This is a genomic window from Wolbachia endosymbiont (group A) of Brachyopa scutellaris, assembly GCF_964026995.1.
GTDB classification, from domain to species: Bacteria; Pseudomonadota; Alphaproteobacteria; order Rickettsiales; family Anaplasmataceae; genus Wolbachia; species Wolbachia pipientis.
Genome location: NZ_OZ034720.1, coordinates 57,672 through 519,044 on the forward strand (window position 1 = coordinate 57,672; position 461,373 = coordinate 519,044).

Sequence of the window (461,373 nt, forward strand, 5' to 3'; positions counted from 1 at the left end):
TCTAGTAAAAAGATTGCTGAACAAAAAGCTGCTGAGTTGATGCTAGAAAAAATTGGAAAAGACGCTTCAGTTTAGGCAAAATAGGCATTAATGTAAATTTTAAGGAAGCTAATAGCGTTTAGGGTAAATGGTCAATTTAAGGAGAAGCATAGTATTATTCATAAAAAAGTTGATCTACCAAAAATCAAGCCTTATGTAGTGGAATATCAATGGCTGTTGTCGGAGATGCGGAAAAAAAGAAGTAGCAAGTTACCAAAAGGTGTTATGCCAGATACATTTGGTCCAAGAGTTGTTTTGTGAAGTTGACAGAGTCAAGGAGAATGAAAGTTTTAAAAAATAGCATATTTTTTAATTATAAAAATTTGATATTAACTGTTGTTGGTTGATTGAGTAAAAACCAGTGAATGGTCACGTTAAAACATGTTTTTAAATTTTTGCCAAAATCCTGATTTATTATCATTAACCTTTGTAAATGTTATATTTAAACTGTATTTCGGATCATTTGGCACGTCGTATTTTATGCTAAATGTTGAAACTTTATCGTTATTGTAAATATGCACATCATCATATGATAGCTTTGTTGTGTAACACTTTACATGCTTTTGCTTATCATACACTAAATTGCCTGACTCCCTTTCTAGTTCCACAAATTTCGTTTTTTTCTGACACTCCTTTATTTTTATTAAATCCTTATCTAGTGATATTGAAACTGGCAACGTACTTCCAGCATATTCTTTAGCTAAAAGTTCACTTTGAGGATACATTTTTATTTCCCTTCCAAAATGTGAGTCTATAAAATTATTACTCCAAAATTTATCGCCAGAATGCACGTACTCATCAGTAGCATACGGTACCCCACCATAACTGCATTGAACTTTGTAATCTCCAACACCGTTGTTTTGAAAAAAATCATGAATGGCAGTGTAGCTACCGGCAGCATCGTTTATATAATCCATTATCTTATTCCTTAAACTTCTAGTTTATTATATCATAATCATTACGCCAATCAATAAAAAAAGCTCTCCCTTGCTGTTTTTAGAGCTGATTTTAAGCAAGTGCTTTTGATTAGTTAGGAGCATATTTATAAGATTGTGACATTCGTGCCTCCCAGTTTTTCACATACTGCTGAATCAATTCAGGATAATCTGTAATAATTAATAAATTTTCAGCATTTCCTTTTTTAGCTGTCTTACTCAGGTTAAACGACCCTGTGATAACTTTTTGATTATCAACAATCATTATCTTATTATGAGCAATTTTTGGCTTATCATCGATCCAAACTGGTACTCCACCTGAAAATAATTCATTTATAACACTATATTTTGAGTAGAGTTGCGATTTATCTAAAATGACTTTAACATCAACGCCACGTTCTTTAGCATTGATCAAAGATTTTGCAATTGTTCCAAGAGTAAATGTATATTCTTGAACTAGGATAGATTTTTTAGACTGATCTATTACGCTGATTATCGGCATAGCACAATCTTCTCCAGGTGAAAAGCAAACCGTAGCTTTTGGGCAGGGCGAAAATATAAAACCCGCATAGTAATACAGAGAAAAACACATTAACAAGAATAAAAAGTGAAAAAGCCTCACAACAACCCACCCCCGGATATACGGCGATAGGCTACATTATAATTTAATCACCTGTCAATAGACTTCTTGCATAGTTTTTGGCAACAACCGTTAGAAACGAAAAAACTTACTTGACAAACTCCGCCAGCCTCCTTATCATGAAAATGAAGCTATTTATTTATCTTCTCTGTACAGATTAAATGACAAAAAACTCACGTATCTGGCGTCTCATGTTTAATTTTTTGCACTATGTGTACTCTATGTCTTTATCAAATTCTGGGTTTTTACCTACACAAGCTGAAATACGCTTATAAAGCATTTAAAACATTAAAAAACGCCAACTTAAAAAATGGATAGTGAATAACTAGCTACCCTAGGGTTTCTTTTGCCTTTTTTTCTGTTTAGTAAATTTCTTAAACATTTAAACTAAGGTGAGTTGCATTTAAAAGCAGCTAAATTGCAGTGTTTAAGACTTAAAAAACGCCAATGTTCTAAAATAGATATTAGCTGGGGCTTCTTTTGCCTTTTTTTTCGCTTGGTAAATTTCTTAATGTTTATAGCTAACATGAAGCTAAGTACGAACTTTGTTAAATACAACAAATGGTGTCATCCCAGTGCTCCTTTTTTTGTCATCCGAGTAGCTGACACTGGGATCTATTTTGCATGTAACTCCAATTGTGTTTTGGCATAAAACGCGACGCGTATTAGACTTATTTGCAAGCAAAGCTTGCTAGATCCAAGTAGTCAGGGCACTGGGATGACATCATAGGGACACTGGGATGACACCCTGACAATCGTCATCCCGCTACTTGTTAGCGGATGAGATACCGCGGCGGTATGACGGTTCGTGGCGGTATAATGAAGCTTGAAAGCGGATCACCTTTCACGACCCGTGTTTACTTCATTCACTTTAGGAGTATTAACAGGCGTTATTGCCGGGTTCTCAAGCTTTGTTGCCTGCTTCAAACCCTCGCTTACACTTTTGTCCTTTAAAATTTCATCAAGCTGCTTACTCTTTTGTTGCTCTTCGTTATTTGACGTATCTCTTTGAGCATCTTCTTTCATGCCACGAGCATTCTCTACATCCTTTTCACCTTCACCTAAAAATTTTTCTAATATTTTCTTAACAAAGCGCTTCAGAAGACTCAAAAACCCTTCTTCTTTTTGATTTTCTTGTGGTTGAGGCGTGTTATCTTTTTTGTCCGGCTCAGTGTTGAGCTTCTCTTTTACAGAACTCTTGCTCACTGAGGGATTAACGGTTTGTGAATCGTGCTCTGATGCTGTTTGCACAGAAGCTTCAGTAGTCTTTTTTTGTGTATTATGTTCAAGGTCTTTAACTGCTGTTGTAGTTTTTCTCGGAGTGTCTTGGAGTTTTTTGTCACTTTTTGGCTCTGCAACTTTTTCACTTGTGAAGATGCCCTTCCCTTTATATTGTTGGTCAAGCTCAGCAATTCTTTCAAAATCTTGACGTACTTTTTCATCTGCACGTCCTTTTTGACTTTCAAATTTCTGACTCAATTCTGCAACGTTTTTCATTTTGTTCTCAAGCTCCTTACTTTTCACAGCTTTTAGAGCCTCTGTTCCTTTTGCGATATAATTAACCTTCTCTTCTAATGAGGTACCTTCTGGAAAAGCACCTGGAGAACGTTCAAAAACATCTTTAAACTTTTTTTCAACACTTTCTTTAGATGTCTGGGCCATACCTGTTACCTATTAAAACATATCATATAACCAGTATATTAGCTAATTATATAAAAAACAGTTAACATAACTTGTGGTAAAAAGTGTTTATCAAGGGCGTCCTATTTATATCTTTTTCATTAAAATGCTATTTACTTATTAAGTTAAAATGTATAATTATATAAGAAATGAAAGATAGCCCATTAGCAGTAGTATTCGATTGGGATAATACCTTAGTTGACACTCAAGATAACATTTTTAATGCTATTAAGCATACCATAAACTCAATGGGGTATAGTAATAAAGCTGCTGATAGAAATTCCCATGAGTCGAGAAAGAGCTATATGGTCAATTTATTTGGCGATCAGTGGAAAAAAGCGAATCAGATATATCAACAATATTTAGATGATGCACTATTGCAAAACATTGCTCTGAATCAAGGAGTAGAGAAAATGTTGCAGATGTTGAAAAGCCACAATGTTTATCTAGCAATAGTAAGTAATAAGAAAAATACTAATTTACGTAAAGAAGTTGCCTATTTTAAACTAGATTCTTACTTTGAAAGAGTAGTTGGGTCATGCGATACCGCGGAAGATAAACCATCTGCAACCCCACTGCTATTTGCATTAGAAGAGAGTACGTTGCCTATAAATAGAGAAAATGTGTTTTTCGTTGGTGATAGCATCACAGATGTTCTGTGTGCACAAAATGCCAATTGTTTACCTATTATATACGGTCAATCAATAAGCGGTTATGAAGATTTGTTATGTTTTCAACATTTTGATAAACTTACAGATTTTGTAATAAAGTATTTAGAAGATAGGTAATGAACGCTGTTACAGAGATTGCCAGTATAACAAGACGCTTTTGCGCGTATTTAATAGATGTAGCAATTTTATTAATTCCAACTTTATTAATTATACTGCTATTAGAGGATTCTCCGTTGATCTTACATCTATCATACATGTGTGTAAATTGTAGTTACTTCACATATTTTATATCTTCAAAGGCCCAAGCAACTCCCGGTCAACAGTTAATGAATATGTATACTATCAATTTAGATAATTCTAAAATAGACTTGAATTTAGCGTTTGACAGAAGCTCTTCCCAGTTTTTTCTTCCTTTGTTAAACAGTGTAGTAGTTGTCCTTACTGAATTTTTGCGAGATCAGGAAGTATTAGTGAATGTCTTGAGTGCATTGAAAGTAATTATAGTGCTACTCACTCTCTGCTGGTATCTAGTTGCTTGCTTCTCTAAGAAAAAACAGACATACCACGACATGCTATTTAATACGGTTGTTATCAAAGGAACTATTAAATGAGTTGCTATAACTATCGTTATCATATAAATTATGCTGATGAATTGAACTAAGGGAAGATTATGAATGAAGAGATAGTAAAACATTTGAACAAATTATTGACCAATGAGCTGACTTCTGTACGCCAGTATCTTTTGCATTTTGCGATTCTCAAAAACAATGGAATTAATAGACTTGCAGAAAAGGTAAAAAATGAGCTTAACGAAGAACTTGAACATGCAAACAAGTTGGCAGAAAGAATTTTGTTATTTAAAGGAGTCCCAAATTTTCAGGATACAAACGAAATATCAAAGTATGATGGAAAGTTTACAAAAGACACAATACGGAAAATCTTAGAAGCTAATTTGAAATTAGAGGGAAAAGGTATTAAGGATATCAAAGAAACGATTTCTATCGCTGAGAAAGAAAAGGATTTTGTTAGTGTAATGTTATTAGAAGAGATGTTAAAAAATGAAGAAGAGCACTTTCATTGGATTGAGAAACAGATCGATCTTATTGAACTAATGGGTGTTGAAAACTATTTAAGAACACAAATATAGAGTGTTAAAAAAGATAGTATTTATTTTAATTATACCTTGCTCACTTCTTTTTTTATTAGGGTTATGGCAAATATTCAGATTGAACTGGAAGAATAATATTATTAAAAGTATGAGTCTTCCAGTGGTTCATCTATTGCCCAATAACGACCTTGAAAAATTTAACTATAGGCATGTCAAGATTGATGGGATTCTAAGTGACATAGAACTATATGTTTTTGCAGGGCAACACGGCTATCACGTGCTGTCTCCTATGTTGCTCACCACTGGACGTTACATGTTGGTGAATAAAGGAATAGTCAGAGAAAAAAAGGAGAAAAAAGTAAAAATTGAAAAAGTAGTTGCAGATGGAATTTTATATTGCGATAGCAATAAAAGTAAAAATTGGTTTATCAAGAACGATACTGCTTCGAATACATGGTTTACCCTGAGTACAGAAGAAATTTCCAATGAGTTAGGTATTAAGCTAGAGAAGTGTGTATTGTGGCCGAACAATTTTGGCAGCAAAGTAGCTATACAGCCAATGAAGCATTTGGAATATGCAATCACTTGGTTTGCACTTTCCTTAACTTGGTTGATTATGTGCGTAATTTACTATAGGCAAAACCTCAATAAAGCTTGAAGCTTTCTGTACATAAAATTAGAGAAGTAGTTATTCATCTTTATCACTACCAAGGTCTTTTAACATACTGTAATTGCCTTTTCTGAATCTACTTTTTAAAGACGTAACTCCACTTTCGCTAATACCACTAAGGCTCAGTGCAGCTCCACCTAGCTGCAATCCTATCTCAGATGTTTCAGGAATAATTTTACTAGCTCCTAGATCTCTATAAACCTCCACATTACTCAGATCTGGTAAGCGTATTACAATATTTACATGCGGAAAATTTGCTGCAACTAAAGAAACAACTTTTTTTATAGTAACTTCATTCTTTATTGAAATAACGAGAGCTTGAGCTCTTTCTATTCCTACCGATTTTAAAATTTCACATCTTGTAACATCTCCAAGATATATAGGAAAACTATCACTTTTTCCTTCTTTGACTATTTTCGATTGAATATCTACAACAACGTAACTTAAATGCTCTGCCGTAAGCATTTTTGTTACCATATATCCCACTCTACCAAATCCAGCAACTATCACATGGTTATAAAGATCTTGTGTATCTGTTTCAACAGCTTCATCATCTAATATTGTTTTCTCAGTGCTAAATGAGTTTGCTATCCAATCTCCAAGCCCCGATAAAAGAGGAGTGAAAGCCATGGTTACTGTAGTTACCATCATAAGTACTTGAGCGATTTCACTTGGTAGCACATTTAGCTCATCTGCTAAGCGAAATAAAATAAACGCAAATTCACCGCCTTGTGAAAGCAGTAACCCAGCTTGTATAGCAGGTGCACTCTTAAATCCAAAAAATCTACACAATATATATATGATAGATGTTTTTAAAACGATAAGGATAATCGATAATAAAGTAATTAGTGGTAACTTATTGAGTAAAAGTTCGGTATTGATGGACATACCAACAGTCATGAAAAATAAGCCAAGAAACAAATCTTTAAATGGTAATACCGCGTGTTCCACTGAGTGTCTGTATTCTGTTTCTGCAACTAACAATCCAGCGACAAATGCACCTAATGCCAACGATAAATGGAATTGCTCAGTAATAAATGCTGCTCCTAATACTATTAAAAGCGTTGTTGATATAAAGACCTCATTACTTTCCATTTTAGCAATAACCGAAAATAAAGGTCTAAGCAATAATCTACCAGTTATAAATATCAGCACTAATGCAATAGCTGCTTGCACCAATGAACCTGCCAATGAGCTTATCAGGCTGTGCTCAGAATTGCCAGCAAGTAAAGGTACCAATACTATTAATGGTACTACTGCAAAATCTTGCATTAATAGTACTGCTATTGACAACCTACCAACCTGACTTGCTTGAGAACCTTTTTCTTGCAGAACCTGCAACACTATTGCTGTTGAGGATAGCGCAAGCCCACCACCAATAACTGTTGCTATATTCGTATTCACTCCGAAAGCAAGAGTGATGCACCATATTGCTACCATGGTAACTATAACTTGAAGAGAACCGAACCCAAATACATGAATACGCATGGCGATCAGGCGTTCAAATGTCAATTCAAGGCCTATAATGAATAATAGGAAAACTACACCAAATTCTGCAAGATTATCCATTGCTTCAGCTGAGTGTATCAGATTAAATCCATGAGAACCAATAACTGCACCTGCAACGAAGTAACCGAGCACTGGACTAATATTCATTTTCCAAAACGCTATGACTATAAACACAGCAGCAGAAAGCAAAATTATAATATCAAACAAATGCTGAGAGCCACTGTGCATGATATTTAACCTGTAGAATTAGACCATTTAATTGAGCAGCCAATACTTGATTTTTGGTCAATTGGAGAATTACCAGTTTCTGCAATAAATTTCATAGCTTGAAATAAGTCACTACTTCCTACTTCATAGCTTTGAACCTTTTCTTTTTTTGTGTTATTGAAACGTCCACGATAGCAAAGGTTTAAATTGGAATTAAAGCCAAAAAAGTCAGGAGTGCAAACAGCCCCGTATTCTTTAGCTATTTTCTGTGTACTATCAATTAAATATGGAAATGTAAACTTATTTTCCTTGGCAAAATTAATCATATTTTCAAAGGAATCTTCCGGATATTCATTTACATCATTTGGCATTATTGCAACGGTGTTTACCTGATAATCTTTTTTCAATTGATCAACATCGCTTACCAGATTGCTAATAATTGACTGAACGTAAGGACAGTGATTGCATATAAACATTATAATAAGACCATTTTTTCCACAACAGTCACTTAATGCATAATATTTATTGTCTACTCCCAAAAGATTAAAATCTTTTGCAGTAAAACTAAAATCGACTTTAGGAGTATTCAGAGCAACCATAGACTATTATTATACCACATGTAATTTACGGTCTTATTATTTAAATGTCAAACGGTTTCTATGTATACTGTTTGCATATTCTTTTTTAGTATTATAATTATAAAACTTATGTTCATAACTTTCGAAGGAATAGACGGCTCTGGTAAAACAACACAATCTAAGCTACTTGCAAATCATTTTAAGCAAATTCGCGGCGAAAATAATGTGGTATTGACTCGAGAACCAGGTGGCACTAACTTTGCAGAGAAGGTAAGAGGAGTATTGTTAACGAATAATATTGATTCTATTTCTGAACTCTTGCTACTTATCTCGATGAGGCGCGAACATATGAAAAAATTAATATTACCAGCTCTTGCAGAAGGAAAAATAGTGATTTGTGATCGGTTTATTGATTCAACTATTGCATATCAAGGATATGGGTTTGGAGTTGACTTAGGGCTAATAAGGGACTTACATAAGCTAGTGGAAATTAAATATCCAGATATTACATTCATTCTAGATATTGATGTTAAAGTTGGGTTAAATAGAGCAAAAGACAAGAATAAATATGAAGAAATGGATGTTAATTTTTACAATAAGGTCAGAAAAGGATTTCAGGAAATAGCCATAAAAGAGCCCGTTAGGTGCAGTGTTATCACTGGAATTGAAACAAAAAATGATAATCACGTACACAATGAAATTATTGATAAAATCACCTAGCTTGTGATAGAAAATTATCAATTTCAGGTAACATTATTTCATATGAATAACTTTTTGTTTGAGTAGCTAAAAAATCCTGTATTTTGTCTGGATCTTCTTCACTTATCATCTTATATGCCCTTGCGAGGTTCATTAATTCACTTCTATTTTTTTTATTGCTTACTTCAGTAATAGTAAAAAATTGATCAAAATGGTCTAAGAGGTCTTTATTTTTTATTGAAGACACAATATCGTCAATTTCTTTCACATATAATGCAAGTTTGTGTGCTTTACTACGATCTTCAAAACAAAGATTAACAAGCACGTTGCGAAACCTATCTTTCGTAGTACTTCTCACTTCTGCTAATAAGGACTTAATATTTTCTTGGCAATGCACTCTCTTTACCGATTCAGCCGGTTCAACCATACCAAGAACATTCTTTACCAAAGATTTTTCTTCACAACTAAATATGAACATGTAATAACCCATCGATAAAGTGAAGAGCAAGAACATAGCCGGAAGTAAAAACGGAGCTAATACATTTTGTGACGCAGGGAAAATAAACCAGGTAACAGTTGCTATTGACACAGTTACAAATAATCCTGATAAACATAATTGTGCTTTTCTTCTATAATTCTGATCAATAACTGTACTTACACCAATAGAAGCTATATCAATCATTACTCACACCTCATTAAACATTAATATAGCATTTCTCATAATAGTCCGAACAGGTCATAGGAAGGCAGAATCAACAGCACGACGAAAGGATTCGAATAGAGGAATGTTTTTCCTGGCTCTGTTTTTTATAGCAAACCAATGATGCTCAATTTTGTTGAAATCTGGAGAATAAGGCGGCAGATACAAAATTTCTGCACCAACCCCTTTAGCAAGCTCGATAATCTTATCAGACTTATGAAAAGTAGCATTGTCAAGAATGACAGTCTGTCCAGGTTCCAAGATCGGTGTCAAAAATTGCTCAAACCATCCATTAAAAACATCCATATTACAGCGGCCTTCAAAGGTTAACGGAACAACTATCTTTCTTCCACTTAAGGCTGCAACCATACTGATTCGTTGAGTTTTCTTTCCAGATTTTAAGGCATAAAACCGCTGTCCTTTCTGGCAATATCCGTAGGGGTAGTCTTCGGTGTTATCAATGCCAGACTCATCTATATACACTAAGTTTTTAGGTTCTTTTGTCGCTATAATTTTCAAAAATTCAGCACGTTTTTCTTCGTTTCTTTCCTTGTATCCATATGTCTTTTTTTGCGCGTAAATCCAATTTTTTTAAGGGCTCGATAGATCGTTTGGATACTAACGTTGTTCCAAAGTTTAGCCATTTCCGATAGAGTCTTTCCTCCGTGTTCTCTGGCAAATTTGGCAAAGGTATCCCAGTCGGTAATTTTGTGATTGTAACCCCCATTTCCAAGTTTTTTTGATTGAAAGTCTCCTGTTTCTTTTCTTCTTTGCTGCCACTCCCATAAAGTAGTTTGTCCAATCTTAAATCTTGCTGCCACTGTTTCTCTGCTTTCTCCTTCGTCTAGCGCTTCCATTGCTTTTTTTCTTAAATCATAACTATATGCTGCTGGCATTCAACCTCCTTATCATCATCTATCCTTATCCTATCACATCCGGACTTTTATGGAAAGAGCTATACTAACTGAATGATAGCATTATTGTGATGAAAATGCAATATTATGAATATTTTAATACAATTTATATTGACAGTTACAATTCTGAATGTTTTATTGCAGCGTTAGCTGATTAGCATTTTTAAGATGAGGTCAACTCTCATAGAGAGAGGATTTTTTTATTTTCTCATTCTTCTCATTTTCCTCTCTAACAATTTTTTTTCCATTTAATATGTCCTTTATTTCATCTCCTGTTAAAGTTTCAAACTCCAGTAGATTTTCGGCAATGAGATCTAAGCCTTTCTTATGCTTGGTCAAAATCTCTTTTGCTTTTTCATAGCAAGAAGACACAACTTTCTTCACTTCTTCATCTATAAGTTTTAACGTATCTTCAGAAATTATGTCAGAACCATGCATGGTTTGTTCGCGATTGTGATAGATCGGACCTATTTTGTCGCTCATTCCCCATTTTGTTACCATAGAACGTGATAAATCTGATGCTTGTTTTATATCCGAAGATGCACCGCTTGTGACTTTATCATAGCCAAAAATTAGCTCTTCTGCCACACGTCCACCCATTGCAACAGTTATATCTGCTAGCATCTTTTCTCTTGTGAGGGATACTCTATCTGTTTCTGGTAGTCTCATCACTAAACCTAGGGATCTACCCCTTGGAATAATAGTTGCTTTGTGTATCGGGTCAGAGGCAGGCATGTTGATAGCAACTACTGCATGACCAGCTTCATGGTATGCAGTCAGTCTCTTTTCCTCTTCTGTCATAATGAGAGATCGCCTTTCTACGCCCATCATCACTTTATCACGTGCATATTCAAAATTATCCATGGTAACAATTTTCTTGTTTCTTCTTGCAGCAATAAGTGCAGATTCGTTCACTAAATTTGCTAAATCAGCTCCAGAAAAGCCTGGTGTTCCTCTTGCAACTGTTTTCACGTTTACATCTGGTGCTATTGATATTTTCTTTATATGAGTATTTAATATCTTTTCACGCCCATTTATATCGGGTAAAGAAATAGTAATCTGTCGGTCAAAACGACCAGGTCTAAGCAGTGCTGGATCTAAGACATCCGGACGGTTAGTCGCAGCAATTATTATTACACCTTCATTAGACTCAAAGCCATCCATCTCAACTAATAACTGATTTAATGTTTGTTCTCTTTCATCATTGCCGCCACCAAGACCAATGCCACGATGCCTACCCACCGCATCTATTTCATCTATAAAGATTATACAAGGAGCATTTTTCTTGCCTTGATCAAACATATCACGAACACGACTTGCACCAACACCCACAAACATTTCAACAAAATCAGATCCAGAAATACTAAAGAATGGCACATTAGCTTCTCCTGCAATTGCACGAGCAAGTAAAGTTTTACCAGTTCCAGGAGAGCCAATTAAAAGGCACCCTTTTGGTATTTTTCCACCTAATATTTGAAATTTTTGCCTTTGTTTAAGGAAATCAACGATCTCTACTAGCTCTTCTTTTGCTTCATCAATTCCGGCAACATCATCAAATGTTACTTTTTTTCCACTAGTCATGAGTCTAGCTCTTGACTTGCCAAAGCTTATAGTTCTGTTGCCCCCCGCTTGTGTTTGTTTAAGAAAGAATAGCAAAAAGCCAATAAAGATAAATGTTGGGACCCATGAGATAAGTAATCCACCAATTACGCTCATGGCAGAATCTCCAGTTGAAAAGGAGAACCTCACTTTTCTATCATGTAAATTTTTTATTAGGTCGCTATATATGACACCGTTTGAATTGAAACTTGAACCATCCCTGAACTTGCCTTCAATGCTCTGGTTTTTTATAATAATATTTTCTACATCATTGTCTTCTAGTCTAGTTAAAAATTCCGAAAAAGGTATAATTGTTTTACTTTTACCTACATTTCCGCTGAACTGAATATAAGCAACTGAAATAAGAACAATAATTACTAACCAGATCAATAAGCCTTCTAAAAATTTTTTCATTTCTATTTCTAACTAAATACTAATCAAGCTTACCAAATTTTGTTTTATCGTGCTATTAATAATGCATTGAGCCTTATCGTCATTGGTATTTTTTTCGTTATAATTTACATCAGGATAAGCAAGCACCTTTCCATCTTTTAGCACTACAGGCAAAGAATAGAAAACTTCAGGGCAGCAGTTGTAATCCTTCAGAAATTCAGGAACTTTTTGTGTTTTTTTTAATGGAGCGATGATAACTGAACACTCTTGATTTCCGAGTATTGTGCAGCTAAATCTGTTATCCCATTGAGTAGGTTCATTTAAAGGTAGGTTTACGGTAATTTCTTGTATCTTTGACGATTCTCTAATTATCAAGATATTTTCTCCATACTTTCTTATTTTGCACCCAGAAAGTGTACAGTTAACATTACTATCCTTTTGCAATATTTTATTAAATATTACGATAAGGCTATTATACCTTGGTTTATAGTGTTTACTGGCAATTGCCATTATAGAGTAAAGAAGAAGCCTCAAGGCTATTTCCTCTGGCAATTGATAAAATTCACTTAGTTTAATTTCAATATAACCAAGATCATGCACATTAACGCAGTCATTAAACGCAAGGCGTGTGTAGTGCATCAACGCTTTTGCAGCTCTTTTCATATGAAGGGCTGTGAGGCATATTCGCTCTGTTAAAATCTCTTGATTATCACTTGCTTTAAGTAAGTTACGGTATAAAGTTCGCCTGTATTTTAAGTCATAGTTGCTTCTATCTTCGATCCATTTTAACTGGTGAAGCTTAGCGTACTTTTCTATTTCACTACGACTAAAATTTAACAATGGTCTAAATATATAAATACCATTTAGGAAAGACTTGTAGTCCATTGATGATAATCCATCTACGCCGCTACCTCGCTCTAATCTTAATAAGAACGTTTCTGCTTGATCATCTTTGTGATGAGCGACAAGCAAACATTTAACATTATTGTTTTTACACCACTCTGCCAGTAACTTATACCGTGCTTTTCGTGCCTGTAACTGAATATTACCTTTAATGTTTTGCTTTTCCCAATTTAATATGAACGATTCCTTTGCTCCAAGTTCTTTTGCATAACTTATAACAAAATCAGCTTCTTTTTGAGACTCTGAACGTAATCCATGATTTACTGTTAATGCTATAGGAAGTGAAAGCTTGTTTTTTTTTGCCCAGTTAGTCATTAAGTGCAGTAAGACTATACTATCTACACCACCTGATACTGCAACTGCAACTTGATTATTATAGAAAGCAAAACTATTAACCACATTTTGAAATAATAACTCTAATTCCATTATATCTCTTGATGGCCAGATAGTCTCTACGTCATACAGCGACTTATTTGTGGTATATATAGATCCCGCTAACAAGCAACTAAATATGACAAGTTTGTCCTTTTTTGTCCACCCCAGTGCCCTTTCTTTATGTCATCCCAGTGCTTGACACTGGGATCCAGGTTTTAATCTATTTCTTTATTCCAGAAAATGAAAATTCCACTCTACGATTTTTAGCATGCTCTTTTTCATATTTAGAATTTCTAGAATCATCTTTTACATTAACCAAAGGCTCAGTTTCACCTTTAGAAGCAGTTTTTATTCTGTTTTCTATGTAGGGTGTACAACTAACCATAAATTTTTTAGCTGCATCTGCCCTTCTAGCGCCTAGCGCAAGATTATATTCATGAGAACCACGGTTGTCAGTGTGACCAGTTAAAGTAACCTTCGCGTCAGGGTTATCTTGTAACACTTCCATTACGTCAAGTAATACATCTGCACTTACTTCAGCAATACTAGATTCATCATAACCAAAGAAAACTCTTTTATCACCTATCTGCTTAACAACAGAATTCATTTTATTTGTTGTATTTGCTCCTTTTTTTGGGCAAGAACTTACACCAGTAAGTAATAAACAAAAACAGCACATTATAACCAGTCTACTCCACATTACTAAACCTCCATAAATTTTAAATAGTGCGTAACTTTAATTTCAGTAGCTAATATCTCTCCATATTGTAATATAGTCAAGAGAAATAAAATACTAAATACTTTTTCTACAACCTTACAATTAATTTTCCTATAATATGCTGGACTCTGAGTAGAAAAATCCAATAAAAGAATAAAAAGTACAATTTTTTATTGTACTTTAAGCAAATATACTTTTAACTTTATTATTAATCTATCACGATGTTAAACAGATGTTTTCTAAAATAATGAACAAATATGAAATCTTATAAGTTTTTAGAGGAAGTATTATATAGGGTAAAGAATATCGAAAATACGCTAAAAGTACTAAACCAAAGCCAATTGAATATAGAGGACAAAGTTGAACAAATGAGTCTTCTAGAAGAAATCAGACATGAAATTATCTCTCATGACGTAATAAAGGAATCATTAGCAGATGCTCTTGGTAACAAAAAAAGTGCAAATACTCAGCAGCTAAAGTTAATAGAGAGAATACATAAAAGCAACAGTGCTGTTCCTATTGATTTAGTAAAGTCTTTATCCAAAGCTAAGGTTGAATGCCAAAATTTATGGAAGCTATCTCATTCTGAAACCAGTAACTTAGAAAAACTAAAAGAACGTTTTACTGATTTAATCACACTCATTCGCGAAGTAGCTTCTATAAAATCGCAGCAATTAAAATGCTCAAAATACGACTCACTGCTTGCTGACTATGACTCTGATATCACAGAAAAGAATATAAGGGAAGTATTCCCCAAGGTAGGCAAATTTTTTAGCGAAAATGTAGATAAAATAATTGAAAAGCAGAAAAAGGATAAGGTTACTAATATACAAAAAGTTGCTACTCAGAAACAGATTGAACTTGGCTCATTATGTTTACAGCAAATGGGTATTGCACTAAATGAGATTCGTACTTCTTATTACTACCCTATAGATTATGATGAATCTGATTTTTGTTATGGTTTATTTTCACTTTTACGGCATAGTGGTTATGCAATTTATCAAAAATGTTTAGCGCAAAATTCTATAAGTAGCCCAATTATGAGACATGTTATGTATGAAACTCAAGGGTTATTCATGGAAAGGATGATTGGAACATCCAGAGAATTTATTGAGTTCATTCAACCACACATAAAAGAGAAGTTTGCTATAAAAGGCAAAACTAATAGCAGTGTTGAAAATTTGCACTTGGTTTTCAATGAAATAAACCTTTCTTCTTTTTTAAAAAATGCAGATGAATTTAGTCTGTTAGCTCATATTATGTTGAGAACTAAGTTAGAACAAGATATAATAAATGGCACATTGGAAGTCAAAGACCTGCATGATGCGTGGTTGGAAGGTATGAAGCACTATAAAATTCCAGTAAAAGCTAAAAATGAGCTAAACACTTATTTTCAAGATGAATATTGGGCAAGCGGTGTTATGGGCTACTTTCCTATAAAAATTATTGCTTTAATTTCTGCTGTGCAGATTTTCTCTTTCGTTAAAAAGAATCATTACGAATCATTAAGTGCTATAATAAAAGGAGATTTTAGTTTACTTATCAGTTGGTTATCTCAAAATGTATACAGTGCAAAGTGTGGCCTGGAACTGCTAAAAAAAGTAACAGGTAAGGGTTTAGACGTTGAGTGTGTTACTTACTACTTATCTGAAAAGTATAATTTGTCTTAATAAATGGTTTTCTTGAGTTATGTATGAATTTTGTTCGAAAATTAACCGGAAAGTTTTATAGCCTTTTTACTTTCAAAGGTTTATTTGCTAGCGATATTGCTATAGACCTTGGTACTGCAAACACTTTAGTTTATCAGAAAAATCAGGGAATAGTGCTTGATGAGCCTTCAGTTGTAGCAAGAATAAAAGAAAAAGGAAGTTACGTTCCTTATGCTTTTGGTAAAAAAGCTAAAATGATGCTTGGAAAAACGCCTGGAGAAATAGAGGCGATAAGGCCCTTAAAAGATGGAGTCATTGCTGATTTTAAAAGTGCGGAAGAAATGCTAAAATATTTCATACGCAGTGCAAACACAAAATTCACTGTTAATAAACCTAATATTATCATATGCGTTCCATCTGGATCCACGCCAGTTGAAAGGCGTGCTATACAAGATGCAGCAGAAAGTGCTGGTGCAAATGAAGTATTTTTAATTGAAGAACCAATGGCTGCAGCAATCGGAGCTGGGCTCCCGGTTACTGAACCTGAGGGTTCTATGATTGTTGATATAGGAGGCGGTACAACTGAAGTTGCAATTATTTCTTTAGGCGGAATTGTTTATTCACGTTCTGCCAGAGTAGGTGGCGATATTATGGATGAAGCAATAAAATCATATATTCGTGAAAATCATAAGTTATTAATCGGTGAAACAACCGCTGAGAAAATTAAGAAAAGCATAGGTTCAGCCAGTCTGCCAGGTGAAAATAACAAAGAGGGAATGATAATTAAAGGCAGGGATTTAGTGAGTGGCATGCCAAAAGAAATGCTTTTATCAGAATACCAAGTTGCAGAGAGTTTAATAGAGCCTGTACATCAGATAATTTCTGCTATTAAGACTGCGCTGGAGAGCACTCCACCTGAACTTTCTTCTGATATAGTCGATAGAGGAATAGTTTTATCCGGTGGTGGTGGATTATTACGTAATCTAGGTAAAGTTATCAGTGAAACAACAAAATTACCGGTTCGTGTTGCAGATGACCCACTTTGTTGTGTTGCCTTAGGTAGTGGAAAAGTGCTTGAAAACATGGATTATTTTGGCCATGTTTTATTCAAGCAAGATTAAATTGTTTTTGAAGGTAGTTTATCGAATTGTTTTGATGGAATTATGTAATATAAATGAGATCCCAGTGTCATGCACCAAGTAATTTGAAGGCAACTTCTAGCAGAAAAGGGTGTCATCCGAGTAGCTAACACTGGGATCCAGGAAACTTGATTACAAATAAATATGCTGTTTTAATGAATTTGTGTAATAGAAGCTAGATTCCAGTGTCAGCTACTTTCATGACATTATCTACTATGTAAATTGCCCCCAAATCAAAACGTTTGCACAGTTGTATGTTGGAATGACACAAGATTTGCGTTTATAAATTAAGGCGATTATGCTAAAAGAATTTGAAATTGAACCTCTGCTAAAAGATAAAACTCCGCACCAGACTAAGGCTGTTGTTGCAATGTCCGGGGGAGTTGATAGCTCGGTTGCTGCAGCACTGCTACATAACCTTGGGTACCAGGTGATAGGTGTGACTCTTCAACTCTATGGCACTGACGGTAATGCTAACGCAAGAAAGGGTGCATGCTGCGCTGGACAGGATATTTATGACGCTAAGCGCGTGGCTGAAAGTGTTGGCTTTCCTCACTATATTTTAAACTATGAGGAAATATTCAAAAAGGAAGTAATAGAGGATTTTGCGAGTACCTATATGCGTGGGGAAACTCCCATACCATGCGTGAGATGTAACCAAACGGTAAAATTTCGTGATCTATTGCAAGTTACAAAAAATCTTGGTGCGGATGTGCTCGTAACAGGACATTACGTGAGAAGGTTAGAAAAAAATGGTGAGGTAAAGTTGTGCAGAAGCATTGATAAAAGTAAAGATCAAAGTTATTTTTTGTTTGCTACAACTCAAGAGCAGTTAAAGCTTTTGCGATTTCCGCTAGGTGGGTTCTATAAAAGTGATATAAGAAAATTAGCAAAATATTTCAGTTTACAAATTTCTGAAAAGCCAGACAGTCAAGATATATGCTTTGTTTCCGAAAGCTATAGTAAAACAATAGCTAAATTAGCTCCACAATCTGTACAGAAAGGTAAAATTGTGGATGTGAATGGAAAAGTGCTAGGTGAGCACAGTGGCATAGTAAATTTTACAGTAGGGCAAAGAAAAGGCTTAGGTGTTGGGTACAGTGAACCTCTTTACGTGATAAAAATTAATACAGAGAATAATGAGGTTATAGTAGGTCCGATCAACGCATTAATGCAAAAAAAAATATTGATCAAAGAGTTAAATTGGTTAGAACAACCAAAGGAAGGTATGGAAGTAACTGTGAAGCTGAGATCATCACATGCGGGAAGTTTAGCAACAATACATTCAACTGACGAAAAAAATAAAGCCTGTGTCATTTTAAACGACGATTACTTTGGCATCAGTCCAGGTCAAGCCTGTGTAGCGTATAAAGATGAGCAAGTTATCGGCGGTGGATGGATATGTTCTTAACTAAAGGGCTTAATTCTTTGATACAGAGTGTAAACGTACAATAATATTTATTGCTATTTTGCCATGTATCCCTTATACTATAAAGTAGAACATTATAGGTTTTAGCAATGGTTAAGAAAGTTAAAGAACTAATAAAAATTGTTGGTGAGGGCAATTTATTAGAGACGTTATTTATTTTTTTAGGTGGTTTTCAACATGCTGACTTAGATCGTAGTATGGATCACAGAAATCATTTTGGTTTGTCTGAATTCATTAGAAAAAAAGAGGAACCATTAGATAAATATTTTAACTTAAAATTTAGTCTACAAGGGCTGTTTTTAATTTATGCTCAAGCTTATCAAATTCTAAGTGAAAACAATAATCTGAATACTAAAGATGTCATAGATAAAATATATGACGTTATTAAAGGGTCTGAGTTAAATAGAGATATAAATGAAGTAGTAGATGGAAGAAAATTAGATTTACTTAACATCTTAGCAAATCCAAAGAGAGAACCAATATTTAAAACAGAAGAAGATTTTGAAAATAATGTACTTGCTGACATCAAAAAACTGTTAAATGAAAAATCTGATAAAGAGTTTTATTTTAATAAATTTGTTATCGATTGTTACTATTCTACTCATCAAGAGATAAAAGTAGATAGAGATGTGGCTTTATCATTTTCTCTATTATATTCTCTTGGAGGTAGTTATAAAAAACCTTTGTCACCTGATAAAATAGTAAAAAGAAAAGTACTAGAGTTACATGAGAATCTGTTAATAACGCAATATACAATATTCTTAGCTAGCAAACTACACATGATCGGATTATCAAGTAGAGATGGAACCATCAAATATACAATCGACCATGAGGATGTAGATCGACAAGAGAAAGGATTAAAAATGGATGGATCAATATGTCCTATAAATACAAAAAACACCCTGGAACAACTATTAAAAAGCCAGAATAGTGATGAATTTGAACAATTAGTAACAAGCCCTGAGAATAATTCAGTGTTGCCAGAAGAGAACGAATCTAGGCCAAATCTTATCATCAGTAAGAAAAAAGAAAAAGACCATAAAAACACAGTCTGTAAACTTATTTTAGGTATGTTTGTATTATCTGTTGGGTTATATGTTGCTGATTATTTCTTTATGGAGCAAAAATTATTTAATCCAATAAAAGGTCTCCTACCACAGGATAATTTTGTTAATCTAGTAATTGCTGCAGTGCTTACTATCGTAATAGTATATGCTTTATTTCAATTATCACAGGAACCACCACTTTCAACAGTCAATAAGATGACGAATGAAAATTTAGGACAGCCCGTGCAAAATAAGTTTAGAATTACATAAATGTAGCAACTTAAAAGCATATATTGTATAATGCTTATTCTTAAGTTAAGAGGTAATTTATGGATTTAAGTAAAATAACAGCGGGACCAAATGCGGTGAATGTGGTAATTGAAATAAGTGCGAATGCTGAGCCTGTAAAGTATGAATTTAATAAAGAGTTTGGGTTGTTACAAGTTGACAGATTTTTATCTACCTCAATGACTTATCCTTGCAATTATGGGTTTGTACCAAATACCTGCGCAGGTGATGGTGATCCTGTGGATGTTTTGGTGCTAACTCAGTTTCCCTTAGCATCTAGTGTTTTAATATCGGTGCGTCCAATAGGCGCATTACTCACTAAAGATGAAAAAGGAGAAGATGAGAAAATATTAGCAGTGCCTGTTTCCAGTGTTGATAGCTATTATGACAATATAAAGAACTATTCTGATTTATCTAAAAATCTACTAGATAAAATTGCTCATTTCTTTTCTCATTATAAAGATCTAGAAAAGGGAAAAACGGTAGCAGTTGGAGAATGGGTTGGTATAGAAGAAGCAAAGAAAATCATTGAAAAAAGCAGAAATTAGTTTGCGTTGATTTATAGCTAAAGTGGCTTAGGTTTGCCCACAATTTGAAAAATAACAAATTCGTCATTCCGCTACTTGTTAGCGGAATCTATGCTGAGATACCGCGCACAACTGTACGAACATTCATTCTTGAAGGTAAACTGCACAGCAAATGGTGTCATTCCAGTCTGGAATCCAGCCTTGCCGTAATCTCATCAAGAACGTTGTGTTTTAACATAAGATCAGCCACTTTTATGCTTACCAACTTAGTGCCCAATCAAAATTCCTGGATCCCAGTGTCAAGCACTGGGATGACATCATAGGGGCGCTGGGATGACACCCTCCTGCTAGACAACGTTCGTACAGCTATGGAATGAATCGCGGTATGACGTAGGGAAACCTTTCTTGGGTTAGCTATAGATTTTTGTATCACGGGTCTAAAAATTACAGTTGTTCGGAAAAATGTCGCTATTTAATTGGTAAATATTGCAATTAAAAGCATTAGACAGGCGGTAGAGGTCTTGGTATTATATAATCTTTAGGTTCTAAATTTGGAAGGGTGGCCGAGCGGCTGAAGGCGGCGGTTTGCTAAACCGTTATACGACCCAAAAGTCGTATCGAGGGTTCGAATCCCTCTCCTTCCGTATACTGTTTTTAGCACGGTCTAAATTCGCTATACTAGCATGTTTTTAGCCTATTTACCAGCGTACCTGATTTTGTTGCAATGGTTTTTATTTCCATTGTCACTGAGATCACTATTAAAAAGTTGGCTAGCATTGACTCAGTATTTATTATAGAATTGGTTATTAACTAAACAACTTTACTTGTATGTATAAAATACTAATCTTACTGTTGATAGTGTTGCCACTTAGGTTGCTTGCAACCGAGATTGAAATTGTTGCAGATGTAAATGGTGAACCAATTTCAAATTTAGATATCGAAAAACGCATCAACTTTATAAATTCATTGTTTGGCACTCAAAGTGTTAATCAAAAAGAAGCAAAGCCTCAAGTGCTTAGGGAGCTAATAGACGAAATTATCATTATCAATGAAGCACAGAGGCTGAATATAAAATTGAGCAACGAGGAGTTAGATAATGCTATTATGTTATTTTTAACCCAAAGTTTTAAACTTAAGGCTAATGAAGTTGATCAATACATAGAGAAGCATAATATAGATCTTGGTATTTTAAGAAAACAAATAAAATGTCAGTTACTGTGGAGCAAAATTATTGAAGTAAGAATTGTGCCATTTATTAATATAAGCGATAAAGAAGTAGATGATGTAAAAAGGCAAACAGAAAAGCCGGATTATCTTATCACGTTCCAAGAGTTTATAATTCCTGATCAAAAAGACAAGGACGTTTATGGTATAGCTGAAGATTTAGTAAAAAAATCACGCAACAGTAATAACCCAGAATCTCCAATAAAGATGCGTAAAGCAACAGTTAATTTAAGTCAGCTAAAAGGCAAACTCAAGGGCGTTTTAGAAAGATTAGAAATCAGCGATATAGCAGGTCCATTCAGTTTTAGTGAAGGTTACTCTGTTATAAAAGTAATAGATAAAGTACAACTTAATCATGCACTGCTGGAAAGCACTTTAAAATTAAAACAGATTGTGGTTGAAGGTTCAGAAAGTTTATTAGATAATCTCAAGGAGCAAAAAGTTAATTGTTTAAATTTTGATAAATTAGCAGATAATTTTAAGCTGCCAAACGCAAAAGAATTTGAAATAAAAATGCGAGATTTAAATCCTGATTTACAGATTTTATTTAGTAAAACAAGTGTGAATGAAATAGTAGAATTGAGAGAAAATGGCACTGCAAAGTTGATGATGTTGTGTGATATCAAGAGTAATGTAGCGGATATAGAAGCAATTAAACAGCAGATGTACCAACAAAAGATTATGATACAAAGCAACCTGTTATTAGATGATATGCGTAAAAATTCAGCTGTCAGTTATCGGTATAGTTGAAGTCAGAGAGTGTCCTTGTCTCTGTCTTTGTGTATAGAACTATATAAATTACTTTGTTCTATAAAATTTCAAAAAATTTGAACAAATGCAGTTAAAATAGCACATGAAGAATATAATGCTAATTGGTGGTGGAGTTGGAAATGCAGTGTTATTTTCGATAGGGAAGGCATGTCTTGAAAATAATAACAAGGTTTTGTACTTTGCTGGCTATAAGAAGTTAAGTGATGTATTTAAACGAGCACTGATAGAGCGTGCATCAAACGCAGTAGTTTGGGCATGTGAAGAAGGATTGATAGAAACAAGCAGAGATCAAGATAAATCCTTTCATGGTAATATAGTTGATGCAATAGTCTCTTATCAACAAGGAAGATTAGGTATTAATTTGAACGTTATAGATAAAATCATCACTATTGGTTCTGATAAAATGATGAAAGCTATAAATGAAGCTAGAAAAACAATTTTAAAGCCATATCTGAAATCAAGCCACATAGCAATATCATCAGTTAATTCTCCTATGCAGTGTATGATGAAAGAAATCTGCGCTCAGTGTGTGCAGCAACATATAAATGCGAAAACAGGAGAAAGGAGTTTTGTTTATAGTTGCAGTAATCAAGACCAGGATATGGAGTTTATTGACTTTGACTTTTTAAGTGAGCGTTTGAAGCAAAATAGTTTACAAGAAAAACTTACTGCGAAATGGATAGATCATGTTCAAAGATATTAAACAGCACAAAAAGGAAATAAGAGAGCAATATAGAGCTATAAGAAAAGATATTGATGAAAGTTATTCCAGTTATGCAGCAAATTCCCTTATTAATCTCTTTAATCAGAACTTAAGCTATGTTAAAGGCAAAACAATTGCGGCTTACATTCCAATGGATGGAGAAATAGATGTTGTGCCTTTGATGCATAGTTTACTCGATTTAGATTATAAAGTAGCAATTCCTAATAAAAATAAGTTACTAAAATTTGAGAAATGGAACAAAACAAATGAAGATGTAATTCCCGACACAATCATTACTCCTGTTATTGCTTTTGATGATCATTTTAATAGATTAGGTTTTGGCGGTGGTTGGTATGATACAATGATAAAAAAATTACGGCCGCTTGGAAAAATATTTATAGGTGTAGCTTATGAGAAACAATATTGTAAAAATCTACCTGTAGAACAACATGATCAAAAATTGGATATTATAATCACTGAGATGTGTGTTAGATGTGGAGGTGGATTGCTCAAAAAAGTAGATAGAAAGGAATAGCGTAATCCCACTTTCTAATAGTAATTTTTGCGTCAAAACGCTCCTCAAATGCATCAACCCGGTCCTGTGATTCCTCCTTCACTCACTCGTGCAGCACTTGAAATACCTAAGTGAGAATTTGGCTTCATTTCTTTAACTTTATCATCAACTATTTTTTCCACTTTCTCTATTTTATTATTACCACTGGCCATAATTGCAGGTTGAAAATCTTTCATCAAATCTAGCAATTTCTGCATATCATCCTCTTCATGAGTACTGAGGCCCTTTTCCAGAAGTCTGCTCATATTATCTTCTGAAAAATTTTTAATAACTCCATCACTTATTAACCCCTTTATAGCTGCTAGTTGCTCTTTACTTCGGAGCATTTTTGTTACCCTAATCTTATCCTTAGCGTCTTTTATTTTATTTTCTTCTAACTCAGAAGAGTCTACAATGAGTTGAGTCAATTCCTTATATAATCTATCAAAATTATTCTCTCTTTGTGTAAGCCTAGGCAGCTTATCTATTAAATCTTTACGTGAACTTTCTACTGTTTTTCCTGCTTCAATCACTCCTTCTTTTATTTTTTCACCTGCCTTTACTATACCTATTCCTGCATAACGTGCTCCAATACCTACAAGTGCTATTAATGTAGCAAGCACAATAAGTGGAGAAAATGCTGCTCCTAATACCATTACGGCAGAAGCTATTCCTATTTTTTCATTTGCAGATGCTGATTTAAAATAATTGACTAGATTATCCAGCGGGCCTTTATTATTATTTATAACATTACCTATTGCTTGCTGATTAACAGATTTTAACGCCTCTTCTATTATTTTTGAGTCAACATTTTCAGAAGTTAAACCTTTAAGTGCTTCTTCAATGAGTTTTATAAATAATTCTTTATTTACCTCCTTTTGCAAGCCTTGGTCATTAATCGCTAAATCTAAATCTTTGAGGTTCATCCCTTTAACTTGTTCTGATAGGGTTGTAAATAACTCTTTTTTCCCCTCTTGTGAGGATTGTGCAATACTTTCTATTATATCTGAAATAGCTTTTCTTAGTTCTGGATAGTCAGTGTCAAAAAACATACTATTGCTAGATCCCATATTCAGCTTCGTTGATTATAAATATGCCTAATTATACATACTAATCATTAATTATATTATAATTGATATAACATACCCCTTTCCAAATATAGAATTTGTATTAAAATATCTAGATTATATGAAATCAAGGTACTTTATGGGTGAAAAAAAATTAAAAGCTGCTGTGGTCTTATCAGGGTGTGGTCACCTTGACGGTGCAGAGGTAAGAGAAGCGGTTTTAAGTTTGCTTGTGCTTGATCAGCAGGAAGTGGATGTTAAATGCTTTGCACCTGATATCAATATCACACAAGTTATGAATCATAGAACAAAAGAGGCAACAAAAGAAAAAAGGAATGTACTTGTGGAAGCAGCAAGAATCGCAAGAGGCGAAATATATGACTTAAAAGAAGCCAAAGCTGAAAATTTTGACATGCTAGTTGTACCTGGTGGATACGGGGTTGCGAAAAATTTATCTGACTTAGCTGAAAGTAAAGACATGGTGACAGTAATGCCTGAATTTGAAAGATTAGTTTCAGAATTTTTTGTTACAAAAAAGCCAATAGGAGCGATATGCATATCTCCAGCCATCATTGTTTCAATTTTAAGTAGCAAGATAGGTAAAGAAGAAAGTAAGGTTAAGGTAACTATAGGAGATGACAGAGAACAGTTGATAGAAAGGCTTGGCGGCGAGCACATAAAATGCGATACAGAGTTATCAATAGAAGACGAAGAACATAATGTATTTTCCTGTTCTGCTTATATGCGTAGCGACGAAAGTACATACTCTGTATATCAAGGGATAAAGCATATGATTGACAGCATGGTAAAAAAGATTAACAAAAAAACTAAACAGCCATTCCTATAAGGTGTACTAAATAAGACTTCTCTATTAATCACACAATTAACTGTTGAATTTTACATTTCTAGCTGTATTATGGCTACGTAGCTAAAGTAACTTAGGTTTATCGACGCTTTACTACTTGTTAGCGGTGTGGTGTAGTGGCCATATATGTTTAGTTCTTTTTTTTAAGGTATTTTGTATGTCAGATCTTTTCTATATTGAAACTACGTGTTGTGTGGACGGTCAGTGTGATGTCTATACAGGGGAAGTGAGTTTTAATGATGTCATGTTAGGCAAGTTCAGTCTAAATTCGTGCAGCGGGAAAGAAGCTATGATAAATCTAGACATTATTACATTCGATATTAATATCGCTATTGATGGTCAAAATGGAAAGACAATAAAAAAAGACCTTAAAGGTCTTGAATTTGTAACTAAAGATGATGGTTCTTGGTATATTAATAAGGATTTTGGTAATGATAAATTTGAAATTATAGTAAAGCAATCATAATTTTACATCTCAGGTGTAACATTTAGTATAGGTGCTACTCTATTTATAATGTTTCTTACTATAGGCGCAGCAATTACTCCCCCGGTATGGTGCATCCCTTGAGGCTCATCAATAGCAATTAGCACTATGTACCTTGGGTCAAGCATAGTTAGCACTCCTATAAATGATGCTATGTTTGCATCTTTGCTATATTTACCATCTACAACTTTTTCCGCCGATCCAGTTTTTCCTCCTATTGAATATGCCTTTATTTTTGCTTTTCTGCCAGTGCCATCTGTTACTGCTGCACGTAATAATTTTCTCATTTCTCTGGAAGTTCTTCTTGAGATAATTTGCTCTCCTATACTTCTTTTATTCAACATCAAGGTTGCGTTATGAAATATCCCATTGTTGATTAATGCTGCTGCAGTTTGTGCAAGATGTATAGGAGTTACAGCTATGCCATAACCATAAGATGCTGTTATTAAAGTGTTTTCACTCCATTTATCCGGGATTATCGGTGTGGATTTTTCTGGTATTTCTATTTTCAAAGGAGAAAATAGCTTCATAGCTTTAAAGTATTCTACCTGTTTTTCAATACCTAGTTTGACTGCAATTTTTGCTGCACCAATGTTGGATGATTTTACAAATATATCTTGCACAGTAATTTTTGGAATTTTAGATTTATGAAAATCCTGAATTTTATACTTTCCAATGGTGATTGGTGTTGATACGTCATATAAATCGCTAGTTTTTGTAGCGTTCGCATCAAGCGCTGCGGCTATTGTAAAGTATTTTAATACCGACCCCATCTCATATACCCCAAGACTGGCGCGATTAAACTTTTGTACGTCTTCTGCCTTATTCTGTAAGTTGGGATTAAAATCAGGTAGGCTGACCATCGAGATAACTTCACTATTTCTCACATTTAAAACAATTCCTACTCCGCCAAGTGCCTGATATCTGCTTACAGCTTTAGTTAGCTCTTCATGCACTATGCTTTGCACTCGTGTATCTAAGGATAGTTGAACATATTGATCAGCAGAGCGTGACCATCCCTGTTGGATGACAGAAGATTGTGCAGAAGCTTGGTCTGGTGTCATTCCAGTGCACTGACACTGGAATCCAGTTTTATGCACAATTTCATCACAAACATTGTTTTTGACATATGTTTCTGGAATCCGTTGTTCATCACGTAATTTGTCAGTATTTTTATATCTGGATCCCAGTGTCACGCACTGGGATGACACCATCTGTTGTGTGGGGAATTGCTGTGCAGGAATTGCTTTCAAGTTGCAACATTCATACAACTGTATATCAGGTACTTGGATAACAGAATGTTGTTTGTTTTTACTTATATATGCCTCAACTCCTGCAATACCGTTGCCATCTATGTCAGTGTAACCAAGCACGTGTGAAAATAAATTACTGTGAGGATATATACGTTTTACATCGTTATAGAAGTTTATTCCTGGCACGCCGGCGTTTTTTATTGCTAACAGTTCTTTTGGAGTTAAGTGCCGCTTTATCCAAGCAAATTTCTTTTCTGAAGTAAGTACTCTATATAAGTTCTTGTATTCGAGGTCATGCAAAGTAGAACACAGTTGTGCTGCTATACTTTCCGGATTCTTTACTTTGGTTGCATCTATATATAGTGATGTTGTGGGCACATTTGTTGCTACTACCACTCCATTTCTATCTAAAATATCGGGTTGTTTATGTACTATATTATCTTTTCTAAAATTTTCTGAAGTAGTAAGTTGATCAAATGTGAAAGAGAATATGCGAAAAATAATTATTATATAAAATATAAATAGTGGTACTATAAAATACAGTGAGCGGAGCTTATTTTTAAGTAATGCTTGCATATTTACTTGATTTGACAAAAATGGAAATCATCTTAGCTGAACCACGAGGTTTTTGTGCCGGGGTAAAAAGAGCTGTGGACATATTAGCTATTACTTTAGAAAAATATAAAAACGAGCGCCAAGTTTATGTGCTACACGAAATTGTTCACAATAAATATATAGTAGAGGACTTTAAGAGACAAGGAGTGGTTTTTGTGAACAGTATCGAGGAAATTGAAGATAATGGAGGAATACTGATCTTCAGCGCGCACGGAGTATCAAAAAATATAGAAGATGAGGCAAAAAGAAAGGGTATTCAAGTGATTGATGCAACATGTCCTTTAGTCAGCAAAGTGCATAAAGAGGCAAAAAGGTATGAAAACGGTGGTAAAGAACTAATTCTCATTGGGCATGAAAACCATCCAGAAGTTAAGGGAATTAGAGGAAGAGTAAATAATCCTATCATTTTAGTGCAAACTGTGCAGGACGTACGCAATTTAAAAGTTAAAGATCCAGATAATTTATCTTATGTTACACAAACCACGTTAAGCATCGACGACACCCGTGAAATTATTGTTGCTCTGAAGCTCAGGTTTCCAGGCATAACAGGTCCAGATTTAAAGGACATATGCTATGCAACGCAAAACAGACAAAATGCTGTTAAAAAGCTAGCTGAAATTGTAGACATGGTATTAGTTGTAGGAAGTAAAAATAGCTCAAATTCAAACCGCTTATTAGATCTGTGCACTGCCAGAGGAAAAAGAGCCTACTTGATTGATAATTACAGCTGTGTGAATAAAAGCTGGTTTCAGGGCGTAGAAAAGATAGGAATCACTGTAGGTGCTTCCGCTCCTGACATATTGGTTGATGAATTAATGGACTACCTAAAAGTAAGCATGAATGTAGAAGTTTCAGTTATGCCAGGTGGTATTATTGAAAATGTTCAGTTTAAAATACCGAATCTGGTTTAAAACACAACTTATCTACTAAGCTTCTCTTGAAATCACATAAACCAGCATCTATAGCTAAGACGTCATGCCGCGATTCATTAGACTTCTTGCATAACCATATAACAAACTTTTATTGGAAATAGAAACGAAAAAACTTACTTGACAAACTCCGCCAGCCCTCTTATCATGAAACTGAAGGTATTCAGTTATGTTCATCTGTGCAGATTAAACAGCAAGAAAACAACGTAGTTGGCGTCTTATTTTTAATTTTTTGCACTATGTGCACCTTATGTCTTCACAACATTTCTGGGTTTTTACCTATATAAGCTGAAAGGCGCTTATAAGTCGTTTAAGACAGTATAGTACGCCAATTTGCAGGATTAGAGAGTGAACACTAATTACCACGGGGTTTCTTTTGCCTTTTTTTCTGCTTAGTAAATTTCTTAAACATTTAAGCTAAGGTTAGTTGCACTTAAAAGCAGCTAAATTGCAGCGTTTAAGACTTAAAAAAACGCCAATACAGAAAATAGACAATGACCAGGGCTTCTTTTGCCTTTTTTTTCGTTTGGTAAATTTCTTAAATATTTACGGCTAATATGAAGCTAAGTACGAACTTTGTTAAACACAACAAATGGTGTCATTCCAGTCTGGAATCCAGGAAAAAGAATGGTGTCATCCCAGTGCCCAAACACTGGGATCCAGTTTTCTTTACAAATTCACCAAAAGTGTTTCATTCTATAACATAAAACCCATACTCACCAAATCCAATGCATTACTTGCAATTAAGTTTCCTGGATCCCAGTGTCTGGGCACTGGGATAACAAAGGAGGAGGTTATTCCAGTGCCAAGCACAGACCATTTCTGGTCTCTTAAATTGCAACTAATCTAAGTATTAAAAAATTTACCAAACGAAAAAAAAGGCAAAAAAAGCCCGATGGTTGGCTAGTTACTTACATTATACTTTCAAGTATGGCGTTTTTTTATTCTAAACGCTTAATAACCGTGACTCAGCCGCTTTTAAGCCGCAACTAATCTAAATTATAAACGTTAAGAAATTTACTAAACAGAAAAAAAGGCAAAGAAACCCTAGGGTAGCTAATTATTCACTATCCATTTTTTAAGTTGGCGTTTTTTGATGTTTTAAATAGCGTATTTCAGCTTGTGTAGCTAGAAATTTGATAAAGACATGAGGTGCACATAGTGCAAAAAATTAAGCATGATTTACGCCAAATACATTAAGTTTTTTTGTCATTAATCCACTGCAGAGATTGCGAAGATAAATAAATAGCTTCAGTTTCATGATAAGGGGGCTGGCGAAGGGTGTCAAGGAAGTTTTTCGTTTCATCCAATGCGCTGCCAAAAGTTTGTTATGCAAGAGATCCCATAAATTGGGTGTCATAATAACTACACCCACATTAATTTTGGTGTACGTGACCTTGAAAGATCGTGATTCAATACTTAAATTATTAGGGTAGTAGGCAAATAATGGAGCTCAAAATGCATAATGTACAAGAAACTGAAAATTTAAAATTTGACGCTGAGGTAGGGAAAGTACTGAATATAGTGATTCATTCACTTTACACCAATAAAGACATTTTTCTGCGTGAATTAATATCAAATGCATCAGATGCATGTGATAAGTTGCGCTATGAATCTCAACTAAACCCTAATTTGCTAGATTTGAGTGACGAATTAAAAATCACTATCAGCTCCAATAAAGATAAGAACGAGCTATATATCACTGATAATGGCATTGGAATGAATAGACAGGATTTAATAGACAATCTTGGTACAATTGCAAGCTCTGGTACGCAAAAGTTCTTGGATGCGATTAAGAATAGCAAGGATTCAAGCCAAACTGTGGAGCTGATTGGGAAGTTTGGTGTTGGTTTTTACTCAAGCTTTATGGTTGCATCAGAAGTAATAGTAGAATCGAGAAAAGCTGGAGAAGAGGAGTCTTGGATCTGGCAATCCAAAGGAGATGGGGAATATTCAATCAGCAAGTCAGATAATCAAGTCCCTCGCGGAACCAAAATTACGCTCATTATGCATCCTGAAGAAAACGAGTTTTTAGATAAATTTCGTGTTGAAAATATTGTCACTACTTACTCTGATCACATAAATTTTCCTGTTGAATTTATAGACGAAGAAGGAAAAAGTGAAAAGTTAAACAGTAAGGCTGCAATTTGGACTAAGCCAAAAAATGACGTTACTCAAGAGGAGCACAACGATTTTTTCCGCAGTGTTGCCCACGTTGGCGGGGAGCCCTGGATGATATTGCATAATAAAAATGAAGGTGCAATAGAATATACAAATTTGCTTTATGTTCCTTCTATAAAACCTTTTGATTTATTCCATCCAGATAGACGTTGCTCTGTTAAGTTATATGTAAATAAAGTATTTATCACTGAAGATAATGTACAGATCATACCGCAGTATTTACGTTTCTTGAAAGGTATTGTTGATTCACCGGACTTACCTCTTAATATCAGCAGAGAAACGCTGCAGAATAATCGTGTTGTTGAGCAGATCAGAAAATCTCTCACTAAGCGTGTGATATCAGAGCTCGGTAAAAAAGCAAAAGAGAATTTAGAGGAATATACAAAATTCTGGACCAATTTTGGTGCAGTTTTAAAGGAAGGTCTTTGTGAAGCTATGCCAACTGATGAGAGAGAAGCGCTGCTCTCAATTTGCAGATTTAATAGCACCGGTGATGAGAAGTTGATCAGCATTGATGATTATATAAGCAGAATGAAGCCTGAGCAGGAACATATCTATTATCTCACCGGAAATAGCCTCGATTCAGTGAAAAACAGTCCGCAACTTGAGGGGTTCGTCAGTAAAGGGCTGGAGGTTCTTCTGTTCGTTGATCCAGTGGATGATTTCTGGACTAGTGTAATTCATGAATATAAAGATCAAAAGTTTAAGTCTGTGACTCGCGCTGATGTTGATTTGGAAAAATTCTCTTCAGAAGAAGATAAGAAAAATGAAGAAAACAAATCGAATGAAGAAAAAACTGAGGAAACTATATTGCAATATTTTACTACAGTGCTCGGAGATTCAGTAAAAAGCGTAAAGATCTCTAAAAAGTTGACGGACAGTCCTGTGTGTTTAGCGGTTGATGAAGGTACTATGGATCTTCGCATGGAGCGTTTTTTGCGTGAACAAAAGCAGTTAAATTACCGCACGCCAAAGGTGCTGGAAATCAACACTAAACATCCTGTAATAAAAAATATAATGAAATCTCACGCTGAAAATGGTGAAAACCCAACATTGGAAGACATGATTCATTTATTATTTTACCAAGCTTGTATAGTGGAAGGTGAAGAGATGGACAATGCAAGCCTGTTTGCTAAGAGACTGAATAATTTGCTTGGCAAGATTTCTGTTTAATGCTATACTTAGTTTAGTTATTAATTAGGGGTAAAACATGTTTGGTCCAGGTTTTAGAGACTTTGTATCACAGGATACAACTTCACATGGCCAATCAAATCCTGAAAGATTAATCAAAAGTTGGTATGGTTTTGAAAAACCAGATTCTGAAGATTCAGGTAATTGTTCAGAGTCTGAAGGAGAGTTTGAAGTTTTAGATGGCAAAAGTCAAGAGATACCAGCTAATCCATGTGATACACCCCCTGAAAATCTAAGTTTAGAGAATGCAATACTTGCAAACTTTCCTGATGGTTGTGATAGGTCGTTTACTGTAGAGTTAAAAGATGAAGATTCATATGGTATCATTCCTAAAAACTTAACTTTTGCTGAGATAATAAATATCTTAAATCAAGCTGTAAGGGAAGATGATTGTGAAGAACTAGACAAGGTTGTACAAAATATTGAAGATTATGAAGGCAGGTCTATTACGCTGGATAATGTAAATTTAAAGAGTTTTTGTGAGCAACAACTTAACTTAGATTTACGAGATAGAAGCGGTCATCAACATATATACTCAAATGTACTATCACAGTATAAATTTGATCAGGAGAATTCTGAGTGTGATTATTCAGTAAAAGAGTTGGTACTATTAGCAATCGCAGCTAATAACAAACTGACAGAAAAATACCAGGACATACTTTTTGCTGAAGGAAATTTAAGTCTTTTACCTGTACTTGTTGGTGGTCAAAAATATATTGAAGCTTTTATAGAAAAATTCCATGGTACCGATGGAGTTTATGGAAGATTAAAAGGTCAAGCTATACAACTTGTCGAACCTAATAAGATTGGCTTTTTCTCAGTTATAGCACTAAGAAAAGAGCAAGAATTACTAGAGACAGTTTTTGTCGAATACGTTTTAAGAGATTTTGGACAGGTGTTAAAAACAAGTAAACCTAATCCTTTGTATGGTGTGCTTGAAACAGCATCTCTGATCAAAAATGAAGAATTCATCACGATAGTGCTAGGTGCATTTGAAAGATATATTAATGAGCCAACTAAAAAAGCCTCAACAGAAGAGTTATTAAAAAAGAGCTTTGCTACCTTGTTAGAAACTGTGGTAAGTCAAGAACGCATATCTGTCATTGAATACTTGTGCAAACGATACACTAATAGTGCAGATCATGCCATTTACGATGTATATGAACAAGCATTTGCGGATGATAAAGTTATTACAATACTAAGGCAACAAATCCTGAAAAACATAGGAGCTCGTGGCAGAAAAGAAATTTATGATTTAATTCTGAAAACTGCTTTGGGTGCTGGCAATATTGCATTTATTGAGCGCCTATGCAAAGAATGTGCTGAATGCAGCAATGATGTTATTAATTATCTTGATCATAAACTTAAAAATAACGAATTTGATGAAACATATAAATCAACTCTAGTTGCATTGTCTAATGTTAAAAACACAAACACAAACACAAACGTTATAGTCAATGTGCTTTTTTACACTGAAAAAATCTATCAAAACGTATCACATGAGCAAGTAGTCAGGCAAGCCATACGAAATATACTGAGAAATGCAACACGCTACTCAACAGGCCAAGAAGATTACTCCTTAGTCAAGGAAGTATGTTACTTATACACAGAAGAGGGTGCAATTAACGTAATTTTTCAAGAGGAGTGTAGGATTTTTAAATCTAGCATAGAAAAGCGCATAGAAGATCTGGAAAAGGAAAACAAATTATTACAATCTGAAGCTTTACGTGAATATAATTACAGCTACTTGCCAGGTATTGTAAATGGATTAGCTCAGACTGCTTACGTAGCATATGATGAATACACTAAAGATCCAAAAGACAATAAACGTCAAGAGAATACTGATCTTATATTCAGTTTAATGCAAATTAGAAATATTCTGCAATTTTCTATTGATGTGCAAAAATATTCCTGTCATGAACGTCAAGATTTGTGGGATGAAATGTGCCAAACTCCTGGAACTTTTATAATACGAAAAAGAAGTAATAACGTTGCAGATGAATTAGAAATTCCAGTTATAACAAGTGACATTCTATCAGAAAATCCAGGACTTGAAAGTGCTGGCAGTCAACAACCACAAGAAAATGTGGACAGACGAGAAAATATTATGAATAATGAAGAGGCTTCAATAGAGCAAGCTGTAGGTAATGATTGTAGAGGAGGTAAAATAGGTAAAAGAAGCAAACAAAAAGGTGTTAGGCTACTTGCTAGTTTTGTTAGAAAAAAGATTAGTGAAATTATAAGCAAAGGTAATGATAACTTAAACTTAGAAGAGGAATTTAAAGATATCCTGAAAAATGAACACCATAATTCTGTACTAAAATACGCGAAAAGTCAAGAAGTTCACTTTAAGGATAAAGTAGTAGCTTTTTTAACCCCCCAAAAAAGTAAGAAAAATGGTGCTCAAATCAATGGCAAGCAGTCTACTAATCCAAGTAATACTGTACCACCTGTTCAACCAACTACACCTGAAACACCTAATGCTTCTTCAAGTGAGAATAAAATCTCTGAACAAAAAGATGGTACTCAAACTAGCACCAGGCAGCAAGAAGTGTTTCCTTTTTATCCTTATATGCAGAACGGTCATGTGCTTCCAAGTGGAAGTCTTAACCCTATTACCGAAATGGGAAATACACAGAATTTGCAATCTGCAGTTTTAAGTAGTCAACAGCTTGCTTTCCGCAATGTCATTGAAATTTTCAACAAGCATGGTAGAGAGGGTTTTACTTCGCTTAAGCTTGTGGTACAGGAGTTTCTTCGCAATGGAATATCAGAAATCCAACTTCCTACCTCTAATGGTTACATTACCCTTAATTTGAATACGATCAACAAAGCAGGTTCAGAAGGATTGCAAAATATAGTAAAAGTACTTACAGATTCGTATAAGAATGGTGCACTTAATGATAGAACTCGCAATGCTATTGAGACACATGATGATATTGACGATTATAGGCTATTTTCAGAGAAAGATCCAACTCTAACACCTACGCCAGTGCCAACGCCGAATCCGATACTAACATCAATACCGGGCCAAGTGCCAACATCAGTGCCTCCAGTAACTAGTGAAAGCTCTGCTACGCTCAATAGTCCACAGCCTTCAGTAGCTAACAACAAATCTGAGCAGGTGAATGATGCTCAAACCACCACCAGGCAGCAAGAACCGAATCCAATTCCAACACCTACACCGGTGCCAACGCCGAACCTAACACCAACACCGAATCCAATTCCAACACCTACGCCGGCGCCAACGCCAGGACTGACACCGGATCTAACACAAGATCCAATTCTAACACCTACGCTGGTGCCAACACCGAATCTAACACCAACACCGAATCCAGTGCCAACACCAGAACCAGTGCCTTCAGTAGCTAACAACAAATCTGAGCAGGTGAATGATACTCAAACCAATGGCGGGTTGCCTAATAATTCAGGCAAAAATAATGCTATTCCACAAAATACAAAAAGTAGTAAGCTGCCTGTTATAGCTGCTTCTGCACTTGCAATAGCTGGTATTATTTCAGGGGTGGCTGTTGCAGTTTACTTGGAAATGTTAGCGGTAGGAATAGCAGTTGGAGCTGGTTGTCTTATTGTAGCTATAGTTACCTACTGCTATAGGCCTAAAACCTTAATTGAAAACGATAAGGTCGAAAAGGTTGATGATATGCAAAAAAGTACACCTTGCTGTAGCTGACGATGAATAAATATAGTAGTCTATCGTTTAATAATTTATTATAATTATGTTAATTATTAGTGAATAAAAACTTGGTAAACTACGAAGAAATATTCTTAAATAAAATCAAAGATATAAAAGAGGAGGGGCGCTACCGTGAATTTACGCACTTTGCGTCATTGCCAGGTAGGCTCCCCCACATTATGGACTATGAAAGAAATAGGGAAGTAATTGTTTGGTGCAGTAATAACTATTTGGGAATGTCACAGAATGAGAGTGTTATTGCTGCTATTCAAAATTCATCTGTTGGTGCTGGAGGAACAAGAAATATATCTGGTACAACAAAAGAGGTTGTCGAACTTGAAAAATCCTTAGCTTGTTTGCATAAAAAAGAGGCTGCTTTAACTTTTGCTTGTGGCTACCTTGCTAACCAGACTACACTTAGCACTTTATCGTCTGTTATTCCGGGCGTGGTAATTTTTTCAGATGAGAAAAATCATTCTTCAATGATAGAAGGCATAAAATCAGGAAAAAGGCCAAAACATATATTTAAACACAATAATGTTAATCATCTAGAGCAGTTACTCAAGTCTATAGACAAAAAGACACCAAAAATAATAGCACTTGAATCCGTATATTCAATGGATGGCGATATAGCGCCGCTTAAAGCAATATGCGATCTTGCAGATCAACATAATGCAATTACCTATTTGGATGAGGTGCACGCAGTTGGCATGTATGGTTCACATGGTGGCGGAATTGCAGAAAGAGAAGGCCTGATGGATAGAATAACCGTTATTCAAGGTACACTATCGAAGGCTTTTGGAGTGATGGGTGGGTATATAGCGTCTTCAAAGAGCTTGGTAGATGTAATAAGAAGTTCCGCTCCAGGATTTATTTTTACCACTGCTATGTCGCCTGTTTTAGCAGCGGCAGCAAAGGCAAGCGTTGAGCACCTAAAATCGAGCAACATTGAAAGGGAAAAGCAAAAGCAAGTCGTTGAAAAAGTAAAAAACTCACTGAGAAATGCAGGAATTAACTTCATTCCAACAGAAACTCATATAATTCCAATAATAATTGGCAACTCAGAGTTATCCAAAAAAGCATCAAAATTATTATTTGATGAGTATGGAATATATGTTCAACATATAAATTACCCGACAGTTCCAAGAGGAACTGAGCGTTTCCGTATTACCCCTACACCTTATCATACCGATGAAATGATAGAGCATTTAACAGAATCTCTTGTAAAAGTTTTCGAAAAGTTGTCTATCTCTGTAGCCTGTTTATGCTATAGCTAGTACAGCCCTACGTCATACCGCGATTTATTCGCGGTATCTCAGCATGGATTCCGCTAACAAGTAGCGGAATGACGAGTTTTACGCTTATCAAATTGTAGGTAAACATAAATTACTTTAGCTATAGTTTTATATCTCCAGCAATGATTAGCCCGTTGTCTTCCGTTAGCCTTCCACCGCTTTCTTGCAGAAAAAGTCTACCGAGCAAGGCTTTATATTTGTTAACTCCAGAGTAAATTATTCCACTGTGCCTTCCTGCCGCAAGGTATGCAAAGCCTAAAATTGTTGAACCTATGGAGCGTACATTACTATTGCCAGGCAGCAATTTATTTAACAAATTACCACTTACATCTATTAGACCCCCTTCACGGCTTTTCACTCGCATTTTTACATGACGAGATCTAAAATCCTCAAGAAAAGCACCTTTCTTTTCTTCTGCCCAAAAAGTTTCTCTAAGAGCCGGAGCATCAATTACAGCTGCCACAACTTTATTTTTATGAATGAGACAGACTGATACTGCAAAATAAACCATGCAACTAGAAAAGTTCTCCCTGCCCTCTATAGGCATAATAAACCAGGTATAAGTGTCATCTTTTACTTCTTGATCAGTATCATCTTCAAAAATAAAACCATAGTCTTGTTTGTAATCGTGCAAGCAATCGTATATGGTTTGCTTGGATTTTGAATAAGTTTTATTAATAAAGTCTGCTGATTTAACATTAGAAATTTGCAATTCATTAAAATCGCGCATAAGCTGCCTGGAAGCATTACGCACAGAATCAAGCATCACATTAATTCGTGGTGATGAGATGGACATTCTTCTTTTTACTCTTTCACTCTTTCATAATAGCTGTCACCTGGAGTATATACTACAATTTTATCCTCTTCTTTTATAAACTGAGGCACGTTAACGCGCATTCCGTTTTCTAAAATTGCAGGCTTATAAGAAGCAGTAGCAGTTTGTCCTTTAATAACAGACTCTGTTTCTTTCACAGCAAGTGTAACATAATCAGGCACATGCGCAGAAATTATTTTGTCTTGATAAGCTACAACTTTAATTTTCATGTTATCCTGTAAATAAATCTTTTTTTCTCCCAATAAGTCCAAATTTATAGTGATTTGCTCGTAATTACTTGGATGCATAAGATTTACAATGTTTCCTTCAGTGAAAAGGTAAACATATTCCTCTTCATCTAAAATTGCCCTTCTGATTGTTGCATCAGAACGAAATCTTTCATAGTGTTTTGCTCCGGTCTTGATATTTTTCATTTCAGCTTGTATGTATGCACCACCTTTACCAGGTTGAGTATGCATAATACCTACAACCAAAAATAATCCGCCGTTATGTTCCAACACCTGACCTGGTCTAATATCGTTAGCTCTTTCTGCCATAATTACATTTTCAGTTTGATCTTACAATTATAAATAGCTTTATATAAATATCAAAGTCTTTATTAGTCAATAAATTCTGGTATATTTAATACTATATACCTCCCCTTTATATTTATATGTGGAAATATCTCTTTAGTGAAAGACAGCATAATACGTTTTTTTGTGCTGATAACTAAAATTTCTAATATATCCCCTGAGCCGAAATTATACACAGATTTTACATAGCCATATAATTCATTACTTTTCAGCCTTACTTCCATATCTACAAGGTCACTTTGGTAAAATTCATCCTCATCATTTAGCTCTGGTAACTTGCTTCTTTCTATATATAGCTTCTTATTCCTTAAAAGCTCTGCTTCATTACGGGAATTTACTCCGCTTATTGTAGCTATTACTAAATTATCACCTATGACGGATACTGAGTCTATTTTATAATTCTCATCACCACTTATTAGCTTACCATATAAGGAGATATTTTCAGGCTTTTCAGTAAAGGTTTTTACTTTAACAGCTCCTTTAATTCCGTGAGGAGAGGTAATAATTCCTAAGCATACCAGATTGTCGTTCATATTAATGCAAGTATCTAATCAGAAGATTTCTCAGATAAATATTGAGTCAAAATCTCGATGCCTTCATCAATCTCTTTTTCAGTGATAATGAGTGGAGGTAAAATTCTCACAACGTTATCTGATGTTACCCCAACAGTAAGCAAGCCGCGATGACTTAACTCTTCTGCAAACTTTTGATTGTCTGCTTTCACTTTTATTCCAAGCATTAACCCTTTCCCTCTTACTTCCTCTATTATTGGAAATTTACTTGCTAAGTCTTCTAGTTTATTTTTTAAGTATTTACCTCTAATTTCAACATTTTTCAAAAAGCCGGGGCTGAGCAATTCTTCGAGCACAGCATTACCTACTGAGGTTGCAAGCGGATTGCCACCAAAAGTGGAACCGTGCATACCAACTGCCATATATTTAGCAGCCTTTTCAGTTGCAAGACAAGCCCCCAGCGGAAACCCCCCGCCTATTCCCTTTGCAAGAGCACATATATCAGGTTCCACTCCTATATGTTCGTATGCGAATAATTTTCCTGTCCTACCAGCACCGCATTGTACGCAATCAAAAAATAACAATATGTCATTTTCATCACACAGCCTTCTTAGTTCTTTCATAAAGACTTCATTCATTACTTTGATACCACCTTGCCCTTGTATTGGTTCTATTAATATAACGCCTATACCACTTGAAATTGCTTTCTTTACGCTCTCAATATTGGGCTCGATGTTATCACACCAATCAGTACAGGGACTCAGTAATTCAGAAAATTTCTGTTTATCGTTTGCAGCACAAGTTAAAAAGGTTCTTCCATGAAATGCACCATGGAATGTTAAAATTCTGTGACGATTTTTATTGCCTTTTCCATTTTGATAGATCCTAGCAATCTTAAGCCCACATTCTACTGCCTCTGATCCAGAATTTGAGAAAAATACAGTGTCAGCGAAACTATTGTTTATTAATTTTTCTGCAAAATTATTGGCAGCAGGTATATTATAGGTATTTGATATATGCCATAATTTTTCTCCTTGCAATTTTAGAGCACTAATTAATCGCGAATTAGTGTGACCTAAGCTACTAACGGCTATTCCGGAGTGAAAATCTACGTAGCGCTCACCATCAACATCATATAGGTAGATACCTTTGCCATGAGAAAAATTTATATTAACAGGAGAATAAACTGGCAAAATAGGAGAAATTGTCATAAAATATTATATGCTAAATTTTATTATTAATAACATAAAAACCGTTGTTTCACAATAAGAAGGATATGTATAAGCTAGGTAAGTTGATGTTTTCTGCGTTGAAGAAAAACAAATACACAAAAGTTATTGTATTACTCTCATCGATCTTTATGATTTTATTCAGTGTGATATATTGTAATCATTTACTAAGGAGTAATTTCCTTTCTTCTTACCGTGATTCAAGTGTAAACTTAAAAACCGTACTGGAAAATGGCATAATAAAAAAATACCATTATTTACTAATAGAAAAGCATCACATTAAATACAAAAATTTTGACTACATAAACCAACTAGTAAAACTACGTGCTGAATTATTACAATCAGTGAGCAAAGTAAAGGATTTCAGCTTAATACTGTATGATCAAAACGGCAGAATAATATTCAGTAATTTTAACACTCAAGATTATGATTATGAACAGTTACTTACAAACGATGAAATTGATAAACTATTAAGTAACCAAGAAATATTTTATACTACAGGAAATACATTAACTTCTATTTTCCCTATATTCCATGAAAATAGCGCTAAACCGTCGTTTTTTTTGAAGATTCTTCGAAGCTACAATAATTATTATGTTATAGCATATGGCCTATTTTTAGGCTTATTATTAATAATTTTAATATTAATAATGTTCTATTTGCACTTTTCTAATACCAAAATGCTGGCCAAGCAACATAAAACTAACATTGAATTACAGCAGATAAAAGAGGCATTAGAGCAAGAAAATGCAAACAAGCTAAAGTTTTTTGCAAGCGTTACACATGAGTTACGCACACCTCTTAATGCTATTATTGGATTTGCAGAGTTGATCAAAAATGAAACTTTAGGTTCAATGGATAACTCTCAATACAAGGAGTATGCAGACGATATATATAATGCAGGGACGCATTTACTTGCTTTAATTAACGATGTGCTCGATTTTTCTAAAGCTGAATCAAGTAGTTTAACAGTAGAAAAAGTGAAGTTTAACCTGAACAAAATAATGGATTCATGCATAAATATGCTATTACCTAAATTAAGAGAAACTGAGATTAATTTAAAAAAAGAGATACCTAATAAGCAATTATTAGTTATTGCAGATCCTAAGAGAATGAAACAAGTTATAATAAATTTATTATCAAACTCAATCAAATTTACCCCAAAGGGTGGTTTAATAAGAATGGTGGTAAAAGAAAATATAGAAAAAAACTTATTAACTATTGAGTTTCATGACAATGGAATAGGGATAATGCAGCAGGACATATATAAAGTTATGTCTGTTTTTGGCCAAGCAGATTCGGGGTATAGAAACGAAGGTACGGGCATCGGATTGCCGCTAAGCAAGAAATTAGTAGAGTTAATGGGTGGAACTTTTGACATTAAAAGTGAAGCAAAACTTGGTACTACGATAACATTGAACTTCTTTTATGAAGAACAAACATGTGAAGATTCGATTGATTTTTAATAGGATCTATTGATATGGTCTTGAAAACCACACTTTATCAAAAGCGGCAAGCCGAGAAGGCAGTTATCAATAAGCCCACTGTCAAGAATCTTATCTGTGTTAGCTATATATAAAATTTGATACTCTGACTACAATATACTACTATAGATAGAAGTGTTATTAATGGAGCAAGGTATGGAATTAGCAGTAGGAAATAATGCACCCGATTTTAGCTTGCCAGCAGATTCTGGTGAAAATTTATCACTGAGTGAATTTTTTGATAAAAAAAATGTAGTTCTTTATTTTTATCCTAAAGACGATACTCCGGGTTGTACAATGGAGGCAAAAGGCTTTAGAGATAAAATAGATGATTTTTCTTTCCTTGACACAGTGATAATTGGTGTATCAAAAGATAGTGTTAGATGTCACACTAACTTCAAAGCAAAATATTCTCTGCCGTTTTCTTTAGTTTCTGATGAGAATGCTGAAATGTTGGGAAAATATGGTGTTTGGGTAGAGAAAAGTATGTTTGGCAAAAAGTATATGGGAATAGAACGCACTACTTTTTTAATAGATAAAAAAGGTAAAATAGTGAAGATCTGGAAAAATGTAAAAGTTAGTGGACATGTTGATGAGGTTCTGGAAGAAGTAAAGAGAATATAAACTAAAGAATAGGTTAATGGCTACCCATTGCTACATAAAAAAGCTGAAATTACATAATTTTCGTAGCCACTCAAACTTTGAACTGGATTCAGATGATAGCTCAGTTGTAATAACTGGCAAAAACGGTATTGGTAAAACTAATATACTTGAAGCAATCTCGTTGCTTGCTAAAAGCAATGGAATGAAAAAAGCAAAAGCCAGTGAGATACAAAATAGATTCAGTAATGAAGATTGGGTAGTGCACTATGATTTTTTTAATGGAATGGATTTTAATTCAATTGGTATCGCAAAGAGTTTTGATAAGAAACTAATACAAATTGATGGAAAAACGCAATCGAGTTATTCATCTTTGTATAAGATATCCAATGTAATATGGCTGATTCCACAAATGGACTATGTTCTTCTTAATTCTCCAAGTGACAGATTAAAATTTTTAGACCGTATAGTCTCACTGTTTGAGGAAAATTACACTTGCTGCTACATGAAACACAGAAAAGCTAAACGTGAGCGAAGTAAACTGTTGAGAGAGAACACCTTGGACGAAAATTGGCTCTCTAGTCTTGAAAACATAATGGCCGTTAATGCAGTTAGTATTTTACGTATGCGATCGTCTGTTTTAAAGACACTACAAGACACAATTGATAACCATTCCAGTGAGTTTTTTCCGAAGGCAAGTTTGAAATTCAGCAGCCAGCTAACTTTGGACGATACTGCAGAATATTTTCAGAATCGTCTAAAGGAAAACAGAGAAAAAGATTCATTGACTGGTAGAGTAACCTTTGGTGTGCATAACGATAATTTTCGGGTTTTTTGTCAAAAAAGAAACGTACCAATAAATCTGTGCTCCACTGGAGAACAAAAGTTATTACTGCTTTCTATTATTTTATCCAGTGTAAAAGCAAGGTGTATTCATTACAATAAGGCACCACTTCTTCTACTTGATGATATAATGTCTCATCTGGATAAACATTACAGAAAGGCGTTAATGGAGGAAGTGTTAAGTATTCAATGTCAAACTTGGATAACTGATGTAAATCAAGATAATTTCAATAGCTATCTTTATTCTTTCAAGTTTTTTGAATTATCAAATGAATAGTACCTCTTTCAAAGCTCATACAGGCAACTCCCAATTGTAAATTCCGGCAATTAAACCTCAAACCAAAACATTTCTGTTTTTTTTACTTTAAATTAAATGCAAAAGTTACTTTACAAACTTCGCCAGTCCCCTTATCATGAAACTGAAGCTATTTATTTATCTTCGCAATCTCTGCAGTGGATTAATGACAAAAAACTTAATGTATTTGGCGTAAATCATGCTTAATTTTTGCACTATGTGCACCTCATGTCTTTATAAAGCTTCTAGGTTTCTACCTATATAAGCTGAAACGCGCTTACAAAGCGTTTAAGACAGCAAAAAACGTCAAATTGACAAGGGAGAATTTGAATACTAGCCACCCTAGGGTTTCTTTGCCTTTTTTTTCGCTCAGTAAATTTCTTAATGTTTATAATTTAGATTAGTTGCGGCTTAAAAGCAGCTGAATCGCGGTTATTAAGCGTTTAGAATAAAAAAACGCCATACTTGAAAGTATAATGTAAGTAATTAGCCAACCACGGGGCTTCTTTTGCCTTTTTTTTCATTTGGTAAATTTCTTAATATTCATAGCTAAACGACAACTGTTATTCCGCTGCTTGTTAGCTGATGAGATACCGCGAATGAATCGCGGTATGACGGTATGCGGCGGCATGACGATAAGCCTTGTCATTCCAGCGCGTGACGCTGGAATCCAGACTTTAACTGATATGATTACAGAAAGAGAATTTATTAGGTATTCATAGACACTGAAAGTGGTCAGCTTGACCACTTTCAAGTAAAGAAAACTACGTTTGTGCCTCCAATAATTTCTATTACTTATCCGCTACTGCACCGTCTTTACAAATCACACCTCCTGGTGTTATTTTTGAAACGACTACAGGAGCGCCAAAAAACACAGCAGTGAACGCACCGAGTGCAAAAAGCGCTGGCCATGGCATTCTGCCGAATATCGCAAGCAAAGCTGCACCAATTATCACTATTGTGATCATCGGTCCACCTATGCCGTGAGTATAGCCTATTATCTTGCATATCACCGATGATGTTGTATCATTTTTATCAACAAAAGTATTTGCAGCATTTGCATCAAATGCAAAGGAGAGAATTAAAGCCACAAGTAGAAGAAAATTTTTCATTACGCCTCCGATAATTTCTATTTAATGCTGGATTATCCTTCACTTTGATTAAATTTAAGTAAATGGTGAGGATTTTTTGCTTAAAAGTATCCTTTATTTCATTTAGAATACTTTTCTTGGTTCGTCTATATTACAGTGCTACAGAAATTTTACAGCATCGTTTATTGCCTTTATCGTGCTTTGATTGACACAATTCATAATGATGGAGTGGAGCATGCAGGGTATTTATCATTTTTAATTCTGTTATCAATATTTCCTTTTCTCATCGTTTTAATGGCTGTGGCGTCAACATTCGCAAATTTTTTAGACCAGTACAACATTGGCTGGGTATTTATCATTGATAACATGCCACAGGATATTTTATCATCTTTGATGCCGCGTATTAGGGAGATAATATCAGGCCCGCCGCAAAGCTTACTAACTTTAGCAATTGTAGGTGCTGTTTGGACCGCTTCATCGACAATTGAAGGGCTTAGAACAATACTCAATAAGGCCTATAAAGTTCCGGTTTCGCCGCCTTATATATTAAGAAGAGTACTAAGTATATTACAATTTTTAGTAATCACGCTTATTATAACTCTAACTATAGTGTTTTCTACACTAGTACCAATGCTAATTGATTTTTCCTATCAGGGGCTAAGTTATACTAGGTATTTACTTATTGAATTTGTACTTTTCACAGTAGTCTCTTGGCTATATTTTATGTTACCAAACATAAAACAAAATTTATCAGACGTATTTCCTGGATCTTGTGTAGCTGTTATTCTTTGGACGATTTCTGCTTCAGCTTTTAAGCAATACTTAAAAGCTTCCTTTGACCAACTGGATTTGATATATGGAAGTTTAGGTGGTGTGGTAGTGTCATTACTATTTTTTTATATGCTAAGTTTGATTTTTATATATGGAGCAAAATTCAATTTTCAGCTAAAATATTTCAATGGATCTCGCTAAGGAGAAAGAAATGGGTAAGTTAGAAGGTAAAGTAGCTTTAATCACCGGAGCTTCAGGTGGAATAGGCTCTGCTGTTGCAAAAAGGTTTATAAGAGAAGGTGCATGTGTGATTCTGATTTCAAGATCTCTTGATAATCTCAAGCCACTATATAATGAAATTGAAGAGCTTGAAGAATTTAAAGAAGGCTCTGTGAAACTAATTCAGCTTGATCTTTTAGACTTTGAGAATGTAAAGATACTGACAAACATGATAGAAAGCCTGAAATTATCAGAATCTGGAGCACTTGATATATTAGTTGCGTGTGCTGGAATTTTAGGCAAACTGAACCCCATTCATGACTGTGAGATTGAAGAGCTACAGAACGTAATGAATACAAATTTTACTGCCAATTGGTACTTACTAAAAAACTTAGATCCAATGCTAAAAAAGTCTAATGCTGGAAGAGCGATATTCATGACCTCAGAAGTGACACTTTCTCCTTCCTCTTATCCATATTGGATGCCGTATGCTGCAAGTAAAGTTGCACTAGAAATAATGGTGCAGATATATGCATCTGAGACAAAACATACAAAATTATGTGTAAATGCTGTATACACGGAAGGACCTGTGGGTAGTGAGCAGGCATTTCCTGGATCTGAATTGGTGTCACCTGATAAACTAACAGATAAATTTGTGGAATTAGCTTCTGAAGACTGCAGCATATCAGGAAAAATCTTACCGCTCAGCAAATCTCCCGAATAAATTACCATAGTATCTGCAAAGATACCGTTAAGCCCACAACTGTATGAACATTGTGATTTGAGAGTAATCTCCACTAGGAAGGATGTCATCCCAGTGCCTCTATGGTGTCATTCCAGTGCTTGACACTGGAATCTAGTCTTTATTATGCAGCCACTTATTTAAAGTTAAGTTTTCTGGATCCCAGACTGGGATGACACCTCTGGGCACTGCCGTCATAAAGGAACCAGTGTCAGCTACTTGAATGACATCATTTGCTGTGCAATTTACCTTCAAAAATGAATGTTTGTACAGCTGTGTGTCAAGCACTGGAATCTGCCACGCAAATTGCAATGTTCGTACAGTTATGCGTCAAGCCTAAAAGTAATTAGCTAATAGGTTTAATAAAAATTCACATATACAGGAAAGATTGGTAACATTACTTGAATAGAGACCGTTATTGTAATTATGCCGAAACGCACAGATATAGAATCTATATTAGTAATAGGAGCAGGCCCAATAGTTATAGGTCAGGCATGCGAGTTTGATTATTCTGGAACGCAAAGCTGTAAAGTATTAAAAAGTGAAGGTTATAAAGTCATTTTGGTTAACTCCAACCCCGCAACTATAATGACAGATCCTGAATTCTCTGATGCAACTTATATTGAGCCGGTACTGCCTGAAATCATAGAGAAAATTATAATTAAGGAGAGGCCAGACGCAATATTGCCAACAATGGGCGGGCAAACAGCACTCAATTGCGCAATAAAACTTGCAGATGATGGAGTGTTAGACAAATACAATGTAGAATTAATAGGGGTAAATAGAGAAGCAATAAAAAAAGCAGAGGATAGAGAGTTATTCCGTCAGTCCATGGATAGAATAGGACTGAAATACCCCAAAAGTATCATTATAAAGAATCAAGAACAAATAAAAAAGGCTTTGGACTACGTTGGATTACCAGCAATCATCCGTTCATCATTCACTCTTGGTGGCGCAGGTAGTGGCATAGCATATAATAAAGAGGAGTTTTTCAATATCGCAGAAAGTGCTCTCAAAATTTCGCCAATAAATGAAGTTCAGATAGATGAATCAATTATCGGCTGGAAAGAATATGAAATGGAAGTTATCCGCGATTGTAAAGATAACTGCATAATAGTCTGTTCGATAGAAAATGTTGATCCGATGGGAGTGCACACTGGGGATAGCATAACTGTTGCTCCTGCTTTGACTCTGCGTGACGTAGAATACCAACAGATGAGAAATGCATCTATAGCAGTGCTGAGAGAAATTGATGTTAGTGCCGGTGGTGCAAATGTTCAATTTGCAGTGAATCCTAAAGAAGATGGAAGCCTCGTTGTGATTGAGATGAATCCAAGGGTTTCTCGCTCTTCTGCACTTGCTTCGAAAGCAACAGGCTATCCTATTGCAAAAGTTGTAACTAAACTTGCTATTGGCTATTCGCTCGACGAAATACGTAACGACTGTGCTCCAATAATACCAGCAGCATTCGAACCAGTGATTGATTATATCGTCACTAAAATTCCTCGATTTGAGTTTGAGAAATTTAAAGGAACGAATTGTGAACTATCAACCTCCATGAAATCAGTGGGAGAAGTAATGTCTATAGGCCGCACTTTTAATGAGTCACTGCAGAAAGCTTTTCGTTCACTTGAAACTGATCTTACAGGACTTGATGAAGTATTTCCTGAGAACATTGATATTGATCACGTAAAATCTCAATTAGCAAAATTGCTACCAAACAGATTACTGATTGCTGCTGACGCAATGCGCCACGGAATTAGCATAGAAGAAATAAATTCGATTACAGGATATGACTTATGGTTTCTGCAAAATATACAGCAAATTATATTAACTGAACAAAAAATCAAGGAAAATGGATTTCCTGGAACTGCGTACGAAATGTTAGAGCTGAAAAAAATGGGATTTTCAGATGCAAGATTAGCAAAGTTAAGTAATAGACCTACCTCTGTCATTCCAGTACCCTCTAATGTCATCCCAGTGCGTGACACTGGGATCCAGCCAGCGTTACACGCTGGAGATCGAGTAAAACAAATCGAAGAAATAAGAAAAAAATTTGGCATTAAACAAGTTTATAAACGCGTAGACACCTGTGCAGCTGAATTTGAATCGAGCACTGCTTATATGTATGGCTGCTATGAGGGTGATGTTGAAAATAAAACCGAATGTGAGGCGAATATTTCTGACCGAGAAAAGGTTGTCATTTTAGGAAGTGGTCCAAATCGCATTGGTCAAGGTATTGAGTTTGATTATGCATGCGTACATGCAGCTTCTGCCGCCAAAGAAATGGGGTATGAAACAATAATGATCAACTGTAATCCCGAAACTGTCTCAACTGACTACGATACCGCTGATCGTTTATATTTTGCACCACTCATTGCAGAGGATGTGCTTGAAATACTAAGTAAAGAGCAAGAAAATGGCACACTGGTTGGTGTAATAGTTCAAATAGGCGGTCAAACACCTTTAAAGTTAGCCAAAGTGCTTAACGAGAGAGGTTTCAAAATTCTGGGAACTTCGTTTGATTCTATTGACCTTGCAGAAGATCGCATGAGGTTTAAAAACCTTGCTTTGCAACTTAATTTAAAACAACCTGAAAATTCTATCTGCCATTCAGTAGAAGAAGCGTTAACCAACGCAGAAAAGGTGGGGTTTCCACTAGTAGTCAGGCCATCATATGTTCTCGGCGGTCAGTCTATGTCGATTAGACACGATACTCAGAGCTTTAAAGAGTACGTCTTAGATCAAACTAAAATCTTTGAGCATGGTTCGCTGCTTCTTGATAAATTTTTAGTCAATGCAGTTGAGGTTGACGTTGATGCTGTATGTGATGGGGAAAAAGTTTTCATTGCAGCGGTCATGGAGCATATTGAAGAAGCTGGTATCCACTCTGGTGATTCAACATGCTCAATACCGACAAATACATTGAGTGACGAAGTAATAAAAGAGATTAAGCTACAAACTGAAAGAATAGCTCTTGCACTAGAAGTGAAAGGTCTGATAAACATTCAGTTTGCTGTTCAAGAGAATAGACCTCTTGCAGAACCTGTTTGTGATGAGAAATTTTTAGAAAAAATGCAGATGAGCACCACAGAATACTCGAATGTATTTGAGGAGCGCAGACAAGCTTTGACGACAAAATTGCCTTCAGAAATCGAGTTATGCAAGAGGTCTAGTGATGTATACATACTTGAAGTGAATCTAAGGGCTAGTCGCACAGTTCCTTTTATTTCCAAAGTAATTAACATCCCTATTGCAAAACTTGCCACTCAAGTTATTTTGGGTAAAAAATTGAATCAGGAAAACGAGCCTTTCAATCATTTTGCAGTTAAAGCTGCTGTTTTTCCATTCACGCGCTTTTCGGGAATTGATATTCTACTTGGTCCTGAAATGAAATCAACAGGAGAAGTGATGGGAATTGACTCATCTTTCGAAGCTGCACTTGCAAAAGTGCATATGGCTGCGGGATACAAGTTACCAACAGAAGGAGCAGCTCTGGTTTCAGTAAAAGATGATGATAAAGAGTATATATTGCCTGTTGTACGAATGTTGAAAGAACTGAGTTTTGAAATATATGCAACCAAAGGTACAGCTTCTTATCTGAATAATAATGGCATTGCTGCACAAACTGTAAATAAAGTGAGAGAAGGCAGACCCCACATAGTTGATATGCTCAAAGATGGAAAAATAAATCTAGTGATCAATACTTCAAAAGGTGTGAAATCAGTCTCAGATAGCAAAGATATCAGGAGAACTGCTATTTTGCAAAATATAGCTTACAGTACCACAGCTTCTGGGAGTAAAGCGTTAGTGCTTGCAATTCAATATGTAAAGAATAGCAAATTGGAAGTGAAATCATTACAGCAAATACAAAACGTTTAAATATCAAAACTAGAATAATTCACTCTCAAAATGCTAAAGAGAACATAATAAAAAGATGGAAATTTTGAAGGAAATAGTATACCTAAAGAATCAACTAGCGTAATTGAACAGCCAAATGCTACAACGAATACTCCACAATCTTACCTAGAGGACACTTCCCTTATATGTTAAGAACAGGTCTTTATAAATATCAAAGTAGTGATATTAAAGACACACAGAGAAGAGGAACCGTCACGCCCCTTGATTATAAGAATCGTTGTTCAGCAAGGTTCTCTTCTCTGGTTTATTATACTGAAAGTTCCGAACAACTGATTGAGCTTTTAGGCTCGTATATAAGGCTGGAAAATGCAGTATATGTTATTATTACGGAGGAATTATGAATTCATCAAACATTATTGCTGGCATTGATGTTAGCAAAAGTAAATTAGATCTCCACATTCACCCACTTGAGCATTATAAAATATTTGAAAACAATGTACAATCCATTGATGAAATGCTGGACTTTTTACGTTTGCATAATGTAACCAAAATTGGTCTTGAGCCAACTGGTGGATACGAAAAATTATGTGCCTATACTTTACTAAGCAATGGTTTTGAGGTGTACGTCATTCAACCAAGGTGGGAGAGACTATGCTAAAAGCCTTGGTATTACTACAAAAACTGATAAAATAGACTGCAGTATCATCTCACGTTATATTAATAATACAGATATGCGTGTTACTCCTTTAACAGTTAGTAATGGTAATATTGATTGCTTGAAACAAAAATTATCTCGTAGAAACCAACTTGTAGAAATAGCAAAAATACAAAAAACCCAAATCCAACAGGTATAGCATTTCTCATAATAGTCCGAACAGGTCATAGGAAGGCAGAATCAACAGCACGACGAAAGGATTCGAATAGAGGAATGTTTTTCCTGGCTCTGTTTTTTATAGCAAACCAATGATGCTCAATTTTGTTGAAATCTGGAGAATAAGGCGGCAGATACAAAATTTCTGCACCAACCCCTTTAGCAAGCTCGATAATCTTATCAGACTTATGAAAAGTAGCATTGTCAAGAATGACAGTCTGTCCAGGTTCCAAGATCGGTGTCAAAAATTGCTCAAACCATCCATTAAAAACATCCATATTACAGCGGCCTTCAAAGGTTAACGGAACAACTATCTTTCTTCCACTTAAGGCTGCAACCATACTGATTCGTTGAGTTTTCTTTCCAGATTTTAAGGCATAAAACCGCTGTCCTTTCTGGCAATATCCGTAGGGGTAGTCTTCGGTGTTATCAATGCCAGACTCATCTATATACACTAAGTTTTTAGGTTCTTTTGTCGCTATAATTTTCAAAAATTCAGCACGTTTTTCTTCGTTTCTTTCCTTGTATCCATATGTCTTTTTTTGCGCGTAAATCCAATTTTTTTAAGGGCTCGATAGATCGTTTGGATACTAACGTTGTTCCAAAGTTTAGCCATTTCCGATAGAGTCTTTCCTCCGTGTTCTCTGGCAAATTTGGCAAAGGTATCCCAGTCGGTAATTTTGTGATTGTAACCCCCATTTCCAAGTTTTTTTGATTGAAAGTCTCCTGTTTCTTTTCTTCTTTGCTGCCACTCCCATAAAGTAGTTTGTCCAATCTTAAATCTTGCTGCCACTGTTTCTCTGCTTTCTCCTTCGTCTAGCACTTCCATTGCTTTTTTTCTTAAATCATAACTATATGCTGCTGGCATTCAACCTCCTTATCATCATCTATCCTTATCCTATCACATCCGGACTTTTATGGAAAGAGCTATAAATGATACATCTATAATCAAACAAATAGAGGAACTTCTTGCAATTTTACGTAATCAAATTAAAACTTTAGAAGATGAAATGATTACATTTATCGATCAAAACCAAGAGCTTAAAAGAAAATATATATCAATAACTATATAGTAGCGGGATGACGGTTTTTCAAATTGTCGGTAAATCTAAGTCAGTTTAGCTATAGGCAGCAATTTTCTGTATTTATTTTAAATTGAAGAAAGCTCAAATGAAAGATCGTGTTTTGCTAAAAATCACAGAATGCAGTCTGGTTACTATTTAAAAGGATATGTTCAAAAAAACTGTGTCAAATCAACTCATACACTTCATTACCAACTTCATGATGAAGTTCCGCAGTTGGATGGAAATAATCAGAAAAGAAATAATCCTTTAGTGTTTCTTTGCTACACCCAGGGTTATAGTGAACGTCAAGTTCCCCTTTAAATATCAACTTTAAGAGTATTTTTATATTTTCTTTAAATCTCCCAACTTGGTCTGCAATGTTCGATGTGCATGCATCTTGACAATTTAAACCTTTGCTCTTGTATTCGCTAAGCATACTTTTCATTTTAGAGTTAAGATCAAATGCTTTTATTTCAAGATTTGTACTTTTCTTCATATAATCTAAGCCTTTAGCCAATTTTGCATTGAAACTCTCCGTGAGCTTTGTAGCTAGTTCCCTTGCTTCTTCATCTCTATTAAAAGCTGGTATTAAGCCAACTTCAGGTGCGTTTGCAACAACTACATGCTTAACACCATGTTCATTTAGAACCTTGAGTGCATTACATATTTCACTCACTGCTTGTTCCAACACTTCTTCCGCTTTAGTATCGTCATAAGCAGTGGCAACCATAACATCATTTACGCCGATTATGATGCAAAATAAATCTTCTTTACCTATATCTGGATGATGTTTAATTACCGCATCTAGCTGGTTAGCTAAACGAAATTTATTGAAGAAATAAGAAAAAATAGGGTCAAAAATTTCAGACGCTGTTGCACATGAAACTGCATAGTTTTGACCTTGCTGTTCGTGGCATCTACCAAAAAATGAATAACTCCACCCAGGTTTAAATTCGTCTAAATCTAAATATTTTGCTATATATTCAACAGCAGTAGGACCATTGCTAAAAGATCCTCCTTGATAAAAAGGGTCATCAAACTTTACGCTTTTTGCAAAGGATAAGTTATTTAAAATTCCAATGATTGCGCCATTATCGGATAAACTATCACCCAGAACATAAAAATTTCTATACTTTGAATTAGAATTGTCATTTTTGTTTGTCATAATATTTACCGTAGATTAGCATGTTGTTTCACTAGATTCATAAAAAAAGAAAAATAGCGGTGAAATTATACAACTTTGGCCTAACTTGCTCTCCACTTTTTCCGGGCAAAATCAGCTTCTTCTTAACTTGACACGTATACTTAAAAGAACCCTCTAAGTTTTCTAGCGCGGCTTGGATGTTTCAACTTGCGCAGTGCTTTTGCCTCTATTTGCCTAATTCTCTCACGTGTTACATTAAAAATTTTTCCTACTTCTTCTAAGGTATGTTCCTTCCCATCTTTACCAAGGCCAAAACGCATTCTTAGAATTCTTTCTTCCTTTGGTGTTAAAGTTGCAAGAACATTGGTTGTAATGCCACGCAAATCAGCAAGTATTGCAGCATCCTCTGGTCTGGAGACTCGCTTATCTTCTATACAATCACCGAAGGTACTACTATCATCTTTTCCTGTTGGAGCTTCAAGACTTACTGGATCCCTTGCTATTTTCATAACTTTGCGTATTCTTTCCAGTGGCATTGTCAGTTCTACACTCAATTCCTCTAACGTCGGCTCTCTTCCCATCTCATGAGTCATCTTTCTTAATGCTCTGTTGATTTTACTGATAATTTCCACCATATGAACTGGTATTCTAACTACTTTAGACTGCTCAGGTATTGCCCTAGTGATTGATTGTCTTACCCACCAAGTGCCATAAGTTGAAAATTTATATCCACGTTTGTAATCAAACTTATCCACGGCCTTCATAAGACCAATATTGCCTTCTTGTATCAAATCAAGCAGATCAAGGCCTCTTTTTGAATACTTCTTAGCAATGGAAACTACTAGCCTTAAGTTAGCCTTAATCATCTCTTGCTTTGCTTCAGAGACTTCTCGTTCGTGTTTTTGTATTCTCCTGATTAGCTCCTTAAATTCTTGTACGTTATCTTCCTGTATATGCTGCTTAATACCGTTCAAGGTACTAGCTATATGTTCAGAGTTATCGTCTATAAACCTTAAAAATTTGTTTTTTAATTCACCTGTAAAAGAGGACTGATTTTCATTGATCTTTAAAAGACTTATCTTTTTCAATTCGTGCTTTAAAAGCACGTCATCATAAACTTTATAGAAACTTTCTCTATCGATATCGTATTTTCTAGCCTCAGCAATAAGATTAGCCTCTTCAAGCGTAATGGATCTATTTATCTTATAAAGTTCTTGTGTAATTCTGGCAACAGCAGCATCACTTAACTTAATTTGTAATGCTATAGACCATATTTGATTATACAAATTTTCTAGCTCATTAGAGAAATTTTTAGAATTTTTTCTTAATATCAACGCTTCATTTGTTAAAGTAATTATCTCATCCAATGCAACTATGACCTTTGGCAATAAGTCACTTTCCATTTCAAGAATAGAAACATTTAAATTGACTGAACTTATATCTTCATTATTACCGTCTTTCTCATCATCACTTTTTTTACTATCTTTCTCATCATCACTACAGTACTCAGCATCTTCAGAAACATCCTCAGAATCCTCAACATCTTCAGCACTTTCTTCACTCTCTTCACTTTCTTCTTTGGGTACCACATTAAAATCAGAGTTATAAATTGCATCCAGATCTATAATTTCTCTCAGTAAGAGAGCTCCATTACTTAAATCATCACACCATACTTTTATCACCTTTAATGTTACTGATGTTTCAATTATTGCACGTAACATGTTATGCTTTTCAGATTCAATTTTTTTTGCTATCTCGATTTCATCTGCCCTTGATAAAAGCTTTACGGAGCTCATGTCTTGTAAATAAATCCTCACTGGATCATCATTTTGTACTAAAGTTGCAGTAACATTTGGCGATGTGTCATCATCATCAAGTTTACTATCATCACTGTTGGAAGGAATATCTTCTTCATCTTCGCTACTTTCAAGCACATTAATTCCGGAATCCTGCAATAAAGATATAGCATCATCTATAAAGTCAGACGAAAAATTTTCATCTGATAATTTATCATTTATATCATCAAAGGTGATAAAACCACCCTTTTTTATACTCTTAGTTACCAGATCTTTGATAATTTTTTTCTTATCTTCTGCATCATTAATAGTTGACATCATTACCTTTATAGTTTATAATTTTATTTCTTATTAACAAACAAACTTACAACGAGCAAGTCTATAATTTTACTTTTAACTTGTGGCTATTTGTTACTTCATATAGTTTAAGATACTGTTAATTTATGTACACTTGTCTTAATCAATTGTTCCATACTTTTCTTCCATTTTTACTGCTATGGATAATCCAACTGAAAATGTTGCAATTCCAACCACTATAGCAGTAAGCATTAAAACATGGGGTATAGGATTGCTATATGAATAAAAATTTGAAACCAATATAGGAGGCAAGGAACTTTTTATATATCCTAGAGATATGTAAAATAACAAAACAGATGCTTGGAAGACGCTTACCCCTATCATTTTCTTGATTAAATTTTTATCGTTTATAATAATATATAAACCTAGCACCATTAATACAATAATAATCGTATAATTATATAAAGTCATTGTTTTTTCCTACGAGCAAAATTTATATATATAATTAACATAGAGGAGCAGACAGTAAATGCTACACCTAATTCCACCAAAAAAATACCTAATTTTTGACCGGTTCTATTATTGGTTAACAAGATATCATAAGATAAAAAATTTTGGCCAAGTAAAGTTGTTGCAACGCCCGTTCCTCCATAAATTAAAATACCTAACACGTTAGTCAATCTAATTACAGAATAAGGTATTGCTTTTAGAGTTGTAGATACACCAAATAGCATTGAATATAATATTATCCCGGAGGCAATAATTATTCCTGCTTGAAAACCTCCACCCGGAGTGTAATCACCGTGAAATTGTATGTATAAACCAAATAAAATGATAAAAGGTATCATCAAAAATGTTACTGCATTTAATATCGGATCTTTAATCATTTTCTTTTTCTTCTTTTAATATCAACGTTATACAAAGCGCAGCAGTAAAAACTACTATAGTTTCTCCAAACGTGTCATAACCACGAAAGCTTGCCAAAATAGCTGTCACTATATTAGGAATACCGGTAGCTTTTTCGGTATTTTCCACATAATAAGGAGCAACATGCAAGTGGATCGGAGCATTGTGGCTGCGAAAATCTGGCAATTGAATCATAAAATATGACAAACATACAGCCAGAAATAACATAAAAAAAAGCGTTATAGGGTTATGAGATAGATTTACTTTATGATTCTTTATCAAGGAGAGTGCTGCAAACGTAAAAACTGTACTGAGCCCCGCACCAACAGAAGCTTCAGTAATTGCAACATCAGGTGCATTCATAATTAAGTATATAAGCGCAATCAGTGAACTAAATACACACATTAGAACAGCACTTACGACTAAATGTCGCGAGAAAACTATAAAAACCGTAACTGTTAGTAACAACAAAAGTAACACTACATTTAATATTTCTAACACCTTAGCCTTCTTTAACAGTTTTTTTCTTAACTTTATAATGAGTGCGCGCTAAAATATAGCTATTAGTTGAGTGAGCTACCCATATTATAAAAATTAATAATACTATTTTAACAGTATTGATTGAAAATCCATTCTGCAAAGCAAAACCAATTAACAATAACGTTGCACCGCTAGAATCTGTAATACCTGCTGCATGTAACCTAGTATAGAAATCAGGAAATCTGATCACCCCTATATTTGAAATAATTATCAAACAAATACCTAAAAATATGAAAATGGATCCTATCATAAATTATCAAAACAACATTAATCTCATTAGTGCTATAGTTGATATAAAGCTAACGCTAGCATACAACAATGCTATATCAATTAAAAAAAAATTATTCAGAATGATTGATATTGCTGTTATAAGTACAACTACTTGCGTTGAGAAATTATTGAACGCTAAAACCTTATTGTACACATCATTTGACTTAGACACTATGCAACACAACATTACACTCATACAGAACAACAGTGTATAGATAGCAATGCAAATCATTTAAAGACTATGTAACTTCAGTAGATTTCTAAACGGATACTTCTTCATCGCCATCTTGATCATTTATTTCATCATCTATTTCACCATCCACTTCATAATCTTGGCTTTCTTGACTTGCATCAAGATCTGTGTTATCAGAAAAATTTAATAAATTCGCTAGCTTACTTGTATTACTGCTGTAAACATTATTCATATTTCCTTTCATGTATTCCTTGCATCTACCTACCAAAAGGCTAAACAGCTCATGAGTATCCACCTGTTTTCCTGCTATTTCATGTAAGGAAACTATGGTATTTTTATGACCTTTAAACTTAGCTGCTTGAATTGGATTACTTGCCCCTGTATTTAAATCATGTGTTCTTTGACTTGCCAACAGAACCAATTTGAAACGGTTACTTACCCGTTCTATACACTTTTCTACAATAGACTCAGCCATAAGATACTACCTTAATAAGTTTTATACTATATCACAAAAAACAAGTTGTCAACTTTGTATCTATTGCGATTCAACTTCATGTTTTACTTTTTCTGCCTCAGATTTTATTTCTTGGCTTTCTGTCATCGTGATTGTTATCTCATGATCAAGTTTTTTTAGAAATCCTAACAATCGCTCTAAAGAAAAACCATCTATTTTACCATTTTTAATTTGCGATACCTTTGGCTGATCAATACCAAGTTTCTCAGCTGCAAAAGCCTGAGCCCAAGCATTTTTTTCTATAATTTTATTTATTATATAAAGCAACTTTGTTTTTATTCCTGCACTGTCTAAGTTATTTAACGATATTATTTCCATAATTCTTACACTCACATATCAATTAACTTTATTAAACATTATAACATAATATTTAATATACCAAGATATTAATATCATGTAACTTGTCAATGATTATATGATATCAATATTTAAAACTTTAAGTTAATTATATATTAATATTTTTATCAAATTTCTAGTAATTTTAAATTACCATTTTACCATCAGTCTATCTGAAAAAACCATTTATAGAAAGAACAAGCTAAGATTACAAAGCTTGAAATACAAAAATAATTATTTTATAAATTTATCTTACATAAGAAGTTTATATCTCTATATCTTAATATAAATATTTATTTAAATTTTTAAAATTTCTATTTTAACGAGAATTCTATATATTATATTTATAATATAATTTAAATATTTGTTGCTTTTTAGCTGGAAAATTATTTAGTTAGTAAGTAAAATTGTGTTGAATATGACAAAAATAAAAAAAGATGTTGCTGTTATTATGGGAAGTGAGTCAGATTACACCACTATGGTCCATACTGTTGATATGTTAAAAGCATTAGAAGTTTCACATGATATATTCATAATATCTGCACATAGAACACCAGAAAGGCTCTTCAATTTTGCTAAATCTGCACAAGAAGAAGGTTTTAAGGTTATTATAGCTGGTGCAGGAGGTGCAGCTCATTTACCTGGTATGGTTGCGTCACTAACTTGTTTACCAGTTATCGGCGTTCCTGTGCATAGTAAACAATTAAATGGGCTGGACAGTCTACTCTCTATAGTTCAAATGCCAAAGGGTGTTCCAGTTGCAACCATGTCTATAGGAGAAAATGGAGCATATAATGCTGCCATTACTGCCGTATCTATATTGTCAATTTCCAACAGTGAAATTGCAGGTAGGTTAAAAAAGTGGAGAGAGAAACAGACCAAAGAAGTAAAAGAAAAACCAGTTTCATAATAAATCTATGGCAATAATTCTTTTAGACACAAAAACCATAAACCGTATAGCAGCGGGGGAGGTGATAGAAAGGCCAGCAAGTGTAGTAAAGGAATTAGTGGAAAATGCAATAGATGCTGGAAGTTTAGAAATAGAGATTAAAATAGAAAGTGGTGGGCGTAACCTTATTATTGTGACAGATGATGGTAACGGAGTAGAAAAAAACGATTTAGAACTTGCGTTTATGCGCCATGCTACTTCAAAATTGAGCGACAATGAGTTGATAGAAATCAAGCATCTTGGCTTTAGAGGAGAAGCTCTGCCTTCAATAGCAGCAGTAAGTAGGATAAAATTATCGTCTAAGGCAAGAGAAGCAAATGAAGCATGGTCTATAAGTTATGAGGGTGGAGAGAAAATAGGGGAGCAAACTCCTTACTCTTTATCACAAGGCACACATATTGAAGTACGAGATTTATTTTTTGCCACTCCAAATAGACTAAAATTTCTAAAAACTGAAAGAGCAGAAACTCAAAGCATTGTTGATATTGTAAACAACCTAGCAATGATTAACTATCATATAGGGTTTACTCTCACTTCAGGTAATAAAAAGCTCTTAAAATACGCTAAGCAGACTTCGTTATTTCATAGATTGTGTGAAGTAGAAGAAGAATTTCAGGGCAGTTCTCTGGAGATTAATGAAGAAGAAGACGGCATTAAACTTACGGGACACATCTGTAAACCGACCGTCAATCGTGGTAAGTCAACTCAGATCTATACGTTTGTTAATGGAAGGCCAATCAAAGATAATCTACTTATTGGCGCAGTTAGGTATGCATATCATGATTTTATTCCAAGCGATAGGTATCCTTTCGCAGCGTTACATTTAGAGATACCTTATGATCAAGTAGATGTAAATGTGCATCCAAATAAGTCAGAAGTAAGGTTTCAGAATAAGAAGCTCATATATGAGATAGTGACAAGAGGATTAATTAAAGCATTGTCAAGAAGGATAGGCACCTTTCTAGCGCATGACCAGAAAATGGATTCAACATTGCCAGATCCTTTTGATAAACCTAATGTTCAAAATGAAAGAAGGCCAAGTCCTTTTGAAAATCAACTAATAAAAGAATTTGCTTCTCCAAATGAAAGAGTAAAAAGCTTATCAGAACAGTCAAAATCGTTTGATTATACCGGCATACAGAAATTACCATCACAAGCGGAGACTATGGTTCTAGAAAAAAAGGTGTTAGAGCAAGTTGATTTGATAGAGAACCACCCGCTCGGGTTTGCACGCTGTCAGGTCTATAATACTTACATTATTGCCGAGGTAAGAGACAAATTGATTATAGTCGACCAGCATGCAGCCCACGAAAGGCTAGTATATGAATGCTTAAAACAAAAATCAAGTGTAAAAAGACAAAAACTACTTCTTCCTGAAACGGTTGAAATCAAAAATCAAGCCGGAATAGAGATGATTGAAGTTTATAAAGATAAGTTATTTGAAATGGGTTTTGATATTGAGATCAAATCAGAAAATAAAGTGATAGTAAAAGAAATCCCTGCAATTTTGGGAGTAATAGATGTGAAAGAGATGCTAATTAATATAGTCGATAGATTAACGGAAATAGAAGATACATTGCCAGTAGAAGATAAAGTGAACAAAATATTGGCCACTATCGCTTGTCATGGATCAATTAGAGCGGGTAGAAAAATGAGGTTAGATGAAATGAATGAGCTGCTGAGACAAATGGAAAAAACCCCATATTCCGGGCAATGCAACCACGGAAGACCAACTTATATAGAAATGAAACTCAGTGATATTGAAAAACTTTTTGAGCGGAGGTAAGAGGTTGCCATAAATATGTAAGTGCTCTTTCCTCGTCATCCAAGTGGCTCATAGAAACGGATTAAATGCAAAACTTACTTGACACATTTTGCCAGCCCCCTTATTATGGCATTAAGGGTATTTATGACTCAAAACTTGTTTTTGACCTGCAGGCTCAATGACAAAATTCAGTAAAAAACTTAGGGCATTTTTTGGCGGATTACATAAAATTATAGCGGCTGCATGTCTTTTAAATTTTTTCTACATTCAGCCAAACCGCGCTTAAACTAAGCGTCAGCACATTATTACAGCACCAATTTACAGTATTAGAGAGTCAAAACCAGCACCACGGGATTTTTTTACCTTTTTTTTCGTTTGGTAAATTTCTTAAATATTTATGGCTAAAGTAACTTAGGTTCACCGACAATCGTCATCCCGCTATGTGTTAGCTGATGAGATACCGCGAATGAATCACGGTATGACGTAGAAGCTATACTTTTATACTCACCAACTCAGTATGCAATCTGGATCCAAGTGTCGGCTACTCGGATGACACCATAATAAAGTGAAACTAGATTCCACCTTCACGCACTGGGATGACACTATTTGCTATGTAATTTGTGCCATATTACAATAGTTGTAAGTGCAACTTAATAATTAGAAACGAAAGGAGTTCTTTTTTAAAAAACTTAAGTTATACTTATAAGTGTTTGATATCTTATATAGTAATTATGTCGAGTTTAAGCTGCCTTTATGGTGATAATGCAGAATTTGTGGAAGAAATGTATAGCCGTTATTTGCAGGGTGATAAATCAATCGGGGAGGATTGGTATAGAATTTTTTCAAGCAATTTAGAAGTTAATAAAGCGGAGACCTGCGGTGCACAACATGTAACTAAGGTGGATGATTCAGTTTCTAGTTTAGCAAATTTTTTCAGATCTTACGGTCATTTTTTTGCGGATCTTAATCCGTTATCACCCAATGTGAATAAGGAAGTAGATTATCAGAAATATTCGAATCTATATCCGGCAAGTGACGCTGGAATCTATAGAGATATTTACTGCAAGAACATCGGTTTTGAATTTATGCATATCTCCTCTTATGAGGAGAGGATGTGGCTGCAGGAAAAGATCGAAAATCAAACCTATACGCTGAGTTCACAAGATAAAAAGGAAATACTGAGGCACTTAATTGAATCTGAGATGTTCGAGCAATTTCTCCATATGAAATTTCCTGGATATAAACGTTTTTCTATCGAAGGTGGAGAGTCAGCTATCGTTGCAATTGAAAAAATTATTAGTGATTCTACGGTTTTTGGCATTGAGGAAATAGTTCTTGGTATGGCTCACCGCGGACGGCTCAATGTTCTGACCAAAATTATGGGGAAAGAATATGCGGCAATGCTATCTGAATTTCAAGGCAATCTTGCATACCCAAGTGGTCTTGAGGTGTCCGGTGATGTTAAATATCACCTTGGTTATTCTTCTGATCGAGCACTTGCCGGTGGCAAAAAAATACATTTAAGTTTATGCCCTAATCCATCTCACCTTGAAGCGGTAAATCCGGTTTTGGCTGGAAGAATAAGAGCAAAACAGAATATAAGATCTGTGCTTGGAATATCAATTCATGGTGATGCGGCTTTCATCGGTCAAGGAGTGGTTGCTGAAACTCTAACCTTAAGCAATATTGAAGGCTATAAGGTGGATGGCATTGTGCACATTGTCATTAATAACCAAGTTGGTTTTACTGCTAATCCGTGTTGTGCGCGATCCTCTTTTTACTGTACTGATGTAGCAAAATCAATAGAAGCTCCAGTGTTTCACGTTAATGGAGATAACCCAGAAGCTGTGAGTTTTGCTACAAGTCTGGCGATGGAATATAGGCAGAAATTTAAAAAGGACGTAGTGATTGACATAATATGTTACCGCAAATATGGCCATAATGAAGGTGATGAACCGAATTTCACTCAGCCACTCATGTATAAGGTAATATCAAAGCATAAAACTCCAGGAACACTGTATGAAGAGAAGTTGATCGCAGAGAAAGTATTAAGTGGTGATGAGGTAAATAAATTGCGCAGTGAGTTCAGGGCAAGATTGGATAAAAGTCTTGCTGAATCAGCGGCTTATACTCCAAAAAAAGCTGACTGGTTTTGTGGAGTATGGTCAAAATTAAGAAAGGCAAGGTTGAATGATTTGAGCGAATACTATACAGATTCTGGTGTTCCGCCAGATGAGTTGAAAAAATTAGGTGTACATATAAATAGCAACATCCCAAGTAGCTTTAACATTAACAATAAGGTTAGAAAAATACTTGATGGCAGAATAGACAGCATAAATTCCGGTAGTAATATAGACTGGGCAACTGCCGAAAGTCTTGCGTTTGCATCACTGCTCACAGAAGGAATAGGAGTGCGTTTATCAGGACAAGACTCTGGTCGTGGAACTTTCTCGCACCGTCATTCAAGGCTTGTTGATCAGGTAACAGAAGAAGCGTTTATTCCGCTAAACAATATAAATGAAAAGCAAGCTCACTTTGAGGTCATAGATAGCGCTTTATCAGAGTATGCTGTAATGGGCTTTGAATATGGATATAGCCTTGATTCCCCATATTCACTGGTGCTCTGGGAAGGACAATTTGGTGATTTTGCAAATGGTGCACAAATTATGATCGACCAGTTTATCGCATCTGCAGAAACAAAGTGGTTGCGATCAAGCGGTCTAGTTTTGTTGCTGCCTCATGGTTATGAAGGACAGGGACCTGAGCATAGCTCCGCACGTATAGAGAGATTTTTGCAACTCTGCGCAGAAGATAACATGCAAGTTGTTAATTGCTCTACTCCAGCAAATTATTTTCATGCTTTACGCAGGCAAATCCATCGAGATTTTCGCAAGCCTTTAGTAGTGTTTACACCTAAATCACTATTGCGTCATAAAAGAGCAGTTTCTAACCTATCTGACTTTGAAGGAAAATTCCTCACGGTGATCCCAGAATATAGAACAGATTTAGTTTCGAATGATAAAATACGTAAAGTTGTAATATGCAGTGGTAAAGTTTATTACGATATAATTGAAATGCTTGAAACACAAAAAATAAACGATATAGCAGTGATACGTTTAGAACAATTCTATCCGTTTCCGGCCGATAAATTAAGCAGCGAACTTGAAAAGTACAAGAACGCTGAAATTATATGGTGTCAAGAAGAACCAAAAAATATGGGGGGATGGTTTTTTGTCAACCCATTGATAGAAGAAGTGTTGTCCAATCTCGATATTCAAGCAAAGAGACCTAAATGCATCGCGAGACCTGCTGCTGCATCTCCTGCATGTGGTTATGTTAGTGTTCACACTCAGCAGCAGGAGGAAATTTTAAAGCAGGTTATGCAGGGGATCTAGCACAATTGTGCAAATATTGAAGCGAAAGCTGGCAAGCGAACATTGTTCATCAGATCTTGACGCTGGGCACTGCAGCCAGGCGCGATAGAAAACGTATCACACCAATCAAACCTCTTTGATGCTCAGACAAATATAAAAAGACTTTCATTCGTATCTGTTCAGGATAGCGGCAAGACCATAGAGTAAATGTGAGGTAAGTCCTTACAATAAATGGTGTCATCCCAGTGCTTGACACTGGGATCCAGCTTTTGATCGAAAATGTTGTATAGTGCGTTTGTTTACAATTTTTCTGGATCCCAGTGTCTGGGCACTGGGATGACACCTTTGTGTTTGAGGCAAAATCGGCTATAACACTTAACATACTGCCTTTGCAAACAAATGTTCGTACAGTTGTGTATCACGCACTTTGCTTCAATATTTGTACATTAGCCATGCATCTGAACAGATATAGCTCTTTCCATAAAAGTCCGGATGTGATAGGATAAGGATAGATGATGATAAGGAGGTTGAATGCCAGCAGCATATAGTTATGATTTAAGAAAAAAAGGAATGGAAGCGCTAGACGAAGGAGAAAGCAGAGAAACAGTGGCAGCAAGATTTAAGATTGGACGAACTACTTTATGGGAGTGGCAGCAAAGAAGAAAAGAAACAGGAGACTTTCAATCAAAAAAACTTGGAAATGGGGGTTACAATCACAAAATTACCGACTGGGATACCTTTGCCAAATTTGCCAGAGAACACGGAGGAAAGACTCTATCGGAAATGGCTAAACTTTGGAACAACGTTAGTATCCAAACGATCTATCGAGCCCTTAAAAAAATTGGATTTACGCGCAAAAAAAGACATATGGATACAAGGAAAGAAACGAAGAAAAACGTGCTGAATTTTTGAAAATTATAGCGACAAAAGAACCTAAAAACTTATTGTATATAGATGAGTCTGGCATTGATAACACCGAAGACTACCCCTACGGATATTGCCAGAAAGGACAGCGGTTTTATGCCTTAAAATCTGGAAAGAAAACTCAACGAATCAGTATGGTTGCAGCCTTAAGTGGAAGAAAGATAATTGTTCCGTTAACCTTTGAAGGCCACTGTAATATGGATGTTTTTAATGGATGGTTTGAGCAATTTTTGACACCGATCTTGGAACCTGGACAGACTGTCATTCTTGACAATGCTACTTTTCATAAGTCTGATAAGATTATCGAGCTTGCTAAAGGGGTTGGTGCAGAAATTTTGTATCTGCCGCCTTATTCTCCAGATTTCAACAAAATTGAGCATCATTGGTTTGCTATAAAAAACAGAGCCAGGAAAAACATTCCTCTATTCGAATCCTTTCGTCGTGCTGTTGATTCTGCCTTCCTATGACCTGTTCGGACTATTATGAGAAATGCTATACTTTCATTCTATTAAAAAGCTACAATATTTATTAAAATTTTCATTTATTTTTATTTAAAAAGTAAATATCATTAATATTTACTTTAATTAATATAAGATATATATGAATACAGAAATATTTGAGAGGTTAATAGGGCAAACTAGTCTACGCAGCAATAGCAAAGCTGAGATCATAAAGTTAAATAGAAACGAAAAGGCTTTCATAGATGAGGATAAAAAGTCTATCGAATTAGCTGAGGCCATTTTTGAAAAGAATAATATGTTTCGTTTCCGCAAATCAGGTCCTGCTATGGATTACATTTTGCACAAATTAATAAATGATAGGAAGCTTTTCGAGGAAATGAAAGATAGAGGTACAAGTATAATACGTCTTTTTTCTTTGTTATCAATGTATCATGGTCGTCTCAATTGCTGTGTTATAAGAAAAGGAGGGTGTATTACTGAGTGTGGCATACTTGATTACGCTGGCACCTATCCAGAACTAGTGCCTTTAGAGGACTTTATACTTATTGAGCCTTCCTCGTACCTCGAGTACATTGTGTTTGACAATGAGAATATCAGAAATAGGTTAGCTGAAGACTTAACTGAAGATAAAACAAAATTAGATATCTTTTTGAATGGAATTTTAGCAACAAAGAATTCGGATTTAGTATTATCTTGTATTAACAAGATAGAGGTTCTTAATGAGGGAGATAGATATTTTGTTAATCTCTTACAGAAAAACGGCATGCTAGACTACATCTTAAACAAAGATGATACAACACTTGCAAAATCAACTCTAAAGGAGTTGTTGAAGCTTTCTATTTTGCAGGAAGAAAAAAGCACTGAGTTAGAATCTCCCCAAGCTTCAAGTGTAAATGTTAGCAAAGCTCAGCAACATTGTAGTATATAGCTGGTGATAAAGTTTAAAATAATTGCATATACTAAGGCTCATTTAAATATAGAGCCTCAGTAGTGCTTAATTTTTTCAATTGATGGTGACTAGTAGCCCTACTATGATGTGGATCTATGCTCGCTTATAACTAAAATTTCACTTCCACCAAGGGGATATTATTCCAGCTATTGCTTCCATAGTCATCAATCGAAGCGTTTAAGTAATCTGTATCAAAGCGTACGGGCACATCAAATTCGAAGCTCGCAGTGATTATCGCATCTTTTACTGGTGGCTTCATAAATGTTATTTCTCCCGTTGAATAATTTACTGAATATTCACTCTCTTCTTTACCATTTAAATAAATCTTTACTGTCCCATGTACTGGCTTTTTGATCATACGTATATGCTTATCTTCCCCACTTACATAAGTTTTGATTAGCTGAAAAGTCGTTTTTTTGTTATCTCCTATACCAATCTCTTGATTAATGGCTATAAAATCCGACCAATCCTTAAAACGAAACCCTATTGCTTTACCTTTTCGTGCATGAAAAAATGTTATTAATTCTAATAGCTGCTTGTTTGATCTGACCCCGTAAGCTATGTTGTATCTAGTGCGTGCATGAGACCAATTGATGTTGCGCTGTTCACAACCGTTATGAGTTGTTACAACGTCAGTGGAAAATTCCGGTCCTCCAGTGGAACCATAAGATATATTTTCTGGAAATCTAATTTCTGTGAATGACATATACCCTCCTGTAGAAATAAAGTTGAGTTGATGTAGATAAAGTAGGAAAAATCTTAAACTTTTGAAATTGCTTTATTAATAAGATCGTGCATTTTTAATCCTGTTTCTTCTAGAAAAGTAAGGGTACTATTTTCTTCTAACTCACTCTTCAGATCGTTAATGTTCTTATGACTCTGCGTTAATTGATATACACAAACACATGCAACGACTAAAGCAATTCCAGCAAGGAATGCTAAAGGAATTGATTGAGTAAAAGCAGCAGCTATAGCAGATGGTGTGAATACTATAGCAGCTATCACAGCAACTGTGCCATAAATAGCCTCTTTCCTGTAACTATTGATTAATTTTTTTTGTACTCCTTTTTGTTGTGTTTTTTGTTCTTGCCGATGAGAGGCAGGGATTCCTTTATTCGTATAAACCGGTGCACTAGTGCTGGTATTAATTATTTCTTGTTGTACTTCTTTCTCTGATTGATCAGAAGTAGGAATTCCTCTATCCGTATGATCTTGTAAAACCGGTGGATTAATCCCACTAGTACTGGTATTAATTCTTTCTTGTCGTGTTTTTTGCTCTGGTTGATGAGAAGAAAGACTTGCTTCATCCGCATAAACCGGCGCACTAGTGCTGATATTAATTATTTCTTGTTGTACTTCTTTCTCTGATTGATCAGAAGTAGGAACTCTTTTATCTGTGCCAAGAATTTCTTCATTAGAAACTGGTTGACTTTTTGTTATATCCTCAGAGATTCTACTAAGAAGTGGCACAAAATGCCTCATGTAATTTACTACTCCTACAGTTTTTTTGCTATTATCTATCTTTAACTGATCGAGATTCTCGTCTTCTATAAAAACTTTAGGATCATCATTATTCGCTGTAATTTTAGTAACTGTAACTTTTTGACCGTACTCCTCTATTGAATAAATACAAAGCTCCACTTCGTACTTATCACATATCATTCTACCTTCAATCTCTGGGCGACCCCATATAGGTGCTTCAGTTTCTGTATGTGTATTAGTAATATACTCTAAATATTTGTTAAAAGTCTTCTCTTCATCTATCATATTTATTTTAGTTTTTGGATCTTGTATAGGACCATATGGGCCTTCTAGCTCAACAGAGTAACCACCAATACCAGCATCTTTTATTACTGCTTTATAAACCCAAAAATCTGATCTTTTATTTGCTTTAGCATAATCTGCACAATCTTCCCTTAATGATTTTGCGGTAAAACGATTACCAGGTTTTAACTCATTCAATCCTTGAGCCACGGAGTCAAAAAAGCAATCTCCTGTCTTTATAGCAATTCCTATGTTTAGATTTTTGGGACAAGCATTTTTTAAATTATCCAATAAATCACTTGATTTTTTCTTTTCTTTGATTTGTCGAAAAAGAGCAATTGATTCTCTTTCATAATTATACTCTTTCATATTGTAACTCCAGAATGGTAATTATATATTAAGTTTAACACTTTTTAATGGATTAGTCAATCTTTGCAGGCTAAGGTTACGCTTGACTATAGGCACCACCTGCTTTTCTTGAGTTACTGCGTAGCTCCTACATGCCGCTACTTATCACATTTATAATTACTATACTCAGGTTCATTTGAGTTGTCAAGCAAAAAAATAAAATTTTATGGCAAATTGAAACTAATCTTGTTTGTGACTTAATTCATCTATTTTTTTGCGTAATACACCCAAATCGGTTGCTCCTACAAACAGACTATCTCCAATTATTAAAAAAGGTGTACCACCTACTCCCAAATCTCTTACTAGAAGCCTACTGTTGTTTATCATTTGCTCAATTTTGTCCGCGTTATCTTTTATGGAATCATTAAAATCGTCCTCATCAATCCCTATGTTTTTCACTATATCCAATATGCTTTCGTCTGAAAATTCTCCTTTGTGACTTAAAGCAGCATGGTGAAAATCGAAATATTTTTCTTTATCGAGAAAATAGACAGCTAAAGCACTTTTTGCTGCCTTTAAAGAAGCGTTACCAAGTATTGGAGCATCCCTAAAGATATACTTAATTTTGCCGTCGTTAATTAACTGCTTTATATCATTCTTTATAGCTTTGCAATGTCCACAAGAATAGTCAAGGAAGCCTACAGCTATAACACTACTATTTTCATTTCCGGAGTAAGGATAAGTAAGGTCAAATATTTGATCCTTGTATTGTGAAATTTTACTTTTGGTTACATTATCTCGAGCAGCGTAACTACTTTTAATCGACTCCTCTTTGAGAGTTTTTATGATCTTATCAAAATTTCTACTTATATAATTATCTAATTTCTCACCTATATAATCATCGTTTAGCATTTGGCTGCGATTTGAGAGCCAATTATTTATTATCGGCAAGCTTGCTATTGCTATTATTAAAATTAATAAAAACGATACCCTAGACATACAATTTATTTAAAAACCTACAACATAAAACTTTTAGTACACATTTATCTGTATATTAAAAGAAGCATCTAATGTTAATACATAAAAACATTTGTATCAAGTGTATTTTATAGCCAATTTTGCTGCAAGTACAAACTTTACGTACAATGAAACTCAAGCACATTACCACAAAGTTCATCAGAAGACTTGGTAGCAGAGGCGCGCGGAGCATAGATTTAAGTTGTTTGTTTTATTCCGCTATGTATAATTTTGATAAACTCCGCGGAATAAACATATGAACGAGCCAATAATTGGTAGAGAAAAAGAAATAGCTATTCTACAAGACAAACTTCTTTCTCAATCAGCCGAATTTATTGCTGTTTATGGTCGGCGTCGTGTAAATGTTGTATTATCTGCATTTTATCAGCATAATATAGAAATAATGTAATGCAGATATTATGCCGATGCCAAATTATACGATTACTTCTAAAATTGCTAATTGCCTTATGAGGATTGAAGCAGCAAAAGAAAAAGTATTACATTTGCCACTCACTGTATCGATGCTCTCGTCCCTTCGTGAAACTGCACGGCTCTATACCACACACTATTCTACTATGATTGAAGGAAATCGACTTGAGCCTAAACAGATTGAAGAGGTTTTAAGTGGTAAAAGCCACTTTCCAAAATATAGGAGAGATGAAAATGAGGTTAAAGGATATTATGCAGCTTTAACCCAAGTTGAACAATGGGCAGCAAGAAGAATACCTATTACTGAGAAGGCTATTCAAACACTGCATGCTCTAGTAATGGCAAGTGGAAAACCTAAAGTAAAACCAACCCCTTATCGTGATGGTCAAAACGTTATTCGTGATAGCCGTACACGTGCAATAATTTATATGCCACCTGAAGCAAAGGATGTACCAAAGCTCATGAGCAGTATGATTGATTGGATTCGTGGCAGTGAGCAAGTGCCTTGCCCAGTTATTGCAGGTATTGCTCATTATCAATTTGTAACAATTCACCCTTACTATGACGGTAATGGTCGTACTGCAAGATTGCTGACTACATTAATTTTACACCTTGGTGGATATGACCTAAAAGGACTGTACTCATTGGAAGAATATTATGCTAAAAATCTAGGGGCTTATTATGAAGCAATAACATCGCACAATTATTACATGGGGCGAGCTGAAGCAGATATCACTAAGTGGGTGGAGTATTTCGTAGAAGGTATGGCAAATTCATTTGAGAACGTTTTACAACGTATAAATGAAGAAGAATACCACACTGATCAGACTGATCTTATACGTAAGCTTGATCCTAAACAACGCAAAGCTCTTGAGCTCTTCCAGGAGTTTTCCGCTATTACAGCTAGTCAGGTTGGCGAACTATTTAATTTTAAGCCTCGTACCAGTGCGCAACTTTGTAAAAAGTGGGTGGAAATGGGGTTTATCAAGATTGTAGATTTTTCCAATAGAGGAAGGAAATACAAACTTAGTAAGCAATATGAGGATTTGATCTCAAATTAACTGAAAGCTCGCTAGGCAGGAAAGTAGTGCATAGGTCAAATTTCAATAAAGTGCTTGAAAACTAAATGTAAACTTAAAATTTTAAAAACTGGAATATGTACAACAACTTACGTGACTTCATTAAAGCCTTAGAGGAAAAAAAAGATCTGATTAGGATTAAGGAGGAGGTTTCAACTGTTCTTGAAATGACAGAAATTCACCGCAGAGTTTTGTCAAACAAAGGACCAGCTATCATCTTTGAAAATGTTGTCACAGAAAACGGCAAAAATTCGATTCCAGTTTTAGTGAATTTATTCGGTACTATTGAAAGAATTGCCTTGGGACTGAACATAAATCCTGGTGAGCTAAGAGATCTTGGTAAACTTTTAGCATTTTTGCAATCACCTGAGCCGCCAAAAAACTTTAAAGATGCTATGAAGATGTTTCCTCTGCTAAAAGTCGTGTTATCGATGCGAAGTAAAGTCGTGAACAAAGCTCCATGTCAAGAGGTAGTGCTAACCGGAGATGAAGTGGACCTAAGTCTACTGCCCATTCAAACATGCTGGCCAAATGAACCTGCACCACTTATCACCTGGCCGATTGTGGTAACAAAAGGCCCCACGAGAGACAAACAAGATAATTTCAATCTTGGAATATATCGTATGCAGGTCATAGATAAAAAAACGACTCTAATGCGTTGGCTTGCACATCGTGGTGGTGCAGGTCACCACAAACGATGGAAAGAGAAGGAACAAAATATGAAATTTCCTGCTGCTGCTGTGATCGGTAGTGATCCTGCAACGATTATTGCTGCAGTAACTCCAGTGCCAGAAACATTGTCAGAATACCAATTTGCTGGACTACTGCGAAAGAAGCCGCTTGAGCTTGTAAATTGTAAGACTATTCCACTTCAAGTGCCAGCTCACGCGGAAATCGTTCTGGAAGGCTATGTGAGTTTGGATAGATATCAAGACGAAGGGCCATACGGAGACCACACTGGCTACTATAATTCTGTTGAGCAATTTCCAGAATTTAATATTACTGCAATTACTATGCGCAAAAATCTAATTTATCTCAGCACTTTCACTGGCAAGCCACCTGATGAACCATCGATTCTTGGTGAAGCACTCAATGAAATCTTTGTGCCCATTCTTATTAATCAATTTCCAGAGATAGTGGACTTTTATCTGCCGCCGGAAGGTTGCTCATATAGAATAGCGGTAGTGTCGATAAAAAAATCCTATCCAGGGCAGGCAAAAAGAATTGTTATGGGCATACTTTCTTTCCTAAAGCAGTTTTTATACACGAAGTTTATTATCGTTGTTGATGATGATATAAATATACGTGATTGGAAGGAAGTGATGTGGGCAATGTCAACAAGGATGGACCCTGTGCGTGACACAATCATGATAGAAAATGCACCTATTGATTATTTAGACTTTGCTTCCCCTGAAAGTGGCCTGGGAGGTAAGATGGGATTTGATGCGACAAACAAAATTCCGCCTGAAACCAAACGAGAGTGGGGAAAGAAAATTGGGATGAGTGAGGAAATAGTAAGAAAAGTCACGGAGAAGTGGGAAGAATATATGGACTAGACTTCTTGCATAAAAGCAGAAAAAAGTTTGGCGTTTTTTATAATGCCGCTTAACTGATAATTGTGATTTAAGTCCGTCACAGTGCCCTTTTTTTTGTCATCCGAGTAGATCAACTATGTTTTTTTAAAAATTTTTTATTTGTAGTTTTGCAACTTCATATGGGCAATAAAAACCCATTTGTTATAGAAACAGAATTTTGTATCAAACAGCCACCACAGCAATTTCTGCTTAAGTTAATGAATATGCGCTTTTAATGTGTGTGGACGCGCATATTCATTAACCAATTTCAGTTATTGCTATGTAAATTTTTATAGCTCTTTTCATAAAAGTCCGGATGTGATAGGATAAGGATAGATGATGATAAGGAGGTTGAATGCCAGCAGCATATAGTTATGATTTAAGAAAAAAAGCAATGGAAGTGCTAGACGAAGGAGAAAGCAGAGAAACAGTGGCAGCAAGATTTAAGATTGGACGAACTACTTTATGGGAGTGGCAGCAAAGAAGAAAAGAAACAGGAGACTTTCAATCAAAAAAACTTGGAAATGGGGGTTACAATCACAAAATTACCGACTGGGATACCTTTGCCAAATTTGCCAGAGAACACGGAGGAAAGACTCTATCGGAAATGGCTAAACTTTGGAACAACGTTAGTATCCAAACGATCTATCGAGCCCTTAAAAAAATTGGATTTACGCGCAAAAAAAGACATATGGATACAAGGAAAGAAACGAAGAAAAACGTGCTGAATTTTTGAAAATTATAGCGACAAAAGAACCTAAAAACTTAGTGTATATAGATGAGTCTGGCATTGATAACACCGAAGACTACCCCTACGGATATTGCCAGAAAGGACAGCGGTTTTATGCCTTAAAATCTGGAAAGAAAACTCAACGAATCAGTATGGTTGCAGCCTTAAGTGGAAGAAAGATAGTTGTTCCGTTAACCTTTGAAGGCCACTGTAATATGGATGTTTTTAATGGATGGTTTGAGCAATTTTTGACACCGATCTTGGAACCTGGACAGACTGTCATTCTTGACAATGCTACTTTTCATAAGTCTGATAAGATTATCGAGCTTGCTAAAGGGGTTGGTGCAGAAATTTTGTATCTGCCGCCTTATTCTCCAGATTTCAACAAAATTGAGCATCATTGGTTTGCTATAAAAAACAGAGCCAGGAAAAACATTCCTCTATTCGAATCCTTTCGTCGTGCTGTTGATTCTGCCTTCCTATGACCTGTTCGGACTATTATGAGAAATGCTATAGTTCGTCCAATCTTAAATCTTGCTGCCACTGTTTCTCTGCTTTCTCCTTCGTCTAGCGCTTCCATTCCTTTTTTTCTTAAATCATAACTATATGCTGCTGGCATTCAACCTCCTTATCATCATCTATCCTTATCCTATCACATCCGGACTTTTATGGAAAGAGCTATAACTGCTTCTTTAAGCCTTGCATTAGCAATCACTATTATTTTACGCATTAGAGCTGTTATAGCCACCATCTTTTTCTTACCACTTTCAATAAGCTTAGAATAAAAGGCACCAAGTGCAGATTTGGACCTTGCAGCAGCCATGGCAGCTGTAAAAAGCTTTGAACGAACGTTACTTCTTCCACCTATAATCCTTCGGTAGCCAATAGCTTTACCACTTTCCTTAGGATGAGGCGCAACACCTGCAAGGCTTGCAATTTGCCTTTTATTTAAAGAACCAAGTTCCGGTATGAGACACAATAAACATTGAGAGGTTTTTCTACCTATTCCAGGGACTGTTTCAAGAATTTTTTGGCATCGTTGCAATTCAGGATTTTCATTGACTATTTTTTGTATAGCTTGATCAAGCTTTTCTACCTGGTTGTTGAGGAATTCAATAGCTTGTTGACAACTTTCCTTAATGTAATCATTTCCAGGAGTTTTTAGCCTATTCTTCTCTTGAACAAGCATTTTCGTAATATCGTCACGACGCTGACAAAGTGCAAACAAGGTGGTTTGTTCTTTTGAGATAGGTGTAAATAGCTGCAGATGTCCACAACGCTCAGAACCATATTGGGCAAGCGCTTTTGCATCAAGACTGTCGGTCTTTGCCAAAGTTCCATGAGATAGAATGAAGTTTTTAACTTGACGAGTATTAGCACGATGCACAGCAATGTTTCTATCAATAAGAAAATACAATAAGCCAAGCTCATAACCTCCTGTAGCTTCTAAAATTACCATGGAGTTGGGCAAGATATTTGAAAATTTTTGGTAGAATTGTTTCCAACCAACACAACTATTGTCAAATTTGATGACACCTTTTTGTTCATTAACTGCAGTAACAAATTCAAGTTTTCCGATATCAATGCCAATAAAATTTTGATAAGATGTAACCATAAAGAACCTCGAGAGTTTAAGTTAAAATTTAAGATTGTAAACGGGTGCATATATATGTCCCAAACAACTATTCAAACGTCTCGAAGGATAGGCTTGAGTACCTTGATATCTACGTATGTTATAATATTACCGTCTTACGGTCGCTCAAGCCTGGCGATAACCACATTTTTATAGAGTTATCTTCCTTCTTGCTTCTTTTTATATCACATTTCCAACTTACAACCGTCTTGTACGTCAACAAAAAAGTTACAAGAACGTTGAATAATGAACTTAGATTTTGTTGATTCTTCTGATCGAAGTGTTTTTCTTTCAAAAAATAGACTATTGTCATATGTCAAAATGTTACAACAAAGGAAAAAGTTTCTCTTGTAGCTGCAGTTCTGATAAGCGGCACAGTGTGCTCTAAAACCAATAAAATCCCAGGATTTTCAATATCTTTAGGTTCAAAATATCTTCGCCCTGGTGGTAAGGCTTCTTTTACTTTGGTGCCAACCATAATTCCTAGCTCTCTGATCACTTGATTTGCTGCATCCGTGAAATCGAAGGTAAATTTAAGATATAAATTATTGGTTGGCATATTTGAAGATTTAAACCTTCCCGAAGGAGTTATAAGTTCTCCATTTTCATCACCTGTGCAAAAAAGGACTTCATCAACAATGCGTCTTCCAAGTTCATTAAGCAGCTTTGTAGAAGTAATGGGCTCTGCTGGTGTACTTCGAATATACTCTACAGTAACTGTACTGTCCGCTGTAATAGAGCTATTTTCAAGGCACTTAACAGTACCAGTATTGCTGTCAATCGTATAATCTATGCTTGGCTTATAGGTTGTTGAGCCTTGAAAGATTTTTACCTCTTTAACTGGGAAATGATCGAGCATTACTCTATTCTTAACAAAAGTTTTTTCTGCTCTGTGGCTACTCTCCCAATTTGAATTACCACTACCCCAAGCAAGATGTATAGGCTGTTCTTTTATACTTGCTGCTATTGCTGCTCTACCGGACTGTGTGAGTATTGACATACAAATTTTACATTTAATCTTTATCAAATAAACAAGCTTTCCATAGATAACTTTGTTTTGCGGTTTTTTATATGATCAGGATCAAAAGCCTTTTTTGAACTTAGGACACCAAAAATAATATGGAGTAACTTACGCATTGCAGCTCCCACAATAGCCATATTATGCTTACCTTTCTCTTTCAACCTTTCGCAAAAAGTCATAATAATAGGGTTATGATTCTTGGCTACTATAGCAGGAAAGTACATTGCCTTACGTAATGTTCGTGAACCAGTTTTACTTAATCTGGGCTTGGCATGTACAGATGAACCTGATGTTACATTTTTTGGTATAGTTCCTGCATATGCTGCCAATTGCCTGGCATTTATAAAGGCTTTTATATCAGGAATTTCAGCTAAAATAGCTACTGCTGATTCCTCTCCTATGCCTGGAATAGTCAGTAAGAGTTGAAAATCTTCCAACAACTCTTTGTGTTGCTTTAATAGTTCACGTATGGAGTTTTTTATTATTTCTATTTTTTGAGCTATATTCATTGCAACAAGCATTTGCAACTTCTTTAGGCAGTCTCTCTTTTTTTTCTAGGTGGTTATTTACTAATGTCAATTCATCTTTTAACGCAGCCGAACAACGATAAAGATGTCTTAATTTTTTCAGTTCAGGAGAAGCAACGAGCAGGTTCCTGTCTTTGGCAATAATCAGCAATAATTTCTGCATCGGTCTGATCATTCTTTTGTCTTACAAGCTTACTCCTCGCATAAGATTTAATACAATAAGGATTTACAACACTAACAAAATATCCAGAATTGTGTAGAAATTCAGCCAAAGCTTCGCTATAACAACCGGTAGCTTCCATGCAGGCTTTTACTTCTTCTACGTTATGCTTTTGTAGAAAACTCAGCAGACCTTGAAATCCATGATCATCATTTTTAAAACTCCTTTTTCTAGTTTCACGTTTTCCTTTTTTACTTATAAATGAGAGAAAAACATCAAAGCGATCTTTTGATACATCTATGCCCAGAAAGTTGTTGATCATATATAACCCCATACGTTACCATTAAAAATGAAAAGTAAGGCTAACCTTGTGAATACAGAATTAGAACCATTTAGGTTTTTCTACGATACCGTCCAGCCTATACCTTTGAGAAGGGAGCTCTTATCTACTTGACAGATTTTATATCTAAGCCCCATTACAGAGTGCTTCCCTTCTCCATCTAATGCTTAAGCTTAAAACATTAGATGCTTTTTACAAGATACAAGCCCCTATGATGTCATTCCAGTGCTCCTTTCTCGTCATCCGAGTAGCTGACACTGGGATCCAGAAAAAAGAATGGCGTCATGAAAGTAGCCTCCTTCTCCTGTCATTCCAGTGCTTGACACTGGAATCTAGTCTTTATTATGCAGCCACTTATTTAAAGTTAAGTTTTCTGGATCCCAGACTGGGATGACATCATCCTTTTTTGGGATTCCAGCGTCACGCGCTGGAATGACATCACAGGGGCACTGGAATGACACCTCTCTTGGGCTCTTTTAGCTATAAACATTAAGAAATTTACCAAGCGGAGAAAAAGGCAAAAGAAGCCCCGTGGTTGGCTAATTACTTACATTATACTTTCAAGTATGGCGTTTTTTTATTCTAAACGCTTAGTAACCGCGATTCATCTGCTTTTAAGCCGCAATTAACCTAAATTATAAACGTTAAGAAATTTACTGAGTGGAAAAAAAGGCAAAGAAACCCTAGGGTAGCTAGTATTCAAATTCTCCCTTGTCTATTTGACGTCTTTTACTGTCTTAAACGCTTTATAAGCGTGTTTCGGCTTGTATAGGTAGAAACCTAAAAGTTTTATAAAGACATGAGGTGCACATAGTGCAAAAAATTAAGCATGATTTACGCCAAATACATTAAGTTTTTTGTCATTAATCCACTGCAGAGATTGCGAAGATAAATAAATAGCTTCAGTTTCATGATAAGAGGGCTGGCGAAGGGTGTCAAGCAAGTTTTTCGTTTCTGCGAGTACCTGAGTTTATTGACTTCATTAGAGCCAAAACTCTTGAGACCTAGGTGATAATTCTATCTAAAAGGATGCCAAAAAAGATAAGCAACCCTACGTAGGAATTATTTTTAAATATGGACATGCATTGACTGGGATCTTCAGGATTGAAATTTTTGTATTGGCGGTGAAATATGAACCCTACAGCAAGTAGAGCAATATAAAAAATGTTATTTAATGATGATAAGATACCAGCATATAGCCACGTTATAAGAGATATTAAATAAAATCTTTTCAACCAAGATTTTGTTGTATCACCAAAATATAATGCGGTAGATTTCATTCCGAGTTTTTCATCATCTTTTTTATCTTGATGAGCGTATATGGTGTCATAGCTAAGTGTCCAGAAGACGCATCCTATATAAAACAGCAAGGATTCTATACTGATCTGGTTTGTTATTGCTGCTGAGCCCATGAGCGATCCCATATTGAAGGTAAACCCTAAGAACAATTGTGGCCACCAAACATACCGCTTTAATAAAGGGTAAGTAGCTATCATACACATTGAGATTATTCCAAGTATAAGTGTAGTTTTATTAGTTAATAATAAGATTACCAGGGCAATAGACAGTAACAGTGAAAGTAAAGCCAAAGCCTGCTTTATGTTTAATGCACCACTTGCAAGTGGCCTATATTTTGTTCGTTCAACGTGCGCATCTATTTTTCTATCGAAGATATCATTGATTATGCACCCTGCGGGTCTCATTAAAAATGCACCTATAGTAAACAAAACAAGGAGAAAAAGAGCCTGATATGATAGAGAAGTTGAGGCTAAAAGAATACCGCTCAAACTGGGAAATAGCACAAGCCACAAACCTGTTAAACTGTGCAACCTCATTAATGAAAAGTAATGGTTGAAATACATTAATTAAGTGTGATTATGTAATATTTTGCTTACATTAACAAAATTATCGAACGCTAAATCAGGCTTGAAAACTAACTCAGGTATAAATCGCAAATCAACATAACACAATATAGATTTACGTATTGACCATGCAGACTGGTTCATTTCATTAACAACAGTGTTAATATCACAATTATTCTCAGAAGGATCTCCAGTGCGTCTTTTTTCTGGATCTAAGTAGTCAGCTACTTGAATATTCAATGAAGATAACACAATATATACATCTGCTTTTTTCAAATCTTTACTTAATTTTACGTCAGATACCGCTACATTTTTATTGAACACCTTACCTTCCATTAGGACTCTTGATATCGCTCTATGCAATACCGATGCTATTTTTAGGTTTCTAATTTCCTTTTTCATATCCAGCTACTATAACACCCTTTCTTCTTGCACTAATTGATAAGCTTCTAAAATATCTCCAACTTTAATATCGATATTACCCTCTAGTGATACTCCGCATTCAAAGTTTACACCTACTTCTTTAACATCATCTTTAAATCTACGTAGTGCTTTTAACTTTCCTTCATGCACCAATTTGCCACCACGCATTACCTTAATTAAAGAATCTTTTCTTATGACTCCATCACTTACGTAACATCCAATGATATTACCAGCTTTAGATACGTTAAATATTTGCCTCACAGATGCAAAGCCAACACGAACCTCTCGTGTAACAGGCTTTAACATTTTAGTTAAATACATTCTCATGTCCTCAATGAGCTCGTATATTATGTTATAAGTATGTATTTCTACACCTTTTTGTTTTGCCAAGTCCCTTATTTTTGAGTCCACTTTTACATTAAAAGCTAAAATTACTGCACTTGATGCTTCTGCAAGCAGCACATCTGAATCTGTTATCCCTCCTACTGCTTTGTGTAGGATATTTAATTTCACTTGGTCTTTACCGAGTTTATCAATTGAACTTGATATTGCTTCAATAGAACCAGTTACATCGCACTTTAAAACTACAGATAGTTCTTCTGTTTCGCTGTTATTACGACTGAATATATCTAAATTATTGTCGCCCAAATCTTCTTTCTTTTTCTTGATCAACTCTAGCCTGTATTCAACAATTTCACGCGCCTGCTTTTCAGAATTTACAACAACAAATTTATCTCCAGCATTTGGTACACCATTTAGACCAGTAATTTCAATTGGAGCGGAGGGTAGTGCTGCTTTTTCTCTTTGACCAAGGTGATTAACCATACTACGTACTTTACTGTATGTTGTACCAACTACCAATATATCACCAACCTTTAACGTTCCTTCCTCAACTATCAACGTAGCTGATATTCCTTTCGCTTTATCTATTTTGGATTCTATTACCCATCCAAGTGCTCGACAATCTTCTATTGCTTCTAGCTTCATTAATTCAGCGATTAACAAAATCGTCTCTTCTAGTTTATCTAAATTAGTTTTCTTTTTTGCTGATACTGGCACAATCATAACATCACCACCAAGCCCTTCAGGGATGAGATCATATTGAGGCAAACTATTAATTATTTTTTCTACATCACCAGGCTCAGATTTATCAATTTTATTAATAGCAACTATAATGGAAACATTTGCTGCTTTTGCATGATTTATTGCTTCAACTGTTTGTTTCATGATTCCATCGTCAGCTGCAACTACTATTACAACTATATTAGTAATATTGGCACCACGTGCACGCATCGCAGTGAACGCTTCATGTCCTGGTGTATCAATAAAGGTAATTTTTTGCTTATCTTTTGTCGTTATTTGATAAGCACCTATGTGTTGAGTTATGCCACCTGACTCTCTTTCTGCAACATTAGATTCACGAAATGCATCGAGCAATGAGGTTTTACCATGATCGACGTGTCCCATAAAAGTGACGATTGGTGGTTTAGGTTTTTTAGGCAGGCTTTCTCTGCCTTCTATAAAAAATAAATCTTTTTCTCTGTTGGTATCGCTCACTCGTTTAGCCGTATGATTAAATTTTTCCACTATTTCACATGCTATATCTGGATCCACCAGATCATCTACTCTATAACTCTCACCGACTTCTTCTTTGAACATTTTTAGCACACTCTTGCTATCTTCTGCCATGCGAATAGATAACTCCCTGATAGTTATTTTGTCTGGTATAATAACTTCTCTTGATATATTTTTACCCTTAGTAAACTTTGACTTTCTACCTCTTATACCAAACCTTTGCTTAAATACAGGGGGTTGTTCAGTTTTTTCATCTATTGCCTGTGCAATTACCAGTTTAGAATGCTTAGAATATATATCTTTGTTGACTTTAAAAGACTTTTTATCGTTGTCCTCATGGTCAATACTATCTTCTTTTGGTTCAACTAAGTGGGTATTACTTAAAACTTGCTTATTTATTTCCTTAGATAAAGCGTCCGCTTCATTTTTCTCGTCAATCTCTTTATTGCTGTCTTCTTTTGCTGTTTTCTCTTTTTCTTCTCTCTGATTTCTTTCTTTCAGCAAAGCAGCATTCTGCACAGCATTAATGCGAAAAATTTGTTCTTTCTCTGTTAAAGAACATAATTTACTCTCGTCAAATAAATTATGTTCTTCTGCATCATGAGATTTTTTTCTTCTTTTTTTTACTACTGTAGCTCCAGTACTTGGGCTAGCTGAAGAGTTTAAATTGAGGTCTAATTTAAGCTTGCTTAAACCTTGGAGCGTTAATTTTTTATCACTGATATCTTCATTATTCATATTATTTTATTATATTAATCCAAGCTTTTTACGTGCTTCTATGATTATTGAATCTACTGTATCTTTTAGATCTTCTTTGCTATCGGATGAGGAAGAGAGTATGCTGCAAAACTCATAACTTGATAAATCTGCTATGTCCTCTAAAGTCTTAATATCATGCTTACTAAGAGCAATTTTATTGTCTATTGATAAAGTTAAATTGATTACATCATCCTCCATACCTAAACTTTTTAGCTCTTCTATTTTTCTATCATTTTCTGCTTTCAGGTACTTATTTGCTCTATTGTGAAGTTCGTTTGCAATATCTTCATTAAAGCCCTCTATTGAAGCAAGCTCTTTAATTGAAGCGCTAGATATGTCTTCTACACTTGAAAAACCTTCTGTTACCAATAGCTGACCCATAATCTCTTCTAAGTTTAAAGCTTCAGCAAATAAAGCTGAACATTGACTAAGTTCTTTACTTCGCCTTTCTGATTCTTGCTGAGTGCTTAATATCTCAATTTTCCATCCAACAAGCTCTGAAGCTAATCTTACATTCTGGCCCTTTTTTCCTATCGCTAAACTCAATTGATCTTCAGCAACTATTAACTCTATGCAATTTTCATTTTCATCAATAATAACCTTCGATACTTCTGCAGGAGTAATGGCTTTAATAACAAATTGACCCAAATCTGAGGAGTAATTTATAACGTCAATTTTTTCACCATTTAATTCGTGTATAATAGTTTTTATTCTATCTCCCTTAACTCCAACACAAGCACCTACTGGATCAATGTTCTTGTCGGGAGAGAAAACGGCAACCTTAGACCTTGAACCAGCATCTCTAGCTATACCTTTAATTGTCACTAATCCGTCAGCAATTTCTGGTATTTCTTGATTTAATAATGCCTCCAAAAAGCCTTCATGAGTCCTAGAAAGAATAATTTGACGTCCATCATCAGAGCGCTTAACAGTCTGTATGTAAGCTTTAACCTTATCACCTTCACGAAATGATTCACCACCAGTTAAATTTCGCAATGGAAGATATGCCCTCGTGCCATTTATGTCTATAATAAGATCTGAATATTCTACTTGTTTAACAATACCATACCTTATTTCTCCCACCTTATCTTTAAATTCCTCATATTGCTTTTTTGACTCTTCATCTTTAATTATTTGAGCAATTTTTTGCTGGGCAATTCTTGCTGAAGCAAGATCAGTGTTAAGAGAGAGTAATTCACTAACAGTATCTCCAATTTTTGCATCTTCTTTTATTAATTTAGCTTGTGTCAGCGTAATTGATTCATACTCAGTATTCTCTTCTCTATTTGATTCGTCATCAATAACTTTTAGTTTTCTGTATGAAGTAACTTTGCCTGTGTTTCTATCTATATTAACTACAATTTTACTTTTGCTACCATATTTTTGATAAGCCACTGCTTCTATAGCACTTTCTAGTGCCTTTATTACAACATCAAAATCTAAACCTTTTTGAAGTGAAAGCTCTCCTGCTGTTTTTATTACATCAAGGCTTCCAACTATGTTATTCTTGTTACTTTTCTGCTTAACACTGCTTTTACGATTAGCAATCATAATAAATAAATCCAATGTAATTAGTTATAATTATAGCTCCAACGGGCAAAGAACACTATCTTAAATGTTAAATGATTGCTAATTTAAGTCAAGTTTTTTCATGTCTTTGTATAACAAGCAACGCAGGAGTAAAGAATAAAGTTAAAACCGTTGCAACCAATATTCCACTTGCTATGGTTGTTGAAATGTCAACCCACCACTGGCTTGATGGAGCATCATATGTGATTTGTAGCGTAAAAAAATTGATATTTAACCTGGTAATCATCGGTATTAAACCAAGAACTGTGGTTGCAACGGTAAGCAATATTGGCCTAACGCGAGAAATTGCAGCGTTTATTACACATCGCTTGATGTCATTTTTGTGTACCTTAATTTGGTGATGAAAGGCATCAAGTAATAGTATGTTATTATTCACTATAATTCCCGCCAAAGCAATTATCCCCACTCCACACATAACAACTACGAAAACTTGTTGGATAAGAAAGAAAACAAAAAACACACATGTTGTGGATAAAAACACTGCTGTCATTACGATAAATGTATGGTATACATTATTAAACTGTGTCACTAATACCAATATCATTAGTGTAATCGCTAATATAAAAGCCTTTAACAAAAATGCTCCTGATTTTTGTTGATCTTCTTTGTCGCCTTTAAAATCAATTTTTACTCCCTTGTCCCAATCCTGGGCAATAGAATTCTGAATGAACTTTACTCTTTCATCAACAAGATAGCCAGTATCAACGTCAGCAGAGATTGTCACTGTGCGTAATCCATCAATCCTGTTTAGTTTGTTTACCTTTTTTTCGGGAGCATATTTTACTATATTGCTCATAGGATACGGGCCATTAACTGTATTGATAAAAAGATTGTCTATAATCTTCATGTTGCGATCCTTTCCAGGGAAACGGAGTACAATATCGATTTCTTCATCCGTGTTATTTGGTCTATATTTTCCAATCAACACTCCATTTGTAACCATCTTTATAAAATCGCCAATGGTTGCAACACTTACTTCAGAGCTTGTAGCCTTACTCTTATCAACACTCATATTCCACTCTATTTCAGGTGCTGATCTGCTATCTTGAATATTTATAAACCCGGATGAAGGTTGGTTCATAATTTCTAGAATTTTCTCTGCTGCTAAATTCAAACTGGATACACTCCCGCTGAGGTTAATTTGTATTGGCTTGTCAGCCGACGGTCCTGGCTTTTCCTCTTGAACATTAATTATTATTCCTTTCATGTCTTGCACACTGCTCCTTATATCATTTAGTATGTGCTTAGCTTTGCGCCTGAAGCGCCAATCCATAAGTTCTAGTTGTATTCTGGCGATAACGTTGTCTGAAAATGCTCCTGATCTAGCATAAGAAACATGAATTTCTTTTTCAATGCTCAAAATGCGTTCTTCCACTTCTTTGAGTATCAGATCTCGTTCTTTGGCTGATAAGCTTTCTTTTGCTTTAACACTGATTAAAATATTATCTGAATCCACTTTCGGAAAAAACTTTACTCCAGGACCAAAAGTAAAGTACAGCACACTAAATGAAAACAAAACGAATACAGTAGCACATACGAATTTTTTAGGATGATCCAAAACCTTCTCTAGCATGCGTACGTAAGCTCTTATTATAGGCCCAGCATTTTTTATTTCACCACTTTCTATAGCACTCATTTTTTTTATTTCTTTTTTTGAAGTTATCGAAGGCTTACCAAATATTGCACCAAGTGTTGGTATAAAAACCAAAGCCATAATGAGCGATCCAGTCAAAGTTAGAATTATTGTAATTGGTATGTACTGCATGAATTTACCAACAGTATCAGGCCAGAATAATAGAGGAAAAAACACTGCTAATTTAGTTAACGTTGATGATAGAACCGGATAAAACATATCACGAACTGAAGTGTAAAAAGCTTCTACTTTGTCCATTCCGCAGATCATCTTTCTATCGGCATATTCGCTGATCACAATTGCATCATCAACCAGCATGCCAACAGCCATAATTAAACTGAAGAGCACAACGATATTTAAGGTTATACCCATAAAGTAAAGAGCTATTATCCCAATGAGAAAGGAACCGGGTATCGAGAGTGCCACAAGAATAGCAATCCTTGTTCCCATAGAAAGCATCATTATGATCAATATTAACAACACAGCAAATATTATGCCGTTTTCCAAGTCATCAAGCACATCGCGGACGTTTTTTGACTGGTCGTTTAAGTACACCACTTTTAAATTTTCAGGTAATTGATCTTTTGCCTTATCCATTAAGTATTTTACTTGATTTACTGTGTCTATTATGTTTTTTCCGTTACGTTTTGAAATTTCTAGCACGACACTAGGTAATCCATTAATGCGAGCAAATCCTTGGTGATCCTAAAACCTAGGGTATACTTTTGCTATATCTTTGATTCTCAAAACTGCATCGCCTTGAGATCTAATAGGAATATTCATAATATCTTCTATATCTTTTAATAACCCTGATATTTTAATCGAATATTTACCGGTATCATTTTCCAGTGACCCAGCTCCCACTAGTCTGTTATTGCTTGATATAGCTTGGAATATTTCGTTTGATTGAATGTTATATTTTGTTAGAACTGTGGGCTCAACTATCACTTCCACTGTTTCTTTACGCATACCTGCCACTTCAACTTTGAGAACATTTGGCAGAGATTCTATTTCTTTCTTTAGCTTGCGTGCTATTTCAGTTAAGGCTCTTTCTGGCAAATTACCAATTAAGCCGACATTGAGTATCGGAAATAAGCTCAAGTTTATTTCATTGATTATCGGAGATTCCGCTTCAACAGGTAACTTCGATTTTATGTTTGAAAGCTTTGAACGAACATTATCGAGCACTTCTTTATTATCATACTCTGTTCCAAATTCGAGTATCATGTGAGCACCATCATTAGTTGCAAAAGCTCTCAATTCTCTTACACCTTCGATGGATCTTAGTTCATTTTCTATAGGAAGCACTAATAGCTTTTCACTATCTTGAGCAGAAATCCCAGGAAGTCCAACAAACACGCTGATTATAGGAATCTGTATATCAGGATTGCTTTCCCTTGGCATTTTTACATAAACGTATGAACCGAAGATAAAAATTACTATAAGTAATAATACCACCGCCCTGTTTCGCTCTATGAGTAAGCTCTGCATGTTGAATGTTAGCTGAATATGTGTGTTTGTACAATATTATAGTCGCGATACATTGCATATTAATTAATCCTTGTGTAGCTTTAAAACTTTATGCAAATAATTAAAATTTTCGCAAAATTGCAAGTATAAGAAAATTCCTGTATAATAATTCTAGAACAGTATTTGAGAGGTTATTATGGTGGCAATTCTAAATGTAACAAAGGGCAAAAATAAAGTTATTGTGTCTGGATTAGCTGGAGCTTTATCAGCTTTAATATTTTTAACAGCAATCCACATTGCCGCAAAGATAGCCATTATCGTTTCTGCCGCTGCAGTTACTTACTTATTACTTTCGCTGATTCATAAAATAAGAACTAAAGCTGAAATTACTCGTGTTTCAGGAGATAAAGTTTCAGAAGATGAAGGGTATAGCAGTGTTGATGAAGGTGAAGAAAAAGATACCGTAAAAGAACCAAAAAGAACTGAAACTGAGCTAGAAGAAGAATTAAAAAATAAAAGAGCAGAAGAAGAAATGAAAAATGGACTACCTAAACATATGGATTTCAAAGGTAATTCACTTTCTAAAAGCGCTGATACTAAAGATAGTCATTCCGTTTCTAGTGCTACAAATATTGTTATGGAACCTTTACCTAAACACATGGATGCGCTTGGTAATCCACTTTCTGAAAGACCAAGTGCAAATATTAGTATAGAATCTAAACCTGAGAGAAAACTATCTCCTGCAGAGTGGCTATTACAGTGCGGGAATGTAAATAATGATGTGAGGGAAGTGCTAAAACAGCCAATTATCCAACAGCCATTTAACGGGTTAGGGTTTTAGATGTAGTTGCTATATCAAACTCTCCATCTTATATTGAGGATCAGATGCAATGCCATACACTCTATTTGGCGGAGCAATTTTGTTCTCTATACCAAAAACTATACCTTCAATTATTGCTGTGAGTACTTTTTCAAGGTTACAATCTGCTCCAGGAACACGGTGCTCTAGGCGGCATCTTTTGGAATCGTTGCCAAAATAGGGAATTCTTATCGCAGCAGTTCTGTTATTTACCCCCCAACTAATCGTAGTTGGAGTGTGAATATCCGGGTACTGAAATCTTAAATATGAATCATCATTTGGAGCGAAAAACAACATATGTTTTTTCATCATTGCATATAATCCACCAATACTGTGAATCAGATAGTCACTGTACTTTTGCTCATTGATATAAAATAAGTTATCGTTATTTGAATTCACGAGATTAACATGCACATTTAATGCACTGCCTGCTCTATCCAAATAGGGCTTTGCTTTAAAAGAAATATTCCCACCTAGTTTTTGTGCTGTTTCAGTAAGTGATTGTTTTGCTAACTCAAAATGCTTAATTAAATTGTCGGAGTTCGTATAACAACCACTTTTTATCTCATACTGATGTGTAGAATTCTCCTTCTCGCAAGAAAATTCAAGAGATGCTATTTTATTTTTGATGCTATTCAGAAATAAGTATTCTTTTTCTATTCCTTCAATGTAAAACTCTAGTTCAATACCGAATACAGCATAACAACTCAAATTACTTAATATAATCATAAATTTGCTTCAGTAAATCTATATTTATATGAATACTTTACTTATTTGCCAGTAAATTTAACATCTTATTTATACATAATGTATTACTGTTTTTAATAGCATGCTTCTAATCCTCGATACAAGCGACATTTACAAATTTTTCATTTTTTTGAAATAAAAATGATCAATTTTAATGTTTTTATACCCTTTACAACCCATCAAAAAATCACCATAATTTTTAGTGTGTATTAAGTAGTATTAGCTTTTCATTTTGCAGTAAGCTATTGATTATCTTATGTTTTTCTAATTATTGCTTTTTTCTTGGTGTGGTATATGAACTTAACTAGCCCTAAGGTTTCTACTATGTTTTTTGATCAGATTATTACAGTAGCGGATCACAATGTTACTTGGGAAAAAATCCAAAATTGTCTTTATAATCTTTATGGAGAAGCAACATATAATAGCTGGCTGAGTTCACTAAAATTTGTCAGTAGCAGAAATGGGGAAGTTCTTTTATCCGTGTCAACAAGGTTTATAAAAGAGTGGATTACAGTTCATTACATGAAAAAAATATTATCATTATGGCAAAGCGAAGATAAAAGTATACGTTCTATTGATATTCAAGTAATTGAGGAGAGGAATTCAAATTTTAATGTTATACTAAAAAACAGAGAGGAAAGTAATCATAATCTTGGTTCGCCGCTGGATCCAAGGTTCACCTTTGATAATTTTGTAGTGGGAAAGCCAAATGAATTAGCATTTACGGCGGCAAAGCGTGTGGCAGAATCTATAGATCCAATATTAGGCAGCAATCCTTTGTTTCTATATGGTGGAGTGGGACTTGGTAAAACACATCTAATGCATGCTATAGCTTGGCACATAGTCAATTCCCCATCAGCAAAAAGAAAAGTGGTGTATTTATCAGCAGAGAAATTCATGTACCAATATATTACAGCGCTGCGAAGCAAAGATATTATGTTATTTAAAGAGCAATTTAGATCAGTAGATGTATTGATGGTAGATGATGTGCAATTTATCAGTGGTAAAGATAGTACACAAGAAGAATTTTTTCACACTTTCAATGCATTGATAGACCAAAATAAACAATTGGTTATATCAGCTGATAGGTCTCCTAGTGATCTTGATGGAGTGGAAGAAAGAATAAAATCACGACTCGGTTGGGGGTTGGTGGCAGATATTAATGAAACAACTTTTGAATTAAGGCTTGGTATATTGCAGGCAAAAGTGGAGCAGATGAATATGTATGTTCCGAAAGATGTCCTAGAGTTTTTAGCAAGGAACATAAAATCTAATATAAGAGAATTAGAAGGAGCATTAAATAAGGTTACCCATACCTCATTAATTGGAAGAAGTATGACGGTAGAATCAGCTAGTGAAACCCTAATCGATCTTCTTAGGTCAAATCATAGGTCAGTCACAATAGAAGAAATACAAAAGAAAGTAGCTGAATTTTTCAATATAAAGGTTGCAGATATGCAATCCAATAGAAGGCTTCGCAGTCTTGCAAGGCCAAGACAAATAGCTATGTATTTTGCCAAAAAATTTACGCAAAAAAGCCTACCAGATATTGGGAGAAACTTTGGTGGCAGAGACCATGCTACTGTTATACATGCAGTAAAACAAGTAGAAAATTTTATAAAGACCGACTCAAAATTTGCTGATGAAATCAATCGATTAAAAAAAATGTTTAAGTAGCGTTTTTAAAATAGCTAATAACAAATCCTAAAATGAATCGACTATAGTTTTAATCCGTTTAAGTTTAAAATCTTCTGTTAGCTTCGCAGAATACATTTCCTTATTGTGTTGATTATAGAAGGTAAATTCGGGATCATCTAAATTTAGTATTGCAAAGCCAAAGCCAAAAAAGTTTCTAACCTCGTGTGCTAAGTAGTTTTTACCATTTGAATAGTCAAATTCTACATTTTGATAAACAGATTCTTGATCTTGAGCGTGTAATGATGCACCACCGTTTCCAACTATAATTTGGTCTGGAACATTATCCATTAATAAAATCTGGGCTATATGAATGTGGCCAGAAACTATGGTAGTAACATTGCTTGGAAATTTATCTCCAAAAGCTTCGATTTGTGTAAGATTACCATGGCTTTTTAATGTCAAAAATTCTTTTTTTGGAGATCTCCAAAGCGGTTTATGAGTTAAAAACCACATGGGCTTGTCAGAACTATTTTGTATCAATTTATCAAATTGCCTCTCAAAAGCATCAATTGTGCTTTGGGTTGTAAAAATATCCTCACCGGATGAAGAGTCGAAGATAAAAAATTTCATCGGTCCAGCATCTAAGGACCAACTAGAAACGAAGTTTCCACATTTTTCAGACGAAAAGGGGTATGAATCTAGATACCTGAACCATCCTTCATAAGCTCTATCACAACTCTCATGGTTTCCACGAACAAAAAGGAAAGGGGATTGTGATAAAATATCCTTTGCAGGCTCAAACCAATCAGCGTACCAAACTTCTTTATTATATCCATAAATATCGCCACACTTTTTTGTATTTCTACATTTTGTTTGTCTATAATGATAATCACCAACATGGATAATTAAATCTGGTTTATGAAGGGCGATTGAATCTAAATTTTTTTTTAAAGGCCAGCTATCTACCGAATTACATTCCTGCTGAAATAACATATTTATTCTACAGCCCGTGTCACCAATGAAAGCAATTTTATTAACCTTTTTTGGTAATATAGGAACCCGTAGATCTTCAATACTAATGTTTTTGGCACTTGTTTGTACTGTCAGTTCACAAACTGTTTCGTTATGATCACCATTGTTAATTGAGCTGCGATTCAGCATTTCTGTTTCCTCGCCATCAACATAAACAATGGGACACATGTCATTGTCCGTAATTGCGCGTATGCTTAGTTTATTTTCTGGGATAACTTGAGACCATGTGTATAATATTTGTGCATGGACGAAATGAAAGCTAGTTATAAGAGAGAGAGCTAAAAAAATAAAGATATTAGCTATATTCATTTGTATAAAAACCTAAGTTAAAAATTAGTAGTAAGGTTATCTTAAATGATTAAAATTTATAATCACAAAATTCATAATCAAATTATACAAACAATTTCTAAATTATTCTAGTATCAGATTGACACTCTAGATGAAAAATTCTAAAATGATTAAGTAATTTAAAATAATTATATAAAAACTAGAATATAGTGCGGCCGTGGTGGAATTGGTAGACACGCAGCGTTGAGGTCGCTGTGGCTCATAAGGCCTTGGAAGTTCAAGTCTTCTCGGCCGCACCAGTTTTTATCGCTGTTTAATATGGGTAAAAATGTTTATAGGAAATCAGAGTAGCAATAAGGTAGAAAGAGCTATCAGCGAAATCAGGCGCGGTCGGCCAATTGTAATATATGATGAAAGTAATTACCTATTGTTTGCTGCTGCTGAGGCTTTAGAAAGAGATTTATTTAATCAATACAAGCTTATATCAAGCAATGTATATGTTACTTTAACTTCAAGTAAGGTAAAATACATATCTCAGAATAAAGAACATAACAGCAAACGTCTGTTGGTGAATAATTTTGATGAACTGCTCCATTTAATAAACTGTTCAAAGGAAGATTGCATAAAAGAGTTGCAATGCTCAAAGACAATAGATGAATGTGCTATTGCCTTGCTTAAGTTCTCAGAATTATTGCCATACGCGTTAGTGGCTGATATGACTTTTGAGAATAATCATGAAATGCGAAATTGGTGCGAGAAAAATGACGTTATTGCACTGGACACGTCATTCATAAATAATTTTCAAGAAAATCAGGATGTATATGAAGTGTGCAAAACATCATTATTTTTAAAACAGACTCAAGAAGTAAATATCATATCTTATAGAACCGAAAGTGGTGGAAGAGAACATCATGCAATTATCATTGGCAATCCAGATAAAGATGGCGAACCATTAGTAAGAATTCATTCTTCGTGTTATACGGGTGACTTGTTAGATAGCTTGTCATGCGATTGCAGAAGTCAGTTACATCAAGCAATTCAAATGATAGCTGACTGTGGAAGTGGTATTATATTGTATTTGATGCAAGATGGAAGGGGCATTGGTTTAACTAATAAGTTAAGAGCGTACAGTATGCAAAGAGGACATAATCTTGATACTGTTGATGCAAATAGAACATTGGGTTTTGAAGATGATGAAAGGAGTTTTGCTGTTGCAGCTAAAATGCTTAAGAAATTGAACATTAACAAAATCCAATTACTTACAAACAATGATAGAAAATTGTCAGAATTGGAAAGTAGTGGTATAGGAGTTACAAAGTGTCTACCACTTATTGTGGAACGTAATAAATATAACGATTCATATATGGAGACAAAATTTGGTAAATTAGGCCATAGATTAAGAGTTTTTTAGCTTTTTTGCTGTAACTACTTTGTTAATTTGCTATGTTTATTAACATAAGTTAAGATTTTTAGGAATAGTAAAATGCTAAGATTTTTTAAACGAGAAAAAAATACTGAATCCTTAGATAAGGATATAAATTGGAATTCAAACCGCTACAGCACAGTTATTGCTCAAAGAAATATTCTACTTTTATTTGCATTAATATTATTAGCAACGATCTCTATCAGCATATTAGTCATATTTAAAATTAGCACAAGTAGCACTATTGAGCCATTTGTTATAGAAATTGACAAGAAATCAGGAATAGTGCAATTGGTTGATCCTGTCACAGTAAAAGAGTATTCTGCAGATGAAGCGCTAAACGATTATTTTATTTCAGAGTATATAAAAGCAAGGGAGGTTTTTGATCCATATCATTATAATTATAACTATTATACAAAGGTGAGGTTGTTTTCCTCACCTAATGTGTATAATGAATTTAGAAATTATATAGGATCGCAGAATATGGATGATCTTTTTAATTTATATTCAGATACCAAAAGTGAATTTAAAATTCGCTCAATTCAAAAATTGGGTAACGATGCTCTTCAGGTGAGATTTTTTGTGGAATTTACACGGAAAGATGGAAGTTCCACAAGAAAAAACAAGATAGTTATTATGTCATATAGGTATGCATCGCTTGAAATGGATGATCAGCAAAGATATATTAACCCATTAGGATTTCAAGTTATTTCATATAGAGTAGATGATGAATATGTATAGGATATTATTAGTTTTAGCTTTACTTGTCAGTGGCAATTTAAACGCATCCATTAATTATAATGAGCCTATTTCTGTAGATAGTAGAATAAAGACTTTTGTGTATAGCCCTAATGAAGTATTTACGGTGGTTTTTAGTCAGGGTTACTATTCTTATATTGAATTTGCGGAAGGAGAAAAAGTTAAAAATATCGCTGTTGGTGATGCATCAAGTTGGAAAATTAATCCTTATGACAATAAATTGCTTATTATGCCATTTGAAGTTAGTAGTCGCACTAACATGATTATTACGACAACTAAAAAAAGAAATTACATTTTTGATTTAATCTCAAGGCCAAACTACGATAAATACCCGGATACTGATGCTAAGAAAGTGGATCACGATTATTCTGCTGAAAAGGATATATCTTACGTAGTACGTTTTTATTATCCTCAAGAAGAAGGTGAATTTGATGTTGATTTAGATGAGGTTTCTTTACCTACTCAAATGCAATATACTACAGACAAGCTAGAAAAAATAATACAAGAAAATGATACGAAGTACAATTATACATATATTGATGAAGGTGGTAATGCGGATATAGTTCCGATCGAGTTATTTGATGATGGTTATTTAACCTATTTAAAATTTAGAAATAATAATAAAATACCTCAGGTTTTTATAGAAGGGGAGGATAAACCTTGTAAAAGGCTGTTATTTGATGATTATGTTATAATAAAAGGAGTACATAAAAAGCTATTTATGCGTTATGAAGATGGTGAAGTTGAAATTATAAATAGGTCACTTTAGCTGTGGTACATGCAATATGAATAAAGAAAGGCGTAACAATTCAGAAGATGAATCAGAAATAGAGAATAAGGTAGTAACAGTTGGCTCTAATCAAGGTCATAGGGCATTGATGGTCATTATTTTAGTGCTTCTGGCTGGTGGAGTGTATTATCTCTATTTTAGTCCTTCTCCTAAAGAGGGTTCAGAAGTTATTAAAAAAGAGGAAACAAAGCAAAACGTTCAAGAATTGAAAGGAAAGTTGGAACAAGTTCCAGATAATGTAATGGTTCCTGAAAGAATAATAACTGATCCCTTACCACCCTTACCTCCTCTTCCTACACCACTAATCATACCAGAAATAAAACAAATTAGAAAAGAAGAAGTGATGAAAAAAGAAGAAGAGAAACCAAAAGAAACTCCTGTGTCAAATATACCTATTTTGCCAAAGCAAAATTTTCCTTCTAGTAATGTTATGGGCAATTTACCTACCTCGTTTCCTACAATAGGGGGTGGCGGTTATCCTAGAGACAGACGTAGTGCACAGATGTTGACAATTTCAGGTGGTAGTGGAGAGAACAAGGCTGCTGATGCTATTTTATCCGACACTTCAGCACAATCGAGCAAAGCTACCAGAGTAGGAAAGCTTGGTTTAATGATTACTCAAGGTAAAATTATTGATGCTGTTCTTGAAACTGCAATAAACTCTGATCTGCAAGGAATGCTGCGTGCTATGGTGAGTAGAGATGTTTATGCAGAAACTGGTGATACAGTTTTAATACCTAAAGGCTCAAGATTGATAGGCAGTTATTCATTTGACTCGAATGTTGCTAAATCTCGTGTAAATATAAACTGGAATAGAGTGATTCTGCCACATGGAATAGATATTGCAATCTCATCACTTAGTACTGACGAGCTTGGTAGAGCAGGAATAGCAGGAATAGTTGATAACAAAATAGTAAGTGCGTTATTCTCTTCAGTGACACTTGCTGGTGTTTCGATTGGTTCTGCTGTTATAGGGCAAAAGGCTTCTAATCTTGTTGATACGCTAACTGTCAGAGATGCAGTAAAGTCTATCACTGCAACCGAAATAGATTTTTCTTCTCTCCAACTCATTATTGACCCAGAAAAGAAGATATCTAGTGACAAATGGAAATTAGGCCTTGGGGCTATCGGAAGAATTCGGAGTGCCAAAAGCAGACAAGATTTACTAAAAATAATGAAAGAGGAAATAGCAAAAGCACTAGGAATTGAAGAAGACGAGGTAAATATAAGCCTGGAAATTGTAAATCAACTGTTAGAACAAATTCAAAGAAAAAGCAAGTCTGTTTATGATGAAGCAATCGGGAAATCAATCGAGGATTTTTCTAAAGATATGCGGGATGTAGTGGGCAGATATACAGATAAAAAACCAACTATTTATGTTGATCAAGGCACTGCATTGAAAGTATTTGTTAACCAAGATATAGTATTTCCTCCACAGGCAATATTAAATCAATGAAATGAACTATGCTGCACTTGATACATATTTGGAGCCATTACAAGGCATATTTCAAGAAGAAGGCGTAAATGAAATATCAATAAATAAGCCAAAGGAAGTATGGATTGAAAATCGCGGTGAAATAAGGTGTGAAAAATTAGAAGTATTCGATCTTAACCATTTGAAATCTCTTGGCAGACTGATTGCTCAAGCTACAGAACAAAAACTTAGCGAAGAAGCGCCGTTACTTTCGGCAACATTACCAAATGGTTATCGTATACAGATAGTATTTCCGCCAGCATGTGAACCTGATAAAGTAGTAATGTCGATTCGTAAGCCTTCTAGCATGCAGTTAGCACTCGATGATTACGAAAAAATGGGGGCTTTTTCTGAAACTGTTACAGAAGCAACTGATAATCCAGTTGACCGTCATTTGGATTTATTATTAAGGCAAAAAAAAATAAAAGAGTTTTTAGAATACGCTGTAATAAGTAAGAAAAATATTATAATTAGTGGTGGAACTTCCACTGGTAAGACTACTTTTACTAATGCTACTTTGCGTGCTATTCCAGCTGAGGAAAGAATTATTACTGTTGAGGATGCAAGGGAAATCGTTTTGAACGATCATCCCAATAAAGTCCATCTAATTGCCTCTAAAGGAGGGCAGGGCAGAGCAAAAGTAACCACTCAAGATTTGATAGAAGCGTGCTTACGTTTAAGGCCAGACAGAATAATAGTTGGTGAGCTCCGTGGAGCGGAAGCTTTTAGTTTTCTTAGGGCGATAAATACTGGTCACCCTGGATCAATATCAACCCTTCATGCGGATAGTCCAACAATGGCCCTTGAGCAAATAAAATTGATGGTTATGCAGGCAAATCTTGGCATTCCTCCAGACCAAATTATACCATACATTAGAAATGTGATTGATATTGTTATTCAGCTAAAAAGAACCGGTGGGGGCAAAAGAAGCATTTCTGAGATATTATTTACTAGATCTGCGAGCGAAAATGCTTAAATTTATACATAAGTTAAGGAAGAGTAGTTTATGAGTAATGGAAATCACCTACGTAATATTCTCATAGGAGGTGTAGTAGCTTTTAGCGTACTTGAGTTTTGCTTCTATCTATCTGGTATATTGTTTGTTCTGTTTGCTGATGGTCCGGATGCTGTGGATTTTAAGGCAATTAATCCTAGTTTGACGCCTTTCCCTCAAGCTCTTTGGCCAACGATTTTTGATCATATACAATATTGTTGGCATCATCCAGAGTTATATAGCCTTGAGCTCAAAATCAAATTAATTATATCTTTTGCACTGCCTATCATTGTTTTAATGATTATCTTATGGAATTTAAGAGAAAGGATAATTGAGTGGCGACCATTTAAAAAGAAAGAATCACTTCATGGAGATTCGCAGTGGGCATCAGAGAAAGACATACGAAAAGCAGGATTAAGAAGCAAAAAGGGATTATTGCTTGGTAAAGATAAAAGAGGATACTTCATTTCTGATGGGTTTCAGCATGCATTGTTATTTGCACCTACAGGTTCTGGTAAGGGTGTTGGCTTTGTAATTCCTAATTTATTATTTTGGACTGACTCGGTAATTGTACACGACATAAAATTAGAAAACTATGAAATAACAAGTGGTTGGCGAGAACGACAAGGACAAAAAGTATACGTATGGAATCCAGCGCAGCCAGATGGAATAAGTCACTGTTACAATCCATTACAATGGATTAGTGAAAAACCTGGGCAGATGGTTGACGATGTGCAGAAAATAGCTAACCTAATCATGCCTGAACAAGACTTTTGGCAGAATGAAGCAAGAAGCTTATTTGTTGGAGTGGTATTATACTTACTTGCTGCACCAGAGAAAGTTAAATCTTTTGGTGAAGTTGTGCGTACGATGCGTAGTGATGACGTGGTTTATAATCTTGCTGTTGCTCTTGATACAATGGGTAAAATACTACACCCTGTAGCATATATGAATATTGCAGCTTTTTTACAAAAAGCTGATAAAGAAAGGTCAGGTGTTGTATCAACCATGAACTCATCACTTGAATTGTGGGCAAACCCATTGATTGATACTGCAACTGCGTCAAGTGATTTTAATATTCTAGATTTTAAAAAGAAGAAAATTACAGTTTATGTTGGTTTAACTCCTGACAACTTGACTAGGCTCAGGCCTTTAATGCAGGTTTTTTACCAACAGGCAACTGAGTTTTTATGTAGAAAATTGCCATCGGATGACGAGCCTTATGGCGTATTGTTTTTAATGGATGAGTTTCCTACACTTGGAAAAATGGAGCAATTTCAAACAGGTATTGCATATTTTCGTGGTTATCGAGTTAGGTTATTCTTAATTGTTCAAGATACTGAGCAGCTCAAAGGAATATACGAAGAAGCAGGGATGAACTCCTTTTTGTCAAACTCGACTTACAGAATAACTTTTGCAGCCAATAATATTGAAACAGCTAATTTAATATCGCAACTTATAGGAAACAAAACTGTACAACAAGAATCGTTGAATAAGCCTAAATTTTTAGATTTAAATCCTGCTTCAAGGTCATTACATATCTCTGAAATACAAAGAGCATTGCTATTGCCTCAAGAAGTTATTATGTTGCCACGTGACGATCAGATAATTTTAATAGAATCGACTTACCCAATTAAATCAAAGAAAATTTTGTACTACAGTGATACCACCTTCACAAGAAGGCTGCTCAAACAAACTCGTGTGCCTACACAAGAACCATATGACCCAAACAAAGTTCTTTCTGCCGCTGCGAGCAAAGATAAGGTTAATAACGAGGGGAATAATGTTCTTGAGGGACCTAATTCAGTTGATTATCCTGATGAAATTAAAACCGAAGATGCAGTATATGATGAATCAGATGAATTTGCAGACGAAGATATTGATGATGAAGATATCGACGATAAGTTTGAAGATGATGATGACGAGGAAGAGGAGGATAGGAGTGATGATGGGTTTGATGACGAAGAAGAGGAGGATGAATTTGAAGATGAGGATATTGAAGATAAATTAAAAAATGACGAGAAGTAAGGTTAACTTTGCCTATTTTTAGCTCAGAAAAGTGCAAGTTATGCAAATAATTAGGTTTTTCATATTAAGCCATTTTTAATTAATTAGTATTAGATTAGCTATTTTAACTAGGGGAGTAGTAATGATTAGTAAAAAAACATTAGCGGTTACAGCACTTGCTTTGCTGTTGTCACAACAATCTTTTGCGAGTGAAACAGAAGGGTTTTACTTTGGTAGTGGGTATTATGGTCAATTTTTTAATGGCATGGGTGAACTAAAAACAAGCACTACAGATATCAAAAATTTGTCTATAAATGACAGGGATGCTCAGAACACAAAAGGTCAGTCACTAAGTGAGTATAAAGGAGATTATAATCCACCTTTTGCTGCAAATGTGGCACTTGGTTATACAGGGGAATTGGGTAACAACAGCTATAGGGCTGAATTGGAAGGGATGTATTCTTCTGTAAAAGTGGATAATATTGGTTTAACAAGTAGCCAAATAACTGTTTCATATCTAAAGGACATTGGTCAGAATGCTAATAAAGAAACTTATCTCTATAGTGCTGCAGTTAGTCATGACCAAATTGAGAACATATCTGTAATGGCAAATGTTTATCATCATTGGAAAAGTGACCGTTTCTCTTTTTCTCCTTACGTTGGTATTGGAGTCGGTGCAACAAGAATGACGATGTTTGAAAAACCGTCAATAAGACCCGCAGGTCAAGTAAAAGCTGGCTTTGACTATCGCATAAACGAAGATGTAAATATGCATATCGGATATAGAGGTTTTGGTGCTATTGGTGGCGATATTAAGCTTACAGCAGAAAAGTTAGGACAAGTGGTAGACGACCCTAATAATGATAAAAAAAAGAAGCTTGATCCTAGCTCAGATAGCAAAGTAACTGAGGAAATAAATATAGGTAATCAACTATTTCACACACACGGTATAGAGGCTGGTCTTACTTTCCATTTTGCCAGCAAAGCTTAAACATGTTGCCCTTTAAAAAATGCATAAAACCGTTCCTGTCATCCTATGGCTTGACCATAGGATCTAGTTATAGCTCTTTCCATAAAAGTCCGGATGTGATAGGATAAGGATAGATGATGATAAGGAGGTTGAATGCCAGCAGCATATAGTTATGATTTAAGAAAAAAAGCAATGGAAGCGCTAGACGAAGGAGAAAGCAGAGAAACAGTGGCAGCAAGATTTAAGATTGGACGAACTACTTTATGGGAGTGGCAGCAAAGAAGAAAAGAAACAGGAGACTTTCAATCAAAAAAACTTGGAAATGGGGGTTACAATCACAAAATTACCGACTGGGATACCTTTGCCAAATTTGCCAGAGAACACGGAGGAAAGACTCTATCGGAAATGGCTAAACTTTGGAACAACGTTAGTATCCAAACGATCTATCGAGCCCTTAAAAAAATTGGATTTACGCGCAAAAAAAGACATATGGATACAAGGAAAGAAACGAAGAAAAACGTGCTGAATTTTTGAAAATTATAGCGACAAAAGAACCTAAAAACTTATTGTATATAGATGAGTCTGGCATTGATAACACCGAAGACTACCCCTACGGATATTGCCAGAAAGGACAGCGGTTTTATGCCTTAAAATCTGGAAAGAAAACTCAACGAATCAGTATGGTTGCAGCCTTAAGTGGAAGAAAGATAATTGTTCCGTTAACCTTTGAAGGCCACTGTAATATGGATGTTTTTAATGGATGGTTTGAGCAATTTTTGACACCGATCTTGGAACCTGGACAGACTGTCATTCTTGACAATGCTACTTTTCATAAGTCTGATAAGATTATCGAGCTTGCTAAAGGGGTTGGTGCAGAAATTTTGTATCTGCCGCCTTATTCTCCAGATTTCAACAAAATTGAGCATCATTGGTTTGCTATAAAAAAAAGAGCCAGGAAAAACATTCCTCTATTCGAATCCTTTCGTCGTGCTGTTGATTCTGCCTTCCTATGACCTGTTCGGACTATTATGAGAAATGCTATAAATATAGATCCCAGTGTCACGCACTGGGATGACGAGGTAGAGGGTACTGGGATGACATAGGATAATATGGGATGAAGGAGATAATACAAGAAAACATTAGCTATGTTTTTTGCATAACAATGCATCTCTTCATTCCCGCTAAGTCATATACATATTCCTGAAAAGCTAATTCGTATGAGGGGATTATTTTGTCAATATTGCTTTGATCTTCACCTATCTCCAATATCGCAAACCCATTTTTTTTAAGGCACCTCCTTAATATTGGAAAAATGCTCAAGTAACAGCTCAAACCATCAATACCACCATCAAGGGCAATTCTTGGTTCCTTTTGCACTTCAGCTTGCAAGTCTTTCAATTTGCTTCTTTTAATATATGGAGGATTACTGATTATAAGATCGAATGAACCTCTGCACTCTGTCCACGAACTTAGAAATATTTTGGCTCTGCTGAGAAGATCATGTTTTTTTGTGTTCTGATAGGCAACTTTATATGCTTCCAAGCTTTTTTCAAAACCGACGCCAACAGCATATTCATACTCACTAAGTACGGATATCAATAAACAACCTGTGCCTGTACCAAAATCTGCAATTTTTAGTTTCTGTTTTTTGTTTGGGTAATATTTTAACACTGCTAGGATTATTGTTTCACTATCTGGCCTTGGATCTAAAACATGCTGGTTAACTATAAAATTTTTACTCCAGAATTCACGATTACCTATTATTTGCGATATTGGATATCTTTCCGCTCTTTTTTTTGTTAATTTCCAAAATAAAAGTTCTTTCTCCATCGGCACTTGATCAGCATGGTTCACAATTATAAATGATCTTTCCACTCCAAGTACGTGCTGCATGATGATTTCACAATCTAAATGTGGTGATTCAACTTTATGTGACGATAATAACTCCGATCCTTCTTGAATTAAAGTGCTGATTGTTTTCATTATTCTAAAAATATGTTCCTTTCAGCCAAAAATAGCAAGATGAGCTTCCAGTTTAGGGTAGCTGCACTAAATCCCAGTGTCAAGCACGCAGCTGTACGAACATTGCAATTTGCAGATCCAAGTAGCTTGACTACTTGGATCCAGCTAAGTTGGTGAGCATAAAAGTATAGCTAATGCGAGCTTTACGTCATACCGTCACGGTATCTCTAGATTCCGCTAACACGTAGCGGGACGACGAGGTCAGGGTGTCATCCTAGTACCTTCTCCTGTCATCCCAGTGCCCTGACTACTTGGATCCAGGAAAAAGAATGGTGTCATCCAAGTAGCCTCCCTCCCCTGTCATCCCAGTGCCCAGACACTGGGATCCAGAAAAGTTTGCTTGTAAGCAAGCAAACTAGCACAGAAAGTGGTTACAACATTTTCGATGAGATTATATGGAAAACTGGATTCCAGTGTCAAGCACTGGAATGACACCTTCCTGCCCAGTTCATGTTGCCATAAATATTAAGAAATTTACCAAGCAAAAAAAAGGCAAAAGAAGCCCTAGTCATTGTCTATTTTCAGTATTGGCGTTTTTTAAGTCTTAAACACTGCAATTTAGCTGCTTTTAAATGCAACTCACCTTAGTTTAAATGTTTAAGAAATTTACTAAGCAGAAAAAAAGGCAAAAGATATCCCGTATTAGCTAGTTGTCACTCTCTAATCCTGCAAATTGGCGTACTATACTGTCTTAAACGCTTTATAAGCGCGTTTCAGCTTATATAGGTAAAAACCCAGAAATGTTGTGAAGACGTAAAGTGTGCATAGTGCAAAAAATTAAAAATAAGACGCCAATTACGTAATACTGTTGTCATTTAATCTGCTCAGATTGAAGATAAATGAATACCTTCAGTACCATGATAATGGGGCTGGCGAAGGGTGTCAAGTAAGTTTTTTCGTTTCTACTGAATGACAGTTGTGGCTTGGGAGGTAGTGCAAGAAGTCTACTGATGGCTTTCAAGGCAGTTGAGCTTAATTATTAGAGTAGTAATGTTTATTTTTATATTGACTATTGAGGTTTATTATTTTATAACTAAAAACTTAGTTATTTTAATGAGCTTGAGTTTATAACATATGCCTACGATAAATCAATTAATACGTAAGGGTAGATTAGGATTGACCCATAAGAAAAAGGTACCAGCTTTGGGAGAAAGCAACCCTCAAAGGAGAGGTGTTTGCACTAAGGTGTATACTACAACTCCTAGAAAGCCTAACTCAGCACTCCGTAAAGTAGCCAGAGTAAAAATTAGTGGGTATGGTGAAGTGACGGCTTATATACCTGGTGAAGGTCATAATTTACAAGAACACTCTGTTGTTTTGATACGTGGTGGGCGGGTTAAAGATTTGCCAGGTGTGCGTTATCACATAATAAGAGGTGCCCTTGATCTGCGTGGTGTGCAAAATCGAAAGAAAGCTCGTTCAAAATATGGTGTAAAGAAATCTGGTTAAAGTTTATGGCTCGTCGGAATAAATCAAAAAAAAGAGAAATAAGTCCTGATTCGCGTTACGGGAGTGTTTTGCTGATGCGTTTCATTAATACAATCATGAAATGTGGTAAAAAATCTACTGCAGAAAAGATTATCTATGACGCTTTGTCTTTAGCTGAAAAGAAAATAGGCGAAGGTGGGTTATCAATTTTTGAGACAGCAGTAGGAAATGTTACTCCTTCTATAGAAGTGCGTTCTCGACGCATTGGTGGTGCAACTTATCAAGTACCTGTTGAAGTTCGACAAGATAGAGCGGTTTCTTTAGCGTTAAGGTGGATTGCTAAAGCAACTTCTGCTGCTCGAAAAAAGAGTGGAAAAACCACTGTTGATTGTTTGCAATCTGAAATACTGGATGCTTATAATAAACGCGGTGGTGCGTTTAAGATGTGCGAAGAAAAATATAAAATGGCTGAAGCTAATAAGGCATTTTCTCATCTTCGTTTTTAATGTTAGCTAATTAATTGTGATATGGAAATTGGAATATCTAAATACAGAAATATAGGGATAATGGCTCACATAGATGCTGGTAAGACTACCACAACAGAGCGTATTTTATTTTATACTGGTAAGCAAAATAGAATTGGTGAAGTGCACGATGGTGCAGCTTCTATGGATTGGATGGAGCAGGAAAAAGAGCGTGGTATTACAATCACATCTGCTGCAACAACATGTTTTTGGAATGATCATAGGGTCAATATAATAGACACTCCTGGTCACGTTGATTTCACTATTGAAGTTGAGAGATCTTTAAGGGTTTTGGATGGTGCAGTTGCTGTATTTGATGGAGTTGCTGGAGTTGAACCTCAATCTGAGACAGTGTGGCGTCAAGCTGATAAATATAGCGTTCCTCGTATCTGCTTTGTTAATAAGATGGATAGAATAGGGGCAAATTTTTATCGATGTGTTGATATGATAAAGACGAAGCTTGGTGCAGCACCTTTAGTTATTCATTTACCAATAGGGAGTGAGAAAGATTTCAAAGGTATAATTGACCTTATTTCTATGAAAGCCATTATATGGCAAGAAGAAACGTTGGGCGCTAAATTTTCTTATGAAGATATTCCTTCTGATTTGCTTGATAAGGCTCAAGAATATCGAAATCTTTTATTAGATGCTGCAGCTGAGATGGATGATGAAGCGATGAATACTTACTTTGAGTCTAATGATCTGCCAGTGGATTTACTGAAAAAATGCGTGAGAAATGGGACCATTAAAGGAAAATTTGTTCCTGTGTTATGTGGATCAGCTTTTAAAAATAAAGGCGTACAACCACTTTTAGATGGTGTGGTTGACTTTTTACCTTCTCCTATTGATGTTGATCTAATTGTTGGAATTGATCCTAAAGATTCAGAAAAGAAAATTGAGGTCAAACCTTCAGAAAAAGAGAAATTTGTTGCTCTTGCATTTAAAGTGATGACGGATAAATTTGTAGGCAGCTTGACGTTTATCCGTATTTATTCTGGTAAATTAAAGTCTAAATCTACCGTTTCAAATGCGTTAAAAAACGAAACTGAAGGGATTGGCAGAATGTTACTTATGCATGCAAATAACCGAGAAGATATAACTGAGGCTAGGGCTGGAGATATAGTTGCTTTAGTTGGGCTAAAGAAAACAACCACCGGAGATACTTTATGTTCTGTTGATTTTCCTATATTATTGGAGCGTATGGAATTTCCTGAGCCTGTTATTGAAATTGCTGTGGAACCTAAAACCACTTCAGATCAGGAAAAATTAGGTATTGCTCTAAATAGGTTGGTTGCAGAAGATCCTTCTTTGAGAATGTCAGTAAATGCGGAAAGTGGCCAGACTATATTGAAAGGCATGGGTGAGCTCCATCTTGAGATTATTGTTGATAGAATGAAGCGCGAATTTAACGTTGAGGCTAACGTCGGTGCTCCTCAGGTTGCATATCGTGAAACTATCACTAAATCTGTTGAAATTGATTACACTCATAAAAAACAATCTGGTGGAGCTGGTCAGTTTGCTAAGGTTAAAATAAAATTTGAACCTCTTGAGCCTGGTTCTGGGTTTCAATTTGAAAGTAAAATTGTAGGTGGTGCTATTCCAAAAGAGTATATTCCTGGGGTAGAAAATGGCTTGGAGTTGATAAAAGAAGGTGGTATAATTTCGGGATTTCCGTTGATTGATTTTAAGGCTACCCTTCTTGATGGTGCTTTTCATGAGGTTGATTCTAGTCCTTTAGCTTTTGAACTTGCTGCTAAAGGTGCTTTTAAAGAGATGGCAAATAAAGCTGGTCCAAAAATGCTGGAGCCTATAATGAAAGTTGAAATCATTACTCCTGAAGAATATATGGGTGATGTTATGGGTGATATAAATAGTAGAAGAGGAAATGTTGCTGATATGCTCGATTTAGGTAATAATAGTAAAATAATTACTGCTTCGGTACCTCTTGCAAATATGTTTGGTTATATCAACGTTTTGCGTTCTATGTCTCAGGGAAGGGCGCAGTATAGTATGCATTTTTCTTGTTATGAGCAAGTGCCACAATATGTGGTTGATGAGTTAAAGTTAGAGTATAATTAAGGGTAATAATTATGACAGCAGTAGTGGAAGCATTTGGAAAGCCGCATGTAAATGTGGGAACAATAGGACATGTGGATCATGGGAAGACGACGTTAACAGCGGCGATAACGAAGCATTATGGAAATTTTGTAGCGTACGATCAGATAGATAAAGCGCCAGAAGAAAGGAAGAGGGGGATAACGATAGCAACAGCGCATGTTGAGTATCAGACGGAAAAAAGGCATTATGCACACGTTGATTGTCCTGGACACGCTGACTATGTAAAGAACATGATAGTAGGTGCAGCACAGATGGATGCGGCGATATTGGTAGTGTCGGGGGTTGATGGGCCAATGCCACAAACGAGAGAGCATATATTGCTGGCGAAGCAGGTAGGTGTTGGATATATCGTGGTGTATATAAATAAAGCTGATGTTGCTGATGCTGATATGATAGATTTAGTAGAAATGGAAGTGAGGGAATTACTGAGTAAATACGGGTTTCCAGGGGATGAAGTGCCTGTGGTGGTTGGTTCAGCACTCAAGGCGCTGGAGGATGACAGCAGCGAATATGGAAAGAAATCAATAGACAAATTGATGGAAAAGTTAGATGAATATGTAGCGGTTCCACCAAGGCCTGTGGATTTACCATTTTTATTGCCAATCGAAGATGTATTTTCGATATCGGGGCGAGGAACAGTGGTAACAGGAAGAATAGAGAAGGGAGAGATAAAGACGGGAGAAGAGATAGAGATAATAGGTCTGAAAGCGACGCAAAAGACGATATGCACAGGTGTTGAGATGTTTAAGAAGTTGCTGGATAAGGGAAGTGCAGGACTCAATGTAGGAATATTGTTAAGAGGAACAAAAAGAGAAGAAGTGGAGAGAGGGCAAGTATTAGCGAAACCGGGGACGATAACACCGCATAGAAAGTTTAAGGCGGAGGTTTATATATTAAAGAAAGAGGAAGGAGGAAGGCATACACCATTTTTTGCGAATTACCAGCCACAGTTTTATTTAAGGACAACGGATGTAACTGGGAGCATAAAATTGCTAGATGGGAAGGAGATGGTAATGCCAGGAGATAATGTGAGTGTAGAAGTAGAATTGCAAGTACCGATAGCAATGGATAAGGGATTGCGTTTTGCGATAAGAGAAGGCGGTAGAACTGTTGGTTCTGGTGTTGTTTCTGAAATTTTGGAGTGAGAGTTTGAGTTATAGGAGTGTAGCTCAATTGGTAGAGCGCTGGTCTCCAAAACCAGAGGTTGTAGGTTCAATTCCTATCGCTCCTGCATTAATGTTGTGGTGGAAATGTTAAAAAGTTTGTGTGGTTTTTTCTGTGATATAAAGCAAGAAATACGAAGAATTGCTTGGGTAAAGAAACAGGAGGTGTTGTCATCTCTATTTGTTGTAATGATTGTTATATTATGCTTTTCGATTTTCTTCTGTTTTGTGGATTTTATGTCTCTTTACGTAATTAAGGCTTTATTTGGAATTATTTATGGAATGTGAATATAAATGGTATATCATTAAAGTTGATTATGGATATGAGCAAGGTATACGCGAATTGGTAAGTAATGCTGTTTATTTTAAGGAAGTGTTTATTCCTTATCAAACGGTATGTAATTCAAAGTCTGATATAAAAGAATTATGTGAAGTGTATGTATATATGCATCTGTGTGATGAAAGCAAAAATATTTTGAATCAAACGCCTGGATTCTGCAGTGGCGAATCTGGTAATTTTGAGATGATTTTAGATGATGAGATAAGTTTAAAGTGTAAAGAATTTAATAGGTATAAATGGTATATCTTGAGAGTTGCTTCTAATTGTGAAGAGAAAGTGCGCCAACATATATTGGAAAATTCTATGAGATTGGGTGTTAATGATTACTTTAAGGAAGTTTTTATTCCATATGAAGAGCTAAGTGAAGTAGAGTTGAAATCTAAGAAAATTGCTACACGAAGGAAATGCTTTCCTGGTTATGTCTTTTTATACGTGAATTTATGCGATGAAGTATTGAATTTTATCAATAATATACCAAAATCTCTTAAGGTTTATGGATTTTTGAAAAACGGTAATATTCCAAAGGTGATTTTGGATGATGAGATTCACTCAATGTGTAATGCACTTTATAATGCTCAAGAGACAAAGAAGTTAGGTTATGGTTATGAAAAAGGTGAAAAAGTGAAAATTAATGATGGTCTTTTTCAAAATTTTACTGGTAAGGTAAATATGGTAAACGATGAGAAAAAAATTATTAATGTGGAAGTATCGATTTTAGGTAAGCCGACAATAATAGAGCTTGATCTGGCTCAAGTAGAGAAAATAGAGGATTAATTATGAGTGTTATAGTTGCTAAGATTAACTTACTTATGGAAGCTGGGAAAGCAGTTCCAGGACCGAAAATTGCTTCAGTACTTGGTCCACGTGGTATACCTGTTCCTAAGTTTTGTGAGGCTTTTAATAAAGTTACTAGTGCTGCTAACGCTAATTATAAAGTAGGCGATTTAGTAACAGTGCGAATTTCCATAAAGGATGATCGCTCTCATGATTTTACTGTCAGCGGTCCGCCTGTGGCTTATTTACTTAAGCAGGAGGCTAAATTAAGTAAAAGTTCTGGTAATCCTGGTAAAGAATTAGTGGCTAAATTACCTATGTCTGCTATAATTAAAGTAGCAAAGTGCAAGATGGTTGATATGAAAGTGGATAATGAAGATTCAGCAGTGAAAATGGTTGTAGGCACTGCAAAATCTATGGGTATAGAAGTTGTGGAAGGTTAGGTAAATGAATACATATAATGATAATCCTAAGCAGTGTTTGAAGAAGATTGTTGAGTCTGCTTCAGCAAAATTTAATGAATCAGTTGATATTGCGGTCAATTTAGGCGTAGATTCACGTAAATCTGAAGAGCAGGTGCGTGGTACAGTAGTTTTGCCTAAAGGTATCGGGAAGAATATTAAAGTAGCTGTTTTCGCTCAAGATAAACATTTATTAGAAGCTGAAAAAGCTGGTGCTGATATTGCAGGAGGAGAGGATTTAGTTGAAGAAATAAAAAAAGGTAGAAAGTTAGATGTTGATTGGTGCATTACTACTCCTGATTTTATGGCAAAAATCACTCCTATTGCAAAAGTATTGGGTGCTAAAGGGCTGATGCCTAACCCTAAATTTGGTACTGTGACTTCTAACATTGCAGAAGCTATTAAAACCATTAAGTCTGGTCAGGTAAAATTTAGAACAGATAAAAATGGTGTTATTCATGGTAAATTAGGAAATATTAAATTTGATATTGATGACTTGCTAGAAAATTTAAAAGCCTTTCTTAAAGTAATTAAAGATAATAAACCTATTTCTGCGAAAGGAATTTACTTTAAGGGTGTTTTTTTAAATTCAACTATGGGTAAAGCTTATAAGATAGGCAAAGTGGAAGATATAATTTAAGGGAGTGATACCGTGAAGCGTAAAGATAAGGATGAATTTATACAGAGCACAATAAACGTATTTGTAAATAATGATTTCTTGATATTAGTAAATTTTAAATCTATAAATGCTAATGATTCATTAACTCTGAGGAATAGTCTGAAGTCTATAGCAGGTGGGGTATTAGTAGTTAAAAACACTCTAGCGCGCTTGGCTTTGGAAAGGACTGGTAAATTCTCTTATTTATCAGGCAAATTTTCCGGTCCTGTTGCTATTATATACTCTAGTGGCATAGTAGAAGCTGCAAAATTAATAGTTGATTTTACTAATGCTAACAAAGAAAAAATGTCTGTGATTTGCGCAGCTCATTTAAATGAACTGTTAACAGTGGAAGATGTTAATAAACTGGCTAAGTTGCCTTCTCTGGATGAATTGCGTGTTAAAATTATGCGTTTAATATCTTATGATATTCCTGCTCGGTTAGCGTTGTCTATTAATTCATCTTCTATGAGGCTTATGAGAGTTTTGGATTATTATAGTTCTAAAAAATAAATTTGTTGTTAAGTAAGGTGGTAATTATGAGTAATGTAACAAGTGATTTGGTTGATAAAATATTATCTTTAAACCTATTAGAGGCTTCTGAACTTGTAAAAGTTTTAGAAGAGAAAATAGGGTTGCCTGCTGGTTCTTTTCTTGGTGGAGCTGTTGGTGCTGGGGCGCCTATTGGTGATAATGCTGCTGCTCCTATTGGTGATAATGCTGCTGCTCCTGCTGCTCAAGAAAAAGCTGAGTATAAAGTTGTGATTAAAGAAATTGATGCGAGTAAAAAAATAGGAGTTATTAAAGCTGTGAGAGAGGTTAATTCTACATTGGGTTTAAAAGAAGCAAAAGAGTTGGTTGAATCTTTACCTAAAGATTTGACTGCTAATGTTCCTAAAGACGAAGCAGAAAAAATCAAGCAAAAACTTATTGAAGCAGGAGCAACTAAAGTGGAGCTTGAATAATATTTAATGTATTAATTTTATATTGATATAGCTCTTTTAATTAGTTTGGGGTATTTTAATGGTTGATTCTTCTTATATGTACGCTTCTGGTGCTTTTGTTCCTAGAGTTTCTTATTCTAGGTCGATTGATTTAAAAGATTCTTTATTGGATTTGGTTAAGGTTCAAAAAGAATCATATGATTCTTTTACTCCTAAGAATAAGGATAATGAAAGACTTGAAGTTATCTTTCATACAATCTTTCCAATAAATGATCCTTTGCGTAGGGCTACTATTGAGTTTATAAGTTGTAGGGTAGATGATCCTAAGTATGATGAATCTGAGTGTATAAAGCGTGGTGTAACTTTTTCTGCTCAGGTTATTGCTTCTATACGTCTTGTTGTTATGCAGGATGGTATTTCTCTTGATGAATATAAATCGATTAAAGAGAGTGGAGATCATTCTAAACTTGCAACCGTTGTAAAATCTATAGAAGAGCAGAAAGTCCACTTTTGTGGGTTGCCTATGATGACTGATAAGGGCACTTTCATCATTAATGGTGTGGAAAAAGTTATCGTCTCACAAATGCATAGGTCTCCTGGTGTATTTTTTGATAGCGATAAGGGAAAAACTTACAATTCTGGTAAATTGATCTATTCTGCTAGAATTATTCCTTATAGGGGTTCTTGGCTTGATATTGAATTTGATGTTAAAGACCATTTGTATTTTCGTGTTGATAGAAAAAGAAAATTGCCAATTTCAGTTTTATTAAAGGCGTTGGGTCTATCAAATAATGATATACTCGATAGATTTTATGAGAAAATAAAGTATGTAAAACATAAAGATGGTTGGAAAGTGCCTTTTGTTCCTGATAAATTTAAAGGAGTGAGGCTGCCTTTCGACTTAATGGATATTGAAGGTAATGTGCTGCTTAAAGCTAACGTTCGTATTACCTCAAGACTAGCTAAAAAGCTATATGATAATGAATTGAAAGAGTATCTGGTTCCTTTTAATTCTATATGTGGTTTATTCCTCGCAGAAGATTTAATGGATAGTGCTAGCTCTACGAAAATTTTATCTGCTGGTGAATCTATAAAGCTGGAAGACATAAAGAAGCTTGAGTTATTATCTGTAGATGAAATATCAGTGTTGAACATAGATAATTTGTTTGTTGGACCTTATATATTAAATACGCTTTTCTTAGATGAAAACATGTCTTATCAGGATGCACTATATGAAATATATAGAGTTTTGCGTCCTGGTGAAGTTCCTGTTTTAGAGATAGTAGAAGAGTTTTTCCGTAATCTTTTCTTCAGTCCGGAATATTATGATTTGTCTAACATTGGTAGGTTGAAGCTTAACTCTTACCTTGGATTAAATTATGATGAGGATTTAACTGTTTTAACGCATGAAGATATTATTGAAATTGTGAAAAAAATGGTATTGTTACGTGACGGTCAAGGATCTGTAGATGATATTGATCATTTAGGAAACAGAAGAGTAAGATCAGTTGGAGAGTTTATAGAAAATCAATTTAGAACTGGGTTGTTGAAATTGGAACGCGCAATAGTTGATTCTATGTCCACTTCTAGTTTAGATAAAGTTTCTCCATCTGATTTTATTAATCCAAAAGTGTTAACTAATGTCTTAAGAGATTTCTTCAATTCTTCTCAATTATCTCAATTTATGGATCAGACTAATCCGTTATCTGAAATAACACATAAAAGAAGGTTATCCGCGTTAGGTCCTGGCGGTTTAACAAGAGAACGGGCAGGATTTGAGGTGCGTGATGTTCATCCAACTCATTATGGAAGAATTTGCCCTATTGAGACTCCTGAAGGGCAAAATATAGGGTTAATCAACAGCTTAGCTATATACGCGCGTATTAATAAATATGGTTTCATTGAAAGCCCTTATAGAAAAGTAGTCAATAGGGTTGTTACTGATCAAATTGAGTATCTTTCTGCTATAGACGAAGGCTCACATCATATAGCTGACACTAGCGTAAAGCTTGATGAAAATAATTGCTTTGTTGATGACATGCTATACTGTAGATATGCTGGTAGCTTCGTCATGGTAAGTAGCGACCAAGTTAGTTACATTGACGTATCTCCTAAGCAGGTAATATCAGTTGCAGCTTCCTTGATTCCATTTTTAGAAAATGATGATGCTAATAGAGCATTAATGGGCTCAAATATGCAACGTCAGGCCGTACCTTTATTGAAGCCTACCGCTCCTCTGGTTGCTACTGGTATGGAGTCTTTTGTAGCTTCTGGCTCTGGTGCTGTAGTTTTAGCAAAACGCGATGGCATAGTTGATAGTTCTGATAGTAACTCTATAGTTATACGTGCTTTTGATAAAGAAAGGGTTAACTACTTGGACGTAGATATTTATCATCTAAGGAAATTTCAGCGTTCTAACCATAATACTTGTATTAATCAAAGACCGCTAGTGTGCGTAGGTGATTATGTTAAAAAGGGTGATGTAATAGCTGATGGTCCTGCAATTAACAGTGGTGAGTTGGCGCTTGGTAAAAATTTGCTAGTCGCTTTTATGTCTTGGCAAGGTTATAATTTTGAAGACTCTATTATTATTTCTAGTGAAGTTGTTAAAAAAGATCTCTTTACTTCTATTCATATAGAAGAATTTGACTGTGTTGTACATGATACCCCTTTAGGATCAGAAAAAATAACTCGTGCTATACCTGGTGTTAATGAAGAAAATCTATATCACTTGGATGATAGTGGTATAGTGAAAATTGGTACAAGAGTTGGTCCAGGCTATATTCTGGTAGGTAAAGTTACACCTAAACCTTCTCTTTCATTGCCTCCTGAAACGAAGTTATTAATGACAATTTTTGGTGAAAAGTCATTCGATTGTGCGGATTCCTCTTTATATACATCTCCAGATGTTGAAGGGACAGTAATTGATGTACAAGTCTTTACACGCAGGGGGGTTGAAGAAAATGAAAGGGCATTACTCATCAAACAAAAAGAGATAAATGACTTTGAGGAAGAGCGAGATTATATAATCAATGTTACTAGTGAATATTTCTATGATGAACTGAAGAAACTTCTTATTAATTCTGGTTCTCAAGATCGAGAAAAATTTGACTCTATTGAACGTGAGCAATGGTGGGGTATAGGATTAAAAAACCAATCCATTTCTGAGCAAGTTAAGAGCTTAAAAAAAGATTTTGATGAAAAAGTATCACATGCAATAGCACAGTTTAAGCGAAAAGTAGAAAAATTACATGAAGGTTATGACCTGCCTCAAGGTGTGTCGATGTCAGTAAAAGTTTTCATTGCTGTGAAACATAGTCTGCAACCAGGGGATAAAATGGCTGGTAGACATGGAAATAAAGGTGTGATTTCTCGAGTTGTGCCAGTGGAAGATATGCCTTATTTGGAAGATGGTACTCCTGTTGATATTATTCTTAACCCTCTTGGTGTTCCTTCACGAATGAATGTAGGGCAAATACTGGAAACGCATGTAGGTTGGGCTTGTAGAAAATTAGGGGAAAAGGTAAGTAATATTCTCGATGAGATCAATAAGATCAAAAGTGCTTTTTGCAAGGGAATTAGGTCCCTTAACGATGATAATTTTACACAATTTGCAGTAGCATACCTTGATAATAAAAAAATTGAAAATATTGATGATGATGAAATAACGGCTTCTGTTTTAAATACACCTAATAAGAATGCACTAAATGACGAGTTGAATGAGTTAGTAGAGAACTATTTGAACTCTTGTAAAAGTTCATACAGCAATTTACGTAACTTCCTGATTGAGGTTTATAGCTATGGCAGTAACGTATCTATCTGTAATGATATTCGTAATATTAGTGATAATAATCTCATTGAATTTGCACGCAAATTACGTGATGGCGTTCCTGTTGCTGCACCTGTATTTGAGGGTCCAAAAGATGAACAAATAGCAAAATTATTTGAACTTGCTGGTTTAGATAACTCTGGACAAGCTGTATTATATGACGGTTGCAGTGGTGAAAAATTCGACCGCAAGGTTACAGTTGGTTACATGTACATGCTTAAGTTGCACCACTTGGTTGATGGTAAAATTCATGCGCGTTCAGTAGGGCCTTATAGTTTGGTTACTCAACAACCTCTTGGAGGAAAATCTCATTTTGGTGGTCAGCGTTTTGGTGAAATGGAATGTTGGGCATTACAAGCCTATGGTGCTGCTTATACTTTGCAGGAAATGTTAACTGTGAAGTCTGATGATATTAATGGTAGAGTTAAGATTTATGAATCGATAATAAAAGGTGACAGTAATTTTGAATGTGGAATTCCTGAATCCTTTAATGTGATGATAAAAGAACTACGTTCTTTATGTTTAAATGTAGATTTAAAGCAAAATGATGTAGTGATTGAAGATATATCTCACACTAACATTGCACAACCTTTTAATGAGGTTAGCATATCGATTGCTAGCCCTGAAAGTATTAAGCGTATATCTTGTGGTGAGATAGAAGATGTTTCAACTGCAAATTATCGTACGTTCAAAGTTGAGAAAGGTGGATTATTTTGCCCTAAGGTTTTTGGCCCTGTCAATGACGATGAATGTTTATGTGGAAAATACAAAAAAAGAAGACACAGAGGTCGCATATGCGAAAAATGCGGAGTAGAAGTTACATCTTCTAAAGTAAGAAGAGAAAGGATGGGTCATATAGAGCTTGCATCTCCTGTTGCTCATATATGGTTTTTGAAATCGCTTCCTTCAAGAATTGGAGCATTATTGGATATGTCTCTCAGAGATATTGAGAATATTTTATATAGCGATAATTATATCGTAATAGATCCTCTTGTTTCGCCTTTTGAAAAAGGTGAGATTATTAGTGAAAAAGCTTATAATGAAGCTAAAGATAGCTATGGGATCGATAGTTTTGTAGCTATGCAAGGTGTTGAAGCTATAAGAGAGTTGCTAACGCGCCTTGATTTACATGAAATTAGGAAGGATTTAAGACTAGAATTAGAATCTGTTGCTTCTGAGATAAGAAGAAAGAAAATTATAAAGAGATTGCGTATTGTTGAAAACTTCATTAAATCTGGAAATAGGCCTGAGTGGATGATACTTACAACTATACCTATTTTACCACCTGATTTGCGTCCTTTGGTATCGCTTGAGAGTGGTCGTCCTGCAGTTTCTGATCTGAATCATCATTATAGGACTATTATTAATAGAAATAACAGGTTGAGGAAATTGTTGAGCTTAAATCCTCCTGAGATTATGATTCGTAATGAAAAAAGGATGTTACAAGAAGCAGTTGATTCTCTTTTTGATAATAGTCGTCGTAATACTTTGGTAAATAAAGCTGGTGCTGTTGGATATAAAAAGTCCATTAGTGATATGTTAAAAGGAAAACAGGGTCGTTTTCGCCAGAACCTCTTAGGAAAAAGGGTAGACTACTCTGGACGTTCTGTAATAGTTGTTGGTCCAACTTTGAAACTAAATCAGTGTGGATTACCAAAAAGAATGGCTCTTGAACTATTCAAACCTTTTGTTTACTCAAAGCTTAAGATGTATGGTATGGCTCCAACTATTAAGTTTGCTAGTAAGTTGATAAGAGCAGAAAAACCAGAAGTTTGGGATATGCTTGAAGAGGTAATAAAAGAGCATCCTGTTTTGTTGAATAGAGCGCCTACGCTACATAGACTTGGTATTCAGGCTTTTGAGCCAATCCTTATTGAAGGCAAAGCAATACAGCTTCATCCGCTTGTCTGTACGGCGTTTAATGCTGATTTTGATGGTGATCAAATGGCAGTGCATGTGCCAATTTCATTGGAAGCTCAGCTTGAAGCTAGGGTGTTGATGATGTCCACTAATAACGTTTTAAGTCCTTCTAATGGCAGACCGATTATAGTTCCTAGTAAAGATATAGTACTTGGTATATATTATCTGACTTTACAAGAACCTAAGGAAGATAATTTACCATCTTTTGGTGCTTTTTGTGAAGTTGAGCATTCCTTGAGTGATGGTACTTTACATATTCATTCTAGTATAAAGTATAGGATGGAGTATATTAATAGCAGCGGTGAAACTCACTATAAAACTGTTTGTACAACTCCTGGCCGTTTAATATTATGGCAAATTTTTCCTAAGCATGAGAATCTAGGCTTCGATCTAATAAATCAGATATTAACAGTCAAGGAAATAACTGGTATAGTTGATTTGGTATATCGTAACTGTGGTCAAAGTGCTACAGTGGCATTTTCTGATAAATTAATGGTACTTGGCTTTGAGTATGCCACATTTTCTGGTGTCTCTTTTGGTCGTTGTGATATGGTTATACCTGAAACTAAAGCTACACATGTTGATCACGCGAGGGGTGAAATTAAGAAATTCTCTATGCAATATCAAGATGGGCTAATAACTAGAAGTGAGAGGTATAACAAGGTTATAGATGAATGGTCTAAGTGTACGGATATGATAGCTAATGATATGTTAAAAGCAATATCTATATATGATGGAAATAGTAAGTACAACTCAGTGTATATGATGGTTAACTCTGGTGCAAGGGGTTCTACTTCACAGATGAAACAGCTAGCAGGAATGCGAGGGCTCATGACCAAACCTTCTGGTGAGATTATAGAAACACCTATAATTTCTAATTTCCGTGAAGGATTGAACGTATTTGAATACTTTAATTCTACTCACGGTGCGCGTAAAGGTTTAGCTGACACTGCACTTAAAACTGCAAACTCTGGATACTTAACTCGTCGTTTAGTTGATGTATCTCAAAATTGCATAGTTACAAAGCATGACTGTAAAACAAAAAATGGTCTTGTTGTGAGAGCTACAGTTGAAGGAAGTACTATAGTTGCATCTCTAGAGAGTGTTGTGCTGGGTAGAACAGCTGCAAATGATATATATAACCCAGTGACAAAAGAATTATTAGTAAAAGCAGGGGAATTAATTGATGAGGATAAAGTAAAGCAAATCAGCATTGCAGGTCTTGATGTTATAAAAATTAGATCGCCTTTAACTTGTGAAATAAGTCCTGGTGTATGTTCTTTATGTTATGGAAGAGACCTTACAACTGGTAAAATTGTTTCAATAGGTGAAGCAGTTGGTGTTATAGCTGCTCAATCTGTTGGAGAGCCAGGTACTCAGTTAACGATGCGTACTTTTCATATAGGTGGAGTAATGACTAGAGGCGTTGAATCCTCGAATATTATAGCTTCTATTAATGCTAAAATAAAGTTAAACAATAGTAATATAATTATAGATAGAAACGGAAATAAAATTGTGATAAGCCGTTCCTGTGAAGTCGTGTTGATTGATAGCCTTGGTAGTGAGAAGTTGAAGCACAGTGTACCTTACGGCGCTAAGCTTTATGTAGATGAGAGTGGGTCAGTAAAAATTGGCGATAAAGTTGCGGAATGGGATCCTTATACATTGCCTATTATCACGGAGAAGACTGGTACAGTGTCTTATCAGGACTTAAAAGATGGAATTTCGATCACTGAAGTGATGGATGAATCTACAGGAATATCAAGCAAAGTAGTAAAAGACTGGAAATTGCATTCTGGTGGAGCTAATTTACGTCCTCGTATTGTGCTGCTTGACGATAATGGTAAAGTAATGACACTCGCAAGTGGCGTTGAAGCATGTTATTTTATACCAATCGGTGCAGTGCTCAATGTACAAGATGGCCAGAAGGTTCATGCAGGTGATGTTATTACAAGAACACCAAGAGAGTCAGTTAAAACTCGTGATATTACTGGTGGTTTACCGAGGGTTATAGAGTTATTTGAAGCACGTCGTCCTAAAGAGCATGCTATTGTTAGTGAGATAGATGGCTATGTAGCGTTTTCTGAAAAAGACCGTAGAGGAAAACGCAGTATATTAATTAAACCTGTAGATGAACAAATTTCTCCAGTTGAATATTTGGTATCAAGAAGTAAGCATGTAATAGTCAATGAAGGTGATTTTGTACGTAAAGGTGATCTATTGATGGATGGTGACCCTGATCTCCATGATATTTTACGTGTGCTTGGGTTAGAAGCTTTAGCGCACTATATGATTTCTGAAATACAGCAAGTTTATAGATTGCAGGGTGTTCGTATAGACAATAAGCATTTAGAGGTGATCTTAAAACAAATGCTACAAAAAGTGGAAATTACTGATCCTGGTGATACTATGTACTTGGTTGGCGAAAGCATTGACAAGCTGGAAGTTGATAGGGAAAATGATGCTATGAGTAACTCTGGCAAACGGCCTACTCATTATCTTCCTATTCTGCAGGGGATTACTAGGGCAAGTCTTGAAACTAGCTCCTTTATTTCTGCTGCCTCTTTCCAAGAGACAACAAAAGTACTTACAGAAGCAGCATTCTGCGGGAAGAGTGATCCTTTAAGTGGATTAAAAGAAAATGTTATAGTAGGAAGATTAATTCCTGCTGGTACAGGTTTGATTATGAATAAGATCAGAGCACTTTCACTTTGTGATAATGTGGATAAATATGAAAAATATTTTGATATTGAAACTTATGACGAGGAATGGTTGATGGATAATGGTTGTCATTTACACTCTGGTGAGGAAGAGAGCGTAGTGGCATACGATCAGTCGAATTGAGTACAGCTAGTGTGTCTCTTGACCAAAAAAGCCAATAATATTTTCTTTCACTTCTGTGCTATCTGTCATGTTATTTACTCTCACACGAAATTCAGATGAGCCTTGAAGCCCGCTACTGTACCAACCTATGTGTTTGCGGGCCATCTTTATTCCTGTGTCATTTCCATAGTACTCAAGAATATTGTCGTAATGCTCGAGTATGATGCTTAATCTCTCTGAAGCTGTTGGCTCAGAAGTTTCACTTCCACTGAGAAAGTTCATTGCTTGATTAATCAGCCAAGGTTTACCGTAGGCACCACGACCTATCATCACTCCGTCTGCTCCAGATTCTTTGAGAGCATTCTGAATATCATTTAAATTTTTAATATCGCCATTTACTATAACTGGAATTTTCACTTGCTCTTTAACATTTCTAACGAATTTCCAATCTGCTTGACCATTATGAAGCTGCGCTCTTGTTCTTCCATGCACAGTGATCATTTTTGCTCCTAAGTCTTCGGCAATTTTCGCAAGTCTCGGGGCATTGCGATTTTCATCGTTCCATCCAGTGCGCATTTTCACCGTAACTGGCATATTCACTGCTTTGACCACAGCTTCAATTATCTCAGCGGCTTTTTTCTCATCACGCATTAGCGCTGATCCTGCATAACCGTTTACAACTTTTTTAACAGGGCAACCAAAGTTTATGTCTATAATTTTTGCTCCCATGTCCTCGTTTAATTTTGCAGCCTCCGCCATAACATCTGGCTCACACCCAGCAAGCTGCACAGCAGTTAATGCATCGACTTTTGCTTTTTGCAAACTCTGGCGAGTTTGCATAATCATAGCTCTGCTTGCAATCATCTCTGAAACTAACAAACTTGCACCAAGTTTCTTCACAATACTTCTAAACGGATAATCAGTCACTCCAGACATTGGAGCTAAAATAACTGGAGAATCAATTGTCAAATTTCCTACTTGTAGGGACATATATTCTATGTGTTCAAACCTAGCGCATTTACACATACTGTTACAACACTTTGTATAGCCGAACTTACTTTTTCCATAAGAGAAGGCTCTACCTCTACTATCTCAGCTCTCTCATAATGACCAGGTGCCAAGTATACCGTTTCTTGTTCTTTATTTCCCCATAGCTCGTTGTTCTGCTGATAACCTTCATTTATCATTCCCGCATTTGGCAGAAACAATGTATTTACATCATTACCATTATTTTTATAGTAGACGTCAATTTCAATATTAGCCAGCGAAGCTAAGATAGAAATTTCTTCTATGAAAACATGGTAACTTTGGCTGCTGATTGCCTCTAGATAAGATCTATAAATGGATTTGCCATTGAGAAAAGAATTTGCTGCAGTATCACTATTATAATTTCTATCATATTTTCTTTCACTAATATTGAGATTACTAGCACTAATGCTTCTTAAATCACCTATAACTTCATTTTCTTTTAATGTCGTAAGACAACATAACTTTTTTATTAATTTATTAGTCTTTTTTTTGATCTTCTCTACCCGTCTGTTTGTATGCTGAACCAAATCTTTTATTGAGTCCGACATACCAATCAAATGATTTGGATTTTCTAAGAATGCACCAAAAACTTTCTGCATCTGTCCCTTCAATAACTCAGGCATCCTTGGATCATTCAAAGAGTTAAATTGACTTAAAAATTTGTGCCATTCCATTCTCATATCTTGTGCTTTTTCAGCTTTATATTGACCAGAGCTATTATCACCAAATACCGCATGGAAAAAGCAGTTGCCATCACCTGTAGTATTATATTGAACAATTTTTGTTTGCTTACTTTCTACTGAATCTAAACTTACTCCGCTATCTTTACGACTTATATTTCCTGGACCACCTAATACAGGGCTTGGCGTGCCAGCCCTGCTTTGTTCATCCTTTTTCAACGCTTTTGCAAATTCTTTTCTCTTCTCTATTAATTGCTCTGAACTAAGTTCATATTTTAGCTGATCATCAATTTCATCAAACGATTTGCCTGCTTTCAGCATATCTGTAATTTTCTTAGCATTCTCTAAGGCAAATATTCCACAATTATACTTATCATCTTGTTGTTTAGCTTTTGAGTTTCTAATACTACTATTGTCTATTCCTAGAGTTTTCTGTAGCGCACTTGATACCTCTTCTGGTAATGGTTCACCAAATGAATCGCAATAATATGCTCTAAACTTTTTACTCTTTTCATAATGAGAAATAACCAATGTTACCCAATGATTGTTATTTAAGTTAAGAATTGAAGATAATACTAAATTGTTATCCCCTTTTACTTTATCTTTATATTCTTGCAATCGGTTCCCCAGAAAAGATGTAAGATTATCGAGGCAAGAAAAGAACACTCCTTTGGAAAATTCCCTGTGACCTTTTTTACGATATGGCATCCATCCATAGTAACTTTTTGCAATCTCTGCAATATCAAAATTACTTAACCAAAATTTATAATCTTCTTTTTTATTTGTCTTATATACAAAAGAATCCTTATTTTCTTTGCAGTCAAAAATACCACTATCCCTATCAGGAGTTTTTGGCCTTTCTTGATTTTCTGGAGTCTTGCCTTGCAAATCTTGTAGTTCTGTATCTTTTTCTTCACTCTTTTCCCCCTTTGAAGCTCCTTTTCCATTAATATAGTTCTTTGCTAATTTGTATGCTGTTGTAAGAACTACTCCCATTATAATCCAAATCACAGGATGAGAAATTAGCATAGCAAGTGGAAAGGTCAATAGAGGGGATCCTATTACCGCCCCTAAACAGCCAGCAGCGAATGTGGCTGCTAGGCATACACAAGTAGCGTAGATAACGAATTTCCCACCAGCAAAGTAAGTGCTCTTTTTTAATTGATTACATTTTTCTGTGATGCCCAACATACTACATCCTATGAACGCTAAGTTAATTAATTTTAACAAATTCTAACAAAAAAATCAACCATAATAATTTTAGTAGTATGAGAATATATTGAATATTAAGAGCTTTTGGAGTACAGTAACAATGTTAGTAATAGCACAATATATGCACGATATAGAATATATACGCAAAAACCCTGAAGGATTTGAAAAGGCAATGAAAAGCAGGGGAATTAGAGAATCTACTGCGGAAGAGATATTAGAAATCGATCACGAGAAAAGGTCATTAACCACTAAATTGCAAGATTTAAATAGGCAGCGCAATGAAATCACAGAGGAAATAAAAAAGCTAAAAATGAGCAAGAGCCCCTGTGAAGAGCAAATAAAATCATCAAAAAACATCACGAATGAGATAGAGGCAATTAGCTTAAAAGAACAAGCGGAAAAGGATAAGTTAGTGAATGTTTTATCTAACTTGCCGAATATTCCTGCGCAAGATGTGCCAATAGGCGCAGATGAGAACTCTAATTTAGAGGTGAGAAGATATGGAGGAAAAAGACAGTTTGATTTTGTACCAGAATCTCATTATGAACTCGGAGAAAAATTAGGTTTAATGGACTTCGAACAAGCGGCGAGAATTTCCGGATCAAGATTTACGATATTAAAAGGACAGTTAGCTAAGCTTGGACGAGCGCTAATAAATTTTATGCTTGAAATGCATGTTAATGAATTTGGCTATACTGAGGTGTACCACCCGACTTTGGTGAAAAACGAGGCTATGTATAATGTTGGTCAGCTACCGAAATTTTCTGACGATTCGTATTTAACTACCGACGAATTGAGGTTGATTCCCACAAGTGAAGTGTTTTTAACAAATTTAGTTGCTGACAAAATAATGGAAGAAAAAGAACTGCCTATTCGCTTTACTGCATATTCGGAGTGCTTTCGTAAAGAAGCAGGCAGCGCAGGGCGAGACACGAGAGGCATGATAAGGCAACACCAATTTGGTAAAGTGGAATTGGTGAGTATCACAACTGAAGACCAATCAAATGATGAACTTGAGCGCATGACGAGTATTGTTGAAGAGATATTAAAAAAACTAGAATTACCGTATAGAGTAATGCTACTCTGTAGTGGTGATATGGGTTTTGCTGCACAAAGGACTTATGACATAGAGGTATGGTTACCTGAGCAAGATAAATATAGAGAAATATCAAGCTGCTCAAATTGTGGTGCATTTCAAGCAAGAAGGATGAACGCTAAATACTCTTCAGAAACTGATAAAAAGATGAAAAAATATATTCACACTTTAAACGGCTCAGCTTTAGCTATAGGAAGAACGATTATTGCCATAATGGAGAATTATCAAAATTCTGACGGGTCGATTGCAATACCAAACGTGTTGCAAAAATACATGAGTAATGATACTGTTATAAGCAAATAATAATTTTGACATATAGAAAAGCGAGGAAATAAAGATGAAGGTTCTGGTTATAGGTTCTGGTGGGCGTGAGCACGCTCTACTTTGGGCTCTAAAAAAATCTCCTATCTTGACTGAGTTATATGTAACTCCTGGTCGCCAAGCTATGAAAGATCTTGGGGCTCTTGTGGATGTAAATATTCAAAATTCAGTGGATGTTACACAATTTTGCAAGAGAGAAAATATAGAGTTGGTTGTTATTGGTCCAGAACAACCAATAATTGATGGGCTTGCTGATGATTTAGTTGCAGAGGGAATAAATGTTTTTGCTCCAAGTCAAGCAACTGCAAAACTTGAGGGATCGAAGTCTTTCACCAAGGGACTATGTAAACGATATGGTATACCAACTGCCAAGTACGAGTGTTTTGTTGATGAAGGGTTAGCTAAAGATTTTGTACGTAGCAATAAAATAAAGTTTCCACTTGTAGTGAAAGCAAATGGAATTGCAGCAGGAAAAGGGGTGGTTATATGTAATACAGAAAGGGAAGCTTTTTCAGCAATAAATTCAATGCTAGTGGAGAAAAAATTTGGTGAATCAGGTGAAGAAATAATCATAGAAGAGTTTTTAGTTGGAGAAGAAGTAAGTTTTTTTGCTCTTATTGATGGGTTGAAAGTAGTAACTCTTGGGTTTGCAAAAGATTATAAGAGAGTTGATGAAAGTAATGAAAGCCAAAATACTGGAGGTATGGGGTCGTACTCATCACCTTCAATTATAAGTAAGGACATGGAGCAAAAAATTATCCAAAAAATAATATACCCTACAGCTCAAGCATTGGTTAACATGGGTACGCCTTATAAAGGAGTACTCTTTGCTGGTTTAATGATTTGCAAAGATAGCCCAAAACTTCTCGAGTATAACGTTAGATTCGGTGATCCAGAAACGCAATCTATATTACCTAGATTTGATTCAAATTGCGATTTGTTAAAATTGATGTTGTCAGTTGCAGAAGGAAAGTTAAATGTCAAAATGGTGGAACTTAACAACAAATCTACAGTTTGTGTAGTTGTTGCAAGTAAAGGCTATCCGGGTGATTATCAAAAGGGAGAAGTAATTAAAGGATTAGATAAGATTGAAAGCATTCCTGGTGTGTTGGTGTTTCATGCTGGTACTAAATTGGATGAAAGTGGTAACTTAGTTTCCGATGGCGGAAGAGTGCTAAATATAGTAGCAGAAGGGAGCACTATAGAGGAAGCCAAAAGTAAGGTGTACTCAGCATTAAATTTTTTAGAATGGCCAGGGTGCTTCTTCAGATACGATATCGGTAGTTAATGTTAGCTGTCGGTTAGCAGGTGGTTCACAGAAACGAAAAACTTGCTTGACACCCTCCGCCAGCCCCCTTATCATGAAACTGAAGCTATTTATTTATCTTCGCAATCTGTGCAGGTTAATGACAAAAAACTTAGGGTATTTGGCGTCTCATGTTTAATTTTTCGCACTATGTGCACCGTATGTCTTCACAACATTTCTGGGTTTTTACCTATATAAGCTGAAACGCGCTTACAAAGCGTTTAAGACAGCAAAAAACGTCAAATTGACAAGGGAGAATTTGAATGCTAGCTACTACGGGGTTTCTTTGCCTTTTTTCCTGCTTAGTAAATTTCTTAAACACTTGCGGTGTAGGTTAGTTGCAAGTTAAAAGCAGCTAAATCGCTCTTAATCAAGCGTTTTAGAATAAAAAAAACGCTGATATTTTAGTACATAGTAAATAGCCAACCACTACAGGGCTTCTTTTGCCTTTTTTTCGCTTGGTAAATTTTTTAATATTTATAGCTAAACGACAACCGTCATCCCGCTACGTGTTAGCGGGATCTAGAGATACCGCGGCGGTATAACGTAGGGAAACCTTTCTTGGGTTAGCCCTATAAAACTAATCAGCATCTTGTTTAGCACATATAAATTAAGTTTCATAAATATAGTGCTAAACCTTGAAAATATGTTATAGCTACTTCTTCCAATTTAGTGGTGGGTTTTAACAGTACACATGTCGCTTTACTATCTACCAACTCAATCACCATAGAAGCTACAGTCATTACTTTGCATCCACTTATATTCCGTACTTTAACATTTGTTCTACTTTCTATAGGAAGCTTTACCCCCCCTACATCATTACGTACAGCAGTATGATTTATTTCATTTTTAGTTCCACTACTATGCTGCAACAAGATATCCCCATTAACTTTTATTTCAACATTTTTGTCACTACTACCATTGTTAAAATTTAATCCCTCATCTCTTCTACTTTGTCTTTTTTCTTTTAATTTTAATTCAGTTTCTCTTTCATCAAGTACGGAAACGGTAGGAAATGGGATGTGAGTTTTTTCCTGACCATCTTGATTTATAGCTCTTGTTGTATTAAAAGCTTCGTTGCTTTTACATGATATTGTATAAGTAAGTGGTGTGTAGATTTTTTCTTCACTATCTGGATATTTTATAGTTATTGTTGCATTAAGAATGTCTTTCAGAATATCGTTTTCTCTAGCTATGTCTAAAATTTCTTGAATAACTTTGCGATCATGTAATGCGGCAAGTAACTTATCAGTTACTTTTTGATTATTTTTATGGTTATTGTTGTGTTAAGAATGTCTTTCAGAATACCGTTTTCTTTAGCTACTCTTAACATTTTCTCAACAGCTATACTATCTTTACGTAGTATAGCATAAGCAAGTGGTGTGCAAGTTTCTTCCTGACCATCTGGATATTTTATAGTTGTTGTTGCGTCAAGAATGTCTTTCAGAATACCGTTTTCTTTAGCTACTCTTAACATTTTCTCAACAGCCATACTATCTTTACGTAGTATAGCATAAGCAAGTAGTGTAACAGTTACTCTCCGACCATCTGGACATTTTATAGTTATTGTTGCGTTAAGAATATCTTTCAGAATACTGTTCTCCTTAGAGATTTTTAAAATTTCTTCAATAGCTATACTATTTTCACGCAGTATAGCATAAGCAAGTAGTGTGTAAGTTACTTCCCAGCTATCTGAATGTTTTATAGTTGTTGTTGCGTCAAGAATGTCTTTCAGAATATCGTTTTCTTTAGCTACTCTTAACATTTTCTCAACAGCTATACTATCTTTACGTAGTATAGCATAAGTAAGCGGTGCGCAAGTTTCTTCATGACCATCTGGACATTTTATAGTTGTTGTTGCATCAAGAATATCTTTCAGAATACCGTTTTCTTTAGAGATTTTTAAAATTTCTTCAATAGTTTTGCTATTTTTACATGATATGGCGTAAGTAAGCGGTGTGTAAATTTCTTCCTGACCATCTAGATATTTTATAGTTGTTGTTGCGTCAAGAATGTCTTTCAGAATATCGTTTTCTTTAGAGACTTTTAAAATTTCTTCAATAGTTTTGCTATTTTTACATGATATGGCGTAAGTAAGCGGTGTGTAAATTTCTTCTTGACCATCTAGATATTTTATAGTTGTTGTTGCGTCAAGAATATCTTTCAGAATACTGTTCTCTTCATCTGCTACTAGAATTTCTTTAATAATTTTGCTATCCTTCCGGAATATAGCAAAAGCAAGTGGTGTGTAAGTCACTTCCCGGCTATCTAAATGTTTTATAGTTATTGTTGTGTCAAGAATATCTCTCAGAATACCGTTTTCTTTAGCTACTCTTAACACTTTCTCAACAGCTATACTATCTCTACGTAGTATAACATAAGCAAGTGGTGTGTAAGTCACTTCCCGGTCTAGATATTTCATAGTTGTTGTTGTGTTAAGAATATCTTTCAGAATACTGTTCTCTTCAGCTGCTACTAGAATTTCTTTAATAGCTTTGCTATCCTTCCAGAACATAGCATGAGCAAGTGGTGTGTAAGTCACTTCCCGGCTACCTGGATATTTTATAGTTGCTGTTGTGTTAAGAATATCTTTCAGAATACCGTTCTCCTTAGAGACTTTTAAAATTTCTTTAATAGCTATACTATCTCCACATAGTATAGCATAATCAAGTGGTGTAACAGTTGCTCTCCGACCATCTGGATATTTTATAGTTGTTGTTGCGTTAAGAATATCTTTCAGAATACCGTTTTCTTTAGAGACTTTTAAAGTTTCTTCAATAGTTTTGCTATTTTTACATAATATGGCATAAGTAAGTGGTGTGCAAGTTTCTTCCTGACCACCTGGATATTTTATAGTTGTTGTTGCGTCAAGAATGTCTTTCAGAATACCGTTTTCTTTAGCTACTCTTAACATTTTCTCAACAGCTATACTATCTTTACGTAGTATAGCATAAGCAAGTGATATAATAGTTGGTTCTTTACCCCGATGTTTGCTTACTTCCGTAGTAAGAATCCTTTGTTTTTCCTTTTCAGATATTTTTTCTAGTTCTTCAGCAATGCTACTTTTTTTGCCTTTTATTTTTGATGCTAATTTTAAAATACTTTTTTCATCTTTCTCTTTCAATTTCGAATCGTTTACCTGATAAGTCATTTTTTTTCTCAAGGTCTTTCTTATTAAACTAAGCATAACATTTCCTCTCTTCGTGGTTATAATATTTGCTTTTATGAATCAGTTGTGTTGATAATGTATTAATTGCATAGTTCAGACATTGTTTTATAAAGCAAAATTTTAGTAGACCACCTTACAAGAACGTTTCTTGCTAATTCTGAATCCGAAAAAAGGACGCAGTAAAGTTATTTGTAAGGGAAGAATGAAACTTGTAGCTATAGCTAAACTGACTTACGATAATTTGAAAAACCGTCATCCCGCTGCTTGTTAGCGGGATCTAGAGATACCGCGGCGGTATGACGGTTCGCAGTGGTATGACGGTTCGCGGCGGGATGACGATAAGCTCGTCATCCCGCTACATTAATATTGTATTAATAAAAACTTAATAATAATCCTTAATAATATATGAACTAACATGTTCGCAATTTCGTATGACAGAGGAAACAAAAGATGGATATGCTTCCTTATACGTTGCAATTCAGGAAGGTAATATTGAAGCTGCAGAACTACTAATAAAATGTGGCACAAACGTCAATGATCATTATGAACGCAATCGTACGCCACTGCATATTGCCATCGGACGCAAACAATTAGAAATAGCAAAATTGCTGATAAAAAATGGAGCAAACGTTAATGCAAAAACTCAAAATCATGGTAAAGATGATCTAACACCAATGCACTTTGCAGTTTTTGCAAATACGCCAGAATTTATAGAATTACTAGCTAGCCATGGTGCATTGATTAATGAAAGAGAAAGTACCGAAGGGTATACTCCTCTTCACTTTGCTGCTTTGTATGGGAACAAAAATATAATACAAGCCTTAATTGATAAGGGGCAAAATATCGAAGATGTGGACAATAATGGGCGAACAGCTCTGTTTTTAGCTGCTAGGCAGTGCACTGAAGCAGAAGATGATAGCAGAATAGAAATTATCAAGTATTTGATAGACAAGCTCAAAGCAGATGTAACAAAGAAAGACAATAATAACAATGCAGTACTCTTTCCTGCCGCTAATAATTGCCCTGGAAAAGTGGTAGAATTCATCATTGAGCAATGTATAAAAATCTTTGAGTTAGAGAATTTTATCAACCACAAAAATAATGATGGAATGGATGCTTTGGATATTGCGCTGAATAGTGGAAACGAGAAAGCTATTGAAGTATTAAGATCATATGGAGCAGATATCAAGAATAAGGCAGATGGTAGCACTCAAAAAATTACTGCAGAAAAACCAAGTAGTACCCTAGACAGAGCAGAAAGTGCAGAGGTAGCACCTCCAATTAAGCAAAGAGTATAAAGCTTTTTACAAAGCGATTATAAATTTCAGTAAGTTGCAGAGGCTCTACAATGGGAAGTGTAGTATGTTAGCAGATACAAATGACTAGATAAATTATATTTCATTAAAGTCATTTATCTTGAAACATAAGCAGGATTTTGTATAGTTGTTTCAATTTGGGTCTGTATATTGAAACAATGCGTGAAAATGACAGGTCATTGTACAAGAGATACCTAATTCGCCGACAAGAATACTAGATAAAGAAACTTACATTTCAATTATTTCACAATTTCTGTATAATCTTAAAAACTCAATTAGTGCGTTATGAAGATAATAATAGGTAATGCTAGTAAGGAATTAGGGGAATCAGTAGTTAACCGGCTAGATGTTCAACCATCCTCTGCTTGGATATCAAAGTTTACCGATGGTGAGGTAAATGTAGAAGTAGCAAATGATCTGTATAATCAAGAAGTATATATAATACAATCTCTTTCTCCCCCTGTGAATGATAATCTTATGGAGCTTCTGCTTATAATTGATGCAGTAAATAGATTAGGAGCCAAAAGGATAGTAGTAATTATCCCTTATTATGGATATAGCAGGCAAGATAGAATTATCAAGAACAATAATGTGCAGTCTGCTTTAAGTGCCAAATTAGTTGCAAATCTTATTCAAACTGCAGGTGCAAGTAGCGTTGCAGTTATTGATTTGCACTCAAGTCAAATTGAAGGATTCTTTGATGTACCGATAACTAATTTGAACTGCTTTGAAGCATTTGTTGACTCTATACACACGGAAAATTTGGCAATTGTTGCACCTGATGTTGGAGCAATTGGTAGAGCACGTGCTTTTGCAAAGACTTTAGAGGAAAAGTACAAGATAGGGTTAAGTGATAAGATTATTGTAGTAGATAAATATAGGGAGAAAGCAGGCACATCTCAAGTAATGAACATAATAGGAGAAGTTGCAAATAAAAATTGTGTCATTGTTGATGATATAGTTGACTCTGGTGGAACATTGTGTAATGCAGCTCTTGCTTTAAAAGGCCACGGAGCAAAGTTCGTAATTTCATGCATCACACATGGCGTGCTTTCAGGAAGTGCAGTTGAGAAAATTTCTTCCTCTTCTTTAGATAAATTAGTGATTACGGATACCATACTTCACAAATTTGAAAAAACTGGTAAAATAGAAGTTGTTTCGGTCGTAGATATTTTAACTCACTTTATCCAAGGAGGTAAAGATGCCAGCTAAGTCAACAGAAGACGTTATTACTTCACTAATAGAATTTGCAAATAAGAGAAAAATAACAATTACCAAAGAAGAAATGCTTAAAATTGCACAGCTTGTAAGGATTAAGTTATCAAATGACGAGATTGATCACTACTCCAAAGAACTGACAATGCTGGATTGGATACATGATACTTTATTGCAAGTTAATACTGAAGGTGTTTCTCCTATGCGTTATGGCAGCATAGACAAGGACATTCATGTACGCGATGATGTTATAAATTCTCAAAACATTAAAAAAGAGATATTGTCCAATACAAAACCTGAGCATGGGTATTTCGTAGTGCCAAAGGTTATAAGCGATTAAAGTAAAATAAGGCTCATATCAAATCTATAATAGATCGTATCTGTTCAGCAGAGTGGCAAAATAAGGTAGACGAGAAAAGACAACTATAGGAACAAATGGGTGTCATTCCAGTGCTTGACACTGGAATCCAGTCCTTTTGCACAGTTCCATCAAAAACGTTGTAGAGGATTAACCGCTTTCGTGTTTACCAACTTAGTGCCCAATCTGGATCCCAGTGTCAAGCACTGGGATGACAAGAAAGGGAGCACTGGAATTTTTGTTTCAGTATTTGTACATTAGCCATGCATCTGAACAGATACAATAAATCTACTTTCAAAAATAAGACCAATCCGGTAAAGAAGCATTTGTGGGAGTGGAAACCATTTTTTGATTTTTCTTTACTAAGTCTACTAAATATAGTTTAGAGTTGCTTGGTGATTCTGTTCTTGTAAAAATGATTTCTCTACCATTTGGTAGCCATGCCGGGGATTCAATTTTATGCCCCTCTGAAAGCAGACGTTCTTCTTTGCTATCTGGCTTCATAACTCCTATGTAAAATTTTCCTGACTGAATCTTTGTAAAAGCTATCAGATCTCCTTTTGGCGACCAAACAGGCGTAGCATATCTTCCACTTCCAAAACTAATTCTTTTAGGTTTTTTACTTTTGTTAGTAAAATCAATAACGTACAGTTGCTGACTCCCACTTATATCAGAACTAAAAGCCATATACTTTTGATCTGGAGAAAAAGAGGGAGAAGTGCTTATAGCTGAACCTTTAGTAATTTTTTTTGTTCGTTTACTACTTAAATCCAAAGATAATATATTCGTTTCACCACCCAATGAGTGGGAAATTAAAAGAGATTTACCATCGGGAGAAAATCTTGGTGCAGAAACAACTCCTTCAAATGCGCTGATTATTGATTCAGTGTTATCTTTTAAATTTTTTAATATTATATAACTTTTACCATTTGCGTACGAGATATAAACAATACCCTTTCCATTTGGTGAGAATCTCGGTGTTGACACAAATCTATCGCCATTTGTTAAGTATTTTATATTACTTCCATCTTGATTCATCACAGCAATTTTACGCACAGATTTGTAGTTGCTATCTTTTTCTTCAGCGATATACGTGATTTTTGTGTTGAAGTGCCCTTTCTCACCAATTAATCTATCATGTATCACATCCGAAACGAGGTGACCAATTTTTCTCCAGTCTTTTGCTGGAAAAACAACTGACTGAGTAAGTAATTCTCTTTTTGTAAAAGTGTCAAATAAACGAAATGATAGCTCTAATGCACTACCAGATATTTCGCTTAAACTTACTGTGACTACAGTATCGCTTTTCCAAGATTTAGATTCAGCTTCCGCGCCACGTTTTACATTAAATAAGCCACAATTAGATAAATTTGTTCCTATTACCTTTGCAATATTTTCGCTTAATTCGCTTTCCAACGCTGTTTTACATGTACATTTAGATACAACAAGACCAATGTTACCAACACTGCTTTTTTTTATATCAACATATAAAGCAGCTTTTGTAAAATAAGGAATAAATAACGAAATAAATAACACCAGATGAACGAATAGCTTCATTCATTTCATACCTGTTCTATCTGAACCTCAATTATAGGTCTTTTTAGTAAATATTCCTTTAAGATACTCAATATTGAACTTTCAATCTTATTTTTAATTTTTTTTGTTGGCTGCAAACTAAACAACGACTCAACTTTCTTGACAATTTTCTGTATGGTAGCTGCATCTTCTAGCACTTCAAAAACACCAGGTACAAATACTTTTGGTTTAGCAAGCAATTTATTTTTCTTGTTTACAACTGCTGTTACCACAATAACTCCGGCATCTCTCATTCTTTTACGCATTTTTATAACACTGCTCTCCGGATGACGTAGCAACATACCATCAATACCAAAGTAGTCAACATCAATTGAATCAACCTTTTCTCCGTTCTCCAAATTAACAATATCACCTGGTGCAATCATTATTGCTTTTGCCACACCGCACTCTTTAGCAAATTTTACATGTGCATGCGTGTGAATATATTCGCCGTGAACTGGAATAGACATCTTCGGTTTTATTAAAGAATACATTTCCTTTAGCTCTTCTCTTGTTGGATGCCCAGAAGCATGAACATGCTCTGTTTTTTCAGTAATAACTTCTACCCCCATCTCAATAAAGGCATTGAGCATGTTGTGCGCACGAGTTTCATTTCCAGGAATGATTTTTGACGAAAAGATCATGGTATCACCTTGCTGCATTTTAAATGCTTGATGACTCTTAGCAGCAAGTCTTGCGGTAGCTGCCAGTGGCTCACCTTGACAACCTGTGCAAAGTAGCACCAGTTCTTTCCTTGGAAAATTTACTGCTTCCTTTGCTTCAAGAAACTGAGGAGAATCAGTTAAATAACCACTATCTTGCGCAACTTTCACTATTCTCCATAAAGATCTACCAAGTAAAACTACTTTTCTATTTAGTGCTTTTGCAGCTTGGCTTATCGTTTCAATTCGTGCCACATTTGAAGCGAATAGCGAAACAGCAACTAATTTTTTAGACCGCTTTATTATGTTATAAATATTATTATAAATTTCACCTTCTGACTCAGGGTGATGCTTGCTTAATATATTGGTTGAATCGCAAATTGCTGCAAGCAGGTCACCTTTATCGCCAATTTCTTTTAGACGCTCCATATTAGAAGTTAATCCAACAACAGGTTTTGGATCAAATTTCCAGTCTCCGGTATGGAGTGCACTACCCATTTCAGTGCTAATTAATATTGAATTTGCCTCAGGAATTGAATGAGTTACATTTATAAACTCGACGGTAAAAGGACCCAAATTTATGCTGCCATTTATGTCTACCTCTTTCACAGGCACTATACCTTCCAATCGAAATTCTTTTAGTTTCTCTTTAAGAAAATTAACCGTAAACTTTGTTGTATATATGGAGCACTGCAACTCTTCCCACAAGTGGGGCACTGCACCGCAGTGGTCCTCATGTGCATGTGTAATTATTATTCCAAGTAAATCTTTTTTTCTTTGAGCAATAAAATCTATATCAGCAATGAGCAGCTCAACACCTGGCATAGTTTCATCTGCAAAACCAACACCAAGGTCGATCATAATCCACTTACCTTGGTAATGATATAGGCTAACATTCATCCCGATTCTTCCTACTCCCCCAAGCGGAAGAAATAAAAACTCATTTTTGTTTATATTCATTAAATTTAAATTATTAAAACCTGAGAATAGCAAAACTTCGACCTTAAATAAAGAAATTTATTGCTTTTACATAGTTTTAAGGAACTAAGAAGTTTCTGTTGGCTAATAATAACACTATTGTTAAGTTTTCCATTAATAAGGTCAAAGAATTGCAGGATTAAATGAAAACCCGTAAACAGTTACCCCTTTATGTCATTTAGCAGATTTCTTATTTTTTTTTTACTTTACTAAAAAACCCTTCAGATTGCTGTTGTACACTTGCATTTTCCTCTTCTTCAAGCGCTTTTAATAGTTCAATTTGCTTTTTAGTTAAATTTTTTGGATTTAAAGTCTCAACTATTACCTGTACGTATAAATCACCACGAGCATGTGAGTTCATATATGGCATACCCTTTTCCCTACAACGTAGTTTGGTACCAGTTTGAGTGCCTTCAGGGACCTTTACTTTTATTTTAGCTCCATCAATTGATTGAATATCGATTTCACCACCAAGCACTGCTAGTGTCATTCTTATAGGCACTTTACAGTGTAAATCTGCTTTATTTCTAGCAAAGATTTTATGGAAAGTTATTTTCACGTATACGTATAAATCTCCACTTTTTCCACCTTTTGTTCCAGCTTCTCCTTTACCACTTATCCTTACCTTAGCTCCTTCTTCTATGCCTTTTGGAATTGAAACGGATATATTTACTTCATCTCTTCTACGTCCACTTCCACCACATTTCTTACATTTGTTTTGTATTATTTCTCCTTCCCCATAGCATGTAGTACATGTTCTTTCGATGGTAAAAAAGCCTTGTTGAGTTCTAATCCTACCGCTTCCCTGGCATGTGTGGCACTGAACTGGTTTAATTGCTCCTTCGCCACCTGTGCCTTGGCATGTATCACATTTTACATTTGTCACATAATGTATAGGCGCTTGTATTCCTTTAAATGCATCTTCTAAGGTAATTTCAAGATCATAACGTAGGTCTGCTCCAGATACTCCTGTTGTACTTCTTTTTGCTCTCGATCTACTTGCACCACCACCGAATCCTCCACCAAAGAAGTCATTGAATATGTCGCTAAAATCTCCTGCAGAGCTAAAGCCTTGAAATCCACCAGAAGCACCTTCGTGGCCATAACGGTCATAGCCTGCCCTTTTCTCAGAGTCAGACAGAACTTCATATGCAGCTGTTACTTCTTTAAATTTTTCCTCTGCTTCTTGATTGCCAGGATTTCTATCAGGATGATATTTTAACGCTAATTTTTTATACGCTTTTTTTATCTCATCAATACTGGCATTTCTGCCTACTTCCAGTAGCTCATAGTAGTCTTTTTTGCTCATATATAATAGTTTAGTGCTTAACCTTTAAAGATAGGTATTGCATATATTAATTTCAAGTGTGACTTCTGCTTCCTATAAAATGTGGTGCACCCTGAGCGACTTGAACGCCCGACCTTTTGATCCGTAGTCAAATGCTCTAATCCAACTGAGCTAAGGGTGCTTTCATAAAGTTAACTTTAGCAGATTTTGTGGCTTGATTCAATTAATTTGGCTAAAAATAAAACTGTTAATTTTTATCACGCATGAACCCCCTCATAACTCCCAAACTGCTGTTCCACATTAGAACTATTAAATTCACTATAAGAAGGAGGAGCGCTTTGAGGAAAGTAAAGAGGAGCGCTTGGAGTAGTATTAGGATATTGAGGAGAGTAAGGAGGTGGTGCATCATAACGAGAAGAATCTCCATAACCATGCCCTTGTCTAAGATAGCTATCTACCGCTCCTTTAGCTTTCTCGATATTTTCTGATTCTTCCTCATGCTTCATATGAAAAGCCAAACCACCAGCAAAACATACGAGAGAATTAACGCCAAGGATAGCTAAACCCCACACTGGTGAGACTGGGTAAACAGCACAAGCTACCAAAGCTGCCAAAGAAACAACGCCAACCGCAAATTCTATATTTCTGAACGTTTTAAATTTACTATCCAGGTAATCTATTTTTTCTTCTTTTCTAGCCACTTTTCTGCTGCTGTTATACCAAAAACACATACCAGCATGGAAAGCAACACACACAACTGCAGCTACTATACCCAAAGCTAATAGCTTTCTACTGTCTTCTGATTCTTTTTTATTCTCTTTTCTCCCTTGATGAGTGGTATTACCATTGTTAATATTCGTTATATTATTAACCGTAGTGTGACCACGTCCACCGAATAAAGAATCCATCCAGCATTGTAATAGCAAATAATCCCAAAAGTCTAAACCTCTATTGTGTACATGTATATGTGTAATCTGAGAGCCTGTAGGTTGTGCGTTATTCCCTGCGTTATATTGATCATTTCTGCTTCCTGTATCGTGCCTATTGCTTGAATTTGGATGTGTAAATTTTTCATACGCATTTTTAAAATTCTCCTCACTCCAATTTGTGGTATTTTGCGTATTACAAAATTGTAAAAACTCTTTAACATCACTGTTACTACCAGATTTCTTTATATAGGCTAACGCATACCTTTTTAAAACACTATAACTTGCTACCATAAATACCCTCTTAAGTTAAGATTAAATTAATAAATACTTACTTACTTATTATAACAAGATAACATCTACTTGTCAACTTGAGCCTGATTCAAGTATCCGTTCAGAGTGTGGCAGAAGAACTTATTCAAATAAAGTAGGTGGTAAAATATAAACATTTTATAAAGTGAAAAATGGACTTTTCAGACCACTGCCGAGCTAAAAAAGCCCTGAAAACCGTGATACTTAGGCCACTTCTTGCTTAAGCTGTACAATTTCAGCTTGAGAAAGGCCAGTGGATTCAGCTATTAAATTAACAGATACACCAGCTTTAAGTAAATTTTTTGCAACTTCAATTTTTCCTTTCTCTATACCTTCCTCAAGTCTGTATTCAAGAATGGCTTCTTCCTTACGTAGATCCATTATTCTTTCTTCATATGCTACTAAATCTTTTTCATTCCAGCTAAACCTGTCTAATTCATCGTAGGCTAACTTTATTATTGGTGCTTTTTCTGCTATTTTCCTTAAGTCTTCTTCCGTAGTTTCATCTGCATATTGTTGTCTAAGTGAAGAAGGTCGCCCCTCCTCACTCGACTTCAAAACCGTACGTGAGACTTTGCGCCTCATACGGCTTCTCTCCAATTTGGTGCTTTTCATGCACACCTCCTGTGTAATTCATCGTGACAATGTCCATGTAACAAAGATAAGTTTTTGATCATATTGTTTCGTCTATTCCGGTCTTTGTGATGTATTTCTATTGTATCATCACTTTTAAACCATAGTCTACAATTATCACATTTACTTTGTTGTAACTTCAATAGTTTTATTACTCTTAATGGCTTATCTGGTATTTTTCTCAGACGTTTGCCCCAATATACCCAATCACCATCATATGGAGATCTGGTTTTTTGCACTTTGATATGTCGTTTAATATCATGATCGCTGTGTATAATAAGATGTATCTTGTTACTTGTCATAAAACGCCAGTTATCGTTATTATACTTTTTAAAGTATTTTCTTTTTATCCAGCATTTCCCTTTGTTTGGGTGCCTAAAGACTGCCCACTTCCAGAGCTTTCTATGTATAGTATTATCCAATGAGCTAAAGATTTTACATGAAACTACCGAAGAGTAATATTGACTCCATCCTCTGTTTATTGGATTGAGATTCCTTATTATTACTTCCTGTGGTGCCCCACGCATTTCTCTAAGTTTATGTTTAATAGCAAATGTATGCTGCTTTATAGAATTACGACTTGGTTTTATTAATAATGTGTAACCTTTTTTACTTTCTTTTGTTGGATATTGTCTTATTGAAAATCCAAGAAAATCAAATCCTGGTTTTGTTTCGTCAATGGTTCTTAATGTATGAGAAACTCTTGTTTTAGAGGGCTTTAATTTTAGTCCAATGGTTTCTAACCATTCTTCAACTAAAATTTTTGCTTTAAGAATAATCTCTTCATTTTCATGTATGATGACAAAATCATCACAGTAGAAAATTACACTAATAGACTTTTGCGCGTTTTTATGCGATATCCTACCATATTTTCTTTTCATGCATTGAAAGAGTTCGTTTGTTAATGCTTTTTTGATATGTTGCTCTAATCCGTGTAATGCAACACAAGCTAGCAACGGTGAGATCGTCCCTCCTTGAATTGTACCACGTTTTGTGGATTGAAACTTTCCATCTTCCATAACGCCTGCCCTTAACCATCTTCTTATGATTTTCTTTAACGTTGGTGTGGTTTTCAAGCAGTTTATTATGGTTAATATTGTCAAAACATCCAGAAATATCAGCATCTAATACATATGCTGTTTTCTGTTTTAGCACATCAAATATGGCTTCAATTGCATCATGACATGATCTACCAGGTCTAAAACCATAAGTGTTTGGCTCAAGTTTTGCCTCCCATTCTGGTTCTAAAGCCATTTTTACAAGTGTTTGTTTTGCTCGACACGATATAGTAGGTATACCAAGCGGGCGATGCTCCGATGGCTTACCAGGTTTTGGGATCCAGACGCGTCTTGATGGCTTTGCTTTTTCTTTTATATCTAAAGAATATGATAGTTGTAATCTTTCTTTTTGATTAAGATTAGCCTTTCCATCAATACCTGCAGTCTTCTTCCCCCTATTGTCCTGTGTTACTTTCCTAACAGCGAGTGTTTTTGCACTTGTTGATTTGAGCAATAATTTTTGAAGATTATGCATCTTTTTGATATCATTACATTTAGAAGCTTGGTAAATTCGTTTTTGTAGCTTAAATGAAGATTTCTTCAGCTTTCGCCAAGGAATTCCATTCCATTCATACCTAGCTTTTTGCTGGTCCATAACATATTCACTACTATTCACCACTTTACCTTCCAAATTAAAGTGTTTACGTCTGCATATCCCAGATATTACTTTGGGCATTAGCTTCTTAAACAATCCTTCCACATAGCAGCTTGTGGTTGGCTACCTACTTATATTTTAATGAATATAAGAGCTTTTATGTGGTTACTCCGTTCCATGGCTTCGTTTCACGTTAAACTTAGATTCCTACTATTTGCCGGAAGCTGGGAACATCAATAACTAAAGTCTTCAATCTTTAGTTCCACTTTTGCTTCATACCGTTTTGGTCTATGCGTAATTCAACCTCCTTTCGCATACTATGCTTTGACGACAATTCAAACATAGGTTCCTCTCGTAATCATATCTAACTCTGTTTGCAAGGATTCACCATGAGGTTTAGTGTTACCTGCTTTTATCTCATGCTTGCACCCCAAAGGTTGCCACCCTTTAAAATGTGAGATATACATTATCCCCGATGTCTAGGGAAAGTGGAATTTAACCACCACAAAACCACGACTTTCAGGGTCGCACTAAAAAAATAAATCCATTTTTCAACAATATTTGAAAGCTGATCTTCTTTTGTCTTATTAAACTTTGGTAGCTCGATGAAAGTGCAACTAAAATCTTTGAGATCATGTTCATAGGTAATTTTATCAAAAGTAACGTGATCAGATTTGTAAGCCAGCTTGTTAGGAAATAAGATAAAATCGGCGATAGCAATAAAAATAACTCCTTTAAGATCTTGATCACCTTTGTGAGCTTGACTTGAATAAGCTTTAGCAGCATAGTATTGAGCGCGTTTCTCAAAACCTTTATCACGAGCAAACTGGTCAGGTAAGGAAGCAGTATTACTACTACTCCCTCCCTTAGAAACCTTACTATTACCCACAAATATGAGGTTCATGAGCAAGTCTCCATCCTTCTGCTAGATCAAAGAGACGTCTCCACCCTTTCCAAAGAGTAATTGGTCCTGGTTTTGGGTCGCTTTTTCTTGCTAAATGACCTCCAAGTTCACGAAACGGCTTCTTTTATAGTAGGGGCTATATTTGGACATGGTTTCCTGTGTATTTTAACATATAAAACTTTCCATTCTTCCTCAGCTAATAAGGCAGTACATGGTAATGTTGGGTTAGTTCTTGCAATTGATGTAATAAAGAAAATTCTCCAAGCAATAATGCTCATGACTGTTAAATACCTCATTAATCTTTCTGCTGTTCCAAGTCTACATTCCTCAACTTTGAGATCAGATTTTAAAATCTTATGCAATATCTCTATTTTCCATCTCAAACAATACCAACTAACTTTTTCAACAGCTTCTTCAAAAGTACTGACCGGAAAAAAGCATCCACTCTAGAGGACTTGCTTCGGGAGGAGAGTTTTTTTCAACAACATGAATTGCGTGAAGTTGTAGACTGAATAATGCTGTCGGTTTATATTTTATGTGACCTTCTTTACATTTTATATGGCCTTCATGTGATAAATTTTCCGAATCTAATTTCTAAAAACGCTGTCCTTTTTTGCTTGTTATCTCTAGCAGGGATTTCAACTTCTACTTTTCCAGCGCAAGGGAGACCTTGGATAAATGACCATAATTTTTGCTTGTTCCTGGTATGCATGAATTTTTTATTTACATTTCTGTTGTGGCAAGCTCTTACTAAAATTTCTGAGTTAAGATTATGTGCAAGTTCAAAAAAATCATGCATATCTGCTTCTCTGTCACATACAGTTATAGCTTCGGTTTGGGCCAGATCTATAATATTATTTGTTTTCTTTAAACTTTCTAGCCATTTCATACTTTCTTTATCCTCAATATGAACGTTGTTACGATGGCTCTTTAGTCTGTTTTCTTCTTCAGAAATGAGTTGCCTCGAGTAAATCTTTTGATCCAGTATTCCCAGCTTCCGTACTAAAAGCAAGGGCTGTATGCATTACTGCTCCTTTTCCAGCAATAGTTCCCAATCCGCTTATGGCTTGAGTATGAAATATAAGTTGTATCTTGAATCACAAGAATTCTTTTATGAGCTTTTGTTCTTTCAACTGTTTTATCAATGTGTGAAGCTAGAATATCGACTTCTTTTACGTTCTCATTTTGAAAAAAACGATATGCTGCTTTTGCTTCTGACCAACTTCCGCATGCCTCATTAATTGAGCTTTCAGGTAAACTTATCAAACTGTCAGCAATATTTACTAATCGGTCAGTTAATCTTTTATCTCCAAGTACAGCATCTCCAAATTCATTTTTAGCCCATTCATTACTCTCGTTTGCCATTTTTATACCCTCAATATTTGCAAACTCTAATATTGTAATACTTTATTTATAAGTACATTTATATTTGTGGGTAATAGTAAGATTTGATATGCTGCCAACACTTATGTTCAAATTAAAAATGTCATTTATGATACTAGCCACTTCACGCTTTGAGTTTTTGTAAAATCCGCTGAGTGCTGCAATTATAGACTTAACCCTTGGACCAAATGTATCTGGCGTAACACTTTCTGGTAACTTGCTACTTTTTCTTTTTCTGCATCTCCGACAACGACCATGTTCCAATTACTACATAAGGCCTAATTTCCGGAAGATCAACTTTTTGGTGAACATAAGGTTTTTCGCATATTACAAGCTCTCCTCCGCATTCGCAAATATTAGGCAACTCTATTTTTACTACTTTATCCGCTTCCATTGTGGCATGAAAATTTCCTTTATGCCCAACCTGATCGCCAACATTCCTTTCGCTTTTTGGCTTGTCCTTTTTTATTTTGTATAGCTCTTTTGAGCTGGGCAGGGATGAGTTTTTTGAATTTAAACCGAGCCTTTCCTTTAATTCAGCGTTCTCTATCTTTAAAGCTTTATTTTCTGCTTTTAAGTTTTCTATCTCTGCTTTCAGTTTTTCTATTTTTTGCTGTAAATTTTTGCAAAGTTCTAAAAGGTTTACCACATTACCTCACTTTTGCTCTATGATTATCTTTTTAGATCACTTTGTCTACCTTATTCTACCACTCCGCTGAACGGATACAATTTACTAAACAGAAAAAAAGGCAAAAGAAACCCTAGGGTAGCTAGTTATTCACTATCCATTTTTTAAGTTGGCGTTTTTTAATGTTTTAAATAGCGCGTTTCAGCTTGTGTAGGTAAAGACCTAGAAATATTGTGAAGACATAAGGTGCACATAGTGCAAAAAATTAAAAATAAGACGCCAACTACGTTGTTTTCTTGCTGTTTAATCTGCACAGATGAAGATAACTGAATACCTTCAGTTTCATGATAAGGGGGCTGGCGAAGGGTGTCAAGCAAGTTTTTTCGTTTCTATTTCCAATAAAAGTTTGTTATATGGTTATGCAAGAAGTCTATTATAAATGAAATGAATGTGAAAAATATCTTGTTAGCACTTTTAGTACAAATGATATTCAGTTTGCCGCTATTTGCAGCTGATCCTGTTTTGCTCAACTGCATTAAAACTCCGGAAATATATGACCTTGATGCAAGGCCAAAAAATTTTAGCTCTTCAAACAATTTAAGAAGGAAACCTGGTTCTCCAAATAGTGCAATAGGGGAATTAATACACATAGTGGGTAGAATTACTGATATAAACTGCTTACCAATACAAAATGCTGTAGTTTCTATATGGCACGCGAATTCACGCGGCGTGAACCATTACGATAAGAATATAGAGGATGATCTGAATTTTGCTGGATCAGGAAGGTTTGTAGTGAATAATCTTGGCTATTATAATTTTATTACGATAGCACCTGGTAAAATTGGTGATAGAGCTCCACATATCAACTTTCTAGTTCAACATCCGGATTTTCCAGAATTCACAACGCAAATGTTTTTTGCTGACCATAATTGCGCTGATCCTGTTCTTGAAGATTTTGTTAGTAATGGGCTTGCAAGCCTTCTCATAACACCATTTACTTACAGTGATCAGGTCATAAAAACCTATACGTTTAACATTACCTTGGGCGGATATAATAAGTTCTCTAATAAAAGATAAAAAACCTTGCATGTAAGGGAGTCCATAGTAAACTTAAGTGTTATTGTACTTAGGATGTATATGAAAAATATCTTACTGATGTTTTTGCTATGTTTTATGTACAGTTTACAATTATTTGCAACGGAGATACCAGCAATGAAAATAACAATTTCTAAAATTTCGCCCGATTTTAAAACAATAGTAATGGGTTTGTTTGAAGACAACGAAACCGTAAATGATGGCGGAGTTTTGCAAGGAAAACAGGTCATAGATAATATAAAGCAATTTAGCGATTTCAATGGAAGTTTTGGTGAATTTTTCTCTACTGCTTTGCCAGAAGAAAAAAATGTTATAGTTGTTGGACTGGGTAAGAAGGATGAATGGAATGAAAATAAAGAATTAAATATTGGTGGTAAAATATATTGTGAGCTAAGCAGATTAAAAATTAAAAAAGCAGCGGTTTTAATCGAAGGTAGTGCAGCAAATGTTGCATATGGTGCGTTTCTGCGTAGTTTTAAGTTTGATAAGTATAAAACTAAAAAGGATGAGAAAATTACAGAGGTAGAGGAGATTACCGTATTAGTAAAAGATAAGCAATTAAGTAATGCTGAAAGATCATTTGAGCACTTAAGGCAAGAAGGTGAGAGTATATTCCTTGCGCGCTTTTTTATAACAGAGCCTCCTAACATTCTATATCCAGAATCCTATGCTGATCATATAAAAAAAGAACTTACTAAGCTTGGCCTTGAAATCGAGGTGCTTGATAAAAAGCAGATGGAAGAGAAAAAAATGGGAGCCTTGCTTGGAGTTGCACAAGGAAGTAGTAAAGAACCAAAATTAGTAGTGATAAAATGGAATGGGGCTTCTAAAGAACAAAAGCCTATAGCTTTTGTTGGTAAAGGTATAACGTTTGACACTGGTGGAGTATCACTCAAACCTTCACGTGGTATGGAGTCGATGAAATATGACATGGCAGGCTCTGCTACTGTGGTTGGGGTGATGCATGCTTTAGCAGGACGAAAAGCAAAAGTAAATGCAATTGGCGTGGTCGCACTTGCAGAAAATGCAGTGGGTGGTAATGCTCAAAGACCAAGTGATGTAGTAACTTCAATGTCTGGACAAACAATAGAAGTGTTGAACACCGATGCAGAAGGAAGGCTCATACTTGCAGATGCTTTATGGTATACGCAAGATAGATTCTCACCAAAATTTATGATTGATCTTGCAACTTTAACTGGTGCTATAGTGGTTGCACTTGGAAATAACGAATATGCTGGTCTTTTTTCAAATAATGATGAATTAGCAAACCGTCTGATTGATGCAGGAAATGAAGTAAATGAGAAGTTATGGCGTTTTCCTATGAATGAAACTTATGACAAAATTATTGATTCACCGATTGCTGATGTTCAAAACATCGCTCCTGCAGGCTCTGGTGGAGATAGCATAATGGCTGCACAGTTTTTACAGCGTTTTGTGAATGAAACTTGCTGGGCACATTTAGATATCGCAGGCACTGCTTGGCACGAGAAAGGTACTGACATTTGTCCAAGAGGAGCAGTAGGTTTTGGTGTAAGGTTACTTAATAAGTTGGTTGAGAAGTACTACGAAGCCAATGATTAAAGGTCTTTATACTGGATTTATGGCTTAGCTACATGAACGTTTATTTTCGAGGCGCAGCAAATGAAAGTAGCTGATACATATTTCTTTTTTTCTGGATTCCAGTGTCAGCTACTTTCATGACACCCTGACAACCGTCATCCCGCTACTTGTTAGCGGCTGAGATACCGCGAATGAATCGCGGTATGACGGTTCGTGGCGGCGTGACGATAAGCTCGTCATCCCGCTGCTTGTTAGCGGGATCTAGAGATACCGCGGCGGTATGACGTAGGACTGCTGTCATCACAGTGCTCCTTTTTTTGTCATCCAAGTAGCCTCCTATGGTGTCATCCCAGTGCCCAGACACTGGGATCCAGTTGAGCTATTTCAACAAAAATACTGCATTTTGAGATGAACGTTTATTTTCACCAGATTATTTACAAGTATAACAATTAAAGTCTGGATTCCAGTGTCAAGCACTGGAATGACACCGTCTTGTATGGAAACCAGTGTTGGCTACTCGGATGACATCATAGGGGCGCTGGGATGACACCCTGACAATCGTCATCCCGCTGCTTGTTAGCGGCTAAGAGATACCGCGGCGGCATGACGTAGGGAAACCGTTTTTTGGGTTAGCTATAACAGTAGTCAGGAAACAATAGCTTAAAAAGAGACTTAGTGTTAAATTTCTAATAGATTACTTATAAAAATAAATCTTATGGAAAGCAGAGCTAAGGCTTGGTTCATTTGGCTGATTAGTAACTTGGTTGTTATATTCAGCAACATGCAGATAATTTATACCTTTATAAGTGTAAATCTCGAAAAGGAACTTGGACTTACAATCGCGCAAGTTGCACTGGCTAATTCAGCATATACTTGGACTTTCGCCATCTTACAATTTTTTAGTGGAGCAACGTTTAATGTTTTTTCCAGTAAAAAAATTTATTTTTTCTCGTTATCAACTATGATCTTGGGGTTTTTTGTCCTTATTAATAGTGACAATTTCTCCCATTTGATTTTGTCTCAAGTGTTGATTGCAACTGGAGCATCATTTGGTTTTATTGGTGCTGCTCACACAAGTAGCATATGTTTTTCCGCTGCCCAATTTGGACTAATGTTTTCACTAGTGCAGACAATTTCAAGCCTTTCTGCTTTGGTAATTCAAATACTGTTCTCTAACTTGCTTGCCGAAAATGCATATTGGAAAAATCTGATTGTATGCATAATACTATTTGGTGTGTTGATATTTGTACTTACGCTTTTTTGTCCAAACACACTTCCAGAAAGCAGCTCAGAAAAGCGCACAATAAAAAGCTCTATGAAGATAGTAATGTGCTCTATATTAACAGTGCTAAAATTAAGAGATATCTGGATAACTTCAGTGGTGGGTGCTATTACTTTTGGAACATTTTTAGCACTTAATACCTTGTGGGCTCCAAGGTTACTGGGCAACTCAGAACTCAATGCAATGGAGTCAGGTATAGCAACTGCAATACTATGGCTTGGTCTTGCAGTTGGTGCTCCAATTGCAGATCGAATCTCAAACTTATTTAAAAATAGGAAACATGTAATTTCTGCTTTTGCTTTATTGCAAGGCGTCTCAATTATTATTTTACTATACAGCCATTTAACAGTCCACGTTGTGTACTTTTGTATGTTAATGTTCGGGTTTTTTGCGGGAGGACATATGCTTAATTTTACTGTCGGCAGCGAGATTGTGAAACGAAAATACATCAGCACATCATCATCCATTATCAATGGATTTATGTTTATTGGCAGTGGAGTTATAGTGTCAATGTTAGCACTTTTTACAGATCATAAAATGGCACTTTTTGCAATATTTGCGATATTGATAGTTGCCGGTATTTTAAATTATGCAACAAAAGAGACATACTCTAAAAAATAAAGTAGCTGAATCTCGAGTCGATTGCTATATTATATTTACGTATTGTAATATTTATCAATAATGGATCACGTTACAACAAAAGACACAACAGTAACTAAGGCAACGATAGCTGGAAATATAAACCAAGAAATAGGATTATCAAAGGAAGACTCTGTTTCGATAATAGATGATATATTGGACGAAATAAAGACAAGCTTGGCAAAGGATGGAATAGTAAAAATATCGTCATTTGGAACATTCTTGGTTAAGAAAAAGAAGGAAAGACCAGGAAATATACCAAATACATCGGAGAAAGTGATGATTCAGGCAAGAAATTCAGTTTCTTTTAGGCCTTCAAAAATTATAAAAAAATCAATCAATAATTAATGAACAAGGAAAAATTATTTTATACGATTGGGGAAGTAGCTGAAGAGCTACATTTGGAACAGCATGTTTTGAGATTTTGGGAAGGTCAATTTCATCAAATTAAGCCTACAAAGCGTAAAGGAAGAAGGCTATATGATCGCAAGTGTATAGAGGCCATAAAGAAAGTAAAATACATGCTATATGATAAAGGATATACAATAAAAGGAGTGCAAAAAGAATTTGGTAATGATATAAAAGTCACAAAGAATTTGTTGCAAGAACTCACCGATTTGAGGGACTATTTAACTAGTAAAATAAATAACGAGGAAAGTAACAAGCAGGCGTGAAACACTACGTCTCGCTAAAATTTTGGAGTTTTGTGAGAGTTTAAAATGTGGCATATAGCCTCATTTCTTATGTTATTAGCAATATTAATAGGCTGTGGCCTGCAAAAACCTGCACCTGTGCTGCTTAAAGGCGAAGAATTTTACGGAAAAAGAGATCTGGAATATACAAGAGAGTACCATTTAATTAGGGAGCCTTCAGTGCAAAAAGAAAGTAGAAAAGCCATCATAAATAGGATATACAAAGATAACAATAATGCACAAAACGTGGAGGTAAATTGTAAATTTGTAATGCCAGTTAAAGGTTCAGCTACCTCTTCTGATGAAATGTGTAAGGATGGCATAAAAATTGCTGCTCAAAATGGAACGAACGTAGTTTCCTCTGCACCAGGCAAAGTGATATATGTAGGCAAAGGGCTGAGATGGTATGGGAATTTAATTATAGTGGAACACAAAGATAATTACATGACTGTGTACTCCTATTTAAAAAACATACATGTTGAAATTGGCGATAAAGTAAAGCAAGGTCAAGTAATTGGATCTGCAGGTAAATCAAGCACACAAGATAAAGATCCACAGATGTGTTTCACAATACGACATAATGGCCAAGCGGTTGATCCTTTGATGCATATGAACTGTAATTGAATTTGGATTTATATGAAATATGATTTTAAAAGTGTTGAAAAATTTTATCAAGATAAATGGGATTTTTCTGTAAGCAAGAGTGGTAAACAAGAAAAGTGTTACGTGTTGGAAATGTTTCCATATCCATCTGGTAAAATTCATATGGGACACTTACGTAACTATGCAATAGGGGATGTGATAGCGCGTTACAAGAGAGCTAATGGATTTGAGGTTTTGCATCCAATTGGCTGGGATGCGTTTGGATTACCAGCTGAGAATGCAGCAAGGGACAACAATATTAGCCCCGAAATATGGACAAAAGAGAATATAGATAATATGCGTACACAGTTGAAATCTATAGGTCTTTCTTATAATTGGGAGCGTGAACTCTCCACATGTGAGCCTGATTATTACAAACACGAACAAAAATTTTTCCTGGATTTTTTAAAGCATGGGCTTGCCTATCGAAAAGAATCATGGGTTAACTGGGATCCAGTGGACCAAACAGTGCTTGCAAATGAACAGGTGGTTGATGGAAAAGGATGGCGATCAGGTGCAGTTGTTGAAAAACGTAAGTTGTCCCAATGGTTTTTAAAGATTACTGATTTCGCTGAAGATTTACTCAAGTGCCTGCAAAGTTTGAAAAATTGGCCAGAAAAAGTCAAAACAATGCAGGAGCGTTGGATAGGAAAATCTGAAGGAGCAACTATAGAGTTTGAAGTAGTTGGCCTGAATAAGAAATTAAAAGTTTTTACAACTTATCCTCATACTTTGTTTGGGGCTTCTTTTTGTGCAGTGGCAGCAGAGCATCCTATTGTGCAGGATTTAAAGAATGGTTCTTCTGTTGTCATCCCAGTGCTTGACACTGGGATCCAAGAAATAAAATCGAAAAGAGAGAACGATGAAAAAATAGGAGTTTACACCGGATTAAACGTCAAACATCCATTTCTTGATAAGGAATTGCCGCTTTACATAGCGAATTTTGTGTTGATGGAATATGGGGAAGGCGCGATTTTTGGTTGCCCTGCACATGATCAGCGTGACTTTGAATTTGCACAGAAATATAATTTGCCGATAATTCCCGTTATTTCTTCAGCCCACTTAGGTGTCATTCCAGCGCGTGACCAGAATTCTTACAATGGATCCCAGTGTCAAGCTACTCAGATGACAAAGGAGGCGTATACTGGAGACGGGACAATGTTTAACTCCGAATTCTTAAACGGATTAATGGTTAGTGAAGCAAAGGAAGCCATAGTTAAAAAATTTGAAGAAAAAAAAATAGGCAAAAAAACAATAAACTATCGTTTGCACGATTGGGGAGTTTCAAGGCAGCGTTATTGGGGATGCCCTATACCTATCATATCTTGCAAAGATTGCGGAACTGTTCCAGTGCCAGAAAAAGACCTTCCTGTAGTTCTACCAATAGATGTAGAATTTACAAGTGGTGGCAATCCGCTGGATAAGCACCCAACTTGGAAGTTTGTTGATTGTCCAAAGTGCGGAAAGCAAGCAGAGCGTGAAACTGATACATTCGACACCTTTTTTGAATCTTCCTGGTATTTTGCTGCATTCTGTAGTGAAGATAAATCAATAGACAAAGATGCATGTAATCGTTTTATGCCTGTTGATTATTATATAGGTGGGATAGAACATGCAATTCTGCATTTGCTTTATTCAAGATTTTTCTGCCGTGCTTTAACCAAATGTGGCTATTTTGATATTAAAGAGCCTTTCTCTACTTTAATCACTCAAGGAATGGTCTGCCATGCAACTTATAAAGACGAAAATGGTAAGTGGCTATTTCCCGCAGAAGCAAAAGAATTAATAGCGCGAGGTGCAAAAGTTCAAGTGGGCAAAGTTGAAAAAATGAGCAAATCGAAAAAGAATACAGTTGACCCAAACTTTATCATAGAAAAGTATGGTGCTGATACTGCCCGCTTGTTTGTGTTGTCTGACACTCCTCCAGAAAAAGATATGGAATGGTCCGATGATGGTGTGGAAGGTTGTTCTCGTTATGTAAATAAATTGTGGCGTATGGTCATGCAGCTAAGACCTGTAAATATACACTATGATAATGAAAGTGTTACGGGTGGACTTCTAGAGTACAGAAAAAAAATTCATAAACTCTTACACGGACTTACAGATGACTTGGAAAACTGCAGATTAAACTGTGTAGTGGCAAAATTTCGTGAGATGACGAATTTAATAGCTGAAATAGACGTAAAAACTGGAAAATCTCTTATTGATGAAGGTATATGTATATTAATCAGAGTAATCGAACCATTCATACCACATCTAGCTGAAAGCCTATGGCAAGGAATAGGAGGTCAACCTTGGCCAAAAGCTGATGAATCATTATTAGTTGACGATACGGTAACTATAGCAGTGCAAATCAATGGAAAATTACGTACAACAATCAAGGTGGCAATTAACTTACCTCAAGAAGAATTGAAGAAAATAGCGATAGACTCTGTATCCAGTAAGATCGATCAAAGCAAAGTTCGCACTGTATATGCTGTACCAAATAAGATAGTAAATATAGTTATATAAAAGACCTGAGTAGTACGTTTTATATAATCTGATTTTATCGCTATACTTTTTTTGACATGTAGTTATATCTTTTTTAATATAAAGGATATATACTTATGCATTATATATTTTTTTGTATGAGGAGTTATATGAAAATAAAGAGATTGTGCGTTTTGGCTGTGTTGCTTACTTCATCTCTAGCAGGTGCAGCTAGTAATAGTGCAAGTAAGTCAGAAGATAAGTACTATGCAGGTTTAAACTTTGGTGCTGGTTGGGGTGGTGGCTTTAAAATGAAACCTGGTGTTGTTCTTGGTTACCATTATGACCAAAACTCTAAATTTGAACTTGAGGTTCTCAGTAATATTAAGTCATTAAAGAGCATAGGAGCTAGCTTATTGGCAAACTACCGATTCTATCCTGACCTTGATATTGATCCCGTTAAACTATATGTCAGCGGAGGTTTAGGAGGATATCTCCAAATAACACCTTTTGGCTTTGGTGTTAGTGATACAGTTGATGGTGATGGCAATAGTTCACAAGAAGAAAAAGAAAAGGAAGAAGAAACACAAGGTGCTCCAGAATCAGGTGGTGAAGCTGCTGGTTCATCTGTAGTAGATAAAATACTGAGTTCTATTTCCTATAAACTAAAGTTAGGTGTTGATTATGAAATTACTCCGCAGATAATTGGTGCAGTTGGTATGACCATGGGTGGGCAACTAAGTGGTATAAAAGCAAAACAAATACCAGATGCAACTCTAGAGATAGGGGTACGTTATAATTTTTAATGCTGCTACTTAGTTCATAAAGGTAGAGACGATGTTGAGGATGAAATAAACAGCATTAAAAAAAATCCGAAAACGTATTTTCGAATATGGTTTTGAACGCTAGCTATAGATTAGAAAAATAACAAGAAAAAGGGTAAACATACTGTAATTGCTGTTGAATGATGGAGTCCATTATTTTAGCACGAAGTAACGAATTCAGTAGAATAAGTTCTTCAAAAATAATTTAAACTTTTATTAGTAGGAGCAGTCTCATGGAATATTATAGCGATCTCACTAAAAGAAACTTTTATAAGTATCGTTGATGAGAAAGGAAAAATTGTTAAGGAAGAAGTTGTTGCAAGAGAAAGTAAGGCAATAGCTGAATTTTTTCTTGGTCAAGGCAAAAAATATGAATCCATGGGAATAGAAAGTGGACAGTTGTCAATTGACCTTACCCAGAAAAAGTGGAGAGAAAGTTTGGAATGTTTTTTACAAAAAGAATGATGCATCAAATTGTTCTGGAATGCAATAGTTATAGCTCTTTTCATAAAAGTCCGGATGTGATAGGATAAGGATAGATGATGATAAGGAGGTTGAATGCCAGCAGCATATAGTTATGATTTAAGAAAAAAAGCAATGGAAGTGCTAGACGAAGGAGAAAGCAGAGAAACAGTGGCAGCAAGATTTAAGATTGGACGAACTACTTTATGGGAGTGGCAGCAAAGAAGAAAAGAAACAGGAGACTTTCAATCAAAAAAACTTGGAAATGGGGGTTACAATCACAAAATTACCGACTGGGATACCTTTGCCAAATTTGCCAGAGAACACGGAGGAAAGACTCTATCGGAAATGGCTAAACTTTGGAACAACGTTAGTATCCAAACGATCTATCGAGCCCTTAAAAAAATTGGATTTACGCGCAAAAAAAGACATATGGATACAAGGAAAGAAACGAAGAAAAACGTGCTGAATTTTTGAAAATTATAGCGACAAAAGAACCTAAAAACTTAGTGTATATAGATGAGTCTGGCATTGATAACACCGAAGACTACCCCTACGGATATTGCCAGAAAGGACAGCGGTTTTATGCCTTAAAATCTGGAAAGAAAACTCAACGAATCAGTATGGTTGCAGCCTTAAGTGGAAGAAAGATAGTTGTTCCGTTAACCTTTGAAGGCCACTGTAATATGGATGTTTTTAATGGATGGTTTGAGCAATTTTTGACACCGATCTTGGAACCTGGACAGACTGTCATTCTTGACAATGCTACTTTTCATAAGTCTGATAAGATTATCGAGCTTGCTAAAGGGGTTGGTGCAGAAATTTTGTATCTGCCGCCTTATTCTCCAGATTTCAACAAAATTGAGCATCATTGGTTTGCTATAAAAAACAGAGCCAGGAAAAACATTCCTCTATTCGAATCCTTTCGTCGTGCTGTTGATTCTGCCTTCCTATGACCTGTTCGGACTATTATGAGAAATGCTATAATAGTGACGTTGTTTGTTATAAAAAATTTCTATGTATTCAAATATTGCAGTTCTAGTTTGTTGAGCAGAGTGTTGTGAAGTATCAATAAGTATTTCTCTTTTCAATGAGCTAAAGAAGCTTTCTGCAACAGAATTGTCGTAACAACAGCCTTTATTACTCATCTATATTCTTTACAGCTAAGAGATATTGATACCCTTGCGCAGTATATTGTGAACCTTGGTCACTGTGCAGCAGTAGATTTTTAACAGGTTTACGCCTATTAATGGCCATTAATAAAGAGTTCATAACCAATTGTTTATTTATTGCACTACTCATTAACTACCATACGTGAGAATTATTGCTGCCAAATATAGCCATCCCTCCTTGGTTTTGATGTAAGTAATCCCATACTTTATTTGGTTGATCAACAATAAAGTTTTGATCTAGTATATTGGGAGCTACAGCTCTATTATCTGTTTGTTGTTTTTTAATTTTAAACTTTCTTCTCAGTATAGCCCTGATGTCATTTTTCTGCATAATACTTTGCACCGTTTTCAAATTGCAACTTTTACCCAAAGCCTTCAATTCAGCATGAATTTTAGGAGCTCCATATCTACATTTAGAAACTTGATATATTTTTTGAATAGCTGCGAGTAGCTCTTTATTTGCTGATTCTCTACTGCTTATTTTTCTTGTGGTCCACTTATAGTAGCCACTAGCAGAAAATCCTACATAATTCCTGTACTTTATAGCAGTTACTATGCTCTTTTATAAAAAAATATTTTACTCTTTTTGACTGGCCAGGGCTTTTTTTTTAATGTCTCTTTCCCTTGTTACTCTTGCTAACTCTCTTTGTAAATCAAACCTCTCTTTGTCGTAAGGAGCCATGTTACCTCTACCTGGAAATGCATCTGCTGCCGACTTTTTTTCGTTGTGTTTCTTTATCCATTTTCCTAATAAACCACCCTTTATTCCTAAATCCTTTGCTATTTTTGTAATTGTTTGACCTGCCTTTCTTTGTTCATTTGCCAGTTTAACAGCTTCCAATTTGAATTCTGCTGTATATTCTCTTACCATTTCTAATCCTCCAAAATTTTATTTTACCCAAAAAAACTCTTTTCTTTCTCTCCACTTTTTCTGGGTAAGGTCAAACAATGACTATGCAAAAAACCTAATAACATGTATAATCTATAAATAATTTCTGAGGTAGATTGTGAAACTAGGTGTTAATATCGATCACGTTGCAACCCTCCGCAACGCACGCGGAACTTCTTATCCAGATCCATTGAAAGCAGCAGAAATAGCCATTGACGCTGGAGCAGACTTTATTACTGTACACTTACGAGAAGATAGAAGGCATATTAGAGATGAAGACGTATTTAACCTAAAAAAAAGCATTAGCACTGAGCTAAATCTTGAAATTGCAGCCACGGAAGAAATGCTTGAAATAGCAAAAAAGGTAAAACCCTATTCGATTAGTATAGTGCCAGAAAAAAGAGAAGAATTAACAACCGAAGATGGCCTGGATATCGTGAATATGTACAGTAAACTTTCTAGTATAATAGAGGAAATGCATAGCTCTAGCATAAAAGTCTCACTGTTTATCGATCCAAATATTGATCAACTAAAATATCTTGAAAAGCTAGGGACAAAACCTGACATAATAGAAATTCACACAGGGGATTACTGTGATAATCCATCAGAAAAAAAGTTACAGTTAATTACTAATGCTGCAGAGTACGTCAATAAATTAGGAATAGAATGCCACGCAGGACATGGCATAACTTATAAACACGCTAAGAAGATGACAAGAATAACTCACATCTCAGCTCTTAACATAGGCCACTATTTAATTAGCGAAGCTGTATTTTACGGCTTACACAGCGTAGTAAAAACAATGAAAATGACAATGTCTAACTAACTGCTGCTTTTTCCTTCTCATTTAAAATACTTAAAAGAGTTTGGCTTGCTTTAAATTTTACCCTTGTCTTTTTAGGAACAGTCATGATCTCACCACTTTGGGGGTTACGACATTGTTTTTCCTGACTGATAGCAGTAGAAAATGTTCCTATTCCATGCAAACGTATTTCACCTTTCCCATGCAGCTCATTCTTTATTATTTTAATAAATGCATCATGAATCTTGCTCAAATCAGATTTTGTTATATCTATATTCTGACTAGAACAATCTTCCTTTAATTGTTTTATTATATCTTCTTTACTCATAAATTACCTTAATATTGAAAAAATCACATAAATAGCATATTATGTTGACACCGATAGTCAACTAAATTCATCACAAAAATAGAGGATATCATACATTTTTGCAAATATTTGTATAATACTTATAAAAAAACACCCCTATAAAATAACTATCTCTTAGAAAATTGACACTTTTTCCGAGCTTTATGTTGACCATATTTCTTACGTTCAACAACACGTGAATCTCTAGTTAAGAACTCACCATTACGTAGTATAGAATGCAAATCTTGGCTTACACTACTTAAAGCTCTGCTTATTCCATGAGCTAGAGCACCTGCTTGACCAGATAGCCCTCCACCTTTTACAGTTGCAAATACATCGTATTTATCCAATGTGGAAGTTGCAACAAATGGCATTTTTACTATTTGGCACACTGACTCTCTTTTAAAATAAGAAATTAGATCGCCTTTTTTGTTAACACTAAATTTTCCACTCCCCGGCTTTATCCATACTCTTGCTACAGATTCTTTTCTTCGGCCTGTAGCATATAAACGACCAAGCGAATCAACTGCTGATTTAATTGTCTTTTCTGACCAATCATTGTTATTTATTGTAGAACTCTTCATTTTTACTCCATTACTTTTTATTTTTACGATTCAAAGAGGCAAAATCTATCTTTTCAGGTTGCTGTCCTTGATGCTTATGCTCTGAACCAGAATAAACATACAAATTTTCAAAGCGTCTACGTGCCATAGGCCCATCATCAAGCATCCTTTTCACTGCCATTTCTATTACACGCTCAGGAAATTTGCCATTTAAAATATTATCTGGAGTAGTTTTCTTCAAACCACCAGAATAACCTGTATGCTTATAGTAAATTTTATCTTTAAGCTTCTTTCCGGTGAAATGCACCTTTTCTGCGTTGATAATAATTACATTATCGCCACAATCCATATGAGGTGTATACTCAGGTTTATGCTTTCCACGTAATAGTGTCGCTACAAATGCTGCAAGCCTCCCTACCACTAATCCTTCTGCATCTATGACAAACCACTTTTTATTGATTTGTTTCTCCTTTAAGAAAAAAGTCTTCATTATTTGATCCAACAATAGTAAGCTATGATATACTTAATTTCTCAATAGTGTCAACAATATTAGTTATTGATTATTAAAGTAATTTATGTTAGTAATTGAGCTGCGCAACCAATATGCATAGGAATTAGAATGTTTCGATTGATTATCACACTTGCGATCATTTTTAATACTATAAGTTGCTATGCAACCGATGTGGGAGAAGTGATAAGCAAAGCCATCAAAAATAGCTCAAAAATAAAGTCTCAATTTTACCAATATAAAAGCGCAGAAAAACACTATAAATCTTCTGGGTTAGCTGGATTTTTACCTGACATTAATTTGCAATACAATTTCGATAGTAACTTTAATCTTGATACATCTGAAAAAAAACTTACATTGCGCCAGAAATTAATCGATGGCGGTGGTACCTTTGCCACATTCAGTCGATCAAGCCATCTTCTCAAAGCAGAAAAGATGCGATTTCAGCAATTAAAACAAGAGCTTGCACTTAATGCTGTGAAAGCATATGTTAATGTTTTACAAAAGACAGAAATATTAAAGCTCAGAGAACATAAAGAACGCGTTTCTTTGGAACATTTGTCAGCTATGAAAAAACGCTTTTCCCTTGGAGAGGTAACCAATGCTGAAGTTTTGTTGGCAAAAGCAAAATTTTCGTCTTCTATATCCGAAAGAGTTGATGCTGAAGGTAAATTAAAGTTGGTAAATATTGCTTATTATCATTTGATTGGCGAAGATGCTGATGACCTTTCTGAAGCTAATGATAAACTACCTTCTGTTCCAGAGCTAAATGAATGTTTACAGTTAGCAAAAACCAATAATTTATCTCTAAAAGCAGCAGTTTATCAAAAAAGAGCAGCCGGAATGGAAGTGATTGCTGAAAGCTCCAAGTGGCTTCCTTCTTTAAATCTAAGTGCAAGCAAAAATTTTGGGGAGGATGGTATGAAGGTAGACAAACTATTAGAAAATGTTCATGTAGTTTTTACTCTTGATGTTCCGATCTTTAAGAGAGGAGTTAATGCTTTTGGTGTCAGTAAAGCTAAAATGGATGCAAAAAAATCTACCTACGATTATTATGAAACGGTAAAAAAAATAGAACAAGCAGTTGTAAATGCTTGGAATAATGTGTTGACAGCAAAGGCCATTATCAAAGCAAGTCAAGAAGCGGAAAAAGCAGCAGCTCTAGCATTGGAAGGAGTTGAGCAAGAAGTAAACTTAAATTTAAAGAGTACATCTGACCTTTTGGACACTGAAGATGCATTATTTAAAGCACGTTCAGACTTAGTTGAAGCAAAAAGCAATTATGTGATTAGTGTTTACAACTTGCTTTTTATGATAAATAGTATAAACCTCTAAATTTAATGGTATTAGCACTATGCATGATGAACAAGGTAATCAATCTGTAAAAGATATCCTAGAAGATATAAAAAAAGCTATATCGGGTAAAAACGCGAGTAACGATAAAGCAGAAATAAAGGATGAAAATGATGATGTGCTATACCTTGAGGAAGAGTATCCAGAAGAAATAGAAGAAGATGGCAAAAAAGAAAATAATGAAAAAGAGGACATTGATAATGATGACCAAAGTGAGGAAATGGCTTGCAACAATAACCAATTTAATGGCCATAGCTACAATTCAGAAGAAAAAAAAGATATTTATTTGTACGATAATATCCAAATGAGTAATAACAAAGCGAGTAATAGCGGCTTACAAGCGCAAAATAACGATCATCTAATTTTAAAAGAGAATATGGAAGAGATCAAAGCGTTGCTTGGAAAAATGCAAAACGAATTGCAGCATAAACAACAAAAAAAAGCGAACCTTACTGTTGAAGAATTAGTTACATCTCTTTTAAAACCTCAGCTCTCAGAATGGCTGAATAAATATCTACATGCACTGGTAAAAGAAGTAGTTGAAAAAGAGCTTAAAGATATAATCAATAATAAGTAGGGTATTAGCAATAAAAACTAGAGTAAAGACGGCTAGAGGCAGAAAACTATCTTCAACAAGGTGGCTACATCGTCATTTGAATGATCAGTATGTGCAAAAAACTAGCAAGGATGGTTATAGGTCACGCTCAGCATATAAGCTGGTAGAAATGGATAACAAATTTAAATTATTCCAAGAAGGGCAAAAAATTATTGATCTTGGTGCTTCTCCTGGTGGATGGTCACAAGTTGCATCTCAGAAAGGTGCAAATGTGGTTGCTCTTGACATAAAACCAATGAACGCAATTAATGGAGTAGAGTTTATACAATGTGATATTATCAATGAGTTTGAAATTTTAAGAGAAAAATTCAAGGATCAAAAATTTGATGTAATTTTATCTGACATGGCGCCCGAATCTTGTGGTTTAAAATCGTTGGATCATATCAGAATTATGCTTTTATGTGAGGCAGCGCTCAATTTTGCAAAGCATTTCTTGAGTCATGGTGGCACGTTTGTAGTAAAAATTTTCCAAGGAGAATCTGATAAAGATTTTTGTAACGAGCTAAAAAAAATGTTTAAAACAGTAAAATACTTTAAACCAAAGTCAAGTAGATCTGAATCTACAGAAATGTATTTGGTAAGTTTAGGCTTTATTGGCAGCAGACTTTCTATATAATATTAATCCAGGTAGCCCACAGAAACGAAAAAACTTCCTTGACAAACTCCGCCAGCCCCCTTATCATGAAACTGAAGCTATTGTATTTGCTTTCGCCAATCTGCAGATTAAAAGGTAAGGATTACTTAATGTATCGGCGTCTTATGTTCAATTTTTTGCAGTATATAGATACTGTATGTCTTTACAAAACTTCATCTACATCTAGATTTTTATCTAAATAAGCTGAACGCGCTTATAAAGCGTTACAAGACATCAAAAAATGCCAATACTCGACAGAGATAGTAAAAGACTAGCTAACTCGGGGATTCTTTGTCTTTTTTTCTGCTTAGTAAATTTCTTAAACATTTGCAGCGTAGGTTAGTTGCAATTAAAAGCAGCTAAATCTTGCTTGTCAAGCGTTTAAAGCATAAAAAACGCCAATATTTTAAAGCAGATAATAACCCCAGGGCTTCTTTTGCCTTTTTTTTTATTTGGTAAATTTCTTAAATATTTATAGCTAAACGACAATCGTCATCCCAGCGGGATCTGGAGATACCGCGGCGGTATGACGGTTCGTGGCGGCATGAAGATAAGCTCGTCATCCCGCTGCTTGTTAGCGGGATCTCTTGTTAGCGCCGCGGCGGTATGACGTAGGACTGCTGTCATTCTGCTACTTGTTAGCGGCTGAGATACCGCGAATGAATCGCGGTATGACGGTTCGCGGTGGCATGATGTAGGACTGCTGTGACACCATTATAGAATGAACCAGTGTCAGCTACTTGCATAGAAAATGTTTATGACTAATTTTTAGATCAAACATGGAATTTCGACAAACTTAACTTTTTTGTGAGACTGTTCAGCAATAATAAATAAATTGAGAGGAAAGGTTATGGCAATAAAAAAGGAAAAGTTTTTTGAAATAATAAATGAGGTAAGCAAGAGAGAAGGTTTAAATGAGAATAATTTACTTGAAAGAATAGGGAGTAAGCTAAAAGATGCAGACTCAAAAGTATATAGCACTTGTAACAATTTGAAGATAGATAAGATGTTCAGTATGTTAGATTCAGACAAAATTGTAAGTTATATGTTGGTACATCTTGCTGTGGAATGTAACAGTGTACCAATAGTAAAACTCCTACTAGCAAAGGAAGCAAAAGTTAATGAACCAATATATGAACTTGATGGAGCTAAGTCTCAATTAACTGCTTTGCACATTGCTGCTTTGCATGGTCATCAAGAGATAGTTCAGCTTTTATTGAATAATGACGCAAATCCTTTACTAAAAGATAGTCAAGGCCGAACTCCAAGGGATATTGTCGGCGATGTAGAAGGTAAAAAGGCTATAATAAAAACGTTAGAGGAAGGAGAACAACGTTGTGCTGGTACGAGAAGACAAACTTATAGACAAGGCACTTTACTGCAGCCTAATAATAAAACTCCAGGAAATTTAGCTGTGAACGGAAATAACGTAACTGCTGCAGTGCAAGCATGGAATGCAAGAGATCAGAAAAAGAACAACGGAACTACACTAAACAGCAGAGAAATCTATGTGCAAGATGAGGATGAACAGACTTCTTCAAACTCAATCACTAATGAAAACAATATAAACAAAGTAGGTCATACATTAGAAAGAGAACAAGCTATAAGAGAAAGAGATGCTATGTTGCAAAAGTTGCGAGAGGCAGAGCAACGACTTGCCAATAATCAGAAGCGCATAGAACAAGATTATAGCTCTTTCCATAAAAGTCCGGATGTGATAGGATAAGGATAGATGATGATAAGGAGGTTGAATGCCAGCAGCATATAGTTATGATTTAAGAAAAAAAGCAATGGAAGCGCTAGACGAAGGAGAAAGCAGAGAAACAGTGGTAGCAAGATTTAAGATTGGACGAACTACTTTATGGGAGTGGCAGCAAAGAAGAAAAGAAACAGGAGACTTTCAATCAAAAAAACTTGGAAATGGGGGTTACAATCACAAAATTACCGACTGGGATACCTTTGCCAAATTTGCCAGAGAACACGGAGGAAAGACTCTATCGGAAATGGCTAAACTTTGGAACAACGTTAGTATCCAAACGATCTATCGAGCCCTTAAAAAAATTGGATTTACGCGCAAAAAAAGACATATGGATACAAGGAAAGAAACGAAGAAAAACGTGCTGAATTTTTGAAAATTATAGCGACAAAAGAACCTAAAAACTTAGTGTATATAGATGAGTCTGGCATTGATAACACCGAAGACTACCCCTACGGATATTGCCAGAAAGGACAGCGGTTTTATGCCTTAAAATCTGGAAAGAAAACTCAACGAATCAGTATGGTTGCAGCCTTAAGTGGAAGAAAGATAGTTGTTCCGTTAACCTTTGAAGGCCACTGTAATATGGATGTTTTTAATGGATGGTTTGAGCAATTTTTGACACCGATCTTGGAACCTGGACAGACTGTCATTCTTGACAATGCTACTTTTCATAAGTCTGATAAGATTATCGAGCTTGCTAAAGGGGTTGGTGCAGAAATTTTGTATCTGCCGCCTTATTCTCCAGATTTCAACAAAATTGAGCATCATTGGTTTGCTATAAAAAACAGAGCCAGGAAAAACATTCCTCTATTCGAATCCTTTCGTCGTGCTGTTGATTCTGCCTTCCTATGACCTGTTCGGACTATTATGAGAAATGCTATACTTGCACGATCAACATCTAGAGCAGTATACTATACATAATGGTGAACAGACCTTTTTAAATAAAAGTAGTAGTGACGACAGTGGAATATGTTTTGATGGAGATGGATCTGAAGCTTTAGGCCAATCTATATTAGAAAATGGAGAAGACATTGATGCACAAGATGAAAATGGATTGACTTTTTTACATCGTGCTGCTGCAAACAACAATGAAGAATCAGTGAAACGTTTGGTAAAATGTGGAGCAAAAATTGATGTACAGGATAAAGATGGATGGACCCCTTTACATTATGCTGCTGCATATGGTTGTGTAGAGATTGCAGAATATCTAGTAGTAAATGCAGCAAATGTTAATGCACAAGATAAAGCTGAGTATACTCCATTATGTTACGCTCTTGCAAATGACAAAAAAGAATCAGCCAACCTTTTGATGAAATATGGAGCAGATCGCTCATTGATAAAGGATGAAGGCCTAATAGATAGACTAAATGGTATGTATGGTCAGCTATCTGAGGCCGTACCTAGTACTTCTTCCCATTCCGAAACATACAATGCAACGGAAACTCCAGAAGAAGCAGAAAGGGTTAAAAAACGTAAAGTTAAGTCAAAAGAATTACGTGCTCAATTAAAGAATGAACAGAAAGAAAATGAATCACTAAAACGACAAATACAAGATCTAGAAAGTGAAAAAGCAACGCTTAATAGTGAATTAGAAAAAACAAAAACTAAAACAGACGAAGTACCATTAGAAAAAGCGCAAAAGGAACTAACAGAATTGAAAAGTTATATCACTGGACATGGAGCTAGGCTGGACACACTGGAGAAACTCAATGAAGAGAATGAATCACTAAGACAAGAAATAAAAAATCTAAAAAATGAAAACACAACACTTAAGGGTGAATTAGAAAAAACAAAAACTAAAAAAAACGAAGTACCATTAGAAAAAGCGCAAAAGGAACTAACAGAATTGAGAAATTGTGTCACTGAACATGAGACTAAATTGGAAGTACTGGAGAAACTCAATAAAGAGAATGAATCACTAACACAAAAAATAAAAAGTCTGGAGAATGAAAACACACCACTTGAGGGTGAACTGGGCAAAACTAAAACAAATGAAGTGTCACTAGAAAAAGTAGGAAAAAGACAATTTTCCCCAAAAGTTGCCTATGCGAGCCTTGCAGCTATGTTAGCAGTAGGTGCTGCTCTTAGTATTGCTTCCGGATTGTCTGCTCTATTAATAGTTGCAGCTTCTGTGGTATCTGCACTGATAGCTGGTGGCATTACATACACAATATCAAAACCCATCGCTGAACCAAAACCTACCACTGAATTGAAAGAAGTGGATATAGGTTCAGCACAACGTGGTGTTTGTAAAACTTAGCACCTACATCTGTACGAACATTGCAGTTTGCAGGTGGCAGATGCAAGTAGCTGCACTGGAATCCCAAAAAAAGGATGATGTCATTCAAGTGCTTGACACTGGAATCCAGCCTTGCCGTAATCTCATCAAGAACGTTGTGTTTTAACATAAAACGGCTACTTTTATGCTTACCAACTTAATAAAATTCCTGGATCCCAGTGTCAAGCACTGGGATGACAAGAAGAGAGGGTACTTGGATAAGAGTCATTGCCCTCCTGGTAGGCCCAAATTGCAATGTTCGTACAGTTATGAGTTACACAGTAGTGCGAATTTTTTACTTTGGTAGTTTTTTTATTACAGTTATAATCATAAAAGTAGTTGAGTTTAATTAATATGAAAACTTTTACGAAAAGCTCTAAGAGTAAGGGAAAAAAGCTGGAGGAGTTTGATAAGGAAATTGAAGATATAACAACTATAGCTCAAGATAAATTTGCACATGAACTTGAGAACATCGCATATGACAGTGTGCAAAAATTTCGCAGTCTGCTTGCTAAAGAGTTAAACTCCATCTTCAATAATATTCATTCTCAAAATGTCAATCTACTAAAATCTAGCCTAGTTGAATATGCTATAAGTTCAAATTTTATCAACAAAAAAGGAGAAACAGCTTTAATACGTTCTCTTCTTAATATATTCATACGATAAGGCACTCAGAGTTGTTGCTGCGCCAATTTAACTTAATGTTGCATGCAAGCTGCATAGCTAAAGTAAGTAAGATTTGCCCCACGCTGTCACGAGGTAACCCTTACTTATTCTAGCTATATCAAAAAGGAGGGTTATTATGTCAATAAGATCTACTTCACCAAGAATATCTGTGCAACGTAAATTTAAGCCTGAATCTTTTCCAGTTACTTTAGAAGAGGTTAAATCTTTTTTACGCATTGAGAACGACCAGGATGATAAGTTGATTTCAGATCTAATTTTTATGGCAACTGATTACGCTGAATGGCATATGGAAAAGTCACTGGTGAAACAAACATGGCAAGTTTCATATGAAGATTATGTACCTCGTAGGATCTATTTAAGCTATGGCCCTGTGAGTAAGATAGTATTGGCTACTGCAATGATGTCTAAAAATCAAGAGAAGAGAACACTTAAGTATTATTTTAGTGATGTAGGGGGCTACGTTGAGTTTTTCAATTGTTTGAATGCAATAAGAGTTGATGTTGTATACGAAGCTGGTTATGACAATGTTCCTGAGCAGATAAAACTAGGTATTATGCGGCATGTTTCTGCTCTTTACAAAAATCGTGAATCGGAGGTAAGTAGCCATTTATCTGAAGTGAAGAAGGTATATTCTCCGTTTCGCGAACCAAAGGTTGTTTTGTAGGTAGGTATTATAGTAATTGCTGGCCACAACTGTACCAACATTTTGATTTGAGTCCACCAAGGAGGGTGTCATGAAAGTAGCTGACACTGGTTCCTTTATGATGGTGTCATCCAAGTAGCTGACACTGGGATCCAGGTCGCTAACAAGCAAACTAGCATAGAAAATGGTTACAACGTTTTTGATGAGATTGCGGGAAGGCTGGATTCCAGTGTCTGGGCACTGCCGTCTTGGATGAAAAAGCTGGATTCCAGACTGGGATGACATCATAGGGGCTGGGATGATAGGAAGAGGAGGGTACTTGGATGACAAAGGAGGGCAGTGTCAGCTACTTGCATCTGCAAATTGCAATAGCCGTGTCTGTGAGGGTTAATTATGGAAAAAATTCAAGCTATAAATGAGTTGTACAGTAGCATTTATGAAGCACTAAAAGCAAACTCTGATTTAAGAAAATATGTTACTAACATTTATGACTACTTACCTAAACAGGTCACCATTCCTTACCTGAGATTGCGCGTAGTGAATTATAATAACCTGCATATGCTGTCCAATTTTGCTACAAAGGCAAGATTTTCATGCGACATATATACCTATCATATAAGCAGTATGTTTGCCATTATAAGGCATATTAACTTGATACTTAAGAGCATTGAAGGTTTTAGTAGTGAGGTCATTTTAGAAAGTAATTGTGCTATGGATCAGCACGATGAAATTTTACATTCAACAATTAATTTTGATGTTTTAATAAAAGGAGGTGATAATGAGCAAATTACAGCTAAAAATTAAAGATCATGACAATAATTTTATTGTGTTAAATAATATACGAAACCTAAGGTTTACTTTGCGTAATAACAGAGAAGAGGTGAAAGATATTTCTTCTTTTGGCTGGAGAAAAGTATTGGATTCTGCTGGAAGCAGACACATTACGATAAAAATTAATGGAATTTTAGACTCTGTATTAGCTGATGAATTATTACGTAATTCTGCTATGCTAAACTCTAATAATGATTATGAAATTAGTTTTAATGCTAAGGAAAAGATAAGGCTTAGGTGTTCAGTTGAATTGTATGAGAGGTATTATGATCCTGTTACTTTTGACAGCTTTACTGTCGTTTTAGCGAGTGCTGAAGTTGTAAACGCTTTTCATTAATGTTAATTTAATTTTTTTATATACAATAGTAACTGGTGAGAATTTTAACTAAATTAAAAAAAATCATGAACGACAAAGACCTTTTCGAGGAAGACGGTGATAATATTGAAGAAAATAACGATGATAAAAGAGAGAAAAGTTTAGAAAATGAAAATCAACAAAATCAAGAAGAACAACACAAAGAGGAAGATAAGCAATACATAATACAGTATATTCAAGAATATTTAAAAGCTTTTGAGGATATTCTAAATCAGATCGACGAAGGAATTGATAATTCGGATAGTTACGAAAGGACTATGCAAATAAAGCGAAGCATAGACAGGCTCATAGAGACTTTATATAGTCAGGCTGATTCTGAAGATATTGATGCAGAATTTGAAACCACAAAGCATACTCGTGATAAATCAGAATCTATGAAAAGAGTTAGAGAGAAGAGAAGAAAGCAAGTGATAGAAGAAGTATTAAGTAGCATGTTTGCCCAGCAACAGAAGGAGCTAATGAACGCTAAGCATGAACATGAAACAACACATGATGATGAAGCAAAGAAACGAGTGAAGTCTTCAATCAGGGGAGTGTTGTTTTCGGTGATTGCTCATAGGATGGATCCAAGAAGGAGAGCAGGGGAAACTGCTGACGATAACGAAAAGCAAGCTCATATACATGGCAGGGAAGCAGTTGGTGGAGCTTTAGGTGCATTGTTAAAAACGTTTTTAACAGCAGTTATTGCCGTTGTGCGTGAAATTGCTAAGCCACTTCAGAAACCGGAAACATCTTTTGCAAAACAAGTTGAAGAAAGCAGAAACGCAGATTCACAAAAGGGTCGATCTGTGTAGATTTCTCCTTGTAATAATCTTTCGATTCTACTGTCTGTTAATTCAAATTAGGGTTATAAAATTTTAGAAGCCAGCTCTTATATAACCAATTTATAGCAAGAAATTACGATACAAAAATCAGCGTCCGTTAGAAAATAAACATAACACAGGGTGATAGAGTTGCCCCTATCCATAAGCGTCAGTTAAGCTCAAAATTGTAAGCTTAAAATATGATTGAATAATTATTAATAATAGTATATAATTATTAACGTTTTTCAGGCATTTTTGTTATGGGTGCGCCAAGTAAGCGTTTAGAATACAATTGGTGAAAATCCAACTGACCTTACCGAGAAAAAGTGGAGAGAAAGTTTGGAATGTTTTTTACAAAAAGAATGATGCATCAAATTGTTCTGGAATGCAATAGTTAATAGTGACGTTGTTTGTTATAAAAAATTTCTATGTATTCAAATATTGCAGTTCTAGTTTGTTGAGCAGAGTGTTGTGAAGTATCAATAAGTATTTCTCTTTTCAATGAGCTAAAGAAGCTTTCTGCAACAGAATTGTCGTAACAACAGCCTTTATTACTCATCTATATTCTTTACAGCTAAGAGATATTGATACCCTTGCGCAGTATATTGTGAACCTTGGTCACTGTGCAGCAGTAGATTTTTAACAGGTTTACGCCTATTAATGGCCATTAATAAAGAGTTCATAACCAATTGTTTATTTATTGCACTACTCATTAACTACCATACGTGAGAATTATTGCTGCCAAATATAGCCATCCCTCCTTGGTTTTGATGTAAGTAATCCCATACTTTATTTGGTTGATCAACAATAAAGTTTTGATCTAGTATATTGGGAGCTACAGCTCTATTATCTGTTTGTTGTTTTTTAATTTTAAACTTTCTTCTCAGTATAGCCCTGATGTCATTTTTCTGCATAATACTTTGCACCGTTTTCAAATTGCAACTTTTACCCAAAGCCTTCAATTCAGCATGAATTTTAGGAGCTCCATATCTACATTTAGAAACTTGATATATTTTTTGAATAGCTGCGAGTAGCTCTTTATTTGCTGATTCTCTACTGCTTATTTTTCTTGTGGTCCACTTATAGTAGCCACTAGCAGAAAATCCTACATAATTCCTGTACTTTATAGCAGTTATAGCATTTCTCATAATAGTCCGAACAGGTCATAGGAAGGCAGAATCAACAGCACGACGAAAGGATTCGAATAGAGGAATGTTTTTCCTGGCTCTGTTTTTTATAGCAAACCAATGATGCTCAATTTTGTTGAAATCTGGAGAATAAGGCGGCAGATACAAAATTTCTGCACCAACCCCTTTAGCAAGCTCGATAATCTTATCAGACTTATGAAAAGTAGCATTGTCAAGAATGACAGTCTGTCCAGGTTCCAAGATCGGTGTCAAAAATTGCTCAAACCATCCATTAAAAACATCCATATTACAGTGGCCTTCAAAGGTTAACGGAACAACTATCTTTCTTCCACTTAAGGCTGCAACCATACTGATTCGTTGAGTTTTCTTTCCAGATTTTAAGGCATAAAACCGCTGTCCTTTCTGGCAATATCCGTAGGGGTAGTCTTCGGTGTTATCAATGCCAGACTCATCTATATACACTAAGTTTTTAGGTTCTTTTGTCGCTATAATTTTCAAAAATTCAGCACGTTTTTCTTCGTTTCTTTCCTTGTATCCATATGTCTTTTTTTGCGCGTAAATCCAATTTTTTTAAGGGCTCGATAGATCGTTTGGATACTAACGTTGTTCCAAAGTTTAGCCATTTCCGATAGAGTCTTTCCTCCGTGTTCTCTGGCAAATTTGGCAAAGGTATCCCAGTCGGTAATTTTGTGATTGTAACCCCCATTTCCAAGTTTTTTTGATTGAAAGTCTCCTGTTTCTTTTCTTCTTTGCTGCCACTCCCATAAAGTAGTTCGTCCAATCTTAAATCTTGCTGCCACTGTTTCTCTGCTTTCTCCTTCGTCTAGCGCTTCCATTGCTTTTTTTCTTAAATCATAACTATATGCTGCTGGCATTCAACCTCCTTATCATCATCTATCCTTATCCTATCACATCCGGACTTTTATGGAAAGAGCTATACTATGCTCTTTTATAAAAAAATATTTTACTCTTTTTGACTGGCCAGGGCTTTTTTTTTAATGTCTCTTTCCCTTGTTACTCTTGCTAACTCTCTTTGTAAATCAAACCTCTCTTTGTCGTAAGGAGCCATGTTACCTCTACCTGGAAATGCATCTGCTGCCGACTTTTTTTCGTTGTGTTTCTTTATCCATTTTCCTAATAAACCACCCTTTATTCCTAAATCCTTTGCTATTTTTGTAATTGTTTGACCTGCCTTTCTTTGTTCATTTGCCAGTTTAACAGCTTCCAATTTGAATTCTGCTGTATATTCTCTTACCATTTCTAATCCTCCAAAATTTTATTTTACCCAAAAAAACTCTTTTCTTTCTCTCCACTTTTTCTGGGTAAGGTCAGTCTTTAGGCACCCAAACAAAGGGAAATGCTGGATAAAAAGAAAATACTTTAAAAAGTATAATAACGATAACTGGCGTTTTATGACAAGTAACAAGATACATCTTATTATACACAGCGATCATGATATTAAACGACATATCAAAGTGCAAAAAACCAGATCTCCATATGATGGTGATTGGGTATATTGGGGCAAACGTCTGAGAAAAATACCAGATAAGCCATTAAGAGTAATAAAACTATTGAAGTTACAACAAAGTAAATGTGATAATTGTAGACTATGGTTTAAAAGTGATGATACAATAGAAATACATCACAAAGACCGGAATAGACGAAACAATATGATCAAAAACTTATCTTTGTTACATGGACATTGTCACGATGAATTACACAGGAGGTGTGCATGAAAAGCACCAAATTGGAGAGAAGCCGTATGAGGCGCAAAGTCTCACGTACGGTTTTGAAGTCGAGTGAGGAGGGGCGACCTTCTTCACTTAGACAACAGTATGCAGATGAAACTACGGAAGAAGACTTAAGGAAAATAGCAGAAAAAGCACCAATAATAAAGTTAGTCTACGATGAATTAGACAGGTTTAGCTGGAATGAAAAAGATTTAGTAGCTTACGAAGAAAGAATAATGGATCTGCGGAAAGAAGAAGGCATCCTCGTTCAAAAACTTGATGAGGGAAAGATTGAAGGAAAGATTGAAGTAGCAAAAAACCTACTTAAGGCTGACATCTCTATTGATATTATCTCTCAGACAACCGGCCTTCCTCAAGCTGAGATTAAACGACTTCAGGAAGAAATCACCTAAAAGGCTAATGATCAACGAAGAAATTGTAAGAGAGAGCTTAAAAAAAGTCGTAGAACAAGAAAGTGGTAAAACTCTTGGTATAATATCCTCAATCATTATTAAAGGTGGGGACGTTGGTTTTGCGCTTGAAGTTGCCGGTAACACGCAAGCAAATGAAGAATTAAGAAGAAATTGTGAGCAAGCTGTTAAAGCTATACCGGGGGTGACAAAAGTGACCGTGGTTGCTACTTGTCAAAAACAAACTGGGCAACAAAAAGCTAAATTACATATCGAAGGAGTGAAAAATATAATCGTTGTGGCCTCTGGTAAAGGGGGTGTGGGCAAGTCCACAGTTGCGCTAAATCTTGCTCTCTCATTAGCAAAGTTAAAACACAAAGTTGCGCTGGTTGATGCAGATATATATGGTCCTTCAATTCCTAAAATGCTTGGCGCTGAAAAATTAAAGCCAAAAATACAGGATAGTAAAGCAATGCCTATAGAAAAGTATGGACTGCATACTATTTCAATTGGCTATTTTATCGATAAAGATCGTGCAGCAATATGGCGCGGACCTATGATTACAAAAGCACTTTATAATCTGCTAATGGGAACAAAATGGTCCGATATAGAGTATTTGATAGTTGATACACCACCTGGAACTGGCGATGTGCATTTAAGTCTTATGGAAAATTTTAACTTAACTGGGGCGATAATAGTTTCAACTCCACAGGAGCTCTCTTTAATCGATGCTCGCAAAATTTATGATATGTTTACAAAGCTCAGCGTACCGGTTATTGGCATTGTAGAAAATATGAGTTATTTCATTCAAAGCGGCTCAAAAATATACATATTTGGAAAAGACGGTGCAAAAAAAATGTCTGAGGAGCTGGGCATCAAACTTCTAGGCAGAGTTCCTCTAGATCCACAAATATGCCATGCTTCTGATTGCGGAAATCCTTTAATGTTAAGTGAGGATTTGGCAAAAATTTATAAAGATATTGCTTTGGAAACAGTAAAACATTGCATAGCTGTAAAATTCTAAAAAAAACACAGCTTTACGCAAAGAGACTTTAAGAATTCGTCTGTCCTCTTTACTATAAAATAGATATTCGTCTATCAAATATTATCTTCAACTTGAATATATTTAAAGATGTTTTGTGTATCATCTAAAAAGTTATTCTTTATATTAGTTAATTCCGATTGTTTTTGGGATAGATTATCCTTTATTGTTCTATCAAAACAATCAAGATCTCTGCACTTTAATTGAGAATCCATGTCTCCATTTTCATACAAACCTCGTATAATGTCATAATATGCTCGAGTTTCATCAGTTTCTGGTTGTTGCTTTTCTCTGAATATTGCCTTTAATTTCGAATCTATGTCTAATTCTCTTTTTATAGCTTCAACAGCATTTTCATGATACTTTTCATAATCTTCAAAACTCTTTAATATTTTGTCTTTTGCTTTATCTTGTAGCATTTTTAGCAAATCTTTAGCATGAGATTTTTCAATTTTTTGCTTCCAGTCATCATACGTATATTCTGAGTTACCATGTTTTGTATCTTGACACTCGCCTCCTACATTAAATATTTCTTCGTTGCAGATTTTATCACCCTGGTAAAAGTGATCGCTTATATTGATTTTATCATTAGTTAAAGTTTGTTTGATTGCTGCTTTGTTTTCTCCAAGTTCTTCTCTGTACTTACTAATGCAATTTAACATTTTTGCTTTGCAATCTGTAGTCATAAACTAATACCTTTAATAAAATAAGATCTATCTTAGCATGAAGTAATTAACATTTTATTACAGAAGTTTACTTTTAGGTGTTCTCAAGATGATATAGCTAAAGTGGCTTAGGTTTACCGACAATTTGAAAAACCGTCATTCCGCTACTAGTTAGCGGAATCTATACCGCGCACAACTGTACGAACGTTGTAGTTTGGGCCACCAGTGGGCAGTGCCCAGACACTGGGATCCAGGAATTTTATTAAGTTGGTAAGCATAAAAGTAGCTGTTTTATGTTAAAATACAACATTTTGATGATTATGAAAAAGCTGGATCCCAGTGTCAAGCACTGGGATGACATCATAGAGGCACTGGAATAACATCATCCTTTTTTCTGAATTCCAGTGTCAGCTACTTTCATGACATCGTTTACTATGTGCCACATTGCAATGTTCGTACAGCTATGGAATGAATCGCGGTATGACGTAGGGAAATCTTTCTTGGGTTAGCTATAGGTCTTTGTCTATAAAGTTTGTTTAAACTATTTTCAAAACAGATAAAATATAATTTTACAATTAGCGTAAATAAAATGAATTATGATGTAATCATTTCAGGTGGTGGGTTACTTGGTCTTATTACTGCCATTGGCCTCAGTTGTGACTCTGTGTCTGTAGCTGTGATTGAAAAAAATAGTCTACCACGTGTAGTAGATGATAATCGAGCATTTGCTATTTCTCAAGGCTCGAAAAAAATATTGGAAAAGTTAGGGATTTGGCAGTTTGTGGAAAGTGAAGCTGAGCCAATACTTGATATATGCATATTAGATGCGGTTACTGTGCATTACAATCATAAAATGGTTAGCGAAGAGCCAATGGGTTATGTTATCAACAATGCTACTATATGGAATGCAATCAACAATAATTTTCTAAATAAACTGAATATATACTCTCCACATTCCTATAAAACAATTGCTTGTGATTCAGGATATGTGGAAGTGATTCTTGATAATAACCAGGAATTAATATCATCGCTACTTATCTGTGCTGAAGGCAAAAACTCTAAATTACCAGAGTTATTTTCTATACCGACAGTGAAATTTGACTATAAACAAAGTAGCATAGTATTTAATGTAAAGCATGAACTGCATCACCAAAACTTAGCTGTGGAGCGTTTTTTCCCTGGCGGTCCATTTGCAATTCTACCGATGAAGGGTGGCTATACTTCTTCGATAGTTTGGACAGAAAAATCTGAAATTTCAAAAATGCTAATGGATCTGTCTGAAGAAGAATTTATTATAGAGCTTAAAAAAAGATTTGGTTCTTATTTAGGAGAGATAAAATTAGAGGGTGAAAGAAAACTTTATCCTTTAAGTTTTGCTTTCGCAAAAAAGTTATATAAGGGTAGAGTTTTGCTTATCGGCGATGCAGCACATTCAATTCATCCAGTTGCAGGTCAAGGGCTTAATCTTGGAATTAGAGATGTAGAAAGTGTTATAAAGCACGTAGTTGCTGCAAAAGCGGCTGGTACTGATGTTGGCAGTAGTTATTTATTAAAGAAAATTTCACGTAACAGATACTTTGATAATTTTACAATGGCGCTTGCAACTGATGGATTAAATAGGATGTTTTCCAACAGAATATTCTGCGCTAAAGCACTAAGAAATCTTGGCTTGATTGCAGTTGAAAATTCAAATTTCCTCAAAAAACGCTTCATTTGGCATGCTATGGGATTTATATAAATCACTATTTTATAGCTAATGCAAGTCAGGTTTCCCACGTCATACCGCCGCGGTATCTTGGCCGCTAACACGTAGCGGGATGACGAATGTATCTGTTCAGCAGTTGTGTTAAAAGTCAATAGAAAAATTGATGTAGCTGTGGATAAGTACTTTTATCTGTATAAACGTGCTTATCCACAGCTATGCTGGCTCTTAGATAGAAACAGACAGAGAGTTATATTCCTCAGTAAAAACCCTGTCATCTCTGACTAAAGAGTTAGCAAGAATAAGCAATTTCCTCATGGCAGCAGTGGAAGCAATTTTATATGGCTTTTTATATTGACTATATAATCTAGTAAAGAAAGGTTTGATATAGGAATTAGGGGGGAGGGGGGGATGTATGGTCCCAGAGTGTGATGGTATGATAAAATATGAGAAAACAATACCATCAAAGGAGGAATTATGGGACAAATATTACATGGGTGCGCCAAAACAACAGAGACAATTCGTAGAGCAATACAAAATAGTAAAGAGAGCATAGCAAAACTCTCCAGGTACTATAACCTTAATCCAAAAACTATCATTAAATGGAGAAAACGGTCTTTTGCCAAAGACGCTGATATGGGTCCGAAGCATGCAAGATCAACTGTTTTAACTTTAGAAGAGGAGGCTGTAATTGTTGCATTTCGTAAGCATACTCTATTGCCATTAGATGATTGTCTCTACGCTTTGCAAACCTCAATCCCACACTTGACTCGCTCTAGTCTACATCGTTGCTTACAGAGGCACAGCATTAGCAGACTACCAGATGTTGATGGCGAAGTTAAACCAAAAAAGAAATTCAAACAATATCCTATAGGCTATTTCCATATTGATATTGCAGAAGTCAGAACAGAAGAAGGAAAGTTATATTTGTTTGTTGCAATAGATAGAACATCCAAATTTACGTATGTTGAGTTGCATAAAAGTGCTACAAAACCTATAGCTGCTGAGTTTCTACGTAATTTGATTAAAATTTTACCATATAAAATCCACACTATTTTGACAGATAACAGTATACAATTTACCAACCAAAAACGCCATAAATACGCTTTTCAACATATATTTGATAGAGCTTGTGAAGAAAATGACATTGAACACCGTCTAACAAAAGTTAGCCATCCTTGGACAAATGGGCAAGTTGAGCGTATGAACAAAACTTTAAAGAATGCCACTGTTAAGAAGTATTACTATCAGTCTCACCAGCAACTCAAAGAGCATCTTTATGACTTTGTTATGGCCTACAATTATGCTAAAAGACTCAAAACTCTTAAGGATCTTACACCTTTTGAGTTTATATCTTTACAGTGGACAAAATCTCCTGAATTGTTCATACTAAATCCACACCATCACACTCTGGGACCATACACTCCCTGTGTTTCGTAATATTATACAATCAAATTGATAAAAGCTGTATTATCTCCTTGCAGCATTAAGTGTATATTTTTTGCTATTTTTTCCACTAAGGGAGTAACATTATCAAAATTTGAAAATTTTGATAACACATAATCTGCTAAGCTTCTTTGATCTTCAGGTCTACCCACTCCAAATCTCAAGCGCCAATAATCGTTGCCAATAAAACTATCTATGGATTTAAGTCCATTATGTCCAGCAGAACTACCACCTTTCTTTACTTTTATTCTTCCAAGTTCCAAATCAGCGTCATCATGTATGACAACGATATTATCTAGCGATAATTTGTAAAAGTTTCGTATTTTTGCAACAGGGATGCCTGAATTATTCATAAATGAATAAGGCTTTATTAACATAATTTTATTATTATTAATTATGCCAGAGGTTATTAGATAATCGGCTTTTTTAGAGAACGACTGGAAATTCCAATATTTGCAAATTGCATCAACGGTGATGAAGCCGATATTATGATGAGTTAGCTCATATTGACTGCCAGGATTACCAAGCCCAACTATCAGGTGCACTATTCCTCTGTTTCTGCTTGAGGTTCTTCAACGTCACTATCGGCAGCAGAAATTGTAACAATGGTAAAATTTTCTTCTTCATGAGCTACAAACTTAACACCTTCTGGTAATTTTACATCATTAATATGTATAGACTGGCCAATCATTTTACCGGATAAATCAACTTCAATAACCTGAGGTATTTTATCAGGAGAGCATTTAACAGCAATAGAACGACACAAAACATTAAGCACTCCACCTAATTTGATTCCTGGAGCTTTACTTTCATTCACAAATGATAGAGGTATGTCTATTTTAATTTCACTGCCTTTATCAACAAACTGAAAATCAACATGTTGCACAGTATCCTTTACTACATGCAATTGGATATCGCGAACAAGAGCATATTCCTTTTTGCCCGAAATATTCAGCTCTATCAAATGTGCAGAAAGAGAGCCTGACTTATATTGCTTTGTGAATTCCTTTGCAGACAATGTCAAATTTACATTATCATGGCCCTTTCCATATATGATTCCAGGGATGTTTCCTTTCTTCCTTAGAGAATTCATCGCTTTTGTTTTTGTTATATCACGTAACTCTGCATTAATTGTTACTATTTCCTGTTGCGTCATCGGTTACTCCTATTCAGCTAATCCTTTTAATATAATTTAATAATAATATAACATAAAAATATTTATTTCAAACTTCATTCTTTCATACTAATTGTTTGTGAAAGGATTTATTTAGATATATATTTAAGCTTATTTAACAAGAACTATGGGCATTGACGATAAAGTAGTTTTTAGGATTTATAGACCAACAAGAACTGCAACACAATCTGGTTTAGGTAATACAAATTTCTGGCACCTGAAAATTGAATCTGGCTCTTACTACATTGAACCTTTAATGGGGTGGGTTGGCTCAAAAGATCCAAAAAAACAGATTGTATTAAAGTTTGATTCTCTTGAAAAAGCAGTATTCTACGCAAAAAAACGCAACGTTAAATACATAATTGAAATGCCAAAAAATGTTAAGAGGCTGCCAAAATTTTACGCAAGCAATTTCATACTAAAGTAAGTTGCACAACAAATGGTGTTATGCAAGTAGCTGACACTGCTCTCCTTTGTCATCCCAGTGCCCAGACACTGGGATCCAGGAATTTTATTAAGTTGGTAAGCATAAAAATAGCTGTTTTACGTTAAAATACAATGTTTTTGATGATTATGGAAAGGCTGAATCCCAGTGTCAAGCACTGGGATGACACCATTTGTTGTAAACTCACTTTTACTCTATGGTTATACTACCTTGCCGCTATCCTGAACGGATACAAAGTAAGTTTTATTGTGATGTGCTCATCTGTAAAAAATAAGACTTAATCTCACTGTTGATCATGGATTTTAAGTTGTGCTAGCACACTGCAGCCATTTAAAGAGTCAAGATTTTTAACCTGGCTAGCCAGTATTAAAGAGTTATTTTTCAGGTATTTCTTTACAAGGCTTGCAAGTCTTTTTGGATTATTCAAATAGCTCCACTCTGCTTGTAAAACTTTTATATCACTTTGTACTAAATTAATTTCACTTTTTATTTTTATTAGCTCTCTATTTAACGACTGAACATGTAATTTTACCTTAAATAGTCCTACAATGCTAAGAAAAAACATAACTATTGAGATGATGCAGAAAGTTTTCACGACAACCTCTGTATAGCTCTTAGTTTTGCTGAGCGTGAACGCGGATTTGCACTTACTTCTTCTATACTTGCTTCGATCACTTTTTTATTTAGCAGAGAGAATGTCTTGCAATCAGTAGCACATAAATCTTTAAAAAAAGTTTTGACTATACGATCTTCTAAGGAATGAAAGGTGACGACAATTAATTTGCCATTCTCACTTAAAATCTCAGATGCAGCTTTAATACCCTTTTCAAGTTCTCCCAGCTCATCGTTTACCCATATTCTGATTGCCTGAAATGTTCTGGTTGCAGGATCAATTTTGCTTTTTCCACGAAATACCACGGAACGTACAATATCCGCAAGCTCAAATGTAGTTTTGATAGTTTTCTTCTTCCGTGCATTTATTATTGCTCTTGCAATTTTGCGAGAATGACGTTCGCCTCCGTAGTTATATATAGTATTTGCGATTTCTTCTTCGCGTAAAGCGTTAACAAACGTTGAAGCGTTTATATAAGAAGAGTTATCCATGCTCATATCGAGTGGACCATCATGTAAAAATGAGAACCCTCTATCTCCGTTATCAAGCTGCATAGATGAAACTCCGATGTCAAAGACCACTCCATCCACCCCGTTTGATGTCATTCCAGCGCGTGACCAGTTATTTTTTCCAGTATCAAGTACTGGGATGACAGGAGATGGCTCAACGCTGCTTAGTATACTTTTAATATTACTAAACTTCTCAATGAATAGTTTTATTCTATCTGGATATCTAACGCTTAAATCATCATAAAACTTAGTTACCGTTTCATCTCTATCAATTGCATATACTTTGCAATCAGCTGACTCCAATATTGCTTTGCTATACCCTCCAGCTCCAAATGTGGCGTCCACGTATATGCCACCATCCTGCGGTGATAGTAGTGATAGCATCTCTTTTAACAAAACTGGAGTGTGTGTCATATCAAAAAATTTAAGTACAGTTGGTGTAGATATCCTACTCTACTCTACTCTTCACATCAATTTTATTTATGTACATAGATTTTCTTGCCAAAATATGGTATCTTATCGGAATATATGAGCAATAATATTAAAATTAAGGTTTAATATTGTTAATATAATATTCACATAACGTTCACATTTTTTTTTATATATAAGATCAAACAGGCTATAGGGAAATTATGCAGCAAATAACAAAAGTAATATTTTCAAGTTTGATTTGTAACACTTTATTGTGGTATGACCACATGCTTTTTGGCCACTTAATAAACATAATAGGTGGTGTGTTTTTTCCATCGGATGATCAACTAACCAGCGTATTGAAGGCTTTTGGAGTGTTTGCAGTGGGTTTCTTAATGAGACCAGTCGGTGCTGCTATATTTGGTCACATTGGTGATAAACATGGCAGAAGAGTTGCCTTATTGCTCTCGATTATATTAATGACTTTATCAACCGTATTAATTGCTTTTGTTCCAGGTTATCAAAGCATTGGAATACTAGCGTCAATGCTGGTAGTGTGTTTAAGATTATTGCAGGGTATATCTCTTGGAGGAGAAGCAGGAAATGCACCATTTTTAATAGAACATGCTCCTAAAAACAAAAAAGGATTTTTTGGCAGCATTGAAGTATTAAGCGCAATTTTTGGTTCAGTATTAAGCTTGATAGCGGTACTCATATGCAAAAAAGTATCTGATTTTGAATCTTGGGGGTGGAGATTACCTTTCATTTTCAGTTTAGCAATGGGATTAATTAGCATATATATGAGATATATACTTGATGAAAGCCCAGAGTATAAAAGACAGAAAAATCCATCTAAATTGCCATTAAAAGAGTTATTAAATAGCTATAAAAAACCTTTTCTGATATCAGTTGGGGTTGATATAGTTGAAAACTCATCTCTTTACATATATCTGGTATTTTTCAATGTGCTTACGAATAAAATATTAACAGTAAATACTCATTTTAATCACATAGTGGAAATACTGAATCAAATTGCGCTCGGAGGGTTGACAATATTATTTGCTATACTTTCTGATAAGATAGGAAGAGAAAAAGTTATGAAATTTGCATTTATAGCTTTTGTAATAGTGAGTTATCCAGTTTTCTCAATGTTATGTAGTGGCAATTATAGCATTTCTCATAATAGTCCGAACAGGTCATAGGAAGGCAGAATCAACAGCACGACGAAAGGATTCGAATAGAGGAATGTTTTTCCTGGCTCTGTTTTTTATAGCAAACCAATGATGCTCAATTTTGTTGAAATCTGGAGAATAAGGCGGCAGATACAAAATTTCTGCACCAACCCCTTTAGCAAGCTCGATAATCTTATCAGACTTATGAAAAGTAGCATTGTCAAGAATGACAGTCTGTCCAGGTTCCAAGATCGGTGTCAAAAATTGCTCAAACCATCCATTAAAAACATCCATATTACAGTGGCCTTCAAAGGTTAACGGAACAACTATCTTTCTTCCACTTAAGGCTGCAACCATACTGATTCGTTGAGTTTTCTTTCCAGATTTTAAGGCATAAAACCGCTGTCCTTTCTGGCAATATCCGTAGGGGTAGTCTTCGGTGTTATAGCATTTCTCATAATAGTCCGAACAGGTCATAGGAAGGCAGAATCAACAGCACGACGAAAGGATTCGAATAGAGGAATGTTTTTCCTGGCTCTGTTTTTTATAGCAAACCAATGATGCTCAATTTTGTTGAAATCTGGAGAATAAGGCGGCAGATACAAAATTTCTGCACCAACCCCTTTAGCAAGCTCGATAATCTTATCAGACTTATGAAAAGTAGCATTGTCAAGAATGACAGTCTGTCCAGGTTCCAAGATCGGTGTCAAAAATTGCTCAAACCATCCATTAAAAACATCCATATTACAGTGGCCTTCAAAGGTTAACGGAACAACTATCTTTCTTCCACTTAAGGCTGCAACCATACTGATTCGTTGAGTTTTCTTTCCAGATTTTAAGGCATAAAACCGCTGTCCTTTCTGGCAATATCCGTAGGGGTAGTCTTCGGTGTTATCAATGCCAGACTCATCTATATACACTAAGTTTTTAGGTTCTTTTGTCGCTATAATTTTCAAAAATTCAGCACGTTTTTCTTCGTTTCTTTCCTTGTATCCATATGTCTTTTTTTGCGCGTAAATCCAATTTTTTTAAGGGCTCGATAGATCGTTTGGATACTAACGTTGTTCCAAAGTTTAGCCATTTCCGATAGAGTCTTTCCTCCGTGTTCTCTGGCAAATTTGGCAAAGGTATCCCAGTCGGTAATTTTGTGATTGTAACCCCCATTTCCAAGTTTTTTTGATTGAAAGTCTCCTGTTTCTTTTCTTCTTTGCTGCCACTCCCATAAAGTAGTTCGTCCAATCTTAAATCTTGCTGCCACTGTTTCTCTGCTTTCTCCTTCGTCTAGCGCTTCCATTCCTTTTTTTCTTAAATCATAACTATATGCTGCTGGCATTCAACCTCCTTATCATCATCTATCCTTATCCTATCACATCCGGACTTTTATGGAAAGAGCTATATCAATGCCAGACTCATCTATATACACTAAGTTTTTAGGTTCTTTTGTCGCTATAATTTTCAAAAATTCAGCACGTTTTTCTTCGTTTCTTTCCTTGTATCCATATGTCTTTTTTTGCGCGTAAATCCAATTTTTTTAAGGGCTCGATAGATCGTTTGGATACTAACGTTGTTCCAAAGTTTAGCCATTTCCGATAGAGTCTTTCCTCCGTGTTCTCTGGCAAATTTGGCAAAGGTATCCCAGTCGGTAATTTTGTGATTGTAACCCCCATTTCCAAGTTTTTTTGATTGAAAGTCTCCTGTTTCTTTTCTTCTTTGCTGCCACTCCCATAAAGTAGTTCGTCCAATCTTAAATCTTGCTGCCACTGTTTCTCTGCTTTCTCCTTCGTCTAGCGCTTCCATTGCTTTTTTTCTTAAATCATAACTATATGCTGCTGGCATTCAACCTCCTTATCATCATCTATCCTTATCCTATCACATCCGGACTTTTATGAAAAGAGCTATAATTGGGCTAGTTGCTATATCGCAAATTAAGGGTGAGCTTTCTTCAAAATCACCCAAAGTAAACCAAGTATAGTTGCAGTATAGCAGAATTTAAAAAAATCTAATTATAAGGTGGGAAATGCCAATTCTTAGGTGATAATGTGAATATTTCAGCACCATCTTTTGTCACTCCAAGTGTATGCTCAAATTGAGCAGAAAGTGAAAGATCGCGTGTTGTTACTGTCCAGTCATCGAGTTTACTGAGCAGAGTCTCATGTTTTCCAGCATTAATCATTGGCTCTATTGTAAAAAACATACCTTCCTTTAAGACAAGATCTTCATCTTGATCATAGAAATGCACTACATTTGGTGGAGCATGAAAGACTTTTCCTATACCATGTCCGCAGTAGCTGCGTACGATAGAATATCCAAAATCTCTAATATATTTCTCTATAGCGAGCCCTATTTCATTTAACTTATTGCCGGGCTTAACTTGTTTGATTGCTTCCATCAATGCATGATAAGTAGCGTCACACAAGCGTTTTGCTTTTATTGATGGCTTGCCAACCCAAAACATGCGACTTGTATCACCATGCCAGCCATTTAAAATCACCGTGACATCAATATTTAAAATATCTCCATCTTTAAGTGGTTTATCATCGGGAACACCATGGCACACAACTGCATTTTTTGAAGTGCAAATCGATTTTGGATACCCCCTATAGTTTAGTGGTGCTGGAATTGCACCTGCATTAATTATAAAATCATGACATAGATCATTTAACTCATTAGTTGTCACCCCTACCTTTACGTACGGTGCAATGAAATCAAGAGTTTCAGCAGCAAGCCTGCCAGCCTTGCGCATAAATTCAAAATCTTCTTGTGAGTGTATAGTTATGTTCATATTTTCCATGTCTTATTGTAATTGGTACGCTTACTCGCAAGTACATAAACATAATAATTTTACATATTATAAAAATAAGTCCTATGGATCCTAGTGTCAAGTCATTTGTATGAAAGGTGGTAAAACAGAAATCTAGACTGTAACTTTTGATTTAACCCAATTATACAATTTACTCATTTTACCATCCTGACCTAAAATACCAGAATTATTTTTATAAAAAGTGTCAACTATTAGCTTTATAGAGCCTATAGCAGCAGAAAATACAGGATTTTTATCATATTCGCCATCAAGACCGCTACAAGACTCAGGGCACCCAATTCGAACTTGCTTATTGAATATATAGCCTGCAATTTCCTTCATGCTTGTGAGTTGACTAGTTCCACCTGTGATCACTACTTTATTAATTGGATCTTTCTGCTCTTGAAATTGCTCTCTTACCATTTCAAGTATTTCTTCAACTCTTGGTCTTATGATGTTAATAAGCTCAGATTTGAATACTTGAGTAGGTTCATCATTTTCGTTGTTTTGCATTGTAATGTACTCATTCTCATCTATTGAAGTTACGATAGTGCTGCCATACAGTATTTTTATATACTCTGCACGTTCTATGCTTGTGCATAGCCCGTAAGCAATATCTCGAGTGATATGAACACCACCAATTGGAACGCTGCTTGCATACACAAGTTTCCCTCTTTTGAAAATTCCAATTGCAGTGCACCCACCGCCTATATCAACAATAGCAGTCCCGAGCTCTTTTTCATCTCCACTCAGACAGGCAAGACCTGCAGAATATGCAGAAGCAATACAACCTGCCATATTTAATCCACCATTATTGGTAATACAGTTTTCAATATTGGTAAGCGCTGGACGCGAAGCAGTGACAACATTAACATCAGCAGATAGTCTTTTTCCGTACAATCCACCAACTTCTTTTATGTCAGTCATGTCATCTAAGTGATATTTTAGTGGTATATTGTGAATGATAACATTGTCTTCAATATATTTCTCAAATGTTTGAAAAACTACACGTCTTATATCACGCTCGGAAATCTCATGGTTAGCTGCAATAATTTCATTATGTACATTGAAAGATGAGATGCCACATCCAGCAATGTTCACATATATCTGATCTATGGTTTCTTCTGATACTTGTTCAGCTAAACCTATAGTTGATGAGATGGAGTAATTTGCGTGTTTTACATTAGTTATTGATCCACCGTTTACACCTTCTGCAATCTTATAACCCGTTCCTGTTACTTTATAGCTGAAGTTGCCATTTATCTTAACGATTAGACAGATAATTTTTGTTGTACCTATGTCTAAAACAGCAAAAACATTTCTCTTTGGTTTTGCTATTACTGCAGAGTACATTAGTTAACCTTATTACGCAATTTCATTTAAATTGTAGCTTTCTTTAATAATTTATATTTCTATTATAGATATAGCAACATTTTAATATACACTAAATTCTGGACAAAAGGAAAAGCAAAACATAGAATTATAATTTTTATGTCCATATTACCAATTGTAATTGCCCCTGATGAAAGACTAATCACACGTGCCAGTGAAGTAACAGATATAAACGATAAAATTAAAGGATTAGTAAACGACATGTTCGAAACTATGTATGATGCAGAAGGTCTTGGCCTTGCTGCAGTGCAAGTTGGAGTGTTAAAGAGAATTTTTGTTGTGGATGTTCAGCTAGAAACAATTGAAAATGAGCCAGCAGGATATGAATCAATTGGCAAATTTTGCATGATTAATCCAGAAATTACGGAATTATCTGATGAACAAGTGACTCTCAAGGAAGGGTGCCTTTCAATTCCAGAGCAAAGCTATGAAATTAAGCGTCCAAAGTATTTAACTGTGAAATACAGAGACTTAAATAACGAAGAACAGACGCTAAAAGCTAGTGGTTGGCTTGCAAGGTGTATTCAGCATGAATTAGATCACTTAAACGGCATATTATATATTAGACATTTATCTAAATTAAAGTATGATATGGCCATGAAAAAAGCACAAAAGGTTAAAAAGCATTATGAGCAATAAAGACCTAGAATTATTAAAATTTTACCATGAAGTGGGCGTTGATTGCACACTAACAGAGGGTGAAGAGGAAAAAAAGCTGGAGAGCAAAGAGGGTGTACAACCCTCTGTTATCCAAACTGGGACCCAGAAGAAAGATGCAGATACGCGCTGGGATGACACTAAAGATGGAAAAGACATGTTTCCAAGTGACTGGATAATTGAAGCAAGGAAACTTGCAGGTAAATGTGGTAGTGTGGATGAATTAAGAAGTGCAGTTGAATCATTTGAAGGTTGTGAGATAAAAAAAACTGCAACTAATACTGTCTTTTCCGATGGTAATCCAAACGCAAAAATTATGCTTGTTGGTGAAGCTCCAGGAGCAAATGAAGACCTTCAAGGCATACCATTTTGTGGTGCAAGTGGAATGTTGCTCGATAAAATGTTAAATGCAATCAATCTTGATCGCACTAAGGTATACATAAGCAATACTGTATTTTGGCGCCCACCTGGCAATAGAAAGCCAACCGACCTAGAGCTTGATATGTGCAGACCATTTGTTGAGAAGCATGTTGCACTGGTTTCACCGCAAATTCTAATTTTAGTCGGGGGAATCGCATGTTATAGCCTTCTTGACAGCACAAAAACTATATCGAATTTGCGTGGTAGATTTCATACGTACACTAACCAATATTTGTCCAATTCAATCACCACATCTGCTATATTTCACCCAGCTTACCTACTGCGTCAGCCAATGCAAAAACGTTTAGCCTGGGAGGATTTAAAGAAGATTAGGGAGTATCTTGATAACACCAATAACTGTACGAATACTTAACACCACTGGTGTCGGAAAGTAGCCCGCAGAAACGAAAAAACTTGCTTGACAAACTCCGCCAGCCCCCCTATCATGAAACTGAAGCTATTTATTTATCTTCTCTGTACAGATTAAATGACAAAAAAACTCAACGTATCTGGTCTCTCATGTTTAATTTTTTGCACTATGTGCACCTTATGTCTTTATCAAATTTCTAGCTACACAAGCTGAAATACGCTATTTAAAACATTAAAAAACGCCAACTTAAAAAATGGATAGTGAATAACTAGCTACTCTAGGGTTTCTTTTGCCTTTTTTTCGTTTGGTAAATTTCTTAATGTTTATGGCTAAACGACAACCGTCATCCCGCTGCTTGTTAGCGGGATCTATGCTTTGAGATACCGCGAATAAATCGCGGTATGACGTAGAGCTCGCGTTAGCTATACTTTTATGCTTACCAACTCAGTATCCAATCAAAATCCTGGATTTCAGTGTCAAGCACTGAAATGACACCAAAAGAGCTACTGCTGTCTTGGATGGAAACCAGTGTCAGCTACTTGAATCTGCCACGCAAATTGCCTGCAAATTGCAATGTTCGTACAGCTGTGCGTCATGCGCTGGAATGGCATCAAGGGGTAACTTTTTATTTAAACAATGATTGTAAAATGATTATAATAAGAGATCTATTGAAATTTTAAAGTTATTAAATATTGACGCTGTATACTTAAGTGTTAAAATAGAATGAAAAGTTTTTAGGAGTTTATATGGCAGCAGGTGGGAAAGCAAAGACAGCTAGTAAAAATAACCCTACTCAGCGTAAGAAAGCTGAGCAAAAAATGTATAAAGATAAACCGGTAAAACCTGTTAGATATATAGATCGTGACTCGCGCATGAATTATATGTCTGCTCAATATGACAACGGCAATCTGGTTGAAGATGAGATAAGCGGCGATCCTATAAAGTGGGAAGCTGTGTAATAGTTGTGGTTAAAGTTACTATTAATTCTAAGGAATGTGAAGTAGAGCATGGGCTCACTATAATTCAAGCTTGTGAAGTCGTGGGCGTTGAAATTCCACGTTTTTGTTATCATGAGCGTTTAGCAATTGCTGGTAACTGCAGAATGTGTTTGGTTGAAGTGGAGGGTGGACCTCCAAAACCAGTAGCCTCTTGTGCAATGCCAGTTGCAGAAGGGATGGTTATTCACACTGATACCCCTAAGGTTAAAAAAGCACGTGAAGGTGTGCTTGAGTTTTTGCTAATTAACCACCCGCTTGATTGCCCAATTTGCGATCAAGGTGGTGAATGCGATTTGCAAGATATCACGATGGCTTATGGGAAAGGAACCAGCAGACTTGATGAGCATAAGAGGGCTGTGCCAAAAAAACACTTCGGACCACTGATTGAGACTGCGATGAATCGATGCATTCATTGCACTCGGTGTGTTAGATTTTTGTCTGATGTTGCAGGTACAAATGAACTTGGAGGAATCGGAAGGGGAGAAAATGTAGAGATTAGCACTTACATAAAAAGGCATATTAGTTCTGAATTATCTGGAAATATCATAGATCTCTGCCCGGTAGGGGCTTTAACTTCAAAGCCTTACTCCTTTACAGCGCGTCCATGGGAGCTATCACATTGTGAGACTATAGATGTGCTAGATGCTGTGGGTAGCGCAATTAGAGTTGATTATCGTGGCCCGGAGGTTATGAGGATATTACCAAGGCTGAGCGAAGAGGTAAATGAAGAATGGATATCAGATAAAACCCGCTTTGCCTATGATGGACTAAAAGTTCAGCGTCTTGATCGACCTTATATAAAAAAAGATGGTAAATTAGCCCCAGTTGATTGGAATGAAGCATTAACTGTTGCTGCAAAGAAATTAAAGAATACAAAATCAAATAAAATAGCTGCAATTGCAGGTGATTTAGCAGATTGTGAGTCTATGCTTCTACTCAAAGAAGTGATGCAGAAGCTCGGCTCGGGGAATATAGACTGTAGGCAAGATGGTGCAAAGCTTATACCAAGTAATCGTGGATCGTATGTGTTCAATACCACTATTGAAGGTATAGAAAATGCAGATTTATGTCTGCTTATAAATACAAATCCAAGGATAGAAGCACCGATTATTAACGTAAGATTGAGAAAGAGATATTTACAGGGCAACTTTCCTGTTGCAAGTGTTGGTCCTAACATTGAATATTTGTATCATGTTGAGAAATTGGGCGATAATCCTGATATTTTGAGTGAAATAGCAAATGGAAATCATAAGTTCTGTGAGCTGCTGAGTGCTGCTCAGAGCCCTATGCTGATTATCGGTCAAGATGCATTAGTAAGAGACGATTCTGAATCAGTTCTAGTTCTAGCTGGCAAAATTGCAGAAAAATTTAACATGGTCAGAGATGACTGGAATGGCTTTAATATGCTGCATAAAGCTGCAGCAAGAGTTGGTGGGCTAGATACTGGGTTTGTTCCTAAAAAAGGCGAAAGGGATATTAATCAAATATTGGAACATGCAGAAAGTGGTGAAATAGAAGTGGTTTATCTTCTTGGTGCAGATGAAATTGATACATCAAAATTAGAAAATACATTTGTAATTTATCAAGGTCATCACGGTGATAAGGGTGCACATGTGGCAGATGTTATCTTGCCTGGTGCTGCATATACAGAAAAATATGCAACTTATGTAAACACTGAAGGTCGAGTGCAAAGAACAAATTTAGCTGTATTTCCTCCAGGTGAAGCAAAGGAGGATTGGTTAATTGTTAAAAATCTCTCGCAATATTTGGATCTTTCCTTACCATATGATAGTTTATTTGACGTAAGAAAAAAATTAGATACTATCGGTCCACAGTTTAGAAATGCTGATCAAGTGGTAAAAAACACATGGGTACCAATCAGCAATGGTAAAATAAATTTAAGTAATACACCTTTTACTTTAAAGGAGTGTAATTTTTATATGACGGATTCAATAAGTCGCGCTTCAAAAATAATGGCAGATTGTACTAAAGCTTTTTATGAACACGCTAGTTAATATTTTATTTATTTTAGTACCGCTACTACTTTCAGTTGCATATTTGACATACTTTGAGCGTAAGGTCCTTGCTGCAATTCAACTGAGGCACGGCCCAAGTGTAGTTGGACCTTTTGGGCTATTGCAGCCATTTGCAGATGCTATTAAGCTCCTGATTAAGGAGCCGATAATACCATTTAGAGCGAGCACCATACTGTTCATTATGGCTCCAATGCTTACCTTTATCTTGGCATTAATTGCCTGGGCAGTTATACCGTTTGGTGCTGAAGTAATTGTAGAAAATGGCCAGCAAGTAGTGATTCCTAAGGTTATAGCAAATATTAATGTTGGAGTGCTTTATGTGCTAGCTATATCGTCGCTGGGAGTATACGGCGTAATTATTGCAGGCTGGTCAAGCAATTCTAATTATGCATTTCTTGGCGCTATACGGTCGGCTGCTCAGATGATTTCATATGAAGTTTCAATAGGCTTAATAGTTGCTACAGTTGTTGTTACAACTGGTACGTTGAACCTTGGAGAGATGGTGGTAGCGAAACACAATATGCCATTTTGGGTTGATTTACTACTAATGCCTATAGGAATAATATTTTTTATTTCTTTGCTTGCAGAAACTAATCGTCACCCATTTGATTTACCAGAAGCTGAAGCAGAGCTTGTCTCTGGATATAACGTTGAATATTCATCCATGCCTTTTGCCCTCTTTTTTCTTGGAGAATATGCAAATATGATTTTAGCAAGTGCTATGATGACAATATTCTTTCTGGGGGGATGGTATCCTCCGTTAGAACTTGGTTTGCTTTATAAAATTCCAGTTTTAATTTGGTTCGTTTTGAAGATAATTATACTTTTATTCGTATTTATTTGGATTAGAGCAACAATACCTCGTTATCGATATGATCAGCTAATGCGCCTTGGTTGGAAAGTATTTTTACCAATATCAGTGTTTTGGGTGATACTCATTTCAGGGTTGTTGCTCTTTACTGGGAATTTGCCCGGATCCAATGTTTAATTTCCCAAATACAAGATTGAGACGCAGGCGCTCGAGCAAATGGGTTCGCAATTTAACAAGTGAAAATAGTTTATCAGTAAATGATCTGGTTCTTCCTCTGTTTGTTCATGACAGAGAAGAAACAACTGAACCAATTTCTGGCTTACCAGGCGTAAAGTGTTATTCAATAGATGGATTAGTGTCTATAGTTAAGGAAGCTAAAGATTTAGGGATTAATGCTGTTGCAATTTTTCCTGTAGTTGATAGTAAACTAAAATCTGAAAACGCTGAGGAAGCATATAATTCTGACAACTTAATCTGCAGAGCAATTTGTGCTGTAAAATTAAAGGTACCTGAAATTGGTATTATTGCAGACGTTGCATTGGATCCATACACTATTCACGGCCATGACGGCATTTTAAAAGATAATCAGATGGATGTAGAAAACGATGAAACTATATCAGTGCTGTGTAAGCAAGCGTTTGCTTTAGCGAAAGCAGGATGTGATATAGTTGCTCCTTCTGATATGATGGATGGTAGAATAGGAAGAATCAGAAAATCATTAGATGATAACAACTTTCAAGACGTATTAATATTATCTTATGCAGTGAAATACTGCTCTAGCTTCTATGCTCCATTCAGGCAAGTCGTTGGTTCATGTGGGCTATCACATTCTATAGACAAAAGTGGTTATCAAATGGATTATAAAAATGCGCGCGAAGCAATGTGCGAAATTGAAATGGATATAAATGAAGGTGCAGATTTTATTATGGTTAAACCGGGTATGCCATATTTGGATATTATCAAAACAGCAAGTGATAAGTTTAATTTTCCGATTTTTGCTTACCAAGTAAGCGGTGAGTACGCAATGATAAAAGCTGCTGCAAATAATGGCTGGCTAGATTATGACAAGGTGATTTATGAATCTTTGATTGGTTTCAAACGTGCGGGTGCAAGTGCAATATTCACTTACGCTGCACTTGATATTGCAAAAAATTTAAGTGCATAAGCCCTATAAAATTATTAAATTTTTGGCGCACATTCTTCTACTGTTGCTGCATATTACTTAAAGTTTTCCAATACATGTTTTAAGTTGTTGATAAGTCCGTTACAATACAGTATTATAAATAATATAAACCAAGTGTTACTTAGAACATGGGGATTTTTTTTAAATTTTTGGGAAAGATGCTAGGTAAGGTTTTTCCTGCCAAAACAGTAAGCTCTCTTTTAGGAATAGGATATTTACCAAGTTGGCAGAACTATTGGTCTTCTTTTTTAATATTATTTATTGTCGATGTTATATTAATTCTTACATATGGAGGCGAATACTTACTATATAAAATGCCAGACTCAGGAATAGTTGTAGCTGCTGTTTTTACAAAATTGGCAATAGTTATGTTAGTAATGCAATTAATTGGAATATTTATTTTTCATGCTCAAGACCCTTCAGCAAACAGTGGTGAAGAAATAGTAATACAAATAGCGTCAGGGCAAGTACTGACTGTAGCACTTTCAATGCCAGCAATAATGTCAATTTATTATGCTGTAAGTAAACTCTATGGGAATATATGTAAGCAGATGTTTCAATGCCCATTTTGGTTTAATGATTTTATGCACTTTTTCTTTTTTCTTATGATACCTTACGTATTTTTTAATGTCGTAGAAGTGATAAAACCATGGCCAATAAGTTCAATACAGCTCAGCTATAATAATGCAATGTCAATTACATTTGAGGGGATTTTTCACACATTTTATGCGGTAATTTTACTGTATTTAACAGCATTTATATTCTGCGATTTAACTATGCATGATGCAATTGTCCTAAATAAAAGCATAATTCAGTATGTGAGGGAAAGTTCAGCAGTTTTAGGTGATTATTTACATGATACTGTTAAAAAAATAGGTATTGAATAGTACTTATTTATTTATATATTTAGTATAAAAAGTGTACAATTTGTGTGAACTTGCAAAGTATAATAAAAGAGTTACAAGATTTTTGGGCTAGTGAAGGATGTGTTATACTTCACTCATACACATCTGAAGTTGGTGCTGGCACATTACATCCCGCAACAATTATGTCTGTAATTGATACAAAACCGACAAAAATTGCATATCTACAACCAGTAATTAGGCCAGCAGATGGGCGCTATAGTGATAATCCTAATCGTTTGTATCAACATCACCAATATCAAGTTATAATAAAGCCATCTGGTAATAATTTACAAGACGTCTATTTAGATAGCTTAAAAGTTCTTGGCATATCTACAGAAAAATATGATATTAAGTTTGTTGAAGATGATTGGGAAAATCCGAGCGTTGGAGCATCAGGACTTGGATGGGAAGTTACATGCAATGGAATGGAAGTAACACAGCTTACTTATATACAGCAAGTTGGAGGGATTGACTGCAAGATGATTCCTGGTGAGGTGGCATATGGGTTGGAACGTTTAGCAATGTGCATACAAGGTGTAGATAATGTTTACGATATAATTTGGAACGATAACGGTGTAACTTACGGAAATATTTTTAAACAAAGAGAATATGAATTTTCTTATCTAGCATTAGATTATTATGATACTAAAGTGGTACAGCAGCAATTCGAAGATACGGAAAAATTGTGCAAGTTCCTTATTGAAAAGGAGCTACCAATGGCAGCTTATGACCAATGTATTAAAACTAGTCACCTACTTAATCTGCTTGATGCAAGAGGTGTGCTTGGTGTGAATGAACGTACAGCTTATATTGGTAGAGTTAGAGAGCTGACAAAAAAATGTTGTGAATTGTACATGAGTAAATAGCGTATGTCGTTGCAGTTGTTATTTGAGTGCCTTTCAGAAGAAATACCACCGAGAATGCAGAATTCAGCTACAGTTCAAGTTAAGAGCTGTATTGCCAATGTTTTTAACAAAAATAATGTAAAATTTACATCAATGGAGGTTTTTATAACGGCACGTCGCATTACCCTATTTGTCGACAACATAAATGCTTTGGAGCTAAAGGATTCCAATAACGAAGTTAAGGGACCAAACATTAACGCACCAAAAAGTGCTATCGAAGGTTTTTTAAGAAAATATCAGAAAAATGAAGAAGATTTGCTCGTTCGAAAAGTAAATAATGAGGATTTTTACTTCATTAAAAGAGAAAGCTGCTCATTTAACATTCAAGAGTTTCTTAAAAATCAACTAGGAGAAATATTAAAAAATTTCTCTTGGCCAAAAAGTATGAGATGGGGCAAAGGAAAAGAAAGGTGGGTTAGGCCAATTAAAAACATTTTATGCATTTTAAATGATGAAATAATACCTGTATCTTTTGCAGGGATTACAGCATCTAACACAACATATGGCCATCGATTTCTCTCAAGTGGTACGGCGCTTACTGTTAAAACACCTAAAGACTATTTTGAATTGCTAGAAAAAAACAGTGTAATTCTCCAAATGGACAAAAGAAAGCAATTTATACTAGATCAGATTAATAAATTCACAAAAGAGCAGAATTTACAACTTGAGAAAAATGATTATTTACTAAATGAATTGACAGGGCTTATAGAGTGGCCAATCGTACTGTTTGGTGAAGTGAATCAAGAAAAGTCATTTGGATTACCGAAGGAAGTAATACTTAGTATAGTTAATACACAACAAAAATACCTTGCTTTAAGTAATGGAAAGAGAATTTCACACTTTGTCACTGTTGTCAACGTCAACAATGGTGAAGTTGTTAAAGGACACGAAAGAATATTAGAAGCACGTCTTGCTGATGCCCAATTTTTAATATCTCAAGATAAAAAGGAAAATCTAGATTATTATGTCAAAAGATTAGGTTCAATATTATTTCATGCTTCACTTGGCAGCGTGGGGGAAAAGGTGAAGCGTATTACGGCTCTGTCAAAGTATATAGCTATATTTATTCCACATGCTTCGCTGATAAAAGTTGAACGTGCTGCATATTTGGCAAAAGCTGATTTGGCAACATCGATAGTAAGAGAGTTTCCAGAATTACAAGGAGTAATGGGTGGATATTATGCTTCTTATTTTCAAGAAGATAGAGAAATAATGGAAGCTATAACTGAGCATTATAAGCCAATCGGGCCAGAGCAGGAGTGTCCTAAATCTCCTTCTGCAATTGCTGTGTCAATTGCAGACAAAGTGGATAGCTTAGTTGGTTTAATTGCAGCAGGTGAGAAAATCTCTGGTTCGTATGATCAATTTAGTTTGCGGAGAATGACAATTGGTATAATTAGGACAATACTTGAAAATAATTTGCATGTTCCAATTAGGCTAATGATAGACAAGTCAGTATCTTTATATTCAAGGCTTCTATTTAATAAAAATACAGCGTCAGTTGATAAGCCAAATAGAAAACAAATTTTAGAACTAGTATTTAGATTCTGCTTAGAAAGATTCAAGGTTATTTTAAAAAATAGAGATATAAGGCAAGATGTTGTAGATTCAATACTATATAAAATCGATATTAATGATCTGCTGACAGCAGAAAAGCAAACTGTTATATTGGATCGTTATCTTAGTACTCCAGAAGGTGAACAAATTCTAAGCACTTACAAAAGAGTCAGTAACATGATGAGCAAAGCAAGGAAAAGTGATGGCACTACTTATAGTGCATCTTACGGTAAGAGGTTTTTGATTGAAAGTGAAGAAATTGCGCTATCAAATTGTGCTATAACTGCTTGTAAAAACATAAAACAAGCGATAAAAAATAACCACTTTAATGTAGCACTTGATGAACTTGCTGGTTTTGCTCCGTTTATCAATCAGTTTATGGACAGTATAAAGATTAACTGTGATTCTGATAAGCTGAGAAGAAACAGATTATCTTTGCTTGAAAATGTAGTTTCCATCTTTCATTTAGTAGCAGATTTTAACCTCATACAGGTTAAGCAATGGATAAATGCTTAGGCAATATAAAGAACAAATCAAATCATTTCCACAGTCCTGTGGCGTGTATAAGATGGTCGGAGATAAGAATAAAGTTTTATATGTTGGAAAAGCAAAAAACTTAAAGTCAAGGTTATCCGACTACCTTCAATTCGAAAATCTTTCTGAACGAATTAGAGTTATGCTCTCACAAGTTATTAAGGTTGAAATATTCATCACTGAGAATGAAATCGAAGCACTGCTTCTTGAAGCACAGTTAATAAAATCGTTGAAACCACCTTATAATATTGTGCTTAAAGATGGAAAATCTTATCCTTATATAACAATTTCCAAGCACGATTATCCAAGAATAGCAAAATATAGAGGCAAATTTAAGAAGAATGAGTTTCATTATTATGGTCCCTTTACATCTGCCGCTGCTGTTAAGCAAACTATATTGTCATTGCAAAAAGCTTTTCTCCTAAGAGTATGTTCAGATCAATACTTTTCCTCAACAAAAAGACCATGTATTGAGTATCAAATTAAGCGCTGTTCAGCACCATGCGTAGATAAAATTACAAAAGATGATTACTGCCAATCAGTAAAACAGGCACGAAATACATTGCTTGGAAGAAATAAGGAAGTGAAAGAACAGTTACTTTTCACAATGAGAAAGTGCAGCAGTGAAGAAAACTATGAGCTTGCTGCTATATATAGAGATCGGGTAAAGTTTCTTGAGCAAATTCAAATACAGCACACGGATTTTTCTTTTGAAAAAGATGCAGATTTCTTCAGTATTGTACGTGAAGAGGATCTAGCATGTATTAGTGTGTTATCGTTCAGAAATAAAGACAACTACGGCAGCACTCCTTACTTTGCCGAGAACTGTGGTGATCACTCAAATGATGAAATTTTATCCACCTTTTTGGTCAATTTTTATAATTCAGCTAACATACCTCCAATACAAATTTACGTTCCAGATTCTATTGTGGATAAGGAAATTATAGAACAAGCACTATATAAGGTTGCTCAAAAGCCAGTAAAAGTTCTGCATGCAAAGAATAAAAAAGAGCGTGATTTATTGAAATTTGTTTATGATAACTCTCAGCATAGCTTAGAGCAGAAGCTTATCGATTATAGAAATAACCTAGAAAAGCTTGAAGAGCTTAGCAAAATCTTCTTGTTACCAAACATTCCAAAGCGTATCGAGGTTTATGATAATAGCCATATTTCTGGAAGCCAGCAAATTGGTGTAATGGTTGTTGCAGGGCAGGAGGGTTTTTTAAAGAGTGAGTACAGAAAATTTACTATAAAGGAAAAATTTTCAGGCGATGACTATAAAATGATGAGGGAAGTGCTAACCAGACGTTTCTCCGGCAATATAAAAGGCATAATACCTGATTTTTTACTGATTGATGGTGGACCAGGACATGTTTCCATAGTACAGAATGTACTGGAAGTATTGAATATAAACGTTCCTTTTGCTTGTATGGCAAAAGGTCCTGATCGTAACGCAGGAAATGAAAGATTTTATATGCTGGGCAGGGAAGAATTCAGTCTGGCAAATGACAGCAAAGTCATGCTTTACTTACAATCGCTGCGTAATGAAGCCCACCGTTTTGCGATAACTTCACATAGAAAAAAACGCGATAAACAGTTTATAGTTTCACAATTAAGCAAAATACCCGGCATTGGCAACAAAAGAAAAAAAGCGTTGATGTCTTATTTTGGTTCAGTGAAAAATATAAGCAAAGCTTCTCTGGCTGAAATTCAAAACGTACCTGGAATTAGTAAAGGTTTAGCAGAAGTCATTCTTAAATACGTGAATTATAAGAGAGGAGTACTGGAATGACACAAAACCCGTTTTATTATTAGGGAATTTATATCTTAAAACCGCAAAAAAAGGTGTGCGTATTTGTGAAAAAAAATCTCCATAAAATTTGTGAAGCAATGTGGTGGGACTAGTGCGATTCGAACGCACGACCTTCGGATTAGGAGTCCAACGCTCTATCCTGCTGAGCTATAGTCCCGTGTTTCCTACCATCTATGTAAAGTTATAGCAAAAAATCCTTCTCTTTTCTAGATTTCTTGCATAACCAATTTATGACGACAAAAAACATTTCTGTACTTCTTGAGTATAATGCTATTATATTTGATAACATGGTTTAAGTAAGATTAATGCTAGTTAACAACATTGGTTATTTCTATAACAATCAAAACGACTTTGCTTTAAGCAATATAAACATTAAAGTAAAGAAAGGAAATGTTGCATGTTTATTGGGGCATTCTGGCTGTGGCAAGTCAACAATTTTGAAATTAATTGCGGGGATAGAAAATCCAAAATCTGGAACTATTTTTATAAATGATAGGTTAGTTGCAAGCAATAACGCATCAGTCGCTATAGAGCATAGAAATATCGGATTGATTTTTCAGCATTCTGCATTATTTCCTCATAAAACAGTAGTAGAAAATATAACCTTTGCTATCCGCAGCTCTTCCAAGAGAGAAAAGCACCTAATTGCATTGGAAATCTTGAAGTTACTCAATATAGAAAAATATGAAAATATGTACCCTAACGCCTTATCTGGAGGACAGCAACAATTAGTTGCAATAGCAAGAGTGATGGCACAAAACCCTGATGTTGTGTTGTTAGATGAACCATTTTCTAATTTAGATATACTGCTCAAGTGCAGAATAAGACAACATATATTGTCCCTTTTCAGAAGTAAAAATATCCCTGTGCTAATGGTAACTCATGACCCGCAAGAAGCATTGAAAGTTGCAGATTTTATCTACGTAATGAAAAATGGTAAAATTATTCAATCAGGAGTTTCTAGCGATATATACCATAAGCCTAAAGACGATACGCTAGCAAAGTTTTTTAGTGAGCTCTCTTCTACTCTACAGTTAAGCGAAAAGTTTCCACTTATTCGCTGCAAGAAAATAATCTAGTTTGGGATTGTTATAAAATAATTAAAAAACCTTGATTTATAATTAAATAAAGGTGATATAATCTATGTGTTACTTGACTTCAGTCAAGTTTTAATATTTAAAGGTCAATATTTTAAATGGAGGTGAAAATGAGTTTAGGACCATGGCAATTGTTTCTAGTCTTAATAATAATTTTAGTTCTGTTTGGTGCAGGCAGATTACCTCAAGTTATGGGTGATTTAGGAAAAGGCATCAAAAACCTTAAACAGGAGCTTAAGGACTCAGAAAAATTATCGTCTAACGAACCAGATCGTTAGCGTCCTCATACTTCGTGACATGCACCTTAGTGCATGTCATCTGTTTAAAAACTTAGTCAGGTTAAAGAATGAAAGAGATGAAGTGTTGGTATGAAATAAATAACAAATATTGAAATACAGCAACAACTATGTTAGCTTAGGAGGAATATTTTATTAAAAGATAATTGTGCAAAAAAGTGAGAAACTAACTAAAGATAAAAAACTAGCTTCTGATATTCTAAAAGAGGTTGCAGATACCAATAACAATGATAGCAATAAAGTAACTTTGTTTGACATTAAAACAGCTTTGCATGAGCGCGGTTTTGGTATTTTAATAATCATCTTCTCCTTGCCGCTATCGGTGCCTATACCGGTTCCACCTGGTTATACAACTATTCTTTCTATACCTTTAATCTTATTCTCACTGCAGCTTCTATTTGGATTTGATTCTCCTTGGATGCCCAGTTGGCTAGAAAGAAGATCTTTTCAGCGTTCAACACTAGCTCTTGTGGTAGAGAAAACTTCCCCTGTATTAGAAAAAATAGAAAAATTCATGAAGCCAAGACTGTCTTTCATTTTCTATGGGCCTGGTGAGAAGATTCTGGCTTTTATGATGTTGCTTTGTGCAATAATAATAGCTCTTCCATTACCTTTTACTCACTTCCTTCCTGCAATTGGCACAACTCTTATTTCACTTAGCATTATGAGTAAAGACGGGTTTCTATCCATATTGGGAGTTTTAGTGTCATTGTGTGCGTTGTTGCTTACTCTTGTTGTAATAGTCAAAGGACCACAACTTATAACTGGAGCACTTTCTCTTCTTAAAAGCTTTGCAACACTTTAACAAAAGAACGAATTACTAGCGCAAAATGAATAATGCATATTGAAATATGGCAATAATTATGTTAGTTAGAAAGAATAGTTGTATTAAAGAGTAACTTGTGCAAAAAAGTAAGAAACTGACCGAAAATAAAAAATTAGCTTCTGATATTCTAAAAGAGGTTGCAGATACCAATAACAATGATAGCGATAAAGTAACTTTGTTTGACATTAAAGCAGCTTTGCATGAGCGCGGTTTTGGTATTTTAATAATCATCTTCTCCTTGCCGCTATCGGTGCCTATACCGGTTCCACCTGGTTATACAACTATTCTTTCTATACCTTTAATCTTATTCTCACTGCAGCTTCTATTTGGATTTGATTCTCCTTGGATGCCGCATTGGTTGGAAAGAAGGTCTTTTCAGCGTTCAACACTAGCTTTTGTGGTAGAGAAAACTTCTCCAGCATTAAAAAAAATAGAAAAGTTCATGAAACCAAGAATGTCTTTTATTTTCTATGGGCCCGGTGAAAAGATTTTAGCTTTTGTAATGTTGCTTTCTGCATTATCGATAGCTCTTCCATTGCCTCTTACTAACTTCATTCCTGCAATTGGTACGACTCTTATTTCGCTTGGCATTATGAGTAAAGATGGGTTTCTATCCATATTGGGAGTTTTAATATCATTGTGTGGGCTATTGCTTACTCTTGTTGTAGTAGTCAAAGGGCCACAACTTATCATTGGGGCATTTTCTTTTCTCAAAAGCTTCGTATATGGTTAGGCTTTACAACACCTTAACAAAAAAAAAGGAGCTTTTTACACCTATCGATAAAGATCATGTGAAAATGTATGTTTGCGGACCAACAGTATATGACACAGCACATATAGGCAATGCACGGTCTGTTGTTGTGTATGATGTGTTATTTCAGCTACTTAAGTTTTGTTATGGCAAAGTTACCTATGTGCGTAACATAACCGACATTGATGATAAGATAATTAATGCAGCAAGTGAGAAAAATAGCAACATAGAAAGTATAACCACATATTACATTAAAGCTTTTCATGATGATATGGAAAGCATAAATTGTAAAAAACCAACATACGAACCAAAAGCAACGGAAAACGTAGATTATATTATAAAATTAATTGAACATTTGCTGCAATCAGGCCACGCTTATGAATCTGACAAACACGTGTATTTTAATATAGAATCTTACCATGAATATGGTGCTTTATCAGGAAAAAAAACTGATGAATTGGTTCCAGGTAGCAGAGTTGAAGTTAATGAAAATAAAAAGCACCCGGGAGATTTTGTGCTGTGGAAGCCTGCAAGTGATATTGACTACAAACTTTCAAGTTATTGGGATAGCCCATGGGGAGAGGGCAGGCCTGGATGGCATATAGAATGCTCAGCAATGTCATATGCTTACCTTGGCAAAGATTTTGATATTCATGGTGGCGGCATAGATTTACAATTTCCTCACCATGAAAATGAAATTGCACAGAGTAAGTCTGCATTTGCTGGATCAATGTTTGCAAAATACTGGATACATAACGGTTTTCTTACAGTAAATGAAGAGAAAATGAGCAAGTCCTTATTTAATATAGTCAAAGTAAGGGATTTGCTAGATAGTGGAATAAAGGGTGAAGTAATACGCTATGCACTGCTCAAAACTCACTACAGAAAACCACTTGATTGGACAGAAAAGGTTATTTCTGATGCACAGGAAACCTTAAATAAATTTTATCGATTATCACGTGGTTTAGATACAACAAATATTGATGAAAGTAACGCAGAGATTTCTAAAGATTTTATAGACGCTTTAAAAAACGACTTAAACATTCCTGAAGCTCTAGCTATATTACATGAAATGGCTGCAAAAATCAACAAAATGAGTAATGAAAGTGAAAAGCTTAAATTAACTGAGAGTTTTGTTAAGAGTGCCAGATTTATTGGTCTTCTTGAGTCAAGTTATGAAAAGTGGTTTGCTGTGGATGTAAATCATCAAGAAATAGAAAGGTTGATAGACTTAAGAAAAATTGCAAAAAAAAATAAAAATTACGATACTGCAGACAAAATAAGAAATCAGTTGAAACAAATGGGGATTACAATTTCTGACAATGAAGATGGTACAACAACCTGGTAAATTCATATGGAAAACTACTTCCTGTTATTCACAGATAGTCTAGTATCATCATTAGTCTTACCCATACATCAAGGTTTTGTGTTCAATACCATGCTTTATTTCAGGTCGTATTACACTCCACTACTTATGTTATTTTTTGGAGTACTAGGATCAAGCCTTGGTGGAATAGTTAATTGGTACTTAGGTAGAATAACAATCTCTATACGAAAATCATACCACAAATTAGAAAACGAATATACAACGCCAAAAGTTACAAAAAATTTGCTAATTTTTGCAACTTTATTACTTTCGTGGGTGCCAGCACTTGGAAGTGTGATTCAAATTTTATCAGGTTATTTCAAGTTAAACCTTTATATCCTTGCCCCTTTAATCATTCTATCTAATTTCTTCTATTTATTATATCTAATACTTACTTTTGGAGTATAACAGCTATAGTACTACAGCTATTAAAGCCCACTTCTGTCATCCTATAGCCTGACAGAGGCTGAGCTATAAATTATAGCTCTTTCCATAAAAGTCCGGATGTGATAGGATAAGGATAGATGATGATAAGGAGGTTGAATGCCAGCAGCATATAGTTATGATTTAAGAAAAAAAGGAATGGAAGCGCTAGACGAAGGAGAAAGCAGAGAAACAGTGGCAGCAAGATTTAAGATTGGACGAACTACTTTATGGGAGTGGCAGCAAAGAAGAAAAGAAACAGGAGACTTTCAATCAAAAAAACTTGGAAATGGGGGTTACAATCACAAAATTACCGACTGGGATACCTTTGCCAAATTTGCCAGAGAACACGGAGGAAAGACTCTATCGGAAATGGCTAAACTTTGGAACAACGTTAGTATCCAAACGATCTATCGAGCCCTTAAAAAAATTGGATTTACGCGCAAAAAAAGACATATGGATACAAGGAAAGAAACGAAGAAAAACGTGCTGAATTTTTGAAAATTATAGCGACAAAAGAACCTAAAAACTTAGTGTATATAGATGAGTCTGGCATTGATAACACCGAAGACTACCCCTACGGATATTGCCAGAAAGGACAGCGGTTTTATGCCTTAAAATCTGGAAAGAAAACTCAACGAATCAGTATGGTTGCAGCCTTAAGTGGAAGAAAGATAGTTGTTCCGTTAACCTTTGAAGGCCACTGTAATATGGATGTTTTTAATGGATGGTTTGAGCAATTTTTGACACCGATCTTGGAACCTGGACAGACTGTCATTCTTGACAATGCTACTTTTCATAAGTCTGATAAGATTATCGAGCTTGCTAAAGGGGTTGGTGCAGAAATTTTGTATCTGCCGCCTTATTCTCCAGATTTCAACAAAATTGAGCATCATTGGTTTGCTATAAAAAACAGAGCCAGGAAAAACATTCCTCTATTCGAATCCTTTCGTCGTGCTGTTGATTCTGCCTTCCTATGACCTGTTCGGACTATTATGAGAAATGCTATAATATTGGTTTTTCTCCTTTTGGCTTTCTCATGTGATGAGCAGTAATTATCGAAGCTCCAGTACTACATGCTAAATCAGATAATAAGCACATTAGATAATCCCCTACAGCAGGATCAGCATTTATATCTGCATGGATAAATGAAGCAAGTGGATCAAATACTATCAATTTCAGATCTTTAATTTCCTCGAGCTGTTTCATTATGGATTCGAATTCAGGAGAAACTTCGACGATTTTACCACGAACATTTCTGAGTATTGTAAGTGATCCTCTGACGTTTGGCAGTGGTACAATAAATAATTTATCTTTATGTTTCAACCTTTCACACTTAGGGTCGAGTCGTTCTAAGCGGCGGTGTATCTCACTTGCATCATCTTCTGCTGAAAAAATCACTACTGATCCATGTTCAGTAACAAGTGAACCAAAGCCACACATCTGATCCTTATCACTTGCAACCTTAAGCGCTAGGTCAAGAAGAAGCATACCTTTGCCTGTATCTCCCATTGCTGCTATTATTGAAGTAACACCTAAAGGAAATAGACCTTCAACAAGAAACTTTTGCTCTGGTACCGGACCTACAAAGCGCTCTGCACTCCAATCTAAAATATTAAGTGGCTGTTTTGTGGATCTTTCTAAACTTTTCATATTTGAAGTACCAGTAGCTGGAGTATCAATAGTAAGTAACGGAGTTGAAGCTAAAAATTTTTCGACTTTTATGCCTTCTTGTACACAATCAGCAGCATCCCATTTCTCAGGCTTACCTCGAGGAATTTCAAGCACAGCAAGTGATGCAATTCCAATTTCTAAAAGCTTATTTCCAACATTTTTAGCATATTTTGCACCTGCTTCATCATTATCAGGCCAAATAATAATATTTTTACCTTTAAGGGGTGACCAGTCTGTTTTGTCAACATCTGTGTTTGCTCCAGACATTGCTGTTGTTGCTGTGATACCTTGTTCTATGAGCGCTTCTGCACATTTTTCCCCTTCAACCAGAACAACTTTATCAGACTTTAAAATACTTGGTATGTTATAGAGAGGTCTTACTTTTGGCGCACCATACCGAGATTGTTTAACATCAAAAGGCTTATATTGCTTTTTTCCTTTAGGAGGATCGGAACGATAAACTTTTACAATGACCTGACCATTTTCATCATAATAATTCCAACTGTGGGTAATAAATTTCTCGAAGTCTTCGTCAGCCTTTGCGCATTTTTTGCAATATCCAAGCCATTCACTTATAGAAGCCATCACTTCACAAAAGTCTCTCTTTGTATCTTTTCCCTGTGCACTTGCCCAAATATCAAGAACATCACCTTTCTGCCCAGTTGCAAAATCCTGCCAGAGTCCGGCTTTTCCACCAGTTAATGCTACTCTGAGGCTTTGTCCTTTGTTACCATGCACATCACCTATTCGGAATTCATCTCCATGAAAAGTTCCCCTTGGGAATAAATAAGAAAGGCATGATCTTATGTTTAATAATAAGTGTCTTTTAATTTCTTCTACATCAAATTGCTCTAATGGTTCTACAGTATTGTTAAAATCATAATATTCATCATTTAAAGTATTTTTTTGTTTGACATCAGTTAAAAAATCTTGTACCATAAGTTTAAACTTCTTTTAAGATTAAGCGTTTGAAAGGTTTTTGAGTAAGGCTGTTTTGATTGGGGTCTTACTCTTTCATTATGTAAGTAAAAACTACGGTGGGGGTTCTCTTGGCAAAGCTTGAAAAATATATAAGGAAGTCAGTTTAGGTTTATAGTGAAAAGTGAGGTTTTAGTATCTTCTTTCTTTTAAGAAAAAATGCTCTACTATAACTCTACTACATTTTACTCACTATGTCAACCTCTTAGTTTTTATTTTGTTGATATATTGCATACTACTAATATGTAAGGAATTTTGACTAAACCTTCTCATATACGCAGGCATAGTTTAATTTAAGGTGGAATTATAAGCGAATAGAAAACCCTCTACTATATATATACCGGGTTTCTTATGACTTTTTCTGAAAAAATTAAAAACTTTTTTCTTTGGAGGAGTTTGGCCTACCTATTAATGATAATCTTTTCAAGCCATCTGTAAAAATGAAAAGTTTCTGAAAACGGCAATTACTTTTTGGTTCATGAATAGAATTATTAAAGATGCCTTTTATTCAAATTTTAAAGGGCATTACAGGTGCTAAAGGGTACAGTTTAAAGTGGAGTGTAAAATCACTTTAAAACGTAATTACAGGCTTTTTGCCTACCAATGAGACATAAAGTACGAAATATAAATCTTTGTCTCTATTTTGAACTATTGAGCGGTAGTTATCTGGTTCTTTACATTAAATAACTCAGCTATATTATAGTGCATTTTTTATATTAACTAAATCTCTTAATTGATCGTTGTTAAATTCTGTAATCCAACTCTCGCCACTACTTATAGTTAGGTTTGCTAATTCCCTCTTGCTTTGAATCATCTCATCAATACGCTCTTCAAATGTACCTGTTGAAAGTAGCCTGTACACCATGACATTACGTTCTTGCCCGATACGATAGGCCCGATCTGTTGCTTGTGCTTCCACTGCTGGATTCCACCATAAATCGTAATGTATTACATGGTTTGCCGCTGTTAAATTAAGCCCTGTTCCACCAGCTTTTAAAGATACTATAAGAATATTTGATTGCAATGAATTTTGAAAGTCATTAACTATTTCGTCTCGTGCTTTACGGGACAGTCCTCCATGTAAAAATGGTACCATTGACTTAAACCTTTCTTCAAGCAGTCTAGCTATAATTTTACCCATTTCAGTGTATTGGGTGAATATTAATGATTTTTCTGCAAGTTCACTAATTCCTATCAGTATCTCTTCTAGCATCTGCATCTTTCCTGACTGTTCAACATTTGCACGCTTTTTCTTGCCAAACTGCGATGGATGGTTACAAATTTGTTTTAAAGCATTGATAAGTTTAAGAATTAGCCCCTTACGTTCAATTCCTTCACTTCTTTCTATCTTTTCCATAGTTGTATTAACGACTTCTTGGTAAAGTGCTATTTGCTCTGGAGTTAGAGAACAATAACGATTATTTTCAATTTTATCTGGTAGATCCTGAATAATGCTTTTATCACTTTTTACCCTACGTAGCATAAAGGGGTGGGTAACTTTCATGAACCTCTCTAGACAAGCTTTGTCTCTCGCTTTTTCAATCGGTGTTGCAAAACGAGTTTTAAATTGCTTAGGGGTACCAAGGTAATATTTATTAGTAAAATCAAAAATACTCCAATACTCTAGTAGTCTATTTTCAACAGGTGTACCACTCATAGCTATTTTATTTTTTGCTGTAATAGCTTTTATAGCTTTGGTCTGTTCACTGTTGGGATTCTTTATATTTTGGGCTTCATCAATCACGAGCAAAAACCAGCGAATTTTATTAAGTTCTTTTTTATCACGACGTGCAAGACCATAGGATGTTAGAGCTACATCATAATCACTTGCCAATTCTCGATTTTGTCCGTGATAGATGAAAAGCTTTAATTCTGATGCAAAACGCTCTATCTCTCTTTGCCAATTGCTTAAGATACTTGTAGGCGCTACTATCAAGACTTTATCTTCATTTAAAAATCCTGCATTTTTACAGTATAGAATGGCTGCAATAACTTGTATAGTCTTACCAAGACCCATATCATCAGCAATTATGCTACCAAACCCTGTTTCTATGTTCTGTATAAGCCAACTAAACCCACGCTTTTGGTATGGTCGTAGCTGTGCAGTTAGATTGCTTGGTATATCAACAGGTGTGTAAGTGTTAAACATATCAAATAGGTTTTTAATCTGCTGGTCAAGTGCCACTTTAGCTTCATCTAACTCACCTGCTAAAGCGGCTTGCATAAGTTCTGCTTGACTTAAGTGCTCAGGTAACTTATCAAACTTTTTCAGTAGAGCTTCTACCTCCTTATCATCCAAAAGCACATATTGGTCTACAATCCTTACAAGCCCACGAGAATCTTTTAGCAGCTTTTTAAATTCAGTAATGCTTATTTCTTTATCACCTATCGCTATTTTCCAATCGAACTTCAATAATTTTTCAAGCGTTATGAAACTTTTGCGATCTTCTTTTATTTTGCCTTTAGCAGACAAATTGAGACTCAATTGTGGCTTCAGAATTTTTTCCAGGGATTTTGGTAAGATGACTATGACACCAATTGCCCTCATCACCGGCAAAATGTTTAAAAACAATGGTACAAAATCATCTAAGCTAAACAATAATGCACTATTGTCATCAATTGATCTTTCTAGTTCAGGTATGTACTCAGACAACAGCCCAATATCAGATAAAATGCTGAGTTTTGTGCTGCGATTAGACAACGCTTTTTTCAGCTTTATTATCGATTTTTCATCATCTAAAGATACCTGTATATCAAGCTCGAATCTTTCATAATAATCTTTTATCATTAAGTAAAGTTTGTATGGCTTATCTATTAAATAAAGACGTGATAACCAGAGGTTAATTGCTTGAGGTATTTCTTTGTTGCTAAATTCAGTAAATTTGTATGGTCTTCCAGTAAAAAATAATGCAAAGATGTGCTTGTCTCTATATTTGTCCAGTGATGAAGGAAAGGTGTTTTTGTCTCCGTACTTATCCAGTGATGAAGGAAAATTATTTGCCATGTATCCCAAAAGGATAACAGAAACAGCAACATTTACTTGTTCTTCAGGCTCTATAGAAGTTTCCTGACATTGAATCAATAGAGGTGGACACATGGATGATATTTTTCTGTGAATGTCTTTAACTGATTCATTAAACAATGCAGGAATCCACCTAATTATAAATTCTCCTCTTTTATTTTGTAGTATTTGTGGTACTAGCGCTGATTTTTCCATGAGCATACGTGCAAACTGCGAAATCATATGCATGAAGCGAAGTTCAGGGTTAAGCTTGTGGAGTAACGAATTAGGAATATCATTTAAAAATTGTGCTATATTTTTCGAAACACTTTCACTGAGCATAAATAAATTAGCTGTACCATTGCTTACTTGAGTAAGTTGATGTTGGTCATTGATAAATAATTGAAATGTCTGCCAATGTTCAATATTTCCCCATTTTCTAGTAAATAACTCTTCTTCCGATAGCTTTTTCTTGGAAGAGTAGAAGAAATAATCTAATTTTCCCGTAGGACATTTTTGCCAATGCCTGTAAGCTGTTTGTAGGATATTATGAAAGTTTTTTTCAAAGAAAAGTGGGTTGTCTGTTAAAATATTTTCGATACAGTTGGCAAGATTAGGGATAACTGATAGATCAATATCATTTAGGTTTGCCTGGTTATGTACTCTAGTTTTAGAGCGTGAGTTAAATATATCATCAATTTTTAGGATGTTTTGAGCATTTTCTAATCTTCCACCTCCAAAATCATCAATGAGCGATAGTAAATTGCAATTATGAATACTGAAAACTATGAAGGGATTTTTATCGATTTCTGCAGCAATAAGATAAATTACAGCAGCAATATGTTTACAAGGCATAGCCCAATCAGGACAGTTGCAATTTGCATTCATCTCTTCCCAATTTGAAGGAAATAATTTAATCCCAAGATCATTAAGCTTATCAAACAAGCTGGTTGGTAATTGCCTATTTATTAATTTAGATAGTATAGAAGGTGAAGTTTCAATTATTTGGCAAATAGTATGTTGTTCTGATGAACTTAATTCATTAAGTATAATTTCGACTTTATATGGGTGAGCACGAATTTTATATGCTGAGCTATGAACTTTAGCTGTAACTATGTGACCATTAATTTTAATACCAAAAGCTCGACCAGTATTAGCACAAGTTCTACCACGTGATAGCCGATTATCATAATCAATTCTATTGAAACACTGAAGCCATTTCTCTCCCCACCATGTTCTTCCATAAATAGTCATCTTGTAAAACTATATATTTTAACCTAGATAAGCTAGATGCTGATTCTATGGATGATTTTCTCTGAATATGCAAAACTCATCTTGAACTACTACAAAATGTTAATTATAACAACAGAGAGGGCAAAAGCAATAAACACTTATATCAAAGGAAAAATTGATTAAGGGAAAAGTGAAACTTTTTAAAGGTTGTTTAATACCTTTACACCTGTGATTGTAGCACTAATGTTGTGCGATAAATGTACAGTGAAAATGTCATCAGAAGTTACCCAATTATTGAGTAGTTTTTTTACGGCGTCAAGACTCTTGCCAGCATAGAAAATATCAGTTCCTATATAAATATCCTTATGGGCTAAAAGAAACTTCTATTGGTTGATAGAAAACAGAAAAAAACTATTTAAAAAGTATACTCAACAATATAACAAGGAAGCATAAGTTAGGGAAAGTAGTAGGCCGTTGATAAGGATTTGCCTATTTTCTCGATCAACTAGCTTTTGTATAAGTACTGATGGGTCAATATAAATGAGTAGTTCTGGGAAGCTTACTTTATCGGCTAATCTATATTAGCGTCATAGAGGATTTATATATTTCAAGCATGTTAATTATTTTTTCTGGATCATTTAGGAAACTATAGTAGACTTTACAACTCATTAATTATCACTTAACTTACCTCCTAGTAAGTTCTTGAGTTATGTATGGATAACACGTTGATAATATTAGCAGCAGGAAAAAGCAGTAGAATGAATTCACAGTACTCAAAAACACTACACCTAGTAGGAAATTTTACTCTTTTAGAGCATATAATTCACAATGCAAAACCGCTGAGTTTAAAAAGTCTATCAATTGTCATTAACAAGCCTTTTCTAAAGGAGTTAGAAAGATTTAGTACCTTAAAAGATATAATTGATAAATATAATATAAAATTGATAATTCAAGAAAATATTACAGGTACTGGCACTGCAGTTAAAATTGCCCTAGAAAACCTGGAGCGGTTATCTGACCAAGACATAGTTTTAATACAGTACGGAGATACTCCCTTTATATCTAGTGATACAGTTATGAAAATGACTGATTGTTTAAAGTATAATAATTTAGTTCTTCTTGGATTTAATAGTCAAAATGAACAATATGGAAGATTAGTAATTGATAATTACGGCAATGTTCAAAAAATCCTAAAAAATGGAAATAAAATGCTTCTTGCAAACTCTGGAATAATGGCTTCATATGCTAAAGATCTTTTTACCTTAGTAAGAGAAATAAAATTTAATAATTCGACCAATGAATATTGTCTTAATGATATCATACCCATTGCAGCAAACAATAACTTACGTGCAGGTTATGTAGTCGCTGACGAAAAGGAAGCAATGGGGGTAAATAACAAAGAGGATTTGGTCAAAGCAGAACGTTATTTTCAGGCAAATAGAAGAAGACAACCAACCCTTCTTTCATAACTATATTTTTTTATTCATTGATCCTTAATTTAAGTTGACATTTGTTTTATACTAGTTTTATAATGATTTTTAAGTCTTACTTGTAAGATGATAGGTGTGAAAGATTTTCCTGGTTGTAGTGAGAGGGACACATGGGAATATTAATAACAGGTGCTGCAGGTTTGATAGGATCGGCTTTAGTAGAAAAGTTAGAAAAGCAGGGTTATGAAGTAATAAGCTGCGATATTAGGTTTCGCGACAACCCACTCAGTTTTTTTTCAGAAGATATAATGCCGCTACTCGCTAAGTGCACGGGGGTTATTCATCTGGCTGCAATTTCTAGAGTTATACATGGTGAACTTTATCCTGAACTGTGTCAAAGAATTAATGTTGATGGTACAATGAAATTTTTAGGGTTATATAAGTCACTTCCAAATAAACCATGGTTTATATATGCAAGTAGTAGGGAAGTCTATGGAGAGCAGAAGGAACTGCCGGTTACAGAATCTGCTAGTATCGATCCAATAAATAATTATGCCAAAGGTAAAGCATTTATTGAGGAACAAATAACAAGTTTAAAAGATTTTAATGTAGCAATATTACGCTTTTCAAATGTATATGGTGGTTTACTAGATCATAACAGTAGAGTAATTTCTGCACTCTGTATTAATGCATTAAGAGGTGATCCAATTAAAATAGAAGGTAAAGAATGTGTTTTTGATTTTACCTATTTGGATGATGTTATAGAGGGTATATGCTTAACTGTAAAATATTTACAAAGCGAAAAATCTTCTCTTCCTGCTATTCATCTTACTACTAATAGCCCATGTACTTTAGAAAACTTAGCAAAAACAATATTAAAAGTCACGAAAAGTAATTCTAGAATTGATTTTTATCCTCCAAGAAATTTTGACGTAACTAAGTTCCATGGTGATTTTACTAGAGCTAAAGAGCTACTTGGTTGGTCTCCAAAGCATTCATTAGAAGTAGGATTAAGTAAATTTATAAAAAGTCTACAAAACAATACACAAGAATATCCTAACAATATAGATATGGTAATATATGAAAATATTAAAAGTTATTCATGGTTACCCTCCTTATTATAGTGCTGGTTCGGAGGTTTACAGCCAAACTCTTGCCCATGAACTAGCCAATAACAATGAGGTACAAGTATTTACTAGGTATGAAAATAGCTTTTTACCTGATTTTCATTATACTACAGCCCTAGATCGTAGTGATTCCCGAATCTTACTGCATTTAATTAATATACCTACAGCTAAATATCGTTACAAATTTATCAATGAAGAAGTAAATATAAAATTTAAAAAAATAATAGATAACTTTCAGCCAGATCTTATACATTTTGGTCATCTTAATCATCTATCAATTACTTTACCAGAAGTTGCTTTTAAAGAAAATATACCTACAATTTTTACGCTACATGATTTTTGGTTAATGTGTCCAAGAGGAAGGCTTATTCAACGTAATTCTGAAGATTTATTACGGCTTTGTGATGGACAAAAGGATCAAAAATGTGCAACCCAATGTTACAAGGGATATTTTACAGGAGATGAAGAATTCCTGAATTTAGACATAAATTATTGGGAACAATGGGTTGCAACTAGAATGAAGCACACAAGGAAAATAATAGACTATATAGATTACTTTATTTCCCCATCGAAATTCTTGATGGATAAATTTACTCAGGATTTTAATGTTCCGATAAACAAAATTTCTTATCTTGATTATGGTTTTGATCTCAATCGTCTTAAGAATAGAAATAGAATACAAGAAAAAGAGTTTATTTTCGGTTATATTGGTACTCATACTCCCGAGAAAGGTGTTGACCTATTATTGAAGGCTTTTTCTCACTTATCATCTAAAGCAAAACTTAGAATTTGGGGAGCAGCAAGAGAAGAAACTAGAGCTTTAAAAGCGATTACCGATCAATTTTTACCTATTGTTAAAGAAAGAATAGAATGGATGGGAAGTTATAACAATAAAAATATAGTTACTGATGTATTTAATAAAGTTGATGCGATAGTTGTTCCTTCAATTTGGGGTGAAAATTCACCATTAGTAATACATGAAGCACAGCAACTTAGAATACCAGTTATAACAGCCGATTATGGTGGCATGGCAGAATATGTAAGAGATGGACTATTATTTAAGCACAGAGATGCAAGTAGTTTGTCAGAAAAAATGCAAGTCCTATCTACAGATCAGGAGTTATATAGTAAACTTACCCAAAAAGGCTATCCTTATACTGAAAATGGAAATATACCTTCTATAAGTGAGCATACTGAGAAACTTAACAAGATTTACCGTAATGCTATTGAAAAGAAAGGCAAATCAGTAGCTGTGAAACCCGGTCCTTGGAGAATTACTTTTGATACTAATCCAGATTACTGCAATTTTGCTTGTATAATGTGCGAATGTTTTTCACCATACAGCAAAGTTAAAGAAGAGAAGAAAGCTCAAGGAATAAAACCTAAGATACTGTCGATAGAAACTATCAGAAAAGTAATTAAGGAAGCAGCTGGCACACCTTTAAGGGAAATCATTCCTTCTACTATGGGTGAGCCTTTAATGTATAAAAGCTTTGATGAAATAATCAATTTGTGCCATGAGTTCGGCCTGAAGCTTAACCTCACGACTAATGGTTCTTTTCCTATTAAAGGAGCTAGAAAATGGGCTGAACTATTGGTACCAATTTTATCTGATGTTAAGATTTCCTGGAATGGGGCAACTAAAGAAACTCATGAAAGAATCATGAAAGGTTCAAAATGGGAAGTAGTGACAGAAAATTTAAAAACTTTCCTTGAAGTTAGAGATAAATACTTTAGCGATATAGGTGAAAGGTGTACCGTTACTTTACAATTAACATTTTTGGAAAGTAATTTACATGAACTCTATGACATAGTTAAGATGGCCATAAAAAATGGCATAGATAGAGTTAAAGGACATCATCTTTGGGCGCATTTTAAGGAAATTAAGGATCTATCTATGAGAAGAGATGAATTAGCAATTAGTAGATGGAACACGGAGGTGAGAAGGTTATATGAACTTAGAGATAATATGCTATTGCCAAATGGTAAAAAGATAAAATTAGAAAATTTCACAATCCTTTCTCAAGAAGGTATTAAGGATTTGGCTCCAGGTGGTCAATGCCCATTTTTAGGTAAAGAAGCATGGATAAACAATGAAGGAAAGTTTAGTCCTTGCTGTGCTCCAGATGAACTCCGTAAGACATTAGGAAATTTTGGTAATGTTAATGAGGTTAAACTCGAGGAAATATGGCAGAGTAGTGAGTACCTAAGCTTACAAAAGAATTATTTAAATTATAAATTATGCAAAACATGCAACATGAGAAAACCTTTGATCAATTAATCAAAGATAATCTTAAATCTATTAAAACTTCACCGTGTGAGAGGTTTCACGAGTTGCTAGGGGATCCTTTATATGAAAATAGGTTTATAAAGGTTGGTAAATTTCATGAGCCCGGTCTTGCACCGGTTTATGATCAGACAGGTGCTTATCATATCAATGTAAGAGGAGAAGCAGTTTATCATAATAGATTTCTAAAAACTTTTGGATTCTATTTCAATAGAGCAGCCGTAGAAGATGATACAGGGTGTTACCATATTGATCCATCTGGATGTAGAGTATACAAACAGTCGTATCAATGGATTGGAAATTATCAGGAAGATATTTGTGTAGTTAGAAAACGTGGTAAATGTTTTCATATTAATTTAAATGGCAATAGGATTTATCAGGAAGAATATGATTATGTTGGGGATTTTAAGGATGGTATTGCTGTGGTTTACAAAGATGGTAAAGCTACACACATCAATAATCATGGCAAACTATTGCATAACCAGTGGTATAAGAAACTTAACGTTTTCCACAAAGGATATTCTATAGCGGAAGATCAGCATGGTTGGTTTCATATAGATGTCAACGGCAATCCTGTCTACCAGCAAAGGTTTAAAATGGTTGATGCGTTCTATAATAGTATGGCAAAAGTTGAAACCTTTGAGGGTACACTAGGGCAGATCGATATTACCGGAAACATAAAATTTAGTATTTTTACTTTAGATAAAAAGTCCCAAGTAAATCAAGAATCTCAAGTACATAAAATCTCAGCAGAACTTTCGGCTTTTTGGAAAACTTATCTAACAAATGCTGCTATTGAACTTGGTTTGCTAAGTGTCTTACCAGCAACTACCCAAGTTCTATCTCAAAGATTAAGCATTACAGTCCCAAACCTGGAAAGGCTGCTAAGGGCATTGTGGGAAATAGAGTTTGTCTACTACGATAAGAATCAGTGCTTATGGCAACTATCGTCAAAAGGTAAGTGCTTTAAGGAAATACCATTTTTGCCCCAAGCAGCGATAATGTGGGCAAGAGTTGCTGCTGAAAAGAATTGGTTAAAAATTACCGATATATTAAGGCAAGAACAGATACCTTCATTTAAATCTTTCAAGGAGAAAGAACCATCAGAAGATATGCAGGCAGCATTTTATCAGGCATTGCTAGGATATTCCATATTCGACACTAAAAAGTTTAATTCCATGGTTGATATGAATGGCGCTAGGAATATATTGCTGTTTGGTGTACACTCTTTATTTCTTGCTTATTCTGACATATATAACAAGGATTCCATGGATTTATATTATTATAACGAACATAAAGTACCTATGGTAATAGAAGATTTAAAAGTCAAACCAATAGTTCAAGAAGAATTATCAGCTGTAGATTATGAACTGGGCATCTTTTGTCGCTTCTTGCAGCATTATGATGACAACAAGGTGATATCTTATTTGAAACTGGCCAAAGGAATACCACGCATTTTAGTGATAGAAACTATCTTAGATTACCACTCCCAAGTTGGAGGTGCTGTAGATATTAATATAATGGTTGAAACAGGGGGTAAACTAAGAGCATTAAGTAATTGGGAAAGAATACTAAAACAAGTCAAAGGACGTAAAATTTTTAGTATTGTACCTTTAACAGGTTACTTATCAGTTATTGACATTAGAATATGAAAGCATTACAAGAAAATGGTTTTTTCATTATCAAAAATTTAGTTCCTTCAGAATCAATAACCCTATCTTTAAATGATATCACAAATAAGATATCGAAATTATCTCAAGAATTAGGTGTTCCAACTTCTGACTATTTAAACTGCACTGGAAGGTGGGGCACATCATCGCAGGTAACTAAAATTGTGTCTCAAGTATTAGATAAAATTATCAAAAATCATCTTGAAAAGTCACTTCAGTGTCAGATACTGCAGAAAAAATCAAATGTTATATGTAAAACTGCTGATTTAATAGATGCAGTTCCCTTCCATCAAGACATCTCCTATAGTTTTAATGATCCTTATCACTTTTCCGTTTGGTTAGCTTTGAATAATGTCAGTGAAACTTCAGGTGCACTGCAAATTATAGAAAACAGTCATAAATGGGAAATACAACCTTTAGTTGATTTTTGGTATCCATATTTTTTTGATCAGTACTCAGATAACCGAGAAAATTATAAAATTAAGTCACTACCTATTTCATCAGGAGATGCGATAGTTTTTGATTCACGGTTATGGCATGGTAGTGATAAGAATACAGATGCTAAAGATAGATTTGCTTATGTAACAAGGTGGATTGTAAAAGATCAAGACCTTCCCTATGTGCCAAAACCTCAGCCTTCAGTTTTTGGTATACTCAATTGTGGTGAGTTAACAGAATCTATACTGAGAGAATGCTTGTCATTATTTGGCTACCAAGAAAGTATAAAAGCAAAAAACATGAAAGAACTTATTAAGAGCTGGTTAGCCTTTATTACAGACACAACTACAAATATTTCTGAGGTCAACACTGCTGAAGCTAAGCGAGATTTATATAAGCTACTTATTCTGAATCAAGCGTCAGCACTACATGATGCTGGAGACATTTCAGGAAAAATATACAAAAATTTATGGTTTTCACTGCTTGTATTTCTCAATAAAAAAGTCAATGTGGTGGAGCTAGCATTATAAATGAACAAAAGTAGAGTTGGTAGTTTCAAGTATATATTGGTGTTCATTTTGAATATCTTATCCAAGTTTAAGCTTAATGTGCTTGTAATGTTCCTGGTTGCCCTAGTAGTGGCTGTTGATTTATCTTTTAGAAAGTATTTAGTAAAAAATATCTTAGATACAGCTGTAAAATATCAAGAAGGTAATGTAATTGAAAATCTTTTATTACCTGTAAGCGCTTATGTTTGTATGGCATTACTTATTACTACTGCTTTTAGATTCTATGGCTATTTTGTTGACATTCGAATGTTTACCTCAATGCGTCAAAAAATAGCTGATATGTCTTTTTACAGGCTGCTTCAGCAAGACCATTCCTATTATCAAAACAACCTATCTGGAAGTTTAGTATATAAGGTCAGTAACTTAATGGATAGTGTGATAGAGCTAATAAGACTGCTTATAGACTGTTTCTTTAGTTATAGTATAGCATTAATCTTGGCTATTTATACTTTATCACTAGTAAATATAAAGTTTGCAATAGCTACATTCATTTGGGTGAACATTTTTATTTTGATTTCGGTTTTCAGTTTTCGGGTGCTTACCAGATTAGCTGATGATCATTCTAAACAAAGTTCACAAGTAATAGCGGGTATAGCCGACAGTATTTTAAATGTTATATCAGTAAGGTTATTTTCTCGGCAAGCGCATGAGAGGCATAAATTTTTTCAAGTATGCAAGAAAAAAACTATTGCAGAAAGAAAATTACAATGGGCATACTTTTGGCTTTGGTTTATATATGGCTATTCATTTGATATACTCCAAGCAGTAAACTTGTATTTTTTAATTCATGATTATCAATTGAACAAGATTGCAATAGGAGATATTGCTCTTGTACTTGGAATTAATATATCGATTATAGAGTTTCTTAACCATCTAACTAGGAATCTTACCCAATTTTCTACTCATTTCGGCAAAGTTTCAGATGCATTGCCAATCTTGACTACCGTACCAGAAATTCAAGATAAGGAAAATGCTAAAGAATTAAATTTATTAAGTGGAAGAATAACGTTTAATAATGTTTCTTTTTCTTATGAGGGTCAGAAGTCATTATTTCAAGATTTTTCAGTTACCATTAATCCTTGCGAAAAGGTAGGTCTAGTTGGTTATTCTGGAGGTGGTAAATCTACTTTTATAAACTTAATCATAAGGCTATTTGATGTTAAAAAAGGTAATATACAGATTGATAATCAAGTAGTATCGGAAGTTACACAGAGTTCTTTGAGGCAACAAATATCTGTAATACCTCAAGAACCATTGTTGTTTCATGATACTATTTTAGCAAATATTATATATGGTAAACTTCAATCTACTATCGAAGAAATAATAAGAGCTGCAAAGCTGGCTGGTATTCATGATTTCATTATGACTCTACCAGATCAATATGAAACTGTAGTCGGAGAAAAAGGCATAAAGCTATCTGGAGGGGAAAGACAAAGAATAATCATAGCGAGAGCATTTCTAAAAAACGCTCCGATATTATTTCTCGATGAGCCAACTAGTCAGTTAGATTCTATAACAGAGAAAACAATTCAAATGAGTTTATTTAAGTTGATGGAAAATAAAACCACCATTACTATAGCACACCGTATTTCTACACTTTTACATATGGACCGAATTCTAGTATTTAACAAAGGAAAAATTGTCCAAGATGGTAAACACGCTGAACTAGTTTCTAAGCAAGGTCTTTACAAGGAACTTTGGAATGCTCAAATTGGTTGTTTGAATAGCGAAAAAGAAGATGGAAAAAATTATTGATCTGAGAAGTGACACTACAACTCTGCAGAGCTCCAACGTTATATATGCAATAAGTAATGCAACTGTTGGAGATTTTGCTTACGGTGAAGACAAAAGCTGTAATGACTTATCAGAATATTGCAAACAATTATTCAAAGTAGAAGAAGCATTGTTTGTAACCAGCGGTATGCTTGCAAATAGATTAGCCATTGCCAGTCAAACAAGTCCTGGTGATGAACTAATAACTCATTATAATTATCACGTTAATTTTTTCGATAGTGCAGGCAATGCAAAAGTAAATAATATCGTATTTAATTGTATTAGAAATAATAGCGGAATCTTAGATGTTGATGAGGTAGAATATGCTATTAATTCTAAGCCGAGGTATAAAATTTTTGCTCAGGTGAGTCTTGTTTCTATAGAAAATAGTATAAACGGGTTTAATGGTAAAATTTATCCTTTTGAAAAACAAGTCGAGTTATATCACTTCTTAAAAGCTCACAACGTAAATCTTCATTTAGATGGTGCGAGAATATTTAATGCTCATATTGAAACAAATACTGCTTTAGCAGATTATGCTAAGTATGTGGATACAATGAGCTTTTCTTTTACCAAAGGACTTGGAGCTCCTTTTGGTTCAATGCTTATGGGTAAAAGAGAGATAATTGAAAGGGCTAAAAAGCTACAGGTTTGGCTAGGTAGTGGTTATCATCAGATAGGGTATTGTGCTAATGCAGCAAAATATGTACTACAGAATAATATCTCTAGGCTTAAAGAAGATAATAAGCTTGCTAAATTATTTGCAGATAAGATTAAAGAAATTCCACATGTAAAGCTGATACTACCTTATCCAGAAACTAACATAGTAAGCTTTAGTATAAAAGAACTAAATGTGACTAATGAGTTTTTTTTGAGTAAATGCCAAGCCTATGGTTTATTGCTTTTTCCTTGGCTCGAGTCTCATATAAGAGCAGTTACTCACCTTGGCATAAAGGAAACAGATATCATGAAAGCTGCTGAAATTATAAAGGAGGTTGTGTTAAATTTAGTATGAGAATAAAAATAGATTTCTTTAGCGATTCAAACACTGACCCTTCAGCTAAAATGAGGGAAGCGATGGCTAAAGCAAAAGTTGGAAACGAAGCTGCATGTGAAGATCCAACTGTGAACGAATTAGTGGCAACCGCATGTAAAATATTAGGTAAACCTGCAGGAATCTTTTTGATTTCAGGAACGATGTCCAATGTAATTGCTTATAAAGTACACATTCAAAGACCTGGTGATTACTTGCTGCTTGATGAAACTTCACATCCGCTCATAGTACAATCTGGCTTGATCGCAGCCCAGGCACATGCCACTCCTTTGCCCATCAAAGGTACGAGAGGAATATTTACTGGAGAACAAATTGTTGAGTTTATTACTCGTCCTAGTTTAAGAAATATTCCGAGAGTTGGGCTTGTTTCTATCGAACAAACGACAAATTTTGGTGGTGGAGCTGTGTGGCCTTTAGAATATATTCAAGAGATCTCAAGTCTCTGCAAAGAGAATGACGTATTCACTCATTTAGATGGAGCAAGACTGTTCAACGCTTGTGCTCATACTAAAATATCTCCAAAGGAGTATGCAAGTTATTTTGATTCGGTATTCATTGATTTTAGTAAAGGATTAGGTGCTCCAATGGGCGCAATATTGCTTGGAAGTGAAGAGTTTATTGAAAAAGCTTGGTACTATAAGTTTCAAATTGGCGGAGGTATGCACCAAGCTGGCATTATTTCAGCTGCATGTTTATATGCTCTACATAATAATGTAAATTCTTTAGAAGAAGATCATAAAAAAATGCAGCACCTTATAGAAGGCCTAGACTCCATAGATCAAGTTATAATTGATATCGACCTGTATAAAACTAATATAGCGTATTTTTCATTACGTACTAATTGTATATCTACTCAAGAATTAATAAACGTACTAATGACAAATTATGGAATTAGAATGGCTAACATCAAAGGTAAAATCAGAGCTATAACACATAGAGATATAAGCTATGAAGATATTAATGCTACTGTATCTGCTATAAGAAAGATACTAAGTAAGTAATTTTCTGCACTAATTGTTTGCAAACTTCTTGTCAAACAATATTATACCAATATAGTATTATGCTAGCATCTGCATAGAGCTATTTGGGAATAGGTGTGAACTTTGTCTTCTTTCAATATTTACTATTCTTCTGTGGATATATGCTGCTTTATTTATCAAGACAAAGTATACCAATTGCTCTACCACTGTTAATAGATACTGACCATGTAAAATTAAGCTATTTTTTTGCCTGCTTTTCTTTTTTTTATGGAGTATCAAAATTTGTTAATGGAATAATCATGGACTCCAAAAATAATCCATTATTTATGTTTGGGCTATGCAATATTGCAACTGGATTATTAACCATTGGTATAACTTTATCATATAATAATCTAACTTTATTACTGTTAACATTAATATTATTAGCTTGGGCACAAGGGTTAGGTTGGCCAGCTATTACCAAGTTTATGGTTACAAACTCTAGCATCTCTTCAATTGCATCATCATGGGGAGTTATGAGCGCATCTCAGCAACTTGGTTCTTGTATTACTTTAATTGTATTACCAAGTATAATAAAAATGTATGATGCAAAGAGTGCATTTTTGTACTCTGGTCTCTTATGCTTACTTTTTGGAATTTATATAATATTAAAAGCATATTACAAAGAAATTGCCAACTTTACTACCTATTATAAGGTGCATAAATCTCAAATAGGTATCAAGGTAACAAGTTCCATATGGTTTCTATGTTGTGCTACTTTTTGTGCTTATATTATAAAAATGGGAATCTTCTTTTGGTTTCCTATAATTTTAAGGGATAAATTACAAATTTCTCTTGTACAATCCTTACTAATAACAGGTGTATATGATTTAGGTGGAATCCTTGGAACTTTAATCACAGGAAGAATTAGTGATATGTACTTCTTTCAAAATAGAAGCTTGCTGGCATTATTTTACATGTTGGGTATAGCACTCACTTTTATTGCAATGAACTTTGTTCAAAACATAATTCTTATGAACCTTGGTGCAATCTTATCAGGATTCTTTATATTTGGAGTGCAAGTACTGACAGGTGTTATAGCTGTAGAAATTGCTCCACAAAATAATGTATGTGCAATTGTAAGCTTAACAGGATTATTTGGGTATATTGCAAGTTCAATATTTTCATGCGTGCTCTTAGGAGTACTTGTTAAGCACTGTGGTAACAGTATTATGTTTTCATTTTTTTCCATTTGCTCTGTTGTTGCACTCGTTTGCTTTTCCATACTATCAAGCAAAGATCTTAAAAAACTAAGTAAAGCGGTGTAAAAAAAATTTCTCAACAGTTAAACTTTGTAGATAGATTTTTTACCCAAGGAATAAACATGGTAACCATATCTTAGTAACAGCTCGCTATCTAATAAATTACGGAAATCAAAAACATTAGGTGCAGCCATAATACTCTTTAAACTTGCAAAATCTTGATTTTTAAATTCTTTCCACTCCGTTAACAATAACAAGGCTTCCGCGTCCCTTGCAGCCCCTATAGCATTGTCCGCGTACTCTATATCCTTTAGAACTTGCCTAGCATTATCCATCCCGATTGGGTCATATGCAGTAATTTTAGCCTTGTTATTCACTAACAATTGTGCAATATCTATAGCTGGGCTATTTCTTACATCATCAGTACCAGACTTAAAAGTTAGCCCCCATATTGCTATTTTTTTATTTTGGACTCCATTTAATAGATATTCTACCTTTTTAGCAATGTTTGTTATATGATTATAGTTAGATTCCTTAACTGAATTTAAAATTTGTAGCTTGACATTGTGATCTTCAGCAAGCCTTATTAAGGCCGATAAATCTTTAGGAAAACATGATCCTCCAAATCCTGGACCAGCTTTGAGAAATTCCTTACCTATTCTATGGTCCATTCCCATACTGTTAGCTAAAAGGTCAATGTTCGCTCCTAATAGCTCACATAAACCTGCCATCTCATTGATAAAAGCAACCTTTGTTGCTAGAAAAGCATTAGAAGCATATTTAATCATTTCAGCTGTAACTGTATCAGTGACTATTAACGGAATATTCCTATCTGTAAATGATCTATATATAGCTTCTAGTTTTACTCTAGCTCGCTTAGTTTTTACTCCTATTATTATTCTATCTGGATATAAAAAATCTGATACTGCAGAGCCTTGCTTGAGAAACTCTGGATTAACTCCCAAATCAAAGTTGTAGCCCTTATTAGATAAATAATTATATATATTTTTTGTAGTACCAGGAGGGATAGTTGATTTTATAACTATTAAGCAATCTTGATTAACTCTCTCAGAAACTTTACTTATTGAATTATATACATTCTTTAAATCCGCATTTCCTAAGGAGTCTGATGGAGTATCTACAGTTACAAACACTACTTCTGTGTTGGGATTTATTTGAGAATACGAATCGAAGAATCTTATCCTTTGTAACTTTATATTATTCTCTAAATAGTCTGCTAATCCAGGCTCATATATAGGAATTTTTCCTAATTTCAATAACTCAATCTTCTTAGTATTTATGTCAATGCAATCAACGTTATGACCCTGCTCTGATAACATTGCACAAGATACTAAACCTACATACCCTATTCCTATAATGGTTATATACATCTTGTCATCACCTTAAAAATATCCTAATGTAGCTCAACTGCTTAAACATTTAAAAAGAACATCATTAACAATTAGAGTCATAAATTTTTACTCTAGCGTTGCATACATTATTTTTCTTAATTACTTTACTTTCTGAATAAACTATAAACAAAGTCGATGGTATTAATATTAAAATACCATACAAAGCACTTTTATCAGGCAACTCATTAAACATAACATATGTTACTATTGCAGAAATTATTAGCTCTATGTATCTATATGGTGCAAGTGCAGTAGCATCTGCAAGAGTAAAAGCTTTTAATATGAAGAACAGAATTAGATTTGAATTAATTCCCAAAATCAGTAGTAATACTAATTCTAACAAGGAAGGCAAATGCCAATAAAACAGCAAAGGCACAGTGGAAAAAATAGTTGTTGTTAGAGCTGAATAAAATAACATACTTATTACTGACTCTTTTATTGCGAGTTTCTTATTAAGTATGTCTAATATAGCAAAGATTAATGTAGATACAATAAAAATAAGAATTTTAGGATTAAAGTCTTCACTATAAGCTTTGGTAGTAATAGCAATACCAACAAAGCCAATAACAGTTACTGACCATCTTTGCCAAATTATATTTTCATTTAGTAAAGGGATTGCAAGAAGTATAACAAATAATGGTATAGAAAAACTTATAATTGTTGCAGTTACTATGGGAAAAATAGCTAACCCATAGGTCCACAAGGTTATTCCAACAAATAACAATACTCCTCTAGTTATCTGAATAGATATTTGACTTGTTTTAAAAGCTTCTCTTCCATAGTAAAGCATAAAAGGTACAAGGGTAATAGTGCTAAATAAAAAGCGGAAAAAGATTACTTCAAAACTTTGGAGATGTAAACTTAGATATTTTGATATAGTATCATTAGCTACACTACTAAATAAACTAAGTATAAACCAGATAACTCCAAGTAAATAAGCTCTTAGTCTGTAATCCACAAAACTCCTAATTTAATATACAAACTTCCATGATGTGCTCATATAACTTCGCTGCAAAAAAGGTTGATAGCATACAGGCTCTCTTCTACTTACTGTTCTAATCATATTCACAAATTTTTGCTAAAAGTAGCATTAGAAGTATTATACAAGATATGTCTTTAATTGCATAATTTTAATAGATTTAGAATAGAGATTATCTGAGCAGGGAGTTACTGACTGATTTTTTTGTAATATAAGATAAGAATGATAGACATTCAATCACAACTAAAAGTAGCATCAGCTGAGATGGATAATATTACATCAAAAAATATTAAATGTCTGCAGCAAGAGGCAGATGCAATGATAGAGGACAATCAGGAAGCAATAGATAGATTCTGCAATATTGAACTATAAACGATGCCAAGCAAACTAAAGAAATAAAGCAAAGAAAGGTTTAAAAAACATAATTTCGCCCAAAAAGCATAAAACTGTGACTAAGGGGCAAGAAGCTAAAATTTCAAACGATAAGCCAAAACCGCTCTCTGAAATTGTGGTGAAACCTAGCCTATGCTCAGAAGTAACCTCTAAAGTAGAAAATGTCAAAAAAGATAAAAAAGGAATAAAAGAAAAAATAAAAAGCTTCAAAACGAAACCCGTAGAAAAAGAGCTAAAAAAGGGTAGCATATTCAAAAAAGGCTTCAAAAAGCTAAAAGGAAAAGTAAAAAAATTAAACCCCATAAAGGTTAAGAAAAATAAGATAATCGGGAGCAAGAGACTAGCATTTTTACTAACATCTGCTACAATCGTGGCAATTTTACCAACATTCAGTTTAGCTCCTCTTCCAGCATTAGCCATAACTTCTGCATGTGTTTTCAGTATAAACTTCATCGCAGTCAAAACATTGAAGAAATTTATCAAACAACGCAAATTAGCAGCAGAATCCCAAGAAGCAGAAACTAAAGAAGAGTCAACTGTAGCTGGATCAGGAAAAATGGAAGATGTAGCAATTGAGCCAGCGAAAGAGGAATCTAAGCAAATTTCTAAAGAATAATACTCTTTACTTATGCAAAGGTACCCTTGCAAACAGAAATCTTGACTTAATGGTCTTTTTCTGTTATGGTTTACTATTGGGTTTGTGATAGAAGTTTAAAGATGAGTAATTTAGATAGGGTAATTATTAGGGCAGCATTAATTGAAATGGTAGGATCAGGACTAGAAGAACCAGATTTAGAAAAATTAACAGAAGTAGCAGTAAAAGCAGAAGAAGGATCGTTAGGCAGGGAGATTAGTGAAGCAGAACGTTTGGAAATTAGAAAAGGGTTAGAGGAACTTTTAGGTTTAGAGATAATTAATTCAGGTAAGGAAATAAGAACGGATAATTTAGATGAGGAAATTGCTAAGCAAGAACGTGTATTAGGCAGGAAATTTAGTAAAGAAGAACGTTTAATGGACTATTTTGATAGACAAGTTATTGTAGTAGAACATTTAACAGGCAGGAAATTTAGTAAAGAAAAACGTTTAGAAGAACGTTTAGCAATAAAAGCTAATCAAGATGAACGCATAAAAAAAGAAGCCGATATATTACAATTGCATTGTGCTGCTTACATGGGTAACTTAAATATGGTTAAGGAATGTATAGAAAAAAAGGGAGTTGATGTTAACGCATTAGCAAGAGGTAATACTGCCTTATTTTGCGCTACTCAAGCAAATCATCAACATGTAATGAAATACTTGATAGAAAAAGGGGCTAGTTGTTAATTTAAAAACATCGTTGAAACAGGAAGGATAGCTGTATAGTAGTATTTTTCTGTTATAATTTAACATTGTTTTTATAGTAGGAGCCTTAAATGGATTTTGAAACGCGTAAGTTAGCGAAAAGAGCGATAAAATGAAAGTGGAACACATATTAACCGATGAGAGGGGGGTTTAACTGAGATTTCTATTAAAAAAGCTCCTAACATAGAAAAAAGCAAGTACATGTGTCACTTAGTAGGAAATTATATAATTAAGCATAATATAAAACGGGATATATATACAGGGTATTAAACCCGAATAGAATGAGCAACTCTGAATGAGTTAAGTAAAGACTATAGCAAGGTTGTATTTTCAGTATCGCGGTCAAAACACTAAAGAAATTAACGCAAATTAGCAGCAGAATCTAAAGAAGAGTCAACTCTAGCTGAAGCAAACAAGCCGGAAGAAGAAATTCAAGATGTATCTATAAAACCAGTAAGTAAAGAAAATTCTGAGCAAATTTCTAAGGAATAGATTTCTACATTAATATACTACCTTAAATACTTTTATATTTCTATTTAAATATTATTTATTCAATATAAAAGTAGTAGTAAAGCTAGTGGCTTCTTTATAAAATACTAACTAAACGGGTACGCGAGTTAATAATTTAAAAACGTTTCTCGCTGCATACTCTAATGCAAACACACTTTTTGTGGGGTTGCTATGACAGTAGAAAAGATTTTACAAAAGGCTGCAAAGGAAATTTATCACTTCAGACATCCTAGTATTTTTTCTTTATTAGTTAGTGCAGTCTTCAAATGGATCATAAATAGTAGATTGGGTGTTCGTTTTTTACATTTTGCTGCAGAAAAGAACTTTTATAATATCATTCGATTCCTTGTCAAACATGGTGCTAACGTTGATGCTGCAGATAGAGAAGGCAATACAGTACTACACGTTGCTTCCATATTTGGCTTTATCGAAATAATACAAACTGTTGCAGCAAGGACTGAAAATATTAACGCCTATAATATTTACGGTAATACTCCTTTACATTTTTCAATAAAGTATAAGCAATTGTATGCTATGCAAAGGCTATTACAATATGGTGCAGACATTAATCGCCTAAATGGTCTAGGTGAGTCACCTCTTCATATAGCTGTAAAATGTGCTGATGGGGTAATGTTGGGGTTACTGATAAAGGGAGGCGCCTTTCTCGAAACTAAAAATGCAGAAGAAAGTACTCCTTTGCACCTTGCAGTTTCATTAAATAAGAAAGAGTATGTAGAGCTTTTATTGCGAAGCTGGGCAGATGTTAACGCAATTGGGAAAAGTGGTTGTACACCGCTGCATCTGGCTGTTATGAATGGCAATAAAGAAATTGTGGAATTATTGCTGAGTAAAAAAGCAAATGTTCATCTGAAATGTTTTTATAACTCTAAAGAAGGTTACACAGCACTAGAGAACGCTGTAGCAGATGAAAACGAAGAAATTACAGAATTATTTCTGCTTTACGGAATAACCTTAAAATAGCGGAGTGCAACAATGTCCTACGAGCAGATTTCTATATGTGGCATAATACTAATCATTGCTATTAAAATATTTTCCTTTTTTAGGAAACGAGCGTATAAAAGTCTTATCAGAAAGGTGTCACTAAAAGAGAGTGAAGAGAAAATTGAACATAACCTTCAAGTTTATAAAGAAAATCTAAAAATAATTGGTGTGGCAAAACCGATAGGTAAATGGACAAAGATGGCTATCCTCAATAATGAATTGATGCAGCGGTTAGCACGATTGATACAGGAAGAAGGCGATGAGAAGGGATATTGGGAGCTATTTGTAAAAGCTCAGGCTTCAACTCAAGGCAAATATAAGGGAAGAGGGCGGTAGCTCCGTTTGGTAGCAAAGTTTCCCATTGTTGGCTTCCGGGAGTGTTAAATAAACTGTGTCAAACCGCATTTTTAGTTCAACTCAATTTTCAATCTATTAGGAGGGAATGTTCAAAAAAGTGTGTCAAACCGCATTTTTAGTTCAACTCAATTTTCAATCTATTAGGAAAGAAAATGTCGAGCTGAGACATAGTTAATGCCCAATTAGGGAAAGCCATAATCCATTTTTGCTCTATCTTTTTTATAGCACAATATACCTGTTTGTACAAGGCATTTGTGCTGGTAAATGAGCCCTTGGTTTTAGTGAATTTTCTGATCTGTCTATGTAGCCCCTCAATAGGATTGGTAGTATAAATTAGCCTCCTGACTGGGCCAGAATACTTGAAATAGCCGGATCCAATTATTCTGCCAGGATTTTATGACTAGTGGATATTTTTCTCCCCATTTTTCTTCCAACTCAAGCAGATAATTTTCAGCAATTTCTCTACTTGAAGCCTGATATACTTTTTTCAAATCACTCATGAAAATCTTCACATCTTTGCTAGATACATATTTTAGAGAATTGCGTATCTGATGTACCACACATAGCTGTACCTCTGCATTAGGAAATACACTATTTATGGCTGCAGGAAAGCTTTTTAGCCCATCAACACAAGCAATTAGAATATCTTCTACTCCTCTTTCTTTTAGATCATTTAGTACTCCCAACCAGAAGTTAGCTCCTTCACTTTCAGCTAAATAAAAGCCTAGTACTTCTTTTTTGCCATTTTGGTCTATGCCCAATATATTGTACATACATTTACTTACGCAATGTCCATCCTCTTTGACCTTAAAAAACATGCCATCCATGAACACTATTGGATATACAGATTGCAGCGGGAGACTACGCCATTCGTTGATTACCGGTAGCAGTTTGTCAGTAATACTGGATATCTCTGCTGCCGATATTTTGTGATCGTAAATTTCTTCTACATGTGATGCTATATCTCTATAGCTCATACCACTGGCAAATGTGCTCAAAATCTTTGTTTCAAGCTCTGGATGTAGGCTTGTTTGCCTTTTTTTGACTATTTGTGGTTCGAAACTTCCTTCTCTATCTCTTGGTGTTAATAGCTCAAATGAGCCTGCACTTGTACGTAAAGTTTTTGCATTTCTCCCATTTCTTCGGTTATTCTCTTCACTTTCAGCTAATAAGTGATTTTCTATTTCACCTTCCAAACTTGCCTCCAGCAGCTTTTTTATAAATGGTGTTAATGCTCCATCTCTTCCTGTCAGCGGCCTTCCTTCTCTTATCGATGATAGAATATTTGCTTCCAGTTCTTTATAGTCTACCAATCCGGTAGTTTTATTTGCTATTCTTTGATTCATATGTGAAACCTCCATTTTTTTATATCAACTTACTACTTTTTTTCGGTTTGACACAGTTTATTTAACACTCCCTGGCTTCCTGAATTACATGCGGGGAATCCATGTCATACAACTTGTTTCTCTTTCGCTGCTGAACCCTTTTTATTCTTTATGAACAGTTTTACAACAGCCAACATTTGTGCAGAGCCATTGCTACTGCATTCATTAGAATCAGCACCTTTTTTTTAGTAACGACTTTATTTTACCTAAATCTTTGCTTGAAACAGCCTTGTATAATTCGGGTTCACAAAATAACGTATCGCTCTATAGAGATACCTTTTATAACTCTTATTATTTTCTGTAGTTTTCTCACCTTCACCCTCCTTTAAATTTAAAACATGTAAAATTTTTGTTAAATATACAAATGTCCATAAAGATATACCTTTTCTATAAAAATAAGTTTTATTGATTCTGCTTCTCTTCGCTAATTTTTACTACCTCTGATAAAAATGAACTCAATAAATCCTGTAATCTTTGATCTTCAATTTTTTGACATTCTTTCATTATATTTAATATTTTCATTTCTCCTTCACTATCTTCATCTTCGTAATAATTTTCTTCTGTTGGTCCACAGAATAAAACTCTAGCATTCACTAATGCTTTTTCTGCTTCAGATAGCTTTTTAAATGACATGCAATCTACACCTTGTTCATATCTGTGTATTTGCTGTTGTGATAATCCGATTTTATTCGCTAACTCCAACTGAGTACATCCTCTTACGAACCTCCAATCTTTTGCCATTTGTCCAATTTTGTGCTTTATAGACTTTGTACCTATTATACTCTTGCCAATTTGAATTTCCCCTGACAAAAGTTTTACTAATACACAAAATGCACTGCGAAATTCTTGGTCCTTAATTTTTTTTAAATTTTGCAGTATACTCAGCATCTTTTCTTCCTTGTAACTAACATAACCTGTTGTAGGAAATATATCTTTAAAACTAGCCGATAATACTTTTAGCATCTTTTCTGCATTTTCAGGTGAAACAGCATCTATCCTTTGTTCATATCTTCGTATTTGTGACGTTGATATACCAGTTTCCTTTGCTAACTTCGCTTGAGAATATCCCCTTAATAACCTCAACTCTTTTATCTTTTGAACTACTTGGTAGCTTAAAGAGTCGATAGCAATTTTCTCTCTGGTAGTGGTCATTTTTTGCACAATTGCAGAACAAACATATAATACAGTATTATTGAGTTTGATTAAAGTTTTACTACTTCTGCCAAAATAATAGGCATAAACTTCAGGAAATTGATATCTCACAATGTAGCTAAGGCTAGAAGCGAGCAGAAATCTCTACTAATTAAATATTTTTCTATTTCTATTTAAATATTGTATATTAAATATAAAAACAGTAGCAAAGCTAGTTGCTTCTTTGTAGAATACGAGCTAAACGAATACAATGGTCAATAATTTATTTACAATTGACGCTGTATACTGAAACAGTGGTTGAGGTAAGTTACTATGAGTGAAAATGCATTACAAGAAGAAATAAAGCGTCACAACGAGTTGTACTATCGGGAAAATATATCAGAAATAACCGATGCAGAGTACGATGAACTGGTAAAAAAAGTAGATATTCAAACCGTTGGTACTGCACCTGATAGAAGATTTTTAGAGGTGGAACATATTGTACCAATGCTCTCGTTGGACAAGGCTCATGGACGAGATGAAGTTGAAGAGTTTCTTGCTAGGGTTAAAAAACTTCTGAATATGCATGAGTTGGAAATCATATGTGAACCAAAAATTGATGGCTTATCGTTTTCTGCGATTTATGAGGATGGTGTATTTATTAAGGGTTCGACTCGTGGAGACGGTTACCATGGTGAGGATGTTACACAAAATGCCGCAACTATAGGAGGATTGCCTAAAGTTTTACCCGATGTAAAGGGCAGATTGGAAGTTAGGGGCGAGGTATATATAAGAAATGATGATTTTTTAAAATTAAATAAGGATAACCAATTTTCAAATCCACGCAATACGGCATCCGGTTCACTAAGACAATTGGACCCAGAAGTTACCGCCAGTAGACCACTCAGGTACTTTGCCTATTCTTTGATTAGTGGTGGAACAGAAAAGACCCAGCTTGAAGTATTAGATAGGCTGAAGGAACTTGGATTTTGTGTAAATGAACATCAATGCTTAGCAAAAAATGTGGACGAAATGCTGGGGTTTTATAACAGAATCTATAATGACCGTTATAGTTTAGGCTATGATATTGACGGAGTTATCTTGAAGGTAAATAATTTAACATTACAAAGTCGTCTTGGGAATACCAACAAGGCTCCAAAATGGGCGATAGCACACAAGTTTCCAGCAGCTCATGCAAAAACTAAGATAGTTAAAATATTAATACAAGTAGGCAAAACGGGTAAATTGAATCCGGTTGCTGAATTAGTTGAGATAAATATAGGAGGGGTAATCGTTAGCAGGGTAAATCTGTATAATAAAGATGAAATTGAAAGCAAAGACATCAGAGAGGGCGATATTGTAGTAGTAGCACGAGCAGGCGACGTCATTCCAAAGATTGTAGAAGTGGACAAAAATGCTCGTTCTCCGAATGCACCAAAGTTTATATTTCCGAATACCTGTCCAGAATGTGAAAGTGAAGTACAGATTGAAGGAGCAGCAATAAGATGTTCAGGGGTTACCTGTAAAGCTCAAATCATAGAAAGGTTAAAATATTTTGTTTCCAATCATGCTTTTGACATTACCGGCTTTGGTGATAAGCAAATAGAGTTCTTTTATGACCTTGGTTTGATAAGGAAAATATCTGACATTTTTGCTCTCGAAGAAAAACTAAAAAATTTTAACTTAAGCGAGCTAAATGGATGGGGAAAAAAAGCAATATCTAATTTACTCAAATCCATTAACAGCAGAAGAGTTGTGAGTTTGGATAAATTTATATGTTCTCTAGGGATTCGATACGTCGGACCACACGTAGCAAAATTACTAGCAAAACATTATGGCTCATATGAAAATTGGTATTCTGCTGATGAAGAAGAATTAATGAACATAATAGGTGTAGGAGAAAAGATTATAGATTCATTAATATCTTTCTTCTCTGAAAAGGATAATGTTGAAATGGTAAAGAATCTCGCTTCTCAACTAAAGATTGAGCCTGTAAGTGCTAATGTTAGTAATTCCCCTCTTAGCGGCAAAACAGTGGTCATCACAGGAGAATTATCAGGAATGAAAAGAAAGGAAGCGCAAGCAGAGGCAGAATCTTTAGGAGGAATTGTGAGTTCAAGTGTATCAAATAAAACGGACTTCTTGGTTGTCGGCGAAAAACCTGGGTCAAAGTATCACAAAGCTGTGGAACTAGGTGTTAAAATTTTAACCGAGGAGGAATGGAATAAACTAATCCTGGGAAAAGAATAAGCCCTTCTCGATCAATTCTTGTATCTACTTTGCCTTTTTAAAAATGGCACCTACGAATTTATTTGCTAGGTCCTTTTGGGTATATCCTCGCTTTAACCTACAGCTTCTTACTTTTTGTGCTATTTCACACCTTGTAGTACACTTTGTGTTATTGTTAGCTTTTTTTGAAACCATACTTTTTTATAGAAATAACCACATATGTTATATCATAAAATTTTATCAAAGTCTATTATTTTTTTCCACGTATCCATAAGCTCTATATGAAATTCTTGCTATGGATGCCTATTTGGGTTTCAAGTTCCTCTGCAGTTAAGTCAGTTGCTCGTGAGATAATATTGATAGAAACGCCTAATTTAAGTAGACTTTTTGTAACCTTGATTTTCTCTGCTTTTTTAACCTTTTCTTTGCTAGTCTTCATACCTTCAGATAAGGATCTGACTACCGTATTCAATACATCCCGGGATTCTTGATCCTCAATTTTTTTGCATTCATCTATGAACCTCAATAGCTCATTTTCATATTCTGTTAGTCCAAGAAATAGAGCTTTAATGTTAACTGATAATACCTTTGCTATCTTATCTAATATTTCAATTGGAATGTCGGTGTATCCTTGTTCATAGTCATGTATTTCCTTAAGTGTTGAACCGATTTTATTTGCTAGGTCTTCCTGAGTGTATCTCCGTATTAACCTCTGCTCTTTCATCCTTTTCCCTACTTTGTAGAGTATAGAACTAGTACAAACTTCTTTTTCTGTATCATCATATTCGTAACTAGACAAGCGAGTCGCTTGAGAAATAATATCAACTGAAACTCCTTCTTTAACTAGATTCTTTGCTACTTCTATTCTCGCTTCTTCTTGACTAATTTTTTCGCTAACATATACAAATCTCCTAAGAAACTCCTTGAACTAACTCATCTTTTTTTACCAAGAGATAGCCAAGTTCCTTTGCTCTTTTGATCAAATTTTTTACAGTTCTATCTTTATAGCGTGTTTCATAGTATTCCATTCCTTTTTCTACATATTCCTGTCCGTATTTGAGCATACTATAAAATATGCACGCTATCTTTCTTGCAGTAGCTGTTATTGCTTTTGGCGCTCCTAATCGTTTTTTTAATTTCCTGTAGTATGCACCTAATGCACTTTTACTATTTCCCACAGAATTAGCAGCCATTCGAAATGCATTTGCAGCACGATTAATGACTTTACGCGTTCTTGTGCTAAACACTTTTTCTCCTGTAATTTTATTGGCAGGGCTGAGTCCTAACCACGATGAGAAGTGTTTTTCTGTTGACCATTTACTATGGTTTATACCAGTTTCTGAAATTATGGTCTGTACACTTAGTACATCAAGCCCTGGAACTTTAGTAAAATCCATGCCAGTTATCCGGTGTAGTTCCTCGTGCAAAGCAAAGTTTGGCTTACTTTTTCTATGCTTATTCTTTTCCTTACTCAACTGTTTACTTTCGCCAGGTTTTGTTTCAAGCGTCTTGTAATAGGCCTCAATATTTCTATCACATTCTGCTATTTTTTCTTGATAAATATTATATAGTTCAAATTCTTGCTTTAGCGTGAATAAGTGTTCCTCTCTATAGTCACCAGCTAACGCTTTTGCAATAGTAGACTGATCATTTTTTATTCGTGCATCCCTGAATTCAACCAATTTCTCAGGATCCCTTTTGCCTTCGATTATAGCCTTGATAATTTTCATACCAGTTACTCCAGTAATATCTCTTATAACTTTATGCAGCTGTATATTCATTTGAATTAATGCCTTCTGCATACGCAGAACATGTGTAGATGCACTTTCAGTAAGACTTTTACGTTGCCGCACATAACTACGCAATACACAAATTTGATCATCGGGTCTGAATGATCCATGAAGTAGTCCATAACTGTGTAGTTGTTGTAACCACTGACAGTCCTGAACATCTGACTTTCTTCCAGGTACATTTTTTACATGTCGCGCATTTACCAGTTTTACTTCAAACCCATATGATTCGAGTACTTGAAATAAAGGAATCCAGTATACTCCTGTTGATTCCATAGCTACAGTTGTAACTTTACATTTTTTCAACCACCGTGCTAAATTATGAAGATCTTCAGTGAAGCAGCCAAATTTTTGGATACGTTGTTCATCTCTTCCTTCAGGTACACATACATAATGTACAGCTGAACCAACATCAATCCCTGCTGCATCAGGATTCACTATTTCTAATTTACTTTTTGCTTTTTTCATGGCAACTCCTTCGTATAATTTGTAATAGGGAAACGCTTCAGCTTGGAACGGTTGATAGTACAATCTCCTAACCGAGGTAGTCTACAAAAACTCCATCAATGATTTGACCGTTCCTCCCAAAACCACGCTTACGAACGGGCACTAAAGGCACCAGTGACTTGGTCGGTTATAACTGCAAAAGCGCTTCTCACAAAGTTATATTAGAAATTACTCAAAACTTAAATTGGGAGTTTCTTCCTGGTTTGACAGATTTCGTCTGTTTGACGCTTACTAATGGATAAAGCTTCTTGCGTAATTCCTGGTCCTTAATTTCTATATGTATTTTTGTTAGATAGACTATTTCTTCATCCTCATCTTCATACCAACTGTTTTCCTTCAGTTCTGTTGGTCCTGGAAGTAGATCTATAATACTAACTGATAATGCTCCTGCTATTATACATGATTCTTTGACTGTAATAGGCTTGCACCCTAGTTCAAAGCTATGTATTTCCTGATATGTTAAACCAATTTTGCTTGAGTATATCCTTGTATTATCCTACAACCTTCTATTTTTTGCCCCACCTCGTAGTTTATTGAGCCAATATGCTCTAGGTTATCGTAGATAAAGTCGCTTTTTCTTATGGAAGGAAACATATATTATTTATAGAAACAAACATATAACTTATCATAAGATTTTATCAAAATCCAGCCCCTATAAGATATTTTATTGCAAAAACTACACAACTTTATTAATAGATAAACCTGTTGTTTGCGAGATAATATCAACAGAAATTCCTTCTTTAACTAGACTCTTTGCAACTTCGATCTTCTTTGCTTCTCTAACCTTTTCCCTACAAACACGTATGCCTTCAAATAAAGATTTGATTAGCACATCGCGTAACTCCTGGCTCTCAATCTTTTTGTATTCTTCTATTAGACTTGATAGCTCTGTCTCATCTTCATTTTCTGTTGTTTCGGGAAGTAAATCTACGATACTAATTGATAATACCTTTGCTATTTCATCTAACATTTCAAGTGAAACAGCAGCGCGTCCTTGTTCATATTCGTATATTCCTTGATTTGTTATCCCCCCGATTTTATTCGCTAAATCTTCCTGAGTGTATCCTCGTCTCAACCTCCACTCTTTTATCCTTTGCCCTACTTTGTAGGGAATATGAATCTTTTTCTCCTTATTACTATATTCATCAATAGATAAGTCAGTTGTTCGCGAGATAATATCAACAGAAACTCCTACTTTAACTAAACCCCTTGCTACTTCTATTTTCACCGCTTTTCCGCTTCTTTCCTCACTAATACGGATGAATTTGGTTAATAAATAAAATATCTCGCGTAATTCTTGATCCTTAATCTCTTTATGTCTTCTTACTAGATTTAATATCTCTTCTCCCTCATTTTCAAAATACCTTTTTGATACTGCTTGTCCGGAAGCTAGATCTCTAGCACTCGTTGATAATGCTTTTGCTATGGCATATAATTTTTTAATTGAAATTTTACGTGTTCCTTTTTCATATTGTAATATGACCTGATATTTTGTACCGATTTTACTTGCTAAATCCTTTTGAGTATATCCCAGCCTTAATCTACGATTTCTTATCTCTTGCCTAACTTTGTAGCTTAGGCTTTCTGCCAATTCGCACACTAATGTCTTCTATTGGAATTGTTGCTTAAATAATTTCTCCCTTTCGCTTATTATTTGGTCGCTTTTGTCCTCAACCCCTCTCATCTCTCTTTCTCGTTCCTCTATAATAAACTTCATAACCTCATCTGAATATTTGCTCTTTCCACTTGCTAGTTCTGATTTTAACCTTCTTACTTTATATTCCAATTCTAAAAACCTTTCTTGTCTCATTAGCAATTCTATCATCTGATTTATTTGTAAGCGTAATTCCCCTTCTTCTAGAGCTCCTGCTATTTTGATCAGTAATAACTCATCTATTTTATAATTTACTTCAGATTGAGCTATAAATAAGTTAATCATTGCTCGTACATCAACAGGCTCGGCTACTAATACCTTAACATTACTACACACAAAACGTTTTAAACTTATATTTTTTTCTAGATAATTTTTCATATCCTGCGATAAGTTCTCCTTTAATTCTTCATATGCTCCTGACAGTAACACCTCTAATTCCTTAAAAAACTCAATCTCTATATCACCCGCCACAAGAATCATTAGCAGATGTTTTACTAACTCTCTATCATTTGATTTGATCGCCTGATAAATTGCTTTTTCTCTATTCTCTTCCAAATCATAAAGTTCTGATGAATCACTAAGGCTAAATAAATAGTTTGTAGCTTCTCCAGAAGCATAGGCAATATTAACTTCTCTTAGTGGATGACCATCATTAAACTTTTCTAGTAACTTACTATCAGTAGTTTCTTCTATTGCAACAGCCACTTTACTCAATTTCTTTAGCTGGTCTATACCTTCTCTTGAATCTCTAGGTGTATTTTTAACTTCATTTAGCACCTTGCTATAAAGACTTTGCTTTTCCTCACTGCTTAATAATGTACAATGCTCCTTCAGTTGTTCAGAAGTTTTAGATAGAAGTTGTATTAACATATCCTGCCTACGTTTTGTTGAAAATACTCACGCTATATTATAGAATTTTTAATTGAAAGTAAACTTGTAGGTTCATATCTAAAATAGGTATCTTTGAGACTGCTAAACTCATGGCATCCATTTCCTGGCCTTTAAAGGCACTTTATAGAAGAGTTGATAAAAAGATGTGCAAAACTACATTCAAGGCTTAAAGTACCATTTTAAGCCCACCTCTGAAGGTCGTTTTTTTCATCAACACTCTTGAATCTTACCTAAAAATAAAAACGTTGAATATTTCTTCAGAATTGTGTATAATTACTAATGCTTTTTAGGTTTTTTTCTCATGGCTCTTTCTAAGTTCCTTGACGTACGAAATGATGTCGCATTCAAAAAAATATTTGGTACTGAAAAAAATAAGGATATACTTATTCACTTCCTCAATGACATCATTGGCTTCACTGGTAAAAACCAAATAAAGGATATAGAGTTTCTAAGTACTATTCAAGACCCTGATATTGCCGCTAAAAAGCAAAGTATTGTTGACGTTCTCTGTAAAGATGAAAATGGGGTGCAAGTGATCGTCGAGATGCAAGTTGCTAAAACTAAAGGATTTGAAAAACGTGCCCAATACTATGCTGCTAAAGCTTACTCAAGGCAAGCTGATAAAGGTGACCAGTATCATAACCTTAAGGAAATTATCTTCATTGCTATAGCAGATTGTGTACTGTTTCCTAATAAATCTGAGTACAAATCAAAGCATACTATTCGAGATGAAGACACTAATGAGCATGATCTAAAAGATTTCTATTTTATATTTATTGAGTTGCCAAAATTTCCAAAGAATAAGGAAGATCAGTTGGAAAATATAGTTGAAAAATGGGTTTATTTTTTTCGATATGCAGACGAAACTAGTGAAGAAGAGCTGGAAAAAATAATAGGTAGTGATCTAATAATTAAAAAAGCCTATGAAGAGCTAAATAGATTCAACTGGTCAGAAAAAGAATTTATTGCCTATGAACAGGAAATAAAACGTATTCTTGATGAACAGGCTGTCCTTGCTCAAAAACTTGATGATGCTACTGAAAAAGGCAGAGAAGAAGGCATCCTAATCGGACATGAAAAAGGCAGAAAAGAAGAAAAAATTGCAGTTGCAAAAAGTCTACTTAAAGCAGGTGTTTCTATTGATATTATAGCTCAAACTACTGGTCTTACAGCTAATGAAATTAAAGACTTAAGCTGATTCTATCTTTGGATGTTTAGATGAATATCTTTGTACTAGATGAAAACCCAGAGATTGCGGCAAAAATGTTATGTGATAAGCATATAGTAAAAATGCCATTAGAAACTGCTCAGTTACTGAGTAATGTTTTTTCAATAGCATTAAAAGTGCCAAATCCTTTAGTCAGCATCACAGACCAGAATATAGAAGTTCCATATAAACTTACTCACAAAAACCACCCTTGTTCTCTATGGGCTAGACACTCAAAAGGAAACTTTAATTGGTTGATAAAGCATGGAAAAGAATTGTGCATAGAGTATAGCTTGCGATACAAAAGAACGCATAAATCCGAAGAAGTTATAGATTGGTGTGATAATAATAAGGATTTGCTAATTTTTCAATCAGCTGATATACAAATTTTTACACAAGCGTTACCTGATCGATATAAATGTAGTAATCCAATAGAAGCCTATAGAGAATATTACCTAAAAGAAAAGATGAGGTTTGCTAAGTGGAAAAAAGGTAGAGAAGCACCAGGTTGGATAATCTGCTACACAATACCACAGCTAATATAGCTCATAAATAAAGAAGCCATCCAAATCGGACATGAAAAAAGCAGGGAAGAGGGCGAAAAACAGGCTAAAATAGCTGTGGCTAAAAATTCACTCAAGGCGGGTGTTTCTATTGATGTTATTGCTGAAATAACAGGGTTTTCTGTTGATTATATTGAGAAAATTCAAGAAAAGAAGTTTTAGCCATAACGTTTTTTTATTAAACCCTCTATTCTAGTAATTTTAATATTGCAATCCATTCTAATGTCTGTACAATGCCTTTTTTATATAAATACTTAATAAGAGGGGTTAATGCCAACACAGAAAGAGCTTCGAGCTGCAATGTCTAAAAAATTACAGGAAGCTGTTAAACATCCAGATCCAACAGTTGCTGCCGGGAGGAAGTCAGCTATCAAGAGATGGGTGGGAGTCCTTCAAGATAACTTTATGGAGCACATAAAATACTTTAAGGGTGATAAGTTGAAGTTTTTGCACAATGTATTCCAAGATGAAGGTTGCTGGTCAGGTATAAGATTAAATAATGCTGCTTTAGGTCAAAGGTTTACTGAAGAAAAAATAGGTGAAATAGATAATCCACTTCGCAAATATGAGATGGCTTGTAGTTACTGTGTAGTGGATAAAATTCATCCACTCTTTCAAAAAACATTTGAATCCTACAAAAATGGATTTTCTTCTGATGAACTTGATAGTAGAGGTAATCCTATAGCTGATGAGTACATACGAAACTCGCTTTTGGGTGGCATTCGAAGGAAAGGTCCTGTATTTGATTTCTGGATCGATAGAGAATCTGGGGGATTAAAGCAACCAAGTAACGCGTCAGAAGGTTTTGACAGTGCTGTAAAACTTAAGTGGAGTGAAGGGGTAGAGTATTTTTATAATTTGTTGAAAGAAGAAGATAAAGAGAAGAAGCTTACAGAAGCTATTATTGCTCTTTCTCGTCCTCAATCTGTTGAGAAAGACGCTCCTATTTTAGATTTTTGTGTAAGGAATATAGGTGATAAAGATACTCTTTTACAGAAATTGCTGCAGAAAGATAAGGGAATATATTCCCTTCTTGCTGAATTAATAGAGTCATGTTTTTTTGATACGGTTCATGATTTGGTACAGTGCTGGTGTTATAAAGGCGTTTTAGAACGTGGAGACGGAGATCATTCAGAGAAAATATTCTCATATGAAGAATATAAACTTCTTCTTTCCTCACTTTCAAATGTGATGTTAGGCAATCCTGAGTTAAATGCTCAAGCTAGATCTCTTATTATGGAAATGTGGAGATGTGGTCGCTTTTATAAACACAAGGAGGCTGCTGTCGATACTTCTAACTTCCAAGTTCCTATAGAAAATGCACTTGCAGGGTTAGTGGTTAATTGGGAACGATCTGGTCGTAAGTCTGATGAAAAAAAAGAAATATTAGAGATAATGTTATTTGCTAAGGATCGCTTTCCTGAAAAGTTTGAGTCCTTCAAAGAAGTTATGATAGAAGACCTTAGATTATGCGGTAGGAAAGGTAAAAGAGTAAATGTAGATTACGGTCTGTTTGCAGAAGAGTTATTCTCTGAGTTAGAGAAACCGACTCTACCAATTGGTCCTGGAGGTGATGGTCCTTGTAGTAATTTGCGGTCACGATCTAAAGCTCATTGCAGTAAGAAAACAACTTTGCCAGTTGATGATAGTCCGCAGTCTGAGCTTGGAACTCCTAGTGTAAGTGGTGTTTCTTCTTATAAGAAAAAAAACGTCTTTACGCTTAGTGGTAATAAGTAATCCACTTATGAACTCTTGGTGTTTCTGGTCGTAGTAAATGAGGGGTATTTTGTATGAGTAATGGTGATGGACTTATTAGGAGTTTGGTGGATGGAGATCTTGAAGGATTCAGACAAGGATTTGAATCTTTTTTAGATCAATGTCCATCTTTCTTGTATCATGTAAGTGCAGGTCGTTTTCTTCCTGTATTCTTTTTTAGTATGTTTGCTACTGCACATGATGCTAATATCTTAAAAGCAAATGAGAGAGTGTATTTTCGTTTTGATAATCATGGTATTGATACAGGTGGTAGAAATAGAAATACAGGGAACCTAAAAGTCGCTGTTTATCGTGACGGACAGCAAGTTGTCAGATGTTACAGTATTTCTGATCGTCCTAATAGTGATGGGTTAATTCAGTACAAGGGAGAGAAATGCTCTAGTGCAAGAGATTAGACAGCAAAATCCAAATTTAAGGGAAGAAGACCTAAATTTTGAGCAATACAAAGTATGCATGCATGGAAAGGGCAAGAGTCAGGGAGAGGCAATTGCAACAGTATTCGAGGCGATTCGTGAAAAGGATTTTAGAGATAGAGATAAATTTGCCAAGTATTCAGCATCTGAGATCAATTTTCTTAGGCAACTTCTAGGAAATAACATGACAATTAAGCAAATAAATGGAATACAACTCAATCAAAACCAGCGTGCACAACTTGATAATCTTGTCAATTTTGTGCAAGTAGCACAGGGTCAACAAAGAATTGATAACTTTGCGGAAATGTTAAGAAGTGGAGTTGTACGAACTTTACGAGACAATAGCACAGTAATTTTTAGATATATAACTCGCATCTATAATAATTACAGACAAGTGCTGGGAGATAATATTGAAAATCGCTATCAAAAGTTTGAGAGTCACGGGTTTTTACTAGGGTTTTTAGCAAATTTTAGTCATCGCTACGAAATAGGCATTGACCTTGACTTATCTCCTAGAAACTCACATGTTGCATTTCTTGTACGTCATCAAGCAGAAAGAGAAAATATTCCTATTGTTATTAATCTTGCTATATTTGACACACCGTCAGATGTTGCATTAAACTGTGCCATAGGCTACGCTGGAAGGTTACACACTTCTTCATTTATACCTATTCATACTGAATCAAGAAATACTGTCTGTGTTGGATTAAATTTTAATTTAAATCTAGATCCCTTTAGTGTTGATATAGTAGAACTTCAACAGGATAGATTTCCTTTAGTACAAAGATTATTTGAGTGTTTGGAGAATGAAGGAATTAGAGAAAATATTAGAGATTTCTTGCTTCAGCATCTTCCTAATGGAATACCAAGAAATGCAGAGAATTATAACAGAATATTTGATTGTATAACTGGTTTTGCTTTTGGAAGTAGTGCTTTTGATAGAGAGTATTTAGAGCTGGAAGAAGGAGAAGATCGAGTACGTGTAAGAAAGTATATATTTAGATATGATAATGGTGATCGTGCTTTAACTGTGGTCTTTCATGGTCAAGGTTCTGATATAGTTACATTTGATATTAGAGCTCACGATGCACGACAACAAGGAGCAATCAATTTAGAAGATCTTAATATGAATGGGAATAATGTTCATGTATGGGAAGTTTCATGCACACTTAATGACCAATTTGAGCTATATATTGATCAACCAAATGACCTTGGTTTATATCACGATTACCAAAATAATAATGCAAATAATTTTCTTGATGGTGATCTTGTACAAGTGCCTAATGTTGAAAATGTACATGGTATTTCGGGAAGGGTTATGAATGATGGCTGGAAAAATGTAGGTCAGCATAGAGGATTATTTCAAGAGATCTCTGGAGCATTGATGCCGCTTGTGAATGCAATAAATGTTAATAGTGAGGATAAGTTCCGTTCTATACTACATGGTACATTTTATGCTAGTGATAATCCTTATAAAGTGCTTGCTATGTATAAAGTTGGTCAAACATATAGTTTGAAAAGGGGGCAGGAAGAAGAAGGAGAAAGGGTAATACTCACAAGAATTACAGAACAGAGATTAGACCTTTTATTATTAAGACAACCTACAGCAGATACTCATCCAATTGGATATATATTAAGATTTGCTGGTAATGCAGAAGAAATAATACAAAAGGAGAATAACGCAAAAGATCAAATAAAAGAACTTATAAACAAGCAGAGAGGATATGTGCCTATTACTTTTGGAAATGAGGTGGTTTTACTTCCTCTTATATTTAATGCAGGTGCAGAGAGAGTAGAAGGTCTTATATCTATTCCAGAAGGAATAGGAAGAAAAGAGTATGTACATAGACTTGATCGTGGTGGTCGTGACTCAAGACCAGGAGTATTAGTGGGACCTGAAAGTGTTATTGATGAAAATCCACCAGAGGGTCTATTATCAGATCAGACTCGTGAAAATTTAATAAATTATATTCGAGAAAATCCCGGACAGAACCGGATTTTACCGTTTGATCTAGGTGATAATCGATGTGTTAGTATTATTACTTTCGAAGGTAGTATACAACAACTCCTAGAAATACTAAGGTCAAGAATAAGGGGAGGTGATAATTCCATTCCTACAGCACAAGAGATAAGAAGACAAATAAGAGATATTCTTAGAAATCAAGAGATAGAAGTAAATGATCTACTTACACTAGAATTTGCGACGAGAAATGGACATTATGGTTACTGGCTTCAACAAATTGATATAGCTCACGCTGGAAGATTGCGATATCAGCTTCGTACTGAAGGTAATCACACTTTTGAAGTAGCTAATTTGGCAAGGAATGACGGTAACGAGCACATTGTTAGAGTATTAAATCAATTTAGGGAAAATGAAGAACAACAGCGTTTAACTTTAATCATTACTTTAAATAATACTCATTGGGTTACACTAGTGATTGAACGTCAAAATGGGAACTATGTTGGGTACTATGCTGATTCAACTGCTACTGCTGTTCCAGGTGGTATTACTGATATCATTCAAAATAACTTAGGAAATAATATCAGGATTAATAATGTTTCTGTTAGTCAGCAAACAGATGGTTGGAATTGTGGTTTATGGGCATTAGAAAATGCTAGTGATATTAATCGATTTCTAAATGAAAATCCTGTTGGGCAAGTGCAGAATATCATAAATATAATACGCGATTTTCTTGGAAGAGGCCACCCAAACAGAGATAGAAATTACTTTCAGAACATAAGAGTGGGCATTTCACAATTATTCAGGAATGATCCGGGATTTCAAGATGTGCAATTGCAAGCATACATTCAAAATAGAGAACAAATTGATCCATTACTACGTACTTATCTAGAATTAGGATATCACAGAGTAGGAGGAGGGTATGGATTAGTAGAAGCACCTATATCGCTTGGTGTTAGTGATTCCAGTAATTTTGGTGACCTGCCACAGTCGAGTTTAGAAGGTCCTGAAGCTAGTCGTGTTTCTGACCTTAGCAAAGGTAAAGGCGGTAGGTAGAGGTAATCGGTAGATGAAAGGGGTGTAACAAAAACCTTATGCATCAAGTAAAGATTGTGAGCAAATTTAAAGAAGTTAAGGTGGGTAACCTGTTTTTTTCTACTTGCAGCAATGTTTCAAAAAGTATATGTGTCGAGTTGGGTAAAGTTGAAGGAGGTTCTTAAATGAGCAACTATTAATTTGGTAGTGTATAACATTAATAAATTTAAACGATGCAACCATTTCCAGCAACAAAAATCAGCTAGCGTGAGAAGATTTTTTCTTGGAATCGCGTGGTCTACCGCTAGATCTGTGTGAACTTTTCTGTATAATAATTTTACTATATCGCAAAATGACCTTACCCAGAAAAAGTGGAGAGAAAGTTTGGAATGTTTTTCACAAAGAGAATGATGAATCAAAATGCTCAGGAATGCAATAGTTATAGCTCTTTCCATAAAAGTCCGGATGTGATAGGATAAGGATAGATGATGATAAGGAGGTTGAATGCCAGCAGCATATAGTTATGATTTAAGAAAAAAAGGAATGGAAGCGCTAGACGAAGGAGAAAGCAGAGAAACAGTGGCAGCAAGATTTAAGATTGGACGAACTACTTTATGGGAGTGGCAGCAAAGAAGAAAAGAAACAGGAGACTTTCAATCAAAAAAACTTGGAAATGGGGGTTACAATCACAAAATTACCGACTGGGATACCTTTGCCAAATTTGCCAGAGAACACGGAGGAAAGACTCTATCGGAAATGGCTAAACTTTGGAACAACGTTAGTATCCAAACGATCTATCGAGCCCTTAAAAAAATTGGATTTACGCGCAAAAAAAGACATATGGATACAAGGAAAGAAACGAAGAAAAACGTGCTGAATTTTTGAAAATTATAGCGACAAAAGAACCTAAAAACTTAGTGTATATAGATGAGTCTGGCATTGATAACACCGAAGACTACCCCTACGGATATTGCCAGAAAGGACAGCGGTTTTATGCCTTAAAATCTGGAAAGAAAACTCAACGAATCAGTATGGTTGCAGCCTTAAGTGGAAGAAAGATAGTTGTTCCGTTAACCTTTGAAGGCCACTGTAATATGGATGTTTTTAATGGATGGTTTGAGCAATTTTTGACACCGATCTTGGAACCTGGACAGACTGTCATTCTTGACAATGCTACTTTTCATAAGTCTGATAAGATTATCGAGCTTGCTAAAGGGGTTGGTGCAGAAATTTTGTATCTGCCGCCTTATTCTCCAGATTTCAACAAAATTGAGCATCATTGGTTTGCTATAAAAAACAGAGCCAGGAAAAACATTCCTCTATTCGAATCCTTTCGTCGTGCTGTTGATTCTGCCTTCCTATGACCTGTTCGGACTATTATGAGAAATGCTATAATAGTGGAGTGTCTACGTTGTTTGTTATAAAAAATTTCTATATATTCAAATATAGCAGTTTTGATATGCTGTTTAGAGTGCCGAGAGGTGTCTATTGGTAACTCCCTTTTTAGAGAACTGAAGAAGCTTTCCACAACAGAATTGTCGTAACAACAACCTTTATGACTCATCTATGTTTTTTATGGATAAGAGATATTGATAACCTTGCGAAGTATATTGTGAACCTTGATCACTATGTAATAGTAGATTTTTGGCAGGTTTACGCTTGTTAACGGCCATTAATAAAGAGTCCATAACCAATTGTTTATTTATTGAACTGCTCATTGACCAGCCAACTACCATGCGTGAATATAGATCGATTATTGTTGCCAAATATAGCCATCCTTCTTTGGTTTTTATATAAGTAATATCAGTTACCCATACTTTATTTGGTTGATCGACAATAAAGTTTTGGTCTAATATATTGGGAGCTACGACTCTACTGTCCGTTTGTTGTTTCTTAATTTTAAATTTTCTTCTCAATATAGCCTGAATACCATTTTTCTGCATAATACTTTGCACTGTTTTTAAGTTGCAACTTTTACCCAAAGCCTTTAATTCAGCATGAATTTTAGGAGCTCCATATCTACATTTATAGCTCTTTCCATAAAAGTCCGGATGTGATAGGATAAGGATAGATGATGATAAGGAGGTTGAATGCCAGCAGCATATAGTTATGATTTAAGAAAAAAAGCAATGGAAGTGCTAGACGAAGGAGAAAGCAGAGAAACAGTGGCAGCAAGATTTAAGATTGGACGAACTACTTTATGGGAGTGGCAGCAAAGAAGAAAAGAAACAGGAGACTTTCAATCAAAAAAACTTGGAAATGGGGGTTACAATCACAAAATTACCGACTGGGATACCTTTGCCAAATTTGCCAGAGAACACGAAGGAAAGACTCTATCGGAAATGGCTAAACTTTGGAACAACGTTAGTATCCAAACGATCTATCGAGCCCTTAAAAAAATTGGATTTACGCGCAAAAAAAGACATATGGATACAAGGAAAGAAACGAAGAAAAACGTGCTGAATTTTTGAAAATTATAGCGACAAAAGAACCTAAAAACTTAGTGTATATAGATGAGTCTGGCATTGATAACACCGAAGACTACCCCTACGGATATTGCCAGAAAGGACAGCGGTTTTATGCCTTAAAATCTGGAAAGAAAACTCAACGAATCAGTATGGTTGCAGCCTTAAGTGGAAGAAAGATAGTTGTTCCGTTAACCTTTGAAGGCCACTGTAATATGGATGTTTTTAATGGATGGTTTGAGCAATTTTTGACACCGATCTTGGAACCTGGACAGACTGTCATTCTTGACAATGCTACTTTTCATAAGTCTGATAAGATTATCGAGCTTGCTAAAGGGGTTGGTGCAGAAATTTTGTATCTGCCGCCTTATTCTCCAGATTTCAACAAAATTGAGCATCATTGGTTTGCTATAAAAAAAAGAGCCAGGAAAAACATTCCTCTATTCGAATCCTTTCGTCGTGCTGTTGATTCTGCCTTCCTATGACCTGTTCGGACTATTATGAGAAATGCTATAGAAGCTTGATATATTTTTTGAATATCTGCTAATAACTCTTTATTTGCTGATTCTCTACTGCTTATTTTCCTTGTAGTCCACTTATAGTAGCCACTAGCAGAAAACCCTACATAATTCCTGCACTTTATAGTGTTTACTATGCTCTTTTATGAAAAAATATTTTACTCTTTTTGACTGGCAAAATATCCCAGGGCTTTTTTTAAAATGTCTCTTTCTCTTGTTACTTTTGCTAACTCTTTCTGTAAATCAAATCTCTCTTTGTCATAAGGTGCTACATCTGGAAATGCATTTGCCGCTGACTTTTTTTCGTTATTTTTCTTCATCCATTTTCCTAATACACTATCCCTTATTCCTAGATCTCTTGCTACTTTTGCAACTGGTTGACCTACCTTTCTTTGTTCATTTGCCAGCTTAACAGCTTCCAATTTGAATTCTGCCGTATGTTCTCTTGCCATTTCTAATCCTCCAAAATTTTATTTTACCCGAAAAAACTCCTTTCTTTCTCTCCACTTTTTCTGGGTAAGGTCAGACGACAGGATATTTGTTTCTAATTCTTTATAATCTACCAATCCGGTAATTCTGTTTACTATTTTTTGACTCATTGTCAAACCTCCATTTTTTTATATCAATTTATTACTTTTTTTTCGGTTTGACACACTTTTTTGAACATTCCCAACGAAAAAAGAAAAACAAGGTTTAATTTTCTTTTTTATTTGCGATTTATCTATTAATTAACCGTGAAAGGTTACGTGTAATGCTTCTTCACATAATTATCAATAATTGCCTTAAATTCTTCAGAGACATTATCACCTTGTAAAGTTTTGAAATATTTGCCGTTTTTGTAGACTGCTGAAACAGGTTTTTCTCCATATCCAGGTAAGCTGATTCCCAAATTTGCGTGTTTGCTTTCTCCAGGACCATTTACTATGCATCCCATAACAGCAATGTTCATATGCTCTACACCTGGATTTTTTTTCTTCCACATCGGCATATGAGTTTTTATATAGCCATTCACCTCTTCAGTTAATATACGAAAACGATCGCTACTCGTGCGCCCACAACCAGGACATGAATTAACCTGAGGGTTAAAGTATCGCAAGCCTATAGACTGCAATATTTCCTGACACACCACCACTTCATTAGTACGCGATTCACCAGGACGTTGAGTCAAAGAAGCCCGTATTGTATCTCCAATGCCATTTTGCAATAAATAAGTAAGCCCTGCTGCGGTATTTGCCACACCTTTATTGCCCATACCAGCCTCAGTTAAACCCAAATGCAGCGCATAATTGGAAGATTTTGCAAGTGCCATATAAACTAAAATTAAATCTTGCACTTTGCTAACTTTACATGAAATGATTATTTTGTTTGAATTTAGACCAATTCCTTCAGCTTTTTTTGCACTATCAAGAGCAGACATTACAAGTGCTTTGCGCAGTATAACATCAGAAGGCCTTGAATTACTAAGCGAAGAGTTTTTATCCATCAATTTTTGCAAAAGGTATTTATCAAGACTACCCCAATTTACCCCAATTCTAACCGGAAGATCGTGCATTATTGCATACTCTATCACCCTTTCAAACTTCTCATCACGTTTGTCGCCAAAGCCTATATTGCCTGGATTGATTCTAATTTTACCCAGCATTTTGATGTTGTCTGGATAATCTTGAACTAATTTATCTAGCTCATATTGACCGCAGCCTACCAATATTTTACCGTCAAAACCTTCTTTATTTATCTCTTCTACTATATAAGGTATTGCTCTTGCTACCTCCTCTGAGTTCAAGGCAATTCGCACCAATTCTGAACCTGTACGCGCTAGTTCTGTTATCTCTTTTGCATAATGTTTTGCGCTACTTTTTATATTATCAGAATCTATATGCACACCAAGCGCCATAGATTGTACAACTACAGGATTATTTCCGCCTATCTTTACTTTTCCAACTTCTACAACATGAGTTTTGTGCCTGGAAATTGGCGATAATTCACATGCATCGTCATTCAATATCAGGTCTGTATCTAGCATATTATTAATTGTGATACTATTTTACTGTGTCAGCTACGCTGCCAAATGAACTTGAACCATTCAAACTATAAGCATCTACGTTATCCAAATTAGCAATAGAATCATGTGAGCACGTTCTTCTTGAAGGAGTTTCTTTTATAGTGATATTTATAGGAGAAACTTTCTTTTCTCGTGTTGAAGTAACTTTCTTCCCTTCTTGTTGTTCACTTTCATGCTGCTTACTTTCATACTGAGAAACTGGCTCTTGATCTATAAATACAGCACCCTTTAAACGTGCGATATTAATACCATGCTGATTTATCATAGCGCTCTCTTCATCGTCGACTATGCACGCTTCCATGTCATTTAGCTCATTATCAAGACTAGCAATTTTTTTCTCTTTTAATTTTTTGATTAGATCTTCTTTATTTATAGCTCGATCTTGTAACTTTTTTTTCTTGAGGAGCTCCCTACGCTTCTCATACAGTTTATATGACTCAGCAAAATCCTCATCTGTATGAAAGTTTGCACCACCAGGGTTATCAGGAGGTATGTATCTCTTACTGAGCTTAGATTTAGCTTCAGCACTATGCACAGTAAAAAAGCTAGAAACCAAAAATATTAATATAAACAAAACTTTAGAAAAAATCCTAAGCATATGGTGCTATAGTAAATATCGTGTTTTAAAAGATAGCAATTAACAAACTTTAAGTAAACCAGAATCTTTACTAACTTTACAATACAAATATTTTTCTAAAAAGTGATATATTTACTATCAAAAACCTACATAGGCTGAGAGAAGAGTAAGGTGTTACAAGTTGCGTAACACCTTCTCGAGAAGAGTGTTATGCAACTTAGTTTGGCATTTGTATACGCCCCTTTTCAGTGCCATCGGTGGTATCTACATAATCAAGTTTTGCTTTTGGTGTATCTTGATCAAGCGAGTTCTTTTCTTTCTCCCTCTCAAGCTTAACTCCCTGATAGATACAGAATGCAACAAAAGAAGTTATCGCTATTGCGGCAACAGCAGTGGCTATGGTACAAATTAGTAGTGTTTTTTCTTGTTCTCCTACTGCTTCTGTGAGTGTTTCCACTTTTTCTTGCAGGCCGTTTAAGTGCTCTTGCATACCTTGAAACTGCTCAGTACCAATCTTTTCTTTTAATGCACTAAATACCTCTTCAAACTGTTTAGCATCAATCTTTTGAGCTTCTTGCCATTCTTTTAATGCACTAAATACCTCTTCAAACTGTTTAGCATCAATCTTTTGAGCTTCTTGCCATTCTTTTAATGCACTAAATACCTCTTCAAACTTCTCAGCATCAATCTGTTGAAGTTTTTCTAGTGTTTTTATTGTCGATTCATTAGAACCGAATAACAAATCATGAAACCAATTTGTTGACATTTTTACCCCCTAGCTAATTAATATATTACTATTGTACGTTCTTAGTACTTAAATTAGTATTAAATCAACTGTTATTATGTATTGATCTTTTAATAATTTTGTTTGACTTGCTTTTTGAGGGTGTAGAAACTTAAGTTAAGAAAGAAGCCCTGTTATTCAACCAATATCTCTCTCTTTCCTGAGTAATTTGGAGAGCTGACAATACCTTCTTTTTCCATTCTTTCAACAATATTTGCAGCTCTGTTATAGCCTATTCTAAGTTGTCGCTGAATGTAACTGGTTGAAACTTTTTGATCTCTTTGAATGATGGCCACTGCTTGATTGTAGAGGTCGTTTTCTTCATCCTCTGTTTCACCTTCTGATTCCACAGAAGAATTTTCATCTTCTTTGGTGATTTCCTCCATATAATTTGGCTCACCTTGCATTTTTAGATGATCAACTATATCTTGCACCTCATTATCACTTACAAATGGGCCGTGAACTCGAATGATCTTACCACCAGAGGCCATATAGAGCATGTCACCCATGCCGAGCAATTGTTCAGCCCCTTGTTCGCCAAGTATTGTACGGCTATCTATCTTAGAAGTAACAGCAAAACTGATTCTCGTTGGAAAGTTCGCCTTTATCACACCTGTGATCACATCCACAGATGGGCGTTGTGTTGCCATTATGATGTGTATTCCTGCAGCACGAGCCATCTGAGCTAAGCGTTGAATAGAGCACTCTATTTCTTTGCCGGCAACAAGCATCAAATCTGCCATTTCATCCACGATCACTACAATATATGGAAATGTTTCCATCTTGATTGGTATTTTTTCAAACAGAGGTTTGCCTGTTGTTGAGTTAAAGCCAATCTGCACAACGCGCTCCAATTCTATTCCACTATTCATCGCTTCTGTGATTTTTTGATTATAGTTTATAACATTGCGTACATTCAAATACGACATCATGCGATAGCGGTTTTCCATTTCTTTCACTATCCACTTAAGAGCGACTACAGCCTTTTTTGGCTCTGTTACTACTGGCGTTATTAGATGTGGTATTGCATCATATATTGAAAGCTCAAGCATTTTGGGGTCGATCATTATCATCTTGCATTCGTCAGGACTTAATCGATAAACGAGTGAAAGAATCATAGTGTTAATCGCAACTGATTTACCAGACCCTGTGGTTCCAGCAACGAGCAAGTGAGGCATTTTAGTTAGATCTGCAATAACTGGTTTTCCACTTATTTCTTTGCCAAGCGCAATTGGAAGATTTAAGTTTGCATTTTGGTATTCTGGTGATTCAAGCAAATCACGCAGCATTACAATTTCCCGTTCCTTGTTCGGCAACTCTATTCCCATAGCATTTTGCCCACGAATTATTGAAATACGTGCAGAGAGTGCACTCATCGAACGTGCAATGTCATCTGCAAGGCCAATTACTCTTGCAGATTTCGTACCAGCTTGTGGTTCAAGTTTGTATAAAGTCACAACCGGCCCATAGCATACACTGATAATTTTTCCTTGCACGCCAAAATCACTCAGGACTTGTTCCAGCAGAGATAAATTTTTATTGCTCTCCATTTCATTCAGCTGTTTTCTCTGCAAAGACTCCTCTGCTTTGGAAAGTAAATGAATGCTTGGAAATTCGAACTCACTGGAAGGTTTAAAAATTTCTTCGGTAGCTTTTTTCTGTCTTTCTTTTGGTTGTTGTTTAGTAGTGATTTTAGTTTTATGTTTTTCTTCTACTACTAATGGTGCAACTGAATATTCAGCAGTTTTATGTGATCTGAAGAATGGAACATTTACAAATAAGCAAGCTATTTTTTTACATAAGAAGAATAGAGAGTAAATTGTTCTCTTCCAACCAACAGATCCTACAAGACCTATTAATGTTACTATCACAAATACATAAAACGGGCAGTTATTAACGAGTGCATTCCCTATTATTCCACTGTGTCTGTACCTTGCTGTGATGCCTAGCGAAAGTTGTGGTAATATAGCAGATACCCCTAAATTGATTAATATTAAATAGAGAATTTTCAGCAGTATTTTTGCTGGCCTGAAGATCAACAAGTAAACTATGGTTGTAGCTATTGTAACACTAGTTAATCCAAGAAATTGAACCAATATATCAGCTAAATATGAACCTACTATTCCACCTAAATTTGTCACTTCCTCATTTGTAGCCGTGTTTAAGGAAGGATCTTTATAGTTATAGCTAAAAACTGATATATATATATATATTAAAAGGGATAGATATATTGCTGATTTTAGATATTTTTTTAACATCTACCTAAAGTAGTAAGCTACTGTATATTTTACAAAGTGAATTGTTATTAGCAATATCATTATAGATAAATCTAATCCGTTGAACGGTGGTATATATCTTCTAATAATCTTTAGTGGTGGATATGTCAATTGGTTCAAGATGTGCATTATGCTACTGACAGTTTCATTATATATGTTCACCATATTAAGTTTAACCAGCCAGTTTAGGACAACCCAACATATTAGAATGAAGCTATAAAGATCAAGTAACGTATTGAGTAGATATATGATTGGATGCATACATATCTATTACACGAAAGTTATATAAAAGACAAGTATAGCTCTTTCCATAAAAGTCCGGATGTGATAGGATAAGGATAGATGATGATAAGGAGGTTGAATGCCAGCAGCATATAGTTATGATTTAAGAAAAAAAGCAATGGAAGCGCTAGACGAAGGAGAAAGCAGAGAAACAGTGGCAGCAAGATTTAAGATTGGACGAACTACTTTATGGGAGTGGCAGCAAAGAAGAAAAGAAACAGGAGACTTTCAATCAAAAAAACTTGGAAATGGGGGTTACAATCACAAAATTACCGACTGGGATACCTTTGCCAAATTTGCCAGAGAACACGGAGGAAAGACTCTATCGGAAATGGCTAAACTTTGGAACAACGTTAGTATCCAAACGATCTATCGAGCCCTTAAAAAAATTGGATTTACGCGCAAAAAAAGACATATGGATACAAGGAAAGAAACGAAGAAAAACGTGCTGAATTTTTGAAAATTATAGCGACAAAAGAACCTAAAAACTTAGTGTATATAGATGAGTCTGGCATTGATAACACCGAAGACTACCCCTACGGATATTGCCAGAAAGGACAGCGGTTTTATGCCTTAAAATCTGGAAAGAAAACTCAACGAATCAGTATGGTTGCAGCCTTAAGTGGAAGAAAGATAGTTGTTCCGTTAACCTTTGAAGGCCACTGTAATATGGATGTTTTTAATGGATGGTTTGAGCAATTTTTGACACCGATCTTGGAACCTGGACAGACTGTCATTCTTGACAATGCTACTTTTCATAAGTCTGATAAGATTATCGAGCTTGCTAAAGGGGTTGGTGCAGAAATTTTGTATCTGCCGCCTTATTCTCCAGATTTCAACAAAATTGAGCATCATTGGTTTGCTATAAAAAACAGAGCCAGGAAAAACATTCCTCTATTCGAATCCTTTCGTCGTGCTGTTGATTCTGCCTTCCTATGACCTGTTCGGACTATTATGAGAAATGCTATATTTAGCCTTTTCAAACTCAAAATGTTGTTTTTGCTGAACCAAAAAAACTTCATTTTTTGAGCTGCGCAAAGCCACCTAAAGTAGAGAATGGACAAGGAAGGAGGGGTGTATAATATATATTAATGTTGATATTTATTTCTTATAAATATCATCTCTATGTCCTATCTCTGTGATAGTTACTATATGATCTAATTGATTTACTCTGTAAATTACACAATAGTCACCAACTCTTAGCCTTCTACGTCCTTTTAAGTTATGATGTAGTGGTTCACCAAAATTTATTGGGTCAACTGTAAGACGTTCTTTTATAGCCTTTTGAACTCTTAGCCTTATTGTCTTTGGAAGGTTTGGTAAATCTTTTTCAACAACACTCTTTAGAGACTTAACCTTGTAACGCTCTAATCCCACTTAATATCTTCAAAATCAACTGTTTCTGCACCTTCAACATCACGCTCATCAGAAATTTTAGATACTAAAAAATCCTCCATTTCAAGCTCAACTGCTTCTCTAAATAGTTTTCCTGCTAATTCTTGAACGGGCTGTTTAGTAAATTCAGATAATTCAGCAAGATGCTTTAAAGTTTCTTCGCTAAGAGCTATGTTAATGCCTGAATTTGCCATATGTTTTACCAAAGTCCACTAATAATTATACAACATTTTTTTTAATTTTTCAATAAAGAAAGGAAGGAAGGAAGGAGGGCTGTATAAAAATATATTTAATGTTTATCAAGTAGCCTTCTCATAAATGGTGTCTCTATGTCCTGCTGTAGCAACAAATACCTTATGTTTTGCAATATTTACAGTATAAATAATTCGATAATCACTAACCCTTATTCTTCTATACCCTTTTAGCCTGCCACGTAATGGTTTACCAAATTTAATTGGATCAGTTGTAAGCCGCTCGTTTATCGCTTTTGTAATCCTTGATCTTATTGTTTTTGGAAGATTTAGAAAATCTCTTTCAGTAAAGTTTTTTGAGTAGACAATATCGTATTTCAGTTTATGTCCTCTCCCTTTCAGATAGTACTGTATTCCAGTCTACATCCTCACATTCCTTAATAGTTTTATATAACGCAATATCTTCTACTTCGCACTCGATTCCTTCGATGACTAACCTTTTTGCTAGTTCTTGAACGGATTCCTTGGTGATTTCAGCTAACTTAGTAAGGTTATGTGAAGTTTTTGGGTCAAAAGTTATACTAATTCCTGAATCTGTCATATGTTTTACCAAAGTCTACTAATAATTATACAACATTTTTCTGAATTTTTCAATAAAGGAAGTTGATGATATGTAAGAAAAATTTTGCCACCTGCGTTAATAAATAATTAAAGATTTAGCATATTTATCTACCCTCTATTCTATTACTTAAGTTAGACCACTTTTTTCTATTAATATTTTTTGTTTATAAAGATGAGCAGTTACTCATCACGCAGTTGATCTATGGATATAATACTACCGTTTGATAGTTTTTCAGTACATTTTTCACTTTTGTATTCTTTATCAGAGTCGATACTGATTTTGTCAAATATTAAAACATCTCCTGAAATTTTATCACGAAACTCACTAATAGCAAAAAACGGTATAGTAATTCGCTCTTGTTTTCCTTGAAAACTCAAACTGATGCTAAATTTATCCTCAGAAACTTTTAAATCATAGAATTGATGCTGTAATATAATAAGCATTTGAGTAGGGTATGACTTTTTCAAACGATCTGGCATGGTCACACCATTAAAATATGTGAAAAATAATATTTCTAAGTCAGGGATAAAACCATTACCTGATATAACATCTAAAGTCTTTTTGATAACTTGAAACTTAGCAGAATTAAGCAGTTTTTTGTAATCTGTTTGCTCCATATAACTTTCACATACGTAAATTTTGGGGGAACTTCTGTTACCCGGCGTTCCCTGAACCGTGCTTTAGTAATAAATTGGTTGTGCTAAATTAAGCAGCAACACAACATTCATTACTACCAGCAGCAAAGTTATCGTTTGCATTTAAATTATGAACTCTTAGCGGTGGTGTCTAACCGAGCAAAGCTACCATCTTTACTATGCATGTCGATCCTTATTCGTCCCCGTATAAATTAAAAAACATGGTGGAGACGCCGAGTACTGCCCTCGGGTCCAATACACCTATTACAAGGTAATTTTATTGCTATAGTACACAAAATGTACATAGCTATTATATAGCAACATTAAATAAATGTCAAGATATTATGACCTTAAGTTGATTTATTGCTAAAACAAAATTAATATTTCCAGTAAAAAATTCTGTGCTCTTAACCTGACACATATGGCTTTTTGAATACTCCCAATGAAAATATTTATAAATAAATATTTACTCTTCTTTTTTATTGTTTTTAGGTTTTTCTTGATCAACCATTTCTCCACCGATCTCTTTTATTTTTAGTATCAACGACTCTGGTACATATATGTCAATTACTTCTTCTGCTGTCACAAATAAAGCCTGATAAGAGTGTGAATTTATTATCCAATTAGGCAATATGTCTTCTGCTTCTATTTTATACTCTCCCTCTTTTTTGTCATATACTGTGTAGCAATATAAGTGCACAGCAAAAAATAATACATAAGAGAGCAATATTCCTTTAAGCACTCCGAGAAAGATTCCAGTAACTCTATCGATAAACCCCAACCTTATGGGTGATAATATGTACATTAGCCAGTTATTTATTATCATGAATATAAGATTAAGTATAATAAATACAGAGATTGTAGAAAGTATGTTTAGTGTAACTTTAGAATCAAAATATTTACTATAATTTGGAGTGAAAAAATCATAGTGATTAGCTGTCAGAAAGACCGATAAAAATAGAAACATTAGTGCGCATAGCTCTTTTATAAAGCCTCTAGTTACCGAGATTATTACGCATAGAACAACAATGAAGATAATTAGGCTATCGAAAAGCATGTTTTATATCTATATGGTTTTCAAGATATAATAGTTGTAAATAACAAGGTTGTAAAATTAATTGTATTTATGCTGCATCAATTGATCTAAATACCTAGCGATCATGTCAATTTCTAAATTCAAATAATCATTTACTTTGTTGTACTGAAAAGTTGTATTTTCCCATGTATAGGGAGTGATATTTACTGTAAATTCCTGATTAATAACTGAATTCACTGTGAGGGAAACCCCATCTAGTGTAACGGAGCTTTTTTTTGCAACAAATTTAATTAATTCTTGTGGGCACGATAGTTTGATTTCATGAGAATCTAAATTTTGATTAATTGTTAAAATTTTTACTATCCCATCAACATGACCCTGAACCAGGTGGCCATCGATCTTATCGCTTAATCTCATTGCTTGTTCGAGATTTATTTTTTTTCCTATTCTCCACGTATTTAAGTTAGCAACCTTCATAGTTTCTTGAGATGCTTGGACTGTAAATGTATCGCTCATTATATCAACAACAGTTAAACACACACCAGAGCAAGCTATTGAATCTCCTTTATTTATAGAGGATAAATTTTGTGTCTTGATATGGAAAATTTGATCAGAGTTGGAGTGAGTGGTAGTATCAGTTATAGTCCCGATATCTGTGATAATTCCTTTAAACATATGGTGAAAATAAATAATTTTACCATGAAAAATTTTTTACAACAACTTATTTCTATTTTGTTATAGTTAAAGTAATTCTGGTTTACCGACAATTTAAAAAACGACAAATTCGTCATCCCGCTACGTGTTAGCGGGATCTAGAGATACCGTGACGGTATGACGTAGGAAAACTGAGCCTGCACTAGCTATAGGCGCGAGAAAGGGGATCGTTTTCACTTACTTGTTCAATAGATTCTATAGAATATTCAGAATATATGAAATAAGCCAAACTCAGAACACATAATGCAGTTAATATTGGTAACCCTATGTTCAATGCTAGCCCAATACTTTCTCTTTTTTCTGGTGGCACTAATCCTTTTAACATTGACACTTTTCCTAACGGAAAATGCCATAAGCAAAGTGTTGATGCAGATGCTACTATTATAAATAGACAAAAATAAGCCTTTTTTGAGGAAAATACAGTTTTTAATGATGATTTGAGTGTAATGTTAGTAGGTGGTAGAGTTTTAGCTTCATTTGTTGCTGGTGAAAGATCTTTAATTGGTAAAGGGTTTGTAGATTTATGAGGAGTATTTTCATGTTGTGGAGAAGGTTGTTGTATATAAACACCTGAAACTAATTTAAGCAATTGCTCTTTTTTTCTATATGCTTGTTTTTGTAAATATTCTTTACCTAAAAGTGAGTTACTAAGAGGTTGTGGCCTTTCGAGTATCTGTAATATTTCTGATATTTCGCCTGGCTCTAATATTGCATGTAATTGTTTATCTTGAAAGTAAACAATATTGAATACTGAGCTGAAAATATTGCAAAATGTTTCTGGATCTTGATTTTTGTATCCACTCATCACTTCAATAAATATTTTATCGAGTTTTTTCCCCCTGTGCTCAATTTGGTTATCTATCATAGCTACTCTAGCATCATTTCGTGCTTGTTTTATGGTAGATTGTTTTTCTTCTTCTGGTAGTTCTTGAGATTGCTTTTTCGATTTTTTTCTATTAGCTTTAAAATACTCTGTGTGCGAAGTAGTTTGACCTACATTCTGTTCTGCTTCTTGAGGTATTGGATTTTCTATACTACCCCCTGTCATCCGAGTAGCTTGACTACTTGGATCCATGTTTCTTTTTTCCTGGTCAAGCGCTGGAATGACATCAAATAGTATATTGTTGCTCTGTATAGAAAATTTTGGCAATTGTTGGGAAAAGAATTGTGACGTATTAAAAAGATTGGGCAGACAGAAAAAAGATCTAAACCAGAAAACGTTTTCATGCATTACAGCAACTGCTATCGAAGCGCGTGTAACTTGTTTTCCATTATTTGTTACATCGAAGCCAAATGAGCCTGTAACTGGTACGATTTGTCTATTTTGTGCATTTTTTTGGTTAGCTTCACTCTGTTCTTTTTTGTCTTCATTTTCAGTTTTTTCTGCATGTTGTAGCTTTTCATTTAGAAATAACTCGATTTGGTGCAAGTTGTCCAGGTTAATGTTTTCAACGTCTGTTTGTAGCGTTATCGTTGTGCCCTGCAGAAGGATTTGAGGCGGAGCATTATTTACGAATTCTTCTACAGTTTTATAACTGTTAGTTTTACAGTAGTTATTATATAGTTCACTGCTTTCTTTGGGCACTTTTATGTTTGCTGTAAAATTTTTTTCCCGGGAAAGGCAGATTTTGAAAAAATTAATTAAAGAGTTTATTCGAAATAATCTTATATTAAAGGTGTCTTTATCTGTTGCTGTTAGCTCAAATGAAAATTCTTGTATATTACTTTCAATACTTCTCGAGCGAATAGTACTGATCTTAATTGTTTCGCTAGAAAATGCTTTACTTATGTTTTTGGATTTTTCCTTAAAGAGCTTAGGTAAATCCTCTATTTTATACTTATTCTTAGTTTCAGTGTTACTGTTGTGCATAGTTGATACAGCAAATTCATCAACGTAAAGGTAAATAAAAAAGATTAATTAGTCAATAAGTTAATAATTAGAATAGGGCAATTTTTCGGATTGTTGATGATATTTAAAATTTCACTATAATGAAAGTTTAAGCCAGCGTTTTTAAGATGAATAAAGAGTTATTAGATGACATACTTTCACTTGAAGATAAAGCAGTTTCCGAAATTGAGAATGCTTCTTCTTTGCAAGATTTAGAAAAAGTTAGGCTATTATATTTGGGAAAAAAGGGTGTAGTTAGAGCTTATTTTGATAACTTAAAAAAGATAGAAAATGCAGAGAAAAAGCGTGATTTAGGCGCAGTTATTAACGCTTTACGTGATAAGATAGATCATCTTATCATGAATAGGGAAAATGTACTAAAAACAGAAGAAGTTAACTTTAAATTGCAGAACGAGGCAGTTGATATTACGTTGCCCGTTAGACCAGAAAAAATTGGCAAGATCCATCCACTCAGTAAAGTTATAAATGAAGTAAAGCTTATTTTTGCACATATGGGTTTTAAAGCAGTTGATGGCCCTGACATTGAAGATGAATTTCATGTATTTGATGCACTGAATACTCCAAGTCATCATCCTGCGCGAGAGGAGCAAGATACCTTCTACTTAAAGAATAAAATAAACGATAAAAGAATGGTACTGCGCACTCACACCTCATCTGTACAGATTAGAACCATGGAAAAAACAAAAAATTTCCCAATTAAAATAGTAGCCGCAGGTAGAGTATACAGAAATGACTTTGATGCAACTCATACTCCTATGTTTCACCAGATAGAAGGGTTATATGTCGATGAAAACGTCAATATGGGCCAGTTAAAATTTACTATTCATCACTTCCTTAATAAGTTTTTTGGAGATAAAGGGCTGAAGATACGTTTTCGTAATAGTTTTTTCCCTTTTACCGAGCCTTCTGCAGAAGTGGACATAAGTTATAAAGGTAGTAAATGGATAGAAGTACTGGGATGCGGTATGACGCATCCAAATGTATTTCAAAATGTTGGAATAGACCATACTAAATACAACGGTTTTGCGTTTGGCATTGGTATAGAAAGGCTTGCAATGCTAAAATATCAAATTAGCGACTTGAGGAGCTTTTATGACAACAAAATCAGCTGGCTTGATCATTATGGTTTTCATTTTTCATCTTTAAGATAAGTGATAAATAAAGCTCATACTTTTATCATACTTGCTGCCGGGCATGGCAGGCGGATGAATTCAGATTTGCCTAAGGTCCTACACAAAATAGGCAGTTTTTCCATGCTCCAGCATATCATTTACAATGCAAAACAGCTAAATCCTGAAAACATAGCTGTTGTAGTTGATCTGCCTTTAATTGAAAGACTAAAGTGCTTTAAGGATATACAGTTAATTACACAAGAATTAACACTTGGCACTGGAGATGCAGTCAAAACTGCAATGAGAAACCTAAGAGAATTGCCAGATTCAAGCATAGTTGTTGTGCAGTATGGGGATACTCCGCTCATAAAAAGCAGCACAATAACTAAAATGATTAGTTATTTAGAAGGCAAGGCTCTAGTTTGCCTAGGTTTTAGGACAAGCAATAAAGAATACGGTAGGTTAATTATTGAGAATGGTTCCTTAAGAGAAATCGTAGAAGCAAAGAGTGATAAAAATAATCATGAAGAATTTCTTGCCAATGCTGGAATAATGGTGGCATGTGCAAAGAATTTACGTGAATTGGTGGAGAAAATAGAGTGCAATAGCTCAACTCATGAATATTATTTGACTGATATAGTTTCTATTGCAGTGAAGAGTAATTTAAATGTCGGTTACGTTATTACCGGTGGAGAAGAGGCAACTGGAATAAATAACAGAAATGACCTTATAAAAGCTGAATTTTACTTTCAAGAAAATAAAAGAAAAGTTTTTACCGACTCCGGAGTAACGCTTGTTGCACCAGAGACTGTTTTCTTTTCTCTTGATACGCAAATTGCCAGAGATTCAGTTATTTACCCATATGTTTTTTTCGGTACTGGAGTGAAAATAGAGTCTGGTGCGAAAATACTGCCATTTTCGCATTTAGAAAACTGCTTAATTAAAAGTAATGCTGAGGTCGGTCCATTTACCAGAATACGCGGAAACACAACAATTGGTAATAAGGCAAAAATAGGAAATTTTGTGGAAGTGAAAACAAGTGAAGTTGGTCAAAACACTAGAATAAAACACTTAAGTTATATAGGAAATGCTAAAGTAGGGCAGGAGAGTAATATAGGAGCAGGCACTATTGTTTGTAATTATGATGGGAAAAATAAACATGAAACGAATATAGGGAGCAATTGCTTTGTTGGCGCCAATAGCTCACTAATTGCGCCGCTTAATATTCATGATGAATCTGTAATTGCAGCAGGTAGTGTTATAGTTGAGGATGTACCAGAAAAAAGCCTTGCAATAGCAAGGGAAAAGCAGGTGATTAAGAGAATAAAGTAATTCGCTGTAATTATATTAGACTTCTTGCATTACCTCCCAGGCCACAACTGTCATTCAATAGAAACAAAAAAAATTGCTTTACAAACTTCGCCAGCCCCCTTATTATAGTATTAAGGGTATTTTTGACTCAAAACTTGTTTTTGATCTGCGCAGGTTCAATGACAAAATTCAGTAAAAAACTCAGGGTATCTTTTGGCGGATTACATAAAATTATAGCTGCTGCATGTCTTTTAAATTTTTTCTACATTCGGCCAAACCGCGCTTAAACTAAGCGTCAGTACATTATTATAGCGCCAATTTAAAGTATTAGAGGGTCAAAACCAGCACCACGGGGTTTCTTTTGCCTTTTTTTTCATTTGGTAAATTTCTTAAATATTTATGACTAAACGACAACCGTCATCCCGCTGCTTGTGAGCGGGATCTAGAGATACCGCGAATGAATCGCGGTATGAAGGTTAAGTATCCCGCTACGTGTTAACGGATGAGATACCGCGAATGAATCGCAGTATGACGTAGAGTTAGCGTTAGCCATAACACAACACTTTTATACTCACCAACTCAGTATCCAACCTGGATCCCAGTGTCTGGGCACTGGGATGACAGGAGAAGGAGGCTACTTAGATGACAGGAAGAGAAGGCTACTTGGATGGCAGGGAGGGGCTACTTGAATGACGGTTCTTATCGTCGGTAAACTTAGAGCTATAATAACTATTTGCCTTTTTTCTGCTTAGGTTATGCAAGAAGTCTACTGTCTGAGAAAAAGTAGATAAAGGGTGAAGAAAGATAGAAGTGTTTAGATAGCTCAAAAAGAACGTTAAGTCATGCTTTTTATTTATATTGACAGCGTATATGACATCGTTTACGATTAAAGTTAATAACAATAATTTATATTTATCATGTTTGCAGTAATTGAGACTGGTGGAAAGCAATATTTAGTAAAAGAAGGTAGTATAATAAAGGTAGAGAAGTTAGAAGCTGAAGAAAAAAAAGAGGTGGAAATCAATAAGGTGATTTGTATTTCAAATAATGGCTTATCTTATTCATCTAATGTTACTGTTAAAGCTGAAGTGTTGGAGCAGTGCAGGGGGGAAAAAATTATAATCTTTAAGAAGAAAAGAAGAAAAAATTACCGTAGGAAAACTGGTCATAGGCAGTATATAACTGTTCTTCGTATAAATGAAATTAGTCTTCAAAAGTAAGAGGTAAGATATGGCAACTAAAAAATCAGGTGGTAGTTCCTGTAATGGTAGAGATTCAGCGGGTCGTAGGTTAGGAATAAAGAAGAATGGGAAGGTTATTCCTGGTAACATAATTGTGCGCCAAAGAGGCACAAAATTCCATCCTGGGAAGAATGTTGGTATAGGTAAAGATCATACGATTTTTGCCAAAGTAGAAGGCTGGGTCAGTTTTAGAAGGTCAGCAAATAAAAAGACTTTTATTGATATCGTGCCTACAGATAATATGAAAGCTTCAGCTTGAATAAATCATGGGTCTGTAGCTCAGGTGGTTAGAGCGCACGCCTGATAAGCGTGAGGTCGGAGGTTCAACTCTTCCCAGACCCACCATTTAGTAGTTACTAACTGTGTTTTGTATAGCGGTTTTGATATTGTATAAGCAAAAACATGAGTTTGTATAAAAATTTAGTAACCAGTGAATCAGTTGCGGCTGGTCATCCAGATAAAGTAGCAGATCAAATTTCAGATGCAATACTTGATAAATACCTTTTTACTGATCCTTTTGCGCGAGCTGCAATAGAGACTTTAGTCACCAAAGATAACGTTATTATAGCTGGGGAAGTGTTTGGGCCTAACATTAAGAATAGCAAGATTAAAAGTATTGTACGGAATACAATAAAAGATATTGGTTATGAGCATGATGGTTTCCACTGGAAAAAAGTGAAGGTAAATATATTGCTGCATGAGCAATCAAATGACATTGCAATAGGGTTGGATCAAGGTGCTGGGGATCAGGGCATAATGTATGGCTATGCAACAATAGAGACAGAAAACCTTATGCCGGCACCCATTTTTTATGCACACTCGATTCTGAAAAATATCATGAGTGCAGTTAAAGAAGCAAAACTTGGTCCAGATGCAAAGTCACAAATCACTTTGGCATATGAGAATAACCTTCCAGTACGTGCTGAAAGTATTATTGTCTCAATACAGCACCCTGAGGATTTGGATCAATCAAAAGTAAAAGAAATAATTTACCCTTACATAGTTTCATCTTTACCTGAAGGATGGATGTGTTCTGAGGAAAATCTCTTAGTCAATCCAACTGGTAGATTTGTTATTGGTGGACCAGTTGGTGACTGTGGATTAACCGGACGAAAAATTATGGTTGATACTTATGGAGGTTATATTCCACACGGTGGAGGGGCATTTTCCGGAAAAGATGCAACTAAAGTTGATAGATCTGCGGCTTATATGGCAAGATACCTTGCTAAAAATATTGTCTTTGCAGGTTTGGCTGAACGTTGTCTTGTACAGCTTTCTTATGCAATTGGTGTATCAAAACCTACTTCATTCTATATTGATACATTTGGTGCGAATAAGGTAGAGGAAAGAGTAATTAAAAAGTTTATTGAGAATAATATAGATTTATCAACAAAAGGCATAATCAAGCATTTATCGCTTAATTGCCCTATATATAAACGTACAGCCTGTTATGGACATTTTGGTAAAGAGTCAGAAAGTGACGGTGGATTTTCTTGGGAAAGCATAAACTTGTCTGCTGATCTTCGTAGAGAATTCAATATAGAAGGTAATAGTAAAATTTCTTTAGATTGCTAAAATTTTTGATTTATAGCCTCATATTTATATACTAGCTTATTGTTGAAGTATAATTGCTTTTTCATAATAATTATACTATATTAGTGATAATTATTATATTCAGTTTTTATTGTGAGGTTCGTGTAATGTATAATGACATAAAAGAAGAATTCTGTAGCGTAGCTATAAAAGAATCATCTGATCTTGTTGATAGAATAGAAGAACATCCTTTCTATGTTGAATTGATGAATGGCAAATTAAGTTATAAGAAGTTCAAGTTCTACGTTCAACAGACTTTTTTATGTTTAGTGGATTGCACTCGTGCTTTTTTAATTATTGCAGCTAGAGCTAATGATATTGAAATAATGGATAAATTAACCTTTATAGCTCGTAAAATATTCGGTATGCGAAGTCTATGTGAGGAGCAGTTTACAGAATGTAACTCATCCGATAACCACAAAAGATCGAAATCTAGTTCTGCCTTTATTGATTTCTTCATGCGTGCTGCATACCATAATTCAGTAGCTGAAGGCTTGGCAGCTTTTTATCCATGTTTTGGTATGTGTCAGATTACCTTTCAACATACGGTAAAAGATAGCGTTCCTTCAGACAATAAGTATAAAAAATGGATTGATCTCTATAATGCTAATATAGTGGATAACATAGCTGATACTATAACTGAGATTGTGAATAAGCTGTATAGAGAATCTAGTAATAAGGAGAAGAAAAAGATGCTCGAGTTTTTTCGTAACGGATTAGAACTTGAGGTAATATTCTGGGATGAGATGTATTACTCTAATATGTCTAGCAAAGAATATTAACAGCGGATTATTTACGTTAACTTGATCTTTTATCGGTAACTACAGTGTTCAGTGGCATAATTAGGAGCTGTTACGGGTCAAATCTTTTAAAGGATATAATTGAGCATTCTTTTAATGTTGAGTTAGCGAATAACACCCTAAATATAGAGAACTTCAAATTCTATGCTCAACAAAAGACGTTGTTCTTAGGTGATTATATTCGTACCACCTTAATTACTGCATCCAGAATGGAAGATTATAGTAGTATTATCTCGCTTGCTGAAGTAGCCCAAAGAGTAGTGACTGTTAATAGAATGCTATATGACTACTACTTTACTATGTACGGTATAAGTTGCGGAAAGAAATCTCTTGAGTGTTTTAATTTCACTAATTTCCTTTTATCCATCTCGTATAGTAATACCTATGAGGCTATGACGGTTTTGTATTCTTGCATGTTTATATACGAGACTGTCGTTGATAGCATGAAAAATAGATTCAAGAAAAATAATAGATATAGGGATTGGTTTGATTTTTGTTACAGTGATTCAGTAAAGTCTGGATGCATTATTTTAGAAAATATTGTTGATGGATATTGCAGCAAAGCAAGAGAAAATGAAAAGAGCAGAATGCTTGAGTTGTTTAGAATAACTGCACAATTTGTGTTAGATTTTTTGAACGGTGCATATAATTTTTCAAGATTCAATCAATTTCCTAAGGAACATTGACAATTTTAAGCTAATTTGTATCCTTAATAAGTATTTTTTAAAATGCTATGAAAAGTAAAGAACATGATTTTCATTTAGTGGATCCAAGCCCTTGGCCAATTGCTATATCAGCAGCAATTCTTATTCTTGCACTTGGATTAGTTGGCGCGCTTCATAAACAAATTTTCGGAGTGTTTTGTTTAGTTTTGGGAATCTTTGCAGTATCAGGGGTGCTGTTTTATTGGTGGAGAGATGTAATAAGGGAGGCCATTTATGACAAATGTCACACTGCCATTGTAAAACATGGACTCAAATTTGCAATGTACTTATTTATTCTCTCGGAGGTCGTATTTTTTATAGTGTTCTTTTGTTCATTCTTTAAAGCCTGGCTTGATCCAGTTTTTTTATTTGAGGGGTTTTCTCCTGCAAAAAAAGTTGAATGGCCCCCTGAGGGAATTTTGCCACCTGATCCGTGGTCACTACCGTTCATGAATACGTTAATATTATTGCTTTCTGGTACAACAATTACTTGGGCAAATCACTCTTTACTTAAAAATGATAAAAAGAGCATGATTAAAATGCTGTCCATAACTATATTGCTTGGAGTTTTTTTTATAATAGTGCAAGCAATAGAGTATCATGAAGCGAGTTTTTCTCTACAAGAAACAGGAGAAAAGCTTATTTATACATCCAATTTTTATATGATTACCGGTTTTCACTGCGCACACGTTATAATAGGAATAATATTTTTATCAGTGTGTTTATTTAGAGCACGGAAAGGCCAATTTACACTTCAGGACCATTTGTGCTTTGAGTTTGCCTCCTGGTATTGGCACTTTGTAGATGTAGTCTGGATATTTTTATTTTTGTTTGTCTATTGGTTAAGCGTTTATTAAGTGGTTAAAATAATAGGTCTAGATCCAGGAATAAGCAAGACTGGGTGGGCCATTATCAGCCTGAACGAAAAAAATAATATTGAATTTTTGGGCGGCGGTACCATATCAACTGATGGTAAATTGGGTACAGGTGAACGCCTACATATAATTTTTGAACAATTAAAGAAAGTAATTTCCCTATACTCTCCTAATGAAGCTGCGGTGGAGAAAATTTTTGTTAATAAAAATCCTAAATCTTCACTAACTTTAGGATATGCAAGAGGGGTTGTAATTTTAGCGTTAAAAATAACAAAGCTAACTATGAATGAATATGATGCAAACTATGTAAAAAAAAGCATTACCGGAAATGGCCATGCTGATAAGGATCAGATTATATTTATGGTGAAGCAAATAGTTAAAAATTTGAGTATAAAATGCCACCATGCTGCTGACGCTCTTGCTGTAGCAATTTGTCATGCTTATACGAAAGGTTCTTGTTTTGTTGAGTAACTTTTATATGGGATTCAGTTTGAAGATTTCCAGATCTGGAAAAACTATTTGATTGTATTTATCTTGTCTAACGTTCGTTGCAAAATAATACATGCGGAGATTTTATCATCTATTTTTTTCGATTTTGTGATTGATATTCCAGTAATTTTTAGTGTATGAGTTGCGATAGATGTTGAGAAGCTTTCGTCTTGTAAGTATATATTTACTTTATATTTTTTTATTATTTTATTTGCGAATTGGATTATAGTTTTACACCATTTAGTTTCTTGCTCGTCCATTTTTAATGGTAGTCCTATTACCATTGATCCAGATTCATTTTCTTTGAATATTCTATGCAGATAACCTAAATCTTTGCTCATATTTTTTCTGTGATATATGCTATGAGCTGTGGCTATGAGCTGTGTTTTATCGCTAAATGCTATGCCTATTTGCTTTTCTCCCATGTCAAGGCACATTATGCGCTTATCTTTTGGAATAGACTTTAGAAACTCATCTGGATTTCTATGTAGCATCTATTAGACTTCCTTTAAAGTGACCTTACCAAAAAAGTGGAGAGAAAGTTAAGAAAATTTTTTACAAAAAGAATAATGAATCAAATTGCTCAGGAATGCAATAGACTTCTTGCATAACCCAAACTAAGTAGAAAAAGGTATCATCTAAGTAGCTGACACTGGTTTCCATCCAAAAGGGCAGTGCCCCTATGATGTCATTCCAGTGCTTGACACTGGAATCCAGACTTTAATTGTTATACTTGTAAATAAGTCTGGTGAGAATAAACGTTCATCTCAAAATGCAGTATTTTTGTTGAAATAGCTCAACTGGATTCCAGCGTCACGCGCTGGAATGACACCTTTGTGTTTGCATAGCTGTACGAACATTGTGATTTGAGAGCAATCTCCACAAGGGAGGATGTCATTCCAGTGCCCAGACACTGGAATCCAGGAAAAAGAATGGTGTCATCCAAGTAGCTGACACTGGGATCCAGAAGACTTAATTTCAACCAAGTGACTGCATAATAAAGGCTGGATCCCAGTGCTTGGCACTGGAATGACAGCAATCCTACGTCATACCGCGATTCATTCGCGGTATCTCGGCCGCTAACAAGTAGCGGGATGACGGTTATCGTTTAGCTATAAATATTTAAGAAACTTACCAAATAAAAAAAAAGGCAAAAGAAGCCCTAGTCGTTGTCTATTTTCAGTATTGGCGTTTTTTAAGTCTTAAACACTGCAATTTAGCTGCTTTTAAATGCAACTCACCTTAGTTTGAATGTTTAAGAAATTTACTAAGCAGAAAAAAAGGCAAAAGAAATCCCGTATTAGCTAGTTGTCACTCTCTAATCCTGCAAATTGGCGTACTATACTGTCTTAAACTACTTATAAGCGTATTTCAGCTTGTGTAGGTAAAAACCCAGAAATTTGATAAAGACATAAGGTGCACATAGTGCAAAAAATTAAACATGAGACGCCAAATACATTGAGTTTTTTTGTCATTTAATCTGTACAGAGAAGATAAATAAATAGCTTCAGTTTCATGATAAAGGGGCTGGCGAAGGGTGTCAAGTAAGTTTTGCATTTAATCTGTTTCTATGGGTAGAACAATCTGCATACCACTTAGCTAACATGAGTTTTGTTTTGACTTTTTGTGCTAATTTTGCAGAATATTAAGATTATCATTTAAATAAAATACATGACGAAAGAGGATTGGGAAGCGGTAATTGGGCTTGAGGTACACGCTCAAGTTTCTTCTAATACGAAGCTATTTTCTAGCTCATCAACGGAATTTGGTGCTGAGCATAACACTCAAGTTTCTCTAGTTGATGCGGCAATGCCAGGTACGCTGCCAATACTAAATTATTACTGCATAGAGCAAGCAATACGCACTGGTCTTGCACTTTCTGCAGAAATTAATAAGTATTCTTACTTTGATCGGAAAAATTATTTTTATCCTGATTTACCGCAAGGGTACCAGATAACCCAGTTTTTTGAGCCAATAGTTAAAAATGGTAGAGTATTTATCAACGATAATGAAAAAGAAATAAGAATCGCGAGAATTCATTTAGAGCAAGATGCAGGAAAGAGCGTTCATGAGGAAAGCAGAACTTATGTAGATTTAAATCGTGCAGGGGTTGCTTTAATGGAAATTGTTTCAGAACCAGATCTCCGTTCATCTGCGGAAGCTGCAGAATGCATGAAAAGATTGAGGCAGATTTTGCGTTATATTGGTTCGTGTGATGGTGATATGGAAAAGGGATCACTTCGTTGTGATGCAAATGTTTCTGTCCGCCTAAAAGGCAGTAGCACATTTGGCACTCGTTGTGAGATAAAAAATCTGAACTCGATACGTTATATTGTGCAAGCTATAGACTATGAAATACAAAGACAAATTGAAATTTTAGAAAGTGGGGAAGAAATAAGTCAAGATACCTTATTGTTTGATGTTGCTTCGGGAAAAACAAAAGTGATGCGAAACAAAGAAGATGCAAGCGACTATAGATACTTCCCTGAGCCTGATTTATTACCTGTTGAGGTAAGCCAGGATAAAATCGATTCTATTAAATCATCTTTGCCCGAGTTGCCAGATCAAAAAAAGCTGCGATACATTGAGGAATTGGGTATCAACGAATACGATGCAAACGTCATTACTTCCGATAAAGCAATTGCTGATTATTTTGAGGAGTTAATAAAAAAACATGATTCAAAGCTCGCGGTTACCTGGTTAACTGTAGAGCTTTTTGGTCGTTTAAATAAAGCAGGTATTGATATTGCGAGCTCTCCAATCAAAGCGGATGCTTTGTCCGAACTCTTAGATTTTATCGTTGATGGAACGATCTCTGCTAAACTTGGCAAACAAGTATTCGATAGTATGTTTGAAACTGGCAAACCTGCATCTTTAATTATAAAAGAGCAGGACCTAAAACAGATCACAGATAAAGGTCAAATAGCAGAAGTTATCGACAAAATCATCAATAACAACCAAGATAAAGTTCAAGAATACAAAAGCGGTAAAACAAAGTTATACGGATTCTTTGTCGGCGAAGTTATGAAACTTACCAAAGGAAAAGCCAGCCCTGATGTGGTGAATTCAATTTTGAGTGAAAAGTTAGATAAGGTGCCCTAAGGTTATCCTGCTGGAGAGGTAAAACGCTTTTACCATGGTATTACCTATCAAAAATTGTGGCTCATATTCTTTCTCGAACGTGCGATGGATAAAAAGTGTCCTTTCCTCTTGGCTACGGAAATGGAGTTAGCTGAAGGTTTTGGTGATATTATTCTTCGGTATGAACAAAACAGAAGAATAACACATAGATTCATACAAATCAAGCACAAGCAAGATGGACACAGAAAAATCAGCATAGGTGACTTATTAACATGGCGAAAAAGTAGTGAATTCAGCTTAGTAAAATATCTTGTTGCTTATTTAAAAATCAAAAGTAGAGGAAAGTTCGAGGGTGAAATAGAAGATTTTGTTATTGCCACAAATGTCGGTTTTGACTTTGAAAGTCTAGCAGATAAGGGAATTTCATTTACAAGAATGAACACAGAAGATGAGTTTCTGAATATAGGCAGTAGTGTAAGATATAAATTTGATAATAGTATTATCTCACACTTGCAAGAGAATATGGATTTTATAAAGGGTGAGGTAGGTGGACAAGTTAGCGATGGAGAAATAAATAAGAAAATAGAGGAATTTCCAGATAAATTGGTGTTTGCAGTTAATTTACCTAACCATGCTGAACTGGAAGGATTAATCAAAAATGAGATAAGTAACAAATTGATCGAAAAGTTCAACTACTTTGGTAATGACGAAACTGCTTACAACGCGCTTTTTATGAAAATGTGGAGTTGGATGAAGGATAGAGAAGGACGTTTCCTTTCACATAAAGAAGGCGAAGAGCTTTTCCGAAAAGTAGAGATGTGTGCTAGTACTTTAAGTGAGATAAGACAAGAAGTAGAGAAAGGGAATAAAGAAATAGGTAAAATAGCAAAACAACAGCGTAAGGATAGTAAAACACTGCATAAAATACATGCAGTTGCAACAACACAGAATAACAAGCAGATAGAGAAGCCTATTCAGTTTAATATGGTATATCCAGTTGAGATGTTTGTTGGGAGGGACAGCGAATTGCAAGAAATATATGGTAAATTGCATGAAAGTACTGGCAAACTAACGGCAATATCACAAATGGTTGTTATCGGTGGTCTTGGAGGAATAGGAAAAAGTGAGTTATAGCATTTCTCATAATAGTCCGAACAGGTCATAGGAAGGCAGAATCAACAGCACGACGAAAGGATTCGAATAGAGGAATGTTTTTCCTGGCTCTGTTTTTTATAGCAAACCAATGATGCTCAATTTTGTTGAAATCTGGAGAATAAGGCGGCAGATACAAAATTTCTGCACCAACCCCTTTAGCAAGCTCGATAATCTTATCAGACTTATGAAAAGTAGCATTGTCAAGAATGACAGTCTGTCCAGGTTCCAAGATCGGTGTCAAAAATTGCTCAAACCATCCATTAAAAACATCCATATTACAGTGGCCTTCAAAGGTTAACGGAACAACTATCTTTCTTCCACTTAAGGCTGCAACCATACTGATTCGTTGAGTTTTCTTTCCAGATTTTAAGGCATAAAACCGCTGTCCTTTCTGGCAATATCCGTAGGGGTAGTCTTCGGTGTTATCAATGCCAGACTCATCTATATACACTAAGTTTTTAGGTTCTTTTGTCGCTATAATTTTCAAAAATTCAGCACGTTTTTCTTCGTTTCTTTCCTTGTATCCATATGTCTTTTTTTGCGCGTAAATCCAATTTTTTTAAGGGCTCGATAGATCGTTTGGATACTAACGTTGTTCCAAAGTTTAGCCATTTCCGATAGAGTCTTTCCTCCGTGTTCTCTGGCAAATTTGGCAAAGGTATCCCAGTCGGTAATTTTGTGATTGTAACCCCCATTTCCAAGTTTTTTTGATTGAAAGTCTCCTGTTTCTTTTCTTCTTTGCTGCCACTCCCATAAAGTAGTTCGTCCAATCTTAAATCTTGCTGCCACTGTTTCTCTGCTTTCTCCTTCGTCTAGCGCTTCCATTGCTTTTTTTCTTAAATCATAACTATATGCTGCTGGCATTCAACCTCCTTATCATCATCTATCCTTATCCTATCACATCCGGACTTTTATGGAAAGAGCTATATCTTTCGTTTCTTTTGCCAGATAGTTTGAAAGAGGTGTATATGAGCTGAAAAATATCAAGTGAGTTTTCTAAATAAGACCTTCATACAAATTTTTTCTTTACAATTAATAAAAATGACGTTAAACTTATGTGTAAGTTTGTTTGCACCAATGGAATCATTAGGAATACCTTTTATTTGCCTTTTAAAGGGTGTTACAAGTGTTAGTTAGGTCAGGGTGGTATCTCAGATCATAGAATCGTCTTAAAACGCAATTATGGGCCATTTGTTTTTATTTGTCTTTCATTTCTTTTATCAGATAACTTTGAAAGAGAGCTTTACACATATCCATAGCTTATTATTATTGTAAGTAAAAGGGAAACGAACAGAGTAGTATGTTTTAAAGTCATACTACTTATTATTATTATATAATAATAGGGGTTATTTTGAAAACTGAAAATCGAACAAAGTCCTCTATATTCCTACCATCTTGCCCTCTTGTTCAGACTGCAGTCTCAAAATCTAAAGATGCTCTTAAACTATTGAAAATCTAGTATTTTTTTTAATTATTAACAAATTCTGACTTCGTAGACTGAGCAAAATCTGAACAAAATTGGCCAAAACTGAAATATTTAAGTAGTAAAGGATTTTGATAAAAAAGTTTAGATGTCTAAAATTTGATCATTATAAACCCAAACATTTGGATTTTCTTCTGGAACAATATCCCCATACTCCGGTGATTTATAATCAGTAGGTAAAATTTTCTCATATACCCCTGCAACAATGTTGCAACAAACATAAAACTAAAAAAAATAATTTCCCGGCAGCTTCTACTCAAAGAACGAGGAGTTGTTTTCACTTATAGAACCAACGATCAACTGACCATCTGTTTCGATGAGTGATATATGAACATATTTATATATTTTCAAGGAAAGCTCATGGGAAAAAAGAAACTAACTGTTCGTGTTAGCTATAGTTATGAACCTAATCGGTTAGCAGAATTGTACTTATTAGATGCATATAAAAAACTAGCATTAAATAAACAAGTAAATGGGAGCCAAAAGGAGAAAATTTTTGAATGTAACAATAGAATCAATTTAAGGGGGAGCAATGATAACTGTTAGTCTGTACGCGAGAGTTTCTTCAGGAAAACAAGTGCAAGGAGATACAATAGCAAGCCAAATTACTGCTATAGAGAATAAGATTAGTGCTGATGGACATAAATTACTAAGTGAATATAAATTTATTGATAATGGTTATAGTGGCTCTGATATAATACGTCCTAGTTTAGAAAAATTAAGAGATCAAATAGCAGAAGGTAATATTAATAAGGTTTATATTCATTCTCCTGATCGTTTGGCTCGCAAATATGTACATCAAATGTTATTAGTTGATGAATTTAAGAAATTGGGTGTAGAAACAGTTTTCTTGAATTGTCAAATTGACGATAATCCAGAATCTCAATTACTATTACAAATACAGGGTATGATAGCAGAATATGAACGTGCAAAAATTATGGAACGAAGTCGTAGAGGCAAGATTCACGCAGCCAATAAAGGCAGTATAAATGTAATGAGTGGAGCTCCTTATGGCTATCGTTATATAAATAAGCATATAGGAGGAGGACAAGCCTTTTTTGAAATTAATGAAGAGGAAGCTGAAGTCATTCGTAAAATGTTTTTTTGGGTGGGAAGGGGAAGAGTAAGCATTGGAGAAGTATGTCATAGATTAAGAGCTATGTCCATCGTAACACGAACAGGAAAAAGGTATTGGGATAGGAGTGTAGTCTGTCGTCTATTACAAAATCCTGCTTATAAAGGACAAGCAGCATTCGGTAAAAAAAAGCTAGGAGTAAAATTAAAACACGTAAGACCACAGAAACGCTCTTGTGAGCAACTGAAAGACAATTATTCTACTTTTCGTACTGATAAAGAAAATTGGATTTATATTCCTGTACCTAATATTATAAACGAAGATTTATTTGATATAGTTCAAGAACAGCTAACTGAAAATAAAAGAATAGCTAGGACAAGACGAATGGGAGCAAATTACTTGTTGCAAGGTTTAACAGTATGTCAGCTTTGTCATTATGGATATCATGGTATTAGCACTTGCTCTAGCGCTCGTCGAACATATTATCGTTGTACTGGTACGGAGCGAGGTCACTTTGGTGGCAATAAAATGTGTAATAATAGAATGATTCGTACAGATGTATTAGACGTGGCTGTATGGGAAGAGGTAAAATACCTATTGAAAAATCCTACTCGGATATTAGAAGAATACAAGCGTAGACTTTCAGAGATTAAAAAATCACCATTAGATCAAAAAAGTGACTTTCTTGAGAAAAAAGAAGATCAATTAAACTGTGGCATTGCAAGGCTTATTGATGGCTATACTCAAGGATACATCAATGAAGAAGAGTTTAAACCAAGAATTAAAGCAATGAAATAAACCTTACAAATGATCGGAGAGCAAAAGAAAAAGATATTTGATCAAAAAAGACTTGAACAAGACTTAACTCTAGTGGTGACTACTTTAGAAGAGTTTTCTTCTAGCGTTAACTCAAGTCTTGATAACGCAGATTGGCTAACTAGACGTGATATCATTAGAACATTAGTTAAGCGAATTGAGATTAACCATGAAGACGTGCATATCGTGTTTCGAGTAAAAGAGCTGCCAGACTCTTTCACACACAGTGGAAAAGCGGACCAAAGTTTATTGCAACATTGTTGCAGGAGTCAAAACTGTAACATTCTTGTTTAGTTGGCTGTCAAATTTTGTAGTTCTTTTTTCCATACCTGCAACACAAAGTATCCCGTATTTGGTTCTTGCAGCATTTTTACCTTCTCTGTTGAATTTAATGTAACCTTTTGCAGCAAGTACATCAATGCGGTTACGGATAGAATGCTGACTACCAAGACCTGCCTTATTTTCAAACACCTGACAGAATTGTATATACCTTTCCTCTTTTACGTGCTTCCTCATAAATCAATTGCAAAATAGTATCGTGTCTACGAGAACGTTCTGCATCTAGCCTCTGACCATAATCTTTGTTTACAAGCCTCTGTGATTCGTAATCAATCATATGCCAGCAGTTATCGATTTTATCGACACATTTTGATGGAATAGCATACGTAATTCAAACATCAGTTGACGACTACTTTGCCGTTCATCTGGCTTATTATTTTGAAAAAATATTTTACAACGAATAAAAAACGTGATAAACTAAAGTAGGGGTTTTTTTATAACAAGTAAAAGTTTAAAGTAAAAAATAATTTAGAAATGCCTCGTAATCGAGTTTTAAGCTACCCTATATGAGTAACTTAGGTCTTGGTGGTATAATTATACCCTGAAGTCGTAGAATCGTTTTAAAACCGCGCTAATTGTATCTTTCATTAAATGTAAATATCTTAATAATGTTTTGTGGCAGCCTTTCTGGACTTCTTTTTTTTTGCTGTTTAAGTTATTGTACTCTATTTGTGTTTTACTATTATTTTATATTATCTATTATTATTTATTACTATTATATATATATAATATATAAGGGTTTTAGGAAGCTAGAATCCGCCTCACTGGCTGATTTTAGACATGTAGTTTCTAGGAACGCTTTTAGGAACGTAGGTAAAAAAGCTAGCTCTCACGCAGAATTTAGATTCCTGATTTCTAATTACTGATTTAGGAACCTAGGAATTAGGAATGTAATACAATCATTGGCGGTGCTATTTCTTATATATTCTACCTATCTTTAGTTGAAAATTATATTGAGTGCTAAGATTAGCGTTTTAGTTGAGTGGATGTAAATTGATAGTAGCTATAGATTGAAAGGGCAATAGAGAAAACTGGGTAAACTCTAAAATATTTTTACCCATAAAAAAGACTTATCCTAACATTAAATTTTGCCTATAGCTAAAATCTTCAGCTCCAGGAGTGAATTTTCCTATACCACAAGCAAATGGTCCAGTTGGAATGTCAAGCCACTTATCCTCTTTTGAACCTGTAGACATCACTTTAACTAACTGCTTTACCTGTAAAAGTTCCTGTACCATACGCTCTAGTCTATCCCTTCCCATGCTGTGAAAAACTTCAGGTAGTCTATGCCGTTGCTTATATACTCCTGTGCTTCCTGTGTGAGTAAATGGATGTCCTGAAGCAGCAGATCGTGTAATTGTATCAGTAAGACATATTTTAAGGTCTTTTTCACTAACATTTTTAACTGTTAGTTGTGTTGTTATATCTTCTAGTAGCCCTGTTTCCTGATTTCTTAGGTAAGTTCTTACAGTGCGGTCAGCTAAACCATTGGCCTTCACAACTGCCCCATGAAACAAAGCATTCTGTCTTGGTGTTTCTCCTACTGCCTTAAAGATTTCTAGCCTAGCTGTATTTTCTATTGGCCAAAAAGCGTATGAGCATCTAACACCATTAACAAGGGCAGAGGTACCTCTAATTGCATCGCGTGCTTGTTCAGCAGTTATAGCTCTTTCCATAAAAGTCCGGATGTGATAGGATAAGGATAGATGATGATAAGGAGGTTGAATGCCAGCAGCATATAGTTATGATTTAAGAAAAAAAGCAATGGAAGCGCTAGACGAAGGAGAAAGCAGAGAAACAGTGGCAGCAAGATTTAAGATTGGACGAACTACTTTATGGGAGTGGCAGCAAAGAAGAAAAGAAACAGGAGACTTTCAATCAAAAAAACTTGGAAATGGGGGTTACAATCACAAAATTACCGACTGGGATACCTTTGCCAAATTTGCCAGAGAACACGGAGGAAAGACTCTATCGGAAATGGCTAAACTTTGGAACAACGTTAGTATCCAAACGATCTATCGGGCCCTTAAAAAAATTGGATTTACGCGCAAAAAAAGACATATGGATACAAGGAAAGAAACGAAGAAAAACGTGCTGAATTTTTGAAAATTATAGCGACAAAAGAACCTAAAAACTTAGTGTATATAGATGAGTCTGGCATTGATAACACCGAAGACTACCCCTACGGATATTGCCAGAAAGGACAGCGGTTTTATGCCTTAAAATCTGGAAAGAAAACTCAACGAATCAGTATGGTTGCAGCCTTAAGTGGAAGAAAGATAGTTGTTCCGTTAACCTTTGAAGGCCACTGTAATATGGATGTTTTTAATGGATGGTTTGAGCAATTTTTGACACCGATCTTGGAACCTGGACAGACTGTCATTCTTGACAATGCTACTTTTCATAAGTCTGATAAGATTATCGAGCTTGCTAAAGGGGTTGGTGCAGAAATTTTGTATCTGCCGCCTTATTCTCCAGATTTCAACAAAATTGAGCATCATTGGTTTGCTATAAAAAACAGAGCCAGGAAAAACATTCCTCTATTCGAATCCTTTCGTCGTGCTGTTGATTCTGCCTTCCTATGACCTGTTCGGACTATTATGAGAAATGCTATAAATGCTCGGAAGAAACAATATAAAGCGATTCTATAATTTTTACCTCCTCCTGATTTCTTTACTTTTATGAGATTTAGCCCTAAGCTTTTACACTTTTTTGATCAAGACTTTTCTTTTCTTCTATCAATTTATCAAAATCTGACTTGTATGACTTGTCCTGTGTTTTTCTAAATATCTCATATTCTTTTGTAGCTAAGGTAATTGCTACTTCATGAGAGACTTTGCCATAACTCTGCAATATATCTTGCTCATTAAATTTTAAAAATGCATCAAGTTTCTCTTTCCAATCCTTCATATACATTATTTTACCTCTGGCAGCTTGAAACTCTGCATAATCTATATACATATTTACTATCCTGTTTAGCTGAGCAATTTCATTTTTATCTAAATAGTTTTTTGCTACTTGCGTGTCAGAAAGAAAGATTTTTCCCTTAGGTGCCTTACGCCAATTTGTTAAGCCCATATTAGGTTTACCTCCATCCACTCTGTTTGCAATAATTTCTGCCGCTGTATTTCCAGTAATAGCAAAATGCAATTTGTTCTGTACTACAGCAAAGAAATTTTTCGTTTCAGATGAACAACTTGCATAGTCTACTGAAGTTGCATAAATATCTGTGATTTTCTGATAAGCCACACGCTCACTTGCACGAATTTCTCTAATTTCTTCAAGTAACTCATCAAAAAATCGAGTGTCAAATTTAGAGCCATTTTTAAATCTATTGCTATCAATCACAAAACCTTTGAAAATATACTTCTTTAGTTTATCAGTTGCCCATGTACGAAAAGCAGTACCACGCTCTGAATTAACACGATAACCAACCGATATCACAGCCTCCAAATTGTAGAAAACTACATCACGTTTTACCTCTCTTTCTCCCTCTTTTTGAACTATCGAGGATTTCTCGGTAGTTGAATTTTTGTCTAGTTCTTTACATAGATAAATGTTCTTTAAGTGCAATGAAATATTATCAATTGAACAGTCAAATAACTCAGCCATATGTTTCTGAGTAAGCCATAGATTTTCATTTTCAAATCTAACTTCAATACATACCTTTCCGTCATCTGTTTCATAGAACAAAATTTCATTATAATCTAGTGATTTGTTGTTCATATACTTCCTTAGCCATGTACTGCATATATAGCACCTTCTGCTTTAAGTGACAAATTTTTAGACGCAGAGCCATTGATACATAGAAGAAAGTTGTATACAATATCTCTGTTCGTTTCCCTCTTACTACAACCTATAATAAAAATATCCGATAAAGGAGGTGAAAACCAAAAGGTCCATAATTGCGTTTTAAAACGATTTTGTAACTCTGGGATAGAAATATCCTTTAACGCTTGTAACATCTTTTAAAAGGCAAATAAAAGGTATTCCTAATGATTCTATTGGTGCAAGTAAACTTATATATAAGTTTAACATCATTTTCATTCATTGTAAAGAAAAAATTTATATGAAGGTCTTATTTAGAAAACTCACTTGATATTTTTGCAATAGCTTTACTTCTACCATAAGTTTAACAGGCTTCAGAAGGCTCTTACTCTCATCTTTTTTTTATGCTGATAAAACTCAAATAAACGCTGGTCTAAAGTGTAAAGCAATTATCTGAGGTGGGCTTTTGGTGAGTTGCGTCATTGAGAAGTTAAGTTATTTTCAATTCTTTCAAACGACTTATTGTTTTTTCAAATCTAGCTCATATCAACTTTTTGGAAGAAATAACTTAAGATCAACTAAAACAAAAAAATTTTAGTGCAAATCAAATTTCTGACCTCATTTCTAGTATATATCTGTTAAGAGGTGGTTGAAAGAGCTACTATAACGTAGACAACCTCGACCCACATACTTCTTAGGGGTAGCACATGATTCTTGGATTTCCGTTGTTGGCCAATAAAAAAACTATAAACCGCTTTTTGATAGTACATTTTGACAGAACCAAACGATATTTAGGAACCAGTGCTACTCATAGTTTTAAATAATAGCAAATGTCAATCCTAACACTTGACCTCGGCAAGCAAACCGGTTGGGCAATTCTTACAGATGGAGTAATCCAAAGTGCCAGTGAGAGTTTTCACTCTAGCCGTTTCAGCGGAGGTGGCATGTGCTTTTTAAGTTTTAGTAATTGGCTTAATTCCTTGAAAGACATTTCTGCAGTGTACTTTGAGGAGGTAAGAAGACACCTTGGAACTGATGCTGCGCATTGTTATGGTGGTTTCTTTGCCGTTTTAGCTACTTGGTGTGAAAAGCATCATATACCATACAAAGGTGTTCCGGTGAAGACGATAAAACGTTTCATAGCAGGCAAAGGCAATGCCAGTAAGGGTGAAGTTATTGAAGCTGTAAAGGGAAAAGGGTTTATTCCTCAAGATGATAATGAGGGGGATGCTTTGGCATTGATGTTTTACATAATGAGTTTTCTGTGGTATTAATATTTTACATAATGAGTTTTAATACTAATTCCACTATAAGTAACGATTTTAATAATATAGAAACGGGGTAAAATGTGGGTCCTTCCCGCCAGCTAGGCTGCTTTGGTGGCGAAAAGCCCGGTCCCTCTCTAGCGTCAGACGTATTTTGATTATTAACTTTTTAATTAGTTATTAAGAATTTAAACATAGCAATTTAATACACTAATATGAACTTAGCAACACACTACTATCCTATTGAAAATCTTGTCGAATATGAGCGCAACCCTCGCAAGAATGACGATGTAGTAAACAGAATGTGTGCTTCAATCAGGGAATTTGGTTTTCGTATTCCGATAGTTGCAAAAAGCGATGGCACTGTGGTTGATGGTCATTTAAGGCTTAAAGCAGCAAGAAAACTGGGTATGGAGAGTATTCCAGTGGTGCTCAGTGATAACTTAAGTGAAGCCCAAACCAAAGCTTTTCGGTTACTAGCCAATCAATCAGCTAACTGGGCAAAGTGGGACGATGATCTTTTGAAGTTGGAAATTCAAGAGTTAGAAGATTTGCAGTTTGACCTCAAAATGACCGGATTTGAGCTAGAAAAAGTTCAACGTTTTCTTGATGATTTAGATGGAGAAAACAGTGAAAAAGAAGATTTTTCCGACTTAGCCGGTAAGGTAAAAATAACAAAACCAGGGGATCTGTGGATTTTAGGTGGTCATCGAATCTACTGTGGCGATAGTTGTCTGGTTGAATCGTTTAAAGCAGTATTAGACGATAAGATGGCAGATATTACCGTGTGTGACCCTCCGTATAACGTAGCATATGGTGACAGTCAAGAGAGAGAAGACAAAAAAATACTAAACGATGACCAAGGTGAAAAATACGAACTTTTTCTGTATGACATTTGTTCTCACGTTTTAGCATACACCAAAGGGGCAATTTACATCTGTGCATCATCATCTGAGCTTTCGACCTTGCAAAAAGTATTTGAAGAAGCAGGTGGTCGTTGGTCAACGTTCATCATTTGGGCAAAGAATCATTTTACGCTCGGAAGGTCTGATTATCAAAGACAATACGAAGCAATACTCTACGGGTGGAAAAACGGCAATAAACGTGAGTGGCATGGAGGACGCAATCAGAGTGATCTCTGGTTTCACGACAAGCCAACGTACAACTCACTACATCCAACGATGAAACCAGTGGAGTTAATGGAGAGAGCGATAGTAAACAGCAGTAGACCAGGGGACATAGTTCTTGATCCATTTAGTGGTTCTGGAAGTACATTGATTGCCTGTGAGAGGACAGGAAGAATATGCAGGACCATAGAGCTAGATCCTACGTTTGTAGATGTGACCATAAAACGTTGGCAAGTATACACGGGAAGAGAAGCGATACTTTCCAATACTGGCAAAACCTTTGCCCAAATTCAAGAAGAAAAACGGTAAAAGAAGGGAGAAAAAAGTGGAAGGAGGAAAAATCACGCAGACAGAATGGGCAAGGGAACAAGGGTTTGCCAAGCAATATGTCTGTTATTTAGTGAAGAAAGGAATAGTTGAGCTGAAAGATGGATTAATTGACCGAGAACAAGCAAATAGAGCAATAGAAGCAATTAGAGATCCAAGTCAACCACTGAGGAGAAAAGGTGGAGAAGAAGGGGAAAAAAGAGGAAATAATGATCTTTCAACGATGTTGCTTAAAACCCGAATTAAAAACGAGATGGAGCGGGGAAAACTGCTCGAGGCAAAAGCAAAAGCTGAGATTGGTGAACTTATCTCAGTAGAAGAAGTAAAGACTGAAGCATTTAATGTTGCGAGAGTTGTCCGTAATAATTTGCTTAACATTCCAGATAGGGTTTCAGCGTTACTAGCATCGATAAATGACACAGAGAAGATCCATGAAACATTAACTGAGGAAATCAGAACTGCGTTGGAAGAGTTAGTGGAAAATACATTTCAATGATACTAAGGAAGCACTTGATAGGTTTAATAAACATATTAGTTGCAATACTGATTTTAAGTAAGGCATCAGCGTGCAGACAAAAAATACCATTTTCCCTTAAAAGTACAACAATTGCAGCAAATGATCTATAGTAGTAGTTTCTATGCAGGATTAAGGCCAGATCTACCGCTAAAAGTATCAGAGTGGGCAGATAGAAATCGTCAACTTTCAACGATAGCATCATCAGAACCAGGAAAATGGAGAACAGAGAGAACGCCATACCTCAGAGAAATAATGGATTCACTATCTTCGTCTTCACCGGCTGAAAAAGTGGTATTCATGAAAGGAGCACAAATTGGCGGAACAGAAGCTGGGAATAACTGGATAGGATATATAATCGACCAAACACCAGGACCAATGCTGGTAGTACAGCCGACAGTTGAAATGGGCAAGCGTTGGTCAAAGGGAAGATTTGCGCCGCTCATTGAAGATACGCCATGTTTAAGGAGTAAAATAAAAGATCCAAGGTCAAGAGATTCAGGCAACACTGTACAAAGTAAGGAATTTCCGGGAGGAACGGTAGTAGTAACTGGAGCAAATAGTCCAGTGGGTTTGCGTTCAATGCCGGTAAAATATCTTTTTCTTGATGAAGTAGATGCATATCCAGGAGATTCAGGAGGAGAAGGAGATCCAGTTTTACTCAGCATAGCCCGAACTAATACTTTTACGCGGCGAAAAATCTTTTTAGTTTCAACACCGACGATTCATGGAATAAGCAGAATAGAAAAAGAATTTGAGAGTTCAGACAAACGATACTTTTTTGTACCTTGTCTACATTGTGATCACTATCAGGTGCTGAAATGGCCACAGATAAAGTGGAAAGATAAAGATCCCTCAACAGCCCACTACGTTTGCATAGAGTGTAGGGGAGAAATAAAAAATCATCAGAAAACAGAGATGCTAGCTAGAGGTGAATGGAGAGCAACTAGGGAGGAGGGAAAAAAAGAGGCAAAAATAGGGTTTCATTTATCGAGCTTGTATAGCCCAGTTGGTTGGTATAGCTGGAAACAAGCAGTGGAAGATTATCTGCATGCAAAGGAAAATGAACAATTACTGAAAGTTTGGATAAATACAACACTCGGAGAAACCTGGGTAGACAAAGGAGAAGTACCAGACTGGAAGCAACTATTTGAGCGTCGAGAAAATTTTCCGATAGGTACGGTGCCAAAAGGTGGAAAAATAGTGTTAACGGCGGGGGTTGATGTACAAAAAGATCGTTTAGAGGCAGAAATTGTAGCATGGGGAAGAAACCGAGAAAATTGGTCAATAGACTACCAGGTATTAGAAGGTGATACTGGCAGTGGAGAAGTATGGGAAAAACTTTCAGAGCTCTTGAATCATCATTTTATCGGTGAAAATGGGCTTGAATACATGATAAGTATGATGGCAGTAGATGCTGGGTATGCAACACAGGAGGTGTACAATTGGGTAAGAGGTCATCAAGGGTCTGGAAGAGTAATGGCAGTGAAAGGGGCAAACAAAGCGCTAGTGCCGCTTAACAGCCCAAGTAGAGTAGATATAACAGTTGGTGGTCAAAAGCTGAAAAGAGGAATAAAGCTCTGGCCAGTAGGAGTATCAATATTAAAGTCAGAACTTTTTCAATTACTTAATGTTTTAAAAGAAGAAGAGAAAGTGCCAGCAGGGTATTGTCATTTTCCCGAGTATGCACCTGACTATTTTAAGCAGCTAACGGCAGAGCAATTAGTTAGCAAGGTAGTAAAAGGATACACCAAACAGGAGTGGCAAAAGGTAAGAGAAAGAAATGAAGTACTAGATTGCCGAATTTATGCAAGAGCAGCATCTATTGCGCTTGGAATTGATCGTTGGCCAGAGAGTAAATGGAATAGTTTGAGTGGAAAAATGGAAAGTAAAAAGCCTAAAAAAGTAAGACAGAGTAAGTGGTTGGAAAATGTATAACGAAGAGTATTTAGTTCAAGTCGAAGAAGCGATAAAGAAGCTGCAAAACGGAGAACGAGTAGTATCAATTGCATATGGTGATCATGTTGTGAGATATGCTGAAGTTCAGATAAAGGATCTACTAAGCTTAAGACAACGTATTAAAGCTGAACTCAAAACCGTAGCCAAAAGAAAGATTATTTTTTCAACGAGTAAAGGAATTTTATAAATGCTACTAAAAACCTTCAAACAATTATTCAACAAGCCAAAAATCAAAAGTTCAGCCTGGGATGCGTCAGGCTCAGGAAGAAGATTTTTTCACTTTCAACCAGAGTCAGGAAGTATAAACAATTTGCTGTCTCAAAGCCTTGAAACTTTGCGTAGTCGATCACGTGACATGGTAAGAAAAAATCCATATGCAGCAAATATAATTGATACAATAGTAAGTAACTCTATTGGAACAGGAATAAAACCACAATCAAAAGCAAGAGATGGAGAATTTCGAAAGAAAGTACAAGAATTATGGCTGAAATGGACAGACGAAGCAGATAGCTGTGGAGTAAGTGATTTTTATGGATTACAAGCTTTAGTATGCAGAAGTATGATAGAGGGAGGAGAATGTTTTGTACGTTTAAGAACGAGAAAGCTGGAAGATAGATTTTCTGTGCCATTACAACTGCAAGTACTTGAGTCTGAACATTTAGATAATAAAACAAATCAAACTTTAGGAAATGGTAATGTAATAAGAAACGGGATTGAGTTTAACAGGCTTGGGCAAAGAGAGGCATATTACTTATTTAGAGAATATCCAGGAGAAGGCTCGTTTGGCGAATCAGTGAGAGTGCCAGCAAATGATGTTTTACATATTTATAGACCACTAAGACCTGGGCAAGTTAGAGGGGAACCATGGCTTTCAAGTATACTGCTAAAGCTTTATGAACTTGATCAATACGATGATGCAGAGCTGGTGAGAAAGAAAACTGCAGCAATGTTTGCTGGATTTATTACGAGACTCGATCCTGAAGCAAATATTTTAGGAGAAGGCGAAGCAAATGAGCAAGGAGTAGCACTATCTGGCCTAGAACCTGGAACAATGCAACTTTTAGACCCAGGAGAGGACATAAAATTTTCAGAGCCATCTGATGTTGGAGGAAGTTATGAAGCGTTTATGAGACAGCAGCTGAGGGCAATAGCAATAGGCACAGGGATAACATATGAGCAGCTAAAAGGAGATTTAACGGGAGTTAATTATTCATCCATTCGAGCAGGGCTGATAGAGTTTCGTCGTCGATGTGCTATGCTGCAACACAACATTATGGTATTTCAATTTTGCAGACCAGTATGGAGTAGATGGCTAGAATTAGCAGTGCTTTGTGGAGAACTGAGTATAGATGAAAAAGTAGTAAAAGCAGCGAAAGAAGAAGTAAAATGGATACCACAGGGATTTGATTGGGTGGATCCACTGAAAGACCAGCAAGCACAACAGATGGCGGTAAGAAATGGCTTCAAAAGTCGAGCAGAAGTAGTATCAGAAATGGGTTACGATGTAGAAGAAATTGACCAAGAAATAGCAGAGGATAATAAACGCGCCAATAGTCTCAACTTAATGTTTGACTCTGATTGTAAAGGGTTATGATGCTCTTAGGAAAACCATTAATGCTTGAGCCAAGGAGTTTTGAGCTACTATCGCTATACAAAGAAAAACAGCCAATTTTCAAAAATCTCAAGCACTCCATCAAAAGTAACGTAGAAAGAACTGCAATTATACCAATACATGGAATCTTGACGAAAAAACCAGGTGCATTTGATGAAATGCTCGGGATGACATCATATGAGCAAATAGAAGCGCAAGTAAAGCAAGAATTAGCAGATAGTAGTATAGAGACTATTTTACTGGACATAGATAGCCCCGGAGGAGAAGTAAATGGAGTATTTGACCTAGCTGACTTTATTTATGAATCAAGAGGAAAAAAGAGGATAATAGCGATAGCAAATGATGATGCATATTCTGCTGCGTACGCTATAGCCTCTAGCGCTGAAAAGGTATTTGTGAGCAGAACCTCAGGAGTAGGGAGCATAGGGGTAATAGTAAGTCATACAGATCAAAGTAAATTTGATGAAAAACAAGGTATCAAGTACACCACAATCTTTGCTGGTAGTCGAAAGAATGATTTAAACCCGCATGAGCCAATGACGTCTGAAAGTCTGGAAAGCTTGCAAAAAGAAGTAGATCGCCTATATGAGATGTTTGTCCAGCTTGTACCACGAAACAGAAATCTTTCCACGGAAAGAATCGAATCAACTGAAGCAGGGCTATATTTTGGCAAGAACGCTGTGGATAATGGCCTTGCAGATGGAATTACAATTCTTTCATCTATTAATAAAAACAGGAGTATTACTATGAATGAACAAACTACAAATGACCTAGAAACTGACAATTTAACTAAGTATCGTACTGAAGTACTTGAATTAATACGGTTATGTAATCTATCACGAATGCCAGAAAAGATAGGAGAATTTATTGAGCAAAGCGTAAGTGTTGAGCAAGCCAGGGAAGTTTTAATGGAATTACTTGCAGAGAGAACGAAGAAGACAGAGATACTGAGTGCAATACCACAGAATTCAGGAGAAGAATTGATGATGCAGGTAGCGAAAAGTCGTAGGAGTTAAAGTATTTTTATAACCGCCGTATATAGCATTGATAAAAGCGGCGGTAAGCAGTTAAGGAGAGAAATTTATGAGTTGTATAAGCGAACAAAATAATCTGGGTGACTTATTAAAGTATGAGGCATCAAGTCTATATTCAAGAGATCAGATAACAGTAGCAAAAGGGCAGAACCTAAAGCTTGGTACAGTAGTGGCTCTTGATAAAGATAGCATGGTTAAGATAATCAATCCAACTGCCACAGATGGGACACAAACGGCGATAGGAGTGATAGCAAGCGATGTAAACGCAAAGGAAAATAGTAAAGGAGTAATTATTGCTCGCGGTGCAATGCTAGCAGATTATGCAGTTGTATGGCCAACAAATATCACTGAAGAGCAGAAAGTTGCAGCAATAAAGCAACTTGAAGGACGAGGGATCATTGTCCGCAAGGGGGCTTAACGAGCTATTTAAAAACAGTATTAAAGGGGGAAAGATGCAAAATCCATTTACAAATACAGCATTTAGCATGACGGCACTAACAAATGCGATGAATATATTGCCGATAAATTATGGACGGGTTGAAAATTTAAATTTATTTCCAAATAGGTCAGTAAGATTTAGACATATTACAATAGAAGAACATAACGGAGTTTTAAGTTTACTACCAACGCAGTTACCCGGAGCACCAGCAACAGTAGGAAAAAGAGGAAAAAGAAAAGTAAGAACATTTACGATTCCACATATTCCACATGATGATGTAGTGTTACCAGAAGAAGTACAGGGAATAAGAGCATTTGGATCAGAGAGTGAACTTAAAGCGCTGGCAGATGTAATAACCGACCATTTACAGCTAATGAGGAACAAACACGCAATAACATTAGAGCATTTGCGAATGGGAGCGCTGAAGGGAATTATTCTTGATGCTGACGGGTCAGAATTATTAAATCTGTACAACGAATTTGAAATCACGCCAAAAGTAGTAAATTTTGCACTGGGAACAGCGACAACTGATGTAAAACGTAAGTGTCTGGAAGTACTCCGGCATATAGAAGATAATCTAAGTGGTGAATATATGACTGGAATTCATGCTTTGGTAAGCCCTGAGTTTTTTGATGCATTAACTTCGCATAGTAAAGTAAAAGAAGCATATGAAAGATGGCAAGAAGGAGCAGCGCTTCGGAATGATATGAGGTCAGGATTTACGTTCTGCGGAATCACATTTGAGGAATATAGAGGGCAGGCAACTGATCCTGAGGGAAATGTAAGAAGATTTATAGAAAGAGAAAGTGGAAACTGTTTTCCAGTAGAAACGGCAAGCACATTTACAACATATTTTGCACCAGCAGACTTTAATGAGACAGTAAATACTCTTGGACAGCCACTATATGCAAAACAAGAGCCAAGAAGATTTGATAGAGGGACTGATTTGCATACGCAGTCAAACCCTCTGCCAATGTGCCACAGACCTGGGGTACTAGTAAAAATTAGTTCTAGTTGATGAATATAGGGAGATTATTAGAAGATTGTTTTGAGCATTTAGGAGTGGAAGCCACATACTGTAATAAAAATAAGGAGGGTATTCGTAAAATAAAAGTGCTAATTAAACGTCCTGAGACTACGTACTCTTTAGGTGCAGATGGAGCATTAACTCAGCAAATTGCTTCTATAGAAATACGTGATCAGGACGTTACTTCCTTTAGCATAGGTGATTATATCAAGATTGAAAAAAGGTTCTACAAGATTTTTGAACCACCATTGAAAGATTCTTCAGGTAAAATATTGAAAATTGAGGCAATAGAAAGTGTTTGATATTAAAATTAGTAATAATATTAATGAAATAATCTCCAATATTGACAGAAAAGAGCAGAAAGTAAAACTGGCAGCTATAAAAGCACTAAATAGAACAGCACTATGGTTAAAAGCGCGAGCAGCTAAGGAAATTAGTGAGGAAAAGAAGATAAAATTAACGGTAATGAGAAAAAGGTTGCGAATCTTTAAGACAAGCAAATTAGAGGTTTTGATAAGAGCAAACTTGTATGACATCAAAGCTTCATCAATGGGTAAAATGAGACAAACAAAAAGAGGTGCAAAAATAGGAAAACACGAGTTTATTGGGGCATTTACTGCAACGATGCCAAGAGGTTATAAAGGAGCTTTTAAACGTGAAGGAAGAGCAGCATTACCAATAAAGGAAGTTAAATTGCGATTAGAACCAGAGGCTTCAAGGATAATAACGAATCTTGTTAATTATGAGAGTGAGAGAGTGTTTGAGAAATACTTTAAGCATGAGCTAAACTATATTTTAAAGGTATGACAAAGTTCTGGATAGATTTACATCAAGCAATTTGTACTACACTGAAGGAAGAAATCCTAACTATACAAACATGCGAAGTATACCCGACGATAAGAAAAGAACTGTTAGCACCAGCGGTATTTGTAGAGCTTGTGAGTTTAGAATCGGGAAAAGATCCTGGAACAGAGGAATTAGCCCTGAAAGCAAGATTTGAAGCGAGAATTGTAGTTGATGGAACAGTTGAGGGTTCCTCGGTAGTTGTTAGAACATTAGCTGCTGAGGTTGCAAGAGTAGTAAATAAAAATACTTGGAACGTGAAGAATGTTTCGCCAGGAGAATTTATATCAGGAGGAGGAGATGATTTTAGGCCAGAGCTAGATGCATATTTAGTGTGGATGGTTGAATGGGTGCATACAATACACGTAGGTCGATCTATCTGGGAAGAAGGAAAATTTAAGCCACATAAAATAGCAGTGGGAGAAATGCATGTTGGAAAATAATTTTGCGATTTCAGAGTTACAGAGAAAAGTAGCAAATATTATTCGTGTCGGAATCATTAAAGAAATAGACTATGAAAAAGCAAAAGTAAGAGTTAAAATAGGAGAATTTTTAACAGATTATTTACCGTGGATAACAAGCAAAGCAGGAAAAGACAGAGATTGGTCTCCGCCAGACATCGATGAACAAGTTGTGGTATTTTCTCCTCTTGGCGAATTATCGTTAGGAGTGGTGTTAGGAGGGATATACCAGGAAAAATACCCTGCATCAGAGAATAAAAAAGAAATAAATAGTGTGAAGTTTCAAGATGGAACAAGACTGTTATATGATAAAGAGAAGCATCATTTGGAGATTGAAGTAATGGACAAAGTAACACTGAAAGCTGGGGAATCAAGTATAGAAATGACAAAAAGTGGAATAAAATTGAAGGCAGATAAAATAAACCTTAATTGATGAATAAATCGGTTATGCGAGTAGGAGATCATTGTGCAGAAGCAACACCACATTTTTGCGTTAGTGGCAGTAACAATGTTTTTGTAAATGGTAAGCCAGTTTGCCGTAAAGGAGATAATTTTACAGAAGGAAGAGTATTAACTGAAGGATCAAAAACAGTGTTTGCAAATGGTCTTAGTGTAGGAAGAGTTGGGGATTCAGTATCTTGTGGTTTCAAGGTAATAAGTGGAAGTAATAATGTTTTTTCAGGATAAAAATAAACCATCTGTTATACTTACCAAAAGTAAGGTTATGAACATGGATATAACTACTAGCCTATTAGGAGACATTAGTAATTTAATAGATAGAGCAAAGAATCATCTTTCTGTTCAATTCAACTCTACTCTAGTATTGTTAAACTGGGAAATTGGCTCCAGAATTGATCAAGATATCCTAAAGCACAAACGTGCAGATTATGGGAAGCAAATCATCTCTCAACTTGCAAAAGAACTTCAGATTAAATATGGACGTGGATTTGATAGAGCGTCATTATTTCGTATGGTACAATTTTCTAAATTCTTTCCTGATCAAGAGATTGTCGCGACACTGTCACAACAATTGAGTTGGTCACATTTTGTAGAAATTATTGCAATTTCTGATGAGCTGAAGCGTAATTATTATATAGAAATGTGTCGTATTGAAAGGTGGAGTGTTAGGGCACTACGTAGTAAAATCGATACTATGTTGTATGAACGTACAGCACTAGCAAAAAAACCTGAAGATTTCATAAGAAGGAGTATAAAAAATTTACGTGAAGAAAATATGTTAGCACCAGAATTCATTTTTCATGACCCATACTTCCTTAGCTTCATGGAATTGCCATCAAGTTATAGTGAGACTGATCTAGAAAATACAATCTTGGATGAATTGACAAAATTTTTACAAGAGTTTGGAAATGATTTTTGTTTTGTAACACGTCAAAAAAGGATGAGTACTAAAACAACTGACAGGTATTTGGACCTGCTATTTTTTCACAGAGGATTAAAACGCCTTATAGCAATAGAACTAAAAATAGGTCGCTTTGAACCAGCTTATAAAGGACAGATGGAATGGTATTTAAATTGGTTAGATAAAAATGAACGAAAAGCAGGTGAAGAAAAACCGTTAGGGATTATTTTATGTGCTGATAAGGATCAAGAGGATATAGAATATCTTGAACTCGAAGGCTCTAATATTCATGTTGCACAGTATTTAACACAGCTTCCTTCTAAAGAAATTCTTGAAAAGAAGTTGAGAAAGGCTATTTCTATAGCACGTGAAAAACATGCAAGTATTAAGTCAAATCCATGAAAAATATATGAGAGGAATGGATGCTAAAACAGGGAAAAAATTAGAGGGAATAGAACATCTGAAACAATCGATAATTGATATATTGACCACTCCTATTAACAGTAGAATAATGAGAAGAGATTATGGATCAAGACTATTTGAATTAGTAGATAAGCCAATAAATAGGGATTTAACTTTGGAAATTTACGCATCAACTGCAGAAGCACTGGGGAAATTTGAGAAGAGATTTAAGTTAGAAAAAGTAAAAATTACAGAAGTGAAAGAAGGAAAAGTAACGCTTGATCTAGAAGGATTGTACCTACCAGTGGGGGAAAAGATTCGCTTTGATGGGGTTATAATATAAAGATGCAGCAGCCAAATATTATCGAACCACTGAACTTTGAGGAAATCTTTTCACGAATGAAAGAAGAGTTAGTGCGTAGAGATGAAACCTTTTCAGCATTAGTAGAATCCGATCCAGCAATGAAAATTCTGGAAGTAGCAGCATGGCGAGAACTTTTGCTTAGAGAAAGAATAAATGAAGCAGTAAAGAGTAATTTATTTAAATTTGCGATAGGAGAAGATCTTGATAACTTAGCTGAGTTTTATGGAGTGGAGAGGCAGAAAGAAGAAGAGGATGAAAGATTTGGAAAGAGGGTAAAAGCAAAAATAGTAGGTTGGAGCACTGGAGGAAGCAAAGAGCATTATCGATATCACGCACTATCAGCAGATAGTAGAGTAAAGGATGCATTAGTAGAATCACCTATACCAGGGAAAGTACAGATCTCGATTTTATCAACACAATTATCCACAACTGGCATGGCGTTAGAAGAGCTACTTGAAATTGTAAAAAAGCAGGTTACTAGAGATGATATAAGAGTTTTAACCGATACAGTAACAGTAATTGGCTGCAATATTATGGAAATAGATCAACTATGTTTTTTAAATTTTTTGAATCTAGTCTTATTACAACTCTTATTTATAATTTTGTATTCTTGTTCAATTGAAAAATGTATTTTTGGCAATAAAAGCCCTAGTTTATATAGAAAGGAATTTATGTCAAATAGCTACCACTACTTAGGTTTTATGGTTAATGAGTATGTGCTTTAAGTTTGTGTGGGCGCACATATTCATTAACCTACTTTCTATGCAGTTTTTTTTATTTCATATTAATTGCTTCCTTAAGTCTTGCATTTGCAATTACTATGATTTTTCGCATTAGAGCCGTTATAGCTACCATTTTCTTTTTACCTCTACCAATGAGATCAGAGTAAAAAGCACCAAGTGCAGATTTAGATCTTGCAGCAGCCATGGAAGCTGTAAAAAGCTTTTTACGGACACTACTTCTACCACCTGTTATACTTCTGTAACCAATAGATTTTCCACTTTCTTTTGGATGCGGGGCAACTCCAGCAAGACTTGCGACTTCTTTTTTGTTTAGGTAGCCAAGTTCTGGCATAAGGCATATAAAATCTTGAGATAACTTGATACCTATTCCCGGTACCGTTCTAAGTATTTTTTGGCGCTTTTGTAACTCTAGATTTTCATCAATGATTTTTTGTATGGCATTATTGATCTCATTTATCTGACCGTTAAAAAAGTCAATGGTTTTTTGGCAACTTTCCTTTATATGCTCGTTTTCAGGTGTTTTCAGTCTACATTTCTCTTGAACTCTCATTTGTGTAATGTCATCACGTCGTTGACAAAGTGCAACTAAGGCTGTTTGTTCTTTTGACATAGGTACAAATAGAGATAGAGTACTATAGCGTTCATATCCATATTGAGCAAGAGCTCTTGCATCTGATTGATCAGACTTTGCTAAAGTTCCATGAGATATGACAAAGCTTTTTACTTTGCAAGTATTAGCTCGATGTACAGCAACATTCTTATCAACAAGAAAATGTGCTAAGCCAAGCTCATATTTTCCAGTGTTTTCTAAAGTTACTAGAGAATTAGGTAGGATATCTGAAAATTTTTGAAACAACTGTTGCCAACCAGTAGCATCATTGTCAAACTTGATAGTGCTCCTTTGGTTGTGAGCTGCAGCAACATTTTTAAATTTTCCGATATCAATTCCAATGAAATTTTGATAAGATGTAATCATAATAAATAACCTCGATAGTTTAATTAATTTAAGATTGTAAACGGGTGCATACATATGTCCCATGCAACTATTCAAACGTATCGAGAGATAGGGCTAGTGTACCTTGATCTATACGGTTGTAATACCAATATCCACTCGGTCGCACATGCCCGTGATAACTCTATTTCTATAGTGGGTAGAGTTATCTTTCCCTCTTAATTTTATTTATATCATATTTTTAACTTACAATATCCACAGCAGAATCAGCACGAATTATATAACATCAGAGGAAGAAATCAAGAAGCAGTTTATTAAGAAGTTTGAAGCAAGTAAAAGGTTGGGATGGAACGTTACAAAATCTTGGATAATAGCGAATTTATTTGTAGATGGTGTAGAAAACGTGGAATTAATCGAGCCAAAAGAGGATGTTGTGGTGCTAGGTAATGAGTGTGCAAATTTGAGAAATTTAAAGGTTGAGTAATGTTACTGCCACCAAATGCAACCAAACAAGAAAAAGCGCTAGTAGAAGCAATCGACTACAAAGTTAATCCAAGTTGCATCAAGGAATTTAAATTTAGTCTTAAAGATGAAATACTGCAGTGGATAATAGAAGAATATGGTTTAGAAGAGATACTGCGTTGGGTAAAAAATAAAAGAAGAGCTATAGTAGAAGGAGTAAAATTTCAGCGTTTAAGAGGAACCCCAGCATCACTCAAAATAGCGCTCAAATGGGCAAATATAGAAGACATTACAATTATCGAAGAACCACCTGGTAAACATTTTTTCGAGTTGCAAATAGGAATAAGAGATGTTCCAAATGACTTTTTTGTAGATGCAGTAGTAGAACTTGCAAAACTATCATTACCAGCAAGATCGCGATTAATGAGGATTTTCAATGATCACTATAATATTAGCAGGTTTATATTAGATGAAAGTTTATTTGGAAGTTTGTTATCGGATTATTCAGGTAGAAAAGTTGAAAAAGATGGGCCAGTGTTATCGTTTGGAAGAATAAATTTTTTTAGGTTTAGTGGTACATCAATTAAGGTTATAGAGAGTTATCTACGCAACCATTATGAACAAGCATTTAGTAATGATGTATATCGATTAGATGTAGCAGTGCTTGGGGAAACAGAGACTCACACAAGGGATTATAAAGGCATCTATGAAAGAAATCATCAGTGGTACAACTTAAAAGCACTATATCCACTACCACAGAGCTTATTGCCGGAAATTAAGTTTGCGAAAGCACAGATAGTATTATCGGATAGTTGGAATTTAGGAGAAATAAATGCGTGCTTTCCAGTTAGTAGTGTAGAGGAAAGAGGGAATAAATTTGTATTGGGAAGCGATAAACTTTCAGGGCAATATTGGAATTTAAAACACAAGCCAATTTTAGAAAGATTCAGTATTACTCGCAACTACAAAGTGGAAAATTATACTGATCAGAAGATTACAAAATATGTTTTAGCAGAACACAACATTTACTATAAAAACGATTTAGATAAAGAGCAAAAAGACTCAATACAGGAGTTAGAAAAGCACATTTTAGTATTTTACCCGGGAGTACTGAATTGGCACGAACATCGACATTTGCACAGAAGTTGGAAAAGTAGTCAAGTGATATGTGTAATAAGTTAAATACTTATGTTTATATCCTCATATATTATGTTAACAATAGGTTAAAGTGTATGAAATAAAAAGAAAAGGACTTGCTTTCTTATGCTAAAACGGACATGACTTGAATAGCGGCAGGTAAATATAAGAAATTTGTCTGGCGCTAGAAAAGCTAATTTTGTGAGGTATGAAATGAGTTTTAGCAAGGAATCTTTTAGTAAGTTTTTTAAAGAAGTATCAAGTAACGATATTAATAAAAGAGATGAAAAAGGAGAAACAGTATTGCACCAAGCAGTAGAAATCTCCAATTACAAAACAGTGAGGTTATTAACAAAAAAAGGAGCAGATGTTAATGCAAGAGATAAAAATGGTTATACGCCACTGCACTGTGCAGTATTCGCAAAAAGTTTAGAAAATGTAAAAGTGCTGCTAAGGGAAGGAGCGGAAGTAAATGCCACTCAATATGTTAGTGGATGTACGCCATTGCACTCTGCATGCAAAATAGGAGGAGCGGGAGTTGAAATAATAAAAGAGCTAGTGAAAGCAGGGGCTGAAGTTAATCAACTGAATAAGTACGGCGCAACACCAATGTATTACATATGGGAAAGTGAAAAGGCAAGTAAATTTTTGAGAGAACAAGGAGGAATAACAAAAAGTAGAAAACTGACGTGCTATGGAATAGAGGGGCTAGTGGGAAAAATAGCAGACATGTTGGATGGGAGCTATATGCCGGAGTTAAAAATAATAGAGATAGGAGAAATAAGGAAGAAAGATAAGTCACTAATAGAGGAAGAATGTAAAAATTTGGCAAGCAAGATAATGAGCCAAGTGAACGAAATGATAGATGAGGTGGTGAGAAGGAAGGCTTAAAGGAGGGACTTAATTTTAAAGAAAAGTGAGGTAGATTATGATAAAGCTTGGTAAGAAAGAAGCATTTAATAAATCGCTATTAGAGAACTCATATAAAAATATTTATGAAAGAGACGAAAAGGGAAGAACGGCTCTACATTATGCGATAGACGCAAAAACAGTGAGGTTATTAGTTGAAAAAGGAGTGGATGTGAATGCAGCAGATGTAGGAGGACATACAGCACTGCACCTAGCAGTAACGGAGAAACGTCTAGAAAACATGAGAGAATTGATAAAATCAGGAGGGAATGTAAATGCGGAAGAATATGGAAATAAATGCACGCCGCTGCACCTTGCATGTATGGTAGGTAAAAAAGAAATAGTGGAGGAGTTAGTAAAAGCAGGGGCTGAAATAGAGCAAGAAGATAAATTTGGAATGACAGCGATGGATTATGCGAAAAATAGTAAAGAGATAATCCAGGTATTAAAGAAAGAAACAGACAGAATTGAAAAGTTGTTTGAACAAATAGATAAGAAGACATTAAAGGGAAAACCTTGTATGAGAGGCTAAAAATATGGAGAAAGAAACAGAAAAGAAAGTAATGAATTTAGAGAGAAAACCTTTGGATGAGCTGAGAAAAATGTGGAAGAAGGTGTATGGAGAAGAAGCGCCTAGATACTCAAAGAAATACCTAATACCAAGATTAGCTTATAGAATGCAGGAAAAAGCGTATGGAGAAATATCAAGAAAAGGGTCAAAAAGACTAGAGTATCTGGCAGATCGACTAGAGAAGGGAAAAAGAATAAGTAGTGATAAACTGCCAGTAGCAGGAACAGAGCTAATATTAGAGAGAGGTGAAGAGACTCATGCGGTAATGGTGACAGATAAGGGTTTAATCTACAGAGAAGAGTTTTACACGTCATTGTCGGCAGTAGCAGGAAAAATAATGGGAATGAGTTATAATGGACCTCTCCTATTTGGGATGAGAGAAAAGGAGAAAGGATGCTAAAAGAGGTAAGATGCGCGATATATACGAGAAAATCAAATGAGGATGGACTAGAACAAAAGTTTAACAGTCTTGATGCGCAACGAGTAGCATGTGAAAAATATATAAAGAGCAAAGAAGGCTGGGTAGCATTGGTAAAAAGGTACGATGATGGAGGATATTCAGGCAAAAACTTAGCAAGACCAGCAATAAAGGAGTTGTTTGAAGATGTAAAAAAAGGAGAAGTAGATTGTGTAGTAGTATATACATTAGACAGGCTATCAAGGGAAACAAAAGATAGTATAGAAGTGACATCATTTTTTAGAAGGCACCGAGTAAATTTTGTAGCAGTAACGCAAATATTTGATAATAATACGCCAATGGGAAAGTTCGTACAAACGGTGTTATCAGGAGCAGCACAACTAGAAAGAGAAATGATAGTCGAGAGAGTAAAAAATAAAATAGCAACATCAAAAGAGCAAGGGTTATGGATGGGAGGAACTTTACCGCTGGGATATGATGTAAAAGATAAAGAATTAATAATAAATGAGAAAGAAGCAAAGACAGTAAAGCATATATTTGAAAGGTATGTAGAGCTGAAGTCAATGGCAGAATTGGCAAGGGAGCTAAATAGTCAAGGTTACAGAACAAAATCAGATATCTTTAAAAAAGCGACGGTAAGGAGAATAATAACAAATCCAATATATATGGGAAAGATAAGACATTATGAGAAAGAGTATGAAGGAAAGCATGAAGCAATAATAGAGGAAGAAAAATGGCAAAAAGCACAAGAATTAATAAGGAATCAGCCATATAGAAAAGCAAAATATGAGGAAGCGCTGCTTAGGGGAATAATTAAGTGCAAGAGCTGTGGTGTAAATATGACACTGACATATGCAAAAAAAGAGAATAAGAGATATCGATATTATGTATGCAACAATCACTTAAGGGGAAAGAATTGTGAATCAGTAAATCGAACAATAGTAGCAGGAGAGGTGGAAAAAGAAGTGATGAAGAAAACGGAAGGTTTATATGAAAAATGGGGAGAAAAAGCGGAAAAATGGAAAAATTTAAGTTTTGGAAAGCAAAAAGAAGTAGTGAAAAAGTTAATAAAGGGAGTAATGGTGAGAGAGGATGGAATAGAAGTGAGTTCAGAGGATAAGGTAGAATTTATATCAATATGGTTAAAAAAGAAAGGAAATAAATGCATAGTAGTAGAGCCAGAAGGAAAAACAAACAATGCGCTACTGAAAGCAGTGGTAAGAGCCCATCTGTGGAAACGTCAACTAGAAGAGGGAAAGTATAGAAGTGTGAAGGAACTGAGTGCCAAAATTAATATAGGTACAAGACGTATACAGTAAATTTTAAGGTTGAATTATTTAGCTCCAAAAATAAAGGAAGATGTAATAAATGGGAGACAGCCAAGAAGTTTAAAGCTAGCTGATTTGAGGGAAATACCGGTACTGTGGAGTGAACAAATGGAGAGATTTTATGGTTTTAATTGCACCGTTTAACAAAAGGAAATGAATAGTCTTGACGTGAACCAGTGTTACAAAAACTGACATTAAATTATATGAGGATGTTAGTATGAATAGTAAAGATTTTTAATTTATATATGAAACCAGAGCAAACTATTGAGCAAGAGTCAAACTCACATAACAACCCCTTTTTTGCTGAAATAGAACCATGTTTTTATAGTAAAGGAAATCCTATATACGAAAAACATCAAATCAACCAATTGTAACTGGTATCAGCGTTATTGGTAAGCTGTGTTGCACTTTATGTTTTGAACATTTCCATTCATTTCGCAGTGGCAGCAAATGTGGGAATGACGTGTATGGGTTTTGCGCTGTATAACCAAGCTCGAGAAAGTGGAAGACATAGACCTGTATGTTATTACACAATCTCCTTCGAACCGAGGACAAAATGTTATGCTCAAAGCTTCAGGTAAATGGTAAACTTTTCTAGAACAATCTCTAAATTATTAACTCAATACTTATTTACCTACTATTCTTTTATTTAATAATTTTAGCTACCTTATGAACATACTAATATTTCTTTCGAAGCTTCCATCTTTTGCAGTTGGTCTAAACTATCAACTGACCTCATAAAAGTAGAAGGAACACCTGATTCTTTCACTACAAAATCTGATTGTTTAATAGTTTCAGCTAACTCTATAAGTATTCCGCAGTTTCTTTCAAAACCTTTATCTTTTATAGCTTGTAGAACACTTTTCCCTCCTAAAAGGCAGCTTTCCCCTAAACTTGATTGATCTTTTAATTTGTCAAACTTCCCCTGGTTCTCTCCATCAAGCTCTACTTTTATTATATTACTATCTTTATCACTAGAACATAGATGAATACTAATCTCGCCTACTTCAGTGATAAAGGACATTTCAATGCCACCTCCTAAGACATTTGTATAATTTCTTTTTCTTCCTATGCTTTCAACTCTTATTATACTTTCTCCAATCTGTAAGATGCTACTTTCTATACTGAAATTTTCATTCACCTTACTATTCATAACCTTTGCAACTTCAACGATACTGTTTTGTGGCCACTTGAAAAGAACAAGATTGTTATCTATTTCTACTTTCAGATCATCATCTTGAACCTGTTCATTCTTGTTTACTAAACCTTTATATGCGATACTTTTTGCTTCGTCCTTAATTTTTTTACACTCTGTAAAAATAGCCTCATCACTTCCCCACATAGCTTCACCTATCATTCTGTCATTGTAAAAATCAGACTCTATTTTTGCACCTGCTGATAGTAGCTTATTGACAATATTGAATAAAGGTTCTAAAGCTTCTTCCCACTCATCCATTGCTTCTTCCCCATTGTCTTTATACCGTGATCTAGTAGTAGGCGTTATACGCATAACACTACTGGCATTAGCAATATCAATTATTTTTTTGAATACAAAATTTGACACAGTGCATTCATATTGATCACAGCGTAAATTTAGCTTTATTTTTCTTTTCAAATATTCATCTATTAAACGTTCCATCTTTTCTAGAGTTACCTTTGCAGAATTTTCGTATCTATTTTCATGAAACCCTTTCATTATACTTTCCATCTTGTCATGAAATTCATCAATTGAAACTTTTTCGCTCTCAGTTAACAGATTTGCTAAATTCATTAAAATTGAGTTTTCTGGAATAAAAGAACTTGCAACAACAGTATTGTTGTCTTCAATAACGTACTCAATCCAGTCATCTTGTTCTTGATTTAACGATGATGCACTAGCTTCCAGAGTTTGCGAGCCAAAATGTTCTGTATGCTGTTCTTCAGTAGCTAAACCAACATTTGCACAGACTTGCTCATCCTTTGAGATATATTCTAACACCATACTCCCTCAATCTATAAATACATTATCTACAATAAATAGCATAAATAAAAGTCAATGCAAGTATAATTTTTCTAACTTTCATATTTTTTAGAGAGTTGTGTTCTACTACTGTAGCTTCATATGACTTTGAACCTGCCATCATATACATTTTACCAGTACAATCTATTATATACTTAATTTAACATGTAAACTCTCAATAACCCTCATCTGCCAGGAAGATCATCTGCAGAACTGTGTCCTAAGTTGCCTTTTATAAGAAGAATACCCTTAACTGATATAAGAATATTTGGCCCCTGTGCACGATCATTCCATATAACATACGATAAAACCACTGTATCTCCATCAGTAATACGCTTATAACCTCTACATTCGAAATAACTATTTAACTGATTACTTGCCTCTTGTTTTTTACTCTGTAGTTCGCCTTTACCAGCAAATTTCACCTCTATTCCAACTGGATGAACACCACCTCTACTTTCTATAGACCGTAATAATACCACATCTAGCTTCTCTCGTCCTAACTGGAATTCTATAATTATTCTAGCTGGATTATTGCAAGTATAAAACAATCCATGCAACACAGAATGAAACCCAACCTCTCTAGCATTATTTCTATTCACTACCCACCTTAACGGGAATAGCACATTCGAAATTGCTTGAAATAATTCCTTGTGTCTATCCACGCTCTGCCAACCGTTATTCATCATAATATCTGCGGTGTTATGTATATTACTAACACCACTTACTGGCAAAAGCTTACCTTGAAAAGAATGATTATTCTTACCCTGTAAGTAATCGTTAGGTGATTGAAATGTTGTTACATCAACTACTAAACCAAGGTCATCCTCATCTCTTCTACTTGGATTCAATGTGCACACCACCTCATATACTCTTGAATTCGGCCAACTTAACAAATTTATGCCTTGTGCAGGAAATTGGTGAGTTAATACATGGGGAATATCAAGCACAACAATTTTTTCTTGTCCTTGCCATAATGCACGTAAAACCATAGTTAAGGCACGATCCCCAACGTTTATTTGTGAGACTCCTCCACGTGGGCCTAGCATTTTATCGTTATCGTCGTAATCAAATAGGTATCTAGTTACATCCACCCAATTTTCTCCTGCTACCATAATCCTCTTTTTTGCAAATGCAGTACTTGCAAATGCAAATCCAGTCGTATAGGAAAACACTCTGCTATTGGTACCTCTTACGTCAGGCACGGCAGGTACACCAAAAGATGGATATAGTAAATAATTTCTAACGTTCTCTCTAATCTTGTATACAGAACCATTAAATAGCCTTTCCAACAAAGAAGACCCTTTCTCCAGAAAGTCTTGAGTGTTAACCCGCAAACGCTGATCCTCATCTAAATCAAAATTTAATCCAACACAGACAGCACTACTTGATGAAGTATGAATTGATATAGATGAGACAGGACATCTTATGACGTAATTTTCAGCTTGTTCCAATGCTTGATCAGCACTATTGCTTCCAGCTTTGAGCTCGATTATAATAGGAACAGAGTCCCTTAGCCTATCCACTCCACGTACAAGGAAAGTAATATCTGTATATCCACCTCCTACAAATAACTCAAGATAAATGCCAGCTGTGTGGCGATACCTAAAATTCATCAAAAACCCTGACAAGAACCCATGATAGTCCGACTCTTTACCATTGAAATTCAGTACCTCATTATACCCGTCGTAGAGATTAATTATGTACTGCAAAACATCATCAATAGTATCAACAACATCATCCGAATTATTACTTGCCAACCTTCCTAGCAAATTTGATAGGTTACCTTGCTGCATGGTCCTGACAATCTCTTCAAAACCACCATCGCACGGAGATGCTTCATTTTCAGGAAATTCTTCACACCTTATTGCTTCCTCTTCCTCCTCTTCTCCTTGATTTTCTGCCCATATAAACGTTTTATACTCTTCCCATTCTAATTCCAGCTTTTTTCTTTTAGCCCCACTCTCCTGCAGTTTACGTTTTACCCACTGTCTCTCTTTTTTACTAAATCTTGAGCCAGTGCTGTTTATCCTGTCAGCAATAGTGTAGCACCTTACTATTTGCCTGTCATTTCCATCTTTAGTTAGGACAGCAACCTTTAAATTTCCTTTTCCAGGTCTGTCTGGATCGTTATCAAAACGAAAGAAAATCCTTTCATTATCATTTGCAATATCAGAATCAAATGCAGTGGCAAACATACCGAAAAAGAATGCCGGAAAAAAGCGATCTTTACCAACTGAATGCAAAAAAGATGGACATTGATCTAAAAAAGACTCGAACCTTTCTGAAAATCCCTGACAGTCTCCATTTAGCAAACTTCTAACTAACCCTATATTTTCACCATTATTATGCATAAAACACCTCTACTTACTATGACTAGACAAACCACTAACACCAGGAGATGCTAGTTCGGTACGGAGAACACTAGAAACACTTACTTCAGAAAACAACTTCCCCATCAGCTTACCATAGGGAATATCCCTTACCATACCAGGCATACTAACCATTTTTAAGTTATTAACCACATAACCTTTAAAACTTTCAAGATCTTCTGAGGAACAATTGTCTTTTGCAAACCGTAAAATCTCTAATATCTTATCTTTTATTCCAACATCACCTCCAGCTTCATTTCTCTTCCAATCTGTAATTAATGCAGCAAAGGTACGTTTAATTGGAACTCTACCATTAGAAAAAATAGCAACCTTTTTATGCTCACTAAAGCGATCACACCTCCAAATATCCATAATGGTTGACCTAGCCTGGGCACTTAACTCAGGATTTTCCAATATCACATTTGAAAGCGAGGAAAGAAGGAGTGCATAATCATTATGTGAGAGAATTTTGCCTGCAGGTAGTGAAACTTCTTCATAGCACCAGCGCTTTACTATATCTTGAACTGTATCAAGAAAACTCCATTTGATTAACCCATTAAGAAGCGAATATACTCCCTGATCTTTTTCTGATAATTTAACTAAAAGATCACGTTTTGTTGAATCATCCATTTTATGCAAACAAAAATCCAAAACGTTAGCACGATTGCAGTTAGACTGAATAGTAGATAAGGTAATAACCGCATTAGTAACTTCCTCTTTTCTCTCTTGTTCACTCAAACGATTATAGAAATATTCCACTCCTTCACTCCATTTAAGGTTCACAGCTTCTCTGAAGCCACATATATTACTGTATTCTTTTAATTTTAATTCTTCAGACTCTCTATCAATCCAAAAGCTGAACACAGGATCATAACTTCCCATGGAATCTAGCAAATCATTTCTTATGTACTTGTCATTCACAGGATTATCCTCCATGTCTACTGCATCAGGAGAAACTCTACCCTTATAAGACTCAAATTGCTCTTGAAAGAGCGGATGAATTTTATCTACTACACAATACCTGCAAGCCATGTTATACCTACAGAATGGGTTATCTATTGCTTCTATATTTTCTTCAGTGAGCTTCTGTCCTAAGATTGCATTATTTAATTTTGTATCTGACCAACAGCTCTCATCACGAAATATTTTGTATAAGAATTGTAGTTTATCATCTTCGAGGTATTCTATCTGCCTAATGTAAGTTTTTACCCATCTTTCAATAGCTAAACGCCTTTCAGTGGCAATTTTGGAATCTGTATGTTCAATAACACTTTGTAAATTATTAAGTACTGCAGCATGACGTTTTGTTATTCTTGGCATTGCACTCTCCATATAAAAATACTTATGATATCATGTGAAAGTTAGAATTAAATAACAACCTAAAATTACTTAGGATAAAAAAAACTTCATGAAAAACATTTTCTATATTGAACGGATACAAAAATTCTATTGGAATTTACAGGAAATACCGTACTTGTCAGTGTAATAAAAATTTTAAATGTTTACTTTCTTCAAAAAGAGAAAAATAGATCGTATATTTGTGAGAACAAGCCACGTAAAAATAGGGTTGTAAAAATAGAAGATTTAAATTATTTCCATAAGCTTAGGCAAACCAGTTCGTATGTAAATTTAGCAAAAGTAAGCCAATATAGCTGGTTTTGCCGTATAATGTAATTACCATGTTAAAAAGTTCGTATGGTACGCTCGGTAAACCAATGCATTCCAAGAAAAACACTTCTCACGTTTCTTGGTTTTGAGTGCTGAAAATGGCTATCTTGCTTGAGATCTTAATAATATATTTTGCTAAATTAATAGCATTTTACTTGCGGAAGAATTAATAAGCGTATGACAAAAACAGAATATAAAATAAATAAAAGGTAATATAGTGAGTCTGCTAAAGCCTTTTGCCAAAATCACTTTAGGTTAGAAAATTTTTCTGAAATAGTGATTGACAAGTTTTAAAGACAGAGTAATATACCTAGAGTATAATAGAGGCTAGTTCATTGTGGTACGTGAGGGGGTTAAGAATCAAAATATTTTTTCATTCATTTGCAAAGAGGGGTAATTATGGACCGTAGAGATATTTCAGAAGTTTTATTTTCATCTATTAAAGAGAACGATTCTTATAGGGCATCTAAGCTTCTTCAAATTGAACGTTGGTGCTATGCGCATTGGAAGATACATGCAGGGTATGGTGAAATAAGAAATAATTTTCTTGCGCAAGTGCTATCTAATGAAGATTGCTGGGAGAAAGTTAATAATTTACATCAAGTAAAGCTTAATAGACAAATGGTAGGTAAAAAATTAATCGCGCCGAGTTCAGATAGTAAACCCAATCCATTTGGCACTGATAGATACAAAATTGCATGTGATTGTTGTTTGGAGGATGAAATAAGAGCTATATTTGAGGAAAGAAAAGAAGAATTGTCTGCTCAAGGTAATGATAGCTTGCTGGAGTATCATCACTTAGTTAGGTGTTATGGAGAAGGTCCTATAGCACAGTTTTGGTCACATTTCATTAGTGGGTATCTTGATAAATTGGATTTGAGGGGTCGTCATCTATATGAGTATGGGCTTGACTGTGCAGTAGGTTGGCGAAAAGTAGAAGCAGTGGAATTCTTCTGGAATAAAATAAAATCATTACCTGAGAATGAAATGAGTGCACAGAAAAAGGATGAGATCTTCATGAAAAATGTAATATATGCAGCAAAGAGCCATTGTAATAGTTATCCTGAAATATTTGAATTTTTCTTTGATCAATTAACTTCTGATAGATATCCGGAACTCTTAAAAAGAGATTTTGCTCAAGATAATTATTACGATACTTTATTTACCCTTAAGGACAGCTGTTCCTTTGATAAACTAAGAGTGCTGTTTGATTGCTTACACCCGAGTGATATTTTGGAACGTCATTTTTATAGTCTATTAAGAAACATGAATATACAAAGTTGTCAAGAATATTATGCAAAAGCAGGTATTGAGCTTTTTACGCATATGTGGACAAAGGAAGGTTTCGATAGCCATAGGGCTTTTACATTGCAAGAAGAATTAGTAGAGAATTGCGGATTTATACTATATCCTTTAGTAAGTAAGGGTTATATGGAGCCAGTATGGGAAATATTAGATAAAGCTAATCCTAATCAAATCAAAGAATTTATGGATTCTAAAAAAGATCATATATGTTCTATATTATTAGGGAATGGAGATAGCAATTCATTAAATAGGTTTTTATCCTATGGTAAGTCTGCTGATGAAGAACGTAATCCAAAAAATATACCTGGCCCAAGTGGTGACCTAACTGAAGTAGAAGTTAGAAAAACACATGCCAGTATGGGTAAATAAAAAAAGTTATATATTAACAGGGGGTTTTATGCCGAACGAAGAAAGACCACAGGATTTTGAATTAATAGAGTTATTAATTAGAGAAACAAGAACTGCTCCAAGTACTTCAACTCAGCAAGGAAGTGATTTTGAATCTTTCAAAGTAAGGTTTCAGTCGTATATTGATCAGATTCCATCATATTTACATTCAGTAGGTAAAGAAGGATTTTTTCCTCATTTCTTCTTAGGAAGCTTTTCCACCTTGATAGATACAAAAATTGCAGTAAAATTAGATATTGAGAAAATATATTTTAGTTTTGATGGTCCAAAGACTCTAAAAGTTGCTGTTATAAAGGAAGGAGAAATCAAAAGCCCAGAAGATGCTATTGATAAAGTAAAGCTCTTTGTTATTGCAGAGTCTAGTAGCACAAAGAAAAAGTTTAGCTACAGTGAGTTAGATAAGATATTAGGCAATATCAAAGTCAACAGGAACAACTTGTTGAGGATGGCTAGAGATCAAGATAAGCTTGGTGTAAAATTGGTAGAAATTACTAAAAAGAAGGATCACAAAGAGGAACTATCAGGAATATTTGTTGAGGTAAAAAGTGACAAATTAGACAAGGATACTTCTACAACACATGAGTTTGAAGAAATAAAAAAAGGATTATGGAGTAATCCAGAAAGTGATATAGTTCAGCTTAGTAGTTCAAAAAAAGATGAAGTAAAAGATATTCTTGGAAATATTCTGGGAAAAGTTAGTAAAATTCATTCTGGTTATAGAGGAGAGTTTAAAGAAGAAAGACTCGTTATTCGTGGAGGTTCCCTTGTCTATGTTAAAGAAGCAAGAGAAGCAGCACATCATGGGTTTTTAGCAGGAGCTTTAGTGAATTTCCGCTATAGACATAATCCCAGGGTTTACTTGGAGCAGTTTGCAGGAAGAGGTTATGCTGATATTGTTCTAGTGCCTCGTGGTAAGGATAGGTCATTAAATGCTATTCCTATTATTATAGAGATGAAGGCTGCTACTAAAGCAGAGCTAAAAGAAGGTAAAATAGGGGAAAAGAGTGGAACTACACCAGCTGCTACTTTAAAACAAGCTGAGGATTACACGAAAGGTTTTCAACCAAATGTAATGAGAGTTTTAACTACTGCAAATGACATGCTATGCGTTGGTGTAAACCTTGATCATACATCTCCTATTTCTGATATCGTTGCTAAATCACGTGATCAAGAAATCACCCCTCTTTTTAATGATATAATGGAATCTATTGATAAGCAAAATAATCGTGAGATTACACAAGGACAATTAAAAACGCAGATTGAAGAGAATATAGAGCGTATCTATCACACATTTCCTGGTACAGGAGAGAAGGGAGATAATCATTATTTTAGTAGGTTTTTGTTAGGGCAGTCCCTGTTATTAAGTGAAGTTCGAGCTTTAGGAAGCAGTTTTAGAAAGCACGTTTTTATTTATGGAGAAAATATACCTACAGAAGCTCAACCTGAACCTAAATCTCAACGTCTTAAAGATCAGAAAAGTAAGGGACAAGATGCTGCACAGATATCTAGGTTAGACCAAGGCCATGGAGTTGTGACAATGGTATTTATTCCAAGCAATGATCAAAAATCAGTTTATGTAATGAATATTGTTGAAACAGATGGAAGAGATAATGTGATGAGAAAGGGAATTCCTCTTGATCAGCTTCAGCAAGAAATAGGAGAAAGAAAAATAGTTGAACTAAATCTTAATTTTAACATTAAGAAAAAATCGAAATTTGAAGAGTATTTTAGCGTGGAGGTGGGCGAATCCGTTTCCCTAGAGCAGTATAATAGAAGAGAAACTAATAAATTTGAAGGTAATTTTAAAGATATTCCTTATCCCGCCGAGTTCAAGGAAAAATTCGATGAGGTATTAGAGTCTCAGCTTACTTCTTCACAAGATCGATCTCAATCAATAGGCAAATATAAAGAGTTATTTAAAAAAATAGGTGAGGCAATGCTGCCTTTTAAAAACTTAGTAGAAAAGGAAACACATACCCAAGCTGTATTTCATGGAGCATTTAGCCACTATAGTGATATAAAGTTAGGAGAGTTACAAGAAAACAGGGCATTAGTATTAACAGAGTTTCAAACTGGAAGGGGGAAACGTATTGATATGCTAGTTCATGGTATTAAATTTGGAGGTCATGATAGCAATGCTAAAGAATACGATCCAGTAGGGTTAGAGCTTAAAGGACCAAGGGAAGGTAAAAAAGCTGATGCGTTAAAAGATGAGGCGAACAAACAAATAAGTGATGAGTATAAGAAAGGTATAACTTATAAGACGCTGACAGATGGAAAGAAAGTGGCTTTTATAGGTGTTGTGTTTGATAAAGGTGCGAATAATGCAGGTTCTCTTATCTTACCAAGCAAGAATGAGTTTACTTCTGTTGAGGTAGTTCATAGTTCTATTCATATGATACATCCCGATACAGTAGAACAACAAGGAGAAGATCAGCGGACTTTAGAATCTGCAATGGGTAGTAACGATGGTGCGAGACCTAGAAATGAGTTAGTATCTCCAGGAATTAGTAGTGTTCCCAGAGGTCGTGGGCGTGGTATGAGGCCTAGAAGTGAGTTAGAATCTCCAGGAGTTAGTAATGTTCCCAGAGGCCGTGGGCGTGGAAATCAATGAGTAAAAGAGGATATTAGATTAACTCAAAGTAGTGCAGTTGCCTTTCTTCATGATAAATATGATTTGATCAGTACTGACGCTTTCAATGACAGTGTTATGACAAATAACGCGAATGATCTGGAGGTAGGGGATTAATTTGGTATCCGATTTAGGAGAGTGGTTTAAGAAACGATAGATAGAAGATTGTGAAAAGGGTTTAGGTTACTTTATTTCCATGTTAAGTATAACGAAATAAATTATCTGTTCAAATTCCTCGCCGTGATTGTGCAAAATATGAGTTTTGACGATAAACGACATAATGCCTAATTTTCCGTTCAGCATTAGACTTGCTGCAAAAGAGGAGAAATGTTTATATAAAGAAAGATAGAGCAAGTAAAAGTGAGGTAAAATGACCATAATCTAAGGTAATGTTCAAAAAAGTGTGTCAAACCAAGAAATAGATTGATATAAAGAAAAGTTTGTGTACAACATTTAATAGATCAACTAATCCCAAGAAAAATACTTTTCACAGTCCTTGATCTCTGGGAATGGTTATTTTATTAAATTTTAGTAGAATATGCTGCTAAATTAAAGATAGCTCTAAGATAAAGTATTTATACAAGCTACTTGCATTGCTAACTTTATTTACTAGTATGTATGGGAATATAAAGTTTAGGTTTTGAGTTAAATAGAGGGAGTTTTATGCTACAAAAACAATCTTCAGTGGGTTATTTAAAGAGCACAAAGATTAATTCACAAGCAAAAGATAAATCTTTTCAGTTTAAACGTAGAATAAGACGTCAGTATAATCCTGATGATATTAACATTGCCAAATTGTTTCTTGTTATACGTGAGCATAGAACAGGTAATCCTCAGCTAGACAAGACTAATGCAATTAAAGAATTACTTACTCAAGTAGATAATATTAATGATACTGATTACAATGATAATGGTAATACACCACTACATGTTGCTGTCAGCAAAAGACATCTAGACATTGTCAAACTTCTTTTAAGTACTCGCGATATAAACCCGAAAGCTAAAAATAATAGGGGTCAGACGCCTCTCGATATTATTAATGAAGATCTTAATAGTAAGAGTAAGACATCTTTGGATCAAGATATTATTCAAGAATTACAGGGAGCTTCATCTCTAAAAAGGGAAAACACTGGAGAAAATAAGCCAGAAGTTGGTTCTCCCAAAAAGCTAAGAATTTCCTCTATAAAAAAAGAAGAGCCTGAAGGAACAAAAATCGAAGAGGGTGATCCAAGAACATACCCTGCTTCTGGATTAAAGCATACTCTTCATGGAAATATTTATCAGCTAAAATTGTTAATGTTATTTTTAAAGCGTGGACTAGAAAAAGGATACTCTTTTCATTTAGCTACAGAGTGGGATGATGCTGAAAAATTTGATGACTTGGTATTTATACATGATGATCAAAATAGAGGAAAAAGTTATCATTTCTTGCAAGCAAAACACAAACAAAATGAAGACAATAAGAAAATTGGAATAGGTGATTTACTTACAGAGGATAAAAATGGTGAATTTGGATTGGCAAAGTATTTCGTTTCTTATCTAAAGATTAAAAATAATCAAGATTTTGCAGATGGTGTCCTGAAAGATTTTATTATCTGTACTAATATTGGTTTTGATTTGGATCAAGATACAGCACAAAATGCAGTAAAAAAGTTGAAAATGCAAACTAAAGGAAAAAATAAAGGAAAAGAAATTTTGGTTGAAATGATTGAAGATAATGATGTCTTCTTTAAAGATGGAGGTGAGAGATATAAGCTTTCTTATGATAAAGGTAATATGGCTCTAGTGGTGCAACAAGAATTTAAAGTTGCTGTGGAAGAAACAATCACGAAGTTGGAAACGGAAATAAAAAAACTTCAAGACAAGTCAGATCAAGATTCAGAAAATAAATTGAAACAAATTCAAAAATGGGAAAAGGAATTTAAACAAATAGCAAATAGTGGATTAGAAGACAATATAAAAGAGTTTTTTGGCAAATTAGTATTTGCAGTGAATCAGCCCAATGAAGATAAGCTAGCTACAATCCTTCAAGGCAAAATAGGCAAGGAATTCGAAGTAAAGTTTAATTATGCCGGTAATTTGAGTGAAGATGCTTATAACAAATTTCAAAGAGTAGTACAAGATTGGATGAAAGAGAAACAGGGACGTTTTCTTTCTCACGAAGAAGTGAAAGAATTTTTTAATAATTTTGAATCGCGAGTCAGTACTATAGTTGAAATAAAACAAGAACTAAAATACTTAAAGGATATAGTGCTAGAGCATGTTGTAAAGGCGGAGAACAATAAACAAGCACAAAAAGATGTTTGGTTTGATGCAGAAAATCCATCAGAATTATTTGTTGGAAGGACAGAAGAATTAGAAAAGTTACATAGAGCATTACATGATCAGGGTAGAATAGGAGGAATATCACAAGTATCAAGAATTAGCGGTTTAGGAGGAATAGGTAAGACTGAGTTAGCCAAAAAGTATATTTGTGAATACGCTAAAAAACATTATAACAATGTTATATGGATAAATGCTGAAAATGATAAAACAATTGCAGATTCATTTTATAGACTGGCTTCAGATAAATTAGGGATTAGCATAAAAAATGCAGATGGAGAAAAAAAATGTGTAAAGTCCATTATAGAAGAAGTGTTTAAATCTTTCTCTACAGAAAAGAGTCTTTTTGTTTTCGATAATGCTGAAGGATTGGAATATTTAAAGCAAATTTTACCACTCAATAATTTAATGCTTAATGTTAAAATACCTTATATTTTGATTACTTCCCGTAGTAAAGAATGGGGCAAAAAAATAAGAACTATAGATCTAGATACGTTAAGTTTAGATGATTCAATAAAATTTATAAAGAAAGGGCTAGAGATAGAAGATAAATCCCAGAACGACCAAATAGGAAATTTAGTAAAAGAACTGCAGTATTTCCCTTTAGCTATACAGCAAGCAATAGCACATATAAAAGAAACACAAGAGAGCTATAATTTTGAAGGTTACTTGGAAAAATATAGGGAAAAGGCTAAGGAGTTGATTAACTATAAGGTGTTTGAATGGGTTAATAATCGTTATACTAAAACAACTTATACAGTTTGGGAAGTTACGCTTGATAGAATAATAGAGGATAAAGAATGTGGGCAGTTGGCTTTAGATATTCTTAATACTATGGCTTACTTTGCACATGACAATATTATAAGAGAAATGTTTTTGAGTTTAGCAGGTGGTAGTCAAACGAAATTAGAATCAGCTATCAATTTGCTTGTAAATTACTCTATGGTAAACGGTGAACGAAAGCAAAGCTTGAGTATTCATAGGCTAGTTCAAGAAGTGACAAGATTAAAACTGCAAGAACAGCAAAAAGAGGAAGAAGTTCTGAAAAAAGCTCTGGAATTAATAAAGAGCTCTACTATAAAAAAGGAAAATATAAGTCACGTTACTTCTATTTTGGATTATGCAAGTAGGTATAATAAATTGATTAATAATTTTGATTTTACTTACGGGGGGCGTAAATATACCCCACTTAATCTACTTATTGAGGGTAATAGAGAAGAAGGGGTTAAAAATATATTAGACAATCTAAGACGCGAGAGGTATCCAAGTAAATTGCTTAAAGTTGTCAATAATCTCGACGAATCTGGCTATTCTCCTCTCAGGCTTGCTATTGAGAATTCTAACTTACAGATAGTAAAGTATCTTATAGAAAATGGTGCTGATTTAGATATTAAGTATGAAAAGGGTTTTACTCCTCTGCATTTTGCTGCTTTATTTGGTAACTTGGAATTAGCAAGATACCTTGTAGATGAAAAACATGTTAGTTTTAATGTCTTAGATAAATATGGAAGAAGCCCCCTACATATTGCCTCTGAAAATGGTAGGATAGAGTTGGTAAAGTACCTCGTAGGTGAAAAAAAGGCTAATATCAATGTTTTAGATAATCAGCGCATCGCTCCTTTACATTTTGTTGCTGAAAATGGTAACTTAGAATTAGCAAAGTACCTTATAGAAAATGGTGCTGATTTTTATCTCCGTGATAGGTTTAAGTTTACTCCTATAGAACGTGCTATTGATAGAAGGCAATATGATATAGTAAAATATCTTACAGAAGTTAAGGATGGATTTGGTTTTACCTATTTACACAAGGCTGCTCTTGAAGGTAATTTGGATCTTTTGAAGCATCTTATAAATCATAAGGCTAATTTGTACGTATTGGACAATGATGGTTCCTCTCCTCTACACATAGCTGCTGAAAGTGGTAAGCTTGAAATAGTAAGGTATATTATAGATAAAAAACTTTGTAAAATTGATATTGTTAACAATGACGAACGAACACCACTGCTGTTAGCTGCTCAGAATGGTCATTTGGAAATAGTGAAATTTCTTGTAGATAAAGGAGCTGATTTTTATCTCCGTGATAGGTTTAAGTTTACTCCTATAGAACGTGCTATTGATAGAAGGCAATATGATATAGTAAAATATCTTACAGAAGTTAAGGATGGATTTGGTTTTACCTATTTACACAAGGCTGCTCTTGAAGGTAATTTGGATCTTTTGAAGCATCTTATAAATCATAAGGCTAATTTGTACGTATTGGACAATGATGGTTCCTCTCCTCTACACATAGCTGCTGAAAGTGGTAAGCTTGAAATAGTAAGGTATATTATAGATAAAAAACTTTGTAAAATTGATATTGTTAACAATGACGAACGAACACCACTGCTGTTAGCTGCTCAGAATGGTCATTTGGAAATAGTGAAATTTCTTGTAGATAAAGGAGCTGATTTTTATCTCCGTGATAGTTTTAAGTTTACTCCTATAGAACGTGCTATTGATAGAAGGCAATATGATATAGTAAAATATCTTACAGAAGTTAAGGTTAGATCTGTAGCGGATGAATGCTTACCAAGTCCAAGTTATAGGCAGAAAAGAGAAGCTGAAAGTAAATGTTTATTTACCTGAGAAGACGTGGATGAATTTAGTGAGGAGAAAGATGAAAGAAGAAATTTAGGTGAAATTAAAATAGATGGTGAAAAGTTTATTGATTACATTAAAGATTTACCAGAAGGAAAGCAGGATCAGCTAATTCAATTAGCGGATAAAGTGAGAATTGTAGGTAATTCTCAAGGTCTTGTAAGTGAGCTTACTAGTAATCAAAAAGTTATGAATCATTTAAGCAAGGTAGGAAAAATCTCCGTCATGACCATGCATGGAATGATGGCTAAAAATGTTCTCGCTGACTTTTTAAATGGAGATTATAAAGGTGTAGCAATAAATATTGGTTTTATAGCAGGTGGTCAAGGATTTGCTAAAGTTGCTGAATCTGCTTCTCTTAAAGGGCTAAAGTTAGCTTCAGAAGGGAAGTTGTGTCTTGGTAGATCTTTAAAAGCAGCATCTCCTTTTCTTGCTCATGGTACTTCTGCTTTTGTTGTCTATGATTTGGTCAATCAGATAAAAGCATTTAAAAATGGTACAGAAGAAGCGCTAGTTGGTGTAGTAGGAGATAGTATTTACTTGGGAGTTGACACTGCAGAGATTGGTGTGGAAGTTGCTGAAGCTTTTGAAGTACTAGAAGGAGTATCAAGTGTTACTGGTCCTATTGGAGCTACAATTGGCGCTGTAGTATTTATTGGTACTGATATTTATATGTCAGTAAAAAGAGTTGGTAAAATTGATGAGATAGTTCACTTAACTGGAAGAGAAAAATTTATTGAGGGATTACGTGCATTTATAGGTATGGAACCTGAACAATATATAGGAGAACTAATGGGAGAAAAACAGGCTAATGATCAACTAGTAAAACAAGGACTTGAGTACTTAAAGCAACATAACGATACTCAAAGGTATGTTTTCCCTGCTGTTAATGTAAAAGAAGAGTGTGAAAGAGTACCATCACTTCAAGGTGCACAATATGGATTAAGAGAAGAGAAATGTAGGTATAGTAAAACCGTTGATTTAAACAATACCGTATTACTGGATAGAAAGGTAAATGGTATTAAGTGGAGCAGAGCAAAGCCAGATAATCCAAATGGAGGTGAAATCTTCTGTTTTCCACAAGGAGATTATCAACCTGCTTCAAATTATGGGTTATATTTATGTAGAAATGCGATTGGTATAACCGACTTATCCACTGAGAAAAGAGAAAATTATACACTAATTAATCTTGGTGAAGGTCATGATCTTTCAAGGGGGTTTTTGAATAGTCCTAATATTTTTGTAGTTGGTAATGGGTTTAAGAAATATTATGGTGGAAACAAAGATGATATATTTATTCTGCAAGGAAACTTTATTGAAGGCCATATCAATGGAGGTAATGGAGTCGATACAGTAGACCTAGAGAAATTTGCTTCAGATGTGAAATCTATACAAGCTAGATTAGGCAGAAATGGGTATATAAGTTATAATAACAGTTCTTTTGGAATGGAGAATATAAATAGAATCTCTGGCAGAAAAAATAAGAGTGATATAATAACTTGTGATTATAATACAAAATATGTAGATGGCAGAGGTGGTGAGAATGATGCTGATCCTGATGTTATAATTATACCTTCAAATTCTAATTTCCATGAAATGCATCTGATAGTGAGATCTAGCACTAGTATTGTAAATCATGCTGATATAGGAAGTTTTAACTACACTATTTTACCCGAAAGAGGGAAAGCACAGGTCAGTATTACTTTGCCAAGTTTGCTAATAGGTCTACCAGCTGATAAACATAACTTCTTCTTTAATTTTATGATTTCTGATCTTGTTGGAATATACATTCAAAATATTAGTCAAATTTTCAACTACACAGTAAAGAGTGCTACCTTTAGTTTTTTATCTAATGGCAATAAATCAGAAAGGGTATTTGATAGTAATTTTGATAAAGGAAGGTTTAATGTAACTATTTCTGATATTCCAGTTAACGTCTCTTATATACTGAGTAATGGAGCTGAGATAAAGATGGGAAACAAGGGTAGTATGTACATGCTTGAAAATACTAATAAATCTCCTGAAGAAGTTATCAAGAACTATTTACCTATAGCAAATCGACTAAATAAAATGTCATTCTTTATACAATCACTTTTGAGTAATGAGACAGTAGTGATAGGAAGTGGAAATTGTGAAGTAATATATAATAACCCTCTGCATAAGAGTCATTTAGTAGGCAATGGTGGTGAAAATGTGTATGTAATTAATTCTGAGATTGATAACGTTCCGGAGGTTGTTATTCATGATGTTGATGAGGAGAATTCAATAGATACTATTGACTTAAGAAATGTAGTAAAAAAAGCAAGAGGTAGTTTTGAATTACAGGTAATTAAATCTGAGAATGATTTGTTGTTAAAAGCAATAGTAGAAAAGCATGAGTATTTTACTGTGAAGTTAAAAGATGGAGTAGAGAGGTATAATAAGACTCATGTGATAGTAGAAAATGCTCCTATGATAATCAGCGTTGATAAAGATGAATGGAGTTTAAAACCACAGCCTTTGATGTTTGAAAAGGATAAAGAAATTATTGTGGTAACGGGTCAAGATGTGGAGAAAGATACTGAGCTTATCATTTCTAGAAAAGGAGGAAATTATACATTTGTTCGCAGTAATAGTAATGATCTAATGATAACGAATGCTTTTGATTCGACTATTAGTAAAGATGATTTTTGCAGTATTACACTTAGTAAATTCTATAAAACACCTAAGATGAAAACGTTATCAATAAAATTTACTGATAAAGAGATAGTGTTAAAAGATTATGAGAAAGAAATAAGTACAGCAAGAGACATTAATGTTGTGAAAAAAGAATATAAGGATCAAGTTTATAATGATGTTTTCACAGAAGTTATGTTATCTAAGCAACCTCATAGACATAGGCAGCACATTAGAAATCGTAGAATGGTGAGTAGCAGTGCAAAACCATCTTCGTGGATAAATAATTTATTTGGTTGGGTAAAAAGCTCTGTGAGTGGGTTATTAGGTTCGAGAGCTGCTCTGCCTGAGGAAAAATTAAATACTAAAAGTTCAATATCACAACCGATGGATGTAAATGGTACAATACTATTACTTGACATGGTTGTTAGAAGGGTTACAGGTCAAAGGTACATTTCTACAGCAGAGCAGTCTATATCTCCACTAGAAGCACAGGGTTATGCACTAAATATTACAAATAGATTTGAGAAGGTGTTAAATAAAACTGCTATTAAGTCAGGAATATCAGTGACAAATCTAAACTTTGATCCTGTGGCAGTGCAATCAGCTATAATTGGAAAAATAATAAATGGAAGATTTTCTGAAATAGCAAAAACCCTATATTCAATTGCAAAAGAAGCGTGTCCAGAGTTTAAACAAACTGATAAGTTTCTAGCTCACTTAAGAAACCAATTAGAAGGGGAAAAAGAAACTGCACTGCTACAACAGAAAGTAGAAAAGCCTTCTAAAGTTTTAGGTCAGGAAGTTTTAAGACAAGTAGAGCTATCTAAAAAGCCGGATACATTCTTAAATGGAACATCAGTGGTTCAAGGAATAAGCAGAGCGATAAATTAAGGGAACTATGTGATCTTTTCTGCCTGTAACTGCTTGATCTCATCGGAGGAAAGACCTGTAGTTTGTGATATAATGTCAGTAGAGACGCCAGCTTTAAGTAGGTTTTTGGCCACAGCTATCTTAGCCTGTTGCTCACCCTCTGCTATACCTTCAACTTTACCTTCAATTTTACCTTTTTCATGGCCGATTTGGATGCCTTCTTGTCTACCTTCTTGTCTACCTTTTTCTTGACCTACTTTAAGACCCTCATCAAATTTTTGAGCGAAAGCAGCAATCTCATCCATTATACGTTTTTTCATTTGCTCATATGCTAGTAACTCTTCTTCTGACCAATTAAACTTATTCATCTCTTCATAAGCTCGTTTTATTATTACGTCACTACCAACTATTTTATCTAGGTCTTCTTCGTTTGTTTCTGCTGCATATCGGAAAAAATAACACCATTTTTCTACTATATTTTCTAATTGGTCTTCTTTTGTCTTTGTAAATTTTGGTAGTTCTATGAATACGAAGTAAAAATCCTTTAAGTCATGTTCAAAGCTATTTTGATCTAAAATGACATGATTAGATTTGTACTCAGCTTTATCTGGAAAAATAATACAATCAGCAACGGCTATGAAGATAATTTCCTTGAGATTATGATAATTATCACCTTGATCTGCTTGACTTGAGTAGGCTTTAGCAGCATAATATTGAGCACGCTTTTCGAAGCCTTTGGTCTTAGTGAACTGCATCTCTATAATGTATCTTGAACCTTGAGAGTCTTTACAAAGAACATCGACAATACTTTGCTTTTTAGCGGCAATTTCAGGGTCTAAAATGGTAGCTAAAAATTCAACATCGTGAATAGCAGCTAAGCCAGTAAAGCCTAAAATATCGTTCAAGAAATGAATGAGGATATCTTTATTCTTCTCAGTGCCAAATATTTTTTTAAAGGCATAATCATTGCGAGCATCAAGAAATTTCGAAAGAGCCATGACGAATTAACCTAAAAAGCATTAATAATTATACACAATTGTGAAGAAATATTCAACTAAAATGCAAACATTTTGTATATCTTTATTTGATAGTATTAACCTGTATAATATTTATGGCAAATATCTCGATAAGGTACCAAATAGTGCAAAAAGTAAGGAGTTGGAGGTTAAAAAGAAAATATACCCTGAAAAACTTAGCAGACAAGGCAGGCATAAACTATCATACACTGATAAGATACGAGCAAGGAACATGTGGCATTCCAACTGAAAAGTTAAAAATATTAGCAGAGGCGTTATCAATTCCTATTAGAAATCTCTTTCCAAGACGAAAAGTACTAAAAGAAGATAGTTGTTTCGACAAAGCCAAGACCCAGGAAATGTATAATTTCATAGAAAAAACAGGAGGACACAAAGCAATTTATGCATTTGTCCGAGCTGAGGAAGAAAGTAATATAAAAGCAGCAAGAATAAGAATTGCAAAGAATCTAGTTAAGGCAGGACTTGATACCGAGATTATCTATCGAGCAACAGGCTTATCAATTGAAGAGTATGCTGATAGGGAAAGTATCAGTTATACGAGCCAAAATGGAGGACAAGAGATCAAGAAGTGGAGAATAATCAGAGGCTATACGCAAGAAGAATTAGCAAAAAAGCTAGATGTAGGTCCCTCACAGATACATCACTATGAACAAGGTAGCGTTACTCTTTTAAGTGAAAGGTTGTGGGAGATAGCAAAAGAATTATCAGTGAATGCTGAAGATCTGATAAAGGAATACAAAGAAAATGATGGTGAAGCAGAAAATGAGTTATTAGGTTTGGTAAGAGAATATAGAAAAATTAATCATCAAGAATCACGAGATGAGCTAAATATATGGGTAGAATTTTTATTGCAAAGAAAGCAAATTTACAAAGAGAAGATTGATAAAGTAGAGAAAATGAAAGTTGCAAATAATTTACTTCAGTTAGGTTTTTCTACTGATGTTATTTCTAAAATAATTGATTAACAACAATTTTTTTACATGAAGAACTAATCTTTCAATTAGATAAAAATAAGTATCTATTAAGATTTTAACTTATTCATGAAAAAATAAGTAAAAAAGATTGAAAAATTGATTTGACTTCACTCGAAAGCTATGGCTCTATGCCAATGCTGATAAAAAACAGCAGTAAACATTTAAAAACAATTTGTTATTAACGAGGAGTATATTTTATGAATAATGGTAAAAAACTTACAGAAGAAATAGAGAGAGTATTACAGAGTGGAGGAGGAAGTGCTCTATTTGATCGTGAGATAGTGTCAGTGCTTCTAGGAGCAGTTCATGACAGAAAGCAAGCACAAGATGTTACTAAAACTCTAATGGATAACTGCCCAGGAATAGGAGAAATTTTGGGACGAGAAATCGATGATCTGAAAATGATAGAAGGAATGACTGAACATGCAGCTGCAGCAATTGAATGTGTTAAAGAAGCTTATAAAAGAGCACTCAGAGAAGGATTAAAGAGAGGCCCGGTAATGGATAGCCAAGAAAAGCTGATAGAGTATGTAAGGGTAAACATAGGCTTTTCAGCAAAAGAAGCTGTCCAGATAATATACTTGGATAAACAGCACCGTCTGATAAGAGATGAAGTGTATTTTGGTACAATAGATGAAGTACACCTATCTGAAAGGAAAGTGGTAAAAAAGGCGTTATCAATGGAAGCAGCGTCAATAATATTAGCTCATAACCATCCAGGAGGGAGTTTAGAACCATCAGAAGATGATAAAGTAATGACTAGAGAATTAGTGTCAGCATGTCAAGGAGTGGGAATTGAGTTAGAGGATCACATTATTATGACAGAAAAAGGATATTGCAGTTTTAAGGAAAGAGAGCTGTTATAAAGATGGATGCCAAATTTTTCAGGTTTGGGAAGTTTGGCTACCACTGCTAGTGGAAACAATACGAAATATGAATATAAGTGCTTTAAGAAAAGCGTATTTCTATAGCTGAGATTTGGAAAAAGACATAACAAAAGTTGTAAAACATACAAGATCTTTGTATAACTTGCATGTTAAGTTATAATAAACGAATAAAAGCCCAAAAAGCTCTATTCTTTTGTTATAAATAGTTGCAAACCATACAAGATCTTTCTAATATTTGTATATTAAGTTAATAGTAAAGCAATAAATTGCGCTATAGACTTAGATAATATGCTTAATATAGGAGGCTTATATGGCTAGTAAAAAAATTACAATGGTTCGAAAAGACCCAAATAAAAAGAATCGTAAGTTCAATATTAACCGCAAGTTATTGGGCAAAATATTTAGTGCTCTTGAGGGCATTGATATACAACCGTCTAACTTTGTGAGCAAAATTAATAACCAGAATCCTGGAGGTACAATGCCTTCCCCTAGTAGAGATGGTCGCGAAAACCAAATAAACTTCGAAGAAGGACTTGACCGTATTTATGGCACAAAACCAGCAAGTAATCAAAAAGATTATCCAGAGGGGTTAAATCCATTTGCCTCAGGCCTGCAAAAAATAAAGCTAAGTGCAAGGGAAAATAAAAAGTTGAGCTGGTTTAAAAGTGCAGTGGTAAAAGCAGGCAGCCCAAAAGAGATGCATAAGGTTGTGGATCAAGCTCTATCTGCTGGAATAAGGATAAATGCATGTCATGAAGGAGAATGGAGTTTTTCCGAGTATGTGATATTAGGCACACATTTTCACAAAGTCAAAAAAGGTGAACTAAAAAAAATAATGCGTGAATTAATGCTGAAGGGTGCAGAGTTTCATGACAGGCTATTGCAGAATGAGCTGGTAGGTGAAACTTATAACGAACTGCAAAAAGAGGTGCAGCCATAGCTAGACAAGCAACTTGAAGAACTGAGGAAAGTCGGTGAAAGTGCTGTTCAAAAAGGAGCTGTAATAGATGTGGAAATAGACAATACAACATCGTATACGGAATTTTCTGAGGGTAGCACAGTAGAGCCTGCAAAAGTAATAGAAGGCTTAGGTCTAAACAGATGTAACATCATAAAAATAGGCAATAGAGAATTTGAAGTCAAAAACGAGAAAGGAGGTGAGAGAAATTACACTGATATATCGGACAATAGCGTTTTTGAGGTAACATTTCCAACAAGCATTGGTGGACTAAGAGTTATACTGTACCACAAAGCAGAAAACGACCACCAAGTACAGGTAAGAGTAGCAGATACAGAAATGTGGTCTGAACTACAAAAAAGAGGTGAAATAATAGGAAAAGGTTGCCTCTTTGGGGGAACGACAGTCAAAGAAGCTGTAGAAAGAGGAAGTTTCACAAGAAGTGGCATGTGGAGTAAAGAGCAGGCCAAAGAGGAGATAAGGGCGGATCACTCAAGTGAAACACTGTCGTGGGTAAATAGGGCATGTGGAGGTAGCCAAGAAGCATTTAGGAAACGTTAAACAAAGGACTTCCTTCTCAAATGGACTGCGTAAAAGCTTTATATAAATCGCAGTCCAAGCCGAGCTCTTCCAATAAACATAAGCTAAATTTAATCTTTTGACAAAGTAGGTTATAGCAAAAAGCCTATTAACAGGGTATATATATTTATTTCCGTAAAACCGTTGCGGCATGGCAAATATCTCTATAAGATACAAAATAGCGCAAAAAATAAGAAGCTGGAGGTTAAAAAGAAAATATACCATAAAAGACTTAGCAGACAAAACAGGTATAAACTATCATACGCTGCGAAGATATGAACTAGGGGTATGTAGCATTCCAGATGAGGAATTACAAGTTATAGCAGGTGCATTATCAGTTAGTTTGAGTGATCTACTTCCTAGACAAAAAGTACTCAAAGAAAATCATTGTTTTGATAAGACCCAATGGATATATAATTTCATAGCAAAAACAAGGGGACGCAAAGCAATTTACGCATTAACCAAATCTATTCGTGCTGAGGAGGAAAGTGCTATAAAAGCAGCAAGAATAAGAATGGCGAAGAATATGCTAAAGGCAGGATTTGCTAATGATATAATCTACCGAGCAACAGGTTTATCAGCTGATGAATATGAAAATAAAGAAGAAAAAAGTTCTAAGCGTTTCAACAAAAGGGATGGAATGAAAAAGTGGAGAATAATACAAGGGTATACGCAAGAGGAATTAGCGAAGGAGCTTGGTATAGGAGGTCCACAGATACATTACTATGAACAAGGAAGCACCATGTTCGGTGAGAGGTTATGGGAAATAGCAAGAAAATTATCAGTGAATGCTGAAGATCTGGTAACGGAAGAAAATTGTTGTGGAGAGGAAGATACAGATAGTGAAGGAGAAAAAGAGCTATTAAGCTGGGCGAGAGAGTTAAAAAAAATTAACACTCAAGAATCACAAGATGAACTGGATATATGGGTAGAATTTTTATCCCAAAGAAGGCAAATTTACAAAGAAAAGATTGATAAAGTAGAGTCAATCAAGGTTGTGAATAATCTACTTATACTAGGTATTTCCATTGATAATATTTCTCAAATAACTAGCTTGACTGCTGAGGAAATTGCGCAACTTACGCTCCCAACGGAATTAAAACTATGATAATTTATATAATATGTACTAGACATAACTTAATCTGACAGGTGAGAATTAACTGACAGAAGGATTGATGTAGTTAAAACTAATATCAGTCTCGTGTTTGATGCTACTAATATTTTTCTGAAAAGCAATATGTTTGCTATCAAGAAAAGTCTGCATCGGTGTTTTGCCAAAACAATATTTGCCTGAATGAGGCCTTGTCTCATTGTAAGAACGCAACCAATGATCAACATCAATCTGCAAATCTTTCAAAGAGCTGTAGATTTTCTTTCTAAAGATAATATTGTAACACTCATCTTGCATAGTTTTATGAAACCTCTCGCATATGCCATTAGTTTGTGGAGAATTGGCCTTAGTTCTTGAATGATCAATGTTTTCAATTCCCAAATAAAGCTGATAAGCGTGATTTTCTGGTTTACCACAATATTCTGTACCTCGATCCGTGAGAATTCGCAATAAAGGAATATTTTGTCCATCAAAAAACGGTATCACTCTATCATTTAGCAAGTCAGCAGAAGTAATAGCTGTCTTATCTACATAAAGCTTAGCAAACGCTACTCTCGAATATGTATCAATAAAAGTCTGCTGGTAAATGCGCCCAACACCCTTGATATTGCCTACATAGTAAGTATCTTGAGATCCCAAATAACCTGGGTGTTCTGTGTCAATTTCACCGTGAGCTTCTCTTTGTTCTTTCACTTTTTCTAATGCTACAAGCTGCTCTTCTGTCAGAATTATTCCGTCTTGCATAACTTTTGTTTCAAGAGCCTTAAGCCTTTTTTTGAAGGTCTCTAGGTCATTTCTCAGCCATACAGACCTCACACCACCTTCGGAGATTATTATGCCTCTTTTTCTAAGTTCGTTTGCAGATCTTTGTTGTCCGTATGCTGGAAATTCGGTAGCAATATTCACTACTGCTCTTTCTATATCTTCGGAAACTCTGTTTGCAAACAGTGGTTTTTTCTTGCTGATTTCGTGTAATGCCTCTTCTCCTCCATTTTCATATAACTCCTTAAATCTATAAAACGTATCTCTTGAATATCCCATTACCTTGCACGCTTGAGATACATTGCCGAGCTGTTTTGCTAGCTCTAATAAACCTAGTTTTGGTTTTAATATTTTTGTTTGTATTGTACTCATTTCTAACACTCCTTGTTCTTATTATTTTATAACTTACTTTTTTAAAGTGTCAGATCAAATCTTGTTTAATACATATAATATATTATGATATAGATGAAAATAGTTAATCTATTTAAGATTTCTCTGAAGTTTTGCTTGCGGCTTTTTCTTTTACCGGTTCAACCGATACATCTTGAATTTCCTCTTCCGGCTTGTTTGGTTCGGCTACTTCTTTAGATTCTGCTGCTAATTTGCGTTGTTTGATAAACTTCTTCAATGTTTTGACTGCGATAAAGTTTATACTGAAAACACATGCAGAAGTTATTGCTAATGCTGGAAAGGGGTTCAAATTGAACATTGGTAAAATTGCTACAATCGTGCCAGATGTCAGTAAAAATGCTAACTTTTTGCTTCCAATGATCTTATTTTTTTTAACCTTGATTGGATTTAGGCTCTTGATTTTTTTCTTGAACTTCTTGAACATGCCACCCTTTTTGATTGTTTTTTCTTTAGGTTCAGTTCTTAAGCTTCTGATTTTCTCTTTTGCCTTTTGAAAGCTACCTCTGAAGCTGATGCCTCTCTTTAAGCCTTTTCCTTCTAAATCCTTTTGTTTTTCTTCAGTGGGCTTTTCAACTTTAGCTGTAGGATTTTGAATTTTTACCGGAACTTCAGAGCGTTGTTTTTTTGGCGAGACTATATTCTTTAGGCCTTTTTTAGCTTTTTTGTATAATTTCTTTATTTTATTTGGCACTTTTAAAATCACAAAATTTATCTATTAATTCCTGATTGTCCTTTATCATTGCATTCGCCTCTTGCTGCAGATATTTAATATTTTTAGGTGTTATATTATCCATCTCAGGTGATGCTACTTTTAATTGCGATTGTATTCGTATATATTTATCAGCTATAACTTGATCAAGTTGGTAATTTACTGCATCTAAACTTGAGGCAAACATTACGTTCAACAGCGGTTTTATCCAACCTATCTTTCCAAATCTCCTCGAGTTAGAATACCTTATACTTCTATCTGTTCTGCCAGTACCTATCGATAACAGTAGAATATCATCATTAGGAAATAATCTCTTACCACTTGCATATGCACAAGCCGCTGGATTATTTGCAAATACCCCGCCATCCACTAAAACCTTTTCTATATTATTGATTTTCAAGCACTTTGGCGCAAAATATGTTGGTGCAGCTGTTGTTGCTCTTAGTGCATCTTGTAATTTGATAAAGTTCCTATCCTCTTTCCAGCTTTTTAAGAAAAAAGGAGCATTGTTCTTAATATCGTAGCTTGTAAGCATTAAATTATTTGTTGCATCTGCAAGAGTAGAATCACAAAAATATCTATTCAGAACATATTCAATATTTTTGCATGAATACTGTGCACAATTTAGCCAGGAAAATATTGATCTTCTGAAAAATGAAGATTTAAAAATATATGACCCGTATTCTTGGTAAAATTCAACTAAATCATTGGCTGAGTATTGGGGATTTCCCCGTTCATCTTTTTTACATAATCCTGCTACAACAATCCCACCGGTTGAGGTCCCTGCCATAAGATCAAAGATTTCAGCTACCCTCTTTCTTGTTCTTTTTTCTACTTCTGCGAGAATAATGGCAGGAATGATTCCTCTAATTCCACCTCCATCAACGGATAAAATGTATTTTACCACTGTAGTTGTTATGTGTGTTTTTGCTCAAGCTCATTAACTTCTTCAATGAGGTTTTTTACCCGCTCCTCAAGGCGATAAACTGTTTCCATTAGTCCGTGATTTCGTTCTATAAATTGATCATGAATTTGTACTCTTAAATCAAGCTTAGCGAGCCACCAAATTGTTGCTATGGTCTGTATTACCATCATTACTATTACTGTGATTGGGATTTTTTTGTTTAGCATATTTTTTACTGGTTATAAAATAATTGCAAATTACTGATAAAAGAAGAAATATATTCAGTTTCTATATTTTGCTGTGGTAGTCACTATTTGAATTCGTATTGCTCTTCTGCAGATCCTTATGACTCCAATATATCTTTGATATTACTTGCTATTTTTGAGCGAGCCTTCTGCATTGGAAAGTAGTTTTATTACTTCTCTGTATTGCTTGTTTTTATCTTTATTACGTTCTTCTGATATTACAGCCATGCTTCTAGGTGTTCTTCCATCTTTAGCTACAGCACTAGGATCTGCTCCTTTGTCTAATAAAAATTTAACAATTTCCAAACGTCCTTGATCTGCAGCATAATGCAGCGGTGTCCATCGCTCGTATCCGTCAGAAGCACTTACATCAGCTCCTTTTTGTACTAGAAACTTCACGACTTCTAAACAATCTACCTCTGAAGCATAATGTAATGCTGTTAATTTAGGAACCTGCACATTAACATCTAATAGATTTTCTACCAAAAATTTTACAACCTCTAAGTTACAATTTTCAGAAGCAATTTGTAGTACTGTTTTATAATTACTCACAGCTTTACTCTTTGTATAACAACATGTAACGACAACACATATAACTGTTATCATCAGCCATAGAAAATTTATCTTATTCTTTATGTTCTTACTTATTTTATTCATGTCTAACATTTTTTTAGAATTAAATAATCATTTGCTTAAGTTTCACTTAAACAGCTTTGCTCACTTTTGCCTCTACTATAGTTTGATATCCTCTATTATTCAGAATATGTTCTGCCTTGCTAATTACCCATTCTCCTTCAATTTCCTGACAAAATCCTGAAAGGCTGATCTTAGCTTCTGCAAATAATTCTGGATTACCAGGAACAGTTACATTTAAATTTGATGTACTACGTTTTAGTTGTTTTAACTTGGCTGCTGCTGCACTAATTGCTGATTCTGCGCTAGAGTAAAGCGTTTGCAGGGTATAACTTGGACCCTCATTTCCCACTTTCTCTTCTATAGTTTCTCCCTTTTCATAACTGTGCCATTTTGCAATAACAGATCCATATTTGTTACGCACATTAAAATTTACCTCCCAATTTATAATATCTTTAGGTGTCAATACTGTTGTACCTAACATCTTTCCAGTCGCTGATCTTGCTTCTCCCTTCGGAATAAAAATTATATATCCTCCTGCTGGTTTTACTAGTGCATCATATTTTTTGCCTAATCCTTCCAAAAAACTCATGTCGCTTTCATCTGCTTGAATGGTATGTGGTATAAATATATTTTCAAATCTTTCAGCAACTTTACCTTCATACCCATGTTCTTGTGCTATTTCTTTAATCAAATCTCCCAAGGTAATGTCTTTCCATTCCTTTGATTTTCTTTCCTTTAATGATCCTCTTAAACTTGCAGCGTCACATTTTATTCTTAAAGTTTGTGGTGGACTTTGTATTGTAATTTGATTTGCCTTATATACCCCCATAGGTAATAAACCTGTTTCTTTATATCCTAGAAAAACCTGTAAATTACCCTTAAGTTCTAAAGCGCTAGAGCTATAATTAATACATATCTCAGCTTCGTCACTTGTAGTACCTGATCCATCAGTGACACGTAGTAATATTAAACTCTTTTTTAAAACCTCTGTTACTGGGTTATTTTTTGCTACTATATCAAAATCTGGTGTCATTCATCTAAAATGTTTATAACAGATTCTTTCGGTATTTTTTGAATTTTAGGAAGCTTAATTCTTAATCCAGCGGGCAAAAAACTTCCATGTTCTGCAAGGCCTGGATTTTCAAGCAATACTTCCTCCACTGCTCCACTACTGTATCCATAATGTTTCCAGCAAATTTCATCTAACATTTCGTTTTCTTTCGTGTAATAATAAATCACTTACTGTAACTTTTTAACTTCAAAATAAACTCAACTTTTCTCGGTTTTCCATCAGGAAAAAATAACATCTGTTTTTCTTCTACATTAGTAATGACAAAATTCCCAAGTATACTTCCTGAATTATCAACCAGAACGTTCGGTTCTTGAGTATCACGTATATTTTTTAGCTGTTCTAAGCCATTACTCTGATAACGTGGATAAATCACTCCTGTCAGATCAATACATTCAATTCCTGAGCCAATGTTTTGTAGCAACTTTTTTTCAATACACTCAATCGTATACCACCTTTTTTCTTTACTGTATCTTAGGCTTATTGGTTCAAGCTTACATTTTCCAAGCAACATTAATGCAACTCTTCAACTATATCAAAAAGTGCCCCACGTGCTTGTTCTCTAAATCTTTCTATTACTGCATCAGCAACGCTGCGGACATCTTCAGACTTAATGTTGATATTAAACGTTTGATAGAATGCTTGGTTATATACTTTAGATTCCCTATTTTCATATCTACTTTTCTTGAATGCTTTCTCAACTTCTTCTTGTTCCATAGCTCTTTTTTCTTCTATAACACTTTTTACTTTAAAACTCTCAAAATTGCCTTTACTATTTTCTAAAAATTGTTTAACAGCACTATTATTTATCAATGGGTTTCCATTACTGAAAATGCTATTTTTAGAAAGCCTATTAACAACGTTTCCATTATTTTCAAATTTTCTAATCGGGCTATTCTCAGCAAATATGCTACTAACTTTATTTCCTATCCATGAAAAAGTTTCTCCTATGGGTTTAATGAGTGATTTTATGTATTCCCAAAAGTTAGAGAAAAAGTCTTTTACCTTTTGCCAGTTAGTGATAACAAGAGCTGCACCAGAAACAAGACTCGCTATTAAAAGTCCAATTGGGTTACTCATTGCAGCGAGTGTTATTGCTCTTAGCCCTGTTATTACTGCAGGAAAAACTATACTTGATAAAGATGAAAATGTTGTCAGTATCGTTGCTTTAAGACCAAAAATTGTACTTCCTAATAAAGTAATTCCATAGCCTACTCCCACTACTAAGACTTTCAAACTTATCAAAGCTGCTAAAGTACTCATGATTGCCGTAGTTAAAGTTGGATATTTTTCTGCAAAAGAAGCTATACGCTCTGTTATTGCTTTCAAACTTCCAGCTACATAATTTAAAGTAGGCAACATTACTGACCCTAGATTCATGCCAGCTTCAAATACTGCATTTTTAAGTAATTGTAATTTATTAGCTGTAGTATTTGCCCGATTGTTAAATTCGTCCTGCATTGAAGCGTTATATTTTTCTTTATCAGCTAAATGTTCAATAGCTTTCTTGTAAATGTCTAAGCTTCCTACTAAAAGAGCAATGTCATCTTGAAACCCAGCACCAAATAGATTCATAAGAATACCGGCACGCTCTTGGTCATCTATTTTTTTTAAAGTTTCAAGAAATTGCAATATTGCCTCTTGAGGATTTTTTTTAATAGTTTGTTCGAGCTCTTCTATACTTGTTCCCATCTCATCTAATGCATCGTGAAATTCAGGACTTTGCTCTCTTGCGGTCTGTAGTTTACTAAGAAAGTTATTTATAGCAGTTGCTGCTTTTTCAGGTTGTTTACCTAAACTTATGAACGCACTTGCTAAGCTACTTGCTTGATCAATTTCTAAACCAAACTGTTTAGCATTACCACCAATTCTATTCAGTGTAAGAACCATTTCCTTAGCTTTGGCAGCAGTATTATCTGAAAGATGGTTTATTATGTTACCTACATTTTCCATGCCATCAACTTTAATTCCGTAGACATTGGATATTTTCGCAATAGCATTACCAGCTTCTTCTGCCGACATATCAAACGCTGTGGTCATTTTAGCAACTACTGTTGTAAACTTCATAAGATCATTTTTGTCAATACCAAGTTGACCACCACTTGCAGCTATTTGTGCTAACTCTGCAGCTGACAAGGGTATTTCACGAGACAACTTTTTGAGCTCTTGAGCAAATTTATTAGCTTCATCTTTTTTACTATCAAACCTTACTACTTTCTTTACATCAGCCATAGCCGATTCAAAATCAACAGCAACTTTAATTGGCGCTGCAAGCGTTAACCCTAGCCCAATAGTCTCTATAATTTGTGACTTAAAATGTGCTTTGGTTGCTAAAAAACTTTGGTGACTACGTATTGCAGATCCAAGCTTACCATACTTACCTTTTAGTACTTCAATAGATGAACCAAGTTTATATTGATCACTTACTAATGACTTAATATTTCTTCCACTTTTTCTTACTTCTTCATTAAATGAATGCAAAGCATCTCTCTTTTTCAAATATGCTTCTTTTGCTTTTGTTGCAGAAAATTTAGCTTTATCAAACTCAGCTTTTAAAGTTTTGCTTGGTTTCTCCACCTCTTTCATTTGTTTAGCTAAAGATTTTACTTGATCTTCAAAGCCCTTCCACGACCTCCTGCTAGTCAAAACATCACTACCCAACTGCTTAAATTTTGATACTGATTTTAAAGATGAGTCAAGCTTTCTTATATTCTCACCAAGACGGGTAAGTTGACTACTACTTCCCTTTATTACAGTATTAAAACTGCCATCAAGTACCGCACCTATTTTTATCGATAATACTGACATTTGAACTCCCTAGCTAATTTGCTCCATAAAATAAATTCACTAATCTCCATATCAAGTATTTGTTCAACTCCGCCTCCTACAACAGAGCTGAACATTAATACTTCTGACCTCAAGTTCTTTGAATAACTGGTGAAAAAAAATCCTTGAGCACCTCTTGTACTTTAACATAATCAGCAATATCTAACTCCTCAATTGATTCTTTTGCCACTGATGTTAAGTTCGCTGTCAGAGTGACTTCTTTACTTAAATCACTACCATTTAGACGATCTATGGCAAGATAATCCCTAACTTTTGGACGTCTAACGGTAAGTTCTGAAACAGAAATTCCATCAACTGTAATTGGGTTGTTTAGTGTTATAGTTTGCATAAAATTCTCCTATAAAAAATAAAATTTCAAATAAGTTTTTATATTCCTAAAACCGCTTGTAACAAAGCCATTTGATCAACACCATTTATCTTTCTAATCATATTTTCAGCATCGATTTCTATTAACTCATTACCACCTATAGTAAGTTTATAGTAATGAGCAGCTACAGTACACTTCAGCGTTGCTTTTTCAGCAGGTTTCCAGCTACCAAAGTCAAATTCTTTGAATATGCCCCTTAAATTGATTATTACTGCTTCAATATCATTACTTCCACTACCTTGCATTCCACCTCTGAGCGTCAAAGATACCGAATTTCCATTTATCAACCCAAATAGCCGAAAGAGCTCTGTATCGTATTCAGCAAAAGTGAAATCTGCTTCAAGCTTTTCCATGCCCATGTCAATATTTATTGGAATATCCATACCACCAGCACGGTACTCTTCTGTTTTTATGGTAAGCTTTGGTAGCGTTATCTCATCAATTTTTCCTGCATAACCCCGACCATCTACGAATACATTAAAATTCTTTAAAATCTTCGGTAACATCTCTTTCTCCTTTTTACAATATTGCGCCACTCACAAGATGTGACCTGAAAGTAATCTGCTCTGCTGGATATGGTGGCATGAACTCAAAATCAAAATACACTTTTCCGCTTGCAATATTTGCCGGTGTATTGAGCTCTGGTGTTGCATAACATTTTCCGCTAATAATCGCCCCTTGCGTTTTTAAATTGGCCAAATAAGAATTCACCCCCTCAATCACATCATCTATATAAGTTTTGGTAATATTGCGATCAACTGCCCATAAATGAGCTCGAAGTAAACTATCATTAATTAAATCTGCAGTCCTTCTCACTGACAGAAAAGCCCATTTTGAGTCATTTGAACATGTTCTATTTCCCCAAAGCCTATAGCCATTTTGATGAATTATCGTTGTTACTTCATTTTCATTTAAATGGTTTGCTCTACAATTTGTATTACCGAGCGTAAAATCAATAGGCCTGCTTGTTCCAACAATACCATTTATCTCTTTATTTGAAGGTGAGTGCCAGAAGCCTTGCTCGCTGTCTATCTTAGCTATTAAACCAGCTACAAATGGACTCGATGGCAAGATTTCTTCTTTTCCTTCAATAAATACCTTAACCCAAGGATCAACTACGTAAACTCTTGAGCTGCCTATACTTTTTCTCCATTTTATTGCTTCTTCATCATTAGTATTTGGTCCATCTGCAACAATAATTGCTCTTAATTTTTTTGCTATGGAAATTAAAGCACTCACTACTGAATTTACTCCATCTATTTCAGGTAACTGATGAGTAAACTGAGGTGCAATTAATATTCTTGGCGCAACATGAACTATGCTTTCACTGCTGAGAAATGCCTCAATTCCCTGATATTCTCCGGTTTCTTTATCAACTCCACCAATTATATTTTGAATAGTTTCACTTTCTTTGAGCTTTGGATCACTGTTGTCACTTTCTTTAACTCGAATAACCACTACTGTTGCACCAATTTGGGAAAATACTCCATTTACTGCTGAAAAAAGAGTCCCCTTTTTGCCAAGTTTTACCGCTTCTTTTAAGCTTCCTGCTATCAGTACTGGCTTATTCAGTGGAAATTTTTGCCCATCTGCTTCAGGTGCAGTACCAATTACACCTATCACTGATGATTTAGCTGTGCGTACTACCTTGGCCCCTGAGGTTACCTCAATAACATTTACACCATGTAAAAATTGCTCTGTCATTTTTTTTGCATTCTTTGTTTAAAATCATTGAGCAAAGCCTGTAGCTCTACTTCACTTTTAGCTTCTTCAATTTTCCTCTTCGCCATGTCTTCCAACTCCTCGCATTTCACTATCGCTTTTACTGCTTTTTTCACTTTTTCCTCGATTATCCTTGCCATTTCGATAACTGTAATACCACGGACTTTTGCTAAAGGTTCTATAATTTCTTTATCCTTTTCATCTATAGATTCTGGTGCTGCTAGAATGCTTTTTGCGGCTTTCGCTTGTATCGCATACGACTTAGACTTCTGGTGAGAATGTCCTGTGTATTGGTTAGTATAGTTATCATAATAAGCACGAAGATTAGAAAGTGCAGAAAATTTCGCATTTTGCAATAACTCCAATTCAATATCTTCTTGATTCCGCTGAGCAATTTTGCCTCCTTCTGTTAAACAATAGCTTTTTTGCCAATCAAAATCTTTTGGCGCTTCATACCAATTTTTACCTTTTGGCTTGCTTTCAAGTATTGTTGTTTCTACTTGTTTATCATTTTCAAATCTAATGTAGATAGACATTGTTTGTTACCTCCAAATCTCATGCGTGTTAGATAATCCTGGACATTGCCAAGCCCTTAGCGTTCTCTCTACATCTATCTCAAGCCCTGTAGTTAAAAAATTGCTCCGAAAGTTATAAATACTCCACCTCATAAACCAACTGTAATGGTGATAATCAGATGTGTAAAAATATGGCGATGCGTAAAATAAAATTGCTACTGTCTTATTTGCTGGCACAGTAATATTATTTGAACTACTAAATACTGCAGAATTAGTTGAGTAGTTGTAAATATTTGTCCAAGTTATTCCTGAGATTGCCGATTTATTAGTATTAACGTGACTAGGTGTTCCTACGAATAACCCTGCTCCTTCATATCCTGAACTCCAACGTGATGAACCACTAAAATGAAGCGTTCGTGTTTTATCGCTGTTTGTAGTGTTTTTTACAAATATTACTCCAAGTAGTGCATATGGGTAACTGTATTGATCTGAGCTGTGACTACGACGTAAAAATGCTTTTCTGTACAGAAATTTACCGTTACTTCCTTGTAAGAAGTACAACTGTGGTGGATGATAAAAACTAGAATACGTACAATCATAAGTATTACTACCTGCAAGGAGCTGCAGCATATAGTCGGTTTTTGCTGTATCTTTATACCACTGCCCTAATTCTGTTTTGAAATAGCCATTATCATCAGACCAACCATAGTCATTATATCGATTAAGAATGCCAAACAGAAAAGGTAATGATTCAGGTTCAACCATATTGCGCTTTCTTATCTCTTTTATAATTGATGACCCATTTGGTACATCATTAATCGAGTTAAATTTAGTTGTAAGAGTTTTTAATTGGTCTTCTCTAGTTTTTATTTCTTTCATAATTGATGAACCAGTTGGTATATCGCTTATGGCTTTAAGGCTATTTAATGTGTTTCTTATGCTATTTAGATCTCCGGCATTATTGATGGCGGCAACATGTGAATCTTTTCTGCTATCAAGTAGTGATAAATTTGTAGTTCCTTTTTCATCAATTCTCTTTAACAATTGCTTCTCTGATTCCGAAATTGCTGCTAAAGAACTAGCTTTTCTAGTATCCAGATCACTTAAGTGTTTTGTTGCTGCATTGAGGAGTTCTTTGAGTTTTTCATCAGTTATCTGTACAATATCAAGTACTGTACTTTGCCCAGCAATAGATTCTAGAGATTTTGCAAGATAGGCAAGTTGATCAGGGGTAGCATTTACAGATAGATCTTTCAGTCTCTGATGCAATGCATAAACTACTTCTTTGGCGATAGTCATCTGTTATTACTCCGCAAATTTAAAAAAGTTTCAAAATTCAGTCGTTCAAATGCTTTTTTAAGCTGATTGTGCTCATTCTCTCTTTTAGCGATATCTTCATCTATTTTCTCAATTGTAGTACGGATACGTACCACATCTTGAACTGCAATATTTTCTGGATGAGGCAGTGGATATCCTCTGCTTGTTTTATCATTTGGCATTTTTCTTATGTTATAACAATCCGCAAGTTTTTTACCTTTGGCCGATAAATAACCGTTCCATTTAAAACCAATTTTATCCTTGTCTCATTGGCGTTAAAATTTGATAGCACATGAGTTCTCTCTACCCAATTTTCCCCTATTGGTTTTCCCGAGGTTAAATTTACTAGCTGCCATTCTTCGACGCTTTTCTGCACATATGCTTTAACATCTGCAGTGCCAGGTATTAGCGCATCATATGTTATGGTAATCTTAGTGTTAGCTCCTGCTGTAATGCTTCTTGTAACATAATCTCCAGACTCTGAAAGATTACCTAGAACTAGCTGTAACCCAGGATAGAGAACAGGACTTTTTTCTTGCCCTCCTTTTAGGCTTGCTTTTACCGTTAGCTCTCCAGATAGTCTTTCACGCAGTGCGAGCGGCAAATTATCAGACAAAAAGTTTTCTCTTCCCTCTTCATCTGTTAAGGTAAATTCCACATTGGTGTCAAATGCTACTTTTTCGACGTTTGTCAAAACAATTAAATCTGAAGTATTGTTTGCGGTAACTTTACCAAGATCAATAATGTGAGAAACTTCGCTAAATTTTGCAGCTAGTAATCGAAACGTTAAATCTAAATTTTGATGTGGAGTCCAGGTGCTTGCATTGCTAGATGAAAGTAATACTCCTACTTGATATGGCTGGCTTGTTACCCAACGGCTATTTACTGCATCATATTTGCCAAGTTCTGCTATTTTTACTGCAGTATCTGCATCATCAGTGAGTAGCACTATTGCATACTCTTGTCCTGCATGGCAAAACACTGGTAACCACTCTATACGTGTTGCTGTGCCATCTATCTTTATATCTTTTGGCTCAATATAGCTTTCAGCAATGACAGTCTGCGAGGGCATTCCCACTGCTGTTTCTCTAATCTGCACAACAACACGTTTTTTGCCGCTATTTGTGAACCATAAGTCTAGACCCCCTATGTGCCTACTTTCATTTAGTGTAAATGTTTGCGCTAAAGGATCAACTCTTCTTGCTGCGATCACTCTTCTTCTTTCTTCTATGGTAATAGTTTTTTTACCAGTATAAGTTGCTTCTCCATAGCTTCCTTTATCCCCGTAAAACTGTACTAATTTAGTACCTGCTGGAATATTTGCTGGGATTTTTATTTTTCCACTTATTTGTCCTTGATTTTCCATTTTTTTTCTTTTTATTTTTACATAGGTTGGATAATGATGCCGTCAAATTTTACTTCTTTAAGCCTTTCACCTAGCTCAAAACCTTCAATTTCAAAATCTTGTACTGCTTCTCTCATAAATTCAGCTTCGTATGAAGTACTTGACAGCAATTCTGTTGTTTCTTTAACATTAAATACTCTGGTTACTGGACTTTTCCAATTAGTGGTAACCTCTGTCCAGTGGTCAATGTTTTTATTTAGAGTAATTTGTGCCGGAACTGGATCAAAAGCTTGATATGGATTAATCTTTTCTCCTTTAGTCTGTAAAAGCTGCTCCAGTACCGGTTCAAGTTTATAAGGTAAAAGATAAGGTTCTTTACCTCTTTCAACATCAATAATTTCCACATCTATAGGTAAAATTAATTCTTTGTTTACTATCGCTGCAGACTGCGAAATTCCTTGATCACGCATATCATCATCAAAGAATGGGTCAACAAATACTCCTTTTTTGGTAGTAGGTTCTCTTGAATTTGCATCACTGCGTAGACGTTCCTGTGCAACCAGCGCATAAAGATCATTTATTCCTTTTTTCATTGCTTCAAGCTCATTCATCGGTACAGCATGAATAGCATTATTCACTATTTTTACCCCTTCTTTTTCTCCGTTTTTCCATGTCTGATGAATGTAGCAGAGCAAAAGTTGTCCAGAAGGTGCTTGAGGCATCGATGGTTTCCAAGAGTGGGAAATTCCTTTTATTCTCCTTACCACTCCTTTGCTATCGATAGTAATTAAATCATAGCGTGGCATTTTCCAGGTATAATCAATCAAAACCAGACTATTATCAACTGCTCCTTTTACTTTACACCCTTCTTCACTTATATCTTCAGGGCTTACATGAGTGCGACAGCGATAGGTTATCAGGTAACTACTTCCAGGTGCTGGTTCTTTTCCTGGTAGTGACCAATCAACATTTCCTGCGTTTAGTTTGTAATCTATACTGTTTTCATAAATAACATTGCCTTGTTTAATTTGAATAATCTCAAGTACTGCAGAGTCAGGTATCGGATCAATAGCTCCAGAATATGAACCATGAGTAATGGTAATGGTTTTTTGAACAGTGATATCTACTTTTTTAATTTCACTGATTGGAAAATCATTAACTTTAAGTTCCATTACTCTTTGGCTATTTGGCTGAAAAGTGTGTGGTTCTGATTCAACTGATTTTATATTCGGATCTTCATCAAAAGAAACACGAATGCTGTGAGGAAGTTCAATCTCATAACCATCAACATGAGCTTTACCCTCATTAATCACGAATACTTGCTTTTTGCCCTCTTCTTCCTTTTGCAAAAACATTACTTCAAGGCCATTTACAACGTAGGAACCATTTGCCTCTTTGTCATAACGGGCAAGAGCTGTGGTTACTATATTTGCTTGTGGAGGTGGTGAATGTTCTATCAGCATCCCATTTTCAATGTTATAAATTGGATAAAATTCCCCATTTGTAGAGTTAACAGTAACACTCTCTGCTTGGTATCCCCAAATGGTGGAAACTTTAAGCCTTGCTGCCCCTACTTCTTGATAATTACGTGTACCAACAGCAGGATCACGAAGATTTTCATCCTCAAGTTCTGTAATGGTAGATTCTACGTAATAAACACCGATACGAACTATAGTATTAAGAGGAACAACAAACTCTTCTTTTTCGACTTTTCTAACTGCACCACGCAGATAGATTTTTCCTCCTTCAAGTGTAACTTTACCAGTTTCTCTATCTATAATACAATTGCTTCCTGTTATAACATCACCATCACGAAATATTGCATCACCTATGCCTTTAAGCTTAGAAAGAGCATACTCCTGAGTCTCATTTAATTCTGCAGACTGTAGACCTCTTCCAGCAAGAAATAAGCTTTTCTCATATTCTTTGTCAGGATTAAAGCGGTTATAATAACTATTTAAGGTCATTTTGTTTCAAAAAGTTACAATAAATGAAAAAGTTTCCCGAGTTGCAGATGTTCTGATAAGTGGTACGGTGTGTTCCAAAACTAACAAAATTCCAGGATTTTCCACGTCTTTTGGCTCGAAATATCTCTGTCCTTCAGGTAATCCTTCTTTTATTTTATTACCAACCATAACTCCTAGCTCCCTGATAACTTGATTTGCTGCGTCCGTGAAATCAAAGGTAAACTTGAGATAAAGGTTATTGGTTGGTACATTAGAAGGGTTAAACCTCCCTGTTGGAGTCAAAAGCTCTCCATTCTCATCACCTGTGCAGAAAAGCACTTCATCCGCAGTACGTCTGCCAAGCTCATTGAGCAGTTTTTCAGAAGTTATCAGCTCTGGTGGTGTGCTTTCACTATATTCTACAGTAACTGCACTATTTGCCCTGATAGAGCTATTTTCCGTACGTTTTATTACACCACTACTGCTATCAACTATATAATCTATACTTGGCTGATAAGTTGTTTGTCCTGTAAAAACCCTTACATCTTTAATAGTGTGGTGATCTAGAGCTATTTCACCCTCAACAAAAACTTTTTCGACCTGATGGCTACTTCCAGAGCTTGAATCACCTGTTCCCCAAGCAAGATGGATAGATTGCTTTTTTATGCTGGCTGCTATTGCTGCTCTTCCTGATTGTGTGAGTATTGACATTCGAAAGTTTGACCCCTATATTATATATGTACGATGACTTCAAAATTCGTCCGCAAAAATCAAAATATTTTTTTATATCAGAAAAAATTTTTAGGAGAATAGCTCAGCTCCACAGCTAAATTTTCCAACACCACGAGCAAATGGTCCGCTAGGAATGTCAAGCCATTTATCTTCTTTTGAACCAGTAGCCATTCCCTTAACCAGCTTCCGTGTTTGTAACAGCTCTTGAACTATACGCTCCATTCTATCTCTTCCTATACTGTAAAACTCCTCAGGTAGTCTATGCCGCTGTTTATACACTCCTGTACTTCCTGTATGGGTAAATGGATGTCCAGAAATTGCTGCTCGTGTAATTGCAGTTATAAGATGCTGCTTTGAATCTTTTTCGTTCATATTTTTTATTCTTAATCTTTCAGTTATGTCCTCTAACAATCCTGTTTCTTCATTTCTTAAATAAGTGCGTAAAGTGCGATCAGCCAAACCGTTTGCTTTAACAATTGCTCCATAAAATAATGCATTCTGTCTTACAGATTCTCCTATTGATTTAAAAATTGTCGGTTTAGCTGTATCTTCCACAGACCAAAAAGCGTATGAACACCTAACACCATTAACAAGAGCAGATGTACCTCTAATGGCATCACGTGCTTGCTCAACAGTCGATATAGGTTTTTCACTTTTTGCCTTTCTCATATGATGGGCAGTAATTATTGATGCTCCAGTGCTACCTGCTAAATCAGATAATAAAGACATCAGATAATCACCTACGGCTGGGTCAGTATTTAAATCAGCATGCACGAATGATGCAAGTGGATCAAATACGATTAATTTTAAGTCTTTTATTTTATTAAGTTGTTTTGTTATCGATTCAAATTCAGGAGAAGTCTCTATAACTTTACCTGAAACACTCTTTATGATTGTAAGTGATCCACTAACATTTGGTAATGGTACAATAAAGAGCCTATCCTTATATTTTAATCTCTCGCATTGTGAGTCAAGACGCTCTAAACGACGATGTATTTCACTCATATCATCTTCTGCAGAGAATATTACAACAGATCCATGTTCAGTAACTAAAGGACCAAAACCACATGGCTGATCTTTTCTACTCGCAACTTTCAGTGCTAAATCAAGCAGAAGCATACCTTTACCAGTATCTCCCATTGCAGCTAGAATAGATGTCACTCCTAAAGGAAATAACCCTTCAACAAGAAACTTTTGCTCTGGTACTGGACCTATAAAACGTTCCACACTCCATTCTTGAATATTAAGAAATTGCTTAACGATGATTTTTTTCGAGTTATTTTCAATGGATTCAGGAATATTCATCTTTTCTTCTATACCATCAGCTGAATCCCATCCTTTTGGTTTATTCTCCGGTATTTCAAGAAGAGTAAGTGATAAAACACCAAGAAAAGTAAGCTTTTTCACAACTTTCTCAGCATATTGTTTGCCTGGTTCATCATTGTCTGGCCAAATAATAACATGCTTACCCTTAAGTGGTGACCAGTCTGTTTTCTCTATTTGTGCATTTGCTCCTAACATTGCAGTTGTGGCAGTTATACCTTGCTCTATCAGAGCATCTGCACACTTTTCACCTTCAACTAAAATCACCTTATCAGATTTCATAATACCTGAAATATTATATAAAGGCCTGATCTGTGGTGGAGTAAAACTAGACCTTTTTACATCAAAAGGAAGATATCTTTTTCCTGAATCAGTGTTATAACGATAAACTGTAGCAATCACTTGATCACTTTCATCGTAATAGTTCCATGATGCCGTTGGTTGCCCCAGAGTGTTATTTTTTTCCGAATAACCAATCCACTTAGCAATATCTTCTATCGTATCAGTAAATTGATTTTTTCCAGTAACAGCAGCCCAAAGATCAAAAATATCTCCTCCTTCTCCGGTAGAAAAATCATGCCATAATCCGGCTTTACTGCCAGTTAACTCCACTATCATACTTTTTCCTTGATTGCCTTTTAGATCACCTACATAGAACTTATCACCACGAAAAGTTCCTCTTGGCAGTAAATAAGAAAGACATGACCTTATATTTGATAGGAGTTGAGTTCTTAACTGTTCTTTCTTCCCTAATAATTTATAATGTCCATTTCTTTGTGAACAATAAATATCCATACCTACCTGAAGAATTTTTATGTTCTAGCTATAACGTTAGCAGATTTCCAACATCCATTAATCTTGTTGATGAATTTTGTTGGTATAGATCTACCGTTTCTAAGTTCATATACTACTTGCAAGATATTTGTACGTTTATTGGGTTGAAATATTACTATTCCAGATGTATAAAAACTTCTTAAAGCATTAGCACCAACGAGAGCTTGAAATGGATTCTTTTCCAATATAGAGGTAGATACTTTTTTGGTGTGATTTGTGATGATTATTCCAGCCATAGGATTAATCTTGGAACGTAGTTTTTCTATTGCATGCTGCAGACCATAGTTAACGTAATTATAAGGAGAATCAATCACAACTAAATCAAACTTTTCCTCTACCATATTTTTTATTTTTTCTATACCTTCTTCATTTAAGGTCAAATTCATCTTGTTCGTCACAACTAAGTTTTCTGTTGCTAAATGAGGAAGTTTGTTGAGTTGTTGTATACGTTCTCTAATGTAATCATATTCCATTTCGTTTTGTAGATAGAATATTTTTAGCGGTCTTGTAGGCTTCATACCAAGAAATGATCTTCCTGCTGCCAGATGTACCAATAGAGAAAGAAGAAAATGACTTTTGCCAATCTTTGGAGTACCACCTATGACCAAAAGACCACCAGGTGTCAAAATTCTTGAGCCTATTATATCTTGTGGCATTGGTGATTTGTCATTTAAGTAATGATTTACAGAAAATGCTTTTCCTTCGTTTTGTTTTTCTTGTAATATGGAACTTCTTTCATCTTTACCGTTCAACCATGTTTCAGCAGAATCTATATTACCTTTAACTAAAGTCCAAAGGTCTATTATACTTCCTTTCTTTTCTTCGATCAGGTTGTACCAATTTCCTGCATTTTCTCCTTCCATTTCAACTATTATCTTATTTCCATTTCTACTTCCAATATAGAATTTATCTTGGTAAGATTTGCCTTCAGGTAACAAATAAGATAAACAATCTTTGATGTTATTAATTAATAATGATTTTATTTTCAAAGCATTTTTAGATGAAAAATCCATAAAATTCTCCTTGTTTATTCCAAATTTGTTCAACATATTTTTTAGACGTTTAAAGTCAAGATTAGCCAGCTCACAAACAGTTTCAAAAGATCGTGAGCGAATCCATTGACAAGCCTCTTTTTTAAGTTTAGGGTTTTTTCCTGCTGCATCCTGAATAGCTCTAGTAATAACAGCAGCCCACAACTTTCCTTCGTCATACTTCAAAATGGCAACCAATCATCTTGAAAACTTTTTTGTAATTCTGGAGTAATAACTGTAGTAATCCTATTTCTATCTCCGTATGTATTATTAGTTTCAACGCCTACTTTTGCTGTAAACTCTAAATCGTTGAAATCAGCTATAGAGTTTATTCTTCTAGCGGTAACTGCTTTCTCTGAAGTGTCATTTGCATGAATATTTCTGGATGATTCCAAAATACTACGCAGCATAGAACGTCCAGATTCTCCCCAGATGTCTTCTTCACCTTCTGCTTTGCCATTTTTGATACCTATAATCTGAAAAATCTTGCGTTTTGCATATGGGCCTTCAGTGACGGTAAATTCTACATTTAAATAGATACTGCCAGTAGTGTAGTTTTTAGTGAACCAATTTTCATAACCTCCAGGCTTTATTGCCATTTTTACCTTGACTATTGTACCTTTCGGTATTAAACTGCTCCGCAGTTTTGCGTTATTAAAATCAGTTAAAAAATCTTGTAGCATACGCTCTCCTATAAGTTGATTTTAAAGTGAAAATTAGCTATTCCATTAGCTGCCAATGACCATTTATCTTATCGACAAGTTTATTTTGCACGCGTTCACCATTACGAAGCTCAAATACTATCTGGCGTACACTACTTTCTTCATCATGAGCAAACATCACCATACCAGTACTGTAAAATCCACGTAAAGATCCAGCACCACTTAGGCCTTGAAATGGATCTTCTTCGAGCATCTTTTTTGATAATTTTTTTGTATGATGAGTAAGTACAATACAAGCATCTGGATTGACAGCACTGCGTAGCTTTTCAAGAGTCTTTTGCAGAAAAAACAGCATAGCACTATTATCATTTTCATTTCCATATTCACTGCTAAAGATGTTACGTAATGGATCTATGGCCAAAACATCAGGTTTAAAGCGTTCATTCACAATTTCCTTGATTTCACTTATTTCATCATGATTAAATGATAAGTGCACTTTTGGCGTAATGATTAAGTTGTTAGCAGCTACATTCAAAAGTTCATTATCAAGTTGTTGCAAACGTTCTTTCATATATTCATATTCAATTTCAGTTTGCATGTAGAAGATTTTTAAAGGTCTATTTGAAGCCATACCAAGAAAAGAAACACCTGCAGCCATATGAACGAGCCATGAAATCAAAAAGTCACTTTTGCCGATTTTAGGTGGGCCACCCAGCACCAATAAGCCTCTTTTTGTTAAAATTCTTGGTGAGATTATATCCTCTGGTATTGGCGATCGATCGTCCAAGTATTCTTTCACACTGAAAAAAGGAATTTTTTGACCAATAGTTAAAAAGTTTTGTAGCATATAATAACCTCCTATATGTTAGGCGTGACAGATTGAATTGCAAAAGCTTTAGTTTTAATTTTTGTAAGAAGTTTTCCTAGATGCGGTTCTTCAACCATATTAAGGCAACCACTTCGATCTTTAGCAGGATATCCCCAAGAATTAATCGTCTGACAGACAAATGAACGAACCTCTGTACCATCATCTTTCTTGATTCCAACCATACTAATTACTTCGTCAACTATCCCAGGAATTTCACTTGCAGTTTTAGCTCCTTCACATTGAGGTAGCCAAGTTGAGCGATTGAAATCATCGAGGTATTGTCCAAGAGTTCCAACTGTAATGATGTCTTTATTTGGAATATGTTGAAACTGATTGAGCCAAGCCATCATTTCTTGAGCAAGTAACCCGTAAGCAGCTCTCATATCTTGTTTTCCTGATCTTTCAGAAAAAGCTTCAGGTTGCATTTTTGCCCACAATAGACATAAACGCGAGGCTACTGTAATACTATCGATAAAAATACATCGATACTTGAGAAACTCTGAAGCAAGCTCTTTGTATTTACTGGATACATGCTCATAGTGTTTTTGGCTATATGCTGAGTCAGATTTTAACGCAGGATTAGGACCACCTATGAGACATGCAATATCTCTTGCCTCATTCCAAGTACGAATACTTACAGAATCCCCTTGCCAATCTTGAACAGCAAGTAAACCTGCCTCAAAATCAAGACAAAGTGTTGGTTCATTTATGGTCTTTAAGAGACTAGTTTTACCTATACCATAAGGACCAAAGATGACCATTTTTATACCTGTTTGAACTTTTAGCCGTTCATTGCTGTTCATTATTTTCATTTTTCTCCCAGTACCTAAATATATATGTACGATGACCTAGGCAATTCGTCCGCAATTTGCAAAAAAAAAATTTTGAGCAAATATAATCGAGAGCTTATAACTTCTCTAAAACTGAGAATTTATTGCGTATTCGTTCTAGTGTGCGATAGATAGTTGTCTTTGGTATTTTGGTTATTACAGAAACTTCAGTAATAGTAAATACCTTAAGTAATTGACATAAATTACTATCTTTTTCAGACAAAGTTGAAATTATATTATTTATATCAGTGCGAATTATCGCTTCGATTTCCGAGTTCCTATGATCTGGAATATCGTCGTTTATATCATCAAAAGTTATATTACGTTTTAGACATAACTGATTGCGTAACATATTGCGAGCACAATAATTAGCTAATCTAGCAACGAAAGTACTAAAACTACTTCTTTTCTCATCGTGCTGGTTAAGATATTGCCAAACCTGACAAAAAAGCTCTTGTTCTATATCTTCGAGACTTTCGTTAATAAAACAGCTTTTGGATTTAAGGCGCGAAGCTTGAAATCTCACATGTTTAACAATTGTAGAATCGATTCCTTGATAAGAATTCTTCATAAAAACTCCAAAAGTTTCATGAATAGAGATTTTTACCAAGACTTTGTATGACTAATTTATTATAAAAAAGTAGTAATAATTTTTTTATCTAAAAGAATAAAATCTTTAAAAATTAAAATAAGATTTAAACGTTTTGATACACTACTGAAGCTACTTTTTCATAGGTAAAAAACTACCAATTTCGTACCTAATTTCTGAGTTACTAATTAGTATTTCAGAAAGCAGTAATCGTTAAGTTATTGATAATATTGTCTTTTTTATGTTCTATTCCTAAAAGCCGTTTCTAAAGTTAAGTGGCTAAAATCGGCCAGTAAAGAGGGTTTACGGATTACTGAAGTCTTATATATATTATATATATATTTAAATACAGGTAAAATATAATATATGATAATATAATAATATAAATATTGGCGTAATATAAGTTATGTAAAATAGTTATTAAGATAAGTAAAAACTCAAATGGCAGGATATGAAATTTTTTTTAATTTTTTTTCAAAATTGCGGACGAATTTGCGAGTCATCGTACATATATATTATACAGGGCATTGAACTTTAATTACACAAAGGAGTTTTTGTACGTCAATCTTAACGCTAGATCTCGGCAAGCAAACCGGCTGGGCAATTCTAACAGATGGAGTAATTGAAAGTGGAAGCAAAAGCTTTCATGGTAGCCGTTTCAGTGGAGGTGGAATGTGTTTTTTAAGTTTTCACAATTGGCTTAATTCTTTGAAACATGAGTTCACTGCAGTGTATTTTGAGGAAGTAAGAAGACATCTAGGAACTGATGCAGCGCATTGCTATGGCGGTTTTCTCGCAGTTCTGTCTGCTTGGTGTGAAGAGAACAATATTCCCTACCAAGGTGTTAATGTTAAAACTATAAAACGCTTTATAACAGGCAAAGGCAATGCAAGTAAGAGTGAAGTTATTGAAGCGATACGTGAAAAAAGTTTTTCACCTAGAGATGATAATGAGGCCGATGCTTTGGCATTAATGTTCTATATTAGTAAAGATATTAATAAGACGAAAAATCCATAAAAAGTGGGTCCTTTCGTCCATATTGGCGGGTTTGGTGGGTCAGACCCCAAGCCTTCTTTAGCGTCAGATATATTTTGAATATTAACTTTTTAATTATTAAGGATTGAAATTATATGAATTTAGCAATCCACTACTATCCTACTCGAAATCTGGTCGAATATGAGCGTAATCCACGTAAAAATGACGATGTAGTCAACAGAATGTGTGCTTCTATTCGGGAATTTGGCTTTCGTATTCCAATAGTTGCAAAAAGCGATGGAACTGTGGTTGATGGTCATTTAAGACTTAAAGCAGCAAGAAAACTTGGTATGGAGAGTATTCCAGTGGTCTTAAGTGATAATCTAAATGAACCACAAACCAAAGCTTTTCGATTACTGGCAAATCAATCAGCTAATTGGGCAAAGTGGGACGATGATCTTTTGAGAGTGGAAATTCAAGAGTTAGAAGATTTGCAGTTTGATCTTAAAATGACTGGATTTGAATTGGAAAAAGTTCAAAACTTTCTTGATGATTTAGATGGTGAAAAAGAAGATCTTTCTGACTTAGTTGTTGATGACAAAAAGGTAGAAATAACAAAGCCAGGTGATCTTTGGATTTTAGGTGATCATCGAATCTATTGTGGTGATAGCTCTGTAGTTGAATCATATAAAGCGCTGTTAGATGATAAAATGGCAGACATTACTGTTTGTGATCCTCCATATAACGTTGATTATGGTAATAGCCAAGACAAAAAGATATTAAATGATAATCAAGGTGAAAAGTACGAACTTTTTCTCTATGACATCTGTTCCCATATTTTAGCATATACGAAAGGTGCAATTTACATCTGCATATCATCATCAGAGTTTTCAACGTTGCAAAAAGCATTTGAGGAGGCAGGAGGAAAATGGTCAACATTTATCATTTGGGCAAAGAATCATTTTACGCTAGGCAGGTCTGATTATCAAAGACAATACGAAGCAATGCTCTATGGATGGAAAAGCGGCAATAAACGTGAGTGGCATGGAGAAAGAAATCAAAGTGATCTGTGGTTTTATGATAAGCCAACACATAATACACTACATCCAACAATGAAGCCAGTAGAGCTAATGGAGAGAGCAATAGTAAACAGCAGCAGATCAGGAGACATAGTACTTGATCCATTTAGCGGTTCTGGAAGTACACTGATTGCATGTGAGAGAACAGGAAGAATTTGTAGGACAATAGAGCTAGATTCAAAATTTGTAGATGTAACCATAAAACGTTGGCAAGTGTACACAGGTAGGGAAGCAATTCTTTCTGGTACTGGTAAAACTTTTTCAGAGATTCAAGAAGAAAAACAGTAAGAAAAAAGTGGAAAAGATAACGCAAACAGAAATTTAGTAAGCCTTGGTAGTTGTAATATTAATTTACTGGTATATACCGTATTTTAATGAGTTTAGCGTAACAAATAACTTTGGATTAAATGTGATGTACTCAATGAATCAAGCAAAGACGTTAGCTGGAGTAGTAACGTCGCAAACAAATAATGAAGCATCGTTTTCTGAAGAAGTAGAAAATAATGTTTCAAATTCTACACTATCTGTTAAGGAGAGAATTGAATTGTTTGAAAAAGGTACGAAGCAAGAACCTGACCTGAACACTGAATGCAAACTAGCTTCTTTAAATGTGATTAGCAATAGTAGCGATAGCAGTATTACAGCAAAAATAGACGAAGCAGGTGCTGATTTTTCAGTGAGTTGTTCTTCTTTAGTATTGGATGATGGTAAAGACATAGAGGACGAATTTAATGCAGTTTGTGAGGCAAATGGAATAGAATATAACCGTCCGTATTCTCTTGATCAGTTTGAGGCAGCATCCAACACATCTTCCAACCCCAAAATAGACAATACAAAAGAAATGCAAAAAGAGGAAGAGGATAAAGAATTAGGAGATAAACCAAAGCCGTTACCTAGGAATGGAATGTTGGAGAAGGACAATATTAGAAATGTAGCTCCACCTTCACCTAGAACAGCAGAAAATCATCGGTTGAGTATTATTCAGGATATTGCACCACCAAAGCTACCACATTCTTCTTTCCAATTAAATGGAGAAAAATGTGATGAGCAAGAAGCTATAGGAGAACCTATGTATGCAACTATAAACCAAAGTAAAAGATTCTCGAAAAGAGGTTTAGATGGTGAAATAAACGATCAAAGTCCGGAGATGGAAAAGTTAAATTCTGAAGAAACATCAATTAAGAAAGGATCAGAAGATATAATTGATGAACCTGTAGATCTGAATACAAAATTTTTAAAAAAGAGTTTGGAAGGAAGTGATAGTGGAATAGACAATAGAAGTGCAGAGATGACAAGATCAAATTCTCAAGTAACAGAAATGAGTGAGTCTTGTGGCAATCAAGGATGGGAGAATATGTCATTAAATCATGATAGTCCAGTTACACTTTCAACTAGCTCATCAGAAAAAAGTGATAATGAAGAAACCCCGTTAATTAAAAAAGAAAAGAAAACAAATAGAATTTTGCCAAGAGTAAAATATGCAGTGCAGCAGAAGGAATTTATAATTTTCGGTATAGCTGCTGTTGCACTTAGCGTTTCTGCAGCTTTGGTATATTTACAGGATAAAGCACAATTTATTGCATTTTTTGCAAACAGTGTCATCTATGTAACTATACCAATTCTAGCTGTTGCATTATTGGTTGCAATTAGTCCGATATTTTGTGGAATAAAGCAATTTAGAGATACTGAAGAGTGTCAAATAGGGGGAAAGAATGCGAATGAAACTTTGAATCAGGTGCTAAAGTATCAACCAAAAGATAAAGTAATAAAATCAGTCAAACTGGAATACGGCAATGGTACTCATTCGCATTTTACACTTAACGCTTGGGAGGGTAAGAACAACTTCATTAATATTGACGACAAAGTCATTAGTAGAAGAAATAAAGTAGAATCAGTAATCAAAGATAGGCCATTATTTACAGCATTATTAAGCAGTTTGGTTGCTGCAAATATAGTATTGCCTTTATTACTGTATGTAGAAGGTGGTATTAATAGTGTACAGAAGTTTTACCAGAACGCTTTGATTAATAACGTAGGGTTATCACTACTTATAGGCTCGAGTATACTTGCACTATCAGTGATATTCCTTGGAGTACATTACTACAGAAAAACAAATTGCACAAATCTTGTATATTGTGAGGAAAGAATTGAACCAGAAAAAGTTAATGGAAAGTTCATTGAGGAAATAAAGGAAGCAAGGACAAAAGTGCTTGAAGAAAACCATAGTAAAGATGCCAAATGCAGCAGTTTAACGCTAGAGCAAGTAGTGGTTGAATCTCATAACTACAAAGATGCAATTTATAGTATTAGTTGAAAATAGCCAAATTTCACTATGTAAAAAGAAAGCAGCTATAAACCGGAGTACTTCGCTCTATATTAGTAAAATATCTCTAAGACGCCGGCAAGTATAAACAGGTAGGGAATTGCTGATACTGGCAAAACCTTTTCAGAGATTCAAGAAGAAAATTCGTAGAAACAAGAGAGAGGAGAAAAAAAAGTGAAAATCACACAAACAGAATGGGCAAGAGAGATAGGAGTATCAAAGCAATATGTCTGTTATTTAGTAAAAAAAGGAATAGTTGAGTTGGAGGATGGTTTGATCAATAGAGAACAAGCAAATGAAGCGGTGGCAGCAATAAGAGATCCAAGTCAGCCACTTAGGAGGAAAAATCCAGAAAACGAAAATACAAATAACCTTTCTACAATGTTGCTAAAAACGCGAATAAAAAATGAAATGGAGCGAGGAAGGTTGCTAGAAGCAAAGGCAAAAGCTGAAATAGGAGAACTTGTAGCAGTAGAGGAAGTAAAAAGTGAGGCATTTAACGTAGCAAGAGTTGTACGTAATAATTTGCTTAATATTCCAAATAGAGTTTCAGCACTGCTTGCATCACTGAGTGACACTGAAAAAATTCACGAGACGCTAACTGAAGAGATTACAAACTCACTTGAAGAATTATCTAACGCTAAATTTAAAATATAAAAAGATTTTGAATACAAAATGGCTGATAACTTAAGTTTAGAGTTAATAAAGTGTTTAATCAATCAACCTGGATTAGATGTTAATGTCAGAGGGTTAAACGGAAAAACTCCACTGCATTGCGCTATAGAGTTTGATGAATTAAGCATGGTAGATTTGTTACTCACGAAGAAGAACATTAATCCTTTTGTGGAAGATAATGAAGGTAAAACATCTCTTGATTACGCCAAAGAAGGGAAAAAAGCAGAAATATTACAAGCACTAATTAATAACAAGTACGGGTCAGAACAAGATAGCTTACTTCATTTAGCTGCAATGATAGGTGAAATTAATGCAGTGAGATATTTGATCAGAAAAGGTATTGACGTTAATGTACGAAATGCTTTGCATCATACGCCATTACATCTAGCAGCAGGGATAGGACATGCAGAAGTTGTAAAGATTTTGATAAGAGAAGGAAAAGCTGAAATAGATGTCTTTGATGCACGAAATCAGACACCAATGCACTATGCAGTTAATAATAAAAAGTTGGAGATAGTAAAGTTACTGCTGAAGCTTGGAGCAGATGTGAATAGTGCACGCATGGGACAAAACTCAATGAAATTGTCACCTGTGCATATAGCTGTAAGTAATACTAATTACGATGAAAGAGACTTATGTCTTGATATCCTCAAATCCTTAATAAAGGAGCCTAATGCTCAAGTCAATTTGCAAGACTATGAAAATAAAACACCACTACATTACGCTGAAAGACTTAAAACAATAGAAGTTTTACTAACGCGAGAAGATATAGACCCTCTGGTAAAAGACGATAGCGGTAAAACACCATTTGATTACGCTAAACCTGAGATAAAGAAGGCTTTGATGAGTAATAAATACGGTTCTGAAAAGAATAGTCTACTCCATTTAGCTGCACAAAGAGGAGAAATTGAGATTGTAGATGCAATTTTAAAAGAAGAAATCAATATTGATATTGTAAATAATAAAGGTCTATCACCGATTTATCTTGCTGCAGAAAAAGGGCATTTACATGTAGTAAAGTTATTGCTGAAAAAAGGAGCAAATTATACACCTGTTTTGCACTTAGCAATCAAATCAAACAATTTAGAGTTATTTAAAGTTTTGTTTACTGAAAAAAATGGGTCTTTGCTCTGCAGAGATACCGTTGTTAATTTTCCAACCCTTCATAATAAATATATAGCACAGAGAGAAATAGCAGATAAAAGGACGAAAAAACACAATAATATTATCTGCATCTATACTACAGTCAGCGCAATAGCAGTAGCAGTATATATAGGGTTGATAACAACAACAATAAGCAGTGCAATCATTTTTGCAACAATAACAGGGGTATTTGCGCTTGTTATAGCAATAATGATAAGTGAGATGAGCAAAAGATATATAGAAAACGAATTTCAGAAAAAGATGTTTATGGAATTGGAGGAGTGTAGTTCTACTGTTAATGATGTTGAGATAGAACCAGTTATGAGTAGATGCAGACAATGATATACGCTACATCTTTTTCTGAAGGTTTAAGGCCAGATCCGCAGCTTAAAGTATCAGAGTGGGCGAATGAGTATCGAGTTTTAGCACCAACTGCAGCATCAGAGCCAGGAAAATGGAGAACAGAAAGAACCCCTTATCTGAAAGAAATCATGGATTCACTATCTCCATCTTCACCTGCAGAAAAAGTAGTATTCATGAAAGGAGCACAGATTGGAGGAACAGAAGCTGGTAACAATTGGATTGGCTATATCATAGATCAAACACCAGGTCCAATGTTAGTAGTACAGCCGACAGTTGAAATGGGAAAACGTTGGTCAAAGGGAAGATTTGCACCGTTAATAGAGAGTACGCCATGTTTAAAAAGTAAAGTAAAAGACCCAAGGTCAAGAGATTCAGGCAATACTGTACAAAGTAAGGAGTTTCCAGGTGGAATAGTTGTGATTACTGGAGCAAACAGCAGTGTAGGTCTCAGGTCTATGCCAGTAAAATATCTCTTTCTTGATGAAATAGATGCCTATCCAGGAGATTCAGGAGGAGAAGGAGATCCAGTACTGCTTAGTATTGCTCGAACTAATACATTTGCACGGCGAAAGATTTTTTTAGTATCAACACCAACGATTCATGGAATAAGCAGAATTGAGAAAGAATTTGAAGCTACAGATAAGAGATATTTTTTTGTACCATGTCCGCATTGTAATTACTATCAAGTTCTAAAGTGGTCACAAATAAAATGGGAAGATAAAAATCCAAATACAGCACACTATATATGTATAGAATGTGGTGAAAAGATAGAAAATCATCAAAAGACAGAGATGCTAAACCGTGGAGAATGGAGGCCTACTAATCCAATGAAAGGTGAGAAAAAAGGATTTCATCTTTCAAGTCTTTATAGTCCAGTTGGCTGGTATAGTTGGCAACAAGCAGTAGAAGATTTTCTTCATGCAAAAGAAAGTGAACAATTACTGAAGGTTTGGATAAATACCACTTTAGGAGAAACCTGGGTAGATAAAGGAGAAGTACCAGATTGGAAGCAATTATTTAACAGAAGAGAATTTTATCAAATTGGCACAGTACCAAAAGGCGAAGTAGTTCTCACAGCAGGTGTTGATGTACAAAAAGATCGTTTAGAAGTAGAAGTCGTAGCATGGGGAAAAAGTCGTGAAAGTTGGTCAATAGACTACCTAGTATTTGAAGGTGATACAGGAGGTGGAGAAGTATGGAAAAAGCTTTCAGAGTTACTCAATCATCATTTTATCGGTGAAAATGGTCTTGAATACATGATAAGCATGATGGCGGTTGATGCAGGGTATGCGACACAAGAAGTATACAACTGGGTAAGAGGTCATCAGGGCTCTGGAAGAGTAATGGCAGTAAAAGGTGTAAATAAAGCTCTAGTACCACTTAGTAGCCCAAGTAGAGTTGATATAACAGTTGGTGGTCAAAAGCTGAAAAGAGGAATAAAGCTCTGGCCAGTAGGAGTATCGATATTAAAGTCAGAGCTTTTTCAATTACTTAATATTTTAAAAGATGGTGAAGAAACACCGCCAGGATATTGTCATTTTCCTGAGTATGCACCTGAATATTTTAAGCAGCTAACGGCAGAGCAATTAGTCAGCAGAGTAGTAAAAGGATACACTAAACAAGAGTGGCAGAAGGTAAGAGAAAGAAATGAAGTACTAGATTGCCGAATTTATGCGAGAGCAGCATCTATTGCACTTGGAATTGATCGTTGGCCAGAGAGTAAATGGAATAGTTTGAGTGGAAAAATAGAAAGTAAAAAACCTAAAAAAGTAAGACAGAGTAAGTGGTTGGAAAATGTATAACGAAGAGTATTTAGTTCAAGTCGAAGAAGCGATAAAGAAGCTGCAAAACGGAGAGCGAGTAGTATCAATTGCATATGGTGACCATGTTGTGAGATATGCTGAAGTTCAGATAAATGACTTGCTAAGCTTAAGACAACGTATTAAAGCTGAACTGAAAACCGTAGCCAAAAGAAAGATTATTTTTTCAACGAGTAAAGGGATCATATAATGATAAAAATCGTTGAAAGGAACCGTATGACAAAAATTATAGCAAAAGAATATACAGAATTTTTAGAGCAGCTCAAAGAACAGATTGCTACTAGTCGTTATAAAGCAGCACTAGCAGTAAATAGCAAGCTTATTGTGCTTTACCACCATATTGGTACAGAGATCTTAAAGCGGCAAAAAGAACATGGCTGGGGTGCAAAGATCATTGATCAACTCAGTCGTGATTTAAGAGATGCTTTTCCTGACATGAAGGGATTTAGCATTCAAAATCTAAAATATATGAGGAGATTTGCAGAAGAATATAGAGAAAACGAGATTCGTCAACAAGCTGTTGACCAATTACCTTGGGGACACAATATCGTAATAATGTACGAAATAAAAAATAAAGAGGAAAGATTTTGGTATATTAAAAAATCATGTGAATGCGGATGGTCTCGGAATATCTTATCCATGCAAATTGAAACAAACTTGTATAAACGCGAAGGAAAAGCAATCACAAATTTTGGTGATAAGCTTCCGTCACCTCAATCAGATTTAGCGCAGCAAACACTGAAGAATCCTTATGTATTTGATTTTTTGAGTCTTGGTAAGAAAGCTCATGAACGGGAGGTAGAAAAAGCTCTTGTAGCTCACATAGAACGTTTTCTTTTAGAGCTTGGTGAAGGGTTTGCATTTTTAGGAAGGCAGTACCATTTAAGGGTTGGAGACAGAGATTTCTATTTGGACTTGCTCTTTTATCATATTAAGCTTCGCTGCTATATTGTAATTGAGTTAAAGGCAGGTAAATTTAGGCCAGAGTATACTGGAAAGATGAATTTTTATCTCTCAGCAGTTGACGATTTATTAAGACAATCAGGTGATAATCCATCAATTGGTCTTATTCTCTACCGCTCTAAAGTTGGTGTTATAGCCGAGTACGCATTACGTGATATAAATAAACCGATAGGCCTTGCTGAATATCGAATAACTGAAAACCTACCAGAAGAGATAAAAACAGCGCTACCAACAATAGAAGAGCTAGAGGCTGAATTATTGAAAATTTCAGATAAGGAAAAGTAATGCTATTAAAATCGTTCAAACAACTATTTAGTAAGCCAAAAATCAAAAGTTCAGCCTGGGATGGAGCAGGTTCAGGAAGAAGATTTTTTCACTTTCAACCAGAGTTAGGAAGTATAAATAGCCTACTTTCTCAAAGCCTTGAGCACTTGCGTAGTAGATCACGTGATATGGTGAGAAAAAATCCATATGCAGCAAATATCATTGATACGATAGTAAGTAACTCTATTGGAACAGGAATAAAACCACAATCAAAAGCAAGAGATGGAGAATTTCGAAAGAAGGTGCAAGAATTATGGCTAAGATGGACAGATGAAGCAGACAGTAACGGAATAAGTGATTTTTATGGATTACAAGCTCTAGTATGCAGAAGTATGATAGAGGGAGGAGAATGTTTTGTACGTTTAAGAACAAGAAAGCTAGAGGATAGATTTTCTGTACCTCTGCAATTGCAAGTACTTGAGTCTGAACATTTAGACAATAAAACAAATCAAACTTTAGCAAATGGTAATGTAATAAGAAACGGGATTGAGTTTAACAAGCTTGGGCAAAGAGAGGCATATTACTTATTTAGAGAACATCCAGGCGAAGGCTCATTTGGAGAATCAGTGAGAGTACCAGCAAACGATGTTTTACATATCTATAAACCACTAAGACCTGGGCAAATTAGAGGAGAGCCATGGCTTTCTAATATACTACTAAAGCTCTATGAGCTTGATCAATACGATGATGCGGAGCTGGTGAGAAAAAAGACAGCAGCGATGTTTGCAGGGTTTATTACAAGGCTCGATCCTGAAGCAAATATTTTAGGAGAAGGTGAAAGTAATGAGCAAGGAGTAGCACTATCAGGTTTAGAGCCTGGAACAATGCAGCTTTTAGACCCAGGAGAGGACATAAAATTTTCAGAGCCATCAGATGTTGGAGGAAGTTATGAAGCATTCATGAGACAGCAACTGAGGGCAATAGCAATAGGTACAGGAATAACATATGAGCAGCTAACAGGAGATTTAACAGGTGTTAATTATTCATCCATTCGAGCAGGGCTGATAGAGTTTCGCAGAAGGTGTGCAATGTTACAGCATAACGTGATAGTGTTCCAGTTTTGTAGACCTATTTGGAATAGATGGCTGGAATTAGCAGTACTGTGTGGAGAACTCCGTATAGATGAAAAAGTAGTAAAAGCAGCGAAAGAAGAAGTAAAATGGATACCACAGGGATTTGATTGGGTGGATCCACTGAAAGATCAGCAAGCACAGCAAATGGCAGTAAGAAATGGCTTCAAAAGTCGATCAGAGGTAGTATCAGAAATGGGTTATGATGTAGAAGAAATTGATCAAGAAATAGCAGAAGATCAAAAGCGTGCAAATAGTCTCAACTTAATGTTTGACTCTGATTGTAAAGGGTTATGATGCTCTTAGGAAAAGCATTAATGCTTGAACCAAGGAGTTTTGAGCTACTATCGCTATACAAAGAAAAACAGCCAATTTTCAAAAATCTAAAGCACTCCATCAAAAGTAACGTAGAAAGAACTGCAATTATAGCAATACATGGAATCTTGACAAAAAAGTCAGAAGCTTTTGATGAAATGCTCGGAATGACATCATATAATCAAATAGAAGTACAAATTACACAAGCAATAGAAGATAGTGATATAGAAACAATCCTGTTGGATATAGACAGTCCAGGAGGAGAAGTAAACGGTATATTTGACCTAGTTGATTTTATTTATGAATCAAGAGCAAAAAAGAGGATAATAGCGATAGCAAATGATGATGCATATTCTGCTGCATACGCTATAGCCTCTAGCGCTGAGAAGGTATTTGTGAGCAGAACCTCAGGAGTAGGAAGTATTGGAGTAATAGCAAGTCATATAGATCAAAGTGGATTTAATGAAAAATGTGGAATAAAATATACCACAGTATTTGCAGGAAGTAGAAAAAATGATTTAAACCCGCATGAGCCAATGACATCTGAAAGTCTGGAAAGCTTACAAAAAGAAGTAGACCGACTATATGAAATGTTTGTGCAGCTGATAGCAAGGAACAGAGGTCTTTCAATTGAAAAGATTCGATCAACAGAGGCAGGGCTATATTTTGGGGAGAAAGCAGTAGAAATAGGCCTTGCAGACGGAATGACAATTCTTTCATCTATTAATAAAAACAGGAGTATTACTATGAATGAACAAACTACAAATGACCTAGAAACTGATAATTTAACCAAGTATCGTACTGAAGTTCTTGAATTAATACGTTTATGTAATTTATCGAAGATGCCAGAAAAGATAGGAGAATTTATTGAGCAAAGCGTAAGTGTTGAGCAAGCCAGGGAAGTTTTAATGGAACTGCTAGCAGAGCGAACGAAGAAGACAGAAATACTGAGTGCAATACCACAGAATTCAGGAGAAGATTTAATGATACAGGTAGCAAGAAGTCGTAGGAGTTAAAGTATTTTTATAACCGCCGTATATAGCATTGATAAAAGCGGCGGTAAGTAGTTAAGGAGAGAAATTTATGAGTTGTATAATCGAACAAAATAATCTAGGTGACTTATTAAAGTATGAGGCATCAAGTCTATATTCAAGAGACCAAATAACTGTAGCGAAAGGTCAAAATATTAAACTTGGTACAGTAGTTGCCAAGAAGACAGATGATGGTTTTATTAGAGTGCTGAACCCCACTGGAACAGACGGCACACAAACAGCAGTAGGAGTAATTACAACCGATATACATAGCAAAGATTCTGATATGAAAGGAGTAATTATTACTCGCAGTGCAATGCTAGCAGATCATGCAGTTGTGTGGCCAGCAAATATCACTGAAGAGCAGAAAGCTGCAGCAATAAAGCAACTTGAAGCACGAGGGATCATTGTCCGCAAGGGAATTTAACTAAAATTAATAGGAAAAAAAGGAGAGAAAAAATGCAAAATCCATTTACAAATACAGCATTTAGCATGACGGCACTAACAAATGCGATGAATATATTGCCGATAAATTATGGACGAGTTGAAAATTTAAATTTGTTTCCAAGTAGGTCAGTAAGATTTAGACATATTACCATAGAAGAACACAACGGAGTATTGAGTTTATTACCAACGCAAGTACCAGGGGAGCCAGCAACAGTAGGAAAAAGAGGAAAAAGAAAGGTAAGAACATTTACGATTCCACATATTCCACATGATGATGTAGTGTTACCAGAGGAAGTACAGGGAATAAGGGCATTTGGATCAGAGAGTGAACTTAAAGCGCTGGCAGATGTAATAACTGATCATTTGCAGCTAATGAGAAACAAACATGCGATAACATTAGAACATTTGCGGATGGGAGCGCTGAAAGGAATAATTTTAGATGCTGATGGCAGTGAATTATTAAATCTGTACAACGAATTTGAAATCACACCAAAAGTAGTAAATTTTGCACTAGGAACAGCAACAACAGATGTAAAACGTAAGTGTCTGGAAGTACTCCGGCATATAGAAGATAATCTAAGTGGTGAATATATGACAGGAGTTCATGCCTTGGTAAGCCCTGAGTTTTTTGATGCACTAACTTCTCATGCTAAAGTAAAAGAAGCATATGAAAGATGGCAAGAAGGAGCAGCGCTAAGGAACGATATGAGATCAGGATTTACGTTTTGTGGAATAACATTTGAGGAATACAGAGGACAAGCAACTGATCCTGAAGGAACGGTGAGAAGATTTATTGAGAAAGATACAGGGCACTGTTTTCCACTAGGAACAGCAAGTACATTTACAACATATTTTGCACCAGCAGATTTTAATGAGACAGTAAATACTCTTGGACAGCCACTATATGCAAAACAAGAACCAAGGAGGTTTGATAGAGGAACAGATTTACATACGCAGTCAAATCCATTGCCAATGTGCCATAGACCTGGCGTATTAGTAAAAGTCGCTATAGCTTAACATACTGGTAGAGTAATTACAAGTTGGTGAGGCACAGAAAGACTCTACCGGTATGCGCTTTCTTAGCATGTAAAGGTTAGTATATCAAAAAGAAATATGCAAGAGAATATTAAGCGATTATTAGAAGATTGTTTTGCCCATTTAGGAGAAGTAGCTTTGTATGAGTCGAAAAATAAGGCGTACATGGTACAAGTATTAAAGCAACAGCCAGATAAATTATACGAGATTGGTGAAGGACAATTTGTGGAAGAAACTTTAGCGTTAGAAGTAAGTGCGTTTGATGTGTTAAAGCCAATAGTGGGAGATGTTTTTGTTATAGGTGATCGAAGATATAAAGTACACTCACCGCCACTTAGAGACAAGTCTGGAATAACGTGGAAAATAAAAGCGTCTGGGGTGTAAAATGTCTGTTCATATAGAAGTTGAGGTAATAGAAAGTGTAAATGCTAAAAGAAGAAAAGTAGAATTAGCAACGGTAAAGGCATTAAACAAAACGGCACTATGGTTAAAAGCGCAAGCAGCTAAGGAAATCAGTGAGGAAAAGAAGATAAAATTAAGTTTGATAAGAAAGAGATTAAGAATTTTTAAGGCGAAAACTAGCAGATTAGACGTGTTAATTAGAGCAAATCTCTATGACATTAGAGCATCGACAATTGGTAAAATACAAAAAACAAGAAGGGGATCGAAAGTAGGAAAGCACCAATTTATAGGAGGATTTGCAGCAGTTATGCCAAAAGGAAATAGCGGTATTTTTAAACGTGAAGGAAGAGCAGCATTGCCAATAAAGGAAGTTAAATTGTCACTGAAACCAGAGGCTTCAAGGATAATAGGGAGTCTTGTTAATTATGAGGTTGAGAAAGTCTTTACAAAATTTTTTGAACGTCAATTGAGCTATAAAGGATGAATTTGAAAGATTTACATGATAAAATTTGTACCACGCTGAAGAAAGAAATTTCTGCGATACAAACATGCGAAGTATATCCAGCAATAAGGAAAGAATTAGTAGCACCGGCAGTATTTGTGGAACTTAGTGGCTTTGAAAAAGGACATGATCCAGGAACAGAAGAATTAGCGCTGAAAGCAAGATTTGAGGCACGAATTGTGATTGATAGCACAATAGAAAATGCAGCTATTATTGTCAGATCTTTAGCTAGCGAAGTTGCAAAAGTAGTAAATAAAAATACTTGGAATGTGGAAAATGTTTCGCCAGGAGAATTTATATCAGGAGGAGGAGATGATTTTAGGCCAGAGCTTGATGCATATTTAGTGTGGTTAGTAGAGTGGACTCATGAAGTGCATGCGGGTAAATCAGTATGGTCAACTGGCATAATGCCACATGTTATTGATATAGGTGAAGTGCATGTTAGACCATAGTTTTGCAATTTCAGAGCTAAATAGAAAAGTAGCGAATATCATTCGTATAGGAGTTGTAAAAGAAATAGATTATGAAAAAGCAAAAGTAAGAGTAAAAATAGGTGAACTTTTAACAGATTTTCTTCCATGGATAACTTCTAGAGCAGGAGAGGAAAGAAGCTGGCTACCACCAAGCATAAATGAACAGGTAGTAATATTGTCACCATTGGGAGAGTTATCATTAGGAGTAGTACTAGCTGGAATATATCAACAGAAGTATGCTGCACCAGAGAATAAAAAGGAAATAAATAGTGTAAAATTTCAGGATGGGACAAAGTTTACATATGATAAAGGGAAGCATCATTTAGAGATTGAAGTAGTGGACAAAATAACACTGAAGGCTGGGGAATCGAGTATAGAAATGACAAAAGATAGTATTAAATTAAAAGCAAGAAGAGTAGATTTAAATTGATATATATGAGTAAAGCAGTTGTTTGCATAGGAGATCATTGTACAGGTATGCCGATTCATGTCTGTGTGAGCGGGAGTGAAGATGTATTTGTTAATGGTAGACCTGCTTGTCGTAAGGGTGATATCTTGAGTATTGGGGAAACACTAACGCAAGGATCAAACAACGTATTTGTAAATGGTATTGGTGTAGCGAGAACAGGTGATGTGGCATCCTGTAGTTTTCAAATAGTAAGTAAAAATCAAAGTGTGTTTTCAAAATAAAAAAATTAAAATAGTCGAAAAATGAAAGGAATGGACGCTAAAACAGGTAAAGAATTAGAGGGAATAGAACATCTGAAACAATCAATAATTGATATATTAACTACTCCTATTAACAGTAGAATAATGAGGAGAGATTATGGCTCAAGATTATTTGAATTGGTGGATAAGCCAATAAATAGAGATTTAACACTTGAGATATATGCAGCAACTGCAGAAGCTTTGGAAAAATGGGAAAAGAGATTTAAGTTAGAAAAAGTAAAAGTTGAAGGAGTAAAAGAAGGGAGAGTAACATTGAATTTAGAAGGTGTCTATCTTTCAGAAGGTAAGTTCATAAATATTAATGGAGTAGTTGTTTAAAAATGCAGCAGCCAAATATTATCGAACCACTGAACTTTGAGGAAATCTTTTCACGAATGAAAGAAGAGTTAGTGCGTAGAGATGAAACCTTTTCAGCATTAGTAGAATCCGATCCAGCAATGAAAATTCTGGAAGTAGCAGCATGGCGAGAACTTTTGCTTAGAGAAAGAATAAATGAAGCAGTAAAGAGTAATTTATTTAAATTTGCGATAGGAGAAGATCTTGATAACTTAGCTGAGTTTTATGGAGTGGAGAGGCAGAAAGAAGAAGAGGATGAAAGATTTGGAAAGAGGGTAAAAGCAAAAATAGTAGGTTGGAGCACTGGAGGAAGCAAAGAGCATTATCGATATCACGCACTATCAGCAGATAGTAGAGTAAAGGATGCATTAGTAGAATCACCTATACCAGGGAAAGTACAGATCTCGATTTTATCAACACAATTATCCACAACTGGCATGGCGTTAGAAGAGCTACTTGAAATTGTAAAAAAGCAGGTTACTAGAGATGATATAAGAGTTTTAACCGATACAGTAACAGTAATTGGCTGCAATATTATGGAAATAGATATCCACAGCAGAATGAGCACGAATTATATAACATCAGAGGAAGAAATCAAGAAGCAGTTTATTAAGAAGTTTGAAGCAAGTAAAAGGTTGGGATGGAACGTTACAAAATCTTGGATAATAGCGAATTTATTTGTAGATGGTGTAGAAAACGTGGAATTAATCGAGCCAAAAGAGGATGTTGTGGTGCTAGGTAATGAGTGTGCAAGTTTGAGAAATTTAAAGGTTGAGTAATGTTACTGCCACCAAATGCAACCAAACAAGAAAAAGCGCTAGTAGAAGCAATCGACTACAAAGTTAATCCAAGTTGCATCAAGGAATTTAAATTTAGTCTTAAAGATGAAATACTGCAGTGGATAATAGAAGAATATGGTTTAGAAGAGATACTGCGTTGGGTAAAAAATAAAAGAAGAGCTATAGTAGAAGGAGTAAAATTTCAGCGTTTAAGAGGAACCCCAGCATCACTCAAAATAGCGCTCAAATGGGCAAATATAGAAGACATTACAATTATCGAAGAACCACCTGGTAAACATTTTTTCGAGTTGCAAATAGGAATAAGAGATGTTCCAAATGACTTTTTTGTAGATGCAGTAGTAGAACTAGCAAAACTATCATTGCCAGCAAGATCGAGGCTAATGAGGATTTTTAACGATTATTATAATGCGCAGAGATTTATATTGGATGAGAGTTTATTTGGAGATCTTCTTTCTGACTATTCAGGGGTAAAAATAGAAAAAGATGGACCAGTACTGTCATTTGGTCGGAAGAACGCATTTGAGCTAAAAATCTTAAATCCAAGTTTTAAGTTTAGTACTTTTCGTGTTCATTATGAGCAAGCATTAAGTAATGATCTGTATAGGCTAGATGTAGCAATACTTGGAGAAACCGAACCTCACACAAAGAATTATAACGGTATTTATGAAAGAAATCATGTGTGGTATAACTTCAAAGCGCTATATCCGCTACCACAGAGCTTATTACCGGCAATTAAGTTTGCGAAAGCGCAAGTTATATTATCGGATAGTTGGGATTTAGGAGACATAAATGCGTGCTTTCCAGTTAGTAGCGTAGAAGAAAGAGGAAATAAATTTGTATTGGGAAGTAGCAAACTATCTGAAGAACTGTGGAATTTAAAATACAAGCCAATTTTAGAAAGATTTTTTGCCGTTCACCACTATCAAGTAAAGAATTTCTCTACCCCCAAAATAATAAGATTTAGCGTAGCAGAACACTACATTCATTTTGAAAACGAATTGGATTCAAAGCAAAAGGATGCAATACAGGAGTTAGAAAATTACATTTTAGTGTTTTACCCAGGTGTACTAACATGGCACGAACATCGACATTTGAACAGAAGTTGGAAAAATAGCCAAGTAATATCTATAATAAGTTAAGTACTTATATTTATATCCTCATATATTATATTAATAATAGGTTAAAGTGTATGAAATAAACAGAAAAAGACTTGCTTTTTCATGCCAAAACGCACATAACTTAAATAGTAGCAAGTAAACAAAAAAAATTGATCTTGCACTAAAGAGAGCCAAATTGGCGTATGTTTTTATAGTGAGGTATGTAATGAGGTTTAGCAAGGAAAAGAGAGAAGCTTTTAATAAGTCATTTTATGAATTATTAGAGAACTCGTTTAAGAATATTAATGAAAAAGATGAAAAAGGGGAAACAGTATTGCACCATGCAGTAGAAATCTCCGATTGCAAAACAGTGAAGTTATTAATAACAAAAGGAGCGGACATCAATGCAAGAGATAAAAAGGGTTATACATCACTGCACTGCGCAGTATTTGCGAGAAGTTTAGAAAATGTAAAAGTGCTGATCAGGGGAGGAGGAGAAATAAATGCCACTAAATATATCAACGGATGTACGCCACTGCACTCTGCATGTAGGCTAGGGGCAGGTATTGCAATAATAAAAGAGCTAGTAAAAGCGGGAGCTGCAGTTAATCAACTGGATAAATATGGTGCAACACCAATGTATTATATATGGGAGAGTGAAAGGTATGGCCTATGGGATAATGGAGAGAATGAAAAGGCGAGGAAATTTCTGGGAAAGCAAGGTGGAATAACAAAAAGTAGAAAACTGACGTGCTATGGAATAGAGGGTCTAGTGGGAGAAATAGCAGATATGTTGGATAGGAGCTATTTACCTGAGTTAAAAATAATAGAGATAGAAGAAATAAGAAAGAGAGATAAGGGGCTAATAAGGGAAGAGTGTAAAAATTTAGCGAGCAAGATAATGAGCCAAGTGAATGAAATGATAGATGAGGTGGTGAGAAGGAAGGCTTAGGGGTTTAAATTTAAAGAAAAGGTGAGGTAAATTATGAGTAAAAAAGAGAAAGAGAAGTCAGCAAAAGAATTATTAGAGAACTCATGTAAAAATATTTATGAAAGAGACGAGAATGGAAGAACAGTTCTACATTATGCAGTAGACGCAAAAACAGTGAGGTTATTAGTCGAAAAAGGAGCGAATGTGAATGCAGCAGATGTGAAAGGATACACAGCACTGCACCTAGCGGTAACGGAAAAACGTCTAGAAATCGTGAGGGAATTGATAAAATCAGGAGCAGACGTAAATGCTGAGGAATATGGAAATAAATGCATACCTCTACACCTTGCGTGCATGGTAGGAGAAAAAGAAATAGTGGAGGAGCTGGTAAAAGCTGGAGGAGAAATAGAACAAGAGGATGAATGTGGGATGACAGCAATAGATTATGCAAAAAATAGTAAAGAAGTAACTGAAGTATTGAAGAAAGAAACGGACAGAATTGAAAAGTTATTTGAACAAATAGAACCTTCTATGAGAGGCTGAAAATATGGAGGAAGAAACAGAAAAGAAAGTAATGAATTTAGAGAGAAAACCTTTGGATGAGCTGAGAAAAGTATGGAAGAAGGTATATGGAGAAGAAGCGCCTAGATACTCAAAGAAATATCTGATACCAAGATTAGCTTATAGAATGCAGGAAAAAGCGTATGGAGAAATGTCAAGAAAGGGGACAAAAAGACTAGAGTATCTGGCAGATCGGATAGAGAAGGGAAAAAGAATAAGTAGCGATAAATTACCAGTAGAAGGTACAGAATTAATACTAGAGAGAGGTGAGGAAACGCATGCGGTAATGGTAACAGATAAGGGTTTAATCTACAGAGAAGAATTTTACACATCATTATCAGCAGTAGCCGGAAAAATAATGGGAATGAGCTACAACGGACCTTTATTATTTGGGATGCGTGATAAAAATGGAAGTTGAAAATGCTAAAAGAAGTAAGATGTGCGATATATACGAGAAAATCAAATGAAGACGTACTAGAACAAAAGTTTAACAGTCTTGATGCCCAGCGAGTAGCATGTGAAAAGTACATAAAGAGCAGAGAAGGCTGGGTAGCATTGGCCAAAAGGTACGATGATGGAGGTTTCTCAGGAAAGAATTTAGAAAGACCAGCAATAAAGGAATTGTTTGAAGATGTAAAAAAAGGAGAGGTAGATTGTGTAGTAGTGTACACACTAGACAGACTATCAAGAGAAACAAAAGACAGCATCGAAGTAACATCATTTTTTAGAAGACATAGAGTAAATTTTGTAGCAGTAACGCAGATATTTGACAATAATACGCCAATGGGAAAATTTGTACAAACGGTATTGTCAGGAGCAGCACAACTAGAAAGAGAAATGATCGTAGAAAGGGTAAAAAATAAAATAGCAACATCAAAGGAGCAGGGATTGTGGATGGGGGGAACTTTGCCGCTTGGATATGATGTAAAAGATAAAGAATTAATAATAAATGAAAAAGAAGCGAAAATAGTAGGGCACATATTTGAAAGATATTTGGAGCTAAAATCAATGGCAGAGTTGGCAAGAGAGTTAAATAGAGAAGGATACCGAACAAAATCAGATATCTTTAAAAAAGCGACGGTAAGGAGAATAATAACAAATCCTATATATACGGGAAAAATCAGACATTACGAGAAAGAGTATGAGGGAAAGCATGAGGCGATAATAGAGGAAGAAAAATGGCAAAAAGCACAAGAATTGATAAAGAATCAACCATATAGAAAGGCGAAATACGAGGAAGCGTTGCTAAAGGGAATAATTAAGTGCAAGGGCTGTGATGTAAACATGACTCTGACATACTCAAAAAAAGAGAATAAAAGGTATCGATATTATGTGTGCAACAATCATTTAAGGGGAAAGAATTGTGAATCAGTAAATCGAACAATAGTTGCTGGAGAAGTGGAAAAAGAAGTGATGAAGAAAGCTGAACAGCTATATGAAAAATGGGGAGAAAAAGCAGAAGAATGGAAAAATTTAAGTTTTGGAAAGCAGAAAGAAATAGTGAAAAAGTTAATAAAGGGAGTGATGGTGAGAGAGGATGGAATAGAGGTGCATTCTGAATCAGAGGAAAAATTTATACCAATGAAGAAGAAAGGAAACAAATGTACAGTAGTAGAGCCAGAAGGAAAAACAAATAATGCGCTACTGAAAGCAGTGGTAAGGGCTCATCTGTGGAAACGTCAGCTAGAAGAGGGAAAATATGCAAGCGTAGGAGAGCTGAGTGCCAAAATTAATATAGGTACAAGACGAATACAGCAAATTTTGAGGTTGAATTATTTAGCTCCAAAAATTAAAGAAGACATAGTAAATGGCAGGCAGCCAAGAGATTTGAGATTAGTTAATTTAAGAGAAATACCGATGTTGTGGAGCGAGCAATTAGAGAAATTTTATGGATTAGCAGGGAACGTTCAAAGAAGTGTGTCAAACCACATTTTTAATTCAACTCAATTTTTAACCTACCAGGAAAAAAGATATCAAGTTGAGACATAGTTAAAGCCCAATTAGGCAAAGCTGTAGTCCATTTTTGCTCTACCTTTTTTATAGCACAATATACCTGTTTGTACAAGGCATTTGTACTAGTAAATGAGCCCTTAGTTTTAGTAAATTTCCTAATTTGTCTATGCAATCCCTCAATTGGATTGGTAGTGTAAATCAGCTTTCTAACTGGCCCAGAATACTTAAAATAACCAGATAAATTTTCCCAATTGTTTTGCCACGATTTTGTAACCAAGGGATATTTTTCACTCCATTTTTCTTCCAGCTCAAGCAAATAATTCTCAGCAATCTCTTTACTTGAAGCACGATATATTTTTTTCAAATCATTCATGAAAACTTTTACATCTTTGCTAGATACATATTTCAGTGAATTCCTTATCTGATGCACTATATATAGCTGTACTTCTGCTTTAGGAAATACACTATTTATAGCTGTAGGAAAGCTTTTTAGTCCATTAATACATGCAATCAAAATATCCTCTACTCCTCTCTCTTTAAGGTCATTTAGCACTCCCAACCAAAAGTTAGCTCCTTCGCTTTCAGCCAAATAAAAACCCAAAACTTCTTTTCTACCATTTTGATCTATACCTAATATATTATACATGCATTTACTTACGCAATGCCCGTCCTCCTTGACCTTAAAAAACATGCCATCCATAAACACTATTGGATATACAGATTGCAGCGGACGACTACGCCATTCATTGATTACTGGCAGTAACTTGTCAGTAATGTTTGATATTTCTGCTAGCGATGTTTTATGATCATAGATTTCTTCTATATGTGATACTATATCTCTATACCCCATGCCGCTGGCATATGTGCTTAAGACCTTTGCTTCAAGTTCTGGATGTAGGCTTGTTTGCCTTTTTTTGACTATTTGCGGCTCAAAACTTCCCTCCCTATCTCTTGGTGTTAGCAGCTCAAATGAGCCTCCACTCGTGGGTAAAGTTTTTGCGTTTCTCCCATTTCTTCGGTTATTTTCTTCACTTTTAGCTGACATGTGGCTTTCTATTTCACCTTCCAGACTTGCCTCTAGCAGCCTTTTTATAAACGGTGTTAATGCTCCATCTCTTCCTGTCAATGGTCTTCCTTCTCGTATAGATGACAGGATATTTGTTTCTAATTCTTTATAATCTACCAAACCGGTAGTTCTGTTTACTATAGCTCTTTCCATAAAAGTCCGGATGTGATAGGATAAGGATAGATGATGATAAGGAGGTTGAATGCCAGCAGCATATAGTTATGATTTAAGAAAAAAAGCAATGGAAGTGCTAGACGAAGGAGAAAGCAGAGAAACAGTGGCAGCAAGATTTAAGATTGGACGAACTACTTTATGGGAGTGGCAGCAAAGAAGAAAAGAAACAGGAGACTTTCAATCAAAAAAACTTGGAAATGGGGGTTACAATCACAAAATTACCGACTGGGATACCTTTGCCAAATTTGCCAGAGAACACGGAGGAAAGACTCTATCGGAAATGGCTAAACTTTGGAACAACGTTAGTATCCAAACGATCTATCGAGCCCTTAAAAAAATTGGATTTACGCGCAAAAAAAGACATATGGATACAAGGAAAGAAACGAAGAAAAACGTGCTGAATTTTTGAAAATTATAGCGACAAAAGAACCTAAAAACTTAGTGTATATAGATGAGTCTGGCATTGATAACACCGAAGACTACCCCTACGGATATTGCCAGAAAGGACAGCGGTTTTATGCCTTAAAATCTGGAAAGAAAACTCAACGAATCAGTATGGTTGCAGCCTTAAGTGGAAGAAAGATAATTGTTCCGTTAACCTTTGAAGGCCACTGTAATATGGATGTTTTTAATGGATGGTTTGAGCAATTTTTGACACCGATCTTGGAACCTGGACAGACTGTCATTCTTGACAATGCTACTTTTCATAAGTCTGATAAGATTATCGAGCTTGCTAAAGGGGTTGGTGCAGAAATTTTGTATCTGCCGCCTTATTCTCCAGATTTCAACAAAATTGAGCATCATTGGTTTGCTATAAAAAAAAGAGCCAGGAAAAACATTCCTCTATTCGAATCCTTTCGTCGTGCTGTTGATTCTGCCTTCCTATGACCTGTTCGGACTATTATGAGAAATGCTATACTTTCTGACTCATTGTCAAACCTCCATTTTTTTATATCAATTTATTACTTTTTTTCGGTTTGACACACTTCTTTGAACGTTCCCACCAAAGATCAAAGAAGACATAGTGAATGGGAGGCAGCCAAAGGGTTTGAAGTTAGCTGAATTGAGGGAAATACCAATGCTTTGGAGTGAGCAGTTGGAGAAATTTTATAAGTTGGCATGGGAGTGTTAAAAATCACATTCTTTTCTGCTATACCATACATATATTATAACCTTCAAAATCCTTTTGGACGTCAATTGAAGCTCTTAAGTCGATACCACTGGCTGAACAGATACAAATAAGACAAATTTCTCAAAAAATCCTCTAAAATGTTAACTTAACATCACCATCACTTCATTATAGAAAACGGCCTACTGTTTCTTCAAGACTTGAAGCTTTTCTCATTTTTTCGCGCTTTGTCCAAGGGCCCACTTTTGTTGCATCAGATTGACTAATTGTTTCAGAACGAATCAACTCTCCAGATCTAGTAAAAAAACCGCGTTCAATAGCATCACGTACTGAACACCCACCAAGCAAACATTTTTCCCCTATTCGTTCCTCACAATTCTGTAATTTTTTCCACTTTTCTTGATCTTCTACTTCTACCTTTATTAGATTTTGCTTATTAGGGTATAATCTCACTCCTAACTCTCCCAAGCTAGTATCGAAAGTCAATACTATATTGCTATCATTTGCTAGGTCTACGTAATTCCTTATAGCGTTTTCCGTTATAATTTCTACCTCACTCTTACCTATCTTTATTATATTTCTTTCGTATTGTACACCTTCCTGAGTGATACCTAAACTCCTTGCTCCATTTGTAATCTTTGCAACATCTATTTTACTATCCTCTGAATATTCAAGACAGAGAGTAGAGTTGTCGATTTTTACGTCTCTTACCTTACCACTTGTTGCGCTTTGAACGATTGTTATGAAATCTAAAGCACGATTCTCATAATCTGCATAAGCGTTTTTCATATTAGCTTTGTGGCTTTCAAACTCTTCCAGTTCGTCAATTACATATATACTGCTTATGTTGTACAAAATTGCCCCTTTTGATATCAATTGACATACTATACCACTAGCAACCTCTATATTGCTTGCACCTTCGGAACTCTTTTTTAATTCACCAATCTTTCTTATCACAAAATCTGTAAAACTATATTCCTTTTCATATACCTTTCCGTATATACTACCCTGGCTAGGAAAATTCAGCCTTACTCCAAATTCTATAGCTTCATTTACAATGCGTTTTAACTCATCTATATCTTTAGATTTATTTACCCTACCCAAAAATATTTTCAACTTTTCTGACTGATCTAATATTAAATTATCCCATAGAGTTTTAGGCTTAGGTAAATGTTTTTTGTCCTTCCACTCTTCGTAATCAATCGCTCCTGCCTCTAGCAGCAACTTTTTTGCTTCTTTGAAATGAGTTTCATTACCATAACAAGCCTCCCTAATCTTTTGAAAAACTCGAGACTTTCCTTCGCAATCACGAAGATTGAGAATCTCTTTAAGACCTTCATTTCCTTTGTGCTGATTGAAAAACTTTCTTAGTCGATTAGTGTTAAAGCTATGACCGCAAATACCTTCTAAATCATTTTTTGCTTCCAATTGCTCCTGAGTTAAAAAGATCTGTTCTAAAAGATTCACTTCAAAAGGTTTTTTGTTAATAATTACAATGTCTAGAGGAGTTTTTCCTTGTCTGTCAGGTTGACTACGTGCTCCTTTTTTCAGAAGCAAAGGTATATTTAAAGTATTATAATAAGCAGCATAGTGCAAAGGTGTTTGCCCTTCACTGTCAACTATGTTAGGATCAGCACCAGATTTTAAAAGTAAAGTCATAAATGCACTAACTGCACAACCTATGTCTTTTTCCACTGCTAAATATTCCATACCTTGTATTACATGTAGTATTGTCAATTTGGATTCTCCCCTTTGAAGATTGAGAACAGCTTTTAGATCGTCACCTTTGTTATCGTGTAAAAAGTCCTCAAATCTTGTAATGTCACAAAATGGAAAGTCTGTAAGAAGATTTAACAGTGCCTTATTCAAATTTTTTTGGTTATCTTTTAAATCAGGTACGTTGAAAGACCAATCAGATATTAAATTTTTGAATTCTTCCCTTTTAATAATAGAGGTCAAAGAGCTGTTATCACTAAGCAGCAACGAGTATTTAATTGACGCATACTTATCATCTACCCGTCCCTCCTTCTGTTCCACCTTTACCTCCTTAAAATACTCTGTATCATCATCTTTAATGCGTTTAACTAGATCCTTTAAAAATTCAATATCTCTGTTTTCCAGTAAAGGGAATGCTCCCTTCTTCATGAGAATCGAGACCATTTTTGTACTTCGTCCAGCTAAGTATAATGGAGTGCGCCGTTTTTCATCTAACGCATTAACATCAGCCCCATTGTTTATAAGATACTCTACTATTTTTATTTTTTGGCTCAAGACAGCATGATGTAGAGGAGTGCTTCCGTCATTATACTTCTTATTAACACTTGCTCCATTTTTTATTAGGATCTCTACCATTCTTGTGTTCCCTTGCGAGATAGCGTAATATAATGGATCACGATTGTAAGCATCAATTGTGTTAACATCAGCTCCTCCTTTTATAAGGGTTTCTACCATTTGTTTATTGTTTTTTAAAACAGCAAAACTTAATTGGCACAATGTACCTGGATCTACTTGTTTTAATCTCTCTTCTATTTTACTAACTACATTACTCTTACTTAAACCAACATCAGCGTTAGCAGTACTTAATACTTCCTGCAATTTATTCAATTCCATAACTTCACCTCGGTTAAAAATACTACGCACCATTTTCACACGCATGACATAAAATGCAAGAACTAATATGACATGCAACATTCGTCCTTAGGCATTTGAGGTAAGCTTTGCCTATTCACTTCACATTCATTTAGCCTACTACTAGGCTTTAATACTGCATATGTAATGCCACCAGCAATGGCCCCAACAATCAATGCAGCAGTAGCTGATATTGATAAACTAAGATGAATAGCAATACATCCAATAGCTACACTTGTCAACATGGTCATTATGCCTACACAGAAACTGATCTTTATTGCTCTATTAGTTATAGTTAGGTGTTTATTTTCTGTCACTTTTTGATACTGTATCACATTTTTATCGTCAGCCAGACTTCCCGAGGTTTTGGGACACTCCCTTACTCGAAGACTAAGATACTTAACTATATCTTTGTAACCATTAGAATCCGCCAAATCGGAAGGAGTCTCACCTCTAAAGTTTTTTACATCAATAGTAGCCTTTTCTTCCTCTACAAGATATTCAACTATATCGTAGCGATTCATTCTAGCAGCTTCATGTAATGGAGTATCGCCATTTTTTTCGCTTACTACATTAACATCAGATCCCTTTTCTAACAGAGCTTTAACTATGCCTAAACAGCCCACCTCACAAGCAATATGCAAAGCAGTGCATCCTTCTTTGTTTCGTGCTTCAAAACTAGCTCCTTTTTCTAACAGAAATTGAACTACTTCCAAATGACCACATCCAGCAGCTTCATTTAAAGCAGTATCGCCTTCATAGTTTGTTGCATTAATATCAGTACCTTTGTCTAATAGAGCTTTAACGATTTCTAAGTAACCCTTTCGAGCAGCAATATGCAAGACACATTTGAAACTATTCTTTCGTATGTCAGCATTATTCATTTTGCCCAATAAAAACTGAACTATTTTCAAGTTTCCCCCTTCAACAGCACACCGCAAAGCAATGGGTTCTATGCCTTCTCCCACATTAACGCTAGCACCTCTGTCTAACAGAAATTGAAATATTTCTAAGTGCCCCCCTATAGCAGCACAATGCAAAGCAGTGCAGTCTTGATAACCTCGTATCTCAAAACTAGCACCTCTTTTTAACAGAAATTGAACTACTTCTAATTTGCCTGCTTCAGCAGCAATATGTAAGGCAGTGTCACCATTATATTTTTGCGCATCAACATCAGTACCATTATCTAGCAGAAATTGAACTACGTTTAAGTGACCCATCTGAGCAGCGACATGCAGCGCAGTAGCGCCTTCATCGTCTATTACCTTAAAACTAGCACCTCTTTTTAACAGAAATTGAACTACTTCTAATTTGCCTGCTTCAGCAGCAATATGTAAGGCAGTGTCACCATTATATTTTTGCGCATCAACATCAGTACCATTATCTAGCAGAAATTGAACTACGTTTAAGTGACCCATCTGAGCAGCAATATGCAGCGTAGTAGCGCCTTCATTGTTTTTTACCTCAACAGTAGCTCCTTTTTCTAACAGGGCTTCAACGATTACGAAGTGGCCCTTGCTAGCAGCAAAATGCAAAAGCGTGTTACCATCGTTGTCTTCTGTCTCAACGCTAGCTCCTTTGTTTAATAGATCTTGAACTTTCTCTAAGGAACCATGAAAAGCAAAATTAAGTAAGTCAGTATGTATATTACTTTCGTGTACACAATGCTCATCTGTTTTTAAGTGACTATCGAGCGTAGCTAAATATGAATACGTAATATTTTGATTAACTTGATAAATTGGTATTGTCTGTGTTGCATAAAAACCTTGTTCTTTTGACCGCTTTTCTATTCCATCAACCATACTGTTCTCTTCTAAATCTGCTTGAATATTTATTGGATTAGATACTTCTTCCAATTGATTACCCATAACACTACCTTAACTTAAAAACTTATGTTTTAATTATTACACAATTATTATAATTAGCAATAGTTTTATATTTTTTCAGAATTACAAATTTATTGTATTCAGATATAGGAAAATACCTTTTGTCTCTAAAAAACATTGCAACCAAGTATTACAAAGATTTCAATTATTTACTTCTTCAAAGATCCCAAAAAGATCGTATCTTTGTGAGAACAAGCCGAGTAAAAATAGGTTATGAAAATAAAAGATTGAAATTTTTACAACAAAGTTAGGCAAAACAGTTCGTATGTAAATTTAGCGAAAGTAATCCAATATAGCTGGTTTAGCGCATAGTAAAGTTACCATATAAAAAAGTTCGCACAGATCATTTGGTAATCCATCCCATCCCAAAGAAAAATGTTCTCACGGTTATTATTTTTAATTAAACAAAAGCGACCATATTATTAATTTAATGACAAAAAATATTGAAATATATACCTATTGAAATAATGTTATTAGTCATAGAAAGATAACTTTACTTTGTTGATTTTTTCAACTATCATGTGAATAGTGTAGTATAGTGAGTCAATATGTTAGCAGAGAATAAAGAGTCCGGTAAACCACCTAATAGTAAGAGCACTCTAGAAAAGTCGGATTTTGTTACTAGAGAACCTATTTCCATTTTCAGTGGGATAAAAAAGGCAAAGAATGAAGAGGAAAAAAAGAAGCTTAATCAACTTTTAGAGAAACTAAGGGAGAAATTGCCTGAGGGCTTTAAGATAGGAGCTGCTATAGGTGAAGGGGATTGTTTCTTTGATTCCATAGCTCAAGGATTGAACGAGCTAAAAGATAAAGGTCTGATTGCAGGTAGTAAAGGATTTAGTGTAAAGTCTTTGCGGGAAAATTGTAAGCAATATGCACAACAGGTTAATCAATCAAAAAAAGGTTCATGGTTGGGTAGTGCTTTAAAAGGAGAAGGTGAAAAACTTTGTGAATATATTCCGCGTATTGAATTTACTGCAGAAGACATTGAAAATACAAGCTCTGATTCAGAAATAAAAATTCTAAAGTTGGAAAACGCTATATGGGGAAGACCTGAAGTTGAAGGAAAAATGATATGCGAAAAGTATGGCGTGAAAGTTAGGACTATAGAATTGAGAGATAAAGAGATAGATGGATTACATGTTACTAAAGGTAAGGTAGGTACAGGTAATAATATTATTTACATAGTGAATTACAGGAACCATTTTGTACCACTTCTTAGTAATATTGAAAAAGATATAAAGAGAAGCATAAAAGTTTCTAGAGAGGAAGCTTACGGTAATGTGGTAGGTTCAAATTCAAACAATATTTCTCAATCTTACATTTCTACACCATTACAAGATATTGAAAATTCCTCACACGAGCAAAGCGACCATTCAAGGAGTACAGGTAAGGAAAATCATAAAACGAGTAGAAAACGAAAACGTTCTGTTACAGACAAAGATGATATAGTATTGAAGAGGTCGCGTGTGGATGTACACAATATTAATGAAGAAATTAGATTTGCTAAAAGTGTTGCCGGTAAAGAAGGGACACCTAGATTTAATCAGTTCTTAGATTTTTTAATTGAAGGGGAAGGAAAAGAATGTCTAGAAGTTCTGAAAGGAAAAGGAATAAACCTATCCAGTATGTCCAGCATTTTAAGTGGATCAGGAGCTGATGCTACAAAAGCTTTTAAAGGCTTATATGATCTGTGGTTTGATGAGCAAGGAAATAAAACACGATATTTAAAAACTCTAGAAAAAGAAAGAATAAATCTAGCTAGTGTTTCTAGTATTTTAAGTAAAGCAAGAGCTAATGCTGCAAAGACTTTTAAAGGCTTATATGATCTGTGGTTTGATGAGCAAGGAAATAAAACTCAATATTTAAAAACCCTGGGAAAAGAAGAAATAAATCTTACTAATGTATCCGGTATTTTAAGTAAAGCAGGAGCTAAAGCTCCCAAAGCGTTTAAAGACTTATATAATCTGTGGTTTGATGAAGAAGGAAATAAAACACAATATTTAAAAACCCTGGAAAAAGAAGAAATAAATCTTACTAATGTGTCTAGTATTTTAGGTGGAGCAGGAGCTAATGGTGCAAAAGCTTTTAAAGACTTATATGATCTGTGGTTTGATGAAAAAGGAAATAAAACACAATATTTAAAAACTCTAGAAGAAAGCGGAATGGGTCTTACTAATGTATCCGGTATTTTAAGTAAAGCAGGAGCTAAAGCTCCCAAAGCGTTTAAAGACTTATATAATCTGTGGTTTGATGAAGAAGGAAATAAAACACAATATTTAAAAACCCTGGAAAAAGAAGAAATAAATCTTACTAATGTGTCTAGTATTTTAGGTGGAGCAGGAGCTAATGGTGCAAAAGCTTTTAAAGACTTATATGATCTGTGGTTTGATGAAAAAGGAAATAAAACACAATATTTAAAAACTCTAGAAGAAAGCGGAATGGGTCTTACTAATGTATCCAGTATTTTGCATAGAGTAGGAGCTAATGGTGCAAAAGCTTTTAAAGAGCTATATAATACTTTTCTTGATGAGCAAGGAAATAAAACACAATATTTGAGAACTCTAGAAAAAGAAGGAATAAGTCTTGCTAGTATATCCAGTATCTTGCATGGTGCAGGAGCTAATGCTGCAAAGGCTTTTAAAGACTTGTATGACCTGTGGTTTGATGAAGAAGGAAATAAAACACAATATTTAAAAACTTTAAAAGAAAGCAGAATAAATCTTACTAATGTATCCAGTATTCTGAATGGAGCAGGAGCTAATGGTGCAAAGGCTTTTAAAGACTTATATGATCTGTGGTTTGATAAGCAAGGAAATAAAACTCAATATTTAAAAACTCTAAAAAAAGAAAAAGTAAATCTAGCTGATGTGCCCGGTATTTTAAGTAAAGCAGGAGCTAAAGCTCCCAAAGCGTTTAAAGACTTATATGATCTATGGTTTGATAAGCAAGGAAATGAAACACAATACTTAAAAACCTTAAAAAAAGAAAAAATAAATCTAACTAATATGTCCAGTATTTTGCACGGAGTAGGAGCTAATGGTGCAAAGGCTTTTAAAGACTTGTATGACCTGTGGTTTGATAAACAAGGAAATAAAACACAATATTTAAAAACTCTAGAAGAAAGAGGAGTAAATCTTATTAATATGTCTAGTGTTTTATCTGGAGCAGGAGTTAACGCTACAAAAGCTTTTAAAGACTTATACGATCTGTGGTTTGATGAAAAAGGAAATAAAACACAATATTTAAAAACTCTAGAAAAGGAAGGAATAGATCTATCTAGCATATCTAGTATTTTGAATGGAGCAGGAGCCAATGGTGCAAAAGCTTTTAAAGACTCATATGATCTTTGGTTTGATGAAGAAGGAAATAAAACTCAATATTTGAGAACTATAGAAAAAGAAGGAGCAAGTTTTGCTAGCATGTCCAGTATCTTACATGGAACAGGAGCTAGTGCTGCAAAAGCTTTTAAAGACTTATACGATCTGTGGTTTGATGAAGAAGGAAATAAAACACAATATTTAAAAACTCTAAAAAAAGAAGGAATAAATTTACCTAATATGTCCAGTATTTTAAGTGGAGCAGGAGCGAATACTACAAAAGCTTTTAAAGACTTATATGATCTTTGGTTTGATGTGCAAGGAAATAAAAAACAGTATTTAAAACATTTTACTGAAAAAAGGAATAAGGAAAGGAATTTTACTATAAGTAACTTGTCTGGTATTTTTAGTGGGGCAGGAGCTAAAGCTAGCAATGCTTTTAAAGAATTACATAACGTTTGTTTTAACGACAATGGAGAAGAGACAGAACTTTTAAATAATTTCTATGATGTAGGCTTTGATCCAGGTAACTTATCCTCTATGTTATGTGGATCAGGATCTCATGCTTCTCATAGATTAAAAAAATTTCATAATACTCTTTTTGACGATAAAGGAAAGGAAACAGGACTTTTAAGTGATTTTCGTAAGATAGGTTTTAATCCTCAGAGTCTGTGCAGTATATTAAGCGCATCAGTAAGTAGTTTAGGTCAGTTTCATGATTTTTGTTACACAGAAAAAGCAAAAGCGTATTTAATCCATTTCTCACAGGCAGGTTTTACTATTAAAAAATTATCTAATATACTGCATGGAGCAAGGGCTAGCATTTGTTCTGCTCTGAAGGATTTTCACAATGTTTGTTTTGATGAGCAAGGGAACAATACGCAGCTTTTGAATGATTTCTATAGCGTAGGGTTTAGGGCAAGTCACTTATCCACAATATTAGGCATGGCAGGAAATAATTCAGCTTCTATCTTAAAAAATTTCCACAAATCATGTTTTAATGAAAGGAATTATTTAAATCACTTCTTAGCCGAGAAAAAACTTTTTACACCAAAAAATTTATCTAGGGTGTTACATAGAGTAGGACTTAGTATTTGTTCTGCCTTTGAAAAATTGCATGGTTTTTGTTTTGATAAAGCAGGAAGCAAAACCGATTATTTAAATAATCTTATCAAAAATAACTCACCGAATACGATACTTGATACACTATATAAAAAAGTAGAAAAAGTTAAAAAAGCTCCTTCTGCTTTCTTAGATGAGCAGAATATTAGCGAAGAAGATAAAATAACCAATCCAGGTCTTAACCCGAGTAGCGTATCCGGTAGAACGGAGCAAGAACAAAACTTGGGTAGTTTACAACAAGGTGATTCTAAAATTAAGAGAAAAATCCGGAAGGGTACCTTAAATCGGGGCGAAAACAGGCAAGAAACTACTGATGGAATAGATGATAACCCTGAAACTTATTTAAATGATCCAACAGTGGACGAGCAGCTACAAGAATCATGTCAGACAATTTCTTCCTGAAATTGTTTTATTTCAGCTTTAGGAAGGCTGGTTGTTTGGGAGATGATATCAATAGAAACACCAGCCTTAAGTAGGTTTTTTGCAACTTCAATGTTCCTTTCTTTGCAACCTTCAGCTCTGCCTTTTTCATGACCGATTTGGATTGTATATTAAGTCAAAGTCGCAAGACTATAATGAGCTAGCTGTCAATTGGATTGATTGATAGAAATCGTAGGCATCTCAGTACACTCCTAGCTTTAAAAAATGGAGTACGAACGGTAGGGGGATCTAAAAGATCGAATCACAATCCTGTTACATTATTATTTGATTATATTTATAGGTACAAAAATGGCTAGAACAGTTTTCATTGGTATTGATGTTTCAAAAGAAACACTTGATATCTCAATCAACAATAAACATCAGCGTATAGAAAATGTAGAGACAGCTATATCTGAGTTTATAAAGTCAAAAATGGCTAACGTATTTGTTAAGTTATGTGTAAACAGGTGGTTATGAAAAACTTGTCATAAAGTTGTTACGGGAACATAACATAGCTGTTCACAGAGCTCACCCAAATCGGGTATATGCATTTGCAAAAGCCTGCAACCACTTTGCAAAAACAGATAAATTAGATGCAAAATTACTAGAAAAATATGCTGAATTTATCACAAAAAATGACGAGGTAGTAGAATACATAGTTTCACAAAAGCAAGAAGAACTAAAAGAGCTAAGAGAGCTAAGAGCAGTTGAGCGCAATCTAAACGATGAAGTTCACGCAAATAAGTGTCGTTTGCATAAGGTTACAGGAAAAGCCAGGGAATATATAGAAAAACAGATAGAATTTGCAAAAAAACAATTAGAGCAAATTAGGCAAGACATAGAAGATATAATAAACTCTGATCCTGATTTGAAGGAAAAAAGCAAACTGCTAACTAGCTATAAAGGTGTTGGACGGAAAACCGCAAGTATCCTACTCATAGAGGTACCTGAACTTGGCAGGTTAGATAATAAGGAAATAGCTTGTCTAGTTGGAGTTGCACCAAAAACTAGTGAAAGCGGAAGGAAAGTGAGCAAAGCCCAGATCATAGGTGGCAGATTTTATGCTCGAAAAGCATTATACATGTCTGCTGTGGTTGCAATGCGTCATAATAAAAAAATGAAAGCAGCGTTTAGTTGACTCTGGCAAAGCCGCTAAAGTCGCTTTAGTTGCTGTAATGAGAAAAATCATCATTTGTTTAAATGCTATGATAAAAAACAATAATTTTTATCTTGATGTTTAAGACGGTAGATGCCTTCTTGTCTACCTTCTTGTCTACCTTTTTCATGACCTACTCTAACACCCTCATCAAACTTTTGAGCAAAAGCATCAATCTCATCCATTATGCGTTTTTTCATTTGTTCATATGCTAGTAACTCTTCTTCTGACCAATTAAACTTATTCATCTCTTCATAAGCTCGTTTTATTATTACGTCACTACCAACTATTTTATCTAGGTCCTTCTCGTTTGTTTCTTCTGCATATTTGAAGAAAAATAGCCAACGATCTACTACATTTTCTAGCTGCTCTTCTCTACTCTTAGGAAACTTTGGCAACTCAATGAAAATAAATTGAAAATCTTTTAAATCATGCTCATTAGTTTTTTCATCTCTTATGGTATGGCTAGATATAGCATTTCTCATAATAGTCCGAACAGGTCATAGGAAGGCAGAATCAACAGCACGACGAAAGGATTCGAATAGAGGAATGTTTTTCCTGGCTCTGTTTTTTATAGCAAACCAATGATGCTCAATTTTGTTGAAATCTGGAGAATAAGGCGGCAGATACAAAATTTCTGCACCAACCCCTTTAGCAAGCTCGATAATCTTATCAGACTTATGAAAAGTAGCATTGTCAAGAATGACAGTCTGTCCAGGTTCCAAGATCGGTGTCAAAAATTGCTCAAACCATCCATTAAAAACATCCATATTACAGTGGCCTTCAAAGGTTAACGGAACAACTATCTTTCTTCCACTTAAGGCTGCAACCATACTGATTCGTTGAGTTTTCTTTCCAGATTTTAAGGCATAAAACCGCTGTCCTTTCTGGCAATATCCGTAGGGGTAGTCTTCGGTGTTATCAATGCCAGACTCATCTATATACACTAAGTTTTTAGGTTCTTTTGTCGCTATAATTTTCAAAAATTCAGCACATTTTTCTTCGTTTCTTTCCTTGTATCCATATGTCTTTTTTTGCGCGTAAATCCAATTTTTTTAAGGGCTCGATAGATCGTTTGGATACTAACGTTGTTCCAAAGTTTAGCCATTTCCGATAGAGTCTTTCCTCCGTGTTCTCTGGCAAATTTGGCAAAGGTATCCCAGTCGGTAATTTTGTGATTGTAACCCCCATTTCCAAGTTTTTTTGATTGAAAGTCTCCTGTTTCTTTTCTTCTTTGCTGCCACTCCCATAAAGTAGTTCGTCCAATCTTAAATCTTGCTGCCACTGTTTCTCTGCTTTCTCCTTCGTCTAGCGCTTCCATTGCTTTTTTTCTTAAATCATAACTATATGCTGCTGGCATTCAACCTCCTTATCATCATCTATCCTTATCCTATCACATCCGGACTTTTATGGAAAGAGCTATAAAAAGCAAGATCGGTGGTATTTGGGCTGACACTTTTTACTTTCTCGAGCTTGGTGTTGGGATTTATGATATTATACAGCGCAAAACTTACACAAACTAACCCAACTATTCCCACAACCAATGCTACTGTGACATCGATTTTCAAGGCGTAAAATACAACGCTACCCACTAATAACACTGCACCAACAATACCTGCTACGATTGCCTGTCTTTGTCGTGTTGATGGTTTTTCTTCTGCATCATCGCTATCAAAACATGGTTCAGTAGAAGAGGGGCTTTCAGGATTAGTTTCTCTATCAACACTCTTGCTCTCTATCAAACACAATTCAGGAGTTGGCTCTACAGTAGTTGAATCATTTTGCGCTTCTTCGCTGCTTTCACATATAGGTTGAAGGTCTTCACTTTCACATAATTTGGTGTCAGTTTCTGTAGCTTTATCAATTGCGTGAGTAGTATAGCATTTCTCATAATAGTCCGAACAGGTCATAGGAAGGCAGAATCAACAGCACGACGAAAGGATTCGAATAGAGGAATGTTTTTCCTGGCTCTGTTTTTTATAGCAAACCAATGATGCTCAATTTTGTTGAAATCTGGAGAATAAGGCGGCAGATACAAAATTTCTGCACCAACCCCTTTAGCAAGCTCGATAATCTTATCAGACTTATGAAAAGTAGCATTGTCAAGAATGACAGTCTGTCCAGGTTCCAAGATCGGTGTCAAAAATTGCTCAAACCATCCATTAAAAACATCCATATTACAGTGGCCTTCAAAGGTTAACGGAACAACTATCTTTCTTCCACTTAAGGCTGCAACCATACTGATTCGTTGAGTTTTCTTTCCAGATTTTAAGGCATAAAACCGCTGTCCTTTCTGGCAATATCCGTAGGGGTAGTCTTCGGTGTTATCAATGCCAGACTCATCTATATACACTAAGTTTTTAGGTTCTTTTGTCGCTATAATTTTCAAAAATTCAGCACGTTTTTCTTCGTTTCTTTCCTTGTATCCATATGTCTTTTTTTGCGCGTAAATCCAATTTTTTTAAGGGCTCGATAGATCGTTTGGATACTAACGTTGTTCCAAAGTTTAGCCATTTCCGATAGAGTCTTTCCTCCGTGTTCTCTGGCAAATTTGGCAAAGGTATCCCAGTCGGTAATTTTGTGATTGTAACCCCCATTTCCAAGTTTTTTTGATTGAAAGTCTCCTGTTTCTTTTCTTCTTTGCTGCCACTCCCATAAAGTAGTTCGTCCAATCTTAAATCTTGCTGCCACTGTTTCTCTGCTTTCTCCTTCGTCTAGCGCTTCCATTCCTTTTTTTCTTAAATCATAACTATATGCTGCTGGCATTCAACCTCCTTATCATCATCTATCCTTATCCTATCACATCCGGACTTTTATGGAAAGAGCTATACCTTTATTTGTTACACTATATTTACATACTTCATGCACTTCCTTACTATTTTCATCTTTAGCTGTAGTAGTTTTGGCTGTTACAACAGTGGGCTGCTGGGTTGCTCTCCTATTAACAAGTTCTCCGGAGAATTTTAAGATTTCTTCTACAGCTTCACTATTTTCACACGCTTCAGCATAAGTGAATGGGATGTAAGTTGTTTCCTTGCCATTTGAATGTTTTATAATTATTCTCTTTTTTAGAATATCTTTCAAAATACCATTTTCCTCAGAGATTTTTAACACTACTCTCATAATGTCATTGTCTCTACGTGATATAGCATCTGTAAGTATTGTATGAGTTTCTTCCCGACCATCTGAATGTTTTGTGGTCATTTCTTCATTCAGAACTTCCTTTAATAGTTTTTGTTTTTTGGCTTCTTCTAAAAGATCTTTTACAGCTTGATTATTTTTATAACTTATAGCATAATGTAGTAGTGATAATGTCTCCTCTCTACTCTGATATTTATAAGTTATTTTCGTTAAAAGAATCGTGCTTGCGTTATAGCTGGACCTTTTGAATATTCTATTTCTGAACCTTCCAACAATACCTTTTCCTTCCTCTATTTCTCTTACTAGCTTTTGAATATTCCTTCCATCTTTATTTGTTAACTCATATATATCACATACTAATGTCAGTTTTGACGTTTTCATAATGTTTTTCTCTCTATTAAAATTTGTTGTATTTAATGTGCGTAATTTAACCGTAGAACTTCTTCAACTGTTCACTCCACAGCATCGGTATTTCCCTTAAATCAACTAACCGCAAATTACTTGGCTGTCTCCCATTTACTATGTCTTCTTTAATTTTTGGTGCTAAATAATTTAACCTTAAAATTTGCTGTATTCTTCTCATGCTTATCTTAATTTTAGTGCTCAGCTCCTTCACACTTCTATATTTTCCTGCCTCCAGTTGTCGTTTCCATAGGTGAGCTCTTACCACTGCTTTGAGTAACGCATTATTTGTTTTACCTTCTGGCTCTATTACTGTACATTTGTTTCCTTTCTTTTTTATTGGTATAAATTCCACCTTATCCTCTAAACTCATCTCTATTCCATCTTCTCTTATCATTACTCCTTTTATTAACTTTTTCACTGCTTCTTTCTGTTTTCCAAAACTCCACTCTTTCGCATTTTCTCCCCATTTTTCATATAGCTGCTCTGTCTTTCTCATTACTTCTTTTTCTACTTCTCCTGCTATTACATTTCGGTTTTCTGATTCACAACCTTTTCCCCTTAAATGATTGTTGCATACGTAATATCTATACCTTTTATTCTCTTTTTTTGCGTACGTCAGCGTCATATTTGCATTACAGCTCTTGCACTTTATTATTCCCTTTAGCAATGCTTCTTCATATTTTGCTTTTCTATATGGCTGATTCCTTATCAATTCCTGCGCTTTTTTCCATTTTTCTTCTTCTATTATTGCTTCATGCTTTCCCTCATATTGCTTCTCATAATGCTTGATTTTTCCCATATACGTTGGATTTGTTATTATTCTTCTTACCGTCGCTTTCTTAAATATCTCTCCTCCTTGTACTTTTCCCGATTTTGCTTCAAACTTCTTTGTTCGGTACCCTTCTCTGTTTAACTCCCTTGCCAACCCTGCCATTGACTTCAGCTCCAAATATCTTTCAAATATGCGCTTTACCACTTTTGCTTCTTTCTCATTTATTATTAATTCTTTATCTTTTACATCATACCCTAGCGGCAAAGTTCCTCCCATCCATAACCCTTGTTCTTTCGATGTTGCTATTTTATTTTTTACTCTCTCTACTATCATTTCTCTTTCTAGTTGTGCTGCTCCTGATAACACTGTTTGTACAAATTTTCCCATTGGTGTGTTATTATCAAATATTTGTGTTACTGCTATAAAATTTACTCGATGCCTCCTAAAAAATGATGTCACTTCTATACTATCTTTTGTTTCCCTTGATAGTCTATCTAATGTATATACTACCACACAGTCCACTTCTCCGGCTTTGACATCCTCGAATAGTTCCTTTATCGCTGGTCTATTTAAATTACTCCCTGAGAACCCTCCATCATCGTACTTTTTTGCTAATGCTACCCACCCTTCTCGACTCTTTATATACTTTTCACATGCTACTCGCTGCGCATCAAGACTATTAAACTTTTGTTCTAGTCCATCTTCATTTGATTTTCTTGTATATATCGCACATCTTACCTCTTTTAGCATTCTCTCTCCTCAATTTCCACTTTTATCACGCATCCCGAATAATAAAGGTCCGTTGTAGCTCATTCCCATTATTTTTCCTGCTACTGCTGACAATGATGTATAAAACTCTTCTTTGTAGATCAAACCCTTATCTGTTACCATCACTGCATGCGTTTCTTCCCCTCTCTCTAATATTAGCTCTGTTCCTGCTGCTGGCAGTTTATCGCTACTTATCCTTTTTCCCTTCTCTAGCCGATCTGCCAGATACTCTAGTCTTTTTGCTACTTTTCTTGACATTTCTCCATACGCTTTCTCCTGTATTCTATATGCTAATCTCGGTATCAAATACTTTTTTGAATGTCTAGGTGCTTCTTCCACGAATACCTTTTTCCATATTTTCCTCAGCTCTACCAGCGATTTTTTCTCTAAATTCAATACTTTCTTTTCTGTTTCTTCCTCCATATTTTTAGCCTTTCATAAATAACTTTTCAATTCTGTCTGTTTCTTTCTTCAATATTTCAGTGATCTCTTTGCTGTTTTTCGCATAATCCATCGCTGTCATTCCAAACGTATCTGCTTGTTCTATTTCAGCCCCTGCTTTTACTAGATCCTCCACTATTTCCACTTTCCCCACCATACATGCAAGGTGCAATGGAGTGCATTTATTTCCATATTCTTCCGCATTTACATTCGCTCCTGATTTTATCAATTCTCTCACGATTTCTAGACGTTTCTCAGTTACCGCTAGGTGCAGTGCTGTGTATCCTTCTACATCTGCTGCATTCACATTTGCTCCTTTTTCGACTAATAACCTCACTGTTTTTGCGTCTATTGCATAATGCAGAGCTGTTCTTCCCTTTTCGTCTCTTTCATAAATATTTTTAAACGAGTTCTCTAATAGTAACTCCTCTTTTTCTTTTTTACTCATAATCTACCTCACCTTTTCTTTAAACCTAAGCCTTCTTTCTCACCACCTCATCTATCATTTCGTTCACTTGGCTCATTATTTTGCTTGCTAAATTTTTACATTCTTCCTTTATTAGTGATTTGTCTCTCTTCCTTATTTCTTCTATCTCTATTATTTTTAACTCCGGTAAATAACTCCTATTCAACATGTCTGCTATTTCTCCCACTAGCCTCTCTATTCCATAGCATGTCAGTTCTCTACTTTTTGTTATTCCTCCTTTTTCTCTCAAAAATTTACTTGCCTTTTCACTTTCTTTGCTATCACACAGAGAATACTTTTCACTTTCCCATATGTAATACATTGGTGTTGCACCATACTTATTCAGTTGATTAACTTCAGCTCCTGCTTTTACTAGCTCTTTTATTATTTCAACTCCTGCTCCTCCTATTTTGCATGCAGAGTGCAGTGGCGTACATCCAGTGACATATTGAGTAGCATTTACTTCTGCTCCCGACCTTAGCAGCACTTTTACATTTTCTAAGCTTTTCGCAAATACTGCACAGTGTAGTGGTGTATAACCATTTTTATCTCTTGCATTTACCTCTGCCCCTTTTTTTATTAATAACCTCGCTGTTTTGTAATCAGAGATTTCTACTGCTTGGTGTAATATCGTCTCTCCTTCTTCATTTCTTTTATTAATATCTTTAAATCCGTTACTTGATACTTCTTTAAAAAACTTACTAAAAGACCCCTTGCTAAAACTCATTTCATACCTCACAAAATTAGCTTTTCTAGCGCCAGACAAATTTCTTATATTTACCTGCTGCTATTCAAGTCATGTCCGTTTTAGCATAAGAAAGCAAGTCCTTTTCTTTTTATTTCATATACTTTAACCTATTGTTAATATAATATATGAGGATCTAAATATAAGTACTTAACTTATTATAGATATTACTTGACTATTTTTCCAACTTCTGTGCAAATGTCGATGTTCGTGCCATTTCAGTACTCCCGGGTAAAATACTAAAATGTGCTTTTCTAATTCGTGTATTGAGTCTTTTTGCTCTAAATCATTTTTATAGTAAACGTTGTGTTCTCCTACACCAAATCTTATAACTTTTTGATTGGTAAAGTCCTCTACCTTGTAATGGTGAGTAACGCTAAACCTTTCTAAAATTGGCTTGTGTTTTAAATTCCAATGTTGCTCAGATAGTTTGCTACTCCCTAGTAAAAATTTATCCCCTCTTTCCTCTACACTACTAACTGAAAAGCACGAATTTATTTCTCCTAACCTCCAACTATCCGATAATATAACTTGCGCTTTCGCAAACTTAATTTCCGGCAATAAGCTCTGTGGTAGTGGATATAGTGCTTTTAAATTGTACCACTGATGATTTCTTTCATAGATGCCTTTATAATCCCTTGTGTGAGTCTCTGTTTCCCCAAATACTGCTACATCTAAGCGATATACATCATTACTAAATGCTTGCTCATAATGAACACGAAAAGTACTAAACTTAAAACTTGGATTTAAGATTTTTAGCTCAAATGCGTTCTTTCTACCAAACGATAATACTGGTCCGTCTTTTTCAACTTTTTTACCTGAGTAATCCGATAACAAACTTCCAAATAAACTTTCATCTAATATAAACCTGCTAATATTATAGTGATCATTGAAAATCCTCATTAGCCGCGATCTTACGGGTAACGATAGTTTCGCAAGTTCCACAACTGCATCTACAAAAAAGTTATTTGGAACATTCCTTATCCCTATCTGCAGCTCAAAAAAATGTCTACCTGGTGGCTCTTCAATAATTGTAATATCTTCTATATTTGCCCATTTTAGTGCTATTTTTAGTGATGCTGGAGTTCCTCTCAGTCTTTGAAATTTTACTCCTTCTACTACGGCTTTTCTTTTATCCCTTATCCAACGTAAAATTTCCCCCAATTCATATTCCTCAATCAACCACGGCAATGTTTCTTCTTTTAGGTTGAACTTAAACCCTCTGATACAGCCTGGATCTACTTTATAATCTATCGCATCTACTAGCGCTTTTTCCTGTTTTGTTGCATTTGGTGGTAATAGCATTACTCAATCTTTAATTTTCGCAAATTTGCACACTCGTTCCCTAGTATCACAATATCCTCTTTTGGCTCGATTAATTCTACGTTCTCTACACCATCTACAAATAGATTCGCTATTATCCACGATCTTGTAACATTCCATCCCAGCCTTCTACTTGCTTCAAACTTCTTAATGAACTGTTCCTTAATTTCCTCCTTCGATATTACAGAACTTATGCTCATTTTGCTGTGAATATCTATTTCCGTAATATTGCAACCAATTACTGTTACTGTATCTGTTAAAACCCTTATATCATCCCTGGTAACTCGCTTTCTTACAATATAAAGTAGTTCTTCTGACTCTATGCTAATTGTGGATAATTCTGTTGATAAGATTGAAATTTGTACTTTCCCTGGTATAGGCGATTCTACTAACGCATCCTTTACTCTACTATCTGCTGACAGTGCATGATATCGATAGTGTTCTTTGCTTCCACACCTGCTTGAGCCCACTATTTTTGCTTTAATTCTTTTTCTAAATCGTTCGTCATCTTCTTCTTTCTGCCTCTCCACTCCGTAAAACTCAGCTAAATTATCAAGATCTTCTCCCGTTGCAAATTTAAGTAAATTACCCTTTACAGCTTCGTTTATCCTTTGTCTGAGCAAAAGTTCTCTCCACGCTGCTACTTCCAGAACCTTCATTGCTGGATCGGATTCTACTAATGCTGAAAAGGTTTCATCTCTACAGACTAACTCTTCCTTCATTCTTGAAAATATTTCCTCGAAATTTGGCTTTTCTACAATATTTAGCTGCTGCATCTTTACACTACAATTCCTTCAAGATGAATGTCTTTCCCGTTTGGTAAGTACAATCCTTCTAGATCAAGTATTACCTTTCCCTCCTTTACTTCTTTCATTTTTACTTTTTCCAGTTTAAACCTCTTTTCCCATTTCCCTAAAGCTTCTGCAGTCGCTGCATAGATTTCCAAAGTTAAATCTCTATTTATTGGCTTATCCACTAACTCAAATAATCTTGACCCATAATCCCTTCTCATGATTCTACTGTTAATAGGAGTGGTTAATATATCAATTATTGATTGTTTTAAGTGTTCCAAACCTTCTAACACTTTTCCTGTTTTAGCATCCATCCCTTTCATTTTTAGCCTGCAAACACGTCTTCACTGCCTTTTATTACTTTAAACCCACATGAAACTATATCTCCTACTCTTCCTACACCAAGACCATTTGCAAACACTGTTTTTGATCCTTGAATCATTACCTTTCCTTCACTAAAACTTTCTCCTTGTCTGCACATTGGCTTACCATTTACAAAAACATTGTTACTCCCACTAATGCAAAAATGCGGTGTTACTTCTACACAATAATCTCCTACTCGTACAACCGATTTATTCATTTAATTAAGGTTTATTCTATCTGCTTTCAGTTTTATTTCGCTCTTCGTCATCTCTATGCTCGATTCCCCAGCTTTCAGTGTTATTTTATCTACTACTTCAATCTCTAAATGATGCTTCTCTTTATCATATGTAAACTTTGTCCCATCTTGAAATTTTACACTATTTATTTCTTTTTTATTTTCTAGTGCAGCGTACTTTTCCTGATATATTCCTGGTAATACTACTCCTAATGATAGTTCACCACGAGGAGAAAATACCACAACTTGTTCATCGATATCTGGCGGAGACCAATCTCTATCTTTTCCTGCTTTGCTTGTTATCCATGGCAACCAATCTGTTAAAAATTCTCCTATTTTAACTCTTACTTTTGCTTTTTCATAATCTATTTCTTTTACAACTCCTATACGAACAATGTTGGCCATTTTCCTCTGTAGTTCCGAAATTGCAAAATTATTTTCTAACATTTATTTCACCGATTTCTATTTTGTGTGGCATAAATTTTCCTTCTTTCCAAATAGATCGCCCTACGTGTATTGTATGCACCCATTCAACCATCCACACTAAATATGCATCGAGCTCTGGTCTAAAGTCATCTCCTCCTCCTGATATAAATTCTCCTGGTGAAACATTTTTCACGTTCCAAGTATTTTTATTTACTACTTTCGCAACCTCAGCAGCTAATGTTCTGACAATAATAGGGGCATTTTCTATTACGCTATCAATCACAATTCGTGCTTCAAATCTTGCTTTCAGCGCTAATTCCTCTGTTCCAGGATCATGTCCTTTTTCAAAGCTACTAAGTTCCACAAATACCGCTGGTGCTATCAATTCTTTCCTTATTGCTGGATATACTTCGCATGTTTGTATCGCAGAAATTTCTTTCTTCAGCGTGGTACAAATTTTATCATGTAAATCTTTCAAATTCATCCTTTATAGCTCAATTGACGTTCAAAAAACTTTGTAAAGACTTCTTCAACTTCATAATTAACAAGATTCCCCATTATCCTTGAAGCCTCTGGTTTCAGTGACAATTTATAGCTCTTTCCATAAAAGTCCGGATGTGATAGGATAAGGATAGATGATGATAAGGAGGTTGAATGCCAGCAGCATATAGTTATGATTTAAGAAAAAAAGGAATGGAAGCGCTAGACGAAGGAGAAAGCAGAGAAACAGTGGCAGCAAGATTTAAGATTGGACGAACTACTTTATGGGAGTGGCAGCAAAGAAGAAAAGAAACAGGAGACTTTCAATCAAAAAAACTTGGAAATGGGGGTTACAATCACAAAATTACCGACTGGGATACCTTTGCCAAATTTGCCAGAGAACACGGAGGAAAGACTCTATCGGAAATGGCTAAACTTTGGAACAACGTTAGTATCCAAACGATCTATCGAGCCCTTAAAAAAATTGGATTTACGCGCAAAAAAAGACATATGGATACAAGGAAAGAAACGAAGAAAAACGTGCTGAATTTTTGAAAATTATAGCGACAAAAGAACCTAAAAACTTAGTGTATATAGATGAGTCTGGCATTGATAACACCGAAGACTACCCCTACGGATATTGCCAGAAAGGACAGCGGTTTTATGCCTTAAAATCTGGAAAGAAAACTCAACGAATCAGTATGGTTGCAGCCTTAAGTGGAAGAAAGATAGTTGTTCCGTTAACCTTTGAAGGCCACTGTAATATGGATGTTTTTAATGGATGGTTTGAGCAATTTTTGACACCGATCTTGGAACCTGGACAGACTGTCATTCTTGACAATGCTACTTTTCATAAGTCTGATAAGATTATCGAGCTTGCTAAAGGGGTTGGTGCAGAAATTTTGTATCTGCCGCCTTATTCTCCAGATTTCAACAAAATTGAGCATCATTGGTTTGCTATAAAAAAAAGAGCCAGGAAAAACATTCCTCTATTCGAATCCTTTCGTCGTGCTGTTGATTCTGCCTTCCTATGACCTGTTCGGACTATTATGAGAAATTCTATAACTTCCTTTATTGGCAATGCTGCTCTTCCTTCACGTTTAAAAATACCGCTATTTCCTTTTGGCATCACTGCTGCAAATCCTCCTATAAACTCATGCTTTCCTACTTTCGATCCTCTTCTTGTTTTTTGTATTTTACCAATTGTCGATGCTCTAATGTCATAGAGATTTGCTCTAATTAACACGTCTAATCTGCTAGTTTTCGCCTTAAAAATTCTTAATCTCTTTCTTATCAAACTTAATTTTATCTTCTTTTCCTCACTGATTTCCTTAGCTGCTTGCGCTTTTAACCATAGTGCTGTTCTATTTAGTGCTTTTATAGCTGCCAGTTTTACTTTCTGCTCTTTTTCGTCAATATTGTAGATTATTTCATTAATATTGTTACTAATTTTAATATCAAACACTTTCTATTGCCTCAATTTTCCATATTTCACTCGAAGAATCTTTTAACGGTGGTTCAAAAATCTTGTAGAACCTTTTTTCAATCTTGATATAATCACCTATGCTAAAGGAAGTAACGTCCTGATCACGTATTTCTATAGAAGCAATTTGCTGAGTTAATGCTCCATCTGCACCTAGAGAGTACGTAGTCTCAGGACGTTTTATTAGCACTTTTATTCTACGAATACCCTCCTTATTTCGATTACAATATATGGCTTCCACTCCTAGATGCTTAAAACAATCCTCCAATAATCGCTTAATATTCTCTTGCATATTTCTTTTTGATATACTAACCTTTACATGCTAAGAAAGCGCATACCGGTAGAGTCGTTCTGTGCCTCACCACCTTGTAGTTACTCTACCAGTATGTTACGCTATAGCGACTTTTACTAATACCCCAGGTCTATGGCACATTGGCAGAGGATTTGACTGTGTATGCAAATCAGTCCCTCTATCAAATCTTCTTGGCTCTTGTTTTGCATATAGTGGCTGTCCAAGAGTATTTACTGTTTCATTAAAATCTGCTGGTGCAAAGTATGTTGTAAATGTGCTTGCTGTTCCTACTGGAAAACAGTGCCCTGTATCTTTCTCAATAAATCTTCTCACAGTTCCTTCAGGATCAGTTGCTTGTCCTCTATATTCCTCAAACGTTATTCCACAGAACGTAAATCCTGATCTCATATCATTTCTTAGCGCTGCTCCTTCTTGCCATCTTTCATATGCTTCTTTTACTTTAGTATGAGAAGTGAGTGCATCAAAAAACTCAGGGCTTACCAGTGCATGAATTCCAGTCATATATTCACCACTTAGATTATCTTCTATGTGCCTCAATACTTCCAGACACTTACGTTTTACATCTGTTGTTGCTGTTCCCAGTGCAAAATTTACTACTTTTGGTGTAATTTCAAATTCGTTGTACAAATTTAATAATTCACTGCCATCAGCATCCAAAATTATTCCCTTTAGCGCTCCCATTCGCAAATGCTCTAATGTTATTGCGTGTTTGTTCCTCATTAGCTGTAAATGGTCGGTTATTACATCTGCCAGCGCTTTCAGCTCACTCTCTGATCCAAATGCTCTTATTCCTTGCACTTCTTCTGGTAACACTACATCATCATGCGGAATATGCGGAATCGTAAATGTTCTTACCTTTCTTTTTCCTCTTTTTCCTACTGTTGCTGGCGCTCCTGGAACTTGTGTTGGCAGTAAACTCAATACTCCGTTGTGTTCTTCTATGGTAATATGTCTAAATCTTACTGACCTACTTGGAAATAAATTTAAATTTTCAACGCGTCCATAATTTATCGGCAATATATTTATCGCATTTGTTAGTGCCGTCATGCTAAATGCTGTATTTGTAAATGGATTTTGCATTTTTTTCTCCCCCTTATTAATTTAAGTTACACTCCCTTGCGGACAATGATCCCTCGTTCTTCAAGTTGCTTTATTGCTACAGCTTTCTGCTCTTCAGTGATATTTGCTGGCCATACAACTGCATGATCGGCAAGAAGAGCAATGCGAGTAATTATTATTGCTTTAGTATCTCCATCTTTGCTATTTACATCGCTTGTTATTACACCTATCGCTGTTTGTGTGTCATCTGTGGCAGTTGGATTTATCACCTTAATCATGTTGTCTTTATCACGACCAACAACTGTACCAAGTTTAAGATTTTGACCTTTAGCTACTGCTATTGAGTCTCTTGAATACAGGCTTGATGCCTCATACTTTAATAAGTCACCTAGATTATTTTGTTCGGTTATAGTACTCATTTTGCTTTTCTCCTTTTGTTATATATTTTAAATGCCTGATTACGCACGACTTTTCGCTACCTGCATCATCAACTCTTCTCCTGAATTCTGTGGTATTGCACTCAGTATCTCTGTCTTTTTCGTTCGCTCTGCAAGTAATTCCATTAAAACCTCCCTTGCTTGCTCAACACTTACGCCCTGCTCAATAAATTCTCCTATTTTCTCTGGCATTCGTGATAAGTTACATAAACGTATTAATTCAAGAACTTCAGTACGATACTTAGTTGAATTATCAGTTTCTAGGTCAGTTATAGTTTGTTCGTTCATAGTAATACTCCTGTTTTTATTAATAGATTTAAACTCTGAAAGAATTGTAATTCCCTCTGCAAGGCCAATATCCACAGCGTTCTTGCCAAAATATAGCCCTGCTTCTGTTGATTTGATTGCTTCTATAGAAAGATTTCGATTACGTGCTATTAGCTGGACAAACATCTCATATAAACGATCTATTTCCTCTCTCAAACTTTCTAAACCTTCAGAGTTAATAGGCTTATGCGGATTTAAATCATTTTTTCTACTTCCTGCAAATACTGTCGTATATTTTATTCCCTGTTTTTCATCAAACCCACTTTGATCTATATGACTTGCTATTACTCCTATGCTTCCTACTCCTGAAGTTCTACTCACAAATACCTTTTCAGCGCTAGAAGCTATAGCGTACGCTGCAGAATATGCATCATCATTTGCTATCGCTATTATCCTCTTTTTTCCCCTTGCACTGTAAATAAAATCAGCAAGGTCAAACACTCCATTGACCTCTCCTCCAGGACTGTCTATATCCAACAGGATTGTTTCTATATCACTATCTTCTATTGCTTGTGTAATTTGTGCTTCTATTTGATTATAGGAAGTCATTCCAAAAATATCATCAAAAGTTTCTGACTTTTTTGTCAAGATTCCATGTATCGGTATTATTCCTCTTTCACTATTTCTTACTGCATGTTTTATATTTTTAAAGATAGGCTGCTTTCCTGTTTGTAGTGACAGTAATTCAAAACTCCTTGGTTCTACCATTACACATCTGTTTAGCCATTGTTGTTTCATATCACCTCTTGATTGGCCGTAACGTCAGAATCAAAACTTAAGCCCAGTTCACTTGCACGTCTTTGATCTTCAGCAATTTCTTGATCAATTTCTTCTACATCATAACCGAGCTCCGAAACTACTTCTGCTCTACTCTTGAAGCCATTCCTTACTGCCATCTGTTGTGCTTGCTGGTCTTTTAGTGGATCCACCCAATCAAACCCTTGTGCTATCCATTTTACTTCTTTTTTTGCTCCTTCTTTTCCCTTTGTCCATTCTTCACCTATGTCTAGTTCTCCAGAAAGTAGTGCTAACTCTAACCATCTATCCCATACAGGACGGCAAAACTGAAATACCATTATGTTATGCTGTAACATTGTACATCTCCTACGAAACTCTATTAATCCTGCTCTAATTGATGAATAATTAACACCTGTTAAATCTCCTGTTAGTTGCTCATATGTTATCCCTGTACCAATCGCTATTGCCCTGAGTTGCTGTCTCATAAACGCTTCATAACTTCCTCCTACATCTGACGGCTCTGAAAATTTTATATCTTCTCCTGGGTCTAAAAGCTGCATTGTTCCAGGTTCTAGGCCAGATAGTGCTATTCCTTGCTCATTACTTTCACCTTCTCCCATGATATTTGCTTCAGGATCAAGTCTCGTAATAAACCCTGCAAACATCGCTGCTGTTTTCTTTCTTACCAGCTCTGCATCGTCGTATTGATCAAGCTCATAGAGCTTTAGCAGTATATTAGAAAGCCATGGCTCTCCTCGGATCTGACCAGGTCTTAGTGGTCTATAAATATGTAAAACATCATTTGCTGGCACTCTCACTGACTCTCCAAATGAGCCTTCTCCTGGATGTTCTCTAAATAAGTAATATGCCTCTCTTTGCCCAACCCTGTTAAACTCAATCCCGTTTCTTATTACATTACCATTTGCTAAAGTTTGATTTGTTTTATTGTCTAAATGTTCAGATTCAAGTACTTGTAATTGCAGAGGTACACAAAGACCATCTTCGTATCTCAGCCGTACAAAACATTCTCCTCCCTCTATCATACTTCTGCATACTAGAGCTTGTAATCCGTAAAAATCACTTATCCCATTACTGTCTGCTTCATCTGTCCATTTCAGCCATAATTCTTGTACTTTCTTTCGAAATTCTCCATCCCTTGCTTTTGATTGCGGTTTTATTCCTGTTCCAATAGAGTTACTTACTATTGTATCAATGATATTTGCTGCATATGGGTTTTTTCTCACCATATCCCGAGAACGGCTACGTAAGTGCTCAAGGCTCTGAGAAAGTAAATTATTTATGCTTCCTGTTTCTCCTTGCCAATACATTACCCTTCTCCCTGAGCCTGATGCATCCCAGGCTGAACTTTTGATTTTTGGCTTGTTGAATAATTGTTTGAAGGTTTTTAGTAGCATTTATAAAATTCCTTTACTCGTTGAAAAAATAATCTTTCTTTTGGCTACGGTTTTCAGTTCAGCTTTAATACGTTGTCTTAAGCTCAGTAGATCCTTTATCTGAACTTCAGCATATCTCACAACATGGTCACCATATGCAATTGATACTACTCGCTCTCCGTTTTGCAGCTTCTTTATCGCTTCTTCGACTTGAACTAAATACTCTTCGTTATACATTTTTCAACCACTTACTCTGTCTCACTTTTTTAGGTTTTTTACTTTCTATTTTTCCACTCAAACTATTCCATTTACTCTCTGGCCAACGATCAATTCCAAGCGCAATAGATGCTGCTCTCGCATAAATTCGGCAATCCAGCACTTCGTTTCTTTCTCTTACCTTTTGCCACTCTTGTTTGGTATATCCTTTCACCACTTTGCTGACTAATTGCTCTGCCGTTAACTGCTTAAAATATTCAGGTGCATACTCGGGAAAATGACAATATCCTGCTGGCACTTTCTCTTCTTCTTTTAAAATATTAAGTAATTAAAAAAGCTCTGACTTTAATATTGATACTCCTACTGGCCAGAGCTTTATTCCTCTTTTCAGCTTTTGCCCTCCAACTGTTATATCTACTCTACTTGGGCTGCTAAGTGGCACTAGGGCTTTATTTACACCTTTTACTGCCATTACTCTTCCAGATCCTTGATGACCTCTTACCCAGTTGTATACTTCTTGCGTTGCATATCCAGCATCTACTGCCATCATGCTTATCATATATTCAAGTCCATTTTCACCGATAAAATGATGATTGAGTAACTCTGAAAGCTTTTTCCACACTTCTCCACTTCCTGTATCTCCTTCAAATACTCGATAATCTATTGACCAACTTTCACGGCTTTTTCCCCATGCTACAACTTCTACTTCTAAACGATCTTTTTGGACATCTACTCCTGCAGTAAGTACCACTTCTCTCCTAGGTACTGTGCCTACGGGAAAAAATTCTCTCCTGTTAAATAATTGTTTCCAGTCTGGTACTTCTCCTTTGTCTACCCAGGTTTCTCCAAGTGTAGTATTTATCCAAACTTTCAGTAATTGTTCACTTTCTTTTGCATGCAGAAAATCTTCTACTGCTTGAGTCCAGCTATACCAGCCTACTGGACTATAAAGACTTGAAAGATGAAATCCTTTTTTCTCACCTTTTACTCTATTAGTAGGTCTCCATTCTCCACGCTCAAGCATCTCTGTCTTTTGATGATTTTCTATCTTTTCACCACATTCTATACATATATAGTGTGCTGTATTTGGATTTTTATCTTCCCATTTAATTTGTGACCATTTTAATATTTGGTAATAATTACAATACGGACATGGTACAAAAAAATATCTCTTATCTGTTGCTTCAAATTCCTTCTCAATTCTGCTTATTCCATGAATAGTTGGTGTTGATACTAAAAAAATCTTTCGCCGTGCAAAAGTGTTAGTTCGAGCAATACTGAGCAGTACTGGATCTCCTTCTCCTCCTGAGTCTCCTGGATAGGCATCTATTTCATCAAGAAAGAGGTATTTTACTGGCATAGATCTCAGTCCTACACTGCTGTTCGCTCCGGTTATTACTACAATTCCACCTGGAAATTCCTTACTTTGCACAGTATTGCCTGAATCTCTTGACCTTGGGTCTTTTACTTTACTCTTTAAACATGGTGTACTCTCTATTAACGGTGCAAATCTCCCCTTTGACCAACGCTTTCCCATTTCAACTGTTGGCTGTACTACTAACATTGGCCCTGGTGTTTGATCAATGATGTAGCCTATCCAATTGTTACCAGCTTCTGTTCCCCCAATCTGTGCTCCTTTCATGAATACTACTTTTTCAGCAGGTGAAGACGGAGAAAGTGAATCCATGATTTCTTTTAAATAAGGAGTTCTTTCCGTTCTCCATTTCCCTGGCTCTGATGCTGCAGTTGGAGCTAAAACTCGATACTCATTCGCCCACTCTGATACTTTAAGTTGCGGGTCTGGTCTTAAACCTTCAGAAAAAGATGTTGCGTATATCATTGTCTGCATCTACTCATAATTGGTTCTATCTCAATATCATTAACAATAGAACTACACTCCTCCAGTTCCATAAACATCTTTTTCTGAAATTCGTTTTCTATATATCTTTTGCTCATCTCACTTATCATTATTGCTATAACAAGCGCAAATATCCCTGTTATTATTGCAAAAATGATTGCACTGCTTATTGTTGTTGCTGTTAAACCTATATATGCCGCTACTGCTATTGCACTGGCTGTAGTATAGATGCAGATAATATTATTATGTTTTTTCATCCTTTTATTTGCTATTTCTTTCTGTGCTATATATTTATTATGAAGGGTTGGAAAATTAACAACGGTATCTCTGCAGAGTAACGCTCCATTTTTTTCATTAAATAAAACTTTAAGTAATTCTAAATTATTTGACTTGATTGCTAAGTGCAAAACAGGTGTATAGTTTGCTCCTTTTTTCAGTAGTAATTTTACTACATGTAAATGTTCTTTTTCTGCAGCAAGGTAAATCGGTGATAGACCTTTATTATTTGAAATATCAATATCAATTTCTTCTTTTAAAATAGACTCTACAAGCTCAACTTCTCCCATTTGTACAGCTAAATGGAGTAGACTATTCTTTTCAGAACCGTATTTATTACTCACCAAAGCCTTCTTTATTTCAGGCCTATTTTTAGCGTAATCAAATGGTGTCTTGCCGCTATCGTCTTTTACCAGAGGATCTATATCTTCTCGCGTTAGTAAGACCTCTATTGTTTTAAGTCTTTCAGCGTAATGTAGAGGTGTTTTATTTTCGTAGTCTTGTAGATTCACTTGAGCATTAGGCTCCTTTATTAAGCATTTGAGGATATCAAGACATAAGTCTCTTTCATCGTAATTAGTATTACTTACAGCTATATGAATAGGTGATAATTTCATTGAGTTTTGTCCTATGCGTGCACTATTTACATCTGCTCCTAGCTTCAGCAGTAACTTTACTATCTCCAACTTTTTATTATTAACTGCATAGTGCATTGGTGTCTGATTTCGTGCATCAAAGACATCTATTTCAGCTTTTCCTTCTCTTATCAAAATCTTTACAACTTCTGCATGTCCTATGCCTGCTGCTAGATGTAATGGCGTATGATGCAGAGCATTTCGTACATTAACGTCAACACCTTTTCCTATCAAATATCTAACTGCATTAACTTCACCTATCATTGCAGCTAAATGAAGTAAGTTATCTTGTTCTGATCCGTATTTGTTATTAATTAGCGCTTGTAATATTTCTGCTTTTTTACCTTCTTTGGCATAATCTAAGGAGGTTTTGCCTTCATTGTCCTCAACAAAAGGATTAATGTTCTTCTTCGTGAGTAATAAATCCACCATGCTTAATTCGTCAAATTCTATAGCGCAATGTAGTGGTGTCTTTCCATTTAATCCTCTAACATTAACATCTAATCCAGGTTGATTAATGAGACACTTTATTAATTCTAAACTTAGCCATTTTATATTCAAAATCTTTTTTATATTTGAAATTTAGCGTTAGATAATTCTTGGAGTGAGTTTGTAATCTCTTCAGTTAGCGTCTGATGAATCTTTTCAGTGTCACTCAGTGATGCAAGCAGCGCTGAAACTCTATTTGGAATATTAAGCAAATTATTACGGACAACTCTTGCTACATTAAATGCATCGCGCTTTACTTCCTCTACTGCTACAAGTTCACCAATCTCAGCTTTTGCTTTTGCCTCAAGCAGTTTACCTCGTTCCATTTCATTTTTTATTCGCGTTTTTAGCAACATCGTAGAAAGGTTACTTGTACTTTCTGGATTTTTCCTCCTCAGCGGCTGGCTTGGATCTCTTATTGCTGCCACCGCTTCATTTGCTTGTTCTCTATTGACCAAACCATCCTCCAACTCAACTATTCCTTTTTTTACTAAATAACAGACATATTGCTTTGAAACTCCTAGTTCTTTTGCCCATTCCGTCTGCGTGATTTTTTCCACTCTTTTCCTCCTCTCTTTTTGCTCCTTTTTACGAATTTTCTTCTTGAATTTCTGCAAAAGTTTTACCAGTACTGGCTAAAAGGGCATCTCTTCCGGTATATATTTGCCAACGTTTTATGGTTACATCTACAAATTTTGAATCTAGCTCTATTGTCCTACAAATTCTTCCTGTTCTCTCACATGCAATCAGTGTACTTCCAGAACCGCTAAATGGATCAAGTACTATGTCTCCTGATCTGCTGCTGTTTACTATTGCTTTCTCCATTAGCTCTACTGGCTTCATCGTTGGATGTAGTGTATTGTGCGTTGGCTTATCATAAAACCACAAATCACTTTGATTTCTTCCTCCATGCCACTCACGTTTATTACCGCTTTTCCATCCATAGAGCATTGCTTCGTATTGTCTCTGATAATCAGACCTTCCTAGCGTAAAGTGATTCTTTGCCCAAATGATAAATGTTGACCATTTCCCTCCTGCTTCCTCAAATGCTTTTTGCAACGTTGAAAACTCTGATGATGATATGCAGATGTAAATTGCACCTTTAGTATATGCTAAAATATTGGAACAGATGTCGTAGAGAAAAAGCTCATACTTTTCACCTTGATTATCGTTTAATATTTTTTTATCTTCTCTTTCTTGACTGCTACCATAATCAACGTTATATGGAGGATCACAAACAGTAATATCTGCCATTTTATCATCTAACAGCGCTTTATATGATTCAACCACAGAGCTATCACCACAATAGATTCTATGATCACCTAAAATCCATAAATCACCTGGTTTTGTTACTTTTTTGTCATCAATAGCTAAGTCAGAAAGATCTTCTTCTTCACCATCTAAATCATCAAGAAAGTTTTGAACTTTTTCTAGCTCAAATCCAGTCATTTTAAGATCAAACTGTAAATCTTCTAATTCTTGAATTTCCACCTTCAAAAGATCATCATCCCACTTTGCCCAATTAGCTGATTGATTTGCCAGTAATCGAAAAGCTTTGGTTTGTGGTTCATTTAGATTATCACTTAAGACTACGGGAATACTCTCCATACCAAGTTTTCTTGCTGCTTTAAGTCTTAAATGACCATCAACCACAGTTCCATCGCTTTTTACAACTATTGGAATACGAAAGCCAAATTCTCGAATAGAAGCACACATTCTGTTTACTACATCGTCATTTTTACGAGGATTACGCTCATATTCGACCAGATTTTGAGTAGGATAGTAGTGGATTGCTAAATTCATATAATTACTATGTTTAAATTCTTAATAATTAAAAAGTTAATATTTAAAATATCTCTGACGCTAAAGAAGGCCTGGGGTCTGACCCACCAAACCCTCCAGTATGGCCGAAAGGACCCACTTTTTATGGATTTCTCAGCTTATTAATATCTTTACTGAAATTCATAACATAGAACATTAATGCCAAAGCATCCCCCTCATTATCATCTCTGGGTGAACCCCCTTTTTTCTTTACAGCTTCAATAACTTCACTCTTACTTGCATTACCTTTGCCTGCTATAAAGCGTTTTATAGTTTTAACATTAACACCTTTGTACGGCACATGATGTTCTTCACACCAAGCAGAGAGAACAGCCAAAAACCCACCGTAGCAATGAGCTGCATCAGTTCCTAGATGTCTTCTCACTTCTTCAAAATACACTGCAGTGAACTCATGTTTCAAAGAATTAAGCCAATTACGAAAATTCAAGAAGCACATGCCACCTCCGCTAAAACGGCTACCATGAAAACTTTTGCTTCCACTTTCAATTACTCCATCTGTTAGAATTGCCCAGCCTTTCTGTTTGCCGAGGTCCAGTGTTAGGATTGACATTATTTAAAACTATAAGTAGCACTGATTCCAAAATATCGTTTGGTTTCTGCAAAATACACTAGCAATTCATAGGTTTTTGTAGGCCAACAACGGAAATTCGAGAATTATGTGCTACTGCAGAAAGTTGTTTTCTTGTTATATATATTCACCAAAATTACGAAAACTGTTCACTTTTTTTTGCAAAGGATAAAAACCGTGTTAAACTTGCTTGCAAGTTTGTTTTGTAACAATAAGATTACTAAGGATAGCTTTTATTTGAGTTTAGAGGCTATTATAGACGTTCTTTAGTAAGTAGTGATGTTTTTTTTCCCTAAAGTCACATCTAGCTTTAAAACACAGTTTTTGCCTTATTTAAAAAAATATAAATTCTCAATTACGTAACTTGCCAAAAGCCTATATTTCTTTTGCTTTCTGTTTTCCAACTTTTCTGTTTGAAGCACATCTACACTCAATGCCCCTACACTAATATATACCGGATTTCTTACTACTTTTTTCGGGATTTTTTCAAAAAAAGTTAAAATAATTTTAAGACAGCTAAGAAACTAAAGAGAGCCTAAACTTTAAGAACCAGCTAAACGGAACTCCTAGACACCTTACTATTTGAGCTGAGAAGAAATTACATGAGTTTTTGGTAAAAGCAAAATTCACTATCTATATCATCAATAACACTATAATAGCCTTCTAAAACGTTTTAAACCATAAAATTCAGAGATTTCTCATAGTGAGAACTTTAATCTTTAATCCTCTTTAAAAAGTTGTCTGAAGAAACGACTTTCATACCTCTTGCTTTTTCAAATGCCTCTCTTGCTGTGCCTGCATTTTTACCACCTTCCTTTGCCGCTTCTAAATTTTTATTAGCCCTGTGCATCTTTATCCTTTATCTCATCAATGGTAGCTTGTTCTCCTAGCATATTGAAAATTAGCTCAATCGGTGTCATATGATCTCTTAAAGGTTAAGCCTTTTATTTCCTTATGATGCTTTGTTTTTACTCCAAATGTTCCCTCAGAAATTACGTCTGTCAATATTGCGTATTCCCTACCTTCAATATACTTGTTATTGTGGTCAGATATATTTCTATTACCCCATTCTTTTGTTAGTTGATTTCTGACAGCTATTGATTCTATTCTCTTTTGTATCCATTCTTGAGTTTTGCAGCATAATCGGCATAGATTCTTTTGAGTGCAAGTTCAGGGTTTTCATATTCTTGTAGTCTTTCATACCCAACTTTTGCAAGCCAACGTTTAAATTGCTCAACTCTTTTGGAAGGAATAGACTGCAAAATACGAAACAACCCCTCAACATTTGTACAATTAACATTCTGTTTACCACCTTTTGTTTTAATTTCAAGGGGGGTGTCCTCATCCTTCAGAAAGCCCTATATCTCTGCTTTTTATCTTTTTTAGATAGTCAGATGGGGTCTTACTACCTGTCAGAAAAGCTATTACTTCTGTTATTACATACCACCACTCTCCATCATGTAGTACTCTAGTAAAACTGCTATTATCAAAAGCAGTAGTTTCAATATCTCCTTCTTTTAAAGTTAAAGTATCAGTCATAAGCAACCTCTATAAGTTAAGAATAAACGTAAAAACTAAAAAGACATTATTTTTAAGTCAGAAAAACCATTACTTACAATTCAATAATTTTCCAAAATCAATTATGTGTGAAAAGTAACCACTATCTATAACATCATCACTTACATCATTGACGTGGATAAGGACTGGACGACATGAAAAGCCTTTTGGACGATTTAGTGCATCTATTTTCTTTTGTACCTCTTGTATTATTGAATGACCAATTTTATCTTTTGAAAATTTGATTTCGCAAATATAGAGAGTGTTAAACTTCGTTTGAATCATATAATCAATTTGACAACCTGCACTATTACGCGTTCTTTTCTGAAAAAATGGATTCTCGCTTATTATTCCATCAATTCCTAAGATATTACGTATACTCTTTCTATTGTTCAGCACCAAATTTTCAAATTGAAGCCCAATAATTGTATGCCACTCTGGTAGGAATCCTATAGAGTAGGTGTCACGACTAATTTTTCCTAGATCTTTTTCGATATATTTTAGATAAAACCTTAAATAATTATCTTGAAGTCTGTACCTCCTGAGCCGTGAATCAGTACCAGTTTTTATACTCCAAGTATGATCTTTTGCGATAAAACCAGCAAGTTCGAGCTCATGTAGATACTCAGAAATGCGTCCATGTCTTACGATATTTAAAGTAGCACAAATTTCTTCTTGTTCTTTAGCTCCAGTAGAAAGAGCTCTGACTATTTGCTTATAAAAAGCCGTTTTTCGCATGAATAAATCTGAGAATATTTGATTAAATTCTTCAACTAAAAACCCACCTTTTGTAAAACAAAGCCTTTTAATATTTTCTTCAGCGCTATGTTTAAAATTTATCTCCTCTAAATACTTTGGAATTCCTCCAGTTACTGCAAGCACCTTAAACTTTTCATATGCTGAAATATTTTTTGGCCAAAATTTGTTGCAATCAGAAAGTGATAATTCTCCGAGTGTCAAAGTTAACGATATTCTTCCTACAAAACCAGTACTACTAAGTATATTCTTCTCGATCCAGGATGAAGCTGATCCACAAACAACGAAAATTAGCTTGTTATTATTTTTTAGCTGCGTATCCCAAAAGTTTTTTATTTTGCCTAAAAAGGTTGGATCTTTTGAGCCCATCCAAGAAATTTCATCAAACAGCAATAATGTTTTTCCTGATAGTAGACGTTCACCAACTGCCCATAGTAAATCGCTCCAGTCATCATACCTAGCAAAAGATGTATTAAATTGTCTAGCAACTTGTCTAGAAAATTCATTAAGTTGGTAGGACGTTGTAGTATGCCTTTCTGGTGGCAAACCTATAAAGGAGTAATATTGTTCAAAATACTTACCAAATTCTTGAATTAAACGACTTTTTCCTATACGGCGCCTTCCTTTGACTACTACAAAAGATGCAGTATTTTTTTCTGTAAGTTCCAGTAGTTGCTTTAACTCAGTTTGCCTACCAATAAATGATGGAGACATAAAACACAAAATATAAATCTTTGTCTCCATTGTACGTGATAAAATTGGAGACGTAAATAAATAAATTTAGATCTTTGTCTCTATTTTAAGCGGGTTTTGTAGCTTCTGTTTCTTCTTCCATAGCAGCAACTCCAAACTTTTTTCCTTTAGCTTCATCTACAAATTATTTATATAGATTACCTAAAGACCCAACTTAAGAGTTCTAGATAAAAATAGTTGTATTTCAATAGGACCTCCAAAATAACCAGCTCTTGTTATATATTCACCTAAATTACAAAAACTGTTCACTTTTTTGAAAAAATATTTTACAAGGAATAAAAAGCGTGATAAAGTAAAATGAGGGTTTTTTATAATAAGTAAAACTTTAAAGCAAGGGATAACTTAGAAATGCCTTGTAATCAAGTTTTAAGCCACCCTACATGAGTAACTTAGATCTTGATTGTACGATTGTACCCTGAAGTCATAGAATCTTTTTGAAACGCTATTATTAGCAATTTCGTCTTTTGTAAGCATTTATCTTTCATCTTTTTTTAGGTTATCCAAAATGCAATAGTAGGTTTTTCATGTTTTTGTCTATTGAGATTTTTTAGTAAGCTAAAAGCTAAAGGTAGTATGTGTTAATTCATACTACTTAATATTATTATTTATAATAATAGGAGTTATTTTGAAAACTGAAAATCGGACAAAACCCTCTATATTTCTAGCTTTTTATCTCTTTTTTCAGTCTACGATTTCACAGTCTGACGATTTCTTAAACTATTGAAAATCTAGTACTTTTTAATTATTAACAAATTCTGACTTCGTAGACTGAACGCATTCTGACAAAAACTGGCCAAGACTGAAAACTGAAATATTTAAGTAATAGAGAATTTTGGTGAAAAAGTTCTAGATATCTAAAATTTGATCGTTATAAACCCAAATATTTGGATTTTCTTCTGGAACAACATCCTCACATTCCGATGATTTGTAATCAGTAGGTAAAATCTTTTCATAGACTATAACATTCTTGTTTAGTTGATTATCAAACTTTGTTACTCTTTTTTCCATACCTTCAACACAAAGTATTCCATATTTGGTTCTTGCAGCATTTTTACCTTTTCTGTTAAATTTTATATAACCTTTTGCAGCAAGCACATCGATACGGTTACGAATAGAATGCTGACTACCAAGACCTGCTTTACCTTCAAATATCTGACAGAATGAATTAATTGTATATACTTTTCCTTTTTCTCGTGCTTCTTCATAAATCAACTGCAAAATAACATCATGTCTACGAGAACGTTCTGCATCTAACTTTTTACCATAATCTTTATTTATAAGCCTCTGTGATTCATAATCAATCATATGCCAGCAGTTATTGATTTTATCTATATATTTTGATGGAATAGCATGACCATTACGTAATTCAAACATCAGTTGACGACTACTCTGCCGTTCATCTGGCTTAAACATTATCATTCCTGTAGTATAAAAGCTTCTTAATGAACCAGCACCACTGAAACTCTGAAAAGGATCTTCTTCTAATGATTTCTTTTGTATCTTTTTCGTGTGATGCACTAGAATAACTCCTGCATCTGGATTGACTAATGTCCTTAGCTTTTCAACTCTCTCTTGTAAGAAAAAGAGCATTGCATTATTGTCATTTTCACTACCATTATCACCAGCATCAAAAATATTACGCAGTGGATCAATAGCAATAACATCAACTGTGTTTGAACCAAATGACTTTTCTATTTCAGCAACAACCTCATCCATACTATCGTCGTTTAAAAGCATCTTTACTTGTGGCGTAATTACCAAATTATCTGCAGCAAGCTCTATGAGCTCATCGCTAAGTTTTAGTTGTTGTGTCCGTTCACGCATATAATGGTAACCTATCTCTGTTTGAAGGTAAAAGATCCTTAAATGCCTCTTAGGTATCATATCAAGAAATGAAACTCCTGCTGCCATATGAAAAAGCCAGGAAATTAGAAAGTCACTTTTTCCTACTTTGGGTGCGCCAGCAAAAACTAAAAGCCCACTTGGAGTTAAAATTCTTGGTGCGATTATATCTTCTGGCATTGGTGATTTGTCACTCAAATATTGTCTTGCAGGAAATCCAACAAACCTTTTTGTATTTAAAATATCAGTAGCAGATAAATTTATACATGTGGTTAAAGCTAAAAACTTTTCAACATTTATACCTTCTTCCACACAATCAGCAGCATCCCATTTCTTAGGCTTACCTCGAGGAATTTCAAGCACAGCAAGTGATGCAACTCCAATTTCTAAAAGCTTATTTCCAACATTTTTAGCATACTTTGCACCTGCTTCATCATTATCTGGCCATATAATAATATGCTTGCCCTTAAGCTGTGACCAATCAGTCTTTTTAACATCTGCATTTGCTCCAGACATTATTGTTGTTGCTGTAATACCTTGTTTTATTAGCGCTTCTGCACATTTTTCTCCCTCAACAAGAATAACTTTATCGGACTTCAAAATACCTGGGATATTATAGAGTGGCCTTATCTCTGGCGCACCAAAGTCGGATTTTTTAATATCAAAAGGAAGATATCGCTTTCCATTACCGTCATCATAACGATAGACTCTAACAAGAGCTTGGCCTTTTTCATCGTAATAATCCCAATATGCAGTTGGATTACTTGAATTTTTGAAATGACCAAGCCACTCAGCTATAGAAGCCATTACCTCAGGAAACTCTGTCCTTGCATTCTTTCTATGCACAGCTGCCCAAAGGTCGATAATGTCACCACCTTCTCCAGTTGCAAAATCATTCCATAACCCAGCTCTACTGCCACTTAGTTCTACTCTTAAACTTTTTCCTTTGTTACCATGCACATCACCTATTCGAAATTCATCACCATGGAAGGTACCATTGGGGAAAAGGTAAGAAAGACAAGATCTTAAATTCAACAATAGTTGTGCTTTAATCTCTGGAACATTGTATGAAACACTCATAATTAACCTTTAAACTATAAATTCGGAGTCTTGTTCTATATATTCACCGGATTTACAAAAACTGTTCAGTTCGTAGGTGCATTGTCTGATCAAAGTTTTGAGTGTCTGAGATTTAGAAAAGATTCTAGACTTTCAGAGGGTAAAAAATTCACGATTGTCTGAAGTATTTTTTTCATGTCCTACAATATTTACTAAGAAAGTTTCATCCTTAAGTCTTTCATTTAAGGATACATCTTATGAAATCTCGAAACTCTTATTCAGGTATTGATCCTAAAGTTGTTAATTTAATAAAATTTTATGCAAAATATTACAAATCGCTTACTGATCAAGATATTGAAGACATAGAACAAGACCTCTTCTGTGAGTTTCTTTCATGCATAGATCACTATGATAAAACTAAGGGCAGTCTTTCAACTTTTGCTAAGCAAGTTGTTAAAAATCGTATTAATAATCTAGTCCGTAAACACTCACGTACTACTCCTAAACTTGAAAATAATGTGCAACAGGAAAGTTACTGTTTTGAAGATGAAGCGATACTACGTATTGATGTTGAGCAAATTATTTCAAAATTACCAAAGAAGTGGCAAGTTTTATGTGAACAATTAAAACACCACAGCATTGCTGAAGTTGCAGACATAAACAATATGTCACGGACTACTTTGTACAACATTCTCAAGAAAATGCGATCTAAATTTGCACCTGTTTACGGAAAAAAGCATAAGAAAAATTGAACAGTTTTTTGAAATTTGGTGAATTTATATATAGTGGCAAATTAAGGTAAAAGCATGAAAATAATAAACAGCAAAGAAAGAGCAAAAATGGTCACAGGTGTGAAGATAGTAATCTTTGGACCTTATGGAATCGGCAAGACTAGCCTACTTAAAACCCTCGATGAATCAACAACACTTTGCCTTGATTTTGAAGCAGGACTTCTAGCTGTACAAGACTGGAAAGGAGATTCAACTGAGATTCGCACTTGGAATGAGGCCAGAGACATTGCTTGTCTTATTGGTGGTCCTAATCCTGCATTAAGGTCTGATCAGGCGTATAGTCAAAAACATTATGAGCATGTCTGTAGCAAGCACAAAGATCTTCTTTCTGAGGTTTCTAAATACCGCTCTATTTTTATTGATAGCATAACTGTTGCATCACGTTTATGTTTTTCATGGGCCAGAATGCAACCTGAAGCTTTTTCAGATAGATCGGGGAGAGAAGATAAAAGAGCTGCTTACGGATTACTCGCACAAGAAATGATGGCCTGGCTCAATCAGTTTCAACATATCAGAGACAAAGACATCATCATAGTTGGCACATTAGGTCAATATCTTGATGACTGCAATCGTCCAACTTGGCTGCCTCAATGTGAAGGAGCAAAAACTGCTAGTGAAATTCCAGGGATAGTTGATGAGGTAATCAGCATGGTTGGAATCAAGAAAGATGATGGAACAGAGAAACGTTCATTTGTCTGTCAGACTATTAATACTTGGGGATACCCTGCTAAAGATCGCAGTGGATGCCTCAATATGGTTGAAGAACCGCATCTGGGAAAATTACTTACGAAAATTAAAGCCAAAACCTTGGCTTCTGTTGCCTAAATTTAATTTTAAAAGGAGTAATATGGAACAAAGCTTTTTCAATATCGGTCAAAAAATCCCTTTTTACAGCGTAAAGGAGTATTTAAGTGATCAAACGCCAATACCAGAAGATATAATCTCACCAAGAATTTTAACAAAAAGAGGTCTATTGGTACTGGGTGGCCCACCTAAAATCGGCAAAAGTGACTTTTTGATCTCTTGGCTTGTCCACATGGCTGCTGGTAGATCATTTCTCGGTATGACACCAAGTAGACCTTTGAAAATCTTCTACATGCAAACTGAAATTGAATATGAATATATGAAAGAACGTTTGCAACAACTTCAACTTGATAATGAACTTTTGAATGTAGCTGCTAACAACTTAATCATTACGCCAAAAGTGCACTTATCATTTAATCATGATGAAATAAGTGAAATCAAGGAAATTGTGAATGAACGCTTTAAACCTGATGTTTTGGCCATAGATCCATTGCGTAACATCTTTAGCAGTGAGTATGGAAATGAAAATGATAATAGTGCTATGCTGTTCTTTTTGCAAAAGACTCTTGAAAAGCTACGCAGTGCTGTCAATCCAGATGCTTGTATTGTACTCACTCATCATACAAAAAAATTATCGAAAAAGATGCTGGAAGAAGATCCATTTCAAGGCCTAAGCGGTGCTGGATCTTTACGTGGATTTTATAGCACTGGCATGGTGATGTTTGCTCATGATGAAGAAAGTACCGTACGTCAGATAGTATTTGAGCTTCGTAATGGTGAACGCGTGCCAAACAAACTTGTCGATAAACTAAATGGCAATTGGCAACTCGTAGATGAGTGGAGTTGATTCTTTTTTTTCGTTTTGCAATTAATTTATAGGAGGACAATATGCTATCAGATTTTTTAACTGATTTTAATACTGCAAAATCACAAAGTAATTTAATACCAAAAGGTACAACGGTGAAAGTCAAAATGGCCATTAAACCTGGAGGTTATGAAAATTGGTTCACTAAAAGCTACACTACTGGCAGCATCTATTTAAACGCTGAATTTACTGTCACTGAAGGTCCATATGCAAAACGCAAGATTTTTCAGATTATAGGTGTCAAAAGTGGCAAAGCAAGTATTGAAGGAGAAGATGTTTGGGGAAAATCTGGTCATTCTATGCTTAGAAGTATTTTGGAATCAGCACGGAATATTCATTCAAATGACACTTCAGAAAAAGCAGTTATTGCTAGAAAAGTCAACTCTATAGCTGATTTCAACGGGTTAGAGTTTACTGCAAAAGTTGGTATTGAAGCTGATCGATATGGAGAGAAAAACAAGATTGCTACGGTTATTACTCAAGAGCAACATCAAAATACTGAGCTTGATTGGATACCTTTCTAAGCAAATAAAAGAATCATATTTTTATCATAAATTATTGGAGGGCACCTTTTATGAATAGATCTCCAGAAGAAATAAAAGCGTTAGTAATTGATAGAATTGAAGAATACCTACTCCATTTACTACCTGGTGGTGAATTTTACAAAAGTAAGTTTTACATTGGAGATTTACGTGGAGATAAAATAATAGTTGAGACAACAGGAGAAAGAGCAGGAGATTGGTATAAACTAGCCAAAATTAAAGGAGACGTAGTTGAATTTTTTACTTTCATTGCAGGTGACAAAAAAAGCGCTGAAGAATTGTATCGGTATATTTTAGAGAAGTATCCTTCTGCGTTTTCTGTCCAACATTGACTAAGGAGCTTAGCTAGCACTTAAGTTAATGGTAGATGGATTAAGCCGGTAGCCTGACCAGTTACATGCTTGTATCACATCATCTCGTCTTATATTTAGTCCCAAGGTGCTAGCTAGCTTTTCTGCTATTGTTTTTTGCATTCTATTAAGAGGTCTGCGTACTTGCTGTTCTGGGTCTTCAATACCTAAACTATCTGCTATTTGAATGATACTAAGAAATTTACATTCTTTAGCTGCTTCTAAATCACATAAAAACTGTTTAAGTAACACTCTAAAGATGCGGATACTTGAAGTTGCTTGTTTGCCTATAATTTCAACGTCATTAACATAAATAGTATTATCTTCAACCTTTAATCGCAGTATCTTTTTTTCTGGGAGAGTTGTTTCTTGCAGTGGAATATAAGGGAATGCTCGAAAGGAAACGTTAGGTAATAATTCTGGTACTCCTTTTTCAACTGCTTCGCTTAGTATTTGATTTAGAGTTTGATGTTTACAAATTAAATCAGCCATGGGAACAGTGTATAGGGTTAACAATATTTTTAGGTCTGCCTTTCCAAAAGTTATAAGAACAGCAACATTAGTTCTTAACCTATCTACAGTTAAATATGACTTATCAGTACATAAAGTTGGTATAATAATGCTTACTATTTTACTTTTAAAGCTTATGTGATATATCCCATTTGCCGCCTTTTCCCATATGAGTCCTATCAATAGTTTTTCAAACCAACTTATAATTTTTTGCGTATTGAGTTTAATTGAAAGCACAAGATAACGCTGTTTTTTATAAGTATCAGGAAAAATATCACGACCACAATCCTCGCAAGCTAGATCATCACAACCTTCATCAAAACCATGAGGAATGATAACCTCGTTTTTGCAATAAGGATTTTGTATATTTGGAAAATCAAGATCTAAATCATTAGCGCAAACAACGAAATAATACTTCTCAAGCTTAACAAAATCAAGCTGACTGAGATACTCTGCAGCCTTTATATAGTTCTCGTCAGGATTTACCCAGGACCTATTTACTAACATAGTATCAATATCTTGAGAGTGTTTTCGACAAAACGGTAATTCCATAGCTATCTCTAATTAAAGACTTAAAATCATCTCGTTCTTTTCTATTGAGAACATATTCTGAGTAATCAATTTCTATATAATTTGCGTATTGCGTGTCTGTCTGAAAGGATAAAGTAACTTTTTTACTTTTGAACAATACTTTGATATGCTGAACAAGCGAAACATCATGCAGTACACTACCAACCGAAGGCTCTATTTTCTGCAACCACTCTTCAATATTATCCGTGTTTAACGTAAGATTAGTTTTAGATTTAGATGGACCAAACTTTAATTCAAATAGGTGAATATCAGGTACATGTTGTTTTACACAGTCATTCAAAAAAGTCCTCACTTGTGCTGTTGTATTTTGATGGCGCATGTTAGTAAATGAACATTCTCGCTGAAAATAACAGCTTACTATTCTATTTGCTATTTTTAATCCTTGATCAAAACTTTGAATAGATAGGTTTACTTGGTTAGCGTTTAAAGCAAAGTCAATAATAATTCTACTAGGTTTATAACCGTGTATTACCTTATTTGAACTGATTAATAAATCCTCATCTTTACTAGCACGTCGTATAAATAAGTAAATACTATTTTGGTAGTAAAAGAGTTCTTGAAACTGACTTTCAAAACTATCATTTTCCGAGAGATCATGCTGTTTTAATATTTCCTGTATTGTACTTTCTGATAAAAAATCCTTAAATGAAGTGGGCTTTTGTCTTGGAGGATTTTTTAATATGAAAGGTAAAAACCCTTTTTTTTGTACTTGATTAAAGCAGAAGATTTGTTTCAGCAAGTTATGATTAGTTATAAAGAGAGTAAACAACAAGGACTTTTTGTCATATTTGCTATTTTGCAACAGAAATGATTTCAGAAGATCGTGGCTTAACACAGACCGTGCTACTTCAGCTATAGTTGTTTCTGATTTTGCACGACTAAAACGATTGACTAAGTAATAATCAAACAGAGCTTCAGAAATTTTAATAAGCATCTTACGCTTTTGCTGAGTTGAAATATCATCGCATTTTTCGTGGTCTTTAAATAATTGCCTATTTTGTTTATTCTGAAAATAGTGGTTAAAAATCACACTTAATTGTCTACCAGAAAGAGAATTAAGCCAACTTTCACGTAAACTTGGATTTTGAAAGTCCTTAAGCAGAAAGGATACTGGCATTTCTAAACTGCTTTTCCAAAACTCCTCACTAGCTATCATATATCTAAAAGTAAATATATTATGTCTAAAATAGATTAAAGATTAGTCAACAAAAATTTATTATGAAAAAAAAGAAGAATTTTCCTAAAAAAACTGAACAGTTTTTGTAATTTTGGTGAATATATATACAGGAGTCAAATTTTCAAATGTCAATACTCACAGAGTCAGGAAGAGCAGCAATAGCAGCAAGTATAAAAGAGCGAGTTATACATCTTGCCTGGGGCAGTGGTGATACAAATTGGGGAAGTATCCATCAGGTCGAAAAAGTTTTTGTTGAGGGTGAAATAGCTCTAGATCACCATACTATTAAAGATGTAAGGGTTTTTACAGGACAAACAACTTATCAGCCAAGTATAGATTATATAGTTGATAGCAGTAGTGGTGTAATAAAACGTACGGAAAATAGCTCTATCAGGGCAAATAGTGCAGTTACTGTAGAGTATACTGAAAGCACACCACCTGAACCTATAAATTCTATAAAGCTCTTGAATGAACTTGGCAGACGTACTGCAGATGAAGTACTATTCTGCATAGGTGATGAAAACGGCGAACTTATAACTCCTTCTGGAAGGTTTAAACCCTCTAATGTACCAACTAATAATCTCTATCTTAAATTTACTTTCGATTTCATGGACGCAGCAAATCAAGTTATACGGGAATTAGGGGTTATGGTTGGTACTAAAGTAAAAGAAGGGTTACCTATAGGACAGAGATATTTTGAGCCACAAGACATAGAAGATCCGGGAATTTTGTTAGTTTTAGAACACACTGTACCACTTATCAGAACTGCTGCAACTCGGGAAACTTTTTCATTTGTTGTAACCTTTTAGAATAAAATGACTTTAAACGCCTATTATAACCGCTTTAATCCTGACAAAGAATACGAAAAAAGCTTATTTTTGGCAGGAAGAGGTCTACAGTCAGCAGAACTAAACGAGACTCAGGAGTATGCTCTCTCTAAGCTTAAAGGCATAGGCGATGCAATATTTCGTGATGGTGATGTTATAACAGGAAGCAATTGTATTATAGATAGAGAAACTGGTAAAGTTACGCTTGAATCAGGAAAAATCTATCTGCGTGGAGCGGTGAGAAAGGTAGAGGCAAAAGAGTTTGTTATTCCGCTGAATACTACAGTTCGTATCGGTGTTTATTACGTAGAATCTACGATTACAGAACTTGAGGATGAAAACCTTCGTGATCCTGCTGTTGGTACAAGAAACTATCAGGAAGTAGGAGCTGCAAGACTTAAAGTTTCCACCATTTGGGGATACCAAGTAGAAAGTGTTACTGTTAACTCTACAAATGGCGAATTTTACCCAATTTACAATATTGAAAATGGAGTATTGATAGAACATTCACCGCCACCACAAGCAAATATAGTAACTACTGCTCTTGCTCGTTATGACAAAGAGGCAAATGGTTCCTACGTCGTAAATGGCTTGGAAGTTATGTTCCTACATAAAGAAGGTGGAAAAGAAGTATTCGTGATTAATGAGGGCAAAGCTCATGTTGATGGTTATGAAATTGAGTTACCTCACAGCATTCGTGTTTCTTTTGATGAAGATCCGAATATAAAATCAGTTGAATCAGAACCACATACTTTTCAGCCAAATAGCCAAAGAGTAATGGAACTTAAAGTTAATGATTTTCCAATCAGTGAAATCAAAAAAGTAGATATAACTGTTCAAAAAACCATTACCATTACTCATGGTTCATATTCAGGAGCTGTTGATCCAATACCTGACTCTGCAGTACTTGAAATTATTCAAATTAAACAAGGTAATGTTATTTATGAAAATAGTGTAGATTATAAACTAAACGTAGGAAATATTGATTGGTCATTACCTGGCAAAGAACCAGCTCCTGGGAGTAGTTACCTAATAACCTATCGCTGCCGCACTCATGTAAGCCCTGAAGATATAAATGAAAAGGGATGTAAAGTGAAAGGAGCAGTTGATAACAGCTTGATTTTGATAGATTATACCTGGAAAATGCCCCGTTTTGATTTAATTACTATAGATGCAAAAGGCGCAATAAGAAGGATAAAAGGCATAGCTCACCCTTGGCGACCATCGATGCCTAAAGCACCTTCTGGACAACTTTTGCTCTGCTATATTCATCAGACGTGGAAAAACGGAGAAAAAGAAGGGGTGAAAATAGTGAATAGTGCTATTCATGCTGTACCGATGAATGAGCTTGAAGCAATGAAAAAAGGAATAAATGATCTTTATGCGCTGGTTGCAGAGGAGCGTCTACGCAGTGATGCAAATTCAAGAGAACCTACTACCAAAAAAGGAGTATTTGTAGATCCATTCTTTGATGATGATATGCGTGATCAAGGAATCTCACAGTCTGCAGCGATAGTAAACAAGGAACTGATATTGCCGATAGACGTGGAAGTTATTGATGTTGAAAGAGGTAAAGAACCTCATTTGTTGCCGTATGAACTTGAACCGGTACTGGAGCAGCTTTTACAGACCAAAGGAGAAAAGATCAATCCATATCAAGCTTTTGATCCAGTCCCGGCACAAATTACTCTAAATAAAAATATAGATCACTGGACGGAGGTAAAAACAAATTGGAAAAGTCCAGTAACCAGAGTATTTAATGTTAAAGAAACAACAGAGCTGCTGTCAAGTACTTCGTATGAAGCTGAATTTATGCGAGAAGCAATACAAGATTTTGAAATTGAAGGTTTTGAGCCAAATGAAAAACTTAAAGAAGTAAAATTTGATGGCATTTCTATTACACCTATGGCATAGAGGAAAAAAAAGTGGAAGCTAACAATCAGGGAAAATTAAAAGGAAAGGTGAAAGTGCCGGCAAATATTACAGCAGGTACTAAATTGGTGCAATTTTATGGAGATAAAGGAAGCTATGGAGAAGCAACGTATACTGGTAAAAAAACAATTACCATAGAAGAAAGAAGAAGAGTTATTGCAGCAAGACGAGTTGATCCTTTAGCGCAAACATTTACTCTAAATGAAAGCAGACACATAGGAGGTGTGGAGCTATGGTTTGTAAATAAAGGCAAAAAACGTGTTGTTGTGCAGATTAGAGAAACGGCAGTAGGAATGCCCTCGCAGACTGTCATTGCTGAAAGCTATATTGAGCCAAAAGATATAAAGATAGATGGCACAGCAACACGTATTACTTGGTCACCAGTGTTTTGCCATGCAGGGCAAGAATATGCAATAGTTTTACTTACCGATGATTCAGAGACAACAGTCAAAATAGCAGAACTTGGCAAATATGATGCAGTAAATAGCCGCTGGGTAACGAGTCAGCCATATCAAGTAGGAGTATTACTATCATCAAGCAATGCAAGTACGTGGACTCCACATCAGAACTTAGATTTAACGTTTCGGCTTTTGGCTGCAAAATTTAGCGAAGTTTCTCACATTATTGATCTTGGCAAGGTTACTGCAAATAATGTATCAGATTTAATTGTTTTGACGAACGTCGAAAAAGTAGCATTTGATACTAATGTAGAATTTATCTTAACAGATGAAGAGGGAAGAGAAAACTTTTTGTCTGATAATTTGCCGCTTGCACTGCGTGAAAGAATAAATGGGGAATTAACGGTAAAAGCAAGCCTAAAAGGAGGGCGAGAGAAAAGTCCAGTGCTATATCCTGGGTTACAGCTAGTTATGGGTAATCTTTCAGAGTCTGGAGATTATGTTACAAGAAGTATTACAGCAGGAGCTAACACTAAGATTACCATAACATATGATGCGCTAATACCTGGCACTGCAGATGTTAAAGCATATGTGCAAAAAAATGTGGATTGGCAATTAGTGAATTTAACATCAGGAAAACCAATTGGAGAAAATTGGGTAGAGAGAACTCATGTGCTGACAAACTTTAATGGCAATGAGACAAGGATAAAATTAGTTTTAAGTGGAACGGTTATCTATCGTCCTAAAGTAAAAAATTTGCGAGTGATTATTACTTGAATCAATGCCAAATGAACAAAGCAAACGAGGATATACACTACCACATCCAGAAAACATTGCAGTGGAAGATGTAGTACGTATTCGAAGAGCTATAGAAAAAATAGATGAAGATATTACCGAAAGAGAAGATGAGCATAATCAACTAAAAAATAATTTTAAACGATTTAGATTTGAAACTTTTTTGAATTTTTGGGAATGAAAGAAGCAATAGAAGCGTTACATCAAAGGATAAAGGATTTAGCAGCAAACAGCACACCTGATCAACTGGCATATCTTGCAAAATCGCTGGAGTTGATAGCAGATAAAAAAGCTATTGCTGACATTGTGCAGATGACTGAGGTAAAAGAGATAATTGATGCACTAGAAAAGAGGCTTAAGGATTTAGCAGAAAACAGTACACCAGATCAATTAGCATATCTTGCTAAAGCATTGGAATCAATAGTCGACAAAAGTGCAGTTTCTGAAATTGTACAGATGACTGATGGTAAGCTAAAAGAACTTCTTGATAGTGCAAAAAAACACTTAACTGATCTGGATAATAAAAAAGCTAGTTCTTTAGCAGTGATCTCTGAATCAGAGAAGCAGTTATTAAAGAGAATTGATGAAAAAGGAACAACAAATTTATCGCTACTTGATACGAGAAAGAATGCCAATATTGCAGCAATAAATAGCATTAGTAACAGTCATAAAGATGGTCTTAAAGGTTTAGTAGAAGATTTTCGTGCTGTTAATAATGTACCATCTGGCTCATCAATTATTAGGGAAATAGAAACTCGTGATAACCAATTAAAAACATCCCTTACAAACGAGATAAAAACTAGAGATGATGAGCTGAAAGTGTCGCTTACACAAGAAATAAGAAAGCGCAATATGGTTGAACCAGGGTCATTACCTTTATTATTTGGTGTACTTGGAAGAAAAAATAATTACTTTGGCCACGGAACTTTTACGACAGAGCTTGGAAAGTGGAGTAGTGATATAACAAAAACTGACTATATGTTACAACTACTAGCAGGTAGCCATACATACGATACAGATTACGTTAGTTTTTATCGGCCAAGACAACTCAGTTTTATAGAGGGAAGTAAAGGAACATTTATTTACGGAGAGTTATGCACAAAAAGTTTTTCTGGTAGTTATGATGAGATATACTATTACCCATATGCTGCACTTGGAGTAGTATTTGTAAAAAATACAACCAATGTGAACATAAATAAGACAATGGAATTTGTTGGATCATCGTATTCGAGTACGGAGTATGGGGGAGCAGGATTATTTGTGGGAACTCCTGATAATACTAATTCTAATAAATCAAGTATTTCAAAAATAGTATGGAAAAATGTTTACCAATACACGAGTTCTGATAGCAAATTAGCTGGATCTGGTAATGTGGAGATTCCAGCAGGAAAAACAGTTGCAATATTACTTTACACATCATCTTATCTGTATTCCAGAACACAAGTTAGTCAAGGTATGCTTGCATCAAATTATGTACACAACTATGGTCAATTTATTCAGTGGGGGATTTATAACATACGTAGCAATGTTCTAACTACAGGACTTGAAGTAGATGTGGAGAGAACGCTAAAAGCTTGGCAATGTCCAGGATTAGAACGAACTAATCAAATATGGCAATGAGGAGGAATTTATGACTATTTATATACGTTTTGAAAACCACAAGCAGATTGAAACAACAACACTTGAAAACAAGCCAACTGGAAATGATTGGTATGAAGCACCAAAGAATTTTGACTGGCAAAAAAGTTATTGTTTAACAGAAGGAGAGAAAATTGTTGAAAGGAATAAGGAAGATATTGAGCTGGAATTATTGGAAAATGCGAAGCTTTCTACACTTGATAGCATCCGTGTTTATTTTAATAATTATGCTAACAAATACGCAGGATCTTCTCATCAGAAATCCAAATCGTATGCGATACAAGCGAAAGCCGCGGAGAATATTTTAGCAACTAAAGAAGCACAACTAAATGATAAAGATGTAGAAGTTATTGAACCTCTAGCAAAAGTACGTGGTATTACGGTTATTGAAATGGCAGGAATAATCGAGGAAAAAGTGAAAAAAGCAGTAAAAGCAATAATTAAATGTGAAGAGCTTGAAGATTTAGCCAAAAGAAAGATTGAAGAAGCCAAAAGTGAAAATGAGCTACAGACTTTGCTAGATGATTTCAGGAAAAAAATACAAAGAAATGGCTGAAGAATTTTTACACGGAGTAAATGTTATTGAGGTAACCTCAGGGGCAAAAACAGTACGTACAGCTAAATCATCAGTGATAGGTGTAATTGGTACTGCACCTGAAGCTGATGAGCAAAAATTTCCGCTAAATAAACCAGTGTTAATTGCAGGAAGCTTAAAAGAGGCTGTAAAGCTTGGTAAAACAGGTACCCTTCCACAAGCAGTAAGCTCTATCTTGACACAAGTTGGTGCAACAGTAGTAGTTATTCGAGTTAAAGAAAGTGAAAACAGCGATCCAAAATTAAAAGAAGAAGAGACGCTGAAAAATATAATTGGCGGTGTTGATAAAGAGACTGGAGAGTATCAAGGGATTCAAGCATTCCTCAGTAGTGAAAGCATAGTTCATGTTGCTCCAAGAATATTAATTGCACCTCAATTTACTCACCAACTACCAGAAGATGGCAAAAATCCAGTAGTTGCAGCATTAATTTCTATAGCAGAAAAGCTGAGAAGCATAATAGTAACAGATGGGCCAAATACTAATGATGAAGAAGCAATAAAATGGAGAAAAAGTGTAGGCAGCTCAAGAGTTTACGTAGTTGATCCTTGGGTTAAGGTATTTATTGAAGGAAAAGAAGAAATCTTGCCATCGAGTCCATTTGTAGCTGGTTTAATAGCTAAGATAGACAGCGAGCAAGGCTTCTGGTACTCACCTTCAAATAAAGAGATAAACGGTATTGTTGGCACAAGCAGGCCTATTGATTTTACGCCCGGTAATACAAATTGTAGAGCAAATCATTTAAATGAAAATGAAGTAACAACGATAATTCATCAAAATGGCTACAGGCTTTGGGGAAATAGAACATGTTCAAATGACTCAAAATGGGCTTTTTTGTCAGTGAGAAGGACTGCAGATTTAATCAATGATAGTTTACTTAGAGCTCACCTCTGGGCAGTTGATCGCAATATTACCAAAACTTATATAGATGATGTGATTGAGGGGGTGAATTCATACCTATCAAGTTTAAAAGCACAAGGAGCGATTATTAGCGGAAAATGTTATGCAACTCCAGAACTCAATACGCCTGCGAATATTGCAAGCGGGAAAGTGTATTTTGACTTTGAGTTTACACCACCATATCCAGCAGAACAGATTACTTTCAGGTCACATCTTGTGAGTGGTACAATATTATAAAAATGGGAGAAAGAGATGTTACCGAAGATTTTAAAGAATTTTAATGTATTCGTAGATGGTCGTGGTTATGCAGGAAAAATAGATGAGATAACCTTACCGAAGCTTACCATAAAAACAGAAGAGTACAGAGCTGGTGGTATGGATATTCCAATAAATATTGATATGGGCATGGAGAAGCTTGAAGCAGATTTCACTTTTTCTGAATACGATACAGAGCTGTTTAGGCTATTTGGTCTAATAAATGGGAATTCAGTTTCTTTGACGCTCCGTGGTGGAATGCAAGGTAATGATATTGAAGGAGTAATAATCAATTTAAGAGGCATTTTTAAAGAGTTTGACTTTGGTAGCTGGAAACCTGCTGAAAAAGCAACGCTCAAATGCACTGTAGCTGTCCATTACTATAAACTTACTATAGGTGGTAATGAATTAATAGAAATCGATGCTGAAAATATGATTAGAAAGATAAATGGTGTTGATCAAATGGCACTACTTCAGATGGTTTTAGGCATATAAAAAACATATTTGAAATTTTATTTTTAAGGAGGCGATAATGCACACTATAACACTTAATAACCCAATAACAATTGACGGGATTTCTGTCTCAGAATTATCGATGCGTGAACCTAAAGTAAGAGATTTACTTGCTATAGAACGCATAGAAGGCGAAGCTTTAAAAGAAGTAGCTTTAATTGCTAATCTAGCATCCGTACCAAAAGAAGTAGTTGAAGATTTATGTATTAAAGATTATGTAGAAATACAGAAGGTGCTAAAAGATTTTTTGTCGCCGCTGGAACAGAGGAGTTAAGATTCAATATTTTAAAACTTAGCTCAACAACAGGAAGTGGAATTGAGCAAATTATTAATATGAGTATAAAAGAGTTTCTAAAGTGGTTAGAAGTAAGTGAAGGAGTAACAAAAAAATGTCAATGCTTTCAATAAAAATAGGTGCGACGTTAGATGGTAGTTTTAACAATGCAATGACAGGTAGTGCAGCAAAGCTTTCTAAGTTGGGCGATAGTATAAAGCAGCTTGATTCGTCAATGAAATCTGTTTCCAAATTTAAGCAACTAAATCATGATGCCCTTGAAGCTATGAAGAATTGGAAGGAAGCGGAGAAGAAAGCAAAAGAATCAGCCGCAGCAATTGCTAAAGAGAAGAAGGAAAAAAAAGAGCCAAGCAAAGCACTGAGAAATGAATTCGAAAAATTGAAAGTATCGGCATCAAAGGCAAAAGAGGCTTATATTAAAAAGAGAGATGCACTTCACACATTAAATGAAGAAATCAGGAAAAGTGGAAAGGATATTAAATCTTTAGTGAGGGATCAAACTAAACTTGGTTCATCTATTGAAGTACTTAAAGGAAAATACAGTAAATTAGGATCTGTAATACAAAAACAGCAAAATGCTTTGGCAAAAAAAGCGCATTATAGATCACAAGTAATGGAGACTATAGGACTAGGTCTTTCACTTGCAGCACCAATTAAAGTTGCGATTGACTTTGAATCTGCCATGGCTGATGTTAAGAAAGTTGTAAAGTTTCAGTATGATGAAGAAATGAACGAATTCAGTGAGAATATAAAAAAATTATCCCGTGAAATACCGCTATCAGCTGCAGAGTTAGCACAAATAGCTGCAAGTGGTGGACAACTTGGTATTGACAAAAATAAGCTACTTGGATTTACCACAACAGTAGCTAAAATGGCCACAGCATTTGACATGTCTGCCGAACAAGCTGGTGATTCCATAGCTAAACTTTCTAACGTTTATGGAATTGATGTTAGTGAAATGGAACATGTTGGTAATGTGATCAACCACTTGTCAGATAACAGTGCTGCAAAAGCAAAAGATATGGTTGAAGCTCTAGCAATAGTTGGTGGTACTGCAAAACAATTTGGTCTTGATATCAAGGAAACAAGTAGTTTAGTAAATGCCTTCGTTAGTTTAGGTAAACAACCAGCAAAAGCTGCAACTGCTATAAATGCTCTACTTAGCAAACTTCAAACTGCTGAAGGACAAGGCAAAGAATTTAAAGCAGCATTGGAATCCATAGGCATAACTGCAGAAGAGATGTCACAAAAAATCGCTCAAAATGGTCAAGAAGCATTACTCTACTTTTTTAAAACTTTAGAGAAAGTAGATAAACAAGAACGTTCACAAATCCTTCTCAATCTCTTTGGTCAAGAATATCAAGATGATATTGCATTGATAGTTGGAAGCCTAAAAAAATATGAAGATGCCATAGCTTTTGTAGCTGACAAAGAAAAGTATAAACATTCCATGCAAGAAGAATTTGACAATCGCGCAAGGACTACAGCAAATAATTTGCAGCTACTCAAAAATACAATAGCAGAACTAGGAATGAACTTAGGGTCAGTTATGCTACCTCCTTTAAATTGGATAAGTAAGATTTTGAGGTCTATATCTACAGGTATAGCTTGGTTCGCAGAGAAGTGTCCAATTTTAACTACAGGAGTTATGAGCATAATTTCAGCTCTTATTATTGGTAAGATTGCAGTGGTAGGTTTTGGTTATGCATTTGCATTGGCTGGAGGTGGAATATTAACTTTTAAGGCTATTTTGCAGGGAACACTTTTGCCAGTATTAACTTCATTATCAGCTCGAGTAATTCCAGCAGTAATCATGGGACTGAAAACTTTAACGCTAGCTGTGGCTACCAATCCTATAGGAGCTGCTGTTGCTGGACTATCAGCTGGTGCAGCGCTTGTAATCGCTAATTGGCAAAAGGTAAAGGACTTTTTCTCAAGTATCTGGAAATCAATTGCAAAACCTATAGAAAATTGGATTGGTTTGGGAAAATTGTTTAATGATAGTCCAATAAAAGCATTAGAGAAACCAGTAAAAGCAAAAATAGGCGGTACAACTAAGATAATCAGTAAAAATAATGTTTTTAGTAAAGAAAATCCTTTACTGCACAATAATGCTTTTAGTGGAATTTCGAATAGTAGAACGAATATGATTGAAAGTGCTAGTGTAATTACAGAAAAAAGTTCAGTAGCAGATAATTCAGAGAAAGTTTTAAAAGACTGTGAAAAGTGTGAACAAAAAATTTTCAATCAAACTTTTACATTTAATATAAGTATAAAAGCAGAACCTAACCAAGATGTACGTAGTCTTGCCGATGCAGTGATAAAAAGAATAAGAGAAAAATCGCGTGACGTTCTGTTTGATTCAATAGAGCCGATTTACTAATGCTATCACTTGGTCAACATAAGCTTTCTCCAACAAGTGTAAGGTATAGTAAAGAAAATCGTTGGAGTACTATTGAGTGTATTGGTAAAACACCTTCATTACAAAATATTGGCCAAGGTACAGAAAATATAGACTTAGAAGGAGTAATTTATTTCCATAATCTTAATGATTTAAATCGATTAAAAAGTATGAAAGAAGCTGAGAAAAATCAGGAACCAAGTATCTTAGTAGACAGTTTAGGAAATGTTTTGGGAAGATTTGTTATTGTGCGGTTAGAAGAAAAGCAAACGTCGTATTTTCCCTGTGGATTACCAAAAAAGGTTGAATTTAGCTTAAGTTTAAGGAGTTATGTATGACAGTACATTATATAACCCGAGAAAAAGAAATGTTAGATTACATATGTTTTAAACACTATGGACATAGCTCTGGAACAGTAGAGGAACTATTGCTTGAAAATCCAGGCCTTGCAGAATATGGAAGTTTTTTGCCTGCAGGATTAAAGATCAGGTTACCTATAATACAAAAGCAATTAAAAAAATCGAAGTTAAAAGTATGGGAGTAAATGAAACCTGAATTCAGCATTGAAGGAATAAAAGATCATGTAATATCGGTACATCTTACTGATGAATCTGGTACCATAGACGATGTTGCAGAGATATGTGTTAACTATGACAATGAAAATGTAGAAGTTCCAAATGAATTGAACATATCATTAGGTTATAAGGAAACGGGAATCTTTCCAATGGGTATATATACAGTCAACGAAGTGACTATACAGGGTCCACCTAAAACTCTACTAATAAAAGCTCATGCAACAAATTTAAGAATATCTTTAAAAGCAAAGGTATCAAAAGAATGGCATCAAATTACCATAGAAAACTTAGTGAAAGAAATAGCTCAAAAACATGGATATGGATATAAAGTTGCTGAAGAATTTAAGGATATATTGATACCCCACATTAACCAAATAGATGAAAGTGATATCAGTTTGTTAACTAAAATAGCAGTAGAACGCGAAGCAATGGCAAAATTAGCTGGTGGGTACATATTATTTATTTCAAAAAATATGGCAAAATCAGCCACAGGAAAAGCTTTAGGAACAACTACTATTAGACCTCAAGACACAATTAATTGGAAAGTGCATTTTACCGTACGTGATAAATACAATTCAGTAGTAGCAAAATGGCATAGCTATGAAAAGGGCGAAACTATTAAAGAAACAGTTGGTAGCAGTGAGCCAAGTTATATTATGCTGGAACTTTACTCAAATGCAGAGTCAGCACTAAGTGCAGCAAATGCCAAATTAAAACAATTGAAGCGTAACAATGAAACTTTAGATATAACTATGCCTGGTAATCCGGAGTTATTTGCAGAAGCTAAACTTAGTCTTATAGGTTTTAATCAAGCGGTAGATGGTGAATGGATAATTAATAGAGCGGAGCATACTTTAAATAGCTCAGGTTATCTTACTATATTATCAGCATCTTTAAGTAAATGAAAACGATGTTAAGGAAAAATAAGTATATAGTCTGTTCAATGTAAAGAAACTACTGAATATGAGTCAACTAAAATATAATGAAAAGGAAAAAATACATTTTGTATGGTTTATAATATTAATGGTATGTGTTGTTATTACATATTGCTATCAAAAATCCAAAGCTACAGATAATTATAACAAAACATTACGAGCGGCTACTAGTAATTGTAACTTAGAAATAGTAAAACTTTTAGTAAAGGATATGGCGCAAAACTTGAGTGAAACAGCGTTACATTATGCGGCAAGAAAAGGATGTTTAGATATTATCAAATTTCTAATATTAGAAGAGAAAGTAAATATAAATGTAATCGACAGAAATGCCTTTAAAAGGACAGCTTTACATCATGCTGCAGGTGAAGGGCATTTAGGGATTGTAAGATTCTTATTAGAAAAAGGTGCGAATCCTAACATAAAAGATAACGACGGAAAAGGAGCTAGAAAAATGGCTGTAATGGCATCGCGACACGATAAAAATAAACCTTACAGAGAAATTATTAAGCTACTTGCAAATGCAGAGGAACAGCATAAATCAAAATAGTAGTTACCAAATTAGCTATCCATAATAAATTCACATTTTAAATCATTATGCAAAATCAAAAAATCCCAATTACGGTAATTATCACCATATTAATCCAAACCGTAGCATTGATATGGTGGTTATCCAAGTTAGACTCAAGAGTACAACTTCACGATAAGCTCATGGAATATGGTTTAATGGAAAAAGTGTTAGTACTTGAGGAAAGGGTAAAAAATCTTTCTGAAGAATTAGATGAGTTTAAATTGCAGGTTTTAAACGGAAAAATTAAATCTTAATATCTTTACCTAAATTTACAATTGATTAAATATATTTTATCCGTTGATGGAGGTGGAATTAGAGGCATCATACCAGCCATTATTCTCGCAGAAATAGAAAAAAGAACAAGAAAGAGGGTAGCTGAAATCTTTGATCTTATGGCAGGTACTTCAACCGGTGGAATTGTTGTAGTTGGATTATGTAAAAAAGATAAACAAGGAAGCCCTCAATATTCAGCCAATGATTTGGTTGAGTTCTATCGGGAATATGGACCATATATTTTCAAGTCTTCGTTTTTTAGACAATCAATACTATCTTGGTTTAACTGTGCACAATATCCACACAAAAACATCGAATCGATATTAGAAAAATATTTTGGTGATGATACTCTACAAAACACTTTAAATAATGTACTGCTTACCAGTTACGATATTCAGAATAACTGCCCATTTTTCTTTAAAAGCTGGAAAGAGGATAGAAATTTTATTAAATTAAGGGATGTGTTAAGAGCTGCAACGGCTGCACCTACTTATTTTATACCAAAACATCTAAAAATTGACCAGATAAACAGAGTATTAGTGGATGGCGGGGTGTTTGCCAATAATCCAGCGGCTTGTGCATATGCAAGTGGTAAGAGGTTATTTCCAAATGATGATATTCTACTGTTATCGATAGGTACTGGCAGAACAGATAGAAGCATAGCCAATTCAAAGAGATTCGGAAAAATAGGATGGATAAAACCCTTGTTAAATGTGATGTTTGCCTCTGGACTGGACTGCGTAAATTATCAGATGAATCAAGTAATAGGCAATAGATACGTAAGAATACAATCGCAATTGAAGCTAGCGTCGGCTGACATGGATAACATTACATCAAAAAATATCAAATCTCTTCAGCAAGAGGCAAAGGCAATGATAGAGGACAATCAGGAACTGATAGAGAAATTCTGTATAGAAATATTAAATATATAACTATTTTTACTTATATCTTAATATATTATTTAACACAATTCAATTTTCACACTCATCAGCAGTTAGGCCACTTGCTCGCAAAATAACATCAGTAGAAACACCCGCCCTAACTAGATTTTTTGCAACCTTGATTTTCTCTGTTTTTTTAACTTTTTCTTTGCTACTTTTCATACCTTCAGTTAGAGATTTGACTAGTGATTCTTGATTTTCATCTTCTCTGATTAAACTCAGTAGCTTATTTTCTTCTTTATTATCCTCATTTGTTTTAGGCAGCAGAACTTTAATATTCACTGATAATCCTCCTGCTATTTCATATAATTTGTCAAATGATATGGCGGTGTATCCTATTTCATACTCGTGTATTTCCTTGAGTGTTACACCAACTTTATCTGCCAAATCTTTTTGAGTATATCTTCTTATTAGCCTCCACTCTCTTATTCTTTGCCCTATTCTGTAGTATATAGAATCAGTGCAGATTTCTCTCTCTGTATTATCATACTCGTAAATAGATAAGCCGGTTGCCTGGGAAATTATGTCAACTGAAACTCCTTCTTTCACTAGATTTTTTGCTATTTCCAACCTTGCCTCTTCTTGATTAATTTTTTCGCTAATATGAACAAACCTGACTAATGAAGGTACTATTTTGCCTAACTTTTGATTCTCATATATTTTCGTTAGATAGAGTATTTCCTCGTCTTCATAGCTGTCTTCCCTTACTATTACTGGTTCGGGTAATAAATCTATAGCATTAACTGACAATACTCTTGCTATTACATATAGTACTTCAATTGGAATAGGAATATACCCATTTTCATAGCTGTTTACTTCTTGGTATGTTAAACCTATTTCACTTGCCAATTCTACTTGAGTATGCCCTCGCATTAACCTGCTATCTTCTATTTTTTGTCCTATTTTGTAGCTTATAGAACTAATATCGCTTACAGAAACAAACATATATACCTTACTTAGAAATAAATTTTCATGCAATTTGATCAACGGATAAACCGATTATTTGCAAAATAATATCAATAGAAATTCCCCCTTTTACTAAATCCTTTGCAACTTTAATCCTTTCTATCTCTCTCACTTTCTCCTCACAAATCCGTATCCCTTCAAACAAAGACTTTATTAGTGCATGCCGTAGTTCTTGGCTCTCAATTTCTTTGTATTCTTTAATCAAATCAGGTAGCTCATTTTTCACTTTACTCCCTTCCTCTATTAGTAGATCCGTAATATTAATCGATAATGCTTCTGCCATTTCATATAATTTATCAAGTGGAACAGCAGTCCTTCCTTGCTCATAGTTGCTTATTTCGTCACGTGTTGTACTCATTTTTTCTACTAAATCTTTTTGAGTATACTCTCTCACTAGCCTCCATTCTTTTATCTTCTTTCCTATTTGGCAGTAAATAGAACCTCCTTTTTCTTCAACGCATTCATCAGCAGAGAGGCCAATTGTTTTTGCAACAATATCAACAGAAACTCCTGCTTTAACCAAACCTTTTGCAATCTTTATTTTCTCTGCTTTTTTACTACTTTTTTCACTAACTTGGACAAAATTGGTTAGTAAACAAAACATCTTACGTAACTCCTGGTCATTAATCTTTTTATATTCTCTTACTAGATTTAAGATTTCTTCTCCCTCATCTTCAAGACAGCTTTTTGATATAGGAATTAGATCCGTAATACTGATTGATAGTGCCTCAGTTATAGCATATAACCTTTCAATTGAAATTCTACGATTCCCTTTTTCATATTGAAGTATTACCCAGTACTTTACACCAAGTTTCTCTGCTAAATCTTTCTGAGTATACCCTCTCTCTAACCTCCAACTTTTTAATTTTTCTCCCACTTTATAATCTAGACTTTTTTCCACAAAAAGAACCATACATATAATATTTTATACTATAGCTCAAAGGCTCCAGATATAATAGCCAGACTCTGGAACCTTTAAATTGATGAATTAAAGTGCCCTACAAGTTTCTTTACTATTTTCACGTACTTTGTCTGCCCATGAAAACAATTTTTCACTTACTTCCTTCTGCTTTTCACTCCATATGCCGCACCTAGTGAAATTACCTCTTTCTACCACTTTCTTAAGTTTCACTCCCCCAAAAAGGCAATTTTTTCCAATTTCTTCTCCTCTTTTTTGTAATTCAGCCCACATTTCCTTATCCGCTACTTTTACTTGTACCTGACTGCAGTTTTTTACGTCCTGGTACAATACAATATTTAGCTTACCAAGGCTTGTAGGAAATTCTAACACAACGGAGCTACCATCTGATACATCAACGTAATTTCTTGCACCTCCTTCCTCCCTTCTGATCTCAACTGCATTATTACCCATTTTTAAAATGTTACTCCCTAACTCTCTCAGTATTTTGGCTACCTCTACCTTGCTATTCCCAGAAAACTCTATGTACGATGTTGTATTATCTATCTCAACATCTATTAATTCTCCTTCTTGCACAGCACTTTCGCCAGCTTTCTCTAGTTCTTCTAGTCTCTCATCTATCTGTGGCTGAACTTCTGGTTGTAGCTCATTATAGATTTCACCTATCAGTTTATTCTGTAGTAGAGTATCATGAAACTCTGCACCACTTAGCATTAGCTTACGCATTATCTTTTTTCGATCACTTTTTTCTAATCTGTGAAAGTGTGTGCCCAATATCATGTATTCTGCGAAGCTCCACTCCCCATCATTACATGCATTTACTCTTGCTCCAGAGGCTAATACTTGCTCTATAACTTTATGCAATGCATTTACGTTTTTTGTCTCTACTACAGCACTCTTAAACCAGCTCAACTTTTCACTTTCGCTTGCACTTGGTTTTATTTTTTGCAAATTTGAAGCAAATGGATTTAAATCTTCTGCTTGATCATTTAAAGGTTTTGTGCCATAAACATAGTCAAGGCTTTTCCCGTAGTTGATTTTGTTTTCGCGAATGTTTCTGCTAGGGGAGGCCTCCCGGTTTATCTCCTTCTGGTTATTAATTTTACTCACAAATTTAGACTGCTTTATATCAACGCCTTCAAGAGCACCAAATATTTTCTTGTGATTAACATTAGTCTTTTTATTCCGATCTTTACTAGTCATATAAACCTCATATTAAAAATACTTTTTAAGCGTACAATAAACTTTATACATCTTACTACTCATTGTAAATTATAATGAGTAGATTTGCAAATACTTTCTACTATAACAATCCATTTTCTCGAAAGCTGAAATAGCCTCCACTTGTGATGATAATATGGTCAAACAATTTTACGCTTACAGTACTACATGCTGCTGCTAAGCTCTTCGTTACTGCTTGATCTTCTTCTGATGGCTCTAAGCTCCCTCCAGGATGGTTATGTGACATTATTATTGATGTTGCATTTTTCATTAATGCCTTTCTTGTAATTTCCTTTATGTATACTGGTGCTTTTTCCATTTCACCAATATAGGATTCTTCTCCAATTAGTTGACGCCTTTTATTCAAGTACAGTATTTTTACACATTCCCTTTCTGAGTGGCCTATACTTACGTTTAAGTACTCTACTATCCCTTGTAAGTCCATGATTGGCTCACTCTTAAGCTTTTCTTTCAGTACCCTTTCTAGTGTTTCCTTAACACACATAATCATTGCTACTGCAGAATCAGTTACTCCTTCTATAACTTTCAGGTCATCCATTTCTCTACCTAAAATCCTTCCTACTCCTGTATAAGTATTCACCAAATTTTTAGCAATTTCTTGAGCCTGTGGGCTTTCATGTACTGCACTTAGAAACGTTTCCATTATTTCACGATCAAGTAGTGCTTTGCCTTTGCTTTCTAATATTCTGAATTCGATTTCTTCTTTACTTTTATTCATATAATTTACCTTTCACTAACAACAAACTTTTTTTAGATATTTACTGCTGTTTTTTATCAGCATTGGCATAAAGCCATAGCTTTCGAGTGAAGTCAAATCAATTTCTCAATCTTTTTTACTTATTTTTTCATCTAAGAGTAAAGATATTAATATATACTGATTTTTTATTTTAAATCTGTTGAATTTCGCCTAAAGAGAGGCCTGTTATTTGCAAAATAATATCGGTAGAAATTCCTCCTTTCACTAAATCCTTTGCAATTTTCATCTTTTCTGCTCTTTTCACTTTTTCTTCGCAAATTTGTATGCTTTCAAACAGAGATTTTATTAGCGCATAGCGTAATTCTTGACTCTCAATTTTTTTGTATTCTTTTATTAAATCAGGTAGCTCACTTTCTACTATCTCATCTTCCTCTATGAGCAGATCTGTAATGCTAATTGATAATGTTTCTGCTATTGCATATAATTTTTCCAGTGAAATGGCCACACGTCCTTGCTCATAGTTGCTTATTTCATCACGTGTTGTATCCATTTTCTCAGCCAAATCCTTTTGAGTATACTCTCTCACTAGCCTCCATTCTTTTATCTTTTTTCCTATTTGGTAGTAGATAGAACCTGTTTTTTCTTCAACACACTCATTAGCAGAGAGGCCAATTGCTTGTGAAACAATATCAACAGAAATTCCTGCTTTAACCATACCCTTTGCAATTTTTACCTTCTCTGCTTTTTTACTACTTTTCTCACCAACTCGGGTAAATTTTGTTAGCAAGTAAAACACCTTGCGCAACTCTTGATCATTAATCGTTTTATATTTTCTTACTAGATTTAATATTTCCTCTTCTTCGTTTTTAAGGCAAATTTTTTCACTTGATACAGGAATAAGATCTATGATGCCAACCGATAACACTTCTGCTATAGCATACAATTTCTCAATCGAAATTTTACGTGTTCCTTTTTCATATTGTAGTACTACTTGATACGTTACGCCAATTTTTCCCGCTAAATCTTTTTGAGTATAACCTCGCTTTAACCTCCAGCTCCTTACTTTTTGTGCTATTTTGTACCTTATCGAGATATTTGCCATAAATATTATACAGGTTAATACTACCAAATAAAGATATACAAAAGGGATGCTTCTTTCTATGTTTGAATTTTAGTTGAATATTTCTTCACAATTGTGTATAATTATTAATGCTTTTTAAGTGGATTTCCTATGGCTCTTTCGAAGTTTCTCGATCCCAAGAATGATATATCGTTCAAGCGCATCTTTGGTACTGAAAAAAATAAAGATATCCTTATTCACTTTCTTAATGATATTCTCGGCTTTGCTGGAACAAATGCAATACAGGATATAGAGTTTTTAAGTACTATTCAAGATCCTGATATTGCTTCTAAAAAACAAAGCATTGTTGATGTTCTTTGTAGAGATAAAAATGGGCTGCAAGTGATAGTCGAAATGCAGGTCGCTAAAACTAAGGGCTTTGAAAAACGTGCTCAATACTATGCTGCTAAAGCCTATTCAAGACAGGATGACAAAGGCGATCAATATCATGACCTTAAGGAAATTATCTTTATTGCTATAGCAGACTGTATTTTATTTCCTGATAAGTCTGAGTATAAGTCAAAGCATACCATTCGCGATGAAGATACTAATGAACATGATCTAAAAGATTTTTACTTTATATTTATTGAGTTGCCTAAATTTCCAAAAACCAAAGAAGATCAGCTTTCAAGTATTGTTGAGAAATGGGTCTACTTCTTTAAATATGCAGATGAGACTAGTGAAGAAGAGCTGGAAAAAATAATAGGTAGTGATCTAATAATTAAAAAGGCCTATGAAGAACTAAATAGGTTCAACTGGTCAGAAAAAGAATTTATTGCCTATGAACAGGAAATAAAACGTATTCTTGATGAACAGGCTGTCCTTGCTCAAAAACTTGATGATGCTACTGCAAAAGGCATCCTCATCGGACATGAAAAAGGCAGAAAAGAGAGGGAAATTGAAGTTGCAAAGAATCTACTTAAAGCAGGAGTTTCTATTGATATCATAGCTCAAACTACTGGTCTTACAGCTAATGAAATTAAAGACTTAAGCTCTTTGGATGTTTAGATGAACATCTTTGTACTAGATGAAAACCCAGAGATTGCGGCAAAAATGTTATGTGATAAGCATATAGTAAAAATGCTATTAGAAACTGCTCAGTTACTGAGTAATGTTTTTTCAATAGCATTAAAAGTGCCAAATCCTTTAGTCAGCATCACAGACCAGAATATAGAAGTTCCATATAAACTTACTCACAAAAACCACCCTTGTTCTCTATGGGCTAGACAATCCAAAGGGAACTTTTTCTGGTTAATAAAATACGGAAGGGAGCTGTGCAAAGAGTATACTTGGCGATATAAAAGAAAACATAGATCAGAAGAAGTTATAGATTGGTGTGATAGTAATAAGAATTTGCTTGTTTTTCAATCAACCGATATAAAGCCTTTTGTACAGGCGTTACCAGATCAATATAAGTCTAGTCATTCAGTAAAAGCTTACAGAGAGTACTACCTAAAAGAAAAGATGAGGTTTGCTAAGTGGGAAAAGGGTAGAGAAGTACCGGATTGGTTGCTAAGCAGAATCGTACGTCTGAAAAGCCGCAAATAAAAAGAACGCCTTAATTAGTAGAGAGGAAGGTGCATAAAAACTAAAACATCTTCTCACTTTAACTCTTAATTAGATTTGAGGTAAATCATTAAAATCTCCACTCTTTTAACTGAGTCTGATAAAATTTAAAAACGGCAGTTTATTGAATACTTTACATGATTAAACCATTAAAACTCTTCAATTTTACTGAATTGATGGTAATTTCAAGGTATTTGCTGCTCAAATTTAGATACATGCTAATTTCTCTATTATAAATACTTAAATTATAAACTATTTACTCTTTAATTTTGGTTATTAGTACTGCGATCCAGAGGTATTCCAACATCACTCACTTCAGAAGAGCAAAGTACTCTGATAATCTGGAATTTCAAAGTAAGGTCTCGATATTACTTCTTTTATAACCTAACGAAAATCTGAGTTCAGAACATAAAACCAGTCCCTTAATATAACTACTTTGCTGTTCCCTTACTATCATTTACAAAGAAGCCCTTATATTTTTCTACTAAATCTGGTCTTTTCTTCATCTATATCTCCTTCTACACCTAGAACTCTATTCGCCAATTCCCTATTCTCTAGAGAAATAAGTAATGCTCTATATCACCGTCAGAAATTAATCTGCCGCACCGAGAACTGATAGACCTTTTTATCTTTCCCATTATCTCTTTTCTTGGGGTGAGTAAAACAATATATTTTTCCACATAGTTATAAGCTGGGAACCATAAAAACAGCTTCATGATCAGCCATTTTAAAAGTTCGATCAAGTTCAATATTCCTAAGCGTTGTACTTGCCTTATATGAACAATAACATCCCAATGTAAGGAAAGTTAATGCAGTCAAAGCAAGTGAAATAGATATTCCTAAATGAGACATTGTTAAACTTGTGCCAACAGCAAATACTCCAGATAATATAAGAGAAGCAGAGGCATAAATTATTTGCTTTCTACTCTGAGCTCTTGCTTCTGAGAATTGAGATTTTACTGCTGAACTTTGTTCAGAGACTCGAGATAGGTTGCTAGTCCTTTTACTATAACCTTGTTTTACATTAACACCCACAGACTCAGTGGCAACTTTTGAATCCATCTCATCCTGGATTGATATATCAATATTTTCCGGCTGTTCATTAGCTAGAATAAGCTCATCATGCAAATTTTTTACAGAGCAAAAATGTGAGGGATCGATACTAAAGCTTTCTTCAATGCCTTCTAATCGTTTATTCTCTTCCTTTAATCGTTCTATATTTCCTCGTAATATACTATTTTCTAATAGCAATTCCTCACATTGTTTCCCTTTTGCATCTATCTCTTGTTCCAGCTTTACTAGTTTAATTTCATAGTCTTTACATAACTCAGCTTTTCCTTCCGGTATATCTGCATCCTCCACTTGTATACACGAATCTTCGGTTTCTCTTTTTGTCTTTTCCGCTCTTAACAAATACTCATAATCATCTTCTAACCCATTTATTTTTTGCATTAATCGTTGATTGTTCTCATTCAGCCCATTTATAACTTCCTGCATCTTTTCTTTTTTATTAAATAGCAATTCCTTTTCTTCTTTCGCTGTAGCAAGTTTTTCCTTAAGTTCATCATTTTCTGCTAGAAAATCTTTATTCTCTTTTTCAAGTTTATCTACTTTTTTCTCTAACTCTTGAACACTGTTATCTAAGGATTCATTCATCTTTTCCAATCCCTTCAATTTTTGTTCAAGATACATGCTTTTAGAATCACTTTGTGGTAATCTTGTACCAATATCTACGAGAATTTCTCCTACAAAATCCATAAACTTTTTGAAATGTCTCTCATGAACTATCACTTCTTCACTTAGTGTAGTATTACCCAGCTTTTCCACAATTTCTTGGATTTTTTTTAAACTATTGGATAATAGCTCCATTCGTTCAACAATTTTAGTTACTTCACTTACGTTCAATTCATCACTCAGATCTGCATTACTAGTATAATTCTCACCAGTGGTAACTAGGTTAGATGGATTGGCAGGTTTAATCGGGGTACTCGTATCAACAGAAGCTCCAAATGGCATAAACAGTGCACTTCGGCTGCTCTTAATCGATCTACCTAGTGAAGGTATATCACTATTATAAAGTGTTCTATCACCACTAGAGGCAACTTGCTCTTGTCTATAATTTGTAGAAGTTCCTGTTGGACTAGTACCATTTTTCTGATCTTCTCTACTGCTTTCATTCGTAAAGCGCTTCACTCCCATTACCCTCCTAACATTCTCTCCAAGTTCTTCTCTTTCGATTATAATACGAGATTCATTTTTTTCATAGTTAATTTTATCATATAATTGTTCACATTCTTTGTAGGACAATATTGGTTGTAGCGTCTTCTTCTTTACTTCTTCATCGTAGAAAGCTCTCAGCTTATCATTTGATAATATTGCTATAGCTTCTTTTACATCAGGATGCAATTGAGAATGCCCATTTTTGCATGAATGAACACGGTTCAGTAGAAAAATCTTAACAGAGTGTTGCTTGTATTCCATAATTTCCTCTAATGTAATCCCCATAACTTTTTCTTGTGATTCTATGTATCCTAGAGCTTCTTCAAAGTCTTGTCTGTTAGAGGTGAGAGGTTGAGCTTTTTTTAACTTTTTGATCTCACTATCTTTTGGATGCACACCATTAACTTCAATAACAGGGATAACACTTGCAGAGTCAATCGCATTTAACACAATACTACAATCATCTTGATTTTTTAGGAAAGCTTTTAGCTGTTTTTTAAAGTTCAATAAATTACTTAATTTATCTTCATTAGTTTTAGATTTTTTGATTTGATCATAAACGTTTCTGGCTGCTTGGTTATTCTCTTTATCAGTCCTTATTTTACTTTCTAACTTACCAAGGAGTTTGCTCAGTGGTTTTTTAAGTTTCTTATAATCGTTAACAAGCAGTTCTCTTATCCGTCTTTCAAAATCTCCTTTTTCTTTGAATCTCAAAACAGTATATAGATCATCTTCAGCCCTCTGCTGATCGGATTTTGTATTTACAACCATAACCTTACCTAACACTAACAGATACTGCTGAACAGAACTTAAGGGCGAAGTTAAAACACACTTAGTTAAAGTCATAAGCACTTCTCCAATTAATCTTACTAATATTCTTCTGGAAAACAACATATCTACTGACCTTATTCTTGGGAATATAAATAGAAAAAGTGCATCACCTATAGTCTCCAGAAAACCTGGTGTTAGCTGTCAAATTAAGATTTCTAGAAAATACTCAATAATTCCAGACAGATTTCTCTAGGCCTGACCAGAACGTTTGGGTATCAAATAGGTCTTTCTGGAGTAATTAGGTGTTGTAACTTAGTTACAAATTTAGTACCATAGCGTTGTTTTCATGATATAGGGAGGTTTAAATGCCAATAGAAACAAAACGTCAGGCTGAAGTGCTTAAAAAGCTACAAGATGTGATAAAACATACAGATCGTGACATTGCGGCTGGAAGAAAGTTAGCTATTAAAAGGTGGGTCAAGACCTATATAGAGTATATCAAACTTTTTAAGGATGATAAGCTGGAATTCTTATATAATGTTTTTCGAGATGAAGGTTGTTGGTTAGGTACAAGGTTAAATAATACTGTTTTAGGTCAGAAATTGACTGAAGAGAAAATAGGAGAAATCGATAACCCACTACCAAGGTATGGTATGGCATCTAGGTACTGTATAACGGGCAAGATAGGTGATTTTTTCAACAAACAGTTTGTACTCTCTAGAGGTCAATTTACTTCAGAAGAGGTAGATAGTCAAGGTAATCCGATCAGTGATCAATATGTAAGAAACATTCTGCTATCATCCATGAAGAGAAATGGTCCTGTGTTTGATTTCTGGATCGATAGAGAATCTGGGGAATTAAAGAAGTATGATGCAGTAGAAGGTTTTGACAGTGCTGTAAAACTTAAGTGGAGCGAAGGGGTAGAGTATTTTTATAATCAGTTAGAGGAAAAAGATAAGGAGAAGAAGCTTACAGAAGCTATTGTTGCTCTTTCTCGTCCTCAATCTGTTGAGAAAGACGCTCCTATTTTAGATTTTTGTGTAAGGAATATAGGCGATAAAGATACTCTTTTACAGAAATTATTGCAGAAAGATAAGGGAGTATATTCCCTTCTTGCTGAATTAATAGAGTCATGTTTTTTTGATACGGTTCATGATTTGGTACAGTGCTGGTGTTATAAAGGCGTTTCAGCAGGAGGAGACTGTTCGGACAAGATATTCTCACAGCAAGACTATGAACTTTTTCTTTATTCACTTTCAAATGTGATGTTGAAAAATCCTGAGTTAAGTGTTCAAGCTAGATCCCTTATTATGGAGATTTGGAAATGTGAACGCTTTGCTGAATACAGAGAGACCTCTGTTAATACTTCTAATTATACAGTTCCTATAAAGAGTGTACTTGGGGGATTAATCATTAATTGGAAACGAGAAGATGTTTGTAAGCCCGATAGGGAAATAGAGAAAGAAGAAATATTAGATATGATTTCATTTGCCAAAGGTTGCTTTCCTGAAAAGTTTGACCTTTTTAAAGAAGTCATGATAGAAAATCTTAGAATATGTGGTAGGGAAGGAAAGAGGAAAGGTGTAGATTACGGCAAGTTTGCAGAAGAGTTATTTCTTCAGTTAGAGAAAGTAACTTTACCTTCTGTAGGTGATGGTCCTTGGAATAATTTGCGGTCTCAATCTAAGGTATCTTTGCCACTTGATGGTTCTGGTGATGGCCCACAGTCTGAGTTTGAAGCTCCTAGTGTGAGTGGTATTTCTGGTTCTCATAAGAAAAGAAGAATCTAGTCTACTCATTAATGTGAGTGGTTTTTCTGGTCTTAGCAAATAGAGAGGTGCTTTGTGTCTTTAATAAGAAGTTTAGTGGATGGAGATCTTGATGGTTTTAGACAAGAGTTTGAATCCTTTTTAGATCAATGTCCATTTTTCTTGTATCATGTAAGTACAGGACGTTTCCTTCCTGTATTCTTTTTCAGTATGTTTGCTACTGCTCATGATGCTAATATCTTAAAAGCAAATGAGAGAGTGTATTTTCGTTTTGATAATCATGGTATTGATACAGGTGGTAGAAATAGAAATACAGGGAACCTAAAAGTCGCTGTTTATCGTGACGGACAGCAAGTTGTCAGATGCTACAGTATTTCTGATCGTCTTAATAGTGATGGGTTAAGGTTCAGTACAAGGGAAAGAAATGCTCTAGTGCGAGAGATTAGAGGGCAAAATCCAAATTTAAGGGAAGAAGACCTAAATTTTGAGCAATACAAAGTATGCATGCATGGAAAGGGCAAGAGTCAGGGAGAGGCGATTGCAACAGTATTCGAGGTGATTCGTGAAAAAGATTCTCAAGGTAGAGATAGATTTGCTAAATATTCAGCGTCTGAGATTAGCCTTCTTAGGCATATAGAACGCAATAGGCTTAATGGGATTAATGCGCCTGCGCCACGCAGTTTGTTGACAGTTAAGGAAATAGGAAGTATACGACTCAATCAAGATCAGAGAGTACAGCTTGGTCATTTGGTCAATTTTGTGCAAGTTGCACCGGGTCAGCAAGGGATTTTCAGTTTTATGGAAGTGCTAGCAAGTAACCAAAGAATAAATATAGAACGTGGAATAAATGAAGGAATTTTGCCATACATAACTCGAATCTATCGTAGTTACCTAGGCAGCCTACAAAATGACATTCAAAATCGCAGTCAAAAGTTTGAGAGTCACGGATTTTTCTTAGGTTTGTTGGCAAATTTTATTCATCTCTACACAATAGATATTGACCTTGACTTGTCTCCTGGAAATTCATATGTTGCTTTTCTTATATGTCATCAGGCAGAGAGAGAAAACATTCCTATCGTTATTAATGTTACTAGATGGAGGACATCGTCTGATATTGCATTAAACCGCGCTAGAGCTGATGCTAAAAGATTACATGCTTCTTCATTTATATCTATTCACACTGAATCAAGAAATGCTGTTTGTATTGGATTAAATTTTAATCTGAATATAGATCCTTTTAGTATTGATACAGTAGAGTTTTTAGAGAATAGATTTCCTTTGGTACAAAGATTATTTGAGTGTTTGGAGGATGAAGGAATTAGAGAAAATATTAGAGATTTCTTGCTTCAACATCTTCCTAACGAAATACCAAGAAATGCAGAGAATTATAACAGAATATTTGATTGCATAACTGGTTTTGCTTTTGGGAATAGTATTTTAGAAGAGTTCAGATTAGTAAACGCAGTTCAACAACGTGTAAGAAAGTATATATTTAGATATGGTGATGAGAATCATGCTTTAACCATGGTCTTCCATACTCAAGGTTCTGATATAGTTATACTTCATATTAGAGATAACAACGCTGTACAACAAGGAGCCATCAATTTACAAGATCTTAATGTTGACGGAAATAATGTTCATGTACGGGAAGTTTCATGCACACTTAATAATCAACTTGGCCTTAATATTCATACAGATAACCTTGGTTTATATCACAATTACCAAAATAATAATGCAAATAATTTTCTTGGTGGTAATCTTGTGCAAGTGCCTAATGCTGGAAATGTGCATAATGCTTTAAATCAAGTTATGAATGATGGCTGGCAAGATAGATTTCAGCATCAAGAATTATTTAGAAACATTTCTGCAGTATTAATGCCAGAAGATACGCATGGCAATATGATAATAGATGTAAATAGCAAAGATAAGTTTCGCTCTATACTACATGGTACATTTTATGCTAGTGATAATCCTTATAAAGTGCTTGCTATGTATAAAGTTGGTCAAACATATAGTTTAAAAAGGTGGCAGGAAGAAGAAGGAGAAAGGGTAATACTTACAAGAGTTACAGAACAGAGACTAGGTCTTCTATTATTAAGACAACCTACAGCAGATACTCACCCAATTGGATATGTATTAGGATTTGCTGATAATGCAGAAGAAGTAGAACAGGAGCAAGACGAGGCAAGGTACAAAATAACAGAATTGATGAGCAAACAAAGGGGATATTTGCCTATTACTTCTGGAAATGAGGTGGTTTTGTCTTATGCTGTATTTAATAGAGGTGCACAGAGAGCAGAAGACTTTATATCTCTTCCACAACAAGCAGTGTATGTACATAGACTTGATCGTCGTGGTCATGACTCAAGACCAGAAGTATTAGTGGGACCTGAAAGTGTTATTGATGAAAATCCACCAGAAAATCTATTGTCAGATCAAACTCGTGAAAATTTCAGGCGCTTTTACATGGAAAAAAGACCAGGACAGAACTCGATTTTTTTGCTTGATATAGATGATAATCTGCACGTTCCATTTAGTTACTTGCAAGGTACTAGAGCACAGGCAATAGAAACATTAAGGTCAAGAATAAGGGGAGGTGGTACTTCTACAGCACAAGGAATATTACAACAAATAAACACTATCCTTCGTAGAAACAACGCTCGTGAAATAGAAGATGTGCATAATCTACTTGCACTAGACTTTGCAACAGAAAATCAAAATTTCCGTTATTGGCTACAAACTCATGACATGTTTTTCGCTGCACGACAATATACTTTCCATGATGATCGATCTAATCCAACTAATGATCGTCATGATTTTGCAATAACTTCAGTAGGAGTCGATGGAAATCAAAATGATCCAACAGGTAGGGACTTATTAAGTAGTAACATAGATAACTTTAAACAAAAAGTAGATTCGGGTGAAAAAGATAGATTAACTGCTATTATTAATGTAGGTAATCGTCATTGGGTTACATTAGTTATTGTCCACCAAAATGGAAATTATTATGGGTATTATGCTGATTCACTTGGTCCAGATAGTCGTATTGACAATAATATTCGAGGAGCTTTAAGAGAATGTGATATTAGCGATGATAATGTCCATGATGTTTCCGTTCATCAGCAAACAGATGGCCATAATTGTGGCATATGGGCATACGAAAATGCTAGGGATATTAACCAAGCTATTGATCAAGCTTTACAGGGAAATAGTAACTTTGGAGAGAAAGGTGAAGGTATTATAGGTTATATACGTGGTCTTCTTAGTGCAGGAATTGGAAATGACACTAGACAACCTCAAAGAAATGAACAATACTTTAGAAATCGGAGAAGAAATATTTCACAATTATTCCAAAATGATTCTCTATCTTCTCCTAGGGGTAGATTGATTCAAGGTCGTCCAGGAATTCAACATGAAATTGATCCATTACTATTACAATTTTTAGAACTCCAATATCCACAGCGTGGAGGTGGGGGAGCATTGCAATTAGGCGGAGAAAGAGTGATATCAATTGATTTTGGTCCGCAATCTGTATTGGATGAAATTGATGGAGTGAATAGAGTTTATGATCATAGCAATGGTAGAGGCAGTAGGTAGAGGTTAATAGGTGAATGAAGTATTTCTTTACTCCATATTTACGCGTTGGTTGTAATGGGTCTTTTAATTTATTTCTGCATATTTTTTTTGGGGGGTTGTTTATTAACAATAATATAGAAGATATTAATAAAGCTTTTGTCCGTAAAGCACATTCATGAGAGCGATATTTTCTTAAAATCAGCTAGCTTTAGATGCTGAAGTTGTGTACCGTTTAGAATAACTTCCTTAATTTTGGATATAAAATAATTTAAACGTAAGATCCACTGTAAAAGATAAGATTTAATTTGGAAGAAAAATTGATGTGATTAGAACTTGACCTTACATAGTATAGGAATATTTTTTATAAAAAGAACAATATCCATTTGAAATGTAAAATTATCATAAATTTTTCTTTTTGTTCTCAAATGAATTACTATTAATTTAGTATTATATATTGCTAATAACTTAAATAATCCAACCATTTCCAGCAACAAAAACCGCTACCCGTGAGAACATTTTTCTTTGGGATGGGATGGTCTACCAAGTGATACGTTCAAACTTTTCTATATAATAATTCTACTATATCTTAAAACTAGCTATATTAGCCTACTTTTACCACATTTACATACGAACCAATTTGCTTAGCTTTGTTGCAACAATTTTACGTTTTTATTTTTACAACGCCGCTTTTATTTAAATTGTTCTCGCAAAGGTAGGTACTTTTTTGTGCTTTTTGGAAAAAGTCAATAATTAGATTTTTTGTGGTGCTAATTGGCTTACATTTTTATTGAAAATATTTTTTTAAAAAGTGGTTGACTTATGAAAACCCCACATTATAATTAAAATTGGGTTTTTGTTATATTAGGAGGTAGTATACAAACGCCTAACTTTACTATATAAACTTCAAAACATTGCATTAGGTATCGTTTCATATGTTTACAAGCTCAAGATAAGCTAAAAGGATTTTATACATAAATCCATCATCAGGCTTATCTGATTCAGGAAATTATATAGTACTTTTTTGGTTGGTTTGTGAGGTGGTACAATGAAAAGTGTGTTTAATAGAACTAATACACCTTCTTTTATAGCTGGTACCCTTGCTACTCTTACGTTACTTGCGTCTGGGGTTTTTGCTATAGCTCTCTATGTTGCATTCTTATCTTCAATTGCAGCCATAGGTATATCCCTTCCCGTTATTTTGATTTTATTTGCGCTTTCTACAGCAGTAATTGCACTTTCATACAAAATAATCAGTCAGAATAAAAAATTAGATGTCAAAGAAGCAGAATTTAATGAAAAAATTAAATTAGCTACAAATACGCATCAAATCAAAGGGCTAAATATGGAAGAGCTAGATAAGAAGCTTAGTATTCAATGTGATAAAATGGAAGAGCTAAGAAAAGAGCTTAGTACTGCAAAGGAAGAGCTAAGGAATGAACTTAGTAGTTTCAAAACAACATTTGATAAAGAGCTAAGGAAAGAGCTCGATGGTGTTGCAATAAAATGTGAAGAAGAGCTGCAGATGGGCTTCTATGAAAAAGGTCAGGAAAGAGAAGAGATAATAACACTTGATGATGTTATACTTTCAAACGATATAAAACAAAAGTTGAGAAGGATTTGTGAACCAAATGCTCTAAAAAAAAGACAAGGATACATCTTGTGCGGTCAACCAGGAACTGGTAAGACTACGGCTGCTAAGGTGATTGCATATGAAACTAGATTTACATCTGCATTTATAAGCGTTTCTGCCTCTAATTTGACTAATACATCAAATATGCGTCAGGTTTTTGAGAAAGCAGAGAAGAACGCTCCTTGTATAGTTTTTATAGATGAAATTGACAGTATTGGCGCAAAGCGCCCTAATGATTTTGATGATGGAAAATATTCAAGATCTTTAAATTATTTATTAGAGAAATTAGATGGACTTAACACTATGGAAGGTATGACAGTGCTTGGTGCAACTAATCGTCCAGGTGTTTTAGATTCTGCGCCTACTAGGCACGGTCGTTTGTCATGCATTAATTTTCCTACACTAGAAGAAGAAAGCACATGTAGAAAACTGATACAGGGTCTGAATGGTACATTAAAACCCGCACATCTTAGATCACCTAAGAACGAATGTCGTAATTTTGTAGGTTTGTCAATAGCAGATATGAATGGTTTGATACAACTTGCAATTGAAAGTAAAGAACTTTTACTGACTAAGTTTATAACTGAATGTAGAAATTTCGCGAAGTCTCGTAAAAGTATGTCGAGTAAGCAGTATAATAACATGCAAAGCAATAATCAAGTGCCAACTAATCCTTTATTACACTTAGATGAGGGTTATGGTAGTCGTTGTAATTCACCTGCTCAAGTTACCAATGACTCAAGTGTATCCCGTAGTAGGTCGTCAAGTCTGTCAAGTCCTGGCGGTAGCAATAATGATCAGCCATGTCCAAGTAGCAATTTAAGTGAAGTACCGCCAATATCGCGTAGCCAGTCACTGAACTCTTTGCATTCTGATGATAATGATATTGAAGTAATTAGTAAATCGCAATGTCGTTAATCTAGCAAGCATAACTAATTAACAAACAGAAGCATAGTAGGCTCAGAGGTGTGCACATCAATGTCAGTGAAGTTTATGGTAGTAAAAAATAATAAAGTTAGAAAAATTATGCTTGCATTAGTTTTTTATGTGTTATACATAATGTCTTTAGTCATTTCATTATGGATTGACCGTTTTTCTAGTTATAAAATAAATAATTTGAGGTGTGGATTATGGAATATGAGCAGTGGTTAGGCATATTAACTTCAATAAATGCTGACAATGATTTAAATGAGAGCAATATAATAAAAAAAATAGGAGAGAAGTTAGAAAAAGAAAATCCAGACACATATCAAGAGTGGCAGGATAATCAATGTGGCGTAAATTATACATTATTAGATAGTCAACTTACGTTGTTGCATATAGCTGCCGCAAATGGCCTTGCAAAGGTAACAGAGCTTCTAATAAAAAAAGGGGCTGACGTTAATAAAGCAAATCAATACGGATGGGCTCCATTACATTGTGCTGCTGCAGATGGCCGTACAGAAATAGTAAAAGCTCTCATAGAAAAAGGGGCAATTGTTAATGCAGCAGGAGAAGATAAGTGGACTCCATTACATCACGCTGCTGTAGAAGGCCATACAGAGATAGTAAAGACCCTCATAGAAAAAGGAGCAAATGTTAGTGCAGTGAATCAAAACGGGTCCACTCCATTACACTTTGCTGCTGTAGGTGGCCACATAGAGATAATAAAGGCCCTTATAGAAAAAGGGGCAGATGTTAATGCAGTGGGAGAAGATAACTATACTCCATTATACCTTGCAGTTGAAAATGGCCACACAGAAGTAATAAAGGCCCTTATAGAAAAAGGGGCAGATGTTAATGCAGTTGATAAGTGTGCTCTGTTACGCTTTGCTGCTAAAATAGGTCGTACAGAGGTGGTAAAGGCTCTCATAGAAAAAGGGGCAGATGTTAATGCAGTAAATCAAAACGGTTGGACTCCATTACACTTTGCTGCTCAAATGGGTCATACAGAGATAGTAAAGGCTCTCATAGAAAAAGGGGTAAATGTTAATGCAGTGGACATTATGGGATATACTTCATTACATTTTGCTGCTAAAAATGGCCACACAGAGGTAGTAAAGGCCCTCATAGAAAAAGGGGCAATTGTTGAAGTAGTGGATATAAATGGACATAGATATACTCCATTACACTTTGCTGCTCAAATGGGTCATACAGAGATAGTAAATGTACTCATAGAAAACGTGGCAAATGTTAACGTGTTGAGTGAATCTGATAAGGTGACTCCATTATACCTTGCTGTTCAAAATGGTCATGCAGAAACAGTTAAGGCTTTAATGAAAAAAGGGGCAAATCCTTTATTGGAAAATAAAAGTTATAGAACTCTCAAGCGTTTAACTGAATTAATCAAAAATAATCATCTTCCGAAAAAAGCAGAGAAAACAACAACAGGGGAGCAAGTGGATGATGAATATGAATTGCTTAAATATTCATTGCTGTTTCGTAATGGTTATCCATTAATTGATAATGTTAGAAGAGATGCATTTGATAATTTATTATGTACGTGGTTTGCTGACGTATCTGGTTTAACACAAGAGCAAAAGGAGTTGAATAAAAAATTGTTAAGTATTCTTAAAGATCTTTCATATTTGAGTGATCGTGATGAAAATATTTTACGTAATTTTTTACGAGAGAATAAAGATGATGACGATCTAAAATACATCCTTAATCTTCCAAGAGGAGAATCTTGGTTAACAATATTGCATGTAATATCAAGTATGGATGGTAAGTTAGCAGAAAAATATGTGAATTTACTCTTAGAGGCTGGAGCTGATCCTAATAAAAAGGACGATAGAGGAAAAACACCATTACATTATGCTTCGTATAATAATATAGGGTCTCTCATAAAAGCAGGGGCTGATCCTAATGCGCAGGATAGTGAGAAGAGAACGCCTTTGCATTGTGCTGCTGGTATTGGTGATGAGAAAAGTGTAAATGTTCTCCTAGAGCACGGGGCTGACTCTAGTAAAAAGGATAAACAGGAAAAAACTCCGCTACAAGTTGCAACTGATAATCATAACTACCATGTTGAAAGGCACTTTTTAACTGACAATCAAAAAAGATTGTGCACAGAGCTTGGTCGTATTGTTGATGCAGAAGACTTTTTCACAGACTTTACTGAACTAAAAGGGTTTTTGAGTAAATACAGGAGTACTCAAGATCTTAAAAGGATTTTGAACCTTCGTGATTATCAAGGAAAATCAGAAATTCTTCTAAATCTCAGAATCGTTTTTTATTCAAGACATTTTCGTGATTGTGAAGCTCCTTATGAAGAAGCAAAAAGACTGCTGTTAGAAGCGGAAGCGATTGACTATGAAAGATTAGATAGAAAAGAACATTCGCCTGAATCTGGAACTTTATGGGATAATTTAATATTAAACCAGCAGCAGAAGTTGAAAATGTTTTTAGGTGAAGTAGGTGCAGCTCAAGATATGAAGAAACTAGAACAAGTTGTAAACAAAGCTATAGAGTCTGGAGTAAGATTTAATTTTCTTATTCATCCAGGTAAAATGATGTACCAAGATACATATAATTTTACAGATTGTGTAATGAAAAACATTAGTGCATTAAAAAAGAGTTCTAAAGTTGAAAATGATATAGAAGTTGCTAGTGGTATAGTATGTAAATTGGTATCAAAAGGAGCGGTGTTGCATAACTTAAGTAGTATAGATGTAATCGATACACTGGAATCAGAATTTAAAGATCACAAAACTAATATGAAAAAAGCTCATGAAGAATATGTCAATAATACTTTAAAGTTTATGGAAATTGTTAAAAGTGCAGCTAATGGTAAAGTAAAAAATGCAAAAATAGATAACTCTACTTTTTACTTAGAATATTCTGAGAACAGCAAAATAGATGTTGCGAAGATTACAGATGGGGCAAGGGATTTAGGACTAACTCAAGGAGAAATAGAATACGGAAGAAATATAATAAAGATCGGTAAAAGCGAGGTAGAGATTATAACGCAAAAAGGCATAAGGTATTATACTGATCTTGCAGATGGTAGCGATATAGTATTAACTTTCTCTAGTAGTTTAGGAGAATTAGAAGTTAATTTGTCTCCTGACAAGAAAGATAAAGATAAAATAATAGTAGAAGTGAGTAATAAAAAGGAAATACTGGAAAAGTTCAAAGATTGTAAAGAGGAATTAGGTAAGAATTGCTCGCTTGGTGGGTATCTGGTCTACAATGCTATTGAAAAGGGATATTTTGAAAGGTCTGGAAAATTGATGCGTTCTGAAGCAATCAGTCAATCTAATGGAAAAACTGGTCCTTTGACAAAGCTTGACGAAATAAGAGGAGCCTTAAGTTTCAAAGAAACAGTAAACCGTTGTATATAGTAAGGACAGATGGTGATATTGAGTTAATAGCTTAAAGATTATTCTAAAAAAGTTATCTTGCTTCTTGATATTTATGGTCTTTCAAGCATGCCACTAGCTTTAAGATCTTGTAGGCTAGTTGGACTGATTTTAATCTAACTTTCTTCCCTCTTGTCTCCATCTTTATGGGCAATAATAGCCTCTTCTATGACAGCAGCTATTTCGTTCAGTTTCTTCACCTGATTGATTTCCTGGTTTTTATGCATTGCCTTCAGAACCTTTTCATAAAGATCTTGCTTTTTCTCATTGCTCAGTAGTTCACAATATTGTTTTAGCTGCTCAGGGGTCCTCAATAGAAGCCGTTCTATTATATTGTTGCTTCCTGATTCTAATTTTTTACGTTTATTGTTATTATTATTCATACAAATTCCCACTCATTAAAGACTGAATTCTTCCAAATGTTTACTACTGTTTTCTTAGCAGTATTGGCATAAAGCCATCTATTTTGGCGGAAGTCAAGAAATTTTTTAAATACTTATTTGTTATTAATAATGGTAAGGATATTAATTTCGAAGTTATAGCATTTCTCATAATAGTCCGAACAGGTCATAGGAAGGCAGAATCAACAGCACGACGAAAGGATTCGAATAGAGGAATGTTTTTCCTGGCTCTGTTTTTTATAGCAAACCAATGATGCTCAATTTTGTTGAAATCTGGAGAATAAGGCGGCAGATACAAAATTTCTGCACCAACCCCTTTAGCAAGCTCGATAATCTTATCAGACTTATGAAAAGTAGCATTGTCAAGAATGACAGTCTGTCCAGGTTCCAAGATCGGTGTCAAAAATTGCTCAAACCATCCATTAAAAACATCCATATTACAGTGGCCTTCAAAGGTTAACGGAACAACTATCTTTCTTCCACTTAAGGCTGCAACCATACTGATTCGTTGAGTTTTCTTTCCAGATTTTAAGGCATAAAACCGCTGTCCTTTCTGGCAATATCCGTAGGGGTAGTCTTCGGTGTTATCAATGCCAGACTCATCTATATACACTAAGTTTTTAGGTTCTTTTGTCGCTATAATTTTCAAAAATTCAGCACGTTTTTCTTCGTTTCTTTCCTTGTATCCATATGTCTTTTTTTGCGCGTAAATCCAATTTTTTTAAGGGCTCGATAGATCGTTTGGATACTAACGTTGTTCCAAAGTTTAGCCATTTCCGATAGAGTCTTTCCTCCGTGTTCTCTGGCAAATTTGGCAAAGGTATCCCAGTCGGTAATTTTGTGATTGTAACCCCCATTTCCAAGTTTTTTTGATTGAAAGTCTCCTGTTTCTTTTCTTCTTTGCTGCCACTCCCATAAAGTAGTTCGTCCAATCTTAAATCTTGCTGCCACTGTTTCTCTGCTTTCTCCTTCGTCTAGCGCTTCCATTCCTTTTTTTCTTAAATCATAACTATATGCTGCTGGCATTCAACCTCCTTATCATCATCTATCCTTATCCTATCACATCCGGACTTTTATGGAAAGAGCTATATATAATCAAGCTTATCAGGAAATAAATTACAATTAGAAATAGCAATAAAGAAAACCTTCTTTAAATCAATGTACTTACCACCTTTATCAGCCTGCCTTGAGTAAGCCTTAGCAGCATATAATTGAGCCCGTTTTTCGAAGCCTTTATCACGAGCGAGTTGGTTAGGTAAGGAAGCAATATTACTACTACTCCCTCCCTTAGAAACGCAGCATGCAGGTTTCCCCACACTACGCTTGAGCCCCTTATCTAAATTCTTCTTTTGTCGAACCGGCTTGTCTTTCATAAATCCTCAGAATACATCAACTTTAGTGGTGACACTAACAGTAGAGAGCCTTCTCTTGAAAAGGAGCTTGCCAACATTCTTGTTCGTTTTACTCTCTCATCAAAATACTTTTTCCATTTTAAGTCAAGGGGATTTGCATCCGCTCTGATTTTAACATGTCGTCTGATAGGTATATCAATCAGCTTAAGCAGTCTTAAATACCGTATCTCTTTTGGTTTGTTCTTGCATATGGGTGCAGCAAAGACCCATTGTCGTTGACCCATTACTTTGAAGTAACGATTCTTTATCCAACGTAATCCTTTACGAGGATGTCTTTTCTTTGCCCATTTCCATAAACTATGCCAAATTTCATTGTCGATCTTTCTAAACGCTTTTTTAGCACACACATGGTGATAGTAATTTCCCCATCCTCTCAGTAGAGAATTGAGTGACTTAATTACTATAGCCTGAGTGTTCGCTATATTTGCTTTTATCAATGTACGTGCTTTATTCAGAAGTCTTTTAATACTTTCTTTCGAAGGTTTAATAATTAACTTCTTATTATATCTACGTACATTACAACCAAGAAAGTCAAACCCTGTTGTGATAGATGTAATCTTTGTCTTCTCTTCTGACAGAATTAAACCTCGCTCATGAAGAAAAGATGATACTAAAGGCTTAACTTCATTTTCCAGTACTTCATGTGTGAAACCTGAAATAATAAAGTCGTCTGCGTACCTGATTACATTCACTCCACTTCTGATTTTTCCTCTTCTTTTGCTACCTAATTTACCAAAGCGACTTTCTAATAACTGTTCAAGACCATCTAAGGTAAAGTTAGCTAGTATTGGAGAAATTATACTTCCTTGCGGAGTGCCAGCAGTTGTGGGATACAGAGTTTTTGATTCTAGGAAACCAGCTTTTAACCATCTATGAAGAATTTTCTTCTCCATAGGAATATGCTTCATGAGCCATTCATGGTTAATGTTATCAAAACAGCCTTTGATATCACCTTCGAGTATCCATTGTAGTTGATTACGACTTGCCAGTAATAAGTGGCAAGCCACAGTAGCGTCTGCGCAGGATCTTTTAGGTCTAAAGCCGTAAGAGTGACGATCACTGATTGTTTCAGCTACCGGTTCCAACGCGAGCAGATACAATGCTTGCATCGCTCTATCTTTTATCGTGGGTATACCAAGAGGCCTTCTTTTGCCATTAGATTTACTGATATAAATTCGTTTGAGCGGAGAAGGTTTATATCCTCTTTGTTTTAACAGCTTTATTCCTTGAAATTTAGCATTGCAAGTTGACCATAGTTGACGATCTACACCTGCTGTGGTTTTTCCTTGGTTTTCAGTTACTCTCTTAACAGCCAAAGCTTTTCCGCTAAAAGAGCGTGTGAGAAGATGTTGTAAAGCTTTTACCTTACCCCATCTTCCTTCTTGGACAGCCTTAACAATACGTCTTTGTAGCCTCACAATAACTTTCTGGCATTTCTTCCATGGCAATTGCTTCCATGCTTTCGGTAGATGCACTTACAGTTTTACTTGTAATCATCTGCTTTCCTACCTTAAGTGGTTAACAAAGTTTCTTGTCACGAGGGACCAAATGGAAGTCTGCTCGTTTTCACGAGAATTAATGTTACAAATTCTATCCATTTCGTTACAAAATGGCATTCGCTTTCTCCATTCTCCTTTACCTGCACTTCCATCAGCATTCCTTGCGGTTTGCTTGCCATGTAGGCGAAAATACAGGCTTACCCTGTTCCTTCTATCATACAACAGTGGGTTAGGTGACTTCTCTATACCGGTGGAATTGTTATTTGCGTACATCCAGAAATGAAGAATGTAACTTATCCACATTACCTTTTGGTCAGAGCTTATCAGCATCTTTAGCTCTTTCATCGTATCGGTACTTATAAAGCTTCACTTACGTTCACCATACCACTAAACCTAGCCCTCCAACCACATGATGCTTGCAGTTTATGCCCCTCTCACGATTGAGCATCTTCTTTTTCAAGAGGAGGTTCATTGTCCGCATCGTTTGGCACCAACCGGTTGCCCGATTCGCACTGATGCATAGACTCAGATGGCAAAACATCTGGTTTAATAAGTTTTAGAACCCTTTCAGTTTCTTTCTGAAGGAAATCTTCTCCTTTTAAACAATATGACCGAAGACTTTCAGGTCGCACCATCTCGCAAATGTATTGAGCACCTGTAGAATCTCTACAGAGAACATCAACAATACTTTGCTTTTTAGCGGCGATATCGGGGTCTTGAATAGTACTTAAAAACTCTATATCCTTTATTTCATTTTTACCAGTAAAGCCAAGAATATCATTGAGGAAGTGAATAAGGATATCTCTATTTTTTTCAGTACCGAAGATACGCTTAAACGATACATCATTTTTGGGATCAAGAAACTTAGAAAAAGTCATAAGAAAGAACCTTAAAAAGCATTAATAATTATACACAATTCTGAAGAAATGTTCAAGTTTTTTATTTTTTTAAGTTTTGAATGCGTTGATGAAAAAAATGTCTCCCATAGATGGCTTTAGAATGCTACTACGCACCTTAGACGTCCTTTTGTATATCTTTTATTAACCCTTCTATAAAGCGCCTTAAAAGGCCGGCAAATGGATGCTATGAGTTTGGAGCTGTAGGAGACATCAAAGATACCCTTTTTGGTGTATAAAAATACGAATCTACGACAACATCGTTTAAAGAAATTAGCAGCTATTAATATCTTCTACCTTTTCATAAAAAAATAAACAAAAAAAAATTGAAAATTTGATTTGACTTCACCCAAAAGCTATGGCTTTATGCCAATACTGCTAAGAAAATAACAGTAAACATTTAAAAATAATTTATTATTAGTGAAGGGTATATTATATGAACAATAAGAATAAAAGTAAAGATCGTAAAAAAGAAATAGAGTTCCGAATTGACCTTACCCAGAAAAAGTGGAGAGAAAGAAAGGAGTTTTTTCGGGTAAAATAAAATTTTGGAGGATTAGAAATGGCAAGAGAATATACGGCAGAATTCAAATTGGAAGCTGTTAAGCTGGCAAATGAACAAAGAAAGGTAGGTCAACCAGTTGCAAAAGTAGCAAGAGATCTAGGAATAAGGGATAGTGTATTAGGAAAATGGATGAAGAAAAATAACGAAAAAAAGTCAGCGGCAAATGCATTTCCAGATGTAGCACCTTATGACAAAGAGAGATTTGATTTACAGAAAGAGTTAGCAAAAGTAACAAGAGAAAGAGACATTTTAAAAAAAGCCCTGGGATATTTTGCCAGTCAAAAAGAGTAAAATATTTTTTCATAAAAGAGCATAGTAAACACTATAAAGTGCAGGAATTATGTAGGGTTTTCTGCTAGTGGCTACTATAAGTGGACTACAAGGAAAATAAGCAGTAGAGAATCAGCAAATAAAGAGTTATTAGCAGATATTCAAAAAATATATCAAGCTTCTAAATGTAGATATGGAGCTCCTAAAATTCATGCTGAATTAAAGGCTTTGGGTAAAAGTTGCAACTTAAAAACAGTGCAAAGTATTATGCAGAAAAATGGTATTCAGGCTATATTGAGAAGAAAATTTAAAATTAAGAAACAACAAACGGACAGTAGAGTCGTAGCTCCCAATATATTAGACCAAAACTTTATTGTCGATCAACCAAATAAAGTATGGGTAACTGATATTACTTATATAAAAACCAAAGAAGGATGGCTATATTTGGCAACAATAATCGATCTATATTCACGCATGGTAGTTGGCTGGTCAATGAGCAGTTCAATAAATAAACAATTGGTTATGGACTCTTTATTAATGGCCGTTAACAAGCGTAAACCTGCCAAAAATCTACTATTACATAGTGATCAAGGTTCACAATATACTTCGCAAGGTTATCAATATCTCTTATCCATAAAAAACATAGATGAGTCATAAAGGTTGTTGTTACGACAATTCTGTTGTGGAAAGCTTCTTCAGTTCTCTAAAAAGGGAGTTACCAATAGACACCTCTCGGCACTCTAAACAGCATATCAAAACTGCTATATTTGAATATATAGAAATTTTTTATAACAAACAACGTAGACACTCCACTATTAACTATTGCATTCCTGAGCATTTTGATTCATCATTCTCTTTGTGAAAAACATTCCAAACTTTCTCTCCACTTTTTCTGGGTAAGGTCATCATAGCATTAGTTAGATGCATTAGAATTGATCATGATGATGTACATATAATGTTTAGGTTTCAAGAACTTGCTCTGGAAATGCAAAAAAAAAATGTTCAACATTATGTCGCGAGTCAAACTTAGGGTATTTGGCGTCTCATGTTTAATTTTTCGCACTACGTGCATCGCATGTCTTTAAAAATTTCTAGGTTTTTACCTATATAAGCCGAAACGCGCTTACAAAGCGTTTAAGACAGCAAAAAACGTCAAATTGACAAGGGAGAATTTGAATGCTAGCTACTACGGGGTTTCTTTGCCTTTTTTCCTGCTTAGTAAATTTCTTAAACACTTGCGATGTAGGTTAGTTGCAAGTTAAAAGCAGCTAAATCGCTCTTAATCAAGCGTTTTAGAATAAAAAAAACGCCGATATTTTAGTACATAGTAAATAGCCAACTACCACGGGGCTTCTTTTGCCTTTTTTTTTATTTGGTAGATTTCTTAATGTTTATGGCTAAACGACAATCGTCATCCCGCTACTTGTTAGCGGGATCTAGAGATACCGCGAATGAATCGCGGTATGACGGTTCGTGGCGGTATGACGATAAGGTTTATACCTTGTCATCCCAGTGCTTGACACTGGGATCCAGTTTTCCATATAATCTCATCGAAAATGTTGTAACCACTTTCTGTGCTAGTTTGCTTGCTTACAAGCAAACTTTCCTGGATCCCAGTGTCAAGCACTGGGATGACACCATCATAAAGGAATCAGTGTCAGCTACTTTCATGACACCATTCTTTTTTCTGGATCCAAGTAGTCAGGGCACTGGGATGACACCCTGACAACCGTCATCCCGCTACTTGTTAGCGGGATCTATGCTTTGAGATACTGCGAATGAATCGCGGTATGACGGTTAAGTAAGGGATCTATGCTAAGAGATGCCAAAGACCTTCATGAAACTTTGCCCATTTGGCTTCTCTAAAGATTTCGTTTACAGAATCTAGTAACTCAGCTATGCAGAATGAAAAAAGTTTGTATGGTATATAAATAGTGTGTTTTTTTTGTAATTATTTTCTATAATACGCAAACCTTTGGTTCAGTAAATGCTACCATAGGCATTAAAAGTTAATTAACAAACTGCAATGTATAATGAAATAAAGACACTTGCAAGATTTTGATCTTGCAAATCATAAACTTATCATAAAGTTTAATAGTGTCTGTTACTGCTTTTAGGTGTGAGGCTAGAGGGTTATTAGCAGTAACAGACACTATTAAACTTATTATAGAATTTACTTAAAGTAAATACTTAATTTAAAATATTATAATATTTTTACTTACAATAGATTTATGTAAATGCTTTTTTCCTCAAATTAGTATTGTACTATTATACTTGTTGAATGCTAAAAAATTATTAACCATCACTAATCTCTATTTGCATAGTAAGTTTATATATACTATTATACAGTATATCACTTAGTTTTATAGCAAACAAACAAAAGATATGGTGAAGTTATTTGCACTATTGATAATATTTTACTCAAATATATCTGTTGCCTCTGCTCCTACTTCCTGGCAATTTGGATTTCCTGCTCCTGCAACTGAAGTAATGGAGGCTGTAGTTAGGTCACATTCGTTTGTGATGCTTGTGATGGTTGCAATAATGCTCTTTGTGTGGGCGCTGCTTGCTTATGTAGTATTTCGCTTTCGTAAAAGCAAAGTGGCAAACGTAAGCCAAACTAATCACAATGTTCTTTTAGAAATTGTTTGGTTTGTTATACCAACGATTATTGTTGGAATATCAGCCTTTGAAAACGCTAAATTACTGAAGCTACAGGGAGAAATACCGAAAGCTGATATAACACTAAAAGTTATTGGCCATCAATGGTATTGGAGCTACCAATATCCAGAATATCAAGGTGTGTCATTTGATAGTTATATTAAGGGAAAAGAAGACTTTATCGAAGGAGATTTAAAGCTATTCTCTGTTGATAACAACATCATTTTACCCGTTAATACTAACGTTCGTTTACAAGTTACAGCAGGAGATGTGATACACAGTTGGGGAGTACCGGCTTTCGGTGTAAAAATTGATGCGATACCAGGTAGGCTGAATGAGGCGTGGTTTAATATCAAAAAGCCTGGTGTTTATTATGGGCAGTGCTACGAATTGTGTGGTCAAGGCCATGGATTTATGCCAATTGTTGTTGAAGCAGTAAGCAAAGAAGATTTTAATAAGTGGATTGAAAATAGAAAATTAGTGAGTTAAATTTGGAGTATAGATATGAGTGACGCACCAAAGGGCATAAAGCGTTGGTTGTTTTCCACCAACCATAAAGACATAGGGACACTGTACATTATTTTTTCCATATTAGCTGGAATTATTGGTGGATTATTATCGGTGATTATTCGCACTCAGCTAATGCACATTAATATACTTAACAATAATTATCAATTATATAACGTAATGGTTACAGGGCATGCGTTGATAATGGTGTTTTTTATGATAATGCCAGCCCTCATGGGGGGATTTGGTAACTGGTTTGTACCTCTCATGATTGGCGCACCAGATATGGCATTTCCTCGTATGAATAATTTAAGTTTTTGGTTGTTAGTGTCATCTTTTATTTTGCTCATTCTCTCAGTGTTTATTGGTGAAGGTCCAGGTACAGGTTGGACTTTATATCCACCTTTATCACAGGTAATGTCCCATCCAAGTGCAGGAGTTGACCTTGCTATACTTGCACTCCACGTTGCTGGTATGTCGTCAATTGTTGGGGCGATCAACTTTATAGTTACTATATTTAACATGCGCACAAAAGGAATGTCATTAACTAAGATGCCACTGTTTGTTTGGTCTGTCTTGCTAACAGCATTTATGTTGATTGTTGCCTTACCAGTGCTTGCCGGTGCTATAACTATGCTTCTTACTGATCGCAATGTTGGTACTTCCTTTTTTGATCCTGCAGGTGGTGGTGACCCTGTGTTATTTCAACATTTATTTTGGTTTTTTGGTCATCCAGAAGTTTACGTAATTATTTTTCCTGCATTTGGCATCATAAGTCAGGTTGTATCAACTTTTTCTCACAGACCTGTATTTGGTTACATAGGGATGGTTTATGCAATGATAGGTATAGCAGTATTTGGCTTTATGGTTTGGGCTCATCATATGTTCACTGTTGGGCTTAGTGCTGACGCTGCTGCATTTTTTAGCACTACCACAATTTTTATCGGTGTTATAACTGGTGTAAAAGTCTTTAGCTGGATTGCAACTATGTGGGGTGGAGCAATTGAGTTTAAGACCCCTATGCTATTTGCACTAGGTTTTATTTGTATGTTTGTTGGCGGTGGCATAACGGGAATAATTCTTTCTCATGGTGGAATAGATAAGCTCCTGCACGACACCTATTATGTTGTTGCTCACTTCCATTATGTCATGTCACTTGCTGCATTATTTGGAGCTTTTGCTGGCTTTTATTATTGGATTGGTAAAATGTCGGGTAAACAATATAATGAGCGCTTAGGTCAAATCCACTTTTGGCTTACTTTTATTAGCACCAATATCACTTTTTTACCTCAACATTTCTTAGGATTAGCTGGTATGCCAAGGCGTATACCTGATTATCCTGATGCGTTTATCCCTTGGAATTATATATCCTCAATTGGTTCGTATATGTCCTTTGTTTCAGTTATGTTTTTTGTGTTTATAGTTATACATCTTTTTAAATGGGGCAAGAAAGCTGGAGATAATCCTTGGGAAGGTGACACCTTGGAATGGACGGTATCTTCACCACCGCCTTTTCATACTTTCGAAAAGCCACCAGTGGTAAAATAGAATGTACACAAGTGTTTTGCTAAATGTTGAATCAACAATACTGGATTTTTGGCGTTTGCTGAAGCCAAGGATAATGTATCTTGTGGTATTTACTGCAGTTGCTGGTATGGTTACTGCACCAGGTAGTATACACCCTTTTCTAGCACTAATATCTCTTATATGTGTTGCTCTTGGCTCAGGATCTGCAGGTGCTATAAATATGTGGTATGACAAAGACATAGATCTGCTCATGGAAAGGACAAAAAACCGCCCTATACCCTCAGGTAGAGTTTCTGCAGAAAGTGCGCTTGAATTTGGTATAACTCTTGGAATATTGTCAGTATTTATCATGGCAATAGCAGTAAACTATATTTCTGCTGCTTTGCTTGCTGTTAGCATATTATTTTACGTTTTCATATATACAATTTGGCTAAAAAGGCGTACTCCGCAGAATATCGTTATCGGTGGTGCAGCAGGTGCTTTCCCTCCAATGATTGGCTGGGCAGCTGTGACTAATTCTGTAAGTTGGGAAAGTTTCATTTTATTTTTAGTAATTTTTATGTGGACTCCACCACACTTTTGGGCCCTATCTTTAAATAAGTCTGAAGACTATACAAAGGCATCGATTCCAATGTTCAATATTGTTTATGGTCCGGAAAAAACAAGAAAATATATATTAATTTATAGTGTCTTGCTGGTGCTAACTAGCTTGCTTCCAGCTCTATTCTTGAAAAAGGCTTTACTTTATCTAAGCATGGCAATTTTTGCAGGTTGCATCTTTATTTGGTACGCTATATCAATTCTCAGATTCAAGAACCACAACTCACAGAAACAAATGTTTTCTTACTCAATTTCTTATCTATTTTCCCTATTCGCCAGTATTATTTTTTGTTCTATTGATTTATTTTAGTTATGAAAGAACGGCAGAAACATAAAAACTATTTTTTCCTTTTCCTTTTGGTAATGCTCGTTGTCACACTTTTTTTTGTTTCTATAATAAAATTTAAAGGTGCAGCTTAAACTACCTTTAGAAATTGTGCTTTCATAAAAGCAACTATATACTTTGTTAACCGATATAAACAAAGATGAGTAAAAAAGAAGTGACAATATATACAGATGGGGCATGTTCTGGTAATCCTGGAGCAGGAGGATGGGCAGCTATCATATTATTTCAAGATTATAGAAAAGACATTTATGGTAGAGAAGAAAATACCACAAACAATAAAATGGAGTTAACAGCGGTGATCAATGGGCTGAAAGTATTGAAATTTTCTTGTAATATTAATTTATATACGGATAGTCTTTATGTTAAACATGGCATAACAGAGTGGATAAATAAGTGGAAAATGAATGGCTGGAAAACAAGTAATAAAAAATCAGTAAAAAATATGGAATTGTGGAAAGAGCTAGACGACGTTGCTTCACAACACGAAATTGATTGGAAGTGGGTTAAAGCACACAGTGGCGATAAGTATAATGAGGAGGCTGATAGTTTAGCAAGAAAAGCAATAATCGATGCTTAAAAAAATTACTATATCACTTTCCATAGTTCTATTGTTTGTATTCTGCTTATTTGTCTTTTTTAAGGGTGAGAGTCCTTTAGAAATCAATATTAATTATATTAATTTTTATGTTAAACATAAAATATCAAAAATATTTGTTGGCTCAAGCGTTAATATGGAGAATACCTCAGTTGTTTGGCAGAAAGATGCGTATTTAGTCATTACAGATTTGGCAATAGCAAACCCTAATTTTACTATAAAAGTTCCTGAGCTTTTTGTACATTTTAAGTTAAGTTCCTTATTTAAAGCTAGCACAAATCTCTCTCAGGTTTCAGCTGATAATGTGCATGTATGTATCAAGAGAGAAGAAACTAATGTTAATCCGCAAAACTCATTAGACCTTTTGGATAATCATTATTTAAGTAGTAACCGCCTTCCTTCGGTGTCATTCCAGCGCGTGACGCTGGAATCTAGAAAAAAAGAAACAAGTAGTCAAGCTACTTGGATGACAAGGACGAGTGCTGGGATGACAGGCAAAAAAGATACTGGGATGACAGGGAAGAATTTCAAGATGACAGAAAGTAGTGCAAAAAATCTATTAAAAACAATAAGGGAATTTTTTTTTGACTTAAATGCGGATTCAAAATTTGAATTTACTAACATCGCTATTAATAAAGGCACGGAAGATGAATTTTTTATTGATAAATTATATATAGGGAAGGGGGAAGATTTTAATGTTTTAGATATTCATGTGAATACAAAAGATGGAAAGGGATTGTTGGATGATTTATCAATTACGATAAAAAATCGCAACAATTTGTTAAATGTGTACGGGACATTTTATGATCTAAAATTGGGACTATTGAGCAAGTTTTCTACATTAGTTAAAAGCTACAATTTGGACAAAAATATAGGATTCAAAGGAAGCTTCTCAGTGAAAATTAATAAAAAGGATGAAATTGTAGATGGAAATATATACGTATTGAATACAGAAAATTATTTGAACAAAAATTTAGCCTTAACTAATGTAAATATAAATTTAACATATAGTGATGGAATTATTAGTGTAAAAAACTTCCATTTTAAATTAAATGACACGTATCTCTCTTTGATAGGCAAAATGAACTTTAGTACAAGTCATGCTTTGCTTAGAATTAATATTAGTAAGTTTGCTGCAAAGGATTTATGTACTTATATACCAGATAGTGTAGTAAATAGTAAATTTAAAAGCTGGTATTGTGATAATATCGAAGGGGATGTTTTAAATACCATTGTAAGTTTCAATGGCAAAATTAACAATTTGGTTGATGACGATCTGTCAGACATTGTAATTGTTGCTGATATAGAAAACGGTAGCGTAAAATTTGATGAAGATTTTGAGCAAGTAAAGGAATTAAAGGGTGATTTGATCATCAAGAATAACGATCTTAAAATTACTGTAAATAGTGCTAAGTTTCAGAATTTCACTATTAATGGCGGTGATATTGAAATGAAATCTCTCAATAAGGAAAATTCAGTTCTAACCATTAATGGCCAAGCTGTAAGTGATGCTTATGGTTTATATGAGCCTATAAGATTTAAGCTGGATGATGTAGTGAAGGTTGAAAGGGATAAAGTAAGTGGAATGGCAAAATCTGTATTCAGTTTTCGCATTTTGAATCTAAATGCTGATGACAAAAAAGTAGATTTTTCGGCCAATTTTCATTCTGAAATTGACAATTTGGCTATCTATAATGCAAGTCTTGGTAAATATGATATTAAGCTTAGTTTTGGCAGTGACTTTATAGATTTAAATGGTAGTGGTATGGTGAATAACACACAGCTATTATTTGACCTGAAAAGTAGCAATAGGAATGAAAGTTTCGCCTGGAATTTGACCGGAGATTTACCTGCTCAAATATTTAATTTTGATAGTGGCTATGTCAGTGCAAATTTAGAGTCAGTGATAAATCAAGATAAGACGGGGTATGTTAATGGTGATATAGATTTATCAGAATTTGAATCACATTCAAGCTACTTAGGGTGGAAAAATCGCTTTGAAGATCACAATAAAATTTTGTTTTCTACAAGGTTAAAAGGAGCAGGTGAATTGTTAGTAGATAAATTAGACATTGTAGGAAATGACCTAGATATAAAATTCAGCGGAAGAGTAGAAAATGGAAATTTATATTTAAATTCTAGTAGCTTTAAATTGCCTGATAATGATTTTAGTATAGAAATTGAATCAGGTAAGGAGAAAAATGCCATAACTATTTATGGTGAGGAAATTAACTTAAGTGATATTTTAGGCTTGCTTGGCAAAAACAGTAATGGATTAAATAAAGATATAGAGATTAGTATGAATGTTGACAATGTAATTATGAAAGAAGGCATCGTTATCAAAAATGCTAAGCTGAATGTAACCTGTACTAAAGGTAATTGCAATGGAAGTCAATTTACAGGGCAGTTTCTGGAAGATAGCAGCAACATACTAGCAGAATACAGTGGAATAGGGCTCGAAATATATGCGGATAATTCAGGTATGCTTTTGCGTTCCTTAGGCATTAGTAAATCAATTAAAAACGGCAAATTGTCTTTTTATCTCTCTCCTCAGAGAGAAAGTGGAGAACATTATGGTACGTTATCCATTAGCAATTTCTACATCAAAGATGCTCCACTACTTACTACTTTATTGTCGATGTCTTCATTGCCTGGCATTGTAAATGCCATAAAAAATGAAGGTGTATACTTTTACAAATGTAATGCACCTTTTTCATACAAAGATGGCACTATTGAAATTGAAGAATCTTGGCTTGAAGGGGCGGAGTTAGGTATTAGCACTGGTGGTAAGCTCGATATTAGAAATTATAAATTCCAGGTTGCAGGACAAGTAATACCAGCATATTCAATTAATAAATCTTTGTTAAAAATTCCTATAATTGGAAAACTTCTTACTGGTGGGAAAAGTAGGGGAATCGTTTCAATAGACTATAAAGCAAGTGGTGATGACAAAAACAATAACGTATCTGTTGATCTTATCTCTTCGCTAACTCCAAACCTATTAAAGAGGTTATTGGGAGTGTTTGATCGCATTATGACAAAAACTAACGAAAGTGGCTTAAAAGGTGGTGTGAAAAAGAAATTTGGTTCGATATGACCAAAAGGGAAGTTATTTAACAAAATTATGGACAAAAATGCAAGAATTTCAGAATGATCTACCTGGTTTTTTATTTAGTTGTTTAAGTAATACCACTCCCTTTAACCTCTCTATATTTGCTGAACAACTAAAAAGGGTAGGGGGGTGGTTGTAAATTGTATCTGTTCAGCAGAGTGGCAAAATAAGGTAGACGAGAAAAGACAACTATAGGAACAAATGGGTGTCATCCCAGTGCCCAGACACTGGGATCCAGAAAATTTGATTGTGTACTATACAACATTTTCGATTAAAAGCTGGATTCCAGTGTCAAGCACTGGAATGACATCACAGGGGCACTGGAATTTTTGTTTCAATATTTGTACATTAGCCATTCATCTGAACAGATACTGTAAATTAGCTATATTACATTAGCCCATCAGATGAGTTGTAATGGTTATAATTGTCTGATAAGTGATCTCTAACATCGTGACCTAACTCATTCGCATCAGGCTTAACTTCGTGATCTAACTCATTAGCATCGAGCTTAAACAAAGAAGGATTATCATCAGATTGTTGATTAGACTCTTTCTCTTTCGACCCAAATAACCATGAAAAGAGTGATGAGATAGAATCAATAATAGATTTAATTGTTGAAAAAATATTGGATAAGAAATTACTGGGTTGCTGAGTATCCTCTTCGGGTTCTTTTCCTTCTGTATGCTCTACTTCATCCACATCTTGTTCAGGGTTACCTCTGCTTATGAGTGTCTTATCTAGCTGTTTGAATATATTTTTGTCGGAGTTTTGAAAATACATTCGACTTATCTCCTTATTTTCATCAATGTAAATCACTAAAGTTGTATTCTCGTTCCCCAGTCCATCACATTCACTAACGAGCGATTCATGAGAGTTCTTAATGTCTTTGATAAATTGAAGTTTTTCTTCTTCTGCTGAAAGATAATCTCTGTGTTCTGCTCTATAAGTGGTGCCTTTGTATTTAAAACTAAACATTGATCCATGGTCTTCATATTCATCTACTAGTTCATGAATACTCTTGACATTTTGTATAGCTTTAAATTTTTCTTCTTCTGAAAGGTTCTTGTGATATTTATAAAGTGTACCTTTATATTTAAATTTAAACATCGATCCACGGTCTTCATATTCATCTAATCCAGAGTTCTTGATACGTTGTATAATTTGAAATTTTTCTTCTTCTGAAAGATCTTCACGGTATATACTACCAGTTGTATCTTTATATTTAAATTTAAACATCGATCCACGGTCTTTATATTCATCTACACCCATCTGCTTGCAAATAGCTTTATAATTTTTTTCTTCTACCTCAAGTCCAATTGCATTTGCCATCAGCTGACTATTTTTATAGTCCAATTCTCTTACTTTTGTTGGGGAAAACTTGAATTGAAATACGTGACCAAATTCATGGGCTAAAACGTTGTCCGTATAAGCGTTTTTATAGAGCAATACGCTTTCTCCATTTGTCATCCCACCAGAAATATTGAGCGAAGATTGATTCCATGAAAACCCAGGAACCAAAGTGCCATATCCCTTATAATCATATCTATTATTAAAAACATAGGTATGCACAGTCACTTGAGTATCACTATCCATACAAAACTTTGCTTTATATGCCTCATAGGCATTTTGAATATCAAGCTTTATTTGATCTTGCTCCCGTTGCGATACATTGTCATAATGTATTACGCAATTCAACTTTCCATATTCAAAATTGAATTGATTAGGTAATACATCTTGTAATCCTACGTATTTTGTATTCTCACCAAAGTTTTTTGATTGTGCAGTTTTATATAAATTATTACGGTATGTAATAGAGTTTCCGTTAGGCAAATTAGGTATCTGCGCAATCGCTGTTCCATTACTATCATAGAAGAAAATATCAGAATCACCAATCCTAAAATCCTTTATAGATTGCCCGCAAGTGCCATCATTTGCACAATCGTGATGATTTGGGTCAGTCTTCTTATAAAACCATGCATTAGTGTATTTTCCCATTTTGATACCTCACTACCAAACCTTACTATATTATTATCTTGGTAAAAATCATAATAATTCGTTAACTTGTATTTTAAATCTGTATCAAATGTGCTTTTCTCGTAAGGTGTCAATTGTGAAGTAATTAACTTTATTTGTTTAAAATTTTGCTAAAATAGCTCTTTTTATACTATGTTTTATATAGCTAAACTGACTTAGATTTACTGACAATTTGAAAAACAAAAATTCGTCATTCCGCTACTATAGTATTTTCTAAAACGAATGATAAACGTCTAAAATGGTATTACCAACTAAAAGGTGTAAGTCTGTACATTGATGCATTAGAGGTCTGAGGCGACTTTTGATGGTGTGCCAACAATGCTCTATCGGATTTAGATCTTACTATTACCCACAAATATAAATGTTTGTTGCATAGCTCTTAATGGCATAACTTTTGCTTGAAATAACTGTTTATATGGTGCAATTTACAGCTTTTAGTTGCTAAAATTATAACTCTTAGTTTAATAATTTTAATCTAATAAGCTTTCAGGTTAATAAAATTAAATTATTTGAGTAAATACAATACTATGTTTTTATTTGTGGGTAATAGTAAGGCTTAAAGCAAAATGTAGTACGAACGGTAAGTGGATCTAAAAGATCGAATTACAATTCTGTATACAGCATTTTGCATTATTGTTTGATTATATTTATAGGTACAAAAATGGCTAGAATAATTTTCATGGGAGTAGATGTTTCCAAGGAAGCATTGGACATCTCAATTAATAGCAAGCATAAGCGCATAGCAAACGTGAGTGATGCTATATCTAAGTTTATAGAAACAAATATAGTCGATTTACCCGTCAAGTTATGTGTAAACTGGTGGCTATGAAAAGCTCATTATAAAATTGTTGCAAGATAACTGTCCATAAAGCTCACCCGAATCGGGTATATGCATTTGCCAAAGCTTGCAATCATTTTGCAAAAACTGACAAGTTAGATGCTAAATTACTGGAAAAATACGCTGAATTTGTCAGTAAAGACGGTGAAGTAAAAGGATGTATAATTTCACAAAAGCAAGAGGAATTAAAGGAGCTGGGGGCAGTTGAGCGTAATTTAAATGATGCAATTCATGCAAACAAGT

The 461,373-nt window shown here is 35.1% G+C and carries 433 protein-coding genes, 6 tRNA genes, 1 other RNA gene and 20 pseudogenes (1 of these 460 cut by a window edge); 256 read left to right on the plus strand and 204 right to left on the minus strand.

Features of this window, described 5'->3' with window-relative positions; all coding sequences use genetic code 11:
- Nucleotides 1–75, plus strand: partial view of a ribonuclease III gene (gene rnc / locus AAGD93_RS00280; protein WP_341819504.1) — the 3' end only. The gene continues 624 nt to the left of window position 1, outside the view; only the last 75 of its 699 coding nucleotides appear in the window; its start codon lies off the left edge, out of view; the stop codon is at nt 73–75.
- A 338-nt stretch (nt 76–413) separates the two neighbouring features.
- On the opposite strand, the gene AAGD93_RS00290 is transcribed toward rnc, so the two are convergent.
- Nucleotides 414–956 (minus strand): hypothetical protein, encoded by a 543-nt coding sequence (locus tag AAGD93_RS00290; RefSeq protein ID WP_341819505.1) that lies wholly within the window; start codon nt 954–956, stop codon nt 414–416.
- Nucleotides 957–1,065: 109 nt separating this feature from the next.
- Nucleotides 1,066–1,596 (minus strand): phospholipase D family protein, encoded by a 531-nt coding sequence (locus tag AAGD93_RS00295; protein WP_265025859.1) that lies wholly within the window; start codon nt 1,594–1,596, stop codon nt 1,066–1,068.
- Between the two features lie 529 nt (nt 1,597–2,125).
- Between AAGD93_RS00295 and AAGD93_RS00300 the strand changes: the two genes are divergently transcribed.
- Nucleotides 2,126–2,266 (plus strand): hypothetical protein, encoded by a 141-nt coding sequence (locus AAGD93_RS00300; RefSeq protein WP_153296786.1) that lies wholly within the window; start codon nt 2,126–2,128, stop codon nt 2,264–2,266.
- A 185-nt stretch (nt 2,267–2,451) separates the two neighbouring features.
- Here the strand turns inward: AAGD93_RS00300 and AAGD93_RS00305 are convergent, their stop codons facing one another.
- The gene (locus tag AAGD93_RS00305; protein WP_341819506.1) at nt 2,452–3,276 is read right to left on the minus strand and encodes a hypothetical protein; all 825 of its coding nucleotides are present in this window, start codon (nt 3,274–3,276) and stop codon (nt 2,452–2,454) included.
- Nucleotides 3,277–3,443: 167 nt separating this feature from the next.
- Here AAGD93_RS00305 and AAGD93_RS00310 point away from each other — a divergent pair, with 167 nt between their 5' ends.
- Genes AAGD93_RS00310 through AAGD93_RS00325 form a run of 4 tightly spaced genes read left to right on the plus strand, consistent with a single transcriptional unit; the run spans nt 3,444 to nt 5,731 of the window.
- Nucleotides 3,444–4,082 carry an HAD-IA family hydrolase gene (locus AAGD93_RS00310; RefSeq protein WP_341819507.1) on the plus strand — a complete coding sequence of 213 codons (639 nt, stop codon included), beginning with the start codon at nt 3,444–3,446 and terminating at the stop codon, nt 4,080–4,082.
- Entirely contained in the window at nt 4,082–4,576 is a 495-nt protein-coding gene (locus tag AAGD93_RS00315) for an RDD family protein (protein WP_341819508.1), read from the plus strand. Before AAGD93_RS00310 ends, AAGD93_RS00315 begins: the two co-directional genes overlap by 1 nt.
- Before the next feature lie 59 nt (nt 4,577–4,635).
- The gene (gene bfr / locus AAGD93_RS00320) at nt 4,636–5,112 is read left to right on the plus strand and encodes a bacterioferritin (protein WP_077188433.1); all 477 of its coding nucleotides are present in this window, start codon (nt 4,636–4,638) and stop codon (nt 5,110–5,112) included.
- A 1-nt stretch (nt 5,113) separates the two neighbouring features.
- On the plus strand, nt 5,114–5,731 hold the full coding sequence (locus AAGD93_RS00325; RefSeq protein ID WP_182321165.1) for an SURF1 family protein: 618 nt from the start codon (nt 5,114–5,116) through the stop codon (nt 5,729–5,731).
- 30 nt (nt 5,732–5,761) lie between these two features.
- Here the strand turns inward: AAGD93_RS00325 and AAGD93_RS00330 are convergent, their stop codons facing one another.
- A complete protein-coding gene (locus AAGD93_RS00330) occupies nt 5,762–7,480 on the minus strand; it encodes a monovalent cation:proton antiporter-2 (CPA2) family protein (protein ID WP_341819509.1) in 1,719 nt (572 codons plus the stop codon).
- A gap of 5 nt (nt 7,481–7,485) precedes the next feature.
- Complete coding sequence (locus AAGD93_RS00335) at nt 7,486–8,058, minus strand: thioredoxin family protein (protein ID WP_264337966.1); 573 nt, start codon at nt 8,056–8,058, stop codon at nt 7,486–7,488.
- Nucleotides 8,059–8,166: 108 nt separating this feature from the next.
- On the opposite strand from AAGD93_RS00335, the gene tmk reads away from it, so the two are divergent.
- A complete protein-coding gene (gene tmk / locus AAGD93_RS00340; protein WP_010081998.1) occupies nt 8,167–8,757 on the plus strand; it encodes a dTMP kinase in 591 nt (196 codons plus the stop codon).
- Here the strand turns inward: tmk and AAGD93_RS00345 are convergent.
- The 5 genes from AAGD93_RS00345 to AAGD93_RS00365 all read right to left on the minus strand — a co-directional run bounded on the left by AAGD93_RS00345 (nt 8,750) and on the right by AAGD93_RS00365 (nt 14,320).
- Nucleotides 8,750–9,418: a hypothetical protein gene (locus AAGD93_RS00345; protein WP_010081999.1), complete on the minus strand. Its 669-nt coding sequence runs from the start codon at nt 9,416–9,418 to the stop codon at nt 8,750–8,752. The two genes, tmk and AAGD93_RS00345, sit on opposite strands and share 8 nt — an antisense overlap.
- 54 nt (nt 9,419–9,472) lie before the next feature.
- Nucleotides 9,473–10,332, minus strand: a protein-coding gene (locus tag AAGD93_RS00350; protein ID WP_341819510.1) for an IS630 family transposase whose coding sequence is annotated in 2 segments (ribosomal slippage) — nt 9,473–10,008 and nt 10,008–10,332 — 861 coding nt in all. Because the reading frame shifts where the segments join, the coding sequence is not laid out codon by codon here.
- 192 nt (nt 10,333–10,524) lie between these two features.
- A complete protein-coding gene (ftsH, locus tag AAGD93_RS00355) occupies nt 10,525–12,363 on the minus strand; it encodes an ATP-dependent zinc metalloprotease FtsH (protein ID WP_341819511.1) in 1,839 nt (612 codons plus the stop codon).
- A gap of 12 nt (nt 12,364–12,375) precedes the next feature.
- The gene (gene tilS / locus AAGD93_RS00360; RefSeq protein ID WP_341819512.1) at nt 12,376–13,671 is read right to left on the minus strand and encodes a tRNA lysidine(34) synthetase TilS; all 1,296 of its coding nucleotides are present in this window, start codon (nt 13,669–13,671) and stop codon (nt 12,376–12,378) included.
- Between the two features lie 169 nt (nt 13,672–13,840).
- Nucleotides 13,841–14,320: an OmpA family protein gene (locus tag AAGD93_RS00365; RefSeq protein ID WP_341819513.1), complete on the minus strand. Its 480-nt coding sequence runs from the start codon at nt 14,318–14,320 to the stop codon at nt 13,841–13,843.
- A gap of 275 nt (nt 14,321–14,595) precedes the next feature.
- Between AAGD93_RS00365 and AAGD93_RS00370 the strand changes: the two genes are divergently transcribed.
- From AAGD93_RS00370 to AAGD93_RS00395, 6 genes are all read left to right on the plus strand, one after another.
- The gene (locus tag AAGD93_RS00370) at nt 14,596–16,008 is read left to right on the plus strand and encodes a carboxypeptidase (protein ID WP_341819514.1); all 1,413 of its coding nucleotides are present in this window, start codon (nt 14,596–14,598) and stop codon (nt 16,006–16,008) included.
- Nucleotides 16,009–16,031: 23 nt separating this feature from the next.
- Nucleotides 16,032–17,108 carry a rod shape-determining protein gene (locus tag AAGD93_RS00375; protein WP_007548791.1) on the plus strand — a complete coding sequence of 359 codons (1,077 nt, stop codon included), beginning with the start codon at nt 16,032–16,034 and terminating at the stop codon, nt 17,106–17,108.
- Between the two features lie 316 nt (nt 17,109–17,424).
- Nucleotides 17,425–18,537, plus strand: coding sequence for a tRNA 2-thiouridine(34) synthase MnmA (gene mnmA, locus AAGD93_RS00380; protein ID WP_264337961.1), 1,113 nt, complete (start codon nt 17,425–17,427; stop codon nt 18,535–18,537).
- A 107-nt stretch (nt 18,538–18,644) separates the two neighbouring features.
- Nucleotides 18,645–19,871 (plus strand): hypothetical protein, encoded by a 1,227-nt coding sequence (locus tag AAGD93_RS00385; protein WP_341819515.1) that lies wholly within the window; start codon nt 18,645–18,647, stop codon nt 19,869–19,871.
- A 59-nt stretch (nt 19,872–19,930) separates the two neighbouring features.
- Nucleotides 19,931–20,437, plus strand: coding sequence for an inorganic diphosphatase (gene ppa / locus AAGD93_RS00390; protein WP_341819516.1), 507 nt, complete (start codon nt 19,931–19,933; stop codon nt 20,435–20,437).
- 44 nt (nt 20,438–20,481) lie between these two features.
- A complete protein-coding gene (locus AAGD93_RS00395) occupies nt 20,482–20,739 on the plus strand; it encodes a hypothetical protein (RefSeq protein WP_341819517.1) in 258 nt (85 codons plus the stop codon).
- Here AAGD93_RS00395 and AAGD93_RS00400 read toward each other — a convergent pair.
- On the minus strand, nt 20,694–20,849 hold the full coding sequence (locus AAGD93_RS00400) for a hypothetical protein (protein WP_341819518.1): 156 nt from the start codon (nt 20,847–20,849) through the stop codon (nt 20,694–20,696). The genes AAGD93_RS00395 and AAGD93_RS00400 overlap by 46 nt on opposite strands.
- Nucleotides 20,850–20,969: 120 nt before the next feature.
- On the opposite strand from AAGD93_RS00400, the gene AAGD93_RS00405 reads away from it, so the two are divergent.
- The 4 genes from AAGD93_RS00405 (at nt 20,970) to AAGD93_RS00420 (ending at nt 23,649) form a co-directional block, all read left to right on the plus strand.
- Nucleotides 20,970–21,060, plus strand: a tRNA-Ser gene (locus AAGD93_RS00405).
- A 184-nt stretch (nt 21,061–21,244) separates the two neighbouring features.
- Nucleotides 21,245–22,390: a SurA N-terminal domain-containing protein gene (locus AAGD93_RS00410; protein ID WP_341819519.1), complete on the plus strand. Its 1,146-nt coding sequence runs from the start codon at nt 21,245–21,247 to the stop codon at nt 22,388–22,390.
- A gap of 103 nt (nt 22,391–22,493) precedes the next feature.
- A complete protein-coding gene (locus tag AAGD93_RS00415; RefSeq protein WP_341819520.1) occupies nt 22,494–23,114 on the plus strand; it encodes an oxidoreductase in 621 nt (206 codons plus the stop codon).
- Nucleotides 23,098–23,649, plus strand: a complete 552-nt coding sequence (locus AAGD93_RS00420) for a 5-formyltetrahydrofolate cyclo-ligase (protein WP_341819521.1) — start codon at nt 23,098–23,100, stop codon at nt 23,647–23,649. The genes AAGD93_RS00415 and AAGD93_RS00420 overlap by 17 nt, the downstream gene beginning before the upstream one ends.
- A 53-nt stretch (nt 23,650–23,702) precedes the next feature.
- On the opposite strand, the gene AAGD93_RS00425 is transcribed toward AAGD93_RS00420, so the two are convergent.
- Nucleotides 23,703–24,737: a hypothetical protein gene (locus AAGD93_RS00425; protein ID WP_341819522.1), complete on the minus strand. Its 1,035-nt coding sequence runs from the start codon at nt 24,735–24,737 to the stop codon at nt 23,703–23,705.
- A gap of 136 nt (nt 24,738–24,873) precedes the next feature.
- On the opposite strand from AAGD93_RS00425, the gene elbB reads away from it, so the two are divergent.
- Together elbB and AAGD93_RS00435 are read left to right on the plus strand one after the other, a co-directional pair.
- Nucleotides 24,874–25,581: an isoprenoid biosynthesis glyoxalase ElbB gene (gene elbB, locus AAGD93_RS00430; protein WP_022626165.1), complete on the plus strand. Its 708-nt coding sequence runs from the start codon at nt 24,874–24,876 to the stop codon at nt 25,579–25,581.
- Between the two features lie 175 nt (nt 25,582–25,756).
- On the plus strand, nt 25,757–26,065 hold the full coding sequence (locus tag AAGD93_RS00435) for a hypothetical protein (protein ID WP_039963709.1): 309 nt from the start codon (nt 25,757–25,759) through the stop codon (nt 26,063–26,065).
- A 2-nt stretch (nt 26,066–26,067) separates the two neighbouring features.
- Here AAGD93_RS00435 and AAGD93_RS00440 read toward each other — a convergent pair whose 3' ends face one another.
- Nucleotides 26,068–27,912: a penicillin-binding protein 2 gene (locus AAGD93_RS00440; protein WP_341819523.1), complete on the minus strand. Its 1,845-nt coding sequence runs from the start codon at nt 27,910–27,912 to the stop codon at nt 26,068–26,070.
- A 20-nt stretch (nt 27,913–27,932) separates the two neighbouring features.
- Between AAGD93_RS00440 and ispH the strand changes: the two genes are divergently transcribed.
- The 5 genes from ispH to hemA all read left to right on the plus strand — a co-directional run bounded on the left by ispH (nt 27,933) and on the right by hemA (nt 37,223).
- A complete protein-coding gene (gene ispH, locus AAGD93_RS00445) occupies nt 27,933–28,862 on the plus strand; it encodes a 4-hydroxy-3-methylbut-2-enyl diphosphate reductase (RefSeq protein WP_341819881.1) in 930 nt (309 codons plus the stop codon).
- 610 nt (nt 28,863–29,472) lie between these two features.
- The gene (locus tag AAGD93_RS00450) at nt 29,473–29,730 is read left to right on the plus strand and encodes a hypothetical protein (RefSeq protein WP_264723794.1); all 258 of its coding nucleotides are present in this window, start codon (nt 29,473–29,475) and stop codon (nt 29,728–29,730) included.
- A gap of 608 nt (nt 29,731–30,338) precedes the next feature.
- Complete coding sequence (gene htpG / locus AAGD93_RS00455; protein ID WP_341819524.1) at nt 30,339–32,234, plus strand: molecular chaperone HtpG; 1,896 nt, start codon at nt 30,339–30,341, stop codon at nt 32,232–32,234.
- 37 nt (nt 32,235–32,271) lie between these two features.
- The gene (locus AAGD93_RS00460) at nt 32,272–35,943 is read left to right on the plus strand and encodes a hypothetical protein (protein WP_341819525.1); all 3,672 of its coding nucleotides are present in this window, start codon (nt 32,272–32,274) and stop codon (nt 35,941–35,943) included.
- A gap of 71 nt (nt 35,944–36,014) precedes the next feature.
- Complete coding sequence (gene hemA, locus AAGD93_RS00465; protein WP_341819882.1) at nt 36,015–37,223, plus strand: 5-aminolevulinate synthase; 1,209 nt, start codon at nt 36,015–36,017, stop codon at nt 37,221–37,223.
- Nucleotides 37,224–37,341: 118 nt separating this feature from the next.
- Here hemA and AAGD93_RS00470 read toward each other — a convergent pair whose 3' ends face one another.
- The 4 genes from AAGD93_RS00470 to AAGD93_RS00485 all read right to left on the minus strand — a co-directional run bounded on the left by AAGD93_RS00470 (nt 37,342) and on the right by AAGD93_RS00485 (nt 40,371).
- Nucleotides 37,342–38,037 (minus strand): inositol monophosphatase family protein, encoded by a 696-nt coding sequence (locus AAGD93_RS00470; RefSeq protein ID WP_341819526.1) that lies wholly within the window; start codon nt 38,035–38,037, stop codon nt 37,342–37,344.
- An 8-nt stretch (nt 38,038–38,045) separates the two neighbouring features.
- Nucleotides 38,046–38,612 (minus strand): elongation factor P, encoded by a 567-nt coding sequence (gene efp / locus AAGD93_RS00475; RefSeq protein WP_006279719.1) that lies wholly within the window; start codon nt 38,610–38,612, stop codon nt 38,046–38,048.
- Nucleotides 38,613–38,674: 62 nt separating this feature from the next.
- The gene (rimM, locus tag AAGD93_RS00480; RefSeq protein ID WP_006279718.1) at nt 38,675–39,181 is read right to left on the minus strand and encodes a ribosome maturation factor RimM; all 507 of its coding nucleotides are present in this window, start codon (nt 39,179–39,181) and stop codon (nt 38,675–38,677) included.
- A gap of 14 nt (nt 39,182–39,195) precedes the next feature.
- Nucleotides 39,196–40,371: an aspartate aminotransferase family protein gene (locus AAGD93_RS00485; RefSeq protein WP_341819527.1), complete on the minus strand. Its 1,176-nt coding sequence runs from the start codon at nt 40,369–40,371 to the stop codon at nt 39,196–39,198.
- A 65-nt stretch (nt 40,372–40,436) separates the two neighbouring features.
- Between AAGD93_RS00485 and AAGD93_RS00490 the strand changes: the two genes are divergently transcribed.
- The 4 genes from AAGD93_RS00490 to AAGD93_RS00505 all read left to right on the plus strand — a co-directional run bounded on the left by AAGD93_RS00490 (nt 40,437) and on the right by AAGD93_RS00505 (nt 44,333).
- Nucleotides 40,437–41,855: a HAMP domain-containing sensor histidine kinase gene (locus AAGD93_RS00490; RefSeq protein ID WP_341819528.1), complete on the plus strand. Its 1,419-nt coding sequence runs from the start codon at nt 40,437–40,439 to the stop codon at nt 41,853–41,855.
- 174 nt (nt 41,856–42,029) lie between these two features.
- Entirely contained in the window at nt 42,030–42,497 is a 468-nt protein-coding gene (gene bcp / locus AAGD93_RS00495; RefSeq protein WP_065094483.1) for a thioredoxin-dependent thiol peroxidase, read from the plus strand.
- Between the two features lie 16 nt (nt 42,498–42,513).
- Entirely contained in the window at nt 42,514–43,593 is a 1,080-nt protein-coding gene (gene recF, locus AAGD93_RS00500; RefSeq protein ID WP_182319834.1) for a DNA replication/repair protein RecF, read from the plus strand.
- 542 nt (nt 43,594–44,135) lie between these two features.
- A complete protein-coding gene (locus AAGD93_RS00505) occupies nt 44,136–44,333 on the plus strand; it encodes a hypothetical protein (RefSeq protein ID WP_341819529.1) in 198 nt (65 codons plus the stop codon).
- 69 nt (nt 44,334–44,402) lie between these two features.
- Here the strand turns inward: AAGD93_RS00505 and AAGD93_RS00510 are convergent, their stop codons facing one another.
- Nucleotides 44,403–44,723 carry a TrbC/VirB2 family protein gene (locus AAGD93_RS00510; protein WP_015589492.1) on the minus strand — a complete coding sequence of 107 codons (321 nt, stop codon included), beginning with the start codon at nt 44,721–44,723 and terminating at the stop codon, nt 44,403–44,405.
- A gap of 135 nt (nt 44,724–44,858) precedes the next feature.
- Between AAGD93_RS00510 and AAGD93_RS00515 the strand changes: the two genes are divergently transcribed.
- Both AAGD93_RS00515 and AAGD93_RS00520 read left to right on the plus strand, forming a co-directional pair.
- Nucleotides 44,859–45,674, plus strand: coding sequence for a YihY/virulence factor BrkB family protein (locus tag AAGD93_RS00515; RefSeq protein ID WP_006279712.1), 816 nt, complete (start codon nt 44,859–44,861; stop codon nt 45,672–45,674).
- A complete protein-coding gene (locus AAGD93_RS00520; protein WP_006279711.1) occupies nt 45,661–46,416 on the plus strand; it encodes an SDR family oxidoreductase in 756 nt (251 codons plus the stop codon). The genes AAGD93_RS00515 and AAGD93_RS00520 overlap by 14 nt, the downstream gene beginning before the upstream one ends.
- Before the next feature lie 132 nt (nt 46,417–46,548).
- Here AAGD93_RS00520 and AAGD93_RS00525 read toward each other — a convergent pair whose 3' ends face one another.
- The gene (locus AAGD93_RS00525) at nt 46,549–46,722 is read right to left on the minus strand and encodes a hypothetical protein (protein ID WP_167471214.1); all 174 of its coding nucleotides are present in this window, start codon (nt 46,720–46,722) and stop codon (nt 46,549–46,551) included.
- Between the two features lie 138 nt (nt 46,723–46,860).
- On the opposite strand from AAGD93_RS00525, the gene carB reads away from it, so the two are divergent.
- Together carB and AAGD93_RS00535 are read left to right on the plus strand one after the other, a co-directional pair.
- On the plus strand, nt 46,861–50,316 hold the full coding sequence (gene carB / locus AAGD93_RS00530) for a carbamoyl-phosphate synthase large subunit (RefSeq protein ID WP_341819530.1): 3,456 nt from the start codon (nt 46,861–46,863) through the stop codon (nt 50,314–50,316).
- A gap of 376 nt (nt 50,317–50,692) precedes the next feature.
- The gene (locus tag AAGD93_RS00535; RefSeq protein WP_341819531.1) at nt 50,693–50,953 is read left to right on the plus strand and encodes an IS110 family transposase; all 261 of its coding nucleotides are present in this window, start codon (nt 50,693–50,695) and stop codon (nt 50,951–50,953) included.
- Between the two features lie 54 nt (nt 50,954–51,007).
- On the opposite strand, the gene AAGD93_RS00540 is transcribed toward AAGD93_RS00535, so the two are convergent.
- Together AAGD93_RS00540 and AAGD93_RS00545 are read right to left on the minus strand one after the other, a co-directional pair.
- Entirely contained in the window at nt 51,008–51,178 is a 171-nt protein-coding gene (locus AAGD93_RS00540; protein WP_341819532.1) for a hypothetical protein, read from the minus strand.
- Nucleotides 51,175–52,034 (minus strand): IS630 family transposase gene (locus AAGD93_RS00545; RefSeq protein ID WP_341819111.1). Its coding sequence is split into 2 segments (ribosomal slippage): nt 51,175–51,710 and nt 51,710–52,034, totalling 861 coding nucleotides; the frame shifts between segments, so codons are not numbered across the junction. Before AAGD93_RS00545 ends, AAGD93_RS00540 begins: the two co-directional genes overlap by 4 nt.
- Before the next feature lie 49 nt (nt 52,035–52,083).
- Here AAGD93_RS00545 and AAGD93_RS00550 point away from each other — a divergent pair.
- Nucleotides 52,084–52,239 carry a hypothetical protein gene (locus tag AAGD93_RS00550; RefSeq protein WP_341819533.1) on the plus strand — a complete coding sequence of 52 codons (156 nt, stop codon included), beginning with the start codon at nt 52,084–52,086 and terminating at the stop codon, nt 52,237–52,239.
- A 175-nt stretch (nt 52,240–52,414) separates the two neighbouring features.
- Here AAGD93_RS00550 and AAGD93_RS00555 read toward each other — a convergent pair whose 3' ends face one another.
- From AAGD93_RS00555 to AAGD93_RS00595, 9 genes are all read right to left on the minus strand, one after another.
- Nucleotides 52,415–53,395, minus strand: coding sequence for an SGNH/GDSL hydrolase family protein (locus AAGD93_RS00555; RefSeq protein ID WP_341819534.1), 981 nt, complete (start codon nt 53,393–53,395; stop codon nt 52,415–52,417).
- Between the two features lie 140 nt (nt 53,396–53,535).
- Entirely contained in the window at nt 53,536–55,488 is a 1,953-nt protein-coding gene (rpoD, locus tag AAGD93_RS00560) for an RNA polymerase sigma factor RpoD (RefSeq protein ID WP_341819883.1), read from the minus strand.
- A gap of 138 nt (nt 55,489–55,626) precedes the next feature.
- The gene (locus AAGD93_RS00565) at nt 55,627–55,938 is read right to left on the minus strand and encodes a cation:proton antiporter subunit C (RefSeq protein ID WP_006279706.1); all 312 of its coding nucleotides are present in this window, start codon (nt 55,936–55,938) and stop codon (nt 55,627–55,629) included.
- A complete protein-coding gene (locus AAGD93_RS00570) occupies nt 55,935–56,354 on the minus strand; it encodes a Na(+)/H(+) antiporter subunit B (RefSeq protein ID WP_006279705.1) in 420 nt (139 codons plus the stop codon). The genes AAGD93_RS00565 and AAGD93_RS00570 overlap by 4 nt, the downstream gene beginning before the upstream one ends.
- The gene (locus AAGD93_RS00575) at nt 56,347–56,874 is read right to left on the minus strand and encodes a DUF4040 domain-containing protein (RefSeq protein ID WP_341819535.1); all 528 of its coding nucleotides are present in this window, start codon (nt 56,872–56,874) and stop codon (nt 56,347–56,349) included. Before AAGD93_RS00575 ends, AAGD93_RS00570 begins: the two co-directional genes overlap by 8 nt.
- 1 nt (nt 56,875) lies before the next feature.
- Nucleotides 56,876–57,163 carry a monovalent cation/H(+) antiporter subunit G gene (gene mnhG, locus AAGD93_RS00580; protein WP_341819536.1) on the minus strand — a complete coding sequence of 96 codons (288 nt, stop codon included), beginning with the start codon at nt 57,161–57,163 and terminating at the stop codon, nt 56,876–56,878.
- Between the two features lie 6 nt (nt 57,164–57,169).
- Nucleotides 57,170–57,415, minus strand: coding sequence for a monovalent cation/H+ antiporter complex subunit F (locus AAGD93_RS00585; RefSeq protein ID WP_007548527.1), 246 nt, complete (start codon nt 57,413–57,415; stop codon nt 57,170–57,172).
- A gap of 28 nt (nt 57,416–57,443) precedes the next feature.
- On the minus strand, nt 57,444–57,851 hold the full coding sequence (rpoZ, locus tag AAGD93_RS00590; RefSeq protein WP_007548528.1) for a DNA-directed RNA polymerase subunit omega: 408 nt from the start codon (nt 57,849–57,851) through the stop codon (nt 57,444–57,446).
- Nucleotides 57,852–57,911: 60 nt separating this feature from the next.
- On the minus strand, nt 57,912–58,208 hold the full coding sequence (locus tag AAGD93_RS00595; protein ID WP_341819537.1) for a helix-turn-helix transcriptional regulator: 297 nt from the start codon (nt 58,206–58,208) through the stop codon (nt 57,912–57,914).
- 436 nt (nt 58,209–58,644) lie between these two features.
- Here AAGD93_RS00595 and purE point away from each other — a divergent pair, with 436 nt between their 5' ends.
- From purE to AAGD93_RS00610, 3 genes are all read left to right on the plus strand, one after another.
- The gene (gene purE / locus AAGD93_RS00600; protein ID WP_006280351.1) at nt 58,645–59,136 is read left to right on the plus strand and encodes a 5-(carboxyamino)imidazole ribonucleotide mutase; all 492 of its coding nucleotides are present in this window, start codon (nt 58,645–58,647) and stop codon (nt 59,134–59,136) included.
- Nucleotides 59,137–59,143: 7 nt separating this feature from the next.
- Nucleotides 59,144–60,961: a DNA mismatch repair endonuclease MutL gene (gene mutL / locus AAGD93_RS00605; RefSeq protein WP_341819538.1), complete on the plus strand. Its 1,818-nt coding sequence runs from the start codon at nt 59,144–59,146 to the stop codon at nt 60,959–60,961.
- A gap of 710 nt (nt 60,962–61,671) precedes the next feature.
- Complete coding sequence (locus AAGD93_RS00610; protein ID WP_341819539.1) at nt 61,672–64,335, plus strand: 2-oxoglutarate dehydrogenase E1 component; 2,664 nt, start codon at nt 61,672–61,674, stop codon at nt 64,333–64,335.
- A gap of 49 nt (nt 64,336–64,384) precedes the next feature.
- Here the strand turns inward: AAGD93_RS00610 and AAGD93_RS00615 are convergent, their stop codons facing one another.
- A complete protein-coding gene (locus AAGD93_RS00615) occupies nt 64,385–64,696 on the minus strand; it encodes a hypothetical protein (RefSeq protein ID WP_265027294.1) in 312 nt (103 codons plus the stop codon).
- Nucleotides 64,697–64,845: 149 nt separating this feature from the next.
- Between AAGD93_RS00615 and AAGD93_RS00620 the strand changes: the two genes are divergently transcribed.
- Nucleotides 64,846–65,705, plus strand: a protein-coding gene (locus tag AAGD93_RS00620; RefSeq protein ID WP_341819540.1) for an IS630 family transposase whose coding sequence is annotated in 2 segments (ribosomal slippage) — nt 64,846–65,170 and nt 65,170–65,705 — 861 coding nt in all. Because the reading frame shifts where the segments join, the coding sequence is not laid out codon by codon here.
- Between the two features lie 133 nt (nt 65,706–65,838).
- A complete protein-coding gene (locus tag AAGD93_RS00625) occupies nt 65,839–66,627 on the plus strand; it encodes a hypothetical protein (RefSeq protein ID WP_265027295.1) in 789 nt (262 codons plus the stop codon).
- A gap of 130 nt (nt 66,628–66,757) precedes the next feature.
- Here AAGD93_RS00625 and AAGD93_RS00630 read toward each other — a convergent pair whose 3' ends face one another.
- From AAGD93_RS00630 to AAGD93_RS00640, 3 genes are all read right to left on the minus strand, one after another.
- Nucleotides 66,758–67,354: a TIGR02217 family protein gene (locus tag AAGD93_RS00630; protein WP_264338715.1), complete on the minus strand. Its 597-nt coding sequence runs from the start codon at nt 67,352–67,354 to the stop codon at nt 66,758–66,760.
- Between the two features lie 53 nt (nt 67,355–67,407).
- Nucleotides 67,408–68,781, minus strand: coding sequence for a hypothetical protein (locus AAGD93_RS00635; protein ID WP_341819541.1), 1,374 nt, complete (start codon nt 68,779–68,781; stop codon nt 67,408–67,410).
- Between the two features lie 219 nt (nt 68,782–69,000).
- A complete protein-coding gene (locus tag AAGD93_RS00640) occupies nt 69,001–69,759 on the minus strand; it encodes a DsbA family protein (RefSeq protein WP_341819542.1) in 759 nt (252 codons plus the stop codon).
- 274 nt (nt 69,760–70,033) lie between these two features.
- On the opposite strand from AAGD93_RS00640, the gene AAGD93_RS00645 reads away from it, so the two are divergent.
- The 4 genes from AAGD93_RS00645 to AAGD93_RS00660 all read left to right on the plus strand — a co-directional run bounded on the left by AAGD93_RS00645 (nt 70,034) and on the right by AAGD93_RS00660 (nt 74,074).
- Nucleotides 70,034–70,186: a hypothetical protein gene (locus AAGD93_RS00645; protein ID WP_167347041.1), complete on the plus strand. Its 153-nt coding sequence runs from the start codon at nt 70,034–70,036 to the stop codon at nt 70,184–70,186.
- 10 nt (nt 70,187–70,196) lie between these two features.
- A complete protein-coding gene (locus tag AAGD93_RS00650) occupies nt 70,197–71,267 on the plus strand; it encodes a Fic family protein (protein WP_341819543.1) in 1,071 nt (356 codons plus the stop codon).
- Nucleotides 71,268–71,362: 95 nt separating this feature from the next.
- Nucleotides 71,363–72,841, plus strand: a complete 1,479-nt coding sequence (locus tag AAGD93_RS00655) for a UbiD family decarboxylase (RefSeq protein ID WP_182319856.1) — start codon at nt 71,363–71,365, stop codon at nt 72,839–72,841.
- A 373-nt stretch (nt 72,842–73,214) separates the two neighbouring features.
- A protein-coding gene (locus tag AAGD93_RS00660) for an IS630 family transposase (RefSeq protein ID WP_341819116.1) occupies nt 73,215–74,074 on the plus strand; the annotation gives its coding sequence in 2 pieces (ribosomal slippage) (nt 73,215–73,539 and nt 73,539–74,074; 861 coding nt in all).
- Nucleotides 74,075–74,103: 29 nt separating this feature from the next.
- On the opposite strand, the pseudogene AAGD93_RS00665 reads toward AAGD93_RS00660, so the two are convergent.
- The 4 genes and pseudogenes from AAGD93_RS00665 to AAGD93_RS00680 form a co-directional block, all read right to left on the minus strand.
- Nucleotides 74,104–74,208, minus strand: a pseudogene (locus AAGD93_RS00665) (IS630 family transposase); the annotation flags it as partial.
- A 33-nt stretch (nt 74,209–74,241) separates the two neighbouring features.
- Nucleotides 74,242–75,204 (minus strand): transposase, encoded by a 963-nt coding sequence (locus tag AAGD93_RS00670; RefSeq protein ID WP_341819544.1) that lies wholly within the window; start codon nt 75,202–75,204, stop codon nt 74,242–74,244.
- 334 nt (nt 75,205–75,538) lie between these two features.
- Nucleotides 75,539–76,222: a hypothetical protein gene (locus AAGD93_RS00675; protein ID WP_250295878.1), complete on the minus strand. Its 684-nt coding sequence runs from the start codon at nt 76,220–76,222 to the stop codon at nt 75,539–75,541.
- Nucleotides 76,223–76,245: 23 nt separating this feature from the next.
- Nucleotides 76,246–77,252, minus strand: a pseudogene (locus AAGD93_RS00680) (IS110 family transposase).
- A gap of 181 nt (nt 77,253–77,433) precedes the next feature.
- Here AAGD93_RS00680 and AAGD93_RS00685 point away from each other — a divergent pair.
- Nucleotides 77,434–77,664 (plus strand): hypothetical protein, encoded by a 231-nt coding sequence (locus tag AAGD93_RS00685; protein ID WP_341819545.1) that lies wholly within the window; start codon nt 77,434–77,436, stop codon nt 77,662–77,664.
- Here AAGD93_RS00685 and AAGD93_RS00690 read toward each other — a convergent pair.
- The 6 genes and pseudogenes from AAGD93_RS00690 to AAGD93_RS00715 all read right to left on the minus strand — a co-directional run bounded on the left by AAGD93_RS00690 (nt 77,635) and on the right by AAGD93_RS00715 (nt 86,603).
- On the minus strand, nt 77,635–77,760 hold the full coding sequence (locus tag AAGD93_RS00690) for a hypothetical protein (RefSeq protein ID WP_259348838.1): 126 nt from the start codon (nt 77,758–77,760) through the stop codon (nt 77,635–77,637). The genes AAGD93_RS00685 and AAGD93_RS00690 overlap by 30 nt on opposite strands.
- 514 nt (nt 77,761–78,274) lie before the next feature.
- A complete protein-coding gene (gene ubiA / locus AAGD93_RS00695) occupies nt 78,275–79,132 on the minus strand; it encodes a 4-hydroxybenzoate octaprenyltransferase (protein WP_341819546.1) in 858 nt (285 codons plus the stop codon).
- A gap of 3 nt (nt 79,133–79,135) precedes the next feature.
- Nucleotides 79,136–79,534, minus strand: a complete 399-nt coding sequence (locus AAGD93_RS00700) for a ribosome-binding factor A (RefSeq protein ID WP_006279769.1) — start codon at nt 79,532–79,534, stop codon at nt 79,136–79,138.
- Nucleotides 79,535–79,543: 9 nt separating this feature from the next.
- Nucleotides 79,544–81,868 carry a translation initiation factor IF-2 gene (gene infB / locus AAGD93_RS00705; protein ID WP_341819547.1) on the minus strand — a complete coding sequence of 775 codons (2,325 nt, stop codon included), beginning with the start codon at nt 81,866–81,868 and terminating at the stop codon, nt 79,544–79,546.
- 9 nt (nt 81,869–81,877) lie between these two features.
- Nucleotides 81,878–83,440 (minus strand): transcription termination factor NusA, encoded by a 1,563-nt coding sequence (gene nusA / locus AAGD93_RS00710; protein WP_341819548.1) that lies wholly within the window; start codon nt 83,438–83,440, stop codon nt 81,878–81,880.
- A gap of 88 nt (nt 83,441–83,528) precedes the next feature.
- Nucleotides 83,529–86,603, minus strand: a pseudogene (locus AAGD93_RS00715) (efflux RND transporter permease subunit).
- Between the two features lie 175 nt (nt 86,604–86,778).
- Between AAGD93_RS00715 and AAGD93_RS00720 the strand changes: the two are divergent.
- Entirely contained in the window at nt 86,779–87,423 is a 645-nt protein-coding gene (locus AAGD93_RS00720) for a hypothetical protein (RefSeq protein ID WP_341819549.1), read from the plus strand.
- Between the two features lie 9 nt (nt 87,424–87,432).
- On the opposite strand, the gene AAGD93_RS00725 is transcribed toward AAGD93_RS00720, so the two are convergent.
- Nucleotides 87,433–88,170 carry a glutamine synthetase gene (locus AAGD93_RS00725; protein WP_341819550.1) on the minus strand — a complete coding sequence of 246 codons (738 nt, stop codon included), beginning with the start codon at nt 88,168–88,170 and terminating at the stop codon, nt 87,433–87,435.
- A gap of 312 nt (nt 88,171–88,482) precedes the next feature.
- Between AAGD93_RS00725 and dnaA the strand changes: the two genes are divergently transcribed.
- A complete protein-coding gene (gene dnaA, locus AAGD93_RS00730) occupies nt 88,483–89,865 on the plus strand; it encodes a chromosomal replication initiator protein DnaA (protein ID WP_209452373.1) in 1,383 nt (460 codons plus the stop codon).
- Nucleotides 89,866–89,892: 27 nt separating this feature from the next.
- On the opposite strand, the gene AAGD93_RS00735 is transcribed toward dnaA, so the two are convergent.
- Nucleotides 89,893–91,167 carry a metallophosphoesterase gene (locus AAGD93_RS00735; RefSeq protein WP_341819551.1) on the minus strand — a complete coding sequence of 425 codons (1,275 nt, stop codon included), beginning with the start codon at nt 91,165–91,167 and terminating at the stop codon, nt 89,893–89,895.
- Between the two features lie 190 nt (nt 91,168–91,357).
- On the opposite strand from AAGD93_RS00735, the gene AAGD93_RS00740 reads away from it, so the two are divergent.
- The 9 genes from AAGD93_RS00740 (at nt 91,358) to AAGD93_RS00780 (ending at nt 100,576) form a co-directional block, all read left to right on the plus strand.
- Nucleotides 91,358–91,445 (plus strand) — tRNA-Leu (locus AAGD93_RS00740).
- 29 nt (nt 91,446–91,474) lie between these two features.
- A complete protein-coding gene (locus tag AAGD93_RS00745) occupies nt 91,475–92,557 on the plus strand; it encodes a GTP cyclohydrolase II (RefSeq protein ID WP_341819552.1) in 1,083 nt (360 codons plus the stop codon).
- 72 nt (nt 92,558–92,629) lie between these two features.
- Nucleotides 92,630–93,310 carry a virB8 family protein gene (locus tag AAGD93_RS00750; protein WP_065094642.1) on the plus strand — a complete coding sequence of 227 codons (681 nt, stop codon included), beginning with the start codon at nt 92,630–92,632 and terminating at the stop codon, nt 93,308–93,310.
- Nucleotides 93,297–94,097, plus strand: a complete 801-nt coding sequence (virB9, locus tag AAGD93_RS00755; RefSeq protein WP_341819884.1) for a P-type conjugative transfer protein VirB9 — start codon at nt 93,297–93,299, stop codon at nt 94,095–94,097. Before AAGD93_RS00750 ends, virB9 begins: the two co-directional genes overlap by 14 nt.
- A 16-nt stretch (nt 94,098–94,113) precedes the next feature.
- Nucleotides 94,114–95,574: a TrbI/VirB10 family protein gene (locus tag AAGD93_RS00760; protein ID WP_010962301.1), complete on the plus strand. Its 1,461-nt coding sequence runs from the start codon at nt 94,114–94,116 to the stop codon at nt 95,572–95,574.
- 1 nt (nt 95,575) lies between these two features.
- Nucleotides 95,576–96,568 (plus strand): P-type DNA transfer ATPase VirB11, encoded by a 993-nt coding sequence (virB11, locus tag AAGD93_RS00765; RefSeq protein ID WP_065094644.1) that lies wholly within the window; start codon nt 95,576–95,578, stop codon nt 96,566–96,568.
- A 30-nt stretch (nt 96,569–96,598) separates the two neighbouring features.
- The gene (locus tag AAGD93_RS00770) at nt 96,599–98,614 is read left to right on the plus strand and encodes a type IV secretory system conjugative DNA transfer family protein (RefSeq protein WP_341819553.1); all 2,016 of its coding nucleotides are present in this window, start codon (nt 96,599–96,601) and stop codon (nt 98,612–98,614) included.
- Nucleotides 98,615–98,735: 121 nt separating this feature from the next.
- Nucleotides 98,736–99,584 carry a P44/Msp2 family outer membrane protein gene (locus AAGD93_RS00775; protein WP_341819554.1) on the plus strand — a complete coding sequence of 283 codons (849 nt, stop codon included), beginning with the start codon at nt 98,736–98,738 and terminating at the stop codon, nt 99,582–99,584.
- A gap of 132 nt (nt 99,585–99,716) precedes the next feature.
- Nucleotides 99,717–100,576 (plus strand): IS630 family transposase gene (locus AAGD93_RS00780; protein ID WP_341819555.1). Its coding sequence is split into 2 segments (ribosomal slippage): nt 99,717–100,041 and nt 100,041–100,576, totalling 861 coding nucleotides; the frame shifts between segments, so codons are not numbered across the junction.
- Nucleotides 100,577–100,706: 130 nt separating this feature from the next.
- On the opposite strand, the gene prmC is transcribed toward AAGD93_RS00780, so the two are convergent.
- Entirely contained in the window at nt 100,707–101,546 is an 840-nt protein-coding gene (prmC, locus tag AAGD93_RS00785; RefSeq protein ID WP_341819556.1) for a peptide chain release factor N(5)-glutamine methyltransferase, read from the minus strand.
- Nucleotides 101,547–101,998: 452 nt separating this feature from the next.
- Between prmC and AAGD93_RS00790 the strand changes: the two genes are divergently transcribed.
- The 13 genes from AAGD93_RS00790 to AAGD93_RS00850 all read left to right on the plus strand — a co-directional run bounded on the left by AAGD93_RS00790 (nt 101,999) and on the right by AAGD93_RS00850 (nt 118,588).
- Entirely contained in the window at nt 101,999–102,133 is a 135-nt protein-coding gene (locus AAGD93_RS00790; protein ID WP_010962307.1) for a hypothetical protein, read from the plus strand.
- Between the two features lie 526 nt (nt 102,134–102,659).
- Entirely contained in the window at nt 102,660–103,034 is a 375-nt protein-coding gene (rpsL, locus tag AAGD93_RS00795; RefSeq protein ID WP_006279787.1) for a 30S ribosomal protein S12, read from the plus strand.
- Nucleotides 103,035–103,039: 5 nt separating this feature from the next.
- Entirely contained in the window at nt 103,040–103,519 is a 480-nt protein-coding gene (gene rpsG / locus AAGD93_RS00800; protein WP_341819557.1) for a 30S ribosomal protein S7, read from the plus strand.
- A 21-nt stretch (nt 103,520–103,540) separates the two neighbouring features.
- Nucleotides 103,541–105,616 (plus strand): elongation factor G, encoded by a 2,076-nt coding sequence (gene fusA / locus AAGD93_RS00805; protein ID WP_341819558.1) that lies wholly within the window; start codon nt 103,541–103,543, stop codon nt 105,614–105,616.
- An 11-nt stretch (nt 105,617–105,627) separates the two neighbouring features.
- Entirely contained in the window at nt 105,628–106,800 is a 1,173-nt protein-coding gene (gene tuf, locus AAGD93_RS00810; protein WP_010962309.1) for an elongation factor Tu, read from the plus strand.
- A 13-nt stretch (nt 106,801–106,813) separates the two neighbouring features.
- Nucleotides 106,814–106,886, plus strand: a tRNA-Trp gene (locus tag AAGD93_RS00815).
- Between the two features lie 19 nt (nt 106,887–106,905).
- On the plus strand, nt 106,906–107,106 hold the full coding sequence (secE, locus tag AAGD93_RS00820) for a preprotein translocase subunit SecE (protein WP_022626186.1): 201 nt from the start codon (nt 106,906–106,908) through the stop codon (nt 107,104–107,106).
- Nucleotides 107,096–107,932, plus strand: a complete 837-nt coding sequence (nusG, locus tag AAGD93_RS00825) for a transcription termination/antitermination protein NusG (RefSeq protein WP_065094731.1) — start codon at nt 107,096–107,098, stop codon at nt 107,930–107,932. The genes secE and nusG overlap by 11 nt, the downstream gene beginning before the upstream one ends.
- Nucleotides 107,933–107,934: 2 nt before the next feature.
- On the plus strand, nt 107,935–108,375 hold the full coding sequence (locus tag AAGD93_RS00830) for a 50S ribosomal protein L11 (RefSeq protein ID WP_006279541.1): 441 nt from the start codon (nt 107,935–107,937) through the stop codon (nt 108,373–108,375).
- A gap of 4 nt (nt 108,376–108,379) precedes the next feature.
- On the plus strand, nt 108,380–109,033 hold the full coding sequence (gene rplA / locus AAGD93_RS00835; RefSeq protein WP_065094732.1) for a 50S ribosomal protein L1: 654 nt from the start codon (nt 108,380–108,382) through the stop codon (nt 109,031–109,033).
- A gap of 12 nt (nt 109,034–109,045) precedes the next feature.
- Nucleotides 109,046–109,564, plus strand: a complete 519-nt coding sequence (gene rplJ, locus AAGD93_RS00840) for a 50S ribosomal protein L10 (RefSeq protein WP_006279539.1) — start codon at nt 109,046–109,048, stop codon at nt 109,562–109,564.
- Between the two features lie 26 nt (nt 109,565–109,590).
- Nucleotides 109,591–110,016 (plus strand): 50S ribosomal protein L7/L12, encoded by a 426-nt coding sequence (gene rplL, locus AAGD93_RS00845; protein WP_341819559.1) that lies wholly within the window; start codon nt 109,591–109,593, stop codon nt 110,014–110,016.
- Between the two features lie 58 nt (nt 110,017–110,074).
- Complete coding sequence (locus AAGD93_RS00850; protein ID WP_341819560.1) at nt 110,075–118,588, plus strand: DNA-directed RNA polymerase subunit beta/beta'; 8,514 nt, start codon at nt 110,075–110,077, stop codon at nt 118,586–118,588.
- Between the two features lie 6 nt (nt 118,589–118,594).
- Here AAGD93_RS00850 and dusB read toward each other — a convergent pair whose 3' ends face one another.
- Nucleotides 118,595–119,557, minus strand: a complete 963-nt coding sequence (gene dusB / locus AAGD93_RS00855; protein ID WP_341819561.1) for a tRNA dihydrouridine synthase DusB — start codon at nt 119,555–119,557, stop codon at nt 118,595–118,597.
- A 5-nt stretch (nt 119,558–119,562) separates the two neighbouring features.
- Nucleotides 119,563–121,467: a Ulp1 family isopeptidase gene (locus tag AAGD93_RS00860; protein WP_341819563.1), complete on the minus strand. Its 1,905-nt coding sequence runs from the start codon at nt 121,465–121,467 to the stop codon at nt 119,563–119,565.
- 142 nt (nt 121,468–121,609) lie between these two features.
- Here AAGD93_RS00860 and serS point away from each other — a divergent pair, with 142 nt between their 5' ends.
- Both serS and purD read left to right on the plus strand, forming a co-directional pair.
- Nucleotides 121,610–122,887 (plus strand): serine--tRNA ligase, encoded by a 1,278-nt coding sequence (gene serS / locus AAGD93_RS00865; RefSeq protein ID WP_341819885.1) that lies wholly within the window; start codon nt 121,610–121,612, stop codon nt 122,885–122,887.
- A 34-nt stretch (nt 122,888–122,921) separates the two neighbouring features.
- Nucleotides 122,922–124,193, plus strand: coding sequence for a phosphoribosylamine--glycine ligase (gene purD, locus AAGD93_RS00870; RefSeq protein ID WP_341819564.1), 1,272 nt, complete (start codon nt 122,922–122,924; stop codon nt 124,191–124,193).
- 635 nt (nt 124,194–124,828) lie between these two features.
- Here purD and AAGD93_RS00875 read toward each other — a convergent pair.
- Together AAGD93_RS00875 and AAGD93_RS00880 are read right to left on the minus strand one after the other, a co-directional pair.
- A complete protein-coding gene (locus tag AAGD93_RS00875) occupies nt 124,829–125,083 on the minus strand; it encodes a hypothetical protein (RefSeq protein WP_341819565.1) in 255 nt (84 codons plus the stop codon).
- Nucleotides 125,084–125,463: 380 nt separating this feature from the next.
- The gene (locus AAGD93_RS00880) at nt 125,464–127,398 is read right to left on the minus strand and encodes a hypothetical protein (protein WP_341819566.1); all 1,935 of its coding nucleotides are present in this window, start codon (nt 127,396–127,398) and stop codon (nt 125,464–125,466) included.
- Between the two features lie 413 nt (nt 127,399–127,811).
- Here AAGD93_RS00880 and AAGD93_RS00885 point away from each other — a divergent pair, with 413 nt between their 5' ends.
- The 4 genes from AAGD93_RS00885 (at nt 127,812) to AAGD93_RS00900 (ending at nt 130,530) form a co-directional block, all read left to right on the plus strand.
- Nucleotides 127,812–128,678: an ankyrin repeat domain-containing protein gene (locus AAGD93_RS00885; RefSeq protein WP_213862744.1), complete on the plus strand. Its 867-nt coding sequence runs from the start codon at nt 127,812–127,814 to the stop codon at nt 128,676–128,678.
- Between the two features lie 303 nt (nt 128,679–128,981).
- The gene (locus tag AAGD93_RS00890; RefSeq protein ID WP_341819567.1) at nt 128,982–129,908 is read left to right on the plus strand and encodes a ribose-phosphate diphosphokinase; all 927 of its coding nucleotides are present in this window, start codon (nt 128,982–128,984) and stop codon (nt 129,906–129,908) included.
- Nucleotides 129,898–130,251 carry an Asp-tRNA(Asn)/Glu-tRNA(Gln) amidotransferase subunit GatC gene (gene gatC, locus AAGD93_RS00895; RefSeq protein ID WP_015588776.1) on the plus strand — a complete coding sequence of 118 codons (354 nt, stop codon included), beginning with the start codon at nt 129,898–129,900 and terminating at the stop codon, nt 130,249–130,251. The genes AAGD93_RS00890 and gatC overlap by 11 nt, the downstream gene beginning before the upstream one ends.
- 99 nt (nt 130,252–130,350) lie before the next feature.
- Nucleotides 130,351–130,530, plus strand: a complete 180-nt coding sequence (locus tag AAGD93_RS00900) for a hypothetical protein (protein WP_341819568.1) — start codon at nt 130,351–130,353, stop codon at nt 130,528–130,530.
- Nucleotides 130,531–130,563: 33 nt separating this feature from the next.
- Here AAGD93_RS00900 and AAGD93_RS00905 read toward each other — a convergent pair whose 3' ends face one another.
- From AAGD93_RS00905 to AAGD93_RS00955, 11 genes and pseudogenes are all read right to left on the minus strand, one after another.
- Entirely contained in the window at nt 130,564–131,826 is a 1,263-nt protein-coding gene (locus AAGD93_RS00905; protein ID WP_341819569.1) for a protein TolB, read from the minus strand.
- A gap of 5 nt (nt 131,827–131,831) precedes the next feature.
- A complete protein-coding gene (locus AAGD93_RS00910; protein WP_341819570.1) occupies nt 131,832–133,466 on the minus strand; it encodes a ribonuclease J in 1,635 nt (544 codons plus the stop codon).
- Between the two features lie 208 nt (nt 133,467–133,674).
- Complete coding sequence (gene dnaJ, locus AAGD93_RS00915; protein ID WP_341819571.1) at nt 133,675–134,793, minus strand: molecular chaperone DnaJ; 1,119 nt, start codon at nt 134,791–134,793, stop codon at nt 133,675–133,677.
- A gap of 82 nt (nt 134,794–134,875) precedes the next feature.
- Nucleotides 134,876–134,953: transfer RNA gene (locus tag AAGD93_RS00920), tRNA-Arg, on the minus strand.
- A 76-nt stretch (nt 134,954–135,029) separates the two neighbouring features.
- The gene (locus tag AAGD93_RS00925; protein ID WP_341819572.1) at nt 135,030–135,992 is read right to left on the minus strand and encodes a hypothetical protein; all 963 of its coding nucleotides are present in this window, start codon (nt 135,990–135,992) and stop codon (nt 135,030–135,032) included.
- A gap of 222 nt (nt 135,993–136,214) precedes the next feature.
- Nucleotides 136,215–136,625 carry an Rpn family recombination-promoting nuclease/putative transposase gene (locus tag AAGD93_RS00930; RefSeq protein ID WP_065094983.1) on the minus strand — a complete coding sequence of 137 codons (411 nt, stop codon included), beginning with the start codon at nt 136,623–136,625 and terminating at the stop codon, nt 136,215–136,217.
- Nucleotides 136,622–137,623: a group II intron maturase-specific domain-containing protein gene (locus AAGD93_RS00935; protein ID WP_410529894.1), complete on the minus strand. Its 1,002-nt coding sequence runs from the start codon at nt 137,621–137,623 to the stop codon at nt 136,622–136,624. The genes AAGD93_RS00930 and AAGD93_RS00935 overlap by 4 nt, the downstream gene beginning before the upstream one ends.
- The gene (locus tag AAGD93_RS00940; RefSeq protein ID WP_410529888.1) at nt 137,505–138,377 is read right to left on the minus strand and encodes a reverse transcriptase N-terminal domain-containing protein; all 873 of its coding nucleotides are present in this window, start codon (nt 138,375–138,377) and stop codon (nt 137,505–137,507) included. The genes AAGD93_RS00935 and AAGD93_RS00940 overlap by 119 nt, the downstream gene beginning before the upstream one ends.
- A 451-nt stretch (nt 138,378–138,828) precedes the next feature.
- A pseudogene (locus AAGD93_RS00945) lies at nt 138,829–139,170 on the minus strand (PD-(D/E)XK nuclease family transposase); the annotation flags it as partial.
- 7 nt (nt 139,171–139,177) lie between these two features.
- Nucleotides 139,178–140,565: pseudogene (locus tag AAGD93_RS00950) on the minus strand (IS4 family transposase).
- A 54-nt stretch (nt 140,566–140,619) separates the two neighbouring features.
- Nucleotides 140,620–141,232, minus strand: a pseudogene (locus AAGD93_RS00955) (DUF6444 domain-containing protein); the annotation flags it as partial.
- Between the two features lie 423 nt (nt 141,233–141,655).
- Between AAGD93_RS00955 and AAGD93_RS00960 the strand changes: the two are divergent.
- From AAGD93_RS00960 to AAGD93_RS00995, 8 genes are all read left to right on the plus strand, one after another.
- Nucleotides 141,656–142,288 carry a protocatechuate 3,4-dioxygenase gene (locus AAGD93_RS00960; protein ID WP_022626196.1) on the plus strand — a complete coding sequence of 211 codons (633 nt, stop codon included), beginning with the start codon at nt 141,656–141,658 and terminating at the stop codon, nt 142,286–142,288.
- 96 nt (nt 142,289–142,384) lie between these two features.
- Entirely contained in the window at nt 142,385–143,887 is a 1,503-nt protein-coding gene (locus AAGD93_RS00965; protein WP_341819573.1) for a leucyl aminopeptidase, read from the plus strand.
- A gap of 694 nt (nt 143,888–144,581) precedes the next feature.
- Complete coding sequence (locus AAGD93_RS00970) at nt 144,582–145,769, plus strand: MFS transporter (protein WP_341819574.1); 1,188 nt, start codon at nt 144,582–144,584, stop codon at nt 145,767–145,769.
- A gap of 60 nt (nt 145,770–145,829) precedes the next feature.
- The gene (locus tag AAGD93_RS00975; protein ID WP_341819575.1) at nt 145,830–146,135 is read left to right on the plus strand and encodes an integration host factor subunit alpha; all 306 of its coding nucleotides are present in this window, start codon (nt 145,830–145,832) and stop codon (nt 146,133–146,135) included.
- The gene (locus AAGD93_RS00980; protein ID WP_006279880.1) at nt 146,135–146,461 is read left to right on the plus strand and encodes a MerR family transcriptional regulator; all 327 of its coding nucleotides are present in this window, start codon (nt 146,135–146,137) and stop codon (nt 146,459–146,461) included. Before AAGD93_RS00975 ends, AAGD93_RS00980 begins: the two co-directional genes overlap by 1 nt.
- Nucleotides 146,462–146,506: 45 nt before the next feature.
- Entirely contained in the window at nt 146,507–147,103 is a 597-nt protein-coding gene (locus AAGD93_RS00985) for a M23 family metallopeptidase (RefSeq protein WP_341819576.1), read from the plus strand.
- 12 nt (nt 147,104–147,115) lie between these two features.
- Nucleotides 147,116–149,632, plus strand: a complete 2,517-nt coding sequence (gene leuS / locus AAGD93_RS00990) for a leucine--tRNA ligase (RefSeq protein WP_341819577.1) — start codon at nt 147,116–147,118, stop codon at nt 149,630–149,632.
- 128 nt (nt 149,633–149,760) lie between these two features.
- Nucleotides 149,761–150,396 carry a membrane protein gene (locus tag AAGD93_RS00995; RefSeq protein ID WP_010962341.1) on the plus strand — a complete coding sequence of 212 codons (636 nt, stop codon included), beginning with the start codon at nt 149,761–149,763 and terminating at the stop codon, nt 150,394–150,396.
- A gap of 374 nt (nt 150,397–150,770) precedes the next feature.
- On the opposite strand, the gene AAGD93_RS01000 is transcribed toward AAGD93_RS00995, so the two are convergent.
- Nucleotides 150,771–150,923: a hypothetical protein gene (locus AAGD93_RS01000; RefSeq protein WP_341819578.1), complete on the minus strand. Its 153-nt coding sequence runs from the start codon at nt 150,921–150,923 to the stop codon at nt 150,771–150,773.
- Nucleotides 150,924–150,972: 49 nt separating this feature from the next.
- Between AAGD93_RS01000 and AAGD93_RS01005 the strand changes: the two genes are divergently transcribed.
- A protein-coding gene (locus AAGD93_RS01005; RefSeq protein ID WP_341819116.1) for an IS630 family transposase occupies nt 150,973–151,832 on the plus strand; the annotation gives its coding sequence in 2 pieces (ribosomal slippage) (nt 150,973–151,297 and nt 151,297–151,832; 861 coding nt in all).
- On the opposite strand, the gene AAGD93_RS07610 is transcribed toward AAGD93_RS01005, so the two are convergent.
- Genes AAGD93_RS07610 through AAGD93_RS01020 form a run of 4 tightly spaced genes read right to left on the minus strand, consistent with a single transcriptional unit; the run spans nt 151,827 to nt 152,919 of the window.
- Nucleotides 151,827–152,024: an IS3 family transposase gene (locus AAGD93_RS07610; RefSeq protein ID WP_264707337.1), complete on the minus strand. Its 198-nt coding sequence runs from the start codon at nt 152,022–152,024 to the stop codon at nt 151,827–151,829. The genes AAGD93_RS01005 and AAGD93_RS07610 overlap by 6 nt on opposite strands.
- A complete protein-coding gene (locus AAGD93_RS01010; protein ID WP_010082071.1) occupies nt 152,017–152,178 on the minus strand; it encodes a DDE-type integrase/transposase/recombinase in 162 nt (53 codons plus the stop codon). Before AAGD93_RS01010 ends, AAGD93_RS07610 begins: the two co-directional genes overlap by 8 nt.
- A gap of 3 nt (nt 152,179–152,181) precedes the next feature.
- The gene (locus AAGD93_RS07615) at nt 152,182–152,604 is read right to left on the minus strand and encodes an IS3 family transposase (RefSeq protein ID WP_156518115.1); all 423 of its coding nucleotides are present in this window, start codon (nt 152,602–152,604) and stop codon (nt 152,182–152,184) included.
- Between the two features lie 21 nt (nt 152,605–152,625).
- Nucleotides 152,626–152,919: a transposase gene (locus tag AAGD93_RS01020; protein WP_341819579.1), complete on the minus strand. Its 294-nt coding sequence runs from the start codon at nt 152,917–152,919 to the stop codon at nt 152,626–152,628.
- 136 nt (nt 152,920–153,055) lie between these two features.
- On the opposite strand from AAGD93_RS01020, the gene AAGD93_RS01025 reads away from it, so the two are divergent.
- The gene (locus AAGD93_RS01025; protein WP_341819580.1) at nt 153,056–153,763 is read left to right on the plus strand and encodes a pyridoxine 5'-phosphate synthase; all 708 of its coding nucleotides are present in this window, start codon (nt 153,056–153,058) and stop codon (nt 153,761–153,763) included.
- Here AAGD93_RS01025 and AAGD93_RS01030 read toward each other — a convergent pair.
- The 3 genes from AAGD93_RS01030 to rplM form a co-directional block, all read right to left on the minus strand.
- Nucleotides 153,756–154,067: an HU family DNA-binding protein gene (locus AAGD93_RS01030; RefSeq protein WP_006279876.1), complete on the minus strand. Its 312-nt coding sequence runs from the start codon at nt 154,065–154,067 to the stop codon at nt 153,756–153,758. The genes AAGD93_RS01025 and AAGD93_RS01030 overlap by 8 nt on opposite strands.
- A 146-nt stretch (nt 154,068–154,213) precedes the next feature.
- Entirely contained in the window at nt 154,214–154,669 is a 456-nt protein-coding gene (rpsI, locus tag AAGD93_RS01035) for a 30S ribosomal protein S9 (RefSeq protein ID WP_006279875.1), read from the minus strand.
- Nucleotides 154,670–154,679: 10 nt separating this feature from the next.
- Nucleotides 154,680–155,138, minus strand: coding sequence for a 50S ribosomal protein L13 (gene rplM / locus AAGD93_RS01040; RefSeq protein WP_010082596.1), 459 nt, complete (start codon nt 155,136–155,138; stop codon nt 154,680–154,682).
- A gap of 129 nt (nt 155,139–155,267) precedes the next feature.
- Between rplM and AAGD93_RS01045 the strand changes: the two genes are divergently transcribed.
- The 9 genes from AAGD93_RS01045 to AAGD93_RS01085 all read left to right on the plus strand — a co-directional run bounded on the left by AAGD93_RS01045 (nt 155,268) and on the right by AAGD93_RS01085 (nt 163,147).
- Nucleotides 155,268–156,491 (plus strand): TolC family protein, encoded by a 1,224-nt coding sequence (locus AAGD93_RS01045; protein WP_341819581.1) that lies wholly within the window; start codon nt 155,268–155,270, stop codon nt 156,489–156,491.
- A gap of 19 nt (nt 156,492–156,510) precedes the next feature.
- A complete protein-coding gene (locus AAGD93_RS01050) occupies nt 156,511–157,086 on the plus strand; it encodes a PopZ family protein (protein ID WP_010082598.1) in 576 nt (191 codons plus the stop codon).
- A gap of 76 nt (nt 157,087–157,162) precedes the next feature.
- Complete coding sequence (locus AAGD93_RS01055) at nt 157,163–157,741, plus strand: RlmE family RNA methyltransferase (RefSeq protein ID WP_015588787.1); 579 nt, start codon at nt 157,163–157,165, stop codon at nt 157,739–157,741.
- A gap of 868 nt (nt 157,742–158,609) precedes the next feature.
- Complete coding sequence (locus AAGD93_RS01060; RefSeq protein ID WP_341819582.1) at nt 158,610–159,485, plus strand: ankyrin repeat domain-containing protein; 876 nt, start codon at nt 158,610–158,612, stop codon at nt 159,483–159,485.
- Between the two features lie 25 nt (nt 159,486–159,510).
- A protein-coding gene (locus tag AAGD93_RS01065; protein WP_341819583.1) for an IS630 family transposase occupies nt 159,511–160,370 on the plus strand; the annotation gives its coding sequence in 2 pieces (ribosomal slippage) (nt 159,511–159,835 and nt 159,835–160,370; 861 coding nt in all).
- A gap of 31 nt (nt 160,371–160,401) precedes the next feature.
- The gene (locus tag AAGD93_RS01070; protein WP_341819584.1) at nt 160,402–161,778 is read left to right on the plus strand and encodes an ankyrin repeat domain-containing protein; all 1,377 of its coding nucleotides are present in this window, start codon (nt 160,402–160,404) and stop codon (nt 161,776–161,778) included.
- 163 nt (nt 161,779–161,941) lie between these two features.
- Nucleotides 161,942–162,103: a hypothetical protein gene (locus AAGD93_RS01075; protein ID WP_341819585.1), complete on the plus strand. Its 162-nt coding sequence runs from the start codon at nt 161,942–161,944 to the stop codon at nt 162,101–162,103.
- Nucleotides 162,104–162,150: 47 nt separating this feature from the next.
- Complete coding sequence (locus tag AAGD93_RS01080; RefSeq protein ID WP_182319877.1) at nt 162,151–162,462, plus strand: hypothetical protein; 312 nt, start codon at nt 162,151–162,153, stop codon at nt 162,460–162,462.
- Nucleotides 162,463–162,598: 136 nt separating this feature from the next.
- Nucleotides 162,599–163,147: a head-tail connector protein gene (locus AAGD93_RS01085; protein WP_341819586.1), complete on the plus strand. Its 549-nt coding sequence runs from the start codon at nt 162,599–162,601 to the stop codon at nt 163,145–163,147.
- On the opposite strand, the gene AAGD93_RS01090 is transcribed toward AAGD93_RS01085, so the two are convergent.
- Complete coding sequence (locus tag AAGD93_RS01090; protein WP_341819587.1) at nt 163,091–163,456, minus strand: hypothetical protein; 366 nt, start codon at nt 163,454–163,456, stop codon at nt 163,091–163,093. The two genes, AAGD93_RS01085 and AAGD93_RS01090, sit on opposite strands and share 57 nt — an antisense overlap.
- Nucleotides 163,457–163,519: 63 nt before the next feature.
- On the opposite strand from AAGD93_RS01090, the gene AAGD93_RS01095 reads away from it, so the two are divergent.
- The 3 genes from AAGD93_RS01095 (at nt 163,520) to AAGD93_RS01105 (ending at nt 165,127) form a co-directional block, all read left to right on the plus strand.
- The gene (locus AAGD93_RS01095; RefSeq protein WP_341819588.1) at nt 163,520–163,930 is read left to right on the plus strand and encodes a DUF3168 domain-containing protein; all 411 of its coding nucleotides are present in this window, start codon (nt 163,520–163,522) and stop codon (nt 163,928–163,930) included.
- Entirely contained in the window at nt 163,905–164,294 is a 390-nt protein-coding gene (locus tag AAGD93_RS01100) for a phage tail tube protein (RefSeq protein WP_341819589.1), read from the plus strand. The genes AAGD93_RS01095 and AAGD93_RS01100 overlap by 26 nt, the downstream gene beginning before the upstream one ends.
- Before the next feature lie 65 nt (nt 164,295–164,359).
- Nucleotides 164,360–165,127, plus strand: coding sequence for a hypothetical protein (locus AAGD93_RS01105; RefSeq protein WP_341819590.1), 768 nt, complete (start codon nt 164,360–164,362; stop codon nt 165,125–165,127).
- A gap of 403 nt (nt 165,128–165,530) precedes the next feature.
- Here the strand turns inward: AAGD93_RS01105 and AAGD93_RS07620 are convergent, their stop codons facing one another.
- The 5 genes from AAGD93_RS07620 to AAGD93_RS01125 form a co-directional block, all read right to left on the minus strand.
- Entirely contained in the window at nt 165,531–165,695 is a 165-nt protein-coding gene (locus tag AAGD93_RS07620; RefSeq protein WP_010082072.1) for an IS3 family transposase, read from the minus strand.
- On the minus strand, nt 165,688–165,849 hold the full coding sequence (locus AAGD93_RS01110) for a DDE-type integrase/transposase/recombinase (protein WP_010082071.1): 162 nt from the start codon (nt 165,847–165,849) through the stop codon (nt 165,688–165,690). Before AAGD93_RS01110 ends, AAGD93_RS07620 begins: the two co-directional genes overlap by 8 nt.
- 3 nt (nt 165,850–165,852) lie before the next feature.
- Nucleotides 165,853–166,284, minus strand: coding sequence for an IS3 family transposase (locus AAGD93_RS01115; RefSeq protein WP_341819591.1), 432 nt, complete (start codon nt 166,282–166,284; stop codon nt 165,853–165,855).
- A gap of 15 nt (nt 166,285–166,299) precedes the next feature.
- A protein-coding gene (locus AAGD93_RS01120; protein ID WP_264705388.1) for an IS630 family transposase occupies nt 166,300–167,159 on the minus strand; the annotation gives its coding sequence in 2 pieces (ribosomal slippage) (nt 166,300–166,835 and nt 166,835–167,159; 861 coding nt in all).
- An 89-nt stretch (nt 167,160–167,248) separates the two neighbouring features.
- Entirely contained in the window at nt 167,249–167,542 is a 294-nt protein-coding gene (locus tag AAGD93_RS01125) for a transposase (RefSeq protein ID WP_341819579.1), read from the minus strand.
- A 154-nt stretch (nt 167,543–167,696) separates the two neighbouring features.
- Here AAGD93_RS01125 and AAGD93_RS01130 point away from each other — a divergent pair, with 154 nt between their 5' ends.
- From AAGD93_RS01130 to AAGD93_RS01140, 3 genes are read left to right on the plus strand one after another with little or no spacing between them, the layout of a single operon-like run.
- Nucleotides 167,697–168,020, plus strand: coding sequence for an HNH endonuclease (locus AAGD93_RS01130; RefSeq protein WP_065095496.1), 324 nt, complete (start codon nt 167,697–167,699; stop codon nt 168,018–168,020).
- The gene (locus AAGD93_RS01135; RefSeq protein WP_264723206.1) at nt 168,017–168,427 is read left to right on the plus strand and encodes a hypothetical protein; all 411 of its coding nucleotides are present in this window, start codon (nt 168,017–168,019) and stop codon (nt 168,425–168,427) included. The genes AAGD93_RS01130 and AAGD93_RS01135 overlap by 4 nt, the downstream gene beginning before the upstream one ends.
- Before the next feature lie 7 nt (nt 168,428–168,434).
- Nucleotides 168,435–169,448: an Mrp/NBP35 family ATP-binding protein gene (locus AAGD93_RS01140; protein WP_065094974.1), complete on the plus strand. Its 1,014-nt coding sequence runs from the start codon at nt 168,435–168,437 to the stop codon at nt 169,446–169,448.
- A gap of 74 nt (nt 169,449–169,522) precedes the next feature.
- On the opposite strand, the gene AAGD93_RS01145 is transcribed toward AAGD93_RS01140, so the two are convergent.
- Nucleotides 169,523–170,152, minus strand: coding sequence for a hypothetical protein (locus AAGD93_RS01145; RefSeq protein WP_010082230.1), 630 nt, complete (start codon nt 170,150–170,152; stop codon nt 169,523–169,525).
- A 568-nt stretch (nt 170,153–170,720) separates the two neighbouring features.
- On the opposite strand from AAGD93_RS01145, the gene ubiH reads away from it, so the two are divergent.
- Together ubiH and AAGD93_RS01155 are read left to right on the plus strand one after the other, a co-directional pair.
- Nucleotides 170,721–171,869 carry a 2-octaprenyl-6-methoxyphenyl hydroxylase gene (gene ubiH, locus AAGD93_RS01150; protein WP_341819592.1) on the plus strand — a complete coding sequence of 383 codons (1,149 nt, stop codon included), beginning with the start codon at nt 170,721–170,723 and terminating at the stop codon, nt 171,867–171,869.
- 441 nt (nt 171,870–172,310) lie between these two features.
- On the plus strand, nt 172,311–173,273 hold the full coding sequence (locus tag AAGD93_RS01155) for an IS481-like element ISWpi4 family transposase (protein ID WP_341819593.1): 963 nt from the start codon (nt 172,311–172,313) through the stop codon (nt 173,271–173,273).
- 2 nt (nt 173,274–173,275) lie between these two features.
- Here AAGD93_RS01155 and pth read toward each other — a convergent pair whose 3' ends face one another.
- Nucleotides 173,276–173,824 (minus strand): aminoacyl-tRNA hydrolase, encoded by a 549-nt coding sequence (pth, locus tag AAGD93_RS01160; RefSeq protein WP_341819594.1) that lies wholly within the window; start codon nt 173,822–173,824, stop codon nt 173,276–173,278.
- Entirely contained in the window at nt 173,824–174,435 is a 612-nt protein-coding gene (locus AAGD93_RS01165; protein ID WP_264339268.1) for a 50S ribosomal protein L25/general stress protein Ctc, read from the minus strand. The genes pth and AAGD93_RS01165 overlap by 1 nt, the downstream gene beginning before the upstream one ends.
- A gap of 145 nt (nt 174,436–174,580) precedes the next feature.
- Here AAGD93_RS01165 and AAGD93_RS01170 point away from each other — a divergent pair, with 145 nt between their 5' ends.
- Nucleotides 174,581–174,880 carry an NADH dehydrogenase ubiquinone Fe-S protein 4 gene (locus tag AAGD93_RS01170; protein WP_341819595.1) on the plus strand — a complete coding sequence of 100 codons (300 nt, stop codon included), beginning with the start codon at nt 174,581–174,583 and terminating at the stop codon, nt 174,878–174,880.
- A gap of 301 nt (nt 174,881–175,181) precedes the next feature.
- Here AAGD93_RS01170 and AAGD93_RS01175 read toward each other — a convergent pair whose 3' ends face one another.
- Both AAGD93_RS01175 and rsmH read right to left on the minus strand, forming a co-directional pair.
- Nucleotides 175,182–175,493, minus strand: coding sequence for a hypothetical protein (locus AAGD93_RS01175; RefSeq protein WP_341819596.1), 312 nt, complete (start codon nt 175,491–175,493; stop codon nt 175,182–175,184).
- Nucleotides 175,490–176,434: a 16S rRNA (cytosine(1402)-N(4))-methyltransferase RsmH gene (gene rsmH / locus AAGD93_RS01180; protein ID WP_006279684.1), complete on the minus strand. Its 945-nt coding sequence runs from the start codon at nt 176,432–176,434 to the stop codon at nt 175,490–175,492. Before rsmH ends, AAGD93_RS01175 begins: the two co-directional genes overlap by 4 nt.
- A gap of 218 nt (nt 176,435–176,652) precedes the next feature.
- Here rsmH and AAGD93_RS01185 point away from each other — a divergent pair.
- A pseudogene (locus AAGD93_RS01185) lies at nt 176,653–177,612 on the plus strand (MFS transporter); the annotation flags it as partial.
- Between the two features lie 15 nt (nt 177,613–177,627).
- Here the strand turns inward: AAGD93_RS01185 and AAGD93_RS01190 are convergent.
- The 5 genes and pseudogenes from AAGD93_RS01190 to ftsA form a co-directional block, all read right to left on the minus strand.
- Nucleotides 177,628–178,047, minus strand: a pseudogene (locus AAGD93_RS01190) (IS630 family transposase); the annotation flags it as partial.
- Between the two features lie 29 nt (nt 178,048–178,076).
- Nucleotides 178,077–178,936 (minus strand): IS630 family transposase gene (locus AAGD93_RS01195; protein WP_341819182.1). Its coding sequence is split into 2 segments (ribosomal slippage): nt 178,077–178,612 and nt 178,612–178,936, totalling 861 coding nucleotides; the frame shifts between segments, so codons are not numbered across the junction.
- Nucleotides 178,937–179,058: 122 nt separating this feature from the next.
- Entirely contained in the window at nt 179,059–179,439 is a 381-nt protein-coding gene (locus tag AAGD93_RS01200) for a helix-turn-helix domain-containing protein (protein WP_007549224.1), read from the minus strand.
- A 163-nt stretch (nt 179,440–179,602) separates the two neighbouring features.
- Nucleotides 179,603–180,385: a type I methionyl aminopeptidase gene (gene map, locus AAGD93_RS01205; protein WP_264338571.1), complete on the minus strand. Its 783-nt coding sequence runs from the start codon at nt 180,383–180,385 to the stop codon at nt 179,603–179,605.
- A 132-nt stretch (nt 180,386–180,517) separates the two neighbouring features.
- A complete protein-coding gene (gene ftsA, locus AAGD93_RS01210; protein WP_010962406.1) occupies nt 180,518–181,756 on the minus strand; it encodes a cell division protein FtsA in 1,239 nt (412 codons plus the stop codon).
- 138 nt (nt 181,757–181,894) lie between these two features.
- On the opposite strand from ftsA, the gene def reads away from it, so the two are divergent.
- The 11 genes from def to uvrC all read left to right on the plus strand — a co-directional run bounded on the left by def (nt 181,895) and on the right by uvrC (nt 193,963).
- Entirely contained in the window at nt 181,895–182,434 is a 540-nt protein-coding gene (gene def, locus AAGD93_RS01215; protein ID WP_341819597.1) for a peptide deformylase, read from the plus strand.
- Nucleotides 182,424–183,245, plus strand: a complete 822-nt coding sequence (locus tag AAGD93_RS01220) for a uracil-DNA glycosylase (protein ID WP_341819598.1) — start codon at nt 182,424–182,426, stop codon at nt 183,243–183,245. Before def ends, AAGD93_RS01220 begins: the two co-directional genes overlap by 11 nt.
- 470 nt (nt 183,246–183,715) lie before the next feature.
- Nucleotides 183,716–183,922 carry a hypothetical protein gene (locus AAGD93_RS01225; RefSeq protein ID WP_182319004.1) on the plus strand — a complete coding sequence of 69 codons (207 nt, stop codon included), beginning with the start codon at nt 183,716–183,718 and terminating at the stop codon, nt 183,920–183,922.
- 66 nt (nt 183,923–183,988) lie between these two features.
- On the plus strand, nt 183,989–184,201 hold the full coding sequence (locus tag AAGD93_RS01230) for a hypothetical protein (protein WP_341819599.1): 213 nt from the start codon (nt 183,989–183,991) through the stop codon (nt 184,199–184,201).
- Nucleotides 184,186–186,255: an NADH-quinone oxidoreductase subunit NuoG gene (gene nuoG / locus AAGD93_RS01235; RefSeq protein ID WP_341819600.1), complete on the plus strand. Its 2,070-nt coding sequence runs from the start codon at nt 184,186–184,188 to the stop codon at nt 186,253–186,255. Before AAGD93_RS01230 ends, nuoG begins: the two co-directional genes overlap by 16 nt.
- Complete coding sequence (gene nuoH / locus AAGD93_RS01240; RefSeq protein ID WP_341819601.1) at nt 186,239–187,264, plus strand: NADH-quinone oxidoreductase subunit NuoH; 1,026 nt, start codon at nt 186,239–186,241, stop codon at nt 187,262–187,264. The genes nuoG and nuoH overlap by 17 nt, the downstream gene beginning before the upstream one ends.
- The gene (gene hemB, locus AAGD93_RS01245; protein ID WP_151807767.1) at nt 187,257–188,252 is read left to right on the plus strand and encodes a porphobilinogen synthase; all 996 of its coding nucleotides are present in this window, start codon (nt 187,257–187,259) and stop codon (nt 188,250–188,252) included. Before nuoH ends, hemB begins: the two co-directional genes overlap by 8 nt.
- Before the next feature lie 146 nt (nt 188,253–188,398).
- Nucleotides 188,399–189,157 carry a phosphatidylglycerophosphatase gene (locus AAGD93_RS01250; RefSeq protein ID WP_182364786.1) on the plus strand — a complete coding sequence of 253 codons (759 nt, stop codon included), beginning with the start codon at nt 188,399–188,401 and terminating at the stop codon, nt 189,155–189,157.
- A gap of 44 nt (nt 189,158–189,201) precedes the next feature.
- Nucleotides 189,202–190,041, plus strand: a complete 840-nt coding sequence (locus tag AAGD93_RS01255; RefSeq protein ID WP_182318999.1) for a glycine--tRNA ligase subunit alpha — start codon at nt 189,202–189,204, stop codon at nt 190,039–190,041.
- A gap of 3 nt (nt 190,042–190,044) precedes the next feature.
- Nucleotides 190,045–192,153: a glycine--tRNA ligase subunit beta gene (gene glyS, locus AAGD93_RS01260; RefSeq protein WP_341819602.1), complete on the plus strand. Its 2,109-nt coding sequence runs from the start codon at nt 190,045–190,047 to the stop codon at nt 192,151–192,153.
- The gene (uvrC, locus tag AAGD93_RS01265) at nt 192,146–193,963 is read left to right on the plus strand and encodes an excinuclease ABC subunit UvrC (RefSeq protein ID WP_341819603.1); all 1,818 of its coding nucleotides are present in this window, start codon (nt 192,146–192,148) and stop codon (nt 193,961–193,963) included. The genes glyS and uvrC overlap by 8 nt, the downstream gene beginning before the upstream one ends.
- 101 nt (nt 193,964–194,064) lie before the next feature.
- Here uvrC and AAGD93_RS01270 read toward each other — a convergent pair.
- A tRNA-Arg gene (locus AAGD93_RS01270) sits at nt 194,065–194,141 on the minus strand.
- 148 nt (nt 194,142–194,289) lie between these two features.
- Here AAGD93_RS01270 and AAGD93_RS01275 point away from each other — a divergent pair.
- The 7 genes from AAGD93_RS01275 to AAGD93_RS01305 all read left to right on the plus strand — a co-directional run bounded on the left by AAGD93_RS01275 (nt 194,290) and on the right by AAGD93_RS01305 (nt 199,723).
- Nucleotides 194,290–195,063, plus strand: coding sequence for an ABC transporter ATP-binding protein (locus AAGD93_RS01275; RefSeq protein WP_341819604.1), 774 nt, complete (start codon nt 194,290–194,292; stop codon nt 195,061–195,063).
- A 128-nt stretch (nt 195,064–195,191) separates the two neighbouring features.
- A complete protein-coding gene (locus AAGD93_RS01280; RefSeq protein ID WP_006013840.1) occupies nt 195,192–195,359 on the plus strand; it encodes a twin-arginine translocase TatA/TatE family subunit in 168 nt (55 codons plus the stop codon).
- A gap of 166 nt (nt 195,360–195,525) precedes the next feature.
- Complete coding sequence (locus AAGD93_RS01285; RefSeq protein ID WP_064125264.1) at nt 195,526–196,182, plus strand: exopolysaccharide biosynthesis protein; 657 nt, start codon at nt 195,526–195,528, stop codon at nt 196,180–196,182.
- A 97-nt stretch (nt 196,183–196,279) separates the two neighbouring features.
- Entirely contained in the window at nt 196,280–196,936 is a 657-nt protein-coding gene (locus AAGD93_RS01290) for an exopolysaccharide biosynthesis protein (protein WP_265026866.1), read from the plus strand.
- Entirely contained in the window at nt 196,929–198,302 is a 1,374-nt protein-coding gene (cysS, locus tag AAGD93_RS01295) for a cysteine--tRNA ligase (protein WP_341819605.1), read from the plus strand. The genes AAGD93_RS01290 and cysS overlap by 8 nt, the downstream gene beginning before the upstream one ends.
- Nucleotides 198,303–198,308: 6 nt before the next feature.
- Complete coding sequence (locus AAGD93_RS01300) at nt 198,309–198,728, plus strand: DedA family protein (protein ID WP_341819606.1); 420 nt, start codon at nt 198,309–198,311, stop codon at nt 198,726–198,728.
- Nucleotides 198,729–198,863: 135 nt separating this feature from the next.
- A protein-coding gene (locus AAGD93_RS01305; RefSeq protein ID WP_341819182.1) for an IS630 family transposase occupies nt 198,864–199,723 on the plus strand; the annotation gives its coding sequence in 2 pieces (ribosomal slippage) (nt 198,864–199,188 and nt 199,188–199,723; 861 coding nt in all).
- A 25-nt stretch (nt 199,724–199,748) separates the two neighbouring features.
- On the opposite strand, the gene AAGD93_RS01310 is transcribed toward AAGD93_RS01305, so the two are convergent.
- On the minus strand, nt 199,749–201,356 hold the full coding sequence (locus AAGD93_RS01310; RefSeq protein WP_341819607.1) for an AAA family ATPase: 1,608 nt from the start codon (nt 201,354–201,356) through the stop codon (nt 199,749–199,751).
- A gap of 736 nt (nt 201,357–202,092) precedes the next feature.
- Complete coding sequence (locus tag AAGD93_RS01315; protein WP_341819608.1) at nt 202,093–205,650, minus strand: DEAD/DEAH box helicase; 3,558 nt, start codon at nt 205,648–205,650, stop codon at nt 202,093–202,095.
- Between the two features lie 692 nt (nt 205,651–206,342).
- On the opposite strand from AAGD93_RS01315, the gene AAGD93_RS01320 reads away from it, so the two are divergent.
- The 9 genes from AAGD93_RS01320 to AAGD93_RS01360 all read left to right on the plus strand — a co-directional run bounded on the left by AAGD93_RS01320 (nt 206,343) and on the right by AAGD93_RS01360 (nt 218,264).
- Nucleotides 206,343–207,098, plus strand: coding sequence for an NTP transferase domain-containing protein (locus AAGD93_RS01320; protein WP_341819609.1), 756 nt, complete (start codon nt 206,343–206,345; stop codon nt 207,096–207,098).
- 131 nt (nt 207,099–207,229) lie between these two features.
- Nucleotides 207,230–208,183 carry an NAD(P)-dependent oxidoreductase gene (locus AAGD93_RS01325; RefSeq protein ID WP_341819610.1) on the plus strand — a complete coding sequence of 318 codons (954 nt, stop codon included), beginning with the start codon at nt 207,230–207,232 and terminating at the stop codon, nt 208,181–208,183.
- Nucleotides 208,140–210,467, plus strand: coding sequence for a glycosyltransferase (locus AAGD93_RS01330; protein ID WP_341819611.1), 2,328 nt, complete (start codon nt 208,140–208,142; stop codon nt 210,465–210,467). Before AAGD93_RS01325 ends, AAGD93_RS01330 begins: the two co-directional genes overlap by 44 nt.
- Nucleotides 210,428–212,125 (plus strand): WG repeat-containing protein, encoded by a 1,698-nt coding sequence (locus AAGD93_RS01335; protein WP_341819612.1) that lies wholly within the window; start codon nt 210,428–210,430, stop codon nt 212,123–212,125. The genes AAGD93_RS01330 and AAGD93_RS01335 overlap by 40 nt, the downstream gene beginning before the upstream one ends.
- Nucleotides 212,122–213,111, plus strand: a complete 990-nt coding sequence (locus AAGD93_RS01340) for a phytanoyl-CoA dioxygenase family protein (protein WP_341819613.1) — start codon at nt 212,122–212,124, stop codon at nt 213,109–213,111. Before AAGD93_RS01335 ends, AAGD93_RS01340 begins: the two co-directional genes overlap by 4 nt.
- On the plus strand, nt 213,112–214,905 hold the full coding sequence (locus AAGD93_RS01345; RefSeq protein WP_341819614.1) for an ABC transporter ATP-binding protein: 1,794 nt from the start codon (nt 213,112–213,114) through the stop codon (nt 214,903–214,905).
- Nucleotides 214,889–215,938, plus strand: a complete 1,050-nt coding sequence (locus tag AAGD93_RS01350; RefSeq protein ID WP_341819615.1) for a GntG family PLP-dependent aldolase — start codon at nt 214,889–214,891, stop codon at nt 215,936–215,938. Before AAGD93_RS01345 ends, AAGD93_RS01350 begins: the two co-directional genes overlap by 17 nt.
- A complete protein-coding gene (locus AAGD93_RS01355) occupies nt 215,935–216,978 on the plus strand; it encodes a threonine aldolase family protein (RefSeq protein WP_065094357.1) in 1,044 nt (347 codons plus the stop codon). Before AAGD93_RS01350 ends, AAGD93_RS01355 begins: the two co-directional genes overlap by 4 nt.
- A gap of 140 nt (nt 216,979–217,118) precedes the next feature.
- On the plus strand, nt 217,119–218,264 hold the full coding sequence (locus tag AAGD93_RS01360) for an MFS transporter (protein WP_341819616.1): 1,146 nt from the start codon (nt 217,119–217,121) through the stop codon (nt 218,262–218,264).
- A 17-nt stretch (nt 218,265–218,281) separates the two neighbouring features.
- Here the strand turns inward: AAGD93_RS01360 and AAGD93_RS01365 are convergent, their stop codons facing one another.
- Nucleotides 218,282–219,589 carry a UDP-glucose/GDP-mannose dehydrogenase family protein gene (locus AAGD93_RS01365; RefSeq protein ID WP_341819617.1) on the minus strand — a complete coding sequence of 436 codons (1,308 nt, stop codon included), beginning with the start codon at nt 219,587–219,589 and terminating at the stop codon, nt 218,282–218,284.
- A gap of 64 nt (nt 219,590–219,653) precedes the next feature.
- On the minus strand, nt 219,654–220,568 hold the full coding sequence (locus AAGD93_RS01370; RefSeq protein ID WP_341819618.1) for a DMT family transporter: 915 nt from the start codon (nt 220,566–220,568) through the stop codon (nt 219,654–219,656).
- A 240-nt stretch (nt 220,569–220,808) separates the two neighbouring features.
- Here AAGD93_RS01370 and AAGD93_RS01375 point away from each other — a divergent pair.
- From AAGD93_RS01375 to AAGD93_RS01395, 5 genes and pseudogenes are all read left to right on the plus strand, one after another.
- Nucleotides 220,809–220,961: pseudogene (locus AAGD93_RS01375) on the plus strand (patatin); the annotation flags it as partial.
- Nucleotides 220,962–221,037: 76 nt separating this feature from the next.
- On the plus strand, nt 221,038–221,598 hold the full coding sequence (locus AAGD93_RS01380) for a hypothetical protein (RefSeq protein ID WP_341819619.1): 561 nt from the start codon (nt 221,038–221,040) through the stop codon (nt 221,596–221,598).
- A gap of 101 nt (nt 221,599–221,699) precedes the next feature.
- Nucleotides 221,700–222,305 (plus strand): ankyrin repeat domain-containing protein, encoded by a 606-nt coding sequence (locus AAGD93_RS01385; RefSeq protein ID WP_341819620.1) that lies wholly within the window; start codon nt 221,700–221,702, stop codon nt 222,303–222,305.
- Nucleotides 222,306–223,004: 699 nt separating this feature from the next.
- On the plus strand, nt 223,005–223,814 hold the full coding sequence (locus AAGD93_RS01390) for an ankyrin repeat domain-containing protein (RefSeq protein ID WP_341819621.1): 810 nt from the start codon (nt 223,005–223,007) through the stop codon (nt 223,812–223,814).
- Nucleotides 223,815–223,826: 12 nt separating this feature from the next.
- The gene (locus AAGD93_RS01395; RefSeq protein WP_341819622.1) at nt 223,827–224,171 is read left to right on the plus strand and encodes a hypothetical protein; all 345 of its coding nucleotides are present in this window, start codon (nt 223,827–223,829) and stop codon (nt 224,169–224,171) included.
- Between the two features lie 136 nt (nt 224,172–224,307).
- Here AAGD93_RS01395 and AAGD93_RS01400 read toward each other — a convergent pair.
- Both AAGD93_RS01400 and AAGD93_RS01405 read right to left on the minus strand, forming a co-directional pair.
- Nucleotides 224,308–225,553: pseudogene (locus AAGD93_RS01400) on the minus strand (IS256 family transposase).
- A 426-nt stretch (nt 225,554–225,979) separates the two neighbouring features.
- Nucleotides 225,980–226,840 carry a helix-turn-helix domain-containing protein gene (locus AAGD93_RS01405; protein WP_197907387.1) on the minus strand — a complete coding sequence of 287 codons (861 nt, stop codon included), beginning with the start codon at nt 226,838–226,840 and terminating at the stop codon, nt 225,980–225,982.
- Nucleotides 226,841–227,041: 201 nt separating this feature from the next.
- Between AAGD93_RS01405 and ligA the strand changes: the two genes are divergently transcribed.
- On the plus strand, nt 227,042–228,958 hold the full coding sequence (ligA, locus tag AAGD93_RS01410) for an NAD-dependent DNA ligase LigA (protein ID WP_341819623.1): 1,917 nt from the start codon (nt 227,042–227,044) through the stop codon (nt 228,956–228,958).
- A 57-nt stretch (nt 228,959–229,015) separates the two neighbouring features.
- Here the strand turns inward: ligA and AAGD93_RS07625 are convergent.
- The 5 genes and pseudogenes from AAGD93_RS07625 to AAGD93_RS01430 form a co-directional block, all read right to left on the minus strand.
- Nucleotides 229,016–229,132: pseudogene (locus AAGD93_RS07625) on the minus strand (transcriptional regulator); the annotation flags it as partial.
- 82 nt (nt 229,133–229,214) lie between these two features.
- Nucleotides 229,215–229,853 (minus strand): annotated as a pseudogene (locus AAGD93_RS01415) (helix-turn-helix domain-containing protein); the annotation flags it as partial.
- A complete protein-coding gene (locus AAGD93_RS01420; RefSeq protein WP_341819624.1) occupies nt 229,849–231,195 on the minus strand; it encodes an IS110 family transposase in 1,347 nt (448 codons plus the stop codon). The pseudogene AAGD93_RS01415 and the gene AAGD93_RS01420, both read right to left, overlap by 5 nt.
- Nucleotides 231,196–231,910: 715 nt before the next feature.
- Nucleotides 231,911–232,825, minus strand: a complete 915-nt coding sequence (locus tag AAGD93_RS01425) for a helix-turn-helix transcriptional regulator (RefSeq protein WP_341819625.1) — start codon at nt 232,823–232,825, stop codon at nt 231,911–231,913.
- 18 nt (nt 232,826–232,843) lie between these two features.
- Entirely contained in the window at nt 232,844–233,758 is a 915-nt protein-coding gene (locus tag AAGD93_RS01430) for a hypothetical protein (RefSeq protein ID WP_341819626.1), read from the minus strand.
- Between the two features lie 322 nt (nt 233,759–234,080).
- Between AAGD93_RS01430 and AAGD93_RS01435 the strand changes: the two genes are divergently transcribed.
- The 5 genes from AAGD93_RS01435 to AAGD93_RS01455 all read left to right on the plus strand — a co-directional run bounded on the left by AAGD93_RS01435 (nt 234,081) and on the right by AAGD93_RS01455 (nt 240,754).
- Complete coding sequence (locus AAGD93_RS01435; RefSeq protein ID WP_341819627.1) at nt 234,081–234,977, plus strand: Rpn family recombination-promoting nuclease/putative transposase; 897 nt, start codon at nt 234,081–234,083, stop codon at nt 234,975–234,977.
- A 20-nt stretch (nt 234,978–234,997) separates the two neighbouring features.
- Complete coding sequence (locus tag AAGD93_RS01440; protein WP_264703619.1) at nt 234,998–235,531, plus strand: pyrimidine dimer DNA glycosylase/endonuclease V; 534 nt, start codon at nt 234,998–235,000, stop codon at nt 235,529–235,531.
- Between the two features lie 288 nt (nt 235,532–235,819).
- The gene (locus AAGD93_RS01445) at nt 235,820–237,286 is read left to right on the plus strand and encodes a cytoplasmic incompatibility factor CifA (RefSeq protein ID WP_341819628.1); all 1,467 of its coding nucleotides are present in this window, start codon (nt 235,820–235,822) and stop codon (nt 237,284–237,286) included.
- A gap of 53 nt (nt 237,287–237,339) precedes the next feature.
- Nucleotides 237,340–237,720: a hypothetical protein gene (locus AAGD93_RS01450; protein ID WP_341819629.1), complete on the plus strand. Its 381-nt coding sequence runs from the start codon at nt 237,340–237,342 to the stop codon at nt 237,718–237,720.
- Nucleotides 237,707–240,754, plus strand: a complete 3,048-nt coding sequence (locus AAGD93_RS01455; protein ID WP_341819630.1) for a cytoplasmic incompatibility factor CifB — start codon at nt 237,707–237,709, stop codon at nt 240,752–240,754. The genes AAGD93_RS01450 and AAGD93_RS01455 overlap by 14 nt, the downstream gene beginning before the upstream one ends.
- Before the next feature lie 116 nt (nt 240,755–240,870).
- Here AAGD93_RS01455 and AAGD93_RS01460 read toward each other — a convergent pair whose 3' ends face one another.
- Nucleotides 240,871–241,188 (minus strand): hypothetical protein, encoded by a 318-nt coding sequence (locus tag AAGD93_RS01460; RefSeq protein ID WP_341819631.1) that lies wholly within the window; start codon nt 241,186–241,188, stop codon nt 240,871–240,873.
- 49 nt (nt 241,189–241,237) lie between these two features.
- Here AAGD93_RS01460 and AAGD93_RS01465 point away from each other — a divergent pair.
- Nucleotides 241,238–242,097, plus strand: a protein-coding gene (locus AAGD93_RS01465) for an IS630 family transposase (RefSeq protein WP_341819182.1) whose coding sequence is annotated in 2 segments (ribosomal slippage) — nt 241,238–241,562 and nt 241,562–242,097 — 861 coding nt in all. Because the reading frame shifts where the segments join, the coding sequence is not laid out codon by codon here.
- Here the strand turns inward: AAGD93_RS01465 and AAGD93_RS07630 are convergent.
- Together AAGD93_RS07630 and AAGD93_RS01475 are read right to left on the minus strand one after the other, a co-directional pair.
- Entirely contained in the window at nt 242,010–242,297 is a 288-nt protein-coding gene (locus AAGD93_RS07630) for an IS3 family transposase (RefSeq protein ID WP_410529883.1), read from the minus strand. The genes AAGD93_RS01465 and AAGD93_RS07630 overlap by 88 nt on opposite strands.
- Nucleotides 242,287–242,715 carry an IS3 family transposase gene (locus AAGD93_RS01475; protein ID WP_341819632.1) on the minus strand — a complete coding sequence of 143 codons (429 nt, stop codon included), beginning with the start codon at nt 242,713–242,715 and terminating at the stop codon, nt 242,287–242,289. The genes AAGD93_RS07630 and AAGD93_RS01475 overlap by 11 nt, the downstream gene beginning before the upstream one ends.
- Before the next feature lie 108 nt (nt 242,716–242,823).
- Between AAGD93_RS01475 and AAGD93_RS01480 the strand changes: the two genes are divergently transcribed.
- A protein-coding gene (locus AAGD93_RS01480) for an IS630 family transposase (RefSeq protein ID WP_341819633.1) occupies nt 242,824–243,683 on the plus strand; the annotation gives its coding sequence in 2 pieces (ribosomal slippage) (nt 242,824–243,148 and nt 243,148–243,683; 861 coding nt in all).
- A 191-nt stretch (nt 243,684–243,874) separates the two neighbouring features.
- Here AAGD93_RS01480 and AAGD93_RS01485 read toward each other — a convergent pair.
- From AAGD93_RS01485 to AAGD93_RS01515, 7 genes are all read right to left on the minus strand, one after another.
- Complete coding sequence (locus tag AAGD93_RS01485) at nt 243,875–244,168, minus strand: transposase (RefSeq protein WP_341819634.1); 294 nt, start codon at nt 244,166–244,168, stop codon at nt 243,875–243,877.
- An 18-nt stretch (nt 244,169–244,186) separates the two neighbouring features.
- On the minus strand, nt 244,187–244,315 hold the full coding sequence (locus tag AAGD93_RS01490; RefSeq protein WP_341819635.1) for a hypothetical protein: 129 nt from the start codon (nt 244,313–244,315) through the stop codon (nt 244,187–244,189).
- Between the two features lie 143 nt (nt 244,316–244,458).
- Entirely contained in the window at nt 244,459–245,739 is a 1,281-nt protein-coding gene (gene ispG, locus AAGD93_RS01495) for a flavodoxin-dependent (E)-4-hydroxy-3-methylbut-2-enyl-diphosphate synthase (RefSeq protein ID WP_341819636.1), read from the minus strand.
- Nucleotides 245,740–245,755: 16 nt separating this feature from the next.
- Entirely contained in the window at nt 245,756–246,376 is a 621-nt protein-coding gene (locus AAGD93_RS01500) for a TRP75-related protein (RefSeq protein ID WP_341819637.1), read from the minus strand.
- 196 nt (nt 246,377–246,572) lie between these two features.
- Entirely contained in the window at nt 246,573–247,121 is a 549-nt protein-coding gene (locus tag AAGD93_RS01505; protein ID WP_341819638.1) for a hypothetical protein, read from the minus strand.
- A 152-nt stretch (nt 247,122–247,273) separates the two neighbouring features.
- Entirely contained in the window at nt 247,274–249,397 is a 2,124-nt protein-coding gene (locus AAGD93_RS01510; protein WP_341819639.1) for an FtsK/SpoIIIE family DNA translocase, read from the minus strand.
- Nucleotides 249,398–249,676, minus strand: a complete 279-nt coding sequence (locus AAGD93_RS01515) for a YggT family protein (RefSeq protein ID WP_006279515.1) — start codon at nt 249,674–249,676, stop codon at nt 249,398–249,400.
- A 100-nt stretch (nt 249,677–249,776) separates the two neighbouring features.
- Here AAGD93_RS01515 and AAGD93_RS01520 point away from each other — a divergent pair.
- Nucleotides 249,777–250,636, plus strand: a protein-coding gene (locus AAGD93_RS01520) for an IS630 family transposase (protein ID WP_264705388.1) whose coding sequence is annotated in 2 segments (ribosomal slippage) — nt 249,777–250,101 and nt 250,101–250,636 — 861 coding nt in all. Because the reading frame shifts where the segments join, the coding sequence is not laid out codon by codon here.
- A 162-nt stretch (nt 250,637–250,798) separates the two neighbouring features.
- On the opposite strand, the gene AAGD93_RS01525 is transcribed toward AAGD93_RS01520, so the two are convergent.
- From AAGD93_RS01525 to AAGD93_RS01565, 9 genes are all read right to left on the minus strand, one after another.
- Nucleotides 250,799–251,074 (minus strand): type II toxin-antitoxin system RelE/ParE family toxin, encoded by a 276-nt coding sequence (locus AAGD93_RS01525; protein WP_341819640.1) that lies wholly within the window; start codon nt 251,072–251,074, stop codon nt 250,799–250,801.
- Nucleotides 251,065–251,286 (minus strand): hypothetical protein, encoded by a 222-nt coding sequence (locus AAGD93_RS01530; RefSeq protein WP_006279415.1) that lies wholly within the window; start codon nt 251,284–251,286, stop codon nt 251,065–251,067. The genes AAGD93_RS01525 and AAGD93_RS01530 overlap by 10 nt, the downstream gene beginning before the upstream one ends.
- A gap of 105 nt (nt 251,287–251,391) precedes the next feature.
- Nucleotides 251,392–251,697, minus strand: coding sequence for a type II toxin-antitoxin system RelE family toxin (locus AAGD93_RS01535; protein WP_310732675.1), 306 nt, complete (start codon nt 251,695–251,697; stop codon nt 251,392–251,394).
- Nucleotides 251,666–251,884 (minus strand): hypothetical protein, encoded by a 219-nt coding sequence (locus AAGD93_RS01540; protein ID WP_006279413.1) that lies wholly within the window; start codon nt 251,882–251,884, stop codon nt 251,666–251,668. Before AAGD93_RS01540 ends, AAGD93_RS01535 begins: the two co-directional genes overlap by 32 nt.
- A 200-nt stretch (nt 251,885–252,084) precedes the next feature.
- Nucleotides 252,085–252,522, minus strand: coding sequence for a ClpXP protease specificity-enhancing factor SspB (locus AAGD93_RS01545; RefSeq protein WP_341819641.1), 438 nt, complete (start codon nt 252,520–252,522; stop codon nt 252,085–252,087).
- Between the two features lie 22 nt (nt 252,523–252,544).
- Nucleotides 252,545–252,882: a transfer-messenger RNA gene (gene ssrA, locus AAGD93_RS01550) on the minus strand.
- 124 nt (nt 252,883–253,006) lie between these two features.
- On the minus strand, nt 253,007–253,597 hold the full coding sequence (locus tag AAGD93_RS01555) for a CvpA family protein (protein ID WP_341819642.1): 591 nt from the start codon (nt 253,595–253,597) through the stop codon (nt 253,007–253,009).
- A 57-nt stretch (nt 253,598–253,654) separates the two neighbouring features.
- A complete protein-coding gene (locus tag AAGD93_RS01560) occupies nt 253,655–254,251 on the minus strand; it encodes a riboflavin synthase (RefSeq protein WP_264702741.1) in 597 nt (198 codons plus the stop codon).
- 181 nt (nt 254,252–254,432) lie between these two features.
- Nucleotides 254,433–256,160, minus strand: a complete 1,728-nt coding sequence (locus tag AAGD93_RS01565; protein WP_341819643.1) for a hypothetical protein — start codon at nt 256,158–256,160, stop codon at nt 254,433–254,435.
- Nucleotides 256,161–256,306: 146 nt separating this feature from the next.
- On the opposite strand from AAGD93_RS01565, the gene pheS reads away from it, so the two are divergent.
- From pheS to ruvC, 10 genes are all read left to right on the plus strand, one after another.
- Nucleotides 256,307–257,350 (plus strand): phenylalanine--tRNA ligase subunit alpha, encoded by a 1,044-nt coding sequence (gene pheS, locus AAGD93_RS01570; RefSeq protein WP_341819644.1) that lies wholly within the window; start codon nt 256,307–256,309, stop codon nt 257,348–257,350.
- The gene (gene glmU / locus AAGD93_RS01575) at nt 257,351–258,643 is read left to right on the plus strand and encodes a bifunctional UDP-N-acetylglucosamine diphosphorylase/glucosamine-1-phosphate N-acetyltransferase GlmU (RefSeq protein WP_341819645.1); all 1,293 of its coding nucleotides are present in this window, start codon (nt 257,351–257,353) and stop codon (nt 258,641–258,643) included. It begins immediately after the preceding gene.
- 896 nt (nt 258,644–259,539) lie between these two features.
- Entirely contained in the window at nt 259,540–259,842 is a 303-nt protein-coding gene (gene rplU / locus AAGD93_RS01580; protein WP_341819646.1) for a 50S ribosomal protein L21, read from the plus strand.
- A 10-nt stretch (nt 259,843–259,852) separates the two neighbouring features.
- Nucleotides 259,853–260,122, plus strand: coding sequence for a 50S ribosomal protein L27 (gene rpmA, locus AAGD93_RS01585; RefSeq protein WP_038249057.1), 270 nt, complete (start codon nt 259,853–259,855; stop codon nt 260,120–260,122).
- A gap of 9 nt (nt 260,123–260,131) precedes the next feature.
- A tRNA-Ile gene (locus tag AAGD93_RS01590) sits at nt 260,132–260,208 on the plus strand.
- A 57-nt stretch (nt 260,209–260,265) separates the two neighbouring features.
- Complete coding sequence (metK, locus tag AAGD93_RS01595) at nt 260,266–261,438, plus strand: methionine adenosyltransferase (protein WP_341819647.1); 1,173 nt, start codon at nt 260,266–260,268, stop codon at nt 261,436–261,438.
- A 125-nt stretch (nt 261,439–261,563) separates the two neighbouring features.
- Nucleotides 261,564–262,238 carry a TenA family protein gene (locus AAGD93_RS01600; protein ID WP_341819648.1) on the plus strand — a complete coding sequence of 225 codons (675 nt, stop codon included), beginning with the start codon at nt 261,564–261,566 and terminating at the stop codon, nt 262,236–262,238.
- A 44-nt stretch (nt 262,239–262,282) separates the two neighbouring features.
- Nucleotides 262,283–262,942: a TenA family transcriptional regulator gene (locus AAGD93_RS01605; RefSeq protein ID WP_341819649.1), complete on the plus strand. Its 660-nt coding sequence runs from the start codon at nt 262,283–262,285 to the stop codon at nt 262,940–262,942.
- A gap of 47 nt (nt 262,943–262,989) precedes the next feature.
- The gene (locus AAGD93_RS01610; RefSeq protein WP_341819650.1) at nt 262,990–263,817 is read left to right on the plus strand and encodes a cytochrome c oxidase subunit 3; all 828 of its coding nucleotides are present in this window, start codon (nt 262,990–262,992) and stop codon (nt 263,815–263,817) included.
- Entirely contained in the window at nt 263,818–264,306 is a 489-nt protein-coding gene (gene ruvC, locus AAGD93_RS01615; RefSeq protein WP_038199503.1) for a crossover junction endodeoxyribonuclease RuvC, read from the plus strand. It abuts the gene before it with no gap.
- A gap of 44 nt (nt 264,307–264,350) precedes the next feature.
- On the opposite strand, the gene ruvX is transcribed toward ruvC, so the two are convergent.
- Nucleotides 264,351–264,818 (minus strand): Holliday junction resolvase RuvX, encoded by a 468-nt coding sequence (gene ruvX / locus AAGD93_RS01620; protein ID WP_010082183.1) that lies wholly within the window; start codon nt 264,816–264,818, stop codon nt 264,351–264,353.
- 302 nt (nt 264,819–265,120) lie between these two features.
- Nucleotides 265,121–265,306, minus strand: coding sequence for a hypothetical protein (locus tag AAGD93_RS01625; protein ID WP_138264918.1), 186 nt, complete (start codon nt 265,304–265,306; stop codon nt 265,121–265,123).
- Nucleotides 265,307–265,995: 689 nt separating this feature from the next.
- On the opposite strand from AAGD93_RS01625, the gene gatB reads away from it, so the two are divergent.
- Nucleotides 265,996–267,426 carry an Asp-tRNA(Asn)/Glu-tRNA(Gln) amidotransferase subunit GatB gene (gene gatB / locus AAGD93_RS01630; protein WP_341819651.1) on the plus strand — a complete coding sequence of 477 codons (1,431 nt, stop codon included), beginning with the start codon at nt 265,996–265,998 and terminating at the stop codon, nt 267,424–267,426.
- 84 nt (nt 267,427–267,510) lie between these two features.
- Entirely contained in the window at nt 267,511–268,539 is a 1,029-nt protein-coding gene (locus tag AAGD93_RS01635) for a hypothetical protein (protein WP_341819652.1), read from the plus strand.
- A 25-nt stretch (nt 268,540–268,564) separates the two neighbouring features.
- Here AAGD93_RS01635 and AAGD93_RS01640 read toward each other — a convergent pair.
- A protein-coding gene (locus tag AAGD93_RS01640; protein WP_264705388.1) for an IS630 family transposase occupies nt 268,565–269,424 on the minus strand; the annotation gives its coding sequence in 2 pieces (ribosomal slippage) (nt 268,565–269,100 and nt 269,100–269,424; 861 coding nt in all).
- A 946-nt stretch (nt 269,425–270,370) separates the two neighbouring features.
- Here AAGD93_RS01640 and AAGD93_RS01645 point away from each other — a divergent pair.
- A complete protein-coding gene (locus AAGD93_RS01645; protein ID WP_341819653.1) occupies nt 270,371–270,589 on the plus strand; it encodes a hypothetical protein in 219 nt (72 codons plus the stop codon).
- Complete coding sequence (locus tag AAGD93_RS01650) at nt 270,576–271,916, plus strand: recombinase family protein (RefSeq protein WP_341819654.1); 1,341 nt, start codon at nt 270,576–270,578, stop codon at nt 271,914–271,916. The genes AAGD93_RS01645 and AAGD93_RS01650 overlap by 14 nt, the downstream gene beginning before the upstream one ends.
- A 264-nt stretch (nt 271,917–272,180) precedes the next feature.
- Here the strand turns inward: AAGD93_RS01650 and AAGD93_RS01655 are convergent, their stop codons facing one another.
- The 3 genes and pseudogenes from AAGD93_RS01655 to AAGD93_RS01665 form a co-directional block, all read right to left on the minus strand.
- Nucleotides 272,181–272,405, minus strand: coding sequence for a hypothetical protein (locus AAGD93_RS01655; RefSeq protein WP_341819655.1), 225 nt, complete (start codon nt 272,403–272,405; stop codon nt 272,181–272,183).
- Entirely contained in the window at nt 272,398–272,550 is a 153-nt protein-coding gene (locus AAGD93_RS01660) for a hypothetical protein (protein WP_341819656.1), read from the minus strand. Before AAGD93_RS01660 ends, AAGD93_RS01655 begins: the two co-directional genes overlap by 8 nt.
- A 793-nt stretch (nt 272,551–273,343) precedes the next feature.
- Nucleotides 273,344–273,937: pseudogene (locus AAGD93_RS01665) on the minus strand (hypothetical protein); the annotation flags it as partial.
- A gap of 61 nt (nt 273,938–273,998) precedes the next feature.
- Between AAGD93_RS01665 and AAGD93_RS01670 the strand changes: the two are divergent.
- A protein-coding gene (locus tag AAGD93_RS01670; RefSeq protein ID WP_264705388.1) for an IS630 family transposase occupies nt 273,999–274,858 on the plus strand; the annotation gives its coding sequence in 2 pieces (ribosomal slippage) (nt 273,999–274,323 and nt 274,323–274,858; 861 coding nt in all).
- 109 nt (nt 274,859–274,967) lie between these two features.
- Here AAGD93_RS01670 and AAGD93_RS01675 read toward each other — a convergent pair.
- Nucleotides 274,968–275,999: a virulence RhuM family protein gene (locus AAGD93_RS01675; protein WP_341819657.1), complete on the minus strand. Its 1,032-nt coding sequence runs from the start codon at nt 275,997–275,999 to the stop codon at nt 274,968–274,970.
- Between the two features lie 872 nt (nt 276,000–276,871).
- On the opposite strand from AAGD93_RS01675, the gene AAGD93_RS01680 reads away from it, so the two are divergent.
- From AAGD93_RS01680 to AAGD93_RS01760, 17 genes are all read left to right on the plus strand, one after another.
- Entirely contained in the window at nt 276,872–277,315 is a 444-nt protein-coding gene (locus tag AAGD93_RS01680) for a Holliday junction resolvase (RefSeq protein WP_341819658.1), read from the plus strand.
- 206 nt (nt 277,316–277,521) lie between these two features.
- Nucleotides 277,522–278,742, plus strand: a complete 1,221-nt coding sequence (locus tag AAGD93_RS01685) for a DNA modification methylase (RefSeq protein WP_341819659.1) — start codon at nt 277,522–277,524, stop codon at nt 278,740–278,742.
- A 16-nt stretch (nt 278,743–278,758) separates the two neighbouring features.
- Complete coding sequence (locus AAGD93_RS01690; RefSeq protein ID WP_341819886.1) at nt 278,759–279,256, plus strand: hypothetical protein; 498 nt, start codon at nt 278,759–278,761, stop codon at nt 279,254–279,256.
- A 120-nt stretch (nt 279,257–279,376) separates the two neighbouring features.
- Nucleotides 279,377–281,212: a phage terminase large subunit family protein gene (locus AAGD93_RS01695; RefSeq protein ID WP_341819660.1), complete on the plus strand. Its 1,836-nt coding sequence runs from the start codon at nt 279,377–279,379 to the stop codon at nt 281,210–281,212.
- On the plus strand, nt 281,205–281,420 hold the full coding sequence (locus tag AAGD93_RS01700) for a gpW family head-tail joining protein (protein WP_341817101.1): 216 nt from the start codon (nt 281,205–281,207) through the stop codon (nt 281,418–281,420). The genes AAGD93_RS01695 and AAGD93_RS01700 overlap by 8 nt, the downstream gene beginning before the upstream one ends.
- Nucleotides 281,421–282,827 (plus strand): phage portal protein, encoded by a 1,407-nt coding sequence (locus tag AAGD93_RS01705; protein ID WP_341819661.1) that lies wholly within the window; start codon nt 281,421–281,423, stop codon nt 282,825–282,827.
- A complete protein-coding gene (locus AAGD93_RS01710) occupies nt 282,827–283,861 on the plus strand; it encodes a S49 family peptidase (protein WP_341819887.1) in 1,035 nt (344 codons plus the stop codon). Before AAGD93_RS01705 ends, AAGD93_RS01710 begins: the two co-directional genes overlap by 1 nt.
- Nucleotides 283,862–283,928: 67 nt before the next feature.
- A complete protein-coding gene (locus AAGD93_RS01715) occupies nt 283,929–284,297 on the plus strand; it encodes a head decoration protein (protein ID WP_341819662.1) in 369 nt (122 codons plus the stop codon).
- A 34-nt stretch (nt 284,298–284,331) separates the two neighbouring features.
- Nucleotides 284,332–285,336 carry a major capsid protein gene (locus AAGD93_RS01720; protein ID WP_341819663.1) on the plus strand — a complete coding sequence of 335 codons (1,005 nt, stop codon included), beginning with the start codon at nt 284,332–284,334 and terminating at the stop codon, nt 285,334–285,336.
- Nucleotides 285,336–285,647 (plus strand): hypothetical protein, encoded by a 312-nt coding sequence (locus AAGD93_RS01725; RefSeq protein WP_341819888.1) that lies wholly within the window; start codon nt 285,336–285,338, stop codon nt 285,645–285,647. The genes AAGD93_RS01720 and AAGD93_RS01725 overlap by 1 nt, the downstream gene beginning before the upstream one ends.
- A complete protein-coding gene (locus tag AAGD93_RS01730; protein ID WP_341819664.1) occupies nt 285,640–286,152 on the plus strand; it encodes a phage tail protein in 513 nt (170 codons plus the stop codon). Before AAGD93_RS01725 ends, AAGD93_RS01730 begins: the two co-directional genes overlap by 8 nt.
- Nucleotides 286,149–286,631, plus strand: coding sequence for a hypothetical protein (locus AAGD93_RS01735; RefSeq protein WP_341819665.1), 483 nt, complete (start codon nt 286,149–286,151; stop codon nt 286,629–286,631). The genes AAGD93_RS01730 and AAGD93_RS01735 overlap by 4 nt, the downstream gene beginning before the upstream one ends.
- Entirely contained in the window at nt 286,618–287,082 is a 465-nt protein-coding gene (locus AAGD93_RS01740) for a phage baseplate assembly protein V (RefSeq protein WP_341819666.1), read from the plus strand. Before AAGD93_RS01735 ends, AAGD93_RS01740 begins: the two co-directional genes overlap by 14 nt.
- On the plus strand, nt 287,082–287,336 hold the full coding sequence (locus tag AAGD93_RS01745; RefSeq protein WP_264378245.1) for a PAAR domain-containing protein: 255 nt from the start codon (nt 287,082–287,084) through the stop codon (nt 287,334–287,336). The genes AAGD93_RS01740 and AAGD93_RS01745 overlap by 1 nt, the downstream gene beginning before the upstream one ends.
- Nucleotides 287,320–288,411, plus strand: a complete 1,092-nt coding sequence (locus tag AAGD93_RS01750) for a YhcG family protein (protein WP_341819667.1) — start codon at nt 287,320–287,322, stop codon at nt 288,409–288,411. Before AAGD93_RS01745 ends, AAGD93_RS01750 begins: the two co-directional genes overlap by 17 nt.
- 7 nt (nt 288,412–288,418) lie before the next feature.
- Entirely contained in the window at nt 288,419–288,754 is a 336-nt protein-coding gene (locus AAGD93_RS01755) for a GPW/gp25 family protein (protein WP_341819889.1), read from the plus strand.
- Between the two features lie 2 nt (nt 288,755–288,756).
- Nucleotides 288,757–289,500 carry a baseplate J/gp47 family protein gene (locus tag AAGD93_RS01760; protein WP_341819668.1) on the plus strand — a complete coding sequence of 248 codons (744 nt, stop codon included), beginning with the start codon at nt 288,757–288,759 and terminating at the stop codon, nt 289,498–289,500.
- Nucleotides 289,501–289,549: 49 nt separating this feature from the next.
- On the opposite strand, the gene AAGD93_RS01765 is transcribed toward AAGD93_RS01760, so the two are convergent.
- On the minus strand, nt 289,550–290,494 hold the full coding sequence (locus tag AAGD93_RS01765; protein WP_341819669.1) for an IS110 family transposase: 945 nt from the start codon (nt 290,492–290,494) through the stop codon (nt 289,550–289,552).
- A gap of 226 nt (nt 290,495–290,720) precedes the next feature.
- Between AAGD93_RS01765 and AAGD93_RS01770 the strand changes: the two are divergent.
- The 6 genes and pseudogenes from AAGD93_RS01770 to AAGD93_RS01795 all read left to right on the plus strand — a co-directional run.
- Nucleotides 290,721–290,954: pseudogene (locus tag AAGD93_RS01770) on the plus strand (baseplate assembly protein J); the annotation flags it as partial.
- Complete coding sequence (locus AAGD93_RS01775; RefSeq protein WP_341819670.1) at nt 290,954–292,114, plus strand: phage tail protein; 1,161 nt, start codon at nt 290,954–290,956, stop codon at nt 292,112–292,114. The pseudogene AAGD93_RS01770 and the gene AAGD93_RS01775, both read left to right, overlap by 1 nt.
- A gap of 168 nt (nt 292,115–292,282) precedes the next feature.
- Nucleotides 292,283–292,960: an ankyrin repeat domain-containing protein gene (locus tag AAGD93_RS01780; RefSeq protein WP_341819671.1), complete on the plus strand. Its 678-nt coding sequence runs from the start codon at nt 292,283–292,285 to the stop codon at nt 292,958–292,960.
- Nucleotides 292,961–292,997: 37 nt separating this feature from the next.
- Nucleotides 292,998–293,510: an ankyrin repeat domain-containing protein gene (locus tag AAGD93_RS01785; RefSeq protein ID WP_341819672.1), complete on the plus strand. Its 513-nt coding sequence runs from the start codon at nt 292,998–293,000 to the stop codon at nt 293,508–293,510.
- Between the two features lie 4 nt (nt 293,511–293,514).
- On the plus strand, nt 293,515–293,949 hold the full coding sequence (locus AAGD93_RS01790; RefSeq protein ID WP_341819673.1) for a DUF2924 domain-containing protein: 435 nt from the start codon (nt 293,515–293,517) through the stop codon (nt 293,947–293,949).
- Nucleotides 293,943–295,439, plus strand: a pseudogene (locus tag AAGD93_RS01795) (recombinase family protein). The gene AAGD93_RS01790 and the pseudogene AAGD93_RS01795 overlap by 7 nt, the downstream one beginning before the upstream one ends.
- A 523-nt stretch (nt 295,440–295,962) precedes the next feature.
- On the opposite strand, the gene AAGD93_RS01800 reads toward AAGD93_RS01795, so the two are convergent.
- The 3 genes from AAGD93_RS01800 to AAGD93_RS01810 form a co-directional block, all read right to left on the minus strand.
- A complete protein-coding gene (locus AAGD93_RS01800; protein WP_341819674.1) occupies nt 295,963–297,276 on the minus strand; it encodes a hypothetical protein in 1,314 nt (437 codons plus the stop codon).
- A gap of 203 nt (nt 297,277–297,479) precedes the next feature.
- Nucleotides 297,480–299,648: a hypothetical protein gene (locus tag AAGD93_RS01805; protein WP_341819675.1), complete on the minus strand. Its 2,169-nt coding sequence runs from the start codon at nt 299,646–299,648 to the stop codon at nt 297,480–297,482.
- Between the two features lie 9 nt (nt 299,649–299,657).
- The gene (locus AAGD93_RS01810) at nt 299,658–300,986 is read right to left on the minus strand and encodes a hypothetical protein (RefSeq protein WP_341819676.1); all 1,329 of its coding nucleotides are present in this window, start codon (nt 300,984–300,986) and stop codon (nt 299,658–299,660) included.
- 747 nt (nt 300,987–301,733) lie between these two features.
- Between AAGD93_RS01810 and AAGD93_RS01815 the strand changes: the two genes are divergently transcribed.
- From AAGD93_RS01815 to AAGD93_RS01830, 4 genes are all read left to right on the plus strand, one after another.
- Nucleotides 301,734–303,008: a hypothetical protein gene (locus AAGD93_RS01815; protein ID WP_341819677.1), complete on the plus strand. Its 1,275-nt coding sequence runs from the start codon at nt 301,734–301,736 to the stop codon at nt 303,006–303,008.
- 28 nt (nt 303,009–303,036) lie between these two features.
- On the plus strand, nt 303,037–305,661 hold the full coding sequence (locus AAGD93_RS01820) for a hypothetical protein (protein ID WP_341819678.1): 2,625 nt from the start codon (nt 303,037–303,039) through the stop codon (nt 305,659–305,661).
- Nucleotides 305,662–306,342: 681 nt separating this feature from the next.
- Entirely contained in the window at nt 306,343–310,626 is a 4,284-nt protein-coding gene (locus tag AAGD93_RS01825) for an ankyrin repeat domain-containing protein (protein WP_341819679.1), read from the plus strand.
- 6 nt (nt 310,627–310,632) lie between these two features.
- Nucleotides 310,633–314,187 carry a latrotoxin-related protein gene (locus AAGD93_RS01830; RefSeq protein ID WP_341819680.1) on the plus strand — a complete coding sequence of 1,185 codons (3,555 nt, stop codon included), beginning with the start codon at nt 310,633–310,635 and terminating at the stop codon, nt 314,185–314,187.
- A 5-nt stretch (nt 314,188–314,192) separates the two neighbouring features.
- On the opposite strand, the gene AAGD93_RS01835 is transcribed toward AAGD93_RS01830, so the two are convergent.
- On the minus strand, nt 314,193–315,164 hold the full coding sequence (locus tag AAGD93_RS01835) for an Rpn family recombination-promoting nuclease/putative transposase (RefSeq protein ID WP_341819681.1): 972 nt from the start codon (nt 315,162–315,164) through the stop codon (nt 314,193–314,195).
- 113 nt (nt 315,165–315,277) lie between these two features.
- Here AAGD93_RS01835 and AAGD93_RS01840 point away from each other — a divergent pair, with 113 nt between their 5' ends.
- The 5 genes from AAGD93_RS01840 (at nt 315,278) to AAGD93_RS01860 (ending at nt 319,709) form a co-directional block, all read left to right on the plus strand.
- The gene (locus AAGD93_RS01840; protein ID WP_341819682.1) at nt 315,278–316,168 is read left to right on the plus strand and encodes a helix-turn-helix transcriptional regulator; all 891 of its coding nucleotides are present in this window, start codon (nt 315,278–315,280) and stop codon (nt 316,166–316,168) included.
- A 206-nt stretch (nt 316,169–316,374) separates the two neighbouring features.
- Entirely contained in the window at nt 316,375–317,043 is a 669-nt protein-coding gene (locus AAGD93_RS01845) for a RadC family protein (RefSeq protein WP_341819683.1), read from the plus strand.
- Nucleotides 317,044–317,374: 331 nt separating this feature from the next.
- On the plus strand, nt 317,375–318,004 hold the full coding sequence (locus AAGD93_RS01850; protein ID WP_341819684.1) for a hypothetical protein: 630 nt from the start codon (nt 317,375–317,377) through the stop codon (nt 318,002–318,004).
- Nucleotides 318,005–318,073: 69 nt separating this feature from the next.
- Nucleotides 318,074–318,583, plus strand: a complete 510-nt coding sequence (locus AAGD93_RS01855) for a hypothetical protein (RefSeq protein ID WP_341819685.1) — start codon at nt 318,074–318,076, stop codon at nt 318,581–318,583.
- 169 nt (nt 318,584–318,752) lie between these two features.
- Nucleotides 318,753–319,709, plus strand: coding sequence for a helix-turn-helix transcriptional regulator (locus AAGD93_RS01860; protein WP_341819686.1), 957 nt, complete (start codon nt 318,753–318,755; stop codon nt 319,707–319,709).
- A 48-nt stretch (nt 319,710–319,757) separates the two neighbouring features.
- Here AAGD93_RS01860 and AAGD93_RS01865 read toward each other — a convergent pair whose 3' ends face one another.
- The 24 genes from AAGD93_RS01865 to AAGD93_RS01980 form a co-directional block, all read right to left on the minus strand.
- Complete coding sequence (locus AAGD93_RS01865; protein WP_341819687.1) at nt 319,758–320,846, minus strand: IS481 family transposase; 1,089 nt, start codon at nt 320,844–320,846, stop codon at nt 319,758–319,760.
- Between the two features lie 112 nt (nt 320,847–320,958).
- A complete protein-coding gene (locus AAGD93_RS01870; RefSeq protein ID WP_341819688.1) occupies nt 320,959–321,576 on the minus strand; it encodes a hypothetical protein in 618 nt (205 codons plus the stop codon).
- On the minus strand, nt 321,566–322,501 hold the full coding sequence (locus AAGD93_RS01875) for a patatin-like phospholipase family protein (RefSeq protein WP_341819689.1): 936 nt from the start codon (nt 322,499–322,501) through the stop codon (nt 321,566–321,568). Before AAGD93_RS01875 ends, AAGD93_RS01870 begins: the two co-directional genes overlap by 11 nt.
- Before the next feature lie 8 nt (nt 322,502–322,509).
- The gene (locus tag AAGD93_RS01880; protein WP_341819690.1) at nt 322,510–322,725 is read right to left on the minus strand and encodes a hypothetical protein; all 216 of its coding nucleotides are present in this window, start codon (nt 322,723–322,725) and stop codon (nt 322,510–322,512) included.
- A gap of 141 nt (nt 322,726–322,866) precedes the next feature.
- Nucleotides 322,867–323,295 carry an ankyrin repeat domain-containing protein gene (locus tag AAGD93_RS01885; protein WP_341819691.1) on the minus strand — a complete coding sequence of 143 codons (429 nt, stop codon included), beginning with the start codon at nt 323,293–323,295 and terminating at the stop codon, nt 322,867–322,869.
- A gap of 151 nt (nt 323,296–323,446) precedes the next feature.
- Complete coding sequence (locus AAGD93_RS01890; protein WP_341819692.1) at nt 323,447–324,412, minus strand: phage late control D family protein; 966 nt, start codon at nt 324,410–324,412, stop codon at nt 323,447–323,449.
- Nucleotides 324,409–324,588, minus strand: a complete 180-nt coding sequence (locus AAGD93_RS01895; RefSeq protein ID WP_114517429.1) for a tail protein X — start codon at nt 324,586–324,588, stop codon at nt 324,409–324,411. Before AAGD93_RS01895 ends, AAGD93_RS01890 begins: the two co-directional genes overlap by 4 nt.
- Nucleotides 324,589–324,614: 26 nt before the next feature.
- Nucleotides 324,615–324,962, minus strand: a complete 348-nt coding sequence (locus AAGD93_RS01900; RefSeq protein ID WP_341819693.1) for a phage tail protein — start codon at nt 324,960–324,962, stop codon at nt 324,615–324,617.
- On the minus strand, nt 324,962–327,256 hold the full coding sequence (locus tag AAGD93_RS01905) for a phage tail tape measure protein (protein ID WP_341819694.1): 2,295 nt from the start codon (nt 327,254–327,256) through the stop codon (nt 324,962–324,964). Before AAGD93_RS01905 ends, AAGD93_RS01900 begins: the two co-directional genes overlap by 1 nt.
- Before the next feature lie 109 nt (nt 327,257–327,365).
- The gene (locus AAGD93_RS01910) at nt 327,366–327,623 is read right to left on the minus strand and encodes a phage tail assembly protein (protein ID WP_341819695.1); all 258 of its coding nucleotides are present in this window, start codon (nt 327,621–327,623) and stop codon (nt 327,366–327,368) included.
- 38 nt (nt 327,624–327,661) lie between these two features.
- Nucleotides 327,662–328,168 (minus strand): phage major tail tube protein, encoded by a 507-nt coding sequence (locus AAGD93_RS01915; RefSeq protein WP_341819696.1) that lies wholly within the window; start codon nt 328,166–328,168, stop codon nt 327,662–327,664.
- 13 nt (nt 328,169–328,181) lie between these two features.
- Nucleotides 328,182–329,366 (minus strand): phage tail sheath subtilisin-like domain-containing protein, encoded by a 1,185-nt coding sequence (locus tag AAGD93_RS01920; RefSeq protein WP_341819697.1) that lies wholly within the window; start codon nt 329,364–329,366, stop codon nt 328,182–328,184.
- Nucleotides 329,363–329,920 carry a hypothetical protein gene (locus tag AAGD93_RS01925; protein ID WP_341819698.1) on the minus strand — a complete coding sequence of 186 codons (558 nt, stop codon included), beginning with the start codon at nt 329,918–329,920 and terminating at the stop codon, nt 329,363–329,365. The genes AAGD93_RS01920 and AAGD93_RS01925 overlap by 4 nt, the downstream gene beginning before the upstream one ends.
- A gap of 6 nt (nt 329,921–329,926) precedes the next feature.
- The gene (locus tag AAGD93_RS01930) at nt 329,927–331,198 is read right to left on the minus strand and encodes a hypothetical protein (RefSeq protein ID WP_341819699.1); all 1,272 of its coding nucleotides are present in this window, start codon (nt 331,196–331,198) and stop codon (nt 329,927–329,929) included.
- A complete protein-coding gene (locus tag AAGD93_RS01935; RefSeq protein WP_341819700.1) occupies nt 331,195–331,398 on the minus strand; it encodes a hypothetical protein in 204 nt (67 codons plus the stop codon). The genes AAGD93_RS01930 and AAGD93_RS01935 overlap by 4 nt, the downstream gene beginning before the upstream one ends.
- Nucleotides 331,399–331,403: 5 nt before the next feature.
- Nucleotides 331,404–332,582, minus strand: coding sequence for a hypothetical protein (locus tag AAGD93_RS01940; protein ID WP_341819701.1), 1,179 nt, complete (start codon nt 332,580–332,582; stop codon nt 331,404–331,406).
- A gap of 17 nt (nt 332,583–332,599) precedes the next feature.
- Nucleotides 332,600–334,528: a DUF4815 domain-containing protein gene (locus tag AAGD93_RS01945; RefSeq protein WP_341819702.1), complete on the minus strand. Its 1,929-nt coding sequence runs from the start codon at nt 334,526–334,528 to the stop codon at nt 332,600–332,602.
- 6 nt (nt 334,529–334,534) lie between these two features.
- The gene (locus AAGD93_RS01950) at nt 334,535–335,218 is read right to left on the minus strand and encodes a hypothetical protein (RefSeq protein ID WP_341819703.1); all 684 of its coding nucleotides are present in this window, start codon (nt 335,216–335,218) and stop codon (nt 334,535–334,537) included.
- Between the two features lie 90 nt (nt 335,219–335,308).
- Nucleotides 335,309–337,357 carry an AAA family ATPase gene (locus AAGD93_RS01955; RefSeq protein ID WP_341819704.1) on the minus strand — a complete coding sequence of 683 codons (2,049 nt, stop codon included), beginning with the start codon at nt 337,355–337,357 and terminating at the stop codon, nt 335,309–335,311.
- Between the two features lie 17 nt (nt 337,358–337,374).
- Nucleotides 337,375–338,625 carry an AAA family ATPase gene (locus AAGD93_RS01960; RefSeq protein WP_341819705.1) on the minus strand — a complete coding sequence of 417 codons (1,251 nt, stop codon included), beginning with the start codon at nt 338,623–338,625 and terminating at the stop codon, nt 337,375–337,377.
- Nucleotides 338,610–339,110, minus strand: a complete 501-nt coding sequence (locus tag AAGD93_RS01965) for a hypothetical protein (protein WP_341819706.1) — start codon at nt 339,108–339,110, stop codon at nt 338,610–338,612. Before AAGD93_RS01965 ends, AAGD93_RS01960 begins: the two co-directional genes overlap by 16 nt.
- 37 nt (nt 339,111–339,147) lie before the next feature.
- On the minus strand, nt 339,148–339,936 hold the full coding sequence (locus tag AAGD93_RS01970; RefSeq protein ID WP_341819707.1) for an AAA family ATPase: 789 nt from the start codon (nt 339,934–339,936) through the stop codon (nt 339,148–339,150).
- An 11-nt stretch (nt 339,937–339,947) separates the two neighbouring features.
- Nucleotides 339,948–340,769 (minus strand): ATP-binding protein, encoded by an 822-nt coding sequence (locus AAGD93_RS01975; RefSeq protein ID WP_341819708.1) that lies wholly within the window; start codon nt 340,767–340,769, stop codon nt 339,948–339,950.
- 94 nt (nt 340,770–340,863) lie between these two features.
- A complete protein-coding gene (locus AAGD93_RS01980; protein ID WP_010962699.1) occupies nt 340,864–341,358 on the minus strand; it encodes a sigma-70 family RNA polymerase sigma factor in 495 nt (164 codons plus the stop codon).
- Between the two features lie 582 nt (nt 341,359–341,940).
- On the opposite strand from AAGD93_RS01980, the gene AAGD93_RS01985 reads away from it, so the two are divergent.
- From AAGD93_RS01985 to AAGD93_RS02100, 24 genes are all read left to right on the plus strand, one after another.
- Nucleotides 341,941–342,393, plus strand: a complete 453-nt coding sequence (locus AAGD93_RS01985) for a crossover junction endodeoxyribonuclease RuvC (RefSeq protein ID WP_226079873.1) — start codon at nt 341,941–341,943, stop codon at nt 342,391–342,393.
- A 113-nt stretch (nt 342,394–342,506) separates the two neighbouring features.
- Nucleotides 342,507–343,718, plus strand: coding sequence for a DNA modification methylase (locus tag AAGD93_RS01990; protein ID WP_341819709.1), 1,212 nt, complete (start codon nt 342,507–342,509; stop codon nt 343,716–343,718).
- 133 nt (nt 343,719–343,851) lie between these two features.
- Complete coding sequence (locus AAGD93_RS01995) at nt 343,852–345,744, plus strand: hypothetical protein (RefSeq protein WP_341819710.1); 1,893 nt, start codon at nt 343,852–343,854, stop codon at nt 345,742–345,744.
- A 183-nt stretch (nt 345,745–345,927) separates the two neighbouring features.
- Nucleotides 345,928–346,410 (plus strand): hypothetical protein, encoded by a 483-nt coding sequence (locus AAGD93_RS02000; RefSeq protein WP_155968600.1) that lies wholly within the window; start codon nt 345,928–345,930, stop codon nt 346,408–346,410.
- Nucleotides 346,411–346,428: 18 nt separating this feature from the next.
- Nucleotides 346,429–347,913, plus strand: coding sequence for an ankyrin repeat domain-containing protein (locus AAGD93_RS02005; RefSeq protein ID WP_341819711.1), 1,485 nt, complete (start codon nt 346,429–346,431; stop codon nt 347,911–347,913).
- Entirely contained in the window at nt 347,910–349,736 is a 1,827-nt protein-coding gene (locus AAGD93_RS02010) for a phage terminase large subunit family protein (RefSeq protein ID WP_341819712.1), read from the plus strand. The genes AAGD93_RS02005 and AAGD93_RS02010 overlap by 4 nt, the downstream gene beginning before the upstream one ends.
- Nucleotides 349,729–349,944 (plus strand): gpW family protein, encoded by a 216-nt coding sequence (locus AAGD93_RS02015; RefSeq protein ID WP_253308973.1) that lies wholly within the window; start codon nt 349,729–349,731, stop codon nt 349,942–349,944. Before AAGD93_RS02010 ends, AAGD93_RS02015 begins: the two co-directional genes overlap by 8 nt.
- A 26-nt stretch (nt 349,945–349,970) precedes the next feature.
- Nucleotides 349,971–351,002, plus strand: a complete 1,032-nt coding sequence (locus AAGD93_RS02020) for a YhcG family protein (protein ID WP_265017730.1) — start codon at nt 349,971–349,973, stop codon at nt 351,000–351,002.
- Nucleotides 351,002–352,408 (plus strand): phage portal protein, encoded by a 1,407-nt coding sequence (locus tag AAGD93_RS02025; protein ID WP_341811081.1) that lies wholly within the window; start codon nt 351,002–351,004, stop codon nt 352,406–352,408. Before AAGD93_RS02020 ends, AAGD93_RS02025 begins: the two co-directional genes overlap by 1 nt.
- Nucleotides 352,408–353,442 carry a S49 family peptidase gene (locus tag AAGD93_RS02030; RefSeq protein WP_341819890.1) on the plus strand — a complete coding sequence of 345 codons (1,035 nt, stop codon included), beginning with the start codon at nt 352,408–352,410 and terminating at the stop codon, nt 353,440–353,442. Before AAGD93_RS02025 ends, AAGD93_RS02030 begins: the two co-directional genes overlap by 1 nt.
- 67 nt (nt 353,443–353,509) lie before the next feature.
- Entirely contained in the window at nt 353,510–353,884 is a 375-nt protein-coding gene (locus AAGD93_RS02035) for a head decoration protein (protein WP_341819713.1), read from the plus strand.
- Between the two features lie 32 nt (nt 353,885–353,916).
- Entirely contained in the window at nt 353,917–354,921 is a 1,005-nt protein-coding gene (locus tag AAGD93_RS02040; protein ID WP_341819714.1) for a major capsid protein, read from the plus strand.
- A gap of 96 nt (nt 354,922–355,017) precedes the next feature.
- On the plus strand, nt 355,018–355,323 hold the full coding sequence (locus AAGD93_RS02045; RefSeq protein WP_264328535.1) for a hypothetical protein: 306 nt from the start codon (nt 355,018–355,020) through the stop codon (nt 355,321–355,323).
- A 1-nt stretch (nt 355,324) separates the two neighbouring features.
- Nucleotides 355,325–355,825 (plus strand): phage tail protein, encoded by a 501-nt coding sequence (locus AAGD93_RS02050; protein ID WP_264328536.1) that lies wholly within the window; start codon nt 355,325–355,327, stop codon nt 355,823–355,825.
- A complete protein-coding gene (locus AAGD93_RS02055; protein ID WP_264328537.1) occupies nt 355,822–356,295 on the plus strand; it encodes a hypothetical protein in 474 nt (157 codons plus the stop codon). The genes AAGD93_RS02050 and AAGD93_RS02055 overlap by 4 nt, the downstream gene beginning before the upstream one ends.
- The gene (locus AAGD93_RS02060) at nt 356,282–356,746 is read left to right on the plus strand and encodes a phage baseplate assembly protein V (protein WP_264328538.1); all 465 of its coding nucleotides are present in this window, start codon (nt 356,282–356,284) and stop codon (nt 356,744–356,746) included. Before AAGD93_RS02055 ends, AAGD93_RS02060 begins: the two co-directional genes overlap by 14 nt.
- A 5-nt stretch (nt 356,747–356,751) precedes the next feature.
- A complete protein-coding gene (locus tag AAGD93_RS02065) occupies nt 356,752–357,006 on the plus strand; it encodes a PAAR domain-containing protein (protein WP_065095513.1) in 255 nt (84 codons plus the stop codon).
- A 21-nt stretch (nt 357,007–357,027) separates the two neighbouring features.
- Entirely contained in the window at nt 357,028–357,363 is a 336-nt protein-coding gene (locus tag AAGD93_RS02070; protein WP_065095512.1) for a GPW/gp25 family protein, read from the plus strand.
- Between the two features lie 2 nt (nt 357,364–357,365).
- The gene (locus AAGD93_RS02075) at nt 357,366–358,160 is read left to right on the plus strand and encodes a baseplate J/gp47 family protein (RefSeq protein WP_341819715.1); all 795 of its coding nucleotides are present in this window, start codon (nt 357,366–357,368) and stop codon (nt 358,158–358,160) included.
- The gene (locus AAGD93_RS02080) at nt 358,160–359,320 is read left to right on the plus strand and encodes a phage tail protein (RefSeq protein ID WP_341819716.1); all 1,161 of its coding nucleotides are present in this window, start codon (nt 358,160–358,162) and stop codon (nt 359,318–359,320) included. Before AAGD93_RS02075 ends, AAGD93_RS02080 begins: the two co-directional genes overlap by 1 nt.
- A gap of 184 nt (nt 359,321–359,504) precedes the next feature.
- Entirely contained in the window at nt 359,505–360,230 is a 726-nt protein-coding gene (locus AAGD93_RS02085; protein WP_264329719.1) for an ankyrin repeat domain-containing protein, read from the plus strand.
- 33 nt (nt 360,231–360,263) lie between these two features.
- Nucleotides 360,264–360,752, plus strand: coding sequence for an ankyrin repeat domain-containing protein (locus AAGD93_RS02090; RefSeq protein WP_341819717.1), 489 nt, complete (start codon nt 360,264–360,266; stop codon nt 360,750–360,752).
- Nucleotides 360,753–360,756: 4 nt separating this feature from the next.
- Nucleotides 360,757–361,188 (plus strand): DUF2924 domain-containing protein, encoded by a 432-nt coding sequence (locus tag AAGD93_RS02095; RefSeq protein ID WP_341819718.1) that lies wholly within the window; start codon nt 360,757–360,759, stop codon nt 361,186–361,188.
- A gap of 2 nt (nt 361,189–361,190) precedes the next feature.
- A complete protein-coding gene (locus AAGD93_RS02100; RefSeq protein ID WP_341819719.1) occupies nt 361,191–362,759 on the plus strand; it encodes a recombinase family protein in 1,569 nt (522 codons plus the stop codon).
- Here the strand turns inward: AAGD93_RS02100 and AAGD93_RS02105 are convergent.
- On the minus strand, nt 362,704–363,942 hold the full coding sequence (locus tag AAGD93_RS02105; RefSeq protein ID WP_341819720.1) for an IS256 family transposase: 1,239 nt from the start codon (nt 363,940–363,942) through the stop codon (nt 362,704–362,706). The genes AAGD93_RS02100 and AAGD93_RS02105 overlap by 56 nt on opposite strands.
- 49 nt (nt 363,943–363,991) lie before the next feature.
- On the opposite strand from AAGD93_RS02105, the gene AAGD93_RS02110 reads away from it, so the two are divergent.
- A protein-coding gene (locus AAGD93_RS02110; protein WP_341819721.1) for an IS630 family transposase occupies nt 363,992–364,851 on the plus strand; the annotation gives its coding sequence in 2 pieces (ribosomal slippage) (nt 363,992–364,316 and nt 364,316–364,851; 861 coding nt in all).
- A 409-nt stretch (nt 364,852–365,260) separates the two neighbouring features.
- Here AAGD93_RS02110 and AAGD93_RS02115 read toward each other — a convergent pair.
- Together AAGD93_RS02115 and AAGD93_RS02120 are read right to left on the minus strand one after the other, a co-directional pair.
- Nucleotides 365,261–367,783 (minus strand): ankyrin repeat domain-containing protein, encoded by a 2,523-nt coding sequence (locus AAGD93_RS02115; protein WP_341819722.1) that lies wholly within the window; start codon nt 367,781–367,783, stop codon nt 365,261–365,263.
- Complete coding sequence (locus AAGD93_RS02120; RefSeq protein WP_341819723.1) at nt 367,765–369,588, minus strand: ankyrin repeat domain-containing protein; 1,824 nt, start codon at nt 369,586–369,588, stop codon at nt 367,765–367,767. The genes AAGD93_RS02115 and AAGD93_RS02120 overlap by 19 nt, the downstream gene beginning before the upstream one ends.
- Before the next feature lie 566 nt (nt 369,589–370,154).
- On the opposite strand from AAGD93_RS02120, the gene AAGD93_RS02125 reads away from it, so the two are divergent.
- From AAGD93_RS02125 to AAGD93_RS02135, 3 genes are all read left to right on the plus strand, one after another.
- Nucleotides 370,155–374,450 (plus strand): hypothetical protein, encoded by a 4,296-nt coding sequence (locus AAGD93_RS02125; protein ID WP_341819724.1) that lies wholly within the window; start codon nt 370,155–370,157, stop codon nt 374,448–374,450.
- A gap of 327 nt (nt 374,451–374,777) precedes the next feature.
- Nucleotides 374,778–374,945, plus strand: a complete 168-nt coding sequence (locus AAGD93_RS02130) for a hypothetical protein (RefSeq protein WP_156518135.1) — start codon at nt 374,778–374,780, stop codon at nt 374,943–374,945.
- A 16-nt stretch (nt 374,946–374,961) separates the two neighbouring features.
- A complete protein-coding gene (locus AAGD93_RS02135; protein WP_341819055.1) occupies nt 374,962–375,606 on the plus strand; it encodes a transposase in 645 nt (214 codons plus the stop codon).
- Between the two features lie 110 nt (nt 375,607–375,716).
- On the opposite strand, the pseudogene AAGD93_RS02140 reads toward AAGD93_RS02135, so the two are convergent.
- The 16 genes and pseudogenes from AAGD93_RS02140 to AAGD93_RS02215 form a co-directional block, all read right to left on the minus strand.
- A pseudogene (locus AAGD93_RS02140) lies at nt 375,717–376,094 on the minus strand (PD-(D/E)XK nuclease family transposase); the annotation flags it as partial.
- A 30-nt stretch (nt 376,095–376,124) separates the two neighbouring features.
- Nucleotides 376,125–376,984, minus strand: a protein-coding gene (locus tag AAGD93_RS02145; RefSeq protein WP_341819725.1) for an IS630 family transposase whose coding sequence is annotated in 2 segments (ribosomal slippage) — nt 376,125–376,660 and nt 376,660–376,984 — 861 coding nt in all. Because the reading frame shifts where the segments join, the coding sequence is not laid out codon by codon here.
- 25 nt (nt 376,985–377,009) lie between these two features.
- Complete coding sequence (locus AAGD93_RS02150; protein WP_341819726.1) at nt 377,010–377,534, minus strand: hypothetical protein; 525 nt, start codon at nt 377,532–377,534, stop codon at nt 377,010–377,012.
- Nucleotides 377,531–378,390, minus strand: a protein-coding gene (locus AAGD93_RS02155) for an IS630 family transposase (RefSeq protein WP_341819182.1) whose coding sequence is annotated in 2 segments (ribosomal slippage) — nt 377,531–378,066 and nt 378,066–378,390 — 861 coding nt in all. Because the reading frame shifts where the segments join, the coding sequence is not laid out codon by codon here. Before AAGD93_RS02155 ends, AAGD93_RS02150 begins: the two co-directional genes overlap by 4 nt.
- A 33-nt stretch (nt 378,391–378,423) precedes the next feature.
- Nucleotides 378,424–379,146 (minus strand): hypothetical protein, encoded by a 723-nt coding sequence (locus AAGD93_RS02160; protein ID WP_341819727.1) that lies wholly within the window; start codon nt 379,144–379,146, stop codon nt 378,424–378,426.
- A gap of 46 nt (nt 379,147–379,192) precedes the next feature.
- The gene (locus tag AAGD93_RS02165; protein WP_341819728.1) at nt 379,193–380,692 is read right to left on the minus strand and encodes a recombinase family protein; all 1,500 of its coding nucleotides are present in this window, start codon (nt 380,690–380,692) and stop codon (nt 379,193–379,195) included.
- Between the two features lie 9 nt (nt 380,693–380,701).
- A complete protein-coding gene (locus tag AAGD93_RS02170) occupies nt 380,702–381,133 on the minus strand; it encodes a DUF2924 domain-containing protein (RefSeq protein WP_341819729.1) in 432 nt (143 codons plus the stop codon).
- 4 nt (nt 381,134–381,137) lie between these two features.
- Nucleotides 381,138–381,599 carry an ankyrin repeat domain-containing protein gene (locus tag AAGD93_RS02175; RefSeq protein ID WP_341819730.1) on the minus strand — a complete coding sequence of 154 codons (462 nt, stop codon included), beginning with the start codon at nt 381,597–381,599 and terminating at the stop codon, nt 381,138–381,140.
- 25 nt (nt 381,600–381,624) lie between these two features.
- Nucleotides 381,625–382,344: an ankyrin repeat domain-containing protein gene (locus tag AAGD93_RS02180; RefSeq protein WP_341819731.1), complete on the minus strand. Its 720-nt coding sequence runs from the start codon at nt 382,342–382,344 to the stop codon at nt 381,625–381,627.
- A 168-nt stretch (nt 382,345–382,512) separates the two neighbouring features.
- Complete coding sequence (locus AAGD93_RS02185; protein ID WP_341819732.1) at nt 382,513–383,667, minus strand: phage tail protein; 1,155 nt, start codon at nt 383,665–383,667, stop codon at nt 382,513–382,515.
- Nucleotides 383,667–384,461 carry a baseplate J/gp47 family protein gene (locus tag AAGD93_RS02190; RefSeq protein WP_341819733.1) on the minus strand — a complete coding sequence of 265 codons (795 nt, stop codon included), beginning with the start codon at nt 384,459–384,461 and terminating at the stop codon, nt 383,667–383,669. The genes AAGD93_RS02185 and AAGD93_RS02190 overlap by 1 nt, the downstream gene beginning before the upstream one ends.
- Before the next feature lie 2 nt (nt 384,462–384,463).
- Entirely contained in the window at nt 384,464–384,799 is a 336-nt protein-coding gene (locus AAGD93_RS02195) for a GPW/gp25 family protein (protein WP_341819734.1), read from the minus strand.
- Between the two features lie 2 nt (nt 384,800–384,801).
- Nucleotides 384,802–385,056: a PAAR domain-containing protein gene (locus AAGD93_RS02200; RefSeq protein ID WP_341819735.1), complete on the minus strand. Its 255-nt coding sequence runs from the start codon at nt 385,054–385,056 to the stop codon at nt 384,802–384,804.
- The gene (locus AAGD93_RS02205; RefSeq protein WP_341819736.1) at nt 385,057–385,521 is read right to left on the minus strand and encodes a phage baseplate assembly protein V; all 465 of its coding nucleotides are present in this window, start codon (nt 385,519–385,521) and stop codon (nt 385,057–385,059) included.
- A complete protein-coding gene (locus AAGD93_RS02210) occupies nt 385,508–385,984 on the minus strand; it encodes a hypothetical protein (protein WP_341819737.1) in 477 nt (158 codons plus the stop codon). Before AAGD93_RS02210 ends, AAGD93_RS02205 begins: the two co-directional genes overlap by 14 nt.
- Nucleotides 385,981–386,100 (minus strand): annotated as a pseudogene (locus tag AAGD93_RS02215) (phage tail protein); the annotation flags it as partial. The gene AAGD93_RS02210 and the pseudogene AAGD93_RS02215, both read right to left, overlap by 4 nt.
- Before the next feature lie 54 nt (nt 386,101–386,154).
- On the opposite strand from AAGD93_RS02215, the gene AAGD93_RS02220 reads away from it, so the two are divergent.
- Nucleotides 386,155–387,014, plus strand: a protein-coding gene (locus tag AAGD93_RS02220; protein ID WP_341819229.1) for an IS630 family transposase whose coding sequence is annotated in 2 segments (ribosomal slippage) — nt 386,155–386,479 and nt 386,479–387,014 — 861 coding nt in all. Because the reading frame shifts where the segments join, the coding sequence is not laid out codon by codon here.
- On the opposite strand, the gene AAGD93_RS02225 is transcribed toward AAGD93_RS02220, so the two are convergent.
- The 17 genes and pseudogenes from AAGD93_RS02225 to AAGD93_RS02305 all read right to left on the minus strand — a co-directional run bounded on the left by AAGD93_RS02225 (nt 386,927) and on the right by AAGD93_RS02305 (nt 403,603).
- On the minus strand, nt 386,927–387,418 hold the full coding sequence (locus AAGD93_RS02225) for a phage tail protein (RefSeq protein ID WP_410529895.1): 492 nt from the start codon (nt 387,416–387,418) through the stop codon (nt 386,927–386,929). The genes AAGD93_RS02220 and AAGD93_RS02225 overlap by 88 nt on opposite strands.
- Nucleotides 387,419–387,437: 19 nt before the next feature.
- Nucleotides 387,438–387,755 carry a hypothetical protein gene (locus AAGD93_RS02230; protein ID WP_341819738.1) on the minus strand — a complete coding sequence of 106 codons (318 nt, stop codon included), beginning with the start codon at nt 387,753–387,755 and terminating at the stop codon, nt 387,438–387,440.
- 96 nt (nt 387,756–387,851) lie between these two features.
- On the minus strand, nt 387,852–388,856 hold the full coding sequence (locus tag AAGD93_RS02235; RefSeq protein WP_341819739.1) for a major capsid protein: 1,005 nt from the start codon (nt 388,854–388,856) through the stop codon (nt 387,852–387,854).
- Between the two features lie 26 nt (nt 388,857–388,882).
- A complete protein-coding gene (locus tag AAGD93_RS02240; protein WP_341819740.1) occupies nt 388,883–389,254 on the minus strand; it encodes a head decoration protein in 372 nt (123 codons plus the stop codon).
- 39 nt (nt 389,255–389,293) lie between these two features.
- On the minus strand, nt 389,294–390,337 hold the full coding sequence (locus AAGD93_RS02245) for a S49 family peptidase (protein WP_341819741.1): 1,044 nt from the start codon (nt 390,335–390,337) through the stop codon (nt 389,294–389,296).
- Nucleotides 390,334–391,752, minus strand: a complete 1,419-nt coding sequence (locus tag AAGD93_RS02250; protein ID WP_341819742.1) for a phage portal protein — start codon at nt 391,750–391,752, stop codon at nt 390,334–390,336. The genes AAGD93_RS02245 and AAGD93_RS02250 overlap by 4 nt, the downstream gene beginning before the upstream one ends.
- A complete protein-coding gene (locus tag AAGD93_RS02255; RefSeq protein ID WP_341817101.1) occupies nt 391,753–391,968 on the minus strand; it encodes a gpW family head-tail joining protein in 216 nt (71 codons plus the stop codon).
- A pseudogene (locus AAGD93_RS02260) lies at nt 391,961–393,787 on the minus strand (phage terminase large subunit family protein). Before AAGD93_RS02260 ends, AAGD93_RS02255 begins: the two are co-directional and overlap by 8 nt.
- Entirely contained in the window at nt 393,784–395,271 is a 1,488-nt protein-coding gene (locus AAGD93_RS02265) for an ankyrin repeat domain-containing protein (RefSeq protein ID WP_410529896.1), read from the minus strand. Before AAGD93_RS02265 ends, AAGD93_RS02260 begins: the two are co-directional and overlap by 4 nt.
- Before the next feature lie 14 nt (nt 395,272–395,285).
- The gene (locus AAGD93_RS02270) at nt 395,286–395,765 is read right to left on the minus strand and encodes a hypothetical protein (protein WP_341819744.1); all 480 of its coding nucleotides are present in this window, start codon (nt 395,763–395,765) and stop codon (nt 395,286–395,288) included.
- Nucleotides 395,766–395,793: 28 nt separating this feature from the next.
- The gene (locus AAGD93_RS02275) at nt 395,794–397,008 is read right to left on the minus strand and encodes a DNA modification methylase (protein ID WP_341819745.1); all 1,215 of its coding nucleotides are present in this window, start codon (nt 397,006–397,008) and stop codon (nt 395,794–395,796) included.
- A gap of 121 nt (nt 397,009–397,129) precedes the next feature.
- Nucleotides 397,130–397,597: a Holliday junction resolvase gene (locus AAGD93_RS02280; protein WP_341819746.1), complete on the minus strand. Its 468-nt coding sequence runs from the start codon at nt 397,595–397,597 to the stop codon at nt 397,130–397,132.
- A 730-nt stretch (nt 397,598–398,327) separates the two neighbouring features.
- On the minus strand, nt 398,328–398,465 hold the full coding sequence (locus tag AAGD93_RS02285; RefSeq protein ID WP_341819747.1) for a hypothetical protein: 138 nt from the start codon (nt 398,463–398,465) through the stop codon (nt 398,328–398,330).
- 253 nt (nt 398,466–398,718) lie between these two features.
- A complete protein-coding gene (locus AAGD93_RS02290) occupies nt 398,719–398,889 on the minus strand; it encodes a hypothetical protein (RefSeq protein ID WP_341819748.1) in 171 nt (56 codons plus the stop codon).
- Nucleotides 398,890–398,956: 67 nt separating this feature from the next.
- On the minus strand, nt 398,957–399,154 hold the full coding sequence (locus tag AAGD93_RS02295; RefSeq protein WP_341819749.1) for a hypothetical protein: 198 nt from the start codon (nt 399,152–399,154) through the stop codon (nt 398,957–398,959).
- Between the two features lie 69 nt (nt 399,155–399,223).
- On the minus strand, nt 399,224–400,642 hold the full coding sequence (locus AAGD93_RS02300) for an AAA family ATPase (protein WP_264328523.1): 1,419 nt from the start codon (nt 400,640–400,642) through the stop codon (nt 399,224–399,226).
- Nucleotides 400,643–401,527: 885 nt separating this feature from the next.
- Entirely contained in the window at nt 401,528–403,603 is a 2,076-nt protein-coding gene (locus AAGD93_RS02305) for an AAA family ATPase (protein WP_341818092.1), read from the minus strand.
- Between the two features lie 236 nt (nt 403,604–403,839).
- Here AAGD93_RS02305 and AAGD93_RS02310 point away from each other — a divergent pair, with 236 nt between their 5' ends.
- Genes AAGD93_RS02310 through AAGD93_RS02330 form a run of 5 tightly spaced genes read left to right on the plus strand, consistent with a single transcriptional unit; the run spans nt 403,840 to nt 406,916 of the window.
- Entirely contained in the window at nt 403,840–404,334 is a 495-nt protein-coding gene (locus AAGD93_RS02310; RefSeq protein WP_341810244.1) for a sigma-70 family RNA polymerase sigma factor, read from the plus strand.
- 54 nt (nt 404,335–404,388) lie between these two features.
- Nucleotides 404,389–405,198 (plus strand): ATP-binding protein, encoded by an 810-nt coding sequence (locus AAGD93_RS02315; protein WP_341810243.1) that lies wholly within the window; start codon nt 404,389–404,391, stop codon nt 405,196–405,198.
- 22 nt (nt 405,199–405,220) lie between these two features.
- A complete protein-coding gene (locus AAGD93_RS02320) occupies nt 405,221–406,024 on the plus strand; it encodes an AAA family ATPase (RefSeq protein WP_341819750.1) in 804 nt (267 codons plus the stop codon).
- 41 nt (nt 406,025–406,065) lie between these two features.
- On the plus strand, nt 406,066–406,566 hold the full coding sequence (locus AAGD93_RS02325; RefSeq protein ID WP_341819751.1) for a hypothetical protein: 501 nt from the start codon (nt 406,066–406,068) through the stop codon (nt 406,564–406,566).
- A 50-nt stretch (nt 406,567–406,616) separates the two neighbouring features.
- Nucleotides 406,617–406,916, plus strand: coding sequence for a hypothetical protein (locus AAGD93_RS02330; RefSeq protein WP_264328518.1), 300 nt, complete (start codon nt 406,617–406,619; stop codon nt 406,914–406,916).
- Between the two features lie 9 nt (nt 406,917–406,925).
- Here the strand turns inward: AAGD93_RS02330 and AAGD93_RS02335 are convergent, their stop codons facing one another.
- Both AAGD93_RS02335 and AAGD93_RS02340 read right to left on the minus strand, forming a co-directional pair.
- Complete coding sequence (locus AAGD93_RS02335) at nt 406,926–407,996, minus strand: hypothetical protein (protein ID WP_341819752.1); 1,071 nt, start codon at nt 407,994–407,996, stop codon at nt 406,926–406,928.
- Nucleotides 407,956–409,152: a hypothetical protein gene (locus AAGD93_RS02340; protein ID WP_341819753.1), complete on the minus strand. Its 1,197-nt coding sequence runs from the start codon at nt 409,150–409,152 to the stop codon at nt 407,956–407,958. The genes AAGD93_RS02335 and AAGD93_RS02340 overlap by 41 nt, the downstream gene beginning before the upstream one ends.
- A 185-nt stretch (nt 409,153–409,337) precedes the next feature.
- On the opposite strand from AAGD93_RS02340, the gene AAGD93_RS02345 reads away from it, so the two are divergent.
- From AAGD93_RS02345 to AAGD93_RS02420, 16 genes are all read left to right on the plus strand, one after another.
- Nucleotides 409,338–410,021, plus strand: coding sequence for a hypothetical protein (locus AAGD93_RS02345; RefSeq protein ID WP_341819754.1), 684 nt, complete (start codon nt 409,338–409,340; stop codon nt 410,019–410,021).
- A 6-nt stretch (nt 410,022–410,027) separates the two neighbouring features.
- Complete coding sequence (locus AAGD93_RS02350) at nt 410,028–411,953, plus strand: DUF4815 domain-containing protein (protein WP_341819755.1); 1,926 nt, start codon at nt 410,028–410,030, stop codon at nt 411,951–411,953.
- An 11-nt stretch (nt 411,954–411,964) separates the two neighbouring features.
- Nucleotides 411,965–413,146 (plus strand): hypothetical protein, encoded by a 1,182-nt coding sequence (locus AAGD93_RS02355; protein ID WP_341819756.1) that lies wholly within the window; start codon nt 411,965–411,967, stop codon nt 413,144–413,146.
- A gap of 4 nt (nt 413,147–413,150) precedes the next feature.
- Nucleotides 413,151–413,345 (plus strand): hypothetical protein, encoded by a 195-nt coding sequence (locus AAGD93_RS02360; RefSeq protein WP_341819757.1) that lies wholly within the window; start codon nt 413,151–413,153, stop codon nt 413,343–413,345.
- Nucleotides 413,342–414,784 (plus strand): hypothetical protein, encoded by a 1,443-nt coding sequence (locus AAGD93_RS02365; protein WP_341819758.1) that lies wholly within the window; start codon nt 413,342–413,344, stop codon nt 414,782–414,784. The genes AAGD93_RS02360 and AAGD93_RS02365 overlap by 4 nt, the downstream gene beginning before the upstream one ends.
- A 10-nt stretch (nt 414,785–414,794) precedes the next feature.
- Nucleotides 414,795–415,358, plus strand: a complete 564-nt coding sequence (locus tag AAGD93_RS02370) for a hypothetical protein (RefSeq protein WP_341819759.1) — start codon at nt 414,795–414,797, stop codon at nt 415,356–415,358.
- Complete coding sequence (locus AAGD93_RS02375; RefSeq protein ID WP_341819892.1) at nt 415,351–416,532, plus strand: phage tail sheath subtilisin-like domain-containing protein; 1,182 nt, start codon at nt 415,351–415,353, stop codon at nt 416,530–416,532. Before AAGD93_RS02370 ends, AAGD93_RS02375 begins: the two co-directional genes overlap by 8 nt.
- A gap of 15 nt (nt 416,533–416,547) precedes the next feature.
- Nucleotides 416,548–417,045, plus strand: coding sequence for a phage major tail tube protein (locus AAGD93_RS02380; protein WP_341819760.1), 498 nt, complete (start codon nt 416,548–416,550; stop codon nt 417,043–417,045).
- Nucleotides 417,046–417,082: 37 nt separating this feature from the next.
- Nucleotides 417,083–417,337 (plus strand): phage tail assembly protein, encoded by a 255-nt coding sequence (locus AAGD93_RS02385; protein WP_264724065.1) that lies wholly within the window; start codon nt 417,083–417,085, stop codon nt 417,335–417,337.
- Nucleotides 417,338–417,452: 115 nt separating this feature from the next.
- Complete coding sequence (locus tag AAGD93_RS02390) at nt 417,453–419,741, plus strand: phage tail tape measure protein (protein WP_341819761.1); 2,289 nt, start codon at nt 417,453–417,455, stop codon at nt 419,739–419,741.
- Nucleotides 419,741–420,097 (plus strand): phage tail protein, encoded by a 357-nt coding sequence (locus tag AAGD93_RS02395; protein WP_341819762.1) that lies wholly within the window; start codon nt 419,741–419,743, stop codon nt 420,095–420,097. Before AAGD93_RS02390 ends, AAGD93_RS02395 begins: the two co-directional genes overlap by 1 nt.
- Complete coding sequence (locus AAGD93_RS02400; protein ID WP_341819763.1) at nt 420,094–420,303, plus strand: tail protein X; 210 nt, start codon at nt 420,094–420,096, stop codon at nt 420,301–420,303. The genes AAGD93_RS02395 and AAGD93_RS02400 overlap by 4 nt, the downstream gene beginning before the upstream one ends.
- Nucleotides 420,304–421,239, plus strand: coding sequence for a contractile injection system protein, VgrG/Pvc8 family (locus AAGD93_RS02405; protein ID WP_341819764.1), 936 nt, complete (start codon nt 420,304–420,306; stop codon nt 421,237–421,239).
- Between the two features lie 58 nt (nt 421,240–421,297).
- The gene (locus tag AAGD93_RS02410) at nt 421,298–421,816 is read left to right on the plus strand and encodes an ankyrin repeat domain-containing protein (protein WP_341819765.1); all 519 of its coding nucleotides are present in this window, start codon (nt 421,298–421,300) and stop codon (nt 421,814–421,816) included.
- A gap of 47 nt (nt 421,817–421,863) precedes the next feature.
- Entirely contained in the window at nt 421,864–422,091 is a 228-nt protein-coding gene (locus tag AAGD93_RS02415) for a hypothetical protein (protein ID WP_341819766.1), read from the plus strand.
- Nucleotides 422,092–422,112: 21 nt separating this feature from the next.
- Complete coding sequence (locus AAGD93_RS02420; RefSeq protein ID WP_341819767.1) at nt 422,113–423,042, plus strand: patatin-like phospholipase family protein; 930 nt, start codon at nt 422,113–422,115, stop codon at nt 423,040–423,042.
- 39 nt (nt 423,043–423,081) lie between these two features.
- Here the strand turns inward: AAGD93_RS02420 and AAGD93_RS02425 are convergent, their stop codons facing one another.
- From AAGD93_RS02425 to AAGD93_RS02445, 5 genes are all read right to left on the minus strand, one after another.
- Nucleotides 423,082–423,996, minus strand: a complete 915-nt coding sequence (locus tag AAGD93_RS02425) for a helix-turn-helix domain-containing protein (RefSeq protein WP_341819768.1) — start codon at nt 423,994–423,996, stop codon at nt 423,082–423,084.
- Nucleotides 423,997–424,021: 25 nt separating this feature from the next.
- Nucleotides 424,022–424,930, minus strand: a complete 909-nt coding sequence (locus AAGD93_RS02430; protein WP_006280075.1) for a helix-turn-helix domain-containing protein — start codon at nt 424,928–424,930, stop codon at nt 424,022–424,024.
- Between the two features lie 75 nt (nt 424,931–425,005).
- The gene (locus AAGD93_RS02435; RefSeq protein ID WP_007549714.1) at nt 425,006–426,139 is read right to left on the minus strand and encodes a hypothetical protein; all 1,134 of its coding nucleotides are present in this window, start codon (nt 426,137–426,139) and stop codon (nt 425,006–425,008) included.
- Between the two features lie 100 nt (nt 426,140–426,239).
- On the minus strand, nt 426,240–426,896 hold the full coding sequence (locus AAGD93_RS02440) for a RadC family protein (protein WP_006280787.1): 657 nt from the start codon (nt 426,894–426,896) through the stop codon (nt 426,240–426,242).
- 169 nt (nt 426,897–427,065) lie between these two features.
- Nucleotides 427,066–427,977: a helix-turn-helix transcriptional regulator gene (locus AAGD93_RS02445; protein ID WP_341819769.1), complete on the minus strand. Its 912-nt coding sequence runs from the start codon at nt 427,975–427,977 to the stop codon at nt 427,066–427,068.
- A gap of 129 nt (nt 427,978–428,106) precedes the next feature.
- On the opposite strand from AAGD93_RS02445, the gene AAGD93_RS02450 reads away from it, so the two are divergent.
- The gene (locus AAGD93_RS02450) at nt 428,107–429,003 is read left to right on the plus strand and encodes an Rpn family recombination-promoting nuclease/putative transposase (RefSeq protein ID WP_341819770.1); all 897 of its coding nucleotides are present in this window, start codon (nt 428,107–428,109) and stop codon (nt 429,001–429,003) included.
- Entirely contained in the window at nt 429,004–429,543 is a 540-nt protein-coding gene (locus tag AAGD93_RS02455; protein ID WP_010082266.1) for a pyrimidine dimer DNA glycosylase/endonuclease V, read from the plus strand.
- Nucleotides 429,544–430,245: 702 nt separating this feature from the next.
- Here the strand turns inward: AAGD93_RS02455 and AAGD93_RS02460 are convergent.
- A complete protein-coding gene (locus AAGD93_RS02460) occupies nt 430,246–432,627 on the minus strand; it encodes a hypothetical protein (protein WP_341819771.1) in 2,382 nt (793 codons plus the stop codon).
- Between the two features lie 290 nt (nt 432,628–432,917).
- On the opposite strand from AAGD93_RS02460, the gene cifA reads away from it, so the two are divergent.
- From cifA to AAGD93_RS02480, 4 genes are all read left to right on the plus strand, one after another.
- Nucleotides 432,918–434,342 carry a cytoplasmic incompatibility factor CifA gene (cifA, locus tag AAGD93_RS02465; RefSeq protein ID WP_341819772.1) on the plus strand — a complete coding sequence of 475 codons (1,425 nt, stop codon included), beginning with the start codon at nt 432,918–432,920 and terminating at the stop codon, nt 434,340–434,342.
- 75 nt (nt 434,343–434,417) lie between these two features.
- Nucleotides 434,418–437,918 (plus strand): cytoplasmic incompatibility factor CifB, encoded by a 3,501-nt coding sequence (cifB, locus tag AAGD93_RS02470; RefSeq protein ID WP_182365082.1) that lies wholly within the window; start codon nt 434,418–434,420, stop codon nt 437,916–437,918.
- Nucleotides 437,919–438,942: 1,024 nt separating this feature from the next.
- Complete coding sequence (locus AAGD93_RS02475) at nt 438,943–440,445, plus strand: AAA family ATPase (RefSeq protein WP_341819773.1); 1,503 nt, start codon at nt 438,943–438,945, stop codon at nt 440,443–440,445.
- 212 nt (nt 440,446–440,657) lie between these two features.
- A complete protein-coding gene (locus AAGD93_RS02480; RefSeq protein ID WP_341819774.1) occupies nt 440,658–443,849 on the plus strand; it encodes an ankyrin repeat domain-containing protein in 3,192 nt (1,063 codons plus the stop codon).
- A 134-nt stretch (nt 443,850–443,983) separates the two neighbouring features.
- Here AAGD93_RS02480 and AAGD93_RS02485 read toward each other — a convergent pair whose 3' ends face one another.
- The 6 genes and pseudogenes from AAGD93_RS02485 to AAGD93_RS02510 form a co-directional block, all read right to left on the minus strand.
- Nucleotides 443,984–444,250, minus strand: coding sequence for a hypothetical protein (locus tag AAGD93_RS02485; protein WP_341819775.1), 267 nt, complete (start codon nt 444,248–444,250; stop codon nt 443,984–443,986).
- A gap of 43 nt (nt 444,251–444,293) precedes the next feature.
- Nucleotides 444,294–444,419, minus strand: a complete 126-nt coding sequence (locus tag AAGD93_RS02490; RefSeq protein WP_341819776.1) for a hypothetical protein — start codon at nt 444,417–444,419, stop codon at nt 444,294–444,296.
- A 15-nt stretch (nt 444,420–444,434) separates the two neighbouring features.
- Nucleotides 444,435–445,294, minus strand: a protein-coding gene (locus tag AAGD93_RS02495) for an IS630 family transposase (protein ID WP_341819182.1) whose coding sequence is annotated in 2 segments (ribosomal slippage) — nt 444,435–444,970 and nt 444,970–445,294 — 861 coding nt in all. Because the reading frame shifts where the segments join, the coding sequence is not laid out codon by codon here.
- A 62-nt stretch (nt 445,295–445,356) separates the two neighbouring features.
- A pseudogene (locus AAGD93_RS02500) lies at nt 445,357–445,641 on the minus strand (PD-(D/E)XK nuclease family transposase); the annotation flags it as partial.
- Nucleotides 445,638–447,128, minus strand: a complete 1,491-nt coding sequence (gene ltrA / locus AAGD93_RS02505; RefSeq protein WP_341819777.1) for a group II intron reverse transcriptase/maturase — start codon at nt 447,126–447,128, stop codon at nt 445,638–445,640. The gene ltrA and the pseudogene AAGD93_RS02500, both read right to left, overlap by 4 nt.
- A 683-nt stretch (nt 447,129–447,811) precedes the next feature.
- A pseudogene (locus AAGD93_RS02510) lies at nt 447,812–448,057 on the minus strand (PD-(D/E)XK nuclease family transposase); the annotation flags it as partial.
- A 580-nt stretch (nt 448,058–448,637) separates the two neighbouring features.
- Between AAGD93_RS02510 and AAGD93_RS02515 the strand changes: the two are divergent.
- The 9 genes from AAGD93_RS02515 (at nt 448,638) to AAGD93_RS02550 (ending at nt 458,243) form a co-directional block, all read left to right on the plus strand.
- Complete coding sequence (locus tag AAGD93_RS02515; RefSeq protein ID WP_341819051.1) at nt 448,638–448,931, plus strand: transposase; 294 nt, start codon at nt 448,638–448,640, stop codon at nt 448,929–448,931.
- Between the two features lie 96 nt (nt 448,932–449,027).
- Nucleotides 449,028–449,567, plus strand: a complete 540-nt coding sequence (locus AAGD93_RS02520) for an IS3 family transposase (protein ID WP_341819893.1) — start codon at nt 449,028–449,030, stop codon at nt 449,565–449,567.
- Nucleotides 449,557–449,772 carry an IS3 family transposase gene (locus tag AAGD93_RS07635; protein ID WP_353277370.1) on the plus strand — a complete coding sequence of 72 codons (216 nt, stop codon included), beginning with the start codon at nt 449,557–449,559 and terminating at the stop codon, nt 449,770–449,772. The genes AAGD93_RS02520 and AAGD93_RS07635 overlap by 11 nt, the downstream gene beginning before the upstream one ends.
- Nucleotides 449,773–450,303: 531 nt before the next feature.
- A complete protein-coding gene (locus tag AAGD93_RS02525) occupies nt 450,304–450,636 on the plus strand; it encodes a hypothetical protein (RefSeq protein WP_264338260.1) in 333 nt (110 codons plus the stop codon).
- Nucleotides 450,637–451,295: 659 nt separating this feature from the next.
- A complete protein-coding gene (gene coxB, locus AAGD93_RS02530; RefSeq protein ID WP_341819778.1) occupies nt 451,296–452,060 on the plus strand; it encodes a cytochrome c oxidase subunit II in 765 nt (254 codons plus the stop codon).
- A gap of 15 nt (nt 452,061–452,075) precedes the next feature.
- Nucleotides 452,076–453,626, plus strand: a complete 1,551-nt coding sequence (gene ctaD, locus AAGD93_RS02535) for a cytochrome c oxidase subunit I (protein ID WP_341819779.1) — start codon at nt 452,076–452,078, stop codon at nt 453,624–453,626.
- Between the two features lies 1 nt (nt 453,627).
- A complete protein-coding gene (locus AAGD93_RS02540; RefSeq protein ID WP_341819780.1) occupies nt 453,628–454,515 on the plus strand; it encodes a heme o synthase in 888 nt (295 codons plus the stop codon).
- Nucleotides 454,516–454,690: 175 nt separating this feature from the next.
- Nucleotides 454,691–455,128 (plus strand): ribonuclease HI, encoded by a 438-nt coding sequence (gene rnhA, locus AAGD93_RS02545; RefSeq protein WP_182365660.1) that lies wholly within the window; start codon nt 454,691–454,693, stop codon nt 455,126–455,128.
- Entirely contained in the window at nt 455,121–458,243 is a 3,123-nt protein-coding gene (locus tag AAGD93_RS02550; RefSeq protein ID WP_341819781.1) for an AsmA-like C-terminal domain-containing protein, read from the plus strand. Before rnhA ends, AAGD93_RS02550 begins: the two co-directional genes overlap by 8 nt.
- A gap of 402 nt (nt 458,244–458,645) precedes the next feature.
- Here the strand turns inward: AAGD93_RS02550 and AAGD93_RS02560 are convergent, their stop codons facing one another.
- Nucleotides 458,646–460,253, minus strand: coding sequence for a hypothetical protein (locus AAGD93_RS02560; RefSeq protein WP_341819783.1), 1,608 nt, complete (start codon nt 460,251–460,253; stop codon nt 458,646–458,648).
- Nucleotides 460,254–460,953: 700 nt separating this feature from the next.
- Here AAGD93_RS02560 and AAGD93_RS02565 point away from each other — a divergent pair.
- Complete coding sequence (locus AAGD93_RS02565; RefSeq protein WP_341819784.1) at nt 460,954–461,121, plus strand: hypothetical protein; 168 nt, start codon at nt 460,954–460,956, stop codon at nt 461,119–461,121.
- The last annotated feature ends 252 nt before the right edge of the window (nt 461,122–461,373 follow it).

Excerpts from the sequence above, each read along its gene's own strand:
- rplU (WP_341819646.1), top strand. The coding sequence starts at position 259,540 with ATGTTTGCAGTAATTGAGACTGGTGGAAAGCAATATTTAGTAAAAGAA.
- AAGD93_RS02190 (WP_341819733.1), bottom strand. The coding sequence starts at position 384,461 with ATGCAGCAGCTAAATATTGTAGAAAAGCCAAATTTCGAGGAAATATTT.
- AAGD93_RS02400 (WP_341819763.1), top strand. The coding sequence starts at position 420,094 with ATGACAGTACATTATATAACCCGAGAAAAAGAAATGTTAGATTACATA.
- AAGD93_RS02200 (WP_341819735.1), bottom strand. The coding sequence starts at position 385,056 with ATGAATAAATCGGTTGTACGAGTAGGAGATTATTGTGTAGAAGTAACA.
- AAGD93_RS00640 (WP_341819542.1), bottom strand. The coding sequence starts at position 69,759 with ATGTCTAGGGTATCGTTTTTATTAATTTTAATAATAGCAATAGCAAGC.
- AAGD93_RS02070 (WP_065095512.1), top strand. The coding sequence starts at position 357,028 with ATGAAAGGAATGGACGCTAAAACAGGTAAAGAATTAGAGGGAATAGAA.
- htpG (WP_341819524.1), top strand. The coding sequence starts at position 30,339 with ATGCATAATGTACAAGAAACTGAAAATTTAAAATTTGACGCTGAGGTA.
- AAGD93_RS01530 (WP_006279415.1), bottom strand. The coding sequence starts at position 251,286 with ATGGCAAATTCAGGCATTAACATAGCTCTTAGCGAAGAAACTTTAAAG.
- AAGD93_RS00290 (WP_341819505.1), bottom strand. The coding sequence starts at position 956 with ATGGATTATATAAACGATGCTGCCGGTAGCTACACTGCCATTCATGAT.
- AAGD93_RS01505 (WP_341819638.1), bottom strand. The coding sequence starts at position 247,121 with ATGTCAACAAATTGGTTTCATGATTTGTTATTCGGTTCTAATGAATCG.
- AAGD93_RS02350 (WP_341819755.1), top strand. The coding sequence starts at position 410,028 with ATGACTTTAAACGCCTATTATAACCGCTTTAATCCTGACAAAGAATAC.
- AAGD93_RS01610 (WP_341819650.1), top strand. The coding sequence starts at position 262,990 with ATGAAAAGTAAAGAACATGATTTTCATTTAGTGGATCCAAGCCCTTGG.
- AAGD93_RS02115 (WP_341819722.1), bottom strand. The coding sequence starts at position 367,783 with ATGTTGCATGTCATATTAGTTCTTGCATTTTATGTCATGCGTGTGAAA.
- AAGD93_RS00410 (WP_341819519.1), top strand. The coding sequence starts at position 21,245 with ATGTATAAAATACTAATCTTACTGTTGATAGTGTTGCCACTTAGGTTG.
- AAGD93_RS00630 (WP_264338715.1), bottom strand. The coding sequence starts at position 67,354 with ATGTCATTCACAGAAATTAGATTTCCAGAAAATATATCTTATGGTTCC.
- AAGD93_RS02515 (WP_341819051.1), top strand. The coding sequence starts at position 448,638 with ATGGCAAGAGAATATACGGCAGAATTCAAATTGGAAGCTGTTAAGCTG.
- AAGD93_RS01350 (WP_341819615.1), top strand. The coding sequence starts at position 214,889 with ATGGAAAAAATTATTGATCTGAGAAGTGACACTACAACTCTGCAGAGC.
- serS (WP_341819885.1), top strand. The coding sequence starts at position 121,610 with ATGCACGATATAGAATATATACGCAAAAACCCTGAAGGATTTGAAAAG.
- AAGD93_RS00305 (WP_341819506.1), bottom strand. The coding sequence starts at position 3,276 with ATGGCCCAGACATCTAAAGAAAGTGTTGAAAAAAAGTTTAAAGATGTT.
- AAGD93_RS00425 (WP_341819522.1), bottom strand. The coding sequence starts at position 24,737 with ATGGGATCTAGCAATAGTATGTTTTTTGACACTGACTATCCAGAACTA.
- ligA (WP_341819623.1), top strand. The coding sequence starts at position 227,042 with ATGAGTGAAAATGCATTACAAGAAGAAATAAAGCGTCACAACGAGTTG.
- AAGD93_RS02150 (WP_341819726.1), bottom strand. The coding sequence starts at position 377,534 with ATGACCTGTTCGGACTATTATGAGAAATGCTATACTACTCACGCAATT.
- AAGD93_RS01930 (WP_341819699.1), bottom strand. The coding sequence starts at position 331,198 with ATGACTATCGCCAAAGAAGTAGTTTATGCATTGCATCAGAGACTGAAA.
- AAGD93_RS02460 (WP_341819771.1), bottom strand. The coding sequence starts at position 432,627 with ATGACTTTAACTAAGTGTGTTTTAACTTCGCCCTTAAGTTCTGTTCAG.
- purE (WP_006280351.1), top strand. The coding sequence starts at position 58,645 with ATGACAAAAATAAAAAAAGATGTTGCTGTTATTATGGGAAGTGAGTCA.
- AAGD93_RS01920 (WP_341819697.1), bottom strand. The coding sequence starts at position 329,366 with ATGACAGAGCAATTTTTACATGGTGTAAATGTTATTGAGGTAACCTCA.
- AAGD93_RS00885 (WP_213862744.1), top strand. The coding sequence starts at position 127,812 with ATGACAGAGGAAACAAAAGATGGATATGCTTCCTTATACGTTGCAATT.
- AAGD93_RS01905 (WP_341819694.1), bottom strand. The coding sequence starts at position 327,256 with ATGTCAGTATTATCGATAAAAATAGGTGCGGTACTTGATGGCAGTTTT.
- AAGD93_RS00970 (WP_341819574.1), top strand. The coding sequence starts at position 144,582 with ATGGAAAGCAGAGCTAAGGCTTGGTTCATTTGGCTGATTAGTAACTTG.
- cysS (WP_341819605.1), top strand. The coding sequence starts at position 196,929 with ATGGTTAGGCTTTACAACACCTTAACAAAAAAAAAGGAGCTTTTTACA.
- AAGD93_RS02340 (WP_341819753.1), bottom strand. The coding sequence starts at position 409,152 with ATGCCAGTATCCTTTCTGCTTAAGGACTTTCAAAATCCAAGTTTACGT.
- AAGD93_RS00830 (WP_006279541.1), top strand. The coding sequence starts at position 107,935 with ATGAGTGTTATAGTTGCTAAGATTAACTTACTTATGGAAGCTGGGAAA.
- mnmA (WP_264337961.1), top strand. The coding sequence starts at position 17,425 with ATGCTAAAAGAATTTGAAATTGAACCTCTGCTAAAAGATAAAACTCCG.
- AAGD93_RS02410 (WP_341819765.1), top strand. The coding sequence starts at position 421,298 with ATGAGTCAACTAAAATATAATGAAAAGGAAAAAATACATTTTGTATGG.
- AAGD93_RS01915 (WP_341819696.1), bottom strand. The coding sequence starts at position 328,168 with ATGTTACCGAAGATTTTAAAGAATTTTAATGTATTCGTAGATGGTCGG.
- AAGD93_RS02480 (WP_341819774.1), top strand. The coding sequence starts at position 440,658 with ATGGAATATGAGCAGTGGTTAGGCATATTAACTTCAATAAATGCTGAC.
- AAGD93_RS01450 (WP_341819629.1), top strand. The coding sequence starts at position 237,340 with ATGAGTAATGGTGATGGACTTATTAGGAGTTTGGTGGATGGAGATCTT.
- AAGD93_RS02175 (WP_341819730.1), bottom strand. The coding sequence starts at position 381,599 with ATGAGTAAAAAAGAAAAAGAGGAGTTACTATTAGAGAACTCGTTTAAA.
- uvrC (WP_341819603.1), top strand. The coding sequence starts at position 192,146 with ATGCTTAGGCAATATAAAGAACAAATCAAATCATTTCCACAGTCCTGT.
- ppa (WP_341819516.1), top strand. The coding sequence starts at position 19,931 with ATGGATTTAAGTAAAATAACAGCGGGACCAAATGCGGTGAATGTGGTA.
- AAGD93_RS01740 (WP_341819666.1), top strand. The coding sequence starts at position 286,618 with ATGTTGGAAAATAATTTTGCGATTTCAGAGTTACAGAGAAAAGTAGCA.
- AAGD93_RS01335 (WP_341819612.1), top strand. The coding sequence starts at position 210,428 with ATGCAAAACATGCAACATGAGAAAACCTTTGATCAATTAATCAAAGAT.
- AAGD93_RS01695 (WP_341819660.1), top strand. The coding sequence starts at position 279,377 with ATGATCTATAGTAGTAGTTTCTATGCAGGATTAAGGCCAGATCTACCG.
- AAGD93_RS00930 (WP_065094983.1), bottom strand. The coding sequence starts at position 136,625 with ATGAAAAGCACCAAATTGGAGAGAAGCCGTATGAGGCGCAAAGTCTCA.
- rpsL (WP_006279787.1), top strand. The coding sequence starts at position 102,660 with ATGCCTACGATAAATCAATTAATACGTAAGGGTAGATTAGGATTGACC.
- AAGD93_RS01710 (WP_341819887.1), top strand. The coding sequence starts at position 282,827 with ATGCTCTTAGGAAAACCATTAATGCTTGAGCCAAGGAGTTTTGAGCTA.
- AAGD93_RS02415 (WP_341819766.1), top strand. The coding sequence starts at position 421,864 with ATGCAAAATCAAAAAATCCCAATTACGGTAATTATCACCATATTAATC.
- AAGD93_RS00880 (WP_341819566.1), bottom strand. The coding sequence starts at position 127,398 with ATGCTTAGTTTAATAAGAAAGACCTTGAGAAAAAAAATGACTTATCAG.
- AAGD93_RS02550 (WP_341819781.1), top strand. The coding sequence starts at position 455,121 with ATGCTTAAAAAAATTACTATATCACTTTCCATAGTTCTATTGTTTGTA.
- AAGD93_RS01355 (WP_065094357.1), top strand. The coding sequence starts at position 215,935 with ATGAGAATAAAAATAGATTTCTTTAGCGATTCAAACACTGACCCTTCA.
- AAGD93_RS00485 (WP_341819527.1), bottom strand. The coding sequence starts at position 40,371 with ATGACAATTTCTCCTATTTTGCCAGTTTATTCTCCTGTTAATATAAAT.
- AAGD93_RS01820 (WP_341819678.1), top strand. The coding sequence starts at position 303,037 with ATGCCGAACGAAGAAAGACCACAGGATTTTGAATTAATAGAGTTATTA.
- AAGD93_RS02025 (WP_341811081.1), top strand. The coding sequence starts at position 351,002 with ATGCTATTAAAATCGTTCAAACAACTATTTAGTAAGCCAAAAATCAAA.
- AAGD93_RS01990 (WP_341819709.1), top strand. The coding sequence starts at position 342,507 with ATGAATTTAGCAATCCACTACTATCCTACTCGAAATCTGGTCGAATAT.
- AAGD93_RS02180 (WP_341819731.1), bottom strand. The coding sequence starts at position 382,344 with ATGAGTTTTAGCAAGGGGTCTTTTAGTAAGTTTTTTAAAGAAGTATCA.
- AAGD93_RS01510 (WP_341819639.1), bottom strand. The coding sequence starts at position 249,397 with ATGTTAAAAAAATATCTAAAATCAGCAATATATCTATCCCTTTTAATA.
- AAGD93_RS02435 (WP_007549714.1), bottom strand. The coding sequence starts at position 426,139 with ATGACTAGTAAAGATCGGAATAAAAAGACTAATGTTAATCACAAGAAA.
- AAGD93_RS00615 (WP_265027294.1), bottom strand. The coding sequence starts at position 64,696 with ATGTTAAGTGTTATAGCCGATTTTGCCTCAAACACAAAGGTGTCATCC.
- AAGD93_RS00720 (WP_341819549.1), top strand. The coding sequence starts at position 86,779 with ATGGTGGCAATTCTAAATGTAACAAAGGGCAAAAATAAAGTTATTGTG.
- AAGD93_RS02455 (WP_010082266.1), top strand. The coding sequence starts at position 429,004 with ATGAACATCTTTGTACTAGATGAAAACCCAGAGATTGCGGCAAAAATG.
- AAGD93_RS02295 (WP_341819749.1), bottom strand. The coding sequence starts at position 399,154 with ATGACTGATACTTTAACTTTAAAAGAAGGAGATATTGAAACTACTGCT.
- rpsG (WP_341819557.1), top strand. The coding sequence starts at position 103,040 with ATGGCTCGTCGGAATAAATCAAAAAAAAGAGAAATAAGTCCTGATTCG.
- AAGD93_RS01715 (WP_341819662.1), top strand. The coding sequence starts at position 283,929 with ATGAGTTGTATAAGCGAACAAAATAATCTGGGTGACTTATTAAAGTAT.
- AAGD93_RS01825 (WP_341819679.1), top strand. The coding sequence starts at position 306,343 with ATGCTACAAAAACAATCTTCAGTGGGTTATTTAAAGAGCACAAAGATT.
- AAGD93_RS02375 (WP_341819892.1), top strand. The coding sequence starts at position 415,351 with ATGGCTGAAGAATTTTTACACGGAGTAAATGTTATTGAGGTAACCTCA.
- AAGD93_RS00315 (WP_341819508.1), top strand. The coding sequence starts at position 4,082 with ATGAACGCTGTTACAGAGATTGCCAGTATAACAAGACGCTTTTGCGCG.
- AAGD93_RS01675 (WP_341819657.1), bottom strand. The coding sequence starts at position 275,999 with ATGAACAACAAATCACTAGATTATAATGAAATTTTGTTCTATGAAACA.
- infB (WP_341819547.1), bottom strand. The coding sequence starts at position 81,868 with ATGAATAATGAAGATATCAGTGATAAAAAATTAACGCTCCAAGGTTTA.
- tuf (WP_010962309.1), top strand. The coding sequence starts at position 105,628 with ATGACAGCAGTAGTGGAAGCATTTGGAAAGCCGCATGTAAATGTGGGA.
- AAGD93_RS01790 (WP_341819673.1), top strand. The coding sequence starts at position 293,515 with ATGGAGAAAGAAACAGAAAAGAAAGTAATGAATTTAGAGAGAAAACCT.
- AAGD93_RS02255 (WP_341817101.1), bottom strand. The coding sequence starts at position 391,968 with ATGTATAACGAAGAGTATTTAGTTCAAGTCGAAGAAGCGATAAAGAAG.
- AAGD93_RS01325 (WP_341819610.1), top strand. The coding sequence starts at position 207,230 with ATGGGAATATTAATAACAGGTGCTGCAGGTTTGATAGGATCGGCTTTA.
- mutL (WP_341819538.1), top strand. The coding sequence starts at position 59,144 with ATGGCAATAATTCTTTTAGACACAAAAACCATAAACCGTATAGCAGCG.
- AAGD93_RS01955 (WP_341819704.1), bottom strand. The coding sequence starts at position 337,357 with ATGGATATTTATTGTTCACAAAGAAATGGACATTATAAATTATTAGGG.
- pheS (WP_341819644.1), top strand. The coding sequence starts at position 256,307 with ATGAATAAAGAGTTATTAGATGACATACTTTCACTTGAAGATAAAGCA.
- AAGD93_RS00690 (WP_259348838.1), bottom strand. The coding sequence starts at position 77,760 with ATGTTTATAGCTAAAAGAGCCCAAGAGAGGTGTCATTCCAGTGCCCCT.
- AAGD93_RS02310 (WP_341810244.1), top strand. The coding sequence starts at position 403,840 with ATGAAATCTCGAAACTCTTATTCAGGTATTGATCCTAAAGTTGTTAAT.
- AAGD93_RS01125 (WP_341819579.1), bottom strand. The coding sequence starts at position 167,542 with ATGGTAAGAGAATATACAGCAGAATTCAAATTGGAAGCTGTTAAACTG.
- AAGD93_RS00440 (WP_341819523.1), bottom strand. The coding sequence starts at position 27,912 with ATGCAAGCATTACTTAAAAATAAGCTCCGCTCACTGTATTTTATAGTA.
- AAGD93_RS01600 (WP_341819648.1), top strand. The coding sequence starts at position 261,564 with ATGTATAATGACATAAAAGAAGAATTCTGTAGCGTAGCTATAAAAGAA.
- AAGD93_RS01735 (WP_341819665.1), top strand. The coding sequence starts at position 286,149 with ATGACAAAGTTCTGGATAGATTTACATCAAGCAATTTGTACTACACTG.
- AAGD93_RS02285 (WP_341819747.1), bottom strand. The coding sequence starts at position 398,465 with ATGCACAGGGCTAATAAAAATTTAGAAGCGGCAAAGGAAGGTGGTAAA.
- rplA (WP_065094732.1), top strand. The coding sequence starts at position 108,380 with ATGAATACATATAATGATAATCCTAAGCAGTGTTTGAAGAAGATTGTT.
- AAGD93_RS01835 (WP_341819681.1), bottom strand. The coding sequence starts at position 315,164 with ATGGCTCTTTCGAAATTTCTTGATGCTCGCAATGATTATGCCTTTAAA.
- AAGD93_RS00565 (WP_006279706.1), bottom strand. The coding sequence starts at position 55,938 with ATGACTTTATATAATTATACGATTATTATTGTATTAATGGTGCTAGGT.
- fusA (WP_341819558.1), top strand. The coding sequence starts at position 103,541 with ATGGAAATTGGAATATCTAAATACAGAAATATAGGGATAATGGCTCAC.
- AAGD93_RS01430 (WP_341819626.1), bottom strand. The coding sequence starts at position 233,758 with ATGTTAATACAACTTCTATCTAAAACTTCTGAACAACTGAAGGAGCAT.
- hemB (WP_151807767.1), top strand. The coding sequence starts at position 187,257 with ATGTTTAATTTCCCAAATACAAGATTGAGACGCAGGCGCTCGAGCAAA.
- AAGD93_RS02370 (WP_341819759.1), top strand. The coding sequence starts at position 414,795 with ATGACTATTTATATACGTTTTGAAAACCACAAGCAGATTGAAACAACA.
- AAGD93_RS01975 (WP_341819708.1), bottom strand. The coding sequence starts at position 340,769 with ATGAAAATAATGAACAGCAATGAACGGCTAAAAGTTCAAACAGGTATA.
- AAGD93_RS00760 (WP_010962301.1), top strand. The coding sequence starts at position 94,114 with ATGAATAAAGAAAGGCGTAACAATTCAGAAGATGAATCAGAAATAGAG.
- AAGD93_RS01755 (WP_341819889.1), top strand. The coding sequence starts at position 288,419 with ATGAGAGGAATGGATGCTAAAACAGGGAAAAAATTAGAGGGAATAGAA.
- AAGD93_RS01780 (WP_341819671.1), top strand. The coding sequence starts at position 292,283 with ATGAGTTTTAGCAAGGAATCTTTTAGTAAGTTTTTTAAAGAAGTATCA.
- AAGD93_RS00905 (WP_341819569.1), bottom strand. The coding sequence starts at position 131,826 with ATGAAGCTATTCGTTCATCTGGTGTTATTTATTTCGTTATTTATTCCT.
- AAGD93_RS01145 (WP_010082230.1), bottom strand. The coding sequence starts at position 170,152 with ATGACTACAGATTGCAAAGCAAAAATGTTAAATTGCATTAGTAAGTAC.
- AAGD93_RS02010 (WP_341819712.1), top strand. The coding sequence starts at position 347,910 with ATGATATACGCTACATCTTTTTCTGAAGGTTTAAGGCCAGATCCGCAG.
- AAGD93_RS02040 (WP_341819714.1), top strand. The coding sequence starts at position 353,917 with ATGCAAAATCCATTTACAAATACAGCATTTAGCATGACGGCACTAACA.
- AAGD93_RS01555 (WP_341819642.1), bottom strand. The coding sequence starts at position 253,597 with ATGCTTTTCGATAGCCTAATTATCTTCATTGTTGTTCTATGCGTAATA.
- AAGD93_RS02450 (WP_341819770.1), top strand. The coding sequence starts at position 428,107 with ATGGCTCTTTCGAAGTTTCTCGATCCCAAGAATGATATATCGTTCAAG.
- AAGD93_RS02320 (WP_341819750.1), top strand. The coding sequence starts at position 405,221 with ATGGAACAAAGCTTTTTCAATATCGGTCAAAAAATCCCTTTTTACAGC.
- AAGD93_RS01095 (WP_341819588.1), top strand. The coding sequence starts at position 163,520 with ATGGAAAAAATTCAAGCTATAAATGAGTTGTACAGTAGCATTTATGAA.
- AAGD93_RS02345 (WP_341819754.1), top strand. The coding sequence starts at position 409,338 with ATGTCAATACTCACAGAGTCAGGAAGAGCAGCAATAGCAGCAAGTATA.
- AAGD93_RS01110 (WP_010082071.1), bottom strand. The coding sequence starts at position 165,849 with ATGAGTAGTGCAATAAATAAACAATTGGTTATGAACTCTTTATTAATG.
- mnhG (WP_341819536.1), bottom strand. The coding sequence starts at position 57,163 with ATGATAGGATCCATTTTCATATTTTTAGGTATTTGTTTGATAATTATT.
- AAGD93_RS02395 (WP_341819762.1), top strand. The coding sequence starts at position 419,741 with ATGCTATCACTTGGTCAACATAAGCTTTCTCCAACAAGTGTAAGGTAT.
- AAGD93_RS02230 (WP_341819738.1), bottom strand. The coding sequence starts at position 387,755 with ATGCAAGAGAATATTAAGCGATTATTGGAGGATTGTTTTAAGCATCTA.
- AAGD93_RS02360 (WP_341819757.1), top strand. The coding sequence starts at position 413,151 with ATGCCAAATGAACAAAGCAAACGAGGATATACACTACCACATCCAGAA.
- AAGD93_RS00385 (WP_341819515.1), top strand. The coding sequence starts at position 18,645 with ATGGTTAAGAAAGTTAAAGAACTAATAAAAATTGTTGGTGAGGGCAAT.
- AAGD93_RS01805 (WP_341819675.1), bottom strand. The coding sequence starts at position 299,648 with ATGCATAATAATGGTGAAAATATAGGGTTAGTTAGAAGTTTGCTAAAT.
- rpoZ (WP_007548528.1), bottom strand. The coding sequence starts at position 57,851 with ATGGCTGAGTCTATTGTAGAAAAGTGTATAGAACGGGTAAGTAACCGT.
- AAGD93_RS01895 (WP_114517429.1), bottom strand. The coding sequence starts at position 324,588 with ATGTTAGATGAAATTTGCTGGAAACATTATGGATACAGTAGTGGAGCA.
- AAGD93_RS01060 (WP_341819582.1), top strand. The coding sequence starts at position 158,610 with ATGGCAATAAAAAAGGAAAAGTTTTTTGAAATAATAAATGAGGTAAGC.
- AAGD93_RS02540 (WP_341819780.1), top strand. The coding sequence starts at position 453,628 with ATGTACACAAGTGTTTTGCTAAATGTTGAATCAACAATACTGGATTTT.
- AAGD93_RS02315 (WP_341810243.1), top strand. The coding sequence starts at position 404,389 with ATGAAAATAATAAACAGCAAAGAAAGAGCAAAAATGGTCACAGGTGTG.
- rpsI (WP_006279875.1), bottom strand. The coding sequence starts at position 154,669 with ATGAAGAGTTCTACAATAAATAACAATGATTGGTCAGAAAAGACAATT.
- AAGD93_RS00570 (WP_006279705.1), bottom strand. The coding sequence starts at position 56,354 with ATGATTAAAGATCCGATATTAAATGCAGTAACATTTTTGATGATACCT.
- AAGD93_RS01130 (WP_065095496.1), top strand. The coding sequence starts at position 167,697 with ATGACAAGTAACAAGATACATCTTATTATACACAGCGATCATGATATT.
- AAGD93_RS02205 (WP_341819736.1), bottom strand. The coding sequence starts at position 385,521 with ATGTTAGAAAATAATTTTGCAATTTCGGAACTACAGAGGAAAATGGCC.
- AAGD93_RS02075 (WP_341819715.1), top strand. The coding sequence starts at position 357,366 with ATGCAGCAGCCAAATATTATCGAACCACTGAACTTTGAGGAAATCTTT.
- AAGD93_RS01940 (WP_341819701.1), bottom strand. The coding sequence starts at position 332,582 with ATGGAAAATCAAGGACAAATAAGTGGAAAAATAAAAATCCCAGCAAAT.
- AAGD93_RS01320 (WP_341819609.1), top strand. The coding sequence starts at position 206,343 with ATGGATAACACGTTGATAATATTAGCAGCAGGAAAAAGCAGTAGAATG.
- AAGD93_RS07620 (WP_010082072.1), bottom strand. The coding sequence starts at position 165,695 with ATGAGTAATAAAGGCTGTTGTTACGACAATTCTGTTGCAGAAAGCTTC.
- AAGD93_RS02060 (WP_264328538.1), top strand. The coding sequence starts at position 356,282 with ATGTTAGACCATAGTTTTGCAATTTCAGAGCTAAATAGAAAAGTAGCG.
- AAGD93_RS01115 (WP_341819591.1), bottom strand. The coding sequence starts at position 166,284 with ATGAGAAATGCTATAACTGCTATAAAGTACAGGAATTATGTAGGATTT.
- AAGD93_RS01080 (WP_182319877.1), top strand. The coding sequence starts at position 162,151 with ATGAAAACTTTTACGAAAAGCTCTAAGAGTAAGGGAAAAAAGCTGGAG.
- AAGD93_RS02125 (WP_341819724.1), top strand. The coding sequence starts at position 370,155 with ATGTTAGCAGAGAATAAAGAGTCCGGTAAACCACCTAATAGTAAGAGC.
- AAGD93_RS01815 (WP_341819677.1), top strand. The coding sequence starts at position 301,734 with ATGGACCGTAGAGATATTTCAGAAGTTTTATTTTCATCTATTAAAGAG.
- AAGD93_RS02490 (WP_341819776.1), bottom strand. The coding sequence starts at position 444,419 with ATGAGAAATGCTATAACTTCGAAATTAATATCCTTACCATTATTAATA.
- AAGD93_RS00635 (WP_341819541.1), bottom strand. The coding sequence starts at position 68,781 with ATGAAAGAGTATAATTATGAAAGAGAATCAATTGCTCTTTTTCGACAA.
- AAGD93_RS01155 (WP_341819593.1), top strand. The coding sequence starts at position 172,311 with ATGGGACAAATATTACATGGGTGCGCCAAAACAACAGAGACAATTCGT.
- AAGD93_RS01760 (WP_341819668.1), top strand. The coding sequence starts at position 288,757 with ATGCAGCAGCCAAATATTATCGAACCACTGAACTTTGAGGAAATCTTT.
- AAGD93_RS02300 (WP_264328523.1), bottom strand. The coding sequence starts at position 400,642 with ATGTCTCCATCATTTATTGGTAGGCAAACTGAGTTAAAGCAACTACTG.
- nusG (WP_065094731.1), top strand. The coding sequence starts at position 107,096 with ATGGAATGTGAATATAAATGGTATATCATTAAAGTTGATTATGGATAT.
- AAGD93_RS01020 (WP_341819579.1), bottom strand. The coding sequence starts at position 152,919 with ATGGTAAGAGAATATACAGCAGAATTCAAATTGGAAGCTGTTAAACTG.
- AAGD93_RS00300 (WP_153296786.1), top strand. The coding sequence starts at position 2,126 with ATGTTTATAGCTAACATGAAGCTAAGTACGAACTTTGTTAAATACAAC.
- AAGD93_RS07630 (WP_410529883.1), bottom strand. The coding sequence starts at position 242,297 with ATGAGTCATAAAGGTTGTTGTTACGACAATTCTGTTGTGGAAAGCTTC.
- AAGD93_RS01360 (WP_341819616.1), top strand. The coding sequence starts at position 217,119 with ATGCTGCTTTATTTATCAAGACAAAGTATACCAATTGCTCTACCACTG.
- AAGD93_RS00960 (WP_022626196.1), top strand. The coding sequence starts at position 141,656 with ATGAATGTGAAAAATATCTTGTTAGCACTTTTAGTACAAATGATATTC.
- AAGD93_RS02080 (WP_341819716.1), top strand. The coding sequence starts at position 358,160 with ATGTTACTGCCACCAAATGCAACCAAACAAGAAAAAGCGCTAGTAGAA.
- AAGD93_RS02365 (WP_341819758.1), top strand. The coding sequence starts at position 413,342 with ATGAAAGAAGCAATAGAAGCGTTACATCAAAGGATAAAGGATTTAGCA.
- AAGD93_RS01935 (WP_341819700.1), bottom strand. The coding sequence starts at position 331,398 with ATGCCAAATGATAAAACAAGCAGAGGATATCCACTGCCTCATCCAGAA.
- AAGD93_RS00585 (WP_007548527.1), bottom strand. The coding sequence starts at position 57,415 with ATGATTTGCATTGCTATCTATACACTGTTGTTCTGTATGAGTGTAATG.
- AAGD93_RS01980 (WP_010962699.1), bottom strand. The coding sequence starts at position 341,358 with ATGAAGAATTCTTATCAAGGAATCGATTCTACAATTGTTAAACATGTG.
- AAGD93_RS02250 (WP_341819742.1), bottom strand. The coding sequence starts at position 391,752 with ATGCTACTAAAAACCTTCAAACAATTATTCAACAAGCCAAAAATCAAA.
- AAGD93_RS00685 (WP_341819545.1), top strand. The coding sequence starts at position 77,434 with ATGCTTAAGCTTAAAACATTAGATGCTTTTTACAAGATACAAGCCCCT.
- AAGD93_RS01330 (WP_341819611.1), top strand. The coding sequence starts at position 208,140 with ATGAAAATATTAAAAGTTATTCATGGTTACCCTCCTTATTATAGTGCT.
- rpmA (WP_038249057.1), top strand. The coding sequence starts at position 259,853 with ATGGCAACTAAAAAATCAGGTGGTAGTTCCTGTAATGGTAGAGATTCA.
- AAGD93_RS01490 (WP_341819635.1), bottom strand. The coding sequence starts at position 244,315 with ATGAGTCAAAAAATAGTAAACAGAATTACCGGATTGGTAGATTATAAA.
- AAGD93_RS00995 (WP_010962341.1), top strand. The coding sequence starts at position 149,761 with ATGAAAATAAAGAGATTGTGCGTTTTGGCTGTGTTGCTTACTTCATCT.
- AAGD93_RS02020 (WP_265017730.1), top strand. The coding sequence starts at position 349,971 with ATGACAAAAATTATAGCAAAAGAATATACAGAATTTTTAGAGCAGCTC.
- AAGD93_RS00450 (WP_264723794.1), top strand. The coding sequence starts at position 29,473 with ATGGTGTCATTCCAGTCTGGAATCCAGGAAAAAGAATGGTGTCATCCC.
- AAGD93_RS02240 (WP_341819740.1), bottom strand. The coding sequence starts at position 389,254 with ATGAGTACTATAACCGAACAAAATAATCTAGGTGACTTATTAAAGTAT.
- AAGD93_RS01775 (WP_341819670.1), top strand. The coding sequence starts at position 290,954 with ATGTTACTGCCACCAAATGCAACCAAACAAGAAAAAGCGCTAGTAGAA.
- AAGD93_RS01860 (WP_341819686.1), top strand. The coding sequence starts at position 318,753 with ATGGCAAATATCTCTATAAGATACAAAATAGCGCAAAAAATAAGAAGC.
- bfr (WP_077188433.1), top strand. The coding sequence starts at position 4,636 with ATGAATGAAGAGATAGTAAAACATTTGAACAAATTATTGACCAATGAG.
- AAGD93_RS01315 (WP_341819608.1), bottom strand. The coding sequence starts at position 205,650 with ATGACTATTTATGGAAGAACATGGTGGGGAGAGAAATGGCTTCAGTGT.
- AAGD93_RS02560 (WP_341819783.1), bottom strand. The coding sequence starts at position 460,253 with ATGGGAAAATACACTAATGCATGGTTTTATAAGAAGACTGACCCAAAT.
- AAGD93_RS02485 (WP_341819775.1), bottom strand. The coding sequence starts at position 444,250 with ATGAATAATAATAACAATAAACGTAAAAAATTAGAATCAGGAAGCAAC.
- AAGD93_RS00555 (WP_341819534.1), bottom strand. The coding sequence starts at position 53,395 with ATGACAAACAAAAATGACAATTCTAATTCAAAGTATAGAAATTTTTAT.
- elbB (WP_022626165.1), top strand. The coding sequence starts at position 24,874 with ATGGGTGAAAAAAAATTAAAAGCTGCTGTGGTCTTATCAGGGTGTGGT.
- AAGD93_RS01565 (WP_341819643.1), bottom strand. The coding sequence starts at position 256,160 with ATGCACAACAGTAACACTGAAACTAAGAATAAGTATAAAATAGAGGAT.
- AAGD93_RS02035 (WP_341819713.1), top strand. The coding sequence starts at position 353,510 with ATGAGTTGTATAATCGAACAAAATAATCTAGGTGACTTATTAAAGTAT.
- AAGD93_RS02385 (WP_264724065.1), top strand. The coding sequence starts at position 417,083 with ATGCACACTATAACACTTAATAACCCAATAACAATTGACGGGATTTCT.
- AAGD93_RS01700 (WP_341817101.1), top strand. The coding sequence starts at position 281,205 with ATGTATAACGAAGAGTATTTAGTTCAAGTCGAAGAAGCGATAAAGAAG.
- AAGD93_RS02280 (WP_341819746.1), bottom strand. The coding sequence starts at position 397,597 with ATGTCAATCCTAACACTGGACCTCGGCAAACAGAAAGGCTGGGCAATT.
- AAGD93_RS01850 (WP_341819684.1), top strand. The coding sequence starts at position 317,375 with ATGGCTAGTAAAAAAATTACAATGGTTCGAAAAGACCCAAATAAAAAG.
- bcp (WP_065094483.1), top strand. The coding sequence starts at position 42,030 with ATGGAATTAGCAGTAGGAAATAATGCACCCGATTTTAGCTTGCCAGCA.
- AAGD93_RS01650 (WP_341819654.1), top strand. The coding sequence starts at position 270,576 with ATGATAACTGTTAGTCTGTACGCGAGAGTTTCTTCAGGAAAACAAGTG.
- AAGD93_RS01310 (WP_341819607.1), bottom strand. The coding sequence starts at position 201,356 with ATGGTACAAGATTTTTTAACTGATGTCAAACAAAAAAATACTTTAAAT.
- rplL (WP_341819559.1), top strand. The coding sequence starts at position 109,591 with ATGAGTAATGTAACAAGTGATTTGGTTGATAAAATATTATCTTTAAAC.
- AAGD93_RS01900 (WP_341819693.1), bottom strand. The coding sequence starts at position 324,962 with ATGTTGCTTGGAAAATGTAAGCTTGAACCAATAAGCCTAAGATACAGT.
- AAGD93_RS02165 (WP_341819728.1), bottom strand. The coding sequence starts at position 380,692 with ATGCTAAAAGAGGTAAGATGTGCGATATATACAAGAAAATCAAATGAA.
- AAGD93_RS00330 (WP_341819509.1), bottom strand. The coding sequence starts at position 7,480 with ATGCACAGTGGCTCTCAGCATTTGTTTGATATTATAATTTTGCTTTCT.
- AAGD93_RS00415 (WP_341819520.1), top strand. The coding sequence starts at position 22,494 with ATGAAGAATATAATGCTAATTGGTGGTGGAGTTGGAAATGCAGTGTTA.
- AAGD93_RS01785 (WP_341819672.1), top strand. The coding sequence starts at position 292,998 with ATGATAAAGCTTGGTAAGAAAGAAGCATTTAATAAATCGCTATTAGAG.
- AAGD93_RS02015 (WP_253308973.1), top strand. The coding sequence starts at position 349,729 with ATGTATAACGAAGAGTATTTAGTTCAAGTCGAAGAAGCGATAAAGAAG.
- AAGD93_RS01705 (WP_341819661.1), top strand. The coding sequence starts at position 281,421 with ATGCTACTAAAAACCTTCAAACAATTATTCAACAAGCCAAAAATCAAA.
- AAGD93_RS02195 (WP_341819734.1), bottom strand. The coding sequence starts at position 384,799 with ATGAAAGGGATGGATGCTAAAACAGGAAAAGTGTTAGAAGGTTTGGAA.
- AAGD93_RS01865 (WP_341819687.1), bottom strand. The coding sequence starts at position 320,846 with ATGAGTACAATACAAACAAAAATATTAAAACCAAAACTAGGTTTATTA.
- AAGD93_RS01890 (WP_341819692.1), bottom strand. The coding sequence starts at position 324,412 with ATGACACCAGATTTTGATATAGTAGCAAAAAATAACCCAGTAACAGAG.
- AAGD93_RS01645 (WP_341819653.1), top strand. The coding sequence starts at position 270,371 with ATGAACATATTTATATATTTTCAAGGAAAGCTCATGGGAAAAAAGAAA.
- AAGD93_RS00985 (WP_341819576.1), top strand. The coding sequence starts at position 146,507 with ATGTGGCATATAGCCTCATTTCTTATGTTATTAGCAATATTAATAGGC.
- AAGD93_RS01460 (WP_341819631.1), bottom strand. The coding sequence starts at position 241,188 with ATGGAAAGAGCTATAACTATTGCATTCCTGAGCATTTTGATTCATCAT.
- AAGD93_RS01810 (WP_341819676.1), bottom strand. The coding sequence starts at position 300,986 with ATGCCAAGAATAACAAAACGTCATGCTGCAGTACTTAATAATTTACAA.
- AAGD93_RS01280 (WP_006013840.1), top strand. The coding sequence starts at position 195,192 with ATGAGTTTAGGACCATGGCAATTGTTTCTAGTCTTAATAATAATTTTA.
- AAGD93_RS00975 (WP_341819575.1), top strand. The coding sequence starts at position 145,830 with ATGGATCACGTTACAACAAAAGACACAACAGTAACTAAGGCAACGATA.
- AAGD93_RS01165 (WP_264339268.1), bottom strand. The coding sequence starts at position 174,435 with ATGACGCAACAGGAAATAGTAACAATTAATGCAGAGTTACGTGATATA.
- AAGD93_RS02330 (WP_264328518.1), top strand. The coding sequence starts at position 406,617 with ATGAATAGATCTCCAGAAGAAATAAAAGCGTTAGTAATTGATAGAATT.
- AAGD93_RS02380 (WP_341819760.1), top strand. The coding sequence starts at position 416,548 with ATGTTACCGAAGATTTTAAAGAATTTTAATGTATTCGTAGATGGTCGT.
- def (WP_341819597.1), top strand. The coding sequence starts at position 181,895 with ATGTCCATATTACCAATTGTAATTGCCCCTGATGAAAGACTAATCACA.
- recF (WP_182319834.1), top strand. The coding sequence starts at position 42,514 with ATGGCTACCCATTGCTACATAAAAAAGCTGAAATTACATAATTTTCGT.
- AAGD93_RS01680 (WP_341819658.1), top strand. The coding sequence starts at position 276,872 with ATGTCAATCCTAACACTTGACCTCGGCAAGCAAACCGGTTGGGCAATT.
- AAGD93_RS02390 (WP_341819761.1), top strand. The coding sequence starts at position 417,453 with ATGTCAATGCTTTCAATAAAAATAGGTGCGACGTTAGATGGTAGTTTT.
- carB (WP_341819530.1), top strand. The coding sequence starts at position 46,861 with ATGCCGAAACGCACAGATATAGAATCTATATTAGTAATAGGAGCAGGC.
- AAGD93_RS01300 (WP_341819606.1), top strand. The coding sequence starts at position 198,309 with ATGGAAAACTACTTCCTGTTATTCACAGATAGTCTAGTATCATCATTA.
- AAGD93_RS02095 (WP_341819718.1), top strand. The coding sequence starts at position 360,757 with ATGGAGGAAGAAACAGAAAAGAAAGTAATGAATTTAGAGAGAAAACCT.
- AAGD93_RS01135 (WP_264723206.1), top strand. The coding sequence starts at position 168,017 with ATGAAAAGCACCAAATTGGAGAGAAGCCGTATGAGGCGCAAAGTCTCA.
- AAGD93_RS02525 (WP_264338260.1), top strand. The coding sequence starts at position 450,304 with ATGGCTAAACGACAATCGTCATCCCGCTACTTGTTAGCGGGATCTAGA.
- AAGD93_RS00540 (WP_341819532.1), bottom strand. The coding sequence starts at position 51,178 with ATGACCTGTTCGGACTATTATGAGAAATGCTATACCTGTTGGATTTGG.
- AAGD93_RS01275 (WP_341819604.1), top strand. The coding sequence starts at position 194,290 with ATGCTAGTTAACAACATTGGTTATTTCTATAACAATCAAAACGACTTT.
- AAGD93_RS01945 (WP_341819702.1), bottom strand. The coding sequence starts at position 334,528 with ATGACCTTAAATAGTTATTATAACCGCTTTAATCCTGACAAAGAATAT.
- ruvX (WP_010082183.1), bottom strand. The coding sequence starts at position 264,818 with ATGCTACATAGAAATCCAGATGAGTTTCTAAAGTCTATTCCAAAAGAT.
- AAGD93_RS01390 (WP_341819621.1), top strand. The coding sequence starts at position 223,005 with ATGACAGTAGAAAAGATTTTACAAAAGGCTGCAAAGGAAATTTATCAC.
- AAGD93_RS01440 (WP_264703619.1), top strand. The coding sequence starts at position 234,998 with ATGAATATCTTTGTACTAGATGAAAACCCAGAGATTGCGGCAAAAATG.
- AAGD93_RS00470 (WP_341819526.1), bottom strand. The coding sequence starts at position 38,037 with ATGTCCATCTCATCACCACGAATTAATGTGATGCTTGATTCTGTGCGT.
- AAGD93_RS01385 (WP_341819620.1), top strand. The coding sequence starts at position 221,700 with ATGAGTAATTTAGATAGGGTAATTATTAGGGCAGCATTAATTGAAATG.
- AAGD93_RS01230 (WP_341819599.1), top strand. The coding sequence starts at position 183,989 with ATGGCAGCAGGTGGGAAAGCAAAGACAGCTAGTAAAAATAACCCTACT.
- AAGD93_RS02050 (WP_264328536.1), top strand. The coding sequence starts at position 355,325 with ATGTCTGTTCATATAGAAGTTGAGGTAATAGAAAGTGTAAATGCTAAA.
- ispG (WP_341819636.1), bottom strand. The coding sequence starts at position 245,739 with ATGCTAGATACAGACCTGATATTGAATGACGATGCATGTGAATTATCG.
- AAGD93_RS00510 (WP_015589492.1), bottom strand. The coding sequence starts at position 44,723 with ATGAAAAATTTTCTTCTACTTGTGGCTTTAATTCTCTCCTTTGCATTT.
- AAGD93_RS00670 (WP_341819544.1), bottom strand. The coding sequence starts at position 75,204 with ATGGTTACATCTTATCAAAATTTTATTGGCATTGATATCGGAAAACTT.
- AAGD93_RS00850 (WP_341819560.1), top strand. The coding sequence starts at position 110,075 with ATGGTTGATTCTTCTTATATGTACGCTTCTGGTGCTTTTGTTCCTAGA.
- AAGD93_RS02130 (WP_156518135.1), top strand. The coding sequence starts at position 374,778 with ATGGCTAGAACAGTTTTCATTGGTATTGATGTTTCAAAAGAAACACTT.
- AAGD93_RS00335 (WP_264337966.1), bottom strand. The coding sequence starts at position 8,058 with ATGGTTGCTCTGAATACTCCTAAAGTCGATTTTAGTTTTACTGCAAAA.
- AAGD93_RS01970 (WP_341819707.1), bottom strand. The coding sequence starts at position 339,936 with ATGCTACAAAACTTTTTAACTATTGGTCAAAAAATTCCTTTTTTCAGT.
- AAGD93_RS01485 (WP_341819634.1), bottom strand. The coding sequence starts at position 244,168 with ATGGCAAGAGAACATACGGCAGAATTCAAATTGGAAGCTGTTAAGCTG.
- AAGD93_RS01515 (WP_006279515.1), bottom strand. The coding sequence starts at position 249,676 with ATGCATCCAATCATATATCTACTCAATACGTTACTTGATCTTTATAGC.
- AAGD93_RS01435 (WP_341819627.1), top strand. The coding sequence starts at position 234,081 with ATGGCTCTTTCTAAGTTCCTTGACGTACGAAATGATGTCGCATTCAAA.
- AAGD93_RS01200 (WP_007549224.1), bottom strand. The coding sequence starts at position 179,439 with ATGCCAGCAGCATATAGTTATGATTTAAGAAAAAAAGCAATGGAAGCG.
- AAGD93_RS02440 (WP_006280787.1), bottom strand. The coding sequence starts at position 426,896 with ATGAATAAAAGTAAAGAAGAAATCGAATTCAGAATATTAGAAAGCAAA.
- ctaD (WP_341819779.1), top strand. The coding sequence starts at position 452,076 with ATGAGTGACGCACCAAAGGGCATAAAGCGTTGGTTGTTTTCCACCAAC.
- AAGD93_RS00980 (WP_006279880.1), top strand. The coding sequence starts at position 146,135 with ATGAACAAGGAAAAATTATTTTATACGATTGGGGAAGTAGCTGAAGAG.
- secE (WP_022626186.1), top strand. The coding sequence starts at position 106,906 with ATGTTAAAAAGTTTGTGTGGTTTTTTCTGTGATATAAAGCAAGAAATA.
- AAGD93_RS00860 (WP_341819563.1), bottom strand. The coding sequence starts at position 121,467 with ATGTTGGGCATCACAGAAAAATGTAATCAATTAAAAAAGAGCACTTAC.
- AAGD93_RS02005 (WP_341819711.1), top strand. The coding sequence starts at position 346,429 with ATGGCTGATAACTTAAGTTTAGAGTTAATAAAGTGTTTAATCAATCAA.
- prmC (WP_341819556.1), bottom strand. The coding sequence starts at position 101,546 with ATGAAAACAATCAGCACTTTAATTCAAGAAGGATCGGAGTTATTATCG.
- gatC (WP_015588776.1), top strand. The coding sequence starts at position 129,898 with ATGCCAGCTAAGTCAACAGAAGACGTTATTACTTCACTAATAGAATTT.
- AAGD93_RS00725 (WP_341819550.1), bottom strand. The coding sequence starts at position 88,170 with ATGATTATATTAAGTAATTTGAGTTGTTATGCTGTATTCGGTATTGAA.
- AAGD93_RS01045 (WP_341819581.1), top strand. The coding sequence starts at position 155,268 with ATGTTTCGATTGATTATCACACTTGCGATCATTTTTAATACTATAAGT.
- AAGD93_RS01685 (WP_341819659.1), top strand. The coding sequence starts at position 277,522 with ATGAACTTAGCAACACACTACTATCCTATTGAAAATCTTGTCGAATAT.
- AAGD93_RS01910 (WP_341819695.1), bottom strand. The coding sequence starts at position 327,623 with ATGCAAACTATAACACTAAACAACCCAATTACAGTTGATGGAATTTCT.
- AAGD93_RS00375 (WP_007548791.1), top strand. The coding sequence starts at position 16,032 with ATGAATTTTGTTCGAAAATTAACCGGAAAGTTTTATAGCCTTTTTACT.
- leuS (WP_341819577.1), top strand. The coding sequence starts at position 147,116 with ATGAAATATGATTTTAAAAGTGTTGAAAAATTTTATCAAGATAAATGG.
- AAGD93_RS01500 (WP_341819637.1), bottom strand. The coding sequence starts at position 246,376 with ATGCTTAGGATTTTTTCTAAAGTTTTGTTTATATTAATATTTTTGGTT.
- AAGD93_RS00595 (WP_341819537.1), bottom strand. The coding sequence starts at position 58,208 with ATGGAAATAATATCGTTAAATAACTTAGACAGTGCAGGAATAAAAACA.
- AAGD93_RS02245 (WP_341819741.1), bottom strand. The coding sequence starts at position 390,337 with ATGAAACAACAATGGCTAAACAGATGTGTAATGGTAGAACCAAGGAGT.
- AAGD93_RS00890 (WP_341819567.1), top strand. The coding sequence starts at position 128,982 with ATGAAGATAATAATAGGTAATGCTAGTAAGGAATTAGGGGAATCAGTA.
- AAGD93_RS01100 (WP_341819589.1), top strand. The coding sequence starts at position 163,905 with ATGAGCAAATTACAGCTAAAAATTAAAGATCATGACAATAATTTTATT.
- AAGD93_RS02170 (WP_341819729.1), bottom strand. The coding sequence starts at position 381,133 with ATGGAGGAAGAAACAGAAAAGAAAGTATTGAATTTAGAGAAAAAATCG.
- AAGD93_RS01965 (WP_341819706.1), bottom strand. The coding sequence starts at position 339,110 with ATGCTACAAGATTTTTTAACTGATTTTAATAACGCAAAACTGCGGAGC.
- AAGD93_RS00460 (WP_341819525.1), top strand. The coding sequence starts at position 32,272 with ATGTTTGGTCCAGGTTTTAGAGACTTTGTATCACAGGATACAACTTCA.
- AAGD93_RS00675 (WP_250295878.1), bottom strand. The coding sequence starts at position 76,222 with ATGTCAATACTCACACAGTCCGGTAGAGCAGCAATAGCAGCAAGTATA.
- ubiH (WP_341819592.1), top strand. The coding sequence starts at position 170,721 with ATGAATTATGATGTAATCATTTCAGGTGGTGGGTTACTTGGTCTTATT.
- tmk (WP_010081998.1), top strand. The coding sequence starts at position 8,167 with ATGTTCATAACTTTCGAAGGAATAGACGGCTCTGGTAAAACAACACAA.
- cifA (WP_341819772.1), top strand. The coding sequence starts at position 432,918 with ATGCCAATAGAAACAAAACGTCAGGCTGAAGTGCTTAAAAAGCTACAA.
- AAGD93_RS02235 (WP_341819739.1), bottom strand. The coding sequence starts at position 388,856 with ATGCAAAATCCATTTACAAATACAGCATTTAGCATGACGGCACTAACA.
- rimM (WP_006279718.1), bottom strand. The coding sequence starts at position 39,181 with ATGAACGACAATCTGGTATGCTTAGGAATTATTACCTCTCCTCACGGA.
- AAGD93_RS00310 (WP_341819507.1), top strand. The coding sequence starts at position 3,444 with ATGAAAGATAGCCCATTAGCAGTAGTATTCGATTGGGATAATACCTTA.
- metK (WP_341819647.1), top strand. The coding sequence starts at position 260,266 with ATGAGTTTGTATAAAAATTTAGTAACCAGTGAATCAGTTGCGGCTGGT.
- AAGD93_RS02335 (WP_341819752.1), bottom strand. The coding sequence starts at position 407,996 with ATGGAATTACCGTTTTGTCGAAAACACTCTCAAGATATTGATACTATG.
- AAGD93_RS01420 (WP_341819624.1), bottom strand. The coding sequence starts at position 231,195 with ATGAAAAAAGCAAAAAGTAAATTAGAAATAGTGAATCCTGATGCAGCA.
- coxB (WP_341819778.1), top strand. The coding sequence starts at position 451,296 with ATGGTGAAGTTATTTGCACTATTGATAATATTTTACTCAAATATATCT.
- rnhA (WP_182365660.1), top strand. The coding sequence starts at position 454,691 with ATGAGTAAAAAAGAAGTGACAATATATACAGATGGGGCATGTTCTGGT.
- AAGD93_RS00910 (WP_341819570.1), bottom strand. The coding sequence starts at position 133,466 with ATGAATATAAACAAAAATGAGTTTTTATTTCTTCCGCTTGGGGGAGTA.
- AAGD93_RS01250 (WP_182364786.1), top strand. The coding sequence starts at position 188,399 with ATGGGGATTTTTTTTAAATTTTTGGGAAAGATGCTAGGTAAGGTTTTT.
- AAGD93_RS02210 (WP_341819737.1), bottom strand. The coding sequence starts at position 385,984 with ATGAATTTGAAAGATTTACATGATAAAATTTGTACCACGCTGAAGAAA.
- AAGD93_RS00370 (WP_341819514.1), top strand. The coding sequence starts at position 14,596 with ATGAAATCTTATAAGTTTTTAGAGGAAGTATTATATAGGGTAAAGAAT.
- AAGD93_RS02030 (WP_341819890.1), top strand. The coding sequence starts at position 352,408 with ATGCTCTTAGGAAAAGCATTAATGCTTGAACCAAGGAGTTTTGAGCTA.
- AAGD93_RS02105 (WP_341819720.1), bottom strand. The coding sequence starts at position 363,942 with ATGGAAAGAGCTATAGTAAACAGAACTACCGGTTTGGTAGATTATAAA.
- ftsA (WP_010962406.1), bottom strand. The coding sequence starts at position 181,756 with ATGTACTCTGCAGTAATAGCAAAACCAAAGAGAAATGTTTTTGCTGTT.
- AAGD93_RS02430 (WP_006280075.1), bottom strand. The coding sequence starts at position 424,930 with ATGGTTCTTTTTGTGGAAAAAAGTCTAGATTATAAAGTGGGAGAAAAA.
- AAGD93_RS01925 (WP_341819698.1), bottom strand. The coding sequence starts at position 329,920 with ATGTCTATCTACATTAGATTTGAAAATGATAAACAAGTAGAAACAACA.
- AAGD93_RS02305 (WP_341818092.1), bottom strand. The coding sequence starts at position 403,603 with ATGAGTGTTTCATACAATGTTCCAGAGATTAAAGCACAACTATTGTTG.
- AAGD93_RS01085 (WP_341819586.1), top strand. The coding sequence starts at position 162,599 with ATGTCAATAAGATCTACTTCACCAAGAATATCTGTGCAACGTAAATTT.
- AAGD93_RS00625 (WP_265027295.1), top strand. The coding sequence starts at position 65,839 with ATGAATACAGAAATATTTGAGAGGTTAATAGGGCAAACTAGTCTACGC.
- purD (WP_341819564.1), top strand. The coding sequence starts at position 122,922 with ATGAAGGTTCTGGTTATAGGTTCTGGTGGGCGTGAGCACGCTCTACTT.
- nusA (WP_341819548.1), bottom strand. The coding sequence starts at position 83,440 with ATGATTGCTAATCGTAAAAGCAGTGTTAAGCAGAAAAGTAACAAGAAT.
- ftsH (WP_341819511.1), bottom strand. The coding sequence starts at position 12,363 with ATGAAAAAATTTTTAGAAGGCTTATTGATCTGGTTAGTAATTATTGTT.
- AAGD93_RS00940 (WP_410529888.1), bottom strand. The coding sequence starts at position 138,377 with ATGCCCAAAGTAATATCTGGGATATGCAGACGTAAACACTTTAATTTG.
- tilS (WP_341819512.1), bottom strand. The coding sequence starts at position 13,671 with ATGGAATTAGAGTTATTATTTCAAAATGTGGTTAATAGTTTTGCTTTC.
- AAGD93_RS01345 (WP_341819614.1), top strand. The coding sequence starts at position 213,112 with ATGAACAAAAGTAGAGTTGGTAGTTTCAAGTATATATTGGTGTTCATT.
- rplM (WP_010082596.1), bottom strand. The coding sequence starts at position 155,138 with ATGAAGACTTTTTTCTTAAAGGAGAAACAAATCAATAAAAAGTGGTTT.
- AAGD93_RS07610 (WP_264707337.1), bottom strand. The coding sequence starts at position 152,024 with ATGAGTAATAAAGGCTGTTGTTACGACAATTCTGTTGCAGAAAGCTTC.
- AAGD93_RS01750 (WP_341819667.1), top strand. The coding sequence starts at position 287,320 with ATGTTTTTTCAGGATAAAAATAAACCATCTGTTATACTTACCAAAAGT.
- AAGD93_RS01635 (WP_341819652.1), top strand. The coding sequence starts at position 267,511 with ATGGATAAAAAGTGTCCTTTCCTCTTGGCTACGGAAATGGAGTTAGCT.
- AAGD93_RS01000 (WP_341819578.1), bottom strand. The coding sequence starts at position 150,923 with ATGAAAAGAGCTATAACTATTGCATTCCAGAACAATTTGATGCATCAT.
- AAGD93_RS01725 (WP_341819888.1), top strand. The coding sequence starts at position 285,336 with ATGAATATAGGGAGATTATTAGAAGATTGTTTTGAGCATTTAGGAGTG.
- AAGD93_RS01075 (WP_341819585.1), top strand. The coding sequence starts at position 161,942 with ATGCTTACCAACTTAATAAAATTCCTGGATCCCAGTGTCAAGCACTGG.
- AAGD93_RS02445 (WP_341819769.1), bottom strand. The coding sequence starts at position 427,977 with ATGGCAAATATCTCGATAAGGTACAAAATAGCACAAAAAGTAAGGAGC.
- AAGD93_RS00655 (WP_182319856.1), top strand. The coding sequence starts at position 71,363 with ATGTACAACAACTTACGTGACTTCATTAAAGCCTTAGAGGAAAAAAAA.
- AAGD93_RS02100 (WP_341819719.1), top strand. The coding sequence starts at position 361,191 with ATGCTAAAAGAAGTAAGATGTGCGATATATACGAGAAAATCAAATGAA.
- AAGD93_RS02185 (WP_341819732.1), bottom strand. The coding sequence starts at position 383,667 with ATGCTATTACCACCAAATGCAACAAAACAGGAAAAAGCGCTAGTAGAT.
- AAGD93_RS00550 (WP_341819533.1), top strand. The coding sequence starts at position 52,084 with ATGGAAAGAGCTATAAATGATACATCTATAATCAAACAAATAGAGGAA.
- virB11 (WP_065094644.1), top strand. The coding sequence starts at position 95,576 with ATGAACTATGCTGCACTTGATACATATTTGGAGCCATTACAAGGCATA.
- AAGD93_RS01950 (WP_341819703.1), bottom strand. The coding sequence starts at position 335,218 with ATGTCAATACTCACACAATCAGGAAGAGCAGCAATAGCAGCCAGCATA.
- AAGD93_RS00770 (WP_341819553.1), top strand. The coding sequence starts at position 96,599 with ATGAGTAATGGAAATCACCTACGTAATATTCTCATAGGAGGTGTAGTA.
- AAGD93_RS01880 (WP_341819690.1), bottom strand. The coding sequence starts at position 322,725 with ATGCTAAACAAAAAAATCCCAATCACAGTAATAGTAATGATGGTAATA.
- AAGD93_RS01105 (WP_341819590.1), top strand. The coding sequence starts at position 164,360 with ATGAACGACAAAGACCTTTTCGAGGAAGACGGTGATAATATTGAAGAA.
- AAGD93_RS01995 (WP_341819710.1), top strand. The coding sequence starts at position 343,852 with ATGAATCAAGCAAAGACGTTAGCTGGAGTAGTAACGTCGCAAACAAAT.
- AAGD93_RS02120 (WP_341819723.1), bottom strand. The coding sequence starts at position 369,588 with ATGGGTAATCAATTGGAAGAAGTATCTAATCCAATAAATATTCAAGCA.
- AAGD93_RS00610 (WP_341819539.1), top strand. The coding sequence starts at position 61,672 with ATGTCGAGTTTAAGCTGCCTTTATGGTGATAATGCAGAATTTGTGGAA.
- AAGD93_RS02090 (WP_341819717.1), top strand. The coding sequence starts at position 360,264 with ATGAGTAAAAAAGAGAAAGAGAAGTCAGCAAAAGAATTATTAGAGAAC.
- AAGD93_RS00535 (WP_341819531.1), top strand. The coding sequence starts at position 50,693 with ATGAATTCATCAAACATTATTGCTGGCATTGATGTTAGCAAAAGTAAA.
- AAGD93_RS00645 (WP_167347041.1), top strand. The coding sequence starts at position 70,034 with ATGAACGAGCCAATAATTGGTAGAGAAAAAGAAATAGCTATTCTACAA.
- AAGD93_RS01545 (WP_341819641.1), bottom strand. The coding sequence starts at position 252,522 with ATGGAGCAAACAGATTACAAAAAACTGCTTAATTCTGCTAAGTTTCAA.
- AAGD93_RS00420 (WP_341819521.1), top strand. The coding sequence starts at position 23,098 with ATGTTCAAAGATATTAAACAGCACAAAAAGGAAATAAGAGAGCAATAT.
- virB9 (WP_341819884.1), top strand. The coding sequence starts at position 93,297 with ATGAATATGTATAGGATATTATTAGTTTTAGCTTTACTTGTCAGTGGC.
- AAGD93_RS01395 (WP_341819622.1), top strand. The coding sequence starts at position 223,827 with ATGTCCTACGAGCAGATTTCTATATGTGGCATAATACTAATCATTGCT.
- AAGD93_RS00490 (WP_341819528.1), top strand. The coding sequence starts at position 40,437 with ATGTATAAGCTAGGTAAGTTGATGTTTTCTGCGTTGAAGAAAAACAAA.
- AAGD93_RS02160 (WP_341819727.1), bottom strand. The coding sequence starts at position 379,146 with ATGAAAACGTCAAAACTGACATTAGTATGTGATATATATGAGTTAACA.
- dnaA (WP_209452373.1), top strand. The coding sequence starts at position 88,483 with ATGAACTTAACTAGCCCTAAGGTTTCTACTATGTTTTTTGATCAGATT.
- efp (WP_006279719.1), bottom strand. The coding sequence starts at position 38,612 with ATGGCAGAAAGAGCTAACGATATTAGACCAGGTCAGGTGTTGGAACAT.
- AAGD93_RS01030 (WP_006279876.1), bottom strand. The coding sequence starts at position 154,067 with ATGAGTAAAGAAGATATAATAAAACAATTAAAGGAAGATTGTTCTAGT.
- AAGD93_RS02055 (WP_264328537.1), top strand. The coding sequence starts at position 355,822 with ATGAATTTGAAAGATTTACATGATAAAATTTGTACCACGCTGAAGAAA.
- gatB (WP_341819651.1), top strand. The coding sequence starts at position 265,996 with ATGACGAAAGAGGATTGGGAAGCGGTAATTGGGCTTGAGGTACACGCT.
- AAGD93_RS00520 (WP_006279711.1), top strand. The coding sequence starts at position 45,661 with ATGGATCTCGCTAAGGAGAAAGAAATGGGTAAGTTAGAAGGTAAAGTA.
- AAGD93_RS02045 (WP_264328535.1), top strand. The coding sequence starts at position 355,018 with ATGCAAGAGAATATTAAGCGATTATTAGAAGATTGTTTTGCCCATTTA.
- dusB (WP_341819561.1), bottom strand. The coding sequence starts at position 119,557 with ATGTCCCTACAAGTAGGAAATTTGACAATTGATTCTCCAGTTATTTTA.
- AAGD93_RS00750 (WP_065094642.1), top strand. The coding sequence starts at position 92,630 with ATGCTAAGATTTTTTAAACGAGAAAAAAATACTGAATCCTTAGATAAG.
- ubiA (WP_341819546.1), bottom strand. The coding sequence starts at position 79,132 with ATGTATTTCAACCATTACTTTTCATTAATGAGGTTGCACAGTTTAACA.
- AAGD93_RS00345 (WP_010081999.1), bottom strand. The coding sequence starts at position 9,418 with ATGATTGATATAGCTTCTATTGGTGTAAGTACAGTTATTGATCAGAAT.
- AAGD93_RS02085 (WP_264329719.1), top strand. The coding sequence starts at position 359,505 with ATGAGGTTTAGCAAGGAAAAGAGAGAAGCTTTTAATAAGTCATTTTAT.
- AAGD93_RS00365 (WP_341819513.1), bottom strand. The coding sequence starts at position 14,320 with ATGTGGAGTAGACTGGTTATAATGTGCTGTTTTTGTTTATTACTTACT.
- AAGD93_RS01340 (WP_341819613.1), top strand. The coding sequence starts at position 212,122 with ATGAAAGCATTACAAGAAAATGGTTTTTTCATTATCAAAAATTTAGTT.
- AAGD93_RS02065 (WP_065095513.1), top strand. The coding sequence starts at position 356,752 with ATGAGTAAAGCAGTTGTTTGCATAGGAGATCATTGTACAGGTATGCCG.
- AAGD93_RS00735 (WP_341819551.1), bottom strand. The coding sequence starts at position 91,167 with ATGAATATAGCTAATATCTTTATTTTTTTAGCTCTCTCTCTTATAACT.
- AAGD93_RS01765 (WP_341819669.1), bottom strand. The coding sequence starts at position 290,494 with ATGATTACATCTTATCAAAATTTCATTGGAATTGATATCGGAAAATTT.
- AAGD93_RS01845 (WP_341819683.1), top strand. The coding sequence starts at position 316,375 with ATGAATAATGGTAAAAAACTTACAGAAGAAATAGAGAGAGTATTACAG.
- dnaJ (WP_341819571.1), bottom strand. The coding sequence starts at position 134,793 with ATGAGCAAAAAAGACTACTATGAGCTACTGGAAGTAGGCAGAAATGCC.
- AAGD93_RS01540 (WP_006279413.1), bottom strand. The coding sequence starts at position 251,884 with ATGACAGATTCAGGAATTAGTATAACTTTTGACCCAAAAACTTCACAT.
- map (WP_264338571.1), bottom strand. The coding sequence starts at position 180,385 with ATGAACATAACTATACACTCACAAGAAGATTTTGAATTTATGCGCAAG.
- rsmH (WP_006279684.1), bottom strand. The coding sequence starts at position 176,434 with ATGACACACACTCCAGTTTTGTTAAAAGAGATGCTATCACTACTATCA.
- AAGD93_RS02565 (WP_341819784.1), top strand. The coding sequence starts at position 460,954 with ATGGCTAGAATAATTTTCATGGGAGTAGATGTTTCCAAGGAAGCATTG.
- AAGD93_RS01140 (WP_065094974.1), top strand. The coding sequence starts at position 168,435 with ATGATCAACGAAGAAATTGTAAGAGAGAGCTTAAAAAAAGTCGTAGAA.
- AAGD93_RS02275 (WP_341819745.1), bottom strand. The coding sequence starts at position 397,008 with ATGAATTTAGCAATCCACTACTATCCTACTCAAAATCTGGTCGAATAT.
- AAGD93_RS01220 (WP_341819598.1), top strand. The coding sequence starts at position 182,424 with ATGAGCAATAAAGACCTAGAATTATTAAAATTTTACCATGAAGTGGGC.
- AAGD93_RS00925 (WP_341819572.1), bottom strand. The coding sequence starts at position 135,992 with ATGGTAGCAAGTTATAGTGTTTTAAAAAGGTATGCGTTAGCCTATATA.
- AAGD93_RS00745 (WP_341819552.1), top strand. The coding sequence starts at position 91,475 with ATGTTTATAGGAAATCAGAGTAGCAATAAGGTAGAAAGAGCTATCAGC.
- AAGD93_RS01840 (WP_341819682.1), top strand. The coding sequence starts at position 315,278 with ATGGCAAATATCTCGATAAGGTACCAAATAGTGCAAAAAGTAAGGAGT.
- AAGD93_RS02475 (WP_341819773.1), top strand. The coding sequence starts at position 438,943 with ATGAAAAGTGTGTTTAATAGAACTAATACACCTTCTTTTATAGCTGGT.
- AAGD93_RS01445 (WP_341819628.1), top strand. The coding sequence starts at position 235,820 with ATGCCAACACAGAAAGAGCTTCGAGCTGCAATGTCTAAAAAATTACAG.
- nuoH (WP_341819601.1), top strand. The coding sequence starts at position 186,239 with ATGAACACGCTAGTTAATATTTTATTTATTTTAGTACCGCTACTACTT.
- AAGD93_RS01800 (WP_341819674.1), bottom strand. The coding sequence starts at position 297,276 with ATGGTGTTAGAATATATCTCAAAGGATGAGCAAGTCTGTGCAAATGTT.
- AAGD93_RS00965 (WP_341819573.1), top strand. The coding sequence starts at position 142,385 with ATGTACAGTTTACAATTATTTGCAACGGAGATACCAGCAATGAAAATA.
- AAGD93_RS02425 (WP_341819768.1), bottom strand. The coding sequence starts at position 423,996 with ATGTTTGTTTCTGTAAGCGATATTAGTTCTATAAGCTACAAAATAGGA.
- AAGD93_RS07635 (WP_353277370.1), top strand. The coding sequence starts at position 449,557 with ATGAGTCATAAAGGTTGTTGTTACGACAATTCTGTTGTGGAAAGCTTC.
- AAGD93_RS00435 (WP_039963709.1), top strand. The coding sequence starts at position 25,757 with ATGTCAGATCTTTTCTATATTGAAACTACGTGTTGTGTGGACGGTCAG.
- AAGD93_RS01745 (WP_264378245.1), top strand. The coding sequence starts at position 287,082 with ATGAATAAATCGGTTATGCGAGTAGGAGATCATTGTGCAGAAGCAACA.
- AAGD93_RS01660 (WP_341819656.1), bottom strand. The coding sequence starts at position 272,550 with ATGATTGATTACGAATCACAGAGGCTTGTAAACAAAGATTATGGTCAG.
- AAGD93_RS01365 (WP_341819617.1), bottom strand. The coding sequence starts at position 219,589 with ATGTATATAACCATTATAGGAATAGGGTATGTAGGTTTAGTATCTTGT.
- AAGD93_RS00775 (WP_341819554.1), top strand. The coding sequence starts at position 98,736 with ATGATTAGTAAAAAAACATTAGCGGTTACAGCACTTGCTTTGCTGTTG.
- AAGD93_RS01050 (WP_010082598.1), top strand. The coding sequence starts at position 156,511 with ATGCATGATGAACAAGGTAATCAATCTGTAAAAGATATCCTAGAAGAT.
- AAGD93_RS01720 (WP_341819663.1), top strand. The coding sequence starts at position 284,332 with ATGCAAAATCCATTTACAAATACAGCATTTAGCATGACGGCACTAACA.
- glyS (WP_341819602.1), top strand. The coding sequence starts at position 190,045 with ATGTCGTTGCAGTTGTTATTTGAGTGCCTTTCAGAAGAAATACCACCG.
- rpoD (WP_341819883.1), bottom strand. The coding sequence starts at position 55,488 with ATGTCAACTATTAATGATGCAGAAGATAAGAAAAAAATTATCAAAGAT.
- AAGD93_RS00700 (WP_006279769.1), bottom strand. The coding sequence starts at position 79,534 with ATGAAAAAGGAAATTAGAAACCTAAAAATAGCATCGGTATTGCATAGA.
- AAGD93_RS02405 (WP_341819764.1), top strand. The coding sequence starts at position 420,304 with ATGAAACCTGAATTCAGCATTGAAGGAATAAAAGATCATGTAATATCG.
- ispH (WP_341819881.1), top strand. The coding sequence starts at position 27,933 with ATGGAAATCATCTTAGCTGAACCACGAGGTTTTTGTGCCGGGGTAAAA.
- AAGD93_RS01170 (WP_341819595.1), top strand. The coding sequence starts at position 174,581 with ATGGGCATTGACGATAAAGTAGTTTTTAGGATTTATAGACCAACAAGA.
- AAGD93_RS00650 (WP_341819543.1), top strand. The coding sequence starts at position 70,197 with ATGCCGATGCCAAATTATACGATTACTTCTAAAATTGCTAATTGCCTT.
- AAGD93_RS01560 (WP_264702741.1), bottom strand. The coding sequence starts at position 254,251 with ATGTTTAAAGGAATTATCACAGATATCGGGACTATAACTGATACTACC.
- AAGD93_RS02325 (WP_341819751.1), top strand. The coding sequence starts at position 406,066 with ATGCTATCAGATTTTTTAACTGATTTTAATACTGCAAAATCACAAAGT.
- AAGD93_RS01010 (WP_010082071.1), bottom strand. The coding sequence starts at position 152,178 with ATGAGTAGTGCAATAAATAAACAATTGGTTATGAACTCTTTATTAATG.